389 protein-coding genes, 1 tRNA gene and 1 riboswitch (1 of these 391 only partly in view) are annotated in these 461,373 nt (G+C 41.7%); of the genes, 208 read left to right on the top strand and 182 right to left on the bottom strand.

The features are described 5' to 3' along the window. Window positions 1-988, bottom strand: the 5' portion of a protein-coding gene (locus P2G54_RS11960; RefSeq protein WP_275871414.1) for an FtsX-like permease family protein. Its footprint begins 269 nt before the window's first position; only the first 988 of its 1,257 coding nucleotides appear in the window; the start codon lies at window positions 986-988; its stop codon lies off the left edge, out of view. Continuing rightward, a complete protein-coding gene (locus P2G54_RS11955) occupies window positions 985-2,100 on the bottom strand; it encodes an efflux RND transporter periplasmic adaptor subunit (RefSeq protein WP_275871412.1) in 1,116 nt (371 codons plus the stop codon). The genes P2G54_RS11960 and P2G54_RS11955 overlap by 4 nt, the downstream gene beginning before the upstream one ends. Window positions 2,101-2,255: 155 nt before the next feature. Between P2G54_RS11955 and P2G54_RS11950 the strand changes: the two genes are divergently transcribed. Further along, window positions 2,256-3,113, top strand: a complete 858-nt coding sequence (locus P2G54_RS11950) for an alpha/beta hydrolase (RefSeq protein ID WP_275871410.1) — start codon at window positions 2,256-2,258, stop codon at window positions 3,111-3,113. Window positions 3,114-3,122: 9 nt separating this feature from the next. Here P2G54_RS11950 and priA read toward each other — a convergent pair whose 3' ends face one another. From priA to P2G54_RS11905, 9 genes are all read right to left on the bottom strand, one after another. Beyond that, complete coding sequence (gene priA / locus P2G54_RS11945) at window positions 3,123-5,642, bottom strand: primosomal protein N' (RefSeq protein WP_275871408.1); 2,520 nt, start codon at window positions 5,640-5,642, stop codon at window positions 3,123-3,125. Window positions 5,643-5,646: 4 nt separating this feature from the next. Then, window positions 5,647-7,674, bottom strand: a complete 2,028-nt coding sequence (locus tag P2G54_RS11940; RefSeq protein ID WP_275871406.1) for a thioredoxin domain-containing protein — start codon at window positions 7,672-7,674, stop codon at window positions 5,647-5,649. Window positions 7,675-7,737: 63 nt separating this feature from the next. Beyond that, window positions 7,738-8,724 carry a GSCFA domain-containing protein gene (locus P2G54_RS11935; protein ID WP_275871404.1) on the bottom strand — a complete coding sequence of 329 codons (987 nt, stop codon included), beginning with the start codon at window positions 8,722-8,724 and terminating at the stop codon, window positions 7,738-7,740. Between the two features lie 58 nt (window positions 8,725-8,782). After that, on the bottom strand, window positions 8,783-9,529 hold the full coding sequence (locus P2G54_RS11930; RefSeq protein ID WP_275871402.1) for a DUF1835 domain-containing protein: 747 nt from the start codon (window positions 9,527-9,529) through the stop codon (window positions 8,783-8,785). Window positions 9,530-9,532: 3 nt separating this feature from the next. Further along, window positions 9,533-11,605, bottom strand: a complete 2,073-nt coding sequence (locus P2G54_RS11925; protein WP_275871400.1) for a prolyl oligopeptidase family serine peptidase — start codon at window positions 11,603-11,605, stop codon at window positions 9,533-9,535. Window positions 11,606-11,608: 3 nt separating this feature from the next. Next, window positions 11,609-12,916, bottom strand: a complete 1,308-nt coding sequence (locus tag P2G54_RS11920) for a D-alanyl-D-alanine carboxypeptidase (protein WP_275871398.1) — start codon at window positions 12,914-12,916, stop codon at window positions 11,609-11,611. Between the two features lie 168 nt (window positions 12,917-13,084). Next, window positions 13,085-14,497 (bottom strand): SusD/RagB family nutrient-binding outer membrane lipoprotein, encoded by a 1,413-nt coding sequence (locus P2G54_RS11915; RefSeq protein WP_275871396.1) that lies wholly within the window; start codon window positions 14,495-14,497, stop codon window positions 13,085-13,087. Window positions 14,498-14,516: 19 nt separating this feature from the next. Beyond that, a complete protein-coding gene (locus tag P2G54_RS11910) occupies window positions 14,517-17,603 on the bottom strand; it encodes a SusC/RagA family TonB-linked outer membrane protein (protein WP_275871394.1) in 3,087 nt (1,028 codons plus the stop codon). A gap of 421 nt (window positions 17,604-18,024) precedes the next feature. Further along, on the bottom strand, window positions 18,025-20,232 hold the full coding sequence (locus P2G54_RS11905; RefSeq protein ID WP_275871392.1) for a sodium-translocating pyrophosphatase: 2,208 nt from the start codon (window positions 20,230-20,232) through the stop codon (window positions 18,025-18,027). Window positions 20,233-20,450: 218 nt separating this feature from the next. On the opposite strand from P2G54_RS11905, the gene P2G54_RS11900 reads away from it, so the two are divergent. Further along, window positions 20,451-22,820: a GAF domain-containing protein gene (locus tag P2G54_RS11900; protein ID WP_275871390.1), complete on the top strand. Its 2,370-nt coding sequence runs from the start codon at window positions 20,451-20,453 to the stop codon at window positions 22,818-22,820. On the opposite strand, the gene P2G54_RS11895 is transcribed toward P2G54_RS11900, so the two are convergent. Then, window positions 22,797-26,483: a BamA/TamA family outer membrane protein gene (locus tag P2G54_RS11895; RefSeq protein ID WP_275871388.1), complete on the bottom strand. Its 3,687-nt coding sequence runs from the start codon at window positions 26,481-26,483 to the stop codon at window positions 22,797-22,799. The two genes, P2G54_RS11900 and P2G54_RS11895, sit on opposite strands and share 24 nt — an antisense overlap. Beyond that, window positions 26,480-27,331: an SdiA-regulated domain-containing protein gene (locus tag P2G54_RS11890; RefSeq protein WP_275871386.1), complete on the bottom strand. Its 852-nt coding sequence runs from the start codon at window positions 27,329-27,331 to the stop codon at window positions 26,480-26,482. The genes P2G54_RS11895 and P2G54_RS11890 overlap by 4 nt, the downstream gene beginning before the upstream one ends. Before the next feature lie 59 nt (window positions 27,332-27,390). Here P2G54_RS11890 and P2G54_RS11885 point away from each other — a divergent pair, with 59 nt between their 5' ends. After that, window positions 27,391-28,563, top strand: a complete 1,173-nt coding sequence (locus tag P2G54_RS11885) for a Pycsar system effector family protein (RefSeq protein WP_275871384.1) — start codon at window positions 27,391-27,393, stop codon at window positions 28,561-28,563. Between the two features lie 6 nt (window positions 28,564-28,569). Here the strand turns inward: P2G54_RS11885 and P2G54_RS11880 are convergent, their stop codons facing one another. Further along, complete coding sequence (locus P2G54_RS11880) at window positions 28,570-29,496, bottom strand: serine hydrolase (RefSeq protein ID WP_275871382.1); 927 nt, start codon at window positions 29,494-29,496, stop codon at window positions 28,570-28,572. A gap of 110 nt (window positions 29,497-29,606) precedes the next feature. Here P2G54_RS11880 and P2G54_RS11875 point away from each other — a divergent pair, with 110 nt between their 5' ends. The 3 genes from P2G54_RS11875 to P2G54_RS11865 all read left to right on the top strand — a co-directional run bounded on the left by P2G54_RS11875 (window position 29,607) and on the right by P2G54_RS11865 (window position 30,548). Further along, window positions 29,607-29,909, top strand: coding sequence for a hypothetical protein (locus tag P2G54_RS11875; protein ID WP_275871379.1), 303 nt, complete (start codon window positions 29,607-29,609; stop codon window positions 29,907-29,909). Between the two features lie 181 nt (window positions 29,910-30,090). Beyond that, window positions 30,091-30,321, top strand: a complete 231-nt coding sequence (locus tag P2G54_RS11870; protein WP_275871377.1) for a hypothetical protein — start codon at window positions 30,091-30,093, stop codon at window positions 30,319-30,321. Between the two features lie 152 nt (window positions 30,322-30,473). Next, a tRNA-Pro gene (locus tag P2G54_RS11865) sits at window positions 30,474-30,548 on the top strand. A 68-nt stretch (window positions 30,549-30,616) separates the two neighbouring features. Here P2G54_RS11865 and P2G54_RS11860 read toward each other — a convergent pair. Beyond that, window positions 30,617-31,996 carry an alanine/glycine:cation symporter family protein gene (locus P2G54_RS11860; protein WP_275871375.1) on the bottom strand — a complete coding sequence of 460 codons (1,380 nt, stop codon included), beginning with the start codon at window positions 31,994-31,996 and terminating at the stop codon, window positions 30,617-30,619. 593 nt (window positions 31,997-32,589) lie between these two features. Further along, the gene (dinB, locus tag P2G54_RS11855) at window positions 32,590-33,783 is read right to left on the bottom strand and encodes a DNA polymerase IV (RefSeq protein WP_275871373.1); all 1,194 of its coding nucleotides are present in this window, start codon (window positions 33,781-33,783) and stop codon (window positions 32,590-32,592) included. A gap of 168 nt (window positions 33,784-33,951) precedes the next feature. Here dinB (P2G54_RS11855) and P2G54_RS11850 point away from each other — a divergent pair, with 168 nt between their 5' ends. The 10 genes from P2G54_RS11850 (at window position 33,952) to P2G54_RS11805 (ending at window position 48,516) form a co-directional block, all read left to right on the top strand. Continuing rightward, window positions 33,952-34,647 (top strand): LexA family transcriptional regulator, encoded by a 696-nt coding sequence (locus tag P2G54_RS11850; RefSeq protein WP_275871535.1) that lies wholly within the window; start codon window positions 33,952-33,954, stop codon window positions 34,645-34,647. Between the two features lie 469 nt (window positions 34,648-35,116). After that, entirely contained in the window at window positions 35,117-39,010 is a 3,894-nt protein-coding gene (locus P2G54_RS11845) for an invasin domain 3-containing protein (RefSeq protein ID WP_275871371.1), read from the top strand. Between the two features lie 67 nt (window positions 39,011-39,077). After that, window positions 39,078-40,013, top strand: coding sequence for a type IX secretion system membrane protein PorP/SprF (locus tag P2G54_RS11840; RefSeq protein ID WP_275871369.1), 936 nt, complete (start codon window positions 39,078-39,080; stop codon window positions 40,011-40,013). Window positions 40,014-40,190: 177 nt separating this feature from the next. Beyond that, entirely contained in the window at window positions 40,191-42,842 is a 2,652-nt protein-coding gene (locus P2G54_RS11835) for a PQQ-dependent sugar dehydrogenase (protein ID WP_275871367.1), read from the top strand. Between the two features lie 57 nt (window positions 42,843-42,899). After that, entirely contained in the window at window positions 42,900-43,511 is a 612-nt protein-coding gene (locus P2G54_RS11830; protein WP_275871365.1) for a class I SAM-dependent methyltransferase, read from the top strand. 86 nt (window positions 43,512-43,597) lie between these two features. Beyond that, on the top strand, window positions 43,598-43,966 hold the full coding sequence (locus P2G54_RS11825; RefSeq protein ID WP_275871363.1) for a DUF2116 family Zn-ribbon domain-containing protein: 369 nt from the start codon (window positions 43,598-43,600) through the stop codon (window positions 43,964-43,966). A 133-nt stretch (window positions 43,967-44,099) separates the two neighbouring features. Beyond that, entirely contained in the window at window positions 44,100-44,507 is a 408-nt protein-coding gene (locus tag P2G54_RS11820; protein ID WP_275871361.1) for a GNAT family N-acetyltransferase, read from the top strand. A 49-nt stretch (window positions 44,508-44,556) separates the two neighbouring features. After that, entirely contained in the window at window positions 44,557-45,834 is a 1,278-nt protein-coding gene (locus tag P2G54_RS11815) for an amidohydrolase family protein (protein ID WP_275871359.1), read from the top strand. A gap of 45 nt (window positions 45,835-45,879) precedes the next feature. Then, entirely contained in the window at window positions 45,880-47,382 is a 1,503-nt protein-coding gene (locus P2G54_RS11810) for a carboxypeptidase (protein WP_275871357.1), read from the top strand. Next, window positions 47,383-48,516: a serine hydrolase domain-containing protein gene (locus P2G54_RS11805; protein WP_275871354.1), complete on the top strand. Its 1,134-nt coding sequence runs from the start codon at window positions 47,383-47,385 to the stop codon at window positions 48,514-48,516. A gap of 12 nt (window positions 48,517-48,528) precedes the next feature. Here P2G54_RS11805 and P2G54_RS11800 read toward each other — a convergent pair whose 3' ends face one another. The 3 genes from P2G54_RS11800 to P2G54_RS11790 form a co-directional block, all read right to left on the bottom strand. Continuing rightward, window positions 48,529-48,918 carry a response regulator gene (locus P2G54_RS11800; RefSeq protein WP_275871352.1) on the bottom strand — a complete coding sequence of 130 codons (390 nt, stop codon included), beginning with the start codon at window positions 48,916-48,918 and terminating at the stop codon, window positions 48,529-48,531. Between the two features lie 172 nt (window positions 48,919-49,090). Beyond that, window positions 49,091-50,719 (bottom strand): chaperonin GroEL, encoded by a 1,629-nt coding sequence (gene groL / locus P2G54_RS11795; protein WP_275871350.1) that lies wholly within the window; start codon window positions 50,717-50,719, stop codon window positions 49,091-49,093. A gap of 37 nt (window positions 50,720-50,756) precedes the next feature. Further along, window positions 50,757-51,035 (bottom strand): co-chaperone GroES, encoded by a 279-nt coding sequence (locus P2G54_RS11790; protein ID WP_275871348.1) that lies wholly within the window; start codon window positions 51,033-51,035, stop codon window positions 50,757-50,759. 217 nt (window positions 51,036-51,252) lie between these two features. On the opposite strand from P2G54_RS11790, the gene P2G54_RS11785 reads away from it, so the two are divergent. Continuing rightward, complete coding sequence (locus P2G54_RS11785) at window positions 51,253-51,963, top strand: hypothetical protein (RefSeq protein WP_275871346.1); 711 nt, start codon at window positions 51,253-51,255, stop codon at window positions 51,961-51,963. A 12-nt stretch (window positions 51,964-51,975) separates the two neighbouring features. Here the strand turns inward: P2G54_RS11785 and P2G54_RS11780 are convergent, their stop codons facing one another. The 6 genes from P2G54_RS11780 to miaB form a co-directional block, all read right to left on the bottom strand. Continuing rightward, window positions 51,976-52,902 (bottom strand): sterol desaturase family protein, encoded by a 927-nt coding sequence (locus P2G54_RS11780; protein ID WP_275871344.1) that lies wholly within the window; start codon window positions 52,900-52,902, stop codon window positions 51,976-51,978. Window positions 52,903-53,052: 150 nt separating this feature from the next. Next, on the bottom strand, window positions 53,053-53,421 hold the full coding sequence (gene secG, locus P2G54_RS11775) for a preprotein translocase subunit SecG (protein WP_275871342.1): 369 nt from the start codon (window positions 53,419-53,421) through the stop codon (window positions 53,053-53,055). Window positions 53,422-53,433: 12 nt separating this feature from the next. Continuing rightward, the gene (locus P2G54_RS11770; protein ID WP_275871340.1) at window positions 53,434-54,177 is read right to left on the bottom strand and encodes a hypothetical protein; all 744 of its coding nucleotides are present in this window, start codon (window positions 54,175-54,177) and stop codon (window positions 53,434-53,436) included. A 30-nt stretch (window positions 54,178-54,207) separates the two neighbouring features. After that, complete coding sequence (locus P2G54_RS11765) at window positions 54,208-54,747, bottom strand: LptE family protein (protein WP_275871338.1); 540 nt, start codon at window positions 54,745-54,747, stop codon at window positions 54,208-54,210. Beyond that, window positions 54,731-56,023 carry a sigma-54 dependent transcriptional regulator gene (locus P2G54_RS11760; RefSeq protein WP_275871534.1) on the bottom strand — a complete coding sequence of 431 codons (1,293 nt, stop codon included), beginning with the start codon at window positions 56,021-56,023 and terminating at the stop codon, window positions 54,731-54,733. Before P2G54_RS11760 ends, P2G54_RS11765 begins: the two co-directional genes overlap by 17 nt. Continuing rightward, window positions 56,023-57,498: a tRNA (N6-isopentenyl adenosine(37)-C2)-methylthiotransferase MiaB gene (gene miaB, locus P2G54_RS11755; RefSeq protein WP_275871336.1), complete on the bottom strand. Its 1,476-nt coding sequence runs from the start codon at window positions 57,496-57,498 to the stop codon at window positions 56,023-56,025. The genes P2G54_RS11760 and miaB overlap by 1 nt, the downstream gene beginning before the upstream one ends. Window positions 57,499-57,733: 235 nt before the next feature. On the opposite strand from miaB, the gene P2G54_RS11750 reads away from it, so the two are divergent. Beyond that, on the top strand, window positions 57,734-59,245 hold the full coding sequence (locus tag P2G54_RS11750) for a catalase (RefSeq protein ID WP_275871334.1): 1,512 nt from the start codon (window positions 57,734-57,736) through the stop codon (window positions 59,243-59,245). Window positions 59,246-59,301: 56 nt separating this feature from the next. Here P2G54_RS11750 and dinB (P2G54_RS11745) read toward each other — a convergent pair whose 3' ends face one another. The 4 genes from dinB (P2G54_RS11745) to P2G54_RS11730 all read right to left on the bottom strand — a co-directional run bounded on the left by dinB (P2G54_RS11745) (window position 59,302) and on the right by P2G54_RS11730 (window position 62,430). Continuing rightward, on the bottom strand, window positions 59,302-60,408 hold the full coding sequence (gene dinB, locus P2G54_RS11745) for a DNA polymerase IV (RefSeq protein ID WP_275871332.1): 1,107 nt from the start codon (window positions 60,406-60,408) through the stop codon (window positions 59,302-59,304). Further along, the gene (locus tag P2G54_RS11740; RefSeq protein ID WP_275871532.1) at window positions 60,398-61,228 is read right to left on the bottom strand and encodes an anthranilate synthase component I family protein; all 831 of its coding nucleotides are present in this window, start codon (window positions 61,226-61,228) and stop codon (window positions 60,398-60,400) included. Before P2G54_RS11740 ends, dinB (P2G54_RS11745) begins: the two co-directional genes overlap by 11 nt. Before the next feature lie 93 nt (window positions 61,229-61,321). Further along, window positions 61,322-61,648, bottom strand: a complete 327-nt coding sequence (locus P2G54_RS11735) for a hypothetical protein (RefSeq protein WP_275871330.1) — start codon at window positions 61,646-61,648, stop codon at window positions 61,322-61,324. Between the two features lie 59 nt (window positions 61,649-61,707). Then, window positions 61,708-62,430: a YceI family protein gene (locus P2G54_RS11730; RefSeq protein WP_275871328.1), complete on the bottom strand. Its 723-nt coding sequence runs from the start codon at window positions 62,428-62,430 to the stop codon at window positions 61,708-61,710. 136 nt (window positions 62,431-62,566) lie between these two features. On the opposite strand from P2G54_RS11730, the gene P2G54_RS11725 reads away from it, so the two are divergent. Next, the gene (locus P2G54_RS11725; protein WP_275871326.1) at window positions 62,567-63,088 is read left to right on the top strand and encodes a gamma carbonic anhydrase family protein; all 522 of its coding nucleotides are present in this window, start codon (window positions 62,567-62,569) and stop codon (window positions 63,086-63,088) included. A gap of 97 nt (window positions 63,089-63,185) precedes the next feature. Then, window positions 63,186-63,707: a hypothetical protein gene (locus P2G54_RS11720; protein WP_275871324.1), complete on the top strand. Its 522-nt coding sequence runs from the start codon at window positions 63,186-63,188 to the stop codon at window positions 63,705-63,707. A 91-nt stretch (window positions 63,708-63,798) separates the two neighbouring features. Here the strand turns inward: P2G54_RS11720 and pyrE are convergent, their stop codons facing one another. Continuing rightward, on the bottom strand, window positions 63,799-64,443 hold the full coding sequence (gene pyrE / locus P2G54_RS11715) for an orotate phosphoribosyltransferase (RefSeq protein WP_275871322.1): 645 nt from the start codon (window positions 64,441-64,443) through the stop codon (window positions 63,799-63,801). A gap of 98 nt (window positions 64,444-64,541) precedes the next feature. Here pyrE and P2G54_RS11710 point away from each other — a divergent pair, with 98 nt between their 5' ends. Next, window positions 64,542-65,213, top strand: a complete 672-nt coding sequence (locus P2G54_RS11710; RefSeq protein WP_275871320.1) for an NUDIX hydrolase — start codon at window positions 64,542-64,544, stop codon at window positions 65,211-65,213. Here the strand turns inward: P2G54_RS11710 and coaD are convergent. The 4 genes from coaD to P2G54_RS11690 are packed head-to-tail and all read right to left on the bottom strand — an operon-like array spanning window position 65,210 to window position 67,641. Then, window positions 65,210-65,665: a pantetheine-phosphate adenylyltransferase gene (coaD, locus tag P2G54_RS11705; RefSeq protein ID WP_275871318.1), complete on the bottom strand. Its 456-nt coding sequence runs from the start codon at window positions 65,663-65,665 to the stop codon at window positions 65,210-65,212. The genes P2G54_RS11710 and coaD overlap by 4 nt on opposite strands. A 3-nt stretch (window positions 65,666-65,668) precedes the next feature. Continuing rightward, window positions 65,669-66,487: a DUF3822 family protein gene (locus tag P2G54_RS11700; protein WP_275871316.1), complete on the bottom strand. Its 819-nt coding sequence runs from the start codon at window positions 66,485-66,487 to the stop codon at window positions 65,669-65,671. 12 nt (window positions 66,488-66,499) lie between these two features. Continuing rightward, the gene (locus P2G54_RS11695) at window positions 66,500-67,081 is read right to left on the bottom strand and encodes a hypothetical protein (protein WP_275871314.1); all 582 of its coding nucleotides are present in this window, start codon (window positions 67,079-67,081) and stop codon (window positions 66,500-66,502) included. Window positions 67,082-67,131: 50 nt separating this feature from the next. Further along, window positions 67,132-67,641, bottom strand: a complete 510-nt coding sequence (locus P2G54_RS11690) for an NUDIX domain-containing protein (RefSeq protein WP_275871313.1) — start codon at window positions 67,639-67,641, stop codon at window positions 67,132-67,134. 14 nt (window positions 67,642-67,655) lie between these two features. On the opposite strand from P2G54_RS11690, the gene P2G54_RS11685 reads away from it, so the two are divergent. The 4 genes from P2G54_RS11685 (at window position 67,656) to P2G54_RS11670 (ending at window position 72,192) form a co-directional block, all read left to right on the top strand. Further along, window positions 67,656-69,098, top strand: a complete 1,443-nt coding sequence (locus P2G54_RS11685) for an AAA family ATPase (RefSeq protein ID WP_275871312.1) — start codon at window positions 67,656-67,658, stop codon at window positions 69,096-69,098. A gap of 144 nt (window positions 69,099-69,242) precedes the next feature. Continuing rightward, the gene (locus tag P2G54_RS11680; RefSeq protein ID WP_275871311.1) at window positions 69,243-69,641 is read left to right on the top strand and encodes a DUF1573 domain-containing protein; all 399 of its coding nucleotides are present in this window, start codon (window positions 69,243-69,245) and stop codon (window positions 69,639-69,641) included. 219 nt (window positions 69,642-69,860) lie between these two features. After that, window positions 69,861-71,576 (top strand): ABC transporter ATP-binding protein, encoded by a 1,716-nt coding sequence (locus P2G54_RS11675; protein WP_275871531.1) that lies wholly within the window; start codon window positions 69,861-69,863, stop codon window positions 71,574-71,576. Between the two features lie 100 nt (window positions 71,577-71,676). After that, the gene (locus tag P2G54_RS11670) at window positions 71,677-72,192 is read left to right on the top strand and encodes a UpxY family transcription antiterminator (RefSeq protein WP_275871310.1); all 516 of its coding nucleotides are present in this window, start codon (window positions 71,677-71,679) and stop codon (window positions 72,190-72,192) included. Window positions 72,193-72,211: 19 nt separating this feature from the next. On the opposite strand, the gene xseB is transcribed toward P2G54_RS11670, so the two are convergent. The 4 genes from xseB to ligA form a co-directional block, all read right to left on the bottom strand. After that, the gene (xseB, locus tag P2G54_RS11665; protein ID WP_275871309.1) at window positions 72,212-72,400 is read right to left on the bottom strand and encodes an exodeoxyribonuclease VII small subunit; all 189 of its coding nucleotides are present in this window, start codon (window positions 72,398-72,400) and stop codon (window positions 72,212-72,214) included. Then, on the bottom strand, window positions 72,397-73,707 hold the full coding sequence (gene xseA, locus P2G54_RS11660) for an exodeoxyribonuclease VII large subunit (RefSeq protein ID WP_275871308.1): 1,311 nt from the start codon (window positions 73,705-73,707) through the stop codon (window positions 72,397-72,399). Before xseA ends, xseB begins: the two co-directional genes overlap by 4 nt. After that, on the bottom strand, window positions 73,707-74,570 hold the full coding sequence (dapA, locus tag P2G54_RS11655) for a 4-hydroxy-tetrahydrodipicolinate synthase (RefSeq protein WP_275871307.1): 864 nt from the start codon (window positions 74,568-74,570) through the stop codon (window positions 73,707-73,709). Before dapA ends, xseA begins: the two co-directional genes overlap by 1 nt. A gap of 71 nt (window positions 74,571-74,641) precedes the next feature. Continuing rightward, on the bottom strand, window positions 74,642-77,095 hold the full coding sequence (ligA, locus tag P2G54_RS11650) for an NAD-dependent DNA ligase LigA (protein WP_275871304.1): 2,454 nt from the start codon (window positions 77,093-77,095) through the stop codon (window positions 74,642-74,644). Between the two features lie 146 nt (window positions 77,096-77,241). Between ligA and P2G54_RS11645 the strand changes: the two genes are divergently transcribed. The 3 genes from P2G54_RS11645 to P2G54_RS11635 all read left to right on the top strand — a co-directional run bounded on the left by P2G54_RS11645 (window position 77,242) and on the right by P2G54_RS11635 (window position 80,692). Next, window positions 77,242-77,874, top strand: a complete 633-nt coding sequence (locus P2G54_RS11645) for a TetR/AcrR family transcriptional regulator (protein ID WP_275871302.1) — start codon at window positions 77,242-77,244, stop codon at window positions 77,872-77,874. Between the two features lie 66 nt (window positions 77,875-77,940). Beyond that, window positions 77,941-79,998, top strand: a complete 2,058-nt coding sequence (gene metG, locus P2G54_RS11640; RefSeq protein WP_275871301.1) for a methionine--tRNA ligase — start codon at window positions 77,941-77,943, stop codon at window positions 79,996-79,998. 343 nt (window positions 79,999-80,341) lie between these two features. Next, window positions 80,342-80,692 carry a four helix bundle protein gene (locus P2G54_RS11635; RefSeq protein ID WP_275871299.1) on the top strand — a complete coding sequence of 117 codons (351 nt, stop codon included), beginning with the start codon at window positions 80,342-80,344 and terminating at the stop codon, window positions 80,690-80,692. Between the two features lie 255 nt (window positions 80,693-80,947). Here P2G54_RS11635 and P2G54_RS11630 read toward each other — a convergent pair whose 3' ends face one another. Next, window positions 80,948-81,850 carry a YitT family protein gene (locus P2G54_RS11630; RefSeq protein ID WP_275871297.1) on the bottom strand — a complete coding sequence of 301 codons (903 nt, stop codon included), beginning with the start codon at window positions 81,848-81,850 and terminating at the stop codon, window positions 80,948-80,950. Window positions 81,851-81,918: 68 nt separating this feature from the next. Next, window positions 81,919-82,686: a DUF6503 family protein gene (locus tag P2G54_RS11625; RefSeq protein ID WP_275871296.1), complete on the bottom strand. Its 768-nt coding sequence runs from the start codon at window positions 82,684-82,686 to the stop codon at window positions 81,919-81,921. A 173-nt stretch (window positions 82,687-82,859) separates the two neighbouring features. Between P2G54_RS11625 and P2G54_RS11620 the strand changes: the two genes are divergently transcribed. From P2G54_RS11620 to P2G54_RS11575, 10 genes are all read left to right on the top strand, one after another. Beyond that, the gene (locus P2G54_RS11620; protein WP_275871294.1) at window positions 82,860-84,086 is read left to right on the top strand and encodes a PepSY-associated TM helix domain-containing protein; all 1,227 of its coding nucleotides are present in this window, start codon (window positions 82,860-82,862) and stop codon (window positions 84,084-84,086) included. Window positions 84,087-84,157: 71 nt separating this feature from the next. Further along, on the top strand, window positions 84,158-85,267 hold the full coding sequence (locus P2G54_RS11615) for a glycoside hydrolase family 130 protein (RefSeq protein WP_275871292.1): 1,110 nt from the start codon (window positions 84,158-84,160) through the stop codon (window positions 85,265-85,267). A gap of 71 nt (window positions 85,268-85,338) precedes the next feature. Next, complete coding sequence (locus P2G54_RS11610) at window positions 85,339-86,079, top strand: glycosyltransferase family 2 protein (RefSeq protein ID WP_275871290.1); 741 nt, start codon at window positions 85,339-85,341, stop codon at window positions 86,077-86,079. Continuing rightward, entirely contained in the window at window positions 86,076-88,337 is a 2,262-nt protein-coding gene (locus tag P2G54_RS11605) for a lipid-A-disaccharide synthase N-terminal domain-containing protein (protein WP_275871288.1), read from the top strand. Before P2G54_RS11610 ends, P2G54_RS11605 begins: the two co-directional genes overlap by 4 nt. Before the next feature lie 11 nt (window positions 88,338-88,348). Beyond that, a complete protein-coding gene (locus P2G54_RS11600; RefSeq protein ID WP_275871286.1) occupies window positions 88,349-89,017 on the top strand; it encodes a response regulator transcription factor in 669 nt (222 codons plus the stop codon). Next, window positions 89,014-90,408 carry an ATP-binding protein gene (locus tag P2G54_RS11595; RefSeq protein ID WP_275871284.1) on the top strand — a complete coding sequence of 465 codons (1,395 nt, stop codon included), beginning with the start codon at window positions 89,014-89,016 and terminating at the stop codon, window positions 90,406-90,408. The genes P2G54_RS11600 and P2G54_RS11595 overlap by 4 nt, the downstream gene beginning before the upstream one ends. A gap of 63 nt (window positions 90,409-90,471) precedes the next feature. Continuing rightward, entirely contained in the window at window positions 90,472-94,797 is a 4,326-nt protein-coding gene (locus P2G54_RS11590) for a CusA/CzcA family heavy metal efflux RND transporter (protein WP_275871282.1), read from the top strand. After that, window positions 94,797-95,948 (top strand): efflux RND transporter periplasmic adaptor subunit, encoded by a 1,152-nt coding sequence (locus P2G54_RS11585; protein ID WP_275871280.1) that lies wholly within the window; start codon window positions 94,797-94,799, stop codon window positions 95,946-95,948. The genes P2G54_RS11590 and P2G54_RS11585 overlap by 1 nt, the downstream gene beginning before the upstream one ends. A gap of 147 nt (window positions 95,949-96,095) precedes the next feature. Further along, window positions 96,096-96,710: a hypothetical protein gene (locus P2G54_RS11580; RefSeq protein WP_275871279.1), complete on the top strand. Its 615-nt coding sequence runs from the start codon at window positions 96,096-96,098 to the stop codon at window positions 96,708-96,710. Between the two features lie 3 nt (window positions 96,711-96,713). Then, on the top strand, window positions 96,714-97,229 hold the full coding sequence (locus tag P2G54_RS11575) for a GNAT family N-acetyltransferase (RefSeq protein ID WP_275871277.1): 516 nt from the start codon (window positions 96,714-96,716) through the stop codon (window positions 97,227-97,229). A gap of 19 nt (window positions 97,230-97,248) precedes the next feature. On the opposite strand, the gene P2G54_RS11570 is transcribed toward P2G54_RS11575, so the two are convergent. Next, window positions 97,249-98,610, bottom strand: a complete 1,362-nt coding sequence (locus P2G54_RS11570; RefSeq protein ID WP_275871275.1) for a glucoamylase family protein — start codon at window positions 98,608-98,610, stop codon at window positions 97,249-97,251. A gap of 173 nt (window positions 98,611-98,783) precedes the next feature. On the opposite strand from P2G54_RS11570, the gene P2G54_RS11565 reads away from it, so the two are divergent. Both P2G54_RS11565 and P2G54_RS11560 read left to right on the top strand, forming a co-directional pair. Beyond that, window positions 98,784-100,043 (top strand): ectonucleotide pyrophosphatase/phosphodiesterase, encoded by a 1,260-nt coding sequence (locus P2G54_RS11565; RefSeq protein ID WP_275871273.1) that lies wholly within the window; start codon window positions 98,784-98,786, stop codon window positions 100,041-100,043. 1 nt (window position 100,044) lies between these two features. After that, window positions 100,045-100,440 (top strand): group III truncated hemoglobin, encoded by a 396-nt coding sequence (locus tag P2G54_RS11560; protein WP_275871272.1) that lies wholly within the window; start codon window positions 100,045-100,047, stop codon window positions 100,438-100,440. On the opposite strand, the gene P2G54_RS11555 is transcribed toward P2G54_RS11560, so the two are convergent. Next, window positions 100,437-101,621: a DUF2268 domain-containing putative Zn-dependent protease gene (locus tag P2G54_RS11555; RefSeq protein ID WP_275871270.1), complete on the bottom strand. Its 1,185-nt coding sequence runs from the start codon at window positions 101,619-101,621 to the stop codon at window positions 100,437-100,439. The genes P2G54_RS11560 and P2G54_RS11555 overlap by 4 nt on opposite strands. 196 nt (window positions 101,622-101,817) lie before the next feature. On the opposite strand from P2G54_RS11555, the gene P2G54_RS11550 reads away from it, so the two are divergent. Beyond that, the gene (locus P2G54_RS11550) at window positions 101,818-103,065 is read left to right on the top strand and encodes a S8 family serine peptidase (RefSeq protein WP_275871268.1); all 1,248 of its coding nucleotides are present in this window, start codon (window positions 101,818-101,820) and stop codon (window positions 103,063-103,065) included. Window positions 103,066-103,188: 123 nt separating this feature from the next. Continuing rightward, window positions 103,189-104,214 (top strand): hypothetical protein, encoded by a 1,026-nt coding sequence (locus tag P2G54_RS11545; RefSeq protein ID WP_275871266.1) that lies wholly within the window; start codon window positions 103,189-103,191, stop codon window positions 104,212-104,214. Between the two features lie 19 nt (window positions 104,215-104,233). On the opposite strand, the gene P2G54_RS11540 is transcribed toward P2G54_RS11545, so the two are convergent. From P2G54_RS11540 to P2G54_RS11500, 9 genes are all read right to left on the bottom strand, one after another. Then, a complete protein-coding gene (locus tag P2G54_RS11540; protein ID WP_275871264.1) occupies window positions 104,234-107,194 on the bottom strand; it encodes a PHP domain-containing protein in 2,961 nt (986 codons plus the stop codon). 174 nt (window positions 107,195-107,368) lie between these two features. Continuing rightward, window positions 107,369-107,935: a pentapeptide repeat-containing protein gene (locus P2G54_RS11535; protein ID WP_275871262.1), complete on the bottom strand. Its 567-nt coding sequence runs from the start codon at window positions 107,933-107,935 to the stop codon at window positions 107,369-107,371. 45 nt (window positions 107,936-107,980) lie between these two features. After that, entirely contained in the window at window positions 107,981-108,790 is an 810-nt protein-coding gene (locus P2G54_RS11530; RefSeq protein WP_275871261.1) for a creatininase family protein, read from the bottom strand. Between the two features lie 30 nt (window positions 108,791-108,820). Continuing rightward, entirely contained in the window at window positions 108,821-110,722 is a 1,902-nt protein-coding gene (locus P2G54_RS11525) for a tetratricopeptide repeat protein (RefSeq protein ID WP_275871259.1), read from the bottom strand. 219 nt (window positions 110,723-110,941) lie between these two features. Beyond that, a complete protein-coding gene (locus tag P2G54_RS11520) occupies window positions 110,942-111,565 on the bottom strand; it encodes a hypothetical protein (RefSeq protein ID WP_275871258.1) in 624 nt (207 codons plus the stop codon). A gap of 243 nt (window positions 111,566-111,808) precedes the next feature. Continuing rightward, a complete protein-coding gene (locus P2G54_RS11515) occupies window positions 111,809-112,336 on the bottom strand; it encodes a GNAT family N-acetyltransferase (RefSeq protein WP_275871256.1) in 528 nt (175 codons plus the stop codon). Window positions 112,337-112,356: 20 nt separating this feature from the next. Next, window positions 112,357-113,130, bottom strand: a complete 774-nt coding sequence (locus P2G54_RS11510) for a hypothetical protein (protein WP_275871255.1) — start codon at window positions 113,128-113,130, stop codon at window positions 112,357-112,359. Window positions 113,131-113,242: 112 nt separating this feature from the next. Continuing rightward, entirely contained in the window at window positions 113,243-115,360 is a 2,118-nt protein-coding gene (locus P2G54_RS11505; RefSeq protein WP_275871253.1) for a beta-L-arabinofuranosidase domain-containing protein, read from the bottom strand. Window positions 115,361-115,390: 30 nt separating this feature from the next. Further along, window positions 115,391-117,556, bottom strand: a complete 2,166-nt coding sequence (locus P2G54_RS11500) for an alpha-glucuronidase family glycosyl hydrolase (RefSeq protein ID WP_275871251.1) — start codon at window positions 117,554-117,556, stop codon at window positions 115,391-115,393. Window positions 117,557-117,736: 180 nt separating this feature from the next. Here P2G54_RS11500 and P2G54_RS11495 point away from each other — a divergent pair, with 180 nt between their 5' ends. Next, on the top strand, window positions 117,737-120,985 hold the full coding sequence (locus P2G54_RS11495) for a UvrD-helicase domain-containing protein (protein WP_275871249.1): 3,249 nt from the start codon (window positions 117,737-117,739) through the stop codon (window positions 120,983-120,985). Then, complete coding sequence (locus P2G54_RS11490) at window positions 120,978-123,815, top strand: PD-(D/E)XK nuclease family protein (protein ID WP_275871248.1); 2,838 nt, start codon at window positions 120,978-120,980, stop codon at window positions 123,813-123,815. Before P2G54_RS11495 ends, P2G54_RS11490 begins: the two co-directional genes overlap by 8 nt. Before the next feature lie 3 nt (window positions 123,816-123,818). Here P2G54_RS11490 and P2G54_RS11485 read toward each other — a convergent pair whose 3' ends face one another. Both P2G54_RS11485 and P2G54_RS11480 read right to left on the bottom strand, forming a co-directional pair. Continuing rightward, window positions 123,819-124,316, bottom strand: coding sequence for a hypothetical protein (locus tag P2G54_RS11485; RefSeq protein WP_275871246.1), 498 nt, complete (start codon window positions 124,314-124,316; stop codon window positions 123,819-123,821). A 20-nt stretch (window positions 124,317-124,336) separates the two neighbouring features. Then, on the bottom strand, window positions 124,337-124,849 hold the full coding sequence (locus P2G54_RS11480) for a RidA family protein (RefSeq protein WP_275871244.1): 513 nt from the start codon (window positions 124,847-124,849) through the stop codon (window positions 124,337-124,339). Between the two features lie 35 nt (window positions 124,850-124,884). Between P2G54_RS11480 and P2G54_RS11475 the strand changes: the two genes are divergently transcribed. Together P2G54_RS11475 and P2G54_RS11470 are read left to right on the top strand one after the other, a co-directional pair. After that, a complete protein-coding gene (locus P2G54_RS11475) occupies window positions 124,885-125,385 on the top strand; it encodes a GNAT family N-acetyltransferase (RefSeq protein WP_345795473.1) in 501 nt (166 codons plus the stop codon). A gap of 104 nt (window positions 125,386-125,489) precedes the next feature. Then, window positions 125,490-126,314, top strand: coding sequence for a universal stress protein (locus P2G54_RS11470; protein WP_275871243.1), 825 nt, complete (start codon window positions 125,490-125,492; stop codon window positions 126,312-126,314). Here the strand turns inward: P2G54_RS11470 and P2G54_RS11465 are convergent. The 3 genes from P2G54_RS11465 to P2G54_RS11455 all read right to left on the bottom strand — a co-directional run bounded on the left by P2G54_RS11465 (window position 126,311) and on the right by P2G54_RS11455 (window position 129,959). Beyond that, on the bottom strand, window positions 126,311-127,981 hold the full coding sequence (locus P2G54_RS11465) for a Na/Pi symporter (RefSeq protein ID WP_275871241.1): 1,671 nt from the start codon (window positions 127,979-127,981) through the stop codon (window positions 126,311-126,313). The two genes, P2G54_RS11470 and P2G54_RS11465, sit on opposite strands and share 4 nt — an antisense overlap. A gap of 103 nt (window positions 127,982-128,084) precedes the next feature. After that, window positions 128,085-129,011, bottom strand: a complete 927-nt coding sequence (locus tag P2G54_RS11460; RefSeq protein ID WP_275871240.1) for a hypothetical protein — start codon at window positions 129,009-129,011, stop codon at window positions 128,085-128,087. Window positions 129,012-129,056: 45 nt separating this feature from the next. After that, window positions 129,057-129,959: a mechanosensitive ion channel domain-containing protein gene (locus P2G54_RS11455; protein ID WP_275871238.1), complete on the bottom strand. Its 903-nt coding sequence runs from the start codon at window positions 129,957-129,959 to the stop codon at window positions 129,057-129,059. A gap of 166 nt (window positions 129,960-130,125) precedes the next feature. On the opposite strand from P2G54_RS11455, the gene P2G54_RS11450 reads away from it, so the two are divergent. From P2G54_RS11450 to P2G54_RS11435, 4 genes are read left to right on the top strand one after another with little or no spacing between them, the layout of a single operon-like run. Next, complete coding sequence (locus P2G54_RS11450; RefSeq protein ID WP_275871237.1) at window positions 130,126-131,667, top strand: bifunctional GNAT family N-acetyltransferase/carbon-nitrogen hydrolase family protein; 1,542 nt, start codon at window positions 130,126-130,128, stop codon at window positions 131,665-131,667. Continuing rightward, a complete protein-coding gene (locus tag P2G54_RS11445) occupies window positions 131,649-132,227 on the top strand; it encodes an HAD-IIIA family hydrolase (protein ID WP_275871235.1) in 579 nt (192 codons plus the stop codon). The genes P2G54_RS11450 and P2G54_RS11445 overlap by 19 nt, the downstream gene beginning before the upstream one ends. Next, the gene (kdsA, locus tag P2G54_RS11440; RefSeq protein ID WP_275871234.1) at window positions 132,220-133,068 is read left to right on the top strand and encodes a 3-deoxy-8-phosphooctulonate synthase; all 849 of its coding nucleotides are present in this window, start codon (window positions 132,220-132,222) and stop codon (window positions 133,066-133,068) included. Before P2G54_RS11445 ends, kdsA begins: the two co-directional genes overlap by 8 nt. 3 nt (window positions 133,069-133,071) lie before the next feature. Continuing rightward, window positions 133,072-134,706 (top strand): L,D-transpeptidase family protein, encoded by a 1,635-nt coding sequence (locus P2G54_RS11435; protein WP_275871232.1) that lies wholly within the window; start codon window positions 133,072-133,074, stop codon window positions 134,704-134,706. Here the strand turns inward: P2G54_RS11435 and P2G54_RS11430 are convergent, their stop codons facing one another. After that, window positions 134,707-135,393 carry a murein L,D-transpeptidase catalytic domain family protein gene (locus P2G54_RS11430; protein ID WP_275871230.1) on the bottom strand — a complete coding sequence of 229 codons (687 nt, stop codon included), beginning with the start codon at window positions 135,391-135,393 and terminating at the stop codon, window positions 134,707-134,709. 296 nt (window positions 135,394-135,689) lie between these two features. Between P2G54_RS11430 and P2G54_RS11425 the strand changes: the two genes are divergently transcribed. The 9 genes from P2G54_RS11425 (at window position 135,690) to P2G54_RS11385 (ending at window position 144,491) form a co-directional block, all read left to right on the top strand. Continuing rightward, complete coding sequence (locus P2G54_RS11425; RefSeq protein WP_275871229.1) at window positions 135,690-136,100, top strand: 6-carboxytetrahydropterin synthase; 411 nt, start codon at window positions 135,690-135,692, stop codon at window positions 136,098-136,100. Then, entirely contained in the window at window positions 136,060-136,764 is a 705-nt protein-coding gene (gene folE, locus P2G54_RS11420) for a GTP cyclohydrolase I FolE (RefSeq protein ID WP_275871227.1), read from the top strand. Before P2G54_RS11425 ends, folE begins: the two co-directional genes overlap by 41 nt. Before the next feature lie 102 nt (window positions 136,765-136,866). Then, window positions 136,867-137,547, top strand: coding sequence for an SDR family oxidoreductase (locus P2G54_RS11415; protein ID WP_275871225.1), 681 nt, complete (start codon window positions 136,867-136,869; stop codon window positions 137,545-137,547). A gap of 71 nt (window positions 137,548-137,618) precedes the next feature. Beyond that, on the top strand, window positions 137,619-138,248 hold the full coding sequence (locus tag P2G54_RS11410) for a flavin reductase (protein ID WP_275871223.1): 630 nt from the start codon (window positions 137,619-137,621) through the stop codon (window positions 138,246-138,248). A gap of 188 nt (window positions 138,249-138,436) precedes the next feature. Continuing rightward, the gene (locus P2G54_RS11405; protein ID WP_275871221.1) at window positions 138,437-139,354 is read left to right on the top strand and encodes a phosphotriesterase; all 918 of its coding nucleotides are present in this window, start codon (window positions 138,437-138,439) and stop codon (window positions 139,352-139,354) included. Window positions 139,355-139,463: 109 nt separating this feature from the next. Beyond that, on the top strand, window positions 139,464-140,993 hold the full coding sequence (gene guaA, locus P2G54_RS11400; RefSeq protein ID WP_275871219.1) for a glutamine-hydrolyzing GMP synthase: 1,530 nt from the start codon (window positions 139,464-139,466) through the stop codon (window positions 140,991-140,993). 171 nt (window positions 140,994-141,164) lie between these two features. Beyond that, on the top strand, window positions 141,165-142,811 hold the full coding sequence (locus tag P2G54_RS11395) for an amino acid ABC transporter substrate-binding protein (protein WP_275871218.1): 1,647 nt from the start codon (window positions 141,165-141,167) through the stop codon (window positions 142,809-142,811). 3 nt (window positions 142,812-142,814) lie between these two features. Beyond that, window positions 142,815-144,107, top strand: coding sequence for a glutamate-1-semialdehyde 2,1-aminomutase (hemL, locus tag P2G54_RS11390; RefSeq protein WP_275871216.1), 1,293 nt, complete (start codon window positions 142,815-142,817; stop codon window positions 144,105-144,107). A 33-nt stretch (window positions 144,108-144,140) separates the two neighbouring features. Beyond that, a complete protein-coding gene (locus tag P2G54_RS11385) occupies window positions 144,141-144,491 on the top strand; it encodes a Spx/MgsR family RNA polymerase-binding regulatory protein (RefSeq protein WP_275871214.1) in 351 nt (116 codons plus the stop codon). Window positions 144,492-144,525: 34 nt separating this feature from the next. On the opposite strand, the gene P2G54_RS11380 is transcribed toward P2G54_RS11385, so the two are convergent. Further along, window positions 144,526-145,485: an NAD-dependent epimerase/dehydratase family protein gene (locus P2G54_RS11380; RefSeq protein ID WP_275871212.1), complete on the bottom strand. Its 960-nt coding sequence runs from the start codon at window positions 145,483-145,485 to the stop codon at window positions 144,526-144,528. 152 nt (window positions 145,486-145,637) lie between these two features. Between P2G54_RS11380 and kbl the strand changes: the two genes are divergently transcribed. Continuing rightward, window positions 145,638-146,834 carry a glycine C-acetyltransferase gene (kbl, locus tag P2G54_RS11375; RefSeq protein WP_275871211.1) on the top strand — a complete coding sequence of 399 codons (1,197 nt, stop codon included), beginning with the start codon at window positions 145,638-145,640 and terminating at the stop codon, window positions 146,832-146,834. 62 nt (window positions 146,835-146,896) lie between these two features. Here the strand turns inward: kbl and cdaA are convergent, their stop codons facing one another. Further along, the gene (gene cdaA / locus P2G54_RS11370) at window positions 146,897-147,772 is read right to left on the bottom strand and encodes a diadenylate cyclase CdaA (protein WP_275871209.1); all 876 of its coding nucleotides are present in this window, start codon (window positions 147,770-147,772) and stop codon (window positions 146,897-146,899) included. Further along, window positions 147,769-148,653, bottom strand: a complete 885-nt coding sequence (gene folP, locus P2G54_RS11365; RefSeq protein WP_275871207.1) for a dihydropteroate synthase — start codon at window positions 148,651-148,653, stop codon at window positions 147,769-147,771. The genes cdaA and folP overlap by 4 nt, the downstream gene beginning before the upstream one ends. A 14-nt stretch (window positions 148,654-148,667) precedes the next feature. On the opposite strand from folP, the gene P2G54_RS11360 reads away from it, so the two are divergent. The 3 genes from P2G54_RS11360 to P2G54_RS11350 are packed head-to-tail and all read left to right on the top strand — an operon-like array spanning window position 148,668 to window position 150,830. After that, window positions 148,668-149,213: a DUF1599 domain-containing protein gene (locus P2G54_RS11360; protein ID WP_275871206.1), complete on the top strand. Its 546-nt coding sequence runs from the start codon at window positions 148,668-148,670 to the stop codon at window positions 149,211-149,213. Then, window positions 149,206-150,306 carry a BT_3928 family protein gene (locus tag P2G54_RS11355; RefSeq protein WP_275871204.1) on the top strand — a complete coding sequence of 367 codons (1,101 nt, stop codon included), beginning with the start codon at window positions 149,206-149,208 and terminating at the stop codon, window positions 150,304-150,306. The genes P2G54_RS11360 and P2G54_RS11355 overlap by 8 nt, the downstream gene beginning before the upstream one ends. Further along, window positions 150,303-150,830: a shikimate kinase gene (locus tag P2G54_RS11350; RefSeq protein WP_275871202.1), complete on the top strand. Its 528-nt coding sequence runs from the start codon at window positions 150,303-150,305 to the stop codon at window positions 150,828-150,830. The genes P2G54_RS11355 and P2G54_RS11350 overlap by 4 nt, the downstream gene beginning before the upstream one ends. Here P2G54_RS11350 and P2G54_RS11345 read toward each other — a convergent pair. Further along, complete coding sequence (locus P2G54_RS11345) at window positions 150,820-152,331, bottom strand: long-chain fatty acid transporter (RefSeq protein WP_275871201.1); 1,512 nt, start codon at window positions 152,329-152,331, stop codon at window positions 150,820-150,822. The two genes, P2G54_RS11350 and P2G54_RS11345, sit on opposite strands and share 11 nt — an antisense overlap. A gap of 80 nt (window positions 152,332-152,411) precedes the next feature. Then, window positions 152,412-153,758: a hypothetical protein gene (locus tag P2G54_RS11340; protein WP_275871199.1), complete on the bottom strand. Its 1,347-nt coding sequence runs from the start codon at window positions 153,756-153,758 to the stop codon at window positions 152,412-152,414. A 123-nt stretch (window positions 153,759-153,881) separates the two neighbouring features. Between P2G54_RS11340 and proS the strand changes: the two genes are divergently transcribed. The 3 genes from proS (at window position 153,882) to floA (ending at window position 156,931) form a co-directional block, all read left to right on the top strand. Then, window positions 153,882-155,363, top strand: a complete 1,482-nt coding sequence (proS, locus tag P2G54_RS11335; protein WP_275871197.1) for a proline--tRNA ligase — start codon at window positions 153,882-153,884, stop codon at window positions 155,361-155,363. A gap of 93 nt (window positions 155,364-155,456) precedes the next feature. Next, window positions 155,457-155,915: an NfeD family protein gene (locus tag P2G54_RS11330; RefSeq protein ID WP_275871195.1), complete on the top strand. Its 459-nt coding sequence runs from the start codon at window positions 155,457-155,459 to the stop codon at window positions 155,913-155,915. A 5-nt stretch (window positions 155,916-155,920) separates the two neighbouring features. Beyond that, on the top strand, window positions 155,921-156,931 hold the full coding sequence (gene floA / locus P2G54_RS11325) for a flotillin-like protein FloA (protein WP_275871193.1): 1,011 nt from the start codon (window positions 155,921-155,923) through the stop codon (window positions 156,929-156,931). Between the two features lie 9 nt (window positions 156,932-156,940). Here the strand turns inward: floA and P2G54_RS11320 are convergent, their stop codons facing one another. Further along, complete coding sequence (locus P2G54_RS11320) at window positions 156,941-158,503, bottom strand: WG repeat-containing protein (protein ID WP_275871191.1); 1,563 nt, start codon at window positions 158,501-158,503, stop codon at window positions 156,941-156,943. 84 nt (window positions 158,504-158,587) lie between these two features. Further along, complete coding sequence (hemA, locus tag P2G54_RS11315) at window positions 158,588-159,856, bottom strand: glutamyl-tRNA reductase (protein WP_275871189.1); 1,269 nt, start codon at window positions 159,854-159,856, stop codon at window positions 158,588-158,590. A gap of 420 nt (window positions 159,857-160,276) precedes the next feature. Between hemA and P2G54_RS11310 the strand changes: the two genes are divergently transcribed. From P2G54_RS11310 to P2G54_RS11230, 17 genes are all read left to right on the top strand, one after another. Beyond that, window positions 160,277-160,729 carry a helix-hairpin-helix domain-containing protein gene (locus P2G54_RS11310; RefSeq protein WP_275871187.1) on the top strand — a complete coding sequence of 151 codons (453 nt, stop codon included), beginning with the start codon at window positions 160,277-160,279 and terminating at the stop codon, window positions 160,727-160,729. 18 nt (window positions 160,730-160,747) lie between these two features. After that, window positions 160,748-161,221 (top strand): type I restriction enzyme HsdR N-terminal domain-containing protein, encoded by a 474-nt coding sequence (locus P2G54_RS11305; RefSeq protein WP_275871185.1) that lies wholly within the window; start codon window positions 160,748-160,750, stop codon window positions 161,219-161,221. A 70-nt stretch (window positions 161,222-161,291) separates the two neighbouring features. After that, window positions 161,292-162,005 (top strand): Crp/Fnr family transcriptional regulator, encoded by a 714-nt coding sequence (locus tag P2G54_RS11300; protein WP_275871183.1) that lies wholly within the window; start codon window positions 161,292-161,294, stop codon window positions 162,003-162,005. A gap of 132 nt (window positions 162,006-162,137) precedes the next feature. Continuing rightward, entirely contained in the window at window positions 162,138-162,560 is a 423-nt protein-coding gene (locus tag P2G54_RS11295; RefSeq protein WP_275871181.1) for a rhodanese-like domain-containing protein, read from the top strand. 148 nt (window positions 162,561-162,708) lie between these two features. Then, a complete protein-coding gene (locus P2G54_RS11290; protein ID WP_345795472.1) occupies window positions 162,709-163,398 on the top strand; it encodes a DUF547 domain-containing protein in 690 nt (229 codons plus the stop codon). Between the two features lie 45 nt (window positions 163,399-163,443). Next, entirely contained in the window at window positions 163,444-164,796 is a 1,353-nt protein-coding gene (locus P2G54_RS11285) for an FAD/NAD(P)-binding oxidoreductase (RefSeq protein WP_275871179.1), read from the top strand. Then, a complete protein-coding gene (locus tag P2G54_RS11280) occupies window positions 164,793-166,337 on the top strand; it encodes a 4Fe-4S binding protein (protein ID WP_275871177.1) in 1,545 nt (514 codons plus the stop codon). The genes P2G54_RS11285 and P2G54_RS11280 overlap by 4 nt, the downstream gene beginning before the upstream one ends. Then, entirely contained in the window at window positions 166,338-167,807 is a 1,470-nt protein-coding gene (locus P2G54_RS11275; protein WP_275871175.1) for a cellulose synthase family protein, read from the top strand. A 9-nt stretch (window positions 167,808-167,816) separates the two neighbouring features. Then, window positions 167,817-168,509, top strand: coding sequence for a glycosyltransferase family 2 protein (locus P2G54_RS11270; protein WP_275871174.1), 693 nt, complete (start codon window positions 167,817-167,819; stop codon window positions 168,507-168,509). A gap of 45 nt (window positions 168,510-168,554) precedes the next feature. Beyond that, entirely contained in the window at window positions 168,555-169,448 is an 894-nt protein-coding gene (locus P2G54_RS11265; RefSeq protein WP_275871172.1) for a hypothetical protein, read from the top strand. Beyond that, complete coding sequence (locus P2G54_RS11260; protein ID WP_275871170.1) at window positions 169,445-170,773, top strand: glycosyltransferase 87 family protein; 1,329 nt, start codon at window positions 169,445-169,447, stop codon at window positions 170,771-170,773. The genes P2G54_RS11265 and P2G54_RS11260 overlap by 4 nt, the downstream gene beginning before the upstream one ends. 4 nt (window positions 170,774-170,777) lie before the next feature. After that, complete coding sequence (locus tag P2G54_RS11255; RefSeq protein ID WP_275871169.1) at window positions 170,778-171,509, top strand: hypothetical protein; 732 nt, start codon at window positions 170,778-170,780, stop codon at window positions 171,507-171,509. A gap of 41 nt (window positions 171,510-171,550) precedes the next feature. Beyond that, a complete protein-coding gene (locus tag P2G54_RS11250; RefSeq protein ID WP_275871167.1) occupies window positions 171,551-172,318 on the top strand; it encodes a DUF6503 family protein in 768 nt (255 codons plus the stop codon). A 32-nt stretch (window positions 172,319-172,350) separates the two neighbouring features. Next, window positions 172,351-173,529, top strand: a complete 1,179-nt coding sequence (locus P2G54_RS11245) for a bifunctional alpha/beta hydrolase/OsmC family protein (RefSeq protein WP_275871165.1) — start codon at window positions 172,351-172,353, stop codon at window positions 173,527-173,529. After that, window positions 173,526-174,566 carry a hypothetical protein gene (locus tag P2G54_RS11240; RefSeq protein WP_275871163.1) on the top strand — a complete coding sequence of 347 codons (1,041 nt, stop codon included), beginning with the start codon at window positions 173,526-173,528 and terminating at the stop codon, window positions 174,564-174,566. Before P2G54_RS11245 ends, P2G54_RS11240 begins: the two co-directional genes overlap by 4 nt. Window positions 174,567-174,675: 109 nt before the next feature. Next, window positions 174,676-174,879, top strand: a complete 204-nt coding sequence (locus tag P2G54_RS11235; RefSeq protein WP_275871161.1) for a DUF2892 domain-containing protein — start codon at window positions 174,676-174,678, stop codon at window positions 174,877-174,879. A gap of 140 nt (window positions 174,880-175,019) precedes the next feature. Further along, window positions 175,020-176,432 (top strand): Gfo/Idh/MocA family oxidoreductase, encoded by a 1,413-nt coding sequence (locus tag P2G54_RS11230; protein WP_275871159.1) that lies wholly within the window; start codon window positions 175,020-175,022, stop codon window positions 176,430-176,432. Window positions 176,433-176,468: 36 nt separating this feature from the next. On the opposite strand, the gene P2G54_RS11225 is transcribed toward P2G54_RS11230, so the two are convergent. Then, on the bottom strand, window positions 176,469-177,323 hold the full coding sequence (locus P2G54_RS11225; protein WP_275871158.1) for a DUF1080 domain-containing protein: 855 nt from the start codon (window positions 177,321-177,323) through the stop codon (window positions 176,469-176,471). Window positions 177,324-177,328: 5 nt separating this feature from the next. Beyond that, window positions 177,329-178,117 (bottom strand): endonuclease/exonuclease/phosphatase family protein, encoded by a 789-nt coding sequence (locus P2G54_RS11220; protein WP_275871156.1) that lies wholly within the window; start codon window positions 178,115-178,117, stop codon window positions 177,329-177,331. 200 nt (window positions 178,118-178,317) lie between these two features. On the opposite strand from P2G54_RS11220, the gene P2G54_RS11215 reads away from it, so the two are divergent. Further along, window positions 178,318-180,576 (top strand): helix-turn-helix domain-containing protein, encoded by a 2,259-nt coding sequence (locus P2G54_RS11215; protein ID WP_275871155.1) that lies wholly within the window; start codon window positions 178,318-178,320, stop codon window positions 180,574-180,576. A gap of 151 nt (window positions 180,577-180,727) precedes the next feature. On the opposite strand, the gene P2G54_RS11210 is transcribed toward P2G54_RS11215, so the two are convergent. Continuing rightward, a complete protein-coding gene (locus P2G54_RS11210; RefSeq protein ID WP_275871153.1) occupies window positions 180,728-182,362 on the bottom strand; it encodes a carboxylesterase family protein in 1,635 nt (544 codons plus the stop codon). Between the two features lie 91 nt (window positions 182,363-182,453). On the opposite strand from P2G54_RS11210, the gene P2G54_RS11205 reads away from it, so the two are divergent. Further along, window positions 182,454-183,164, top strand: coding sequence for an NUDIX domain-containing protein (locus tag P2G54_RS11205; RefSeq protein WP_275871151.1), 711 nt, complete (start codon window positions 182,454-182,456; stop codon window positions 183,162-183,164). 104 nt (window positions 183,165-183,268) lie between these two features. Here the strand turns inward: P2G54_RS11205 and P2G54_RS11200 are convergent, their stop codons facing one another. Together P2G54_RS11200 and P2G54_RS11195 are read right to left on the bottom strand one after the other, a co-directional pair. Beyond that, window positions 183,269-184,813 carry a sulfatase gene (locus tag P2G54_RS11200; RefSeq protein WP_275871149.1) on the bottom strand — a complete coding sequence of 515 codons (1,545 nt, stop codon included), beginning with the start codon at window positions 184,811-184,813 and terminating at the stop codon, window positions 183,269-183,271. Window positions 184,814-184,840: 27 nt separating this feature from the next. After that, window positions 184,841-186,358 (bottom strand): M20/M25/M40 family metallo-hydrolase, encoded by a 1,518-nt coding sequence (locus P2G54_RS11195; RefSeq protein WP_275871147.1) that lies wholly within the window; start codon window positions 186,356-186,358, stop codon window positions 184,841-184,843. Between the two features lie 212 nt (window positions 186,359-186,570). Here P2G54_RS11195 and P2G54_RS11190 point away from each other — a divergent pair, with 212 nt between their 5' ends. Next, complete coding sequence (locus P2G54_RS11190; RefSeq protein ID WP_275871146.1) at window positions 186,571-187,566, top strand: aldo/keto reductase; 996 nt, start codon at window positions 186,571-186,573, stop codon at window positions 187,564-187,566. 45 nt (window positions 187,567-187,611) lie between these two features. On the opposite strand, the gene P2G54_RS11185 is transcribed toward P2G54_RS11190, so the two are convergent. Continuing rightward, complete coding sequence (locus tag P2G54_RS11185) at window positions 187,612-188,502, bottom strand: dienelactone hydrolase family protein (protein WP_275871144.1); 891 nt, start codon at window positions 188,500-188,502, stop codon at window positions 187,612-187,614. A 100-nt stretch (window positions 188,503-188,602) separates the two neighbouring features. Then, a complete protein-coding gene (locus P2G54_RS11180) occupies window positions 188,603-189,061 on the bottom strand; it encodes a DUF1456 family protein (RefSeq protein WP_275871142.1) in 459 nt (152 codons plus the stop codon). 157 nt (window positions 189,062-189,218) lie between these two features. Between P2G54_RS11180 and P2G54_RS11175 the strand changes: the two genes are divergently transcribed. From P2G54_RS11175 to P2G54_RS11165, 3 genes are all read left to right on the top strand, one after another. After that, window positions 189,219-191,393, top strand: a complete 2,175-nt coding sequence (locus P2G54_RS11175; RefSeq protein WP_275871526.1) for a radical SAM protein — start codon at window positions 189,219-189,221, stop codon at window positions 191,391-191,393. Between the two features lie 384 nt (window positions 191,394-191,777). Next, window positions 191,778-192,458, top strand: coding sequence for a twin-arginine translocation signal domain-containing protein (locus P2G54_RS11170; RefSeq protein ID WP_275871140.1), 681 nt, complete (start codon window positions 191,778-191,780; stop codon window positions 192,456-192,458). Between the two features lie 172 nt (window positions 192,459-192,630). Next, on the top strand, window positions 192,631-193,194 hold the full coding sequence (locus tag P2G54_RS11165; protein ID WP_275871138.1) for a Pycsar system effector family protein: 564 nt from the start codon (window positions 192,631-192,633) through the stop codon (window positions 193,192-193,194). 8 nt (window positions 193,195-193,202) lie between these two features. Here the strand turns inward: P2G54_RS11165 and P2G54_RS11160 are convergent, their stop codons facing one another. Next, window positions 193,203-193,517: an antibiotic biosynthesis monooxygenase gene (locus P2G54_RS11160; RefSeq protein WP_275871136.1), complete on the bottom strand. Its 315-nt coding sequence runs from the start codon at window positions 193,515-193,517 to the stop codon at window positions 193,203-193,205. A 122-nt stretch (window positions 193,518-193,639) separates the two neighbouring features. Between P2G54_RS11160 and P2G54_RS11155 the strand changes: the two genes are divergently transcribed. Beyond that, complete coding sequence (locus P2G54_RS11155; protein ID WP_275871134.1) at window positions 193,640-194,716, top strand: amidohydrolase family protein; 1,077 nt, start codon at window positions 193,640-193,642, stop codon at window positions 194,714-194,716. 71 nt (window positions 194,717-194,787) lie between these two features. On the opposite strand, the gene P2G54_RS11150 is transcribed toward P2G54_RS11155, so the two are convergent. From P2G54_RS11150 to P2G54_RS11105, 10 genes are all read right to left on the bottom strand, one after another. After that, a complete protein-coding gene (locus tag P2G54_RS11150; RefSeq protein WP_275871132.1) occupies window positions 194,788-196,104 on the bottom strand; it encodes a polysaccharide deacetylase family protein in 1,317 nt (438 codons plus the stop codon). A 122-nt stretch (window positions 196,105-196,226) separates the two neighbouring features. After that, complete coding sequence (locus P2G54_RS11145) at window positions 196,227-196,925, bottom strand: SIMPL domain-containing protein (RefSeq protein ID WP_275871130.1); 699 nt, start codon at window positions 196,923-196,925, stop codon at window positions 196,227-196,229. Window positions 196,926-197,031: 106 nt separating this feature from the next. Continuing rightward, window positions 197,032-198,000, bottom strand: coding sequence for a kelch repeat-containing protein (locus P2G54_RS11140; RefSeq protein WP_275871128.1), 969 nt, complete (start codon window positions 197,998-198,000; stop codon window positions 197,032-197,034). 143 nt (window positions 198,001-198,143) lie between these two features. Beyond that, entirely contained in the window at window positions 198,144-198,992 is an 849-nt protein-coding gene (locus P2G54_RS11135; protein ID WP_275871126.1) for a prephenate dehydrogenase, read from the bottom strand. A gap of 6 nt (window positions 198,993-198,998) precedes the next feature. Continuing rightward, complete coding sequence (locus tag P2G54_RS11130) at window positions 198,999-200,147, bottom strand: aminotransferase class I/II-fold pyridoxal phosphate-dependent enzyme (protein WP_275871124.1); 1,149 nt, start codon at window positions 200,145-200,147, stop codon at window positions 198,999-199,001. Further along, window positions 200,144-200,971 (bottom strand): prephenate dehydratase, encoded by an 828-nt coding sequence (locus tag P2G54_RS11125; protein WP_275871122.1) that lies wholly within the window; start codon window positions 200,969-200,971, stop codon window positions 200,144-200,146. The genes P2G54_RS11130 and P2G54_RS11125 overlap by 4 nt, the downstream gene beginning before the upstream one ends. Further along, entirely contained in the window at window positions 200,968-202,194 is a 1,227-nt protein-coding gene (locus P2G54_RS11120) for a 3-phosphoshikimate 1-carboxyvinyltransferase (protein WP_275871120.1), read from the bottom strand. The genes P2G54_RS11125 and P2G54_RS11120 overlap by 4 nt, the downstream gene beginning before the upstream one ends. A gap of 24 nt (window positions 202,195-202,218) precedes the next feature. Further along, complete coding sequence (gene aroB / locus P2G54_RS11115) at window positions 202,219-203,256, bottom strand: 3-dehydroquinate synthase (RefSeq protein WP_275871118.1); 1,038 nt, start codon at window positions 203,254-203,256, stop codon at window positions 202,219-202,221. A gap of 96 nt (window positions 203,257-203,352) precedes the next feature. Continuing rightward, window positions 203,353-204,450, bottom strand: a complete 1,098-nt coding sequence (locus P2G54_RS11110; RefSeq protein WP_275871116.1) for a chorismate mutase — start codon at window positions 204,448-204,450, stop codon at window positions 203,353-203,355. Window positions 204,451-204,848: 398 nt separating this feature from the next. Further along, complete coding sequence (locus P2G54_RS11105; RefSeq protein WP_275871114.1) at window positions 204,849-205,922, bottom strand: bifunctional 3-deoxy-7-phosphoheptulonate synthase/chorismate mutase type II; 1,074 nt, start codon at window positions 205,920-205,922, stop codon at window positions 204,849-204,851. A 155-nt stretch (window positions 205,923-206,077) separates the two neighbouring features. Here P2G54_RS11105 and P2G54_RS11100 point away from each other — a divergent pair, with 155 nt between their 5' ends. Together P2G54_RS11100 and lysS are read left to right on the top strand one after the other, a co-directional pair. Then, window positions 206,078-207,250, top strand: a complete 1,173-nt coding sequence (locus P2G54_RS11100; RefSeq protein WP_275871112.1) for a proline dehydrogenase family protein — start codon at window positions 206,078-206,080, stop codon at window positions 207,248-207,250. A 64-nt stretch (window positions 207,251-207,314) separates the two neighbouring features. Beyond that, window positions 207,315-209,021, top strand: a complete 1,707-nt coding sequence (lysS, locus tag P2G54_RS11095) for a lysine--tRNA ligase (RefSeq protein ID WP_275871110.1) — start codon at window positions 207,315-207,317, stop codon at window positions 209,019-209,021. 79 nt (window positions 209,022-209,100) lie between these two features. Here lysS and P2G54_RS11090 read toward each other — a convergent pair whose 3' ends face one another. Next, window positions 209,101-209,847: a DUF4197 domain-containing protein gene (locus tag P2G54_RS11090; RefSeq protein ID WP_275871108.1), complete on the bottom strand. Its 747-nt coding sequence runs from the start codon at window positions 209,845-209,847 to the stop codon at window positions 209,101-209,103. 225 nt (window positions 209,848-210,072) lie between these two features. Between P2G54_RS11090 and P2G54_RS11085 the strand changes: the two genes are divergently transcribed. Beyond that, the gene (locus P2G54_RS11085; protein WP_275871106.1) at window positions 210,073-211,287 is read left to right on the top strand and encodes an arginine deiminase family protein; all 1,215 of its coding nucleotides are present in this window, start codon (window positions 210,073-210,075) and stop codon (window positions 211,285-211,287) included. Window positions 211,288-211,292: 5 nt separating this feature from the next. Here P2G54_RS11085 and P2G54_RS11080 read toward each other — a convergent pair whose 3' ends face one another. Further along, on the bottom strand, window positions 211,293-214,019 hold the full coding sequence (locus P2G54_RS11080) for a putative LPS assembly protein LptD (RefSeq protein WP_275871104.1): 2,727 nt from the start codon (window positions 214,017-214,019) through the stop codon (window positions 211,293-211,295). Window positions 214,020-214,080: 61 nt separating this feature from the next. Here P2G54_RS11080 and P2G54_RS11075 point away from each other — a divergent pair, with 61 nt between their 5' ends. From P2G54_RS11075 to P2G54_RS11065, 3 genes are all read left to right on the top strand, one after another. After that, on the top strand, window positions 214,081-214,881 hold the full coding sequence (locus tag P2G54_RS11075) for an N-acetylmuramoyl-L-alanine amidase (protein WP_275871102.1): 801 nt from the start codon (window positions 214,081-214,083) through the stop codon (window positions 214,879-214,881). Between the two features lie 121 nt (window positions 214,882-215,002). Next, complete coding sequence (locus tag P2G54_RS11070) at window positions 215,003-216,631, top strand: carboxyl transferase domain-containing protein (protein ID WP_275871100.1); 1,629 nt, start codon at window positions 215,003-215,005, stop codon at window positions 216,629-216,631. Between the two features lie 42 nt (window positions 216,632-216,673). Beyond that, the gene (locus P2G54_RS11065; protein ID WP_275871098.1) at window positions 216,674-217,516 is read left to right on the top strand and encodes a transglutaminase-like domain-containing protein; all 843 of its coding nucleotides are present in this window, start codon (window positions 216,674-216,676) and stop codon (window positions 217,514-217,516) included. Here P2G54_RS11065 and P2G54_RS11060 read toward each other — a convergent pair. Beyond that, the gene (locus tag P2G54_RS11060; protein ID WP_275871096.1) at window positions 217,513-218,091 is read right to left on the bottom strand and encodes a redoxin domain-containing protein; all 579 of its coding nucleotides are present in this window, start codon (window positions 218,089-218,091) and stop codon (window positions 217,513-217,515) included. The two genes, P2G54_RS11065 and P2G54_RS11060, sit on opposite strands and share 4 nt — an antisense overlap. Window positions 218,092-218,106: 15 nt before the next feature. After that, on the bottom strand, window positions 218,107-218,736 hold the full coding sequence (locus P2G54_RS11055; protein ID WP_275871094.1) for a 4'-phosphopantetheinyl transferase family protein: 630 nt from the start codon (window positions 218,734-218,736) through the stop codon (window positions 218,107-218,109). Between the two features lie 36 nt (window positions 218,737-218,772). On the opposite strand from P2G54_RS11055, the gene P2G54_RS11050 reads away from it, so the two are divergent. The 5 genes from P2G54_RS11050 to P2G54_RS11030 are packed head-to-tail and all read left to right on the top strand — an operon-like array spanning window position 218,773 to window position 222,351. Beyond that, a complete protein-coding gene (locus P2G54_RS11050) occupies window positions 218,773-219,693 on the top strand; it encodes a WD40 repeat domain-containing protein (protein WP_275871091.1) in 921 nt (306 codons plus the stop codon). Then, entirely contained in the window at window positions 219,690-220,667 is a 978-nt protein-coding gene (locus tag P2G54_RS11045; RefSeq protein WP_275871089.1) for a DivIVA domain-containing protein, read from the top strand. Before P2G54_RS11050 ends, P2G54_RS11045 begins: the two co-directional genes overlap by 4 nt. Beyond that, the gene (gene folB / locus P2G54_RS11040) at window positions 220,667-221,032 is read left to right on the top strand and encodes a dihydroneopterin aldolase (protein WP_275871087.1); all 366 of its coding nucleotides are present in this window, start codon (window positions 220,667-220,669) and stop codon (window positions 221,030-221,032) included. The genes P2G54_RS11045 and folB overlap by 1 nt, the downstream gene beginning before the upstream one ends. Further along, window positions 221,025-221,888, top strand: coding sequence for a ChaN family lipoprotein (locus tag P2G54_RS11035; protein WP_275871085.1), 864 nt, complete (start codon window positions 221,025-221,027; stop codon window positions 221,886-221,888). The genes folB and P2G54_RS11035 overlap by 8 nt, the downstream gene beginning before the upstream one ends. A 4-nt stretch (window positions 221,889-221,892) precedes the next feature. After that, entirely contained in the window at window positions 221,893-222,351 is a 459-nt protein-coding gene (locus P2G54_RS11030) for a DUF4268 domain-containing protein (protein WP_275871083.1), read from the top strand. A 64-nt stretch (window positions 222,352-222,415) separates the two neighbouring features. On the opposite strand, the gene P2G54_RS11025 is transcribed toward P2G54_RS11030, so the two are convergent. The 3 genes from P2G54_RS11025 to P2G54_RS11015 all read right to left on the bottom strand — a co-directional run bounded on the left by P2G54_RS11025 (window position 222,416) and on the right by P2G54_RS11015 (window position 223,897). Further along, entirely contained in the window at window positions 222,416-222,916 is a 501-nt protein-coding gene (locus P2G54_RS11025) for a DUF4136 domain-containing protein (RefSeq protein ID WP_275871081.1), read from the bottom strand. A 136-nt stretch (window positions 222,917-223,052) separates the two neighbouring features. After that, window positions 223,053-223,547, bottom strand: coding sequence for a DUF6265 family protein (locus tag P2G54_RS11020; RefSeq protein WP_275871079.1), 495 nt, complete (start codon window positions 223,545-223,547; stop codon window positions 223,053-223,055). 35 nt (window positions 223,548-223,582) lie between these two features. Further along, the gene (locus P2G54_RS11015) at window positions 223,583-223,897 is read right to left on the bottom strand and encodes an iron-sulfur cluster assembly accessory protein (RefSeq protein ID WP_275871077.1); all 315 of its coding nucleotides are present in this window, start codon (window positions 223,895-223,897) and stop codon (window positions 223,583-223,585) included. 111 nt (window positions 223,898-224,008) lie between these two features. Between P2G54_RS11015 and P2G54_RS11010 the strand changes: the two genes are divergently transcribed. From P2G54_RS11010 to P2G54_RS10980, 7 genes are all read left to right on the top strand, one after another. Next, on the top strand, window positions 224,009-224,530 hold the full coding sequence (locus P2G54_RS11010) for a hypothetical protein (protein WP_275871075.1): 522 nt from the start codon (window positions 224,009-224,011) through the stop codon (window positions 224,528-224,530). A 9-nt stretch (window positions 224,531-224,539) separates the two neighbouring features. Beyond that, window positions 224,540-224,953, top strand: a complete 414-nt coding sequence (locus P2G54_RS11005; protein WP_275871074.1) for a DUF1232 domain-containing protein — start codon at window positions 224,540-224,542, stop codon at window positions 224,951-224,953. A gap of 31 nt (window positions 224,954-224,984) precedes the next feature. Further along, window positions 224,985-225,608, top strand: a complete 624-nt coding sequence (locus tag P2G54_RS11000) for a thioredoxin family protein (protein ID WP_275871072.1) — start codon at window positions 224,985-224,987, stop codon at window positions 225,606-225,608. Next, entirely contained in the window at window positions 225,605-226,324 is a 720-nt protein-coding gene (locus tag P2G54_RS10995) for an oxidoreductase (protein WP_275871070.1), read from the top strand. Before P2G54_RS11000 ends, P2G54_RS10995 begins: the two co-directional genes overlap by 4 nt. Next, window positions 226,321-226,773: a D-aminoacyl-tRNA deacylase gene (dtd, locus tag P2G54_RS10990; protein WP_275871068.1), complete on the top strand. Its 453-nt coding sequence runs from the start codon at window positions 226,321-226,323 to the stop codon at window positions 226,771-226,773. Before P2G54_RS10995 ends, dtd begins: the two co-directional genes overlap by 4 nt. 51 nt (window positions 226,774-226,824) lie before the next feature. Continuing rightward, complete coding sequence (locus P2G54_RS10985; protein ID WP_275871066.1) at window positions 226,825-228,294, top strand: ATP-binding cassette domain-containing protein; 1,470 nt, start codon at window positions 226,825-226,827, stop codon at window positions 228,292-228,294. Window positions 228,295-228,480: 186 nt separating this feature from the next. Next, entirely contained in the window at window positions 228,481-229,734 is a 1,254-nt protein-coding gene (locus P2G54_RS10980; protein WP_275871064.1) for an aminotransferase class V-fold PLP-dependent enzyme, read from the top strand. Here the strand turns inward: P2G54_RS10980 and P2G54_RS10975 are convergent. Genes P2G54_RS10975 through P2G54_RS10965 form a run of 3 tightly spaced genes read right to left on the bottom strand, consistent with a single transcriptional unit; the run spans window position 229,721 to window position 232,719 of the window. Beyond that, entirely contained in the window at window positions 229,721-230,107 is a 387-nt protein-coding gene (locus P2G54_RS10975; RefSeq protein WP_275871062.1) for a DUF1801 domain-containing protein, read from the bottom strand. The two genes, P2G54_RS10980 and P2G54_RS10975, sit on opposite strands and share 14 nt — an antisense overlap. 8 nt (window positions 230,108-230,115) lie before the next feature. After that, entirely contained in the window at window positions 230,116-231,153 is a 1,038-nt protein-coding gene (locus tag P2G54_RS10970) for a zinc-dependent alcohol dehydrogenase family protein (RefSeq protein ID WP_275871060.1), read from the bottom strand. A gap of 9 nt (window positions 231,154-231,162) precedes the next feature. Then, the gene (locus P2G54_RS10965) at window positions 231,163-232,719 is read right to left on the bottom strand and encodes a M81 family metallopeptidase (protein WP_275871058.1); all 1,557 of its coding nucleotides are present in this window, start codon (window positions 232,717-232,719) and stop codon (window positions 231,163-231,165) included. Window positions 232,720-232,870: 151 nt separating this feature from the next. On the opposite strand from P2G54_RS10965, the gene P2G54_RS10960 reads away from it, so the two are divergent. From P2G54_RS10960 to P2G54_RS10945, 4 genes are read left to right on the top strand one after another with little or no spacing between them, the layout of a single operon-like run. Further along, complete coding sequence (locus P2G54_RS10960; RefSeq protein ID WP_275871056.1) at window positions 232,871-233,209, top strand: nucleotide pyrophosphohydrolase; 339 nt, start codon at window positions 232,871-232,873, stop codon at window positions 233,207-233,209. A 17-nt stretch (window positions 233,210-233,226) separates the two neighbouring features. Next, entirely contained in the window at window positions 233,227-233,985 is a 759-nt protein-coding gene (locus P2G54_RS10955) for a glucose 1-dehydrogenase (RefSeq protein ID WP_275871054.1), read from the top strand. Window positions 233,986-233,992: 7 nt separating this feature from the next. Continuing rightward, complete coding sequence (locus P2G54_RS10950) at window positions 233,993-234,754, top strand: PIG-L family deacetylase (protein WP_275871052.1); 762 nt, start codon at window positions 233,993-233,995, stop codon at window positions 234,752-234,754. Between the two features lie 35 nt (window positions 234,755-234,789). After that, window positions 234,790-235,593 carry a DUF1080 domain-containing protein gene (locus P2G54_RS10945; RefSeq protein ID WP_275871050.1) on the top strand — a complete coding sequence of 268 codons (804 nt, stop codon included), beginning with the start codon at window positions 234,790-234,792 and terminating at the stop codon, window positions 235,591-235,593. Between the two features lie 59 nt (window positions 235,594-235,652). Here the strand turns inward: P2G54_RS10945 and P2G54_RS10940 are convergent, their stop codons facing one another. The 4 genes from P2G54_RS10940 to P2G54_RS10925 all read right to left on the bottom strand — a co-directional run bounded on the left by P2G54_RS10940 (window position 235,653) and on the right by P2G54_RS10925 (window position 238,361). Next, window positions 235,653-235,892: a YdcH family protein gene (locus tag P2G54_RS10940; RefSeq protein WP_275871048.1), complete on the bottom strand. Its 240-nt coding sequence runs from the start codon at window positions 235,890-235,892 to the stop codon at window positions 235,653-235,655. 145 nt (window positions 235,893-236,037) lie between these two features. After that, the gene (locus P2G54_RS10935) at window positions 236,038-236,745 is read right to left on the bottom strand and encodes a 2-phosphosulfolactate phosphatase (protein ID WP_275871046.1); all 708 of its coding nucleotides are present in this window, start codon (window positions 236,743-236,745) and stop codon (window positions 236,038-236,040) included. Further along, the gene (gene gcvT / locus P2G54_RS10930) at window positions 236,742-237,836 is read right to left on the bottom strand and encodes a glycine cleavage system aminomethyltransferase GcvT (RefSeq protein ID WP_275871044.1); all 1,095 of its coding nucleotides are present in this window, start codon (window positions 237,834-237,836) and stop codon (window positions 236,742-236,744) included. The genes P2G54_RS10935 and gcvT overlap by 4 nt, the downstream gene beginning before the upstream one ends. Window positions 237,837-238,034: 198 nt before the next feature. Continuing rightward, a complete protein-coding gene (locus P2G54_RS10925) occupies window positions 238,035-238,361 on the bottom strand; it encodes an iron-sulfur cluster assembly accessory protein (RefSeq protein ID WP_275871042.1) in 327 nt (108 codons plus the stop codon). Between the two features lie 93 nt (window positions 238,362-238,454). Here P2G54_RS10925 and mce point away from each other — a divergent pair, with 93 nt between their 5' ends. Then, window positions 238,455-238,856: a methylmalonyl-CoA epimerase gene (gene mce, locus P2G54_RS10920; RefSeq protein WP_275871040.1), complete on the top strand. Its 402-nt coding sequence runs from the start codon at window positions 238,455-238,457 to the stop codon at window positions 238,854-238,856. A gap of 62 nt (window positions 238,857-238,918) precedes the next feature. Then, the gene (gene thiL / locus P2G54_RS10915; protein WP_275871038.1) at window positions 238,919-239,947 is read left to right on the top strand and encodes a thiamine-phosphate kinase; all 1,029 of its coding nucleotides are present in this window, start codon (window positions 238,919-238,921) and stop codon (window positions 239,945-239,947) included. Window positions 239,948-240,012: 65 nt separating this feature from the next. Here the strand turns inward: thiL and P2G54_RS10910 are convergent, their stop codons facing one another. Further along, window positions 240,013-240,390: a hypothetical protein gene (locus P2G54_RS10910; protein WP_275871036.1), complete on the bottom strand. Its 378-nt coding sequence runs from the start codon at window positions 240,388-240,390 to the stop codon at window positions 240,013-240,015. Further along, on the bottom strand, window positions 240,387-241,793 hold the full coding sequence (rlmD, locus tag P2G54_RS10905) for a 23S rRNA (uracil(1939)-C(5))-methyltransferase RlmD (RefSeq protein ID WP_275871034.1): 1,407 nt from the start codon (window positions 241,791-241,793) through the stop codon (window positions 240,387-240,389). The genes P2G54_RS10910 and rlmD overlap by 4 nt, the downstream gene beginning before the upstream one ends. A 146-nt stretch (window positions 241,794-241,939) precedes the next feature. Between rlmD and P2G54_RS10900 the strand changes: the two genes are divergently transcribed. Both P2G54_RS10900 and P2G54_RS10895 read left to right on the top strand, forming a co-directional pair. Continuing rightward, window positions 241,940-242,752, top strand: a complete 813-nt coding sequence (locus P2G54_RS10900) for an SDR family oxidoreductase (RefSeq protein WP_275871032.1) — start codon at window positions 241,940-241,942, stop codon at window positions 242,750-242,752. Then, window positions 242,753-246,613: an AAA domain-containing protein gene (locus tag P2G54_RS10895; RefSeq protein ID WP_275871030.1), complete on the top strand. Its 3,861-nt coding sequence runs from the start codon at window positions 242,753-242,755 to the stop codon at window positions 246,611-246,613. Between the two features lie 53 nt (window positions 246,614-246,666). Here the strand turns inward: P2G54_RS10895 and P2G54_RS10890 are convergent, their stop codons facing one another. Both P2G54_RS10890 and P2G54_RS10885 read right to left on the bottom strand, forming a co-directional pair. Next, window positions 246,667-247,788, bottom strand: coding sequence for an ATP-binding protein (locus P2G54_RS10890; protein ID WP_275871028.1), 1,122 nt, complete (start codon window positions 247,786-247,788; stop codon window positions 246,667-246,669). Window positions 247,789-247,899: 111 nt separating this feature from the next. Next, on the bottom strand, window positions 247,900-248,670 hold the full coding sequence (locus P2G54_RS10885; protein WP_275871026.1) for a YdcF family protein: 771 nt from the start codon (window positions 248,668-248,670) through the stop codon (window positions 247,900-247,902). A gap of 191 nt (window positions 248,671-248,861) precedes the next feature. Here P2G54_RS10885 and P2G54_RS10880 point away from each other — a divergent pair, with 191 nt between their 5' ends. Then, window positions 248,862-251,807 (top strand): FAD-binding and (Fe-S)-binding domain-containing protein, encoded by a 2,946-nt coding sequence (locus tag P2G54_RS10880; protein ID WP_275871024.1) that lies wholly within the window; start codon window positions 248,862-248,864, stop codon window positions 251,805-251,807. 22 nt (window positions 251,808-251,829) lie between these two features. Here P2G54_RS10880 and hutG read toward each other — a convergent pair whose 3' ends face one another. Genes hutG through hutH form a run of 4 tightly spaced genes read right to left on the bottom strand, consistent with a single transcriptional unit; the run spans window position 251,830 to window position 257,654 of the window. Then, window positions 251,830-252,789 carry a formimidoylglutamase gene (gene hutG / locus P2G54_RS10875; RefSeq protein ID WP_275871022.1) on the bottom strand — a complete coding sequence of 320 codons (960 nt, stop codon included), beginning with the start codon at window positions 252,787-252,789 and terminating at the stop codon, window positions 251,830-251,832. 19 nt (window positions 252,790-252,808) lie between these two features. Next, window positions 252,809-254,809, bottom strand: coding sequence for a urocanate hydratase (locus tag P2G54_RS10870; protein ID WP_275871020.1), 2,001 nt, complete (start codon window positions 254,807-254,809; stop codon window positions 252,809-252,811). Continuing rightward, window positions 254,806-256,077 carry an imidazolonepropionase gene (hutI, locus tag P2G54_RS10865; RefSeq protein ID WP_275871018.1) on the bottom strand — a complete coding sequence of 424 codons (1,272 nt, stop codon included), beginning with the start codon at window positions 256,075-256,077 and terminating at the stop codon, window positions 254,806-254,808. The genes P2G54_RS10870 and hutI overlap by 4 nt, the downstream gene beginning before the upstream one ends. 11 nt (window positions 256,078-256,088) lie before the next feature. Then, window positions 256,089-257,654 (bottom strand): histidine ammonia-lyase, encoded by a 1,566-nt coding sequence (hutH, locus tag P2G54_RS10860; RefSeq protein ID WP_275871017.1) that lies wholly within the window; start codon window positions 257,652-257,654, stop codon window positions 256,089-256,091. A gap of 114 nt (window positions 257,655-257,768) precedes the next feature. On the opposite strand from hutH, the gene P2G54_RS10855 reads away from it, so the two are divergent. Next, window positions 257,769-258,635 (top strand): LysR family transcriptional regulator, encoded by an 867-nt coding sequence (locus P2G54_RS10855; protein WP_275871015.1) that lies wholly within the window; start codon window positions 257,769-257,771, stop codon window positions 258,633-258,635. Window positions 258,636-258,706: 71 nt separating this feature from the next. Here the strand turns inward: P2G54_RS10855 and menD are convergent, their stop codons facing one another. From menD to P2G54_RS10840, 3 genes are read right to left on the bottom strand one after another with little or no spacing between them, the layout of a single operon-like run. Continuing rightward, complete coding sequence (menD, locus tag P2G54_RS10850; RefSeq protein WP_275871013.1) at window positions 258,707-260,392, bottom strand: 2-succinyl-5-enolpyruvyl-6-hydroxy-3-cyclohexene-1-carboxylic-acid synthase; 1,686 nt, start codon at window positions 260,390-260,392, stop codon at window positions 258,707-258,709. Continuing rightward, the gene (locus P2G54_RS10845) at window positions 260,389-261,603 is read right to left on the bottom strand and encodes a chorismate-binding protein (RefSeq protein WP_275871011.1); all 1,215 of its coding nucleotides are present in this window, start codon (window positions 261,601-261,603) and stop codon (window positions 260,389-260,391) included. Before P2G54_RS10845 ends, menD begins: the two co-directional genes overlap by 4 nt. Further along, window positions 261,600-262,022 (bottom strand): hotdog fold thioesterase, encoded by a 423-nt coding sequence (locus tag P2G54_RS10840; RefSeq protein ID WP_275871008.1) that lies wholly within the window; start codon window positions 262,020-262,022, stop codon window positions 261,600-261,602. The genes P2G54_RS10845 and P2G54_RS10840 overlap by 4 nt, the downstream gene beginning before the upstream one ends. Before the next feature lie 52 nt (window positions 262,023-262,074). Between P2G54_RS10840 and P2G54_RS10835 the strand changes: the two genes are divergently transcribed. Continuing rightward, on the top strand, window positions 262,075-262,698 hold the full coding sequence (locus P2G54_RS10835; protein ID WP_275871006.1) for a histidine phosphatase family protein: 624 nt from the start codon (window positions 262,075-262,077) through the stop codon (window positions 262,696-262,698). Between the two features lies 1 nt (window position 262,699). Here P2G54_RS10835 and P2G54_RS10830 read toward each other — a convergent pair whose 3' ends face one another. The 3 genes from P2G54_RS10830 to P2G54_RS10820 all read right to left on the bottom strand — a co-directional run bounded on the left by P2G54_RS10830 (window position 262,700) and on the right by P2G54_RS10820 (window position 265,082). After that, entirely contained in the window at window positions 262,700-263,098 is a 399-nt protein-coding gene (locus tag P2G54_RS10830; protein WP_275871004.1) for a hypothetical protein, read from the bottom strand. A gap of 109 nt (window positions 263,099-263,207) precedes the next feature. Further along, complete coding sequence (locus P2G54_RS10825) at window positions 263,208-263,978, bottom strand: C4-type zinc ribbon domain-containing protein (protein WP_275871002.1); 771 nt, start codon at window positions 263,976-263,978, stop codon at window positions 263,208-263,210. A gap of 3 nt (window positions 263,979-263,981) precedes the next feature. Further along, window positions 263,982-265,082, bottom strand: coding sequence for a Nif3-like dinuclear metal center hexameric protein (locus P2G54_RS10820; RefSeq protein WP_275871000.1), 1,101 nt, complete (start codon window positions 265,080-265,082; stop codon window positions 263,982-263,984). A 42-nt stretch (window positions 265,083-265,124) separates the two neighbouring features. On the opposite strand from P2G54_RS10820, the gene lpxK reads away from it, so the two are divergent. The 8 genes from lpxK to P2G54_RS10780 all read left to right on the top strand — a co-directional run bounded on the left by lpxK (window position 265,125) and on the right by P2G54_RS10780 (window position 275,686). After that, the gene (gene lpxK, locus P2G54_RS10815; RefSeq protein ID WP_275870998.1) at window positions 265,125-266,183 is read left to right on the top strand and encodes a tetraacyldisaccharide 4'-kinase; all 1,059 of its coding nucleotides are present in this window, start codon (window positions 265,125-265,127) and stop codon (window positions 266,181-266,183) included. Between the two features lie 32 nt (window positions 266,184-266,215). Next, a complete protein-coding gene (locus P2G54_RS10810; RefSeq protein WP_275870996.1) occupies window positions 266,216-268,126 on the top strand; it encodes a putative porin in 1,911 nt (636 codons plus the stop codon). A 1-nt stretch (window position 268,127) separates the two neighbouring features. Then, window positions 268,128-268,739, top strand: a complete 612-nt coding sequence (locus tag P2G54_RS10805) for a tRNA-(ms[2]io[6]A)-hydroxylase (RefSeq protein ID WP_275870994.1) — start codon at window positions 268,128-268,130, stop codon at window positions 268,737-268,739. 124 nt (window positions 268,740-268,863) lie between these two features. Beyond that, window positions 268,864-270,108: an ABC transporter permease gene (locus tag P2G54_RS10800; RefSeq protein ID WP_275870992.1), complete on the top strand. Its 1,245-nt coding sequence runs from the start codon at window positions 268,864-268,866 to the stop codon at window positions 270,106-270,108. Window positions 270,109-270,259: 151 nt separating this feature from the next. Continuing rightward, window positions 270,260-271,951, top strand: coding sequence for a GMC family oxidoreductase (locus P2G54_RS10795; protein ID WP_275870990.1), 1,692 nt, complete (start codon window positions 270,260-270,262; stop codon window positions 271,949-271,951). 119 nt (window positions 271,952-272,070) lie between these two features. After that, the gene (locus P2G54_RS10790; protein WP_275870987.1) at window positions 272,071-273,366 is read left to right on the top strand and encodes a prolyl oligopeptidase family serine peptidase; all 1,296 of its coding nucleotides are present in this window, start codon (window positions 272,071-272,073) and stop codon (window positions 273,364-273,366) included. A 98-nt stretch (window positions 273,367-273,464) separates the two neighbouring features. Beyond that, window positions 273,465-274,538 (top strand): acyl-CoA dehydrogenase, encoded by a 1,074-nt coding sequence (locus P2G54_RS10785; protein ID WP_275870985.1) that lies wholly within the window; start codon window positions 273,465-273,467, stop codon window positions 274,536-274,538. Between the two features lie 65 nt (window positions 274,539-274,603). Then, window positions 274,604-275,686, top strand: a complete 1,083-nt coding sequence (locus P2G54_RS10780; RefSeq protein ID WP_345795471.1) for a PA0069 family radical SAM protein — start codon at window positions 274,604-274,606, stop codon at window positions 275,684-275,686. A gap of 43 nt (window positions 275,687-275,729) precedes the next feature. Here P2G54_RS10780 and P2G54_RS10775 read toward each other — a convergent pair whose 3' ends face one another. From P2G54_RS10775 to P2G54_RS10765, 3 genes are read right to left on the bottom strand one after another with little or no spacing between them, the layout of a single operon-like run. Then, complete coding sequence (locus tag P2G54_RS10775) at window positions 275,730-277,778, bottom strand: family 20 glycosylhydrolase (protein WP_275870983.1); 2,049 nt, start codon at window positions 277,776-277,778, stop codon at window positions 275,730-275,732. A 31-nt stretch (window positions 277,779-277,809) separates the two neighbouring features. Then, window positions 277,810-278,169, bottom strand: coding sequence for a VOC family protein (locus P2G54_RS10770; protein WP_275870981.1), 360 nt, complete (start codon window positions 278,167-278,169; stop codon window positions 277,810-277,812). 17 nt (window positions 278,170-278,186) lie between these two features. Continuing rightward, window positions 278,187-279,062 carry a hypothetical protein gene (locus P2G54_RS10765; RefSeq protein ID WP_275870979.1) on the bottom strand — a complete coding sequence of 292 codons (876 nt, stop codon included), beginning with the start codon at window positions 279,060-279,062 and terminating at the stop codon, window positions 278,187-278,189. Window positions 279,063-279,482: 420 nt separating this feature from the next. Between P2G54_RS10765 and P2G54_RS10760 the strand changes: the two genes are divergently transcribed. Then, window positions 279,483-280,835 (top strand): hypothetical protein, encoded by a 1,353-nt coding sequence (locus P2G54_RS10760; RefSeq protein ID WP_275870976.1) that lies wholly within the window; start codon window positions 279,483-279,485, stop codon window positions 280,833-280,835. Between the two features lie 112 nt (window positions 280,836-280,947). Next, a complete protein-coding gene (locus P2G54_RS10755) occupies window positions 280,948-281,631 on the top strand; it encodes a fibrobacter succinogenes major paralogous domain-containing protein (RefSeq protein WP_275870974.1) in 684 nt (227 codons plus the stop codon). 89 nt (window positions 281,632-281,720) lie between these two features. Here the strand turns inward: P2G54_RS10755 and P2G54_RS10750 are convergent, their stop codons facing one another. The 4 genes from P2G54_RS10750 to mtaB all read right to left on the bottom strand — a co-directional run bounded on the left by P2G54_RS10750 (window position 281,721) and on the right by mtaB (window position 287,866). After that, window positions 281,721-282,893: an alpha/beta hydrolase-fold protein gene (locus P2G54_RS10750; RefSeq protein ID WP_275870972.1), complete on the bottom strand. Its 1,173-nt coding sequence runs from the start codon at window positions 282,891-282,893 to the stop codon at window positions 281,721-281,723. 845 nt (window positions 282,894-283,738) lie between these two features. Continuing rightward, a complete protein-coding gene (locus P2G54_RS10745; RefSeq protein ID WP_275870970.1) occupies window positions 283,739-284,269 on the bottom strand; it encodes a VanZ family protein in 531 nt (176 codons plus the stop codon). A gap of 82 nt (window positions 284,270-284,351) precedes the next feature. After that, window positions 284,352-286,358, bottom strand: a complete 2,007-nt coding sequence (locus P2G54_RS10740; protein WP_275870968.1) for an alpha-amylase family glycosyl hydrolase — start codon at window positions 286,356-286,358, stop codon at window positions 284,352-284,354. Between the two features lie 188 nt (window positions 286,359-286,546). After that, the gene (gene mtaB / locus P2G54_RS10735) at window positions 286,547-287,866 is read right to left on the bottom strand and encodes a tRNA (N(6)-L-threonylcarbamoyladenosine(37)-C(2))-methylthiotransferase MtaB (RefSeq protein ID WP_275870965.1); all 1,320 of its coding nucleotides are present in this window, start codon (window positions 287,864-287,866) and stop codon (window positions 286,547-286,549) included. A 234-nt stretch (window positions 287,867-288,100) separates the two neighbouring features. Between mtaB and P2G54_RS10730 the strand changes: the two genes are divergently transcribed. The 8 genes from P2G54_RS10730 (at window position 288,101) to P2G54_RS10695 (ending at window position 301,664) form a co-directional block, all read left to right on the top strand. Then, complete coding sequence (locus P2G54_RS10730) at window positions 288,101-290,263, top strand: glutamine synthetase III (protein WP_275870963.1); 2,163 nt, start codon at window positions 288,101-288,103, stop codon at window positions 290,261-290,263. A 554-nt stretch (window positions 290,264-290,817) separates the two neighbouring features. Then, window positions 290,818-293,940: a SusC/RagA family TonB-linked outer membrane protein gene (locus P2G54_RS10725; RefSeq protein ID WP_275870961.1), complete on the top strand. Its 3,123-nt coding sequence runs from the start codon at window positions 290,818-290,820 to the stop codon at window positions 293,938-293,940. A gap of 31 nt (window positions 293,941-293,971) precedes the next feature. After that, window positions 293,972-295,537, top strand: a complete 1,566-nt coding sequence (locus P2G54_RS10720; protein ID WP_275870959.1) for a SusD/RagB family nutrient-binding outer membrane lipoprotein — start codon at window positions 293,972-293,974, stop codon at window positions 295,535-295,537. Window positions 295,538-295,628: 91 nt separating this feature from the next. Continuing rightward, a complete protein-coding gene (locus P2G54_RS10715; RefSeq protein ID WP_275870957.1) occupies window positions 295,629-296,765 on the top strand; it encodes a glycoside hydrolase family 18 protein in 1,137 nt (378 codons plus the stop codon). Continuing rightward, window positions 296,749-297,645: an ROK family protein gene (locus P2G54_RS10710; protein ID WP_275870955.1), complete on the top strand. Its 897-nt coding sequence runs from the start codon at window positions 296,749-296,751 to the stop codon at window positions 297,643-297,645. Before P2G54_RS10715 ends, P2G54_RS10710 begins: the two co-directional genes overlap by 17 nt. Before the next feature lie 22 nt (window positions 297,646-297,667). After that, on the top strand, window positions 297,668-299,536 hold the full coding sequence (locus P2G54_RS10705; protein WP_275870953.1) for an FAD-dependent oxidoreductase: 1,869 nt from the start codon (window positions 297,668-297,670) through the stop codon (window positions 299,534-299,536). Window positions 299,537-299,842: 306 nt separating this feature from the next. Next, window positions 299,843-300,391 carry an RNA polymerase sigma factor gene (locus P2G54_RS10700; protein WP_275870951.1) on the top strand — a complete coding sequence of 183 codons (549 nt, stop codon included), beginning with the start codon at window positions 299,843-299,845 and terminating at the stop codon, window positions 300,389-300,391. Next, window positions 300,378-301,664 carry an outer membrane beta-barrel protein gene (locus P2G54_RS10695; protein WP_275870950.1) on the top strand — a complete coding sequence of 429 codons (1,287 nt, stop codon included), beginning with the start codon at window positions 300,378-300,380 and terminating at the stop codon, window positions 301,662-301,664. The genes P2G54_RS10700 and P2G54_RS10695 overlap by 14 nt, the downstream gene beginning before the upstream one ends. A 239-nt stretch (window positions 301,665-301,903) precedes the next feature. Here the strand turns inward: P2G54_RS10695 and P2G54_RS10690 are convergent, their stop codons facing one another. Then, window positions 301,904-302,626 carry a DUF4397 domain-containing protein gene (locus tag P2G54_RS10690; protein ID WP_275870948.1) on the bottom strand — a complete coding sequence of 241 codons (723 nt, stop codon included), beginning with the start codon at window positions 302,624-302,626 and terminating at the stop codon, window positions 301,904-301,906. A 184-nt stretch (window positions 302,627-302,810) separates the two neighbouring features. Between P2G54_RS10690 and P2G54_RS10685 the strand changes: the two genes are divergently transcribed. The 11 genes from P2G54_RS10685 (at window position 302,811) to P2G54_RS10635 (ending at window position 315,109) form a co-directional block, all read left to right on the top strand. Next, complete coding sequence (locus P2G54_RS10685) at window positions 302,811-304,292, top strand: pyruvate kinase (protein ID WP_275870947.1); 1,482 nt, start codon at window positions 302,811-302,813, stop codon at window positions 304,290-304,292. A 258-nt stretch (window positions 304,293-304,550) separates the two neighbouring features. Next, window positions 304,551-305,531 carry a GTP 3',8-cyclase MoaA gene (moaA, locus tag P2G54_RS10680; protein WP_275870945.1) on the top strand — a complete coding sequence of 327 codons (981 nt, stop codon included), beginning with the start codon at window positions 304,551-304,553 and terminating at the stop codon, window positions 305,529-305,531. Between the two features lie 5 nt (window positions 305,532-305,536). Next, window positions 305,537-306,712 carry a molybdopterin molybdotransferase MoeA gene (locus P2G54_RS10675; RefSeq protein WP_275870944.1) on the top strand — a complete coding sequence of 392 codons (1,176 nt, stop codon included), beginning with the start codon at window positions 305,537-305,539 and terminating at the stop codon, window positions 306,710-306,712. Beyond that, entirely contained in the window at window positions 306,706-307,452 is a 747-nt protein-coding gene (locus P2G54_RS10670) for a sulfite exporter TauE/SafE family protein (RefSeq protein WP_275870942.1), read from the top strand. The genes P2G54_RS10675 and P2G54_RS10670 overlap by 7 nt, the downstream gene beginning before the upstream one ends. A 39-nt stretch (window positions 307,453-307,491) precedes the next feature. Beyond that, window positions 307,492-307,731: a MoaD/ThiS family protein gene (locus tag P2G54_RS10665; RefSeq protein WP_275870941.1), complete on the top strand. Its 240-nt coding sequence runs from the start codon at window positions 307,492-307,494 to the stop codon at window positions 307,729-307,731. A gap of 5 nt (window positions 307,732-307,736) precedes the next feature. Further along, on the top strand, window positions 307,737-308,816 hold the full coding sequence (locus P2G54_RS10660; protein ID WP_275870940.1) for a HesA/MoeB/ThiF family protein: 1,080 nt from the start codon (window positions 307,737-307,739) through the stop codon (window positions 308,814-308,816). A gap of 3 nt (window positions 308,817-308,819) precedes the next feature. Further along, window positions 308,820-309,269, top strand: a complete 450-nt coding sequence (locus tag P2G54_RS10655) for a molybdenum cofactor biosynthesis protein MoaE (protein ID WP_275870938.1) — start codon at window positions 308,820-308,822, stop codon at window positions 309,267-309,269. Between the two features lie 24 nt (window positions 309,270-309,293). Next, window positions 309,294-310,559, top strand: coding sequence for a pyridoxal-dependent decarboxylase (locus P2G54_RS10650; RefSeq protein ID WP_275870936.1), 1,266 nt, complete (start codon window positions 309,294-309,296; stop codon window positions 310,557-310,559). After that, window positions 310,556-311,467: a bifunctional molybdenum cofactor biosynthesis protein MoaC/MoaB gene (gene moaCB / locus P2G54_RS10645; protein ID WP_275870935.1), complete on the top strand. Its 912-nt coding sequence runs from the start codon at window positions 310,556-310,558 to the stop codon at window positions 311,465-311,467. Before P2G54_RS10650 ends, moaCB begins: the two co-directional genes overlap by 4 nt. A 190-nt stretch (window positions 311,468-311,657) precedes the next feature. Next, window positions 311,658-313,139: an MFS transporter gene (locus P2G54_RS10640; RefSeq protein ID WP_275870933.1), complete on the top strand. Its 1,482-nt coding sequence runs from the start codon at window positions 311,658-311,660 to the stop codon at window positions 313,137-313,139. 17 nt (window positions 313,140-313,156) lie between these two features. Next, window positions 313,157-315,109, top strand: a complete 1,953-nt coding sequence (locus P2G54_RS10635; RefSeq protein WP_275870931.1) for an alpha-amylase family glycosyl hydrolase — start codon at window positions 313,157-313,159, stop codon at window positions 315,107-315,109. 23 nt (window positions 315,110-315,132) lie between these two features. Here P2G54_RS10635 and P2G54_RS10630 read toward each other — a convergent pair whose 3' ends face one another. The 4 genes from P2G54_RS10630 to P2G54_RS10615 all read right to left on the bottom strand — a co-directional run bounded on the left by P2G54_RS10630 (window position 315,133) and on the right by P2G54_RS10615 (window position 320,955). Continuing rightward, window positions 315,133-316,158, bottom strand: coding sequence for a LacI family DNA-binding transcriptional regulator (locus tag P2G54_RS10630; RefSeq protein WP_275870929.1), 1,026 nt, complete (start codon window positions 316,156-316,158; stop codon window positions 315,133-315,135). An 82-nt stretch (window positions 316,159-316,240) separates the two neighbouring features. After that, window positions 316,241-317,812, bottom strand: a complete 1,572-nt coding sequence (locus tag P2G54_RS10625; RefSeq protein WP_275870927.1) for a metallophosphoesterase family protein — start codon at window positions 317,810-317,812, stop codon at window positions 316,241-316,243. 147 nt (window positions 317,813-317,959) lie between these two features. After that, a complete protein-coding gene (locus P2G54_RS10620) occupies window positions 317,960-320,293 on the bottom strand; it encodes a glycoside hydrolase family 95 protein (protein WP_275870925.1) in 2,334 nt (777 codons plus the stop codon). Window positions 320,294-320,382: 89 nt separating this feature from the next. Beyond that, complete coding sequence (locus tag P2G54_RS10615) at window positions 320,383-320,955, bottom strand: TlpA disulfide reductase family protein (protein WP_275870924.1); 573 nt, start codon at window positions 320,953-320,955, stop codon at window positions 320,383-320,385. A gap of 194 nt (window positions 320,956-321,149) precedes the next feature. Here P2G54_RS10615 and P2G54_RS10610 point away from each other — a divergent pair, with 194 nt between their 5' ends. After that, entirely contained in the window at window positions 321,150-323,393 is a 2,244-nt protein-coding gene (locus P2G54_RS10610; protein ID WP_275870922.1) for a Tex family protein, read from the top strand. Between the two features lie 58 nt (window positions 323,394-323,451). Here the strand turns inward: P2G54_RS10610 and P2G54_RS10605 are convergent, their stop codons facing one another. After that, entirely contained in the window at window positions 323,452-326,229 is a 2,778-nt protein-coding gene (locus P2G54_RS10605; protein WP_275870920.1) for an outer membrane beta-barrel protein, read from the bottom strand. A 300-nt stretch (window positions 326,230-326,529) separates the two neighbouring features. Here P2G54_RS10605 and P2G54_RS10600 point away from each other — a divergent pair, with 300 nt between their 5' ends. Together P2G54_RS10600 and P2G54_RS10595 are read left to right on the top strand one after the other, a co-directional pair. Continuing rightward, window positions 326,530-326,787 (top strand): hypothetical protein, encoded by a 258-nt coding sequence (locus tag P2G54_RS10600; RefSeq protein WP_275870919.1) that lies wholly within the window; start codon window positions 326,530-326,532, stop codon window positions 326,785-326,787. Then, window positions 326,784-327,557, top strand: coding sequence for a LexA family transcriptional regulator (locus P2G54_RS10595; RefSeq protein WP_275870917.1), 774 nt, complete (start codon window positions 326,784-326,786; stop codon window positions 327,555-327,557). The genes P2G54_RS10600 and P2G54_RS10595 overlap by 4 nt, the downstream gene beginning before the upstream one ends. A 48-nt stretch (window positions 327,558-327,605) precedes the next feature. On the opposite strand, the gene P2G54_RS10590 is transcribed toward P2G54_RS10595, so the two are convergent. Then, complete coding sequence (locus tag P2G54_RS10590) at window positions 327,606-328,364, bottom strand: hypothetical protein (protein ID WP_275870915.1); 759 nt, start codon at window positions 328,362-328,364, stop codon at window positions 327,606-327,608. Window positions 328,365-328,436: 72 nt separating this feature from the next. Between P2G54_RS10590 and P2G54_RS10585 the strand changes: the two genes are divergently transcribed. Further along, entirely contained in the window at window positions 328,437-329,048 is a 612-nt protein-coding gene (locus tag P2G54_RS10585) for a 2OG-Fe(II) oxygenase (protein ID WP_275870913.1), read from the top strand. On the opposite strand, the gene P2G54_RS10580 is transcribed toward P2G54_RS10585, so the two are convergent. After that, window positions 329,045-329,473 carry a DUF2141 domain-containing protein gene (locus P2G54_RS10580; RefSeq protein ID WP_275870911.1) on the bottom strand — a complete coding sequence of 143 codons (429 nt, stop codon included), beginning with the start codon at window positions 329,471-329,473 and terminating at the stop codon, window positions 329,045-329,047. The genes P2G54_RS10585 and P2G54_RS10580 overlap by 4 nt on opposite strands. Continuing rightward, window positions 329,470-330,543, bottom strand: coding sequence for an AMP-binding protein (locus P2G54_RS10575; RefSeq protein WP_275870909.1), 1,074 nt, complete (start codon window positions 330,541-330,543; stop codon window positions 329,470-329,472). Before P2G54_RS10575 ends, P2G54_RS10580 begins: the two co-directional genes overlap by 4 nt. Window positions 330,544-330,648: 105 nt before the next feature. Here P2G54_RS10575 and P2G54_RS10570 point away from each other — a divergent pair, with 105 nt between their 5' ends. Continuing rightward, complete coding sequence (locus P2G54_RS10570; RefSeq protein WP_275870907.1) at window positions 330,649-331,482, top strand: 1,4-dihydroxy-2-naphthoyl-CoA synthase; 834 nt, start codon at window positions 330,649-330,651, stop codon at window positions 331,480-331,482. 40 nt (window positions 331,483-331,522) lie between these two features. On the opposite strand, the gene P2G54_RS10565 is transcribed toward P2G54_RS10570, so the two are convergent. The 4 genes from P2G54_RS10565 to P2G54_RS10550 all read right to left on the bottom strand — a co-directional run bounded on the left by P2G54_RS10565 (window position 331,523) and on the right by P2G54_RS10550 (window position 338,847). Beyond that, the gene (locus tag P2G54_RS10565) at window positions 331,523-332,944 is read right to left on the bottom strand and encodes a sulfatase (protein ID WP_275870905.1); all 1,422 of its coding nucleotides are present in this window, start codon (window positions 332,942-332,944) and stop codon (window positions 331,523-331,525) included. Between the two features lie 10 nt (window positions 332,945-332,954). Then, window positions 332,955-334,301: a vanadium-dependent haloperoxidase gene (locus tag P2G54_RS10560; RefSeq protein ID WP_275870903.1), complete on the bottom strand. Its 1,347-nt coding sequence runs from the start codon at window positions 334,299-334,301 to the stop codon at window positions 332,955-332,957. After that, complete coding sequence (locus P2G54_RS10555; protein WP_275870901.1) at window positions 334,291-337,515, bottom strand: VCBS repeat-containing protein; 3,225 nt, start codon at window positions 337,513-337,515, stop codon at window positions 334,291-334,293. The genes P2G54_RS10560 and P2G54_RS10555 overlap by 11 nt, the downstream gene beginning before the upstream one ends. Before the next feature lie 84 nt (window positions 337,516-337,599). Next, window positions 337,600-338,847 (bottom strand): ROK family transcriptional regulator, encoded by a 1,248-nt coding sequence (locus P2G54_RS10550; protein WP_275870899.1) that lies wholly within the window; start codon window positions 338,845-338,847, stop codon window positions 337,600-337,602. A 308-nt stretch (window positions 338,848-339,155) separates the two neighbouring features. On the opposite strand from P2G54_RS10550, the gene P2G54_RS10545 reads away from it, so the two are divergent. Then, window positions 339,156-339,677 (top strand): phosphoheptose isomerase, encoded by a 522-nt coding sequence (locus P2G54_RS10545; RefSeq protein ID WP_275870897.1) that lies wholly within the window; start codon window positions 339,156-339,158, stop codon window positions 339,675-339,677. Between the two features lie 188 nt (window positions 339,678-339,865). Here P2G54_RS10545 and P2G54_RS10540 read toward each other — a convergent pair whose 3' ends face one another. The 6 genes from P2G54_RS10540 to P2G54_RS10515 form a co-directional block, all read right to left on the bottom strand. Then, complete coding sequence (locus tag P2G54_RS10540) at window positions 339,866-340,039, bottom strand: Lacal_2735 family protein (protein WP_275870895.1); 174 nt, start codon at window positions 340,037-340,039, stop codon at window positions 339,866-339,868. A 39-nt stretch (window positions 340,040-340,078) separates the two neighbouring features. Then, entirely contained in the window at window positions 340,079-341,644 is a 1,566-nt protein-coding gene (locus P2G54_RS10535) for a toxin-antitoxin system YwqK family antitoxin (RefSeq protein WP_275870893.1), read from the bottom strand. Window positions 341,645-341,753: 109 nt separating this feature from the next. After that, window positions 341,754-342,308, bottom strand: a complete 555-nt coding sequence (locus P2G54_RS10530; RefSeq protein WP_275870891.1) for a hypothetical protein — start codon at window positions 342,306-342,308, stop codon at window positions 341,754-341,756. A gap of 1 nt (window position 342,309) precedes the next feature. Continuing rightward, window positions 342,310-343,308, bottom strand: a complete 999-nt coding sequence (locus P2G54_RS10525; RefSeq protein WP_275870889.1) for a beta-ketoacyl-ACP synthase III — start codon at window positions 343,306-343,308, stop codon at window positions 342,310-342,312. A gap of 85 nt (window positions 343,309-343,393) precedes the next feature. Next, entirely contained in the window at window positions 343,394-344,092 is a 699-nt protein-coding gene (locus P2G54_RS10520) for an SOS response-associated peptidase (RefSeq protein WP_275870887.1), read from the bottom strand. 27 nt (window positions 344,093-344,119) lie between these two features. Continuing rightward, the gene (locus P2G54_RS10515) at window positions 344,120-345,079 is read right to left on the bottom strand and encodes an alpha/beta fold hydrolase (RefSeq protein WP_275870885.1); all 960 of its coding nucleotides are present in this window, start codon (window positions 345,077-345,079) and stop codon (window positions 344,120-344,122) included. A 119-nt stretch (window positions 345,080-345,198) separates the two neighbouring features. Here P2G54_RS10515 and P2G54_RS10510 point away from each other — a divergent pair, with 119 nt between their 5' ends. The 4 genes from P2G54_RS10510 to P2G54_RS10495 all read left to right on the top strand — a co-directional run bounded on the left by P2G54_RS10510 (window position 345,199) and on the right by P2G54_RS10495 (window position 349,559). Beyond that, a complete protein-coding gene (locus P2G54_RS10510) occupies window positions 345,199-346,827 on the top strand; it encodes a pyruvate dehydrogenase complex dihydrolipoamide acetyltransferase (protein WP_275870883.1) in 1,629 nt (542 codons plus the stop codon). 87 nt (window positions 346,828-346,914) lie between these two features. Next, window positions 346,915-347,457, top strand: a complete 543-nt coding sequence (gene hslV / locus P2G54_RS10505; RefSeq protein ID WP_275870882.1) for an ATP-dependent protease subunit HslV — start codon at window positions 346,915-346,917, stop codon at window positions 347,455-347,457. A 113-nt stretch (window positions 347,458-347,570) separates the two neighbouring features. Further along, the gene (locus P2G54_RS10500; RefSeq protein ID WP_275870880.1) at window positions 347,571-348,236 is read left to right on the top strand and encodes a TetR family transcriptional regulator C-terminal domain-containing protein; all 666 of its coding nucleotides are present in this window, start codon (window positions 347,571-347,573) and stop codon (window positions 348,234-348,236) included. A gap of 3 nt (window positions 348,237-348,239) precedes the next feature. Then, window positions 348,240-349,559 carry an AarF/UbiB family protein gene (locus P2G54_RS10495; protein ID WP_275870878.1) on the top strand — a complete coding sequence of 440 codons (1,320 nt, stop codon included), beginning with the start codon at window positions 348,240-348,242 and terminating at the stop codon, window positions 349,557-349,559. Between the two features lie 23 nt (window positions 349,560-349,582). Here P2G54_RS10495 and P2G54_RS10490 read toward each other — a convergent pair whose 3' ends face one another. Next, a complete protein-coding gene (locus tag P2G54_RS10490; RefSeq protein ID WP_275870877.1) occupies window positions 349,583-350,155 on the bottom strand; it encodes a GNAT family protein in 573 nt (190 codons plus the stop codon). Then, on the bottom strand, window positions 350,155-351,276 hold the full coding sequence (locus P2G54_RS10485; protein WP_275870875.1) for a histidinol-phosphate transaminase: 1,122 nt from the start codon (window positions 351,274-351,276) through the stop codon (window positions 350,155-350,157). The genes P2G54_RS10490 and P2G54_RS10485 overlap by 1 nt, the downstream gene beginning before the upstream one ends. A 199-nt stretch (window positions 351,277-351,475) precedes the next feature. On the opposite strand from P2G54_RS10485, the gene P2G54_RS10480 reads away from it, so the two are divergent. Beyond that, a complete protein-coding gene (locus P2G54_RS10480) occupies window positions 351,476-352,270 on the top strand; it encodes a hypothetical protein (RefSeq protein WP_275870874.1) in 795 nt (264 codons plus the stop codon). 17 nt (window positions 352,271-352,287) lie between these two features. Here P2G54_RS10480 and P2G54_RS10475 read toward each other — a convergent pair whose 3' ends face one another. From P2G54_RS10475 to topA, 7 genes are all read right to left on the bottom strand, one after another. After that, entirely contained in the window at window positions 352,288-353,487 is a 1,200-nt protein-coding gene (locus P2G54_RS10475) for an MFS transporter (protein WP_275870872.1), read from the bottom strand. Continuing rightward, entirely contained in the window at window positions 353,487-354,506 is a 1,020-nt protein-coding gene (gene mgrA, locus P2G54_RS10470) for an L-glyceraldehyde 3-phosphate reductase (RefSeq protein ID WP_275870870.1), read from the bottom strand. Before mgrA ends, P2G54_RS10475 begins: the two co-directional genes overlap by 1 nt. A 20-nt stretch (window positions 354,507-354,526) precedes the next feature. Next, window positions 354,527-355,858 carry a Na+/H+ antiporter NhaC family protein gene (locus tag P2G54_RS10465; RefSeq protein WP_275870869.1) on the bottom strand — a complete coding sequence of 444 codons (1,332 nt, stop codon included), beginning with the start codon at window positions 355,856-355,858 and terminating at the stop codon, window positions 354,527-354,529. Window positions 355,859-355,860: 2 nt separating this feature from the next. Next, window positions 355,861-357,018, bottom strand: coding sequence for a serine hydrolase domain-containing protein (locus P2G54_RS10460; RefSeq protein WP_275870867.1), 1,158 nt, complete (start codon window positions 357,016-357,018; stop codon window positions 355,861-355,863). Further along, window positions 356,976-357,902, bottom strand: a complete 927-nt coding sequence (locus tag P2G54_RS10455; protein WP_275870866.1) for a DUF5996 family protein — start codon at window positions 357,900-357,902, stop codon at window positions 356,976-356,978. The genes P2G54_RS10460 and P2G54_RS10455 overlap by 43 nt, the downstream gene beginning before the upstream one ends. A 46-nt stretch (window positions 357,903-357,948) precedes the next feature. Next, the gene (locus P2G54_RS10450; protein ID WP_275870864.1) at window positions 357,949-358,647 is read right to left on the bottom strand and encodes an NAD-dependent deacylase; all 699 of its coding nucleotides are present in this window, start codon (window positions 358,645-358,647) and stop codon (window positions 357,949-357,951) included. 90 nt (window positions 358,648-358,737) lie between these two features. After that, on the bottom strand, window positions 358,738-361,065 hold the full coding sequence (topA, locus tag P2G54_RS10445; RefSeq protein WP_275870862.1) for a type I DNA topoisomerase: 2,328 nt from the start codon (window positions 361,063-361,065) through the stop codon (window positions 358,738-358,740). Window positions 361,066-361,220: 155 nt separating this feature from the next. Between topA and P2G54_RS10440 the strand changes: the two genes are divergently transcribed. Further along, window positions 361,221-361,688, top strand: a complete 468-nt coding sequence (locus P2G54_RS10440) for a histidine phosphatase family protein (RefSeq protein WP_275870860.1) — start codon at window positions 361,221-361,223, stop codon at window positions 361,686-361,688. 40 nt (window positions 361,689-361,728) lie between these two features. Here P2G54_RS10440 and P2G54_RS10435 read toward each other — a convergent pair whose 3' ends face one another. Next, window positions 361,729-364,269: a M14 metallopeptidase family protein gene (locus P2G54_RS10435; protein WP_275870859.1), complete on the bottom strand. Its 2,541-nt coding sequence runs from the start codon at window positions 364,267-364,269 to the stop codon at window positions 361,729-361,731. A 131-nt stretch (window positions 364,270-364,400) separates the two neighbouring features. On the opposite strand from P2G54_RS10435, the gene P2G54_RS10430 reads away from it, so the two are divergent. The 3 genes from P2G54_RS10430 to P2G54_RS10420 all read left to right on the top strand — a co-directional run bounded on the left by P2G54_RS10430 (window position 364,401) and on the right by P2G54_RS10420 (window position 367,970). Continuing rightward, window positions 364,401-365,168, top strand: coding sequence for a DUF1080 domain-containing protein (locus tag P2G54_RS10430; RefSeq protein WP_275870858.1), 768 nt, complete (start codon window positions 364,401-364,403; stop codon window positions 365,166-365,168). A 106-nt stretch (window positions 365,169-365,274) separates the two neighbouring features. Then, entirely contained in the window at window positions 365,275-366,615 is a 1,341-nt protein-coding gene (locus tag P2G54_RS10425) for a Gfo/Idh/MocA family oxidoreductase (protein ID WP_275870856.1), read from the top strand. 20 nt (window positions 366,616-366,635) lie between these two features. After that, window positions 366,636-367,970: a M14 family metallopeptidase gene (locus P2G54_RS10420; protein ID WP_275870854.1), complete on the top strand. Its 1,335-nt coding sequence runs from the start codon at window positions 366,636-366,638 to the stop codon at window positions 367,968-367,970. Window positions 367,971-368,084: 114 nt separating this feature from the next. Here P2G54_RS10420 and P2G54_RS10415 read toward each other — a convergent pair whose 3' ends face one another. The 8 genes from P2G54_RS10415 to aceK all read right to left on the bottom strand — a co-directional run bounded on the left by P2G54_RS10415 (window position 368,085) and on the right by aceK (window position 382,296). After that, a complete protein-coding gene (locus P2G54_RS10415) occupies window positions 368,085-368,813 on the bottom strand; it encodes a hypothetical protein (protein ID WP_275870853.1) in 729 nt (242 codons plus the stop codon). Between the two features lie 433 nt (window positions 368,814-369,246). Next, window positions 369,247-370,662, bottom strand: coding sequence for a glycoside hydrolase family 30 beta sandwich domain-containing protein (locus P2G54_RS10410; protein ID WP_275870851.1), 1,416 nt, complete (start codon window positions 370,660-370,662; stop codon window positions 369,247-369,249). A gap of 76 nt (window positions 370,663-370,738) precedes the next feature. Beyond that, the gene (locus P2G54_RS10405) at window positions 370,739-373,009 is read right to left on the bottom strand and encodes a TonB-dependent receptor (RefSeq protein ID WP_275870850.1); all 2,271 of its coding nucleotides are present in this window, start codon (window positions 373,007-373,009) and stop codon (window positions 370,739-370,741) included. Window positions 373,010-373,088: 79 nt separating this feature from the next. After that, window positions 373,089-373,463, bottom strand: a complete 375-nt coding sequence (locus P2G54_RS10400) for a hypothetical protein (protein WP_275870848.1) — start codon at window positions 373,461-373,463, stop codon at window positions 373,089-373,091. Window positions 373,464-373,549: 86 nt separating this feature from the next. Continuing rightward, complete coding sequence (locus P2G54_RS10395) at window positions 373,550-375,358, bottom strand: hypothetical protein (protein WP_275870847.1); 1,809 nt, start codon at window positions 375,356-375,358, stop codon at window positions 373,550-373,552. Between the two features lie 239 nt (window positions 375,359-375,597). Then, window positions 375,598-378,828 (bottom strand): S41 family peptidase, encoded by a 3,231-nt coding sequence (locus P2G54_RS10390; RefSeq protein ID WP_275870845.1) that lies wholly within the window; start codon window positions 378,826-378,828, stop codon window positions 375,598-375,600. Between the two features lie 181 nt (window positions 378,829-379,009). Beyond that, a complete protein-coding gene (locus P2G54_RS10385; RefSeq protein WP_275870844.1) occupies window positions 379,010-380,440 on the bottom strand; it encodes a leucyl aminopeptidase family protein in 1,431 nt (476 codons plus the stop codon). Window positions 380,441-380,571: 131 nt separating this feature from the next. After that, on the bottom strand, window positions 380,572-382,296 hold the full coding sequence (aceK, locus tag P2G54_RS10380) for a bifunctional isocitrate dehydrogenase kinase/phosphatase (protein WP_275870842.1): 1,725 nt from the start codon (window positions 382,294-382,296) through the stop codon (window positions 380,572-380,574). Window positions 382,297-382,770: 474 nt separating this feature from the next. Between aceK and P2G54_RS10375 the strand changes: the two genes are divergently transcribed. The 4 genes from P2G54_RS10375 to P2G54_RS10360 all read left to right on the top strand — a co-directional run bounded on the left by P2G54_RS10375 (window position 382,771) and on the right by P2G54_RS10360 (window position 385,654). Next, entirely contained in the window at window positions 382,771-383,448 is a 678-nt protein-coding gene (locus P2G54_RS10375) for a bifunctional isocitrate dehydrogenase kinase/phosphatase (protein WP_275870840.1), read from the top strand. An 88-nt stretch (window positions 383,449-383,536) separates the two neighbouring features. Next, window positions 383,537-384,073, top strand: coding sequence for a CoA pyrophosphatase (locus P2G54_RS10370; protein WP_275870839.1), 537 nt, complete (start codon window positions 383,537-383,539; stop codon window positions 384,071-384,073). A 64-nt stretch (window positions 384,074-384,137) separates the two neighbouring features. Then, window positions 384,138-385,394, top strand: a complete 1,257-nt coding sequence (locus tag P2G54_RS10365) for a DUF819 family protein (protein ID WP_275870837.1) — start codon at window positions 384,138-384,140, stop codon at window positions 385,392-385,394. After that, window positions 385,391-385,654 (top strand): (2Fe-2S) ferredoxin domain-containing protein, encoded by a 264-nt coding sequence (locus tag P2G54_RS10360; RefSeq protein ID WP_275870836.1) that lies wholly within the window; start codon window positions 385,391-385,393, stop codon window positions 385,652-385,654. Before P2G54_RS10365 ends, P2G54_RS10360 begins: the two co-directional genes overlap by 4 nt. On the opposite strand, the gene P2G54_RS10355 is transcribed toward P2G54_RS10360, so the two are convergent. Then, complete coding sequence (locus P2G54_RS10355) at window positions 385,651-385,971, bottom strand: YbjQ family protein (RefSeq protein WP_275870834.1); 321 nt, start codon at window positions 385,969-385,971, stop codon at window positions 385,651-385,653. The genes P2G54_RS10360 and P2G54_RS10355 overlap by 4 nt on opposite strands. Before the next feature lie 278 nt (window positions 385,972-386,249). On the opposite strand from P2G54_RS10355, the gene P2G54_RS10350 reads away from it, so the two are divergent. The 8 genes from P2G54_RS10350 (at window position 386,250) to P2G54_RS10315 (ending at window position 399,155) form a co-directional block, all read left to right on the top strand. After that, complete coding sequence (locus P2G54_RS10350) at window positions 386,250-390,530, top strand: PAS domain S-box protein (RefSeq protein WP_275870833.1); 4,281 nt, start codon at window positions 386,250-386,252, stop codon at window positions 390,528-390,530. A gap of 72 nt (window positions 390,531-390,602) precedes the next feature. Continuing rightward, complete coding sequence (locus P2G54_RS10345) at window positions 390,603-391,919, top strand: hypothetical protein (RefSeq protein ID WP_275870832.1); 1,317 nt, start codon at window positions 390,603-390,605, stop codon at window positions 391,917-391,919. Window positions 391,920-392,006: 87 nt separating this feature from the next. Then, window positions 392,007-392,107, top strand: a riboswitch (SAM riboswitch). Window positions 392,108-392,172: 65 nt separating this feature from the next. Further along, on the top strand, window positions 392,173-393,234 hold the full coding sequence (locus P2G54_RS10340; protein ID WP_275870830.1) for a homocysteine S-methyltransferase family protein: 1,062 nt from the start codon (window positions 392,173-392,175) through the stop codon (window positions 393,232-393,234). Then, a complete protein-coding gene (metH, locus tag P2G54_RS10335; RefSeq protein WP_275870828.1) occupies window positions 393,227-395,923 on the top strand; it encodes a methionine synthase in 2,697 nt (898 codons plus the stop codon). Before P2G54_RS10340 ends, metH begins: the two co-directional genes overlap by 8 nt. Beyond that, entirely contained in the window at window positions 395,920-396,873 is a 954-nt protein-coding gene (gene metF / locus P2G54_RS10330; protein WP_275870827.1) for a methylenetetrahydrofolate reductase [NAD(P)H], read from the top strand. Before metH ends, metF begins: the two co-directional genes overlap by 4 nt. 100 nt (window positions 396,874-396,973) lie before the next feature. Next, complete coding sequence (locus P2G54_RS10325) at window positions 396,974-397,669, top strand: energy transducer TonB (protein WP_275870825.1); 696 nt, start codon at window positions 396,974-396,976, stop codon at window positions 397,667-397,669. Window positions 397,670-397,748: 79 nt separating this feature from the next. Beyond that, on the top strand, window positions 397,749-398,600 hold the full coding sequence (locus P2G54_RS10320) for a hydroxymethylglutaryl-CoA lyase (RefSeq protein WP_275870824.1): 852 nt from the start codon (window positions 397,749-397,751) through the stop codon (window positions 398,598-398,600). A gap of 3 nt (window positions 398,601-398,603) precedes the next feature. Further along, a complete protein-coding gene (locus P2G54_RS10315; RefSeq protein ID WP_275870822.1) occupies window positions 398,604-399,155 on the top strand; it encodes a PepSY-associated TM helix domain-containing protein in 552 nt (183 codons plus the stop codon). Here the strand turns inward: P2G54_RS10315 and dprA are convergent, their stop codons facing one another. The 13 genes from dprA to P2G54_RS10250 all read right to left on the bottom strand — a co-directional run bounded on the left by dprA (window position 399,156) and on the right by P2G54_RS10250 (window position 411,235). Beyond that, window positions 399,156-400,274: a DNA-processing protein DprA gene (gene dprA / locus P2G54_RS10310; protein ID WP_275870820.1), complete on the bottom strand. Its 1,119-nt coding sequence runs from the start codon at window positions 400,272-400,274 to the stop codon at window positions 399,156-399,158. Further along, a complete protein-coding gene (locus tag P2G54_RS10305; RefSeq protein WP_275870818.1) occupies window positions 400,255-400,608 on the bottom strand; it encodes a MerR family transcriptional regulator in 354 nt (117 codons plus the stop codon). The genes dprA and P2G54_RS10305 overlap by 20 nt, the downstream gene beginning before the upstream one ends. Window positions 400,609-400,726: 118 nt before the next feature. Then, window positions 400,727-401,431 (bottom strand): RsmE family RNA methyltransferase, encoded by a 705-nt coding sequence (locus tag P2G54_RS10300; RefSeq protein ID WP_275870816.1) that lies wholly within the window; start codon window positions 401,429-401,431, stop codon window positions 400,727-400,729. An 85-nt stretch (window positions 401,432-401,516) separates the two neighbouring features. Then, a complete protein-coding gene (locus tag P2G54_RS10295; RefSeq protein ID WP_275870814.1) occupies window positions 401,517-403,283 on the bottom strand; it encodes a DEAD/DEAH box helicase in 1,767 nt (588 codons plus the stop codon). Window positions 403,284-403,531: 248 nt separating this feature from the next. After that, the gene (locus P2G54_RS10290) at window positions 403,532-404,323 is read right to left on the bottom strand and encodes a queuosine precursor transporter (protein ID WP_275870812.1); all 792 of its coding nucleotides are present in this window, start codon (window positions 404,321-404,323) and stop codon (window positions 403,532-403,534) included. Beyond that, a complete protein-coding gene (locus P2G54_RS10285; RefSeq protein WP_275870809.1) occupies window positions 404,320-405,237 on the bottom strand; it encodes a ribonuclease Z in 918 nt (305 codons plus the stop codon). The genes P2G54_RS10290 and P2G54_RS10285 overlap by 4 nt, the downstream gene beginning before the upstream one ends. Further along, window positions 405,234-405,614, bottom strand: a complete 381-nt coding sequence (locus tag P2G54_RS10280) for an STAS domain-containing protein (RefSeq protein ID WP_275870807.1) — start codon at window positions 405,612-405,614, stop codon at window positions 405,234-405,236. Before P2G54_RS10280 ends, P2G54_RS10285 begins: the two co-directional genes overlap by 4 nt. Window positions 405,615-405,625: 11 nt before the next feature. Continuing rightward, window positions 405,626-406,567 carry a phosphoribosylaminoimidazolesuccinocarboxamide synthase gene (locus P2G54_RS10275; RefSeq protein ID WP_275870805.1) on the bottom strand — a complete coding sequence of 314 codons (942 nt, stop codon included), beginning with the start codon at window positions 406,565-406,567 and terminating at the stop codon, window positions 405,626-405,628. A 58-nt stretch (window positions 406,568-406,625) separates the two neighbouring features. Next, window positions 406,626-407,711 (bottom strand): toxin-antitoxin system YwqK family antitoxin, encoded by a 1,086-nt coding sequence (locus P2G54_RS10270; protein ID WP_275870803.1) that lies wholly within the window; start codon window positions 407,709-407,711, stop codon window positions 406,626-406,628. A 53-nt stretch (window positions 407,712-407,764) separates the two neighbouring features. Further along, window positions 407,765-408,943: an acetyl-CoA C-acyltransferase gene (locus P2G54_RS10265; RefSeq protein WP_275871522.1), complete on the bottom strand. Its 1,179-nt coding sequence runs from the start codon at window positions 408,941-408,943 to the stop codon at window positions 407,765-407,767. A 67-nt stretch (window positions 408,944-409,010) separates the two neighbouring features. Continuing rightward, complete coding sequence (locus P2G54_RS10260; protein ID WP_275870801.1) at window positions 409,011-409,634, bottom strand: hypothetical protein; 624 nt, start codon at window positions 409,632-409,634, stop codon at window positions 409,011-409,013. After that, window positions 409,621-410,268: a hypothetical protein gene (locus tag P2G54_RS10255; RefSeq protein WP_275870799.1), complete on the bottom strand. Its 648-nt coding sequence runs from the start codon at window positions 410,266-410,268 to the stop codon at window positions 409,621-409,623. Before P2G54_RS10255 ends, P2G54_RS10260 begins: the two co-directional genes overlap by 14 nt. Window position 410,269: 1 nt before the next feature. Then, the gene (locus tag P2G54_RS10250) at window positions 410,270-411,235 is read right to left on the bottom strand and encodes a VWA domain-containing protein (protein WP_275870797.1); all 966 of its coding nucleotides are present in this window, start codon (window positions 411,233-411,235) and stop codon (window positions 410,270-410,272) included. A gap of 178 nt (window positions 411,236-411,413) precedes the next feature. Here P2G54_RS10250 and P2G54_RS10245 point away from each other — a divergent pair, with 178 nt between their 5' ends. The 5 genes from P2G54_RS10245 to P2G54_RS10225 all read left to right on the top strand — a co-directional run bounded on the left by P2G54_RS10245 (window position 411,414) and on the right by P2G54_RS10225 (window position 414,626). Beyond that, entirely contained in the window at window positions 411,414-411,749 is a 336-nt protein-coding gene (locus tag P2G54_RS10245; protein ID WP_275870795.1) for a metalloregulator ArsR/SmtB family transcription factor, read from the top strand. A 43-nt stretch (window positions 411,750-411,792) separates the two neighbouring features. Continuing rightward, on the top strand, window positions 411,793-412,266 hold the full coding sequence (locus tag P2G54_RS10240) for a DUF6428 family protein (RefSeq protein WP_275870793.1): 474 nt from the start codon (window positions 411,793-411,795) through the stop codon (window positions 412,264-412,266). Window positions 412,267-412,270: 4 nt separating this feature from the next. Next, window positions 412,271-412,894, top strand: coding sequence for a protein-tyrosine-phosphatase (locus P2G54_RS10235; RefSeq protein ID WP_275870791.1), 624 nt, complete (start codon window positions 412,271-412,273; stop codon window positions 412,892-412,894). Between the two features lie 86 nt (window positions 412,895-412,980). Beyond that, window positions 412,981-413,355: a BlaI/MecI/CopY family transcriptional regulator gene (locus P2G54_RS10230; RefSeq protein ID WP_275870789.1), complete on the top strand. Its 375-nt coding sequence runs from the start codon at window positions 412,981-412,983 to the stop codon at window positions 413,353-413,355. Then, entirely contained in the window at window positions 413,352-414,626 is a 1,275-nt protein-coding gene (locus P2G54_RS10225; RefSeq protein ID WP_275870787.1) for a M56 family metallopeptidase, read from the top strand. The genes P2G54_RS10230 and P2G54_RS10225 overlap by 4 nt, the downstream gene beginning before the upstream one ends. A gap of 96 nt (window positions 414,627-414,722) precedes the next feature. Here the strand turns inward: P2G54_RS10225 and P2G54_RS10220 are convergent, their stop codons facing one another. The 7 genes from P2G54_RS10220 to P2G54_RS10190 form a co-directional block, all read right to left on the bottom strand. Next, window positions 414,723-415,448, bottom strand: coding sequence for a DUF1080 domain-containing protein (locus P2G54_RS10220; protein ID WP_275871521.1), 726 nt, complete (start codon window positions 415,446-415,448; stop codon window positions 414,723-414,725). A gap of 235 nt (window positions 415,449-415,683) precedes the next feature. After that, window positions 415,684-416,604, bottom strand: coding sequence for a universal stress protein (locus tag P2G54_RS10215; RefSeq protein WP_275870785.1), 921 nt, complete (start codon window positions 416,602-416,604; stop codon window positions 415,684-415,686). A 437-nt stretch (window positions 416,605-417,041) separates the two neighbouring features. Next, entirely contained in the window at window positions 417,042-418,517 is a 1,476-nt protein-coding gene (locus tag P2G54_RS10210; protein WP_275870783.1) for a polysaccharide biosynthesis C-terminal domain-containing protein, read from the bottom strand. Window positions 418,518-418,685: 168 nt separating this feature from the next. Then, window positions 418,686-420,821: a ferrous iron transport protein B gene (gene feoB, locus P2G54_RS10205; RefSeq protein ID WP_275870781.1), complete on the bottom strand. Its 2,136-nt coding sequence runs from the start codon at window positions 420,819-420,821 to the stop codon at window positions 418,686-418,688. 6 nt (window positions 420,822-420,827) lie between these two features. Continuing rightward, complete coding sequence (locus P2G54_RS10200; protein WP_275870779.1) at window positions 420,828-421,049, bottom strand: FeoA family protein; 222 nt, start codon at window positions 421,047-421,049, stop codon at window positions 420,828-420,830. Between the two features lie 103 nt (window positions 421,050-421,152). Further along, window positions 421,153-421,779, bottom strand: a complete 627-nt coding sequence (locus P2G54_RS10195; RefSeq protein WP_275870777.1) for a hypothetical protein — start codon at window positions 421,777-421,779, stop codon at window positions 421,153-421,155. 126 nt (window positions 421,780-421,905) lie between these two features. After that, on the bottom strand, window positions 421,906-423,165 hold the full coding sequence (locus P2G54_RS10190) for an FAD/NAD(P)-binding oxidoreductase (RefSeq protein ID WP_275870775.1): 1,260 nt from the start codon (window positions 423,163-423,165) through the stop codon (window positions 421,906-421,908). 282 nt (window positions 423,166-423,447) lie between these two features. Between P2G54_RS10190 and P2G54_RS10185 the strand changes: the two genes are divergently transcribed. Beyond that, the gene (locus P2G54_RS10185) at window positions 423,448-424,104 is read left to right on the top strand and encodes a Crp/Fnr family transcriptional regulator (protein ID WP_275870773.1); all 657 of its coding nucleotides are present in this window, start codon (window positions 423,448-423,450) and stop codon (window positions 424,102-424,104) included. Here the strand turns inward: P2G54_RS10185 and P2G54_RS10180 are convergent, their stop codons facing one another. Continuing rightward, window positions 424,105-424,908 (bottom strand): universal stress protein, encoded by an 804-nt coding sequence (locus P2G54_RS10180; RefSeq protein ID WP_275870771.1) that lies wholly within the window; start codon window positions 424,906-424,908, stop codon window positions 424,105-424,107. It abuts the gene before it with no gap. 220 nt (window positions 424,909-425,128) lie between these two features. On the opposite strand from P2G54_RS10180, the gene P2G54_RS10175 reads away from it, so the two are divergent. The 4 genes from P2G54_RS10175 to P2G54_RS10160 all read left to right on the top strand — a co-directional run bounded on the left by P2G54_RS10175 (window position 425,129) and on the right by P2G54_RS10160 (window position 427,475). Next, a complete protein-coding gene (locus P2G54_RS10175) occupies window positions 425,129-425,935 on the top strand; it encodes a sulfite exporter TauE/SafE family protein (RefSeq protein WP_275870769.1) in 807 nt (268 codons plus the stop codon). Window positions 425,936-425,951: 16 nt separating this feature from the next. Continuing rightward, window positions 425,952-426,827 carry a sterol desaturase family protein gene (locus tag P2G54_RS10170; RefSeq protein WP_275870767.1) on the top strand — a complete coding sequence of 292 codons (876 nt, stop codon included), beginning with the start codon at window positions 425,952-425,954 and terminating at the stop codon, window positions 426,825-426,827. Beyond that, entirely contained in the window at window positions 426,806-427,060 is a 255-nt protein-coding gene (locus P2G54_RS10165) for a hypothetical protein (protein ID WP_275870765.1), read from the top strand. Before P2G54_RS10170 ends, P2G54_RS10165 begins: the two co-directional genes overlap by 22 nt. Before the next feature lie 79 nt (window positions 427,061-427,139). Further along, window positions 427,140-427,475, top strand: coding sequence for a rhodanese-like domain-containing protein (locus tag P2G54_RS10160; protein WP_275870763.1), 336 nt, complete (start codon window positions 427,140-427,142; stop codon window positions 427,473-427,475). Between the two features lie 61 nt (window positions 427,476-427,536). On the opposite strand, the gene P2G54_RS10155 is transcribed toward P2G54_RS10160, so the two are convergent. Then, on the bottom strand, window positions 427,537-427,821 hold the full coding sequence (locus tag P2G54_RS10155) for a TIGR03643 family protein (RefSeq protein ID WP_275870760.1): 285 nt from the start codon (window positions 427,819-427,821) through the stop codon (window positions 427,537-427,539). Between the two features lie 40 nt (window positions 427,822-427,861). Between P2G54_RS10155 and P2G54_RS10150 the strand changes: the two genes are divergently transcribed. Both P2G54_RS10150 and P2G54_RS10145 read left to right on the top strand, forming a co-directional pair. After that, window positions 427,862-429,331, top strand: a complete 1,470-nt coding sequence (locus P2G54_RS10150) for a deoxyribodipyrimidine photo-lyase (protein ID WP_275870758.1) — start codon at window positions 427,862-427,864, stop codon at window positions 429,329-429,331. Beyond that, on the top strand, window positions 429,328-429,480 hold the full coding sequence (locus P2G54_RS10145; protein ID WP_275870756.1) for a DUF2256 domain-containing protein: 153 nt from the start codon (window positions 429,328-429,330) through the stop codon (window positions 429,478-429,480). Before P2G54_RS10150 ends, P2G54_RS10145 begins: the two co-directional genes overlap by 4 nt. Window positions 429,481-429,551: 71 nt before the next feature. On the opposite strand, the gene P2G54_RS10140 is transcribed toward P2G54_RS10145, so the two are convergent. Next, window positions 429,552-430,202: a sulfate ABC transporter permease gene (locus P2G54_RS10140; protein WP_275870754.1), complete on the bottom strand. Its 651-nt coding sequence runs from the start codon at window positions 430,200-430,202 to the stop codon at window positions 429,552-429,554. A 76-nt stretch (window positions 430,203-430,278) separates the two neighbouring features. Here P2G54_RS10140 and P2G54_RS10135 point away from each other — a divergent pair, with 76 nt between their 5' ends. From P2G54_RS10135 to P2G54_RS10115, 5 genes are all read left to right on the top strand, one after another. Beyond that, the gene (locus tag P2G54_RS10135) at window positions 430,279-431,478 is read left to right on the top strand and encodes a tol-pal system protein YbgF (RefSeq protein ID WP_275870752.1); all 1,200 of its coding nucleotides are present in this window, start codon (window positions 430,279-430,281) and stop codon (window positions 431,476-431,478) included. Between the two features lie 210 nt (window positions 431,479-431,688). Then, the gene (locus P2G54_RS10130; RefSeq protein ID WP_073569973.1) at window positions 431,689-432,171 is read left to right on the top strand and encodes an Lrp/AsnC family transcriptional regulator; all 483 of its coding nucleotides are present in this window, start codon (window positions 431,689-431,691) and stop codon (window positions 432,169-432,171) included. A 59-nt stretch (window positions 432,172-432,230) separates the two neighbouring features. After that, entirely contained in the window at window positions 432,231-432,773 is a 543-nt protein-coding gene (locus P2G54_RS10125; RefSeq protein WP_275870748.1) for an NUDIX hydrolase, read from the top strand. Between the two features lie 3 nt (window positions 432,774-432,776). Then, window positions 432,777-434,120 (top strand): MATE family efflux transporter, encoded by a 1,344-nt coding sequence (locus P2G54_RS10120; RefSeq protein WP_275870746.1) that lies wholly within the window; start codon window positions 432,777-432,779, stop codon window positions 434,118-434,120. Window positions 434,121-434,156: 36 nt separating this feature from the next. Then, on the top strand, window positions 434,157-435,509 hold the full coding sequence (locus P2G54_RS10115) for a M24 family metallopeptidase (RefSeq protein WP_275870744.1): 1,353 nt from the start codon (window positions 434,157-434,159) through the stop codon (window positions 435,507-435,509). Window positions 435,510-435,989: 480 nt separating this feature from the next. On the opposite strand, the gene P2G54_RS10110 is transcribed toward P2G54_RS10115, so the two are convergent. The 4 genes from P2G54_RS10110 to P2G54_RS10095 all read right to left on the bottom strand — a co-directional run bounded on the left by P2G54_RS10110 (window position 435,990) and on the right by P2G54_RS10095 (window position 440,780). Then, entirely contained in the window at window positions 435,990-436,289 is a 300-nt protein-coding gene (locus P2G54_RS10110; RefSeq protein ID WP_275870742.1) for a GIY-YIG nuclease family protein, read from the bottom strand. 1,369 nt (window positions 436,290-437,658) lie between these two features. After that, window positions 437,659-438,828, bottom strand: coding sequence for an MFS transporter (locus tag P2G54_RS10105; protein WP_275870740.1), 1,170 nt, complete (start codon window positions 438,826-438,828; stop codon window positions 437,659-437,661). An 85-nt stretch (window positions 438,829-438,913) separates the two neighbouring features. Then, window positions 438,914-440,015 (bottom strand): peptide chain release factor 2 gene (gene prfB, locus P2G54_RS10100; protein WP_275870738.1). Its coding sequence is split into 2 segments (ribosomal slippage): window positions 438,914-439,954 and window positions 439,956-440,015, totalling 1,101 coding nucleotides; the frame shifts between segments, so codons are not numbered across the junction. A 255-nt stretch (window positions 440,016-440,270) separates the two neighbouring features. Continuing rightward, complete coding sequence (locus P2G54_RS10095; protein WP_275870736.1) at window positions 440,271-440,780, bottom strand: hypothetical protein; 510 nt, start codon at window positions 440,778-440,780, stop codon at window positions 440,271-440,273. 777 nt (window positions 440,781-441,557) lie between these two features. Between P2G54_RS10095 and P2G54_RS10090 the strand changes: the two genes are divergently transcribed. The 16 genes from P2G54_RS10090 (at window position 441,558) to P2G54_RS10015 (ending at window position 460,106) form a co-directional block, all read left to right on the top strand. Next, the gene (locus tag P2G54_RS10090) at window positions 441,558-442,064 is read left to right on the top strand and encodes an ArsR family transcriptional regulator (RefSeq protein WP_275870734.1); all 507 of its coding nucleotides are present in this window, start codon (window positions 441,558-441,560) and stop codon (window positions 442,062-442,064) included. Between the two features lie 197 nt (window positions 442,065-442,261). Then, a complete protein-coding gene (locus P2G54_RS10085; protein WP_275870732.1) occupies window positions 442,262-442,645 on the top strand; it encodes a GxxExxY protein in 384 nt (127 codons plus the stop codon). Between the two features lie 225 nt (window positions 442,646-442,870). Then, entirely contained in the window at window positions 442,871-445,459 is a 2,589-nt protein-coding gene (locus tag P2G54_RS10080; protein ID WP_275870730.1) for an SLBB domain-containing protein, read from the top strand. Window positions 445,460-445,716: 257 nt separating this feature from the next. Then, window positions 445,717-446,097, top strand: coding sequence for a four helix bundle protein (locus P2G54_RS10075; protein WP_275870728.1), 381 nt, complete (start codon window positions 445,717-445,719; stop codon window positions 446,095-446,097). Between the two features lie 273 nt (window positions 446,098-446,370). Continuing rightward, window positions 446,371-447,495 (top strand): Wzz/FepE/Etk N-terminal domain-containing protein, encoded by a 1,125-nt coding sequence (locus P2G54_RS10070; protein ID WP_275870726.1) that lies wholly within the window; start codon window positions 446,371-446,373, stop codon window positions 447,493-447,495. Window positions 447,496-447,694: 199 nt separating this feature from the next. Next, window positions 447,695-449,005, top strand: a complete 1,311-nt coding sequence (locus tag P2G54_RS10065) for a nucleotide sugar dehydrogenase (protein ID WP_275870724.1) — start codon at window positions 447,695-447,697, stop codon at window positions 449,003-449,005. 10 nt (window positions 449,006-449,015) lie between these two features. Further along, window positions 449,016-450,218, top strand: coding sequence for a UDP-N-acetylglucosamine 4,6-dehydratase (locus P2G54_RS10060; protein WP_275870722.1), 1,203 nt, complete (start codon window positions 449,016-449,018; stop codon window positions 450,216-450,218). 5 nt (window positions 450,219-450,223) lie between these two features. Then, window positions 450,224-451,075: an NAD(P)-dependent oxidoreductase gene (locus P2G54_RS10055; RefSeq protein ID WP_275870720.1), complete on the top strand. Its 852-nt coding sequence runs from the start codon at window positions 450,224-450,226 to the stop codon at window positions 451,073-451,075. Next, the gene (locus tag P2G54_RS10050; protein WP_275870718.1) at window positions 451,072-452,112 is read left to right on the top strand and encodes a sugar phosphate nucleotidyltransferase; all 1,041 of its coding nucleotides are present in this window, start codon (window positions 451,072-451,074) and stop codon (window positions 452,110-452,112) included. Before P2G54_RS10055 ends, P2G54_RS10050 begins: the two co-directional genes overlap by 4 nt. A 1-nt stretch (window position 452,113) precedes the next feature. Then, entirely contained in the window at window positions 452,114-453,277 is a 1,164-nt protein-coding gene (locus P2G54_RS10045; protein WP_275870716.1) for a hypothetical protein, read from the top strand. 7 nt (window positions 453,278-453,284) lie between these two features. Further along, a complete protein-coding gene (locus P2G54_RS10040; protein ID WP_275870714.1) occupies window positions 453,285-454,577 on the top strand; it encodes an oligosaccharide flippase family protein in 1,293 nt (430 codons plus the stop codon). A gap of 43 nt (window positions 454,578-454,620) precedes the next feature. After that, the gene (locus P2G54_RS10035) at window positions 454,621-455,703 is read left to right on the top strand and encodes a glycosyltransferase (RefSeq protein WP_275870712.1); all 1,083 of its coding nucleotides are present in this window, start codon (window positions 454,621-454,623) and stop codon (window positions 455,701-455,703) included. A gap of 4 nt (window positions 455,704-455,707) precedes the next feature. Continuing rightward, entirely contained in the window at window positions 455,708-456,787 is a 1,080-nt protein-coding gene (locus P2G54_RS10030; RefSeq protein ID WP_275870710.1) for an EpsG family protein, read from the top strand. Window positions 456,788-456,808: 21 nt separating this feature from the next. Then, entirely contained in the window at window positions 456,809-457,627 is an 819-nt protein-coding gene (locus P2G54_RS10025) for a glycosyltransferase (protein WP_275870708.1), read from the top strand. 12 nt (window positions 457,628-457,639) lie between these two features. Further along, window positions 457,640-458,401, top strand: a complete 762-nt coding sequence (locus tag P2G54_RS10020) for a WecB/TagA/CpsF family glycosyltransferase (RefSeq protein ID WP_275870706.1) — start codon at window positions 457,640-457,642, stop codon at window positions 458,399-458,401. 43 nt (window positions 458,402-458,444) lie between these two features. Beyond that, window positions 458,445-460,106 carry a capsule assembly Wzi family protein gene (locus tag P2G54_RS10015; RefSeq protein WP_275870704.1) on the top strand — a complete coding sequence of 554 codons (1,662 nt, stop codon included), beginning with the start codon at window positions 458,445-458,447 and terminating at the stop codon, window positions 460,104-460,106. Window positions 460,107-461,373 lie beyond the last annotated feature (1,267 nt).

Genomic DNA, 461,373 nt, shown 5'->3' with positions numbered 1-461,373 from the left:
TTACATCCTGGCTGTTGAATCCTATGGCTTTGAGGATGGCAATGGTGTCCAGCTTTTCATAGATCATCATGTTCAGGATATTGTAAATCCCAAATCCGGAAACTACCAAAAGTGTGATTCCTACTGCATAACTAATCAGGGTTCGTACATTGGTCCCTGTTTCAAACTGGGCATTTATAGTCTGGATATCATCTGCGTCGATTCCAAAAGTCTCCCGCATTTCTCTGGCCATGGGAGGAGCCTGACTGAGTTCCTTGAGTTTAACCTGGATGTCGGTGACATAGGAGGTAGGTTCTCCTAGGATTTTTTGGACTGTAGAAATGGATGCGTAACTATTGGCATTGTCAAAATCCCCCAAACCCGACTGATAGTAGCCTACTACTTTGAGCTGAACCCGATTTCCTTGGGCTGTGGTCACTTGAATGACGTCCCCGATTCCTGCAAGCATCCGGTCAGCCAACCCTTTTCCCAATATGATAGAATTGATTTGATTGAGTTCTTCGTAATTTCCCTGGGTGACATAATCGGTAAAACTAAACAAGGCGGCTTCTTTGTCCACATCGATTCCATTGATTACTCCTGTAAGGTCGATGGTGCCGACATTGAAAAAAACTTGGGTAGAAACTTTGGAGCTCACACCCAACACTCTGGGGTCTGACTCCAGGGTACGGATGATTTCCTTGCTGTTGTAAATGGAAAGCCTGCTGGTGCTTGGTTTGACGGAACGGATGATGTTGAGAGAATTCTCAAAATCTGTCATCTGGTCAATCGGCTGATTGGGATTAGGCTTGATTTGGTTGTAAAACCGGATATGAGGAGTTCGGTTGATGACTAACCCATCCAGCATGGTGTTGAGCCCATTCATAAACCCCAACAAGGCCACAAACATGGTGATACTGAAGGTCACACCAACACCTGCGATGAAGGTTTGCTTCAGTCGGGCTAGCATCAGGGCTCGGGCCAGTTCTATGATCAGCCCCCAACTCATTTTACAGGAGGGATTAATCCTGTGGAAGTGTCAATTCCCTCCAAAATCTCAGCGTACTGGTAGGTTTTGATTCCGGTTTTTACCTGCAGCGTATCTTCGGACTCGGTGATGACCTTTTCTTCTTCAAATAGATAATTTCTGGGAATGACCAGCGTATTTTCCTTGGTTTGGGTCACCACATTGGCTTCCAAAGTCAGGTTGGGATAAAGACTTTTGGGGACGGTGATAAATTCTGCCTCTACCGTGAAACTCTTGGATTTGCTATCCATGATGGGGTAGATTTTGCTGACTTCCGCTTCGAAAATCTCATCCGGATAACTGTCCATTCGAACAATGACCTTTTGCCCTAATTTGACCTTAGCGATGTCATATTCATCCACCTGAAGTTCCAAGATAAACTCAGTGCTGCTGCCAATTACTGCAAGGGGAGTTTGGGGGCTTACCATTTCACCTTTTTCCTTGAGAATGGAATAAACCTTTCCTTCAATATCACTTTTCAACAAGTATTCATCCTCAAGGGCCTCGCTGATCGCCAGGTTTTTGGATGCGCTTTTTGAGTTGAATTCGATTTCTCTTTTGAGATCCGAATAACGAAGCAAGGCTGATTCATAAGCGCTTTTGGAATTGATATAAGCCAGTTCCCGCTGTTCCAATTCAATGGCTTTTCCTATTCCCTGGTCCCAGAGGCTTTTTTGGCGGATAAATAGGAGAGAATCGTTTTTCATCTTGCTTTTTGCAAGTTCTATGGTCAATTCAAGGTCCAAAAGTTTGCTTTGGTTGGCATTGAGGTCGGCATAGGCACGGGCAAGTTCTGCACTTTCCCGATTGAGTTTTTCCCGTTCGGAAAATATTTTCATAATGGGTGTCCCTACCTCCACTGTGTCTCCTTCCGATACAAAAATCTCTTCAATAGGGCCGCTACCAAGAGCAAAGGCCTCATATTGATTTTTGGCTTTGATAAGTCCTGAAGCATAGACGGACTCCGTAATGGTTCTCACTTCTGGATGGATTACTTGCGATTCTGATTCACCGCAAGAGGGCAGGAAGGCGAGGCTTACAAAACTGATAAGGGTAAGGAGTGAGAAAAAATCAGTAAGAAGTTGCTTTTTCATACGATTGCGGATCCTTTGCCAAAGGAAAGAGGAAAGGTTTTGAAAAATAATGAGAAAAATCATTCAAAGCCGGATTTGTCAGGATTATTCTCTATTCCTTGGTGATGTTGAAAACAAATTGAAAATTCAGGTATAAATTCCTTGAAACGAAAACTATGACCTTCAAACACCTGCTTATTGCTGCTTTTGTTGTTTTGCTTTTTCAGAATTGTGCGGTAAAAAGAGTAGAGCGAACCAAGGAAGTCCCCTATGTTTCTTCAACAAATGAATTTGGCTTTCCTGAAAAGCGACTGAATATCTTTGCTCCCCAAAAAGCAGTCAATCTTCCTGTGTTGATTTTTATCCATGGAGGTAGTTGGGAGCATGGGAAAAAGGAAGTTTATGATTACCTGGGCAATCGTCTGGCGAGGAGAGGAGTGGTGACTGTCATAGTGGATTATCCACTTGCTCCTGATTTTCAGGTCAAGGCCATGGAAGAGGCTACGCTAAGGGCGGTTGTTTGGACCAAAAAGAACATTCAAGCCTATGGAGGGGATCCAGAACAAATCTTTCTTGCCGGGCATTCAGCCGGTGGACATTTGGCGGCCTTGGCAACTGTAAAGGATGAGTTGTATCAAAAAGCCGGAGTCCCAAATCCATTACAGGGAACAATCTTGATTGATCCGGCAGGGTTGGATATGTATGGATATTTAGAGGAGACCAAGAATGGAGAGGGTAAAAAATACCTGCCAGTTTTTACTGAGGATCCACAGGTTTGGAAGGATGCTTCTCCCATTTACTTTTTGGAGAAGGAGGAAGTTCCCATGTTAATTCTGGAAGGGGAAAGGACCTACCCGGCAATTAGGGAAGGTAGAAAACGCTTTGTCCAGGAAGCCGAGCAACAACATCTGGATGTGGAATTGAAGATCTATCCCAAAAAGAAGCATATTCCCATGATTACCCAGTTTTTTTGGACGGGAAGTCAAGCATATCGGGATGTTTTGGATTTTATGGAGCGGGTAGTCAGGGAATAGAGAAGAGTCCTAGGATGGATCTACATCCACTATCCAACGAACCGATCTAAATTCTGGGATGGATTGAAGGTTTTCAAGAATTTGAGATAAGTTTTCCTTAAATATGCTTTGGGTGTTTCCGGACTTATCCAATTTAATTAAGCTCTCGAACTGATATTGGTTTTTAATTCTGCCTATGAGCGCTTTTTCAGGGCCAAGTACGATTTTTTTAACTGCTACCTGTGCCATTTCCCGGTGTAGGGCATTTGCGGCTTTTTCAGCAGTTTTAAAATCACTGTGTCGGGTCGTGATTTTTACCAATTTGACATAAGGAGGATAATAAAACTTCTTCCTGTCTTCCATTTCAATTTGGAAAAACTCATGGTAATCTCCATGGATTACCTGCTCGTAAAGTTGGTTTTCAGTGTTCCGGGTCTGGATGATCACTTGTCCTTGCTCAGAACGCCTGCCTGCCCGGCCTGCCACTTGGGTGATCTGCTGAAATGCCCGCTCTCCGGATCTGAAATCCGGGAAATTCAGAATTCTGTCTCCATCCCAAATACCAACGACAGTCACTCTCCCAAAGTCCAGTCCCTTGGTGATCATTTGTGTGCCAACCAGAATATCGATCTGACCTGCCCCAAATTCGTCCAACAGCCGCTGGTAGCCATATTTGTTTCGGGTGGTGTCCAAGTCCATTCTGCCAACTCTCGCCTCAGGGAAAAGCATTCTCAGAGATTCCTCGATTCGTTCCGTTCCCATCCCCATAGTGCTCAATTGGCTGCTTCCGCAAGCAGGGCAGGATTGGGGTACTTTTTCCTTGTAGCCGCAGTAGTGGCAGCGAAGTTCTTCAGAATATTGATGGTAAGTAAGACTGACATCGCATTGTACGCATTGTGCTGTCCATCCACAGTCCTCACATTGGATGTAGGGAGAATAGCCCCGCCGGTTTTGGAAAATCAGGATTTGTTCATTTTTACTCAGTGCATCTTGGATTTTCTCTCTGAGTATCCGGGTGGTATCCAGTTTCAGTAAGTTTTTCTTCCGGTCCCCTGCCAGATCAGCAAGATGGTAGTGGGGGAGGCTTGCTTCTCCAAAGCGATGAGGAATTTCTATGTACCCATATTTCTCCTGCCTTGCATTGAAGTAGGATTCAAAGGAAGGGGTAGCAGAGCCCAGGACTGTTTTTGCCTGGTGAAAATAGGCCAGCATAATGGCGGCATCCCTAGCCTGAAATCTCGGTGCAGGATCGAATTGCTTATAGCTCGCTTCATGTTCTTCATCCACGATGATCAGGCCGAGGCTGTCAAAGGGAAGAAAAATTGAAGAACGGACACCCACCACAAAGGAGAATCTTCCGCTCAATACGCCATTCCAGACTTCTACGCGTTCATTGTCTGAATACTTGGAATGGTAAACCTCCATTTGAGAACCAAAAACCTGCTGAAGCCTGCTCACAATCTGAGTGGTCAGTGCAATTTCGGGTAAGAGCAGCAATACCTGAGAACCACTTTCGATGACCTCACGGATCATCTGAATATAGATTTCGGTTTTTCCGCTTCCGGTGACCCCATGCAGCAAGACGGTTTGTTTGCTTTCAAACTGTTCTTTAATCTGAGTGAAAGCCTGTTTTTGTACATCCGAAAGTTGGGCAGCCTCTTTTTCCGGTTTTATTTCTTCAATCCGATTGACTACTTGCTTGAAGGATTCAAAGATGCCGTTTTTGATCAGGGTTCTGAGAGAGCTTTCTGAATCTCCTTCTTCAAGCAAAATTGCCTTTTCTACGCCCTTTGCATTGAGGTGGGGCTTTTGAAAGACCGGAACGTCTCTCAGGTATTTGAGTACTATGGACTCCTGTTTGGGTTTTCCGGAAACTCCTTCAAATACTGCCTCAAGAGCATTCTTGTTGGAAGCAATTTCTTCTTTGAGCCGGATCCGTGTCTCCACTTTCGGGGAGTACTTTTCCTGGACTTTTTCATAGATCAAGATGGCTTCCTTGCCAACCAGGCTTTTGAGAATGGGGTGGATGGTTTTGACACCCAGAATTTTTTCACAATCCTCATAGCTTAATTCATCTTGATGCTCCAGGGCCTCAAGAATCTTTTCTTCTCTCTCGTCAAGAGGATATTTGCTTTCTTCCCGTACAAAATTGGGGTTAAGCTGAACTTTACTTTCACTTGAAAGTCTCAATCCAGATGGTAGGGCAGCATGCATCACTTCCCCAATATGACAGCAGTAGTACTCTGCCATCCAAACCCAAAAACGGATCTGAAGAGGATTGACGGAGGGCTGATCATCCAAAACTTCCAGAATTGGTTTGGCTTCGTAAACCTGCGGTGGTTTAGCGTGAACCTTTCCTATAATTCCTGTTAGGATTTTTTTCTTTCCAAATTGAACGATAACCCGGGACCCTATTTGGATGCTGTCATGTAAGGATCTGGGGACCCTGTAAGTAAACATCCTAGGAATAGGAACTGGGAGGATAATGTCCGCATAGGCAAGACTACTTTCGTTTCCGGTAAATTCTTGATCTCCAAACAGACTTTCCACAGATTCAGCTTAAATAGGGGAGTTGAGAAAGGGCTTCCTCCAGACTATTGGCCGGCTTGCGGCAGGCATGGTCAAAGCAAACATAAATTAAGGCATTTTGAGCCGAATCAGGTGTTTTCCCCTGAAGAATCGGGGCATTTTCTGTCAGAGTTTCTGACCAAGCCAATACTGCATTGGGATGGTAGTTCTGTTGGAAATTCCGGGCTATATCACTGGCTCCATTTCCAAGGATGGCAATTTCTGCGGTCGGTACCAGTCTTTCCAAATAAAGAGTCGCCCAATTGCAAAGGAACCCGGGGTCTTTGAGGATCAGTTCCTTCATGCCTCCCAGCATTTTTCCTGCGATTTCGGAATACTTTTCCTCATAGGTGAAAAGGGAAAGCCTGTGAAGGTTTCGTGCCATAATGGAATTGGAGGAGGGGATGACGTTGTCGAAAAGCTCCTTTTTGTTGGCTATCAATTTTTCTGCTTTGGGGTTGTTGAAATAGAAATAGCTTTCCTTTTCGTCAAAGAAATTCTCCAGACAGAAATCCACCAATTCCTTGGCTTGGTTTAAAAAATGAACCTTCCCTGAAGCTTCATAAGCCATTAGCAATGCTTTGGTCACTGCGGCATAATCTTCCAAAAATGCCTTGGTATAAGCCTTCCCGTTTTTGTAGGAGCGGTGCAAAATTCCCTCAGGCATCATTTTTTGCTGAATAAATTCCAAATTGGAAAGGGCCAGATCCAAGAGTTGTTTTTCTCCGGTAGCATAGTAAGCTTGAATCAAGCCTGCGCTCATCCAGGCATTCCAGCCCGCAAGAACCTTGTCATCTTTACCCGGGAAAACCCGTTGGTTCCGGACCTCCAAAAGCTTGGATTTTACTTCAGCCAGCTTGTCCATTAGTTCCTTTTTGCTCATTCCAAATTCTTCGGCAATCTCTTTATAGCTTCTGGTTTGAAACAGAATATTGACGCCGTCCTCCCAATTACCATGAGGCCTTAAGTTGTATAATTTGCTGAGCCAGGGGAGTTCTTCTCCCACCAAATTCTGCAGTTCGGCATAAGTCCAAGTATAAAATTTCCCTTCCACTCCTTCACTGTCGGCATCTTGTGCAGCATGAAAACCCCCTTCTTCCTGAAGCATTTCTGCTTCCAGCCAGGCTGAAGTTTCCTGTACTTTTTCAAGAAAGAATGAATCTTGGCTTACCTGATAGGCCTTGGCATAGAGTTCCAAAAGCTGCCCGTTGTCATAGAGCATTTTTTCGAAGTGGGGAGCAAACCATTCTCCATCCACGGAATACCGGGCAAATCCCCCTCTCAGATGATCGTAAATTCCTCCTTGTCCAATCTTCCTCAGCGTAAAAAGGACCTTATCCAGCAGTTTTTGGTTTTTGCTCAAAAGGGCGTGATCCAGGGCAAAACTCCAAATGACAGGCATGGGAAATTTTGGGATTCTGTTCATCCCTCCCCATTCCGGATCAAACTGGGAGGAAAGCTTGGTGACTATTTCTGCCAATTCATCCTGATCCAGGTCCGACTCTACAGCACGGATTCCATATTTCTCTAATTCCGACCGGTTCAAACTTCTTCCAAAACCTTCAGCACTTTCGGCCAGTTGGTGTTCATGCTTGGCAAAGGCATCGGAAATATTGGCCAGAAGGTTTTTCCATTGCTCATTTTTGAAATAGGTTCCTCCATAAAATGGCTTTTGATTGGGCATCAGGAATACATTGAGGGGCCAGCCACCTTGAAGCCCCATGTTTTGCAGCGCATCCATGTAAATGTTGTCCAGGTCGGGCCGCTCTTCCCTGTCAATTTTGATGCAGATGAAATTTTCATTCATCAGTTCTGCTGTGAGTTCATCTTCAAAGCTTTCCCGCTCCATCACATGGCACCAATGACAGGCTGAATACCCAATGGAAACGAGGATGGGTTTGTTTTCCACCTCTGCCTTGAGTAAGGCTTCCGGTCCCCAAGGATACCAATCCACGGGATTGTGGGCGTGTTGTAGCAAATAGGGGCTTTGGCTATGGATAAGGCGACTGGGCATCTAGAAATTATAAATTGAGAATTGAAAATTTTTTCGATTTCGACTGGAAAATATCTCTCCCTTTTAAGGAAGGTTTGGGGGATTTAATGATTCTGACACGAATTTTATTTCTTTTGAAAAATCAAATTCTTCGTTCAATCGTTCCAGCTTTTGGAGTAAATTCTGAAGAAATTTCAGATGAGAGGGACTTTCCGGATTGAGTGGGCGGTGGACCAGTTCCCGCTGTATTTTAGATATTTTTCCAATTGTTTCTTGAGTTGCTGTGCTGAAAAAGGAGGATTTCCATTTTTTCCAGATATAGGATTCGGCCTCCTCAGTTGGATGTATTCTGTCACTTTTATAAAATCGGTAATCCCGTAGTTCATCCATCATGATTTCATAGGATGGGAAGTAGTTTACAAATGAGAACTGCTCTTCCAGTTTGGAACATAGGACTCTGAGCAGGCTTTTGCTGAGTTGGTTTTCAGGGATACCGTCTTTGATATGGCGAACCGGGCTGACTGTCAGAATGACTTTGAGCTTGGGGTTGGATCCGGTCAATTGTTTCAATAATTCAGCCATGGTGTTTTCCATTTCTTCCAAGCCGGTCAACCGTTTTCGGAAGATCTTTTGGGGCTGCTTATGGCAATTGGCTACCCGAATGTTTTCCTGCAGTTCATAAATCCAGGAAGTCCCAAAAGTCAGGATCAGATGACTTCCTTTACTTAAATATTCTCTGGTAATTTCTAATTGATGGCTGAATTTCTCGAGAAGTTCTGCTTCACTTTTTCCAAAGAGATCCGAATGGGCCAAATAATGGAAATAGGTCTCATCTCTTTCCAGAATCAGTTTTTCATCAATTGGATTTCTACGGATTGCCAAATCCAAAAGATCCCTTAGTGCCAAGGGATGAAAGATAGTGCCGAAGGGGTTGATGAAAATATCGAATTTGTGTTCTTCCATTTTCTCGCCCATGCTCTGCGCAAAACAAGATCCCATGCTCAGGACCTTGGATTGGTGCGAGATGGGGAAAGGGGATTGGGGAATCTCAAATTCGGTAAACCATTGCATGGGGTGAAGTTAATTAAACTGTGGCCGGCATTTTAAAATAGGAATACAAAAAGAAGCGTCATTGCCTTTCTTTTGGGATTTGCTCTAAGAGTCTTTTCACATGCAGATCTCCCAATCCGTAAATAGGAAGTCGCTTTTGGAATTCAGGAAAGATCACTTCAAAGTCTTCTGTTTTTAATTCATTTACAATCTCCCTTAGCGTTTCTATGGGTTTTCCTGGGAATTCTCCCAGTGGAATCATTTCCCTCCATGCCTCAATGGCCCGGAGAAGAAATGGGAATCTATCGCTGAATTTTTCTGCAAGATGTAGCGCCTCAAAAACTTCCTCTTTTTGGAAATAGGACCACATTGTTGAGAAAAGTATCAGGTCTTCTTTCTGAAGATGCTGGGCGGAATGGAACCTTTCGATAAGTTTCTGAGAGTCCAATTCCGCAAAACTGTATGGGTTTTCCGTTCCGGGAGTGACCAAATAGGCTTCATATACCCGGGAGGAAAGCATGTCTACGGCTTTCCAGAAATTGACCAGGCAAAAGAGGTCTTCTTCAAACCAAAGATAGACCTCGGAATCAACGGAGATATTTTTGATTTTCAGGATTTCATTTTTACTGTAGGATTCATAATCCGGACTAGGGCCAAAATTAGATTGGATGAATTTCTTCCGGGTTTCCCAGAATTTTTCTTCGGATTCAGCATCAACTGGTCCATCGATGAGGCATTCCCTGAAAACGATTCTTTCTCCTTGGATTTGGTCTGGGAGTAGGGATGCTAGGGAATCCCCATTGAGTATGTGAACCGAGTGCTTCATGAATTAGTCCATCAGGTGTTTTTTGAGGAAGTCCGCAGTGGCTTGGTTCACCCGGATCATATTGCTCCATTTCATCCAATGGTGTGTGTCTCCCGGAATCAAAATGGATTCGTAAGGCTTGCCTAATTCATCAAATCTCCGGATCAGATCCGTGCTGTGGCTGATGTTGACATTGCGGTCATCGTCTGCATGGATGAACAGTACCGGGGAGGTCCATTTGTCCAAGTCCGGCATAGGAGAGGATTTCCAGGCTACCTCTTTGGCTTTTTCATAATCAGGGGAAACTTCATATCCATCCGGCAATTCATATCGTTGATCCATGTCATGAACTCCGTGGATGTCCACACCCACCTTAAAAAGATCGGAATCCCGAGCCAGTGCCAGTGAGGTCAAATATCCACCATAGCTTCCTCCATAGATCCCTATTTTTTCGGAGTTCACCTGAGGCAAGTTTGCCAAATATTCTCCGGCAGCTTTGATGTCCTGATATTCCACAGCACCCTGATAATAACCATAGGCAGGCCGGTGAAACTCATATCCATAGCCAATTCCCAACCGGAAATTCACCGACAGAACCACAAAACCCTGTTCTGCCAGATATTGGTTGAGTGAGTAAGTATTTGAATAGTAATCCATGTAGCTCCAGCCCAATAGCATTTGCCTTTGTGGGCCTCCATGCACAAAGAGAACTGCAGGCTTTTTTACTGGTCCTCCGGGCTTTTCAAATAGCTGGGCATGTACCTTGGTGCCGTCCGGAGCAGTAAACACCACCTGCTTTGGGGTGACCAAACTGCTTTGAGGAAAATCCGAAGGAATGATGCTTTCCTGAAGAAGTCGGGTTTGGTGGCCTTCTTTCAGTGATACAAGATGAGAGCGCTGGGCTGTAGCGGAGAAAAATGCCATTTTCCCCTGATTCCCTATTGTCACAGGATAGGCTTCGATTCCCTCTCCTGAAGTTTCCCAGGTCAACTTTTTACTAGCAAGATCAATTGACCCAATATGTCTTCGGTCTATATCCAGTGCATGGTTTCCGGTATTGGCAGAGAAGACCAGTTTTTTACTGTCTGAACTGAGTTTTATCTGCTCTACCATGTAGTCTCCCGGGGTGAGGAGTAGGCTTTTTCTGCTTTTTACATCCAAGGAATAGAGGTGCTGCCAGCCGTCTTCATAGGATTCGAAGATGATTTCCCCGTTGCTTGGGAAAGCAAAGAAAGGATAGCGGTAGGAACCACGGAGGGTTTCTGGAGCTTTCCAAAGTTTTTCACCCTCGCCACTTTCTACATCTGCCAACCAGATTTCCCAAGGGATGTGGCGGGGTTCCAAAAGTGGAAAAGCGATACCCTCTCCTCCAAGGGTTTTGATAAAAGCAATTTTGGTCCCGTCTGGTGACCATTTAGGCTGAGAATAGCGGTGAAAAGAAGGAGCAATCCAATGAATTGGGGTCTCCTGATTTTCGTAAATCCCCACTAACTGATGTCCTCCCCGGTTGACGGTGAAGGCCAGTTTTTTTCCATCAGGAGAAAACTCCAATGAATTGACATTCCCTTTGATCTGAAAGAGTTGGGAAGACTTTTCTTTTCCGCCTAAATCGGCTTTCCAGACTTGGCCATTCTTCAGGAAAAGCAATTGGTTAGTGGGACCGATTGTAAAATTATCACCTTCCACAACTGGTTCGGCTTTTTTCGATTCCAGATTTATTTTCCAAATCTCAACTTTGGGAAGTACAGGGAGGTTTTGTGCATTGACCGTAGAGGATGCATTGCTCCCACCATGATCTCCACCTCGTACAAATACCAGCCAGTTTCCATCAGGTGTGAAGCTCAGACTGCTGATTTCCTGTCCGTCATCCTTGGAAAAATCAGTCATTTTCACTGGATTGAAATCCGGGCCTTCAGCAAAGTAGACATTTCTTTTGCCTTGCTCATTCATGGCCCAGGCGATCTTTTCCCCAGAAGGGGAGGAGGTTAGTTCAGATGGAAAGCTGAATTTTCCCACTTGCTCCATGGTGAAGGATTGGGAAAAGAGGTATTGAGAGATTAGAAGAAAGGAGACTAGAAAGAGGAGATGTTTTTTCATGGTTCAATACTTGTCGTGGATAAAATAGAGGACCTTTTGCAATTCAGTCTTCAGGTCATTGGAAGAAATGGCATAGTTGTTCATTATGCAGGAGAAGTGAAGGATTTTTCCACTTTTGGTAAAGAGGAACCCACTCAGTGCATTGCTCATACTCAGCGTGCCGGTTTTGGCATAAACGTAGGGTTCCTGCCCCGGATCAGGCGCATACCAATTTCTGATGGTTCCTGAAGATCCTCCTGCTGGAAAATAGGCTTTGATTTTTTCGAGTGGGACTTCTGCACGGATTTTTCCCAAAAGAGCCACAACAGTTCTGGGGGTAAACATATTCCTTGCTGAAAGTCCCGAACCGTCATACCAAAAAGGTTCGTCAGGAAGATCGGCTAGCAAGTTTTCCTTTGAATAAGCAATAGCATCACTTGTGCTGAGGGAGTTGGTAAGTTGGTCTGAGACCAGCAGCATCAATTGCTCCGCTAGAAAATTGTCACTGATTTTCATCATTTGGGAATAGATGCTGTCTGCAGGAGCGGTTAACAGTTTCTTAGGTTCGCTAGAAAGAAGGCGGTTGTTTTTTAGGAGCGTGACCTTTGTTTCCAAAAGCTTCGAAAGCATCGCTGCGGTCAGTTCAGCTGAAGTGACAAAGGGAATATCCGTTTCAAAAGGTTTCAGGTCGGGCTTTTCTGTGAATTGGTAGGAAAAATGGTTCTGATATCTGTCCCTTTTGAAATTAAAGCTTTTCCAGTTTTCAGTCTTGACAGCGGCTACAAAGGGTTTGAACCACTCTGGATTGATGGAGAAATATTGATCTCCTTCCGAATAGTTGAACCGGACCACATTACCATAAATCGGGAATGCCGAACGTTCGGTAGCATAATAGGCATTGTACCAATCCCAGGCCCAGCCTGGGCCAAAGGCATTGACCTGATCAAAATTGTCCAGCAGGAATAGTTGTTTGCTACTCTTTTTCAGGAAATCCAGAGCGACTTGGTTTTTCAGGTCAGGATGCAAAAAGCTCGGGTCTCCCGTTCCCCAAAAAATCAGGGAATCCCCACGTTCCAAATAATTCAGTCCGTTGACCAAACCGTCTCCCAGTACCGAATAAGAAGTGTAAAAAGTAAACAGCTTGGTATTGGATGCCGGTATGAAGTATTTATCTGAATTGATGTCGACCAACACCTTGTCGTTCTCCGGGTCCAGTAGCATAAACCCTAGGTGCCCTTTATCGAAAACATCAGATTTGGTAAGGGATTTATTGATTTTTTGGACCGTACAGGAACTGGCGAGCAGCAAAAGTCCAAGAAGAATTTTTTTCATCTGTTTAAAATTGTTTTTTATCGGTCCTCCGATGCATCTCGGGAGGGATCTCACATGCTTGATACTTCTCCATTCGTAAGAGCGTATTCTTCATGCCCGGTTTCATATGCTTAAAATAAAAAAAGTCTCCTGCTTTAAGGCAGGAGACTTAGAGGATTAATCAAATTTTCACTGGTTCCACCAAATTCGATCCAGTAGGGTAACCGATGGGACATTGTTTCCGTTCCGGCTAACTTCACTATCAGGATAGGCAAGTCTTCTAATGAATTGATTGTTAAGATTTGGATTTAAATTTTCTGGAAGGGTCATGTTCTTATAAGCATAATCAAAACGACGGGCATCGTTCCAAGTTTCCGGATGTAAGAACAGGGCAACCCATTTTTCCTTCATGATATCGTCCAAAGTCAGAGCATCTTCACCCATACTGACACTTGGATCTGCTAGGTAGCCAGCCTTCTCACCAGCTGCTACTCCCAACATATCCATATGGGCTTCAATACCTGCAAGGTATGCGGCGTATGAACGGGCTTTATCAGTGTCAAAAGCTGCTTCCGCCTCAATGAATTTAAGTTCGGAGTAAGTTGCAATCAATATTGGGGAAAGGGTGGAGGTGTAAAATTGTCCCGGAATCAGCGTGGAGCGTGCTCCTTGTTCTGGGGCATCTCCTCGTCCAGCTCCGTTGACTGTACCTACGAATTCACCCTCATCAGTTGTTCCTACCATAAGCGGAAGTCTGGGATCCACTGTTGGGTAAGAGGTACCGTCAAGAGCTTCAATAAATTGTTCGGAAATCCAACCTCCCAAAAGCAAGTTGGAATTGTTGATAGCTACCTGTGCCCAAGGATTGAATCTTTGCTCAAAGAAAGTTACGGAGGCATCGTCAGCATTTGAGGAAAAACCATTGTTCACTGCATTCAGTACCTCTGAGGCATTGTAACCATTTCCTCCTTTGGTGTGGATGAGGAAGCGGGCCTTTAAAGAATATGCAAACTTGATCCAGTTGTTCACGTTTCCCCCAAAGATGAAGTCATCACTTCCCATGGAAATAGAGGTTTGGCCCTGAAGGTTGGTAATACCTTGATCCAACAAGCTAATGATTTGAGCGTAGAGCTGCTGGTCATCATCATAGGATGGTGTTACCGTCTCAAAATTAAAACTTTGAGAGTAGGGGACATCTCCGAAAAGGTCAACGGTCATTCCTAGGTTCAAGGCCATTAGTATTTGAGAAGCGCCCAAGTAATGGCTGGCTCCTGATTCTTCGGATTTACGCATAATCTCATTCAAGTCTGTCATGACATTATAAAGACTAAACCAAGTTCCACTGAAATCGGTAGGGTCCATGACATCCGAACCGCTGTTTGGGTTTGGGGAAGCCAAATATTGTACATAATTGCTCGTGGCACTACCAATCCTGTAGACATTTAGAGCCGTCTCATAGGTACTATTGGTCATCAACCCGGAGATTGGTGCATCTTCAGGGTTGTTTGGATTTTCATTGACATCCAAAAATGAATCGCAAGCTGAAGCGATCAATATCAGGGATGCGCCTAAAATCGCAGAAAGTTTATTTGTAAAGTTCATTTTTGCGTGGTTTAGAGGTTTACAGTCCCAAATTCAATGTAAAGAAAACACTTTGTACACCAGGGAATCCCAGTCCGGTAAACCCTACAGCGTTCCCTCCTGCACCTGCAGAGAAGGACTCAGGGTCAAATCCGTCCCAAGGAGTGTAAAGGATAATATTGTTTGCTGCCAAGGAAAAGCGTGCTGTACGGAACGGGGTTCTTTCCAAAACGCTAGGCTGCAAACTGTAAGCAAGAGTTATGTTTCTGAGTTTGATAAAGCTGGCATCATTCACAAAGTTTTCGGAAATCGCTCTATAGGCATTTCTCCAATAACCAGCACCATAATTAACCCCATCAGGTCCAATCCCTTGTCCCAACCAAACCTCCTTGGTGTTTTGGGAGCCATCAGCCAATACTCCTGGGAATACTACAATGTCATTTCTTCTTTCCGAATCTTTTTGCTTTCCAAATGCGGCCAAGAAGTTTGCGAACTGATTGTACTGTTCTAATCCAGCTCTAAAATCAATCAAAAGCGAAAGTTCGAATCCTTTATACGAAAATTCATTTCTCAATCCGCCAAAGAATTTTGGAACTGCATTGCCCAAGATCAATTGGTTCCCGGTTCTTACTGGAAACCCGTTTGCACCGATCAGCATGGGGAGATCACGATCTAATTTTGTGGCACCTTCTGTTGCTCCTGGTCTTACATAGCTGGAACCATAAATATTTCCATAGGCTTCACCTTCTTTTAGGATCATGGTCACGGTACTTCCCACATATCCGAATTGGGAACCAACTACTATTTGATCTATCCCTTCCCGGATTGATTTGATTTCATTTTTATTGGTAGTCAAATTTGCTGTGACATCCCAACGAAAATCTCCGCGCTCGATTGGAGTTCCTCCCAATACGATTTCCCAACCTCTGTTTTCGATTTCACCGGCATTGGTAATATAGGAAGAGAAGCCAGTTGCATCAGAAATTGGAACAGGGATGATTTGATCCTTGGCGTTGGATTTATAGTAGGTTACATCGAGGTTGGCTTTGTTGTTGAAAAAGGCCAACTGCGTTCCGAATTCAATTGAGGTAGTTGTCTCAGGTTTCAGGTTTGGATCTCCAAAGGTTGAGTTTCTGGAAAATCCTACCTGTCCATTCAGAGGAAATACAGAAGGAGAAACGAAGGTAGCTCCCAAAATATGAGGATTGGTATCTTTACCTACCTGGGCCCAAGAACCTCTAAGTTTTCCGAAGGTGACCCAAGATGGAAGATCGAAATTTTCACTAAAGACATATCCCAGGTTTACGGAAGGGTAAAAGAAGGAATTGTTGTTTTTAGGAAGCGTGGAGGAGATGTCGTTTCTACCGGTGATGTTAAGGAATAGGAAGTTTTTATAATCCACCATTAGATCACCGTAAAAGCCCACTAGTCTTCGGATGCTTTTTCCTTGACTTGCAAAGATCTGAGTAGTATTACTTAAGTTGTAAAAACCCGGGATCACGAAGTTGGATCCAGAGGCAGATATCCGGTCATATTTTCTTTCGAAAACGTCATTTCCTATTCTCAAGCTGGTATTCCAGTCCTCATTCCATTGTTTTTTGATGGCTACATAAAAATTGGAAGTAAGATCCCTGCTATTGATTCGGGTCTCCCCAATAAATCCAGTTGAACTCAAAGGTACCTCCCCGTCAATTCCCATGGGACCAGGGGTGATTTCCGTTCTCGAATCTGAATAGTTATCCATCCCCAGTCTATAAGAGAATGTGACCCAATCGGCCGGGCTGTAATTCAGATTAATGTTTCCGATGATGCGGTTGACATTGTCTTCATAGGTGGAAAATCGGGCATCGTAAATCGGGTTAGTATTGGCATAAGTCTTCATAGTTCCGTCAGGGTTGATATAATCCCTAACGTCAGTGGTTTCTGACCAATACATCATTCTTTCAAGGAAACGGTCATGAGGGACGCGATTACCTCCCGAATTGGTGTAGTTCATTGAACCGGAGAAGTTGAATTTCTCGCTGGCCTTGATAGTGCCGGATAATTTGGCGCTGGTTCTGTCCCAGGTTGAGAAGGGAATTATTCCTTTTTGATCCAAACGGCCAAATGAACCGTAAAATGTTGCTTTGTCATTTCCTCCGGATACACTCAGGCTATTGTCAAATTGTACTCCGGTATCAAATGCTCGGTTCCAGTTGTCCTGGTATACGTAATTTGGGTCATTTTCTTCGGAAATTTTGGCTCCCCAAGATGGCCAGAAGCTGGAGTCATCACGAACTCCACTATACCCCTGCCCATATTGATTCTGAAGTTCGGGGAGTTTTTTTAATTGATCAAAGCCTAAGGAAGAATTGAAGTCTACTCTGATTTGACCTTCTTTTCCTTTTTTGGTTGTGATAATCACTGCTCCATTAGCGGCCCGTACACCGTACAAAGCAGTTGCAGCAGCTCCTTTCAACACGGACATTGATTCTATGTCATTTGGATTAATATCCGCAATTCGGTTAGACATTCCTCTTGGGGTTCCCCCCGATTCAATGGTAGAGTTGTCCACAGGAACCCCATCTACCACAAACAAAGGCTGATTGTCGGCAGATGGATCCAATGAGTTGATCCCACGGATGATAATCCTTGCAGATTGTCCAGGAGCTCCACCGGAATTGGTTACTTGTACACCAGCAACTTGTCCTTGCAGGGCATTGACGATGTTGGGTTGTCTGGATTTTGCAATTTCATCCGCGTTGATATTTTGTGCCGAGTATCCCAAGGCTTTCTTTTCCTGTGAAATACCAAATGCCGTTACAATTACTTCATCAAGTTCGGATTCCTGAGTTGCCAGACTGACAGATATTCTGGTATTGTTTCCAACCAGAACTTTTTGGGTTTCAAATCCTATAAAAGAGAAAACCAAAATTGACTCCGGACCTGGAACGGAAATTGAAAAATTCCCATCAATATCCGTCACTCCACCGGAAGAAGTTCCCTGGACGAGGACGCTAACACCAGGAATAGCCTGGCCGTCTTCTTTTGCCGTTACCTTACCTGTTACTGTCTGCTGGGCAAATGCCGTGATAGATGCCAGCATACTAAACAGGAAAAGCAGCCTAAACTTGTAGCTGTTTTTCATTTGTCGTAGTGTTTAGAATTATAAAATTAGGTTTAGTAAAATAGAATTAGCCTTTGCGTTTTTTTCGTTTTTTAAATAATATCATTGAAAACCCCTTTATAGTTAAAATCAACTATGGTTTGGTGTTGCACGCAAAATGTGCAGTTTCCCTTATTGGGTCAATTGTTTGGGGGTAGGCTAAAAAAAGCCAATTAATTAAATAGTGAGAGATTTATCGCCTCTCTGAATTGGTTGAAAGCTTAAATTAAAAATAATACTGCAGTAAATTAAAATTTTTCCATCAAAAAATCATAGGAAAATAAATTTATTAGTTATGTGTATTTGCAGGTTTATATTTAGGAAAGGAGCAATAGATCAATTTTTATCAATAAAAAAGGCTGCCTGAAAAGGCAGCCTTGCATTTAGAGTTTGGAACCCCTGTTTACTTGATCACCTTTGTAATCTCAGTGATAACTTCTTTTCCATTCTCAATTTTTATTTCTTTCTTCACTTCCACGCGCTCAGCGGTTGGCTCTCCATGCGTTTTTTCGGAAATATGAGGAGCAATTACCAAGGCTACGATAGACATCAATTTGATCAGGATGTTCATGGAAGGACCGGATGTGTCTTTGAAAGGATCACCCACAGTATCACCAGTTACTGATGCCTTATGTGGTTCTGACTTTTTGTAGAAAGTCTCCCCGTTGATATCAACTCCTTTTTCGAAGGATTTTTTCGCATTATCCCAAGCCCCACCTGCGTTGGATTGGAACATTCCCATCAAAACTCCGGAAACTGTAACGCCGGCTAGCAAACCACCCAATACTTCAGGTCCGAATGCAAAACCCACAATAATAGGAGTGATCAAAGCGATAGCTCCTGGAGTGATCATTTCACGGATAGAGGCTTTGGTTGAGATTTCAACGCATTTGTCATATTCAGGCTTGGACTTGTACTCCATAATACCTGGGATTTCTCGGAATTGTCTTCTAACCTCGTTGACCATGTCCATAGCAGCTCTACCTACAGCAGCAATTGCCAATGAGGAGAAGATGAACGGGATCATACCCCCAACAAAGAGACCTGCCAATACAGGAGCCTTGTAAATATCAATCGCATCAATGCCAGCAATTCCCACAAAGGCAGCGAACAGCGCCAAGGAAGTCAAGGCTGCAGAAGCGATGGCAAATCCTTTTCCAGTTGCTGCGGTAGTATTCCCTACAGCATCCAAAATATCTGTACGTCCACGAACCTCTTCGGGAAGTTGGCTCATTTCAGCAATACCACCTGCATTATCCGCGATAGGACCGAATGCATCAATCGCCAACTGCATAGCAGTGGTGGCCATCATACCCGCTGCTGCAATTGCCACACCATAAAGACCGGCAAACTCATAGGCTCCATATATACCTCCCGCCAAAACAAGGATAGGCAATACAGTGGATTCCATACCTACAGAAAGGCCGCCAATGATATTGGTCGCATGACCTGTACCTGATTGCTTTACTATGGACATCACTGGACGTTTGCCCATAGCTGTATAATATTCGGTAATAATGGACATCAAGGTTCCAACTACCAATCCGAGGATAATAGCATAGAATACATCCATATTGGTGAAAGCATAGCCTCTGATCTCCATGGATTCAGGAAGCATGTGCTGAACCACAAAGAAAGATGCGATACCAGTGAAAATGATGGAAGACCAGTTGCCCATGTTGAGCGCCTTTTGAACATCCCCTTTTTCGTCTTTTACAGTGACGAAAGCCATTCCAAAAATGGAGAATAGAATACCTAGACCTGCCAAAACCATTGGAAGAAGGATTGGAGCGATACCTCCAAAAGCATCTTGGGAAACAATCTCTCTTCCCAAAACCATGGTAGCAAGGATGGTGGCTACATAAGAACCGAACAAGTCAGCACCCATCCCGGCCACGTCACCCACGTTGTCACCTACGTTGTCAGCAATGGTTGCTGGGTTTCGGACATCATCCTCAGGAATTCCTGCTTCAACCTTTCCTACCAAGTCAGCACCTACGTCGGCAGCTTTGGTGTATATACCACCGCCCACACGTGCAAATAGAGCGATGGATTCCGCTCCCAGAGAGAATCCAGCCAAAACTTCCAAGGCTTTTTCCATCTCTATTCCGTTTACTCCGGCTCCTGCACTGACCACATACATTTGGTAGAAAACGATAAAAAGAGAGCCAAGACCCAAAACGGCCAAACCAGCAACACCAAGCCCCATTACAGAACCTCCGGTGAAGGATACTTTCAATGCTTGCTTCAAACTCGTTCTAGCGGCCTGTGTGGTTCTTACGTTTGCCTTAGTCGCGATATTCATTCCGATGTATCCTGCAAAAGCAGAGAAAACTGCACCTATCAAAAAGGATATGGCAATGATTGGGCTCGAAGTCTCGACCGTAGTTCCGGACCAAGCCAAAAGGATTCCGGCAATGGCCGCAAAGTAGATGAGAATTTTCCATTCTGCTTTCAAAAAAGCCATGGCTCCGTCGGCAATATAACCGGCAAGTTCAACCATGTTTTTGTCACCTGTTTCCTGCTTAGTGACCCAAGCAGACTTGATAGCCATGACTATCAATCCTAAAATCCCCAGTGCCGGGACCAAATAAATTGCAGCTTGTTCCATATAATTACTGTATACCTTTGAAGTTTGGTTGATAATTAGTTGCGCAAATATAGAATTTCTCTTTTACCAGCCAACCCGAAAGGAAAATCGGGATTTTTTCATAAAAGCCGACTTTCATTAGATAAATCGCAAATACAGGGGGCAGTTTCTGGATGTTCGGGCCGTTTTGGAACTAATTACCTCAAAAAAAGGTAAATTCAGTACCTGACTATTTTCTCATGAAAAGTGAAAATTTAAAGCTTTACCAGCCCCTTAATTCGTATCTCGATTTCCAATTACTGTATAAACAGTGGGATAGGCTTTCTGATAAGAAGGAGCCCAGTACTTGCCTTTATCATGACTTGCTGCGACGGATTAAAGATTTTCCTGACCTGAACAAGTCTCCCATGGATCCGGAGGATTTAAAGAAATCCAATAACAAACTAGGCTTGGGATTGATTTTGGGTTCTCTTTTTCCGCTGTCGGGTCAGGAGGAAAAGAGAATATTCGGGATTTCGAAGCCTTTTGAGTTTACACCAATCTATGCGACCAAAGCCTTTAAGGATCAGTTTTTGGATGAAAAGGGGGCAATTCTGATCCCTGAAAATCTTGATACGGAACGCCTGTATTTTCAAAAAATGCTATTGGTCTATGGCTTGATCCTCGATCAGTTTTTTGGGATCAAGATCAATCCTGTCAATCCTTTGGTGTTCAAAATGTCGGATGAGGAAGGAATTTCCAGACATTATCAGATCCAGTTTAATGATCAGTTTGTGAAGGTGGTAGCCAAGGGTTCACTTCCGGATATCCATGACCGATCAGAAGTGTGTAGCGGTAATTCACCCAGCGGCTATGATCTCAATCAGTGGATGGAGCTGTTGCCTCTTGAGCTTTTTGAATTTCATGGGTTTTTCATAGAGGAAGCCATAGAGATCACAACTGCTCAAGCTGTGGCCCAACTCAATGAAACCGTTCTGAAGCAAGATCAGGTCAGTGTAGAGGATTTCCTTTATATAGTGGAGGATTCTGTGAAAAGTCTCCTGGGTCGGTCCAATCTGAAAGTGGGACTTGCGATCCTGCAGCGGATCAATAAGCGGATGGTGCTTACCGAAAGCAGGTTGGCATTCAGCTACCTGATTCGAAACTTATGTAAGGGGGGCTGTGAAGATAGTCTCAAAGCAGTACTGGATTTTCTTTCTAAAATCGATACTCCGGTTTTTTTAAATGACCTTAGTGAAAACCCGGAAGATTTTCCTTTCGGTGAAAAAATCATCCAAATGGGGATTCGTGAAATTATTCTATATCCCTTGAAGCATAACGGAAATTTGGTGGGCGTACTGGAAGTTTGTGGTAAGGAAGAGCAAAACTTTGACCCATCTATGTTGATGACTTTGGACTTTTTGGCACCGTCGCTTTCCTTGGCTCTACATAGACAAGCCGAGAATCTTGATCACAGAATCAAAGGAATCATCCGGAAGAATTTTACAGCGATCCATCCAGTGGTAGAATGGAAGTTTGACGAAATCGCCCTCGATTATGTATTGGCAGAGGAGGAGGGAAAGACGCCGGAAATTAAACCGATTGTGTTTAAAGATGTTTACCCCCTTTATGCTGCTGTGGACATCAAAAATTCATCAAGAGAGAGAAACAGAGCCATTCACGATGATTTTATCATTCAGCTGACTCTAGCCAAAAACATAGTCTTGAATGCAAAGGAGCGTCATTATCTTCCTATTCTTGAGAGTGTCATTGACAAGATAGAGGAGTTTGAAAATAGGATCAATCTGATTCTTCTAAGTGAGGAGGAAGTCAGGATTTCTGAATTTTTCCAAAATGAAGTAGAGCCTTTGTTTTATCATTTGGCTACCAATTTTGAGGACATGAAGCCGGCCGTGGAAGAGTATTTTTCCAATTTGGACCCTCAGTCCGAATTGGTAAATCAAAACCGGAAGGCCTTTGAAAGTACCATGCAACTGATCAATCAGACGGTGGCTTCCTATCTGGAACAGGAAGAGCTCAAAATCCAGAGGATGTTCCCGCATTACTTTGAGAAATTCAAAACAGATGGGATTGAGTATAATATTTACATTGGTCAGTCACTTGTCAAGGGCAGTAAATTTGACGAGATCTATCTCAAAAACTTAAGACTTTGGCAATTGCAGACTTTAGTGGAGGTCGTTGGTTTAGTTGCTGAAAAGTCTCCGGAATTTTTGCATCCCCTGGAAACGACCCAATTGATTTTAGTTCACCATTTACCTATCTCCATCAGTTTCCGACTGGATGAGCGGAAGTTTGATGTGGAGGGAAGTACCAATGTGCGGTATGAAATCATCAAAAAAAGAATCGACAAGGCATTGGTTGCCGGAACCAATGAAAGACTGACCCAGCCCGGCAAAATCGCAATTGTCTATACACAGTCCAAGGAAGCTGAGGAATTTAGAGATTTCATTCATTTCCTTCAGAAAAAAGGAAAACTAAGAGAGGAAATAGAAGAATTGGAACTTGAGGAAATGCAGGGAGTCCACGGATTGAAGGCTTTGCGGGTCACAGTAAACCTAACAGAATCCGAGAGAAAAGTCCCGGTGTCAAAACTGATATCCCAGGGATAGGAAGGGTAGAGTTTCCTCTTCATTAAAGCCAATGGAAAAGGTGGCTACCCACTGATTGAGTGGGGCCAGCCATATTCCTCCGCCAAGGGATTGATGCCATTTGGAAGAATCTTCATTTTGAACCCAAACTCTTCCCAAATCATGAAATCCCAACAGGCCAACTGTGGCAGGTAGGATGTAGGCATTCAGGTTGAACAGCCTCAATCTGAACTCGGTGTTGTTATAGGCCACGGCATCCCCATTGAAGCGATACCTGCGAAATCCTCTAAGGTTGTCCATTCCACCCAAGGTCTGTCCTTGGAAAAAGGCATAGTCTCCCCAGTTTTTACCAAAACCAAAACGGGTAGCCCACACGATTCTTGAAGGGTATTTAAACGACCAATACAAAGCCAGATCTGCTTCCAAACTTGTGAAATCGCCGGAGAATTGATTAAGTCCCCAATGCTTTTTTATAGTTTGGTGATAATGAAAGCCCCTGCTTGGAAGCTTGGTATTGTCCCTTTTATCAAAATCAAATTCCATAGAAAGCCCTGTATAAAACTTTGCGCGATCCAAGAGGGCTTGATCCAAATCACTTTCTGGGGAAGTGATGAATTTGTTTTCATTGTCCAAGGGATCGAATCGAAAAGTCTGAAAGAAAGGACTCAGTTGGAAAAATCCGGTTTCCCCCAAACTTTTCTGCAGGCCGGCCTGTAGCTCATACCAGCTGAATCTGGCACGGTAATACCTGAGTCGGTCTTTTTCATCCGGACTGTCTTCGAAATTTTCGTCTTCTTTTACTCCTAGCTCGTAGGTGGTTTCATTGCCTTTTCCGAAATAGTTGAATACATAGTCCGGTGCCTTTACATCAGCATCCCAAACCAAGTCCCAGTTTCCGGCTACATCCACCGCATGTCCTTGATAGGATAGGTTAAAGGCTGAAGTTCTAAAGGCGTAGTTTCCTCTAAGGCTTTGCTTAACTTGATAAGGGACTTTTTTCCAGCCCTGTTTTTCCCAGGAAATACCTGCCCCCAGGAAGATTCCATCATCCTTGTTAAACTCTAGGGAGCCAAGAGGCATAAGTTTGTCATATTTGAACTCCTTTCGGTCATAATGCAGGGCATGAGGATGAATGGCTGGTTTTATTTTGCTGGAAGGGCCTTCTTTCCATTCGTTTTTCAGGCTTTTGGGAACAAATACCCAATGGGCTTTTCTCTTTAAATCAGCTTCATCTATAAAAGTGACCGGATCTTGGCCCGGAATGATCCTGATTTTGATTTTACCTGGACCTTCTCCCTTAATCAGGAATCGATCTTTTCCTTCCAACCCATAAATGCGGATTTCCTTTGTTTCCTGAGGTAAAAAGGTACGCTGATATAGATACTGCTCCGGATCTCCGGATTTGTTGATTTTTTGAGATGAAACACGGACTGACCCATCCGGGAGATGAGTGATTTCAAACTGCTCGTTTTTTTGGCTTCCGGGGATGTCCACTTTTTGGGAAAGGAAGGCATAATATTCCAGAGACATTTCCCTTAGCCAGGTTTTTCTATGCTTGAGTTTATCGGAGATTTCATCAGCGTCTTTTTCCCGGATTTCTTTTGGCCAGCTTTTGAAGGAATCCTCAATGACCTCATCACTGAGTCGGGGGATGAGATGGTCCAGTTCTTCCTCCCAATCTTTTTTATCCAGTTCATTAAGGAAGCTGCGGTCAAAGTAACGGCCGTTGAACATAAAACCATTGACGTTTTTCAACTCATAATCAAAGCCCTGAAATTTGGGGTTAGCCCATTTTCTGCTGGCTATCCAGGGGAAGAATCCTTCATTGAGAAAAAATGCCTGGTCTCGATCCCGGGGCATTGGGCTGAATTCCCAGCCATTCTCACCCTCAATTCGGATCCATCTCCATTGGTCATCGTGTCTATCCCAATCCCCGATCCAGAGGTCAAATAGGCGTGCCCGTAATACCGGATGTTGGAGCACGCGGTTGTCATTGTCCTTTGCGATGGAGGCCAACATGCTATCGGTACTCTTTACTTCAGCTTCTTCAGGATCATAGTTTCCGGTGGTTTCCCTTTCTTCAAAAAGGAATAGCTCTCCCCCGAAATCCTCCTGATAAATCCCCAAGGAAGGGCTTTCAGGAAGATAAACCAGTTCAGGATGGGTATGAGGTACTCCAGCAGCTTCTGCCAATCCTGCTACGGCCAAGGCTGCATAGGGGTGGGAAGCGGAGATCTGATCCTGAACCACTTCTTTGGCTATGGTCTGGCGAAGAATAGGATTGAGTGCATTTTCGGGGTATTTATTGGCAGAGCGGAGTACAAACTCTTTCCCTTGGGGATTTTCCAGACGCAGGCTGCGAGTTTGCATACCACCCCCTCTTTTAGTGATCTTCAAGCCTCCCTGTTCCTGTCCAAGATCCAAAGCCCTAAATGAAACAGGGATAGCCCAGGTTTCCCGGTAATTTTTCCCAAAGAACAACTGATGTCCTTTTCCTTTCAGGTATTGTAGGGAAATGGGGCGGGTCACAGCTTGTTGAGGACTGTCAATTTGGGAAGCGATTACTTTTTTTGCCGGATTTGGAGTTGAAATAAGGAGGCTCTCATAAAGGGGGGCTTCCTGAAGCGGGTCCAAAAATGCGAGTTTTACCTCTCCGTTTTCAAAGAAATCCAGAAAGGCATAACCTTGTCTGGAATAAGAAAACTCCGAAGGGTTGTTTTTTTTGATATAGGTATCCTTAGCGCCGGCTCCACTGACGATATAATGGGTGTTTTCTTCCTTGGTATAAAAAAGCCCGTGTTCATGTCCAGATACCTGAATAATCTTGGGGTGCTTTTTAAATAGCTTGTCCAGTGATTGGATCATGGACTGGTATCGGGGATGCGGGATGTCCTGAATGTCTCCAAACCAAGTTCGATAAAGTGGGTAAATTGAGCCGAGAACCGGAAGTGGAAGGTATAGGTTTTTGGATTTGGCTGTCAGTGGAAATAAATGATCCTTCCAGCTATAAGCTCCATTGTGTGGCCCATAAGCCCGCATGGGATGGTGCATGGCAAACACAATGGTTTTTTGTTGATTTTCATTGAGAATGTCTGAAATGGATGCAAGTATTTCCTCCTCAGTTTTATACTCGCAATCCGAATCTTCACCAGGTTTTAAGTTTCCCTGCAGCCACCATTGACTGTCCAAAAGGATCAGGAGCGTTTCTTCGTCAAGGGAAATAACTACGGGACCCGGACAGGCAGATGAAGGGAGCCATTGGACTTTATCAATAGGGTAATTAGTCTCTACAAAATTTTGTGCCCGAAGGATGGCTTCATAGCCACCCGACTTTCCTTTTTCCCAGTCATGATTGCCCGGGATCATCCAGGTTTTTCCGGAAATTGAAGTGAAGATATCCAATTGGGTTCGGAGTATTTCCTCGGCCTCCATCCGGTTCCCTGCCTCTTTTTCAGGTAATCCCAGAGGATAAATGTTGTCTCCAAGATAAATCAGGTGATTTGTAGGGACGGTATCATTGGCAAGTCTCTTTTTGAGGTCATCGACCACAGGATGTCGCATGTCCTCCATTTCTCCTGCGTCACCGATCAGATACAGCCTAAATTTTGCTTGGGAGGTCTGGGAAAAAGCTGAACCCATACCTGACCATCCTAAAATCAGAAAAAGAAGGAGGATTCGTTTCATGGATGATAGGGGAATTTCAACAAATTAGGTCTCCCGTCTTTGGCTTCATTTGAGATATAAAGGTTTCCGGCAAGATCAAAGGTGATCCCTTCCGGTTGCTTGAATAAAAAAGGGTCAAGGGGATGTATTTCTTGGATTTTTCCTTCCCGATCCATCACCATCAACCATTTTCCGGTGGAAGAAATCAGGTATAAACTTCCCTTCAAGGGATGAATTGCGGCCCCTGACGGCTGAATTTTAAGGGAATTGAAAAATTTTCCTTTTGCTGATTCCGGAAGATCTTCTCTTTTTAAAACCATGAAGGGTTCAGGTTCAAAACTTTCTTTTTTGAGGTCAAACTTGTAAACAGAGGCCTGGGAGGGTCCTTTGTCCCAATTACAAGCTTTACAAAAAATCAGCAAAGAAGGTTCTGTGCCTATTGTCACGATAGCCTCAATGTCTTTTTTGCCTTTGTGGGGAAAAGGGAAGTCCTTGGTGGTCTGGTTTTCGGAAAAGGGGTTTTTTACCTGATATAAAGTTCCGTTGCTTTGAAGGACCCAGGCAGCATTACCAACTACTGCCAAATCCTCAATATCTCTGTTTTTAAAAAATTTTTGCTTTCTCAGAATTTTACCGGTTTCCGGGTTGATTTGGTATAGGACGGATGACTCATCTTCTATAGCCCAGAGTTCATTGTTTGCTGTCCATTCCAGACCCGATACTTCTTCTAACTCATCGGGCAGAAAGACCTTTTGGACTTCATTTAAGTCATAAGGTTCAGGAAAGCTAAACTGGTCTAAGCGGCTTTCCTGAGACTGACAACCTGCTAAAAGACCCGCAAGAATCGCTACTAAATTGAAATACTTCATAGTTATTTTGTCAGATCTACTTAACTTCCAATGATTCAAATCAAAATACAGAAAAATAAGTGCTTGAGCGATCAAAAAAGTTCGAAACCTGGATTCGGGAAAATTTTTTTTCAAAACTGAAGAAAGAGATTTGTTATCACAATCTCGAACACACTTTATTTATTGTTGAAAAATCCAAAGAACTCGGAGAGGAAGAGGGGTTGGGAGAGGAAGAATTGGAGGATATGTTTTATGCAGCTTGGCTCCACGATACCGGCTATAAAGATGGGGAGGCAGATGGGCATGAGATGAGGGGAGCGGAAAATGCCCAGGTATATCTTACGGAACTGGGATTGCCACAGAGCAGAATTGATCGGGTGAAAGGAGCCATTTTAGCTACCAAAGTACCCCAAAGCCCACGGAGTAATTTCGAAGCCGTACTCTGCGATGCGGACATGTACCACCTGAGTTCAGAACAGTTTTTGGATCATACCTTAAGGCTTAAGAAAGAACGGGAAAATCTGGGAATGGAAGCCATCCCGGAGATTGAATGGCTGAAGTCTTCTCTGGATTTTACCAAAACGCACCACTACAAGACCGCATTCGGCAAAGGAGTACTTCAGGAAAAAAAGGAAGAAAACATCAGACTCTTGGCAGAGAAAATAGAACAAATGGAAAAAGAAGGGAAAAAGGCCGAAAAGAAAAATAAAAAAGGATCCGCTCGGGGGGTGGAAACTATGTTTCGGATTACTTCTACCAACCATCTGGAACTATCTGCTTTGGCAGACAATAAGGCCAATATTATGATTTCGGTGAACTCTATTATAATCTCTATTGTAGTAACGGTTTTGATCCGGAAGTTGGAGGAGTTTCCAAATTATACTGTTCCGGCAATCCTGTTGATCTCCACTTGTCTGGGAGCTATGGTTTTTGCGATTTTAGCTACTCGTCCCAAAGTCACAAAGGGGGTGGTTACCAAAGAAGATATAGCCAAAAAACAAGGTAACCTGCTGTATTTTGGGAATTTTCACCAAATGAGCCTAAAAGATTATACAGATGGGGTCAATTCGATGATGGAGGATAGCGAATACCTATATGGAACCATGACCAGAGATATTTATAATCTAGGGAAAGTCCTTGCCGTAAAATACAAGCTTCTCCGCAAGAGCTACAATGTGTTCATGTTTGGGTTCATTATCTCCGTCCTGTCTTTTTTGATTGCCACGCTGTTTTTTGATCCAGTCCAGTACTAATCGGATTCAATAGGGGAGACCTTCTTGGTATTTTTTCATCTTTTCGGAAGCATAATAAGGGTGGTTGGGATTGAAGTGGTTCCAGATCAACCGAGATAATTTTCTGGTCAATTCCCAGGCCTCATTGGTATAGGACCAACTTTGATCCTCATTGTTTTTGGTGAGTATGGCGCAAACGTAATCTCCTTCCGGGGCATTGACCAAAAAGACCTCTGATCGGGATTCATTGACCATACCCTGCTTACTGGCTACATTCACATAGGGAGGAATCTGCGATAAGGCATAATCATGATAATAGCTGTTGGAGAGCAGCCTATACATGAGTTCGGAAGCCTCAGGGCTAAAAACCTCACCCCGATAAATTTGGACTAACATTTTTGAAATCTCCCTGGGACTGGTCTGGCCCCAGCCGTATTTCTCCCAGTTTTTTTCTCTACCGGGAGTCCTGCTATTGATTCGGGTGGCTTCATATCCCAATTTTTCCATCAAAGGATTGATGGTGCTACCTCCGCCGGCCAATGCTTGGCTCCATAGGGAAGTGGTATTATCAGAGTAGCTCATCATCAGGGCCAAAAGCGTGCGCAGCTCAGTTTTTACGGAGTCCTTGTAAAACTGCATCAGGCCAGAACCACCGTATTTGATGGAATCCCGGTAGATTAAAGGCTGGTGAAACGACAGGTTTCCGGTTTCGATTTTGTCAAAAACTCCGAGAAGAATAGGGATTTTGACAATACTGGCAGTGGGAAAAATGCTGTCTGCTTGAAAGGAAGCACTTTTTCCACTGGGCAAATGCTGTACATAGATGCCGATTTCACCTTTGAAATCCTTGATCTGCTCCTGGATTTTGTTTTGCAATTCCTCGTCTAGTTGGTTTTGTGCGAGGGTCCATTGGGAGAAAATAAGCAAATGGATAATCAAAAATGTTTTCTTCATGGTGTAGGAGCTGTCATTTCTGGAATTAAGAGCGCTCCAAAATATCAATTTTGTAGGATTTCAGGGTTTCCGGTTGGATTTATTCCTCAGGATTTTGAACTTGATTTTCAATGAAAAAGAAAATGGATAATCAATTGGAGGCTTTTTTAGCTAATACAAAGTCAGTTCAAAATTACAGTCCTGAGCTCAAAGCTCTTTGGTACGATGGGAATGGAGATTGGCAGAAAGCACATGATGAGGTCGATCATCTCAGTGGCCAATCAGCGGCCCGAGTTCATGCCTATTTGCACCGAAAGGAAGGGGATACTTGGAATTCGGACTATTGGTACAGGAGAGCAGGGGAGGTCCGGCCTGCTCAAAGTCTAGAGGAAGAATGGATTGAGTTAGTTAGTCGATATTGGTTGAAAAAGTAGATTTTAAAGGAGCGATTGGCTCTTATCTGAAAATTTCAGAAGATAGGACTCACATTTTCGGGTGATATAATTCAAAAATTTGCTGGTTTTATACAAAAAAACTAAAAAAATACCCTAAATAGGGTATGTTTTTTAGTTTTTAAGAATAGTAATTTTGAAATCTATCATAACGGAATAAAATATGAAATTCTTTTACCTATCCTCTAGACCTAATAAAGATGGTCTTTTTGAAATCCATGACCGTGAATGTGAATTGATCCCTGATGCTCTGAATAGGGATTATTTGGGTCCTTTCAATAATGGGAAGGAAGCCATGCGAAAGGCGAAATCCATGAACGATTCCGCCTGCTTATGCAGGAGCTGTTGCAATGTGGCTTTTCAGGCGGTATTTGTAAAAAGCAATCAGGACTGATTTTTAGGCTTTTAGATTTTCGGCCTTCTGGTTTTAAGCGGATATTTTTTCAAAAAGCTTGAATCAGCTGGTAAAAAATCAGGAAAACCTTAAATTCGCCATCCAAATCAGGATAGATTTGGGTTTTCAAAATCCATCCTTCATCCTAGCATCGGGGTGTGGCGCAGTCCGGTTAGCGTACACGTCTGGGGGGCGTGTGGTCGCAGGTTCAAATCCTGTCACCCCGACAAAAAAAGCAGCTTTTTAGGCTGCTTTTTTTATTTCAAGGGATTCGTCCTCTTATTCGTCTGCCAACTTAAAAGACAGGGTCTTTTTTTTGTTTGAGTTGATTTTCATAATCCTTCAGGGCGTAGAGCGCAGGTTTCCGAAGAAGAAGTATGGCAATGATATTGAGCCAGGCCATCATTCCTACTCCGATATCACCGAAGGTCCAGGCAAGTTCGGCTGTGTGAATGGTTCCGTAAAAAGTGGCAATCAGGAAAACGATTCTCAATACATATGTTGGCCATTTTTGCTTCCCTTTTCTTTGGAGAAAACTCAGGTTGGTCTCCGCAATGTAGTAATAGGCCATAATGGTCGTAAAGGAGAAAAACATCAAAGCGATGGCAATAAAACCGGCTCCTATGGTAGGGAAATGTGTGCTGATGGCCATTTGGGTAAACTCCGGACCTATGCTTGCACCGGGCAAATTCTCCACAATGAATCCCCCCTCCGGGTTAATTACATTGTATTGATTGGTAAAAAGAATCATAAAGGCCGTGGCAGTACATACAAAAAGGGTGTCGATGTACACGGAAAATGCCTGAACCAAGCCTTGCTTGGCCGGATGGCTTACTTCAGCTGCAGCCGCTGCATGGGGGGCGGTACCCTGACCGGCTTCATTGGAATAAATTCCTCTTTTTACACCCCAGGAGATGGCCAGCCCAAAAATCCCGGAAAAGGTAGCCTCTAGATTAAAAGCCGATCCTATAATCAATCGAACGACGTTTGGAATTTCAGTGACATTCAGTCCGATGATGATAACTGCCAGTAATATATAGCCTACGGCCATAAAAGGAACCACTACCTCCGCCACTTTGCCGATGCGCTTGATTCCTCCAAAAATGATCATTGCCAGAAAAACGCAGACTAGTATTCCGGTATATTCTACCGGGAAGTTAAATGCATTTTCCATGCTCAGTGCGATGCTGTTGCTTTGTACCCCAGGAAGCATCAAGGACATACTGATTACCGTCACCACTGCAAAAACCATGGCGTACCACTTGATTCCCAGTCCTTTCTCGATGTAAAATGCCGGTCCCCCTCGGTATTGTCCATCCTTTACTTCCTTGTAAATCTGTCCCAATGTGGCTTCTATGTATGCGGAGGATGCTCCCAGGAAGGCAATCACCCACATCCAAAAGACTGCTCCGGGTCCGCCCATGGCAATTGCTGTGGCAACTCCGGCGATATTTCCGGTCCCGATTCTTCCGGAAAGGGCCAGGGCAAAAGCCTGAAAGGAGGATACACCTTTGTCGGAGGATTTTCCTGAAAAAAGGAGTCTGATCATCTCTTTGAAAAACCTGACCTGAACGAATCGGGTCAATATTGAGAAGAAGATTCCTGCACCCAAGCAAAGTAGAATCAGTGCATTACTCCAGATTAAGTCGTTTAATTGATGGATGAGTTGTTCCATTTTTTGTGGGTAATTTTATTGTAGTTTGGTTTAGATAACTAGAATATTCTTTGGGGAAAGTGGTTTTTGGGTTGATTTCGGACTTCTTTTGGTTAGGAAAGTCTTTTTTGTGGCGGAGCAAAGGCTTATAAGATCCGCTCCTTCAGTTGTTGGTGGACCTGAATTTCACAATGCTGCGAAGTTGGGGTAATTTTTTATTTAACCGAAAGTTCAAAGGGTAAAGGCTGCTATTTTTCCTTTGTATGGTTTAATTTTTTTCCAAAACAGGTTCCTGATCCCGTGAAATGGAATGAGTAATCGCTGATGAATTGGTTTTTGGGCTCAGTCCGTTTCCAATGAGCAGGTTGGGATCTTTAATTTTCCTATAGAAAAGGAAAAAGCTCCCGAAGGAGCTTTATTACAATGCCGGATATCAACTAAACTAGAGAAAAGCCTTACTCTCCGTGTGAGTAGAAAGACAGTTCTTTGACATTGTTTACATCCATTACTGACTTTTTGGTGTTTAGGTTTCAGGTTTTTTAGTTTTTCTGATTTTAGGATTCTTTTTGGGCTGTTCGGTAATTTTTGCCTTTTATACAATCTGTTTTGTCTTGCTACTGAGTCTCCAGTCCATTAAATGGATTGAATTTTCTTCTGCCTACATTTATGCCGACTGCCCGACAGACGGTTTTGTCTCCGTATTTGGTGTTTAAGCGATCCAAGGCTTGATAGAGATTGATCTGCTCTTGGCTGTCTTCAAATAATTTGATTTGATAGTTTCCATAGACCAAGTTGCTGAATCGAACTCCGATCAGACGGATCAGTAGGCGACGGTTGTAAAGCTTCCTGAAAAGCTCTTTTACGATCGGAAGCAAGGTGTGGTCGGCGGACGTATATGGGATTCGCTGCTGCATGGTATGTGTGTCAAAATCTGAATAGCGGATTTTCACGCTTACACAGGCAGTGAGCTGTCCTTTTTTGCGGAGTTTGGAGAGGAGTTGCTCACACATGGCTATGAGAGTGGCTTCCAGTACCTGTGTATCGATGGTGTCCTGTTCGAAGGTGTTTTCAGAAGAAAGTGATTTGGCTTCAGAATAAGGGGTTACCGGAGCATGGTCTATGCCATTGGCTTTTTCCCAGATCATTTTTCCATTCTTTCCAAAGGTCGCTTCCAGTAGTTCTGAGGGCATCTGTTGGAGTGTATGCACTTTTTTTACCCCCATATTATATAGAGTTTGGGCTGTTTTTTCTCCTATCATGGGGATCTTCCGAACAGACAGCGGAGCCAGAAATGGCTTTTCTTCTCCGTTTGGAATTTGTTTTTCATTGTTGGGCTTGGCCTCGCCGGTTGCAACCTTGGATACGGTTTTGTTTCCGGATAGTCCCAGAGAAATTGGCAGTCCTGTCTCCCGGATGATTTTTTGACGGAGCTCATGTGCCAGTTTGAAACAGCCGAAAAAGCGGTCCATTCCGCTTAGGTCTATGTAAAACTCATCGATGGAGGATTTTTCAAAAAGGGGGACATGCTCCCGGATCACCTCGGTGACTTCCATGGATTTTTGGCTGTATTTTTCAAAATCCCCCCGGATGATCAGCGCCTCAGGGCAGAGCTGACGAGCTGTCCGCATGGGCATGGCAGAGTGTACCCCATATCTGCGCGCCTCATAACTGCAGGAAGCTACGACTCCACGGTCTCCTGAGCCGCCGATTAGGATGGGTTTTCCATTGAGCCGGCTGTCATACAGTCTCTCCACCGATACAAAAAACGAATCCAAGTCCATGTGCGCGATGCTGCGTTTCCCCTCCATTTTCGATTTGTTTATATTATTGACATAATGTTGTTTATAAATTAGTCAAAAGGATTAGATTTGTGGAAACGGTTTTTCGAAAAATGACGGGGATTGTCCGAGGGATAGATGAAAAACCAAAGGGAGAAGAATCAATAAAAATGGCCTTATGGCTTATCGGGATCAATGATGAATCTACATGCAAACATCAAGCTTCTCAGAAAGAAGAAAGGACTGACCCAGGAAACTTTGGCCTCGGCTATAGGGATTTCCCGGTCCAAGTTGGCAGGATATGAACTGAACATTAACCCTACCTTGGATACGCTGGTGATGATTTCGGATCATTTGGGTGTGTCCATAGATATTTTGTTGCGGGAGGATTTGAGTTCGTATTCAGAATACAAGCTGCGTGAACTCCTCGAGACAGATCAGTTTCTCCGAGGGAGAAAGCTGCGCGTCCTGGCTACTACTGTGGACGAGCAGGGTAGGGAGTTGATAGAGGTGGTTTCCCAACGGGCAAAGGCCAGTTATCTGGCAGGTTTTTCGGACCCGGAATTTATCTCCGAGTTGCCCCGCTTTGCCTTGCCTTTTTTGCCAATGGATAAAAAGTACCGGGTATTTCAAGTAGACGGTGACTCCATGTTGCCTGTGCCGGAAGGGGCTTGGATTGTATGCGAATATGTGGATGACTGGACAGCGATCAAAGACGGAGAGCGTTATGTGTTAGTGACTGAGCAGGATGGAGTGGTTTTTAAAATTGCCTATAACCGGATCAAGGAAGAACGTAAGCTTTTATTATGCTCTTCAAACCCAATTTATAAGCCATTTGATATCAATGTGGAGGAGTTGAGGGAAGTGTGGAGATATAAATTGGTGATTAACTGATTGTTTTGAATAGTTAAGGGGCAGATTTGTATTGTAATCAATACTATGTTTAGCAGTTTGTTTCATAGGTTTTTCCATTGCAGATTTTAGTTCTTTTATGTTCTGTTGAATTTATATTATTAATAGCTTTATAATTTTCTTATAAAGTGTTTTAAATCAAGGGGTTTTATTTTGGGGTGGTCTCTTCGAAGAGCTGCTACTTCCTTGTTTCCAGACAGACAGGTATTCTGATGCCTTAATTTTTTTCTGTAAATTCTAATGTATAATCTTAGAAAAATCCTTACTCAAAAATTAAGGGTAAAAACGAAGTGATTTGAATTGTTAGTTTTCTTCAAAATTTATTGCTGTTAAAAACGCATTTTATATTAAAAAAAAGGCTTGAAAAATATATTTATAGGTTGTTTGAAAATTTTTATTTTATTTTTCACAATAATTTTAACTCTGCATATAGAACAAAAACATCTTAGGCATGTCCAAATCCAAAGGCACTTTATTGAAAGCAATCTTAACTTGCTTTCTTTTCATTCTTGTCTCGGTCGGATTTTCTCGTAACACTGTTGACGCATCACTGACCGATGATTTTGCCACCGGAACTGAGGGGATTGTCCCTCTTTTTAATGAAAGTTTCCGGGAAGGTACAACAGTGTACAGTTTGTATTTAAATCAAAACCAGGAGATACCGCCCGGTGTAGTTGACCTTCAAAAGACTACTTTGACGGCAAGCCCCAACTCAATTGTAGCGGATGGAGTTTCCCAGTCCATTATTACGGTACAGTTGAAGGATTCGGACGGCAACAACATTACTACCTCCGGGGGCACGCTTACATTAGGTACTTCTGCCGGTACATTGGGTCCGGTAACCGATAACAATGACGGTACTTATACCGCAGTTTTGACATCAACACCTGATCCTGATTTGGCGGTAATTGTTGGTAGGTTAAACGGTGACCTGATTTCAAACTCCGACATTGTTCATTTTTCACTTGACCCTAATGGAGACGAAGATGGGGATGGCGTAACAAATGGAATTGAAATTTTTCATGGTACGGACTATCAGGACCCCTGTTCATTTATTCCAGAGAATCAGACAGTAACACCTAGCGCTGCTTGGGATGAAGGAGATTGTGATAATGACGGCTTGCTTAACGGTGACGAGAAGAGTCTTGGAACCAATCCACTGGATCCAGATACAGATGGAGACGGGGTATTGGACGGGACTGAAGTTGCTGACGATACAGATCCTTTGGATGAATGTTCATTTGTATTTACAAGCCAGATATTGGAACCAAGCCAATCATGGAAGTCCGCTGATTGTGACAGTGATGGTTTGACCAACCAACAGGAAGTTGAGCTTCAGACTGATCTGCTGAATCCGGATACAGATGGAGACGGCGTGATCGATGGCACGGAAGTAGATGATGAAACCGATCCCCTGGATGCATGTTCTTTTGTACTGGCCAGTCAGACACTTGCTCCGAGCCAAACTTGGAAAGATACGGATTGTGATGAGGACGGCCTGACCAATCAACAAGAAGTAGATAGAGGAACCGACCCTCTGGACCCTGATACAGACGGAGATGGGGTTTTGGACGGAACTGAAATCACTGACAGCACAGACCCTCTAAATCAGTGTTCATTTGTACTGGCTAGCCAAACCTTGGAGCAAGATGCTGCTTGGAAAGAAGCAGACTGTGATAATGATGGTCTGAGTAACCAAGCTGAAAAGGAAATCGAAACCAATCCTTTAGATCCGGATACGGATGGCGATGGAGTGACAGACGGACAGGAAGTGGATGACGAGACCGATCCATTGGACCAGTGTTCATTTATACTTGCCAGCCAAACTTTGCCTACAGATCAGTCCTGGAAAGATGCAGACTGTGATGAGGATGGCTTGACCAATCAGGAGGAAGTGGATAGAGGAACAGATCCTTTTGATCCGGATACAGACGGTGACGGTGTATTGGACGGCACAGAAGTGACAGACTCCACTGATCCGTTGGATGTATGTTCTTATTTGGTTACAAGCCAGACATTAGAGCCTGAGCAGGCCTGGAAGGAAGCTGACTGTGATGCGGACGGGTTGACAAATCAGGAAGAAACTGGATTGGGTACCAATCCTCTATTTGCCGATTCTGATGGCGATGGAGTTACCGATGGGCAGGAACAGGAAGATGGGACCGATCCGTTGGACCTTTGTTCTTTTGTATTGGAAAGCCAGACTTTAGCTACCTCTCAGGATTGGAAGGTTGGAGACTGTGATGAAGATGGTTTGAGCAATCAAATTGAAGTAAATAGAGGAACGGATGTTTTTGATCCGGATACTGATGGAGACGGAGTGTTGGATGGTACTGAAGTGACAGACTCCACTGATCCATTGGACGCATGTTCTTATTTAGCCGAAAGCCAGACAGAAGAGCCTAAGCAGGCTTGGAATGAAGCAGACTGTGACGAGGACGGATTGAGCAATCAGGCAGAGACCGAATTGGGCACAGACCCTCAGGATGCTGATACGGACGGCGATGGAGTGACAGACGGACAGGAAGTGGATGACGAGACCGATCCATTGGATCAGTGTTCATTTATTCTGGCCAGTCAAACATTACCTACAGATCAGTCCTGGAATGATGCAGACTGTGATGAGGATGGATTGACCAATCAGGATGAAGTAAATAGAGGAACGGATGTTTTTGATCCAGATACTGACGGAGACGGAGTGTTGGATGGCACCGAAGTGACTGACTCTACCGATCCATTGGACGCATGTTCATATTTGGCAGAAAGCCAGACAGTAGAGCCTAATCAGGCTTGGAAAGAAGCAGATTGTGATGAGGATGGACTGAGCAATCAGGCCGAGACCGAGCTTGGAACTGACCCTAAGAATGCCGATACGGATGGGGATGGAGTGACTGACGGTCAGGAAGTAGATGACGAAACCGATCCATTGGACGAGTGTTCTTTTGTATTGGAAAGCCAGACTTTGGCTGCTTCTCAGTCTTGGAAAGATGCCGATTGTGATGAGGATGGATTGACCAATCAAGAGGAAGTGGATTTGGGTACAGATCCATTAAACCCAGATTCGGATGGGGATGGAGTATTGGATGGAACAGAGGTTTCAGACAATACCGATCCTTTGGAAGCTTGTTCGTTTGTCCTTGATAATCAGGAAACAGATCCGGATCAAGCTTGGAAGGATGCTGATTGTGACAATGACGGGTCTCCTAATCAGCAAGAAAAAGAAAACGGTACAGACCCATTGAATCCAGATACCGATGGTGATGGAGTTCCTGATGGAACGGAGGTTGCTGAGGGTACCGATCCTTTGGATAATACTGATTTCAAAGATACAGACGGGGATGGAGTTCCGAATTACATTGAAGAGATTCAGGAAACTGACCCTGAAAATTGCTCTGGATTTAAGGATACAGACGAGGATGGAGTGCCGGATTATGTAGAGGAGTTTGATGGAACCGATCCTCTGGACGGAACTGATTTTGCGGACTCTGACTCAGACGGAGTTTCAGATTACCTAGCTGATCGGTCTGTTGCCTCACTTTCTTATGAAACCTTGATCCTTTGGAATTGGGGAACTGCATTTACTCCACCTGCCACTGTGACTGCGGTTCTTGGTGACGGTTCAGAAGTAAGTGTGGAAGTTGAATGGGATGAGATCAATGTCAACCAATTCGAAAGTGGAACCTATATCATCACCGGTACTGCACTAATTGAGCCTTGCGTCTACAATACTTTTGATGTAAGTCTGGCTGTGGAAATTGAAGTGATGGTGTTGGAAAAGCCGGCTCCTGAAGACCTGATCTTGGACAACAACCGCTTTGAAGTGGATGTGACTAGCGACTTTATTTATGTGGGTACATTCACTGTGATTGACCCTGTGGATGATGTACATACGATCATATTGAACGGCAATGTTCTTGACAACCAGTATTTTGAGATTGTTGATGGTCAGCTGTTCTGGAGCTCTTCTGAGGTTCTCCTAGGTAAAAACTCCTTTACCATAGAGGTGAAAGTGATAGACCGGGTTGGAAATGAATTTGTGAAGAGGTTCGAAATATTCAGAGACAGAAAGTCCCTGAGCGATATCGAGATTCCAAACACCTTTACTCCAAATGGTGATGGATACAATGATGATTGGGGTGTGAGAGAACTGTTGTACTACTCCAATGTCAAGATTCAGATCTTCGAAAAGAGCGGTGACAGACTATTCATTACCACTGACCCTAGTGTGCGCTGGGATGGTACCTACAAAGGGAAAGATGTACCAGCGGGCTCTTATTACTGGGTGATTGAAATCGGAGAGACCAAGGAATCCAGAAGGGGAATTTTGAACTTATTAAGATATTAAGAATATGAAATGAAGGTCCGGAGCCTTTTGCTTCGGCCCTTCATCCTTTTTCAAAAAAATAGAAATGATGAAAAAATTACTAATACTCATATTCATTGTTCTGGCTCTGCCATTCCAGTCAGAAGCTCAATCCAGAAAATACGTTAGCCAATTCAGTCACCTTCAGGGCTATTTTAATCCTAGTTTGACGGGATATGAAGGTTCTATGGCCCGTGGGTTTGTAAGGAACCAATGGGCAGGCTGGGAAGGTACACCCAAGAACTACTTCATCTCCGCAGAGTTGGACTTTGCAGAATTGAATGATTTGGATGCCTCCGAACTTGGAAAAAATGCCGTAGGTGTTAATGTTATGACTGACAGTTACGGGGCATTTCGTGAAACAGATTTGATCTTGAGCTATGCAACCAGAGTTCAGGTAAGCTCCAATGCCTACCTGAGAGTTGGTGCAGGACTGAATTTCAATAGTGTTCGACTGGATGGAAACAACCTGACCACTGAGCAGGCAAATGATCCCATTGTCAACAAATATTTGGGGAATTTTGCAAATATGACCATGGTTGATTTCAACTTGGGAATTGCCCTTACCCACAACAATTATTATTTATCCTATGCTGTGCAGAATGTGAATGAAGGCAGAATTAATGGAGGGGATGTCTTTATGGATAAAAAGCCCAGAATTGGCATATTCCAGGGAGGTTACAGAAAGGAAATTTCCGAAACTTTGAGCGTGGCTGGAAACCTCATGTGGAGAAGTCAGAATAATCTTCCGGACAATGTAGAGATAAACGCCAAGGCAATCCTAATGGAGAAATTTTGGGCAGGGTTGGGACATAGGTTCAGCTATGCCAATAATTTCCAATTGGGCTTTATTTTGGAAAAATTACGTGTGGGATATGTCTACGAGATGCCAATATCAAAGAGTTATTTGCTCCCGAATTCTACCCATGAGTTTATGGTCGCCTTTACCATTTTTAGCAGGGATAATCCCGCTTGGATCTGGTAAGATTCTAAATGGTTCCCAGATTTTAAACCAACAACTAGTCCCGCTGGATCTTTTTCAGCGGGACTTTTTTTGTAATAGAACCCCATTTTTAACCTGAATTTTATGTTTTGATTTCCAAGACCTGTATTTTGTATCCCTTCAATTTCAGTAAATAATAATTCAAAAACCTAATAACCTATGCGAATTGCAGCGCTTGCTTTTGCTGTTCTGGGGATGAGTGTGTGGAGTTGTTCACAAAAAGATCTCGATCCCTTTGCTGACATCAAGCCCGATGAAAGCCGGTTTACCAAAGTAACTTTGGTGGAGAAGCTAAATGAGCCTATGGAGCTCGAAGTCCTGGACAACGGAGATGTGTTGTTTATCGAACGGGCCGGCAAACTGAAATTGTATGATGCTTCTTCCGGTCAGACCTTGGTAGTTGGAGAATTGAATGTGTATCTGGAGCACGAAGACGGGTTGCTGGGTTTGGCAAAAGATCCAAATTTCGAACAGAATCACTGGATTTATTTATACTATGCACCCTTAGATTATCAACCCGATGTCAACCGCCTTTCACGTTTTGAATTCAAGGAAAACCTGTTAGACCTGGCTTCAGAAAAAATTCTTTTAGAAGTTCCTGTTTTCCGGGGTTGCTGCCATTCAGGTGGTTCCATAGAATTTGATTCGAATGGGAATTTATTCCTCTCCATGGGAGACGATACTACTCCTTTTGAATCAGATAATTACAATCCAATCGATGAGCGTCAGGATCGCCCCGCAAATGTGGACGCTCAGAAAACCTCTGGGAATTCCAACGATCTCAGGGGCACCATCATACGAATTACTCCCCAACCAGATGGGACCTACACTATTCCTGAAGGGAATCTTTTTCCTCCGGGAACTCCAAATACCCGTCCTGAAATCTATGTCATGGGAAACCGAAACCCCTTTCGGATTTCCATTGATCAACATAACGGGAATCTTTTCTGGGGAGAAGTAGGACCTGATGCTTCCAGGGATAGTTTGAAAAGAGGTCCAAAAGGGCATGATGAAATTAATTTGGCCAGAGAAGCAGGTTTTTTTGGCTGGCCTTATTTTGTGGGAAATAATAAACCCTACTGGAAATATGATTTTGAAAAGCAGGAGAGTTTGTTTGAGTTTGATCCGGCAGCGCCCATAAATACCTCTCCCAACAATACTGGGATAGAGAATCTTCCTCCGGCACAGTCTGCTCTGATTTGGTATCCCTATGATGAATCAGTGGAATTTCCCATGCTGGAAACAGGTGGAAGGAATGCCATGGGAGGCCCGGTTTACTACCGGGAAGATTTCGAGGCTTCCGATGTACGGTTTCCGGGATACTATAATGGCAAATTGTTCATTTATGACTGGATGAGAAATTGGATTTTTACGGTTTCCCTGACTGAAAATTTCGAGTATGATACTATGGAGCGTTTTATGCCTTCTACTGTTTTTGATAAGCCAGTGGATATGCAGTTTGGAAAAGACGGAGCGCTTTATGTTCTCGAATACGGGACTTATTGGAGAGCTCAGAATGACGATTCGGGCCTTTACAGAATTGAATTTGCAGCTGGTAACAGAAAACCTATAGCTAAAATCTCTGCATCCGAAACCACCGGGGCAGCGCCATTGGAGGTGGTATTCTCTTCCGAAGGAACCCTCGATTTTGACCCTCAGGACCAATTAACTTTTGAGTGGGATTTTGGGGATGGAAGGGGTAAGTCTACGGAACCCAACCCTACCTACACTTACCCGAATCCGGGCACCTATTCTGCCAAATTGATGGTAAAAGACCAGGAAGGAGAGCAAGTTGAGACCACTCTAGAAATCAGGGTTGGAAATTCCCGGCCGGAAGTAAGTGTTGACTGGGGTGGGAACAAGAGTTTTTATTTTGATACTGAACCCATTGCATACCAAGTTCATGTAGAGGATGCGGAGGATTCTGAGATCAACCAAAGTGCCATTCAGTTTTCCATTGATTTTGTGGAGGGAGGCTATGATCTTATCGGAACAGGGCATCAGGAAGAACAGGTAGTACTTGGAGAGAATTATATTAACCAAGCGGGCTGTAAGGCCTGTCATGCTATAGAAAATGAATCCGTTGGACCAACCTATCGAAATGTTTCTAAAAAATACAAAGGACAGGTAGAGGCCAAAGCCTATTTAGTCAATAAGGTGATCAATGGAGGTTCCGGAGTTTGGGGAGAGCGATTGATGCCGGGGCATACCCATTTGGAAAAGGAGCAAGTGGAGGAAATGGTGAGTTTTATTCTTGGTTTGGAGGATCCGGATTTTGGTCAGGACAGATTGCCACTGAAAGGCATGTATGAAATCAAATCCTCTGAAAATCCAGATGGTTATTATTTAATTCAGGCATCCTATGAGGATCAGGGTGCCAATGGTATTGGGCCGCTTAAATCAAGTTATCAGCTTTTTTTGCGCAATCACCACTTGATGGCAGTCTCTGCATCCAGATTTGAGAATACTGCCAAGGCCAATGCGGATGGAAAGAATTTTATTCGTTTTACCGAGAAAAACTCTTGGATAAGCTTTGATCAGACGGATCTTTCTGGAATCAACAAAGTGAGGCTTTTGCTCAATCCTGGAAATGTAAAGGGAAAACTTGAAGTTCGGCTGGGCTCTCCAGACGGAGAACTTTGGGGAAGCACAGAGATCCTCGAAAAGAAGGAAGGGATTGCGTTTTTCCCTGTTCAGATAAAAGTGAACCCAATTTCCGGGTTTAAAGATGTTTATTTCGTGCTGCGTACAGATTCTGGGGTTTCGATTTGGAACACCTTCAATTTGGAAACAATTAGCTTTGAGCGGTGAAAGGAGTAGGGAACTTTGGGTTCCCTATTTTGATTTTGATGAAAATATCTGATTGACATGAAAGAATTTTGGAACGAACGATACAGTGCCGAGGCCTATGCCTATGGGACTGAACCCAATGAGTTTTACAGGGAAATTATCCGTAATCTAGAGCCCGGGAAAGTGCTTTTTCCAGCAGAAGGGGAAGGGAGAAATGCAGTGTTTGCAGCTACTTTAGGTTGGGATGTTGCGGCCTTTGACCTAAGTGAGGAAGGTAAAGCGAAAGCAGAAAAACTGGCAGAAAGCAAAGGAGTGAATATCGATTATCGGGTTGGGACCTTACCTGAGCTATCCTATGAGGACGAAAGTTTTGATGTAGTGGTATTGATTTTTGCACATTTTCCTCCTTCCATTCGCTCTTTTATGCATTCCCAATTGCTCGCTTTATTGAAACCGGGAGGATTGTTGGTTTTGGAGGCTTTTTCCAAAGATCATCTTCAATACAATTCCAAAAACCCTAAAGCAGGTGGCCCAAAGGATTTGGCGATGTTGTATTCCGAAGAGGAACTGATGCAGGATTTTGGAGGTTTGGAAGTCATAGTCAAGGAGGAGAAGATTGTAGCTTTGGAGGAAGGGGAGTTTCACGTTGGAGAATCTTCTGTAATCCGCTTTGTGGGAAAAAAATCTTAACTGATTGGAAATGAATGTAAAAAGCGGGTTTTTCCCGCTTTTATTTTTTAACCCAATTATCTAAATTACCTAAAAACTTTTTGACCATGCCTGCTGAAAAGAAACACTGTTTGAATTGCGGAAAGCCTATCCAAGGTAGAATGGATAAGAAATTTTGTGATGACCAATGCCGCAACTCCTACAATTACCACCAATATGCTGATAACAATAATCTGGTAAGGAGGATCAATTACAGCTTGAAAAGAAACCGAAACATTCTGGAATCGCTGATTCCTGCAGGGGAGGATTTGGGGAAAACCACCAAGGACAAATTGCTTCAAGAGGGATTTAAGTTTAAGTACCAGACCCACACGTATGAAACCAAGAAAGGAGCAGTCTATTATTATTGTTATGATTATGGCTATTTGCCTTTGGAAGGGGATTGGTATCTGGTGGTTAGAAATAAGGAACAATAAGACCTTGATTTAGAAAATCTCTATGTTGTTTTTTGGGTTTGTTTTGATCAAAATTCCATTCTTTGATTTAGTATATTTTCAGGTATTATTTCCCAATTGAATTAATACGTTTTTCTACCTGAGTTTTGAGTTTATGATCACATTTCAAAGAGAGGAAAATCTTCCCATAAAGGAGTTTATAGAAATTTTAAACAGTTCAGGCTTGGGAAAGCGGAGACCTATGCATGATCCCGACCATTTACAAGAGATGTTGAATGGAGCCAACCTGATTCTGACAGCGCGGGAAAACGGGAAGTTAATTGGGGTCTTGAGAGCCCTTTCGGATTTTTGTTATAGATGCTTTATCGCAGACCTTGCCGTTTCACCAGAGTATCAAAAAAAGGGAATAGGCCGGAGACTTTTACAGGAGGCGAGAAATACTGGTCCAAGGGCGAGATTATTTCTCTTTGCCGCAGAAGGAGCTTTACCATTTTATCAGCGTTTGGGCTTTCATCTGCACGATCATTGTTTTCAATTAAAGCCTGATGAACGGTTGGGTTGATTTCATGCTATTTACCTACCTTTCCGTACCAACCAATCAATTCAAAATAATGAAAAAAGCTGTACTTTCTGGACTTGCTCTATTGCTTTCTCTAGGAGCATTTGCACAGAAGACGTATATCCATGCCGGTCGCATGATTGATGTAAAATCCAAAAAGATTTTAACTGAACAGACCATAGTTGTAGAAGGAGATAAGATCCTTTCTGTAAGTTCTGGCTACCAAAAAGGCGGACAGGGTGATTCTGTCATTGACCTGAAAGATGCAACGGTAATGCCGGGCTTAATGGATATGCATGTCCATATTGAAAGTCAAACCAGTCCTACCCGATACATGGATGGCTTCCGGGATAATGAAGCAGATGTTGCTTTCAAGTCTCTTCCTTATGCCAAGGTTACTCTTATGGCAGGGTTTACCACAGTTCGGGATTTGGGTGGTTCGGGAGTCAATATTGCTTTGAGAAATGCCATAAACAATGGTTTGGTCGCAGGGCCGAGAATTTATACTGCAGGCAAGTCCATTGCCCCTACAGGAGGACATGCAGACCCAACTAATGGAGTAAGGAGAGATTTGATGGGGGATCCCGGGCCTGACCAGGGAGTCATCAATGGTCCATATGATGCGAGAAAAGCAGTTAGACAGGCGGTTAAATTCGGTTCGGATGTCATTAAAGTAACTGCCACCGGGGGTGTGCTTTCTGTTGCTAGAGATGGTTCTGCTCCTCAATTTCAGCAGGATGAATTGGACGCAGTTGTAGAAACTGCCAAGGATTTTGGAATCCATGTAGCAGCACATGCCCATGGTGATGAGGGAATGAAGAGAGCTGTAAAAGCTGGAATTCATTCCATTGAACACGGTACGATGATGTCCCAAGAAACCATGGAAATGATGAAAAAAGCAGGAACCTGGTATGTGCCCACTGTGACGGCTGGAATGTCCGCCGCTGAATATGCCAAAATCCCGGGATATTACCCTCCTGTTGTCCGTGACAAAGCAATGCAAATTGGAGCTCAAATTCAGGAGACTTTCAGAAAAGCTTACGAAAGCGGAGTGAAAATCGCTTTCGGGACTGATGCAGGGGTTTTTCCTCATGGGGAAAATTACCGGGAGTTTTTGTATCTGACAGAAGTGGGTATGCCTAATCTGGAAGCCATTCAGGCGGCTACCTTAAATGCAGCGCAGCTTTTGGGTGTGGAGGAGAAACTTGGAACAATCGAATCAGGAAAACTTGCTGATATTATCGCAGTCAGTGGAAATCCCGAGAAGGATATTAAAGTGATGAAAGATGTGATTTTCGTAATGAAGGACGGAAAGATCTTTAAACAATAAAAGAGCCCGAAGTAAATTCCTTAAGACAACCAAAACCCAATCATCATGAAATTAAAAGTTCTGATTATTGCACTCCTGTTTTTCACAGGACTTTCCCACGCTCAGGAAAAGCCAGTTGAATCACTTCCCAAAGCTCAGGTTTTTGAGTCAAAGCAATCTGTGACCATTGACGGGAAGGTTATTAATTTGAACGCCAAGGCGGGAACCATGGAACTTCGGGATGAAAACAACAAGCCCATTGCTTTATTTGGTTTTACGGCTTACTTCAAAGAAAATGGAGGAAAAGACCGACCTATAGTTTTTGCCTACAACGGTGGACCCGGATCTTCCTCGTATTGGTTGCATATGGGCGTGATGGGGCCCAAGCGTATTGTGGTGGATGATCCGAATTACAACCAAGCCGCACCTTACCAATTGGTAAATAATGAGTTTTCTATCTTGGATATGGCCGATGTGGTCATGATGGATCCTGTGGGGACTGGTTTGAGCGTCCCAATCGGGGAGGCTACCGGTAAGGATTTTTGGGGAGTGGACCAGGATATCCGAAGTGTCAGCCTGTTTATCATGCAGTTTTTGAAAGCCCATGACAGGTTAAATTCGCCGAAATACATCCTTGGAGAAAGTTATGGTACTTTCCGAAATGCAGGCGTGATGAGTTATTTGCTGAACAATGGGTATGCGCTCAATGGAGTGATCATGGTTTCGGCTGTTTTTGACCTGAGAACACTTTTCTTCGCTCCCAATGAAGATATTTCCTATGTGGTTTATCTGCCTACTATGGCGGCAACCAGTTGGTACCATGATAAGGTGCAAAACAAAGAAAATGATTTACCTGCTTTTGTTCAGAAGGTTCGGGAATTTACAGAGAATGAATATGCACCGGCTTTGTATAAAGGAAACCGGATCAGTGATTCGGAGAAGAGTAGGATCGCTTCCAGACTTCAGGAGTATACTGGAATCAGCGGCGAGATTTGGCTACGAGCAGATTTAAAGATCAAGGCGGGAGAATATTTCCAGGAGTTGCTCCGAGGGGAGGAAAATACGGTAGGAAGGCTGGATTCCCGGTATAAAGGGATGAATATTGATCCAATGTCCGTCAGTGCATTTACTGACCCTCAAAGTGATGCGATCTCACCTGCTTATACCATGGCATTCTTGGATTATTTTCATGGATCACTCGGAGTAAGTAAGGATTTGCTTTATGCCACCTCTGCTTATTCCAAGGAGGGATTTAAGTGGGATTGGAAGCATAAGGGAAATAATTTCTGGGGTGCAGACGCAGCCGTGACTACCATCCCGGATATGGAAGATGCATTGAGTAAGGATCCTAATGTGAAAATTTTGATCATGAACGGATACTATGATTTGGCCACTGTATTCCATGGTGTTGAGCATTCCATTTCTCACATAGATCTTCCAAAGTCCGCTACGGACCGAATAATCATGACCTATTATGAGGCTGGCCATATGATGTATACCCATTTGCCCTCTGCCAAACTTTTTAGGGAAGATTTGAAAAAATTCATCCAGGACACTCTAAGAAAATAAATGATGAAGCCCAGCATACTTCTGAACTTTGATTTTTCCTTCGGGAAAATTGTAGCAGTGTGTTGGGCTTTTTGCTCTTTTTCCTGTGCCGAGGCACAGACACCTAGTTCCGTTTTAACTGATGCTCTTTACTTTCCTCCCAATGGTTCTTCAGAATGGGAGAAAACGCCTTTGGCGCAACTTACTTGGAACCAATCTGAACTTGGGGAATTATTGGCCTGGCTTCCTACCCAAGGGACACGGGCTTTTATGATTATCAAAGATGGAAAGATCGTGGTGGAGGAGTATTGGGGTAATAAGCTGACCAACTCTACCCCAATGGATCAGGATTCCTATTGGTATTGGGCATCTGCCGGAAAGACCCTCACTGCGGCTATGGTTGGAGTAGGAGCTAAAGAAAATATTTTGGACCTGCAAAGCCCCACTCAAAATTATTTGGGTGAAGGGTGGACTTCAATGACGGCGGAGCAGGAGCAGAAAATTAAGCTTATTCATCATTTGACTTTTACGACCGGAATCAGCGATCAAGTCGACAACTTGGATCGAAGTACTCCGGACGCTTTTACCTACCTTTCTAACCCCGGGACTCGATGGAGTTATCACAATGGAACCTATACCATACTTGACAAGGTAATAGAACTCGCCTCCGGGATGGAATATCAACAGTTTTTTGAGGAAAAGATTGGGAAAAAGATCGGGATGAAAGGCTTTTGGCAACAAACCGGGCTAAACAATGTCTTTTACAGTGATGCCCGTTCTTTTGCAAGGTTTGGATTGTTGCTTCTGGCGGAAGGAAACTGGAATGGAATTCAAGTCTTATCAAGAGAATATGTTTCAAAGATGAGCAAGGCTTCCCAGATCTTTAATAGATCCTATGGATATTTGACTTGGCTCAATGGACAAAGTAATTTCATGTTGCCTAGTTCCCAAATGATATTTCCGGGTTCACTTGTTCCATCTGCTCCCGAGGATATGTTTCAGGCGATGGGTAAAAATGGGCAGTTGCTGATGGTTATTCCTTCTCAGAATTTGATTGTCTTAAGAATGGGGACTTCTGATGACACGAATCCTGTTCCCTTTTTAATGATCCATGATATCTGGGAAAGATTGTCCCGGATTATACCTTCAGAGTAGTTTTTTGCACAATTAATCATTGTATTTACTCAACTGGTAATGGATTTTATCCAGAGTAAGGGGCTTTTCTAAAAAACCTGACACGAGCTCATATTCTCTTGCTCTTTGGCGGTCCTGAAAATCGATGGAGCTTGAAAGAATGACTATTTTATCACTTCGGTCTGGGAAAAGTTTTAGATAGGTGTCCAAAAATTCCCAACCGTTTAATACAGGCATATTGATGTCCAGAAAGATCATTATTTTTTGTTCTTTTGGGACTTCAGCTATTTTTTCTAGAGCTAGGGCACCCTCTAAAAATTCTAAAATCAGTTCTGAAATATCGAGTTTACTTAACAGACGTTTATTTATAAGGTTATTTATGGGATCATCATCCACAAGAAAAATGGCGTCAAAATGGATCATTGATGTTTCAAAAGTGATTTTAAGCAGGTATTTAAAGCAAAATACAATTTATCCGTTTCTGAGAAAAAAGATTGAATATCTTTTTTAATACTTAAGGTTTAGTATTTACTGATGGGTCTTAGTAAAATAAAAAGGAGGCCATAAGCCTCCTTTTTATAAAGTTCAAGGTGAATTACATCATTCCACCCATTCCTCCGCCGCCCATTGGAGGCATTGCTGGAGAATCTTCTTTTACGTCAGCGACCACACACTCCGTAGTCAATAGCAAGGATGCGATTGATGCTGCGTTTTCAAGAGCCAAACGGGTCACTTTAGTTGGGTCGATAACACCTGCTTCGAACAGATCCATGTACTCATCAGTTCTTGCGTTGTATCCAAAGTTTCCTTTGTTCTCTCTGATTTTGTTGATTACAACAGAAGGCTCTCCACCTGCATTGAGAACGATAGTTCTCAAAGGAGCTTCGATTGCGGTTCTGATGATGTTGATACCAGTATCTTGGTCTTCATTGCTTCCTTTCAAGTCATTGAGAGCATCCACTGCTCTTACAAGGGCAACACCACCACCTACAACGACACCTTCCTGAACAGCCGCTCTGGTTGCATGCAAAGCATCATCCACACGGTCTTTCTTTTCTTTCATTTCAACTTCAGTAGCAGCACCGATATAAAGGATTGCTACACCGCCAGAAAGTTTTGCAAGTCTTTCCTGCAATTTCTCTCTGTCGTAATCTGAAGTGGTTTTTTCGATTTGAGCTTTGATCTCAGCAATTCTGCCTTTGATAGCAGCTGCATCGCCAGCACCGTTGACAACGGTAGTGTTGTCTTTATCGATGTTGACTTTTTCAGCTCTACCTAGCATATCTGGAGTAGCATTCTCCAATTTGAAACCTCTTTCTTCGGAGATTACAGTACCACCGGTCAGGATAGCGATGTCTTCCAACATTGCTTTTCTTCTGTCACCGAACCCTGGAGCTTTTACAGCGGCAACTTTCAAAGCACCTCTGATTTTGTTTACTACCAAGGTAGCCAATGCTTCACCATCCACATCTTCAGCGATGATCAACAAAGGTTTACCAGACTGAGCTACTGGCTCCAATACTGGAAGTAATTCCTTCATGGAAGAGATCTTCTTGTCGTAGATCAAGATGTATGGAGAATCCAATTCAGCTTCCATTTTCTCAGTGTTGGTCACGAAGTACGGAGAAAGGTAACCTCTGTCAAACTGCATTCCTTCTACAGTTTTAACTTCAGTTTCAGTACCTTTTGCTTCCTCTACAGTGATCACACCGTCTTTTCCTACCTTGTCCATAGCGTCAGAAATCATGTTGCCGATTTCTTCGTCATTATTGGCAGAAACAGTCGCTACCTGAGCGATTTCTTTGGAAGTGGAGATTTCTTTGGAGTTTTCTCTCAATTTGGCAACTACAGCAGCCACCGCTTTGTCGATACCTCTCTTAAGGTCCATTGGGTTAGCACCTGCAGCCACGTTTTTGATACCAACGTTGAAGATAGCCTGTGCCAAAACAGTAGCGGTAGTGGTACCGTCACCTGCATTGTCAGCAGTTTTGGAAGCTACTTCTTTTACCAACTGAGCGCCCATGTTTTCGATTGGTTCAGCAAGCTCGATTTCTTTAGCAACTGAAACACCGTCCTTTGTAATGGTAGGAGCTCCGAATTTTTTGTCAAGGATAACATTACGGCCTTTAGGACCCAATGTTACTTTTACTGCATCAGCAAGGGCGTCAACGCCTTTTTTCAAGCGATCTCTCGCATCTGTATCGAAAAATAGTTCTTTAGCCATTTTCTGGTTTTTTTAAGTTATTGTTCTAAGTGATTAATTAAAGGACCGCAAAGATATCAGACTCTCTCATGATCAGATAGTCAGTTCCGTCTACGTTCAGTTCGGTACCGGAATACTTTCCGTACAAAACAGTGTCTCCAACTTTCACAGTCAAGGGTTCATCTTTTTTACCATTGCCAACAGCCACAACAGTACCTTTCTGTGGTTTTTCTTTGGCAGTGTCCGGAATGTAAAGACCGGAAGCGGTTTTCTCTTCGGCTGCAGCAGGCTGTACCAATACTCTGTCTGCAAGAGGTTTGATGTTCACGTTTGACATAATATGAAATTATTTAAAGGTTAGATTAAAATGCTAATGCCCATTGAGCCATTCTTGTGCCAAGGAAGGTTTTGTCCAAAAGGCTGACAAATCGACTGCAAATAGAGGAAATCCCTGCGGGATATTGATCTTTTTTTGACAAGTGGCACTGTCAAAATTTCGTAAAGACCTGAAAATAATGTCAGATTTCATTATTTTTTTGAAAACAAATGTCACTATGAAATCATTGCCGAAAAACTGGATCACCGAAGGGCTGATCGACTTTGAATATAAAAAGTACCAGCTCCTGGCTTATTTACAGGAAAGCAACAAACAATTTAGACAGGTGAAACTTTACCCGGTATTAGGGGAATTGATCGAGCATAATCGGAACCTTGAGGAGTTGAAGTCTGGAAAAACCAGATTGTCAGAACTATTCCCAAAATCCCTGACAGCGGTTGACCTGAAAAATGTCAGGTTGCATTATGAACCAAAGGAAGAGGAGGGAGAGGTGATGAAAGAGATCAATTTGATCACGGATTTTGCCCTACCGAAGCTGAAGGGGCAGATTCAGGAGGGGAAAGCCATTTATGATTTTGTGGAAGAGCAGGTGATATTTGAGCCGGTTGGGATTCAACCAATTTATAATCGGGAGGGATTTGTCTTCATGACCATGGACCGTTCCCACGAGGTGCATGCATTCCGGTATAAATCAGGCCTATTTCAGTTGGCAGGAGAGAAATTCAGGAGCATTTCCTTCTGGTTGCTCGGCATCTTCCAAAGAAGTTTGGTAAAAACCCTAGAGTCTCTCAAGCTTCACTTGATCCGGGAGGTTAAGGAATTGCCCAATCCAGCTACTTGGAGGTTGCATAGTACTCAGACCTTTCCAATTGAGGAGACCTTGGTTCCGCTCAGTAAAAGGCTCTTATTACAAACTGTGACTGAATAAAAAATGGAGACCTTAATAGGTCTCCATCATTTTTTCATCTTCTTCTACCTCTTGGGCTTCGGTATTCTTTTTTATTCTATTGGCAATGATCTCAGCTCCTGGTTTGTCGAAGAGAATCAGCCAGCCTTCCTTGAGACTTTCTGCTTTCCGGAGATCCCGGAAAATATCCCTCCATTCGTGAAATACCAGATAGATGGGATTGTAGGACGTCACAGGCTTCGTGATTCCATAGGTTGGACGCTCGGCTTCAGGCATGAATGTGCCAAACATTCTGTCCCAAATGATAAAAGTTGAACCATAATTTTTGTCCAGATAATGCTCGTCACTAGCATGGTGTACTCTGTGATGGGATGGAGTAGTAAAAATGTACTCAATCACCGGATGAAGTTTGGTGATGTATTCGGTATGGATCCAGAACTGGTATAGAACAGCAATCTGATGACAAATAAAGAACACAAACGGATCAAACCCCATAAACATTACAGGGATGAAAAAGACGATCTTGATATGCTGAGTCCAGCCAAGTCTGAACGAGACGGAGAGGTTGTATTTGGATGAGTTGTGGTGGGTGATGTGTGTGGCCCACCAGAACCGCTGTTCATGGGCAATTCGATGTGCCCAATATCGAGCAAAGTCAATAGCAATAAAACAGACAATGAAAGACCACCAAGTAGCAGGGATCTTAAAAGGGGCGATGTTGTAGAAAAAAAGAGCTGTTCCAAATGTGGCCAGTTTGATCATTGCACTGATTCCTACATTGACAAGGCCTATACTAGCTGCCGCAAAGAAATCTTTTGCGTCATAAGCATCTCGTTTCTGATACCAGCTGATTCCCCATTCGATAAATACCAGCAAAAACATGATTGGTGCTGCCCAGAGGATCAAGTTTGGCCAGTTTTCTAAGTTTAGGTCCTCTAGGCGGAGTGTTTGGTTGTTCATTATATATAATTGGTGATTGTTGTGATTTCAGCAGATTTGAAAGGATTCGGTGATAAGATCCTGCTGTTAAAAATGCCTTTTGCCTAAAATAAATAAAAAAGTCCGCCTGCAACAGACGGACTCTATAAAATTGTTGAATTATCTCAGAAATTACTGACCGGAAGTAGAATCTTCAGCGGTAGAACCTTCGGAATCTGTAGGAAGCAAGCTCTCGCTTTCGGTATCTCCGAATGCAGGGCCTACTACCTGTTGCTTGGCACTTTCAATATTTGGCGATTCAAACTGATTGGACTGTGGACTTGTATAGAATACAGAAGAGGCCAAAGACAGAACCAAGATTGCTACAGCCAAAATCCAGGTTGCTTTTTCAAGTACATTTCCGGTACGGGTTACACCCATGATCTGGGAAGCGCTTCCGCCGAAAGCCGCGCCTACTCCACCTTTAGAGTTTTGGCCTAGGATTACCAGGATGAGCAATACAGCCAGGATCAGGATGATAGTAATTAATAAAGTAAACATATACGCGTATTATTATTTTTTCAGATTTTCAATCAAGTCCGCAAAGTAAGTCCTTTTATCCGGAAACTTCAAACTCAATTTTTCATAAATTTCAATGGCTTTATCAGACTTACCTTGTTTTTCGAGAAGCTTCGCAAAGGATTCTGAAATCAGTTTGTCATTGATTTCTGTACTTTTTGCAGCCAGATTTTCAGTGTTTTGATTGGCTTCAATTTCCTTGATGGTAGCCAGTTTGATTTCTTTTTTACTAAATGCCTTAATCAGGTCTATCTGTTCCTTTTTCTTGGAATCGACGATTATCTTTTTTTCTTTCTTTTTGATGGTTTCGATTAGCGAATCGTTGGTCGATTTCCGCACCTTTCGTTTTGGTTTAGGGGCTTCAGTTTTTACTGCAGATTCAGGTTTGCTTCCTTTTAGCTCTTCCCCAAGTTTGAGCAGGGATTGGGTTCGACTTGCTTGATCCGGTTTTTCTGGTTGGTCCTCAGGAAGCAAATCCTCTTTTTCCGCAGAAGGGAGGATTTCACTAGGGCGCTCAATGAGCTGTTTCAGCCAAATTCGGTCAGGACTTGTCAGCGCAGCCATGCCAAGAGCACCACTTTGATGAGCGTGGTTTTTCAAATACTCGTATCGGGCAATCAGCACATGAGGGATCTGGAAATACGGGAAATTTTCCTGCACTTTTTTTAACTGAAGGATTTCCCCCTTTTCTAAAGAATCGGCATTCCGGATAATTTCTTGAAACTGAGCGGCGTTCACAGGTAGGGTTTTGGGTTGAATATAATCAAATTACCAATTAGCCACCGTAGCGGTGAAGATATCTTGGATGATATTTTTGAAAATCTCTTCGATCAACTGGCTTTCCACATCCAAAAGGGTGGTGGTTTTAGGGTCATAATCCTGAAAGAAAGAAAAACTTTGCTTGAGGTTTTCTTCTTCGTTGGTCATGTTGATGTACTCCACCTCAACACTGATGGTCAATCTCATCTGGCCTGCCCGGTCTGGAAGATTGGGATTATTGCTCGAAACTGTTGCCTGGGGAGTCAGGGTGTAGCGTTTGATAGCGCCTGAGAACTGTAAATCCCCGTTGTTTCGAACTAATTCCAACTGGGTATTTCTTTGGTAATATTCTTTCAGCGCCTCAGTAAAACGCTGCTCCATATTGGCAGGCCCTCCCCCAGAATCATTGAAGAAATTGTCCACCGAAAAGGTCTTGACCAATTCGTAATTGATATTAGTTCCAGTGAAGCTGTATTTGATGGAACAGGCCTGAAGTAGGATGAAAAAAACACCTAGAAAAAGCACCGGCCACTTATTGATCGATTTCATATTGTTTGATCTTTCGGTAGAGGGTTCGTTCGGAAATCCCCAGGTCGCTGGCGGCATATTTCCGCTTATTGTTGTGTTTGCGGAGTGCTCTCAGGATCATCTCCTTTTCCTTCTTTTCCAATGACAGGGAATTGTCATCTTCTTCATGGATAATGTCCTCGATTTGCTCTTCCTCGTAATCTTTGGAATCCAAATCGGATTGCTTTTGAGATTCTAAAACTAAAGGAACTGGGTAGCTCGGCCCGGTTTCTGGTTTTTCTTTTCCAGTAAAACCATTGTCCAAGTCTTCAAAAAGCCCTTGATGTTTCTGGATGATATTTTGGTTGATTCCACCACTCTGATAGGATTCAAGAACGAGTTTTTTTAGCTCATTCATGTCTTTTTTCATATCGAATAGAACCTTATAGAGCAAGTCTCTTTCGGAGAAGTCCATGGCCTCTCCCGAGGACTTTGTTCCGCCGATCGCCACAGGAAGGCGGGAATTGTCTGTTGGTAGATACTTAGAGAGGGTTTGGGCATCTACATCCCGGTTTTCTTCCAACAAGGATATTTGCTCAGCGATATTTTTGAGTTGTCGGATATTCCCTGGGAAAGGATAACGCATTAACAGGGACTGTGCATCTGCATTTAGGGAAATTGGACGTACGTGGTATTTTTCAGAAAAATCAGAAGTGAATTTTCTGAAAAGTAACACCACATCTTCTCCACGTTCCCGAAGAGGGGGGACGAAAATTGGGACGGTATTGAGTCTATAGTATAGGTCTTCCCGGAATTTGCCTTTTTCAACTGCTTTGAGCAGGTTGACGTTGGTGGCGGTAATGACTCTTACGTTGGTCTTTTGGACCTTGGAAGAACCCACCTTGATGAATTCTCCATTTTCCAATACCCGAAGTAATCTGGCTTGGGTTCCCAAGGGCATCTCACCGATTTCATCCAGAAAAATGGAACCGCCATCAGTCACTTCAAAATATCCCTTTCGGGCTTCGTGTGCACCTGTGAAGGAGCCTTTTTCATGGCCAAACAATTCAGAATCAATGGTTCCTTCAGGAATTGCCCCACAGTTGATGGCGATAAATTTTCCGTGCTTTCTTAAGGAAAGGGAATGAATAATCTTTGAGAAACTTTCCTTTCCGCTACCACTTTCTCCAGTAATCAAGACGGTCATGTCTGTAGGAGCGGCCTGCATGGCAACTTGAATGGCGTGGTTGAGCAGGGGACTGTTTCCAATGATCCCAAATCTCATTTTGACGCTTTGAATCTCCTGAGGGGTGATCATCATAGAGCTGGGTTGATTTCCAAAACCTCACCAAACAATGTTGCTGCAGAACATCCGGTGATTTTTACTTTTACGTAATCACCCATTTTAAGGCCTGCCGAAGGTACAATTACCACTTTGTTGGCTGAGTTTCTTCCTTTGAATTCCTCACTTGATTTTTTGGATGTGCCCTCGATAAGGATAAGCTGTTCCTTACCTACATCAAGGTTGTTTCTGTCCAGTGAAAGCTGGGTTTGCTTTTCTATGATTTCAGCCAATCGGCGCTTTTTCACATCAAGAGGAATATCATCTTCGTATTTTTTTGCAGCCAATGTGCCCGGACGCTCAGAATAGAAAAACATATAGGAGAAATCATACTTTACGATATCCATAAGGCTTAATGTGTCCTGATGTTCTTCTTCAGTTTCTGTACAAAATCCCGCGATCATATCTGAGGAAATGCCGCATTCTTCACCCAAAATTTCCCGGATGGCACGTACCCGATCCAGATACCATTCTCTGTCGTAGGTTCTATTCATCAGTTCTAATACACGGCTATTTCCGCTTTGCACTGGGAGATGAATGTATTTGCAGATGTTGTCGTACTTTTTCATGGTGTACAATACATCATCTGTGATATCCTTGGGATGGGAGGTAGAGAAACGAACCCTTAAGTTGGGATCAACCAAAGCGACCATTTCCAAGAGGTTGGCGAAGTTGACGATGTCGCTGACCTCTTCTTCTTTTTTATTGAGACGTGCCTTGTTGTTTTCTTCTGGAGACCACTTGTAGGAGTCTACATTTTGACCGAGAAGCGTGACTTCGCGATACCCTTTTTCAAATAGGTCACGAGCTTCAGCGACAATGGAATGTGGGTCACGACTTCTTTCTCTGCCTCTGGTGAAAGGAACCACACAGAAAGAACACATATTGTCGCATCCCCTCATGATGGAAATGAAAGCTGTCACTCCATTGGAATTCAGACGGACAGGTGCGATGTCGGCATAGGTTTCTTCTCTGGATAAAAAGGTGTTGACTCCTTTTCTGCCATCTTCGGCAGCATTTACCAAGTTGGGAAGATCACGGTATGCATCCGGCCCGACCACTACATCTACAATTTTTTCCTCCTCCAGAAGCTTTTCTTTGAGACGCTCAGCCATGCAGCCCAAAACCCCTATGGTCATTTCAGGCTTATTTTTCTTAATAGCATTGAAGTGATTCAATCTGTGGCGTACTGTCTGCTCCGCTTTTTCTCGGATCGAACAAGTGTTCAAAAACACCACATCTGCCTGGCTAAAATCCGATGTGGTATCGAATCCATTTTCTTTCATGATGGAAGCGACGATTTCCGAATCGGAGAAATTCATCTGACAGCCGTAGCTTTCGATGTAGAGTTTTTTTGCTTTGCCGGTATTTTCCTCGGTGGTTGTTTTAAAGTCTGCAGCAACAGCCTCTTCCCCCGAAATGATATCAATATCTTTTATTAAATTACTCATCTAAAATCCATTTGAGGATGCGAAATTAAGAAAATGCGGACAAAATGGCAGTTTGTTTGTCGCATTTATTTCTTGACCCTTTCTTTTTAACTATTACGCGGTAGCTTTTGGTTAAGTATCTTCGATTCATTCAAACCACCGGGGTTTTTCGGGATTTGAAATGAGTGATACTTATTAATAACGCTTTGTAGTTTTGCTTAAATTCCCACAACTCAAAAATTAATTTTATTGAATCATGTCTGATCACGCTCATAACAAACTGACTACCGCATCAGGGAGAGTTTATGCGGAAAATGAAAATACCAAGACAGTGGGGCCAAGAGGACCGGTCTTGCTGGAGGATTACATCCTGCATGAGAAAATGGCTCATTTCAACCGAGAAAGAATTCCCGAAAGAGTGGTACATTCTAAAGGATCAGGTGCTTTCGGAACCTTTACCGTAACGGATGATATCAGCCAATATACCCGAGCCAAGATTTTCAACAAGGTCGGGAAAAAGACAAAGGTATTTGTCAGGTTTTCTACGGTAGGGGGAGAAAAAGGCTCAGCTGATACAGAAAGGGATCCCAGGGGGTTTGCGGTAAAATTTTATACTGAAGACGGTAATTGGGATTTAGTGGGTAATAACACCCCGGTTTTCTTTATCAAGGACCCCAAGAAATTTGGGGATTTTATACACACCCAGAAAAGGGACCCTTATTCCAACTTGAAATCCCCGACCATGATGTGGGATTATTGGTCTTTAAATCCGGAATCTTTGCACCAAGTCTTGATCTTGATGTCAGATCGAGGAACTCCGGTTGGTTACCGTTTTATGAATGGTTATGGATCTCATACATTCTCTATGATCAATGCAAAAAATGAACGTGTGTATGTAAAGTTCCATTTTAAGACTGCTCAGGGAATTAAAACGTTTACTGATGCAGAAGCCAATGCAATGAAGGCAAAGGATTTGGATTTTGCACAAAGGGATTTAGTGGAGGCAATAGACAATGGGCAATTTCCCAAATGGAATCTAAAAATCCAGGTGATGACGGAGGAGCAATCCAGAAATACCGAATTCAACCCTTTTGACTTGACCAAGGTTTGGCCTCATGGGGATTTCCCACTAATCGATGTGGGGGTGCTCGAACTGAACCAAAATCCAGACAACTATTTCCAGGATGTGGAACAGGCTGCATTTGCTCCTGCCCATGTAGTGGATGGCATTGGCTATTCACCGGATAAAATGCTCCAAGGAAGATTACTTTCCTACCCGGATGCTCACAGGTATAGATTAGGAAGTAATTACGAGCAAATACCAGTAAACAAATGTCCCTTCGCGGTCAATAACTATCAGCGGGATGGGCAAATGAGAGTTGATGGAAATGGGGGGAGAAAGCCGAATTACTGGCCCAATAGCTTCGATAATATTTCTGTAGATGAGTCTTACAAGGAGCCGTCCGATTCCTTGGATAGTTCAATTGCGGATTGGTATGATAGAAACTCCAAAATTGGAGATCATGATCATTATTCTCAGCCTCGGGCACTTTTCAGGGAAGTAATGACAGTTGAAGAACAGGATAATACCATCCGAAATGTGATTGGGGCTATGAGTGGTGTGACCGGTCCGAACCGGGAGCTGATTATCAATCGTCAGCTTTGCCATTGGTTTAGAATGGACGAAGATTTTGGAAGGAGGGTGGCTGATGGCTTGGGAGTAAATGTCAACGCTGTGATGGAAAGTATGAATGTGGGCCGTCGCTGATAGATGCCTCTTGAAAAAGGGAAATTTGAAATAGCCATTTTTCTAAGTGGCTATTTTTAGTTTATCTCAAAAGGAATGCGAAGTTGCTCTCCGAAATGCTCATGCTCCTCGGTGATGTTGAGGTTGGAAAGTCCAAGTCCCAGCAGGCGAACTGGGTTTTGGATTTCTTCCTGCCCGAGGAGTTCCAAGGCAAGCGACCAGATTTTTGCATCCTCGGGATACTGTTCTAGAGTTCTACTCCGGGTTTGTTGGGTGAAATCCGAAAATTTGATTTTTAGAGTCAGGGTTCTTCCTTTGATTCCGCTTTTTTTTAGTCGACGGATGAGTTCTTCATAGATGGGTCGAAGATTGTTTTTAAGAGAAGTATCTCCTATTAGATCGGTTTCAAATGTGTTTTCGGCACTGATGGATTTTCTGACCCGGTGAGGCTGAACCTCCGAAAGATGAATTCCCCTTACAATATTGAAATAGTGGATCCCGGATTTCCCGAATTTTTTGGTTAAAAACTGCAAGGAAAATTGCTTTAAATCGGCTCCATTATGAATCCCCAGGGATTTCATTTTCTCTGCGGTTACTTTTCCTATTCCAAAGAATTTGTGGATTGGAAGTTTTTCTAGAAACTCCTCAGCTTCTTCCGGTAATATGACAGCTTGCCCATTGGGTTTGTTGAGGTCTGAAGCGATTTTGGCCAAAAATTTATTGTAGGAGACTCCTGCTGAAGCATTGAGACCGGTTTTTTCCCTGATCTTTTCCCGTATTTTCCTGGCAATGAATATGGCAGATTTATGACCTGCTTTGTTTTCGGTAACATCCAAAAAAGCTTCGTCCAGGGATAGGGGCTCCACCAGATCCGTATATTCATGAAAGATTTCTCTGATTTGATTAGAGAGTTCCTTGTATCGGTCAAATCTGGGTTTTGCAAAAATCAAATGGGGACATTTTTTTGCTGCCAAGATCGAGGACATGGCGGAGTGAATCCCATATTTTCTTGCCTCATAGCTTGCAGCTGCAACTACACCACGGGCGGCACTCCCGCCAACTACTAGAGGTTTACCTCTCCACTCCGGATGGTCAAGCTGCTCCACAGAGGCATAAAAAGCATCCATGTCCACATGAATGATTTTTCGGATAGGCTTTTCGTTTAGATTGGGTTCATTTTCCACTCAGTACCTCCAAAATTGCGCTGGCCTTGAGGAGACATTCCTCATATTCGGATTCTGCATCAGCATCGATAGTGATTGCACTCCCTACTGCAAAATAGAGTTTTTTTGTGCTTAAATCTGCAATGACACTCCGGATGACGACCGAAAAATCAAAATCCCCCTTTTCGTCAATCCATCCCAAGGCCCCTGAAAACCATCCTCTTTGGAAGTTCTCCAACTCTTCTATGAGCTCCATGGTTTTGATCTTGGGGGCGCCGGTCATGCTGCCCATTGGGAAAGTTGATGAAAGGATTTCTTCCAAAGATGTATTTGGTTTAACAATGGATTTAACTGTACTGACCATCTGGAAAACCTTGGGCAGCGGATAGATGCCGAAGAGTTCGGATACCTTTACTGATCCGGTTTCGGAGACTTTCGATAAATCATTTCTCGTCAAATCCGTGATCATCAGGTTTTCTGCACGTTCCTTTTCACTTTGGAATAGTAGCTCTCTGTTTTTTTGGTCTTCTTCTGGATTGCATCCTCTTCTTATGGTTCCTTTAATGGGCTGAGCGATCAAATTAGAACCTTTTTTCTTAAGAAACCGCTCTGGGGATGCGGATATAAGCCATGTGCTTTTTGCCTTGAATAAGGCCGAAAAGGGCATAGGTGAGATGCTGTTGAGATTTATGTAGCTCTCTATAGGGTCAAATTGCTCAAATTGGGCTGAGAATGCCTGGCAAAAGTTCAATTCATAGGTATTCCCTTCGGTGATTTCATGCTTTATTTTTTTGATTGCTTCGAGGTACTCTTTTTTGCTGGAATGTGCCTGAGGTTGGATGGGATAGTTTTGGATTGGGGTGTTGTCATTTGGTTCTTTTAAAGCATCCCAAAAATCATCATTCAGTTTCTGATTAGAAATCAGATGATCTCCTCAAGCTTTGATTTCCAGGTCTGCCTTAAAAAAAAGAAGCTCCGGAAGGTCAAGGATTGCTCGGTTGTTACTTTCTAAGTCTTCCAGCCTGTTTTTGTATTCATAGCTGATGATCCCGGCTTTTTTGATTTCAGGATTTGACCAAATTTCAGAAGTCGATAGAACTTCATGTCCTGCCAAAAATTTCCTTTCAAAAGCCCCTTCATTATAAGGATAAGAATTCCCGTCCATCCAGATGAAATAAGGGTAAATGCTATCTGCCCATTTCAGGAAGTTGGGGATCCAATTCCCCTTGGGCAATGGATATTTAAAAGTGTTCTCATTCATGGAGATACAAAAAAAAGAGGAATCCCTGAGAATTCCTCTTTAAGTGAAATTGGTTTAGTTTATTCAGCTTTTACATCCAAAACCAAGGAAACGGAATTGTAGATAAACTGATCCTTTGCTTTGTCTGCTGCGGTTGCTTCATCACCATAAGCAAGTCCCCAAGCAGTTCGGTCAATGTTAAATCCAGCTTTTGCAGAAACAGCTCCATTTTCGATAGAAATTGCTGCTGGGAATTTGATGTTTTTGGTTGTTCCTCTCATAGTCAAGTTTCCGCTAACCCAATGAGTCGGAGCCTCAGGGCTAAGTGAACTGTCTGAAGCAGGAGTGTATTCAGATACAAATTCTTCTTTATCTGTGATCTGGTCATTGGATGTGAAAGGCTCTACGGAAGTAATTTCGAATGTTGCCTCAGGATGGTTTGCAGCATCAAAGAAATCAGCTGACTGAAGATGGGTGTAGAGTTTTCCGTGGAATTCTGAACCAGCTTCCATATCCTCAATGGTTAGACCTGGGATGTCGAATTTAAAAGATCCACCTGTGATTTCATTTCCTGCAACTGCAACAAAACCTTCTGTTGCCGGGATCTTGCCGAAATGTTTGCCGGCAGGTTTGTATCCAGTCCAAGCAATTGTACTTTCATTGGTTTTTAGGGAAAGGGTGGTTCCAGTTACTTCAGCTACTTCCTGAGCCTCTGTGGTTTCAACCGTGTCAGCGGGTTTGTTACATGCATAAGCAAGTAAAGCTGCAGCTAAAACGAAAGTTGATTGTTTGATAATTTTCATGATTTTTAAATTGTTGATTTAGTGTCTTGAAATTAAATGTATATACATCAAAGACAAAATTGCACAAAAAGTTCACATCCTTCAAAAAAAAAATGAACTTTGATTTAAAATATTTCATCTCAAAAAAGAGGAGGTTATGGGAAAGGCATTAATCATGGGAGTGAACGGTAAAAGTCCAGAATTCGGGGAAGATTGTTGGCTTGCTCCAAATGCAACAGTCGTGGGCGATGTGGTCATGGGAAAGAACTGTACCGTTTGGTTCAATGCCGTAGTCAGGGGAGATGTAAATGAAATTCGAATTGGTGATGACACCAATATTCAGGATGGAGCAGTGATTCACTGTACTTATAAAAAAGCAGGTACTTACATTGGTAACCAGGTTTCTATAGCACACAATGCTATTGTTCACGGTTGCACGATTCATGATCGCGTACTGATCGGCATGGGGGCAATAGTGATGGATGGAGCAGTCGTGCATTCCGGTGCTGTGATTGCTGCAGGTGCCGTGGTGCTGGCAAATACTGTGGTGGAAGCCAATTCAATTTATGCAGGGATGCCTGCCAAAAAGGTAAAGTCCACAGGCCCGGAAATGGAAGAAGTGATTCTTCGGACTGCCCGAAATTACCCCATGTATTCACAATGGTTTAAAGGAGAGTAAGAAAAACCTTTAGAGAAATTATCCGTCCGATTTTTTTCATTGCTTTTCATAAATGACTTACTTTGAATCAGATTGATTTACTTTTAAATATATTTTTATGTCAAGAATTTTAAATCTTTTGGACAGAAAGCCCATTTTATTTGGACTATTCATTGTTTCAATCATCTTTAATTTTCTACTAAGCCATTTTATTCCCAAAGATTGGGCCTTGGATCTAAGGTTTGCCTATTCCGTTGAAGAAGCCTATTCTACCCTGGGAAATATGAGTCTTGCCAATCGTGATCTCTACAGAACTGGGATCTGGTTTTTGGATTTTCCGTACATGATATTTTACAGTTTAGCCTTGGTAGGGCTTCTCTATAAAATTTGGGGAAATAAGCTTTTAATCAAATTGCCGCTTTTGATTGCTTTTTTTGATCTATTGGAAAATATGTCGATCCTGCAAATGCTTAGGCTTTTTCCATATGAAAATGACAGTTTGGCTGTTTTTGCGTCCATTTGCACTTCTGCTAAATGGATCCTGGTTGCCTTTACAGTCCTAGTGCTGCTCTGGGGATTGATTCAGCGCTTTTTGTTACAAAAAGTATCCACTTCCCCTCAGTCGGAATACAGGGTTTAACCCTTGTTGACAGGTGAAATCTTACTTCTGACTGACTTTATTTTGTAGGAGAAAGCAAAAAAAAATGCCGAACTAATCGGCATTGATATTTTTAAGGATTCCAATTGGCGGGGTCTTGCCTCCAGGAGGAAAGGGATTTTAGGGTCTCATCAGTCACGTAATTTCTATGTACTGCTCTGGGAAGTAAGGCCTCATAATGAGAAAGTACAATTAGTCTGACCTTAGATTTTTTGAAATTTTCATCGGCAACACCAAAGCCATAACTGAAAATCGCAACCATACCAAGAACTTCAAATCCGGCATTTCGCAAATCCTGAACAGCCTTCAAGGAACTGCCTCCGGTAGAAACCAAATCCTCAATCACCACAACTTTCTGTCCAGGGACTATTTTGCCTTCTATCATGTTTTCCATGCCATGTCCTTTAGGTTTGGAGCGGACATAGATAAATGGAAGATCCAAGTCATTGGCCAGAAGTGCCCCTTGAGGGATACCTGCTGTGGCAACTCCCGCAATGGCTTCAACATCAGGAAAGAAATGCTGAATACTTCTAACTAGATTTTCCTTGATTAGTGACCGGACTTTTGGGAAAGAAAGCGAAAGCCTATTATCACAATAAATCGGAGATTTCCATCCAGATGCCCAGATGAAAGGCTTTTCAGGTTGAAGTCGGATTGCTTCTATTTCCAGTAACCTATCGGCTACTTCTGCTGCAACGGTGGGATCTAAAATTTCCATACTTCAAAAATAACCGATTAAGCTGAGTCAAGGTTGTAGCAAGTAAAAAATTTATGCATTTTTGACCAAAACCACCCAGTGATTCACGATTCCCCACTATGAGAATCTTCATTAACGATAAACCGCTTGACCTGATCAGTTATAAGGAATTGGGCTCGGAAAGAAAATTCGAAGCCATTTTTAATCCTTCTGATGAATGTCCCCCTGCCAACCTGTGGAAAGATGATGTGCTTTTTCATGAGCCAAATCAGGATATGATTATCCGGATACTTTACCAACTAAGGACCCGAAAGCTAAAAGATCTGGATTCAGTGACCTTAGTGTCTGAGGATAAGCCTGCGCTAAAGGACTTTGTGAAAAGTAGATTTTTTATTATTCGGGCTGCTGGAGGTGTGGTGCTTAAATCCGATTGGGTTTTGTTGATTTACCGATTGGGAAAATGGGATTTTCCAAAGGGTAAATTTGATAAGGGAGAAACCCCGGCACAGTGCGCAGTTAGGGAAGTGGAAGAAGAATGTGCCATAGAAGTGAGATTGGGGAAGCATATTTGCAATACCTGGCACACCTACACACAAAACCGGAAAAGTATTCTTAAGAAAACCTACTGGTATGCGATGCATTGCATAGATGATTCAGGGATGAAGCCTCAGAAAGAGGAAGGGATTGATGATATTCACTGGTTCCCTGAGGCAGAGGCCAAAACCGCCCTAATCAATTCATATCCTTCGATGCGATGGCTTTTCAAGCAATTTTTAAAGAAAAAATTCTAGATTTCGTAGGGTAAAAACTCATTGACATCCCCTCCATAGCGGTGAACTTCCCGAATTACGGTGGAGCTGATAGCTGCAAATTGGGGAGATGTGATCAGAAAGACCGTTTCCAGGTTTTCATTTAGATAGCGGTTCATTTGACTGATCGTATTTTCGTATTCAAAATCAGTCGTGTTTCTTAATCCCCTAATTAAAAATCCAGCTTCGTGTTTTTTGGCAAGGGTAGAGGTAAGTTCATTATATACCACCACTTTCACCCCTGGAATATCCCTGTAGACACTTTCGATTTTTTCCACCATTAATTCAATTTCGAAATAGCGGTTTTTTTTGGTGGAATTATATCCAATGCCGATGATGACCTCATCAAAAATATTGAGGCTTCTCATGACAATGTCATGGTGCCCCATTGTATAGGGATCAAAGGAACCGGGGAAAATCGCTATTTTTTTCATGATTTAGCTGTATTGCCAAGAGACTTCAAAAAGCCCAAGATCTTTGAGATGTTTGAATCCGTGGGAATAATTCTGGTTGGCATGTGGAGTGAGTATCCGAAAGTTCTGAAAATACTCCTTTCCCCAGTCTTCCGTTATGTCTGATTTGGAGGGCACGCCATATAGATTGACTCTCACGTGGTTTCTGTCGTATTTCAACTGGCTGATCAAGATCAAGGCATACTTAAGGATGTCCTCTTTATTATTGATTTCAAACATGTTGAAAGTGCTCAATTCCTGGTCGGTAAAAGCAGCCACATACATGTGTTTGCCAAATACGTTGATCAGGATCTCCTGACCAATAAGATTGAAGCGTTCCTTGAAAAGATAGGAGAGGAAAGAGCAAGAACCATGATAGAAATTCAGTTCCGAAAATCTTGCCTCCAAAGCTTTCTTGATCTTATGGTCCACGAAGGATACCACTTGAAGGTTATTGCTGTCCAGTGGAGTGTTGTAAAACTCAAGGTCTTTTGGCAAGTCCTGAACAAAGGAAAGATAGCTAGCTTCATTTCCTGGGGAGAACAATACCCCGGGTACTAAACTAAAACCAGCATGATGCAAATAGACATTAGCAGGGACATCCAGTTTTAAAAAAGGATCGGATACGATCAGCTTTTCCAGGTCTGACCAATTGAATTTTGAATAAAGATGGATTCCCATGTTCGCCTGATTCTTGTCTTTGGCGAAAATGACCAAAGAATCAGGGTATAAAAAAAGTGATAGGCTCGCTGTGTCTTCCACATCAAACCTATCACTTTTAAATACTTTTAAAAAGTTTTCCAAGATCCTGTTGGATTACTTCCAGTTACCTTCTGTAGATGCGTCGGTTCTGGATCCTACTTTCAATGCTTTTTCGTTGTTGTTCAATCTTCTTTCCGGATTGATAGGATCAGGGTCTCTGATTTCGAATACATTGATTTCGTATGAGTTACGCTCAACTTTGTCAGCGAAGAATTCAAATAATTTTCCTCCTGAACCTGGAACTACGGCCAAAGCCTCCAAGTTGAATTCAGGGAATTTGCGCTCGTTGAATAAGGAGTCAATCACATTAACAGAACCCAAGGTGTCAAATGTTACTGTGGTTTCTTCTTTTCCGTATTCCAGAAGTTTGGTCGTTTCTGTTCTTTCTACAATCCAGATTTTACCTTCCGCGATGAAATTTTTCAGATCATTCCAGTTGTCGGCATATTTACCATTGGAAGCCTGGTAGGCAAGCTGGGCATCGCGAAGCATTTGTAGTTTGTCAATGATAGCTCCTTCGATTAGGGCGATTCTCTTTTCTTCTTCTACAACATCATCTACGCCTTTCCATAGAAGGTAGCCAAGTCCAATTGCGACCAGTAAGAAAACAAAGGATAATACTTTGGTTAGATTCATTTTGTTGAAATTTTAAAATCTGGGGTAAGGTTGAAGGTTTTTAAAACGTGCTATTTTATAGAAATATTTTCAAAATTAAAATATCCTTTCCACAAACCTATGTCCTGAAGGGATTTAATTCCCCAAAAGACATGATGAAGGGATTCTTTTGGCAAAGAACGGATAGATTCAATATTCATCCACGCAATATCGGAAAGAATTTGATTCTCTTCATGCAATTCTGGATCAAATCCTAAAACTGGATTTCCCGAGTAGCTTTTGATTTCAAAGAAAAGCTCAATGGCATGTAGGGGTGGTTGAAGAAATTCATGGACAAATTGAAAATCCCCAACCTCTACTTCCAAACCACACTCTTCTTTAAATTCCCTCTTGAGATTTTCTTTTGCATTTTGACCAAAATGCATTCCTCCTCCAGGTACGGACCAAAGAATTTTCCCGTTTCCCATAAGGTGCTTTACCATTAGGATTTTCTCCTCGCGGATCAACAGCCCATTTACCCTTGTTCGGAATTGATTTCCAAACTTTGCCTCAATTTCTTTACTGATTTTGTCAGGAGTCATTTACTTTCGCTTCTATGGGTAAAGATAAGCAGCCGTCTAGCAAGCCTTCGATTCTTCTGGAGAAAAATTTCCCTTTCGCACCAACAGAAGGGCAAGCTGAATTTTTTCAAAAGATGAACGAGTTTTTGATGGCTGATCCGGAATCCAAGCCAACTTTTGTTCTTCGGGGCTATGCAGGAACCGGAAAGACCTCGGTGATTTCTTCATTGGTAAAGAGTCTGCATGCTTTCAATCTCCGACCCTTATTGCTTGCCCCAACGGGAAGAGCTGCCAAGGTGATGAGCAATTACAGCGGAAGAGGAGCATATACCATCCATAAGATTATTTACAAACCCAAAGGGGATCCCGGAACCATGGGAGGGGGCTTTATTCTTCAAAGAAATTATTATAAAGAAACCGTATTCATTGTAGACGAGTCCTCCATGCTGGCGGATGATGGTGGGATGTCGGGCAACTTGTTGGGTGATTTAATTCAATTTGTCTTTAGCGGTAAGGATAATAGACTCTTACTGGTCGGGGATACTGCACAGCTTCCTCCGGTTGGAAGTGAATACAGTCCTGCTTTGGAGGCCAATTATTTATTAAGGCATTTCAGACTCCATGCAGAACAAATTGAACTGACCGAGGTGATGAGACAAAGGATGGAATCAGGGATCCTATATAATGCCACTAGACTTCGGGAGCAGTTGCTTTCTGATACGCCCAATGTAAAGATCATCACTTCATCCTTTCGGGATATTTTCAAGATGAAGAGTGAGAGGCTTGAAGACGGCTTGCGCTATGCTTATGATAAGTTCGGTACTGAAAACACGGTAATTGTTACGAGGTCCAACAAAGCTGCAGTGCAGTATAATCTGTACATCCGAAAAGTGATCCATTTTTATGAGGACGAGATCAACACTGGGGATCTGCTCATGATTGTCAAAAACAATTACACCTATATGGCCGAGTCGGATCAGGTGAATTTCCTCGCCAATGGGGATATGGCAGAAGTGATGAAGATCCGGTCCTTTGAAGAACTTTACGGGTTTCGATTTGCAACTTTGGAACTTCGGCTTTTGGACTACCCAGATGAGCCGCATTTTGAAGCAAAGGTGATATTGGACACGCTATATTCGCCCAGCCCTTCCTTGACTAGGGAACAATATCGGAGTCTTTATGACCAAGTGGCGGAAGACTATGCTGATGTGGAAAAGAAGCAGGAGCGTTTGGAGCTGATTCGCAAAGATCCTTACCTCAATGCTTTGCAGGTGAAGTTTGCCTATGCGCTGACCTGTCACAAAGCTCAGGGAGGTCAATGGAAGGCCGTCTTTGTGGATCAGGGTTTCTTGCCGGATGGAAAAATAGACAAGGACTTTGTCAGATGGCTGTATACGGCAGTGACTAGATCTACTGAAGAATTGTATTTGGTGAATTTTTCAACTGATTTTTTTGTTAAAAACTCCGAAGATGGATAATGAAGTGGGCGATTTAAGAAAAAATAACCCGGAGAGTTGGAAAGAATGGCCCGATATTTTCATCTTTCCCAGATATTAAGCTGTGAGGATGATTTGTTCTTCACCGGAAAAATCGAATATTTGAAACTATAACCGAATACGCTTATGAAAAAGTTAGGATTAGTATTTAGCCTTTTGGCTTTTGTTTTGGTGTTTCAGGCAAATGCGCAAACTGAAACCAAGGGAGCCATCATGACCTTCAAAGAGAAGTCTGTTGATTTTGGCGATATCACTCAGGGTGATAAGGTCTCCCATACCTTTGAATTGACAAATACCGGGGATACTCCTCTGATCATTTCCAATGTGGCGGCAACCTGTGGATGCACCGTGCCAAGCTGGCCAAAAGAACCAATCGCTCCCGGTGCTTCTGCGAAAATCCAGGTTTCCTTCAATTCAGCAGGTAAAATGGGCAAGCAGAATTCAATTGTACGAATCTATTCAAATGGATCGGAACCTATTGAGAAAGTATCACTGATCTCAAATGTGCTTCCCAAAACAAATTGATTGAAACTATTCTATTCATAGGAGGCCTGTCATATTTTTGACGGGCTTTTTTTTTTGAAATTATTATCCAAATATGAATTCCCGGAAAAGAAGCCAAACTGGTCAGTCCCAAGCCGAGAATCAAAGTAGATTAAGTTAACTTTATGCCCCGAAGTACATTCGGTTTTTTTTCATCCTAAAGCGAACCTACACGTGAGTAAAAAAGAACGCAAAGTAACAATGAGCCAGGTGTTCAAAACGATCATTTGGCCTCGCAGGAAGCATTTGCTATTCGGTCTGTTTCTGATAATTATCAGCCGTCTTTCAGGGCTGGTTTTGCCGGGAGCCAGTAAATATCTTGTGGATGATGTAATTCCTTCCAACGACATGAACTTGTTGAAATGGCTGATTTTGGCAGTTGTCGGAGCTATTGTTATTCAATCCCTCACTTCGTATTCGCTTACCCAGATCCTTTCTGTAGAGGCACAGAATCTGATTGCGAAACTCCGCTCCCAGGTTCAAAGCCATATCATTAAACTCCCGATCCGGTTTTTTGATAATACTAAAACGGGTGAACTGGTTTCCAGAATTATGTCTGATGTCGAGGGTGTCAGAAACTTGGTGGGTACTGGATTTGCCCAAATGATAGGGGGTATTTTGACCGCAGCCGTTTCCTTGGTTTTGTTGATCAGCATCAGTCCGATGATGACCTTATACGTCCTCGTTCCAGTAGCCATCTTCGGATTGGTTTCTTTGAAGGCCTTCGGGAAAATTCGTCCCATTTTTCGCGAAAGAGGGAAAATAAATGCTCAAGTCACGGGCAGATTGACAGAAACATTGGGAGGTATTCGGGTTATCAAAGGCTTCAATGCAGAAGCCCAGGAAATCAAGACATTTGAAAAGGGAGTGGATTTACTCTTCCAAAATGTAAAAGCCAGCTTGACCGCTACCAGCTTTGTGACTTCTGCCGGAACCCTGCTTCTCGGACTGGCTTCTGCCGGAATAATGGGGATTGGTGGATATATGATCATGGAAGGAGATATGACTTTTGGTGATTTTCTGGCCTTCACGCTGTATTTAGGTTTTATGATTGCTCCAATTGTTCAGATGTCGAATATCGGCTCCCAATTGACAGAAGCATTTGCAGGTTTGGATAGAACTGAGGAAATCATGAATACTCCCTTGGAATCCGATGACAAAATGCGAACAGTTTCCATGGCTGAAATAAAGGGAGAAATGATGTTTGATACGGTTTCTTTTGCCTATGAATCAGGAAAGGATGTAATTCGGGAGGTAAGCTTTCAGGCTCCAGCAGGCTCGGTTACAGCTTTGGTAGGAACTTCTGGATCAGGGAAAACAACAATTGCAGGATTAGCCGCAACATTTTTAAATCCTGATTCCGGAAAAATCACTTTGGATGGTGTGGATTTGCAGACCATAACTTTAGAGTCTTTTAGAAGTAAATTGGGAGTTGTACTCCAGGATGACTTTTTGTTTGAAGGTACCATTCGAGAGAATATTTTATTCTCCAGACCTGAGGCAAGTGAAGTAGAACTCGACAAGGCAGTCCATGCCGCCCATGTACAGGAATTTACCGATCGATTTGAGGATGGATTGGACACATTGATAGGAGAGAGAGGCGTGAAACTTTCGGGAGGACAGCGTCAAAGAATAGCTATTGCAAGGGCAATTTTGGCGGATCCGAGGATTTTGATTTTGGATGAAGCGACATCCAATCTGGATACGGAGTCTGAAACGCTCATTCAGGCCAGTTTGAAGGAGTTGATGAAGGGGAGGACAACTTTCGTCATTGCTCACAGGTTAAGCACGATTCGGCAGGCAGACCAGATTTTGGTCATTGAGCAAGGCAAGATTGTGGAGCAGGGAAAACACGATGAATTGATTGCCTTAGAGGGGCGTTATTATCAATTGTACACCTATCAGGCAAGGATTTGATTTCAATCGACTTAGCTTAGGTTGATTATTAATTCCTTCGTAATTGCGCCGAATAGTCCTTTGATTTAGTATTTTTACCTGCCAGAAGATAACTCAATAGATGAACGAGCTGAATTGGTACGTGATGTATACGGCCTCTAGGTCTGAAAAGAAAGTTTCAAAACTTCTGAAGGAGAGAGGCTGGGAAGTTTATTTGCCTTTGGTGGAGGAAATCAGGCAGTGGTCTGATCGAAGGAAAAAAGTTGAACGGCCTCTTTTTAACGGTTACGTCTTCGTAAAGACCCGAAGAAATCAGCTTTGGGAATGCCTACAGGTACCGGGAGCTGTGAAGTTTGTGCATTTTTCAGGTCAGCATGCCACGGTACGGGACGAAGAAATCGAAGTGATTCAGCGGGTAATTTCCACAGGAGTGGCCGTAGAAACGGATGGGAGTGAAATCGAGCCCGGAGAGCAGGTGAAAGTCCTAGGTGGACCACTGCAGAATATGGTAGGAGAATGTGTGGAAAAAGGAAACAAGGATTATTTTCTTATCAGAATTCCAGGGATCTACCAAAACATGCTAATCAGTATCCCAAGGAAATTCCTGGAAGTGATCCCTCAGCAAAATCAACAGTAGAAGTCAAGGAAGGTTCCTTTTAGGCATCTTCAAAAGCCTTTTGGATGGATTCTTCTGTGGACTTTAGTTTTTGTTTGCAATGCTTGACCAGTGCCGCTGCCTCGTTTACCAAATCGGAAAGTTCATCCACGCTTTTTTTACCTTCTTCTAGCTGATTCAAAATGGTTTCCAGACGCTCAAGTGCCTGATTGTAGCTTAAATCCTTCATGGTTTTTCGATTTTGGTAATGGTACTTTTAATTTTTTGATCTTGGGAAAAGGTCAACATTTCATCTCCAATCTTGGGATCGGCGAATTGTACAGGAATTCCGTTGATTTCAGATCTGGAATAGCCTCTTTTCATAATGGACTCCGGGTTCAGCTGATTCAGAAGCTTTTCCAAATTTCCAAGCTTCTGGTTTTCCTGGGTCAATAGGAGCAAGGTCTCTTTTTTAAGAGCCTTTTCCAATTGCTCCAGACTTTCAGTCTGTCCCATTATTTGTCTTTTCGAAGCGAGTTCTAGCCTAACTTGCTTTGCTTTTACTTTTTCCTTTTCCAATAAAACCTGGCTTAAGCTGCTGCTTTTTAATCCGTGACTAATTTGAAGTAGTTTACTTTCTTCCAGTTTGAGAAACTGGCTAGTACTTCGGTCTAGCCGATTCAATCCCAAAGCCAGGGTTTCTTCGAAAATCCGAAATCCTGAAAGGAGGAATTCTGCAACAGCGGTAGGGGTTTTGAGACGTGTATGCGCCACTAAGTCGGCCACTGTTTCGTCTCGTTCATGCCCAATTCCGGTAAATACCGGGAGAGAACACTGGGCAATTTTTGCTGCAAGTCTATAATCATCAAAGCAATCCAAATCAAGTTGGGCTCCACCGCCGCGAATGATAATCAGGGCCTCCAATTCCAAGCTTTCCTTTTTGGATTCTGCCAATTCGATGGCCTGGATCAAACTGGATACGGCCTCATTCCCCTGCATGAGGGAGGGGAAAAGTTTATGATAGACCTTGTAGCCTTCGGCGTTGTTTTCAAGCTGATTGATGAAGTCTCCATATCCAGCAGCTGTAGGACTACTGATAATGGCAATTTTTTGGATGACCTGCGGAAATACCCTGCCTGCATTGAGCCGAAGCAGTCCTTCTTTTGTCAGACGATCTATCGTTTCTTGTCTGATCCTTGCGCGCTCTCCCAAGGAAAAGGAGGGGTCAATATCTTTGACATTCAGACTCAGTCCATATACCGAGTGAAAAGTAACCTGGACTTGAGCCAAAACTTTCATACCGTTTTTCAGCCCGGCCCCTGTTAAAGTCTCAAATCTGGAGGCAATAGATCTAAAAGTAAATTGCCAGCAATTGCATCGGATTTTTGCTAAAACCTGATTTCCCTGCTTTTCAACTAATTCAAAATAGGCGTGTCCTTGTGGTGCCTGTCTGAAATCTGCAATTTCCCCAATTACCCAATAGGTAGGCTCCAGCTCATTTTCGAGCGTATTTTTGATTAGCTCACCAAGCTGGGAAATGGATTGGGTATTTTGCATCAGTTCAGTTTCTGATATTCGCTTTTGATTTTTTGGCTGAGTTCTAAACTTGCCCTTAACAAAGGAAGACGAACCTGATCACCACAAATCCCCATGTGGTTCAGGAGATTTTTGATCCCAACTGGGTTTCCTTCCTGATACATCAGACCATTGATGTTAAGCATGGAGAAAGTAGCCTTTTTACTTTCCTCCTCGGTTCCGTGGCAAAGCCTTTTGAATGTTGCGGGAAGGGCATTGGCTAAAACCGAAATGATACCGGTTCCTCCAATGCTACTTATTGCTCTGGTCAACAAATCATCCCCAGAAACTAAAAAGAAATCCTCTGGCATGTTGGCAGCGATTTGCATACACTGTTCCAAGTTTCCACTTGCTTCCTTCATTCCGATGATATTTGGGTGGGAGGCAAGCTCTAAGGTGGTCTCAGCGGTTACATTGGACATGGTACGTCCCGGAACGTTGTATAGGATTACAGGTACCGGGCATGCATTTGCGATTGCCTGATAGTGGGCAATTATTCCTTTTTGGGAAGGCTTGTTGTAATAGGGGCTGACAGAAAGGATGGCAGAAATTCCAGTGAAATCTGTATTGGCTATTTCATCCAACACAGCTTGGGTGTTGTTTCCACCAATCCCATAAACCACAGGAAGTCGATTGGCATTGTATTCAAGGGCGGCCTTTAAAACCTGTAATTTCTCACCCTTTGTAAGGGTTGCGGATTCTCCGGTAGTTCCAAGAACAACCAAGTAATCCACCCCGCCAGCAATGACGTGATCAATTAGTTTTCGAAGACCTTCAAAATCTATCGTGAAATCATCATGAAATGGTGTGACTAGCGCCACCCCTGTTCCCTTGAATTGGTTCATGTTTTAGTGGTTTGAGGGTGCAAAGATAATGGCTTCCCTGTGAAAGCCCCTCCTCTTATCTAAATTTTGGATTATTCCTTGATCATTGCCAAAAACTCCTCTTCAGATATCATCGGTATACCCAATTTTTTGGCTTTTTCCTTTTTGCTCGGTCCCATTCCTTCTCCCTCAATGATAAAATCAAGGTTTTTGGAAACAGAGGTGATGTATTGACCCCCATGATCTTGGACAAAGTCTACAATTTCATCTCGTTTAAAATGCTCCAGTTTTCCAGACGCTAGGATTTTTTTTCCGGCCAGGGCTGTGCTTTTTGGTTGGGTTTCATTTTCTTCCAGTTTGAATTTCAGCCCATGGGTTTTTAGCCTTGAGATGTTATCTAAGTTTTCCTTTTCGGAGAAAAAGTCCTGAATACTCTGGACTAGGGTTTCACCTACTCCGTTGATTTCCAGTAAATCCTCTTCTGTTGCTTCCTGGAGTCTATCTATGGATTTGAAATGTCGGGCTAGAAGTTGGGCCGTGTTTTCTCCAATATTGCGGATGCCCAGGGCAAAAAGCACTTTTTCAAAGGACTGTTCTTTAGAAGCCTTTATGCCCTCAAGCATGTTGGAAATAACACCTTCCTGAAAAGTATTGGCCTTGAGTTTTTTGATGCGCTCCCGGAGTTCATCGGGAAGATCAAGATTGAGGCGGAGAAGAATCCCGTGGATGGTTCCTTCTTTTTTGCTTGCCTTGAGAATTTCATCAAAGTCTACTCTTCTCCCAAGGAATATTTCCAGTACTACTGCAACAGGGACATAATCCTCCATTTTTGGAAGTTCGGGATGATCTTTCAAGGCATTGAGTAGAAACTCCACCATTCCGGTATTGGAAGGGACTTTCTTTTTCCACTTTCTGATTTTTTCCTGAAAAGCTCTCAGGGTTTCGAAAAGAGGAAGTTCTGCGGCTTCCTCTAAGAAATCCTGGATCTGTTTGAAGGAAATCTGCTCAGTAAGGGCAAAAAGAGCTTTTTCTAGCGTGATGTATAGGAGGCCGCTTTCTTCTTTTTCATACTGATCATGACTCATTTCAAGGCCAAGCAGTTCCTTTGCCTTACCCTCCAAATCATAGATATCCGCATAGCTTGAGATAAAGCCTTGATCAATCAAAGCCCGTATGCGTTCCGTTCCCAAGGAATCAATATCCATCGCTCGCTTAAAGACGAAATGCTCAATCCTTCCCAAAATCTGAGGAGGACAATGGTGTACATTGGGACAAAAGTGCTTGGCCTCCCCTTCTTTTCTGACAAGTGGTGTGCCGCATTCCGGACATTCTTTGATATAATCAATTGAATGGGCTCCAGCTTTTCTTTTCTGGAGATTGACACCGGTGATTTTTGGAATGATTTCCCCTCCTTTTTCCACATATACAAAGTCCCCCTCAAAAATTCCCAGCCGCTTGATTTCATTGGCATTGTGAAGGGACGCCCGCTTGACAGTGGTTCCGGCAAGACTTACTGGGGAAAGATTAGCCACAGGAGTGATGGCACCGGTTCTTCCAACCTGGTAAGTAATGGAAAGAAGTTCTGTTTCGGCACTTTCAGCTTTGTATTTGTAAGCAATTGCCCAACGGGGATTTTTGGCAGTAAAACCCAGTTCCTCCTGTTGCTCTAAGCTGTTGATTTTCAAAACCACTCCGTCGGTTTCCAAAGGAAGGGTATGTCTTTTCTCCCTCCAGTGATCTATGTATTTCAGAACTCCCTGGATATCCTTTACTTTTTGATAAGTTGGAGAGACGTTAAAACCCCAGCTTTCAATCAAGTGGATGCCTTTTTCGTGGGTTTCCACCTCCAAGTCATCCCCAAGCAATTGGTATAGATAGCAGTTGAGTCTTCGTTTGGCGACGATGGAACTGTCTTGCATTTTTAGGGTTCCTGAAGCCGCATTTCTCGGGTTTGCCATAAGAGCTTCTCCATTGGCTTCCCGTTCAGCATTGATTTTTTCAAATTCCCGGATGGGAAGAAAAATTTCCCCACGAACCTCAAATTTGGTAGGGACATGCTTCCCTGTCACCTTTAACGGGATATTCCGGATAGTTTGAACATTGGCGGTTACATCATCACCTTGGGTTCCATCTCCTCTGGTGACAGCTCGGACCAATTGTCCATTTTCATAAACCAAACTGATTGCCACCCCATCAAATTTCATTTCGCAGAAATACTCATAATCTTGGTGTCCTAAACCTTTTTGAACTCGCTCGTCAAATGCCAACAACTCTTCTGTTGTGTAGGTGTTGCCAAGGGACATCATGCGGTATTCATGCTTGACGGTTTTGAACTCTTTGGTAATTGTACCGCCAACACGCTGACTGGGACTCTCTGGACTCAGAAGATCCGGAAATTCTGTTTCCAGACGGATTAACTCCTCCAACAGTTGGTCAAACTCATAATCCGAGATCTCAATCCTACTTTCCTGATAGTAAAGTTGGTTGTGGTGGTTGATTTCCTTGGTGAGTTGGGCGATGCGCTTTGCCGCTTCCTGATCGTTCATGATGGGATTTTGGTTTACAAAAAAGCAGGTAAAAATACCCCTTTGATTTTTGCCCGACAAGGGAGAATGTTAATCAAAAGTACAATTCTTCGTATAAATTCCTGTTGAAAGGGATTCTCTATATTTGGCCTCAAATTGGATTTCTGATGAGTAAAAAGCCCGGTATTGAACGTAAAATTTTGGATACAGCCTACAAGTCTTTTTTGGAAAAAGGCTACCGTCACACCACGATGGATGATATCGCCCGGCAATTGGGTATGAGTAAAAAAACACTCTATAATTACTATCCCGGCAAACTTGAAATGTTGGCCGCGGCTTTTCAGAATCTCAAAACCAAGATGAGCGCCAAAGTGGAAGCGGTTTTGGAAAATAGGTATATGGGATTCCCACTGAAACTCAAATCCACACTTTCGGTAATTGCCGCTCATCTGGCTCCGATCAATCCGAGACTGTTTGAGGAAATTAAGATCCATGCTCCTGAAGTCTGGGCGGAACTCAAATCTTACATCAATGAATCCGCCTATCTGCGTTTTCAAAAGTTGATTGAACAGGGCAAAGAAGAGGGAATGATCATGTCCAATGTCAATGTGAACTTGGTCGTTCTACTTTATGCCGCCGCAATCCAATCCTTGTTGGACCCTGATTTTACCGGACAGTTTCCGAATTCCCTTCGAAAGGGATTGCCTTCAGCCACCTCAGATGCCTATGATCAGGTGGTTTCTATTTTATATAATGGAATATTGACGGAAGAAGCCCGAAATGAATTTGCCAATGCGTAAAAGCTGCTTTGGTTGATTTCCCTATCTTTGCGACCTGATATTTTCTAGAAATTCATTCACCGAGTCATGAGTAAAAATTTCAAACGATATACTGTTACCTCTGCACTTCCCTATGCAAATGGACCCCTGCATATCGGTCACCTTGCTGGCTGCTATGTACCATCTGATATTTATGTCAGATACTTGAGATCTCAAGGTAAAGATGTAGCCTACATCTGCGGATCGGATGAGCACGGGGTAGCGATCACCATCAAAGCACAAAAGGAGGGAAAAACCCCTCAGCAAATTGTAGATCATTACCATGAAATGATGAAGAAAAGCTTTGAGGAATTCGGGATTAGCTTCAATCATTATTCCCGAACGTCCGCAAAGATTCACCATGAAACTGCACAGGGATTTTTTACCGACCTATACCAAAAGGGAGAGTTTCTAGAGCAAAGTACTGAGCAATACTATGATGAAGAGGCAGGGCAGTTTTTGGCTGACCGATATATTGAGGGCACCTGCCCAAAATGTGGCTTTGAGCATGCTTATGGAGATCAGTGTGAGAAATGTGGTTCATCCCTAAGTCCTACCGAATTGATCAACCCCAAGTCAAAACTGAGTGGAAGAACTCCTGTTTTGAAGGAAACCAAGCATTGGTTTTTGGATTTAGCCCGCTATCAAAACTTCCTCAAAAAATGGATCCTTGAAGACCATGCGGATGACTGGAAAAACAATGTGCTCGGCCAATGCCGATCTTGGCTGGAAGCTGGGGACGGACTTCAGGCGCGTTCCATGACCAGAGACTTGGATTGGGGTATTCAGGTTCCTTTGGAAGGTGCAGAAGGGAAAGTGCTTTACGTTTGGTTTGATGCACCCATTGGCTATATCTCTTCAACCAAGGAATGGGCTGCAGAAAAGGGATTTGACTGGGAGCCTTATTGGAAAGACCAAGACACCAAACTGGTACACTTCATTGGCAAAGACAATATCGTTTTCCATTGCATTATTTTCCCAGCCATTTTGAAAACCCATGGAGGCTATATCCTTCCCGACAATGTGCCTGCGAATGAGTTTTTGAATTTGGAAGGAGACAAAATTTCAACCTCCCGCAATTGGGCGGTTTGGTTGCATGAATATTTGGAAGAGTTCCCGGGTAAGCAGGATGTGTTGCGCTATGTGCTGACCGCTAATGCTCCTGAGACCAAAGACAATGATTTCACCTGGAAGGATTTTCAGGCAAGGAACAATTCCGAATTGGTTGCCATCTATGGGAATTTTGTCAATAGGGCAGTGGTTTTGACCCACAAGTTTTATCATGGAGTGATTCCCCAAAGAGGGGAGCTGACCGGATATGACCGGGAGGTATTAGAGGCCTTGGCGGAGTTTCCTGAGAGAATAGCTTCTTCTTTGGAGCGTTACCGTTTCCGCGAGGCATTGGGACTGATGATGGACTTGGCACGACTGGGCAACAAGTACCTGGCTGACACTGAGCCATGGAAAACCATCAAGACCGATGAGACTAGAACAGGTACGATTCTCAATATCGCTCTGAATATCGCCGCAAACCTTGCTATAGTTTCTGAGCCATTCCTGCCATTTACAGCAGGGAAATTGTTTGAGTTGTTTGGAATGAAGGACGTGAATTGGGGTATGGCAGGGAATTCTGAGCTCGTGAATGCAGGAAGCACCTTGGGTCAGTTGGGGCTTCTGTTTGAAAAAATCGAAGATTCGGTAGTGGAAAAACAAGTACAAAAACTGTTAGATACAAAGAAAATGAACGAATCAGCAAATGCTCCAGTGGCTCCGATGAAGGAAATCATTACCTATGATGATTTTGCCAAGTTAGACATGCGGGTTGTAACCATTCTGGAAGCAGAGAAAATGCCTAAATCCAAAAAACTGTTGAAGCTGAAAGTAGATACAGGATTGGGACAGCGTACCGTATTGAGTGGAGTGGCAGAGCATTTTGATCCTGAGTTTTTGGTTGGAAAGCAAGTGACCATGTTGATCAACCTGGCTCCAAGAAAAATGATGGGAATCGACTCCGAAGGAATGATCCTGATGGCTGAGGACAAAGACGGCAAGTTGAAATTGCTTCAGCCGCATGAAGGAACAGCCAGCGGGTCTACGATTTCATAAGTAATGAGCAATGCTCAACCATCAATGAACAATGTTCAAGTGACTTGATAATTGAGTTTGCTAATTGGTTATTGAGCCTTTAAAAATATTCAATAACCAATTTTCAATTATCAATGACCAAGAGCTTAAAAGTCGTTGAGTAGAAGATATTTTGAGAAAAAGCCCGTTTGGGTTAAATACCAGTTAACTTGAAAATTGAGTCAGTTAATTGATAATTGAGCATTTAATAATGTTCAATGGACAATTTTCAATTATCAATGAACAAGAACTTTTAAATCAGAGAATAGATATTTTGAGAAAAAGTCCATTTGAGTTAAATTCAAATGGACTTTTTTAATTTTTTATGAAATATGATCTGGAGGAAAGATTGGTCCGGTTTGCTGGAGACTCGATCAAGTTTTGTAATTCTTTGACCAATACCTTTGCTGAAAACCATTTGAAAAATCAATTGATTCGCTCGTCTACTGGTGCATGCTTAAATTATGGTGAGGCCCAAGGAGCGGAAAGTAGAAGGGATTTTATCCACAAAAATGGGATTGTACTTAAAGAGCTTAAGGAATCAAGGTCCAGTCTGAAAATTTTGTGCTATACAGGGTTGGGAGCGAAAGGCCCCAGAGAGATCCTGTTGAGAGAATCAGGGGAACTATGTGCAATCTTTGTCAAAATTATTAGAAGCTCAAAAGCAGGCGGATAAAACGCGGTTAATAATTGAGCTTCTTTTTAGTCAATTGGATTGAATTAGAAATTAACTGGTTTCATAAAACCTTTAAAATGGTTCTCTTCTTATTTAGGAACAAAAAACTCCAATTTTGAAAAATTACAGGTTTGTAGAGATTTTAGCTCTGGAAAAGGTTGGCTGGATAGTATTATTAAGTATCAATATTCAAATTATAAACTCAATGTTCAATGATCAATAAAGCCCATTCTGAAAATGGACCATTGATATTTCCTAATGCAATGGCCTTTTCTTAATCATTCCTCCTTTTGTGTCCTTGATCGGGTATTGAATCACGAAGGCTTTTGGGTCGACTTTGTTGATTTCCGTAAGTACTCTTGTGACTTCCAGACGGGTAACCACAGTAAATAAAACATTCCGATCCGGGTTTTTGGCCTTTTCTCCAAAACCACCTGCAGCTCTGAAGGCGGTTACGCCACGGCCCAAATCATAGGTAACTTTGTTTTTTATTTCGTCAGAATAGTCGGAAATAATCATGACCCCTATGTATTCTTCCACCCCATTGATTAGGAAGTCGACCATTCTGGATGCGGAAAAATAAGTGAGCATGGAATACATGGCGGTTTCCAGATTTACAAAAATGGCTGCTACAATAAACAGGAAGACATTAAATACAGTAATAAAATCGCCTACCGTTAAACTTGATTTTCGGGAGACAGAAATGGCCAGAACCTCCGTGCCATCGATCACTGCACCGCCCCGGATGGCAAATCCTATTCCGCTTCCCAGAAAGAATCCCCCAAATACCGCAATCAGTAATTTATCGGCAGTAATGACGGGTAATTCAATGTAATGCACCAGCAAAGCCAGAGTTAGGATGGCAATCGTGCTTTTCACTGCAAACCAGAAGGAAAGCTGTTTGTATCCCAGATAGATAAAAGGGAGGTTGACCAAAATGATCAGGATGGAAAGGTTGAGCGGGGTCAGGATTTCCAATAGCAGCGAAACACCCATTGCTCCTCCGTCAAAGAATCCGTTTGGTAGCAGAAATCCCTTCAGGCCAATGCTGGCCATGACTACCCCTATCCCGATGAAAAGCACATCTTTGATCTGACGCCAAGCAGTTACTTTTTTCACCCAATCAGCATCTTGAATTTTTAAAAGTCTTTTTACCATAACCAAAATTAATATGTCAAGGGGGAAACTTTATAGGAATGTACCCATCAAAAAAGTAATCTAGTCCCTTAATTCGCTAGCACTGCATATTTTTCGGGCATCTCAAAGAGGGACTCCTTGAGTTCATCCTCAGCTAAAACCACATCTGCGAAACTCACCTGAGATCTGATTTTTGTGGTAGAATCTCCTTCCAGCAAGTAAGCCGTCAATAGTCTGGGAAATACCAAACCATCGGCATTTCTATAATCCTCGTACTTCATTGCACTTAGACTTGTGTCTGGGGTATTGAAAAAGGTGAGATTGTATAGCACCCATTCCAATCGATGAGTTTCTGGATCCACAAGCATGATGTACGTGTCCTTGGGGTTGAATCCTTTCACATTGTCTTCAAAACCCACATTGAAAGTGTCATAGCTTTTGCCATTGAGTGTTCGGTTTTCGGTTTTTGTGACTTTCACTCCAGCGTCGGTGAAAATGTAGGGAATGCTGAAAAAATTGAAATATAGGTTATGGTAGAACTGAACGGATGGGCCTTGGAAAGCAGCTCTGTTTGGACTGATCCATACTTTTTCCCCATCAAAACCGATTTGGAAGTTGGCAGCGTCTATCCTCCCTTTTCTCGATCCCAGGTTAAAGAAATGATTTTCCTGGGTCAGGTTCGTTTCATGAAAAAGCGTGTAGGAAAAAGCCTTTGCATTCACCCATTTAGCCCAATCTCCATGGGCATCCAGAACAGTTTTGAATTCTTGATCTACCTCAGGAAGTGGTTTTTTGGGAGTAGAGCAGAAGGAGAGCAGTCCTAAAAGAAGGAAAAATGCAAGCGATTTGAAGTTCATGTGAAGGGTGATTTGAATGCTACAAGGTAAGGACTTCCTGTTTTTTTTCACAGGAATTAAATGCTCTAGTTTGACCGAATCTGGAATTTTCAGATTCAATGATTTTTTTCCGGAATCCTTGTGTGAATTTGAAAATCCTGTATTAATTTTGAATCAGTCTAAATAAAATTAACATGACCAAGGGATCTTCTTTTTGGAAAAAAACTCGGAATATTTTTAATCAGGTTCACCTATACGCCGGTTTGGTTTCAGGCCTTGTGGTTATAGCTGTTTGTTTAAGCGGGACTATTTATGTTTACAATACTGAAATCCGGGAATGGGCTGACTCCGAGCGGTATTTTGTGGAGGAAGGAACTACGCCAATCTCCTTGGATGAATTGAAAGAAGGATTAGAGACCCAACTCAACGCCAAGGTGAATTCAGTTTTTGTGTCTAATTCCCCCGGAAGGACTGTTCAGTTTTCCGCCTTGAAAGAAGGGGAAAAAGGGAGAGGAACCACCTATTTTGTCAATCCTTATACCGCTGAAATTCTCGGTTCCAATTCTGAGCGAACAAAAGCTGAGGAGTTTATGGGATATATGTTTTCCCTTCATAGATGGCTGTTGCTGGACCGGATAGAGACTCCGATCTTAGAGAGCATGGGTAACCGGGATTTGGGAAGATTGATCAATGGAATCGCTACAAGCTTGTTTTTGCTGGGTGTTCTTACCGGGATAGTGATTTGGTTTCCCCAGAAAGTTAAAAACTGGAAGCAAGGGATGAAAGTGAAATGGTCTGCCAACTGGAAAAGGGTAAACCATGATCTGCACAATACTTTGGCCTTTTATTCATTACTAGCTTTGTTTCTGATGTCCGTTACAGGCCCGTTTTGGTCCTTCCAATGGTATAGGGAAGGCTGGCAAAAGACCTGGGATACCTATCAAGCGCCCCCCTCCAATTCCAAACAGGCAGTAGAGGAAAAGTCAGAACCAGTAGGAAAAGCTTTTGAGTTTTCCTTGGATGAGGTGGTGTCCAATGCCAATGCGGAACTGAGTTATCCCGGCAATCTGCGCATTTCCTTGCCAAAAGACGCCTATGAACCCATTTCAGTAAGTAAATATAGGACTGGGTTTTTTGCCAGGTCTGGTGCAGATCAGTTGTCTCTTTCACAAACAGATTTAGCTATCCAGGAATCAAATCTGTTTTCAGACCAATCTTTCCGTCAGCAAATCGGCAGATCTGTTAAAAGCCTTCACACAGGAGAAATATTTGGACAGTTCACCAAATTTCTGTGGTTTTTAGCCTGCTTGATTGCTACTTCCTTGCCGGTGACGGGAACGTTGATTTGGTGGAACAAACGCAAAAAGAAAGCCTCCAGAAAAAAGAAAACCAAACATAGAGCGATTGCGGAATATGCATAACCTCAGGCCCTCCCTAAAAGGAGGGCTTTTTCATGGGTAAAGGTTGATGATTTTTTAGTTAAACTTGCTGTATGAAAAAAGCATTCCTTTTCTCTTTCTTTTTATTTCAGGTTTTTCAGGTGTGTTCACAGGATAAAAGCTGGATGTTAGGACCATTTCAAAGGCCCCAAAACGCAAGTCCAATCCTTGCACCTCAGTCCCAATCAACTTTTTCTGACCCTATGACCGGAAGGACGGTGTTTTGGGAATCCATGGCGACCTTTAATCCGGCAGCTATAGTCAAAGATGGCAAGGTCCATGTATTGTATCGAGCGGAAGAGAAACTTGGAGAAAAAGAAATAGGAGGGCATACCTCTAGGTTGGGCTTAGCCATTTCAGAGGATGGTTTTAATTTTTCCAGAGAAAAAGAGCCGATATTTTATCCCGCTGAGGATGGACAAAAGGAATTTGAATGGACAGGAGGTACTGAAGACCCCAGAATAGTGGAGACTGAGGATGGTTTGTACGTGCTTACTTATACACAATGGAATAGGGATGTTCCGAGGTTGGCAGTGGCCACCTCTCGGGATTTAAGAAACTGGGAGAAGCATGGGCCGATTTTTCAAGATTGGAAAAACGGGAAGTATCATAATAGTGAATCCAAATCCGGTGCAATTGTAACCATACTGAAAGAAGGAAGGCTTGTTGCAGCAAAAATCAATGGAAAATACTGGATGTATTATGGAGTACCCCATATTTGGTTGGCTACTTCAGAAGATCTGATTAATTGGGAACCTGTAGAAAATCACGAAGGAAACCGTATCCCTGTTTTGAGTCCAAGGCCCGGATATTTTGATTCCTGGTTGGTGGAGGCTGGACCTCCTCCAATTTTGACCCAAAATGGGATCGTGGTCTTGTACAATGCGGGTAATTCACAGCAGGTAGGGGTCAAAAACCTGGGAAATAGGGTTTATACCGGTGGACAGGCCTTGTTCGATTCTGAGGAGCCTTGGAAACTTTTGGACAGGGTAGATGAGCCTTTTATTCAGCCAACTCTGCCTTTCGAAAAGTCTGGACAATATCCGGAAGGGACTACTTTTTTGGAGGGTCTGGTCTACTTTGAAGGAAAGTGGCTGTTGTATTATGGTACTGCCGACAGTATGGTAGGGGTGGTGAGTGCTTCCTTGGAGGGTAAATTTTAAGAAAACTTTAAGGGTTATTAAAAAGAATATTTTTGGGTTAATTTGAATTTTGCCTGAATTACAAACAGCCAATGGCAGCAATTTGCATCATCATTCCGGTATACAATGAAGAGGAAGCAATTCCGGGTTTATTGGATGCTTTTATCCCTTATTTTAAGGAAACCACACTTGAAGCCCAAGTTTTAGTGGTCAATGACGGCTCCAAGGATTCAAGTTTGGATAGAATCCGGGAACTGTGCAGGCAAGACTCCCGATTTCACTACATTTCATTTGAAAGTAACCGAGGGTTGAGTTCTGCAATTAAAGCTGGATTTGATGAAGCAAAGACGGATTGGGTAGGCTATATCGATGCAGATCTACAGACCAGTCCGATGGATTTTTTGAAATTTGAACCCTATCTGGATTCCTACGATCTGGTGATGGGCAATCGTGCCGCTAACAGGAAAGATACCTTGATGAAGCGGTTTTCTTCCCGTTTTGCCAACTGGTTTAGAGATTCCTTGCTACATGACGGGGTCCACGATTCAGGTTGCCCATTGAAAATCTTGCGGAGGGATTTGGCTGTGTCTTTGCCGTTTTTTGTTGGGATGCACCGCTTCATTCCTGCCTTGGTTTTGATGAAGGGAGGGAAGTTGATAGAAATCCAGGTTTCCCACTTTCCCCGAACAACAGGCAAAAGCAAGTTTAACCTTTGGAACAGATTGCTTTCTCCTTTGATGGATACCCTTGCAGTGCGCTGGATGATGAAAAGAAACATTTCCTACCGCATAGAATCTTCGGATAATCCACTTCACAACCAAGAACAATCATGAAGGGTTGGGGGCTATTGGGATTGGGATTTTTGGCTCAGGGGCTTTTTTCTGCCCGATTTCTGATCCAGCTCATCAAATCAGAGAAGGAAGGGAAAGTCTTGTCTCCGGTTATCTTCTGGCAATTGAGTTTGGTTGCCTCCTTTCTCCTGATGGCATATGGGACCTTTCGCCAGGATATAGTCATTGTAGGAGGGCAGGTGATCGGGTATTTCGTTTATATCCGTAATCTTCAGTTGCAAAATGCATGGACCAGATTTCCTCTGCCCATCAGGTGGTTTTTTCTAGTCCTTCCACCCTTGTTTTTTCTGTATCTGTTTTTGTTTCAGCACGTTGATTTACTTCGAATGCTGGACAATCCGGAAATTGACTATGTTCTCTTGACTTGGGGAAGTTTGGGTCAGCTGGTATTTACAGCCCGGTTTTTGGTCCAATGGTATCAGGCGGAAAAGCACAAGGAATCCTATTTCCCTTTGAGTTTCTGGTATATCAGTACCTTGGGTGCTGTGATGATTGCTTCCTATGCAATTTTCCGGGCCGACGCTGTGCTCTTTATTGGACAGGGATTTGGGCTCTTGGTTTATATTCGAAATATTATGATCCATTTTGGACCGCAAAATGAAATCAGGTTGACTTACTTGGAAAGGATAAAAAAGTATAGAGTAGGCCTGCTTCTGGGCTTGACAGCATTTGTTCTGTTCTTTAATCTCAATTCCTGGTCAGTGACAGAGTCTAGTGAAGCTAGGTATGCCCAAATCGGAAAAGAGATGCTTGAAAGTGGGGACTGGATGCATCCACAGCTAATGGGGATTTACCACTATCACAAGCCTCCAATGACCTATTGGATTACGGCAGTTTCCTATCAGATTTTTGGAGTGAGTCCCTTTGCTGCCCGGTTTTTTCTACAGATTGCCATTCTACTTCAGATCTTCTTGGTGTATAGGATAGGAATGCTGCTGTTCAAGGATACCAGAAAATCTTTTATGGCAGCTATGCTGTATGCATCCTTTCCAGTGGTAATTATAGGGGGAAGGGCATTGACCACTGATGCCTATTTGGCAACTTTTATTTTGGCAGCACTTACTTTTTGGTTCGCGTATTTGCAGGACAAAAAGTCCCATCAGCTTATCTTAACTTATTTGTTTTTGGGTTTGGGTTTTTTGACGAAAGGGCCAGTGGTATTGATCGTGCCTGTGGTTTTGTGGATTTATCATCTTTTCCAAAAATCCCAAAAACCAGCTTTTAATCTAACCGCTTTATTTGGTCTGCTATTAATTTTGACATTGGGGCTAGGTTGGTTTGTGGCCTTGTTTATTGAAGATTCCCAATTCCTGGACTATTTCGTATTCAAGCATACCATTCAGCGTTTTGCAACGGATACATTTAGCCGGTCCCAGCCATTTTGGTTTTATCCGGTGATATTGGTAGGAGCTGCATTTCCTTGGTTTTTGGTGCTGCTTACCAAGACTAAGCTGTTTTTCAGGGACAAGACAAATCTGATATCTTTTTTCTTGGCATGGGTTTGCCTACCGGTAGTGTTCTTTTCTATTAGTCAATCCAAGCTAATCCTGTATATATTACCGGTTTTCAGTGGGCTGGCTTTGGGGGCAATATCAGTTTGGGATCAGTTGAGCGAAACCTCTCAAAAGAGGTGGGAACGTGCGCAGTTGGGCTTCCAGATTCTAATCCTAGTTGGCCTTTTTCTGGCCCCTTACATTGATGAGCGAATAGTCCTGAGCTATAAATTCCTCTTTTTGGGCGTTATATTGATCTGTTTGTTAGTGGGTTTGATTTTGTCGGGAATCCGTCGTCCGGACAGGGTGATCATCAGTGCATGGATGTTTACCATGGGGATCACGGCCATGTCTACCTATTTTTTCAGCCAAAATCCGGGGGTAGGGAATGATACCCGAAGGGTAGTGGACTGGATTGAAGAGCATACCGAGGATACTGAAAGAATTGTGATTTATGATAAAAGATTGCCTTCTGTGCCATTTAGGACCGAAAGGCCGATTTTGTCCATATATGATGGAGATGAAGGATTGAATAGGGAAACACAGTTTCAGCGGGACGAAAACTGGAAGGATTTTTTGATTAATTTAAAGAGTGACCCTGATTGGATTTTGAAGAAGAAAAACCAGGAGGGAGTTTGGATTGCAAAATCCAGAAAGAAAATGCCAGACCTCCAAGGATATGGGAATTGGGAGGTCATGGAAGAAATCGATGGATGGAAAATCCTAAAAATAGAGGCAATTGATTAACTGAAGATACTATGCGTATTCTCGTAGTAGAGGACGAACCCGGGATTTCAAATTTTCTAAAGCAAGGGCTGGAAGAGGAGTCCTATGCGGTGGATGTTGCCGAAAATGGAAAAACCGGGCTGGAAATGGCTCTAAGTGGCAACTATGATCTATTGCTTCTGGATTGGATGCTTCCGGGCTTGAGTGGAATTGAATTGACCCGACAGTTTCGAAAGGAATTTCCCACTACTCCGATAATTTTCCTAACTGCTAAGGATACCGTTGACGAGACGGTTTTTGGTTTGCAGTCTGGTGCCAACGATTACATCAAAAAGCCTTTTCACTTTGAGGAGCTGCTGGTTCGAATCCGGGTGCAGCTTAGAGATCAGGGTGAGTCCCTTGAAAAACTTACCTTGGGTCCAATTACGCTTTATCCTGACCGACATCAGGTATTCAAAGGGGAGGAGGAGATCACTCTGACACAAAAGGAGTTTGCTCTATTGGAGTTTTTGATGCGCAACAAAAACAAGGTGTGTCGCCGAACCAGAATCATTGAAAGTGTCTGGGATATCCATTTCGAATACAATACAGGGGTAATCGATGTTTATATCAATTCACTGCGAAAAAAACTCGATCTGCAAAAAGAAGAAGATTTTATTCAGACCATTAGAGGTGTAGGATATATGGCTAAGGAACTATGACTACTTCCTATAAAGAACGGCTTGCCAGAAGGCTCACTTGGGTGACTTCCCTGATTATCTTGGTGGTATTTGGGATCATTTATTTTGTGGTGAGCTATACGGTAGTTCACTCACAAGACAGGGAACTCCTGCTTGAAGTGGAAGAGCACAGTGATGAGATTTTTTTGGTGAATGGGGAAATACGTTTTCTCAATAAAGATGAATGGCAGGAACAGGAGCATAGTCAAATTCAGCTAAATCCAATTTTTATCGAAATCGTGGATTTGGAAGGAAAGTCTATGGATAGATCTCCCAATTTGGGAGAAAATCATTTGAGCTTTTATCCCGAAAGGGCAGGCACCAAAGAAGCCTGGACCTTAAAAACCGGTAGCAGAGAGGTACGTCAAATGCAGGTTCCTTTGCGCTATGCCGGCAAAACCGAAGGGTATTTGCTGGTTGCCCAATCCTTTGACGATACCAGGGAGCTCCTGACCAACTTGAGAAATATCTTGGTTTTGTTGTATCCGGTGATTTTGGTTTCTCTTTTTCTAACCATGAAATATCTGGCAGGAAAGAGCATTGAACCTATTCAGAAAATTATCCAAAAGACTAATCAGATCAGTCAGTCCAACCTTAATGAGCGAGTTCCTCTTCCTGAGCAAAATGATGAAATTGGGCAGTTGACCCGGTCTATAAATGAATTGCTGAGCAGGTTGGAACAGGCTCTTGTTCGCGAAAAGCAGTTTACTTCGGATGCATCCCATGAACTAAGGACTCCATTAGCTGTACTGAGAGGTACTTTGGAAGTGCTGGTGCGGAAACCCCGAACTTCGGAGGAATACATCGAAAAGATCGGGACCGCATTGGGAAGTATTGACCGGATGTCAGCAATGATTGACCAGTTGTTGGCTTTGGCTCGAGTGGGAGTTGGAGGAGAGGAATTCCTTGAAGAGGTGGAGCTTCATTCCTTTACTGAGGAGACCACCCTGAAGGCATCTCGGGATAGTGGAAGGAAGGTTCTGTTCAAGTCTTACCTTCAAATTCCGGTTTTTGTACAAATCAATGAGAAAAGCCTGAGTATGATTTTGAATAATCTGATTCAAAATGCGCTAAAATACTCCAAGGAGGATACAGAGGTAGTGGTCAGCGTGGGTATTCATCAAGGGCACCCCTTCATTTCAGTAGAAGATAAAGGTAGAGGGATAGGGAAGGAGTCTTTGGAGAAGATTTTTGATTCATTCTATCGAGAGCCAGATGTATTAGAGGAGGTGATTCCCGGAACAGGCTTGGGACTTGCCATTGTCAAAAAGCTTGCTTTGGAATCCGGTATCAAGGTGGAAGTACAGAGTGAAAAGGGAAAAGGAACTTCTTTTACATTATTTTTTGAGGAGGATATTTTAAGCAAATCTTAAGAAAGCACTAAGGGCAGGATAAGCTTTCGATTGGATCTTTGTGTATAAATTTTCCAGTTTCCCATGCTAGATCGGATTATTCAGTGGAGTATCGGGCATAAGCTCATCATCTTTGTTTTTATAGCCATTTGGATTGGCTTTGGGGTTTATTCCCTGAGTCATTTGCCCATTGGGGCTGTACCTGATGTGACCAATAACCAGGTTCAGGTAATTACCACCTCAAGAAACCTCGCTACAGAGGATGTAGAAAAATACTTGACTTATCCAGTTGAACTGGAGATGGCCAACTTACCCGGAGTTAAGGAAATCAGATCAGTTTCCAAATTCGGACTTTCTGTAGTCACCATTGTTTTTGAGGAAGATTTGGGTACTTATTTGCCCAGACAGCTGATAGCCGAAAGGATCAAAATTGCCCAAGAGAGTATCCCAGCCGGATTTGGCCAGCCATTTATGGGGCCGATTTCCACAGGCTTGGGAGAGATTTACCAATACGTCATCGATGTAGAACCGGGGTATGAGGATAAGTATACGATCACGGACCTGAGAACCATTCAGGACTGGGTGGTAAGAAGACAGCTTTCAGGGATCCCGGGTGTTGTGGAGGTAAATACCTGGGGAGGATATTTGAAGCAATATGAAGTGGCTATCAATCCCGAGCGATTGAAGGCTATGGAGATTGACCTGATGGAGGTTTATTCAGCACTTGAGCAAAACAATTCCATTGCTGGCGGGGGGTATATCGAAAAGACCAATGAAAGCTTTTTCATTCGAGGGGAAGGTCAAGTAACCAGCTTGGAAGATATTGAAAACATAGTGGTGGAGACTAGGGAAGGCACTCCTCTTTACATCCGGGATATTGCAAAAGTCGGTTTTGGCCATGCCAATCGTTTTGGTGCGATCACGGCTAATGGGGAGGGAGAAAAAGTCCTTGGGCAAGTGATGATGCTCAAAGGAGCAGACTCAAAAGGTACCATAGACCGGGTAAATGAAAGATTGGAACAAATCAAACCAAGCCTTCCCGAAGGAATTGTCATCAACGGATTTCTGGACCGTTCGGAATTGATTGGACGTACCACCTTCACTATTGCCGAAAACCTGATTCTGGGTTGTTTGATTGTGATTTTTGTAGTTGTTCTGCTTCTGGGGAATATTCGTTCAGGATTGGTAGTAGCCTCTGTGATTCCACTTGCATTGTTATTTGCGCTTTCCCTCATGTACATATTTGGGGTGGATGCCAACCTGATGAGTTTGGGAGCGATTGACTTTGGAATCATTATAGATGGTGCCGTAATTATAGTGGAGTATATAGCCTTTCAGTTTACCAAGGCAGATGAGAAATTTCACACCTTGGCTCGAGGAGAAAAGCAAAAAGAAAAGGATAAAATCTCCTTTACTGGTGCATCCAAGATGATGCATTCGGCGATTTTTGGGCAAATCATCATCATCATTGTATTTATTCCGATTCTTTCACTTTCAGGCGTAGAAGGAAAAATGTTCCGGCCAATGGCTGAGGTGTTTAGCTTTGCCTTGATCGGGGCCATGATCTTGGGGATGACCTATGTTCCTGTTGTTTCTTCCATATTTCTAAAGACCACTCCTCAAGGGCCCAAAAACATTTCAGTTCGATTGATCAAGCAATTGAACAAGGTCTATGAGCCTACGATTACTTGGGCTTTGAATAACACAAAAATTGTCCTTACTGCGGCTTTTGGCTTTTTGGTAGGTGCGATTATTTTGTTTTCCAGTATGGGAGCAGAGTTCGTTCCAACCCTTGATGAAGGCGATTTTGTGATTCAACCCGTACTTAAAACCGGGACAACTTTGACCAATACCGTAGAGACCATGACGGAGATTGAGCGAATTCTTAAGCAGTTTCCCGAAGTGAATCAGGTAGTGACACGAATTGGTGCTGCAGAAATTCCCACCGACCCCATGTCCATGGAGGAGGCGGATGTGATCGTGACTTTACATCCACCGAGCGAGTGGACTACAGTAGAGACCAAAGATGAACTTGCAGAGAAATTTAAAGAAGCCTTGCACGTGATTCCGGGTCTGGATTATGAGTTTACCCAGCCAATCGAAATGAGATTTAACGAGTTGATCACCGGGGTTCGTGCTGATTTGGCGATCAAGGTCTTCGGTGAGGACTTGGATGTATTGCTGCATACCGCAGAGGAAATAGAGGCAGCGATTCAGGGGGTAGAAGGTGCGGCTGATATTATTGTTGAAAAAGTGGACGGCTTGCCTCAGATGAAGATCGAGTATAACCGAGCCAAAATTGCCAAATATGGGTTGAATATCGCAGATCTGAACCAAGTGGTGACCATGGGCTTTGCCGGTTTGGCTGCAGGGACGGTGTTTGAAGGTGAAAGACAATTTGACCTGGTGGTTAGGTTTGAGGAGGGATATCGGAAAGATATCCGAAACTTGGAGCAGGCTGCAATTCAGTTACCAAATGGAGGAAGTGTGCCACTGTCTGAACTGGCTAAGATTTCTTATACCAAGGGTCCTGCAAAAATCTCCAGAGACAATACCCAAAGAAGAATAGTGGTAGGGGTCAATGTGAGAAACAGAGATTTGCAGTCGGTGGTGGATGATATCCAAGCCATTATAGCCAATCAAATTAATATTCCAGAAGGCTACAGGGTTGATTATGGAGGGCAGTTTGAAAACCTTCAACAGGCCAGAAACCGATTGATGATAGCCGTTCCAATCGCGTTGGTTTTGATTTTTCTCCTGTTGTATTTCGCCTTCTCATCTACCCGGGATGCCTTGATGATCTATACAGCTATTCCACTTTCAGCAATTGGAGGAGTTCTTTTGTTGTGGATCAGGGACATGCCTTTCAGTATTTCTGCCGGTGTTGGATTTATTGCTCTTTTTGGTATCGCTGTACTGAACGGGATTGTATTGATCGAGCATTTCAAATCTATGGAATCTAAATACACTGACATTAGACAATTGGTGTTGATTGGGGCAAAAGAGCGTCTTCGTCCAGTATTGTTGACCGCATCTGCTGCTGCTTTGGGCTTTTTGCCGATGGCAATTTCCCAGTCTGCCGGGGCGGAAGTTCAGCGACCATTGGCCACAGTTGTGGTTGGGGGACTGATTTCAGCGACTCTACTGACCTTGGTGGTCTTACCGGTTCTGTATGTGTTGTTTAAAGGAAAAGGGAAATCTTTGGTGCCCAATAAAACTGCGCTGAGCTTGTTACTGGTTTTGGGTTTTTCCAGCCTTTCAATGGCTCAGGAAAGTCCTGCTCCACTGAAATTACAGGAAGCTTTAAGGATAGCAGAACAACAAAACCTTCAGATTCAAGCGGCTTCAAGGGGATTGGATGCAGCCAATGCTAGAACAGGAGCTGGCTACAATCTTGAGAAAACCACTGTGTATTATGGCTATGATAAAAACGATATAGCAGAAAACGGGGTATATAACCGAGTTTGGGGAGCAAGGCAGAATTTTGCATTTCCTTCTCTCTACAGTTCACAGAAAAAAGTCCTACAAGATCAAGCCCTGATGATGGAATCTGACCTGGAATTGAAATTGAGACAACTCAGGGCAGAGGTCAGCAAGGCATTTGTGACAGCAGTTTACTGGAACAATCTCGAGAGTCATTATTCTTACCTGGATTCACTTTATGGCAGCTTTTCCAAAGCTTCCCAAAGAAGGTTTGAGACCGGAGAAAGCAATTATCTTGAGAAATTGACCGCAGACAGCAAACAAAGAGAAATTGCCCTCAAAAAAGATGAGGCCAGCCAGCAGGCAAGCGTCGCGCTGGAACAGTTGAAATTATTGCTGAATACTGAAAATGATCTGGTACTATCAGAGGAAGAGCTTGAACTTGTTCCTGAGTTTTCAGAAAACTTGGATACCCACCCGGGAGTCATGTATCTCGAAAATTCCATTCAACGGGCAGAGCACCAAGTTCAGGTAGAAAGACGGAAGCTCCTCCCAGACCTTCATTTGGATTTGTTCAGAGGAACCAACCCCGGACCCAATGCTCAGGTATACCCGGGATTTCAGGCGGGGATGTCTATTCCATTGTTTTTTGGTGCACAAAAATCCCAAGCCAGAGCGGCGAATTTGGATCAACAGCAATTAGAGCTTGAAGGAGAACACTATAGAAATCAACTGGAAAACAGATACCAACAGCTTCAATATCAGCTGGCTCAAAACCAAAAGGTGATTTCCTACTACGAAGAAGAAGGAAAGGAGCTTTCCGCCAAATTAATGGAGCAGGCCAGGCGCTCTTTCCAGGAAGGTGAAATCGACTTTCTTCAATTCGTTCAACTGATAGAAAACTCACGTTCTATCACCCTTCAATATTTACAAAGCAGACACTCTTATCAACTTACTATCTTAGAAATTAACTACCTGATCAACTGATGGAAGCGAAAAATTCAAACAAAATAACTAGCCTACTTTTCCTAGGACTGATCATACTTTTGACCAATTGTGGTAAAACGGCCAATGATGAATCCGGTGCAATTGAGGTCGGAACTGGAGCGGATACTGAAATGATCCTGACCGATGCACAGTTTGCAACGATGAAAATGGAGTGGGGACATGTGATGGATGATGTATTTGCCGAGGATTTACCTGTACAGGGAATGATACAGGTTCCTGTAGAAGGCCTTCAGGAAGTCTCCGTTTATTTCGGGGGCTATGTGGTTGGACTGAAATTGATCGAAGGTAAGCCAGTAAAAAAAGGAGAGGTCCTGTTCTACTTGGAAAACCCGGATATTATCAAATTACAGCAGGATTTTTTGGAAGCAAAAAGCCAGCTTGATTACCTGAAAGCAGATTTTGAAAGGCAAAAGACGCTTTTCAATGAGCAAATTGCAGCTGAAAAAAATTACCTGAAGGCTGAAGCGGATTATCAGGCCATGCTTGCCAAAACCGAAAGTTTGAAAAAACAATTGAATTTGATCAACATTAATACCGATGAATTAAGAGCTGAGTCTATCCGTACGAGAGTCCCTGTACTTTCCCCGGTTTCGGGATTTGTGGATATGGTACATGTGGTTCCGGGTCAGTTTGTGCCGGCCTCTGGCAAGGCGGTTACCCTCATCAACAGGGAACGTATGCATTTGGAATTGAGTGTGTTTGAAAAGGATGCCATTAACCTCAGACAGGGACAAAAAATCACATTTAATCTACCTGATTCTCCCCAAGAAAAACATGTAGCAGAGGTCCACCTCATCAGCCAGTCTGTAAATGAGCAGCGGGTTGTAAAAGTACATGGTGATTTTGATGAAAAGACAGTAGAAGGCAAGGTCGTGCCGGGTATGTTTGTGGAAGCTTCCATTGCCTTGGATCCCAAAGAAGGATGGTCCCTTCCAGTCACAGCTGTAATCGAAACCGAAGAGGGCTATCAGGTAATCGTTCAAAAAAGAAAAATCGAAGGAGGTTATGAAATTGAGGCCGTTCCAGTTCAGGTCGGCAGAAAAACCTCAGAGAAAATGGAGATTCTTCCAGGTTCGGGAATCAATGAAAATTCTCTGATTCTATTAAAGGGCGGATTTAATCTCCTTTAAAAGATCATTGAGCAGTTTTTAAAAGCCTCCTTCTGGGAGGCTTTTTTGTGGCTGATCGAATGAGAGCAGGAAGGTTTTTTTAGCAGGAACTGCCCAAGTTCTTCTAACTCAATCCTCTCTTAATTACCTTGCGGAAAAGTCAAACCAATGAAGTTTCCAATACTCTTTTTTTTCCTTGTAATCAGTGTAACCGGTGCATATTCACAAACTGTTTATAAGGATGAATTAGGAAGAGTCATTGGAAGAGAGGCTTTTGAAAAGAAAATCATAGAGGGGCCTTATTTTGGAGTTCCGGGCGAAAACCCGGGAGAGAAAATCATTGTTTACAGGATGCCTTTTGGAAAGGTAGATCCCGAGATTTTTTATGAAAAGACCGGGATGCAGTCCGCATTAGTTAATGGGAAATCCTTGGTGGTTATATTTTATCCCGGAAAAGATGAATGCAATTCCACAGGACAACATATCAAACCCTCTTTCCTAAAAAAGAGTCATCAAAGTTTGTTGAAATGGACTGAAAAGAGAAATGCTGTTGAACCGGTTTATCTTTTTAAGAATCCCCATGGATTGGAAAAGTATAAAGGAATCATGGAGTGGCAGGAGGACCCGGAGGGGATATTCGAGAAGGAGTTTTTTAAATATCCTTATCCCTGCAGGAGTTTTGTAGTGATTCATCCCAGCGGGGAGTACAGGGCGATTTTGGGAGAATTTCCGGACTCCCAGATTGATGTGGCCCTGAAAATTTTGAATAAATCATCAAAGTAATACATGGAGTATACTATTTCGGTGGCTGAAAAGTCCGATTTAAAGGAGTTGGTAGAGGTGGCCAGAGCAGCTTTTGTACAGGCTTTTACTGAGGGCAATAAGCCTGAGAATGTCCGGGCGTATATGGAGGAAGCTTTTACAGAGGAAGCGTTTGAAAAGGAAATGGCCAACCCGTTTTCCTTATTTTTGATTTTGAAAATCGCGGGGAAGATTGCTGGGTATTGTAAGGTCAATTTTGTGCCTGCTCAGACGGATATTCATGATCCTGAAAGTCTTGAAATCGCCCGTTTGTATATTTTGGAAGATTATTTGGGAACAGGAGTTGGAAAGGCCTTAATGGAAAGTGCACTTGATGTAGCCAGACAACATCATAAGAAATATGTTTGGCTAGGGGTATGGGAGCACAATGCTCGGGCAATTCGATTTTATGAAAAGAATGGCCTACGAAAATTCGGAGAACATCCTTTTCCCTTCGGAGATGAGATTCAGACAGATTGGTTGATGAGGATTGACGTATAATGGACCTGAAGAAAACTTTTTAAGGAACTTGAAACTCAAAGCCCAATTTTTGAAGGCCTTCCTTGATTTCAGGAGCATTCATAAACAGTTTCCAGCCCAGCCCGCTTCTGTAATTTTCAATCATGGTCACCATTGGACCCTGATCAATAGCTAAATATTGCTTGGGAAAATAGTCATGCTGGGGACTTAAAGCGTCATAAAACCCATAGGGTCCGAATACCTTTTCTCCATAGTTTTCATAGAGATTTCGGATGACTTTCATAGACTCCTCAGGAGTGTAAACGATAGAAGAAACTGCCGCAGTAGGAGAGATAACACCTGTGTCATTTCCCGGGCGGTGTGCATTGTAGAAATTGATGGAATAGGAGGCAGTGAGACCCCAGAGGTTTTCCCCATATCCCTGGAAATTGCCTGGATTGTCAATGCACCAAGCTCTGTTGATCAATGTTTGGTTTTGGTTTTCTTCCCAATAGTCAGCATAGCGGTCTTTCAGGCCTTTTGGATTCAGGCCTAAATAGGAGTAATGCGCCCAAAATAAAGGGCCTCCCAACTCTTCGGCACCATTGTGTTTGAGTTGTAAAGGATATCCATACCCACCTGCTTTGGCTGAGACTATCCCTCCGTTTCTAGCCCAACCTTGATGATAGGCATCCGCTTCAATGCTGTGGGAGGGAGAGGAAGCTGCTAAAACGTAGGTGATCAGACATTCATTGTATCCTTCCAATGGAAAGTTCATATCCCAACCGAAATTTGGGGACCAATGCCAATAAAGTACATTTTCACCATTTTTGGTATGCCAACTCCAGTCCATCTCCTTCCAAAGGGTGTCGATTCTATTGGCGAGTGCCTGTTCCACTTCATTCCCATTTTTGAAATACTCTCTCACGGCCAAAAGACCTTGCATCAGAAATGCAGACTCAACCAAATCAGCTCCATCGTCCTTTTGACTGAAAGGTTTGACCTTTCCGGTTTGACCATCCAGCCAATGAGGCCAAATGCCATGAAAGCGATCCGCTGTTTCCAGAAAGCTCACCATTTTTTCAAAGCGTGATAAGGCTTGTTCCTTTGTGATCCATCCCCGTTCAATTGCTCCCAAGATTCCTATCAAGCCCATTCCTGTACCACCGGTAGTGATGATGTGTTGGTCATTGTCTGGGTAAATGCCATCCATGTGAATTCGTTCGGGCGCCATTCCGGAGTTGGGTTCCGCTCCTTCCCAGAAATAGAGGAAGGTGTAATACTGGACCGTGTCGAGTAATTGCTCATCGCTCAACTGAACCTGATTGGGATCAATTCCGATTTCGGTGGACAATTCGCTTTTTTCAGTATTGCAGGCAGAAATCAGAAAGAGCGGAATCAAATAAAGGAACAGGAAGCGCATTGGATGGATTTTTGGGTTTTTTGAATTAAATCAAAAATAAGTGAAATACAGCTTTTTTAGCTGTAGGAAAAGTGACTCTTCCCCAAATCTATTGGACGAAGTTAAACTTTCATTCTTAGATCAATTGCCTTGAGGAAAAAGGAAACTTACCTTTATTAAATAAAATTTTGATTATGTCCCGCTACCTTTTTAGCCTGTTCATTCTCCTTTTGCCTTTTGCCTCAATTGGGCAAAACTCTAATGACTCCGCAGAGAAAGAAACCTATGTGATTTTGATTTCATTGGATGGGTTTCGGTATGACTATGTAGAAAGATTTCATCCCGAAAACCTCAGTCGCTTTATCCAAAAGGGGACAGCAGCAGAAGGTCTGATTCCTTCCTTTCCAAGCAAAACATTCCCAAATCATTATACGATTGCCACAGGGATGCTTCCAGAACACCATGGTCTGGTCGATAATTCTTTTTACAATCCCCAAAAAGACCAAACCTATGCCATTAGCAATAGGGAAGTAGTCACGGATGGTTCTTGGTATGGAGGAACTCCAATTTGGGTATTGGCAGAGCAAAATGGAATGAAGGCAGCCAGTTATTTCTTTGTGGGTTCGGAGGCGGATATTCAGGGAATACGCCCATCTTATTATTATGATTATGATGGAACTGTTTCAAATTTGACCCGAATTTCCAAGGTGTTTGAATGGCTTCAGCTCCCAAAGCCTGATCGACCTAGAATGATTACACTCTATTTTTCAGATATGGATGATGTGGGACATGGCTATGGACCTGGGAATGAAGAGAAACTCTCCAAAACACTCACCCAACTTGACCATGAATTGGGTGCCTTATTCGAGGGCTTGAAATCTCTGGATTTGGATGTCAATGTAATTATTGTTTCCGATCATGGAATGGCGGATGTCCCCAAAAACCAACTCATTAATTTGGACCAGCTTACGGAAGGAATTGATGCTCGAGTAGTCAATTCAGGAGCCTTGGCCCATGTTTATTTGAAAGATCAAAACTCCAAAGAGGAAGCAATCCGGATTATTGGCTCTAGTGGGGAGAATTTTAAGGTAGTGGATGTGCAAGAAGGGGAATACTATCGGGATTTGAGTCAGCATGCTGACTTGATGGGAGACTTGTTGATTCTTCCAGACTTGGGATATTATCTGGCCGATCAGCGTGGATTGTTCCGCTATCAAAACCGGTCGGCCATGAATAAAACCGATGTGTTTGGGGAGCATGGATACAGCCCGGATTACGAAGAGATGCAGGGGATTTTCTATGCAAATGGTCCACAGATCAAAGCAGGTTTGACGATTCCTCCTTTTAAGAACGTGCATATCTATACCTTGATTTGTGAAATTTTGGGTTTGCCAATTCCTAAAGACATTGATGGAAAAAAAGAAGTACTTGCCCCAATATTAACCAAAGACTAAAGTGGATAGAGTTCAGATTAAAAGCCGAAAGGAAGTTGATTTTTTGGTACGGAGGTTTTATGACAGAGTGCGGGAACATGAATCCTTAGGTCCGATTTTCAATCAAATTGTTGAGGATTGGGAAGAGCACCTGATTCATCTGAGTGACTTTTGGGAAATGATCCTGTTGCAAACTGGTCCCGGTGCAGGGAAATTTAACCCGACAAAAGTACATCGGGAGGTGGATGCTGCAGTAAACCATAGTATAGAGCAGGCACATTTTGGGAACTGGCTCGAACTCTGGTTCAGTACCATTGACCGATATTTTGAAGGAGAGGTGTCAGATTATGCCAAAGAACATGCCCGAAGGATGGCTCATATGATCTTTATGAGAATTTGGGAAGCCAGACCCCGCTAGTTAAGTGTTGAATGGATTGACTTCTGGAATTTTTCAGCATATGAACTCTCTCGCAGGAATTCTTCAAAGTCTTTGATTTCCAGAATGTCTTGAATGGCTTGCTGTTTATCAGAGGCCTTTTGATAGTAACTTTCGCAAATCCTGAAACCTACATAATACCCCATGTTTCCTGGATAGCCGGTGTTGGGGTCCCGAAGGTTGAATAACCAATCATCGGTATTTTCTCCATACATGGAGGCACTGAATTCACTCCATAACTTTTCTTCATGACCGTTCCCAAATTCAAAGACTTCCGGATTTGTGTGTTTTCCCAAGATCAACCAGGTCAAAAAATCAGCAGCACCTTCCATGATACTGTATTCAAGAAGAGTTTTTTCAGGCTTGTTTTTTTGTTGAAAATGAATGTATTCGTGAAAGATTATCGGGACGGTCTGTTCAACTTTAAATACGATTTCTCTGTCAATTCCGGAAAGCAGCCTTATCTCTGATTCTGATCCCACGCTCAAATGTTCCACTCCGATGAGCATACCTGCAAATCCATCTGCAGTGCCCACATTGTTTAAGCTACCCATTAATAAGTAGATGGGAGGGAAAATAGCTTCAGGATAAATTGAGTCAAGTTTTTGGGCAGCTTCAACAAATTCAGGCTTCATGGATTCAAATGCCAAAGAAATAGGTTGGATGGACTTATAATAAGGGGCCCTTTCCCGGATCCGCTGAAGGAAAAGGGGGATATCCTCATTCATTCGTATCTGATAAAAAGTTTGTAAGCCCTTACTGCCTTTCAAAATGTAATTTTTGTAAAACAAGTCTTCCGCTTGTTCATCGTCCAAAGATGGAAAAACATCCCAAAACCTTTGGATATCTTTTGTCTCCAAGATCAAAGCTTCGGGCTTTTGAAGGCGGCTTTGGTTTTCCAAAATCCCTTTCTGGAGTCTTGGCCACTCTGGCCTTTCAGAAACAAAATGAAAGGATCTGCTATTCGTGATCGCTTCTTCATAAAAAAGTCCGGCCTCGATTGCCTTCTCCAATGATTTGATAACTTCCGAAGTGTCTGATTTTTTCAAACTTTCCCTCGCATTTCCAAGCCAAAAATAGGGGGTGTCAAAATTGGTTTGGCCGAGCAATGGGTACTGAAGGAAAAAAATCATTGCTAGGGCGAAGTGGAAGATTTTTTTCATCGGAAGGAGTTTTTGACATGGATGGGAATTATCCCGAAAGGGTTGCATAAACCTGAATTTCACCTTTTTCAATGGAGTCTGTCATAGCATAATAGAAGGTGGGATACTTTTAGTCTTTTCGATTGGGGAGTAATGAAAATAGTGTCATGTTCCTGAAATTGAGTATTTTGGCATATTGGTTTATAAAAAATGGGTTATGGCTTTTTTCACCTACTGCAAGAGATTTTCAGGATTGTTGGGGATTACTTTTATGTCCATTTTGGCTTGCGAGCCCATAGAAACTTCCCAAAATGTCCTTTCGGAAGACCAAGAACATGTTTCTACTCAAAGAGCCGTTCCGATTCCGGATCAGTACATTGTAGTGTTTCACGAGAACCGATTAAGCTTTAGAAAGACGGAGGATTATGCCTTGGATCAGGAAGCTATGAGAAAAGAGGTTTCTGCTTTTTTTAGAAAACATCAACTGGCTGAAGAGAATATTCTGCGAGTCTACAGTCTTTCCCTGTCTGCATTTGTGGCAAAAATTGACTCCGATAAAATCCAGAGCCTACGTTTGGACCCCAAGGTCAAATTTATAGAACAGGACCGAAAAGGACTGTTGGGCAGGCCGGAGGACAGGCCTCCATTTCAAGAAGAAGTCGCTGAAACTCCCTCAACACAAGTGGTCCCATGGGGGATTAAGCGGGTGGGTGGGCCAGTCCATTATTCAGGATACAATTCAGTGTTTGTGGTTGATACGGGGATTGATTTGGACCACCCGGATCTCAATGTCAATACTCAAAAAGGATTCGATGCCTATCATGAGAAGAAAAGGGATTGGAATATGGATGATGAACATGGGCATGGTACCCATGTGGCTGGGATAATCGGGGCTTTGGATAATTCCTTTGGAGTTGTGGGTGTCGCCGCTGGAGTACCAGTGGTTCCGGTAAAGGTTTTCTTTGGTCCTTGGGCGGAATATACTTACTCTGGTCTGATTGCAGGGATCGAACATATAGGAGTCAGAGGTATTCCTGGAGATGTAGCAAACCTGAGTTTTGGGGATTTTGATGATAGTAGAGCCTTGGATGAAGCCGTGCTCCGTGTATCGGAGAAAAGAAGGATTTATATGGCTATTGCCTCTGGTAATTCCAGGCTGCCCGCAGACAGTTTTAGTCCTGCAAGAGTGAATGGACCCTATACTATCACTGTTTCGGCAATAGATAGTAGGAACAGATTAGCTTGGTTTTCACATTATGGCCCTCCGATCAAATATGCGGCTCCTGGCGTTTCTGTTTTATCGACATGGAAAGACAATCGCTATCGAACTGAGACGGGTACTTCTATGGCTGCTCCACATGTAGCCGGATTAAGGGTTTTAGGGGATATTGCGGTTGGTGGATATGCTTTGAATTACCCTGCGCCTTATGCACCAGATCCAATAGCTGTAAGACAAGAAGACTAAGTTGACTTTCGGTATTGCTTTTTTATTAGGAGTTTTGAAAATATAACTTCCTGATTTTTTGTTGATTAACTACTTGTTTTGTATTTTTCTTATGGTTTGTTGACTTTTTACCCCTATACGATCATGAAAAAAATTATTGGATTTGCAGGAATTCTATTTTTGCTGGCAGGCAATCTCTTTTCACAGTCGCTTAATCCACTCTTTGATTCCCAGGAACCTCTGGAGATCAGAATGAAGTTTTCCATCAAGGAGCTTAGGAGTGAGACCAATGACTCAACCTATTTGGATTCTTTTCTCCTTTACAAAAGTGAGGAGGGAAGTTGGGATACAGTGGACATTGACTTGAGAACAAGGGGGAATTTCCGTAAAGACAATTGTTATTATCCTCCGCTTCGGGTTAAAATCAAGAAAAAACATGCCAAAGAAACCGTCTTCGAAGGGAATAAGAGCCTGAAGTTGGTGCTTCCCTGCAACAGGGTCAAAAATGCAGACAGCTTTATAGCAAAAGAGTTTCTTTGCTATAAGCTATATGAAGAGTTGAGTCCCTATACTTTTCAGACTCGCATGCTGAAAGTGACTTTGGAAAATGAGGACGACAAAAAAGGAGAGAAGGTGGAATTGCTGGGCTTTTTCATAGAAGATGACGATTTGGTAGCGGAAAGATTCGGTGGGGAAATCCTTGAAGATGTCAGGATCATTCCAACCTTCATGCAGGATACAGCTGTGGTACGTCATGATTTTTTTCAGTTCCTGATTGGAAATACAGACTGGTCCAGTATGTACCGACACAATGAAAAAGTTTTGAAACTGGACCAGAGTACTGTGGTTCCCCTAGCGTATGACTTTGACATGACAGGATTGGTCAACCCTCCCTATGCACAGGTTAGTAACTTGGTGGATATCGAGAAGGTCACGGATCGGCTATATAGGGGATATTGTAGGGACCCCGAAATGATGGAGTTTGTCCGGCAGGAGTTTTTGGCCAAGGAGGAAATAGTATGGCAGTTGGTGGAGTCAGCTCATAGCTATATGGATGAAGCGGATCGGAAGGCCTGTAGCCGATTTTTGCGTGATTTTTTTGATATCTTAAAGAATGATTTACGCTTCGAATCCATGATACTGGAGAAGTGTAGAACTCAATCGAGCTGAATGGACTGAATTTCCTGTTTCAATCCCCCGCATTCCAATATTCCATGCGTTCCAGTGCATTTACCTCGATGGAGAAGAAGCCGAATTCTTCCACTACTTTTCCCTCGATCCGGTAGATCGCCCGACCTTTGAAGGGATGTTTTTTGACTACCGGAGGGAAATGTACCGTATCGATCCAATCCCCGTCTCTGTCAAGAAATGTCCCAAAGTTCATCACATCCCCCTTCACTGTGCGGGTGTATTTGACGGTGACCAGATAGCCGAGGAGGATCACGTTTTTACCCAGATGCTTCTTCAGGTCTCTGGCCTGGATTCCCCGAAGACTCTGATCCTTGATGAGATGAAAGGGGGAGTCCAGCGGAAACTCCAGAATATCGATTTGATCTACGATTTCCTGGCGTATATCCAGAGCTTCTAATGTGGGGACTTCGGGTTGTTTTTTGGTGTAGGATACTCCTCCGTTTTGAAAGAGGTCATGGGTACAGGAGGGAACCTTACGCTTATTGAGTATGAAATGAGCTTCCCAGAGTAATTCCTGTTTGGTTTTCCCGGTAAACCGGAAGCAGTTGATCCGAATGAGAATCAGCAACTGCTCCAGGCTGATATCCACTCTCGAAACAAAGTCCCCCAAACCCAGAAATGGACCATTTGCCCGGCGCTCGCTCAGGATCTTTTCCATACTGGCTTTTTCCAGGTATTTCAAGTGAATAAAGCCCAGATAAACAGTTTTGCCTGTAATTCGGGTCAGATACTCACTTTCGTTGATATGGGGAGCTTGGATGTCAGCCCCGTTCATTCTCAGTTCATGGACGTAGAATTCGGTATGGTAAAACCCTCCGAAATTATTGATCACGCCTACCATTAACTCCAAAGGAAAATAAGCTTTCAGGTAGAGGCTTTGGTAGCTTTCCACGGCGAAGGAGGCCGAGTGTCCCTTGGCAAAGGAATATCCGGCAAAGCTTTCGATCTGATGCCAAACCTCCTGAGTGATTTTATCCTCATGGCCAAGTTTTTTGCAGTTGGTAAAAAACCGGTCTTTGACCCGCTGAAACTCATCTTTTGAGCGGGATTTGCCACTCATTCCTCTCCGCAGTACATCGGCTTCACCCAGACTCAATCCAGCAAAGTAATGGGCTACTTTGATCACATCTTCTTGATAGACCATGATTCCATAGGTCTCGGGCATGATGTCGGCCAGTACGGGATGGGCTGTTTTTCTCCGTTCTTCATTCACATGTCGGAGGATGTACTCCCGCATCATTCCGGATCTGGCTACTCCCGGTCGGATGATAGAGCTGGCAGCGACAAGTTCCAGATATTCGTCGGCTTTCATTTTTGCCAGGAGCATACGCATGGCAGGGGATTCCACATAGAATGCTCCGATGGTATGTCCGTTTCGGAGATGCGCCTTGATCTTTGGATCTTTTTTGAACTTTTCCACCTGACGGATGTCTACTTTTATGCCTTTGTTTTGGTAGATGGTCTCGATGGCGGTTTTGATATGTCCCAGTCCACGTTGACTTAGGATGTCAAATTTGTGCAGGCCTATATCCTCTGCGACGTGCATGTCGAAGTGGGAGATAGGGAAGCCTTTTGGAGGCAGTTCCGTAGCGGTGTAGTAGTGTATGGGTTTATGGGAAATCAGGATCCCGCCTGCATGAATACTGAGGTTGGCAGGCATATCCTTGAGTACCTGGCTGTATTTGATGATCAGTTTGCCATATTGGTCAGGTTCGTAGCCAGGCTTGTCTGCGTAGTGAATGAGGGATTCAATATCGGTTTTTGGAAGTCCAAATACTTTTCCCAATTCCCGGAAAACCGAATTGTACTGAAAGGTATTGTTGGTAGCGAGTAGACAGACATGTTCGCTGTTGCCTTGGTTGTATTTTCGGAAAATGTAATCAATCACCTCGTCCCGATCTTTCCAACTGAAGTCAATGTCAAAATCGGGAGGATTTTCCCTGTAAAGATTGATGAAGCGCTCGAAGTACAGATCCAGTTCGATGGGGTCCACATCCGTGATGCCCAGACAATAGGCAACGATGCTATTGGCTCCGGACCCGCGACCTACATGATAGAAGTTGCGATGCCGGGCAAAGCTTACGATGTCATAGTTGATCAGAAAGTAGGAGACAAAGCCCTTTTGCTGGACGAGTTCCAGTTCCTTTTCTATTCTCTGGGTGATGACAGGGCTGATATTTTCATAACGATTGAGTGCCCCTTTGAATGTCTCCTGCCTCAGGAAGTCAAAATCCTCCCAATCCGAGCCTAATATATTCCGTCGGTTTTTGACTGCCTGAAAGTAAAAGGAGAACTGGCATTGCTCCAGCAGTTTTTGGGCGTTGATCAGGAGATAGCTGTGGTTTTCGCTCCTGCCTACTGTGTCGGCATAGCTGTAAAACCGGTCTGTGGGGTCGGCTTGCTCTGCTATGGGAAGTTTGCTGAGCAGGGTATTGAGGTCTATACTTCGGAGAAGACGATGGGCATTGAAGTCGAGTTTGGAAGCAAAGGTTACGGGTTGTAAGAGGACTAGCTTTTCTTTATGTCTATACCAAGGGGACGTTAGTAGAAGGTTTATCTGACTGGGGTGCACCCCGATGTACTCATTTTCTCTCAGTGCAAAGTATTTTTCAACAAAAGGATAGATGACAAAACAATGGTCGAATGCCGGGGCTTTGGCATCGAATTCTTTTTTTCGGATCAGGTGTTGTGAGAGGTGAAGGTTGAGTTCGTAGAACCCTTCTTGGTTGCGGGCCAGGACTATGTATTGCTGACGGGAGCCATTCCGAAAATCAACGCCTATCACCGGATGGATTCCTGCTTTTTGTGCGGCCCGGACAAAGGGAAATATACCGGCAGTGCAATTTATATCCGTGAGCGCAAAAGCATCCAGTTTTTTGTCTTTCGCCTCAGCGATCAGAGAGTCTACGGAAAGTGTACCGTACTTGAAGCTGAAATGGGAGTGACAATTGAGAAACATTGGTCGGTTTACTAAAGGAAATAGGGGAGTAGCTATTCTTCGTTCCTTGAACGTAGGAATCCTAAATGTCAATTTTATTAACATTTATATGTTTATAATTTAAGCAAAAAATAGAGGTATGAGTCAAGAGACTTGACTCTTTTTGGGTGAAACTGTCAGAAAAAGAAAAGGGACTTATCCTATTTTGATCCCGTATTTTCGGAGGAGTCCAGGCAGGCCGTCCAGATCAAATCGTGCTCCTTTGAGCCGGTTGATTTCCGGGTCTATTTCAAAATTGCTTGTGTTTCGTAAATCTGCTTTTTCCAGAATGGTACGGTCAAAAACAGTTCCTGCCAACTCAGATCCCTGAAAATCGGCTCCGCTTAAGTCTGTTTGGGAAAAGTCTGCTTCTAACAATTGACAGTTGTTGAATTTTGATTTTTTGAGTTTGAGGTTAAAAAAGCTACAGTAGCTCAATTGGCATTTTTGGAAATTGAATTCCAATAAAAAAGGATTGGCAGTATGAAAATGGATGCCCAGCATTTTGCAGGACTCAAAGCTGACTTCCCTAAAGGAAACTCCGGACACCTGAATGTTGCTCAGGTCACAGTTTTTGAAACTGCAGTTTTCAAAGCTAAAACCTTTGAGGTCCTGGTTGGAAAAATTACAGTGACTAAAGGTGCAGCCTTCATATTCACTTTGTTCCAAGGATTTTTGGCTAAAATCTTGGTTTTGAAAGTCCAGGTCCGAATAATAGGCCATTTTTTGGGAAGGGAGTTAAGGATTAAAAAAGGGTAGAGCTCTATATCAGAGCCCTGCCAAATCCCACTTTTGTATGGTGTCCTGAATCAGTTTCAGGATTTTTGCATTGACTTTTTGGAAATATTCCTCAGCCTGAGTCTGGTCAAAATTGGGGTAGCCCTGACCTTCCTGGTAAAGTCCGATAGAAGAGGGGAAAGGCACTGCAGCCCAGGCTTTGTCCTTGGGATAGGCTGTCGCTTGGTTGGAGTTGTAGCGTTCTTTGTGAACCAAGGTAGGGTCAATGGCCTGGATGTAAGCGGTCTCGTTGAGGCCGGCATGTCCACCGTCTTCTTTGAATACCTCCATAGTCACATCCGATGCATAGGTCCACCAATTGATCACCAGAGTTCTTATGCCCAATTCATTGGCCACATCTCCGGCTACTTTGTGCAATACGGCAGTTTGTCCACCTCCATGACCGTTAAGGATGATGATGTTTTTAAACCCGTTTTTGGCAAGTCCTTTTAGAATATCCCTAATGAAAGGGGCATAGGCTTCTTCAGAAATTTGAAAAGCGCCGGGGTATGCTGCCATACTTCCCGTAATTCCATAATTCAGGGTTGGTGCAATCAGGGCATTTAGCTCGTCTGCGATTTCTTTTGCCATGGCAAAAGGTGCAGTATTGTCGGCACCGTTGTTCACCACACCATGGGGTTCCAAGGTTCCAGTAGGTAAAAGAACGGTGTTTATTTTCTCAGGTACGAATTCGCTGAACTCCATCCAATTGATCCGGTCCATTTCCCGTGTACTGGGAGTTTGGGCCAAAACAGAAAAGCTTCCAAGTAGCATCAATATGCCAGGGATAAATTTTTTCATATGGGAAAATAACATTTGTAGCTGTAATTATTAGGATTCTTCGGGCTCCATTTCCAAGACAGTGGCTTTTTCAAAACTTAATATTACCTCTGTTCCTTTTCCTTCCACACTTTTTATTTGAAATATTCCTTGGTTTTTGTCCATGAACTGACGGACTAATAAAAGCCCCAAACCGGTGCCTTTTTCCTGGTTAGTCCCTTCTGTGGAGGTTACCTGAACCAGTTTGGAATTAATTTCATTTAATTTTTCAGAAGATATTCCGGTTCCCTCATCTTGAATGTGCAATTCCAAATACTTCTCATTTTCAGAGGCCCAAATACTGATTATTCCGTTGGGTTTTGAGAATTTAATGGCATTGTGGAGGCAATTGAGGACTACAATCTGAACCTGTTGCAGGTCAGCCAAGATCGTTTTGGCTTCCGGCCCCTCCTCAAATTCGATCTTAATGTTTTTTGAAAAAGTCTGGTATTCCGTATGGTTGATTTGCTCTTTGATAAGGGCCTGAAGGTCGATAGGAGTTCGGTTGGTCAGAATTCCATTCAACTGTGCGTGTGACCAGCGAAGCAGTTTGCCTATCATCTGTTCGGTTTCATCCACTTGTTTGATCAAAATCTTTCGTATTGATTTATATTCTTCCTCAGTAAGTAATCCCCTTTCCTCGAGTTCAAGGATTTGCTTGACTGAGTTGATTGGCGCCTTGAGATCATGTGAAAGAATGGAAAAGAGTTTGTTCTTTTCTTCATTCATAGCCTCCAACTTTTCTTTCTGAGCCTGTATTTCTCTTTGCTTTTCCTGCAGTTCCCTGTTGAATTGATCTTTTTGGCGAAGATTTCTGCGGTATAGAATCAATGCAACCGCCTTCACGATCATAGACAAGGTCAAAATCACGGCAATAATGATGAAGTACCTTGTCCGGCTTTTCCCCGCCTCTACTTCCTGGTGCAGGGCCTGATTATCCTTTTCTGCCAGCTGCAACTGTAGGTAGCTGATTTCAGCGTTCTTGTTTTCACTGTATAGGCTATCTGAATAACTTTTGTTTAAGCTGGCATAGTGAAAGGCATTTTGGAAATCTCCTTGCCTTGCATATGCCTCTGCCAAAATTTTGGTTGCCCATTCCTTATCCCAGAGAGCTTTGACCATTTGGGCATATTCCATCGCTGCTTGTCCAAATTGAATAGCTTTTTCAATTTCTCCCTTTTCAACCGCTAGTTCCGCTAGCCCTGTATGGGCAAAGGCTTTTTCCCAATTGGTAACCTCCGGGTCCAGTTCCAAGACCTTTTCATAGGTCTCTGTAGCTTTTTCTAGCTCTCCCTTTTCAAAATAGATTTTTGCCAGTCTGTTTAGTGCCATGGCATAGAGGGGATTTTCCTTGTATTTATCAAGAAAGAACAAAGCTGAAATTGCCGATTCTAATGCTTGGTCAAATTCCTTCAGTTCAGATTGTGCGATGCTGATATTGAAGTGATTTTTTCCAAGACTGAGACTATCATTCAGCTCAGTATTAATTTCGATGCAGCGATTCCAAATGTCGATTGCGTTTGGATAATCATGTTGGCTCAAGTAGATCAATCCCCTTCCATTTAAGGCATAGACGAATCCTTCTTTTTCCTGAATAGACTCAAAAATTTCCAGGGCATTTGAAAAATGCTTCATGGAAGTTGCATAGTCTCCTTTTACATAATGGAGTTTTCCGAGTTCATTTTCAAGTTTTCCTTCCTGATGTTTGTCCCCTGTTTGCCTTACTACTTCCTTCGCCTGCTGAAGTAGTTGGAAGGAACTATCTAGGTTCACATAGGTAAGTTCTATACTTTTGAAAAGTAATGACTCAAAGCTTGTTGTTTGGGGGTCTGGCTCGGGTGTATCTATTCCGAAACTCGCGGTTGGAATAAGAACCAAGAAAAGCGTGATAAATCGAAGGAATTTTTGGAGCATAATCAACTATTGAAAAACCTTCGCTATCAAAAGGTAGCCAAGGTTTTATAGTTTAACTTTAGCAAGATTATTCAAATATTCGAATTCTACACTTTTTGTCCCAAAGAAAAATTAAACGGTGCTCAATTGAGGGAATTGGATTAAAACTCTGGCTGATTTAGGCCCTATTTATTTTTTGTTTTGAAAAAAAAAGTCCTCCAAAAAGGAGGACTTGATTTCTTAGTCTTCAGGCTCACATTCCACTCTCGGGTTGAACTTAGCGAATATCCCCGAAGGATTGTGTTTCCATACCCAGGCATGAAGTTGGTAATGAGGAAATTGTGGACCGCCCATTTTTAAAAAATCCCTATGGTCGTCAAATGCCTGCTCTCCAAAATAAGGAATACCCTCATGCTCTTGGTCCCATGGTGCGGCTGCTATAATGAACTCTGCTCCAACTAATCTTAATTCCCCGTTTTCCGCGAGTTCGTACAACAATGCTTCCGGTTGGCTCGGATCGAAAACTTCATCAACCAAAGCAAAATTGACAAAGTGATAGCCCATTCCTCCATCTTCAGGATGACTTACACAGTCAGAACCAGTTTCATAACCATCTGCTTCAGCTACTTCCAGACGGTGGTATTTTGCCGTGTTTTCCCGGATACTTGCCAGCATTTTTAGCATTTCCGGATTCATCCTTAGGTTTTCCAAAGGATTTTCAAATGGTTCATAGAATGCCTTTTCGATTTCTGTATCCTGAATCATACGAGGAGAAGTGTTTTCCTGAGGCATACAAGCAACTACAAAAATTAAAAGGACAGCCATTGGCATGTACCAATGGATTTTTGATAAAATAGATTTCATTTGATTGAAAATTAAAGTTGATAGATAAAACGTAATAGATAATAACCCGGAATCGGGTACCTGGGAAAGGAATTCCCTCTAAAAAACATTAAAGAGTATGTCAAATTGGATATTTAAGTTACAAAAAATATTTAAATAAAATATTGGTAATCAGTAATTTATAAATTAAAAAAATAATTCTAGGGATGGTAGTGCGTGTGATAATAAAAAAATAAGCCATTAAAAAAGGCCTATTGGGTGGGTTTAGAAATCAATTTGATAAAGTGCCATGATTTCCAAATGGGGCTTATCAGTGAGTTCAGGATGTTTAAAGTTTTTCCAGTACTTCATCCCTATTTTTTTCATCACACCGATTGAGGCCAGGTTGTCCACAGATGCCATGGATACAATTTTTTTTATCCCTAGTTGTTTCCCGTATTCCAGAGAAGCCTTAGCTCCTTCCGTTGCATAACCCTTATTCCAGTGGGGACGGGCCAGTCGCCAGCCTATATCCACGCATGGGGTAAAATCTGCTTCGAAGCTTTTCCAGCCCAAACCGATGATTCCAACAAGATCTCCTGATTCCAGGGAATCCACCGCGAAATAACAAATGCCCTTTTCATCATACATTTGGTTCATTCTGTCCATCATTTCCTGGGATTCCTTTTCGCTAAGAGGCTTTGGGAAATATTTCATTACTTCTTTGTCAGCATTTAAGGCAGCTTTAGCTGCAAGGTCTTCGCTTTTCCAGGTACGAAATCCCAATCTGGGGCTTGTAAAAATATATGACATTGGATTTTTGAATTGATGGGTTAAATGTTGGGTATTCCGAATAGATAAAGTAGGTATGTAGGGCCTGATTTTATTTTTTTTACTTCCCAATCAAATTTCTCCTGATTTGGTACTTTGGTGATCAAGCTCTCCATTTCCTTTACAGAATAGGTGCGTAGAGAAGAAACTATTCCATCCCACCATGTGAAAATCGGAACAAGGGGTAAAATATAGGTGAATAAAATCCTCTTGAAGGAGAAAGGTTTGATGAAAGGAGTGGTGAACAAAACCGTCAGTGGAGAGAAAAACATAGCCATTAGACTGGGGGTAGTTCTTTCCTGTCCTTCGACAATCAAGATGGGTTGATTGGATTTCACTGCACTTTGTAGGATTTGAATTGCGTCTTTGGGTCTAAAGTGGTGGAATGATAGAAACATGGTCCGTAATCCTTTGAGATGGTTTGGGACATTCATGGCATCCACAGGTTTTTCGGAATAGTCAAAATTGGGAGCTTGCGATTGGGTGTATTGGAATGCCTTCAAGTTGGGGTAAAGGTCAGTCATTAGAAATTTTACATCAGGTATTTTTTCAATTAACTCCTGATTGAGCGATAGTAAGCCACCACCTCCACCTGAAGCCAAGTCTATGATCTGATGGTTTTGGGTCTTTCCCAAAATCTCCTCGATTTTTGGGACTATGGGGGAAAACATTTTGGTCTTATTCGCCAGAAATTGCAAAAAATCCGTCATGTAGTTTCTGATCAACTCAGGAAACCATGTCTGGTCAGCCCATTCAATCGCATGAATTCTACCCATATGCCTTTAAATTAATTCGCCGTTTTCCGAGAATTTTTATTGGCAATGAAAATACAAAAATTGGGTGAGGAATGGATGTTAGGATTAGCGCTTTAACCTTTATCAGAATTGCCTATTTAGTTTCAATAAGGGGGAATTCTGTAATCCTAAGCGTAGTGCATCCATAGGGAATCAAGGTGATTGGCTTTTCCCGCTTGGCTAATTCAGTAGAGGAAATTGTTTGAGGCCAGGAATCGGGAAGGAGTGGGGCACTGTTGACTGTTTTCCATTCAGGGAGTTGCACTCCGGTAAGTTGAAGCTCGATCGGGGCGTTTTCCAGATTCCATGGATAGGACCCGTCCCATTCCTTTTCAATTACCCGAATAGAGTTAGAAAGGTCCGAAAGGGTGTTTTTGGTAATGCCAAAATTCCAGGCTTCCGTGGGGAAAATTTCTGTGAAGGACCGAAACCTGTCATTCCTGTCTTTGGTCTTTTCTTCGGACTGAATTTTCAGGCTATATACCAAAGGTCCTCTTTCCAATGCCACCATGGATTGATACCATTCCGAACTTCTCAATTGCATCGGCAAGGTAAGAGAGATCTGATCCCCGCTTTTCCAGGTTCTCTTGATGATCGCGACTCCTTTTTGAGTTGTCCAGTCTACTGATTCTCCATTGACGTGAATTGTGGCCTTTTCAGTCCAGGATGGAATTCTCAAGTGAAATGGAAAGTAAGCCTCTTCCGAAAGCTCCAAATCAAACCGTATGGTCTCTCTGAAAGGAAAGCCTGTCGATTCCTTGATTTTAAGAATTGCTCCCGTACCCACAGTGAGTTCTACAGAACTAGGAGCATATAGTAACGCCGCAACACCCCCATCTGGAGTTGCATAAAAGAGGTTCTGGACAAACTTGGGCCAGGATTGATGCATGTTGGTGGTGCAGCAAGGAAATCCGGAAAGAACTCCAAAGGCAAAGTCAGTTCCCTGGTGATTGTCTTTTTCGTAGGAAGTTACCAGTTGGTCTGTCAGTTCGACTTGGTTGGCTGCCTGAAAATACTGCCTGCTGGTAAAGTCATCTGAAGCTTGGGTAGGAAGCGCATTGTAGGTGATTTTTTCCAAAAGGTCCGCAAATTCCATATCCCCTGTAATTTTTAGGATGGATTCAAGAGAATACATTTCCTCCGAAATGGAACAGAACTCTATACCCTGAACAGGGCTGTTTCCATGCAAGGGTTCATCTCCACCGTACATGCCTTGGGGCTGCCCGTGGTATTTTTTGATTTTTTCCAGAGCAGTCTTTACTGAAGCGATGGCGTCTGTGTCTTTGCTTTTTTGAAAATAAATGATCGGTTGTTTTAAGCCCTGAGCAATATTGACCGTATGGAGTCCAGGAATTTGAGCTAGGTTTAGATTGTTTATTTCCGAGCTGTCAAATGGAAATCCTTTGATTTTATTGTAGTGCCAAGTGTCTGAAAATTCGACCTCATTTTCGGCGTTGGTATAAACCTGCTCCCATGGAAAAGTTTGTTGTTGGATCAGGTCACCCAATTCCAAAAGAAATGATTCTCCCGTTATATTATAAAGCCAATAGACGACCTGTAAATTGTCACCGGCCCTGCGGTTTGCCCAAAAGGACAGAAAGTCCAGCGGGTGATTGGGGAGTTCTTCCAGTTGATATCGAAAATATTTACTTAAAGCAGTTATAACTCTTTCATCTCCTGTGGCCTGGTAGTATTGCTGGAGTACTTTGAGCATAACCATTTTTGGCCACCAGTCTTTTCTTCTTCCTCTTTGAAGGCCTGGCTCAGGTTCTGGCTCTGTTTCAAATGGAATGGGGCCCAAGTATCCGTTTTCGACTTGGTTGGCCAAGGTCCATTCAATCCACGGTTTTACCTTTTGTTTTAGCTGCTCGTCATCGAGAATATAAGCCAAAGGTAAAAGTCCATCGATCCAATAAGGCCCGCGTTCCCAACCGTCTCCATCTCCACCGAGCCAGCCATTTCTTGGTCCGACCACCTCCGGGTAGATTTCATCCAAATGACCCGTCAATCCATTGGCCATTCTTTGGAGTTGATCTTCAAGCCAACCTTCTGCCTTAATACTTCCAAGTGGTAGCTCAAGGTATGGATTGGGATGTAGGGGCTGTCTGTTGGTAAGGTAATGGGCAGACAAATCTTGATTTTCCTCTTTTTCAATTGGTGCACAAGCCGCAAGGATTCCAAGAGAAGCCAGAAGTAAAACGCTTTTCTTCATAGGGGTAGATTTATCTGTTCCAATTTTATTTTACCATTGGGGTCTGATTCCCGGAGCTGTTGGAAAACTCAAGCTTTTGTAATAATCCAAGTCTCCTTCCGGTTGTTCGATTTCTTGGGGAAACGGTCTTTTGGAAAAGGTTTGGAAATAAAGTAAACAGGCATTTCTCCACCATTCTGCTTCTTGCACTTGAATAGCCAAAAGTTGATCGACATGAACGAATCGCTCCGGGTCAATTTGGCTTTCCAGTGATTCCCAATCAGACTTCATTTTTCTGGCAGTCTTTACTCCCTTGTCGTAGTGGAGAGCTATTTCATCCCACAAACTTCTTCCGGAACGGAGTTTAAAATCCCAAGGAAGGTGATGGAACCACAGTAATAATTTTTCGGGTATCTGGTTAGGATCTGACCATCTTGCAGCGATTTGAGAAGCGTACTGACTCAATGCGCTACTTCCGGTTGAGGTTCGGTCGAAACCAATCCCTTCTTCATCTGCTTTGTGATAATATAGTGAGGTCCAATCTGCCCTTCCTCCTTCTACCCATGGTCCTGGGCCATAATGATGGCTTCTGCCCATGATGTGATGAAGTCCCAAAGGAGTCATATAATTGACTGCCGCTTCGTGGGATTCCAGCATGATTTCCTCAATCGTAGAAAGGATTTCTTGATTTTGACCAAAGGTCAATTTGATCCATTCCTCTGCAATTTCTTTTGAGGACAGGTATGGATTCCAGGCCTGTCTCCCAAATGCAAACCAATTCGCCTGTCCGAAAAGATGGCCGGTCCAATTCCGGTCCGTGCCAATATTAGAAACTCCAGCCATTAGGGTGAGGTTTTGTTTGGAGTCAGATCCATCTATGATTCCCGCAACTGTGGAATTTGGAGTTGGGCGAAATGTTCTGGAACGGAGCACTTCTTCCCACATGGGGGCCAGAAAAACCAACTGAGTAGCTTGTCCCAGGTATTCTTGAGTAATCTGAAACTCCATGCCAAGATTGGTTTCCTTTACTGCTCCGAAAAGTGGGTGGAAAGGCTCTCTTGGCTGGAAATCAATGGCACCGTTTTTTACCTGAATGATGACATTTTCCCTGAACTTACCATCTAAGGGTTCAAACTCAGAATTAGCCTGCTTGTGCCTGTCCTCGTCTATTTCGTGGGAATAGACAAATGCTCTCCAAATCAAAATTCCCCTATGGGGAGCCAAAGCGTCTGCAAGCATGTTGGCGCCTTCAGCATGATTCCTTCCATATTCATGAGGACCAGGCTGTCCTTCCGAGTTTGCCTTGACTAAGTAACCTCCAAAATCAGGGATAAAGGAATACATTTCATCGGTCTTCTTTTTCCAAAAAGCGATTACTTCAGGATCCAGTGGATCCGCGGTTTCCAAGCCCCCAATTTCCATCGGAGCAGAAAACCGAGCCGTCAAATAAACTTTGATTCCGTAAGGTCTAAAAAGGTCTGCCAATACCTTGGCTTTTTTCATAAAGTCCGTGGTGAGAATGCGGGCATTGGCGTTGACATTGGTCAGGGAAACGGCATTGATTCCTATGGAGGCATTTGCTCTGGCGTATTCAATGTACCGTGGGTCAATATAGCCCGGAAGTTTATGCCAGTCCCAGATAGAAAAACCCGCATATCCTCTTTCCACAGTCCTATCAAGGTTGTCCCAATGGTTTAACATTCTTATTTTAATCTTTGGACTATCAGAATGTTGTGTGCCTTTATTAAAAGTATTGCTTTGTATGCTTTTGAGCCAATCATAAACTCCATAAAGAATACCTACTGGACGGTTCCCGATGATGGCGTAGTAGTGTTTTCCTTCAAATTCCAAGGGTCCTCTCCAGTATCCATCTTCTCCAAGTTTCAGGATTTCGGTTTGTGTATCCAGACCTAGGAGTTGGCTCATCTGTTCTCTGCTTCCAAGCAAAAGATTTGCTGCTTCCAGTCGCTCGCTGACAAAAGTCGGCTGCATGTTAAGCATGCCGTCACCTGCTTGTTTCAGTTCATTTCGGATGACTTCGTAGGTGGGATTTTCTCCAAAAAAATAAACTCCATTGAGTAAGTTATTCAGCTCGGATGCTTTGGAAGCATCTTTGATAGGACTGTAATCAAGCCATAGTTTGTACCCGTCTTTTGCTGAGGAATTGAAAATTGTCATTGCCCAGAAAAGGCAAAAAAGAAGAATTGGTTTGTTCATGGGTTTAAGGTTAGAGGGCAGAAGTTGGATAAAAATGTTTCAAATTCCAATCTTGACTTTCCTATTGGGAGGAATTTTAGATATTTGGTTAATCTGACAATTTTCGTCAAACTCTTTGTTTGCTAAGGGAAAAGTTTTCCAGCCTCTTTATCTTAGTCCTTCACTTTTTCCTTTTTGAATATGAAACCCTTCATTATCTACAAATCCTCTGCAGGTTCGGGTAAGACCTATACCTTGACTTTGGAGTATTTAAAACTTGCCCTTGTTCGTCCCAATGCATTCAGGCAGATTTTGGCGGTGACCTTTACCAACAAGGCCACTCAAGAAATGAAGGAACGAATTCTGGAGTATTTGGAGCGCTTGGGAAGGGAAATCAGACCCGATGAATTTTTGGATCAGCAACTGATGGAGCATTTGAAATTGAATGCTGAAGAACTTCAGAAGCGAAGCCGGGAAACCTTGTTGGAAATCCTTCACGCCTATGGGTATTTTTCGGTCAGCACCATTGATTCATTTTTTCAGCGGGTGATTCGATCCTTTGCCCGGGAGATGGATTTGCAGGCAAAATTCGATCTTGAATTGGACCAGGATGCTGTTTTGGAACGTCTCGTAGACCGGATGGTTGAAAAGATGGATCAAGACCCAACTCTTCGTAAATGGCTTATTGATTATGCGGAAGAACAAATCATTGAGGGAAAGTCTTGGGACATTCGGAAAGGGGTGAGATCTCTCGGTAGGGAGATTTTTCAGGAAAAGTTCAAAGTCCACAAGGAACTCTTCCAAGAAACAGTGGTTCAGGAGGGTTTTTTGGGGGATTTCAGAAAACAGATTCAGACTAGACGTAAGGAATTGATAGGGGAAGCTGAGCGGATGAAAGCATTGGCGAATGAAATCAGGCTTCGGTTTGGTTTGGAATGGACTGATTTTATTGGGGGAGCTGGAACTAGTAATTTTGCGATCAAACTTGACAAATTGGGTAATCCTGACAATCCCTTTCCTACGCTGACCGAAGGTCAAAAAGTAAAAGTGGCAGGAATTGATTCTTGGTATGCCAAGACTTCAAAGATGAAAACCCAAATAGAGGAAGCGGCAGCTGCTGGTTTGCGGGAATTGCTATTGTCCCTTCCCGATTTTGTTTCTCTCTGGAATACGTTACAGGCCTTGCAGAAAAACCTCAATGCTTTTGGCGTATTTCGAAATTTGATCTCTGAGTTACGAGACTTGAAGGACGAGGAAGGGATACTTCTGATTTCGGATGTCAATGATTTCCTCAAAGAAATCACCAAGGGAAATGAAGCTCCATTTATCTATGAAAAGATAGGAAACCAATATCAGAACTTTTTGATTGATGAATTTCAGGATACTTCTGATTTTCAATGGTCCAGTTTTAAACCTTTGATCGAAAATTCCCTTGCCTCAGGGAACACCAATTTGCTGGTTGGGGATGTCAAGCAGTCCATTTATAGGTGGCGCGGAGGGAAGTTGGAACTGCTGTTAAGTGAAGTTCAGGAACAGATCCACGAGGAGTTTCATCAAATTAAAAACCTGGATGAAAATTTCCGCAGCCTTCCCAAAATCATTGATTTCAATAATTCTCTTTTTCAGGCATTGCCTGCTTTGATGCAAAATGGAATGGAGTCAGGCTTCAAAATCGACTCTCAAAATATTTTGGAAAATGCCTTTCATGAGGTTGTTCAAAAGGTTCCTGAGAGAAAGAGGAATTTGCCATTTCATGGAAAGATCCATTTGGAGTTTACCCAAAAAGCAGGGAAGTCAAGAGAAAGTGATGATTCTGATGATGAAGAATCGGATTCATTAGGTGTTTTGGAAAAATTGCCTGCTTTGGTCATGCAGCTTCAGGATCAAGGGTATGAACTGAAGGACATCGCTTTTTTGGTTCGCAAAAACCAACAAGGGGCTGACATTGCCGATCAGTTGATGGCTTATAGTCGGGAGAATCCGGACTCAGGTTACCGCTTTGAAGTGCTATCTGAAGATTCCCTTTTTCTACATAAGTCTTCGGCAGTCAAGTGTTTGTTGGCGATGCTTCACTATTTGGGAAATCCTGCCGATCTGGTATCTCTGAAGACGATGTGGTTTTATTTTGCCCTGATTCATGATATTGACTATTCCCATGAACTTTTTGACAAAAGGAAACTTCCTGCTGAAATTGTAGAGAAAGATTTTCTGCTTCACCAAAAACTGAATTTTTGGCTTCAGTTGCCTCTCTTGGAGCTGATGGAAGAACTTTTGGATTTCCTTGATTTTATTGAAAATGGGGTGGATTTGGCCTATATCTCCGGATTTAAGGAAGCCGTGTTTGACTTTGTGAAAAAGAACCGCGCGGATTTGGGAGGATTTCTGGATTGGTGGGAATTGAATCAGGAGAAACGTACAGTCAAGATTCCAGAAGACCATGACGCCATGCGGATATTGACAATCCATAAGTCCAAGGGTCTACAGTTTAAAGTAGTAATTATGCCGTTTTTGGACTGGGGAATAATAGGATATGGACCAAAGGCTTCGATTTTGTGGAGTGAGTTTCAATTTGGGGATTTACCAAAAACCGTACTCCCACTTACACACCAGTCGCTTTTGGCTGATTCTGCATTTCGATCAGTTTATGAGGATGAAATCCGCTTAGCCTATTTGGACAGTCTCAACATGCTCTATGTGGCATTTACAAGGGCAGAAGAAGTGATTTGGGGCTATTCAGAATTCTCCCAAGACCAAAAAGGAAATATTTCTCCCAAGTCTACAGGGAATTTGCTTTACCAACTTTTTTCGGCCGGTTTTTCAGGAGGACAGTTGGATAGCCAATCTTTTTGGAATGCGGAGGCTTGCCAGTTTGATTGGGGGAATTGGCCTGAGCAGAATAAAAACAGAGAGCTTGGTAGTTCAGAACCTGAACCGCTTCGATGGGACTATTCGGATTGGAAATCCAAGTTGAAAACACGAGAATATGCCTGGGATTTTTCAGAGTCCGGATTGGTCTCCAGAGAGCAGCGCAGGATCGGGGTTTTGGTTCACGAAATTCTGGAGCAGTCCAATAATCTGGAGGAAGGCCTGCAGTTGCTCAGACAATATGGTTTTGAGGGTAGGCTGGATGAAGAAACAAGAGATTTGGTATCAGCTCAATTGGAAAGTCTTTTTGCCTTGCCTGAATTTCAGGTTTGGTATAGTGATTCCTATCAATCCTTGGCGGAACAAGGGATTTTATTGCCTGGGGGAAAGCAAAAACGACCGGATAGAATCCTGATGGGAAAGGATCAGGCAATAGTCATTGATTTTAAAACAGGTGAGAAAAAAGATTCTCATCTCAAGCAGGTACAAGAATACATGAATTTGGTAGCTCAACTGAGTCAAAGGCCTGTACAGGGTTTTCTTTGCTATTTAGAACCCACACAAATTATTGAAGTCTATGCATAGTTTTTTAAGAAATACAGCCCAAAGCATTTTGGAGTCCCGGCAAGATATGAAGGACTTGGTTATTGTTTTGCCAAATAGGCGGGCGGGATTGTTTTTTACTCGACATCTGGGAAATCTGATTGATCAGCCTTTATGGATGCCTGAGGTTCGGACTATTGAACAGGTGTTTTATGGTTTGGCCGGACAGACACCTGCGGATGAGCTCACTTTGATTTTTGAGCTGTATCAAGTGTACCGACAACTGCAGGACGAGCCAGAGGATTTTGATCGTTTTTATTTCTGGGGTGAAATTATCCTAAAGGATTTCAATGATCTGGACCAATTTCTGGCAGATGCAAAATCAGTGTATCGAAACCTGGCTGAAATCAAGGAGTTTGAGGCAGATCTTAGTTTTTTATCTGTAGAGCAGATCGAGTTAATTTCCCAGTTTTGGAAATCATTTGAAAGGCAAAATGCTTCTGAAAAGGAAAAATTTCTTCGGTTTTGGCAGATTTTGGGCAGACTTTATGAGCAGTACCAGGTTCATTTGAAAACATCAGGATTGGCCTATTCGGGGCAGTTGTACCGTGAGGCGGTAGAGAATCTGTCCAAGATCACCCAACCCGAAAAGCACTATATTTTCGTAGGGTTCAATGCCTTTACTTTGGCGGAGGAAAAACTGATCAAGCATTTCGTAAAGGAATTTGGAGCAGAGATATTTTGGGATGTTGATGCCTATTATTTGGAGGATGTGCGACAAGAGGCAGGCTTGTTTTTTAGGGATTATCAAAAAGACCCGGTGCTTGGACCTACCTTTCCCAAGGAAATTCCGGATAAGATCAGAGGCAAAGAAGGGAAGATTTTTACCCATTCCATTCCTCTGAAAGTCAATCAGGCCAATTTGGTAGGAAAACTTGCTGAGGTTATTGGGCCTGAGGAAGCTTTGGAGGAATCTGTGATCATTCTTCCGGATGAGCAATTGCTGTTTCCCACGCTACATGCTTTGCCAGAGACTGTTAGCAAGCTGAATGTGACCATGGGGTATCCTATACGCAATGCTCCGATTTTTGCTTTTTTGGACTCTGTTCTGGAATTACAGCGCTATGTCAAAATGAAGGGGGATTCTACTTTCTTTTATCATAAACCTGTGACAGACTTATTTACTTTTCCTTATCTCAAAGATCAGGATAAAGACTTCGTCAAGGATCTCCAAGAAGAAATCAAGGTCTCCAATTTGATAGAGATACCTGCAGAAAAATTGGTGAAAGGAGGAGATTTATTTGCCCTGGTTTTTAAAAGGGTAGAGGCGGATGAATTGTTTGAATACTTAGGGGGTTTGATGCAGACAATGGCTTCTTTACTTCAAGAGGACCCGATTCAGCGGAGTTATTTGTATCAGGCCTTCAAACAACTGACAAGAATTCGGGAGGTTTTTTCGAAAAATCCCCTCGGTAAACTCAAACCCGATTTTTTCCTGAAGCTTTTCAGGCAGATTTTCCGTGAGGTTAAGTTGCCCTTTGAAGGAGAGCCTCTGGAAGGTCTTCAGATCATGGGGGTGCTGGAATCCCGAAATCTGGATTTCAGGAGAGTGATCATTTGCGATATGAACGAGGGAAGTTTCCCTCCTGGAGGAGGAATCAATTCCATGATTCCATTCAATCTGAGAAGAGCCTTCAAACTTCCGGTGCAGGAACAAAACGATGCGATTTATGCCTATACTTTTTACAGGCTGTTGCATCAGGCTGAAGAGGTGCATTTGATTTATACTACCGCATCCGATGGGGGCAAAGCAGGGGAGATGAGTCGTTTTATTCAGCAGATGGTAGCGGAATTACCTATTTCCAAACCCAAGCCGGTTTTGGTCCCCGTTTCCCTAACCCCAGGTCGAGAGATCAAAATGATTAAGAACGAGTCCATTTTTGAAAGCTTGGAAAAATATTTACTGAAGCCCGATTCAACTGAAAAGGTCCAGGGGCTATCAGCCTCCGCGATCAATATGTATCTGGATTGCCGCTTGAAGTTTTATTTGCGCTATGTGGCAGGCCTAAAGGAAAAAGAGGAAGTGGTGACCGAAATTGACCCAATGACATTTGGCACCATGCTACATAAGGCAATTGAATTGCTCTATTCACCTGAGGAGGGGAAAGAATATCGGGAAATTGATGCTCATGCAATTGAGCGCCTGAAGCCGATGATTCCAACAGCAGTGGATAATGCCATTCGGGATTTTTATCAAGTGGAAGATGGAGAAGACTTGGTACTCAATGGTCAATTACATATTGCAAGGGCTATTTTCATCAAGTATCTGGAAGCTGTTCTGAAATATGATCAGCAAAATGGGACTTTCCGGGTTTTGGGCCTGGAGAAGGAATTCAAGGCAGGGATTCCAATTCAAACTCCATGGGGGGAGAAAAGGGCCGCTTTGGGAGGATACATTGACCGGGTGGATCAAAAAGACGGGGTAATCCGACTGATTGATTATAAAACAGGAAAAGACAACAAGAAGATCAAATCAATTGCTTCTCTTTTTGACAGAGAGGATAAGGACAGAAATAAAGCAGCTTTTCAGACCATGCTTTATGCCTATTTCTACCAAAGCAGACATCCTGAAAATTCACTGCCTCTTAAACCGGCGATTTTCAATATCAAGGAAATTTATGATCCTAAATTCAGTCCCTTTTTGACTATGGATAAAGCCGATATTGAAAACTATTTCGACTTTAAAGAGGAATTTGAACTGGGATTGAGCCAACTGATTTCCGAGATTTTTGACCCGGAGGTTGAATTTGGACAGACAGAGGACATCAAAAAATGTGAGTTTTGCGCCTATAAGAAAATTTGTGGGCGATAATCCTTAACAGGGACTCCAATAGTGGAATTCGATGAGATATCCCTGCTTCAGTAACAAGAAAAATCCATCATCGGCATCCTGGAAATACCCCCCTACAGAAAAAAGATTATCATCATCTCGCCCAGAAAATTTAATGGGTTCTGCTGATTTGTCCATGAAGCTTTCTATTTCTTTTTGGGTGCTTTTGCCACTGAGTTCAATTCCTTTGTAGCTCCATTTCATTCGGCCTTCAGGATCAAATCGGACCAATTCAGCCAAAAATCCTTCCTCATTATTGCCAATCCAAGTCACCTGTTTGTAGATCAGTTCATAGAAAGTTTTTCCCTGCTCTTCATTTGAAAAGAATCCGCATTCATAGTTTGTGTTTGAAAATTTGGTCGGTCCATAATTTTCAAATATTCCTTTGACTCCTTGTTGGTGGAAAGCCAAACCGTCTATAAAAATATAATCAGCCTGAAATGTCTTATCATCCTGTAAATGAAGGATAAATGATAGGTTCATTAAAATGATTAAAAAGCTAATCATTGTTCTTCCAGCTCCACAATTACCTCGATCTCCACGGCGATATTGTTGGGTAAAGCAGCGACTCCAACGGCTGAACGAGCATGTTTTCCTTTTTCACCAAAAACTTCCACCATCAGGTCCGAAAAACCATTGATCACAGCTGGATGTCCAGTAAAATCCGGGGTTGAATTGACCATTCCCAAAACTTTGACAAACTGTTTGATTTTGCTTAGATCTCCGGTAGCGGCCTTTAAAACGGCAATGATTTCAAGTCCGGTTTCCCTGGCAGCTTGATAGCCTTCTTCAGGCGTCAAATCAGCTCCTACTTTTCCAAATACATCTGGTCCATTTCCTGCCAGATACAGCATATTTCCAACTTGTTTCCATTTAACATAATTGGCCATTGGCTGACTTATTTCAGGGATTTCCAGACCCAATTCCTTTAATTTCTGCTCAGGGCTTTGAGCCATTGAGGCTTGAAAAGAACATCCTAAGATAAAAACCGAAAAGAGGAGGATTTTAATTTTCATGGCATTCGAAGTTTAATGAGTTCTAAACTAATGGATTGTTTTTAATTTTACCCATCAATCCTGAAAACTTCAAGATGCAAACCATAGAAATAATACCCTTCCGTCCCGAACTCCAACCTGCTTTCGAATCCATCAATAAAGAATGGGTGGAGGAATTGTTTTCATTGGAAGCTTTTGATAGAGCCCAGTTAGAGCACCCCAAAGAGAACATCATTGATCAGGGAGGCGCGATTATTTTTGCTAAATCAGGAGACGAAATTTTGGGTACAGTAGGCCTTGCCAAAGTAAATGAGACCACTTATGAACTGATTAAAATGGGTGTGTCCAAAAAAGCCCAAGGTCGGGGTATCGGGATGATTTTGGGAAAGGCTATTATTCAAAAAGCCAGGGAAATGGGAGCCAAAAAAGTCATTTTATATAGCCATTCTAAATTGGGGCCAGCCTTGAAAATCTATAAAAAATTAGGTTTTCAAGCTGCATGTATTGAGGAAGGAAAATATGTGCGCTGTGATACCAAAATGGAGTTGGATATTTAAGTCTGCTCTCTTTACTGATTTTTATCAGGGAATCGGTTGATTATTTTCAAAGTAATTCAGGTATGTATTTTGGAAATTAGGGTATTAATCAAAACTTACCGGCCATGAAAACCATCGTTGTTCCCTTTGATTTTTCAACTTATTCATTGGCTGCGCTTAAGACAGCCCAAAAGATAAGTGTAAAGTCTAACGCGAAGATTATTTGTATCACTGTGATTCCCTCTGAAATAGATTGGGATAAACTTTCCGATGAAGCCAAAATGAAATATCCCGATTTATTGGAGGAAAAAGAGGAGGCGGAGAGAATATTACCTGACTATATTCATGAGGTCGCCCCTGCAAAGGCTACCATAGAACAAGTAGTGCGGATCGGTGTCCCAAATGAAATTATCCTGCGTGTAATCGAGGAGTCCAATGCCGACCTGATTATAATGGGAGCCTATGGAAAAGGATATTCAGAGGGTAAATTTATCGGCTCAACACTTCAGAAAGTATTGAGGAAATCCACTTGCCCCGTCTTGGCAGTGAAAAAGGCATTGGATGGAAATGATTTTAGAAAATTGGCTTTTGCCTCCGTTTTTGACGGAAAAGATAAGGTGGCCTTTGATAAAGTAAAGCAATTGGTCAAAGCCTTCAAGGCAAGTGTACACCTCTTGTTTATCAATACTCCGGATAAGTTTACTTCTTCTGATGAAATCAAAAAAGGAATGGATGCTTTCCAAAAGGGTAATGAGGAGATTGTCTTCCATCAACATACCTTCAATGAGAAGGATCCTGAAACTGGTATCATTTCTTTTGCCTCCGAAGCTGCAATCAACTGGGTAGCTTTGGTATCTGGGCACCATGAGTCAAGCCCTGCTTACCGAATCACCACAACTGAAACAGTCTTGTTTAAAGGGGACTTGGGAGTGCTGAGTATTAAGATTTAATTTTCATACGGGTTTTTACTATTGTTCGAATAATCCAGCACTTCATTAATTGGGTGTCTCCAGTGAATCACTGAGGCACCCAAATTTTGTAAGCCTCTGAGAAATTCCTTGATGACATTGGTAAGTGTTGAAAAGGGAATGTCGGTTTTGTGGCTTTTTGCTTCCCCAAACATTTCCTCAATCATTTTATCAGATTTCAATTCCATATTTTTGATCCAAGCTGGAAAATCATCCGGGGAGTCAGGTTGATTCTTCATCCGGTCTATTTCTTTTAGGTAGGTTTTGGATATTTTCTGAATATCTGACAAGAGCCTTTGAGGGAGCCCCCTTTCAGCTTCTTTCATGGCCTGAAGATTATGGTAAATATCCTTGAAGGCTTTTGCTGCAAAGATCATCAGACGAAGGGAAAGCATCAGAGAAGTGACTTTTTTAGCTTCTATTTCACTGATTTTGGCGCCCTGAAGTCGGATATGGTATTCTGTGATCTCGTCTTCCAATATTTTGATTTCATTATAATTACGAATCATTTCGAAGGGTTGCCCGAGAAATTTGTCCCAGAGGGAATATTGATTGACTTTTTCTTTTTTGATCCCTAGGACATTTTCAATGAATACTTTTGTTTTTTCATAGACGATCGCCAGTTCGTTTTCCAAAGCTTTAATCGCTGCTTCGGGTACATTTATATCCACTTTATGGATATATACGGTACTGATTTTTTCATCCTTGCTGACAAAGCGCTTTTTGACATTTTTTTCCAAAATCCCAGTTAAGGGAAGAAACAATAGTACCCCAATTAAATTAAAGGAAGTGTTGAAAAGGGCCAATGTGGTCAGAGGGTCGTTTTTCCCCCAACCTGAAGATGCCCAATCGATCAAGGGAGTTAAAAAGGGAAGGATTAGCGAAGCAGTGATCAGGTTAAATAAAAAGTGAACCAACGCGAGTCTTTTCTTGTCCGGAGTACCACCAATAGCACCCATAATTACTGTTATGGTAGTGCCAATGTTGGCCCCAATAGTGGCTGCAGCTGCCTGCTCCAATCCAAGGATATTGGAATTCAGGGCACTGAGAAGAATGACCGTGGTAGCAGAACTTGATTGAATTAGGGCCGTTAGCAATACTCCTATCAGTAAAAAAACAAGAATGTTCAATCCAGAAAGGGAAGACAGTTCAAATTGGGTGGCAAGGTCACTGATTGAGTTTTTCATCAAGTCGAGCCCATAAAATAGGAATCCAAAGCCTAGGATTAAAACACCCGTATTCTTGATGCTTGGTCTATTTTTGAGCAGAATCGATACCAATGCCCCAAAGGCAACTAAAGGGAATGCAAAAGCAGCTATGCTTACTTTAAACCCAACGGTCAAAACCAACCAAGATGTCACCGTTGTACCCAAATTGGTTCCTAGGATTACCCCTATAGAATTTTTCAGGTTGATCAGTCCTGCGCCTAAAAATGCAAGCACCATCAAGGTTACCAGAGAACTGCTTTGCAAAACAGCCGTGATCATGATGCCTGTCAAGATACCCTTCCAGGTTTGGGAAGTAAATTTCCTTAAGAGATTCCGAAAGGATTTTCCGGCAAGTTCTTTTAGTCCGGATTCCATTTGGCTCATGCCCAAAAGAAATATCCCTAACCCTGCCAGAAATTCCCAAAAGCTGAAGTTGGTCATAAATTCAGGATTTTGCCTCAATCGGCCCAATGGTTTAAATGGATCAATGCCATTAGGAAATTAGGGGATACCTTCTCAAATAAAAAATCTGAAGGAATGGATTTTACCAGAATCTGAATCGTTTTTCGTAAATCCTGTCTCTGAATATCCAGTTGTCAAAAATGTCCTCAGACAAGTAGATTTCCAATCCCAAACTCACGGTCATGTATCCATCATACCGGTGTTGTAATCCCGATCCCCGACGGATTCTTCCATTGTTTTGAAGGATTTTAGGTACATTTGGCTCCCCACTTTCTAAGATGAAATCAGGGTTTCGAATTGCTAATCGGAGGCGGTCAGGATTGCTTCCGTCCAGATAGTCCTCTACCAAATCAAGGTAAAATTCATTGACATTGTAGGCGGATATGTCATCCATGTAATCCGTAAGAGTGAAGCGGTAATTTCCTTCAAACTTTAAATCCATGTATACATTCAGTTTGTATTTGAACCCCAATCCCATTGGGAATACCAAGATGTAGCGCTCATAGGGATTGTTTTCCAACTGGTAAGGTCTCAAATCCACCCATTCCCCACGGAGTTTTGTCTCGGGATTGTTGGTGGACATTCCCAAACCGAAAAAGATGTACGGATTCCAGAGATGGCGGGTGATGTTGTTTACTTTGACCGGATGCCAGTAGTATTCAATAATCCCTGTCCCTTCCCAATTTTTTGCCCTGAAAAACAAATTTCTTGGAGTCCGGTATGCCCTTGGATCTGAAGGTAAATCATGTCCGGACATTTTATAATAAGTTCCTTCCAGTCGGGCTTTGAGATGGGTACCGAAGACATAATTGATGGAAAAGTTGGCATGCCAATCCGGCTGAACTCCCTCATTGTATTTCCAAAAGGAGTACAATTCCCCAAAATACTGAGTAGGTCCTAATCCTGCAGAAATAGACCATGGTTCCTCAAAACGATATCTATAAAAGCTTTGTGCCTTAATCTCACCCAGCAAAAAAATTAAAAATAATATGATAAAAAGCTTTTTCATTTTGTTTCTACCCCTTCACAAATAGGCCTCTGGTTGAAAAATAATTTAAATTTTAAAATTTTCAAACCCGGACCTAAGGTGCAAATCTCGTTGAGGGAAAGGGATTTCTACATCGTTTTCCTTGAATTTTTTGAAAATTTCAAAGTAAAGCTGGCTTTTCAATACTTTGGGTTTGTTGATATATTCAGAGGTCCATACTCTTAAGTTGAAATTAATACTATTGTCCCCGTATTCTTCAAATAATACATCTGATTCGGGATGGTTCAAAACTCCAGGGTTTGAATTAGCAACTTCCAAAAGGATTTGCCTTACCTTTTCGGGATCTTCTTTATAAGCTACCCCAACCGGGAAATTAAATCTTACCATTCGGTCACTATGGGACCAGTTGATCACTTCACTATCGATAAACTGACTATTGGGCACAATAATGGTAATATTATCATTGGTGACTATCATTGTAGATCTTGCCGATATTTTCACTACGTCCCCGTTCACATTCCCTACCTCAATTCGGTCTCCAATTTTGATAGGTCTCTCAAACAGGATGATCAACCCACTGATGAAGTTGTTGGTGACGTTCTGAAGACCAAAACCAATACCTACACCGATAGCTCCAGCCAAAACACCGAATGCACTAAGATCTATTCCGTTGGTTTGGAGTATGGAAAAGACACCTGCGAATACCAATAAATATTTGACCATGGTGCCGATAGATTGCCGGGTTCCCAAAGTCATGTGGTAGCGGGTCAGGATTTTGTTGACCAAGAATCTCCTAAGCCATTCTGCTAGGATAAAAAGCAAAGTAAAAGAAATGATCAGAGTTAGGATTAAGCCTAGGGTTAATTTGTTGTCGCCAAGGTTAAAAAGACTTGAATTAAGGATTTTTTCCAACCAGGAAAAGAAATCAAATTGTTGGGGTTCTGGAGCTTGATTTATGGTGCTTTGCATAGATTTTCTAAGTACTTTGTCGAAATTCGAACTTAAAAATATTCACAATCTAAAGGCCAAATCTCTTAATTTTCAATTTCTTATTGAAATCAATATAAAATTCTGTTTTGGGCTTGTTGTTTTAAGTTTTGTGAAATTTTTGATTGATATTAATTAATTTTGATGCATGAGTAAGCAAAGGGAAGAGCTCGAACACAGACTTAGACTTCGAAACATAAAACTGTCTGATTATGAGGATATCCGCGAGATCATGGCTTCCATTTACAAAAATAAAATCGGAGCCCTGACAAAACAGGAACTTAAGAATCAACTAAAGGTTTTCCCTGAAGGGCAGATTTGTATTGAAGACAATGGAAAAGTAGTGGCTGCCGCTTTAAGTATCATCGTCGATTATGCCAAGTTTGGGGATAACCATACCTATGATCAAATAACGGGATACGGCAAGTTTGATACCCATGATGAAGACGGGGATACGCTGTACGGTACGGATGTTTTTGTACATGTTGACTATCGGGGGATGAGATTGGGACGTCGACTCTACGATGCCAGAAAGGAACTTTGTGAAAACCTGAATCTCAGATCCATCATTGCAGGCGGTCGAATCCCCGGATACTCAAAGTATGCGGATGAAATGACTCCTCGAAAATACATTGACTTGGTAAAGAATAAGGAGATTTTCGATCCTGTACTTTCTTTTCAGTTGGCCAATGAATTTCACGTTCGAAAGGTGATAACAAAGTATCTTCCTGAAGACACCGATTCCCGGGCCTATGCCACCTTGTTGGAGTGGATCAACATCTATTATGAGAAGGATGAAAAGCTAATTGGGAACAAAAAATCAATCGTTCGGTTGGGTCTGGTTCAGTGGAAAATGCGCCGCTTTTCAAATGTGGATGACTTGATGCAGCAGGTGGAGTTTTTTGTGGATACGGTTTCGGGATACAAGTCCGACTTTTGTTTGCTTCCGGAATTTTTCAATGCGCCGCTTTTGGCCGAGTTTAATGATATGGATGCTTCTGAAGCGATTCGGAATCTTGCGGACTATACTGACGAAATCGTAAGTAGAATGAGTGATCTGGCGGTTTCCTACAACGTGAATATAATTGCAGGATCTATGCCGGAATACGATGGAAAGCGCTTGCGAAACGTGAGTTATCTCTGCAGAAGGGACGGAACACAGGCCAAACAATATAAACTTCACATTACTCCGGATGAAGCGTCCTATTGGGGACTTCAAGGTGGTAATGGAATTCATGTTTTTGATACCGATGCGGGTAGAATTGGGATCTTGATTTGTTATGATGTGGAATTCCCTGAATTGGGAAGAATTCTAGCTGAACAGGATATGGACATTCTTTTTGTTCCTTTCTGGACGGATACTAAAAACGCCTTCCTTCGGGTCAGTACCTGTGCAAAATCAAGGGCAATAGAAAATGAATGCTATGTGGCGATTACAGGGTCCGTAGGAAATCTTCCAAAAGTGGAGAATATGGATATCCAGTATTCACAGGCAGCGATTTATTCACCCTCTGATTTTTCTTTCCCGCATGACTCCATAGTAGCTCAGGCTTCAGAAAATGCCGAAACCACTATTGTGGCAGATGTGGATCTTGACCTGTTGACCAAGCAGCGAAAAGCAGGAAGCGTAAGAAATCTTGAGCAAAGAAGATTAGATCTATATTCGATTCAATGGAAACAGAAAAAATAATCCGTGAATATTTTAGCGGTGTGTCACAAGAAGTCTTGGAAAAAGCTTCAAAAATCAAACTCCTGGTAACAGATGTGGACGGGGTTTTGACGGATGGGGGAATTATTTATGATGACTTGGGGACGGAGTACAAAAAGTACAATGTCAAAGACGGATTGATCGTGCAGCACCTCCGGAAAAATGGGGTAATGGTTGGAGCCATAACCGGCAGAAATTCCAAAGTGGTAGAAAACAGATGTGAGGAATTACGATTTGATTTTCATTACCATGGCATCAAGGACAAGGGAAAGAAATTAGATGAAGTCCTTGAAACATTGGAAATTCAGCTCAGTGAGGTGGCCTACATTGGAGATGATTTGATTGATTTACCGATTATGAGCCGAGTTGGATTCTCTGTGGTTCCTTCTGATGGCTTGTTTTATGTGAAACCTCATGCAGATTATGTTTCTTCTATTGCAGGAGGAAAAGGAGTGTTCAGAGAAGTTTCAGATTTGATTTTACATGCCAAAGGGAGATTGGCTCCCTTGGTTGAGACCTTTACAAAAAAAGATGATGAATAGAAATACCCAGCCCATGAAAATCACTGATGATGTGATTTTAGGCGGTGATAAGCCAGTTTTGTTTGCCGGACCGTGTGCGGTAGAAAGCTATGATATATGTCTGGAAATTGGAACAAAGGTCAAAGCTTGGGCTGAGGAGCAAGGGTTTTCCTATGTTTTCAAAGCTTCCTTTGACAAAGCCAACAGGACTTCAAGTTCCTCTTTTAGAAGCATAGGAATGGATAAATCTCTGGAGGTGCTGGAAAGAGTTGGAAAGGCCTTGAATGTACCTTTGGTTACGGATATCCATGAAAGTTATCAAGCTGAGGAAGTTGCCCAAGTTGTAGATGTGCTGCAGATTCCTGCATTTCTATGCCGGCAGACTGATTTATTGATTGCTGCGGGGAAAACTGGAAAGGCAGTCAAAATAAAAAGGGGGCAGTTTATGGCTCCTGAGGACATGAAATATGCGGTGGATAAAATTCGGTCTACAGGCAATGATAATGTTTGTCTGACTGAACGCGGATTTTCTCTGGGGTACCATAATTTGGTTGTCGATATGAGGGGCTTGCCTATTATGCGGCAATTTGCTCCGGTTGTTTTTGATATCACCCATTCTGTGCAGCAGCCCGGTGGACAGGGTGGTAGCAGTGGGGGACAGCGGGAATTTGCTCCCATTTTGGCCAGAGCTGCTGCTGCAACAGGAATTGATGGGTTTTTTATCGAAACGCACCCTGAACCGGCTAAAGCGCTTAGTGATGGCCCCAATCTAATCCCCTTACATAGAATGGGCGATTTCCTAGCCATGTTGAAGGAGTCTTGGGTACTGGGAAGAAAATATCAGGATTTTCAAGTTCAATAATCAATGAAGCTTCGCTCAATTTTTTTGTTATTCCTTTGCGTGCTGATTTATACCAGTGTCAGTGCACAGGATCTTTCTGAGCAAATCCGATTCAATCTTGAACAAGCCCCTGAAGAAGGCAAGCTGAATTTAAGTGGGGTGCCAATTCAAAAGACTGGGGAAACCTTTCGATTTTACGCGGATAGAAACTTCACACCTGTTTGGTCAGAAAACGGTTTACTGAATGAGTTGGCCTATGAAATGCGATTTGAAATCCGTCAGGCGAAATACGATGGACTGAACCCTGAAGCCTACCATTTAGGGATCATAGAGACATTTTTTGAAGCTTTTGAGTCCAATCAGAAATCAGGTGTTTCTAATAGTTTGACTGATCTTGCGGAATTGGAATTGTTTCTAAGTGATGCTTATTTCTTGCTGGCCTCACATTTGGATAGGGGAAAAGTAGACCCTTCCAGACTGAAGGTAAGTTGGGATATCCCCAGAAAGCCACAGACAGCAAATTATGCAGACTTACTGAATGAGTCGATTCAGTCGCAAAGTATTCGGGAGGGTCTCGAAAAACTATATCCTGAATACCCAGCCTACAGGAAAGGAAGGGAAGTGATCAGGGAATTGGAAGAAAAGGCTAAGGGGGATGATTTAAATTGGAAACCTCTAAAAACCGATAAATCCATCAAAGTTGGAGAATCAAACAGTCAAATTCCAACTGTCCGTGAAAGGTTGGGTTTTTGGGGGTATTTGGGGGAAAATATGGAATTGGAATCCCGAGACTATGATTCCTTACTATTTGAATCCGTCAAGAACTATCAATTGGCCAAAGGTCTTGAAGCGGATGGGATTTTAGGCAAGCTGACTTTGTCCGCGCTGAATGAATCCCCCGTGGATCTGATGCAAAAAGCGGCGATCAACCTGGAGCGCCTTCGTTGGATTCCGAATAGTTTTTTTCAAAGTGATCTGATTTTAATCAACATTCCCAACTTCCGACTGGATTATAGATCTCCAACAGATACTATTTTTTCAACCAGAGTGATTGTAGGAACCTATAAAAATCAATCGCCGGTATTTACAGCTGCAATGCGATATATCGTTTTCAGCCCCTATTGGAATATTCCTCCCTCAATTGCAAGGAATGAGGTTATTCCTGCGATTAGAAGAAATTCTGATTACCTATCCAGGAATCATATGGAAGTGGTGACAGGATCTGGAACGGTAGTTCCCAACTCCCAGATAAATTGGGCTCAAAGGCCATTTCCCTATTTGATCCGCCAAAAGCCCGGAACTTTTAATTCTCTTGGTTTGGTCAAGTTTATGTTCCCAAACAGGTACAATGTCTATCTTCATGATACCCCGGGAAAACACTTATTTGATAGAGAAGTAAGGACTTTCAGCCATGGTTGTATCCGAATGCAGGATCCTTTTCAGTTTGCGCAGATTTTACTGGATGACATGGAGGAATGGACCTCTGAAAATATAGAGGAGGCAATGAACCAGGGAAAAGAGCAAATTGTCAATCTTCAAAAAAATATCCCGGTATTGATTGTCTATTTGACTTTTTGGGCGGATACAAATGGCCAGCCACATTTTAGGCCGGACATTTATAACCGAGATGAGGAATTACGATCCCTACTTAATTTCTAATCAAGGCTGAAGAAGCATTGACTGGTTCAGGTAGTTCTCATCGTCTCCGAAAATGAACAATAAAGAACCTTCTTTTATTAAATTGATAGCTTGTGCTGATAAGTGTGGAGGAAGCGCAGGACATCCTAAGCTTCTTCCCAATCTTCCCACAGATTTGGCAAAATTCTCTTGGGCATAATCTGCTCCATGAATTACAATGGCCCTGTTTCTTGCCTGATCGTTGAAGCCTTTTTCAAGCCCGTCCAATCTTAGAGAGTAGCCGTGTTTTCCCTGATAGGTTTCAGCGGTCTTATAAAAACCCAAACTGCTTTGATAGGATTGTGGCTTGTTGGAGAACCTAACCGCCATCAAGTCTCCGGAATTTCTTCCATGGGAAACTACCGAATGAAGCAATACCTCAGCCTTAATTGGATCAATGATCCACATTCTTTTTTCGGTTGATGGCAAGCTGAAATCAATAATTGTCAAGGTTTGATTCTTAAGCTCATTACTGAGCTTTTGGTATCCTTCCATGGCCAAGCGAAATACTTCGGGCGAAGGGGCTTCGTCAGTGTTGGAAACCAGTTCATCATACATTTCGATGACTGGATCTTTTATTTCATTAATAATGGTGGTGTTTTCCTTAATTGCAGGTTCGGGTGAACCCATTAATCCCAGGATGAGTACTGCAATTTGTGGTGGTAGCATAGTGGTTGGGTGATTAGGTGAAATTTTCCTGAAGGTTCTTAATTTTAAATTTCTACTTTTCAGAAACTTAGCATCAAGTCAGTTAGATTTTACTTGTCAGGAAAGGAACTATAGAAGATGGGTAATTCGTTCCATTATTGATAAAAAAATAATCCAATTGGGCTAGGAATCATTTATGCCTAATTTTGCAGCAGGTTCATGGCACGACAGGATTAGAGAATATATTTTTGGTTTTGTTCAAATAAATAACCGGGAATATTAAACAAAAAGAAAGTGTCGCCTGTTCAAGACAAGAAATGAAAGTATCCGTATATAGAAAGGAGCACTTTAATGCTGCTCACAGGCTTTACAACCAAGCCTGGTCTGATGAAAAGAACGAGGCTGTTTTTGGAAAATGCAATAACCCCAATTTTCATGGACATAATTATGAGTTGGTTGTATCCCTACGAGGGGAAATTGACCCCGAAACAGGGTATGTATTTGATTTGAAGGTGCTTAGTGACCTGATCAAAGAATACGTGATAAAGAAATTTGACCACAAAAACCTAAACTTGGATACCGATGAATTCAAAAATCTCAGCCCCACAGCCGAAAACATTGCAGTGGTTATTTGGAATATTTTGAGGAGGGAAATTGATCGGAAATTCGAATTAAAGATTCGGCTTTATGAAACAGAAAGGAACTTTGTTGAATACGATGGGAATTAATATATCCCGCGAGACACTCGAGGAAATTGGAGAGGATCATGTGGGGACATCCTTAGAAACTCCTCTCCGGGAAGATGCCTTCGAAATGGATGATAACCTCAAGATTGAGCTTATCGAGAAGCATTTTCGGGAAATTATGCATGTTTTAGGGCTGGACCTCACAGACGATAGCTTGAAAGGTACTCCCCACAGGGTGGCGAAAATGTATGTAAAGGAAGTTTTTAGTGGGCTTAATCCAAAGAATAAGCCAGCAGCAAAACTTTTCGAAAACAAATACAAGTACAATGAAATGCTTGTGGAAAAGGACATCACTTTTCATTCTCATTGCGAGCATCATTTCGTGCCTATTTATGGTCGGGCTCACGTAGCCTATATTTCCAATGGAAATGTGATTGGACTTTCTAAAATCAATAGAATCGTTCAGTATTATTCCAAAAGACCCCAAGTTCAAGAGCGCTTGACCATGCAGATAGGCAATGAACTTAAGGAGGCTTTGGGTACCGAGGATGTGGCTGTGATCATGGATGCCTATCATATGTGTGTGAGCTCAAGAGGTGTGAATGACACCAACAGCTCCACCGTGACCTCGTTTTATTCAGGTAAGTTTGAAAGAGATGAACAGGCCAGAAATGAGTTTTTGAGGTATATCAACTTAGAAAAATAATAGGCTAGAAATATCGAGTCTTCTTAAAACCGGATTTTCTTCCGGTTTTTTTTATTTAAACAAATTCCTTTCACAAAAGCTTTCACTTAAAATTTATGAATTATGAAAGGAAAGAATATTGTCCTTATTGGGGGAAACTCAGGGATTGGATTGGCTACCTCTGAATTACTTCAAGCATCAGGAGCTAATGTTTATAAGTATTCAAAAAGTGGTGTAGGAACTCATCAATTTGATGTGACGAAAGAATTTTTGGAATTGCCAGAATTACCGGATGTGGTAGATGGGCTGGTTTATTTCCCAGGTACCATCAATCTAAAACCTTTCCATAGGATTTCAATTCAGGATTTTCAGAATGAAATGGATGTTAATTTTTTTGGTGCAATAAGAGTACTTCAAGCCTGTTTGAAAGGGCTTAAAAGGTCAGATTCAGCATCGGTAGTTCTTTTTAGCACGGTTGCTGTTCAAACAGGAATGGGCTTTCATTCGGGCATAGCATCATCCAAAGGAGCCATAGAAGGTTTGTGCAGATCTCTGGCAGCAGAATGGGCTCCGTCCAAAATCCGAGTAAATGCCATAGCTCCATCTTTGACCGATACTCCTTTAGCTTCTGCATTACTTTCCAATGAAGAAAAAAGAGAAGCCTCCGGAAAACGGCATCCTCTGGGGAGAATTGGGAATCCTTTGGATATTGCCGAGGCTACACATTTCTTGCTTTCCTCCAAATCATCATGGATGACTGGGCAAGTGCTACATGTAGATGGTGGCATCTCCAACCTCAAATAGGTTAAAACACCTTCAAACAGAAATTCATTTATTGGTTTTTTGAAGGGTTTGGAATAGTTAAATGGACGAAAGTGAATAAATATTTTAGCAAAGAGGAAATTTTGTGCTCGGATTCTTTTTTCCGGAAGAATCTGATCAATTGTCTTTCAGGTTATAAAAGCTTAAACCTTATTGGAACCAAAAATTCAAAAGGTTTGAGTAACCTCGCTCTTTTTTCTCAGGTGTTTCACATAGGGGCGAGTCCCCCATTGATTGGAGTTTTGTTTAGACCTCATACTGTAAAAAGAGATACCCTAGAAAATATTTTGGAAACTTCCAGTTTTACGATTAATCAAGTAGGGGCGGCCTTTTATAAAAAAGCCCATTGGACAAGTGCAAGATGGGAAGGCTCTGAATTTGAAAAGACAGGGCTTCAGGAAGAATATCGAAATGGATTTTTCGCGCCGTATGTACAGGGCAGTCCTGTTGGATTGGGCTGTTCTCTGGTTGAAACCCAAACTCTACAAGTCAATCAAACCGTTCTTGTGGTGGCCAGTATTGATCATATCTATGTTGAGGAAAAAGGTCTTCGGGATGATGGTTCGTTAGATTTGAATGTATTGGAAACCGTGACAGTATCCGGCTTGGATGAATATCACCTTGGAAACAGATTGGCAAGGTTGCACTATGCAAAGCCGTCTAAAGAAGTTGAAGAGATTTGAACTCTAAATCAATTATACCACCCAATTCGAAATTGAGAGAATTTTTAATTTTCTTGTAGGTCTCTTTATTTAATGATTTTGTAGTGAGATACTTATTGAAAAGTTGTCTGATCCTTTTTCCATGCTATTTTTTGATTGTAGCCTGTTCTTCCCCAAAGCCTCAATCAAAAACCTACGTTCACACAGTTTTGGGCTCTATACCTGCGGATTCCCTAGGTTTAAGCTTGATTCATGAGCACATGCTGGTGGATTTTATTGGCGCGGATTCTGTTTCTCCCGACCGTTATTCCAAAGATTCCGTGATTGCGAAAGTTTTACCTTATTTACTAGAGGTGAAAGAATATGGAGTGAAAACCATTTTCGACTGTACTCCAAGTTATTTGGCTAAGGATCCTTTAATTCTTCAAGAATTAAGTTTGCTGTCAGGTATTCAAATTGTCAGCAATACCGGTTTTTACGGAGCGGTGGGAGGCAAGTATCTTCCATCCTTTTCACTGGAAGAAAGTGCCTCACAACTTGCAGAAAGATGGATTTCAGAGTTTGAAAATGGAATAGAAAATACGGGGGTTAAGCCGGGATTTATCAAAATATCCGTCAATGAAAAAAGTCCTTTGTTGGAAGTAGATGCCAAGTTGGTGGAAGCAGCTGGACTAACCCATCAAGCCACTCACCTTCAAATCGCTTCCCATACTGGTACTTGGTCTACTGCCCAACAAGAAGTCGAAATATTGCAGAAGATGGGAATTGAACCTTCCTCCTTTGTTTGGGTGCATGCACAAGCAGAGCAGGATTTTCAAAATTACCTGGAAGCCGCTCGACTTGGTGTTTGGATTTCCCTGGATGGCATAGGATGGGAAGTGGAACCTTATGTGGAAAGATTGCTTTTTGCCAAAGAACATGGGATTTTGGACCATGTTTTAATTTCACATGATGCCGGTTGGTATGATCCGGAAAAGGGAAATAGAGGGAATTTTCATCCATTTACCGCAATTTTCAAGGAGTTGATGCCAAGATTGGAAAGGGAGGGATTTTCAAAAGAAGATTGGGATCAATTGCTCTTAACGAATCCCCAAAATGCATTTGCTTTGGATGGGATATTGGAATGAGATGTGCTTTTTGAACGGGGTTTGGAGTTTGGGTAATTTAAACCAAACAATATTCTGTAAAAATTATCAGAACACTTCGTCAATTTGCTGAGCCTGCTTACCTTTGCGCATGGCAGAACAAATCCTAATCCTAGATTTCGGTTCTCAGTATACACAACTTATCGCCCGACGAGTTAGAGAACTGAACGTTTACTGTGAAATCCACCCTTTTAACAAGGTTCCTGAGATTACTGATGACATTAAAGGTGTGATCCTATCCGGCTCACCTTGTAGCGTCAGAGATGAAGGTGCTCCTGACTTAGACTTGGATAGTCTAAGAGGTAAGTTGCCTATTCTGGGGGTTTGTTATGGTTCCCAGCTTTTGGCTCAAAAATATGGGGGAGAGGTATTGCCTTCAACTATCCGTGAGTATGGCCGGGCCAACTTGGACCATATTGACTTGCATCATGATTTGTTGAAGGAAATGACTCATGGTTCCCAGGTTTGGATGTCTCATGGAGATACCATTAAAAAATTACCCGAGGGATTTGAAGTGATTGCCAGTACTTCTTCTGTAGAAGTAGCTGCCTTTAAAGTTGAGGGAGAAAAAACCTATGGAATTCAATTTCACCCGGAGGTTACGCATAGTACAGAAGGTAAAAACCTGCTTAGAAACTTTGTGGTTGGAATTTGTGGCTGTTCCCAAGATTGGACTTCTGATGTTTTCATCGATGTGACAGTGGAGGATTTGAAAGCCAAAATTGGTTCGGATAAAGTGGTAATGGGCCTTTCAGGAGGAGTTGATTCTTCTGTAGCTGCTACATTGATCCACCGTGCCATTGGAGATCAGTTGACTTGCGTGTTTGTAGACAATGGACTGCTTCGAAAAAATGAATTTGAGGAAGTTCTGGATTCTTACAAACATATGGGATTGAATGTGATTGGGGTAGATGCCAAACAGCGTTTTTATGATGCATTGGCAGGCTTGACTGATCCTGAAGCAAAAAGAAAGGCCATTGGTCGTGTATTTATTGAAGTTTTTGACGACGAAGCCCATAAGATTGAAGGAGTAAAATGGTTGGGTCAGGGTACCATTTATCCTGATGTCATCGAATCCGTTTCTGTAAAGGGACCTTCTGCAACTATCAAATCCCACCACAATGTGGGTGGATTGCCTGATTTTATGAAGCTTTCAGTGGTTGAGCCTTTGAATACCTTGTTTAAGGATGAGGTTCGAGAGGTAGGACGAGCTTTGGGAATTCCGGAAACTATCATTGGTCGCCATCCTTTCCCAGGCCCAGGTTTGGCAATCCGAATTTTGGGAGACATAACCGAAGAAAAGGTGAAAACGCTTCAAGAGGTTGACTATATTTTCATCAAAGGTCTCAAGGATCATGGTCTTTATGACCAAGTTTGGCAGGCAGGAGCCATCTTGCTTCCAATTCAGTCTGTAGGTGTGATGGGAGATGAGCGAACCTATGAGCGGGTAGTGGCTTTAAGAGCTGTAGGTTCGGTTGATGGAATGACCGCTGATTGGATTCACCTTCCATATGAGTTTCTTGGAAAAATGTCCAATGAAATTATCAACCGTGTAAAAGGTGTCAACAGAGTGGTGTACGATATCTCATCCAAACCACCGGCAACCATCGAGTGGGAATAAACTATAAATCTCATATCCTGAGTCTGAAAAGACTAAGGACAAAATTTAACAAAACCCGATGTCTTGGCTTCGGGTTTTGTATTTTCGGGACTTTTATTTCCAAACTTTGGGTTTGAAAATAATGCCTTAAATTTGTCCGATTAGTTGAAACGTTTGATCCCCTTTCAATTCATGAGAAAGTATCTCTTTATCCTACCTTTATTTTTTGTTCTGAATTTAACCTTTTCCCAAACTGTTCCGGAGGGATTTTCTCTGGCAAAAAGTCAAATCAGTACCGGGAATTATGTGGAGGCAATGAATTCTCTCAGAGAATATTTGAATAGTGAGAAATATGGCAATTTATCCAATTATGCCAGGTTTTATTTTGCTAAAGCTTCTTTAGAAACCAATCAAACTCTGCAGGCTCTTGAAGTGTTGCAACCCATAATAGAACTGGATTGGGAAAATGCTGATGAAGTGAAAATTCTGGTGGCAGAGGCAATGTTCAAAAATTCACAAAACCTAGATGCGCTTCGAATATTGGCTCAGGTTCAATCGGCAGATTTGAAAGAAAATGTTTCAGACCTGACATTTAAATATCTGAGTAGTTCCTCCCCGGATTTTCTAGTCTCCAACTTGCAGGGATTTAAGGAAAATCCTGGGTATGTAGGGGCTTTGAGTGCAGTTTTGCAATCAAAGACGGTTTTGTCATCCGATGAACGTTCCCTATACTATGAATTACGTGGTTTGGGTGAAGCTACCGGAACAGGAAAAGACGATGTATTGGATTTGGTAGTGATTTTGCCATTTACGGATTTCAATTCCCGTAATGATTCTATTTCTCCCAATACATTCGTTTATGAGCTTTACCAAGGGTTGTCCTTGGGAGTGGATCAGTTGAAACGGGAAAAAAGGCAGGTAAATTTGTTGACTTTTGATTCCCGAAGAGATTTGGCTTACCTGAAAAATCTTCTTCAGGACCCTTCTATTTTAAAGGCAGATGCCATTATTGGGCCTATTTATCAGGATGAAGCAGACTTGGTGAGTGTTTTTGCTGAAAACGCCAAAATTCCATTTATTCATCCATTGTCCAATTTGGGTGAAAGATTCGCCAATAGGGAATACAGTTTTTTATTCAGGCCCTCGGTAAATGACCTTTCGGAAGGGATTGTAAGAAGCCTGAAACGCCAAAATTGGGGCAAGAAATTTGCCATCGGTTATAGTAACAGTTCACGGGATGAAAGACTTGCAGGAATGCTACAACAGCGATTGTTGCAGGAGGGGTTTTTCCAGATCAATATGAAGCAACTGACTCCGTCAAGTACAGGACAGTTTCTGCAGGAATTGGGGATCACCACAGGTCGTGACAGTTTGGAAAATCTAGTAGATCAAATCATCATTTTGACAGATGATCCCTCTATCGCCCAGCCTACTTTTGGACTCATTGAATCAGTCACTTCTGATGTCCCGGTTGTCGTGATGGATTCATGGTTGGCCTTTAATTTTGCCAATTATGAGATGCTTGAGTTTCCCAATTTCTACTTCATTTCTAACAATGTGCCTGAATTCGAGTCGGAGGAAATGAAGAAGTTTAAACAGAGGTTTTACAATAGGTATTTGACTTATCCTACTCTAAATGCCTCTTTAGGCTATGAATTGCTTTATTGGATTTCTTTAAATCTTGGTCCGGTTTCCGGGTATGATTTCAGAAAAAGCCTTGACTTGGGGGCTTTCCAAAAGGGTAAGCTTACTTGGGGATTCAATTTCCAAAACAGCAATTCCAATCAATATGTGCCTGTTTTCGGTTTTGAAGCAGGTGAATTGAAACCATTAAACTAAACCATGAATATTTCAGAGAGTAAAAGGCTATTTGCCTATGCCCAAAATTTTATTCCGGGAGGAGTGAATTCTCCAGTACGAGCTTTTCGTGCAGTAGGAGGAGAACCACTTTTTATCAAAAAGGCCGATGGTGCTTTTTTGTATGATGAGGATGGCAATGCCTTTATTGAACTCATCAATAGTTGGGGGCCAATGATCTTAGGTCATAATCATCCCATGATCAAGAAAGCTGTGATCGAGGCTCTTGATAATGGCTTGTCATTTGGAGCTCCTACGGCGCGGGAAGTTGAAATTGCGGAGCTGATTGTGAGCATGGTCCCCTCAGTGGAAAAAGTCCGAATGGTTAATTCAGGCACAGAAGCAACTATGTCAGCGATCCGTGTTGCCAGAGGGTATACAGGGCGTGACAAAATAATCAAAATGGAAGGTCATTACCATGGGCATGGTGATTCCTTTTTGATTTCTGCAGGTTCGGGAGCGATTACTATGGGGAATCCTGATTCCCCTGGGGTGACCAAGGGAACAGCAAAAGATACACTTTTGGCGCCTTACAATGACCTTGATGCAATTGAAAAATTGGTCGAAGCCAATAAAGGGGAAATTGCTGCTTTGATTTTGGAACCGGTTCCTGGGAATATGGGGCTAGCAATTCCTCTACAGGGATATCTGGAAGGCCTCCGTGAAATCTGTACCCGTGAGGGAATTGTATTGATCTTTGATGAAGTCATGACGGGATTTCGGTTGGCGCCTGGAGGTGCTCAGGAGCTATTCGGAATTACTCCAGATATGACCACTTTAGGAAAAATTATTGGTGGAGGGATGCCAGTAGGGGCCTACGGGGGAAAAAAGGAAATCATGGAGCATGTGTCTCCCGCGGGACCTGTTTACCAAGCGGGGACCTTGTCAGGAAATCCAATTGCCATGGCAGCTGGACTGGCAATGCTCAACTACCTCAATCAACATCATGAAGTATATGGTGAGCTGACTACAATTGGCAGAAAAATTTCTGAAGGAATAATGAAGATCAATCAGGAGTTAGGGTTTAACTATACGGTGAACCATTTGGGAAGTATGTATTCCATGTTTTTTACTCAGGAGCCAGTTGTTGATTTTGTTACAGCTAAAAAGTCCGATACTGTTTTGTTTGGAAAGTATTTCCAATCCATGTTGAATAAAGGAGTCTATCTGGCTCCTTCCCAGTTTGAAAGTTTGTTCCTTTCTACAGCTTTGAATGAGGAGTTGATTGGTAAAATTCTACAGGCACATCGAGAAAGTATGATTGAAATCCATTCCTGAAATTCCCAACTAATAATTCAAAAAAATAAGACAATGAACTTGAAAGTTTACGGAATCAAGAACTGCAACACTATGAAAAAAGCTTTTGACTTTTTGGAGTCAAAAGGAGTAGAGTATGAGTTTATAGATTACAAAAAGCAAAAACCTACCGTGGAATTATTGGAGGGTTTTCTGAATAAAACATCTCTGGAAAGTCTCGTGAATAAAAAGGGGACTACCTATAGGAAGATGGATGAGGGCCAGAAGTCAGCATTGGAGCAAAAGGAGTCTGCTTTGCCGATTTTGGTCGAAAACTCCAGTATGATCAAGCGTCCGGTCATCGTCTATCAGGATGGTTCTTTGACTTTGGGTTTTGACCCTGAAGAAATCCAAAGTAAGCTTTAAAGCAAAAAAGGCGGTGTATAATCACCGCCTTTTTTTATCCTTTTACCGGAGGAAAATAATCCGGAAGATTTTTCAATATGTCCTGCGTCATCGTGTCCAAGTTGTAATCTGGTTTCCAGCCCCAATCTTCCCGGGCTCTGCTATCATCAATGCTATCTGGCCAGCTGTCCGCGATTGCCTGTCTGAAATCAGGAATGTACTCGATTTCAAAATCCGGATGATGTTTTTTGATACTTTCGAAAATCTCCTTTGGAGTGAAACTCATCCCTGCTAGATTATAGCTTGATCTGATTTTAATGGATTCCTTTGGGGCTTCCATTAGATCAATGGTTGCTTTGATCGCATCCGGCATATACATCATTGGCAGACTTGAATCTTCCTTTAGGAAACAGTTGAACTTCTCTTCAGCCAGAGCCTTGTGGTAGATTTCAACTGCATAATCCGTGGTGCCACCACCAGGTAGGGATTTGTAGCCTATCAGACCTGGATATCGAAGACTTCGGACGTCTACTCCATATTTTTCAAAATAATATTCACACCAGCGCTCACCAGCCTGTTTGGAAATACCGTAGACGGTGTTTGGTTCCTTGACACAGAATTGAGGAGTATTGATTTTTGGTGTATTGGGTCCGAAAACAGCGATAGAGGAAGGCCAATAAATTTTATTGAGTTTGAGGTTTTTGGCGAGCTCAAGTACCGATAACAAGCTTTCCATATTTAACTGCCAGGCAAACAGTGGTTTTTTTTCACCTGTTGCGGAAAGAACGGCAGCTAAATGGTAAATCTGGGTGACACCTTCAGATCGAACCAAACTTTCAAGCGCTTCCTTGTTCATCACATCCAAAACCTCAAATCGGCAAAAATCGAATTTACTTCTGGCAGATTCGTTGAGGTCAGTAGCGATAACCTGATCGTTTCCATGAAGGTCTGCAAGCGCTTTGGTAAGTTCGGATCCAAGCTGACCAGCTGCTCCGATTACTAAAATTTTTTCCATTTGGCAGTCAATCAAAAAAGCCTCCATTTGAAGCGGGGCTTTTTGTTTATATTTGGGTTTGCTTGCGCAAAATTAACAAAAAACACAGGGTCAGAACGAATTTTTGACCAACGGAAATTTGAAATTATCTGCTAAAAATTATTCCAATTAAAATGTACGACCAGTTTAAACCCAAATTAGAAAAAGAGCTACAATCAATAGAAGAAGCGGGGCTTTTTAAAAGAGAGCGGATCATCACCTCTCCCCAAGCTGCTGAGATTACTATCGCAGGGGGAAAGAAGGTTCTTAACTTCTGCGCAAATAATTACCTGGGTCTTTCTTCTCATCCCCGTGTAATTGAAGCAGCTAAAGCTACTATAGATACGCATGGATTTGGGATGTCCTCTGTTCGTTTCATTTGCGGTACACAGGATATTCATAAAGAACTGGAAAAGAAGATATCCGAGTTTTTGGGTACTGAGGACACTATTTTGTATGCTGCTGCATTTGATGCAAATGGGGGAGTGTTTGAACCTTTGTTTGGGCCGGAAGACGCCATAATTTCAGATGCCTTGAATCATGCCTCGATTATTGATGGCGTACGTTTGTGTAAGGCCATGCGATATCGATTTGAGCACAACAATATGGCTGATCTTGAAGCCAAACTAAAAGAAGCTGTAGCTGCCGGTGCCCAACAGAAAATAATCGTGACAGATGGTGTTTTCTCCATGGATGGAACAATTGCCCAGTTGGATAAAATCGTAGATTTGGCCGAGAAATACGAAGCTTTGGTTATGTCTGACGAATGTCATTCCACAGGTTTCATGGGTAAGACCGGACGCGGTGTGCATGAATATAGAGGGGTGATGGGTAAAATTGACATCATCACCGGGACATTGGGCAAAGCATTGGGTGGAGCTTCTGGAGGGTTCACTTCAGGAAGAAAGGAAATCATTGAATTGCTGCGTCAGCGTTCAAGACCATATTTATTTTCCAATACTTTGGCTCCCTCGATTACTGGGGCTTCCATAGCCGTTTTTGACCTGCTTTCCGAGACTACTGAATTGAGGGACAAGTTAGAGGAGAATACGAAGTATTTCCGTGCGAAGATGACTGAAGCCGGATTCGATATCAAGCCCGGAGAGCATGCAATTGTTCCAATCATGCTTTATGATGCGGTTCTGTCGCAGAAGATGGCTGAGAAGCTGTTGGAAAAGGGGATCTATGTGATTGGTTTTTATTATCCGGTTGTTCCAAAGGGACAGGCAAGAATCAGGGTGCAGATTTCAGCTGGACACGAACGACACCACTTGGATGAAGCAATTGCAGCCTTTGTGGAAGTAGGTAAGGAGCTTGGAGTGATAAAATAACCATCAGACTTTATATAAAAAGAAGGGGTAGTTATCTAGACTACCCCTTCTTTTTTTATGGCTTAGGACTTACTGGTCATTGCCATTTTCCGTTTTTTCATTACCTCATAATCTTCCAGATTCTCAAACCTGGAATCTACATCCAAGTTGTTGAGGTAATCATTCAGAGTTTCTCGAACTTCCTGAAAGGACATGTTGTGAAGGATCTTTCCGTTTTTGGCCATGGAAAGTTGACCAGTTTCTTCGGAAACAATAAGAATAATGGCATCGGTTGCCTCAGACATACCAATGCCCGCTCGGTGTCTTAGACCAAATTGAGCAGGAACTTCTCGTTCAGTTACCGGTAGGATACAGCGCGCTGCTTTGATTTTTCCATTGTGTATAATTACAGCTCCATCATGCAATGGGCTGTATTTATTGAAAATGGAGATGAGCAATCTTTTGGAAAGTTCTGCATCTAGAATGTCGCCACTTTCGGCATAGAATTTCAACTCTGTACTTTTGGAGATTACCATTAAAGCTCCAGTATTGCTTCCTGCGAGTGTTTTGGAAGCATCTATGATTGGGCTGATATTAAATGAGGCGTTATCTCTTTTTCTCCAAAAGAAGAGAATATCCTTCCAAATATTGTCATCCGACAAGAAAGAAGACCTCCCGATCAATAGTAAAAACTTCCGAATCTCAGGGGCGAAAATAATAATAGCTGCCATTACACCTACTCCCATAAACTGGCCTAGAATGGAGGAAAGCAACTCCATTCGGAGAGCCCTAACCAAAAGGTAGATCAGGTAAATGGATAGAAAGCCAAGGAAAATTTTAATAGCAACACTTCCCTTCAATAGTTTGTAAACCTGATACAATAGGGCTGCCACCAGCGCAATATCAATCATATTGACGATGGAGATGTCTAAAAATCCTATTTTGAAAAGTAGTGTCAAGAGTAAACTGTGCTGAATAGTTTCAATGTTTCGTTAGCTTCTTTTACGTCGTGTACCCTAAGGATGTTGGCTCCGTGTTGCAAAGCCACCATATTCAATGCCGTGGTTCCATTCAATGCATCCTCAGGATTACAATCCAAAAGTTTGTAGATCATGGATTTGCGTGAAATACCCACTAATATGGGAAAACCTAGGGTCTTAAAATAATTCAAATTCCGAAGCAGAAAATAATTTTGCTCCAAAGATTTTGCAAATCCAAACCCTGGATCAATAATTACATCTTTGATGCCCGACTTTTTGATTAAATCTACTTTTTGAGCGAAATAGTTCAATAGTTCACCCAGAATGTCTTTGTACTGGGTCTGGCTTTGCATGGTTTCAGGCTTTCCCCTCATATGCATAGCGATGTAAGGGACCCGAAGGGATGCTACTGTATTGATCATTTGCTCATCCAAATCTCCTGAAGAAATGTCATTTACAATATGAGCTCCGGATTGAATCGCAAGTTGGGCTACCCTTGAGCGAAAGGTGTCTACGGATACTAGGGTTTCAGGAAAATGTTCGGTAATCCATTCCACAGCCGGTACGACACGATTGATTTCTTCCTCAAGGCTTACCTCTTTTGCTCCTGGTCTACTGCTATAGCCTCCAATGTCCAAAATAGAAGCTCCTTCCTCAATCAGTTTCCCGGCCTTCGCTAAAACCTGGTCCTTTTTGAGACTCACTCGGCTTTTGTCAAAAAAAGAGTCAGGCGTGGTGTTTAGAATCCCCATGATCTGCGGCTTGTCCCAAACAATAAGCCTTCCCTTAATTTGAAGTGTATATTTTAAAGGAAATAAATTATCTTCGATCGAAGATGAATAGCCTGAGGCAGGATACATTAAATTAAAATAAGTTGGAGACTAAAACCAGTAACGAATATACGGAAGTAATTTCCCGTTGTAAAGAATTATTTCGGAAGAAAACCATCGATTACGGAACAGCTTGGCGGATTTTGAGGCTTCCTTCCATTACCGATCAGATTTTTATCAAGGCTCAGCGGATTAGGTCAATCCAAGAAAAAGGAAATCAGAAAGTCAGCGATCCAATTGCAGATGAGTTTGTGGGGATTATCAACTATTGTTTGATTGCTCTTTTGCAGGTGAGTTTTGCAAAGGATGAGCGGATGGAAATTCCTTTTGAGGATTTGGAGCCGGTATATGATAAATGGGTAAATGACACTAAGGGCTTACTGGAAGATAAGAATCATGATTATGGAGAAGCCTGGAGGGATATGCGTGTGAGTTCTATGACGGATATTATCCTCATGAAATTGTTTCGGGTGAAGCAGATTGAGGACAATGAAGGACAAACCTTAGTTTCAGAAGGCATAGAGGCCAATTATCAGGACATGATTAATTATTCGGTTTTTTGTTTGATCAAACTCGGTTACCATGTATAGACAAGCATTGCTTTGGATCCTCCGCCTTTTAGTGGGAGGACTTTTTATATTTTCAGGCCTGATCAAAGTCAACGATCCTGTTGGTACAGCTATCAAGTTGGAGGAGTATTTTGATGTGTTTTCCAATGACATCGCAGGCTTCTTTTATTATTTCAAGCCCTTTGCTCTTTACCTAGCCGTATTCTTGGTTGTCGTGGAAGTTGTTTTGGGAGTGATGTTGATTTTGGGTGTCAAAAGCAAACTCACAGTGTGGTCTCTGGCCGCAATGATCTTGTTTTTTACGTTTTTGACCTTTTTCTCAGCATACTTCAATAAAGTGACTGATTGCGGATGTTTTGGAGATGCCATCAAGCTGACCCCTTGGGAATCCTTTTACAAAGATTTGGTCTTGCTGGTTATGATTGGGGGAATCATAGGCTTGCGGAAACTGCTGCCAGAATCTTCCCACAACTGGGCTAAAGGTACTGTTCTTTTGACTTTGGTGTTGTGCTTAATTTTGTCAGTTACCGCCATCCGGAATTTGCCATTTATAGATTTTAGAGCTTATAAAGTTGGAGTAAATATTCCTCAAAATATGCAGCCTTCAGCTCCTCTGGCTTATTCCTATATCATGAGAAAAGATGGAGAGTTGGTTGCCCTTGATCAATACCCAACAGAGGAAGGGTATGAGTTCGTAGAGATGAATCTTAAAAATCCAGAAGCATTGCCCAAGATCTCTGACTTTTCTGTTTGGAATGAGGAGGGAGATTATTCACAGGAGGTTTTGACGGGGAATAAATTATTGATCCTAATCAGTAACCGTGCAAAAATGAATGATGCTAATTTGGATAAAATTGATCTTCTTTTGAAAACACTGAAGGACTCTCCGATACAACCTGTTTTGGTGGCGGCTGCATCCATGGAGGAAATCAGAGATTTGACTGAAAGTAGGGGCTGGGATTTATTGACCTTGCAGGCAGATGCCACTGTTGTTAAGACTATTATTCGGGCAAATCCAGGTATTCTGTTGTTGAAGGACGGAACAGTTCTGGCCAAGTACCATCACAACAATACGCCCGAAGCAGGTGAGGTTCTGGACTTTTACATTCAATGAAGAATAATTTGAAAGTAGTTCTAGTTGGCCTTCCTGGGTCTGGGAAAAGCACATTTGGAAAGCAACTTGCGTCTTCTCTGAACTTTCCATATTACGATTTGGATCAGCTGATTGAGGAAAAATACCAAATGAAGATTCCGGAAATTTTCTCGATGTATGGTGAAGGAAAGTTTCGGACATGGGAGACAGAGACGCTTGAGCAAGTCTTGGATTGGGATAGATCTTTTATTTTGGCCTCCGGTGGAGGCTGCCCCTGTTTCAATAATAACATGGATTTGATCAATGAAAAGGGGGTTTCCGTTTATCTAGATGTTCCATTGGAGGAAATTGCTAAAAGGTTGGGGTCAAAAGTTCAAAATCGTCCTATGTTTCAGGATTTGGATTCTGGTGAAATCACCCTAAAACTCAAAAATTTGGATGCCGATCGTTCTCATTTTTACAATCAGGCAAAAATAAAACTCAGCGGAACTGATTTTTCCGCTGAGTTATTGGTTTCTGAATTAATTTCCTTGCTTAAAAATTAATTCCTAAGGTCAAAACTCCCTTGAAGATACTGTTTTCAATTTCGGTCATTGGGCCGTAGTTGTTGTTTTGGGAGTCCAGTACTTGATAGGATCGATAAATGGAATTGAAAGTCTGATTTACCAAAGTGAAGTCAAGGGAGAGGTTATTGAGTTTTAGTCCCACACCACCGCTTAGTTGCTGGGTGGTTCTGTCAAAGTTGGAATCCATGTAAGGGTCGCCAAAGTAAGCATATCCGCCACGAAGTCTAAAATCATTAATTCGTGCTTCTGCTCCTAATCGGAAATTGACAGTGCTGGTATAGAGGTTTCTGATTGCTTGATTGTCTGGTTCTTCATCGAAATCATTGGAATTGATTCGTGCGGTACTGTAATCAACCCAATCCAAGTCAGCGGAGATGAATCCTTTTTTACCCACAAAGAACGTGGCACCTCCACCGATTTTTAATGGCGAGTTGAGCCCGTAAGTACTCAGGAAAATATCAGTAACAGCTTCCTCTCTTCCTAAAGTCACATCTTCCTGTTCGAAATAATAATTATTGTAATTGGCAGAGATTTTCGCTTCATATTCGTCATTCAGGCTGTACCAAGTAGGTGTCTGAAAATTAAAACCTAGGTTGACGTAGTCAATTGGTTTGTAAATCACGCCAAGACTTAAATTTACTCCGGATCCATTAATAAATAGGTTTTCGGAAAGCGATAAACTTGCGAGAGGCTCGTTGACAAATTCTTCCTGATAGATCTTGAAGGAATTATAACTAATTGAGCGAATTCCCAATGAACCTCCTACAAAAAGCTTATGCTCGAAATTCCCGCCATAACTAAAAGTTATTTGGCTAGCTGATCCTTCCTGAGTAACATTTTCATCTTGGAAAGGAAAGCCAAGAACAAATGAATCATATGTGTTCGGATTGGAAATCACATTTCCACCTTGATCATAAATTATAGGGTTGATAAGATAGGTTAGATATCCCAAACCAGTCAATCCATAAGATTCAATCTCACTTTCGGGAATCCCATCGGAATCCTGCAAAAAGAAATCAATGATGGAACTTTCACCCATCTGATCCGAAAAGAATCCGAACTCATTGTTGAAATTGGCAATTCTTTGAATACTGATTCCAAAGGATCCTCCTTTGAAACTGCCTCTTTCGAATTCAGATTTTGGGCTGGCGAAAACCACAGATAGGTTGGGGATAGCAAAGTCAGTCGTAGCATAGTTTCTTAATTGCCCCATAAATCGGGTGTCTGATTTCCAATCAGTATATCCCAAGGTAATGCTTGCCTCAGAAGTCCTAAAGAAGCCAAGTCCCGCAGGATTTCCTGCAATGTTGGAAACATCTCCGCCAAGGGACCATTGGGTACCACCCAAGGCCATGATTCTTGCAGATCCAGCTGGTACAGTTTGGCTAAACCTCAAAGCATCTTCAAAATATCCGCTTTGCGCATTTACAGAAAAGCTAAGTATGCAGAGGGCTGCACCAAACAAATAAGATAACCTCATTTATTTAATAGTTTGTAACGGTTTATTAAACGTTTGAAAGTTGAATTTGTGACAGAGTTTTAGAAAAAAAAAGGGGGAAATTAATTCCCCCTTCCTCCTCTGGATCCTGAAGAGACGCTTCCGCCACCTCCCCGGGATCCACCGGAACTTACGCTTCCTCCTCCAGAACTAAAACCTCCACTAGAGCTTCTACCGGAAGAGAAGCTAGATGAATTGTTACTTCTACTTGGTGTATAGGTTCTGGTATTTGTTCCACTTCCTCTATTGTAAGAAGGAGAGCTTGTTCTTCCTGGAGCAGTGCTTCTGTTGTAGGAAGGACTCATAGATCGATTGTAGGAAGGACTAATGCCTCTTCTTGAATTGTTGTAATTATTCATTCCCCGGGAAGGGATAGAAGATCTGCTGTTTGAAGTACCGTAACTCGGTCTTGCACTTAACATTGCACTTCTGCTTCTAGTTGCAGATGATCTATTCATGGCGGGTGAATTCACGTTTCTCGAGGATTCAACTCGTGACCTTCCTGAGTTATAATAATCGTTTTGGCTACTACCGAAATCACGTGCGGAAACTCTATTTCTTTCTGATGAAACCAAGTTTCTTGAAGCGGTTCCCATGGCATCTCTTCTTGCCTGAGCTCTCGCGGTACTTGGCAAGGCAGCAGATCGAGCTCCGCTGTAGTTGGAACCGGCCAAAGTAGCACCTCTAGTGGGTCTGCTTGAGCGAATTACTCTTCTGTTTGCATATTCTCCACCAGGAAGAATATAGGTAGGTCTGTAGGAATAAAAGGAGTTATACATAGGATAGCCTCCCCAACCAAAATATGGATTCCCCCAAGTTGGTCCCCAGAATGGATCATAGAATCCTCTATAACCAAAGGATGGTCTGAAAAAACTACTGTAATAACCAAATCCGAAACCCAAGTTTAGGCTTAATCCTGGTCTGAAACCCCATGATGGCCCCCAGAAAGGATCATAGAACCCAAAACCCCATGGATTAAAGCCACTCATGAACCCCATATTAAAGGCCAAAGCAGAATTGAAAGTTGTTCTTGCTGGAGCTCCTCCTACATAGTAATTATTGTAAACGTTGATATCTGGGTTGCCTTGGTCAACGCCGTCTTCATCAAAATATACTACCTCGTCTTCATCTGCGGTTTCATCTGCCTGATATCTGGAGATGTAGTCCGGATTTACATTTCTGCTGCTGAAGTTTTCTTGAGAATAACTGTCAGTATCCAACGAGTTCAAATTTTGAAATGAGTCAGGATTGTTGTTTTGTACAGCATACTCATTGACCATTCTGGCATCTGAAGCCATAAAATACATGTTGTCAGAAGCACCACTTGTAGCAAGGTTACTTGTACTACAAGAAGCCAAGACTACAGAGCCCAGAATTAATGAAGTGGTTAATATGGTTGAATTCTTCATGGTTGAAGTTAGATTGTTATCTTCTTATACGAGTTGTGGCATGAAGGGTTATTCTTTTTAGGTATATTTGCCACGCTACAATTTAGCAAATTTATAGACAATTCATATCCCAATCAATATAGTATGAGTAAAGGACTACCTAAGCGCAGTGAGGATTATTCCCTTTGGTACAACGAGTTAGTAAAACGAGCAGATTTAGCTGAAAATTCAGCAGTAAGAGGTTGTATGGTCATCAAGCCCTACGGCTATTCTATTTGGGAGAAAATGCAGGCCCAGCTAGACCGGATGTTCAAGGAAACCGGTCACACCAATGCATACTTTCCTCTTTTTATCCCGAAATCTTATTTAAGCAAAGAGGCATCCCATGTGGAGGGTTTTGCAAAAGAATGTGCAGTTGTTACCCACTACCGCTTGAAGAATGCTGAGGATGGAACTGGGGTTATTGTCGATCCAGAAGCGAAACTTGAGGAGGAGTTGATAGTAAGGCCTACCTCTGAAACCGTGATTTGGAGCACTTATAAAAACTGGATTCAATCTTATCGTGACCTTCCTCTATTGGTTAATCAATGGGCCAACGTGGTCCGTTGGGAAATGAGAACGCGCTTGTTTCTAAGAACCGCCGAATTCCTTTGGCAGGAAGGCCATACCGCTCATGCAACCAAAGAGGAGGCTATGGATGAAACAGTTCAGATGATGAATGTCTATGCTCAATTTGCTGAGGAATACATGGCCGTTCCGGTTGTGAAAGGAAGAAAAACTGAAAATGAACGTTTTGCAGGAGCCGATGAAACTTTCTGTATCGAGGCAATGATGCAAGACGGAAAAGCTTTACAGGCTGGGACTTCCCACTTTTTAGGACAAAATTTCGCAAAAGCCTTTGATGTGAAATTTGCCAACAAAGAAGGTGGCTTGGACTATGTCTGGGGGACTTCTTGGGGTGTAAGTACACGTTTGATGGGAGCATTGATCATGGCCCACTCCGATGATAACGGATTGGTATTACCTCCCAAGTTGGCACCAATTCAGGTAGTGATTGTTCCGATTTATCGAGGAGATGCTGAATTGGAAGCAATTTCCGAAAAGGCCAATGAAATAATGGTGGAGCTTCGCAAAGTGGGTATTTCCGTGAAGTTTGATAATCGTGATACTCATAAGCCCGGTTGGAAATTTGCGGAATATGAATTGAAAGGGGTTCCGGTACGTATCGCTATTGGTCCAAGAGATTTGGAAAACGGCACCATTGAAATTGCAAGAAGGGACAATCTGTCCAAAGAGCAGTTTGAATTGTCCAGTCAACCTATACAAGAAAAGATTTTGTCGCTATTGGATGAAATCCAGAATAGCATTTACCAAAAGGCCTTCAATTTCAGAGAAGAGAAAACCACAGAAGTGAATAGTTGGGAGGAGTTTAAGTCTGTTTTGGAAACTAAAGGTGGCTTTGTATCAGCACATTGGGACGGTACATCCGAAACGGAGGATAAAATCAAAGAGCTCACCAAAGCTACGATCCGCTGCATACCTTTGGATCAAAAAGAGGAGGAAGGCCAATGTGTATACACGGGGAACCCGTCCAAGGGCAGAGTCCTTTTTGCAAAAGCTTATTAATCGTAAACCCGGAATTTTCCGGGTTTTTTTGTTACAGTCGGTTAGGGTATTGGAGATTCTTGTATTTTAGGAACCTAAAATCATACAGAGATCATGACAATTTTGATTTTGTCCAGCTTATTGATCATTGGGCTGATTCTGTTGCTGGCAGAAGTGCTTTTTATTCCAGGGACTACAGTGGTAGGGGTCATGGGTCTTGCCATAAGTTTGGCTGGAGTCGCCTATGCCTTTATAAGCTTTGATCCTGAGATTGCTTGGTGGATTACATTTATTGCGGTGATTGTGAATCTTGCAGTAGTGGTATATAGTTTCAAATCAGGAGTCTGGAATAAATTTTCATTGAAGTCTTCCCTGCGGGGGGGAACATTTGATGAAAGAACTCTTGGTTTGGAAGAGGGGATGTTGGGTAAAACCGTGTCAGATATCAAACCCTATGGCAAGGCTATGTTTAATGATTCGATCTATGAGGTGAAATCAGTGTCTGGTTTTATCCCGGTTGAAACAGAAGTGACCATTTTAAAAATAGAAAACAATAAAATTTTAGTTAAATAACAATTATGGAACCATCTAATTCAATGTTTATTTTGCTCGCTGCGTTTGCAGGAATCATATTACTTTTCATTTTTTTATACTTCGTTCCGGTCAATTTGTGGATTACCGCCCAATTTGCCAACGTACGTGTAGGTATTGGTGAACTGATCGGAATGAGAATCCGAAAAGTACCACCAAGTGTAATCGTCAATTCGCTCATAACAGCAACCAAAGCTGGATTGCAATTGACAACCAACGAACTGGAAACCCACTACCTTGCAGGAGGAAATGTTCCCAATGTAATCCGTGCCCTGATTTCTGCGGATAAGGCAAATATTAATTTGTCTTTCAAACAAGCCACAGCTATTGATTTGGCTGGTAGGGATGTGTTTGAGGCAGTGCAGATTTCCGTAAATCCTAAAGTAATTAATACTCCAAGTGTTGCAGCTGTTGCAGCTGACGGGATCCAGCTAATAGCAAAAGCAAGAGTGACTGTTCGTGCAAATATCGCCCAATTGGTAGGTGGAGCAGGAGAGGATACTATTTTGGCCAGAGTTGGGGAAGGTATTGTTACTTCAATTGGATCCGCCGATACCCATAAAAGTGTACTTGAAAATCCGGACAAAATTTCCAAACTTGTTCTCCAAAGAGGATTGGATGCAGGAACGGCATTTGAAATTCTTTCCATCGACATTGCGGATATTGATGTAGGAACCAACATTGGGGCAAAACTTCAGATTGACCAAGCTTCGGCGGATTTGAAAGTTGCAGAAGCCAAGGCAGAAGAGCGTCGGGCAATGGCTGTGGCCTTAGAGCAGGAGATGAAAGCCAAAAATGTAGAGATGAGAGCCAAAGTAGTGGAAGCTGAGGCGGAAGTTCCCAAAGCCTTGGCTGAGGCATTCAGGTCCGGGCAATTAGGAGTAATGGACTATTACAGAATGGAGAATATCAAGTCCGATACATCAATGCGAGAATCCATCGCCAATTCGGATACGGATTCCAAGGAATCCGGAAAAGGAAAAAATGAGAAGAAATAAGAAAGGGGCTTAATCGCCCCTTTTTCTTTTCTTTCTACTGTCTTCAGGAATCTGAACCAAAACTGGTTCGTAGGTTGCCTTTGCATAAATTGAACGGGACGAACTATCCCAGATGATTTCTTCATATACAATCGGCAGTAAGGTGTTCCCACTTTGATCCAGAATGCCGGTTTTTTGATCTTTGCCTACTACCAGCCATTTTCCATTTTCCATTCGGATATAATCAAATTCAACAGGTAAAATCAAATTCCCGTCAATGTCTATGATGCCAGTTTTTCCAGCCTTTTCAACCAAAAAGTACTTGCTTTCTGTTCTATAGATTCTTTCATAACCGTCTTCGGAAATTTTTTCACCTGATTGGTTTACTAAATAAATCAGGTTGTCTTTGGTGCCAAAAGCGATTCCCGACTGAAAGGGGCCGATCTCATCCCATTCAAAGTGGCCTACATTTATTCCCTGTTGATTGACAAGTTTCCATTTTCCTTTTTGGTAGGTTGTTCCTATCCCTTCCGAAAAGGCTCTCACATCCATGAAATCTGGTTTAATGACCCATTGGCCATACTTATTCACGAAACCCTTTGATCCATTTTGCCGAGCAGGGAAAAGCCCCTCATTTCCATTTTCGATTAATTCTGTGGCTTCCATGGGTTTTACCAACCAGCCATTTTTCCCATAAAGGCCCAGACTTCCATCTCTGAATCTGATATTGTACAAGTCTCTATCGATTTGCTTTACATCAACCATCCCGACTGTGTCGTAAAGGATACCGCTTTCTTTCATGATCCTTCGCAGTTTGCCATGGATATATTCGGTCATCAGCTGATTTTCATATCGGATCTCATGGAAGGAGTTGTAGCGAATATTTGCCTTGATTAGATCTCCTTCAATCAATAAATATTGGTTTTGATCATACCCATAGAAAAAGTTGCCCTTAGTATGGATCAGTCGGTCCAATATGGGTTCTAAAACCAAGTCTCCATTAAGATTGGCCAAACCAAACCCTTCCTCCGTACTGACAAGTAAGTAATCACCTTCGTTTTCTTCAACAAAGTCAAATGCTTTATCTGGGGTTTTTGAAAGTGGGAAAAAATATTTCCCTTCCCTTTTCAGAATAACAAGTCCTGTGTTAGTGATCCACCCTTCTTCCGCATGGCCTATGGAAGAGGTTTTGCCAGATCCTCTTTGGAAAAGGAAAAACTCTGTTCCTTTTTTTGCCAAAAGTAGGTTGTAAAATGTCTGGATTTCCTCATATTCAGGTTCCAAAGCTTTCTGACCATATTCATGGAATGCTCCAATTCCATTAGGACCTTTAACTATTATCCATGGGGAGAGGTATTGATGGATTTCACTGCCCTCCAGGTCAACAATGGGCTTCATTTCGTTGGAAAGTAGATACAAACCCAATTCATTTTTCCCAACTTTTGTATTTTCTCCTAAGAGTAATACTGACTGATAAACCAAGTGGCTTTTGAGTTGGAAATCACTGTCATATACCTCCCAACTTTGAGCCTGGGCTTTGAAAATAACGGAATTGAAGACAAGAAGGCTGAAGAGAGTAAAGATTCGGATCATTGGGTTTAATCGGAGGTAGACTCAAATATAAAAATGACCAAAGAACAGTTGCATCCTTTGGTCATTTTTTTGGGAAACCAAGTTTTATTTTTCTGATTTGATTTTGTCCAAATCAAATAAGTCGGAGATAATTTCAATCATTTCTTCGGCTTCGTCGCGTTTGCAGGCAGCCCTCAATTGTACCACAGGGACTTTTAGGATTTTCTGCATCATACTTTTGGTGATCTTGTCAATCACTTCAAATTCTTTTTCACTGGAATTTTTCATAAACCGACTTAATTCTTCCTGTCGGATCTGCTCCAGTGCCTGCTTTAGTTTATTGATGGTCGGGGAGACCAACATTTCTTTTTTCCAACCATAGAACTCCTCAATGCTTTCATTGATAATTTCCTCTACTCTTGGAATGGAAGAAAGACGCTTTTCAAGTGCCTCTGTGGCTTTGCTTCTGATATTGTCAACATTGTACAGGACCACTCCTGGAACGTCCTCAACTGTAGTTTCAATAGATCGAGGAACTGAAAGGTCGACCAAAAGCTTGTAGGATTGAATCTGAAATTTGCTTACCAGATTTTTGGTGATAAAAGGCTCAGATCTTTGAATGGAACTGACAATCACATCTGCCTCTTCCATAGCTTCGAAGCAGTCTTCGAAAGGAACCACTTCAAATCCCAATTCTGCGGCCAGCGCTTCTGCTTTTTCTTGAGTTCTATTCGTGATCTTAACTTTTGAATCCGGCAAATACACCATGTTTTTTGCAACATCCTCCCCAATTTCTCCAACACCAATCAATAGAATTCTAGGTTGGAAAGTATTTGAAGTTAGGCTTTCGATCAGCTCAATCGTTGCATACGAAAGGGAAGCCGCACCATCTCTGAAGGCTGTTTCCTGTACGATTCGTTTATTTGTGAAAAATACAGTGTGCATTAATCTATGCAAAAAAGGACCTGCCATGTCCAAGTCTGCGGCCGCTTGATAGGCTCTTTTTACCTGATTGGAAATCTGGATATCTCCAACTACCTGAGCTTCCAAGCCCATTGAAACCCGAAACAAATGCGTGATTGCTGACCTGTCATCATTGAAAATCTCAAAATAATCTAGGTAGCTGACCACGTCTGTTAGGCCCTTTTCCAAACCTATCAATTTGATAATTTCTGTACTTAGGTCCAGTTCGTGGTTATAATAAACCTCTGTCCGGTTACACGTAGAAAGGATTAGGGTATCATTCAAACTGAATAAATCCTTCAGTTTCAATAATATACTATGAATGCTTGCTTCATCCAGTGAGATTAGCTCACGGATTTGAACAGGGGCAGTTTTATGGGATAAACTTAAAGCTCTGAACTTGACGGACATTCTATACACGTATGCATTACAAATTTAACAGACAAACGTGGGGCAACGCTCCAAACTTGAATTCAAATCATTAATTTAGATGAAGTCTAAATTATTTTAATGTGCAAAGATCGATAAAATTGACATATTAATCTAATATTCTTAACTTATCAGTTATCGAGTTTTTCTATCATCATTTTTGCTATGTTTTCAAATTTTTTCTTTTGGCTAAAGGTAAACTTAGGCTTTTCCAGAAAGGAATCAAGAGGTTTTATCATTTTGACCCCCATTTTGTTGTTATTAATTCTCAGTCCTTTTCTTTTGCGGGAATTGCGGGCTGGCGCTCATCGGAATACTAATTCCAGAATCAGATTTCTTTTGGATAGTCTGGAGAGCAAGGGGGTAAACCTGTTACAATCTTCCTCTCCTGTTTTTAACCCTATGGATACAGCTAGGAGTACTCCAAAAGCTCCATCTTTAAGAAGGATTCCTTTTTCAGAAAGTGATTCAATTACTCTTCAGATAGTCCCAGGAGTAGGACCGGCATTAGCTTCGCGAATTATTAAGTTTAGGGAAAATTTGGGTGGGTTTCAGGATAAAAGCCAATTGGGAGAGATCTATGGATTAAAAGCAGATGTGATTGAGAAGATCTGGGATTACTTTGATTTCGATCCGGGGATAAGACAAAAAATTAAAGTGAATCTATGGGATGTGGGTGATTTGGCAAAGCATCCGTATATAGGTTTCGGAGAGGCAAAAGTTTTAGTGGCTTTTAGAACCCAACATGGTCCGTTTCAGCAAGCAGATGACCTTCTGAAGATCAAGATCTTCGATCGGGAATGGGTAAGGAAAATCAGCCCCTACCTTGATTTTGATGATGGAAATTCCCCCTAAATGAGTCATCTTTGGATAATGAAAGAGCAGAATTTTACCATTCAATTACCGAAACTTAATCTACCGGATTTTGAGCCTAGATTATCGGAAAAGGAAGGTAAATTCTGGGTATTTGATTCTCTGAGGAAAAAAGATCTGGTGCTGACTCCTGAAGAGTGGGTTAGGCAGCATTGGGCAAATTATTTGATTCATCATCTAAATTATCCCAAAGGTCTTTTTTCAATGGAAAAGGGATTGAAATATAACCAATTGCAAAAAAGGACTGATTTGGTCGTTTGGGACCAAGAGGGTATGCCGTATTTATTGATAGAGTGTAAAGCACCAAATATTTCAATAAATCAAAAAACACTTGAACAGGCATGTCTGTACCATCAAAAACTTAAGGCAAAGTTTCTAATCCTAAGCAATGGCTTGAAGCATGTTTGTTTAAAGTGGTCACATGAGGAAAATAGGTTTTTACAGGAAAAAAAATTCCCTTTATCTCCAATTTGATCTTAAAATTTTATGATTTGCATCAGCCTTTTTTTAACTTGATACCATCTATTAAATAGAATATTATATTATGTCTAGTACTTTACATAATACCCGATGTGAGCTATGCGCAAGTAGGAAATTTTCGCTTTTTTCGGAGTTGTCTGAGCAGCAAGTTTGCTCCATTTCGGATAACAAAAACCTGATATCGCATAGAAAAGGACAGATTTTATACTACGAAGGAACAAAGCCCCTTGGGATTTTCTGCATTAACGAAGGGGTAGTTAAAGTTTATAAAACAGCGTCCAATGGCAAGGAACAAATTGTGCATCTTTCCAAAAAAGGTGACTTTCTAGGATATGCCGCCTTATTAGGAGAGGAGAACTATACCAACTCTGCTATGATTATTGAGGATGCTAAAATTTGCTTTATTCCCAAAGAGGCATTTTTGAACACTCTTTTAACTAATACCCAATTTTTCAAAAGAATTACCAAGCAATTGAGTCATGAAATTGGAGTAATGGAAGAAAAACTTACAGATGCTACCCAAAAAAGCATCCGTGAGCGTTTGGCTTATGTTTTACTTTACTTGGCAAGTTGTTACGGGGTAGAAGGTGGAGAAAGTCAAAAGATCGATCTTATTTTGAGTAGAGAAGAAATCGCAGGGATTGTGGGTACCGCTACCGAATCTGTCATCCGCTTGCTTTCCGAATTCAAAAAAGACAACCTAATTGAACTTGAAGGAAAAAAAATCATCATTAAGGATAAAAGAGGTTTGGCCCGTTTATCAGATTTTTATGCTTAATCGAAACTGAAAAGCCCTAGAAGGAGTTTCATTCGTATGAGGCCCAAGCAGAATCTTATTTGCTCAATCTTAAAGCCTGTCATTTTGGTGACTGGCTTTTTGATTTTAAGTCAACCTTTGTTTTCCCAATCAATGGCGTATAAGGCACTCCTGATGACCTTGTATGAGAATGATTTTCCTGTGCTAAAGCCGATTGAGATTACTGATTTGGATAAGTTTAATGTTCTGGATGCACGTGAGGAAGAGGAATTCAAAGTCAGTCATTTGCCTGGGGCAACTTGGGTTGGGTTTGATACTTTTTCTATGAAAAATGTCGAGTCTCTGGATAAGGAAAAGCCTGTCTTGATTTACTGTACTGTAGGGGCTAGATCTCAGGAGATCGGGAAAAGGCTCAGGGAAGCCGGGTTTAAGCAGGTATTTAATCTCTATGGAGGAATAATTGAATGGTCCAATCAGGGAAGAACGCTTGAATCAGACGGAAAGCCTACAACCAAAGTGCATACCTATTCAAAGTCTTGGGGGATCTGGCTTACAAAGGGAGAAAAAGTCTATTAATTCCAAAAGTTTATTGTGGAAGTTTCCTGCTTCCAATAGTTTTACCATTAGTACTATCTCTTTTATGGCTCCGCCTAGTCTCATGAGAATCTTGTATTTTATTTTAATGTTCGGACTTTTCTTGGGCTGTAAAAATGTGACACCAGGAATGGCTGGCACGAAGGCTCCAAGCCATCAAATTTGGGATGGGCTCTTGCGAAAACATGTAAGTTCCGATGGGAAGGTGAATTATAAGGGTTTTATTCAGGATCGAGCAGAATTGGAAAAATATTTAGACCTGCTGAGCCAGAATGCTCCAGACCGAAAAAACTGGTCAAAAAACCAACAGTTAGCTTATTGGATTAACGCATACAATGCCTTTACTCTCAAACTGATTGTTGATAATTACCCCACAAAAAGTATCCGGGATCTCGGACCAAAATTGAAAATCCCGCTTTTAAATGATGTTTGGCATTATGAGTTTTTTCAAATTGGAGGTCAAAAATCCAGTTTGGATGAGATCGAACACTCAATTTTAAGAAAGGAGTTTGACGAACCCCGAATTCACTTTGCAATAAATTGTGCATCTGTATCCTGTCCCCCATTGTTAAATGAGGCCTTTGTCCCTGAAAAGTTGGAAAGTCAACTGGATCGAGTTGCCAGGGCTTTCATTAATGATCCAATTCGAAATAAGATCAGCCCTGAAAACCTTAATTTATCGTCTATATTTTCTTGGTTCAAAGGGGATTTTACCAAAAAAGGAAGCCTTGTAGACTTTCTAAATCAATATAGTAAGGTCAAGATCCTGGCTAGTGCGGACATTTCATATTTGGATTACAATTGGGATCTTAATGAATAGGACACAAGTTTTTCGGTATTTTCACCAATCAAACCCCTTAAGCATATGAGCCAATCCAGGCATGTTGTCATTATTGGAAATGGAATTGCGGGTGTGACCTTTGCCCGTCACCTGAGGAAAAAAGACCAAAATGCCTCAATCACCATTATTTCTGGAGAGTCCGCCTATTTCTTCTCTCGAACAGCGCTGATGTATGTTTTTATGGGGCATATGAAATTTGAGCATACTCAGCCCTATGCGAATGATTTTTGGGAGAAAAATCGAATCGAACTCAAGCAGGCCTGGGTTGAAAGTGTAGATTTTTCTGCAAAAAAATTAGTCTTAAAGGAGGGAGAAGCAATCACTTATGACCAGTTGGTTCTAGCCACAGGGTCCAAGCCCAACAAAATTGGATGGCTGGGTCAGGATTTGGAAGGAGTTCAGGGACTTTATTCCAAACAGGATTTGGAGTTGATGGAAAGAAATACCGAAGGGGTAGAGAGGGCTGTAGTTGTAGGAGGGGGATTAATTGGAATCGAAATGGCGGAAATGTTGGCTTATAAAAAAATTCCGGTGACGTTCCTTGTTCGTGAATCAGGCTTCTGGGATATCGTTTTGCCTAAAGAAGAATCCGAGTTGGTAGGCCGCCATATTTTAGAACATCATGTTGATTTACGGTTGGAGACTGAGCTTGAGGAGATACTTCCTGACTCTTCAGGAAGAGTAAGAGCAGTAAGAACCAAGTCCGGTGAGGAAATTCCCTGCCAGTTTGTTGGGCTTACAATAGGCGTGAAACCCAATGTGGAATTTCTTCGAAACAGTGGATTGGAATTGGGAAGCGGAGTCAAAGTGGACCGCTTTTTTAGAACCAATATCCCGGATGTTTTCGCTATTGGGGATTGTGCTGAGTTTCATGAGTCACCCGCTGAAGGCAGGAAACGAATTGAGCAGGTTTGGTACACAGGGCGTATGCACGGCGAAACTTTGGCTTACAATTTTATCAATAAACCAGTCCCTTACCAACCTGGGGTTTGGTTTAATTCAGCCAAGTTTTTTGATATCGAATACCAGACTTATGGCACAGTTCCACCCAAATGGGATGATCAAACGCTGAAAAGCTTTTATTGGGAGCATGCCGGAGGGAAGGTTGCATTCAGAATGTTGATGGAAAATACAGGAAAGGTTTTAGGTGTGAATAATTTGGGGTTTCGCCTCAGACATGAATTTTTCGATCAGGCGATTCGGGAAAAATGGGATGGTGTGAAAGTGATTTCATTGTTAGAACAGGGGAATTTTGACCCTGAGTTTTTCGCACCCTATTACCTTGAAATCCAAAAAGCCTTCAAGAAGCAATTTGGAGGGGATTTTCAGCCAAGTAAAAAATCATTTATTCAAAAATTATTGGGAGCAAGGGTATGACAGGGGTTCAGAAAATTGGAGTTATTTTCTTTTTAGTAGGCTTGGTTGTTTTCACCGTTTTGCCTTTTGTGGGTACTTATACTCTGACGGAAGATTTGGTTAGAAGCAATACCAAAGAAATCCATCAAGATAAAATGACCGAGATCTTGGCTCCTTTGTATGGTGAGAAATTCAGCTCAAATTTTTCATTCCTTTCAGCATTTGGAGAGCATTTCGATACATATAATGACGGTTTAAAGTCCCAACAGCTTTGGGATCAGGTGATTTGGGATGATTACAGTTTTGCTTTGGCAAAGGCAGCCTTGGAAAGTCCGGTTCGGGATTACCCGTGGTATTTCTTGGGATTGTCTATAGGTCTTGCTGTGCTAGGAGGCTTGCTTTATGCTTTCCCTTTATATTCTCAAGAGCCTGAAGGAATTAAAAACAACGGGATATTTCATTCCAAATTGATGAATAGGGGCTGGATGGGAATTGCAGCCGGAACTTACCTCATCCTGTTTTATATACTGCTTTATTGGTTTCCTGCTTATTTGGTCAATGTGGTAACCATGGTGGATCCGATCAGTACTTTGTTGAATGGAGGTCCTGCCAGTCAATGGTTTTTGTACGGTTTGATATATACGCTTGCGATTATTGTATTTGGAATCCGGATGTTCAGGAAATATCGGGGAAATAAATACCAGCAATTGAGAACTGCCTCTTTGATTTTTTTTCAGACAGGGTTCGCATTTCTTATTCCAGAAATATTGGTGTTGCTCAATAAGCCCTACTTTGACTTCAAGAATATCTGGCCCTTGGATTACGACTTTTTTTACGACTATCAGATAGAGACATTTTTAAGTTCTGGAGGAATTGGAATGTTTATGTTGGTTTGGGGAATATTACTTATTCTGATTGGTGTACCAGTTTTCACTTATTTTTTCGGAAAACGATGGTATTGCTCTTGGGTTTGTGGCTGTGGAGGCCTGGCCGAGACTTTGGGAGATCCTTTTCGCCAGCTTTCGGACAAGTCAGTAAAGGCCTGGAAATACGAAAGGGTAATCGTTCACTCTGTATTGGTTTTGGTAGTGCTGATGACGGTGGTGACTCTAGCCAACTATTTCTCAGGATTTAGCTTTTTGGGAAATGTAACGAACCAGCTACATTCGTTTTATGGATTTGCCATAGGCTCTGCATTTGCGGGAGTTGTGGGAACAGGGTTTTATCCCTTGATGGGAAATAGGGTTTGGTGCCGATTTGGCTGTCCTTTGGCGGCTTATTTGGGTTTGGTTCAACGATTCAAATCAAGATTCAGAATAACCACCAATGGGGGACAGTGCATTTCCTGTGGAAACTGCTCAACTTACTGCGAAATGGGAATTGATGTGCGTTGGTATGCCCAGAGGGGACAAAATATAGTTCGATCCTCTTGTGTGGGCTGTGGAGTATGCTCTTCAGTATGTCCCCGTGGAGTTTTGAAACTGGAGAATGGTCCTGAAAAAAACAGAATTAACGATTTGCCGATCATTATTGGCAATGATTCTATAAAGCTTAATCCGTAAATGATTTTCTTATACTTCCTGGTAGGGCTTTACGCCTTGGGAATGCTGTTTATTTTCCTGTATAGTCTGGCTCAAGGGCATTTGTTGCTGCAGTTCATTCTTGGCAGAAAAGAATGGGGAAAAACTCCTCACAAAACCCCTGAGAATTGGCCGAAAGTAACCGTTCAGTTACCGGTTTTCAATGAGCTATATGTGGCAGAACGCTTAATTGAATCAGTTTCCAAACTGAAATACCCTTCAGATCTCTTGGAAATCCAGGTGTTGGATGACAGTACGGACTCTACTTCTGACTTGATTATTAAAAAGTTAAAGGATTTTCCGGAAGTCAATTTCCGATACATACACAGGCAAAACCGAATTGGCTTTAAAGCGGGTGCCTTGAAAGAAGGTTTGGAAAAGGCAAGTGGTGAATTCATCGCCATATTTGATGCGGACTTTCTTCCTGATCCTGAGTTTTTGCTAAAGACCATTCCCTATTTTTCTTCAGAAAAAGTTGGGATGGTACAGACCCGATGGACTCATCTCAATAGAAATTATTCCCTACTGACGAGGCTTCAGGCCTTTGCTTTGGATGCCCATTTTTTCATAGAGCAAATAGGCAGAAACAGACAGGGAGCATTTATTAACTTCAATGGGACTGGGGGGATCTGGAGAAAAAGCTGCATCATAGATTCCGGCAATTGGCATGACGATACCTTGACAGAAGATTTGGATTTGAGCTATAGAGCTCAGCGCAAGGGATGGAAGTTTATATATCGACCTGAAATAGAATCTCCGGCCGAACTCCCACCAATCATGTCGGCAGTAAAATCCCAACAGTTTCGATGGACCAAAGGAGGTGCAGAATGTGCTATCAAGCATGCAGGTAAAGTCCTGAAGGAGCCTTGGCCATTTAGAATAAAATTCCATTCTATGGCCCATCTGTTCAATTCCACGATTTTCATAGCTATCCTAATAACCAGTTTGAGTAGCATTGCCGTATGGTGGTTTGGGGAGTTAGGATTGCTTTCAAGTTCATTGATGAAGTTGTCAGGTGTTTTTCTGTTGGGGTTCGTATTGATAGCTGGAGTTTATTTGATTTCCTATTTCTATGGGAAGCAGACTTTTCTTAAATCCTTTTTAGGAGTCATTTGGCAATTGCCCTTGTTTTTGTCAGTTTCAATGGCTCTGGCACTCCATAATTCCCAGGCAGTCTGGGAAGGTTTGACAGGAAAAAAATCACCTTTTATCCGTACCCCCAAATTCAACTTAGAGGGGGGAAAAGCGGACCTCAGGAGTAATCGTTACATTCATTTTCGGATGCCGGTTACCACTTGGTTTGAAGGAGTTTTGGCTTTGGTTTTTGGCACTATGGTGGTGTTGGCCATTTTGAAGCAAAATTTTCTCTTTTTGCCTTTTCATGCCATGTTGGCTTTTGGCTATAGCCTGGTGTTTATTAGTTCATTCAAATCTTATGGCTTCGGCCGATAATTTCAGCAAATGAATTCTTCTCCGATTATTGATGTAATCATCCCGGCCTTCAACGAGGAGCGATCTATTTCAAAAGTAATAGCAGAAATCCCCGATGTGGTTCGGCATATAGTAGTTGCCAATAATAATTCAACTGACCGTACAGGGGAGGTTGCAGAGGCAGCAGGAGCAAAGGTGGTTTTTGAAGGAACGAAAGGCTATGGGATAGCCTGCCTAACTGCCATGGAATGGATAAAGAACCAGGAAGTTCAACCTGACATTGTGGTGTTTTTGGATGGGGATTACAGTGACTATCCGGAAGAGATGCTTTCTCTGATCCAGCCTATACAAGAGGGCAAGGCGGATATGGTGATTGGATCCAGGGCTTTGGGGAAACGTGAATCTGGGTCTATGACCCTGCCGCAGGTTTTTGGGAATTGGTTGGCAACAACCCTGATGAAGTATATTCAGGGAGCCAATTACTCCGACCTAGGCCCCTTCCGTGCGATTGATTGGCCTAAGTTGTTGGGGCTTGGTATGGTGGATAAGAATTTTGGATGGACCATAGAAATGCAAATTAAAGCCCATAAGGCAGGATTGCGATATCTTGAAGTCCCAGTGAATTATAGAAAGCGGATTGGAGTGTCCAAAGTCAGTGGAACCGTTAAAGGGGTAATTGGTGCAGGGTATAAGATTATTTTGACGATTTTTAAGTATTGGTGATTGCATGGAAACAATCATGCAGTTTAATGAATTGAAACTTTTCTTATGAAATCACTTGTTCGAGGCTTTAGATTGTTTTGGATTGCTGTCCCCTTGTTTCTTTCTTCCTGTCATCCTTCGGTAAGAGAAGGAATGGATGAAAAACAGTTTGCTAACTATTGGTATCAGGGAAAAGCAGAAATCAATGTTTTTGATTTGAAGCAAAGCAGATATGGAGAAGAAAGGTCTGGGCAAGCGGTTATGATATTTGTGACCGAGGATTTTTCAAAACGAAAGCAGGTTAAAGTGGATCAGCCTGAGAATGCAGGAAAAGATGCAAAGAAAGCTCTCAAGTTGAATATGACGCGGGAGTTTGTGACCGGAGTTTATCCCTATCATACCATGCTTTCTATTTTTACTCCGGTAACTGAGGAGGTAAATTCCTTGAAAATCACTTCCTCAGTGACGGAATGGTGCGGGCAGGCATTTACCCAGCTGAATTGGAAGAACAATGCCTATCAGGGCCAACTCTTTTCCTATTTTGAGTCAGAAGGAGATCAGCAGATTAAAATCGATGCAAAAGCGGAGGATGAGTTATTTAATCTGATTCGGTTGAATCCGGATTTGTTGCCAACTGGAGACGTTCGATTGATCCCGGGTCTTACCTTTCAGCGTTTATCCCATATTCCTTTAAAGGCAGAGAGAGCGACAGTTTCTGTTAATGACCTTGGCTCAAACCAATCCGAAGTAGAGGTTGCCTACAAAGAAATTGGAAGAACCCTAACCATTCGATTTGAAAAGTTTTTTCCCTATGAGATTTTATTCTGGCAGGAAGGTTACACTCGTGAGGATGGTAAAGTTGAGCTAACTACAGCTACGAGATCCTCCATGCAAATGATGGATTATTGGAATAAGAATGGCAAAGAATTCGAACCTTTGAGAAAGGAATTGGGGCTTTGAATTCATCAGTCAAACAGGCTATTCATTTTTTGACTTGGCTGTCCATGCTGGCTTTGGTTTGGTACCTCGCTATGGAGGTTCCCAGAAGTGATTTCAATTCGAACCTGCTTATATATTCCTTGCTATTTCTAGGGATGTGGGTTTTATATAAGTTTGCCCCAAATTCCGAAAACTGGCTTTGGATTTTTATTGCCGGAATGGCCATCAGGCTTTCCTTGCTGCTTGCTACTCCGGAATGGTCCGATGATTATGCCAGATTTCTTTGGGATGGTCAGTTGGTGGAGGCGGGCCAGAATCCCTATGCTCAAATCCCTGAGGACTGGCTCAATTCCAATCCTGAAATGATTGATTCCTATTTAAGTCAGCTTTTTGAGAATTTAAATTCACCTTCATATTATTCAGTTTATCCTCCCTTAAACCAACTGATATTTTGGATTGCAGCCAAGGCAAGCAATGGGATGGTTTGGAATGGGGTGATTATAATTCGACTGATTCTGATTTTGGGAGAAATAGGCGTTTTCTTATTGTTTTTGAGACTTTTTGAAGAATTTAATATCCCACTGAATAGACTTTGGTTGTATTGGTCCAACCCTTTGATTTTGATGGAGATTACGGTCAATCTTCATTTTGAAGGGCTTGTTTTATTGTTTTTGCTTGCTTCAGTATTGAGCTTGAGTAGAAAAAAAATGGCTCTGACAGGTGGTTTTTGGGGACTCTCCATTGGGATGAAACTTCTTCCTCTGATTCTTGCGCCGGGATTCATTTTTTTCCAGGCTGTTCGAAATAAAAAGTTCTTTTGGGTCGGAGTGATTTTAGCTACCCTATTGAGTTTTGGCTGGTTGTTGACGGATCGATCCTACGTCAATTTTTTTCAAAGTTTAAAACTATATCAGGGGAAGTTCGAGTTCAACGCCTCAATTTATTACTTGCTGAGGGAAGTGGGATATTGGATAGAGGGATACAATACTATTTATTACTTGACCAAGATTCTGAGCTTGGCAACAGTAATTTCAATCTTCCTTTTCAGCTGGTTGAGAAGACCGGATAGTGTAATCCAGTTGATTGATTTATGGGTTTTGACCTACTTGGTTTATCTGATTCTTCAGCCTGTAGTCCATCCCTGGTACCTGATCCCAGGTTTTGGTTTGAGTTTATTGACAGCTAGGAGGGCTTTTCTGATTTGGTCTTTCTCTGTCATATTTTCTTATCAGGCATATGGCAATGATAATTTTACAGAAAGCCCAGTCTATTTGTTTGTAGAATATTTGATCCTTTCCGTTGGGGTTTACTTGGATTACTTTCTTAAAAAAGAAAAACTAACTTAATGCCATGCAATTAAAAATTCGTGTTCTTAGCTCAATCCTACTGGTAGTCCTTTTGGGTTCCTGTTCCTCTGGACCTGAAAAGCAAGCTAAAAATTTGCTCGAAAAAAGCATCTCTGCGCATGGTGGGATGGATAATTGGGAAAGTGTTGAAGTACTTAAGTTCAGGAAGTGGACCCGATTGCTAAAGGAGGATGGTTCTGTGGAAAGTGAAACTGACCAAAGTATGGAATTTCGCCTCAAGCCTTTTTTTGAAGGAAAAATCACTTGGATAAGTGACAGTGTGGAGCATGTCAGCTACTTTGATGGAGCTCAGATGAGGTATAGTGTGGGAGGAAATGAAATACAAAACCAGGATTTTTTGGCCGCTAAAAAGAAGGATATGGATGCTGCCTTTTATGTCATAGCGCAGCCTTGGAAACTTTTACAGGATGAAGGGAGTAAATTGACTTATGAGGGAGTTAGGGAAACCCCTTTGGGGCTTGCGGAGGTTATTCGGGTAGATTATGGCTCGGATGAGGATGTATGGTGGTATTATTTTGATCCCGAATCCTTCCTGATGACAGGAAATGAGGTGCAATTGAAAGACCATAGGAGTTTAATCGAGAACCTTTCGTCGAACAATTCATCTCCGTTTGTTTTCTATGGAGAGCGAAAAAGTTATAGAATAAATGAAAAAGGAGAAAAGCTGTATTTGAGGGCAGAATACCTTTATTCTGACTTTGAAGTAATCCTATAAATTTGTGCCTTCTTCCGTTTAAGAGAATTGAAATAATGAAAATGAGAATCCCTAAGTCCCTAAAAATGAAAGTAAAATATCTGACCGTATTGGTTGCAGTGGTTGTTTTAAACGCCTGCGAGACAAAAACCGAGGCGGAAAAAATCGTGGATGCTTCTATTGAGGCACATGGGGGGGAAGCTTATAAATCTGCGAAGATTGATTTTGACTTTAGACAATTCCATTTCTCCATTTATAAATCCCCCCAAGGTTTTGAATATATCAGAGAATTTCAGGATAGTACCGGGGCTGTCAGGGATGTATTGAATAATGCAGGATTTGTTCGTACTGTCAATGGGGTCAAGATTGATACTTTGACAGAAGAGCGGACCGGAGCTTTTACCCGTTCAGTGAACTCTGTGGCATATTTTGCTTTTTTACCTTATGGTTTAAATGATGAAGCAGCTGTGAAAACCTATTTGGGTGAGACAGAGATTAAGGGAGAAAGATACCATCTGGTTAAAGTGACTTTTAGACAAGATGGAGGAGGAGAGGACTTTGATGATGAGTTTCTATACTGGATAGGTGCCGATGATTATTATGTGGATTATATGGCTTACAGCTACCATACTGATGGGGGAGGAGTGAGGATGCGTGAGGTGAGTGCGGTGCAGGAAGTAGGTGGAATCCGTTTTCAAAATTATTTGAATTTAAAGCCTGAGGATAAAAATACACCTGTTGAAGAGATGGAGGAGCTATATGAAAACGGTAAATTGGAGTTGCTTTCAGAAATCAATCTTGAGAATATAAGAGTACAAATCATGAAATAGAAAATTTGATGAACCCGTCAACCTATCGGTTTTTGAATAAAAAGGGGGTGGAGCTTTCCGCCCATCTTTACCGGCCATTGGATCGGGTTCCAGCTTTTTATGCACTTTTTGCCCATTGCTTTAGCTGTAAGGATAATATTTCAGCAGTTAGCAAAATTTGTACGGCCATGTCTCAACAGGGCATTGCGGTTTTTAGTCTGGACTTCACAGGGAGTCAAAATGAAGCCTCCCAAAATCAGGTTTTTGCGTCTGGGATTTCTGATTTGGTAGATGCTGCATCTTTTTTGGAGAAAAATTTTCAAGCTCCCAAAATGTTGTTAGGACATTCTTTGGGGGGTACAGCGGTAATTTATGCAGCGTCCCAACTGGACTCAGTGGAGGCGGTGGTGAGTATAGCCGCTCCGGCTTTCCCGGATCAGATTCAAAAGCTTTTTCAGGGAAAAGCTGATAATTCAGGTAATTCTATTGTTCACATTGGTGGAGCACCCTTTCGAATCACTCAGGAGTTTTGGGAGGAAATTGTCCAAAATCCAACTAAAGGAATGCTTAAGGGGATGAAAAAATCTTTGCTTTTGATGCATTCTCCCCAAGATGAAGTAGTGGGTTTTGATAATGCCCTGGAGCTTTTTGACCAAGCGGGTCATCCAAAAAGTTTTATTTCTTTGGAAGGAGCAGACCATTTGATTTCAGACCCAAAGGACAGTGAATACATTGGAGAGGTTGTGGCAGCCTGGAGTAAGCGTTATGTTCCTTTTCAGGAGGATATTGCCCAACATGATACCAAGGGAAATCAGGTTTTTGTGAGACTTTCCGGGGAAGGTTTTGCAACTGAAATCAAAACTCCACATCACCATTTGATTTCTGATGAACCTCTGGAAGTCGGGGGGACTAACCTTGGGCCAAATCCATATGATTTATTGATGGCAGCTCTCGGAAGTTGCACTGCAATGACCTTGAAATTGTATGCAGGTCGAAAAAAATGGCCTTTGACAGAAGTTTCAGTCTTTTTAAACCATAAAAAAATCCACCTTGAAGATAGTGAGCATAGTGGCGAGCCGGGAGCCAAAGTGAGCCATTTTACCCGGATTATCGAGTTGGAGGGTGATTTAGACCAAGAGCAAAGGCATAGATTATTAGAGATTTCCAACAGATGCCCTGTACATAAAACCTTGCAGGAGGAAATTGTAATTCAAACACTCCTTGCCAAATGAACTCCAGGCAAATCAGGACCTATCTTTTTAGCTCTGTTAGCCTTATACTGGTGATTTTTTTGGGATGGTTTTTAATTCCAAATCCTGAGCTTGTTGAAGTGGCGGAGAAATGGAAAGGGGTTTGTTGGGTAGCCGGAAGATCTCCGCTTGAAGGAGGAGAACTACATGCTTTGAAAAAGGTTGGCGCGAATGCTTTGTCCCAGACTCCTTTTGGTTGGCAGAGCGAAAAAAACAGACCTGAAATCCGTTGGCAATTGGAGGGAGACCGCATATGGTGGGGAGAATCTGCAAAAGGGATACAGATAACTTTGGACTCCTCCGAAACGCATGGAATCATGAATATGCTCAAGCCTCATCTATGGGTTAGGGGAAGTTGGCCGGGCGAAATAGAAATGGAAAGTGAAGAAGATTGGGGTCAATGGTTTGATAATTATCGGGGCTTTATCTTGGAGTATGCTGCCTTAGCTGAAAAGTTGGCTATTCCAATGTTATGCATAGGGACAGAGTTGGAAAAAACTTCACATAGGGGGGAGGATTGGAGTAGGTTGATCAGGGAGATCCGAAATATTTATTCGGGAAAGCTTACCTATGCTGCCAATTTCACAGAATTTGAACAGGTTTCATTTTGGGATGAATTGGACTATGTAGGGATTCAGGCCTATTTTCCACTTTCCGATTCGCATGATCCGAGTCTGAATGATTTAATGGAATCTTGGGAATCCCATATTTCATCAATCGAAAAGGTGGTTAGGAAATACAAAAAGCCCGTAATTTTTACAGAAATCGGTTATTGTAATACCGTGGACGCGGCTATGGAGCCTTGGGTTTGGCCAAATGAAAGAGCTGAGATTGCTCTTTCCGATGAAGTCCAAGCCTTGTGTTATGAAGCTTTTTTTCAGACTGCCTGGAGAGAATCCTGGTTGGCAGGTGTGTTTTTTTGGAAATGGTATCCGAATGGAGGCAGAAGAAGTCCTGACTTTACACCTCAGGGTAAATCAGCCGAAAGCGTGATGGAGGCCTACTTTTTGGAAGACTGAAAATCACATGCCTGTGTGACATTTGTCATGGAAACAAGGAGCGCGGTGCTGTAGTTTTATCCTTGAAAATTAAACCGTACATTCTCTTTACCCTTTAACCATTTAAGACATGAAAAAAAATATGGGAAATGCGGACCGTGCAATCAGATTAGTCATTGCTGCCGTACTGGTTGGTTTATTTTTCACTGGAATTATTGAAGGTACATTAGGAGTAGTGGCCCTCGTAGTTGCCGGGATTTTCACCTTAACGACTTTGGTGGGCTTTTGCCCTCTGTATACAATATTCGGGCTGAACAGTTGTTCAAAGTCCTGAGAACATAGATAATGCGTAATAGTTTTGGGAAAGGCCGGAAGCAGTAGCTTCCGGTTTTTTTATGTTCTTCTTTTGATGGATGGAGCTGGCTTTTTGAAAAATTTTATTAAATAGCTTAAAGAAACCCGAAAAAAGTAATTATGAAAAATAATCCCAGAAGAGAATTTTTAAAGTCTACAGGTTTGGTAGGACTTGGTCTATTTGGCGCAGGAAGTGCCTTGGCTAATGATGTTCAAACACTACCATTTGAAGCTAAATATGGCGCATCAAGAGTTCAAACCTTTAATATGTCTGGATTTGCAGCCCCAAAAATCGAAACGGTTCGGGTAGGGATTGTTGGTTTGGGCCAAAGAGGCCCCGGGGCAGTAAACCGACTCAGTAAAATAGATGGGGTGGAAATCAAAGCCCTGTGTGATTTAATCCCCGAGCGTGCGGAGAAAGCCAAGAAGTCTTTGGAAGGGACCCCTCACAATCCTGACTTATATTCCGGAAGTGCCTATGCCTGGAAAAAAATGTGTGATAGACCGGATCTGGATTTGATATATATCGCAACTCCCTGGGATTGGCATACTCCAATGGCAGTTTATGCCATGGAAGCAGGAAAACATGCTGCAGTAGAAGTGCCGGCAGCAAGAACCTTGGACGAATGCTGGCAGCTTGTAGAAACTTCCGAACGTACCAAGAAGCATTGTATGCAGCTGGAAAATTGCTGTTATGATTTCTTTGAACTGATGACCCTTAAAATGGCCCGGGAAGGATTTTTTGGAGAGGTTTTGCATGTGGAGGGAGCCTACATCCATGATCTTTTGGCACATAACTTCCAAAAGGAAAATGGGTATCAGGATATGTGGAGATTAAAAGAAAATCACCGAGATGGAAACTTATATCCCACTCATGGATTGGGACCAATTTGTCAAATCCTCAACATCAACCGAGGGGACCAAATGGATTACTTAACTTCCCTTTCTTCCAATGATTTTCATATGAAGGCAAAAGCCCAGGAGTTAGCAGAGAATGACGTGTTCTTTTCCTCTTTCGCAGCTAAGAACTATCGTGGTAATATGAATACTACAATTGTCAAGACCAAGCATGGGAAATCAATCATGATTCAACATGATGTCTCCTCACCTAGGCCTTATTCCAGACTTCATGTGGTAAGTGGTACAGAGGGATTTGCTCAGAAATATCCAGAGCAAAAAGTTTCAAAAGGCCACAGTTGGATGAAGGAGGAGGAGATGAAAGAACTTGAGAAAAAGTTTACTCCTGAAATCGTTCAGAAAGTAGGGGAACTGGCTAAACAAGTAGGGGGTCATGGAGGTATGGACTTTATGATGGACTGGAGATTGATTGATTGCCTGAGAAACGGCTTGCCACTGGATCAGGATGTATATGATGCGGCTTTGTGGAGTTGTATCAGTCCTTTGAGTGAATGGTCAGTTGCAAACAGATCTAATTCCATTGATGTACCTGATTTTACTGGTGGAAGCTGGAAGACCAATCAACCAGTGCCTATCACTCTAGAAGGTGGAGGAACCACTAAAGTGCGAGTATAAAAAAAAGGGAAGGCCTAATTGACCTTCCCTTTTTGTTTAATCCTGTTTTAAAGCTGAATTCACAATCTCCTTCATTTTGCCGGCATCTTCCTTGAATGGAGATAGATCGATCAGTGCTACTTTTCTAAAATCGATTGGATGACTTTCACTTTGCAAAGCTATATAGCCTGATGGCAGTAATTGTCCGTCAATTTTCACCGCTGGGTCTACGGGATTGACATTTCCCCCACCAATTTGGGGCTTAGTAAAGCTGAATACAGTGTCGGCTCCAACCAAATGATGGACTTCCTGATCTCCCAAGACTATAAAATTGGCGGTTACCCATTGATCCCCATGGTAGGTTTTGGAGCTGGAATTGATACAGTGTGGAGTAAATAAGGTGTCAGCTAAAACCACATTTGTACCAGGGGTACATAGGTTGCAGGTGCTGCGGGGATCGGTTCCATTGCCTCCCAGAAATTGCGCTTCCACAGAAATAGGAAAATCCTGGTCAACTAGCATGGTTTTTGGATCCTGAGAGTGAAGCATAGCGCCACTGTTTCGTATTGCCCAACCTTCCCCACCATTTGCTTGCTCTCCTACAAAGCGGTACTCTACTTGAAGTAGGTAGTAGGAAAAGGGTTTATTATAAAAGATATGTCCGTATTGCTGGTCAAATTGATCATATCCATCATATCGGACTTTCATCATGCCTTCTTCTACACGGAAAGTATTCGCAAAATTATCGTTTAGTTCGTGTGTCCTAATTTTTATACTCCAATCATCTAGATCCTTGCCATTAAATAGAGAAATCCATTCAAGGTTTTTCTCCGGCTGGGCTGGTTTTTCCTTACAGGAAAATGTGAATGTCAGCCCGGCTAGGGCCAAAAGGGAAAGGTGTTTCTTTATCATGTTGTTTAAGGGTTTTTAAGTCGTAAGATCGCCCAAACCGGAAAATGGTCCGAATAATCAACCTTGAGCACTTGGTAATCAATAACTTCAAAATGCTTTGATTCTGCAAGGATATAATCAATTCTATCTCCACCCGAAGTAGACTCATAAGTGTTGGATCTGATATCAAAGGATTTTGCCGCGTCTGTCCAATTGGACGGGATGTGCTGATATTCCTCACTTTCAGGACCAAAATTCAAATCACCCATTAGGATTCTTGGTAAAGCATCGGGGTTTTCAAAATGGATGAGTTCATGTAACTGTGCGATTCTGTTTTCAGTGAATTGGTGGCATAGGTGGGTTCCGCCGATTTGCACCTTTTTAACGGAGTTCAGGGTCAATTCGCCCCAAATGGCTGCTCTCGGTTCCCCTCCGGCTGGAGTTGACAGATTTTGACTTTGGAAATTTCCGCCTTTTTTGATCAAAATTCCTTCACCATATCCTCCTTCAGAATAAATCATGGCTTTAGAGAAATGACCCTTATATCCTGTCATTTCTGCAAGTTTTTGGACTAGATCGATCTTCTCTCCGTAAATTCCCTTGCTTCTGTTAGTCATGCTGTCCACTTCCTGTAGTACTACCACATCAGGCTGGAGGTTGACGATTAGATCCGCAATTTGATGGAGGTTTGGTTTCCCCGGGGAACCTGGATTTTCTCCATGATAGATGTTATAGGTCAAGACCTTTATATCCTGTGCTTGTGACGCGCTGATTCCCATTGTAATAAAAAGTAGGGCGAGTAAGAGTTTTTTCATTCGTGATTTTACTTGATTACCCGAAAGCTTCGGAGAGTAGCCGAAATTAAAGAATTCATTGAGCGAAAGAAAAAATAAGGTCAAATATCCCTGGAAGCTTTTTGAATTAAGACCGGGATTTAGTGTATGACTTGAGTCAAATTTTCAGATGATTGGTAGAATAGCGGAAAGTATTCGGCTTATCTTTTTAAATTCGATCAATGAATAATCAAAGTACTGACAAGTTGGAGCTGGCCGCCCGGTTTGTAAATAATACTGGAGCTCCTATTTTTTTGACTGGAAAAGCGGGTACTGGGAAAACAACTTTTCTTCGTGAATTAGCAAATCGGACCCACAAAAAATTAGTGGTATTGGCTCCAACAGGGATCGCTGCACTTCATGCAAAAGGAGTGACCATCCACTCGCAGTTCTTGTTACCTCTAGGGAGTTTTCTTCCCGTTAGGGAGCCAGAGGGAAATTATACGGACCAATACGGTTTTTACACTCAGCACACTTTAGCTAGAAGACATCCTTTGAACCAACACCGTAAAAGTGTACTTCGTGCAGTTGATTTACTGGTGATTGACGAGGTGAGTATGCTTCGTGCTGATATTCTGGATGCCATTGATTACCGGATGAAAAGTGTACGTGGGAATTTCCGGGAGCCTTTTGGAGGAGTTCAACTTTTGATGATTGGGGATTTGTACCAATTGCCTCCTATCGTAAAAGAGCAGGAATGGCAGGTTCTTAACCGGTTTTACAACAGTATGCACTTTTTTGAGGCAAAAGCTTTACAAAATTCAGGGATGGTTTACCTCGAACTGGACAAAATCTTTCGACAGCAGGACGGGGAGTTTATCCGGGTACTGAACCATCTCAGGGACAATGCGGTCACTCAGGAAGATATTCAGATTCTCAATCGGCATTTCATGACCGAGGACGAAGTGAAAAATGAGAAGGATTGTATTACGATCACTACCCATAATTACAAGGCCGAACAACTCAATCAGCAAGAGCTCGAATCTTTACCGGTGCCTTCCTTTTTCTACAAAGCCGAGGTGGAGAATGATTTTCCCGAATCCCTGTTTCCCTTGGCTGAAACTCTGGAACTGAGGAAAGGAGCTCAAGTCATGTTTATAAAAAATGACAGCTCGGGCTTTGCTTCCTACTTCAATGGAAAACTTGCCAAAGTAGTGGACCTTACCAAAGATGAAATCACGGTGGTCATGAAGGATGAATCTCAGGAATTTGTACTGAGGAAGGAAGTTTGGGAAAACAAAAAATACATTGTAAACCCCGAAACCAAAGAGTTGGATGAAGAGGTGATCGGCACTTTTGCCCATTTTCCTGTGAAGTTGGCCTGGGCAGTTACGGTTCACAAAAGCCAGGGTTTGACCTTTGAAAAGGCAATCATTGATGTTGGAAGGGCATTTGCCCCCGGTCAGGTCTATGTTGCTTTGAGTAGATTGAGAAGCTTGGAAGGACTCATACTCCGAAGCAGGATTCAATCAGGATTGATTTATTCGGATCAGCAAGTGGTCAATTTTTCACATTCTGCCAATGAGCAAAGAAGTTTGACTGAGCTTTTGGCACAACACCAAATCAATTACCTCGCAGCGTTGATTGAGCGGACCTTTGACTTTAGTTCTATTGTCAAGGAACTCCAATATTTTTTGAAAGATCAGGGAGGTAGTTTTGAATTTGAGGACGCCGATATGCAGGTGTTAATCCCGGATATTTTGAAACAGCTTTCGGCTGAAATGGAAAACACGGGCAAATTCAGGAATCAATTGCTTTTCTTGCTTCAATCCAAACAAGAGGAAAAGCTTCAGGAAAGGCTGGAGAAAGGCAGTGTCTATTACAAAAAGATGCTAATGGATATGCTTAAAGAACTTTTGGCTCAGGAATGTATGGTTTCACATTTTTCAAGAACCAAAAAGTACATGGATGGCTTGGAAGAGATAGAACAGCTTTTGTTAAGAAAGTATTTAGAAATCAGTAAAATACGTCGCTTGATCCAGTCTATTTCTGCAGGGGAAATTCCAGGGAGAATGGATGATTTGGAAGCGGAAATCAAAAGCCTACGCCTGAGTTTCATAACAAGAGGGAAAGAGCTGGCGGCGGAAAAAATCCGGGATATCAAAAGCAAAACAGGGAAAAGAAAGGCAAGCAGTCCCAAACCCAAGCGTCAAAAGGGAGATTCCAAGGAATTGACGTTTACCCTGTTTGAGTCAGGAATGAACATATCTGAAATTGCTCTGGAAAGAAGTCTGGCTGAATCTACTGTCAAGAGCCACCTGGCAGAAGGGATTTCAGCAGGTAGAATTGAACTGGAGGATTGTTTGCCTCAGGATGTGATTTTGGATATCATGGGACAACTTGAAAAATTTTCTTCCCTCAGTTCCTTAAGGGTTCATTTTGAGGGGAAATATGATTACGGTACGCTCAAAATGGTATTTGCGGGAAATAAAAGTACCTAGATGAATTTAAAAGATCATGATCCTTTTCCTATTCCATAAAGGACCAGATAAAGCGCACTGATTTTGGATAGGAGCTTTCTTCTAGAAGAAAAAATAGGGAAGCCCAAAAGCTCCCCCATTTTCGTGTTAAGAAAAAAATCAGGTAATTCCTTTATTTCTTAGAATAATATTGGTTATGGAATTTGTACCGGTTTTCGACCTGAGAATTCTCACTCTTTGATACAATATCAATAACCATATAAGGAGGGTTGCTTTGATTACCTTGCATTGCTTTCCATTCTGCCAGGTTTTCACCGTTTGGATTTCCATATTTGATGAAATTGGCGAAGTATTCCTGCATTTGTCTGGAAACTTCGTAATCCTCTTTAGTCCAAGCGTATTCCTTGACGATTGGAAGATTTCCCATAGCATATTCAATCTCGCAGGCATGAGGTGCCCCGATAGGCTCCGGCATTTTTGGTCCTCCTTCAATGGTTCCTCCTGCAAGTCCAGGTGTTAAGTTTTGATCTTTCAATGGAGGTCTCAATTTACTGTAAAGGTATCTGTAAACAGGTTGCTGGGAATGTTTGGCATGCAAATCCAGCCATTTCCATGTACTGTAGGAAATAAATCGGTCAGAAGCCAAATTGGTGGCTGACCATTCTACCTCCTCGGGAGTAGTATGGGGATAAACTTTTATTACTTCTTCATGGATTTCAGGGTAGGTTTCTTTTACCTTTTGTACAAAAGCTTCAGGAGTGTAAGGCTGTCCCTGCATAAATGCCATTCCCGGAATTTCTGCAGAGTTCCAGCCCGCTAGCAATGGAACCTGTGCCTGCTCTCCGGATTCGAATATTTCAGGAAGCGTTTTTGGAAGGAAATAATTGTCAATTACAACTGGGAATCCAAAACGCTTGGACTCCACGTAAAGCTCATAAACATCCTTGGTAGACATAGCCTGGAGTTCTTTGAATGAGGACAAACCTGCATTTTGGACAAATTCTTCTCCCGTTTTTTCTGCTTCTTCCAGGCTAACAGGAGCCAAGGTTGGATTGATACCAGCACCTGATTCTCCAATTGCTCCGGCAATCAAGTTTCGGGAAAGGGGAGAAGCCATTTGGTAGCTGACTGAAATAGAACCTGCCGACTCACCGGCAATGGTAACTTTATTTGGATCGCCTCCAAAAGCAGTAATATTTTCTTTTACCCATTGAAGGGAAGCCGCTTGGTCCATCAATCCATAATTTCCAGAGCCTTTGTAGTCTGTTTCTGCACTTAGTTCCGGATGAGCGAAGAATCCGAAAATCCCCAAACGATAATTTACTGTCACCACAATCATGCCTTTTTGGGCCATGCTTTCACCATCATACCTAGGCTCTGAACCATCTCCTGCAACAAAACCACCTCCATAAAAATATACCAGGACGGGAAGATTTTGGTCGTCTCTGTCAGCTGGAGTCCAGATATTTAAGTAAAGGCAGTCCTCGCTTATGCCATCCGATCTGAAATTCATGTCTCCAAAGACAGGTGCTTGTACGGCACGGGGGCCAAATTTTTTGGTGATTTTTACTCCGGACCAATCCTCAAGAGGTTGTGGGGCTTTCCATCGTAGATCACCTACAGGTGGTTTGGCAAAAGGAACTCCAAAATATTTCTGGACACCAGTTTTGGTATCATAATTACCTTCGATGATCCCGTTTTTGATTTTTGTTTGTACGGCAAAGGAATTATTTCCCTGAGCTTTACTATCAATGGAAGTTATGGATATTAGTGCAGCCAAAAGAAGAAGGGCTAGATTAGGTTTCATTGATCAGGTTTATTTATTGTTTCGTATTGAAACAATATTAATTGCATTTCTGTAGAAATCCTAGATATTTGAATAGTATTGATTTAATAAAATGTCTTTAGAAACAAGTTTAACCTACCTAAGCCATTTGGCTTATGATTCCGTGATTTTTGGCTTTTCCGGAGAAAAACTAAAAATCCTACTGATGGAATACCATAATACCGGCTGGTTGGCTTTGCCTGGGGGATTTGTGAAAATCGATGAGCCTCTGGATGAGGCCGTCAAAAGGGGTTTGAAGGAGCGTACCGGTCTAGATCAGATATTTCTGGAGCAATTTTACACTTTTGGTTCCGTGGAAAGACATCAACCAGAGGTGATGAAAGCGATTCTTGAGCCGCATGGAGGTGTTCAGGACGATCACTGGATTTTGGAGCGTTTTGTTTCCGTAGGCTACTATGCACTGATCAACTACGAATTGGTGGAGCCCAAACCGGACGCCTTGTCCGATTCCATAAGATGGTATGAGGTAGATACCCTACCTCAATTGATTTTGGATCATAATTTCATTGTAGAGAAAGCATTGAGTCACCTTCGGACCCATTTGGATCAAAAGCTGCTTTCATTCAACCTCCTTCCGGAGAGGTTTACCATGAAAGAATTGCAGCATGTGTACGAAGCTATTTTGGGAGAAAAACTCAACCGAGCCAACTTCCAGAGAAAAATGTTGGGATTGGGCATTTTAGAACGCCATGAAAAACTCTATTCTGGGGGCTCTCATAAAGCCCCGTATTTATACAGTTTCAGGGAAAAAAGGGCCAGCTAAAAGAAGGTTTTATTTCAGTTTTAAGTTTCTAAGCTATTTGAAAAAGTTAAAAAAGAAACCCAGATCAATTTTCGATCCGGGTTTCTTTTTTGGTGCCGATAGGTTTATTGTGCGTTTTCCACAGCGTATTCTTCCTGAAGCCGCTTTAACTCATTTTTCATTCGCTCGACCTGGTTTTGGATTTCAGGGGAGGAATAGATGTTATTCATTTCATTGGGGTCAGAAAGAAGGTCATAAAATTCCCACTCGTCTGTTTCATAGAAGTGAATCAGTTTATATCGCCCGTCAAAGGCGCCGTCATGTTTTTTGACAGAATGGACACCGGGATATTCGTAATAAGCATAGTAAAGACTTTTTCTCCAGTTTTCGGGGCTTTCTCCCTTCATAACAGGAAGAAGGCTTAGACCTTGCATGGTCCCCGGATCAGGGGTTTGGGTGATGTCTAGGAAAGTTTGGGCAAAATCCAGGTTTGAAACCAATGCTTGGGAATTACTTCCTGCTGGGATGACTCCTGGCCAGGACATCAATAATGGTGTCCTAAAGCTTTCCTCATACATGAATCGCTTGTCAAACCAACCATGCTCTCCAAGATAAAAACCTTGGTCTGAAGTATATACGATCAGTGTGTTTTCACTGAGTCCATTGGCTTCCAGATAGTCCAAAATCTCGCCAACACTTTCGTCTACAGCCCTGATCACCGCTAAATAATCCCGCATATAACGCTGGTATTTCCATTTTACAAGGTCTTTCCCGCTTAGATTCAAGCTGTCAAATTCCCGTTTGATGGGATCATAAACGGCATCCCAAGCTGCACGCTGGCTTGCATTCATTCTTCCATAAGTTCGTTTCCATGACCTGTTTTCAGTACTGTCTGTCGCGTGGTCCCATAATTTCAGATCAGACTTCAACTGCATGGTTTTTTCAATCGTCATGTCCTGATCCTTGGCCGCTGAGGTTCTGGAAGTATATTCATCAAACAAATTATCCGGTTCAGGAAAGGTGACATCCTCGTAGAGACTCAATTGCTTGGGTCCTTTTTCCCATTCTCTGTGAGGAGCTTTGTGCTGCATCATCAGCATAAATGGTTTTCCACTTTCCTTTTGCTCATTGAGCCAAGAAATGGTTTTGTCTGTAATAATTTCAGTGACATATCCTGTTTCGCGGATCGTATCTCCGGGTACGATAAAGTCCGGATTGTAATAATGGCCCTGTCCGGGTAATATTTCCCAATGGTCAAATCCAGTTGGCTCGGATTTGAGGTGCCATTTTCCAATCAAAGCAGTGGAGTAACCATTAGCCTGTAGCAACTTTGGAAAGGTAGTTTGTGAACCGTCAAAGGTATCATTATTGGTGCGGTGACCATTGGAATGCGAGTGCAATCCCGTCAAAACTGATGCCCTTGAAGGAGCGCAGATTGAGTTGGTTACGTAGGCCCTGTCAAACCGCATCCCGTTTTTTGCAATCCTATCTATATTGGGTGTTGGGGCCAATTCTGCCAAGCGGCTTTGGTAAGCTGAAATTGCTTGAAAGGCATGATCATCCGAAAAGATGAAAATAATGTTTGGCTTATCCGCCTGTTTTTTTTCTTCATTGAATGAACAAGCTGCCGCTATAAGCAGGATCAACAGGATAAAAAATGAGTTTTTCATCAGGATTTTGAGTTTGGATACAATGGATTAGTTTAATGGCTCTGTGAGTACGGACATAATCGTTAAGATTCCTTCTTTGTAATTTCCAAGCCTTAGATTTTCATTGGGGCTATGTTGGTTGTTGTCGGCGTTTACAGTTGGAATGGTTACAGCTGGTATACCTAAGGCATCCACGAAAGGAGAAATTGGTATAGATCCGCCGGAAATACGGATTTGTACCGGATCTTTCCCAAAGGCTCTGTTCATTGCTTTTCTCAGCCAAACCCCAGCTTCGGAATCCATGGAAGTCCGGAAGGCTTGGTAAGAAATGGATTTATGCATTTTGACGATTTTTGGATACCTCATTCTTTCTTCGTCTGTGGGGTCTTCTGTGACAATATGAAATCCCTGCTTCCGGATGTGATCTTCAATCAGGCTAAATAGCCTGTTGGGATCAGATTCTGGTACCAGTCTGACATCCAACTCGGCCATGGCAGTAGCAGGAATGATGGTCCTTGCTTCTGGTCCAACCCAAGCAGAGGCCATTCCACGGATGTTTAGGGACGGGTATTGAATGCTTTCCTGATAGCTTTGGCCTACCTGGTCAGTGCGTCCCAGGCCAAGACGTTTCTTGATGGCATCTTCATCATCCGGAACAGCATCTAGAATAGCTTTTTCAGAATCTGTGAATTCAATTCCATCGTAATAACCAGGGATAGAAACTCTGCCGTTTTCGTCCTTCATGGAGGCGAGCAACTGAGCCAATAAGAAACCTGGGTTTGGAGCATAATTTCCATAATGTCCACTGTGCTGCGGGACTTTAGGTCCGTAGGTTGTTAAGATCATTTCTGAAATCCCTCTCGCTCCATAACTAAGTGTTGGTTCATTGGATGTATGTCTAGGTCCATCCATAATTAGCATCAAGTCTGCTGCAAGTTTTTCCTTGTATTTGACCACGGCTGCAGGTAGCTGAGGGGAACCTTGCTCTTCCTCAAAATCCAATATGATCTTCACATTGTAATTTGGGGAAATGCCCTCTTCTGTTAAGGCGTCCCAACCGGTGAGAAACATTGCGATGGGGCCTTTATCATCGGAGCTTGAACGTGCAAAAATCCTCCAATCGGGGTTGTATTCGGAATTTAGTTTCTCCATTGGGATGATTTCCCAATTACCGTTTGTGCTCTGTGATTTAAGTACAGCAGTATAGGGGTCAGGTTGATTCCATTTGCTACGATCCACGGCCTGTCCATCTACATGAAAATAAAACAAGGCTGTTTTTTCGGCTTTGGCTTGTGTTTTTCCTACAAGGAGTAAAGGTGTGCCATCTGTCTCGAGCCTTTCAGAAGTCCATCCTCTTTTTTGGAACTGCTCCTCACACCACTGAATATTGTTTTCCACTTGTTCCGGATAAAATGCATCATTGGGAATGCTTACGATTTCCTTCAATAGTTCGAGGCCCTTCTGCCATTGTTTATCGGTTAATTGTTCTAAAGCAGATTGATCCGGGGTTTGGGCAAAAGACTGGAAGCCCAGTCCAAGTGCCAAAAGAAAGCTGTACTTTTTCATGATTTGGGTGATTAGATGCAGGAATTAGTCACATAAATCTAACAATAACAAATGCTTATTTCATAATCGGAAAACAGGCTTGTTTTTGGTTTGTGATTATTATACAGGATGGCATTTAAAATTTCAATATGCCGCTCATGGTAAGAGAAGAGTATTTTAAAATTTATTGCTTTAGATTTAATCCTGGTACAAAATATTTATCCCCCTAGAATATGAATTACAGGAAGTTTGGAAATACGGATCTGACAGTCAGTGAAATTGGTTTTGGAGCTTGGGCAATTGGTGGGACAGCCAACGTTGGGGGAGTGGAGATTGGATGGGGCCCATCGGATGATGAGGTTTCTGTGCAAGCTCTGAATGCTGCCCTGGACGCAGGAATTAACTTTTATGATACGGCTGATTTTTACGGTCTAGGCCATTCTGAAAAACTAATTGGAGAAGTGTTTGGGAATAGAAAAGATGTGCTGATAGCCACCAAGGTTGGACAAAAGGTGGGTACCGACGGAAAACCAACGGTGGATTATTCCAAGGAATACCTGATTGAAGCCTGTGAAAATAGTTTAAGAAGACTGAAAAGGGACGTGATCGATTATTATCAGCTACATGTCGCACGAGTACAGCATTTGGAGGACGGGGCATGTATTGAAGCTATGGAAACCCTGAAAGAGCAAGGAAAAATCAGATATTGGGGGTCCTCCTTGATTACCTTTTCTCCATCACCTGAAGCAGAATTTCTGATGCAAAAGCATCAGGGTAACGGATTTCAATTGGTCCTCAATCTTATCAATCAGCTTGCAGTGCCCGAAATGGAAAATGCCGGAAGTCAAGGCTATGGAATCATAGCCCGTATGCCTCTGCAATTTGGACTTCTCAGTGGAAAAATCACTCCGGAATCTACCTTTAGTCAAGATGATCACCGATCCTACAGACTTACTCCGGAACTTATTCGAAATACTTTAGAAATCCTGAACAGTAAAGTTCTTCCAATGGCTAAAGCCTATGAGACTTCACTTTCCGCTCTTGCCCTCAGTTTTATTCTGGGGTTCAAAGAGATTAGTACTGTTATTCCCGGTATTCGAACTCCCCGTCATGTGGAATTGAATACACAGGGATTGGTTCAGCTTTCAAAAGCTGATCATCAGTATCTAAGGGAGCTGTACCAATCAGATTGGCAGCAAATCATGCAAGCAATGCAGGCAAAGGGATAAAAAAAGAAAGGGGAAGAAATTCCCCTTTAATCGTTTTAAGTATTCTTATTTCAGATTCTTCTTGAAGAAAGCAATGGTTCTTTCCCATGCTAAGTTGGCAGCAGCCTCATCATAGCGTGGTGTGGTATTGTTATGGAATCCATGATTCACATCTGGGTACATATACATTTCATAGCTGACTCCATTGGCTTTTAAAGCTTCTTCGTATGCTGGCCATCCGGCATTTACACGTTCATCCAAACCGGCGTATTGGATCATGAGTGGAGCCTTGATTTGTGCTGCTTCTTCTGTGGTGGGTTGCCCTCCGTAAAATGGTACAGCAGCACCTAAATCAGGAATTTTTACAGCCATCATATTGGAAATCCAACCCCCAAAGCAGAATCCTACCACACCTACATTCCCGTCACAATCAGGATGGTTCTTTAGGTATTCATAAGCTGCTATGAAATCCTCCAACATTTCCTCACGGGTTCTATTTCGCTGCATTTCACGGCCTTCATCATCATTTCCAGGATAGCCGCCTAGAGGCCACAGGGCATCAGGAGCAAGGGAAATAAAACCTGCAACAGCACATCTTCTACCTACATCTTCAATGTAAGGGTTTAGACCTCTGTTTTCATGAACCACAACAATGCCCGGGACTTTTCCATTTGTTCCAGCAGGCTTAGAGAGTAGTCCCCTGATTTCTCCTCCTCCTTTGGGAGAGTTATAAAAAATGTAATCGGAGCTTTGAAGCCGTTTGTCATCCGGAAGGATTGTTGCCGTAGTGACATAATCCGGCATCATGGTACTCATCAATGTAGTGAGAGTAATCCCACCTGCAGTGTAGGCTGAAAGCTTTTCTACAAAAGTTCTTCTATCGAGCTTGTTGTGTGCGTAATAGTCATAGAGGTCAAAGACTTCCTGTGGAATGTCTTCTTTGTTGAGTTTTTTCATGGTTAAAGGGTTTATGCGGAATAGGAGTATTAATATACCAAAATCCAACTGCCCAACTACCAGAAAATAGAATACTTGAATTTAGAAGTGATGGAAGGGGCTATGGCCTATGTTTCATTTGAAGTCCCTGTAGGAAATTCCTTAAAATCTGATCCTTGCACTCCCTGTATTGGGGTTGGGAGGGTTTTCTGAAAAATGCGCTCAGTTCATGCCTGCTTATCCGGAAGTTTCTGTTGGCAAATATGGCAAGCATATCCTCTTCTTTTAGGTTGAGGGCAATTTTAAGCTTTCTAAGGATGAGGTTGTTATTCAGGGATTTTTCGGGCTGGGGAATCTGATCATCCTTTTTACCCCTTTTCAAAATGATTAAGCCATTTAAGAATACAGCAAGCTGCTTGTCGTAAATTGGCTTGAATTCCGGATCTTCTTCTTTTTTGAGCCAGTCGCTGACTTCAGGACGGGTAACTTCCAATCCTCCCAATCCAAAGATGTCGATCATTTCAAAATCATTGAAGTCAAAAGTATAGCGTAGGGTTCGGAGGATATCGTTATTGCTCATGGTACTTAATTAGAACGCTTCAAAGATGGTCAATTTATTTCCCACTCACCAAATAGAGGCTGTTCTTTCCTGATTAGGTTTAATTGGGTTTTTAATCCAATGGTAATTTTTCCCATAATCTTTCCGAACTTTGATCACCCTAATTTTCTACGACATTTTGGAAACCAAAGTACTTTTCATCACGCCCCCATTTACCCAACTCAATACACCCTATCCGGCGACAGCCTACCTGAAAGGGTATCTAAATACACTTGGGTATTCTTCCAGGCAAATGGACTTGGGCATTGAAGTGATTCTTCGCCTTTTTTCCAAAAAGGGATTGACACAGGTATTTCAAGAAGTGGGGGAGAAGACTGGTGAACTGTCTGAAAATTCTGCCAGGATTTTCCGTCTGAGAAACAGGTATTTGCAAACTATAGACTCGGTTATCTCATTTTTGCAGGATAAAAATCCAACTTTGGCTTACAGGATTTCCGAAGAGGATTACCTTCCGGAAGCAAGCCGATTTGAGCAATTGGATGATCTGGAATGGGCCTTTGGGACGATGGGGATCCGGGATAGAGGACGCTATCTGGCTACTCTTTATTTGGAGGATTTAAGTGATCTGATAAAGGAAGCTATAGATCCCAAATTTGGATTTAGTCGATATGCTGAATCCTTGGCCTTATCAGCCAATTCTTTTGACGAACTGCATGAAGCACTGATGGAACCCTCTGGAATGATTGACCGGATGATGTGTGAAATTCTGGAAGAGAAAATCAGGCTATGGAAACCGGAATCCGTTGCTTTTTCAGATCCTTTTCCGGGAAATCTTTATGGAGCCTTGAAGTGCGGACAATATCTCAAATCAAATCATCCTCAAATCAAGCTTTGGATGGGAGGGGGCTACCCCAATACAGAACTTCGCTCTCTGAAGGAAACACGGGTTTTTGACTTCGTGGATTTCATTTTGCTGGATGATGGAGAGGCGCCTATTCGCTTGTTGTTGGAGTATTTGAGTGGGGACAGAGAGCTTCAGGAATTGAAGAGGACTTTTGTTCGAATGAAGGGCGAGGTAAAGTTTTTGAACAATTCAGCGGTTAAGGATGTGCCCCAGCGAGAAACAGGGACTCCTGATTACAGTGATTTGCCACTCCGGGAATACTTGTCAGTAATTGAGGTAGCAAACCCCATGCACCGCCTTTGGAGTGACGGTAGATGGAACAAACTGACACTTGCTCATGGCTGCTACTGGGGGAAATGCACCTTTTGTGATATTTCCTTAGATTATATTCAGCGCTATGAACCCATCAACGCCTCCATTCTTTGTGATCGGATTGAGGAGATTATAGCTCAGACAGGGAATAATGGATTTCATTTTGTAGATGAGGCGGCCCCACCTGCTCTGATGCGGGATTTGGCTATTGAGATTTTGAGAAGAGGGATTTCTGTGGTTTGGTGGACCAATATCCGTTTTGAAAGCAGTTTTACCGGTGATCTCTGTAGACTGCTGCATCGATCTGGGTGCATAGCGGTTTCAGGAGGTTTGGAGGTTGCTTCTGATCGGCTTTTGGCTTTGATTAAGAAAGGGGTGACCGTAGGGCAAGTAGCTCGGGTTTGCAATCATTTTACCCAAGCGGGGATAATGGTTCATGCCTATTTGATGTATGGTTTTCCTACTCAGACTGCACAGGAAACCATTGATTCTTTGGAGATGGTTCGTCAACTTTTTGATACGGGAGTCTTGCAGTCGGGTTTTTGGCACCGCTTTGCAATGACCGCTCACAGCCCTGTTGGTTTGGATCCCCAATCATTTGGAGTGATCAGTCAAATTTCTGAGCTGGGATCATTTGCGAACAACGAACTTCCTCATTTGGATCCATCGGGTGCAGATCACGGACTTTATGGAGAAGGTTTGAGAAAATCCCTGTTCAATTACATGCACGGGGTGGGTTTTGATATTCCCCTGAAAAACTGGTTTGACATCAAGGTTCCCCCAACATCCATCCCTAAAAATTATATATCCAAGGAAATCCAACGAGAAATGCCTGTTCAATACAAGGATCAGCAGCGTATACTCTGGATTGGGGAGCTGCCCGAAATACAGATTTTAGAACATGAGGGTATTTCGGAACTTATTTTTTCAGGGAAGAAGGAGGATTTTGCGATGGAACTTCCCTTGGAACTTGGAATATGGCTCGCTGAAATGTTGGCGGAAGTAAATTATTTAAAGCCTCTTCAGAATTTAAAGTCAATTCGTGAGGACTATGAAAAGAAATTTGAGGACTTTTCAGAATTAGTGGAATCTGAGGTTTGGGATATCTTGAGGGAACAGGGGCTTTTGGTTTTTTAAGCTGGAACTTAAGAACAGGAACAAGGTATCTAGTATTGTTTAGCAACTGGGCCAATGCACTTTTTTATTGGCGTTTCAAGTAGGATTGAATTAGGATTATTCCAATTTAATTTGGATTGTTTATTAGGACTAAATGAAGAGACTTTTTGAGGTAGGTTTTGTTGATTAATGGATTGATAGTTTTTTGAAATTAAAGAATTTAACTAAAGAAAAATTAAAAATTGAATATGGGTAATGGATTTTTTGCTGTATAAAATAATTTTAAGTTACTGAAAATCAGATAATTAATTTGAATTAATGGGTCATTTATTTAAATTAAGTATTCATGGACTTTTAAAATCAGTTTTATCCAGTCTTGAATTTGCCTAACAAAACCCATACACTATGAAAAATTCAAATAGTAATTCTCGAAGAAACTTTATTGGAACTCTTGCAGCGGGTTCTGCACTTGGGGGACTAACAGGTTTTACCCAACCAATCCTTGGAGTAGACACCAATAAGAACACAAAAGTTTTGCATGAAGCCGATGCTTGGTTCAATAAAGTAAAAGGCTCTCACAGGATCGTCTATGATGGATCCACTCCGCATGACGGTTTTCCGATTATTTGGAATTGGGCTTTTTATCTAACCAATAATCAAACGGAGAGTCCGGACTCAGATATCACAGCGGTAACTGTTTTGCGGCATAGTGCCATTCCCTTTGCCTTGGAAGACAAAATTTGGTCAAAGTACAAGCTTGGGGAGGTTTTTGGAGTGAATGATAAGCAAACAGGCTCGCCTTCTCTAAGGAATATAGTATATGAACCCAAACCAGGAGATTTCCCGGTACCCCAAATTCAGGGGATCAAAGATTTACAGGATAGAGGAGCGATGTTCTGTGTATGTGATTTGGCTCTTCAAGTTTACAGCCAGGGTGTAGCTTCACAAGTGAATGCTGATTCCGGAGAAGTTTATAAAGAATGGGTGGCCGGTGTACTGCCTGGAATCCAGATCGTTCCTTCCGGTGTGTGGGCTTTGGGAAGAGCCCAGGAACATGGATGTGCCTATGTATTCGCAGGAGGTTGATTTTACAATTTTATATTGCTGTAATCTAGAGATAAAAAGAGCCTAATTTGGGCTCTTTTTCACATTTACTTCCTTTGGTTTGATATTACTGATTGATTTTGATTGGTGAGGACTCTAGACCCTTTTCCCAAATTAAAAATTCACTAAATTGTTTTACAAACCACTAGCTTCTATGAACGAGCAGGCTTTTCAGAACAGAGAAATAGAAAAGACGTCAAGAGAAAGGCAAACTTTCTACAGGGTTACTTTTAATAATAATTCCCAGCTACTTAAAATTGCCGACAATAAGGCAAATATCATTATTAGCATCAATGCTTTGGTGATTTCTTCCATGGTGGCACTTGTAGGTTATGGTTCTGTTTCCAACCAGTTGGATATGGCTGACCTGTTGATGCTGATTCCTTTGATTTCTTTTTTATTGACCTGTTTGAGCTCGACGATTTTGGCGGTACAGGCCGCCAAACCAAAAATTGTTGGCAAATCCACCAATCCAAACAGTAAGAATTCGGTGATATTTTTTGGATCTGTATCCAATTTCACCAAGGAAGAGTATTTGGGAGAGCTTGAGAAAGTTATGACCTCCAAGGCCGAAATCATGGAGCAAATGTCAACTTCCCTGTATTATCAAAGTATGGTTCTCAACCATAAATACAAGTTGCTTCGGCATGCTTACCAAGTTTTTATGATCGGGTTGATCATTGGCGTGGTTGCATTTTTACTACAGCTCTTTGCTTGATTTCTTATTCAGGAATCGAAGACCTTGTCTTTTAGAAGATCTTCCACTACTTCCATTTCATAAACAGTAGTGATTTCCTCACAGCTTTCTCCTAGTTTTTTTCTCAAGACTTCTGCTTCTATGGGTAGTGTTTTAAGACTTTGCCAAGTTTCCCTGTCAGGCCATTTAGCATACCCTATGTAGGTGTTTTTTGAAGATAAGTGTAATCTTGAACCCCGACTTCCCTTGTGTTTATAAATTAGCTCTGTAAGTGCCTTCCATGCTTCAATAAAGGTGTCTTCTTCACCGGGTTTTACTTTAAACGAATAGACTGCAATAAACATAGGCTTTTCTTTTGTACAACTTGGGGGTAGATGAATTTACCCTGTTTAGGGTATTGTACAAAAAATGGTTTGAAGTTTTGCACCTGAATGATAAATTGAATGATCCCAAAATCACCCAAACTATGATACATCTGTTATTTCCTTTGCTGATTCAAGCAATGACCGGTCTATTTCATTCCCAACCCGCCTATTATGAAATGGGTGATTTTTTGAAAGTAAAGAAGATTGACACCCATACCCATCATAATTCCGAAAGTACTGCCTTGGCTGAGGCGGCCATTTCCTCTAATTTCTTTCTTCTTGATGTGAATGTGGATGCTCCCGGTTATCCTGATATTTCTGAGCAATTGAGATTGGCAGTCCATCAAAAGTCAAAAAATCCAGACCATTTGGACTTTCTGTCCACGATTTCCCTGGAAGGTTGGAATGACCCCAACTGGGCTGAAAAGGAAATTTCCAGGATTGAAAACTCCCTTGAACAAGGAGCACTAGGAATCAAAATCTGGAAAAACATTGGAATGACTTATAAAGATGAAAATGGAAATTTCATCATGGCAGACCATCCAAGACTGGAACCGATTTTCCAGTTTTTACTGGAAAAGGACAAAACCCTGATGGCCCATTTGGGAGAGCCCAAAAACTGCTGGCTACCCTTGGAAGAAATGACCGTAAACAACGACAGAAGTTATTTCAAGGAGCACCCGGAGTATCATATGTACCTTCACCCAGAATATCCTTCCTATGAACAACAGATTGAGGCGAGGGACAATTTGTTGTCAAAGTTTCCTGAAATCAGGTTTGTTGGAGCCCATTTGGGAAGTGTAGAGTGGGATGTGGATGAATTGGCTCGACGATTGGACCGGTTTCCAAATATGGCTGTGGACATGGCGGCCCGAATCGGTCATTTGCAGTTCCAGAGCCAAAAAGACCGGCAAAGGGTTCGGGATTTTATGATTCGGTATCAGGATAGATTGATCTATGGAACGGATTTGGCCATTGCTCAAAACTCCGATGATGCAGTTGTGAAAGAGCGAGCAAAAAAGACTTGGGAGCAAGATTGGAAGTATTTCGCAACCGAAGAATGGATGGAAGACCCTGTGGTGAATGGCTCATTTCAGGGCTTGCAGCTTCCAAAAGAGGTGATTGATAAAATCTATTTTCACAATGCCGTCAAATGGTTTAAAATCCAGTTGGATTAGGATTATTTATAAGTTAAAAAGGGGATGGGCTTTCAATAAACCCATCCCCTTTTTTATTAATTAAACCAGTCTTAATTAACTTTTAATAAGCTTCCTCTGCCACTCGGGTTCAAATTATACACCACGTATTTTCCTTTTTCATCGGATTGAACTTCCAAATCCCTCGTGCCATCATCGGTGCTGAGTTGGGCTTTCCCCCATTCATTTGGAAGGTAGGTTTTTAGAGTCAGGGGGATGAAATATACGTCTGGATCCAGATCAGTTTTCAGATTGACCTGAATTTGGTCACCGCTTACTTCAGTTTGGATTTGGGTAGCCTTTCGCTCACGGAGGTATTTGGTGACATCTCGGAAGGTGGAGATCCAGAGTTTATCCTCATTGGATTTCATGTAAGAGAAATATTCCACCAGTTCATTTCTGGATTTGGGTTCCCAACCCAGGTTTTCAACTCCGTGGAAAACCAATACCAACCAGTTGTTGTCATGGGAAAGAACTGTATCTACCCAAGCTTTCATCTGTCCTATTCCTATTTTAGTCAATGGTCCTCGTTGCCATTGAACGTACTCTTTGTCGGATTCTCCCGGAGTCATGGAAGAACCTCTATTGATCTCTTCCAGCCATTCTTCAGGCATTCGATTTCGAAGCGAAGGGTAGATTTTGTGTGCGTATTCCATGACGCGTTCATTTTCGGTTCCATACGGCCCTTCTGCAGAGAAGGTGGATTCTGGACCAATGTTTTTTAATAAGTCGGCCTTACTTTGCTCCAATTCATAGAGCATGTTGATTTCATCCAACACGGCAAGTCGGGGATGGGTTACGGTATGGGAGGCTATTTCATGACCTTGCGCTGAATAGGACCGATAGAGATCCCAAGATGTAGTGTCTTCGACATTATTGTGAAAAACCACATCGTCGGTATTTTTCATGGTCCCTTTTCGGATTTTTTCATATCCTTCGTCAATTAGGGCATAAGCTTCGGATATTTTGCCTTGTTCGAATAGAGATCCAACCCGGGCATGATAATCTTCGGCTTCTGAGGTTCCTGTGAATGCAATCAGGGAAGCTCGCTCAAAGAAATTGCTTGAATCAGTAGGGGTTTGGGCTGTTTCTGCAATAATTTCCTGTGGATCTCTTCCAATGAATTTTCCTTTTCCTGAGCCTTCGACTTTCCCCGTAATGATGTAAAAGGTAGCCGGCAATCCAAGACTGTCCATAATGGGTTTGGCAATGGTAAGCTGATTGACGATCCCATCATCATAGGTGACTGAGATGGCTCCGGTCTTGTTTCCTTGCCATTTGGTTATTTCAGTACTGACCTGAAAGGTTTCTGTTTGTGTGCAGGCAAAAGCTCCTAAAGCTAAGAGCCAAATTGAGTGGGAGAATTTCATTTTAGGTTTAAGTGTTTGGTAATACAATATGCCTAAAATGCCTTGAATTCGTAAACCATTTGTCAATTTTTGGAATGGAGATAAAGGCAAAAAAAAAGGCCGCTATTGCGGCCTTTCCTCAATCAATAGGTGTATTTGACGTATACTCGTTTGCTAATGGTCTGATTATCCGTTTGAATAAACATATCAGCCCCCATATTGCTGGCTTCCGCTCTTGCATTGATCATAAACTTGGGTGTTGGGACATTATCTCCGGCAATACTAACGTGATGTACTCTCAAACTACGAATAGAAAAAGTATTGCCGATTAATTGGGCCTTGGACTCTGCATTTTTCAAGGCTTCCACCAAAAGTTCGTTTTCTAGGGATTTACGAGTAGCTTCAGCAATCCCAAAGCTTAGATTAAAACTCATGTCTCCGGCATTTTGGATAGCATCAACGATTTTCTGCAAATCCGGATTGGTAGCATTGGTTTCTATTCTGAGCGTTTGGCGTGCCACATATCCACTGTCCCGGGAGCTTCCGCTACGATAGATTCGATTTATATCTACCGAATAATTATCTGCGATTAGTTTGTAGTCTCTGATCTTCCCTTTTTTTAGAGATTCGGCAAGTCTTTGAGTTTTTTGGTTTAAAGCTTGAACAGCATCGGTTACTTTAAGGGCTTTTTCTTCCAATGAAATAGAAAAAATTGCCTCATCAGGTGCGATTTTTCGCTCAGCATAGCCCTCTACTTCAATAAGGGGTATAGATTCGGTTTGCTGTGCAAAAACAGGTACAGCCAGTAGCAATGCAAAAAGGAAGGATAAAATCGGTTTCATAATAGTTGTGTTTAGATGTTCGATTTCAAACGGACAAAAGCTAAACCAGTTTACAAGAAATTAGGGAAAATTAAGATTCGATGAATTTGTCAAATCCATCCTGTACTTATTTCCACTCCAAAACTTCAATATTATTCAACTCAGGACCTCCACCACGGTTGGCAGAACCTGCAGCTACATAGATTTTTCCCTGATAGTAAACTACACCAGTCCCATGTCTTCCTTGATTTAGGTTGGGTAATTTGGACCAGGTTCCTGTTTGAGTGTCTAGAACTTCCACCTCGGAATGGGCAGGCACTTGGGTGTTGCTTTCACCATTCATGACTACCAACTTGGTTCCGTTGCTGATGGTGGAAGTTCCTGCCCTTGGGGTAGGTAGAGGGGCTGATACAGTACTCCAGGTTTGAGTATTGAAATCAAAGTAATCTACTTCCGGAATGGTCAAATCCAGTACTTTACCAATCGCCGCATGGGAAGTTCTTCCTCCTGCTAGGTATACCTTGTCCCCAACCAAAGTGGCACTGTGATGATCTCGGGGACGGGGAGCATCGGGAAGTATGGTCCATTCTCCAGTAGCTGGGTCATACTCATCAAACCAAGTGACATGTCCATCCCAATGTCCATCAATGATCCCACATACAAGATAGATTTTGTCGTCCCGGGAAAATACTCCCACCGATCCTCTCAACCTTTCTTCAGGGATTTTTGGTCCTTCCCTCCATTGCTTTGTTTCTGGGTTGAAAATCAGAAAATTAGGGATTGGTGTTTCATGAGGATAGCCTCCTGTAAAAGCACCGATTACATAAATTTCATTCTGGAATGCCAATGCCTGAAAATGATGGAAATTCATCGGTACATCTGCCAATGCAGTCCAGGTTTGGGTGACAGGATCGTATTCTTCTACAGGCCTATCGGCCCTTCCTCCCAATGCGTAGAACTTTCCATTCAATTCCACAAAGGAATTTTCATGTCGGGGAGAAGCTTCATTGGTGGTTTCAATTACTTCCCAATGGGATTCTTGTCCGAAGGCAGCAAATGCTATAAGGACAAGAATGGAGGTAAAATAGGATTTCATGGGTTTGTCGACTGGTTATTGATTTTGAATTTACTAAATTTTTCAGGCCTAAATCTTCAATCTAATTTGAATCAAGGATTTAGAGCTAAAAAAACCACGATTCTATTCGTGGTTTTTTATATTGGTGAATTTGAAATTGGGGCTTATTTCCCTAGATCCAGGATTTCTCCGATCTTATTGATGCTTGCCATTTCATCATAAATTCCATTGCTGTCTCCGGCGGAAATTTTGTCCCTGAAAGCCTGTAGATTGGCAATATATCCGTCCAAAGCACTCAATATATTCTCCTTGTTTTCGATGAGAATTGGAGCCCACATGGCAGGGCTGGATTTGGCTAGTCGAACCGTGGATGCAAAACCGGAACCAGCCATGTCGAAAATATTCTTGTCGTCTTCCATTTTTTGAAGGACTGTTTCTCCAAGCATAAAAGAGGAGATGTGAGAAAGATGGGAAACGAAAGCAAGATGGCGGTCATGTTCTTCGGGATCCATGAATCTTAGCTTCAAATTCAATGCTTCGAATAGTTCGTATGCCTTTTCCTTAAGGTGAAGATCTGTCTTTTCCAGTTCACAAAGGATCATCACTTTTCTGTCCAATAGGTCTGCAAATGCAGCTTTTGGTCCCGAATATTCTGTACCTGCAATAGGGTGTGCGGCAAGGTACTGTTTTCTTTTCGGATGGCTTTCCACCAGTTGGCAAAGTTTAGCCTTGGTAGAGCCCAAATCAAAAATCAGCGTTTCTTCACCGATTTGATCCAAAGTTTTCAGGAGTAATTCTCCCAATGAATCTGCGGGAGTGGCTAAAATGACCAAATCTGTATCTGCATCGGGGGCTTCTTTTGCTTCTGTGATAATGCCTAATGTCAAGGCGTCTTTCAGGTTTTTGGGGTTGGAGTCCGTTCCGGTCACAATGACTTCGGGGAATTTTCTTCTGGCTCCTAATCCAAAGGAACCTCCAAGAAGTCCAAGTCCGATAATGTGTATTTTTTGCATAATAGGTTAAGGTTTGATTCGATTAATTGCTTCCAGGATTTTAAATTCAGGCATGCAAAGGGAAATCCTCACGTGGCCTTCCCCGGCAGATCCGAAAATTTTTCCCGGAGTGATAAAGATGTTTTTTTCGTAGAGTAAGTAATCCACCAATTCCTCGGCATTTTTTCCTTCAGGAACTTTGCACCAAACAAATAGTCCTGCTTGTTCGGTGGAGTAACCCAAGCCTGCCAATTCAGCAAACTTCCATACAAGTTTTCTGCGGTTATTGTAAACATCGTCCAATTCCTGAAACCAGGGTTTTCCAAGACTCAGAGCTGCAATAGCCCCTTTTTGAATTCCCAAAAACATACCTGAATCCATGTTGGATTTGACTTTCAATACGGCATCGATCCAGTCAGCTCTACCACAAAGCATGCCTACTCTCCATCCGGGCATATTAAATGTTTTGCTGAGGGAATTGAGTTCAAGGGCTACTTCGTCCGCCCCAGGAATACTGAGAATGCTTAGCGGTTCAGAGTTTAGAATATGGCTGTAGGGGTTGTCATTGATAAGAACCAAATCATGCTTTTTGGCGAAGGAAACCAGTTCAGAAAAAAGCTCCTTACTTCCTGCCGCACCGGTTGGCATGTGCGGGTAATTGACCCACATTAATTTGACCTTACTCAGATCTGATTTTTCAAGTGTCTCAAAATCAGGTCTTCCTTTACGGTTTGGGTCAAGCCTGTAATAGATGGGTTCGGCTTCCACCAGTTTGGTTACTGAGGAATAGGTAGGGTAGCCAGGATCAGGGATCAAAACCTGGTCTCCGGGGTTTAAGAAAGTCATACTGATGTGCATGATACCTTCTTTTGATCCCATCAGGGGCAAAATTTCCTTGAAAGGATTCAGCTCTACATCATATTCTTTTTTGTAAAACTCCGCGATTTTGATTCTCAATTCAGGAATTCCCTGGTAATTCTGATAGCCGTGGGATTGGGCTTGATCAACGGTTGTTTTCATCGCATCGATGACCCTCTGGTCTGGAGCTAGGTCTGGACTTCCGATTCCAAGGTTGATCACAGGCTTGCCATCTGCAATCAATTGATTGACTTCTCTGAGTTTTGCGGAGAAATAATATTCCTGGACGCTGTCTATTCTATGCGCAAATCCTTTCATGCCTTTCTGCTCTTATATTCTCCAAAGATTTTTACGTCTCCAAAATCCTTTTGAATCAGGTCCATGGCTTCTAAAAACTGAGCATAATCCGAAAATTCCGCATCTATGAAAAAGGAATATTCCCAAGGTTTTTCGATAACGGGGATAGATTGGATTTTGCTGAGGTTTAGGCCTTTCTCAGCGATCATAGTTAGTAGTTTGGCAAGTCCACCAGCCTGATTTTGGATAGTAACTTTGAAGGAGGCTTTGTTTGGAGTTTCTGTGGCCTCTACTTTTTCTTTCTGCAAAATGATAAACCGTGTGAAGTTATCCTTCACGGTCTGAATATTTTTGGCCAATATCTCCAACCCATAGATTTCCGCTGCGATTTCACTGGCAATTGCGGCTACACCTTTGAGCTTTTCCTCAGCAATCCTTTTTGCCACCGAAGCCGTGTCCAAATCATCGATTTGCAGGATCTGGGGATGCTGGGCCAGAAATGCCTTGCACTGTAGCAATGCCATAGGGTGGGAGCGGACTTCATTAATGTCTTCTATTTGTTGCCCGGGCAAAGCCATAAACTGATGGGCAATGGGCAGGTAAAATTCCTCCCTGATGTGAAGCCCATAGCGATCTATGAGATCATAATTGGGTAAAATTGCCCCAGCTATGGAGTTTTCTATGGCCATTACCCCAAAATCCGCTGTGTCAAATGCCAGGGATTTGGCAACGGTCTCAAAAGTGTTGAATGGCAGAATCTCTACTTCGTTTCCAAAAACTCTCAGTGCCACCTGATGGTGATAGGATCCCGGAACTCCTTGTATGGCTATCTTTCGTTGGCTCATGATTTGGTTTCCATGGAAATGTGGAGTAATTCGCAATGTTTCCAGAAGCTGGGGTAAGACTTGTTTACAACTTCGGGATCTTCGATCAATACCTTTGTCTTGGTTACCAATGGCATAAATGCCATGGCCATTCGGTGGTCTTCATAAGTATGGATTTGGACCTCGTTTGGCATCGTGACAGAAGGAATGATTCTGAAGACTTCCGGTTCAATTTCCCTGAGCTCGGCATTGAATTTTGCCAATTCCTGCTGTAAGGCATATATCCGATCTGTTTCCTTAATTCGCAGACTTTCCAAACCTGTGAAAATGCTGTCCTGTCCCAAAATTGCGCAGGTTACAGCTACTGTTTGAGCAAGGTCCGGACAATGTGTAAAATCCCAACTCTTAAGTCCTTTCACAGGCTGTTTCTGTAAAAGGATCCCACCGTCCTTGAAGGTGCTTTTTACGCCTAAATGGTCCATGATCTCAACAATTTTGGAATCTCCCTGAAGACTATTTTCCTTCAAACCTTCTAAAAACAATGCTCCTGAATCGGAGCAGGCGAGTAAGCTAAACCAATAACTTGCCCCTGACCAGTCACTTTCCACAGCAAATTCAGTGGGCTTATAGGCTTGATGAGCTACTTTTATTTTGTTTCCATCCCAGCTATACTGAATCCCAAATTGAGCCATGAGCTCAAGAGTCATTTCTATATAGGTTCTGCTGCCCACTTTTCCTTCCAGTTCGATTTCCAATCCTAAAGGCAAAACAGGAGCAATCATCAGCATGGCTGAAATATATTGGCTGGATACATCACCCCGGATTTTTACTTTATCCGTTTTTTGCTCCGAAAGCCCATGGATGGCCAAAGGAGGATAGCCCTCCACATTGAGGTAATGAATTTCTCCACCTATGCTTCTTAGTGCATCCACCAGAATCCCAATAGGTCTTTCACACATTCTTGGGGTTCCTGTCATTACCTTGTTTTGGTTGGTGACAGTTGCATAAGCAGTCAAAAAGCGCATGGTAGTCCCTGCATCGAGAACATCATAAACCGGAGGGTTTTTCTTCAGGAGACTGATCATGGTTTGGGTGTCTCTTGCTTCAGCAAGATTGCTGATTTTGTTTTTGCCTTCAGTCAAGGCGTCAATTACCAATACCCGATTGGATTCGCTTTTAGAAGAGGGAAGAGGGATGGAAGTATTGGCGAACTCTGATTTTTGTGCCAGGCTTAAAATACCCATGATATACTTTGTGGTTTCTTTGGTTTAGGAGAGGCTTTGATAGTAAGCGATTGATTCCCGGATTTCTTCCCGGGTGACGGGGATGTTGTAGGTACAGTCCCCAATTGAATTCAGCAAGGAAAACATCAGCGTGCTTCCTTCGTTTTTCTTGTCCTGAAGGCAAAAGTCCAATATGGCTTCTATTTCACGGTTTTCGATTTGAATTTTTCCGAAAACGCTTAAAAAGGCCTGTTCGATTTGTTTGAGTTCTGTTTCAGGTAAGCTCAATTTTTTTGAGGAAAGCCAAGCTTCGCATATCATTCCTGCAGCTATGGCTTCGCCATGAAGTAAATGCTTCGGGCTGTCCAGGTAATAGGTTTCAAAGGCATGACCTACGGTATGTCCGAAATTGAGGATCTTTCTAAGACCGGATTCTTTCGGGTCCTCAAGGACTACGCTTTTTTTGATTTCTACTGAATGCCGGATCAATTCAGTCCAATTGGAATTTTCCCAATTTTTTAGATCCAGATTTTCGAAATAGCTTTTGTCCCGGATCAGCCCATGCTTCATGATTTCGGCAAAGCCTGAACGCAATTCCTGAAGGGGTAGGGTCTCTAGAAATTCCGGGGCAATGAGTACTGTTTCGGGTTCATTAAAGACCCCCAAATGGTTTTTTAATCCTTGAAAATCCACTCCCAGTTTTCCTCCAACACTTGCGTCTACCTGAGAAAGCAGGGTAGTGGGAATATTGACAAATCGAATTCCTCTTTTGTAAATACTGGCACAAAATCCTCCCATATCTCCCAAAACACCTCCTCCTAAATTGATAAGTAAGGCTTTGCGGTCAAGTTGGGCGGCAGTCATCTTAGACCAGATTTGGGTGCAGGTGTCCAGGTTTTTGTGGATTTCTCCTGCCGGAATAGTGAAATGAACCGAGTCTGCCGGTATGGAATGGCTGATTTTTGGAAGGCAATGTAGCTTGGTGTTTTCGTCAGTAAGTACAAAAATTCTGGAATAGGAATATTCCTTTAGCACTTGTCCGAGATCCTGGGCTATGGACTTTGAAAAGAGTATTGGATTCACCAAGAAATAAGTTTTCGAATTCTAATTTAAGACAAATTAGGGTAAGGGGAAGTCACACCTTCCCCTTGAAACCTTAATAAGCTCAGCTTTATTGTATTACTTTTTTACTGCTTCGGCTTCGCGAAGTTGTTTTTCTTGACGCTTTACGGATTCCTCATGGATGGAGTAAAGCAATTCTTTCATGAATTTCTCGCTCAAGTGTTTTTCCACGCCTTTTTTGGTTCGGCTTTCCATTACATCTTTCCAGCGGTCAGACTGAAATACGGTTAGGTGATGCTCTCTTTTGTGAGAACCGATCTGGTCAATCACGGCAAATCTTTCCTGAAGAATGTCCAAAAGCTGATCATCTAGGTGATCCACTGCACGTCTTAGGTCTTGAAGACGCTCATCTGGTTTCATGTTTTCCAATGGCTCTTTGAAGTCGATCGCATTGATCATTTCCTTCAAGGCTTTTGGAGTCACTTGTTGCTTGGCATCAGACCAGGCTTTGTCTGGATCGTGGTGTGTTTCTATCATGAGACCATCCAAACCAAAGTTCATGGCGCGCTGGGCTACTTCCAACAAACCATCCCGGCGACCTACGATGTGGGAAGGGTCATTGATTACTTCCATTCCAGTCCAAACACGCTTCAGGTGGATCGGCATAGACCAGTTTGGCTTGTTTCTGAAACGTTTGTCATAAGCATCAGAAAAACCTCTATGAATGGCTGCTAGTTTGTCAATTCCTACTGCGTACATTCTTTCCAATGCGCCTATCCAAAGATCAAGATCCGGGTTCATTGGGTTTTTGATCATTACTGGAATGTCAACACCCCGAAGAACTTCAGCGATTTCCTGAACCGCAAATGGATTCACAGTAGTACGGGCACCGATCCAAAGCACGTCTACTTTATGCTTCAAAGCAAGTTCAGCATGGGCAGCATTTCCGACCTCCACAGTAATGGGAATGTTCAGATTATGCCGAACAATTTCCATCCACTTTAATCCTTCTTCTCCGACACCTTCAAAGCTACCCGGTCTAGTTCTGGGTTTCCAGATACCGGCACGGAACATTTGAGGAATCATGTTCTCGTCCTTCATTTCCTTTACAATTTGCTCGATCTGCTCCGGAGTTTCTGCAGAGCATGGTCCGGCAATAATTAGCGGGGTGGTAAGTCCTAATCCCCAATCCTTAATTTGTTTGTGAGGTTTCATACGGCTGAGCGTGTTTAATTAAAAAAGCCCGACTCTTTCGAACCGGGCTTTTGTATTTATTTATTTCTTTTAGTTTTTGGCTAGACAATACACAGCTCCGATTCGATTTTTGCTTCGAAAGTAAAAGTAAAAGAAGGTAAAATAGATTGCTGCTGTGATTAACATGTTTCAAATGTAAGGGGTGTAATTTTAAATTCAAATTAAATTTTCAGCATTTTTTTGATTTTTCATTAAAAAAAGGAGGTTTGGGTTGTGATTCGGTAAATTCTCTAATTTTTTCGATTCAAAACAGAATAAAATTTGGAATGTTTTGTTTCGCCCCATACTTATTAGTAAATCAATGGGGTGGGTTTCTTGTTTTGAAGCTTATCTTGTCAATTATCCGAATACGATTTTGATCAGGAATCCATGATTTCAGTCTGCTTCTTTATCGATTCTTGGTGAATCAGGCTCATAATTTCCCTGACTAACTCGGGGCTTATTTCAAGAGAGTTAGCCCACCCGCTACGACTTTGGAGAATATCTTGCCATCGCTCCATTTGAAGCACAGCTACATTGTTGAGCTTTTTGTAAGCTCCTATTTTTTCAACCAAATTCATTCTTCGATGAATGGCTTCGAGGAGTTCATGGTCTGCTTGGTCGATTTGGTGCCGGATTTCTTCCAATTGATCGAGCATTTCTGGAGCTTCGAATCTGATTTTTCGGGTTTTTAGATTTTTGAGAATATTTCCCAAATCGAAGGGAGTGACTTGTTGGGTCGCATCTGACCAAGCCTGATCCGGGCTGATGTGTGATTCAATCATGAGTCCGTCAAAATTCAAGTCCAATGCCTTTTGGGCAATTAGTGGGACCAATGATCTCTTGCCTGAAATATGGCTAGGATCATTGATCATTGGGATTTCCGGGAAATGGCTCTTGAATTCAATTGGAAGTTGCCACATGGGGGAGTTTCTATGGATGCTGTCCCGAAAATTGCTGAATCCTCTGTGAATGGCTGCGATTTGCCGGATCCCGGCATTTGCGATTCTTTCAACTGCTCCCAGCCAAAGGCTGAGGTCAGGATTTACCGGGTTTTTGATCAAGACTGGAATTTTACTCCCTTTTAATGAATCCGCTATTTCTTGAACCGTAAATGGATTGACGGTGGATCTTGCGCCAATCCATACAAAATCAATTTGATGCTTCAGTGCAGCTTCCACATGTTTGGAGGATGCTACTTCTACTCCAAATTGTATGGGAAATTCTTTTTTTACCTCTTCAATCCAGGGTAAGGCTACCGTTCCCAGTCCTTCAAAACTTCCAGGTCTTGTTCTAGGTTTCCATACACCTCCTCTAATGATAGAAATTCCCTGAGCGTTTAATTCCTTTATGGTGGAAAAAAGCTGCTCCGGACTTTCCACACTACAGGGGCCTGCTATAATGAGCGGGGAATTGTTTTCATCCCGGTGAAGCGGTTCGAATAATGAATTCAAGGCTTTTATATTTTGGGTTTAAACTCTGTCAATTGGATATTGGTTTTCAAAGCTACCAATGATCTGAAAATCACACTCCCAATCTTTCCAAATATCCCAACAAAAACCAAGCAGGAGAGGTTTTTTTGATATCTTTGCAGCTTTATTTGAGCATTATGCCTGTAAAACCCAAAATTTCTTTCGAGAACTTAGAAGTTGCTTTTGCATCCAAAAGTGATGCAGAACTCAGAAAAATGTATCTGATTTTTGCAACGCTCAATAACAATCTGATTTCAGGTTTGGGCATTGGGCTTGCAAATTTGGCTTTCAAGTTGCGTTTCCCGGTAAAGGGAATCATGAAAAAGACCATGTTTGGCCATTTTTGTGGAGGGGAGACCATTCTCGAATCCATTCATGCCTGTAAAAAGCTAGCTGAGTATGGGATTGAGTCTATCCTTGACCTTTCCGTTGAGGGGAAAGGGGACGAAGATAGTTTTGATAAAACTGCCGAGGAAATCTACCAAACGATGGTAGAATCGGCAAAGACGGATTACATGCCTTTTGGGGTATTCAAAACCACCGGCTTGGGTGATTTTCATTTGATGACGAAGCTGCAAAATGGCGAGAAGTTGTCATCAGAAGAGCAAAAGGCTTTCGACCGTCTGAAGGGTAGGGTGGACCGACTTTGCAAAACCGCTCATGACCTTGGTCTCAAAATTCTGGTGGACGCCGAGGAGTCCTGGTTCCAGGATGTGATTGATGACCTTGCATATGAGGCCATGGAAAAATATAACCGTGAACGCTGTGTGGTGTACAATACCTACCAGATGTATAGGCATGATTCTCTGGACAGACTGAAAAAGGCACATGAAGTTGCCAAGCAAAAGGGATTTCTTTTTGGAGCAAAGCCAGTGCGTGGGGCCTATATGGAGAAAGAAAGGGAGAGAGCAGAGGAAATGGGATATCCTGATCCCATCCAGCCCAACAAGGCCGCAACGGATCGGGATTATGATTTAGCAATAGAATATTGTGTCCAAAATGGAGTCCATCTGGTTTGTGCTTCCCATAATGAGAAGAGTAACTTGGAACTTACAAAGTTGATGAACAAGTATGGCATAGATCCAAAATCTGACTTGGTCTACTTTTCTCAGCTCTATGGAATGAGTGATAATATTTCCTTCAATCTTGCAAAGGCAGGTTTCCGGGTAGTGAAGTATGTGCCATATGGACCCGTGGAGAAAGTTATGCCCTATTTGACAAGGAGAGCTGCCGAAAATACCTCTATTGCAGGGCAAAGTAGCCGTGAGTTTGATTTGGTCAGGCGGGAAATAAGAAGGAGAAAACAGTAAAACATTCTGAATATCTATAAAGTAGAATCAGGAAAGATTTAGAACCTATAATTCAATTTATACAATGCAACTTCTGAGCGAACAGGAACTTGAACGCAGAAAAGACCGGGAAGAACTCATCCAGTTAGGTGTAAATCCCTATCCGGCTGAGGCTTTTCCAATCAATGTGACTGCGGAAGATATTCACAGGAACTACGAAAACAGAAAAACTGACTATAAGGACATTTCAATCGCAGGTAGATTGATGAGTCGAAGAATCATGGGTTCGGCTTCTTTTGCTGAAATCCAGGATTCAACCGGTAGACTTCAAATCTATGTTCGAAGAGATGATATCTGCCCAGGGGAAGACAAAACTCTATATAACACCGTATTTAAGAAGCTTCTGGGAATTGGGGATTTCATCGGGATCAAAGGGTATATTTTTACTACCCAGACAGGTGAGATTTCCTTACATGTGACCGAATTGAAGGTTCTTTCCAAATCTGTCAAGCCTCTTCCTGTAGTTAAAAGAGACGAAGAAGGGAATGTATTTGATGGGTTTACTGATCCCGAATTGCGATACAGACAGCGCTATGTGGACTTGACTGTTAACCCAGAGGTTAAGGAGACCTTTATAACCCGTTCTAAAATCATTTCCAACATGCGTAGATACTTTGATGATCACGGTTGGTTGGAAGTGGAAACTCCGATTCTTCAGGCAGTCCATGGCGGAGCGGCAGCCAGGCCGTTCCAGACCCATCACAATACCTTGGATATGCCTTTGTTCCTTCGTATCGCCAATGAGCTTTATCTCAAAAGGCTGATTGTAGGAGGCTTTGACGGAGTTTATGAGTTTGGTAAGATGTTCCGTAATGAGGGAATGGACCGAACCCATAACCCAGAATTTACTTCCATGGAAATCTATGTGGCCTACAAAGACTACATCTGGATGATGGAGATGGTGGAGGATTTATTGGAAAAAGTAACCTTGTCCATTCATGGTGATACAGTGGTTAAAGTGGGAGATCAGGAAATTAATTTTGCTGGCCCATATAGAAGGTTGACTATGTATGATTCCATTAAGAAATATGCAGGAGTTGATGTAAGCCATATGGATGAGGCCGAACTCAGGGAAGTTTGTAAAAAACTGGCCATTGAGGTGGACGACACCATGGGACGAGGCAAGCTAATAGATGAGATTTTTGGTGCCAAAGTCGAAGCGAACTTGGTTCAGCCTACCTACATTACAGATTATCCAATCGAAATGACACCTCTGGCCAAAAAGCACAGAAGTGAGCCTGGTTTGGTGGAACGTTTTGAACTTTTTGTCAATGGAAAGGAAATCGCAAATGCCTATTCAGAATTGAACGACCCGATAGATCAGAGAGAGCGCTTTGAGGATCAATTGAAGTTGGCTGCACGTGGAGACGATGAAGCAATGGCGATGGATGAGGATTTCCTACGGGCATTGGAATATGGTATGCCTCCAACATCGGGCTTGGGTATTGGAATTGACCGGTTGACCATGATGCTGACCAATAAAACTACCATTCAGGAAGTTTTATTCTTCCCTCAAATGAGACCGGAGAAAAAAGCGGTGGAACTAACTGAAGAGGAAAAAGTGATCATGGATTTGTTGAGTCAAAACCATCCAGCTTCTCTGCCGGAACTGAAAGCCCAATCTGGCCTGAGCGGCAAAAAATGGGATGTTTCCATGAAAGGGCTTTCTCAAAAAGGCTTGGTCAAAGTGACCAAGGAAGGAGAGAGTTTAACAGTGGATTTGGTTGGGTAAATTGGAGATGAGCCATAAGAACAAAAAAACCGGAAGTGATTCCGGTTTTTTTGTTTAACAGAAAATTAGAAGCAGTTTTTTAATTCTTTTCCTTATCGGCATAGCCAAAAACTTTCTGAAGGAGAGGGCTTGTCCGAGCGCTGATGTTTTCTCGGATTTTTAGCTCTTCTTTAGCGATTTCTATAAACAATCCCTGTATTGCCTTTTCTGTCACATAGGCAGTCAAATCGGTACTAACAGGCTTCACTAAGGGGATTTTGTTGTATCGGACCATGACATCTCCCCAATACTTGGTGGCATTGACTTTTCCCAAACTGGATTCAATAATAGGGGAGAATTTTTCTGTCAAAGCATTTGTGGTGCTTTCTTGAAAATACTGGGTTGCGGCATTGTTTTCACCAAGTAGAATTTGCTGGACATCCTGAAAGCTCATTTGCTTGATCGCATCTGTAAAAATTGGTTTGGCCTCCTGAGCCGCATCCTCTGCTGCCCGGTTAAGACTGGTGATCACCTGATCACACAGGGAATTGAGACCGATGTTTCTGAGTGTTTTTTCCACTTTTTGTGCCTCCTCGGGAAAAAGGATTTTGACTTCCAGATTTTTAAGATAGCCATCTTCAACTGAAAGCCTGTCAGCGCTGATTCCTGTTCCTTTTTCCAAAGCCTCTTTTAGACCGTTACTGATTTCGTAGGTACTTGGGGTGGAAGAAATTTGCCCAGCTTTTTCAAGAATTTTTCCGATTTGTGCACTGGACTGACAGGATGTAAGGGAAAATAACAAGATAAATGCTGAACTTAGAATGGAGTGGCTAAAGAAGAATTTCATGATAGGAGTAGTTGGATTGGTAAGTCTTTTATACCCGGGAGATGTAGGTCAGGTTTTTTTATTAGCCAAAGTAAGGCCAATCTCCAATATAGTTTCCTTTAAAAGTTTTTTGTTTAATTCGTTCTTTGCTAATAAAATCTTGAAAAAATTTACGAATATTCAATTTTATATTGATTTAATGTTAAATTAAAAATATATAAGCTTATTTATTGATAATTCTATAATATGAATTTGAGAATCAATTCTGAATTTGGAACCCTGAGAGCGGTTTTGATGCATCGTCCCGGAAAGGAAATCGACCGCCTGACTCCTTACAACAAGGAGTATTTGCTTTTTGAAGACGTCCCCTATTTGGAGGCATTGCAGAAAGAGCATGATGCCTTTTCGAATTTGATCAAGGAGACTACAGGTGCTACAGTGTTCCAGCTCAGAGAACTGCTTATTAGGGTGCTGTATGATCAGGATATTTTGCTTCGTTTGATGCAGGAATCCTTAAAAAGGGCTGGCTTGTCCCATTTTGCCGAAGCGATTCTGGAGCGGTACTCCACAGCAGAGTGTGCGACTATTCTGACTTCAGGTCTCAAGATCCATGAATTGAAAAGAAAAATCCCTCAATTAAATACTGGTGAGTTGATGGATTCAGCTTTCGCTATTACCCCATGTCCCAACCTGTATTTTCAGCGGGATCCCATGGCTTTGACCCCGGGCGGGATTATTTTTTCCTCCATGAAGATGGAGGGTAGACAAAGGGAGGCGAATTTGCTTCGGACGGTTTTTGAAAACCATCCCGAATTCAAAGACCATGTGAAAACCCTCTACCCGGTGAATGGGCATGATACTCCTCCCAGTATTGAGGGAGGGGATGTGATCATTCTTTCCCATGAAGCGGTAGCAATTGGGAATTCAGAGCGGACTGACGAAAAAGCCATATATCATGCGGCGAAGGCTTTGTTGGCAGAGGGGACAGTTCAGCGGGTCTATGAGGTTCATTTACCCAAAAAACGTCAGTTCATGCATTTGGACACCGTGTTTACGGTATTGGATGAGAATTTGGTCCTGGCTTATCCCGATGCCATGAACTCCGTACTTCAGACTTCGCTTTACACTCTGAAGGATATTCAGGGAGACCGCGTCAATATCAAAAGAGAAGTTCTGAAAGAATCACTACTGACTGTATTGGCCAGAGAAATTCCTCATTTGGAGGTTTTGTCCACAGGAGACGGCAATCCGGATTATTCCATGCGGGAGCAGTGGTTTGATGGAGCCAATGTCTTTGCTGTTGGACCAAGAAGGGTGATTTCCTATAACAGGAACCTTCATACCAACCGGGCTTTGAGAAATATGGGAGTGGAGGTGTTCGAAATCCCTTCTTCTGAACTTAGTCGAGGGCTTGGAGGGCCAAGATGTATGACGATGCCATTGAGCAGGGCACGAGTTTGATGGGGTTATCGGTCGAAGAAGGAACGTCTTCTGGATACCTTCAGGTCTTGAAGAATACTGGATTTGACCCGGATATCGATGCTATAGGAAGTAAATCGTCCAAAGGGCATCCAGGATACATTCATCTGCCAGCAATGAAGATCCCTGGCAATTCCGATCATGGTTTGTGTGATTTTTTTCGTTTGTAAATCGATCCCGGAATTGAAGTTGATTTTCCATTTTTCTGAAATGGAAAGATCTCCGGACATATTCATCGCCTGAGTGATGTTGGTGGTGCCGCTGGTTTGTTTGTTGTAGGAAAGGTTGTAACCAAAAGTTAGATTCCAAGGAATATTCCAGTCAATATATTGACTGGGGTCACTGACGATTTGATTGATCTGACTTTCCACAAATTCATTCATCATCCCGCCCTGTCTTAGAAATTCATTAGTTAGTTCGTCTCTGACCTCACCCGGGTTTTGGGCATTACTTGGATTCAGGGATGCATTTAGGTTCAGGGATGCATTTCTTATGGTTCCCAGGCCTTGCCCTTTATTCCAGGCAAATTCATTGATCCTTCTAGTTATTTCCCTCCCGTTCGAACCTGCAAATGTTCCGGTAGCATAGGGGTCCAAAGTTGTACTTAGGTTCACAGAGAGTTTTCTGTCAAAGAAACTGGTCCTCGCTCTCACACTGATGGGGGACAGCTGAAAGGAGTCCGCTGCAAAATTGTAGGAGGTGTTCAAATCCAAATTTTCGATTAGAGGGATTTTTTTGGTGCTTTCCTCAGATAACGAGTCCTCTCCTGTTTTGATTTTTGCCTCAATTACGCTTCTCAGTCCTATGTTTAAAGCTCTGGATTCTCCTTGGGGGGCTCCTCCGTAAATAAATCCCTGGTGTCGACTGTATAATCTAGTATCGCCTTCTGCATTGGTCTGTACGTTTTGGTAATACCCAAATGAAGGATCGGTGAAATCCGGAGTATAGCTAAATCCAAAAGTGGGTTGAATGTGCTGTCGTATCGTTTGGATTTTCCCCTTTTTGAAATTGAAAAAGCCATAAACGTTGGTGCTTAGACCGAAAGAACTGGAATAATAGGTGACCCTGTTGAACCCATTTTCAACAATTTGATCCACCCGTTCAGATACAGGATTGTAGAAGTAATTGATGCGCTGCAGGTACCAAAGTTCATTGATGTTCATAGAAGCAGTTCCTGTGAAATACTTGAACAGGGTAAAGTTCGAGCTGATGGGGATTCTGTGCTGAGCTCCGTTATTGGCGTTTTTCAGAAGGAGATTGAAATTGTTTGGGGTAAATGGAATCAGGTTTGTGCTGGTTGTTGATCCCAATTCGGGATCGATGGGTACCAGTGGACGTGGCTTGTTGGTAATTGAATTTTGGAAATCAAAAGTCCAGGCAATATTCAGCGTTTTTAAAGGTTCGAACTTCACATTGCGGAATGGACTTTGCCGGTTCATGCTCACGTTCAGGGTAGGGAGTCTTAATCTTACTTCTCCAGAAGTCACGGATTGTGAGTGCTGCATACTGGAGGACATAGAAAATGGAGTTCCCGAAAAGGTCTTTGTAAAATTGATATTGGACTGAAGATCCGAGGTGACGTTATTCTGAAAATTGAACTGGTTGACCACATTGTTGAAATAGCTGGTACTACCGGCATTGACAGAGGCAGAGAATCTGCTTGTTCCCCTGCTTTCCGGTGTATGATTCCAAGTGATTCGGAACGTATTGTAGTCTAAAGGCGTGAGTTCTGTTTCAGGAGATTTGAATTTTTGGAAATCCAAATTGAATCCTCCTCCGAATCTGTACCGCTTTTTATATACAGATTGGGATTTGATTCCCCAACCACCTTTGGAATAAATGTCGCCAGTTACCCTCGCATGGATAAAATCATTGAAAGCAAAATAGTATCCAAAGTCCTTGAGGAATAGTCCCCGAATCTTCTCCTGTCCATAGGTTGGAAAAACAATCCCCGAGGCTTTTTCTTCAGGAGTATTTGGAATTAAACCAAAAGGAAGTCCAAGCGGGGTCGGGATGCCGTTGAAATACAGGTTGAAAGGACCGGATACAACTTGTTTTCCTTCAATTGACTTCAGTTTATTGGAGGAAATATGCCAGTGTGGTTTAGTTAGTTTACAAGTGGTATAATACCCATGATCCAAATAAATACTTCCATCATCAGTTTTCTTGATCGTTTCTCCTCTCAGGATCCCATCTTGCTGTTCGGTTACTACATCTTTGATGATTGCCTTTTGGGTCTTGAAATTGTAGCGCATTTCCTTTCGGATTTCATACACCGCAGCTCCATCTTTAAAAAATGGATTTCCGCTTATGGCTCCAAGGCTATCAGTGACTCCGGTAGCATATAATTCGGAATTCTCCCAATCAATCACGATGATATCCGCATCCAATCTCATCTCTCCATATTCAAACCATGCCTTGTTATAGAGATATACCTTGTTGGTTTCAAAATCCGTGACAATACTATCTTCAGCGAAATAGGTAATTTCGGTCTGGATTCCATTTGCAGGCACAATTTTTGTCGAATCTGTCACCGAAAGTGTATCAGCAGGAATCTGCAGGGTGTCAATCCTTGAAAATGCAGGCGGAACTTCAAGCGTGTCGGGAGCAGACAAAGGTCTTTCAACCGGTCTGACAGGCCGCTGGGCAGTTGCCACCAATGGCAAATTCAGGATCAGAAAAAAACAAATGAAAAAGAGCTTGATTCCCTGCACTACTGCTTGCGCTTTGATTGATTTGAGTGAAATTTCGCGTAAAGTTAATTTTATTGCCCTCATGGTACGGTCCAAAAACAAAAAAATTCTTCTAAGTCTAATTTTCCTAATTCCTTTTGTGTTTGGTGGATTTATTCCAAATGAAACGATGATGCCGGCATTTCGGATGAAAAAAATCGTTTTAGATGCTGGACACGGAGGAAAAGACCCCGGAAACCTGGGGTCAAACTCCAAAGAAAAAGACATCAATCTAGCAGTAACCCTTCTGGTGGGAAAGTACATCAAAGAGAATTTGCCTGATGTGGAAGTGATCTATACGCGTAAGGATGATTCATTTCCTGCATTGAAAGACCGCCCACAGATCGCCAACAATAATAAGGCTGATCTTTTCGTGTCCATCCATTCCAACTCCGCACCTTCCAAATCCGCATATGGAACAGAGACTTTTGTGATGGGGATGAAGTATTTTGATGACAACTTCGATATTGTCAAAAAAGAAAACTCAGTGATCCTATTGGAAGATAATTATCAGGAGAAATACGAAGGTTTTGATCCTACTTCTCCCGAATCCTACATTATGTTCAATTTGATGTCTAAGGCCTATTTTCAGAATTCGGTGTCTTTGGCAGATAACATTGAAAGCCAGTTCAAAAATAGGGTGGGAAGGAATAGCAGGGGAGTGAAGCAGGGCCCCTTTTATGTACTTTGGACACCCTCGATGCCGAGTGTTTTGATAGAACTGGGCTTTTTGTCCAATACCAATGAAGAGAAATTTCTGATGAGCAAGGCTGGTCAAGAATACATGGCATCAGCTATTTACCGTTCGATTCGAGATTATAAAAACGAAATTGAGGGAAATTGATTTTACTCTAAAATTCAAAGATTTAGCCCTTTTTCTTAGCGGAAAAGGGCTTTTGTTTATCTTCAAGTTTAAACCTTCAGCTTATTAAGCTAGTTTTTAATCCAATAAACCCAAATATTATATGAGCCAAGCAACTTCTTCAAAATTCCAGTCCTTTGAAGCATTACTGGAAGAACTTCGAGACAAATATGAACAGGTAAAACTGGGAGGAGGGGTAAAAAGAATTCAAAAAGAACACGAAAAGGGAAAGTTGACCGCAAGGGAAAGGATTGAATATCTGATAGATAAGGGTTCTGATTTTTTGGAAGTTGGCGCGTTTGCCGCAGACGAAATGTATCAAGAAGAAGGTGGGTGCCCTTCAGCAGGTGTAGTGACCGGTGTTGGTTATGTAAGTGGGAGGATGTGTGTCATTGTAGCAAATGATGCTACCGTAAAAGCTGGGGCATGGTTTCCGATGACTGCCAAAAAAAATCTAAGGGCACAGGAAATAGCAATGGAAAATAGGTTGCCGGTTATTTACCTAGTGGATAGTGCTGGAGTGTTTCTACCCATGCAGGATGAGATTTTTCCGGACAAAGAGCACTTTGGTCGTCAGTTTCGGAACAATGCAAAAATGTCTTCAATGGGCATCGTTCAGGTAGCTGCCATTATGGGGAGCTGTGTGGCAGGAGGAGCTTACTTGCCAATCATGTCCGATGAAGCATTAATTGTAGACAAAACAGGTTCTATTTTTTTGGCGGGTTCTTATTTGGTTAAGGCAGCGATTGGAGAGCACGTGGATAATGAAACCCTCGGAGGTGCCACGACCCATTGCGAGATATCTGGTGTCACGGATAACAAATTCGATAGTGACCAGGATTGTCTGGATGAAATCAGAAAGATTTTTGACAAAATAGGAAGCCCTGAAAAGGCGGGTTTTGATAGAGTAGAGGCTAAAGCTCCCGGGATTACTGGGGAGCAATTGTTAGAACGGTTTCCTCTGGACCGGGTAAAACCATACGATATGCATGAAATCTTGGCTGGCCTGGTGGATGGAGGTGAACTCGACGAATACAAAAAGGATTATGGTAAAACCTTAATCTGTGCTACCGCAAGAATCGATGGCTGGGCTGTAGGCATCGTTGCCAATCAGCGTAAAATTGTAAAGACGGCGAAGGGAGAAATGCAGATGGGAGGGGTGATTTATTCTGATTCTGCTGATAAGGCCGCTAGGTTTATCATGAATTGCAATCAGCGCAATATTCCTCTCGTGTTTATTCAGGACGTCAGTGGCTTTATGGTAGGGTCTAAAGCCGAGCACGGTGGAATCATTAAAGATGGAGCAAAAATGGTCAATGCCATGGCTAATTCAGTGGTTCCAAAATTCACCATTATTGTAGGCAATTCTTATGGAGCTGGGAATTACGCCATGTGTGGCAAAGCTTATGATCCGAGACTGATTTATTCCTGGCCTACGGCACAAATGGCTGTTATGTCTGGTGCTTCAGCAGCAAAGACCTTGTTGCAGATTAAGGTTTCCTCCTTGAAAAAAAGCGGAAAGGAAATTTCACCAGAAGAGGAAAATATGCTTTTGAACGAGATTACTGCAAAGTATAACAATGAACTCAGCCCTTATTATGCTGCAGCAAGATTGTGGGTGGATGGGGTGATTGATCCTAGGGAAACTCGAAGAGTGCTCAGCATGGGGATTGAGGCAGCCAATCATGCTCCAGTCAAGGAGAGATTTAATGTTGGAGTTATCCAGACTTAAACTAGAAATAATTAAATTCAGTATTCTTTCTCTATTTTTCCTATGAGTGAATTATCAGCCTCTGAATTGAATGCCTTGGTGTCTTTACTGGATGATACAGACCAGGAGGTGAAATCGCACGTTCGGGAACGCATTATTTCTCTGGGGACAGAAATCATCCCATTTCTTGAGGAAAAATGGGAGAATAGTTTCAATCCTGAAATTCAAAAAGAAATTGAAACCCTTGTTCATGAGCTGCAATATTCACTTTTGAAGAAAAGGCTCTTGGATTGGAAAATCAGCGAAGATAGGGATTTGCTGGCAGGTCTTTGGATCATCAATACCTACCAATATCCTGATTTGGAATTTGAAAAATTGAATGCAGAAATGCACCAGATTTACTTCGAAGTCTGGACGGCTTTTAAGAATGATTTAGCTCCCTATGACCAAGTAAAAATCATCAACAGCGTTCTATTTAATACACTTCGGTTTTCTGCCAATACCAAGAATTTTCACTCCCCGGCCAACAGCATGCTCTCGGCGGTTTTGGATTCGAAAAAAGGAAACCCTATCAGTCTGTGTGTAATCTACATGTTGGTAGCAAGAAAATTAGGGCTTCCGGTTTATGGAGTTAATCTCCCCAATCTATTTGTACTCACCTATAAATCGGATGATATTACCTTTTACATCAATGCATTCAATAAGGGCTTGATTTTTAGCAGGCAGGATATTTTTAACTACCTCAATCATCTCAAAATTGATCCCAAGGAGGAGTATTTTGAACCAACAGACAGTTTGCACATTATGTTGCGTTCACTCAGAAATTTGGCTCATTCCTTCGAGAAGCTTGGGGAGGTGGAAAAGGTAAAAGAAGTAAAAGAATTGATACGGATCTTGGAGGATTAGAATCTTTTGATGTTACACCCTGGAGCCCGTACCTGTGCAGGAATTGGGTCTTCCCCTTTCAATAATTGATTGATGGCCCGTTCCAAAAATTTCTCGGAAACACTTCCTGCTGCCTGTGGATTGTTATCGATAGCTCCCCGATAGCTGACTTTTAGACTTTCGGAATCAGAAGTCAGGATGACTGCTTCTGGGATTTTGGTGATTTGAAAAAACTGCGTGAACTTTTGGCCTTCATCGATTAGATAAGCCATATTCAATTTAGAATCGTCGATAAAGGTTCGCAAAGTAAGCTGACTTTCAGGCTCCGTTCCTACTTCAGGATTGATCAAAGCAAAATTAAATCCTTTGTTTTGGTAATTGGCCCTGAGTTCACTGATTCGGTTCTCATACATTTTGGCAAAAGGACAGTTCAGGTTGTGGAAAATCAAAACCAAGCCTTTTTGACCTATCATTTCCTTCAAGGTTACATTTTTTCCAGTGACCGCATCAACAAGTTCGGATTCTGGAATGCTCTGTGAAAAGGTTAAGACACTTCCCCAAAGAAAGAAAATAAGTGATAGTAGGTAGCTTTTCATGGTTTCAATTTTGAGTTACCAGATGGTATAGGTTAACACTACATTGCCGATGACTTTTACCCTGACTTGGTAGTAATGATCTGCAAATTCTGTACCGCGTATTTTGCCCTTGATGAGGTCAGTATTTTTATCAAATGGTTCCAATAGGATATTGTCCCGAAAAGAAACTCCTTTTTTTCCCTGGCATTTGAAGATGGACTCTTTTGCTGACCAGGCCATGGTATAGTGGATGGGGTCTCTTTCAAGAAAGTCCAACTCCTGGGGGTCCAAAAAGCGTTTTCCTATTCTCAGGATTTTTTCCCTGACAAAATCCATATCTATGCCTACAGGGAATTCCCGATGGAATATTGCCCCGGCCATTCCAGAAGTGTGGGATAGGGAAACATATCCTTCTCCTTTCATGGATTGGCTTTTTCCGTGTTCATCTTTGAAAAAACCGGGGTAGGGGATTTGAAGCTTGCCAAGTGCATCTTTGATTGCCAAGCGGGCAGTTGCCCATTCTTTTCTTTTCTCAGGATGTGAGATATTAGCGTAGGAAAGCTTTTCGCGGAAACTCAAAAATTCAAGATTGGCTTTTTTTTGGTCCTCAATAATCTTTATGGCGAGGGCTGAGGAAGAATCAATTTTTTCTATTTTTGTTTGCATAGGCCAAAGGGCACACCTTTTACTATCGTCCAATATATGCTAAAAATTCAAGTAAATAAATCCCAAACCTTAACAGGTCATAATGATTGCATCTATGCACTGGCTGAGGGAGGTGATCCAAGATTTTTTTATACTGGAGCCGGTGACGGAATGGTGGTGGAATGGGATTTGGACAATCCTAAGGATGGAAAATTGGTTGCCAAGCTTCCCCATTCCGTCTATGCGTTGGCTGTGGACAAGCAGAGAAATCTCCTGATTATAGGACATAATTTTGAAGGGATTCATGTTATTGATCTTGAAGCTAACAAAGAGGTATGGTCCTTAAAACTCACAGATCAGGCTATTTTTGATATCAAGGTGGTAGGGGATGAAATCCTTGTGGGAACAGGCGATGGAGTTTTGGTGGTGATTGATATTTTATCCAGAGCTGTCAGAAAACACATCAAGCTAAGTTCAAAGAGTATACGCGTGATGGATGTCGCCTTAGGCAAGAAGCATCTGGCTTTGGGATTGAGTGATCATTCCATTAAAATTCTGGATTTGGCGAAAGATTTTGAGCCTCTGGCCAATCTTACCGGTCACAGCAATTCCGTATTTGCCTTGGGCTATTCTCCCGATGAAAGCATTTTAGTCAGTGGAGCTAGGGATGCCTGTTTGAAATTTTGGGACAGCAGCAATTATTCCCTATCCGAAAATATCGTGGCGCATATGTTTGCCATTAATTATTTATCTTTCAAAGAGGACGGAAACTACCTTGTGACCTGCTCAATGGATAAATCCATTAAGGTTTGGGATTCAAAGGACCGGAAGCTGCTCAAAGTGATCGATAAAGCTAGAAATGCCGGACACGGAACCTCTATCAACAAAGTGATTTGGAGTACCTATTCACAAGATGTGATATCGGTGTCTGATGATCGTACCATTGCAATTTGGAACATTAAAGAGAACAATTTATGAAGATGAGTCCCGCAGAGATTCGCCAAAAGACTTTTGAAACTTCCTTCAGAGGATATGAAAAAAAGGATGTTACTGAATTTTTGGAGAGTGTAAGCCAGGTTGTAGATCAACTCAATCAAGAGATATTGGAGCTTAAATCCAGACTTCAGCAGGTAGAATCTGATGCAAAACGCTTGAAAGATGTGGAGGACTCTCTATTCAAGACCCTAAAAACTGCCGAAGATACTGGAGCGAGCATCATTGAGGAGGCAAATGAAGCTGCAGATCAGATAATAGCTGAAGCAAATCAAGCCGCAGAACATGCGACTGCACATGCCAATCAATTGATGGCTGAGGCTCAGGCTAAAGCTGAAGAAAAGGCCTCCATAATCATCAAGGCTGCTGAAGCGAAAGCGAAAGAGACCATCATGGAGTTGAGGGAAAGTATGGAGGGTTTGGTTAGATCTTATGAAGCACTTGCTGATCAAAGAGAGGCTTTGGTAAAAAGTCTGAAGCGTACGCAACAGGAAATGATTCATCAAGTGGAACTTTCTGAATCCCAGTTTTCAAGAATTGACGCCAAAGCTCATAAGCAGGCTATAGAGGAACTGAGTAGATCCAAAGCATTTACTTTGGAAAATATTTCCAGTTTAGCTCCAGAGCCAGAATATACACCTGAAGTTCCAACGGAGGACCCACTGGCTGAGATGGAGGCGATTGAGGAAGATCTGGATTTAGAAGTGCATGACTCTACGCCTGACGTGGCGATTGAGGAGGAAACAGCTGAACTTGAAATGGAAGCATCCTCCGTGGAAACTGAACCTGAAATGGAAGCGGAAACAGAAGTTGAAGAGGCAGAAGCTGAAACAAACGAAATTCAGAAGGAAGCAGAGGAGCCCTTCAAAGAGCAAGCTCCAAAGGCATCATATCGGGAAAATGAGCCTGTAGAAGATCCCAAAAAACAATCCGGGTCCTTTTTTGATCAGTTTGACTAATGGGAAAGGTAGCACTGGAAGGAATTGAATTTCATGCCTATCATGGCGCCTATCCTGAAGAAACTGTTCTAGGTAACCGGTTTACCCTTGACCTCGAACTCGATACTGATTTCAGGGAGGCAATGCTCCACGATGATCTGAAGGCTACCGTTGACTATGCCAAACTGTATAAGATCATCAAAGCCAGGATGGATGTGAAAGTCAAACTTTTGGAACACCTTGGGCATATGATTGTCACAGATATTTTAGAAGTTTACCCCCAAACCAAACAAATAAGGCTGACTCTTAAAAAACACGGTCCTGCACTAGGAGGTCTCGTAAAATATTCAGCAGTTCAGATTCAATACCCTGAAGATTATGCTTAGAAATTTGACACTGACTATCTGTCTACTTTTTGTCCTTTCATCTCTTCAAGCTCAATTCAAAACTCACCAGTTTTTCAATCAAAATGGGGATAAACTCAGTTTTGAGGAGGTCCTTGTCCTAAGTGAGGAAGCTTCTGTGGTTTTCTTTGGAGAATTGCATAATAACAGTTTGGCTCATTGGTTTCAATTGCAACTGTTGAAAGGACTCCAAGCAAAGCATCCCGATTTGGTGCTTGCGGCAGAGTTTTTTGAAAGAGACGATCAGTTGAATATTGAGGAATGGTTTGCAGGTAAAATCACGGAGAAAAACTTTGAGGCTGAAGCTAAACTTTGGAACAACTACCAGACCGACTACCGCCCTTTAATGCGTTTTGCTCAAGAAAAGGGTTTAGATTTTGTTGCTTCTAATGTTCCCAGAAAATATGCCTCTTTGGTCAGTAGAGATGGTTTGGATGGGTTGGATAGTTTAAGTGAGGAAGCGAAAAAATACTTAGCTCAGCTACCCATTCATTTTGATTCCAATTTGCCCGGTTATGTAGCCATGAAAGGAATGATGCATGGAGCCCCTGGAAATGCAGATTTTATGTTGCAGGCCCAAGCCTTAAAAGACGCTACTATGGCGGAATCCTTATTTCCTTACATTGATAAAGGACATAAAATTCTTCATGTGAACGGTTCATACCACAGTAAAGATGGGGAGGGGATACTTTGGTTTCTTTTGAAAAAATATCCCGAACTGAAAATATTGAACATCCATACCGTAGAGCAGGATCAGCTTGAAAGTTTGGAGGAATCTCATGCCAAGTCCGGGCAAGTGATTTTGGTTTTGCCTTCTGATAGTCACAAGTCTTATTGATTCCATGTATTCACGCGCAGAGAATTCCCGAATCCGAAAGGAATTTTGGATTGCTTTTGGGCAGTATATGAAGCCAGTGCCCAATGCTCAGGGAAGAAGGATCAATTGGCCCAATTATCGGACGGGAATTAAGGATATTTATTTCCGAATGAAAGCGGAGCGTGGCTTTGCTTCCATTGGAATAGAGATTTGTCATCCTGACGAAGAGCTTCAGGAACTGTTTTTTGATCAGTTTACCCAGCTTCGCAAGATTCTGGAAAATAGCACCGGCGAAAAATGGGATTGGAAACTTCACGCTGAAAATGAATTGGGGCAGACCATTTCCAAAATAGAAAAAGTTCAAAAAGGCTTAAACGTCATGGAGGAAGATGACTGGGCTAAAATCATTTCCTTTTTGAAACCGCGGATCATCGCTTTGGATGAGTTTTGGGATTTGGTAAAGCCGGGTTTTGAAGATTTTTAGCATTCCAGCTTCATTACTAAATGGGGCTTGACTGTGTTTGTGTTTTTTTCAATTAATACTCTAATCACTGCCTCACTTCTGCCAATAATTGATCCAAGGCAGTTTGGATATCTTTCTTTTTGAGTTGGTTGTTTTCTGACAAGATGCCTGTTCCAGTTCCCATCCAGAGGACTTCGTTTGTTTTGGCATTTTGGATTAGAAAAATGGCTTTTCCATATTCTCCAGTAGTGGTGAATGAGTGATCGATCGATACTGTATTAAGGCCCGTACCCAGGGGACCAGCTCCTTTAACCTCCTTTTCAAAATCCACTGAAGCGATAATTGCCTGAACAAATAGTTCGGGGTTTTCCTCAACCGGAGAAAATCCGTTTTCAATTAATTTTTGCTCATAAATTCGATTTAACTGAGTGATGCCCCTCGAAGCATTTTTTTGTGTGATGACTTGATAGGTTTTCATTTCAGCTAAATCGGAGGATTTGCGGACCTGATCCACCGTGATGTTTTCAGAGACTTTGCAGGAGGCGAGGGCAAAAAGAATCCCGGCGATTAGAAAAAAGTTTTTCATGGTTAAAGGATTTAGTTAAAAATAGGAGAGTTTACGATTATTCGAAATAATAGTTCTGAAAATCTATTCATTTTCAGTGAATTACGGGTTGAAATGGAAAGAACTATTCTAAGTCGAAAAACTTAGGATTTTATCCCTAAAGAGTATTTTTACTATAGTTGAATTTTTCAATCCTTTGCTGACCATTTTCAGAAATGTTTACTTGTATAATCAGCTTTTCTCCATCCCGCTCTATAGTCATTCCGTTAAACCAGGCTTTTTTATTTCCCAGTTCGATTAGCTGAAAAGTAGTCCATTCTTCTTTTTCTTCCCATCCTGTCAAATCTGAGCTAAAATGCTTCAACTTCATGGAAATGCTTTCCCCTTCCTGTATGAGATTCATGAATTCGGAGAAGACCAATTTTCCATTTTCCCAAAAGCGAAAAGTTCCGATCATATGACCATCAACAGCGGGCATCCAAACTTCCTCGCATTCACCTTCCAATCCAGGACCTGACCAATACCCGACCATCCAAGAAAAATCTTCTATATTGGCTTTCCCAGGGGGTTGTTCGGGTTCCAATTGCCTAACCTGACTAAATAGGGATTGATTAAATATCAAAAATAGAGAGATAGCGAAAAGTGTCTTCATAGATCTTTTTATTAAAGATCAGAAGATACAAAAAATTACAAGTCATGTCGCTTGGGGACATCCGGATTGATAAAGGTAAATCCCCTTGCTTCGTCCCCTTCAAAGAAGTCTATCTGCATTCCAAGCAAAAACATGAAGTGCTTCTTTTCGATCAGAACCTGAATCCCTGCTATTTCAAATTGCTGATCATCGGTTTTTGGTTTGTCAAAACCCAAAGCATAGGACATGCCGCCACAGCCACCCCCTTTTACCCCAACCCTCAGGAAATAGTCTTGGGGTATGTTTTTGTTGGCGATTATGTTTTTGATTTCAAACTCAGCCTTTTCTGTGATGGTAATCGGTGCAATCATGTGAAGCAAATGAATTTGGTAGGGATTTGGTTCAAGCAGGTGTCAAATTTACACAGGAATCGGTTTTCCTTGCGGGAATAAATGTGGATATTCGAGTCAAATTGAGCACAAATGGATTATATCGTTGACTTATTGAAGATTCTTCTTCCCGCAGGCGCGGTACTTTATGGAATGTATCTAGTGGTTGTTTCTTTTCTTTCCAAAGAAAGGGAAAAAATGCTGCTTGATCTGAAAACCCAAAACACACAAACCATTCTTCCCATTCGTTTACAGGCAGCTGAACGGCTGTGCCTATTGTTGGAAAGAATATCTCCGAATAATTTGGTCAGAAGAGCCAGTCCAGGGTCCTTTACAGCTTCTGAGTTGCATGGACAGTTGCTTTCTGAGGTTAGAGAAGAGTTTAGCCATAATTTTTCCCAGCAGGTTTATTTTACCGATGAAACTTGGGAGGCCGTAAAAAGGGCCGTTGAGGAAGTTTCTACTATTATCAATTTGAGTAGACAAAGTTTGGATCAAGATGCTTCCGGGATGGATTTGGCCAAGGCAATTTTTACCCAGTCACTGGAGCGGAAAAATGATGCCGTTGCCTATGCGATCAAAAAGGTGAAATCTGATGTCAATATTTATTTTTGATCGAATCCCATGACTACTCTCAAGACAAAAGCAACGATCCTATTGGAAAAAGCCAAGGCTGTTTTTGGTAGGCAGGTGGATGCAATTTTACGTCAGGAGCATAAAGTAATGGAAGTGGTTTCGGGTGTTGGTAGAAAACTTGCGAAACTCGGAGATCATCCCACGGTCCGAAAAGTCGTTGAACCCCTGTCACTGTTTTCCAGAATGCTCAAAGCACACTTTTCAGGTGCGCATAAACTATCGGGAAGCACCTTGGGTTTGATTATTTTAGCTTTGGTTTACTTTTTATCCCCCTTTGATTTGGCTCCGGATTTTCTGGGTGCTTTGGGATTTGCCGATGATCTATCCGTGATATTGGCCGTTTACGCCAAAATCAAGGACGAAATCAGCGAATTTTTGGATTGGGAGCGAACTCAGAAATAAGCTGGTCTGTTACCTCCCAAAGTTTGAGAGTATGTTAGATCACCAATTGGAATTAATTTCACCCGAATTAATTCAGTCTGCACAGACCTATCCAGAATATAGAGATATGGTCATTCGCCTTGCGTCTGAAAACAAAACCACAGGTCCCAATCAGTCCGAAAGCTATGTAGGCTATACTCAAATGGGAGCCCAAAGAATGAAACGCTGGGACAAAACCTCCAAAGTGGGTCCTGAAATGACTGAGTTGGTAAAATCCCTTCCACCTCACTATTGGCTGGTACTAACGGAGGCCTGGTGTGGGGATGCAGCTCAGACTATTCCCTATATGAATAAATTGACTGAACTCAATCCCGGAATAGAAATGCGGCTGATACTGAGAGATGAGAATCCTGAAGTGATGGATGCTTATCTTACTAACGGAGCCCGTTCAATTCCAAAGTTGATCGCATTTTCCAAGGATTTGAGAAGAGAGTTTTTTACTTGGGGGCCAAAACCTCAATTTCTTTTGGATAGGCAGAAGGCCTATAAACTTGACCCTAAAGGAATTTCGCCTCAGGAATTTACGGAAGGAACTCATCTTTGGTATGCACGGGATAAAAACCAATCTTTGGAAAAAGAATTGTATCAACTTATCCAAGAAGCATCTAATTCATGAAAATTGCTCTTCAGTCAGGCACATCTGGTTTAGTTGGTATGCAACTGTTGCATCAACTCATCCAAACTCAGGAATTCGATTATGTAATTAGTGTGGGTAGAAGGAAACTTGCGCTTAAGCATTCCAAATTGATCCAGTTAGATGGAGATCTTGGGAAGATTGATTCTTGGGACTGGAGAGAAAAAATAACATCCCAGACGCTTGGGGGAGAATATAATGACTTGGTGGATGCCCTGGGGAATGGAAAGGCTGAGGTATATGCTTTCTGTTCAATTGGAACCACGATCAAGCAGGCTGGAAGTCAGGACAAGTTTTATCAAGTGGACCACGATTTGGTAATAGGATTTGCCAAATGGGCCAAATCTCTTGGAGCAACTAGGTTTGTTTATATTTCTTCAATGGGAGCTGATGCCAATTCCAGTGTTTTTTATAGTCGATTGAAAGGGGAGGTAGAAAGTGATTTAAGAACACTTGGGTTTGATTATTTAGCTTTATTGAGGCCTTCCCTGCTTCTAGGACACAGACATGAATTTAGGCTGGGGGAAGAGTTGATGAAAATTGTCTCCAAGCCATTGGTTTGGCTTAAATTATTTAAAAATATCCGCCCTATTTTTGATCACCAAGTAGCCAGATCCATGGTGAAGGTTGCGATGGAGTCAAATCGAAAAGGAACAGAAATCATCCCTTCAGGGGTAATTCAGGATTTGAGCAAATGATAGTAGTAATCCAAAGAGTATCTGAAGCCTCCGTCAAAATCGAAGGTGAAATTAAATCCCAAATCGGAAGGGGAATGATGATCCTGTTGGGGATAGAGGAAGCCGACGGGCAGGAAGATATCGAGTGGCTTTCCAGAAAAATCGTGAATCTTAGGATCTTTCCGGACGAAAATGAGGTAATGAACAAGAGCCTTTTAGATGTAGGAGGGGATATTTTGCTGATTTCCCAGTTTACCCTTCATGCAAGTACAAAAAAAGGAAACCGTCCATCCTATATTAAGGCGGCCAAACCCGACCTTTCGATTCCGCTTTATGAGCAAATGATTACCGCTTTGGAACAAGAGTTGGGAAAAAGCATTGGTACAGGAGAGTTTGGAGCGGATATGAAAGTGGCTTTGGTAAATGACGGCCCTGTAACTATCGTGATTGATTCAAAAAATCGGGTTTAAATCAAGTAATTTTTATTTTAGGACTGATGTAGTCCAATACCCTCAGCCAACATGCAAAACCCTTTAATTCAAGTTCAACAGGCCAAGGTTCTCTTTAAAGGACAACAGGCTTTTGAGTCTTTGGACTTCAATTGGAGCGAAGGTCAGCATTGGGCTATCATTGGGGATTCTGGATGGAAGTTGACCGCATTTTTGGAGACTTTGAGAGGGAATACCGTTGTCTCTTCTGGGGAAATCCTCAGACCTTTCGCTACAGATTACAACTCTTTGAAAACTGCCCAAAAGGAAGTTCATAGTTTCCGCGACTTGATGGCTTATGTTTCCCAGAAATACGAATTTAGAAACCGGTTCAACCAGCAGGATTTTTACTTCCAGCAGCGATTCAACTCCTCGGAATCCGAGGAGACGGCAACTGTGTCAGAGTTTCTGAAAGATGTTCAGGCAAAAGTTCAAGGGCCCTGGACCTTGGAAAAGGTGATCAAGCTAATGAGATTGGAGCAATTGAGGGATGAATCATTGCTCAAACTTTCGAATGGGGAAACCCGCCGCCTTGCATTGGCAGCAGGGCTTTTGAGACAGCCTTCCATTTACCTGATGGATCAACCTATGACAGGTCTGGACGTGGGAAGCCGAACAGCCTTTGGGGAGATTTTGAAAGAAATGATTCAGGAAGGGATTCATGTGCTGTTGACGGCTTCGGCAGATGAAATCCCAGATGGAATCTCTCATATTGCACAGATCAATTCCGAGGGGATAGGCCAATCCTGGGAGAGGAATGTTTTTCATGGTTCAGGACAGGATGTTCAAATCAAATCCTGGGATTGGGATTTGTTAAGGTCTTTATTGCCCAGTAATTCTGTCCAGAAATTTTCTCCGGTAAAGCTTGAAAAAGTTCGAATCAGTTATGACGGCAAATCAATTTTGGATGCAATCGACTGGGAAATTAAAGCAGGAGAAAGATGGCTTTTGAAAGGTCCGAACGGTTCTGGAAAATCCACTTTGATCAGTTTGTTGATTGGTGAGAACCCCCAGTCTTATTCCCAGAATATTTGGCTTTTTGGTAGAAAAAGAGGAACTGGGGAAAGTATTTGGGATGTCAAAAGGCCTACAGGTTTTGTGGCGCCTGAGCTATCTAGGTATTTCCCATCCAATCAAACATGCCGAAAAGTTATTCTATCTGGATTGTTTGATACCATGGGGCTATTTAAAAAGGTAACCCCAGATCAAGAGAATCTTGCCCAACAATGGATTCAGCTTTTTGAACTTGAAAACCTGGCAGAATTGCCATTAAGCAGGCTTTCTTTGGAGCACCAGCGCTGGACATTGTTGGCTAGAGCTTTGATCAAGAAACCAGACCTGCTGATTTTAGATGAAGCTTCACAGGGAATGGACGAATTGCAAAGGAGGTTATTTAAGTCCACGGTCCAAAAAATATGTGAATTGAGCTCGGTTTCCCTCATTTATGTAAGCCATTATGCAGAGGATATACCCGAAGCAGTGGATTTGACTTATCAGCTTTAAGCTGAGAACAAAGTTTTTTCTTTTGTCCTTATTGATTTTCTGAGCCTGATTTTGAAGTCAAACCCTTTTTTAAAGGAAAATTGGCTTACTAATTTTTGAAAAATCTCAAAATTCTTTTTCTACGGTAAGGTTGGGTCAAGAAATTGACTATATATTATCCTAATAATTTTCACTGGATATATTTTTATGGATAAGAGAAGAGATTTTCTCCAAAAATTAAGTTTTGGATTGATTACCCCGGCTTTGTTTGGTACTAGCATTTGGAAAGAGCCAAAGTTTGAAAAGGACTTGGGAGAAATGAGCTGGGAAGAAATCCGGAAGTTGTTCCCCTTGGAAAAAAATAGGATTTATTTAAATAACGGTACTTTCGGTCCCTCTCCAAAATCAGTTTTAGATACGATTCAGGATTCTTTTCAGCATACCAATTCTACTGGAGAGTATGGGAATCCGAGTTCAGGAAGAGAAAGGATTGCAGCTTTTTTGGGTATAAAAAAGTCGGAATTGTGCCTTACTCATAATACTACCGAGGGTATTAATATCATGGCTTGGGGCCTTCCTTTGAAAAAAGGAGATGAGGTGATTATTACTTCCCATGAACATGCGGGAAGTGCGATTCCATGGTTAAACCGTGCTAAATTGGACGGGATCGTGTTGAAGGTTTTCAAGCCTTCTGACACAAGGAATAAGAATTTTGAACTGATCAAAAGTTTGGTGACATCTCGCACCAAGGCTATAGCTATCCCTCACATTACATGTACCACGGGTACAGTTTTTCCGATCCGTGAAATCGCTGATTTTGCTAGGGAAAGAGGGATATTCACTGCAATTGACGGTGCCCATGGGGCAGGTACTTTAAAACTCAATATTAGCGAACTGGGCTGTGATTTTTATGCAGGCTGCTTCCACAAGTGGATGTTGGGTCCCAATGGATCAGGGTTTTTATATGTCAAAGAGGATTTACTCGATACACTACAGGTATATCAAGTTGGGGCATATTCAGAAAAAGGATGGGAATTGAGCGAGAGCAAGGCAAACCTGAAGGGATATGTGGAGACTGCACATCGTTATGATTTTGGTACCCAAAGTACTCCATTGCATTTGGGAATAGTGGCCGCAGTGGATTTCCATGAAAAAATAGGGAGAGAAAAGATCGAACTTAGAGTCAGGGAACTTAATGATTATCTCTTCAATGGATTAAAGGAATTGAAAGGAATTGAAATTCTGACTCCTGAAGAAAGGGAGTCCAGAATCAGTGTGGTAGCCTTCCGCATTCCGGGATTAGATTATCAGGAAATAGCGAAAAAGCTGAGTAAAAAGAAAATCCGAATTCGTGGTGTCCATGAAGCGGGATTGAATGCTATTCGTGTTTCCACTCATATCTACAACAGCAAATCGGAAATCGATACGCTGTTGGGGGAAATTAAAACTATGCTTTCCTAGGTTTTTTGGGTTTGTAATAGGCTTTGATGGCTGCCTCATTTTCTCTGAATTGGGCGATTTGTCCGATCAGATCTAAAGGCAACTCTTGGTCATAGGGAATCTGTATAGCGCCTTTACTACAATTGAAACCTTTCAGTTCTTCCTTGAACTCAGTCACTCCCGAACTGGTAGGGTAGAAGCCAATGTGGTTTTTCATTGCTGCATAATACACCAAAACCTCCGTGGTTTTAAAAGCTGGCATATGGTAACTGATTACCTCTTTGGCTTCTGGAAGTAGCTCCTGGATTGTTTTTCTAATGAGTTGGAGCTTTTCCTGAATTTCTGCAGGAAACCAACTGATATACTCATCTACAGAGGAAGCTTTGGGATTCATCAGTGAAATTAAGGCTTGATAAGGGTGATTCCCTCTCCTTCAAATTGATTCATAGAGGGTAATGCCAGTATAGCTTCCTCAAGACTGATTTGTCTTCCAAGCAGTTTTTCAGGTTGAAGTTTTCCCGAAAGAATCATTCTTAGCATTTCCTCATATCTCCAGGCCTGCATACCATGGCTCCCGTATAGTTCCAGTTCCTTGGATAGTACCATGTTCATTGGGACCGGCGCATTTTTCTCTTTGTCCAACATCAGGCCGACCTGAATATGTTTTCCTCGTTTTCTTAAGCAGGCAACTGAATTGAAGCAAGTTTCCAAACTTCCAAGGGCATCCAGAGAAACATGGGCTCCACCTTTGGTGAGTTCTCGGATCGTTGCAGCCACATCTCCTGTAGTGCGTGCATTGATTTTGTAGGAGGCTCCCATGCTTTTTGCCATTTGGAGTTTTTCTTCTGAAATATCAACGGCTATCACTTGGGCTCCCAATGCATTAGCAATCATAATAGCAGACAGTCCCACACCTCCACAACCGTGGACAGCTACCCATTGTCCTCCAGAAACCTTCCCTTGATCTACCACTGCCCGAAATGAGGTAGCAAATCGACAGCCCAAACTCGCAGCGGTTTCAAAGCTAATGGACTCGGGGAGTTGGATGAGGTTGGTTTCGGCTCTATCTATGGCTACAAACTCCGCAAAGGAGCCCCAGTGGGTGAATCCAGGTTGAAATTGGGCGTCACAGACCTGTTGATTTCCAGAGGCACAGGTAGGGCAGGTGCCACATGCACAGACAAAAGGTACGGTGACCCGATCTCCTATTTTCCAATTTTTGACTTCCTTTCCCACAGCGCTTATCACTCCCGCAAACTCATGCCCCGGAACGTGTGGCAAAACAATGTCATCATCGTGTCCCATCCAGCCATGCCAATCGCTTCGGCAAAGTCCAGTGGCTTTGACTTCGATTACTACGCCATCTGATGATGGGGTAGGATCTTGTACTTTTTGTATGGAGGGGGGAGCTTGGAATTGCTCATAAACTAATGCGCGCATGGGGAAGAATTAAAGTTGATCTGCTGCTTTGATCCATCTGACACTGAGATCCGGATCGGCCATATCCCGGTCCAAGGGGAACATAGGACGGTTGATGCGTTTGTATCCCAACCTTTCCAGATCCTGGTCAACTCCACCCGGAGTCAGTGCCATGATCCAGCCCCCTCTCATGTCATAGAGTTCAGGGACCAAATATCCGATTTTGACCACAACAATGTCCGATTCACGGGGATTTAATTGAAGCTCGGTGAAGTCCTTTTCATAGTGGTAAGGCTTTCTCTTTTTGGTCACAATAACCCTCACGGAGCCGGTTTGTACGACTACTTCTACCTCCGCATCCCGATCCCCTTCTTTGATGGACAGAATTTTGCCTTTGAGCAAAATAGGTCCGGCAAATCGGTTATCAACAGCAGCGCCAACATAGCCCTCAACTTCTGCTCCAATTCCTGCTTCAAGAGCGTTTTCAACCAAGTCAGGACCTGGGATGGAAGCATAAATCAAGGAGGGACCCGATTCGGATTTAAATTCAGGTCTTTTTAGGATTTCATTCAGGGTCCAGGTCACATCACCGGCTCCTCCTGCGGTGGGATTATCTCCCATATCAGAAATCATAAATGGTTTTTTATCACTGGAAAGTGCCATCTCCAAGCTCTCCTCCAAAGTGGCAACCGGAGCCACAAATTCAAATTCATTTCTTACATCCCAAAAGCTTTGGGCCAAGTACTCAGCACCATTTTTAACCTCATTTTCATCATCCCCTGTAACCATGACAACTGCATGATTCCGTGGTTCATCTGCCCATGCATAACCAATCCAGATTGCCGCGTCGATTACCCCCTCCTTTTTGGTGATGGGGTCAACTTTGGCATAAAGGCTTTTCCCAGGCTCAATGCGGGTACTTGTTTTTTCACCTGGAAGTAAAATTGGTACAGGAATCCATGCCTTGTATTTGGGCTTTCCTTTTCCGTTTTCCAGTCTCTCCAATAAGTTTTCTACTGCGCGCTGTTTGGATTCCAGGGCATCTTCATGGGGAGCCATTCTGTAGCAGGTAATCAGATCAGTGTGTTCCGCCAATCGTTGGGAAACATTTCCATGCAAGTCCATGGATGTGGAAATCAGGGTTTCAGACCCTACCACTTCCCGAACTTTGAGGATGAAGTCCCCTTCTGGATCCTCCAATCCTACCACGCTCATGGCTCCGTGAATGTCAAAAAACAGTCCGTCGTAAGGGAGGTTTTCTTTAAGCATTTCCAAGGTAATATGGACCAGAGAATCATAAGCTTCTCTAGTTACAATTCCCCCAGGGATAGCATGGCCTCTTAATGTAGGAAACCATTCGGCACGCTTTCGGTCGGCTGAATCAACTGCCAAAAAAGGATAATAGCTGAAAATCTCCTCACCAATTCTGGATTTAAATGCTGCCGCCTCTGTTTGGGCGGGTGAAAAAGTACTGGACTCAATGGCCAGGCCAGCGATCGCAACTCTGGGCAAGACTTTTGACTCTTCTTTTTTGGAACAAGAAAAAAGGGATAGGCAGAGGATCAATAATGGAAATAGATGTTTCATCAATGAAGGAAGGGGTTAGTGATTCCGGTTTTTGTACAATACCAATCTAAATTAGAAACAAAGCCTGAATTCTAATTAAACATTCTTTTAAATGTTGTAAGCTGGGTTTCTACTGGCTATTTTCCTGTTCGGTTTAGCTACATTTTCTGACATGAAAAAAGAAATCACCCTTTCTGAGGCACAGGCTCAGGTAGATCAATGGATCAAAACTGTAGGGGTCCGTTACTTCAACGAACTCACCAATATGACCATTTTGATGGAGGAAGTCGGGGAACTTGCCCGGCTGATGGCCAGGACGTATGGGGAACAATCCTTTAAGGAATCAGATAAGGATAGGGAATTGGGTGATGAAATGGCTGATGTTCTTTGGGTGCTCATTTGTCTGGCCAATCAAACTGGGGTGGACTTGACAGAAGCATTGGCCAAGAATTTTGAAAAAAAGAACATCCGGGACATTAACCGACACAGGGACAACGAAAAGTTGAGATAAGCAGAAATTAAAAAATAATGAGATTAGAAGGAAAAACTGCCATCATCACCGGAGCAACCAGTGGGATGGGAAAGGCCACAGCGGAGCGATTTAGCAGAGAGGGAGCTTCCTTAATTCTGAGCGGTAGAAATAAAGAAAGGGGAGAGGAACTGGAGAAGAGTATCCGGGCAGAGGGAGGAAAAGCAGTGTTTATCCCTGGTGATGTTGGTTTAGTGGAAGTAAACGAAGCTTTGGTAAAAGGGGCCATTCAGCATTTTGGGAGCTTGGATATAATCGTGACTAATGCGGGAAACTTGGGATTAGGGTCAGTCACAGATATTTCATTGGAAGAATGGAGTCATACGATCAATACGAACCTCAATTCGGTTTTTTACCTCAGCCGGTTCGCAATTCCTGAAATGCAAAAACAGGGGTCAGGAACTATTCTGGTGAACAGCTCCATAGCGGCATTCAAAAGTTTTCCGAATCATGCGGCTTATTGTGCAAGTAAGGCAGCCTTGGTTGCTTTGGTCAAGGAGATGGCTTTGGATTATGGACCTGTAATCCGTGTAAATACCATTTGTCCCGGTCCCGTGGATACTCCTTTGATCTGGGATTCCACCAAAGCTTTTGAAAATCCAGAATCCATAGTGCAGGAAACCGCCAATAATACCCTGATGAAACGACTTGGGAAGCCCGAAGATATAGCTTCCCTGGCTTTGTTTCTGGTTTCTGATGAGGCATCTTGGATCACCGGGGCTGCCTATACCATTGATGGAGGAATTCTTACCAAATAACTGAATCATGACCAACAAATCGTCCCGTAGAAGTTTTATACAAAAGGCATCTGCCTTGGGTCTTTCTGCTTTACCTCTTTCGGCTCTTGCTGGCACTGAACCCGTACAGAAAAAAGAAAGGTTAAAAGTGGTCTGCGTAGGAGGCCATCCCGATGATCCTGAAAGTGGATGCGGTGGAACCTTGGCTAAATTCAGTGCTGCAGGCCATGATGTTAAAGTGCTCTACCTGACCAAAGGTGAAGGTGGAATCCCTGGGAAAACCGCAAATCAAGCCGCAAAAATCCGAACCAAAGAAGCCGAAGAAGCTTGTAAAGTTTTGAAGGTCAGACATGAGTTCTTGGGGCAGATTGATGGAGAAACCATGGTCAATAATGAATGGATCCAGAAAATGACTGAATTTATGGAACAGGAAAAACCCGACCTGGTTTTTACCCAATGGCCCATTGATACACATCGGGACCATCAAGCAGCAAGTATCTTGACTATCCAGGCTTCTTTGAGAGTCAAAAAGAAATTCCAAATATATTTCTATGAGGTCTGTGCCGGTTCCCAGACTATGACTTTTCACCCCGGGGAATATGTGGATATTTCCAATGAGCAGGAGACAAAAAGGAAGGCACTTTTTTGCCATGTCAGCCAGGATCCCGAAGGAATCTATGCCTGTGGACATGAGGCCATGGAAAAATTCAGAGGAATGGAGGCTGGTGTTCAAGCTGCAGAAGCTTTTGTCAAACTGAACGGCAGGAACAATCCTTCCGGAATTCTCTGAAAAAAACTTGAATAACCCACTAACCATTACTTACCATGAAAATTAAACTGAGTCTCACCCTCGCTATCCTAGTTTTATTGGGCTGTGCAGTACAGGCGCAGACCAAGAGCCAAAAAAAGACTAGCCCGATCTCCCTCTTCAATGGAAAAGACCTAGATGGTTGGTATAAATTTGTCCAGCACCGGGGAAGGGATAATGATCCCAAAAATGTGTTTACAGTCCAGGATGGAGTCATCCGGATTTCAGGAGAAGAGTGGGGCTGTATTACCACCGAGGAAGAATACGAAAACTATAAACTAAGCCTTGAATTTAAGTGGGGTGGCAAGACTTTCGAACCCCGTTTGGAAAATGCCCGTGATTCAGGAATTCTCCTACATTCTGTAGGTGATGATGGGGGCTCGGAAGGGATTTGGATGTATTCAATAGAGTGCCAAGTGATCGAAGGCGGAACCGGGGATTTTATAGTAGTAGGTGATGGAAGTGATGCATTTAGCATTACCAGTCCAGTAGCTAAGGAAAAGCAGGGGAGTTCTTATGTATATCTGGAAGGTGGAGAAAATGGAACCATTAACCGGGGAAGAGTAAATTGGTATGGTCGTGATCCCAACTGGAAGGATGTGATTGACTTCAGGGGAAATCAGGATGTGGAAAAGCCGGTCGGCAAATGGAATAAATTGGAATGCATAGCTAGAGGGGACGAAATCGAAATCTACCTCAATGGTAAATTGGTTAACAGGGCTTTTGCTGTCCGGCCCAACAAAGGTAAAATACAAATTCAGTCGGAGGGAGCAGAAATCTTATTCCGAAAAATTGAACTAACTCCCTTGTCGACTGAATAATCCGATGTTGAGATATCTCATTTATCCCTAAATCATCCATCTAAGACTGGATGATTTTTTTATTGGGTTTGCTTCAGGAGTTCAAAGATTGCGTCCTTCAACTGGACCCGCTCCAACCTAAGCTGATTGAGTGTTTCGTCTGAAGCTGGAGATGCATCGGTTTCGATAAGGTAGATTTCGTGATCCAGCTTATCGTATTCATCGTAGAGCTTGTTGAAGTCAGGATCTGTGACTTTGAGTTTATGGATTCTATCGGCAAACTCCGGAAATGCGTCGGTTAATTGGTGTCTTCGAATCATGATTCCTAACTGGTTTGGTTGGTACAATTCTAAACCAAAACCAGTTGGAAATGAATGACTAATGTCATTGAAAAAACAATAATTTATCAATGGAATAAAGGTGAAAAGAGACTTTTGGTGAAGTTCAAAAACACCTTTTAAACGATCAGACTTTTACCAAAGCCCCATTTTCATTGACTTTTGCAACCATGGAATAGAGATCCAGACTCAGGCAGAAGTCAATATCTTTTTCAATCCCATGATTTTGTAAACGCTTGGCATGGGAAGCTTGGGAAAGGAATCCTTTGAGGTCATGTCCTTCTTTTTCGAACAAGGCTTTCATGGCCAAAGCCCCGTCTTCGGCTGTTTGATGACTAGCCTCCAAAAATTTGACCAAGGCACCTGCATAAATGGAATCTTCCAGGTTAAACATGCCTTTCCATCCGGCACAATGGATCAGTACATCCTGGGCTTTATCCTGAATATAGTCAATGGTGCTCTTCAGGTTGGGGAAGGCACCGATCAGGATTTCATCAGCTTCCTCGGACTTGGAAATTGCCAAGGTTCCGTTGGTGGTGGTCATGGCTAGTTTCTTTCCACTGTATTTTCCATTAAGAAATGCTACGGGGGAGTTGCCAAGTTCAAATCCAGGGGCGGTCAGCCCATTTCTTTCACCAGCGATCAGATAGCCTTGGGTAGCCATTTGCCTACAGGCTTCCAGGTCGGCAAAAGTTTGGATTTCTGTGATCCCATTGGCCAAAGCAGCGATCATAGTCGAACTTGCCCGGAAAATATCCACCACCACCACGATTTTACCGCTCAATTGATGAAGGTGGATAAGCTCCGGGCTAAAGCAGATTTCTACTTTTCTCATCCTTTGTAAAGGGGAAGTTTTTCAACCTGAGCCTTCAGATTTTTATTTCTTATTTGGATATAAATCTCGGTTCCAGGTTTGCTGAATTCGGTTTTGACATAGCCCAAACCAATTCCTACTCCCATGCTTGGGGACTGGGTACCTGAAGTTACTTCTCCAATTAGCTCTCCGTTGGAATCTACAATTGGATAATGTCCTCTTGGGATTCCTCTTTCCTGCATTACGAAACCTACCAGTTTGCGGGTTACCCCAGCTTCTTTTTGGGCTTTCAATGCTTGGGAATTGGTGAACTCTTTGGTGAATTTGGTGATCCATCCCAGACCAGCCTCAATAGGAGAAGTGGTGTCGTTGATGTCGTTACCGTATAGACAGTAGCCCATTTCCAATCTCAAGGTGTCTCTGGCTCCCAGGCCGATTGGTTTGATGTCAAAATCTTTTCCTGCCTCAAAAATTGCCTTCCAAACTTGCTCTGCATCCTCATTTTTGACATAGATTTCAAAGCCTCCTGCGCCTGTATATCCTGTACCGGAAATGATCACATTCTGAATTCCTGCGAATTCACCTACGGTGAAATGATAGAATTTGATATCAGAAAGATTAACTGGAGTCAGCGCCTGCATAGCTTGAGCCGCCTTGGGCCCCTGTACTGCGAAAAGGGAAACCTCATCAGAAATATTGGTGAGTTCTGCTCCCATGGTGTTGTGCTGATTGACCCAATTCCAGTCCTTTTCAATATTGGAAGCATTTACTACGAGCATGTATTTCTCATCCTCAAACTTGTAAACGATCAAATCGTCCACGATCCCTCCATGCTCATTGGGAAAGCAGGAATACTGTGCCTGTCCGTTTACTAGAGTAGACGCGTCATTTGAAGTAACCTTTTGAATCAAGTTGAGTGCTTCTGGTCCTTCAACCATAAACTCACCCATATGGGATACGTCAAAAACTCCTACTCCATTTCTTACGCAGTGGTGCTCTTCATTGTCTGAACTATATCTAACAGGCATGTTGTACCCGGCAAAAGGCACCATTTTTCCGCCAAGGGCAATGTGGATATCGTTAAGTTGGATTTTTTTGATTTGATCTTCCATTATTTGGGCTGTTTTTAGTCGCAGGCAAAGGTAAGAATTGAGGGGGAATTTGGGGAGGTGTTTTGGGAGAAAAGTCCCCAATATGTAGCCAGTGAAAAAGCAAAGGTGGTTGAGCTTCTAATTGAAAAGAATTACCTCCTCTCGAAAAAGAAAAAAGCAACCCGAAGGTTGCTTTTAGGAGTTCGTCAATTTTAACTCTTAAATGGAGAAACTTTCTCCGCATCCGCAGGTGCGGCTTGCATTGGGATTGATGAATTGGAAGCCTTTTCCGTTCAAGCCATCCGAAAATTCCAAAGTGGTTCCAGCCAAATAAAGTAGGCTCTTTCGATCCACGATGATTTTGATACCTTTATCTTCAAAAACATGGTCTGTTTCTATCGTGTTGGCGTCGAAGCCCAGGTCATACATCAGACCGGAACATCCTCCGCCTTTGACAGAAACCCGGATGTGCTCATTTTCGGCACGGCCTTCTTCTTTCTTAAGCGCCAAAATTTGCTCTTTAGCCTTGTCTGAAACAATAATCATATTTTTAATCCTTTAATTTCGTCTTAGATTCTGTAAGGAGTGTAACAGCAACTTTCCATAAAAGATTCAATTACAAATATAACAAATTAAAAAATGCGGAAAATTGAGCATATAGGAATTGCCGTAACAGACCTGGAAAAATCCAATGAGGTATTTTCCAGACTGTTAGGTAAAAAACATTTCAAGACCGAAAGAGTGGAGGGGGAAGGAGTAGAAACTTCTTTTTTTCAAGTCGGTGAGACAAAGGTGGAACTGTTGCAAGCCACTCGATCAGATAGTCCTATTGCCAAATATTTGGGTAAAAAAGGGGAAGGAGTCCACCATATCGCTTTTGATGTAGAAGATATTCATGCTGAAGTGGAGCGCTTGAAGCAGGAAGGCTTTGAAATTTTGAATGAAATCCCCAAAGAAGGTGCGGACAATAAATTAGTGGTATTTTTGCATCCGCGAAGCACCAATGGTGTCTTGGTGGAGTTATGTCAGGAAAAGAAATAAATGACTTTAGAGGTATTTGAACAGCCTGAAAAAACTCGAAAGTGAAATCCGAACAAATTACTATGTCAGAGAAAAGAACAGAAATCAGCGAGTTGGGTGAATTTGGTCTGATTGACCATTTGAATGAAAAAGTGAAAATCAAAAATTCCTCTTCCATCAAGGGAATAGGAGATGATGCGGCGGTAATCGATGCCGGAGATCATGTAAAGGTGGTGACCACTGACCTGTTGCTGGAAGGAGTTCATTTTGATCTTTCCTATTCCCCTTTGCCTCATTTGGGTTTCAAGGCAGTGGCTGTAAATGTTTCCGATGTTGCAGCTATGAATGCCATCCCCAAGCAGATTACGGTTAGTATTGCTCTTTCCAATCGGTTTTCGGTGGAAGCAGTAGATGCAATTTATGCAGGGATCAATGCTGCCTGTGAGCATTATGGGGTGGATTTGGTAGGAGGTGATACTACCGCTTCGAGAAGTGGGCTGGTGATCTCTGTGACTGCAATTGGTGAGGTGAAGAAAGAAGAGGTAACCTATCGCTCCGGGGCCAAAGTGAATGATATCCTATGTGTGACAGGAGACTTGGGGGCAGCCTTGGTTGGTTTGCAGATTTTGGAAAGAGAAAAGCAAGTCTTTCTTGCCAATCCGGATATGAAGCCTGACTTGGAGAAATACACCATTGTGACAGGAAGACAACTGAAACCGGATGCGAGGATGGACATTGTTCACGAATTGAAAGAGTTGGGCGTGGTGCCTACTTCCATGATGGATATTTCGGACGGACTAGCCTCAGAGATTTTCCATATTTGTAAGGCCTCTGGAGTTGGGGCGACAATCTATGAGGACAAACTACCCATCGACAAACAGACCTTCGATACAGCGGTTGAGTTGAATTTGGATCCCATCACTTGCGTGTTGAACGGTGGAGAAGACTACGAATTGCTTTTCACCATTGATCAAAAAGATTTTCAGAAGTTGGAGAAACACCCGGATGTCCATTTTATCGGTCATATGACTAAGGCCGAAGAAGGGAAATACTTGGTAACCAAAAGTGGAACAGCAGTTCAACTGAAGGCCCAAGGTTGGCAGCATTTCTAAGAAAATATAAATAGCAATCTCAATAAAAAAGGCTTTACCTAGATCTGGTAAAGCCTTTTTCTATTTTACTCCTCTGGATAAGGAATGTAGACAAAACTGGTGAATGCTCCATCCATCACGAAAAGGCAACAGAATTCATCCGGATCTTTGTAGTTCTTTTTGAACTCTTCGAGAGCTTCCTCAGCAATTAGCTTTCTTTGGACAAATTCATCCACATAGGTGATGAAATAGTTCCAGTCCAGATTTTTTTCGTCTTTCCCGAGGAAAAGGGACCCTATGGGTTGCATTTCCTTGGAAATCGGAAATATGGGATAGTCCGAAAAACCACGGGACCGGATCTGATAGGATGCCTCTTTTAGCACATCTGATATACGGACAAAATCACTGGTGATGGTTCCCAGATACTTGCCGCTTAATTCTGGATCATTGAAATCTGAAATCATTTGTTGAGCGTTAAGAGTACTACATTTTCCACATGGTAGGTTTGTGGAAACATGTCCACTGGTTGGACTTTTTCCACCTTGTATTTTTCAGCGAGCAAAGCCACATCCCGGGCTTGGGTTGCTGGGTTGCAGGATACATATACGATTTTTGGTGCTTCCAGCCTCAGGAGCATTTGGACTACCTTTTCATCCATTCCCGCCCGAGGAGGATCAGTGATGATGACATCAGGAGCAGCATGGTTTGAAATGAATTCCTCGTTTAGGATTTCTTTCATGTCTCCGGCATAGAATAGGGTATTGTCAATCCCATTGATCTGGGAGTTGAGCTTGGCATCTTCGATAGCAGCTTCCACGTATTCCACACCGATCACTTCTTTCGCCTTTTTGGCAACGAAATTTGCGATGGTTCCGGTTCCAGTATAAAGATCGTAAACGACTTCGTCTCCCTGTAAATCGGCAAAATCCCGGGCCACCTTGTAGAGTTCGTAGGCCTGATCGGAATTGGTCTGGTAGAAGGATTTGGGACCAACACGGAATTTTAAGCCTTCCATTTCCTCCTCTATATAAGGTAGACCGGCATAAGTGACCAATTCCAGATCATGGAAAGTTTCATTACCCTTGGTGTTGATCACATAAAGTAGGGAGGTGATGGTAAGGAATTTTTCTTTCAGAAAATCCATAACCAGTTTGATGCCTTCTGGGTCATTTTCTCCAAACTGAACGATCACCATAGTCTGGTCAGTAGAGGTAGTTCGGATGATCAAGTTCCTCAAAAGCCCCACTTGCTCACGGATATCATAAAAGCTGAGTTTGTTTTCCAGGGCAAAATCCCTCAGGGAATTTCGGACATCATTGGAAATTCCTCCCTGCAAATAGCAATGGTCGATGTCGATAATTTTGTCAAACATTTTGGGGATGTGAAAGCCCAAAGCATTACGGTCAAATTCTTCCCCGGAACGGATTTGGTCCAGAGTGAGCCATTTTTTATTGGAAAAAGTGAAGTCCAGTTTGTTTCGATAATATTGGGTCTTTGCGGACCCTAAGATTGGCAGAACCTCAGGGATAGGTACTTTGGCGATTCGCTGAAACTGGTCTAAAACCTGCTGTCTTTTGTAAGTCTTTTGAAGCTCGTAATTGATGTGTTGCCATTTGCATCCTCCGCAGGTGCCGAAATGGGAACAGAAAGGTTCAATTCTATCTTTGGAATATTCATGGAAATGTATGGCTTCTCCTTCCATAAAGGAGCTTTTTCCTTTGGTAATCCGAACATCCACCACATCTCCGGGAGCCACATTGGAGACAAAAACGACTTTTCCATCATGGTGGCCCACACATTTCCCTTCCGAGGCGATTCGCTCGATCAACAGGTTGGTGATGACCTTATTCTTCATTTTTCTCGACATGGGCGCAAAATTAGGGAAAAAGAGGGATTGCCATCAGGAGGAGTTATAGGTTTTTGGATACTTTCCTATTAAAATCCTATCTACAGTATTTTCATTTACTACCCAAAACCAACCTATTCCCTATCTTTACCCTTCAAATTTTCCCTATGAAATTTCAAGACAAAGTAGTCCTTATCACCGGGGCGACCTCAGGAATCGGAGAAGCATGTGCACAGGTTTTTGGTAAAGAAGGCGCTAAAATTGCCATTACCGGACGTAATCCCGAAAAACTTCAGGCTTCCCTTGTAAAACTCAAATCAGAGGGCATTGAGGTGATTTCTATCTTGGCTGATGCAGCCTCCGAAGAGGATAACAAAAGAATGGCGGAAGAAACTCTTTCCCATTTCGGTAAAATCGACATCCTCATCAACAATGCCGGGATTTCCATGCGCGCCCTTTTTGAGGATTTGGATTTGGAAGTGTTTAGAAAAGTAATGGATACCAATTTCTACGGAACAGTGTATGCTACCAAATACTGCCTGCCGGAAATATTAAAGGCCAAAGGCTCCATAATCGGAATTTCATCCATCAATGGATATAGAGGGACCCCTGCCCGTACTGCCTATACTGCCAGTAAATATGCCATGAATGGTTTTTTTGAGGCACTTCGGACCGAAGTCATGAAAAAGGGAGTTCATATCCTGGTGGCTGCTCCGGGTTTTACTGCCTCCAATATCCGAAATACTGCACTGACTGCTGATGGGAGTTCACAGGGAGAATCCCCAAGGGATGAGGGTAAAATGATGACCTCCGAAGAAGTAGCTGAGCATATCCTAAAGGCCACTCTCAAAAGAAAGCGGGACATTGTATTGACAAGTGAAGGAAAAATGGCTGTCTTTCTGAATAAGTGGATACCCGGAATTCTCGATGGAATTGTCTATAATAAGATGGCTAAAGAAAAAGACTCGCCTTTTAAATAAATGCCCGAATCCATATTCCAAACTTACCTCAATCGGCTGACAGACCTGTCTTCCAAAAACAGGTCCTTGTATTTGCCACGTCTGGAGGGTTTTGGGATGCTGGATCTGAGGGAAATGGATTTCCTAAATGGGGAACCTGCCTTTGAGATCCTCAGAAAACTGATTCAGGGTAAAAAACAAATTCAGTTGATTCCCGAACTGGATCCCCGATCTGCGGATTCAAATCAGCTTTCCAATCAATTATCGAGATTGGCTTTTCGAGATCAGTTGTTGCAGGAGGAAAGCGGTGATCAAAGTTTTTTTCTCGCCTGGTTATTTGCAGAAGGAAAGCTGATTAATGGTCACATAGTAAGGGCTCCCTTATTACTGTTGCCAGTCTCCCTATATCGAAAAAACAAGCATTGGTTTTTGCAGAAAAACGGGAATTGGCAATGGAATCCAGCCTTTCTTTTGGCCTGGCGACATGCTGTCAAATCCAATCTTTCCGATGATTTTTCGGATGAATTGCTTGAAAATCTTTCTGCCGACCCCACGGAGTTCCGAACCCAGCTGAGCAAAATACTTCAGGAAAATTTTTCGATTCAACTGCAATCCAATCTCTTCGAGGATCAGATCGCCCCTTTCCCAAACTCCCAGATTTCTCTGGACCAATCCCGCTTTGTGGATGGAAAAATCAGTCTCAAGCCCTATGCAGTTTTGGGTCTGTTTGCCCAAAAGGGGAGCTTTCTTTTTTCTGAATATGAGAATATGCTCGAGAAGTATTCTGACACGTCCTTGGAAGAATTGCTTCAGCGTTTTTTTGAAAAAGATGAGCATCCGCCACAAGCCAGAGAGGAGAATTTATTCCCGGTGTTTTCCCTGGATGCTTCCCAGGAAAAGGTGCTCCAAAAGGTCCGACAGGGAAAAAGCCTGGTGGTGGAAGGACCTCCGGGGACGGGAAAGTCCCAGCTGATAGCCAATTTGGTTTCCGATTATATAGCCCGTGGCAAAAGAGTTCTTGTGGTATCCCAAAAAAGAGCTGCCCTAGATGTGGTTTATGAGCGATTGGAAAAAGCAGGTTTTGGGGATTTTTTGGCTTTGGTTCATGATTATAAAGGGGATCACAAGGCACTCTTTGAAAAAATCCGTAAGCAGATCGAGTCCATAGAGACCTATCAGGAACAGAATCGGGGAATAGATTCCATACAGCTGGAACGTGAGATTTCTTTACTTTCTCGGTCGATTTCCAGGTTATCCCAAAAGTTCGAGGAATTTAGGACGGCCCTGTTTGAATCGGATAGTGCTGGAATTCCGATCAAAGCAATGTATTTAAAGTCCAATATGGACCTTCCGGCCTTTAGATCTGCTGATTTAATCCGTTTGGATTATGCTCAAATGCTTCGATTTGAGCAGGATTATCGAGTATTTGCTGGATACCAGTCCAAGTTTGAAGGTGGATTCTGGAAGAATAGAAATTCTTTTTCCAAGGTGGATTCTTCCGATTTCCCCAGGATTGCCGAGTCTCTGAATGCTGTTGATTCTTTTCGGTTAAAAGCCATTGAAGCTTTTGATAATGTTGATTTTTTACCTCATTTGATCCAAGGTTTAGAATCAAATGCTGAAGTCGAAGGCCTTTCAACTGCGATAGAGAGGTTGGATAATCTGCCTGATCCGGAAAAGGATTTCTCTCTGGTTTTTCAGGAAAAAGAAGTCAAGCTTCTGGAAAAAATGGAAGCTTTTCTACTTCATGCAGCTCGTGTAAGCCAGGAGTTCAATTTTGAATTCCCCGCTAACCTTCAGCAGTTGGAATCGGATATTGAACAGTTGATACCCAAATCCAGGACTTGGTTGGGGAGGATTCAGGTCAAATTGTCAAAGTCGAAATTTCCCGAGGTTTTCCAGTTGATCGCAACAAATGGGCTGAGGATTGAAGAATCCTCATTGCTCTCGCTTCAATCTGAGCTTCTGGCTAAAATTGATCTTGAAAAGACTGTCGAGTCCTTTTCCAAGAGCTCTTATTTTTCCTTTTCGGGCATATATCCAGAGGATTTGGTACGCGTACAAAGCCTCTTGGCCTGGGTGAGATCATGGAAAAGCATTCAAAGCCTGAATGGAGTTTTACCTAAGGCTTCCAATGGTTTTTCCGAATTCAAGGGCAGACTAGAAGATTTGAAAGCCCTATTGGATGAGTTCCATCGAGAGGCTTTGGGCTGGAAAATCAGAATGAGCCTACAGCAAATCGGAGCGATTTTGGAGAAGGGGCTAAAGGAGGTTTTTCCTGAAAATGAACTGAATTGGAACAGGTTGTTTTCGGAATTGTCTGCCTTTGACCGCTTCTTGGATAATTGGAAGGAGAGAGAGTTAGGACTTAGTCTCTGGAAAGAAAATGCTGGAATTCCATTGCAAGATCAAGTTGAGGTTTTCAGAAACGGTTGGTATTTGGCTTGGATAGCCGAACTGGAAAGAAGGACTCCCGAATTAGGAGAAGCGGGAACTTTGAAATTGGCTCATGAGATGGAGGAACTGAAAAACTCCATTTTGGAAAAGCGGAGACTGTCCCGTCATATTGCTTTGTTAAGGCTTAGGGAACAGGTGGGAAACAATCTTGAATTCAACCGGCTAGGAAATCGGATTACTTACAGAGAATTATTCCATCAGGTATCCAAAAAGCGGCAGCGCTGGCCCATTCGAAAATTGATTCAGGAACTGGAAGAGGAAGTGTTTCGGGTTGTTCCTTGTTGGTTGGCAAGTCCGGAGACGGTATCTGCCTTGTTTTTTGGGAATCAGGGATTTGATTTGGTGATTTTTGATGAGGCTTCCCAATGTCCTGTGGAACGGGGACTTCCTGCTATGCTTAGGGGCAAGCAGGTCTTGATTGCCGGGGACTCTAAGCAACTTCGTCCCTCGGACTATTATCAAGTCAAATTGGAAAGCGATGTGGAAGGAATGGAATATGAGGCAGAATCGCTCCTGGAACTTGCATCTCATTATTTCGAAAAAGTGCAGCTAAAGGGGCATTACAGATCTTTGGATCCTGCATTGATTCATTTTTCCAATGCACATTTTTATGAAAATCAACTGGAAACCTTGCCGGAATATGACACGATTCGGTTGGGAAATACTCCATTCTCTTGGGATAAAATTGAAGGAACTTGGGAGAATCAAGTGAATACACCGGAAGCTGATTCAGTGGTGGAAAAGGTAAAATCCATTCGCTTGGAAGCACCGAAGGATTCACTGGGAATTGTAACGGGGAATTATTTTCAGATGGAACTGATCTGCGAAAAACTCTGGAAGGAGGGGGTTACCGACCCAAATATCAAGGTTCGGAATATTGAAAATGTGCAGGGAGATGAGTTTGACCAAGTGATCCTGTCTTTGGGCTATGCCCCCAACCGGGAAGGGAAACTGGTGACTAATTTTGGCTTATTGGGTAAATCAGGTGGAGAAAACCGCCTGAATGTGGCCATATCAAGGGCAAGAAAGAAATTGCATGTGATCAGTAGTTTGGACCCGGAGGATTTTAGACCTGGTCAGTTGGGCAACCCCGGTTTGGCCTTGCTTCATGAGTTTTTCTCATGGGTGAAAGTACAAAGCAGACAGAGAGACTTTTCTGCTACTGAAGTAAAAACAGAAGGTTTTGAAATTGACTGGAGTCTGAAAAACAAGTTGTTGAAGGAAGATCAGAACTATTCACAACAGATTCCATCAGCTGTGATGGATCTGATTTGGACTGATCAAGAGGGAAATCAATCAGCTGTTTTGACGGATGATCAGCGATTTTTTAATGCTCCAACCGCTAAGGCAGCGATGGCTTATCACCCGATTTTACTGGAAGAAAAAGGCTGGCGTTGGGAATGGAGATGGAGTAGGGGATTTTAATAAAGGATTGTTTTCTGGGGATTAGGGCTTCAGTTGAATAGATTTGTGAGGGTTTAAAGTCTTGCCATCCAACGGGCTAGCTGTACTTCGTGAACCAGATAATTTCCATTCTCTTTGATTACTAATTCCAGTTTTTCCAGTGCTTTCAGAGCAGTGCTCACAGTACTCGCTGCCCCAAGTGAATATTTGGACAGAAAGTCCTTGCTGAGTGGGTTTTGGAGGGGTTCCTCTTTCGCGATTGCCTTGAAAACATTCCATTGAGTACGGGTGAGCATTTTTTGAAAATTGGCGTAAACCGATTGCTGCTGGACCAGGATTTGGTTAAAAACGGTTTCCACATTTGTATAATTGACAGTTTGGTAATTGGCAAAGAGGTGGTTGCAGACCAGTTGAATTGTATAAGTTTGGCCTCGGCTCCACGTATAAATTTTTGAAATGGATTCTGGTTTGATGTTTTTTTTTGCCTTTTGGAAATGTTCCACTATAAACTTAGAATAGGCTTCAAGGGGGATTGGCTGAAGGGATTCCAGTTGAGAACTTTGGTAAAAAGGACGCTTTTTTTCTGTAAACATTGCTTCCATCAAAGTACGGTGGCTTCCACTGAAGATAAAACGTACCTCGGGGATTTGCTGGACCCAGGCCCTAAAAAGAGCTTCTGCTTTTGTCCCCTCATAATCGGAAATCTGCTGAAACTCATCAATGGCAAGTATGATGCGTTTTTTTCGGGATTGGAGAAATTCCCCTAAAGCTTTCAATGATAGCTCTGGTTGTTTAGTTTGGGCGATGCCTAGTGTGAGTTCTGGACTACCGGATAAGGGGTTAAAACTGATAACCGCTCCAATGGAAGCAAGCAACTTTTGGATACGTGCGTTTATTCCTGTTTCGGTTTTCCCGTATTTCTCATAGATAGCCGTGGAGATAGTTTGTATGGCCTCCTGCATATTTTGAGTCGCAAGGAGGTCAATGTAGAGTGTCTCGAAGTTTTTGGATTCTTCCAATTCCTCAAAAAGACGGTGGATTAAAGCTGATTTTCCCATTCTCCTCCAAGCATACAGGACTACATTTCTGTCGTTCTCTATATGGGAAATAAGCATTTTAAGATCATTCTCACGGTCACAGAAATAGGCTTTTCCTTGATAGGTGTTGATTACAAATGGGTTGAATGGTTTTTTCATCTTAACCTTGAGTTTTATTACGCAAGATACGTTACGTAATATACGTTACGCTAATTACGTAATAAAGTGTTTAAGTAAGCAAGTTTTAAAGTAAATTAATTACTCACGCCGTTAGCTATAACCAGCCACTTTATACATGAAAATCCCCATCCATTCTTTGAAAAGTTTATGCCAATAGGTCAGGGAGTTGGCATCGGGATAGAGCAGGGAAGGCGGGTCAAATTTCATGTCGTGGGAATAGTAATCCACCGGAAAGGTCACTGTTTTCAGACTAACTTTATCAAAGCATCCTTTTGCCCGCTTCATGTGAAAGGCAGAGGTGATGAGGATAAATTTCTGATCGGTAGGAATTCCATTTTTCTCTAAAAAAGCCTTGGTAAACTGCGCGTTTTCGGCAGTGTTTTTACTCTGGTCTTCGATAAGAATATCCGATTCGGGCATTCCTGTCATCATCAGAAATCGCTTCAGTAATTCTGCTTCCGATTGAGGATTGACCGGGTTGAGTCCCTGACCGCCGGTGATCAGGATTTTTTTGATTTTGCCCATGCGGTAGAGTTGAAGGGCTTGGGTGATGCGGTCGGCACCTTTGATGAAAAAGGTGCGGTCGTAAGCGGTTTTGCTCAGGTTGGTGACACCGGTGAGGACGATGCCAATCTCATGGTTTTCGATTGCATCAAAAGACTTAAATTCTGGCTCCCAAGCCAATAAAGCCCAATTGGAAAGAAAAGGATTGGTGAAGAATAGCAAAAGTCCAATTCCAGACCAAAGGAGTTTTTTACCCCATTTTTTCTGGATATAAACTGCTCCTACTACTATAAAGATCAACACTATGGTCAATGGCATGGCCAAAAAACTCAAAAATTGGGAGAGATAGAAGAACATGAAGTGTCAAAGTTTGAAGTAAAGAAAAGAGGGAAGAATGGATTTTTCAAATTCAATGAGAAATGGACAATTTTCAAGTTGGCCGTAATCCTTGGTTATTGAGCTTGGTCATTGGTAATTGAAGGTTGAGTTTGGTCATTGATACTTGATTATTTAATTTCTTTAATCTATTCAGAAAGCTATTTTTGTCCATGCCTTCAAACCAATCTAACCTATTGCCTTTATTGCAGAACCTTTCCGCTCAATTAGAGGGAAGCCTGCAATTTGATTCACTCACCAAGACCCTTTATGCTACAGATGCCTCGGTTTATCGCGAGATGCCTTTGGCTGTGGCTTTTCCCAAGTCTGAGGAGGATATTCAGAAACTCATCCATTTCGCATCTGAAAACGCTACTTCCTTAATTCCCCGAACCGCAGGTACTTCACTTGCCGGGCAATGTGTGGGAAATGGCATCGTGGTGGATGTTTCCAAGCATTTCACCCAGATCCTGGAATTGAACCAAGAAGAACGCTGGGTACGGGTCCAGCCGGGTGTAGTTAGGGACGAACTCAATCGCTTTTTAAAACCTCATGGACTCTTCTTTAGTCCGATCACTTCGACTGCCAACCGAGCGATGATCGGGGGAATGGTAGGGAATAACTCCTCCGGGACTACATCCATTGTTTATGGAGTGACCAGAGACAAGGTCATTTCTTTGAATACCATCCTCAGTGATGGGGAAAAGGTGGTTTTCGGAGAAATATCCCAGGATGACTTTGACCGAAAATGTGGGCAAAAGGATCTGGAAGGCACGATTTACCGACAAATCTTCGACGAACTCAATAATCCCGAAATTCGGGAAGAAATTCATGCCCAATTTCCCAAAAAGTCCATCCATCGCCGAAATACCGGATATGCTGTAGATGAACTCCTGAAATCGGAGCTTTTTGAAGGGGAGGAGAAATTTAACTTTTGTAAGTTATTGGCAGGATCGGAGGGGACCTTGGCTTTTACAACCGAGATCAAAATCAGTCTCGATCCACTACCAGATCCTGTAGAAATAGTAGTTGCTGCCCATTTTAATACCATACATGAAAGCATGAAATCCTCCCAAGTGGCCATGAAGCATCCGGCCACGGCGGTGGAACTGATGGATAAGATCATCTTGGACTGTACCAAGGAAAGCATTGAATATTCCAAAAATCGCTATTTCGTAGAAGGTGATCCTGAAGCGCTATTGATGGTGGAGTTTAGGGGAAAAACCCTTGAGGAGGCCACTGCCAAGGGGGAAGCTCTGATTGCTGATCTGAAAGCCGGAGGATATGGCTATGCTTATCCTATCATAGGTCCGGATAAGACAGCTTCGGCTTGGGCACTTCGTGCGGCAGGTTTGGGGCTTCTTGGAAATATCCCAGGTGATCCAAAAGCTGTTGCCTGTATCGAAGACACGGCGGTGGATATAGAGGACTTGGCAGATTACATTGACGAGGTTGATGAATTGATGGAGGGCTTCAATCAAAAGCCAGTACACTATGCACATGCCGGAGCAGGGGAGATCCATCTGAGACCGATTCTGAATCTGAAAACCGAGGAAGGGGTTGAGGATTTTTATAAAATCTCCGAGGCTTCTGCCAAACTGGTAAAAAAATATCAGGGCTCACTTTCTGGCGAACATGGAGATGGACGGGTTCGGGCTGCTTTTATCCCGCTGATGGTAGGAGAGAAGAACTATGAGCTTTTTCGACGAATCAAATACACCTGGGATCCCAAAAACATTTTCAACCCGGGTAAGATCGTGGATGCGGCTCCAATGAATCAATTCCTTCGCTATGAGCCAGGAATGAAAACCCCGGAGCATCAAACTGTTTTTGATTTTTCAAATGTTGGAGGGATCCTTCGTCTCGCAGAGAAATGCAACGGTTCGGGAGACTGTCGTAAACTTCCGGGTTCTGGAGGAACCATGTGCCCATCCTACATGGCTACACGAAATGAAAGAGATACGGTTCGTGGTCGTGCCAATACGCTACGGGAGTTTTTGACCTTGGACAAAAAAGAAAATGCCTTTGATCATCCCGAAATCAAGGAGGCACTTGACCTTTGTTTGAGTTGTAAAGGCTGTACGGCTGAGTGCCCGTCCAATGTGGATATGGCCAGCATGAAGGCTGAGTTTCTTTACCAATACCAGAAAACTCATGGCACACCGCTCCGATCCACAGCTTTCGCCTACATCAATGAACTAAATGAATTGGGTTCGAAGGTACCCGGAATTGCTAATTTCTTCCTAAGTAATTCTCTGACCGGAGGACTGATGAAATCCATTCTCAATGTAGCTCCTAGTCGAAATTTGCCTGAAATCAGCAAGTTGAGTCTGAGGAAATGGTATAAAAAACACTATGCTGGCTTGCCTGGCCCAGTCAATACAATCAAGACCCTTTATTTCTTTGTGGATGAATTTACCAATCACAACGATACTGAAATTGGGATCAAGGCAATTTCCCTCTTGAAACGGCTGGGCTATGATGTCAAAATAGTAGCTCATGAAGAAAGCGGAAGATCTGCCCTTTCAAAGGGTTTGCTTCCTAAAGCCAAAAAACACGCAGAAGCCAATGTGCGGATTTTCGCAGATTTGATTGATGGAAATACGCCTTTGATCGGCTTGGAACCATCCGCTATTTTAAGTTTCCGTGATGAATATCCCCGGATCGTAAGTCCTGATTTGGTTGCTGCTGCCAAGAAACTGAAGTTCCATGTGCATTTGATTGATGAGTTTTTGGGGAAAGAAATAGCTGCTGGAAATATCAAACCAGAGGCCTTTACGAGGGAGCCTAAAAAAATCAAATTGCACGGTCATTGCCACCAAAAGGCATTGTCCTCAGTGAGCTGGACCCAAAAAATTCTCTCCCTTCCGGAAAATTATTCGGTCGAAACTATTCCGAGTGGCTGTTGTGGGATGGCTGGTAGTTTTGGCTATGAAAAGGAACACTATGAGGTCTCCCAGCAGGTTGGTGAACTCGTTTTGTTTCCTTCAGTAAGAAATGCGGAAGCGGATACTTTGATTGCTGCACCGGGAACATCCTGTCGTCATCAGATCGCTGATGGAACAGGAAGAAAGGCTATGCATCCAGTAGAGATATTGTGGGAAGCTTTGAAGAATTAAGAGTGGGGAATTCTTGATTTATTTAAGCTAAGTAATTCCTTAGTACAAACTCTACACATCTTGCTGCCAGTCTTGCTGTTGCACGATCCTGATCAAATTGCGGATTCAACTCAACCACATCCATACTGATCAGTTTCTTGCTCTTTGCTATCAATTCAAATACCCGAAAAGCCAATTCCGGACTGAAACCCATTGGGGATGGAGCTGAAACACCGGGAGCAAAGGCAGAGGAAAAACCATCCAAGTCAATACTGAGATAGATCTTATTGACGGAGTCCATGAAGTTTAAGAGACTTTCTTTGACAGAATCCCAATTGGTCAGAGAAAATTCATCTTGGTCTATCCAGGATTCTCCCAAGGTTTCTGCTCTATCAAAAAGGGATTTGGGATTGGCGGCCTTTTGGATTCCCAGGCATAAATAATGGAAATTAGAAGGGTATTCCAGGGAAAGCTGATAAAATGGAGAACCCGAGTGCCCTTTTCCATCTACCAGTGTTCTCAAATCAAAATGTGCGTCCAGGTTGATGATTCCCAGCTTTTCCTTTTTTGAAGAAAGATAGTGCTGGATTCCCCTCCCATGGGCTAAGGCAAGATCATGACCTCCTCCCAGCAATACCGGTAAATGTGAATTTTGAAGTAATTGAAAGACTGTTTCTGAAATCAATGCATGGGAGGATTCCATGTCATCCTCAAGGGTAAGAATATCCCCGTAGTCTAGGATTAGGGTTTTATCAGACAAATGAAAAGCCATGGGCCCCATCACTTTTCGAATGGCTTCAGGTCCTGAGGAAGTACCTGTTCTACCTTGGTTTCTCCGAACCCCTTCCTCACCTGCATAACCAAGGATTCCGATTTTCTTTTCTTTTCCTTCCTCAATGGCCAAATCGTCCACCAGCTGTATTGCCTGATGCCAGTATTCTTTCTCTTGGGAAGACCTTCCTTTCCAGAGGTTTGGGTTCGGATTCAGGTGAAGGTGATTCATGGGGTTTAGAATTGGATGGTTAAAACAAGCCTTCTAAAATTACTTCATTGACCTGGTTGGGCAAAGTAATCTTCAGTTCAGGACTTCTGTCCATTTCGCGCTGAATGGCTTCGATAGAACCGGAATTTCTGGCCCAGGCTCTTCTTGCAATCCCGTTGTTTACATCATAGAACAACATGGATTTCAGTTTTCTTTCAGCGTCTTCACTACCATCCAGTACCATTCCAAATCCTCCATTGATTACCTCTCCCCAGCCTACACCGCCTCCATTGTGGATGGAAACCCAGGTGGCTCCGCGAAAGCTGTCTCCTATGACATTGTGGATGGCCATATCTGCCGTAAACTTACTTCCATCGTAGATATTGCTGGTTTCTCGGAAGGGAGAATCGGTGCCACTGACATCATGGTGGTCTCTTCCCAAAACTACTGGTGCACTAAGCACTCCTGTTTTTATGGCATCATTGAAAGCCTTTGCGATTTTGGCGCGGCCTTCTGCATCAGCATATAGGATTCTGGCTTGGGATCCCACCACCAATTTGTTTTTTTCGGCTTCTTCTATCCAGGTAATATTGTCCTGCATTTGTTGCTGAATGGATGCTGGAGAAGCTTTCATGATTTCCTTCAAAACGGTCGCTGCGATTTGATCGGTCTTTCTCAGGTCTTCGGATTTTCCTGAAGTACAAACCCATCGGAATGGTCCAAATCCATAGTCAAAACACATAGGACCAAGGATGTCCTGAACATAGGAAGGATAGCGGAAATCGATTCCGTTTTCAGCCATCACATCCGCACCTGCCCGGGAGGCTTCCAGTAGAAATGCATTCCCATAATCAAAAAAGTAAGTTCCTTTTGCCACATGGCTGTTGATAGCAGCTGCATGTCTGCGAAGCGATTCCTGAACTTTGGTTTTGAAAGTCTCCGGATCCTCTGCCATCATTTTATTGGATTCCTCGAAAGACAGACCAACCGGATAATATCCTCCTGCCCAAGGATTATGCAAGGAAGTTTGATCCGAGCCGATTTCGACGAGAATATTTTCACGGTCCAGTCTTTCCCATACCTCCACTACATTTCCCAAATAGGCAAGTGAGACCACTTCTTCATTTGCTTTAGCTTGATGGATACGATCAACCAATTGATCCATATCCTCAATCAACTCGTCTACCCAACCTTGTTCATGCCTCTTTTTGGCGGCGGCAGGGTTTACCTCTGCGCAAACTGTGACACAACCAGCGATATTTCCGGCTTTGGGTTGAGCTCCGCTCATACCTCCCAGTCCGGCTGTTAAAAAAATCTTTCCTTTTGGGCTGTTTCGGGCTCCCAGTTTTTGACGGAAGGCATTCATCACCGTGATGGTTGTCCCGTGGACGATTCCCTGTGGTCCGATATACATATAGGACCCTGCAGTCATTTGTCCATATTGGGTGACTCCCAAGGCATTGAATTTTTCCCAGTCATCGGGTTTGGAATAGTTTGGGATCATCATTCCATTGGTAACGATCACACGGGGGGCTTCTGTAGAGGAAGGAAAAAGTCCCATGGGATGACCGGAATACATGTGGAGGGTTTGCTGATCACTCATCTCCGACAGGTATTTCATGGTTAGGAGATATTGTGCCCAATTTTGAAAAACCGCTCCATTTCCTCCATAAGTAATCAACTCTTCTGGATGCTGTGCCACGGCAGGATCCAAATTGTTTTGGATCATCAGCATGATGGCTGCAGCCTGTTTGGATTGGGAAGGGTATTCTTCAATTGGCCTTGCATAAATGGAGTAATCCGGCATGAAACGGTACATATAAATCCTTCCATACGTTTCCAATTCATTCAGGAATTCCTCCGCTAATTCCTGATGCCATTCCTTTGGAAAATACCGGAGTGCATTTTTCAGGGCTAATTTTTTTTCTTCCACAGAAAGGATATCCTTTCTCTTCGGAGCATGGGAAAGATTGGGGTTTCTATTCTTTTTCTGAGGGAGTGTGTTAGGAATGCCTTGTCTGATTTGATCTTGAAAAGTCATGGATTAGGGTATAATTTCGTTTTGTTTCTACTGGCCATAAGTCCATTTTTCCATACCTGGACCGGTTTTAATTTTCCTTGGTTATAGAGGATTTCCCGATAATCAGCTGTGGGAAAAAGACTAAAGTCCGCCAATAATCCAGTTTTGATCTTTCCACGGTCATGGAGTCCCAAAGCCTCAGCCGCTCGAAAAGTAATTCCTGCAAATACTTCAGCAGTGCTCAGGTTTTGCATGGTAGCCAAAATGGAAGCCTGTGCCAGAAGGTCTCCCATTGGAGCCGACCCAGGATTCCAGTCAGAAGCAATGGCCAAAGCTCCACCTTGATCCAGGATTTTGCGGGCAGGAGTAAAGGAAACACCCAAACCTAATGATGCTCCCGGTAGGGCCACTGCTACCACGTCCGAGGCAGCCAATAATTTAATTTCGTTTCTTCCGGAGACTTCCAGATGGTCTGCCGACTTTGCTCCAAATTTCACAGCAACTGCCAAACCGCCTCGGGAAAATTGGTCAGCATGAACTGTAATGTCAAAACCCATGGACTTGGCTTTTTGGAAGTAAGGTTCGATCTCTTTAGCAGTGAATGCCCCCTTTTCAATAAAAGCGTCAATTCTGTTGGTCAGCCTTTCTTTTTTTAAAATCGGAAGGAGTTTGGTGGAAAGCTCTTCCAAATAAGCTTCTCGGTCACCCTCAAAATCTCTGGGAAGTGTATGTGCAGCCAGACAAGTTGGGATCAAATCCGCTTTGGTTTTTTGTTGGGCGCTGATGATGCTTCCAAGCATTTTGACTTCTTCAGGGATGGATAGACCATATCCACTTTTTACTTCAATGGTTGTAATTCCCTCACTCAAATGCCTGTTGGCCCGATCAGCAGTCAGTTTTGCTAATTTGGACTGAGGAGTTTCCCTGGTTTGGGTTACGGTATCCCATATTCCTCCTCCAGCCTTGGCAATCTGAAGGTAGCTGACACCGGAATTTCTCAATGCAAAATCTCTTGCCCTACTTCCAGAAAAACAGATGTGGGTATGGCAATCAATGAATCCGGGTAGGGCTACAAAATCACCTTCCAGTTCAATAAGTTGTGTGGTGTCCGGATTGATCTTTTGATTTAGGGTTTCAAATTTTCCCACTTCGAGGATTTTTCCTCCCTTGATCAGAATTCCGGCATTTTCTAGGATTTCCAGTTGGCTGTCCCGTAAGGCTCCTTTTAGAGGAAGTCCATCTAGGGTCAACAACTGCTTAATAGGACCGACTAATTTCAGGTTTTTCATGGTACAGGTTTTCAGAACTCAAACATCTCACTCCATTCCGTTTCAAAGGCCAAACCTTCGGATAGGGCCGTTGCTTTCGCCAATTTAACCAATTCACCGCTTTTGATCAGTTCGATTGATTTTTCAAGATCTTCATACATTACCCGATCTTGGATCACCGGAGGAACAAGGCTCCTAAAATTCTCATAAATGGCAGTCATGATTTTTCCGGATTTGAGCGGAGCATGATAATCCATTGCCTGTGCTGCATAAAACAGCTCAATTCCTAAGATTTTTTCCACATTTCCGATCACCTGGAGAGCTTTTCTTGCTCCTATACTGCCCATACTGACATGGTCCTCCTGACCAAGTGATGTAGGGATGGAATCAGCGGAAGAAGGGAAACAAAGTCCCTTATTCTCAGATGCCAGGGCAGCGGTTGTGTATTGTGGGATCATCAGCCCGGAGTTCAAACCGGTTTCCTTTAGCAAAAGTTTTGGAACGCCGGGGGTATCGCCCTCCAAGGAAAGGTAGATTCTACGATCTGAGATGTTTCCGATTTCGGAAGCCGCCAAGGTGGCGTAATCCAGGGGCAAGGCAATAGGTTGCCCGTGGAAGTGTCCTCCAGAAATGGTGTTGTCGGTATCGAAAACAACCGGATTATCTGTGACAGAATTGATCTCAATTTCAATGGTGTCCTTTAGGTGGATCCAGGCGTTTCGGGAGGCTCCATGAACTTGAGGCATGCAGCGAAGGGAATAAGGGTCCTGTACTCTGTTGCAATACAAATGGGAATTGACTATTTCTGATTCATGCAACAGATTGAGAATGGTCTGTGCTACATGCTTATTGCCAACATAGGGTCTCAACTGATGGAGTTCGGCTGTAAAGGGTTTGATAGAACCCATTAAACCTTCCAGCATCATTGCTCCTGTAATATCTGCATGGCAGAGAACATTATGCAATCTTTCCACCACTTTTACCGCATGGGCTGCCATGAATTGGGTGCCATTGATGAGTGCAAGACCTTCTTTTGCACCTAGATGCAATGATTTTTTTCCAAATGACGATAGGACTTTTTCAGTTGGCTGTATGCTTCCTTGGAAATGGACTTTTCCTAAGCCGATCAATGGGAGAAAAAGATGGGAAAGTGGGGCTAGGTCTCCTGATGCTCCTACCGAACCCTGAATGGGAACTACTGGAATGATGTCCGTTTCCAACATCCAAAGCATTCTTTCCAGAGTTTCCATTCGTATTCCGGAATAGCCTTGGGCCAAGGCGTGGATTTTCAGGACCATCATCAAGCGGGAGATCTCTTCGGATACCGGTTCACCAAGCCCTACAGCATGACTTTTCAATAAATTCTCCTGAAGAGTTTTGGTGTCTTCTGCTGATATCTTGGTGGTGCATAGTGGACCAAACCCCGTGTTGATTCCATAGACGATTTTATCGCTTTGGGCAATTTGCTCGACCGCATCTGCCGAAGCTTTGATTTTTTCAACGGTTTTGTGACTGAATTTGCCTTCTAGCTCTTTTCTTGAAAGTTTTAGTGCTATGGAGGAGGTGAGATGATCTTGTCCGTAAAAGAAAGTGTTCATGGTGGGAGCTATTCCTGAAAAAGGATTTGGGTTTATATTCTTTTCAAAGCTATCGATTCTTGTTGATACCTTTTGATACTATTTTTATCAATATTTGATAACTTTGAGTTATCGATGGAATTACGACATTTACACTATTTCAAGGCTGTTGCTGAGGAACTTAACTATAGAAAGGCAGCCGATCGGCTATTCATATCCCAGCCGGGGTTGAGCAGGCAAATCAAGCAACTTGAGGAATTGTTAGGGGTCCAGCTTTTTGAACGGGATCAAAAGCATGTGGAATTAACAGTCGCAGGTGCTTTTCTAAAAGAGGAAGTTGATTTTGTGCTAAATCACCTAGAAATGACCCGGTCTCAATTAAAAGAGATTTCTGAGGGTCGAGTTGGGGAACTGCGCATTGGTTTTTTGGGCTCTGCCGCCAACAGAGTATTACCGGAATTACTGGCAAAGCTGAATAAAAATCAGCCTTTGATAACAACTAATCTGGAAGAGTTGAGCAATTCGGTTCAGGTAGAAATGATCCAAAAAGACAAATTGGATTTGGGTTTTGTCAGATTGGCCACCGTACCGGATGATTTGGAGAGGAAATCGGTCCTAAAGGATACCTTTTCTTTGGTTGTGCCCCTTAATCACCCGATTCAGTCACAGGATTTTCATTCCCTCAATCAATTTTCAGAGGAGCCTTTTATCCTTTTCTCCAGTGATTACTCCAATTACTATTTCGAACAAATTATGGGGATCTATAAGGATGCTGGCTTTTCCCCAAAGATCAGACATAAGTCTGTTCACGCTCTGACTATCTTTAGATTGGTTGAGAATGGGATGGGAGTTGCCATTGTTCCGAGTTCTCTGAAGGAAGGATATGATCTGAAAGTACGATTTATGGAAATTCCCGGGATTTCACAGTTCACAGAGCTATCGGCCATTTGGAAACCCAATAACAGAAATCCGGCATTGCAAAGAGTTTTAGGGATGGTTTGAGTTAAGGCAGGTCTTCTTTGTGTTGGAAAAAATCACTTCTATGGTACATTCTGAATGCCATTTATAAGATCTTATTCCATCAAATGAGTCTTTATTTTGTCCTTAACTAGCTTCAAAAGCGCTGCATTTTTTGGACTTGAGGTTTCGATTTCAAGAATTTTTGGATGCAAACAAGGTTCATAGAATTTTTGCAAGGAGGATTCCAGTTCCTCGAAGTTTCTGACCCTTGAATATTGGAATCCGAATTCCTCTGCCAGATTTTTTGCTGTCAGTTTTTGCCTCGTTTCAAAAAATTCTTCCAATTCGGCCTGCTTGGAAGGTCCTTCTATGATCCTGAAAATGCCCCCAGCATGATTGTTTAGCACGATGATCCTCAAATTAGGGGTAGGGTAATTGTGCCAGAATGCATTTCGGTCATAAAAGAATGCCATGTCTCCGGTAATGAGGGTGACCGGGTCCTTGGTTGTAAAGGTGCATCCTACAGCGGTGCTGTTGGAACCGTCAATACCACTGGTTCCTCTATTGCAGAAGATTTCCTGATTTCTTTTTCCAAGAAAATTCACATAGCGAACTGCCATTGAATTAGCTAAGTGGATTTTTGAAAAAGGAGGGATTTTCTTCAAAAGGAAATGCAAGGCCTTGTATTCCCCAAATTCAAGCCCCTCAAATATTTTAGGAAGGGCTTGCTGTACTTTGCTTTCCAGGGAAAACCAATTCAGGAAGTACTCAGGGTCTTGGTGATCCAGGTTGTTGTTGAGCCAGGTTAGGAATGAAACCGGTGTTGTTGCCAAGACTCTGGTTGTTCGCTGGAAGGTGTCCCTTGCTTCACCTTCTTGCTGAATTTGCCAGTGTGAGGCGGAGCTTTTTCTCAGGAATTGTTTCAGGGGCTTAGAAATAACTGATTTTCCAAAGGAGACAATTAAGTCGGGTTCCAGGTCTTGGTGAAATTCAGCATTCCCCAGCCAATGATCATGAAAGGAGAGAGTATGTTCAGACTGCAGGTTGCTGATGGTGTCTGTAACTATAACCGCTTTTTTGGACTTGGAAAGTTGGTCCAATAATGACTGGATTTTACTGTTAGGCTTCTGCTGTCCTGGGACGATAAGAATCTTTTTGACTGATTCCAGTCTGTTTTTTAGCTTTTTGAGGGTTTCTTCAGAAAGTTCAGGGTTCCCCTGATATAGGTTGAAAACCCTTGGTTTTTCGAGAAATTGGAGCTGTTCGTTTGCTTCCGGATAAAAAGGCTCCCTCAGGGGAATGTTGATATGGACAGGGCCTGCGGGATATAGTTTAGCCAAATTAATGGCCTCATTGATTATTCTTGATGCATGCCAAGATTGCTCTTCGGTAGCAAAGGAGTCGGGAAATTGAAAACTTTTTTTGACATGTTTTCCATAGACTTCCTGTTGGAAGATAGTCTGCCCGTCGTATTGGTCAATCCATTCCGGAGGGCGGTCTGCTGTTAAGATCAAAAGTGGAACCTGTTGGAAAAATGCCTCAGCTATTGCCGGGTAATAATTGAGTGCCGCAGAGCCGGAGGTACATACCAAAACCACTGGCTTTTCCAGTTGCTGGGCCATACCCAATGCTATAAAAGCAGCAGATCTTTCATCGGAAATTGTCCGTGCATGGATGTCCGGATGCTGTGCAAATGCCAAAGTGAGGGGAGCACAGCGAGAACCCGGGGAAAGAATTGCATTATCAATTCCTTTTTTGGCACAAATGGCCACTAGATCGATGATTGGCTGGAGAATCAAGTGCTGGGATTTTGAATGAATTTTCCGATGATTTGGCACTTCAGCTCTGTTTCTTCCCATTCTTTTTCTGGGTCCGAATCTTCGGTAACTCCAGCACCAGCATAGAGAATAACCTCTTTTTCATGAAATGAAGCCGTACGGAGATTGACGTATATGGAGGTCTCTCCCGAAATATTGACTGGTCCTATGAATCCGGCGAAGAAGGATCTGTCGAACCCTTCATTTTTTTTCAGAAAATCATGGGCTTCCTTTCTTGGCATTCCGGATACGGCGGAAGTTGGATGAAGCAATTCCAGCATCACAGTTCCAAGTTGAGGGAAACCGGTTTTTTTCATGTCTACTTTAAAGTCAGATCGAAGATGCAACAAGCTTCCAGCCATGACTGTTTTTGGACCATGCTCCTCATATTCCCTCAGACGTATTTTTTTGAAACAATCCACAATGTACCTGCTTACCAGAGCTTGTTCCTCAATTTCTTTTTGGGTCCAAGCAGCCGTTTTGAGGGGATTTTCCCCTTTACTCGGCTGGGTACCCGCCAAAGACATAGTATAGAAATAATCCCCTTTGGTTTCGATTAATATTTCCGGGGAGGCTCCCATCCATGTACAGACTTGAGGAATGTGGAAAAAATTGACAAAGGAATTAGGATAAGCCTGAAGCATGCTGTGCAAACTAAGGCCCAAATTAAACTCTTCCTTGAGTTCAAGCTTTTTGGTTCTGGCAGGAACCACTTTTTCCAGTTTTCCGGATTTGATTTGTTCGATTCCTTTTTTGACCAAATTCAGGAAATTTTCCTTGGAGTCGCCTTCAGATTCAGTAATAGTCCTTTTTGAACTTTGTGAAATCAGTCCTTCAAAGACACTGTTCTCGGATACTTCTTGTGGGCTGATGATAGAAGTAACCCATTCCGGTAGATTCTCTTCGGTTAGATCTTGGTGAAGGTCTAGTTTAAGGTATTGGGATGCTTGGATGAAAAAAGCCTTTTTATCTTCCTGATCTTCGAAGGGATGGACGATAAAACCCGGAGAAGCTTCCTCCAAGTTGAGATCGGTTTTTTCGGATTGGTTTTGGGTATCCAAAATAAACTCAAGGACATTTGATTTGGGCTTTCTCCAAAGAGCAAAAGAACCTCCAGAGCTAAGCCCTGCGAAAAGCAGTAGGTTGATTACCTCCGTTTTTGAATAGGTCTTTGAGGAAACTGAGTCTATCATTTTTTATCCAAAATAGCCATAGTGATCCGGCTGATGCAACACAGCTGTCCGGCTAGGTTTTCGATTTTTATTTCCCATACTTGGGTGGATTTCCCCAAATGAATTGGTTTGGCCGTCCCAATTACGATGCCTTCTCGTACTGATTTGAGGTGATTGGCATTGATCTCCAATCCTACACAGGCCTGTTTTTGCTGATCTATGGTCAGGGAGGCTGCAACCGATCCAAGAGTTTCTGCCAAAGCTACATTTGCTCCTCCATGTAATGAGCCCATGGGCTGTTTGGTCCTGTAATCCACGGGCATTGTGCCCTGTAAAAAATCATCTCCAATCTGAGTGAATTCTATTCCCAAATGGTCCACCATGGTGTGCATCCGGGTGTCGTTGAGTTCGTCCAGGGAAGGCTTTTTAATAAATACCATGAATATTGATCGAAATGAAGTTTATTTGGGCTTGGGACAAAATTAAAGAATCTTGGAGCGAAAAAAAATTTATTTAGTCAGACACGGACAGACGGATTTTAACTTAAAAGGAGTAGTACAGGGGAGCGGGATTGACGCTCCGATCAATGATACAGGGCGTGCTCAGGCCAAAGCTTTTTATGAAGCTTACAAGGATGTGGAGTTCGATCAGATTTACCATACGGCGCTAATTCGCACCAGACAGTCTATAGAGGATTTTATCCAGTTGGGGATACCTACCCAGGCACTCCCAGAGTTGAATGAGATTTCTTGGGGGAATTATGAAGGAACTCCAATGACCCCGGAGGAAGGGGAATATTACAAGCATATGCTTGCACAATGGAAAGTAGGGAATCTGGATTATGCCATAGCCGGAGGAGAAAGTCCCAATCAAGTGGCTATTCGAATGAAAAAAGGAATTGAAACCATCCTGACGGGTCCGGGGCAAACAATTTTGGTTTGCATGCATGGACGTGCGATGAGAATATTTTTGTCCCTGATATTTAAATACGACCTACGGCATATGGACGTTTTTGAACACAGCAATTTGTGCTTGTACTTATTGGAACAATTGGAGGATGGGAGTTTTGTGCTCAGAAAGGCAAATGACCGGGCGCATTTAGAAGGCTTGGGTTGACTTATTCAGCCTTTGTGTTTTTTCGCTTTTCAATGCTTTCCTCATATGAGGATAAGAATGCCTGAAGGGTTTTCTGGTTTTCTGTCAAATCAAATAGCCGCAAGGCGATTTCCTGAAGCTGGAAATTTTTTCCTTTATCATTTTCAATCAGAAAATTCCCCAAAAAGCATTCGTCAAAATCACAGGAAGGGACTTCGATAAGTAGGGCAGGGTCAGAATTTCCTGAATAAGTCTTGGTAGCAAAAGAAGAGAATTGATCCTGAATAGATTTTAGTGAGGTATTTACCTTGCTGAGTTCTTTTGTTTTAAAAAGAACTAAAAAAGTTTTGTTTTCGACTTCCTGGCCAGAAACCGATATGGAAAAAAGAAAGCACACTATGAATGAAACCAGCAATCTCATACCCTTAAGTTAAGGCATAATGTCCTGAAAAAAAACCAAATGGCTAAAAATAAACAAACCCCGAAAACTGAATGTTTTCGGGGTTTTATGTTTTGAAACCAATGTAGGATTAAGCTCTTGCTGTTCTCTTTTTCTTTGGTGTTGCATCCTCTTCAACTTCGTCTTCAACCCCTGCTAGGATTCTTCCGCAATGCTCACAAACGATTAGTTTTTTCTTTTCTCTGATATCTGCCTGTCTTTGAGGAGGAACTGTATTGAAACAACCTCCACATGCCCCTCTTTTAACCATTACCACTGCCAATCCGTTTTTGGCATTGGCTCTGATTTTTGTATAGGATTTAAGTAGTCTTTCTTCTACTTTTTTTACAGCTTTATCTCTTTCTGCCTTCAGCTTTGACTCTTCAGCTTCACTTTCTGAAACTATGGTGGTCAACTCTTCATTTTTCTGATCCAGATCCTTTTGACGATCTTTCATTACTGCAGTTAGCTCATCAAGATCCTGCTTTTTCTGATCGATTTTTACACCAGCTTCTGCGATTTTCTTTTTGGAAACCTGGATTTCAAGATCCTGAAGTTCGAGCTCTTTAGTGATGGCATCGTACTCACGGTTGTTTCGTACGTTCATCTGCTGCTCCTGATACTTTTTGATCAGCTTCTCAGATTCTTTGATGTTGTCCTTGAATTTCTTGATTTCTTCCTCGAATGTTTCAATCTCATTCTGGAATTTTTCAAGTCTGGTTTCGTAGCCGGCGATCTCATCCTCCAGATCCTGGACTTCCTCAGGAAGCGCCCCTCTTACTTTAATTATTGCGTCAAGTCTTGAATCTATGAGCTGAAGGTTGTGAATAGCCTCTAGTTTTTGTGCTACTGTACTTTCCATGTACTATCGATAAGATGTTGGATTGGTAACTACTTTTGTCAAATAGAGTGCAATATTAGGAAAATTTTGGGACAATAGTTCTCCAAGCAATTCTTTTGTAAAAATTTCACTCTCATAATGTCCGATGTCGCAAAGGATTATCTGCCTTTCCGCATCAAAGAATTCATGGTATTTGACATCCGAAGTGATAAATACGTCTGCCCCGGCCCGCTTGGCATCTCCCAATAAAAATATTCCTGCTCCGCCGCATACAGCGACTTTCTTTATCGGTTTCCCCAAAAGAGAAGTATGCTTTACAACTTGCAGGTTCATTTTTTCCTTCAGATAATCCAAAAACTTCTCTTCCTCCATGGGCTCGGAAAGTGTCCCCACCATTCCAGCTCCTACCTCTTGGTTTTCATTTTCCAGGGTTTGCAGGTAATAGGCAACTTCCTCATAAGGGTGGGCTTTTTTCATGGCTGAAATTATTTTTCCGCTAAGGAAAGATGGCAGAATCACTTCAGCTCTTATCTCGGCTTCATATTGGGGAATCCCCCTTTGTCCAATATGTGGATGAGCTTGCTCTGATGGGGTAAAGGTTCCCATTCCCTCCAATTGAAAAGAGCAATCCTTGTATTCTCCGATTTGCCCCGCCCCGGCATCGAACACAGCCTTGAGAACTGCGTCTTTATTTTCTTTTGGAACAAAGAACACCAGTTTGTTGAGCAGTTGTTTTTTGGGCTGAAGAATCTTGGTATTGGCTAGCCCTAAACGATCACAGATCCGTTTATTGACTCCATTGGGTACATGGTCCAGATTGGTATGAATGGCGTAGATGGCTATGTCATTTTTCAAAGCCTTGATAACGGTTCGTTCTACATAATTTTTACCAGTCAGACTTTTTAGTCCCTTAAAGACAATAGGGTGGTGAGCGACAATGAGGTTTGCGCCTAAAGCAATTGCTTCATCCACTATTTCCTCTGTGCAGTCCAGGCTACAAAGTATTCCTTTTATTTCCCAGTTGCGGTCACCGGTGATCAGGGTGGCATTATCATAGGACTCTTGATAGGCTGAAGGGGCGATTTGCTCAAGGAAGGAAATAACCGTTCCGATCTTGTATCCCATATTTTTTGTGTTTATTTGATTCAAAATTAGCAATTCCCGGCAATGAGCCTCCTTGTATTTTTGCTTTATCCCTTTTCTGTGATTTATGATTTGGTGACCAGGGTCCGCAACCTTCTGTTTGACCTTGGGATTTTTAAAACTACGCCTACTGGGATGCCCTCCATTTTGGTAGGGAACCTGAGTGTTGGAGGGACGGGTAAAACCCCCATGGTTGAATACTTGATTGATACGCTCAAGGATAATAGGAAAATTGGAACCTTGTCCCGAGGTTACGGTAGAAAAACATCCGGATTTTTGGAGGCCGATTTGGGATCAAGTCCCTTGCAAATTGGAGACGAACCCTTTCAAATTTTCGAAAAATATAAAGGGGAAGTTTCAGTGTTCGTTGGGGAAGACAGAGTCAAGGCCGTGGAGGAGATTTTGGAGAAAGACACCCTTCCGGAGCTACTGATACTTGATGATGCCTATCAGCATCGTTACATCAAGGCAGATTTATCGATTTTACTGACTACCTACAATAGACCGTTTTTCAAGGATTTTCTCCTCCCGGCGGGAAGATTGAGAGAAAGCAGAAATGGGGCAAAACGTGCAGATATCCTTGTGGTTACCAAATGCCCCATTGGACTCGATGAGGTTCAAAAAGATCTTTTCCGAAAACAGATTAAGAACTATACTGGACCAGAAACCCCAGTTCTTTTTTCAGAAATTGGCTATGGAGTTCCTATTTCAGAAAAGGAAGATTGCGTCTTTTCCGATTCAGTGATCTTGCTGAGTGGAATTGCAGACGATAGCCTATTGGTTTCCTTCGCAAGAGAAAACTACGATTTGCTGGAGGTGATCCGGTACAGGGACCATCATGAGTATTCCGAAAAGGATATGTTGGATATTCAGGAGGTCTACAGGAAGCATCAAGGGAAAAATCCGGTCCTCTTGACTACAGAAAAAGACATAGCAAAAGTTAAATCCCTTAGCTCAAAAGGATTTTTGGCAGAAATTCCGATTTTTGTCCTGCCGATCCGGATGAAATTTTCTTCAGGGGATCAGGGTGTTTTGAATCAACTAATCCAACAAAAAGTCTTGCAAAGAGACCAAAGCAGGTGAAAAAAAATTGGTTTGGCATATTGTTAGTAACGATGCTTTTGCTTGCAAATGCAGTACAGGCGCAGCGGCCCATCCCCCAGATTCGACCAGGCCAAGTGAATCCAAATCAGCGTCAAGTACGAGAAGCCCAGCCTCCTCAGGAAGGTGAGGAATTGGATGGGAGAAGAACATTGTTGGATGACAGTACCCGTATGGTATATGGTCCGAATACCGCACTTTATTTTTACGAGAAGGACCTCAAAAGAAACTCACTTGTTCTCTATCCTCAGGATACCTTGCTGGATAATTTCCACAACTATGATCCGGTAGCAAAAAGTGGCTGGAAATATCAGGATCTGGGAAATATAGGAAGTGCGGCCACCCCTGTATTCTATCAGATCCCTGAATTGATAGGAACACGGTCCGGTTTTGATGCTTATGACCTGTATCACAGGAATCCTGAAAACAACAGGTATTTTGATACAAAGTCACCGTTCACCAATATGTCTGCCTTTTTTGGAGGAGGCAACCGGAACATGTTGGATATTGAATTTGCCAGGAATGTCAATCCTCGCTGGAATGTAGGTTTTGAGTTTCATACCATCCGTGCCCGAAAGACCCTCAATCCTGTAGCCAGGGATGATAATATGGCAACCAATACAGCCTATTCTTTGCATACCAATTACCGCTCGGAAAACGGGAAATATTGGTTTTTGGGAAGTTTCTCCCGAACCCGGCATCTAGTCAACGAAATCGGTGGGATTATCCCTCCAGAACAAGACTCGACCTCGGTTTATTTTACCTATGAGGATGCAAAAGTCTGGCTTCGCTATTCACAGGCTAGAGATTTGAGACAGGATTATCATTTTTACCATGAATACAAAGTCCGGGATGGATTTCAGGTTTACCATGTGTTTGACAGGAAAAATCAGACCCTGATTTTTGAGACAGATCTGACCAAGTCGGATTCTCTCTTTTTTCCTCAGGAAAGATTGGCAAAAGACTCTACTCTCAACTTCAATGACTTTGCCGAGTGGAGAAACGAGTTTGGTTTCAAAGGCTCATTTGGAGGGTTTTATTACAATGCCTTTACCCGATTGAGGAACGGAAGAATGAGAAGCCGTTCCCTGGAGGAAAAAGACATTTTCAATGAAGTATATCTGGGAGGAGAGTTGATCGGGAAAATATCCGAAAAATGGTCTCTGAGAGCTGATGGGGAATATTTGCTCCCAGGGGCATTTAGACTCCATGGTTTGTTTGTCTCGCCTTGGCTTGAATTGGAATACACCAAGGCTTTGTACAAGCCTACTTCCATGCAGCAGCAGTATGGCGGCAACTTTTACCAATGGTCCAATGATTTTTCCAATATAGGAGTGGATCAGGTAAAAGGGACAATTAAGGTTGATTTCGAAAAATTCAAGTTGAGGCCAAGCCTGACTATCAACCGGGTCAATAATTACGTCTATTTTGGTGCGGACCGAAAAGTGGCTCAAAACTCCGGAGAAGCCTTTATGCTCATGCCTGGGCTACAAACCAAGTTCAATATTGGAAAGAAATTCAAATGGGAAGCGGAGGTGATCTATACCCATATCAGTGGGGATGGAAAAAATGCTTTTCGAATTCCTGAACTGTTCGGAAATACCATGTTCTATTTTGACAGTCCGGCCTTTGATGAAAATGTTTTTGTACAACTTGGCGTGGATGTGCGCTATAAATCAAGCTATTTCGCCAATGCCTATTTCCCTGCCTACCAGCAGTTTTACCTTCAAGATAGGTTCGATGTGTATGCTTATCCCGTAGTGGATCTGTTTTTGGATTTCAGAATCAACCGAACCCGGGTATTGTTGAAGTACAACCATTTGAATGCTGGCTTTATGAACCAAGAGGGATATTTCGTGACTCCCGATTACACAGGGTACAAATCATTCATTGACCTGGGGATTACCTGGTATTTATTCGATTAAGATGAGTTGGGAAGAGAGTACAAGACAAAAAATGCTGCATTTAAAGCTGCCCACCGATCCCCGGTGGGTAGGGATAGCGGAAATGCAAATCGAGGATATTTTGGTGGACCATGCCTATTGTGAGCAAAAAGCCGCTTCCTCTTGTATCAGTTTGATTTTGAGATTCAATGAACTGGATGAATTGGTCGATACCCTTACGCCCATTGTTGCAGAGGAATGGGGACATTTTGAACGGGTAATGGATCAGATTCGGAAACGAGGAATGAACTTTGGTAAACCCAGAAAGGATGAATATGTCATCAAGTTGAATGAGTTTGTCAAAAAAGGAGGGAGCCGAAGGGAACATCTGACCGAGCATTTGCTGATGAATGCATTGATAGAGGCCAGAAGCTGTGAGCGTTTCAAACTGCTTTCCAAAAATATCGCTGATGAGGAGCTTCAGAAATTCTACTATGAACTCATGATTTCTGAGGCAGGCCATTACGTGACCTTTATCGAACTGGCCCGCAAATATTATGACGCTGACAAAGTGAATAAGCGTTGGCAGGAATGGTTGGACTATGAAGCCCAAGTTTTGAAAAACATGGATTTAAGGGGTGATCGCATGCATTGATGCTGAGTTTTGTCTTTCCTAAGAGTTAATTTTTGCAATCCCATGGTGTATTCTTTTGTATTTGCGTATACTTAAATCCTAGATTTCTCAATTTTAGAATTAGCTGTTCCAATACGGACATTTTATGAATCTGATCGAAAATATTCGCGAAGCGCTCAAGTCAGTACAGGTAAATATCCTAAGGACTATTTTGACTGGTGCTATTATAGCTGTAGGAATCTCATCTTTGGTTGGGATGTTGACTGCAATAGATGGGATAAAAGCCCAGATTGCAGAGAGTTTTTCCGGTTTGGGAGCCAATTCCTTCGATATCCGCAACAAGGGTTTCAGTGGAGGAAGGGCAATTCAGGAGGGTAAGACCGAGAAGGTTTACCCCAAATTGACCTTTCGTGAGGTTCAGGATTTCAAACAGGAATATAGCGCCATTGGTGTTTCCACCGTGTTTACTTCGGTAACAGGTTCTGCGGAAGTGAAGAGAGGTTCAGTGATTTCTGATCCAAATGTTAGAGTTAGGGGAGGGGATGAAAATTACCTTTCTATAAAGGCTATCAAACTCAAGAATGGCCGGAATTTTTCCAATTTGGAAGTAAGATATGGCAACAATGTCTGCATTATTGGGATTGAAGTGGAAGAATTGCTTTTTGAAAGTTTTGAAGACCCCATTAATCAAAAAATCAGCTTTTTAGGTAAACCCTATACCATAGTCGGGGTTTTGGAAAAGCAAGGAGGTGTTGGAGAAGATCAAGGAGCTGACCGGCAGATTATCATTCCGGTTGAGAATGCCAGCAGACTGGATACCCGTGGGGTTTTCAATTACAATGTGACAGCCATCGCTTCCAGTCCTGAAAACATTGATCATGAGATGGGGCAGGCCATTGGGATGATGCGAAAGATCAGACAGGATCGTGTCACCAAGGAGGATTCCTTTGAATTGACGAAAAATAAATCCGTGGCAGAAAGTTTGGAGGAAGTTGCCGGATATTTGAGAATCGGAGGGTTTGGAATAGGTTTTATTACCCTTTTGGGTGCTTCTATCGGATTAATGAACATCATGTTGGTATCCGTCACTGAACGAACCCGTGAGATAGGAATCCGAAAAGCACTTGGAGCCACACCGCTTCGCATCCGACAGCAGTTTCTGATCGAGGCAATCATGATCTGTATTTTGGGCGGAATATTTGGAGTGGTTTTGGGGATGGCCATTGGGAACGTAATAGCCAATTTCATAGGTCCAGGAGGATTTTTGGTGCCTTGGCTCTGGATGTTTGTAGCCTTTATGATTTGTGTGGTGGTAGGGCTGTTGTCTGGTGTATTCCCTGCATACAAAGCTAGTAAGATGGATCCGATCGAGTCTCTGAGATATGAATAGAGTTTTGGGACTTTTTTTACCGAAGCCCTCGAAATAGAATGTAAGCCCTGATTTATTCAGGGCTTTTTTATGGAAAATATAGTCTCTGGTAAGAATAGGACTAAATTAATTTTTTTATAAAAGTCCGAATGGAAACCCTTATTTTTCCAGTATGGATTCTCATCAATATGACGCAATTGTAGTAGGTTCCGGGATTTCCGGAGGCTGGGCTGCCAAAGAACTTTGTGAAAAAGGTCTCAAGACTTTGGTCTTGGAAAGAGGAAGGGATGTTCAGCATTTAAAGGATTACCCCACCATGACTTCCCATGCATGGGATATGCCCCACCGAAACCATATTCCCAGGGAAGACAGATTAGAAAATCCTGTGGTGAACCGATGTTATGCTTACAAAGAGGATACAGCTCATTTTTTTGTCAAGGATAAAGAGCATCCCTACATACAGGAGAAACCATTTGACTGGATCCGGGGCTATCAGGTTGGAGGAAAATCCCTGATTTGGGCCAGACAGACCCAGCGCTGGAGCAAATATGATTTTGAAGGTCCCGGAAGGGATGGTTTTGCAGTGGATTGGCCTATACGGTATGAGGATATTGCTCCCTGGTATTCTCATGTGGAGCGATTTGTAGGGATTAGTGGCAGCTATGAGGGCTTGGATACCTTACCGGATGGGGAATTTCTACCAGCCTGGGAGATGAATTGTGTGGAAAAAGAAATCCAAAAGCGAATCTTAGAAGCCTATAAGGACAGAAGATTTATCATTGGGCGCTGCGCACATCTGACCGAGCCAAAAGAAGAACATCTGGCACAGGGAAGAGGAAAATGCATGGCCAGGAATCAATGCTACAGAGGCTGTCCTTTCGGTGGGTATTTCAGTTCCAATTCGGCTACTTTGCCCACAGCCGCCAAAACAGGAAACCTGACGATCCGACCTGATTCTGTGGTTCACTCTCTCATTTGGGATGAGCAAAAAGGAAAGGTCACTGGAGTCCGCATTGTAGACAGGCTGACCAAGGAAACCTCTGAATATTTTGCCAAGGTGATCTTCCTGAATGCCGCTGCATTGAATACCAATTTGATTTTATTGAACAGTACATCCAACCGCTTTCCAAATGGTCTAGGGAATGATTCGGGTGTTTTGGGCAAATACATTGCTTTTCACAATTACAGAGGGACTTTGGGAGGAAGTTTTGAGGGCTTCGAGGATAAATATTATTATGGAAGACGTCCTACTGCTGTGATGTTGCCGAATTTCCGAAATGTCAAAAAGCAGGAAATGGATTTCCTCCGTGGCTACATGAGTTTTTATTCTGCGGGAAGGGCAGGTTTTGGACATGCAAACCCAGGTGGATTTGGGGCAGACTTCAAAGAGGCCAATACCAAACCAGGACCTTGGAGTGTGTATATGATGATGCAGGGAGAAACCATTCCAAAGGAAAGCAATTTAGTCAGTTTGGATCCTGACCAAAAAGATGCCTGGGATATTCCTCTTCTTCGGATCAATGTGGACTACGATGAAAATGATGACAAAAGCACCCAAGACTTTTTGGAACAGGGTGAGGATATGCTCATCAAGGCCGGAGTTACCAATATCTACAAAAGCGACAGCAAGCAGGCACCTGGTCTGGATATTCATGAAATGGGAGGAGTACGAATGGGAAGAGATCCAAAAACTTCTATGCTCAATGGGTTTAACCAAATGCATTTGGCACCAAATGTCTTCGTAACGGATGGGGCTTGTATGACTTCTACCGGTACCCAAAACCCCTCGATAACCTACATGGCTTTGACAGCCAGAGCGGTGGATTATGCTGTAAAAGAACTTAAAAAGGGGAACATCAAGTAAGTTTTTGAGATAGATTGTTGGGCGGTGAAAAAATTTTACCGCCTAAATAATTTCCTTGATATTCAAGAGGATAATTGTGTAGAATCCATTTTTAAAACAATTCAAACCCAATAAACCTCATGAAAAAAATCTTACAACTCAGCGTATGGATATTTTTCTTGCCAATGATTCTTTTGGCAAAGGAAACTGATTCTCCAGCGGAAGGAACCTATAAACTCGTAATTGAAGGCTTTGACTGGGGACCTGCTGTCAATAAAATCATTCTTAGCTTGGATCAACCTGTCGAGGAAGTTAAAGCTTCTGATTTCGAAGTTTTTGTAACCAGAACTTCCAAGGAAGGGGAAATTCCCGCAGCCCAAACTTCCGGAAAAAGAACGGTGGTCTATGCTTATCCTTCAGATGAAAATGGAAACCGCGTTTCGGAGGGAAATCACGCAACCTTGGTTTTAGCAGTTAGCCCCGTAAATCCTTTGGGTTCACCGATTCAATACATGCGCGTGAATAATCGTGGATCAAACATTTGGATCGATTATGGGGTGACAGTTGTGGACTCCAAATCCGGAAAAACCTGGAATCAGGAGCTTGGAAGAATTCGTCCTATAGTGGATGATTTTGAACTCAAAGGACAATTTACACATGGGAATGTGACCTTGCCTTTTGCCTATTTTACACCGGAGAAAGCTACTTCCAAGGCTCCATTGATTATTTGGTTGCACGGTGGAGGAGAAGGTGGAAATGACCCAACTATTGCACTGATGGGCAATAAGGCTTTTAATTACGCTTCTCCCGAAATCCAGACCTTATTTGGACAAGGTGCCTATGTTTTGGTGCCCCAGTCCCCCACGTTTTGGATGCAGGCTGGGGACGGAATGACAAGAGGACAGACCAATGATATTTACAATGAAGCATTGTTTGCCCTGTTTCAGGATTTTGTAGCCAAAAACCCAAATGTCGATCCAACTCGAATCTATGTAGGTGGTTGTTCTAATGGGGGCTATATGTCCCTCAAGCTCATCTTGGAGCATCCGGACTATTTTGCAGCGGGCTATATCAGCGCTTTGGCTTACAGCAATAACTACATCAGCGATGCCCAAATTCAGAAAATCAAAAATGTTCCCATCTGGTTTGTGCATTCTAAAGATGATAACACCACCAAACCTGACGAAACAGTGGTTCCGCTGTTTGACCGACTGAAAAAGGCCGGGGCGAAGAATGTCCACTTTTCCTATTATGACCATGTTACGGATATCACCGGGTTTTATGGTGGTCAAGATTTTCGATACAATGGACACTGGTCCTGGATTTACTCACATGCCAATGTAGCCCGAACCGACCTCGATGGATCTCCGGTTATGCTCGATGGCAGGCCGGTCACCATTATGGAGTGGATGGCTGCCCAGAAAAAGAAAAAGTAAACACAAAAGCCCGAAGTGATTCGGGCTTTTTCTTGCTTCAATTTTCAAAAGAATGAATTTTCCCTGTTGCTTTGGGGAAACCTTTCTAAACTTGTGGCATGGAAAAATTTGGGGTATTAAACCAAGAATTGGCTGCTAAAGCTGAAAAATTGGGATGCTTGCCTGAAGAATGGCTGGATGTCATTTATCAAGAGAAATGGTTTAAACTTTTTGTTCCCGAAAGCTTGAATGGACTGGGGCTGAGCCTTCCGGAAGCCTTGAAAGTCGAGGAGGAACTCGCAGAGTTCGACGGAAGTTTGGGTTGGACTCTGACGCTATGTGCCGGAGCGGCTTGGTTTGTGGGGTTTTTGGAGGAGTCATTGGGGGAGGAAATCTTTTCCGATCCCAAAGTTTGCCTGGCAGGAAGTGGATTTGTTGGAGGAAAAGCCGATCAAATAGGAGAGGAATATCTGGTCAATGGATCTTGGACCTATGCTTCCGGAGCTTTGCATGCCACACATTTGACAGCAAACTGTGAACTTCTTGAAAATGGGAAGCCTCTTTTGGATGAAGCAGGAAATCCTGTAGTCAAGGCTTTTATCCTGAAAAGAGAGGAAGTGGAAATTCTAGATGGATGGAGTTATATGGGAATGATAGCAACGGGAAGCCATGCCTTTAAAACGGAGAATCTCCACGTTCCATTGAACCGGAGTTTTCAGATTTTGCCGGAAAAAGCCATGATCTCCAAGCCTATCTATCAGTATCCGTTCTTGCAGTTTGCCGAGGCTACTTTGGCGATCAATATTTTAGGAATCACTCATCATCTGCAACGATTGATTGGAGAATCTTTTTGGAAAAGAAATGAGCATAGAAAGTATGATGAGCAGTATGTGGACTATTTCAAAAAGCAGGAGAAAAAGACTTTGAAAAAGCTTGAAAAGGTGAGGAGGAAGTTTTACGAGCAAGTGGAGCATTCCTGGGAAGAATTGGAAGCAAATGGCAAAATCTCCAAGAAAACCCTGAGATCAGTCAGTCATATCAGCCGGAAAATGACGGGGGCATGCCGGAAACTCAATGCCCAGATGTTTCCTTTTGCAGGCTTGGAAGCAGCAAAGTCCCATACCGAACTCAATCGGGTGTGGAGGGATTTTAATACGGTCAGCCAACATGCCTTGCTGACTTTTCCTTTTTAAGAAATCCCTAACCGGACATTTTCTGTCACCGGTCTTTGTTTGTCTGCCATTTTCCTTAAAATAAGGTGCTTGGTTTTGACAAAATGATTGACAGGGAAGAGGAATATTTCAAAGGAAGGGGGGCACAGGTCCAGTCCGGTAACCGCTTTTTGGAACAGAGGCTGGTAGCCGAACATGTGGAAGGCATTGACGAGCCGCTTTTGCTTTCCCCCAAAACAGAGGTGAGGATAGAGCATCCCAAAACCATCGTCAATCCCATTACCAGCCCGGATCTGGGTTTGAGTTTTTCTCTCAATCCCTACCAAGGTTGTGAGCATGGTTGTATCTATTGCTATGCCCGAAATTCCCACGAATACTATGGCTATACGGCGGGTTTGGATTTTGAAACCCAACTCATGGCCAAACCGAATGCGCCCAGGCTTTTGGAAGCAAAGCTCCTGAGCAAGGCTTGGAAGGTCAGCCCGATTTCTCTTTCTGGAAATACAGACTGTTACCAACCCTTGGAAAAGGAAATGAAAATCACCCGGGGTATTCTGAAGGTGCTTGCACGCTACCGCCATCCCGTGGGGATCATTAGCAAAAACAGTTTGATTTTACGGGATTTGGATCTGCTTCAGGACTTGGGGAGCGATAATTTAGTGCAGGTTTATATTTCCATTACCACGCTGGATGAAAGTCTCCGCCGGGCCATGGAACCAAGAACTGCCAGTGCTGTCAAACGACTCAAAACCATAGAAGCCCTTTCCAAAGCGGGAGTTCCGGTGGCAGTAATGAATGCTCCTATCATACCCGGACTCAACCATCACGAAATCCCACAAATTCTCAAGGCTGCAGCCGATCATGGTGCCCGAGGTGCGGGAATGACAGTAGTTCGTCTAAATGGGAAACTGGAAGAGATCTTTTCGGATTGGCTGCAGAAAAATTACCCGGACCGCTTCCAAAAAGTGATGCATCAAATCGCCGAACTCCATGGAGGAAAAGTGCAGGACAACCAGTTTGGCAGGAGAATGAAAGGGGAGGGAGTTTTGGCGGAAAGCATACACCAGCTTTTCAGACATGCTAGGAAAAAGTATTTCCAGGGGCGAAACATGCCTGAGTTCAATCTCAAAGCCTTTCGAAAAGGAGGGAACCTAAGCTTTGACTTTTAATAAAACAGCCTCAGGAAAATCCTGAGGCTGTTTTACTTGATTTCTATTCCTGGATGGATTTGACTTTTTCCACAAACAAATCCTCTACATAAAACTGCCAATCGGAGAATTTTTTGGCCTGATTGGCCAGATGGACATGATGATCCTGATCCAGGATATAATCCTCCGGTTTGTTGAGCTGTCGGGTTTTGCCATAGACGGATTCAAGGTTCTTTTCGATGGCATTCCATTCCTCGGCCAAACCTGCCAGTTTTTGGAGGGCTTGATTTCGGTTTTCGCCCGTTGGTTCATCCAGTTCGGCTAAAGTCATCAAAGCCCGGTTGGAAAATTGAACCGACTGGGCCACTTGCTCATAGACATCCAGGGTAAAGCTGTTCCTCTTGGCCAGTTTTTTACTTTCAGCAATCTGTCCCAACACTGCTTCCACTCTTTCCTGATTGACTTGGGCGAGCTTGATTTTCTCTTCGTATTTGCCGGTCCAAGCTCCGGCGGAATCCAAATTGGGAAGGGCAATGAGGGATTCTTCCATTGGATTTGACTTGGATCGGAGTCTGTTTCGGTCCTGCTTGGGATCGAGCAGTGCATTTTTCCAGAATGCCACTGCCAGTTCCAGGGAATCGATGAACTCATATTCATCCGAAGAAAGTGCCGGTCCAAATGCCCGCTGACGATAGGCCTTCTTGACCTCATCAATGGATTTCTTATCTCCGGCCCAGGTGTATTCTGCGAAATTTGCGATTCCTCTCCCATATAATTCAAAGTGAGGGGAATCATCATCCCAAAGCGTCAAAAGAAGCCCGTCGGCTTGGTTCCGGATGGAGATCAGAGCAAAGTCCCGAATGTTTTTGGCATTACTTTCACTCTGTGGCATCAGATTCCAACGGGTTTGTCCAGCTGTGGCACCCATGACTTTGAAGCCGTTTTGGGTAAACCAGTTCATGGCTTTTTCATTTCCCGGAGATTCCGGTGTGTCATAGTTCCAGCGCATGTAGACGCAGTTTTTGGGGAACATGCCCACGAATTCATCCAAATTCGAACTATTGGCAGCCCAGATGCTGTCCACCTGTGCTTCGCTCAGTTGGGTGTTGTAAATGCTTCTATACAGTCCTGCGTTTTTCAGCGGCATATCATCCCAAAAGATGGGAGTGAGTCCTTTTTGCTCCGCATAGGCACTGACCCGGTTAAGCCAGGTCAATTGAAGCTCAAGAGGGGATTTTCCGGAGTTTCTTCCGGTTGTATGCACTTCGTCTCCTCCTACATGCAGGTAAGTCGCATAGGGAAAGGCTTTCAGCGCATCCTCGTACAGATCAAACTGAACTTGGTAGGTTCGCTCATCCAATGGATTAAAAGCCCAGTCACTTTCCGGATCATCCCTCAATTCCAAATATTCCGGATGCTTGAGGATAAAGGAAGCATGGCCCAAGCCTTGTACCAAGGGGCTGATCCGGATATTTCTGGCTAGGGCATAGGCACTGATCTCCTGCCATTCCTCTATGGAAAAGGCATCCGAGGAACCTACTTTGGGCTGAAGCTGGTACTGGAGTTTGTCTTCAATCTCCACGATGACGGCATTGATTTTCTGGAAGGCCAGTCTGTCCAACAGCTGGAAATAGTAATCCTTTTGCTCCAAATGGTGTTTGACATCCCAGTGAACAGCCCGATAGGAAAGGGCAGGAGCATCTTCAATTTGGATGGAGGGCAAATTTACCTCCTGATCTTCTGCGTCTTCTATTATTTGTCCCAAAGTCATCAAACCGTACCAAAGCCCGGCTGGAGTTCCTGCCTGGATTTTTACCTGATCATTTTGGATTTCGAGTTGGTAGGCTTCAGGATTGGAAAAGGTGTCGGCTTGGAGTTCCAAACTGAGCTTGGGATCGGTCCAAGATGCTAAATCTTGGCCTTCTACCATTCCTTTGTAGGCATTTTGAAAGCTTTGTTTCAGCTCGGATGGACTCAAATCCGAATTTCCCTGAATCTCAAAGGAAGTAGGAGTGGGTAATAGCTTGAATTCAGCAGGAGTCTGATTGCTGGGTGAACAGGCAGCCAGAATCTGGACCGAACATGCGAGTGCAAGTATTTTTTTAAGGGTCATTTCGGGTAGGGTTAGTGGAAATTGTAGGTTTTTAGGTGATTCTTTCCCCAAAAGTTAAAAGGTTCAGATCCGGATCCAAAATGGAAAACTCCATTTGTCCCCAAGGTTTGAGTTGAAGCGGTCCGTTCGGGTGAATGGGGATGTGTTTGTTCAGAAAGTTCTGATAGAGAGATTGGATGTCTTGGGTACGGATGTAAACCTGTCCATAATTCTCTTGGGGGTCCAGATCCCTGAAAAGGAAAAAATGAAGTTCGATCTGGTCTTTTTCAAGCATCAGGTATTCCGGAAAATTGCCGCTTCCCAAGGTTTTAAAACCCAATAAGCCAACGTAAAAGTCCTGGGTAATGGATTTGTCCCGCATGGGGAGTTTGGGGTTTACCGCGATATACATGGAAACTTGATTTTGGATTAGGTTTGCTTTGCTTTCCAAAAAGCATGCAATAAGTTCGCGAATTTTTCCGGGGAATTTTCATCAAAACGGAAATACAGGCAAGGTTCAATCAGCTCCAGTTCCATCAGCGCAAAAGTGTTTTGGGGAGTCCTCACCAGATCCACCCGTGCATAAAAGGGTTTTTGGGGCAAGGCATGTAGGGCTTTTTCCGCGGCTGCAAACAGGCTTTTTTCCGGTTTTGCCAGTGGGATCACTCCGCCCCCGTGTTCCTCCTGAACCCGGAAATCCCCTTTTCCAACAGTCTTGATAATGCTATGGCTGAGCTTTCCCAGGAAATACATCAGGGAGAATTCCCCCTCGTCCACGATATTTTGCATAAAGGGCTGGATCATTCCATCCTTGTTCTGGAAGACAGAAAGGGCTTTTGTCCAATGCTCAGGCTGGGATTTTTTGAGCCAAAACGTATCATCCGCATTGGCTCCGATGATGGGCTTGACGACCAACTGCTCTGTCTGAAGTATCTCAAATGCCTTTTCCAAACTGGGCAAATCAAGACCCTTGATTCGGATGGTGGGTACCAGTTCCACTCCTTTTTGCTCCAATTCAAAAAGATAGCCCTTGTGGATGTTCCAAAGGACGAGTTCCAAGGGATTCAGAAGAATGGCTTGGGATTGGTCAATTTTCCGCAATACCTTCTGGAATGCCTCCAAATGCTGTTGATAATCCCAGGGACTTCGGATCACGACCAGGTCGAACTGATTCCAATCGGTAGGCTGATTCCAGGGGATATTTTTTACAGTCCATCCCAGTTTTTCCAAAAAGGGGTGAACCAAGTCATCGTCGATAAACCATCCCTCGGTATTGGAGATGGAAAGAAAGGCACAGGCAGGCATGGGTGATTTTTAGAAATGCTGACCTAATATCGGAAGGGATAGGGGAATTGGAAATAGGGGAAGGGTTTTATGGGCTTAAAAGGTTTGAGTTTTTTTTGGTGGTAGCGGTTGGCGGTATGAAACGTAACGGATCGCGTGGCTGGTTGCAAACTACGCCTAGTCAACGGCTTTTTTTTCATCCAAACAGAAACTATGCTCAGAGGGGGGATTAGAGGTCAAATTGACCAAATAAGAAGCGAGAGCAAAGCGATTTGGAGAAAAATTGGATAGGTACGAAACCAAATCAGAAATCACTTTATTTCTGAAAAGACAATTGAAGCAAATATAGACCTACTTATAGCGGTCTGGGGATGGCAGAAATATTTCGTAAATTACAGTTGAAATACGAACACAGATATTAAATCAGAAACCTATTTGAAAATGGAAGAAGACTTTGAATGTTGCTATGAAAATTTTTTGAATTTTGATCTTAAAAGATTACACATTAAACAATCCGTGTTTTCTGAGTACCATACTATTAATGGAAAGCCGTTAACAATTGAAGATTTGGAAACGCTTGATGTTTGCTTTATTGATGGTCAAAGTTCAAATTTTAAGTTAGTCAACTTCAATGGACTCAATTATTTAAAAGGTGAAAATTCGATTTATCCATGTTCAATAGTATTAAAAAGCACTTCAGGTCAGAAATGGGTTGAATTATTAATAATTCCAAATGGGAACAAAATTTTATTTAGTCAGAAAAGTAATGTTATTAGATTTAATTCAAACAATATTTTTGATGCATATTCAAAAATTTCAAATCCAGATATACTAAATAAATTTTTAAATAATTATACAGAAAGTTTCGGTGAGAATGATTGGTTCTCAAAGACTGAATTAATCCAAATAATTAAAAGATCGTCATTAACCATAAATGAAAAATTTAATTTTCTGTATAAAAAAGGCTTTTTAAACCCATTTCAATTGGCTGTTTCAAGTATTCATTTTGGAATTAGAATTTCAAAACACGATTTATACAACTCTCTATTAGTTAACAATGATGTCCCCTTAGGGATAGATTACATTACTGCACCATCATTCAAAATAAAATTAGCAAAAAGTTCTATTCAATTAATTTCTAATGAGTCATTTAAAGAATATGTTTTTTCCATGGATGAGGATGAAATTAATTCTTTTTTTGAACTTGATCTAATAAGAGAATTTCTCTCTAAAAAAGAAGTTTATGAAGATTTGATATTCGATATTTTAAGTATTGATGATCTTAAGAGGAATGATGTTAATAAGTTTGGAATACCAGGGTGGCGTTATAAAATTGAGAAAATGAAAAATATTGGACTAAATATTGATTTTATTAAGTGTTATTATTCTAAATTACTTTTAAATTTAAGATCAATTGAGAATACGATTAGAAAAAATGATGGATATAATCTAGTTGGATCACTATATAATGAAACACTTCTTTTTAAAATGATTAGCGATACATTCCCAGAAGTTACCTTAATTAGTCAATATAGTCCTCCTTGGTTAGGCCGACAAAGGTTTGATATTTTTATAAAGGAAAAAAATCTAGCTATTGAATATAATGGAAAACAACATTATGAGCCTATTGACTACTATGGAGGTACTGAAGGGTTTAACAATACAAAAAAAAGAGATGAAGAAAAACGAAGAAAATGCAAACTCAATGATTGTAATTTGATTGAAGTCAAATATGATGAGGACTTCCAAATTTGTATTGAAAAAATAAAACACTTGATGAATAGCAAATATTGAAATAAGTAATTATATGCCAAAGTCCGAAAAAGGAAGTCATCCAGCCTTTGATTAGAGTTTAGAGTTAGTTAGTTTTAAATCTAATAAGTTCAAATCCTAAAATTATTTTTAAATGTTCAGTCGTTTTTGTAATACCAGTCTAGTATTGTTGGTTTTATTCTTTTTTGGATGTTCCGATCCAGAAGATACAGATTCAATTCAGGAATTAGATCAAAATGCAATACAAATCGGAAGTCAAATTTGGATGAAGCAAAATTTGGATTTAAAAGTATTTAGAAATGGAGACCCTATTCAAGAATCTAAGTCCGTTGAGGATTGGGTTAGGTTTTACGATGAAAAAATCCCTGCATGGACATCTTATTTTTGGGAATCTGAAAATGAGGAAATTTATGGCATAATGTATAATTATTATGCAATGATTGATCCAAGAGGACTTGCACCTGAAGGATGGCGAATTCCAACTTCAACCGATTTTTTCGAATTAGTTGAATTCAATGGAGGAGCTAATGTAGCTGGCCCAAAAATAATGAGTAGTAATTATTGGTCTAATGGAAATAATGGTTCGAATGAAAGTGGCTTTGATGCAAGACCGGGAGGCGAAATTTGGGCAGGCGGAATTTTTACCGATATCAATGAGAGCTTTTCTTTTTGGACCAATAGCAGGTCTCAATCAGGAGATATAATATCTTTTGGAATAACTACTATAGATGGGACTAGGATCTATTTTGCGGAGAATCCTTTAAACATAGTTCTAGCTTCTAGAGGTGGGAGTTATATCCGTTGCATAAAAGAATAATTGATTTGACTTAACATGTGTAAAGCCTCCTTAATTTGAAGAGTTTTTTTTTGCCTTGGACCTGCCAAATGCCTTTGCTCTTTCTGTTTTTATTGCTCCCCTTGTAGTGCTTCCAATCGGTTTTTGGCATTTTGGTTTTGGGGATTGAGCTCCAGGGATTTTTTATAATTCTCCCGGGCTTTTTCCGGATCTCCCAGGGCCTCGTAAGCCTCGCCCAAACTGTCAAAGGCATTGAAAGAATCCGGAAAGTTTACGGTGTTCAATAGGAAAAAATCCAATGCGGAAGATCGTTCCTGTTCATCTCTACTTCTCAGGAAATTGTAGCCCAGTTGATTTACCAAAGTTTCTGGGGGATGGATTTCCCAGGAAAGCCGTTGGGAGATGGACTGGAAATGCTCGAGGAGCTGGGCTTGGGTTTTCACATCACGATAAGAAATCCCATAGCCTTCAAAAATTGCAGAAATCCCTTCGTGGAAAGCGATGGGTGGAACGGAGGCGTGATTTTCATTTTCGAAATAGGTCAGTTGGGCTGGAAAATCCCCTTCGTATTTTCTGTTCAAGCCCTCATACAATCTCACATGACGGTCCCGATTGGTAAAGTTCCTCTTTCCCCAATTCGCCGTAGCCAGGTAGAAAAATCGCTTGAATGTAGCGTCTGTCACGGCATCGAGTTTTTGGTCCATGGTGGCTGCATCCCAGGTGCCCAAACTCGGGTCCACTGCCAAAAATGCATTGAAAAGGCTGTGTTCCTTCATGTAGGCATGGGTAGCCAGCAAGCCACCCAAAGAATGGCCGTACAGAATTCGATAGGGTTCTGTTCTGTACTGCTGGTCGAGTTCAGGAATCAGTTCTTCCTCCAGAAAGCGGAGAAAACGCTCCCCGCCGCCTGTATTGTTTTCCCTGACGGTAATGACTTTGTCCGGTGTGTAATCGCGCCTTCTATCCACATTTTGAATCCCCACGACAATCATTTCCGGAATTTTCCGGCTACCGTATCGATCGGAACTCAGGTAGTGGACCATTCCGGCAATGGGCTTGAAGTGCAGATTCCCATCCAATAGGATCAATACCGGGTAGCTTTTATGGGATGCTTCTTGACTAGAATAGGATTCCGGCAGGCTCAACCAATACACCCGGTCTTCCTCCAGGACTTGGGAGTGGAGTTGATGCTTGCTTCCAAGCAGGATTTGATCCTGCTCCTGAGCCTGTACCAATTGGGAAACTGCAAGAAGAAAAAATAGAATTCGAATGGATTTGAACATGGTTTTTGGATTTATGGATCTTTAAATATAAAAATCCTTTTAAGGTCTGCCCGGTTAAATAAAGTGAAATGCCGGGGTCTTTTGCTTCAAGCGAGGGCCTTTTTGGTGAAAACTTTCGCCTTTTTGCTGATCCTTTGTCAGGTTTTGCTCAGTGTTTGAGCCTCAGAGGTCCTCCTTTGGACCTTTTTGGCGCAACGTTGGACCTTTTTGCTTCAAACGAGGACCTTTTTGGCGAAAACTTTCGCCTTTTTGCTGATCCTTTGTCAGGTTTTGCTCAGAGTTTGAGCCTCTGAGGTCCTTCTTTGGACCTTTTTGGCGCAACGTTGGACCTTTTTGCTTCAAGCGAGGACCTTTTTGGCGAAAACTTTCGCCTTTTTGCTGATCCTTTGTCAGGTTTTGCTCAGTCTTTGAGCCTTTGAGGTCCTCCTTTGGACCTTTTTGGTGAAGCGTTGGACCTTTTTGCTTCAAGCGAGAGCCTATTTGGTGAAAACTTTCGCCTTTTTGATGATCCTTTGTCAGGTTTTGCTCAGTCTTTGAGCCTCCGAGGTCCTTCTTTGGACCTTTTTGGCGGAACCTTGGACCTTTTTGCTTCAAGCGAGGACCTTTTTGGTCCTTCCTTGCACCTCCGAAGTGGGGTACCCCACCTCAGAAGTACCCCTCCCCACTTTAGAAGTACCCCAGTTGGCCTCGGAGGCGAACTAGTTAGCCTTTTTGCTCAGTCAGTTCGCCTCGGAGCTCAGTGAGTTCGCCTTTTTGCTGAACCAGTTTACCAAAATGCTCACTTAATTCACCTTTTAGGGAAGTGAGTTTACCTTTTTGGTGAACTAATTCAGGTTTTTGGTCCCTTACATCCTAAAAAACCAGAGGCAGTTGATTTTTAGAAAAAGCAGGATAAGGACAAAGGAAAGGGTGCCGATTAGGGTGAGAAGATTGATGATTTGATGGGTTTTCTGCCTGTTTTTGGATGCAAGTTCAATTCCCATATAGCCCATCAAGCCAAGAATTCCTCCGAGGGTATTGTTGATGATATCCGTCGTATCAAAAGTCCCGATTCCCAAGCCGTATTGGGAAAGTTCCAGTGCCAAACTGCTGAAGAAAAATAGCCCAATCGTTTTACCCAATTTCCACTTTTCAAATAATACCCCGGCATAGAGCCCAAAAGGGATAAAAATCAGGCAGTTCAGGATGATTTCGCCGAAATCCACTTCGCCGTTGAGCATCAAAGGTTGGCTGTAGGGGATCAGGTTGATCTTCCGGCCTTGTTCCATATAGGTAAACTGGATATTCAGCTTGAACACAATGATCCATACCAATGCAACCCAATAGATTAAAAAAAGCGAGCGAGTTAATCGGGTGGATTTGAGCAGGTTTTTCATGGCTAGGGTTCAACTTGTTCACAGATTCACCTTTTGGTGTTCCGTTCGCCCAATTGTCTTCAAAAGTTCTGATTTTCCGGTTTTATTTCTTCCTCTCCAAGACCATCACCACCCGGTTGGGAAGATACAGACTCAACTCTTGTTTCTTGTCGGTAGGATAGGGGATGGTGGGATCCAGACGGTAGAAGCCACCAAAACTGGCCTCATCGGAATCGAGGATGATTTGGTAGGTTCCTGCCTTGGGTACCTTGATTTTGAATCCAAAAATGGACTCAGTAGGATGGAAAGAATAGATAAAAATCAGCCCTGCCCGCTCGTAGGCAAGAATTTTCTTGTCCGGATCGAGATAGAGTTGTGTGGCTGGGGGAGCAGCCAGCAGTTGGTAATCACGGGCAAGTTGGATCATGGCCTTGTCCCATTGGCCCAAATGCCGGTAACGAAGGTGGGAAGCGTCTACCAAGGACCATTGTCTTCTGGCATAGGCATAGCTCCAGTCATTGCCTTCTCTGGGGAAGTCCACCCATTCGGGATGACCGAATTCATTTCCCATAAAATTCAGATAGCCCTCCCCACCAAGGGAAAGTGTGATCATCCGGATCATTTTGTGCAGGGCAATGCCCCGGTCTATGACCAGATTTTCCTGAAGGACGGACATACTGAAGTACATTTCCTTGTCCATGAGCCAAAAAGCGATGGATTTATCGCCAACCAACGCTTGGTCATGGCTCTCTGCATAGGCAATGGATTTTTCCTTTTTGGGACGGTTGGTCAGTTCGTGCCAAAGCTCAAACATGTCCCATTGCTCATCTGCTTTGTGCTTGAGGGTTTTGATCCAAAAGTCCGGGACTCCCATTGCCAGACGAAAATCAAAACCAATTCCTCCCTCTTCCACCTTCCGACAAAGTCCAGGCATCCCGCTGACTTCCTCCGCTATGGAAAGCGCTTTGGGATCGAAGGAATGGATCAGGGTATTGGCCAGTTGCAGATACAAAATCGCATCTTCATCCACCCCTTCGTCAAAATATTTGTCTGCAGTGTCAAAACTTACATGTCCGTGGTGGTGGTAAATGATGGATGTGGCCCCATCAAAGCGGAATCCATCGAAATGGAATTCCTCCATCCAATAGCGGATATTGGAAAGCAGAAACTGTTGAACTTCCCATTTTCCATAATTGAAGAGTTTGGAGTCCCAGCCTTCGTGATAGCCCCGCTCACCGGGATGGAAATACTGGTCATCACTTCCGTCAAATTCATTGATGCCTTCGTTGATGTTTTTGACCGCATGGGAGTGAACGATATCCATGACCACGGAAATCCCCATTTCATGTGCCGTATTGATCAGGGATTTGAGTTCTTCAGGCGTGCCAAATCGGGAGGTGGGGCAGAAAAAATTGGAGACATGATAGCCAAAAGATCCATAATAGGGATGTTCCATGACAGCCATCATTTGAATGGTGTTGTATCCGGATTCCTTGATTCGTGGAAGGATGTTTTCCTCAAATTCTTTGTAGGTTCCTACGCCTTCCTTTTCCTGAGCCATGCCGACATGGCATTCGTAGATCAGGGGTTGTTTTATGTTTTCTGCAGGATCGAATTTCCCGTCTTTCCAGTGGAATTCTTCTTCGGGAAACCAAAGTTGACCCGAAAAATCATGGGTGGCTTCATCCTGAATTACCCTTCTGATATAGACAGGTATTCGGTCCAGAGCCTGATCCTTGGCGCCGATCACATGGACTTTGACTTTGCTCCGATGGGTGAAGCGGTCTTTGTAATCTTCATAGGGGAGGAAAATTTCCCAGTCCCCCCGATGGTTTTGACGCATGGGATGGGATTCGCGGTTCCAGTCATTGAAATCCCCCATGAGAAAAAGTTTTTTTGCTGCCGGAGCCCATTCTCTATAAATCCACCCGTTTCGATTCTTCAAAAAATGAATGCCGTAATACTCATGGATTCTGGCAAACTCCAAGATGTTGCCAAACTCCTGGTTGATTTTATGGATATGGGTATGAAAAGTGTCGAACCGTTTTTGGATTTTGGATTCATAATTTTCCAACCAAGGTTCGTCTACCAGAATAGCCAGTTTGTTCATGTATCTAGACTTTAGCCTGTGATGAATTTAGGAAAAATAAGGAGGAAAGATAGAATGTGAACTAGATAGATAAAAAATTAGAACCGACATCTATAAAGAAGGGGGGGATTTCAGCTTTTGGAAAAGTATCCTCCTGCTCTTGTAATGTAGGGAAGAAAGAAAAGCTGCCTTTTACAGCAGCTTTTGGATCAGTGTTTTTCGTAAGTCATTTCCGGTTCGAGCACTTCCACATTTCCGGATTCATTGATATGGTCCAGAGTGACCAGTTTGAGTTCGTTGACCAGCATGGGATCGTATTTGGCTGCTACTCGGATGTAGTTTTCGGTGAATCCATGCATTTTCCCATTTTCTATGTCTTCCTCGAAAAGTACGGTAAATGTTTTGCCTATATTTTCCTCGTAGAATTTACGGCGTTTCTTTTCGGAAAGGATGCGGAGCATTTTGGAGCGTTCATTTCTTTTTTTCATCGGCACAACTCCATCCATATCAGTGGCCCTTGTATTGGCTCTTTCTGAATAGGTAAAGACATGGAGATAAGAAATGTCCAGATCATTGAGGAAGTTGTAGGTTTCCAGGAACAATTCATCTGTTTCTCCAGGGAATCCCACAATCACATCAACCCCGATACAGGCATGAGGCATGAGCGTTTTGATTTTGGATACACGATCCTCATACAGTTCCCGCAGGTAGCGTCTTCCCATTCTCCTTAATATAGTGTTGGAGCCGGATTGCAGTGGAATATGGAAATGAGGGACAAATCGTTTGGACTGAGCTACGAAGCTGATGATTTCGTTGGTCAGCAAGTTTGGCTCAATGGATGAAATTCTGAAACGGTCAATTCCTTCCACTTCATCCAAGGCAAAGACCAAATCTGCAAAGCGTTCGATGCGCTTTCCGTCCACGATTCCGAAGTCACCGATATTTACTCCGGTCAATACGATTTCCTTGACGTCGGTAGCAGCTATTTCCCGTGCAGACTCCAATACCGATTCAATGGTATTGCTTCGGCTTTTTCCCCGAGCGAGTGGAATGGTGCAAAATGCGCATCCGTAGTTGCATCCGTCCTGAACCTTTAAAAATGTACGCGTTCGGTCGTTGATCGAGTATGCATTATTAAAGGAGCGGGCTTCCTGGATTTCAGAGGCGAGGACTTTGGTTTCCTGTTCTTTCGCAAAATCATCCAGCAGTTCGATCAGTCTGAATTTTTCTGCCGCGCCCAATACCGCGTCAACACCTTCTATTTCAGAAATCTCCCTGGGTTTTAGCTGAGCATAGCACCCGATAATAGCGACATAGGAGTCCGGGGATATTTTTTTAGCCTCCTTGACGATCTTTTTACACTTCTTGTCAGCATTTTCGGTTACAGAACAAGTGTTGATGATGAAAATGTCCGGATTTTCCTGAAAGTCCACCTTTTGAAAGCCTTTTTCTTCAAATTGTCGGCTGATGGTGGAAGTTTCGGAGAAATTGAGCTTACAACCCAGTGTATAAAACGCTACCTTTTTCACAAATACGCTCCTGATTTTGAGAAGGCAAAGGTAATCAAAGTCCGCTTGTTTTCAATTTTCCATTTTTCGAGTGAAAAAATGATTGATTTTTGAGTTTTGGGGTCAAAATGATCGTGTTTTTTTGAAAAAAGTGTAAATTTTTCGAAAATCTACTTTAAAAATGAGCTAAAAGCTTTTATGAAGAAGTATTTTTCTATTTTTGCTGGGGTATTATCAAACCACATATTGTAGAAAATGGCAACACTAAGACAACAAGCCTTATCCATGGTACAGGCTAGACAGCGGGTCACAGTAACTCCGCCGTCCACCAAGATCTCTGACTACTTTGGAACCAATGTTTATGGAATCGACCAGATGAAGCAGACTTTGGCTCCTTCTATTTTCAAAAAAGTAGTAGAAGCGATTGACAAGGGATCTAAAATCGATCCAGCAACTGCAGAGGAAATTGCTTCGGCAGTGAAGACTTGGGCTCTTGCCAAAGGTGTTACGCACTTTACCCACTGGTTCCAGCCTTTGACCGGTTCTACGGCTGAAAAGCATGACTCCTTCTTCGATGCACATGCCGGCATGGAAAAATTCAAGGGATCTGCTTTGGTACAGCAGGAGCCAGATGCATCTTCTTTCCCTCACGGCGGTATCCGTTCTACGTTTGAGGCAAGAGGATATACTGCCTGGGATCCGTCTTCCCCAATCTTTGTTTTTGAAAAAACGCTTTGTATCCCAACTATCTTCGTGTCTTACACAGGAGAAGCTTTGGATTATAAAACTCCTCTTTTGAAATCAATGGAGGCTATCAATGAAGCGGCACTTCCTATCTGTCAGCTTTTTGACAGAAATATTCGTAAGATCAATGCTTCTTTGGGTGTCGAGCAGGAATATTTCGTGATCGATAAGGCATTGTTTGCCGCAAGACCTGATTTGGTAATGGGAGGTAGATCCGTTTTCGGTCACAACCCTGCACGCGGTCAGCAGTTGGAAGACCATTATTTTGGTTCTATCCCAACCCGCGTGAAAGATTTCATGATGGATTTTGAAATCGAAGCCTTGAAATTGGGAATTCCGGTTTCTACCCGTCACAATGAGGTTGCTCCAGGACAGTTTGAGGTTGCTCCGATTTTTGAAGAAATCAACAAGGCTACCGACCACAATCAGCTTTTGATGGATGTGATGGACAAAGTCGCTGAGAAACATGACTTGAAGGTGCTTTTCCATGAGAAGCCTTTTGCAGGTGTAAATGGTAGCGGTAAGCACAACAACTGGTCATTGATCACAGATACAGGGGTTAATTTGTTCCAGCCAAGCAACTCTGCCCGTGAAAATCTTCAGTTCCTTACTTTTTTGGTTGCAACCGTAAAGGCTGTTTACGACTATGCTGATTTGCTGAGAGCAAGTATTGCTTCAGCAGGAAACGATTTCCGTCTGGGTGCAAACGAAGCTCCTCCGGCAATTATTTCTGTATTCTTGGGTGCTACTTTGACCGAAGTATTGGACGAGTTGGAGAAAAACGGAAATATCAAGATCGAGAAGGGTGACAACATGTACATGAAGTTGGGTATCTCCAAGATTCCTGAAATTATCCTGGACAATACCGATCGAAACAGAACTTCTCCATTTGCCTTTACCGGAAACAAATTTGAATTCCGTGCTGTAGGTTCCCAGGCAAACGTAGCTGGTCCAATGACTACGCTTAATGTGATCGTTGCCGAGACTTTGAAGCAGATGAATAAGGATATAGAAAAAGAAATGAACGCTGGCAAGGAAAAGAAAATTGCTATCGTGAATGTTCTGAGAAAATATATCAAGGATTCCAAGAAGATTAGATTCGAGGGAGATGGTTATTCAGAAGAGTGGGAGAAGGAAGCAGCCAAGCGTGGTCTTTCCAACCTGAAGTCTACTCCAGAAGCTCTTGATGTTTACGAAAGAAAAGAGACCAAAGAACTATTCGAGCGTCACAATGTCCTGAATCCTATTGAGGTTCATGCGAGACATGAAATCATGTTGGAGGACTTTGTTAAGAAAGTTCAGATCGAAAGCCGTGTGATGGGTGACTTGGCTTTGAATCACATCATCCCAACTGCCATCCTATATCAGAACAAGTTGATAGAGAATGCAAATGGTCTGAAAGGTCTTGGTTTGGATCATTCTGCGGCTGTTGAAACGATCAAGGAGGTATCCAAGCATCTTGAGTCACTCAAGGCCAACGTAACTGCAATGACTGAGGCAAGAAAGAAACTCAATAAAGAAGAGGACGTAGTGAAGCGTGCCAAAGGGTATCAGAAGGAAGTAAAAGAAGCTTTTTATGATAAAATCAGATATGCTGTGGACAAATTGGAGCTTTTGGTGGACGATGAGTCTTGGCCATTGGTGAAATACAGAGAGATGTTGTTTATCAGATAATCTGTTTCAATTCGAAAACACAAGCCGGTTTTAAAAAAGCCGGCTTTTTTTGTTTCTCGTGCCCGAATATTATCACTTTCAATGCGCCTAGGTTGAGGTGTGGATTTTTCATTCTCTTTTCTCATTTATTTAGGGAATCACTATTCTTTCTTTTCTGGATTTTTACAAAGTCCATGTTTTTTGGGGTGATTTTTGAATAAAAAAGTCAATTTGTACTTTAAATGTTAATAAAGAATGGCTTATTAATCGAAATCAAAAAGATTAAATCTTTACTTAGTTAAAAAAATTAGAAAAGAATCTTGATTTTTTTAAAAAAAAATAATCGAATAGTTTTTGAAAAGAAATTGGAATTTTTAGCTTTACTAAGCACTTGTAGGGTATTGGATTTCTTTTGAGTTGATCTTTTGAGAATCAAGTCCAAGTGCTGCTTTAGTTTTTAGTATGATTCTTTTTGAAAATTTTATGAATAGAGTTTATAAAAAATTCCTTTTCACAAACAAACCGGGTGTACCGGATCGCTTAAATAATTTATTTCTAACCCTTTAATTTAAACTATGAGAAAAATTTTATCACTCTCGTATGGGTTGTTAATGCTGTTTTTTTTCAGCATCCAGGCCCATGCCCAGAATCGTATTCTGACAGGCACTGTCGCGGGCGATGATGGTTTGCCCATTCCTGGCGTAACAGTTCTAGACAAGACCAATCAGACCGGTACGACCACTGATGTGGACGGGAAATATTCCATTAGTGTAGGACCGAACTCTGTTTTGGTTTTTTCATTTATAGGCTATACTACCCAGGAATTTACTGTTGGAAACCAAACAATTTTGGATGTAACCCTTTCTGAGGACATCTCTGAATTGGGGGAAGTTGTAGTAACCTCCTTTGGTATGCAGCGAGACAAGAAGGCTTTGGGTTATTCTGTGACTCAGCTTTCCGGCGACAAATTCACCGAGTCTCGTGCCATTAACCTAGGAAATGCCCTTACCGGTAAAGTGGCAGGTGTCAACGTAACACCTCCTGCAACCGGTGCTGCAGGCTCCACCCGGGTTGTGATTCGGGGTGGTTCCTCATTGACTGGAAATGACCAGCCACTTTATGTCGTGAACGGGGTTCCGATTGAATCCGGAAACTTAGGTTCTGCCGGACTTTGGGGTGGAAATGATGCGGGTGATGGTCTTGCTTCCATCAACCCAGATGATATTGAGAGCCTTTCAGTTTTGAAGGGGAATACAGCTGCTGCACTTTATGGAGCCAGAGCTGCCAACGGAGTTATTATCATTACGACCAAAGCTGGAAGGGCAAGAAAGGGAGTAGGAGTTTCCTTCAATTCAAACTTCACTGCAGAAACTGTCGTGGACCGAACCAATTTTCAGCGCGTTTATGGCCCAGGTCAGGATGGTAGAAAGCCATTGACCCAAGATGAGGCTATCAATACAGCCAACAATGGATGGGGAGCTGCTTATGATGGAGCTCAGGCCATTCAGTTTGACGGGCAACAAAGACCCTATTCCTTTACAGGGGAGGGATTGAGTGATTTTTATAACATGGGTCAGACCTGGAACAACTCCATTGCTTTGTTTGGAGGTGATGAAAAGACTACCTATCGTTTTTCTTTCTCCAATTTGGACAATAAGGATGTCATGCCAAATGCCAATTTTACCAGAAATGTGGCTAACATCAATGTCAATAGCAAACAGGGGAAATTCACTCTTGCTGTTACAGGACAATATTCAAAGCAGGAAGCTCAAAACAGACCTAGACTTTCTGATTCTCCGGGAAATGCCAACTTCTCCATGATTGTGAAGCCGGGAAATATTCCTTTGGACGTAATGAAAGGTGATCCAAATAAGCCTGGTGCATTGGAGAATGGGTATGAATTGAGATATCAAAGCAACGTTTTCCAAACGAACCCTTATTGGGCAGCCTATCAGTGGGGCAGAGAGGACGTGACTGACCGAATCATGGGCAACATGTCTTTGAGGTATGATTTTACAGACTGGTTGTATGCTCAAGGAAGATTTGGTACTGATTTCCAGATCAGAGATGATTACTCATTTGAGGCCTATGGTACTGCTTTCAAACCAAGAGGAAGTTACAATACAAGTGCCACTACGATTCGAGAAAACAATGCGGATTTGTTGATTGGATTTGAAAAGACCTTTGGGGACTTTGATGTGGACGGTTTCATAGGATCCAATATCATGAGAAGAACCATAGAAAGTAAGTCAGGTGGAGGGAATGACCTTGTGGTACCTTTCTTCCACTCCGTGACCAACGTGGCCGCTCCGACTTTTGGATATGGGTTTTCTGAATTGGGAATCAATTCCTATTTCGCCGCTGCCAACCTGGGCTATAAGAACATGATCTTCTTAAATGTGACTGGACGTCAGGATCAGTTTTCAACTCTTTCTCCTGAAAATTCCAAGTTGTTTTATCCTTCCGTTGGTTTGTCTGCGGTGATTTCGGATATGGTTGAAATGCCAGAGTTTGTAACCTTTACCAAACTGCGAGGTAACTGGGGACAAGTTGGTGGTGGAGCACCTAATCCTTATGCATTGAATTTGACTTATGGTTTGGTTGGTGCTGGACATCTAGGCGCCAGCTTAGGACAGATTAATAACGGTTCTATCCCGAATGCAGGTTTGGCTCCTTATACTTCCTCAGAATTCGAGATAGGTGCAGATTTGAGATTTTTTGACAATCGATTCGGAGTCGACGTAGCTTACTATAAGAGAAAAACATCCGATGATATATTGGCGACTGGTATCTCAGCAACCTCAGGCTTTGGTTCCACTACAGTCAATATTGGTGAATTGGAAAACAAAGGGATTGAATTGTTGATCAATGGTACCCCTATTGCCGGGGATTTCCGTTGGGACATTAGCTTTAACTTCGCCAATAACCAATCAAAAGTTCTAAGCTTGGGGACCAATGCTGCTGGAGATCCTATCCAATTTATAAACTTGGATGAAGCTCGAACCAGAAGAGAGAGAATCCGACATATTGTAGGACAACCACTGGGTATGATTGCTGGTTTCAAGCATTTGGAAATCAACGGACAGAAAGTTTATGATGCCAATGGTTTCCCAGTTACTACCTCAGGATATGAAACCATCGCTGAGGGTCGTCATCCGATTTCGGGTGGTTTGACCAATACTTTCTCCTACAAAGGGTTCAGCCTCATGGCTTTGATAGACTTTAGATCTGGCGGTCATATTATGTCAGGTACGGATTATTTCGCGTATCAGTATGGCTTGCATGAAAACACGCTCATTGGTAGAGATGGGAATTTGACCGTAACAGGGGTGACTCCGGAAGGAACTCCGGGAACATGGACTATCCCAGCCAATCCTAATGATCCTACCCAATATCTTATCGATAATTACTGGCAGCGCTATTCTCAGGTGACTGAATACATTGTTTACGATGCTTCATTTGCAAAACTTAGAGAATTCTCCTTTGGCTATACCTTCCCAAGAAGTATGATAGAAAAGACTCCGTTCCAGTCTCTTTCCCTTTCCGTAGTGGGAAGAAATCTGGCTTTGCTTTGGTCAAAGACACCAAACATCGATCCTGAAGCTTCATATACTACCTCAGGAAACGCTCAAGGTCTTGAGTTCTTCTCTGTTCCAGCTAACAGAAGCTTTGGATTTAACCTATCTGCTAACTTCTAAGACTGAAGGTTTAACCTAAACTATTGAAACAATGAGAATTTTAAATAAAATGACTGGTCTGATGTTGGCTTCCTTGATGTTTGCTACTTCTTGTAGCGAGCAGGACCTTCTTGACCTGAATATCAATAAGAATGCGGTTGAAAACATAGATATGCAGTATCTGTTTTCACTGGGAACTTTGAGAATCGGTGGTGAGTATGAAAATACAAGAGCCAATATGCTCTATGCCGCTACCATGATTCAGCATACAGCTTCTACAGCAGGATATTTCAGTGGGGATAAATATTTCTATTCCGCGCAGTATTCCGGAGCTTACATGGAAACGCACTACACGGGTGTGGTCAGGTTATTTTCTGAAGTAATCCGTAAAACTGCAGATGATCCAAATGAGGTAAACGTCAATGCAGCAGCTACCATTCTGCGTGTATTCGATTTGCTGAGAATGACCGACATGTACGGAGACATTCCTTACACTCAAGCAGGATATGGTCTTGAAGGTGAGGAAAATTGGTTCCCTACTTATGAGCCTCAAAAAGAGGTTTACTACAAGATGATTGATGATCTGAAGGCTGCAAGGGATAAATTTTCTCCTTCTGCAAGAGCGCTTGGTACACAGGACTTTATCTATGGTGGGGATCTTGACAAATGGAAAAAGTTTGCCAACTCCCTCCTGATGAGGATGGCTATGAGGATGAGTAATGTGGATCCTGAAAAAGCAAAGGCAGTCTTTACTGAGGCCAATTCGAGCGGAGCATTTTCAAGTAACGATGATATTGCTTTCATTCATTATGCACCAGGTCCACAGGGTGTCAACCGAAATGGTTTGAATGACGGATACTGGAATACATACAAGTATTCTAGGGATTGCAAAATCTCGGAGACGTTCATGAATTGGATGGATGCCAACGATGATCCGCGAAAAATGATTATCACCGGTGGAATTGGAAATCCTGAAGATGCTTCTACTTGGATTACTGATCCTAACGAGCAGATTGGCATGCCTAATGGATATAATTCTACCAATATCCGAGATGTAGTTCCGGCCGGTACTTTGGATAGATTTTCAACTGTTCAGCAAAACTTCTCCATGTTGAATATCAAGTATTTGGATTGGGAAGATCCATACTACCTGATTTCTTATGCGGAGGTTGAATTGATGAGAGCAGAAGCAGTTCTTAAAGGTTGGATTTCGGGAAGTGCAGAAACTCATTTTGACAATGGTATCACTGCGGCCATGAATGCCTGGTCTTACTTTGACCCTTCTTTTGTGATCACTGGACCTCAAATCCAGTCCTATGTGGCTGCAAGAGGATTCGGATCGGCTTCCAATGAAGACAAACTTCGCTTGATTGCTGAAGAGTATTGGGCTGCTACCTTCCTGAATGATATCGAATCTTGGTCTAACTGGAGAAGAACAGGTTATCCAGTTTTGACACCAACTCAAGATCCAAATGCTTTCGAGGGTAATTTTATTCCAAGAAGACTGAGATATTGGGAGTCTGAGATTGGTTCCAATCCAGAAAACTATCAGGCTGCTGTTTCCCGAATGGGAGGAGATTTGTTTGCCACCAAAGTGTGGTGGGACGGAGGAAATTAATTCTCTATTTACTTAATTCATGGACAGGAGTTTTGAGATGGTTCAAAACTCCTGTCTTTTTTTAATTTTATTTCATTCAACCCGAAACTCTATGAAATACCTTGTTTTCTTTGGATTGATCTTTTTGGCGGCTTGTTCCAAACCAAATCCCGAAACCACAAAACCTGAAAAGAAGTATCATGTGGTCGGTTACGTGGCCGGATGGAAAAACCCTCAAGCTGATCAGATTCCTGCCGAAAAACTGACCCATGTCAATTATGCTTTTGCCGATGTAAAGGATGGGCTAGTGATGCATATAGATGACAATAAGGAAAGAGATAGCCTTAATTTTTTGATGCTGAATCAATTGAAAGAAAGAAACCCGGACCTCAAAATCCTGGTATCCATTGGTGGATGGACACGATCCAAGGGCTTTTCTGATGCTGTTTTGACTTCAGAAAGTATAAAAAAGCTTACTGATTCGGGTGTGGACTTTTTGATAAAATATCAGTTGGATGGACTGGATTTTGATTGGGAATACCCCGGACTTCCCGGTGACAACAATCCCTTTAGACCTGAAGACAAGGAGAATTTTGTATCCATGCTCAAGAGTTTCCGCGCCGCCTTGGACTCTCTTGGACAGCTTCACGGCAAACATTATCTGACCACCATAGCTTCAGGTGGATTCAGGAATTATCTGGAGGTAAACGATATGGCAGAAGCCCAGAAATACCTGGATTTCGTCAATATTATGGCCTATGATTTTTATACAGCTGGTGATCTGGTGACGGGGCATCATGCTAATTTATTTCCCAATGGAGCTAAGGGACGCTCGGCACAAACAACAGTGGAAGAACATATGGAATTCGGAGTACCTGCAGAAAAGCTGGTTTTAGGAGTTCCTTTTTATGGAAGAATGTGGGAAAAGGTGACACCAGTCGAAAATGGGCTTTTTCAGACGGGAAATTTCAAAAGGGGAATCCCATTTACTGAAATTGATGAACTATTGGGGAATCCCTCATTTACCCGGTTTTGGGATGAAAAAGCAGCAGCTCCCTATTTGTATTCGGCCCAGGATTCCGTTTGGATTACCTTTGAAGATCAGGAATCCATGAAAGCTAAAATGGATTTTATCAAAGCTAATGGTCTTGCAGGTGCTATGTTTTGGGAACTTTCGGAGGATCAAACCGGAAGCCTTCTTCAGGTAATCTTCGAGGAGTTAAATGAGAATAATGACCAAGGAAAGTAGGAATAGAGGAATTATTGGAGTCGATATTGGGGGATCCCATATCTCGGCAGCTAAAGCGGAGTGGAATGGGGATAGGGCAGAGGTGTTGTCTTTTGCCGAATCGGATGTGGATACTTTTGGAAATGTGGGTCAGATCATTGAGGCTTGGTCATCGGTGATAAGAAAAGTTGCTGAGGGAGAAATTGCCCCGCAAATTGGAATTGCAATGCCGGGTCCATTTGATTATTCTAATGGTATTTCTTTGATCCAAGATCAAGGGAAAATGAAATCCTTGTTTGGCTTGTCTGTCAAAAATCTTCTTGCGGAAAGTCTGGGAATTCCTCCTGAAAACATTGCTTTTACCAATGATGCAGAGGCATTTTTGAAGGGGGAGAGCTTTGGAGGTGCTGGAAGGAATTTTTCTAACTCCCTAGGCCTGACTTTGGGTACCGGTTTGGGCTCTGCGATCAAGATGGAGGAAGTAGTCAAAGATGCCAAACTATGGACTGCTCCTTTTCGGGACGGCATTGCTGAGGATTATCTAGGTACAGGTTGGTTCAAAAAATACGCAAAAGACAAATTTGGAATGGAAATCTCCGGGGTTAGGGATTTGGTTACGGAAGGCTTTGATCCGCTTTTATCTCAGGAGATTTTCAAAGAGTTTGGTCGCTCTCTCGGAGAGTTTTTGTTTCCCTACCTGATTCGCCTACATTCCGAGGGTGTTGTTCTAGGAGGGAAAATCAGCAAGGCGGCTTCTTTTTTTCTTCCTTTTACTGAAGAATACCTAAAGTCCATGCAGGTAGATATACCCTTTCAGGTATCGGAACTTGGAGAGAACGCAGCCTTGATTGGAGCAACTCTTCATTTTGTGAATGAATCTATTTTCAGTAGCCGATTTTGAGTTTTATAAACCCTTTCAATTGATGAAAAAAAGCCTTTTCTCCCTCTTCATATTTTTCTTTGGAACTCATTTACTCTTTGCCCAACAGCATTACGACCTGATCGTGATCGGAGGAGGGGCAAGTGGAACTTCCGCTGCTATATCCGCAGGGAGGTTAGGGACCAAAACCCTATTAATCGAAGAAACTACCTGGCTTGGGGGAATGCTGACTTCCGCGGGTGTTTCTGCGATTGATGGAAACCACCGATTGCCATCTGGAATCTGGGGTGAGTTTCGGGACTCATTGATCGCGCATTACGGCTCCCAGAGGGCTTTGTCTACTGGATGGGTGAGCAATACTCTTTTTGAACCCAAAGTAGGGAATGAGATTTTTCAAAAAATCACTGCCGCCATCCCTACTTTGGAAGTTTCTATAAAGAGTAACTGGAAATCAGCGGTGTATGAGCAAGGGCAATGGAAGGTGGAATATATCAAAGCAGGAAAGGCTTATGTTGCCACCTCCCCAATTTTGATTGACGCCACGGAATTGGGGGATGTGGCGGCTTCCCAAGGCTTGCCTTATAGATTGGGGATGGATGCCAGGGATGAAATCGGGGAGGATTTTGCTCCAGAACAGGCAAATGATATCGTTCAGGATTTGACCTATGTGGTGACTTTGCAGGATTTCGGTGCAGATTCTGATCAAACCATTCCCAGACCTGAAAATTATGACCCATCCGAATTTGCCTGTGCCTGTGCCCATGCGGATCCCACCACAGATAATGCACCGACTTTGGACTGTGGTAAAATGCTTGACTATGGAAAACTCCCCAATGGCAAGTATATGATCAACTGGCCCAACTGCGGGAATGATTACTATGTCAATTTGGTGGAGTTGAGCCCTAAAGAAAGGGAGTTGGAGCTTGAAAAGGCCAAGCAGACGAGTCTTCGTTTTGTGTATTACCTGCAGCATGAATTGGGGTATAAGCATCTGGGAATTGCAACAGATGAATATCCCACGAAGGATGGATTGCCCATGATCCCTTACCATCGTGAATCAAGAAGGTATTTAGGCTTGGTGGATTTTACTCTTCCTTATGTGATGTCTCCCTATGAGGCTCCCAGTCCTCTTTATAGAACCGGGGTAGCGGTGGGAGATTATACCATTGACCATCATCATAAGAAAAACCCCGATGCTCCTGCCATTGATTTCATCAAAATCAGGGTTCCTTCCTACAATGTGCCCTTGGGGGCAATGATTCCAAAGAATCACAAGGCTTTGATTTTAGCTGAGAAAAGCATTTCCGTTTCCAATATTGTGAATGGAGCCACCCGTCTTCAGCCGGTGGTATTGGGAATTGGTCAAGCGGCCGGGGTCTTGGCCACTGTGGCTTCCAAAAGTGGAAAAAATCTTGATGAGGTTTCAATCCGGGATGTGCAGCAACTTTTACTTCGTCAAGGAGCCTATATCATGCCTTTTTTGGATATGAAACCCTCAGATCCTCATTTCCAGGCTATGCAAAGAATTGGAGCATGCGGAATTATCAAAGGAGATGGTGTGCCTTATTTATGGGCCAATCAAACCTGGTTTTATCCGGATCGTCTGATGACAGAGTTTGAATTGATTGAGGGTTTAAAACCCCTCTACCCCCAACTGAAGGATTATTGGGCTGCTTCCGGTGATTATTTGACCGGAGAGCGATTTCAGATTTTGATTTCCCTGGTTCGAGAGAATACTCCTTTGTTGGAAATAGCTCAAGCCTGGAAGCGTAGAGGGCTTAAAAGTGAATTTACCACTGATAAAAAACTCAATAGAGAAGAGGTTTCGGTGCTTTTGGATGAAATTTTGGATCCCTTTAGACTTGAAATTGAATGGGATGGAGAGTTAAAAAGAACCGAGTCTAACTATTAAGCGAATAAGAATTTTTAATCCTTCTGTAGCACTTTTTAAACTCATGTCGTCTTGTGAAAAAAGAAAACATGGGTTTATTTTTCAGGGTAGCATTGTTTCTGTTTTTCTTCAGTTTTACCGGTCAGGCAGGCTCAGGAATAAGGCCAGTTAGGCCATTTTCTGAAGAAAAAAATGAGAAACTTTTGCCTTGGAATGAAATAAAGCTAGGTTGGAAAAAAACGGAAATCGAGCGGAAACAAAACCTAGAGCAGGAGAATAGTCGTTTGAATACAGACTTTCCCAGGGATTAATTAGAATTCTTTTGTATTGAACTGGTCTGATGAGGAGCTGATTGACGGTTGCAAACGTCGGTCGGCCAAACATGAGGAATTTTTTTTCAAGAAATACTATGGCTATGTCATGGGGATCAGTCTTTCCTATGCCAAAGATCGGGACTTGGCCCAGGAGATTGTCAATGACTCTTTCCTGAAATTTTTCAGCTCAATACAAAACTTCAACGAGTTTCAGTCTCTTAGATCATGGCTCAGAAGGATTACAGTAAATACGGCGATAGATTTCTACAGGAAAAACAAAAGGGTGAGAGAGCAGCTGGAAATCAACGAACAGACCGAGGTTTTTCATGAGTTCAATGCCATTTCGGATTTGGCATATGAGGATCTGATCGCCTTGATCCGGAAGTTGCCGGATGACCAAATGTTGGTGTTCAACCTTTATGAAATAGAAGGTTATAGCCATAAAGAAATTGCCGGACAACTTGAAATCACCGAAAGTTCGTCACGGGTGTATCTGACGCGTGCCAAAGCAAAATTGCGTCAGCTTGTTCACTTTCATTTTAAAGAATATGCGGGAAGATAAGCTTGGTAAAACAATAGCAGATTCCCTGAGAAAACATCAGGAGACTCAGTATCACCCCTATGAATTGGGGGCTTGGGAGGCATTTGAAAAAATGCGGTCTGCAAAACGCCGCAAGAAAATAGCGTATTGGGTATCGGGTGTCGCGGCTTCTATTTTGCTCTTGGGAATGGTAGGGATCTTGTCTCAAAAGTCAGAACCGGTTCTGGCTCCTCAGAATTTTACTGTTGAAAAAAGAGCAGATATTAATCAAGAGAATAGGACTAGAGTAGAGGATTCAAATCCAATCCATGAATCAGAATTCCCTAGTGAAAACCCATCGGTGGAAGAGTCAGAATCCTTAATTGCTTTGGCAAATTCTCAGGAGGGTTTTCTTAACAGGAAAGGAGCTAAGGATAACTCTAGAACCGGAAAGGAAGAAATCTCCGAAAAATCAGACGCTGTAGAAAATCCATTAGTTGAGACTCCGCAACGGGAAGAAGCTATTCTTAAAGAGGAATTGGAGACAAATACCTTTCTAAACCAGACTACTTTGGTGGCAGAGCAAAGTGATACCGAAAAAGAGGATACTTCCCTGGGACTTTTCAGAAGTGAATCGGAATTTGATGAGATTCCAGAAACAAAAGCAAAATTGGGTTTTGGGCTAGGCTTAGCTCCGGGCTTTGGAAGCAGTCAGCAAAATGGGGCTTCTATTGAGAGTTCTTCTCTGGCACTTGGGGTTTTGGTCGACTTGGATTTGCCCGGAAGATTGAGTCTGGGTTCAGGGATTGGAGTAAATTTTCTGAATCAACAGAACAATCTTAATACTTCCTCAATGCCAGGAGTGGCAGCATCCATTGCACCGAGTAAGGACAAAGTTCAAGTCAGACAGGCCCAAATCGAACTGCCAGTATATTTTAACTATCCTTTGACTCGATCCAACTCAATTTCTGTTCAAGCCGGATTTTCCAATTTTTACGCATTCAGCCAGACTGCAGAATTAGAAACTTCCTTCAACCGACAGGTTACAGTGGTTGAGGCGGATGCGGCTGGGATGAATAGCTTCAAAGTAGTCAATGAATCGGTAGTGCAAAGTACTAGCCTGGAGTCTGTGGATAGTAAGTTTTATCCTTTTGCCACTCTGAATTTCGGCTTGAATATCCAGCTCATGCAGTCTGAAAATACGCGCTATGTGGTGATGCCTTTCTATAATCATCCTATCCAGCAGTTTACTGGATTCGGAGATAACCCGGGCTTTTTCGGAGCTTCCTTGAAGGTTAAGTTCGGAAATCAATAATCCTTTAAAAGATCGAATGAATTGAGATTTTGAATGATCACTCTTGGTTTACACTTTTTCTGCAAAATCATTAAAGGAAATAGGTAAAGCCAAAGCTACCGAAGATGTGTCTATTTTAAACTGGGACAGTCAAGACCAAATCCATTCGAAGCATTGGAGATATCAACCCCGCATTACTTTGAAAACAGGATAAAAAAAAACCGGACCAAAAGTTCCGGTTTTTCTGTAATCAGTAGTTATTAATAGTGGATATAGTTGGTTATCAATTGTAAATCTATACTGAGATCCTGATCATCTGTTTCCAAAAGTCCTCTGAGTACTAAGGTATAGACTCTCTTCTCTTCCAATTCGATGTTTTCTGCAAACACCAGAGTGTCTCCTGTGGCTGCACTTTTTACAGCGATGTCAAAAGTTCCACCTTCAAAAGAATCAAAATCTGTGTTATCCCCGAAAGCAATATCATCGGCCAGAAGAGTTTCACTTTCAGTGATTTCCACAATTACCTCCCCTGCATCTGGAGAAAGGTGTACAAATCGAATTTGCGCTTCGCCCGCGATTGGGTCTTCCCAATCATCTTCAAGCAGAATAGCATCCATGTCAGCTACCTCATCCATCAAGAACATGGAATAAACCAGGTCCTCCTCCAGGGTGAATTCCTTTTCCAATAAGGTAGTTGCCGCATTGTAAGAGGAGATTTTGAAGCTACGCTGCCCTATATAAAATGGACTATAAGCCAAGGCTTCGGAGAAGTTTACCGGGTCGTTATTGACCTTGTTGGAATTTGCATAAATATCCAAGGCAGGTGCATCGGGTGAACCTTGGTAGATGGAAATGTAAGCTGCTGGAGGAAGGGGAGGCATTTCATCCAGACAGCTGGTTAAGGAGACGGAGGCTCCGATAAGGGCGGCACTTAAAATTCCCTTTGCCGCAACGTTTGTAAAAGGCTTGAATCGTTCAAACATACTTGTTGGATTTAGTTTTTGTTGTAGTGTCTTGACGAAGGATACCATCGATCCGCTTCAATTGGATCAAAAAAAGTATATAGTCCTCCCTATATTTTGTAATCAGATTTCTTTGGTCGAGCTCTACTTTTTCTTCAGGTATTCCTGTTTTATTCCGTAATAATTGGGAAATTAGAAATCTTACTTGTCCTCGCTAATGGCCACTCCTCTTCAGGAAATAAAAACTCAACTAGCCTCACTTGAACTTGAGATGCAGCAAGTTCCCTTGCGCTATGCGGATGTATTGAAGAAAATCCACCCGGATAATCTTCCTTCGGCAATCAATCTTCTGAAATATCTGGTTTTGAGGAAAACTGATATTCAGCACCTTCAGTACGAGTTGCACAGAAATGGTTTGTCCTCTCTTGCCAGTTGTGAAAGTCATACCCATAGGCAAATCCAGGTTACTTTGGAGCGATTGGGTGTGGAGTTTCCTGAAGAAGATGCCTGTACTTTGGCTTTTGGCTGTAAAAAGATTGAAAACAGCAGTAGAAGACTATTTGGGGACAAACTAGCGGAATGGCCCTCTTCAGTAATGGTCACCATGGATCCTTCCTTTTTGGATGAGCCCGGTTTTGTTGAGCAACTCCTGAAAAACGGAATGGGAGTAGCCCGAATCAATTGTGCGCATGATGATATCCCTTCTTGGGATAAAATGGTGGAGGAAATCCGGATTGCCAGTGAAAGAACAGGAATTCCCTGCAAAATCCATGTGGACTTAGCTGGACCCAAAATCCGTACGGTTTTGCTAAAACAGGGAAGAAAGGAGGGCAGAGTCCCCATTTTTCAGGGATGCAAGATTTGGCTTAGTGAAGAGGCTGAAGGCTTTGGGAAATCTGAAATCGTCATCAGCCCCAATGAACCGGGAGTGATCCAATACCTTAATGTCGGGGACAGGGTGTTTTTTGACGATGGCTTAATTTTGGCCAAGGTGGAAAAAAAGCAAAGGGATGCAGTTCAGTTGATTATTGAACGGATTTCCTCCAAAAAACCAGTTTTAAAAGCTGGAAAGGGGATCAATTTCCCGGATTCAATATTAGAAATTTCCTCCTTGACCAGTTTTGATAGGGAGTGCCTGCCTTGGGTGGTTTTTAATGCGGACACCGTTGGATTCTCTTTTGTTAGGGAAGCAGCTGATCTTGCTGAACTGAGGACAGCTATGAAAAACCTGTCCGATACTATTCCTCACATTATCCTAAAAATTGAAACCAACGAGGCAGTCGTTAATCTGCCAGACTTACTATTGGAAGGAATGGTAGAGCCGGTTTTTGGAGTGATGATAGCCAGAGGCGACTTAGCAGTGGAAATTGGGTTTGAGCGGTTGGTAGAGATTCAGGAAGAAATTTCCTGGCTTTGCGAAGCGGCACATGCTCCGGTAATCTGGGCTACCCAGGTATTGGAAAGCCTGCGGAAATATGGTATAGCCAGTAGGGCTGAAATTACAGACGCTGGTCGGGCAGCCATGGCAGAATGTATCATGATCAATAAAGGAGGGCATATTTTGGAAGTGTTGACTGCCCTTCGTGATATAGCAAAAAGAAGCAGAGCCCTTCGAGTGAAAAACAGATTGACTTTTCGCCCTCTTAAAATTGCTGAGAATTTCCTTTCACAATTTGAGAAGGAATAAAGGCGATTTGATATTCCTAGGTTTCGATTTGATCCTCGTAAGAATTTTTTAAAAAAAGAGTGGAGGTTTGTACTTGAGGGAAAGGATCGAATGAAGGATAAGATTTAATGTCAACTATTTCGAAGTGAAGCTTTATGTCCTCGAGCCCTTTATAAGGAAATGGATCGCTCGCCTTTTAGATAAAATTCCAACTGGATAGAGCCTTTTCATTGCTTATCCTCTTTGATCTTTCTAGTTTGGAATTTGAAATAGCCAATTATGCTCAAAGATCGTTTTGGACGTACTCACGATTACCTGCGAATTTCACTGACAGACCATTGCAATTTCCGTTGCACGTATTGTATGCCTCAGGAGGATATGCAGTGGATGCCGCATTCCCGTTTGATGAATGCTGAAGAATTGGTGCGTTTGGCAGAAATTTTTGTTGGGCAAGGGATAAAAAAAATCCGCTTAACAGGTGGGGAACCCTTGGTTCGAAAGGATTTTTCGAAAATACTTGAAAGCCTTTCCAAGCTACCCGTGGAGCTTACTTTAACTACCAATGGGGTTTTAATTCATCATTATATTCAGGATTTGAAACAAGCTGGAGTCCGTTCGGTAAATGTCAGCCTGGATACATTAAATCCTGAAAAATTCCGCAAACTAACCCGTAGAGATCAATTTGAGCAAGTTTGGGAAAACATACAGTTGTTGATTGATGAGGGTTTCAGGGTCAAGATCAATGCTGTTGCTCTCCATGGTTTGATTGAAGATGAATTGACAGGATTTATCAAATTGACAGAAAACCTGCCCATTCATGTGCGGTTTATAGAGTTTATGCCGTTTCAGGGCAATCACTGGGAAAGCAAAAAGGTGATTACAGCAGCAGAAATGTTGTCTCTGGCTTCTAAGGAATTTGAATTTGAAAAGCTCTATGACGAGCCTCACGCCACGGCAAAAAAATATAAAGTTTCTGGATATGAGGGGACTTTTGCCTTTATCACTACGATGAGTGAGCATTTTTGTGGAGACTGCAATAGGTTGAGACTTACAGCGGATGGTAAAATCAAGAATTGTTTGTTTGGAAGTCAAGAGCTTGATTTGTTAGGTCTTTTAAGAAAAGGGGAAGATGTGATTCCGACGATCCAACAATCAGTTGCTTCCAAACATGCCGCATTGGGGGGGCAGTTTTCTGCCGATTACCAAAAGGCAGACCCCGAAAAAATTCAAAACAGGAGTATGATCAAAATCGGAGGGTAGGAGAAATGATTACTGTCGATAAGGCCAAAGAAATACTACAATCCCAGAAATTTCCAACCGTTGAGGAAAGGCTTTCTTTGATTCAGGCAAGGGGAAGATTTCTGTCTGAACCTATTTTTTCTCCCATGGATGTTCCTTCCTTTGACAATTCGGCCATGGATGGATATGCCTTTTCCTGGTCTGAGGGAATTAACTCTCTAGAATTAGTTGGGGAAGTGCCAGCAGGTAAATCCTCAGATTTGATTTTAAAATCTGGACAAGCTGTAAGAATATTCACAGGAGCACCAATTCCAAAAGGTTCTGATACAGTTGTCCAGCAGGAAAAAGTCAGAAAAGAAGGAGACAAAGTCTTCTTCGACCCTGCTGATTCTAACCTTGGAATGCATGTTAGGAAGAAAGGGGCACAATGTCAGAACGGTGATTTGATAGCACAAAAAGGTTCGTTGCTTACTCCGGGAATGATCTCATTATTGGCTTCAGTAGGGGTGACCGAAGTTCAGGTTTATGCCACTCCTAAAGTTGCTTTATTGATTACCGGAGACGAAATTCAGGAAATAGGAACAAATCTTTCCCACGGGCATATTTACAATGCCAATGGTCCAGCGCTAACTGCCTGGCTTTCCGATATGGGGGTAAAGGATATCCGAACCATCAAGGTGAATGATGAAAAATCCGAGGTAATTGATTCAGTGAAAAAGGCCCTTGAATGGGCCGACTTAATCTTGATTACGGGTGGTATTTCTGTTGGGGATTATGACTTTGTCAAGCAAGCCCTATCTGAAAACCGGGTAAAGGAGCTTTTTTATAAAGTTAGCCAGAGACCTGGAAAACCCCTTTTTGCGGGAAGAACTTCCAGCCAGATGGTTTTTGCATTGCCCGGAAATCCAGCTTCAGTCTTGTCCTGCTTCATGAATTATGTCAAGCCTTGGATCAGAGGCCAAATGGGTTATTCAAATACCTGGGAGAATTGGGAGTTACTTCCAATGGCACAGTCTCATGTTTCAAAAGTGCGATTGACAGTATTTCTCAAGTCCAAGATTCGGAATGGAAAGGTGGAGGTGTTGACAGGACAGGAATCCTTCAACTTGTTTGCTTTTGGAGAGGCAGATGGATTCGCAGAAATCCCTATGGGTAGTGAGGAAATTGGCTCTGGTGATTTGGTGAAATTCTATAAATGGTAACTATGGAAGAACTGGGCTATTACGGTTTGTTTTTGTTGATGCCAATTGCGGCTTTTTTTTATGCCTCAGTAGGGCATGGTGGTGCAAGCAGCTATTTAATGATTTTGGCTCTTTTGGGTTTTGCTCCCGAGCAGATCAGACCGACTGCATTGATCTTAAACATGATGGTTTCCATGGCTGCCTTCCTGAATTATCGAAAGGCAGGAAATTTCCCCACCCAGCTTTTTTTGTCATTGATCATTTTCTCCATTCCTGCGGCCTTCTTGGGAGGGAAGATTTTGCTGGATGCCACCATTTACAAAAAGGTATTGGGAGTCCTTTTGCTATTTCCTGTTTTGAGGTTTGGTGGGGTTTTTCCTATTTCCGAAAATGAAAAAATAGAAAGGGCTTGGTGGATGGGGCCGGTATTGGGACTCCTTATTGGCTTTGTCTCCGGTTTGATCGGAATAGGAGGCGGTATTATTCTTTCACCCATTATTCTGATGTTGGGTTGGGCTGGGGTAAAGGAAACCGCCGCATTAAGTGCCTTATTTATCTTTTTAAATTCTGTTTCAGGGTTTATAGGCGCAAGTTCCTATGAAATTACAATTTCCCAGGAACTCTGGATTTTGTTGCCTATTACAGTTGGGGGAGGCTTGTTGGGAGCTTATTTAGGCGCCAAAAAATTCAGTGTGACCGCGCTGAAATACCTGTTAGCCTTTGTGCTTCTTTTTGCATCTATCAAGTTGATTTTATCCTGATTCTAGGACTTTCGTAAATTAGAGAAATCGCAGACTTCTATGTATAATAAGATTAATATCAAGGCATTTGGGATGATTGCTGAAAAGCTCGGGAATACAGCTTTGGAGTGGGATGCCTGTGAAGATACTGATGGTCTTCGCAAGGAATTGGAGGCGAGATTTCCGGATCTGAAAGAAATGAAATATAGTATCGCGATCAATAAAACCCTGATTGTAGGGAATGTGCGGCTTCCCGAGCAAGCAGAGGTAGCACTTTTACCACCTTTTTCAGGAGGCTAATCAGCATGGATCGATTTGAAAGACAAATCCTATTGCCGGGTTTTGGTAAGGAAGGACAGGAAAAACTAAGCCGGTCCTCTGTGCTGTTGATAGGTGCCGGTGGCCTGGGTTGTCCTATACTTTTGTACTTGGCGGCAGCTGGTATTGGAAAGATAGGACTTGTCGATGGGGATGTCGTTTCCGTTTCCAATTTAAACCGACAGGTTATTTATGGAGAGAAAGACCTGGGAAGGAAAAAAGTAGAGGTAGCAGCAGGTCATATTCAGGGAAAATACCGGGATCTGTCGATTGATCAGTTTGCTGAATTTATCACTCCCCAAAATGCCTTGAAGATCATCGGGGATTATGATTTGGTTATAGATGGTTCAGATAATTTTGCAACTCGGTATTTAGTCAATGATGCCTGCGTATTGTTGGGGAAGCCTTTGGTATTTGGAGCTATATATCAGTATGAGGGACAGGTTTCCGTATTTAATCATAGAGAAAATTCTGTCAATTATAGGGATTTGTTTCCCGAACCACCTGCTCTAGGAGAGGTTCCCAATTGTGCTGAAACCGGAGTTTTAGGAGTATTGCCGGGAACGATTGGGACCTTGATGGCTGCAGAAGCAATCAAAGTGATTTCGGGATTGGGCAAAGTGCTTTCTGGAAGGGTTTTGTTTTTCAACAGTCTTTCTGCTCAGAGTTTTGAGGTTTCAATCAGTCCAAACCCGGATGCCCGCAAGCAGATGCCTGCTTCAAAAGAGGAATTCGAAAATTTGGACTACGAGTTTATGTGCGAGGGAGTGAGGGAGAAAGACTGGGAGCAAGCATTGTCCCAACTTTCCGAGGAAGCGGTTTTGGTGGATGTGAGGGAAGAGGGAGAATTCCCATTACTAGAAGATTTTTCACATGTGAAATTGCCTCTTTCAGAAATTCAGAAAGGTCTAGGATTATCCGGGAGAAAGAAAGAGGCTTGGTTGTTTTGTCAAAGTGGAGTGAGAAGTAAAAAGGCTGCCCTGTTACTTCAGGGTCTGGAGCCAACATTAAAAATATATTCGGTCCGGGGAGGAATTTTAGCATTCCCAAGCTCAAAAAAGGAATAAATTATGTCTGAAAAGAAAAGAACACCCAAGAATATTTTTGTTTCCGGAGCGATTTCTCCGGAGAAAATCGCACAGTCAATCGCCAACCACAGTAGCAAAACCGACATTGGCGGTCATTCCATTTTTTTAGGTCAGGTCAGAGCAGACCAAAAAGAAGGTGGAAGCGTGGTAGCCATTGACTATACCGCCTATGAGGAAATGGCTTTGGAGAAGGCTTTTGAAATTAGAGAGGCTATCTTTGCTAAATATCCGCTTACTTGTATGCATATCTACCACAGTCTTGGTGAAGTGAAAGTCGGGGAGATTTGCCTTTTTGTGTTCACATCATCAAAGCACAGGAGGGCAGCAATGGATGCCTGTGACGAATTGGTAGAAAGAATTAAGGCCGAACTTCCGGTTTGGGGAAAGGAAATTCTCGATTCGGACGGGCATGTATGGAAAGTAAACACCTAAATGAACCCAATTAATACGTAGAGTATGGAAATCAATATGAAATTCTGGAGAAAGCTGACAGCCGAAGAAAGGCTTAATAGAGTCCAGAAGGCTTTGAAAGAAAATGTGGACTTTTCTAAAGATGCCAACCTAGGCTACCCTGCTTCCCGCTTAGATGAAAAGGTGTTTACCAATGAATCTCTTTTCCTTCGGGAAATGCCAGTATTGAATACCTATATTGCCAATCCTAACCATATCGGTTGCCATACCTTTGGTACTTCCGAATTTGCCTTCAAAGGCACCCAGGATCTGGAGCGCGAGGTTCTGAATATGATTGCCGTGGATCTTTTCAAGATTGAAGAGGGGAGTTATGACGGCTACATATCCCCTGGGGGAACAGAGGCCAATATCCAGGCACTCTGGATCTATAGAAATGAGTTTATTAAAAAATATGGAGCCCAATTGGATGAAATAGTGATTCTCGCCTCTGAGGATACCCATTATTCCATACCTAAAGGAGCTAATTTGTTGATGTTGGAATGGGAAAAAATCCCGGTTCAATCTGATACGAGAGAAGTCAGCGAGGAGGCTATAGACAATGCTGTAAAATCCTGTTTGGCTAGAGGGAAAAAGTACTTTATTGCTATTGCTAATATGGGGACCACCATGTTTGGTTCGGTAGATGATCCAATTCCTTTTGCGAAGGTTTTGAAATCACATCAGACCAAGTTCAGGATCCATATTGACGGAGCTTATGGTGGTTTTGTATATCCTTTTTCAGATTCTGAAAATCAGATAAACTTTGAGAACCCGGATATTTCCTCCTTGACAATTGATGCACATAAAATGCTTCAGGCCCCCTATGGAACTGGGATTTTTGTTTGTAGGAAGGGTTTAATTGAAAACGTTTTGACCAAGGAAGCCCAATACGTAGAGGGTATGGATTTGACCCTTTGTGGAAGCCGATCCGGGGCCAATGCCGTTGCTGTCTGGACTATTTTGACCACCTATGGACCCCATAAATGGTTTGAGAAAATCTCAGTTTTGAAAATGCGCACCAACTGGCTGTGTAAGCAATTGGACCTTCTGAATATTCCTTATTTCCGAGAGCCGGAAATGAACATTGTCACAATCCGGGCAGCTGCCGTACCTGAAGCCATTGCACATAAATATAACTTGGTGCCTCAATCCCATGATGAGCACAATGAATGGTATAAAATTGTCCTGATGGACCATGTTGAAATCGAGCATTTGAAAGATTTCATCCAAGACATGATCTCGGCTCAAAAAATCTCCCAGAATCAGTTATGATCAATATCACCCATAAGAACACCACTTTACGAAAAGCAGTCGCTCAGGCCATCGTTAGGGTTGGTTCACCTGAAACAATTTTGGCAGTCAAAAACCGGACTGTCCCAAAAGGTGATGTTTTGGAAATGGCCAAAACAGCTGGGCTTTTTGCAGCAAAAAGAACGGCGGATATGATTCCGGATTGTCATCCATTGCCCGTGGAATTTACAGCCGTAAGGTATGAGGTGGGCGAAATGGAGATCAAAATCTTGGTGGAGATTCATACTGTTTACAAAACTGGGGTAGAAGTGGAGGCAATGCATGCAGCATCTGTAGTAGCACTGACCATGTATGATATGCTGAAGCCAATTGACAAGGGGATTAGTATTGAGCAAATTAAGTTGCTGGATAAAAAAGGAGGGAAGTCTGACCACTCGAAAACGGATTTTTCTGGACTCAACGCTGCTGTGATGGTTTGTTCGGACTCTATTTCCTCAGGCAAAGGGGAGGATAAAGCAGGGAAAGCTATACTTGAGAAACTAGAAAGTCTCAAGTTGAAAGTGTCTGATTATTTGGTGGTTCCTGATGAGGTAGAATTGATTAGAAGCCAGGTCCGGGAGAAAGAAGAACAAGGGATAGATTTATTGATTTTGACCGGGGGAACTGGACTTTCCCCACGGGATGTAACACCTGAGGCTCTGGAGTCTTTGATTGAAAGAAGAATACCGGGGATTGAGGAGGCTATCCGAGATTATGGACAGCAACGCGTACCTACGGCAATGCTTTCCCGCTCCGTGTCAGGAATGATCAAGAATATGTTGGTTTTGGCTCTTCCGGGTTCTACAGCCGGAGCAAAGGAATCTATGGACGCGATTTTTCCTGCAGTATTACATTTGTTCAAGGTTTTGGAAGGTAAACGGCACGATTGAGAATTTGGAAAATTACGTTGATTAATGAATTTTTAGACTTGTCAAAATAATCAATCGTTTGCATAAATATTTCGTTAATTTTCTATTGTTTTCCGGTTTTCTTCAGAGATAAAGTTTGTATGTTAGTTTGGCGAATTTGAAATTTTCTTGAATTTCAAACTCCATACCCAAAATAACTACGCATTTATCTATGTCAAAACCTCGTCTTTCCTTCTCCCAAATTATCAACATGAATGTCGGGTTCTTTGGCATTCAGTATAGTTTCGGGCTTCAACAGAGTGCAGTCAATCCAATTTATGACATGTTGGGAGCCATGCCGGATGAAATCCCGATTTTGAATTTGGCTGGTCCTATGACAGGTTTACTGATTCAGCCCATAATCGGTGCCCTTAGTGATAATACATGGAGTCCAAAATACGGAAGAAGAAAACCTTACTTTTTTATCGGTGCCTTGATGTGCAGCATCTGTTTGTTTTTCTATCCTTTCAGTAGCTCACTTTGGATGGCTGCAGGACTGCTTTGGGTGTTGGACGCGGCTAATAATACAGCAATGGAGCCATACCGGGCCCTCATTGCGGACAAGCTTCCGGATGAACAGTATAGCACCGGGTTTTTGACCCAGAGTTTTTTTACAGGTCTTGGGATTACCTTAGCCAATGTCTCTCTCTTCGTCTTCCAGAAATACATTACCGGTACAGCAGGTTCACTTCCCTATTGGGTATACGCTTCCTTTTTCTTGGGTACAGTTTGTTCCATCACCTCGGTAATGTGGAGTATTTCCAAAACTCCTGAAATACCACCTACACCAGAGGAATTGGTGGCTTTGAAGGAAAGAACTGCCGGGATGCCACATCCTGCCGTTCAGTTTTTTCTTTCCATTCTCACCACTCTTTTTGCCTATTTGGTATTTATACTTTTGTTGATTCCGTCCATTTTCTCCAAAGGTTTATTGAGAAGAGTGATGAAGAAGACGGAGGGAAATCCAACTACTCGGATTCTATTTGCCCAAAACCTGGAAATCATAGAGTCTATCATGGATATGCCTAACGTGATGTGGAAACTTGCCCTAGTTTACTTGTTTCAATGGTATGCGCTCTTTTGTTATTGGCAGAATGCCGCAAAGAGTATTGCACAATCTGTCTGGAATACAACCCCTTCTGGGGATAAACTTTTGTTTGAAGAAGCAGTGGGCTGGACCGGTTTGGTCAATGGCTGGTATAATATCGTAACCTTCCTCTCTGCTTTTTTCCTGGCAGGAATGGCTCAAAAATATGGCCCAAAAAAAGTGCATTTTCTATGCCTTATCCTTGCGGGTATTGGTTTGTTGATTTTTCCTCAACTAGAAAATAAATATGCCTTGTTTATACCAATGACCGGGTTTGGAATAGCGTGGGCAAGTATGATGGGCGTACCGTATTTGCTGGTGGTAAACCAAATTCCGAAAGAGCGCTATGGGGTGTATATGGGGATCATCAATATGATGATCGTAATCCCCATGATTTTGCAGACTCTGACCTTTGGTTTTGTTTCTAAAAACTTTCTCAACAATGATCCGGGTGCAGCGATTCTTTTTGGGGGTGTTTTACTGTTGATTGCAGCCTTGGCTACTCTTCTGATCAAGGAAAATAAAAAAGTAAAAGTCGAAAATGTTGGCTTGTCAGGCGGCCATTGATTGAATTTGAAAAATAAATGGATTCGATAAGAAGTATAGCTCCTCTGTTGGAGGAAGTTTTTTCAGCAAAAGGAATTGACCTCAAGAAAAGGGACAAAGAATTCTCCATCCGCTTTATCGAGGGATATGAATCCCTCTTCTATCTTTTTGAAGAGATTTATGGAGGCCACCATGATTTTGAAGTTTTTTTTAAAAAACTTATAGAGAGCATAGTAGATGCTTATTTGGAGAGAGAAAATTCCCTGCGTAAAAGAGATTCTGAAAAATTGGGAAAGGGGAATTGGTTTTTGAGCAATGAGCTGGCAGGGATGAGTTTATATGTAGACAGATTCTGCGGTAATCTCAAAACCTTAAAGACCAAACTTTCTTATTTTGAGGAGTTAGGAGTGAATTTTCTTCATTTGATGCCGATTTTCGAAAGCCCAGAGGGAGAAAGTGATGGAGGGTATGCCGTGTCTGATTTCAGGAAAGTGGACAAGAGATTCGGTACATTGGCCGAACTCAAGCAGGTTCGGAAGAAAATGCACAAGCAGGGCATGTACCTGATGTTGGATATAGTTCTCAACCATACTTCACATCGCCATGAATGGGCAGAAAAAGCGAAGGCCGGGGATCCATTTTATCAGGACTTTTTCTACATATATGAGAATCGATGGATTCCCAATCAGTTTGAAACAGAAATGCCGGAGATTTTCCCCGAAAGTGCCCCGGGCAATTTCACATGGAGTCCTGAATGTAATCAGTGGGTAATGACAGTGTTCCATTCCTATCAATGGGACTTGAATTACAGAAACCCCTGGGTTTTAAAGGAAATGCTAGAGAACATCTTCTTCTATGCCAATTTGGGGGTGGATTTATTGAGGATTGATGCACCGGCATTTATTTGGAAAGAGTCTGGAACAAGCTGTCAGAACCTGCCCAAAGCGCATACCTTACTTCGATTGATCAAGCAGGCAGTACAAATAGCGACTCCTGGAATGGCTTTGTTAGGAGAAGCCATTGTAGCACCTAAAGAAATCATGAAGTATTTCGGAACAGAGCAATATACGGCTCGGGAATGTGATTTTGCCTACAACGCTACGCAAATGGCCCTTCAATGGGATATGTTGGCTTCAGGAGAAACCAAGGTGATGCTAGCTGCCCAAAATGATATTTTGCAAAAGCCTTTTGGGACCAGCTGGATCACTTACACCCGATGCCACGATGACATTGGGCTGGGCTATGATGACTGGATGATCAAGGCTACGGGAAAAGATCCCTATTTGCATAGAAGTTTCTTAAAGGATTATTATTCAGGGAAATTTCCGCATAGCCCTGCAAAAGGAGCTTTGTTTTCTTCCAATCCCAAAACGGGCGATGCCAGGATTTCAGGTTCTATGGCTTCACTTTGCGGTTTGGAAAAGGCACTGGAGGAAGGGAATTCTTTTATGATAAGCCAATCAGTTCAGAAAATCCTGATGATGCAGGCTCATGCGATTTTTCTGGGAGGTTTACCCATGCTTTTTTATGGGGATGAACTTGGATTGACCAATGATTACAGCTATCTGCATGATCCAGGGAAGAGTTATGATAACCGATGGATGCACAGACCCATCATTAATTGGGAAGGTGTAGAAAAGAGAAAAGAACCGGGGACCGTAGAAAACAAGGTGTTTGAGGGAACTCAAAGGCTACTTCAAATACGAAAAAAACTCCCTGCCATAGGGGATTATAAAAATATTGTTTGGATGAGTCCGCATAACATCCATGTTGCCGGTTATTTGAGAAGTTTGGGGGAACAGCGGATTTATTGTGTCTTTAACTTCGGAAGCGAAACGGCTTTACTTACTTGGTATGCTTTTAAGGAGCAGGGAGTGGCCCCAAGTGTTCTCTACGATCATTGGACTGATTCCCGGCAATATGTGGGATTGGATAATGAATACCTGGTTTTAGAGCCCTATGGCTTCAGGATTTTGGAAGTTGTTTATTAAGGTGAAAAAGGGGGGAGATAGGGTCATGATTTTTGGGTAGATTCCCGGATGACCAAATCCGTATCGATTTTATAGGTTTTGTTTTCCCCTGTTAAACCTTCCTTCAATAATTCCAAAAGGAGAGAAGTGGCTTTTTCACCCATTTCAAAACCATGTTGGTCTACAGAGCTTAAGCCTGGACCCACTACCTCGGCTATTTTCCAGTTGCTAAATCCCATGACTCCCACTTCCTGAGGAACTTTGTAGCCATTTTTCTTTAGAAAGTTCAGTGCCCCCAAAGCTACCAAGTCTGTGATGCAGAAAATTGCGTCTGGGGGAGTTGGAAGGTTCATGAGTTGTTGGGCATAATCAAATCCTTCTTTTTCACTGATATCGGTACAATGGGGAACCCAATCTTCACGGAATTCTAATCTATGGTCCAAAAGGGCTTGTTTGTAGCCTTGAAGTCGATCTATTGAGTTTTTGACCTCTTTGCGGCCATTAATGTGGGCTATTTTTTTGTACCCTTGATCAATCAGGTGTTTTACGGCTATATAGGCACTTTCGAAGTCATCGGTGATGACCTTTGGGGTTTTTAGGTTTTCTATGATTTTATCAAATTGGATTACCGGTTTTCCTTCATCCAGAAATTCACGGATATGGCTTCCCTCTTGTGTTTCATTGGAAATGGAAATGATCAATCCATCCACACTTCCCGCCAACATGCTTCTACAGGCTCTGATTTCATTATTCAATGATTCATCGGACTGACTGACCAATAGTCTATATCCTTGTTTGTTTGCCTCTGAGATGGCGCCACTGATTACGGAAGAAAAAAAATGATGGACCAATTCCGGCACGATCATTCCAATGGTCAGTGTCTTGTTTTTTCTGAAATTAACTGCAATGCTATTTGGGACATAATTGTGTTTTTCAGCATAATCTTTCACCATTTTGATGGTTTCATCTGAAATTCCAGAATAGGAATTCAAGGCTCTGGAAGCAGTGGAAATGGAGATTCCAAGATCTCTCGCGATATCCTTTAGAGTGATTCTACGTTTGTCCTGCATGGTGATTTTGGGTGTACTTTTTAAAAGATAGGTTAAAACCACTATAATTCAACCAAAGTACTTTGGATAGTTTCCCAAAACCTTATTTTTCTTCAATTACATTTCCCTGTCGATCCAATAGAAGGCTTTTATTCTGTCCTTCTTTATTCTTTAACTGAACGGAAAATTCAATCTCTCCATCTTTATCAACGTAATTGACCCTTTGGATTTGAAAATCCGGATGGGACTTAATGAGCTGTGATTCCAGTTCTTTAGGGAGTTGATCTTCATAGGGAATGCTGTTTTCAAAGCGATATTCCGGACCTAATTCTCCTTTATGTTCTACAAATTTATTCAGTCCATTTTTCTCTTTGATCAGTTCGAAAGCATCATAAAGTTCACCTACTGCTGTATAGGACTCGAATTTAAGATGATTGCCCTCAATGGTGATAACCTGGAAAAGTTGCGTGTTTTCAGCCGCCCGGTCTCGTTCGGCTCCCAAACCTGCCCAACCATTCGGATCAAGCCCATACATTTTCCCTCCACTGACCGAGACTACATAGACGGTTCCAGTTTTGTCCCGCATGTTGGTTCCGTCCATAATATTTTCAACAGGAGAAACCCTTCCCCGGGCGTAAGAGTGGTCATGGCCCTGCAATGCTAAATCGACTTTGTATTTGTCGAAAATCGGTTTCCAAATCTTCCTAAGAGCCTCATTATCCCTGCCGGCGGATGCTGAAAACAAGGGGTGGTGATAGGATACAATAGTCCATTTTTTATCATTCTTCTGGAGGATTTCTTCTAGCCATTGTGCTTGCTTTTCCCAGTCCTTATTGCTGTCCAAAAAGATGAATTTGGTGTCCTGATAATCCATGAAATAGGCTGTCTCTTCCAATCCGGAAGGCCCATTTTCCGGAAGTGTAAACTGGGGTTTCCACTGGACAGAGAGGCTTCTTGTTCCGGTAGCTCTGTCGGACTCATTTTTGAAACCGTACTCATGGTTGCCTGGAATTGACATGGTAGGAACCATGCTGTGGATGAAGCCTCCTGCTGTAAACCACTCGTGCCATTGGCGATCATGGTGGGCGTTGTTGATCAAGTCACCGGCATGGATGAAAAAACGGGCATCCGGAGCTTTTCTGAATCCTTCCCGAATGAGTCTGGACCACAATTCCAAGATGTAGTTTTGGGCATCTCCGACATATAGAAATGAGAACTTCTCATCTGGATTTGTAGAAGCAGTTTTGAATTGAAACCACTCACTCCAATGCTCTCCATCACCCACCCTGTATGCATAAGTCGTGTTGGCTTCCAGATTTTGAAATTTGACTGAATGGTAGCTGGCTGTATTATTTGCATCAGGGATGTCGGAAAAATCAAGTGTTTCAGATAAAGCAGCAATGGTTTTTGCATTTCTCCAAAATTTCGGAGCTCCAGCGGCAGGAGCGATTTCGGCAAAAGCTTTTTTGACAGAGCTGTCGGTTCTCCAAGTGACTGATGCTTCAGAAGAAGGGTTTTCTCCAAAACTTAAAATCACCCTGTCCGGATGCAAAGATGGCCGGGTCCAATCGAAGGAGAATTTGGGTTCCTTGTAAACCCGGATGTCTTGGGCAATGCTGTTGCTGATTACCAAAACTGAAAAAAATATCAGAAAGAGGATTTTTGGGAAGTGCATAGATGTTCTTATTTATTCTTGAAAATAAGCTTTTTAGGGAGGATTTATTTCTAAGTTGAAGAGAAATCACGGAAAAAGAACTTTGCAAAGTTTAATTTAACCAGATGATAAACTTTGCTTAATTCCCAATAGATATTGACCCAATGCTTAGAATTCTAACTCCAAACTTTCTCCTTTTTGAAGTTCCAGCTCAATTTCTGACCCGTCGACCATTAGTGTGGTTTTTCCCCCCAGGAGGGAAAGGATTTTGAGATGAAGCAGTTCTCCGTTTTTCCAATCGAAATCTAATACATAGCCACCTCTGGCTTTGATTCCCTTCACCTTTCCTTGGTCCCAAGATTCAGGTAAGGCCGGTAAAATGCGGATAATTCCATCCTCATGGGATTGAATCAGAATTTCAGCAATTCCGGCTGTATAGCCAAAATTTCCATCGATTTGGAAAGGAGGATGTGCATCAAAAAGATTGGAATACAAAGACTGGCTGATCAATTTTTGAATGTGGCCATGTGCCATGTTCCCGTCCAGAAGCCTTGCGGAAAAATTAATGAGCCAAGCTCTGGACCAGCCTGTTCCTGCACCTCCATGGGCAAGCCTGTAGTCCAGAGTCTTTTTGACAGCTTCAAAGTATTCTGGAGTCTGAAGGGAAGATATGGATGCCCCGGGATGAAAGGCATACAAATGGGACATATGTCTATGGCCTTTTTCGGGCTCTTCATATTCTTGGTCCCATTCCAAAATTCTTCCATCAGAACCCAGTTGGATTCCAGGTCTTAGGTCTTGGATTTGCCTCTGGATCTTATTTTTCAATACTGAGGTATGGCCCGTTAATTGACAGATTTGGAGATAAATGGAAAAGATATCCTCTATGAGTTGCTGATCCATGGCTGCTCCCAAGGTGCTTGCAACTTTTTGTCCCTTGGCATTGATAAATTGGTTTTCTGGTGAAGTGGAGGGGACAGAGACCAGTTTTCCATCCCTTGGGTCAACAATCAACCAATCTGAATAAAACTGAGCCAGCTGCTCTATGGCGGGCAGGGCTCTTTTTTCCAGGAAACTTCTGTCTCCGGTAAATAGATAATGCTCCCAGTAATGCCTTCCAAGCCAGGAACCGGCCCCGATCCAGCTCCCCCAATAAGCTGTGGCTGCCTGAAGAAAAGGGATTTTCCAAAGGTCTGTGGTGTGGGGAACCATGGCTCCCTTCATTTGGAAGTTTACAGTTGCGGCTTTTTTCCCGTTCTCTATTAATGCATCCGTGAAATCAAAAAGTGGAAGGTGTAGTTCCTGAAGATTCGTAACTTCTGCAGGCCAATAGTTCATCTGAAGGTTGATGTTCAAATGATAATCTGCATTCCAAGGTGCCGAAATGTGTTGGTTCCAAAGTCCCTGCAAGTTGGCGGGGTTGGAACCTGGTCGGGAGGATGAAATGAGCAAATATCGCCCGTAATCGAAGAGAAGTTTTTCTAGATGAAGATCGGTTTGTCCCTCTTTTACTTTTTTGATTCGCAGATCTGTGGGGATGTCCTCAGTCGGTTCATTCCCAAGTTGAAGACTCATTCGATCAAACCAGCTAGCATAATCTCTTTGGTGGGCAGATACTAATCTTCCCCAGCTTTTGTAAGCGATCCGGTCCAGTTCTAGCTCTGCTGATTTTGTGAAATCCTCATGGTAAAAGGAGGTGGCAGTTACCAACTTGAGGGTGATTTCACTTACTCCTTTAACCACCAATGAGTCGGATGAGGCTTGAATATGTCCATCTTGATGCTGTGCCAAAAGTAAAGTCCGAAATTGAACCCCATGCAGAATCGGAAAGGGCTTGGAATCAATTTGTCCTCCCCGTTGAGTGACCATTCCGGTCATCTCCAGAAGATTGTCGTTCAGGGTTTGGGTTTGGACAGTGGGAACACCTTCATCATCCGGTCTAGTCAGACGGATTGTTCCGTTAAACCCTGATGGATGAGAGGTTTTGAGACGTATCAGGAGGGCATCATCCGGAGCAGAGGCAAATACTTCCTGTTGTACAGAATATCCTTCACTGAGGAATTCAACTTTGGAAATTGCCGATCCCAGATCTAAGCTTCTTTTGTATTCACTGACCTTATTCCATGAAAAATCCAACCATAAATCTCCAAGGGTTTGATGGGAACGTGTAATTCCTTTCCTGGAAAATTTTAGTACCAGAAGCGAATCTGCTTTTTGGTTGTCCCCCTCTAAAAGATAATTCCTGATTTGCTGCAGGTCTTCTGGTCTTCCTTCCGCTAGATCCCAATCATCCGGTCCACCCGGCCAAAGGGAATCCTCATTTAGTTGGATGCGTTCTTTTTGGGGATTCCCGAAAACCATAGCCCCCAATCGTCCATTCCCTACTGGGAGTGCATCTTCCCATTTTTCGGCAGGATTTTTATACCAGAGCACAGAGTTTTGCGCCTGTACAGACAGGGACTCTATAGCAATTAGACAAATTGCCAATAGGAACTTTTTCATAGGTTATCAGGTCAGAAAATAAGAATACAACAATTCCTTTTTCCTGCCAATGAAAATCCTATAATTCACTAAGAAACGAAGGAAATGGTTTATTGGGCCAGAAGGAAGTCCCTGAATTCAGGTGTGTTGAAGTTGCTCATTCCTTCCTGATAAAAGACGATTTTTCCTTCTGGGTTAACCACCAAAGTGGTTGGGATGGATTCACTTTGAAGGCTTTTGTTCAAACCGAAACTGGCATGGGCAGTAGGAAAGGACCAGCTTTTCCCTTCTATGAATTTTTTGCTTTTTTCGTAGTCATTGTCCAGTCCTACCAGTAGAAATTCCACGTTTTCCTGATCTTTTACAGATTTATAAAGCTCGGAAATGTGGGGCATTTCAGCCCGGCAAGGTCCGCACCAAGAGGCCCATAGATTGATAAAAAGAGTTTTTCCTTTATAATCCTGAAGGTCAATGATATTTCCCTCGAAATCGACAAACTGACCTCTGTAATCAAATTTTTCATTGGTTAAATCAACCCGTTCCAATTGAGGTTTTATCAAACCAGTAGACAAGAGAACAGATTGAATTCCTCCCTGAATGACAGGAAGAAGTCCTGTGAAATACAGGAACGCAAAGAATGATAAAATGAGACCCCAGGATTTAAGTTCTTTTTTCCAGTCCATATTTTTTTAGTTTAGGGATAGAAGCTGGATGCCAATTTGCTAAGTTTCTAACCCTCGTTTTACTTTATTTCAATTCGAATACAAATTTACATCCACAATCACAGTTGGTTAGTGACAAGTTGTACATTTCAGCCTTTTTGTCTCCAAAAGGACTTTTATCTTGCAAACCAAATACGATCGAATTTCTCCTTGATATGAATTACGAGATTAAAATAGCGGAGGAGCTTCAAGTCAAGCCCTCACAGGTAAAAGCAACCATGGATTTGTTGGATGAAGGGGCTACAGTTCCTTTTATTTCAAGATATCGAAAAGAAGCTACAGGAAGTTTGGATGAGGTGCAGGTGGCTTCCGTTCGGGATAGGCTGCTTCAGTTGCGTGAACTTGACAAGAGGAAGGAAGCTGTACTCAAGTCCATAGAGGATCAGGGGAAACTCACAGCTGAACTGAAAAAAGCAGTAGAAGAGGCTGAGACCATGTCCAAGTTGGAGGATATTTATCTTCCCTATAAACCCAAGCGTCGAACCAAAGCAACTATTGCGAGGGAGAAGGGCTTGGAACCTTTGGCGGAAAAGATTTTTGAACAGAAGTCCATGGATCTGGACGCGGTAGCCGAGCAATTTATCAGTGAGGAGAGAGAAGTGAAAACCCTAGAGGAAGCGCTTCAGGGAGCCAGAGATATCATAGCCGAGTGGGTGAATGAAAATGCTGTCTTGAGGGAAAAAATGCGAAAGCTCTTTTTGGAGGATGGAGTTTTTACTTCTCGAGTCATTCCTGGAAAGGAAAATGAAGCAATCAAATACAAGGATTATTTTGACTGGTCTGAGCCCATCAAAACCGCTCCCTCTCATCGGGTATTGGCTATGAGAAGAGGAGAAAAGGAGTTGTTTTTGATGCTGGATTCCTGTCCTGAAGAAGGAAGCGCATTGGCTTTGATGGAAAGGGAAATCCTCGAAAATGAATCTAATTCAGCTGTGGATCAGGTCAGAATTGCTTTAAAAGATTCTTACAGAAGACTTTTGAAACCCAGTATGGAAACAGAAATCCGCCTATTGACAAAGAAGCGGGCAGATGAGGAAGCCATTCGGGTTTTTTCTGAAAATCTACGACAGTTGCTTCTAGGGGCCCCATTGGGTGAAAAGTCAGTGATGGCAATTGACCCGGGATTCCGAACCGGTTGTAAATTGGTTTGCTTGGGACCTCAAGGTCAATTTCTACACTATGAGGCTATTTATCCCCATGAACCCCAAAGAAGAACAGCAGAAGCTGGGCTGGCAGTGAAAGGCCTGGTGGAGAAATATGATATTCAGGCTATAGCAATTGGTAACGGAACTGCAGGAAGGGAAACCGAGGCTTTTGTGAAAAGCTTGGGGCTTCAAAAGTCCGTAATAGTTACTATGGTCAATGAATCCGGAGCATCCATTTATTCCGCTTCGGAAGTGGCAAGGGAAGAATTCCCGGACTTGGATTTGACGGTGAGAGGAGCAGTTTCCATAGGCAGAAGGTTGATGGATCCATTGGCTGAACTGGTGAAGATCGATCCTAAGTCCATTGGTGTAGGACAATATCAGCATGATGTGGACCAAAGTGCTTTGAAAAATGCCTTGGATGATACTGTGATTTCTGCGGTAAACGGAGTGGGAGTGGAGGTCAATACGGCATCTAAGCAACTCCTTACCTATGTTTCAGGCTTGGGGCCTGTTTTGGCACAGAATATCGTGGATTACAGAAATCAGCATGGGCCTTTTTCCAGTAGAGCCCAATTGCTCAAAGTTCCGAGATTGGGAGAAAAAGCTTTTGAACAGGCTGCTGGGTTCCTTAGAATCAGAAAAGCAAAACACCCTTTGGATAGTTCTGCCGTGCATCCCGAGCGATATGAACTGGTGGAAAAAATGGCCAAGGACCTTGGGGCCTCTGTTCATGATTTGATGAATTCTGATGAACTCCGAAATAGAATCAATTTGAAGAATTATGTGTCAGAAACAGTTGGAATACCGACCCTGCAGGACATTTTGGAAGAATTGGCAAAACCAGGGAGAGACCCAAGGGAAAGTTTTGAGATCTTTCAGTTTGAAGAAGGGGTGAATAGTATTTCAGACCTAAAAACTGGAATGAAGCTTCCGGGAATTGTCACTAACATTACCGCTTTTGGTGCTTTTGTGGATGTAGGGGTACACCAAGATGGACTGGTTCACCTGAGTCATTTGGCTGATCGATTTGTGAAAGACCCAAATGAAGTAGTCAGCGTCAACCAAAAGGTACAGGTTACTGTCATGGAAGTGGATATTCCCAGAAAGCGAATTGGATTGAGTATGAAATCCGACCCATTTGCAGAGCGTGGAAAACGTAGCGAAAAACCTGTTCAGCGTAAGGTAGACAAAGAGGAGGGAGGAACAATGGCGGAGAAACTTGCCATGTTGAAAAAGCAATTCGGCAAATAAAAAAACGCCCCGAAAATTCAATTTTCGGGGCGTTCTTTTTGTTTTCAGTGGCGCTAGATCAATCACCTCTTCTGCCATTGTTTACAGGGTCTCCTGTGTTGATCATTTCATTGTAATCATCCATATCCATTCCCTTGCTAAATCTTCGGATGTTATAGGAAAAAGTCAACATGAAGTAGCGTTGCAAGACATTGGACTGCACATCCTCAATGAAGGTTTCAGTGATATTTCTACGGATGTTGTTGTTTTGACGGAATAAGTCGTACACATTCAGGCTGATTTCCCCTCTTTGATTATTGAAGACTTTTTTGCCCAAACTCATGTTCACCAAAGTGAAATTGGTGTCAAATCCTTCAGAAAGCCCTGAGTTGATTTGATGGCTGAGATCAAGTCTATAAACAAATCCTTCCCAGATAATCCAATTGAAGTTGATTCTGCCCCGCTGGTTAAAGAAATTATTGTTTAGGTTCGGGTTGAGCGTGTTTTCCACCTGATTGAAGGAAAATCTTGTCCAGATATTGAAATCAATTTGATCACTGATATTGCTACTAAGAGAAAGCCCTGTACTGAGTCTTCTGGAATTGTTGAATCCATTGGTATTATTCACTAAAGTTGGGCGTCGTGTGATTCCTGCTCCGGCATTGATGTTCAGATTCGACTTGATAAAGTCCAACGGCATCCCATAGCTCATCCAGGACCTGAAATCCCAATAGCCTTGAAGATTTACAGGTTTGAATAGCTGAGAGCCGGGCGCTAGAATGATCCCGTCTTGAACCTCAGTTGGTTCTTCAGCAATAAAAGAACTGGTGGCAATGGTGTTTTTCACAAAGGAAGACTGAGCAAAAAGGAACCAATTTTGATCGGTTTCGGGATTGTTACTTCTGAACCTTACCCGAAGTCTATTGCTATAAGATTGGTTCAGCTCAGGATTACCGGTTCTCAGTTGAAGTGGATTAGAATTGTCCACTACAGGCTGCAACTGGTTGAGTGATGGTTCATTGGTTCGGGTATCGTAATCGAATTCAAAGTTGGTGTTTTCAGAAAACTTGTAGTCTATTCTTACAGTAGGCAAGAAGCTTTGGAAAGTTCTTTTAAGCTGAAAGGCCTGAGGGAATCCCTGCTCATTGTCCAATTGGGCATGTTGGAACTGACCTTCTGTCTGAAGTCTGAACTTGTCCTTGCTATACTGGTATCCAAGTTCCACTTCCTGAGTCAGGAATTTACTTTCAAATGTATTGCTGAGTGCAGTATCAATGATCAACTCTGGACTTCCAATTCCTTCTCCCAATACATCATAGATCAACTGGTCCGAGTCATTGATTCGGTTGCCGATTTCATACTCGAGTTCAAACTGACTCCTCTCACTCACAGCTTCGGTAAAAGAAACTCCTGTTTCCCAGGAAAGCCCGGTTCTATCCCTGTTGATTCGCTGGTTGATGATTTCCGTTCTGGGGTCGGGTTCGAAATACTGGTTTTCAGCGGTTCTTCTTGCACGGTCTTCATTGGCATTATTCGCCAATCGAGCCCTTACAGTCATGGTACGTCCAGGCTTGTCAAATTTATGACTGTAAAAGAACCGGTTAAACAGATCGTAATCCTTGTTTTTTGCAGTTCGGTTGTTGGTTACCGTGTTGATCAGGTCAGTTCCATTGTTGGTTTCACCAAAAAAATCAGAATTTTCATCCTCAAATCGTGCGGAAAATCTCGGTATATAAAGGAACCGGTTCTTTTCATCAATGTTGTATTCAAACCTTAGGTTGAAGAGGTGCTGATTGTTGATCCTTTGGTCATTGCTGATTTCATCATAAAACTGGCTCGACTCATTCCCGGTGAGGAATTCCCGAAATCGGTTTGTTTGACCTATGTTTTCCCTTCTGCTGAAAACATAACTTCCAGAAACTTTGATTTTTTCACCCCAAAGATCGGAATAGTTTAGACCTGCAATATTTGTCTTGATGATTCCATTTTGTGGTCTGGCATTGTCTTGGGCATTTGGATCTGCTGAGAAATCAGTCAGGTTGATATTATTGGAAAGTCCGGTGAATGTTATTCTCTGATCTTCGTCAAAGGCATTGATACTGGCACCGACCACATAGCGGTCATCCGTGCCATAGCCTGCGGATGTTCTTCCGAATTGCCCCTTTCGACGGTTGGGTTTGGTGATGATGTTGATGGTCTTGATACGCTCACCATCATCGAAACCACTAAGTCTGGCTTTCTCACTGAGCTGATCAAAGATTTCAATTCCCTGAATCACCTCAGCAGGAAGGTTTTGTAGGGCTGTTTTTACATCCCCTCCAAAAAAAGGCTTTCCATCAACCAAAATTTGGGCAATGCTTTCCCCTTGGGCCTGAAGAGAACCGTCCTCGGAGGTTACTCCCGGGAGTTTTTCGATTAGGGTTTGGGCACTGGCATCACGCATGGTTTTAAATGCGTCGGCATTAAACATGGTGGTGTCAGATTTTTGCTGACTCAAAGATCTTCGAGCAGAAATGGTCACCTCCTCCAAAGCGGTAGCTTCTTCTTTGAGGAATAAATTTCCCAGATCCAAATCCCGATTTACAGTAATACTTTTTAATAAATTTTGGTAGCCCAGGTATTGCACTTTGAGAAGGTATTCGCCTTCTCTGATGTTGTTTATTTCGAAAAAACCATCTAAATCCGATATCATACCATCTGCCTGTGTGGAATCAGGCAAATTGAGCAAAAGGACAGTCGCATTGGGGATAGTCTCATTAGTTCCTGCCTGCTGGATTTTGCCTTTTAAAGTAAAGGACTGGGCATTTATGGAGCCGATGCTGGCAGCAAAAAAAAGGATAATTAGATAGTACTTCATCTAGTTGGTTTAATGGGGTTTCACCGCATTCTTCCAAGGTTTTGGAAGGGTTCAATAATTCTAACTACAAAGAAAAGCGGTCAGTTTCGCAAATTGGCGCCTTTTAGGCTAAGCGGTCAAAATCACCAATGAATAGAATCCTTTCATGTAAATTTTGATTTAGTGTACTGGTTTTTAGCTGGTTGGGGGCTAAAAAAGAATCTTTGACAATTATCGTCAGTAAAAAATGTTATTTTATTCATCATTTCGATGTTAATAAAAGTAACATTTATAATTTAGCAGGAGTTAAAATTGTCAATTATGGAAAAATCAGAGAAAATCAGCATCACGACCAAGACCCTTGCTTCAGGCAATTTTCAGGTTAAGTTTTTTGTAGAAGATGAGGTCAAGCCCCAGTATGGATACCTTTTGGTCACCGAACCCAAATCGGTCGGAGATATTATTGAAGAAATCAAGAATAGGTTGGAAGAAAGAAGGCTAGCATCCAGAAAAGTTAACCCCTTTTTTCCTGTGGCTCCCGCGTCAGAAGACCATGATTTTTACCTTTTCTCAGCATGAATTTTCTTGCTTCAAACCTTCGGTTTTTGCGTAAGCAAAAGGGAATCACCCAAAATGAACTTGCGGATCAATTGGATGTGCAGAGAACCATGATATCTGCCTATGAAGATGGAAGGTCCGAGCCTAAGTTGTTTACTCTGAAGAGATTGTGTGATGTTCTTGAGGTGGGATTGGAAGAGCTGCTTGAGCATGATATTGAAAGCCATGGTAGAAGGGCCCTTCAAAAAAAAGGGGTCAGAATTTTAACTATTGCAGCAGATACTGATGACAATGAAAACATTACTCTTGTAGGGCAGAAAGCGTCTGCTGGATATCTGAACGGGTATGCAGACCCTGAATATATGGAGTCTTTGCCCCAGTTTCATTTACCTAATTTGTCAAGACAGGCTACCTACAGAGCCTTTGAACTTGCAGGGGATTCCATGCTCCCCTTAGTTCCCGGAACCATCGTGATTGGTTCCTTTGTAGAGCATTTAAAAGATATAAAGAGTGGTCGAACCTACGTTTTGGTCACTCAGACCGAAGGCGTAGTTTATAAAAGAGTCTTCAATTATTTGGAGGAAAACGGGAAGTTGTTTTTGGTTTCCGATAATGACCATTACAAGCCATTTGATGTTAGGGGGGAAGATGTATTGGAAGTTTGGGAAGCGAAAGCTTTTGTAAGTACTGATTTTCCAAATCCGGGGGATAAAAAGAAAGCCCTGACCCTCGATGATTTGGGGGAAATGATCCGGGATATCCAAGATGATTTGAAAAGAATAAAAAAGTGAAAAGAAACAAGAAAAGCCCCGAGTCAAAATTTGAGTCAGGGCTTTTTGTTAATCTATCAGTTCATCGAAGGTCGACCTAATCCTGCTTACAGCATCAAAGGAGGGGTCTATATTGACAACTCCCTTTCCCAATTCATGCCAATAACCATCTCCACAGTCAATGTAGGCTCCCCGTTTTTTTCCGGGTTCTTCTTTAGCCAATTCGTAATGATAATCAGGAGTAAAAACCAACTTCATCAATTGAATTGCAAATTCCCAGTTGATTTTTCGCGTCTTGTCCCCTTGGACAAAGGAGACTTCCCTGTTTGAAAAATGGACCGTTAAGGAGCAGTCCACTGAATCTTCATGAGTGATTCGTCTGTATTTTACCTGGAGAGGGGCCTCTTTTTTGGTGGTTTCATATATGGCCTGGATTAGGTCTTGAGCCATTAATTGCCATTCTTCCTGATTTGATGGAGCCTTTAGCTCTGAGGAGGACTTTCCAGTTTTGGTACCGACCATGATCCCTCCTTCTTCCAGCATATTATTGCTCCATTTCGTTTTTTGAAAAAGTTCTAGAATTGGGTCAATCCAAATATTGTTCAGGGAGCCTTGATAGGAATAATCATCGTTGACAGTAAATCCCTCATCCAAAATTTCTTCTTCAGAAAGTTCCTCTCGGTCTGTGTAATGCAAGTCCAGTTTGGCTTTGAGGGAACCGGCGCCCCAATCCAGAGAAAGACGGAAGACATGGCTGTAGGGAGGAGGTATGATTCCTGAATCGTATTCGAGTACGATCCCATCAATTTTTTCTTTTGTGGGTTTCATCTACTTTACTTTGCACAAAAGTATATTTTTTCAGCCAATTAAGCTTTTATTTTGCATTCATAACGTCTCGATATGGAAGAGATTCTGGAACGCATTGCAAGCGAAATTTATGAAAAGTCCTATGTCGTCGTAGATGATTTGGTGGATGAGATTTTCCGAAAGGCCCTTTTGGATGAGCAAACAGATTTACTGGAAAGTGGTAAGTTTAGAAAAGCTGCCATTGGAACAGGGGAAAATAAACAGGTCAGGCCTGAAATCCGGAGTGATGAGGTGCTGTGGTTGGAGCAGGACAATCTGAGCCCTTTGCAGTCAGCCTATTTCGACTTGGTAGATCAAATTCGTCTTACGCTCAACAGGCGCTGTTTTTTAGGGCTCAAATCATTTGAAGCGCATTTTGCCCGCTATCCAATTGGCTCCTTTTACAAGAGGCATTTGGATCAGTTTCAGCAAGTTCCTTATAGAATAGTCACTGTGATTATTTATCTGAATGATTCCTGGACAGAGGAGGATGAGGGGGCTTTGAGAATGTACATTCCCAATGAGGACGGTACTGAATCCATTCAGGATTTCTTGCCTTTGCCGGGTCGCATGGTCGTATTTTTAAGTGCTGAAGTTCCTCATGAAGTTTTACCGACTAGAAAGGAAAGGAACAGTATTACCGGTTGGTTGAGAAATATCGATTAGCGAAGTTCAATTTTAAGGAGTTTTGTTTCTCCTTTTCCAACTTGAACAGCACATTTTTCAAATGAAGGGATGCTGAAGAGAACTTTGGGGTTGTTGGAAAATCCATATTTTTCCAGTGGATAGCCCAGAGAATTTTTTCGCATCTCTCCGTTTTCATCCTCATCGTGGAAAATTGAAAGCGCATATTTTCCGGGAGGAAGTTCGTTGATGCTATGTTTTTTTTTCAGGTCCAGAACAGGGAGTGACAAAGCCTGAAATGCCTTTGATCTTTCCTCAGGAAATCCATCAGAATCCCTAAAAATCAAAACTCGAATAATTCCCCGATTGGATCTAGTATTACTTATTTGGAGTTCGATTTGCCCGGTTTCTTGGACAGGGATCAACAGCTGAAGGATAAATGTCAACAGTATGAAAATCAGGTTCATGCTTTACTCAGGGTTTTGATCCGGTCGATTTTTCCGTTTGGAGTTAGATCAAACTTATCAATCAACCGTATTTCACGAGGGAATTCGAAACGGGTTACTTTATTTTTCAAATCAACCAACAACAAATCAATTTTTTCGGGATCTTTTTCTTGGCTTTCAATTAACAGTATAAGTTTTTGCCCAAGCCTTTCATCAGGCTTTCCAGAAAGAAAAAAAAGAGATCCTGGAAAATAATAATGGATACTGGGTTCCATTTTGGATTCTAAGAGTTCAGGGTGAATTTTTATTCCCCCGGAATTGATGACAAAATCCGCCCTTCCTAACCAGGAAAAGCTATACTTGGAGTCAAGCCGAACCAAATCGTTTGTTTGAATTTTTTCTTCATTACTCATGGGGCTTTTGATCCACAATGCTCCTCTGGAATCGGTGCCAATTTCTACGCCCGGAAGAATTTGGTAATGTAACTCCCCGCTTTTGATGGGGGCTAGGGCGATATGGGAGACGGTTTCGGTCATTCCATAAGTTTGCCAGGCATGGATTTGCAAGTCCTCCAGTTTTTGTTTCAGCCCAGAATGAATAGGAGCTCCTCCGATAATGATATTTTTTATCCTTTGAAGGATTTTAGTAGATTCTTCATTTTCCAATAGGGTTTGTACTTGAAGTGGTACTAGGGCTATGAAATTTGGTTCAAACCCACTGGGGATAGTTGATAAGGGATTCGAGCTTGACTCAACCAAAAGAAGATTACAATTCCAGACCATTGCCCTGACCAACATCATTTTTCCAGCGATATATCTGGGGTTGAGACAGCAAAGCAAGTTCATAGTGGGATTGATTTTGAAAAATTCACCAGTGGCCTTGGCGCTTTCAATCATTTGGCTTTTATGAATTTGGATTTGCTTGGGTTTCCCAGTGGAACCTGAAGTTTGTAGGGTAAAAGTTTCTTTTCCCGAAAGCCATTCTTTACAAAAATGAAGCGCTTCAATGGCAAATTCTGGGAAATCCCCAGGAATCTTCTGAAAATCAGAAGGCTGGGAAAAGCTATGGTTTTGGAAAATAAGCCGGAACATTCAGAAGATCAGGGCAAGTAAGTTTAAGGTCTATTAAGAATCAACAAATTCCGTGGAAGCCTGTTATCTTGCAAAAAAATCAGATTTTTAACCAAAACGAAAATCATGGAGTGGATTACTGCCAAAGAATACGAAGATATCACCTACAAAAAATGTAATGGTGTAGCCCGAATTGCTTTCAACCGTCCTGAAGTAAGGAATGCATTTCGCCCTAAGACAACTGCAGAACTTTATGATGCTTTTTATGATGCTCAAGAGGATACCTCTATTGGAGTGGTATTGCTGAGTGGGGAAGGGCCTTCTCCTAAAGACGGTGGTTGGGCTTTTTGCTCCGGAGGAGATCAGCGTGCTCGTGGGCACCAAGGGTATGTAGGGGAAGATGGATATCATAGATTGAATATTTTGGAAGTTCAGCGATTGATTCGATTCATGCCTAAGGTTGTTATTGCCGTTGTGCCCGGTTGGGCAGTTGGGGGAGGACATAGCTTACACGTGGTTTGCGATTTGACTTTGGCTAGTAAGGAGCATGCAATCTTCAAACAGACGGATGCCGATGTGACCAGTTTTGATGGAGGATATGGCTCTGCTTATTTGGCAAAAATGGTTGGCCAGAAAAAAGCACGTGAAATTTTCTTCTTGGGAAGAAATTATTCAGCTCAGGAGGCTTTTGAAATGGGGATGGTCAATGCCGTGATCCCTCACGATGAATTGGAAGATACAGCCTATCAGTGGGCTCAGGAAATTCTGGAAAAATCCCCGACTTCTATAAAAATGCTGAAATTTGCCATGAACCTAACTGATGACGGGATGGTGGGGCAACAAGTATTTGCAGGTGAAGCTACTCGTCTTGCTTATATGACTGAAGAAGCGAAGGAGGGCAGGAACGCATTTCTTGAGAAAAGAAAGCCTAATTTCAAGAACATCAAATGGATTCCTTAAGGGAAAAACGAAGAAGCCTGGATGATCCAGGCTTCTTCGTTTATTGATTGATTCTTCCGGCTTTCCTTGAACCTGTGCCAATGGTTTTGGTCAGTTCATCTCCCATGTCCTGTCTGGCCTCATCTGCAAAAGCTTCCAGTTTCTCAAGAATTTCAGGGTTACCTTCTGCCACATCAATTTTTTCGAAAGGGTCTTCTTCCAAATTGTATAGCATGGCTTTTTCGAGTTTGATATTTGTATACTTTACGGGTAGCCCGTCATTTCTTAGTACAGTTCCCTCAGGAATAGTCCTATATGTATGTGGAAAAACCAGTTTCCATTTTCCATAAATTACCGCTTGCAGCTCGTTTCTGTTGTAATACGCAAAATAGGGTTTGGAGTCCTGTTTCTTTCCCTCAATTAGTGGTCTGATATTCCTTCCATCGATTTTCAAGGAAGGCAAATCTGAGTTTGTCCACGAAGCTATAGTCGGCAAAATATCTATGGTCATGGCTGCTTCATTTTGGATAGTTCCTGCTGGAATCTTACCAGGCCAGGTAAATATGGCCGGAACTCGGATACCACCTTCCCAGGAAGTTCCTTTGCCCTCTTTCAATCCAGCCGTGAGGCCAGCATGTCCCCCATATGAAAGCCAGGGACCATTGTCAGAAGTGAAAATGATCAACGTATTTTCATCAAGTCCCAATTCCTTGATTTTTTTTCTGATTTCACCCACAGACCAGTCAATTTCCATAATCACATCCCCGTAAAGTCCCTGCTTTGATTTTCCTTTGAATTTATCCGAAACAAATAAGGGCACATGAGGCATGTTATGGGCCAGGTATAGGAAAAAAGGCTTCTCCTTGTTCTCATCTATAAACTCCAATGCTTTTTCCGTATACCAAGTTGTAAGCTGGCTTTGATCGTCAAGAGTTTGAATGGTCTTTTCCCCTTCAATCAGTGGAAGCGGGGGATAATAGTTTTTGGCTTCCGGATGATGAGGCCACATATCATTAGAATAGGGAAGGCCGAAGTAAGAATCAAACCCCTGTTTGGTTGGAAGAAACTCCAGCAAATGCCCCAAATGCCATTTTCCGACCATTCCGGTTGCATAGCCTTTTTCTTTAAGCATTTCTGCAATTGTGGTCTCCTCTGGATTCAATCCGTGTTTGGCAGTGTGATCCAATGCTCCGAAGATTTCTAAGCGATTGGCGTAAGCTCCGGTCAAAAGGGCTGCTCTGGAAGCTGAACAAACAGCATGAGGTACATAAAATTGGGTAAATCTAGTGCCGTCTTTTGCCAGTCGATCCAGGTTTGGGGTTTCCCATTCTGTTGCCCCATAAGTGCCAAGATCACCGTAACCCAGATCATCTGCAAATATCAAAATGATGTTTGGGGAAGAATCTTCTGATTTGAATGGCTCACTTTCTACCTGAAACAAGTTGAAAAGTGTAAAAAGAAAAGGAATGAATAAAGAAATCATGTTGGTAGGTTTAAGGGGTTTGCTTTGTCAGCAACTCAGATTGGTTGATGCTTTTCCAAATCGATTTTCCAATTTTTTCTCCTTGTTTGACACCTTCCTCTATGGCATCCCGAAAGTGGATCCCTCCATAAAGTCGGGAAATAGCGGCTTCTTCAGAAGCGAGAAGAAAAGAGTCAAAAGACCTGGAAGGAAGTCCGAAATAAGTTTCACTCGTGTCCAAAAAAGAAAAATTATCCCCAAAATATCCTGTGAGAACTATGGCTGATGCACGGGAAATAACAGAATGCCCAGAGGTGTATTCTGGAAAGGGAGGAGTTTGGAGGAGTGGTCTCCATCGTTGATCCAGTTCTCGGTTGATTACTGTTTCGGGCCTGATTCGATCCGTCTCGTATTTTGCTTTCCAGCATGAAATAAAGGCATCATGCAGCGTCATTCCGACTAGGGTATGTACATATGCAGTTTCGGCAAAACTCAGCCTGGCTTTTTCGGCGGCAATTCCAGTAATTCCCATCCAATGGCCTCCGGGGGATATTTTTTTAACGCCAATAGCCATGTGACCTGAAAAATCTACCATAAATGGATTACAGTCCCAGAAGTTGGCTATGAGCTTTTGTTCCTCTGAAAGGTTTTTTGCCACATTAAAAACCTCCATCAATTGGATTTGAAATGGACTGCCCTCGTTCAGGTCAAAAGCTGCCATAGGTTCGGGATCAAATTCATCAAGGTCCTGAAGGAAAAAAGGCTGAATGGTTCTCCATTCAGGTTCTATAGCAGCAATGTAAGCGGGAGGGGTGGGGTACCAGTTCCCTTCTCCTTGCTTTGGACTGTACCTAGTGAGTGCGGTAAGCTGGATATACCCGTCATTTTTGGCAATTGATAAGATTTGATCAGCGATTTCTTGAGAGAAATCCAAGTGGGATTGAAGGTTCTTTTTTGATATAATTTTGCTTTTTAGTGCTTCACTGATCCAGTTTTCCTGTTTTTCTCTAAGCAAATATCCTGAAGGCATAATTCCCTCGCCGACTTTCAGCATGGCATATATGGCAGCGAATTCCGGAGAAGCCAATTGAGTAGAGTTTTTTATTTGGACTCCGGTAATTCTCGAAGGAGCCAATAGATCTCCCTTGGCAAAACTTTGGTTTTGGCTTTTTAAGCTTAGGTATGTGGCAAGTGTGGAATAGGCATAAATACGAGCTGCTACCGGAGGGCTTGCAACATCTGTTACCATCACTTCTGTCAAATGAAAAAGCTGCTCTTTGTAGATCTTTGGCAAATCAATCCTAGCATTTCCAGCATTGGAATAAATTATAACCGAAATGGTGAGCAGGAAAGAAAGAAGAGAATTCCTAATTATCATGGATAGTATAAAGTTCTAGTGCTTGTCCATGAATTCCAAAAAGGAGATGATTCTTTTGGCCTATTGAGATTGGGAGGACCGACTTGATATCCCCTTTGATCGAAAGACCCGACTCATTACTATATAGGGTTTTGAAATTCCCGTTTCCATCCCCAAGAAGAACCAAACCCAATCCAGCATCAATATTTCCAATTCGAATTCTGGTGTTTCTTTGATTTCCTCCCAAAACCAAATCCATATTGCCATCTTGGTTAAGGTCCAATGGAAGAATAGAAAAGAGCGGGAAAGATTGGGCCAAAACAGGCAGTTTGTGCGGAATAAAACCATTTGGGGTATTTTCCAAATAGTAAGACTCCAGGGTGTTTGCTTCCAAAAGTTGGGCATTTTGCAATTCCTCCTCGGAAAACAAATCTCCCATTTTGGCGCTGGCATAAGATGCATAATCCGTAAACTTACTGCGCATGCTTACCATTTGATCCAGTAACTCATCTCTGCTTGGAAATGGATAGGCTTGTCCACCTATAAAGCATTCCAAAATAGGATCTATGGATCCATTTTGGTCAAAATCAGCCGCATAAAGTTTTAGCAATTTTTCATCACTGGCTTTGAATTGGGAATTTTCTCCAAAATTTCCAGCAATTAAATCCAAATCTCCGTCTTGGTCCATGTCGGCTTGTGCTAAAGAGGACCACCAACCAGAGAGCTGATTTGATATGTAATATTCCGTTTGGTCTGTTAGTTTTTGCCCTTCCTGGTTGATTAAAAAAGTAATAGGAAGGAATTCGCCCACTATAACCAAATCATCTAATCCATCTCCATTTAAATCCTGAGCTACTGAGGCGGTGATCATCCCTATTTTCCCATTTTCAGGAAGGTAAGATTCACTTTGGTCTGTGAAATTCCCTGTACCGTCATTGATTAATAACTTGCTGTCAGGGATTTGGGGGTATCTACCGGGAACTACTTTCCCACCTACGAATAGATCTGGGTGTCCGTCTCCGTTTGCATCCAATATCACAGCAGCACCGGTGCTGATGGTATATGCGGGGAAATTTCTGGACCGGGTCAATTTTCCATTCCCATCATTCCAATACAAACGATCTGAAAGTGATTCGTCCGAACTGATATAATCGTGGAAACCCCCACTACCGATAAAAAGATCTACAGCCCCATCTCCGTTGAAATCCTCGAAAATCGCCACTGCATCTGTAAATTCATCAGAGGAATTAAACCCGGAATAATTGGTCCAGTTGGTTCCGTCAAAACTAAAAATCCCACCTTTTTTTCCCTTGGTCCCACCAATAAAAATTTCCGGATTTCCATCTTGGTTTAAGTCTGCTTGAGCCAGGACAGGGCTGATAGCGCTGGGCATGGAAATCATTAGGGGTTGTCTTTTAAAGTCGTTAAAACCAGTCGCATGGGGAAGGTAAGGAACAGTTAGTTCGGACTTTTTCAGGATTGGGTTTTGACTAATTGTCCGGACTGAGAATTTTGAGTCAGAAGAATATTCAATGTTGTTTATACTATTGATATTCAGTTTTTTAATAATTTGATTAGATCCGTCAGGCCAAGTGATTGTTAAAGAATCAATAGATGAATTTCTTCCTATTCCCAAATGAACTCTGTAGGTGCTCGAAGATTGGAATCCTCTTACAGGGTAATGTTCGACAAACTGGGTGATTCCTCCGGAGCGTAACTGAATTTTTGCTCCAATCCCGAATGGGTTAGAGCTAGGGCCTTTGAGATTCACTTGTATCCAATTACCCTTGGTCCCTTTGTTCTCAAAGATTCCGGCGGCTTCATTCAGGTTGTTGATGATCAGGTCCAAATCCCCATCATTATCGAGGTCGGAATAGGCAGCTCCATTTGAGAAAACCGGGGAATCAAATCCCCATGCTTCTGATCTATCTTCAAATTTAAGATTGCCTTTGTTTTCAAAAAGGTAATTCCGAATAGGAGTAGAGGTCATGCTTGTCACAAGATGGAGTGTATCGGCTTTTTCATTCGCCACAGCCTGCTTGAAATAATAATCTCCTTTGTATTTCAAAAAGTCACGGTTGGTGTAATCCCTGTAGTAGCCATTGGTGACCATTAGATCTTTGTTTCCGTCATTGGTCATGTCAAAAAACAAGGCGGACCAACTCCAATCTGTATTGGAAATGCCTGATAATTGTCCGATTTCCGAAAAATTGTCACCACCAACATTAAGTTGAAGCATATTTCTCATGTTTTGATGGTAAAAACCCTTTTGGATCATCAGAGCATATTGCTCGTAATTTTCCGGCCCATACAATAGTTTTTGACGCTCATTATTTTCAGGAAGCATGTCCAAGGTATAGATATCCAAAAGGCCGTCATTGTTGATATCAGCGATATCGGCTCCCATTGAAAAGTGGGAAATGTGGTTGAAATGGTTTTGCATTTCATCTAAAAATGTCCCGTTTTTTTGGTTGATATAGAGGTAATCAGGCTCGATATAGTCATTAGTGACGAGTAAATCCGGCCATCCGTCCCCATTTACATCAGATGCAATCACAGAGAGGCCAAAACCCAAGGCCGAACCCTTGATTCCAGCTTGTTGGCTTACATCCGTGAATTTTTCTCCGTCATTTCTATACAGTTTGTCTCCAGAAGTTGGATGCCTAATACCCTTCACCTCGTCAAACTCGAGTTCATTGATCACCTGAATGTGATGATTGAGCAGGTACATGTCTAAGTCCCCATCCCTGTCATAATCAAAAAATAAAGCTTGAGTACTGTTTGACGGATCAGCCAAACCATATTCTTCTGCTTTTTCTTCGAAAGAGAAGTTTCCCAAGTTGATCCAAAGTTCGTTTTTGCGGCTTTCGGAATTTTCCTTTCCGGAATAGCAAACATAAATGTCTAAAAGACCATCGGAATTGACATCTGCCAAACTGACTCCTGTAGTCCAGCTTTTTTTGCCTTCGATTTTAGCATCCTTGGTTTTGTCTTCAAATTTGAGTGCTCCGAGATTCTTATAAAGGCGGTTTGAAACCATATTGCCCGTTAGAAAAACATCGTCTAATCCGTCATTGTCAAGGTCTCCAATTGCAACCCCTCCGCCATTGTAAAAATATTCATAACGGAGAATGTTGTTTTCTTCATTTTCCAGAAGTTGATTCTTAAAATTAATCCCAGATTTTCTATTGGAAACTCTTTCGAATTCACCGGAGAAAGATTTCTGGGCTATCACACTGGGGACTAAAAAAAGGAAAAATGTCCCTAAGAAAAGAAACTTGGAAAATTTAAAAGCCTCAGACTTCATAGATTGATGAGATTACCCCAGCCTGTTGATCAAATCTTCGAAGAGTTGTTCGTTGACCACTGCTACACCACCCATCAAACCTACATCTTTCCCTAATTTGTATAGAGCCAGCTCTGTTTTTTCTCTGGATTTCGCCATGCTGTAGATATTGAGAGCCTGCTGAATAGGTGTAATGAGATATTGGTGGGCTTCGGCCACGGAACCTCCGATAATAATCAACTCTGGGTTTAACAATTGAATAAGTATGGAAATACCTCTTCCTAAATCAAGTCCTGCTTCCGATAGAATGGTAATTGCTCGTTGGTCACCTGCCAATGCGGCTTCTACAACTATTCCAGGTTCAAGTTCTTCTTGATGATCCCTGACCATTCTAGCCAAAATACTGTCCTTGTCCAACTTGATGGCTTCTTCGGCCATTTTGACAATGGCTGTTCCGGATGCTACAGCCTCCAAACAACCCTTTTTGCCACAGGAGCAAGTTACGTCCCGGGATTCAAAAATCGGGGAGTGACTGAATTCGCCCGCAAAACCTGATGCACCTTGGTAGATTTTTCCATCAATTATAATCCCAAGGCCAATGCCCCAACCTACAAATAATCCCAGTACGTTTTTGTGATTGTGCTCTGTACCAAACTTGAATTCCGCCAAGGTCATTGCCCTTGCATCGTTTTCCAGAAAGACCTTTTTCTGGAATCTTTCCTCGAAGTTTTCCAATAAAGTTTTCTTACCAAACCTTAGGTAGGTATAATTCACCCCTCCTTTGGAATCCACCAAGCCTGGCATCGATATGCCTATGGCAATTATTTTATCAGAAGGGATTCCTGTTGATACAAGGTATTTTTCGATTAATTCACAGATTTGATCAAAAGTATCCTTCTCATTGTTTAGGATAATTTTGTGGCTTTCTTTAGTGTGGACCTGTTCATTGGTACAGGAATATAAAGCCAGATTCATATTGAACTTGGAGAGGTCCACCGAGAGAACATAGAATGCGTTTTCCGCCAATCGGTAAAGATCAGGCTTTCTCCCTCCTTGGGATTCAGCTCTTCCGTGTTTGATCACCTCTCCGGAACTCATAAGGTCATTGAGCAGGGAGTTGACAGTTGGAAGGGAAATGCCCACTTCTGAGCATATTTCACTAGCGGTATTGGCACCTTTTAGATAAAGGTTTTTAATGATTTTGATTTTGTTGAGGTAGCTTTTGATTTCAACCACCCCCTCCATTTTATCGATTACCGATTGCGGGTTTATTAGGTTCATGATTCTAAGTTATGCCTGAATTAAGGGAATTTTTAGGTTTCAAAAAATACTTTCAGAAAAAAATCAGGAAAGAACAGGTAGATAAATAGAGGAAATTGAATTTATTTTTATTCTGGGGATTAAATGGGGAAAGATTTTAGGTTTGATATAAAATTTGTTCTCGATTTTAAGCTTGAGAGAGAGGAGGTTGAGTCAGTTAGATGGAATCAAAATGTTGGACCTGATAATTGCATATACTCGTTGCTTTTAATTTTAGTTAGCTCTTGAGAGGCAAAATTTTTATGTTTGGGCAAAAATAAGTTTGCTATATGATTTTGAATGAAATTAGTCCTGCTTCTTCGAAAGAAGAGGTTTTTGAGCAGGTGGAAAAGTATTTGAGGCAGGAGGGGTTACGAATTTCAGAAAAGGATTCAGCTCGGCCTTGGGGAGGTTTTTTTGTGATAGATGAAAAACAAATCAGGGAATTTAAAAACAAGTTTTTCCAAGATGTAGAAATGTCGGAGCAGCAACTTAGTCAAAAACTAAGTCCGAAATTTTTGTTGGTTGCCCCACATCAAAAACTATCTTGGCAATATCATTTTAGACGCTCGGAGCTTTGGAAACTGATTAGTGGAGATGCGGGAATTGTAAGAAGCCAAGATGATAATCTGGGACCTTTGGAGTTCATGAAAACCGGGGAGACTGTTTCATTGTCCAAAGGGGAGAGGCATAGGCTGGTCGGCATGGAAAATTGGGGAGTCGTGGCCGAAATTTGGGTGCATTCTGATCCTCAAAACCCCTCAGACGAAAATGATATAGTTCGCTTGGAGGACGATTATTCAAGAAAATAATTTAAAGGAAAAGCCCGGTATCCCGGGCTTTCAAAAAGGTTAAAATAGATGTCCGAAACTTAATCACCCTTAAAATTTACTAATCAACTTAGAAAAAAAATCTTTCCGGACATTACCATAAAAGGAATTTAATTTAATATAATTAATTGAATATCAAAAATATATGAATTATTCCTTTACTGTTTTTTTTATGATTTCTGATTGATTTGATCGATTTTTATTCCAATTTTCTCTGCCTCTGCCAAAAGCTTATCTGATGCCGTCCGATTGATATGAGATAATTTGTGAGCTTCAGAAAGCAGGTTTGCATATTGTTCCTTCAGCTTTTCGAGTTCACTTTTCTTTTTAAATATTTTAAACATGGCTTTTTCTTTCTAAAACCATTGAAAAGAGTAAAAGTTTTAAAACTGAATTAGAGGCTCTAATTGATTTTGTACTACCTCGTCATTTTTATAGTTGATGAGGTCCTCCAGTCTTCCTGCTGTATTGTAATATTTCCAAGCCCCTTCTTTTTTACCGTCTATCATTTGTCCTTCGGAAGCTTTTCTGCCGTTTTCATGGAAAAAGGTCCAGGTTCCTTCCGCTTTTCCAGATTTGAAATTGCCTTCAGATTCTTTTTTACCATTAATATAATAGGTGATTCGGGTTCCATCCCCGTCTTTTAAAGTTCCTTTGTCGTATTTTTTGCTACCATCGTAAGAATTGTAGTCAGAAACATTCATCAATCGGCCGTTGTCCCAAAATTCTTCCTGAGTCAGTTGTTTGTTGTCATAAAAAAGCCCCCAGATTCCGTTTTCAAAACCCAATTCATAGCTTCCCACGGATTTGAGCTGTCCACCGTCATAATAATAAAACCACTGCCCGTTTTCTAGACCTAGACTATATTCTCCTTCTGCAATCAAAATCCCAATTTTGTTGAAATATTTCCATAATCCACTTTTGAGATCATTCCGGTATTCCCCAATAGAGTAGAGAACTCCGTCTGGAAAATAGCTTTTCCAGAGCCCTGTCTTCATACCATTCTCATACTGTCCAGTTACAGATAGTTCACCTGAACTATGGTATTCAACATAATCTCCAACAGGCACACCTAACTCATAGGTTTTTCTTTTTGCGATTGATCTGTTGGGGAAATATTCCTCCCAAGTTCCTACGGCAATGCCGTTTTCATATTTTTCGATTCTGGCGAGCCGCTTGTTCTCATAATAATATTTCCAAACTCCGACCCGATTTCCAATTTCGTCAAAATATTCCTCGGCGGAAATAACCTTTGTCGCAGGAAAATACCTCAGCCATTGGCCTATTTTATGTCCGTTTTTATACTCACCTTCTTCTTCAACATAGTTTAGGAAACTATAGGATTTATACCCACCTTCCAGTTTCCCCTTTTTATAGGTAGCTTCTGTAAGAAGTTCTCCGTTTGGATCATATTCCAGATATGGGCCTTCTTTTAGGTCATTTACATAAAATTCTCGCTTGGCAACTTCACCAAAGGGGTGGAATTCTATCCATTGGCCTGTTTTCTTTCCATTCTCATATTGACCTTCTATAAACACCTGGTCTGGCTCTACGTAAGACGGCTGATTTTCTTTCCCATAAAACTCAATAAACTTCCCTACTATAACAGAATCTTGAAAGATCATTTGCCTTTTTAGGTAGCCTTCGTTATCGAAAATTTGTGCTTGGCCAAAGAGCTTCCCACTTTTATACTCTACTTTCAATATTTGTTTTCCGGCTGAATTGAAAGTATTCCAAACTCCTTCACGTACTCCACCTTTGTAAGTCCCTTCCGAAATCAAGGTGTTGGTAGTAAGATTATAGTATTTCCACAATCCTTCCATTTTCGAATTGGCCATCACTCCTGTAGCCAAAATAGTGGAGTCTTGGTTATAGAGTTTAACCACGGTTGATTCCTGTCCAAAAAGCCGAAGACTTATAAATAAAAAGAGGATGAAGGAATATCTCATAAATAACTGTTTTCTTCTGATAAAAAGATAACTCTTAATTTTCAGAATTATTTGAAACGGACAATCGGTTGTATTGTACGGATGAATTTAAATCCTGTTTAAAAATAACTTAATTCTGGTTTTTTGCCAGATGCTCCTGAAGTATTGTAAAGACTTTTTTTACTTCTTCAATCAGTATGTCTTTGGTCTTATCTGGCTCAGGAACAATATCGATTTTTTTTGCCCATTGGATAAATTCGGGTTGACCGCTAATTGGATTGGAAGAGGATTCTGAAATTAGTTCGGGATAATCAAATGGGTTTTCCCATCTGCAAATTTCAAACTGAGAATTGGATAAGTCTATTTTTCCAAAATCCCTTTTCCCAACTAATGCCAAAAGATAAAATCCCTTTCCAAACCAATTAAGAAGCCGCAAATTGAGGCCGATTTCCCAGTCAAAATCCCTGACAAAATCCAAAACCTGATAGGGTAGCCCCATCAAGTCATTCCCACGGGAGAGTTTTTTTCCTTTTGAATTTGGGTGGATTTCCTGTAGTGATTTTTGGGTAAATGAATCTGCAACCTCACCGAGGATAATCTCGAAATTCAGCTTTAGGCGGTTTTGGCGTCGAACAATTTCCTCATTCAGCCAAAGGTCAAGATCCAATTGCTGGGTATCGGTCATTTTACCAATTTAATAGCGCAGAGGCCCAGGTAAACCCAGAACCAAATGCAGCCAAACAAATCAAATCACCTTCCTTAATTTTTCCTTGCTCCCAAGCTTCACTTAAGGCAATAGGGATGGTTCCAGCTGTTGTGTTTCCTAAGTGCATGATATTATTGAACACTTTTTCGTCAGGAAGTTCTAGTTTTTGTTGAATGTACTGACTGATCCGAAGGTTGGCTTGATGCGGAACCAGTAGGTCAATTGCCGATTTGTCCAGACCATTGTGATCCAAAGCTTCCTGAATGACTTCCATAAACCGAACCACCGCATGTTTGAAAACCGCATTCCCGTTCATTTTTACAAAAAAACTTCCTGAATCAATCATTTCTTGAGAAATCCTTACCTCCCGGCTACTCCCCGGGTCTTTGCAGTACAACTCCTCAGCGTATTGACCTTGGGAATGTAAGTGAGTGGATAGAATCCCCGGTTGATCCGATTCTACGGCTCCTAAAACTGCTGCTCCCGCTCCATCCGCAAAAATCACTGCACTGGATCTACCTTCGTCTGATTTGTCCAAAGCAGAGGATTGGATTTCAGCTCCCACTACCAGGACCTTTTTGTACATCCCGGTTTTGATGAATTGGTCTGCGATAGAAAGGGCGTAAATGAATCCTGAACAGGCGTTTCGAATATCAAGTGCTCCTATATTTCTAAAGTTTAATTCTCTCTGAAGTAATACCCCGTTTCCAGGGATAAAGTAATCAGGGGTAATGGTTGCAAAAATGATAAAGTCAATGTCCTCAGCTCCTACACCTGCTCTTTCCAAAGCCATTTCGGTTGCTTTTTTGGACATATTGGTGACTGTGTCCACGCCTGGTGTAAACCAATGTCTAGTCCGGATTCCAGTTCGTTCTACGATCCAATCATTGTTGGTATCCATCATTTTGGATAAGTCATCATTGGTCACAGTGCGCTCAGGAACATAGTGGCCAACTCCTAAAATTCTGGATTTATACATGGTATTTGGGTTTTCTGATTAATACTGAGAACGAATATCGGAACTTCCGTTCTGAACCCACAATAGTTTTCTATAAACGTTTGATTTAACCGAACAGGGTGTAATTCCCATGTTGGTCTATGGGTAATGTTTTTTTGATCAGTGCAGGGGAGTCATTTTGGACAGAATTGACCAGATTAGAAACTGTATAGCTCACCATTTTTTCAGCATCGTATGGCTTGAGCATGGCTAGAAGATCATTTTCTGAAGTATAGCTGTCTAACCATTTCTTTTCATCCTCTTTATTTAGGATGACAGGCATTCGGTCGTGGATCTCACCCACGGTTTCATTTGGTGTGGTGGTCAGGATTAAAAAAGTGTGCTGTGATTCTCCATTTACATTTTCAAACTCTTCCCAAATCCCTGCAAAAGCAAAGAGTTCTTCATCTCGAACAGTGAATCGATAGGGGATTTTGGTTTTTTTCCCGAGTCGTTTCCATTCATAAAAACCATCTGCAGGAATCAGACATCTACGCTTTTGAAAAGAGTTTTTAAAGGAGACTTTTTCGCCGACCGTTTCGGCTTTTGCGTTGATGAGTTTTTGGGCTACTGGACGATTTTGTCCAAATTCAGGCGTAATTCCCCAATAAAAAAAGGAAAATCCCTTTGGGCTTTGGGAAGTGATCACCGGTACCAGTTGTGTGGGAGCGATATTGTACCTGGGTTTGAAATCAGCGAGCATCTCTGCCTGAAAGCGCTCTTCCAGTTCAATTTTACTTTTACTTAATGAATATCGACCGCACATGGTATATTGATTTAATAGGACTGGAAGTTAGATATCGGGACTTATAAATTCAAATGCCCTTTGCTCAGAATAATAAGGATTTTTGGTTTGGATTGGGCTGAAGCCCACATGGCCGCCATGCTCCGGAAATTCAAAGTATACTTTTTGAAGTTCACTGGCTAGCTGGTGAGGGAAGCAAAGTTTGCTTAAAAAAGGGTCATTGAGGGCATTTAGAATCAAGGTTGGGACTTTGATTTGGGGCAAAAAGTAAAGAGAGGAGTTGGTCTCATAATATTCTTCTGCGTCTCCAAAACCATGCAAAGGCCCAGTGTAATACTCGTCAAAATCTGACAGTGTTTTAATCTTATCAAGGAACTCAAGCTTAATTTCTTTTGGGTGAAATGCCGCTTTTTGAATGACTTTTTTTCGAAGTGTTTTCAAAAACCGTTTTGAATATAGCATATTTGAGGTGCTTGAAATTTTTTTACTGGAACTGGATAAATGAAGGGGGACGGAGATAGCTACCCCTTTTTTAACTTTCTTGCATTGCTCTCCTTTTTCACCAAGGTATTTCAAGGTAAGGTTTCCACCAAGGCTGAAACCAACTAAGTAAATTTCTTCGTAATCCTTTTCTGCGTGTTTGATTACTTCATCTAGGTCGTAGGTGGCTCCGGAATGATAAAATATTGCATTTTTATTTAATTCTGAGCCGCAGCCTCTGAAGTTCCATGTCAATACATCATACTGATTTTTGAAAAAAATATCACACATTCCCAACATATACGGTCTGTTGCTGTTTCCTTCCAAACCATGAGATATAATGATCAGTTTCTTGGAGTTTTGCCGGTACCAATCCAATTCCAGAAAGTCTTCATCAAGAGTTTGGATTCTTTCCTGAATAGGCTTTTGAATCCTGACAGATCTGAACAAGGAGGGGTAAATTGTTTCTAAATGACCATTAAACAGCCACTTAGGTCTCTTGTAGGAGCTGGAGGAAATCAATGGCATTGTCGCTGTAGTAAATAAGGCTGTATTTAGCGATGGGAAAATACTAGTTTTAAATTTGAATAAAGACTTTATAAAAACTATTTTTGGACACTTTAAAACGAATTAGTGCGCAATAACCTATGGCCGAAATAATCAGAATGCCTAAAATGAGCGACACCATGGAAGAAGGTGTGATCGCTGCATGGTTGAAAAAAGTGGGAGATACTGTCAAGCCTGGAGATATCCTCGCAGAAGTTGAAACCGATAAAGCAACTATGGAGCTTGAATCCTACGATGAAGGTGTCCTTTTATATATAGGAGTAAATGAAAAAGATGCAGTTCCAGTAAATGGCATTATTGCCATTATTGGTGAAAAGGGTGAGAAGTTTGATCACTTACTTAGTGATAACGGTTCAGCAGCTCCTGCAAAAGAAGAAGCACCTGTAGTAGAAGAAAAGAAAGAGGTTGCCCCTCAAAAAGCGGTAGTTGAAAAAATAGATACCTCTCATATCAATGCGACGGTAATCACAATGCCGAAAATGTCGGATACCATGCAAGAAGGAACAATCTCTGCCTGGTTGAAGAAAGTCGGAGATGAAATCAAATCTGGAGAAATCATCGCTGAGGTGGAAACCGATAAAGCAACCATGGAACTGGAATCCTATGAAGACGGTACATTGTTGTATATCGGCGTGGAAGCCGGTGATAGTGTGCCTGTTGATGGAGTGATTGCAGTGATCGGTGAAAAAGGTGCAGATTTTCAGACTTTGTTGAAGGCACAACAAGCTGTTGGAGATACTCAAGAACAGGCGCCTGTTGTGGAAACGAAGAAAGAGGAAATAAAAGCTGCCTCAGCTTCAGCTCCTGCACCAGTTGCGGTTTCTGCACCTGTAAGTACTGGCGCAGGAGAAAGGCTAAAGGCTTCTCCACTAGCAAAAAAGATAGCAGAAGAAAAAGGAATAGATATCCGTCAAGTAGCTGGTTCCGGTGAAGCAGGAAGAGTTATAAAGCGCGATATAGAGAATTTTGTTCCTGCAGCTCCAGCGGCAGCAGCAAGCCCTTCGGTAGGTGTTTCTGCAATTGGACAAGAAAGCTATACGGAGGAGAAGGTCTCTCAGATGCGAAAAGTCATTGCCAAGAGATTGGCAGAGAGCAAGTATTCTGCACCTCACTTTTACCTTACCATGGAAATCAACATGGACAAGGCAATTGAGGCGAGAAAGAGCATGAATGAAATTTCCTCGGTTAAGATTTCTTTCAATGACATGGTGATTAAGGCTGCAGCGGCAGCGCTTCGTCAGCATCCGAAAGTAAACTCCAGCTGGTTGGGAGATAAAATTCGATACAATGAGCACATTCATATCGGAATGGCAGTAGCCGTGGAAGAGGGACTTCTTGTACCTGTGATCCGATTCACTGATAGTAAATCCCTTTCCCAAATTTCGAATGAAGCAAAGACTTTGGGTGCAAAGGCCAAAAACAAAGAGCTTCAGCCAAAGGATTGGGAAGGCAACACCTTCACCATCTCAAACCTGGGAATGTTTGGAATTGACGAGTTCACTGCTATCATCAACCCGCCAGATGCTTGTATTCTTGCAGTAGGCGGAATCAAGGAAACGGTGATTGTAAAAGATGGTCAGATGAAGATCGGAAACATCATGAAAGTAACCCTTTCTTGTGACCATAGAGTAGTTGACGGAGCTGTAGGTTCTGCCTTTTTACTCACTCTGAAAGGATTGCTTGAAGATCCGGTTAGGATTCTCATATAATAAATAAAATACTGTCAAAAAGTCCTGATTTCAGGACTTTTTGCTTTTAGTATGGGTTTTGAAGAAGGAAAGAAAAAACTTTTGGAAATGGATAAAATCAAATCTACCACGGTCGTAGCCATTCGACACAATGGTGAAACAGTCATCGGAGCAGATGGACAAGCGACACTAGGAAATACTGTTGCGAAAAGCACTGTTAAGAAAATCCGCGTTCTGCAAGGAGGAAAAATCGTGACAGGCTTTGCCGGTTCTACGGCAGATGCTTTTACGCTTTTGGAAAAATTTGAAGAAAAGTTGGGTGCTTTTGGCAATAACATGAAGCGAGCAGCGGTTGAGCTTGCAAAGGAATGGAGGACAGATAGAATGCTCAGCAAGTTGGAAGCTATGATGATTGTTGCCGACAAGGACGATATTTTGATTATTTCTGGGACTGGTGATGTGATAGAACCGGACATGGAAATTGCGACCATTGGCTCTGGAAGTATGTTTGCACAGTCTGCTGCCCGGGCTATGAAAAAGTTTGCCCCACAGCTTTCAGCAGAGGAAATGGTTAGCGAAAGCCTTCACATAGCTGCAGATGTCTGCATTTATACCAACCACAATTTGGTTATAGAGAAAGTAAAAAACTGACTTGCTTTTAAAATGATTGATAACCGAACCAAGTGGTTCGGTTTTTTTATGTTAAAAATTCAAACCATTGACTTCTGTAAAAGGTTGTTGATATGTAAATGAATACATCACTTATGGAAACTAAAACAGCCAAGAAAACCACCAAAAAAGACTACGGTAAGCTGATTGTGGATGCATTTGTCGAGCAAGTTTTGGAAACCGGGAATCAACCGACATCGATTTTCAAATTTGCCCAGAGTCTCAAAATGAAAGAAGGGGATTTTTATGCCTATTTCACTTCTTTTGAGGCAATTAAGTCCGCTATTTTGCTTCAGATTTTTGAAGAAGCTAGGCTTCAACTGGAGTCTCAAGAGGTTTTTAAGGAGTATTCGGCAAGAGAGAAGTTTTTGGGCTTTTTGTTTACCTGGGTAGAGGTTTTGAAGACAAAAAGATCCTATCTGCTGAGCGTATATGGTCAAAGTTCAAAAATAATCACTTCTTTTCCCTCGGAGTTTAGGGAGTTCAGGAAGAAGTTTAAAGAGTTTGCTGCAGATATTATTTTAGAAGGCAAGGAAACACAGGAAATAGCAAACCGCCCCTTTATTTCAGATCGATATGATGAAGCACTTTGGCTTCAAGTACTTTTTGTTTTTAAATATTGGTTGGAAGATCATTCTCCTCGTTTCGAAAAGACAGATGCTGCCATCGAAAAATCGGTCAATTTAGCTTTTGATCTGATGGGCCAAAGTGCACTGGATAGCTTTTTGGACTTTGCTAAGTTCATGTACCAAAACAAATAACTCATGAGGAAAGAGTTGCATGAGCAGGAAAGTATTCCTGTTTCTAAAGTTCAAAGGGCTGCGAAATTTATCCGAGCTGGAGCCAAAGTAGGAGGGAATTATGTGAAGCATTACGCCAAGAAAATGGTGACTCCGGGTCTGGATAAGGAAGGACTTCATCAGAGTAATGCGGAGGATATTTACAATTCCTTGAGTCAGTTAAAGGGTTCAGCCTTGAAAGTGGCCCAGATGATGTCCATGGACAAGAATTTATTGCCGAGAGCCTATCAGGATAAATTTACAATGGCTCAATATAGTGCTCCTCCATTGTCCTATCCTTTGGTGGTTAAAACCTTTCAGAAAAGTTTTGGAAAAAGCCCGGAACAGCTTTTTGAAACTTTCACTAGATCTGCGGTCAATGCGGCCTCCATTGGTCAGGTGCATCAAGCTACTTTAGGGGATAAGGTACTGGCTGTGAAAATCCAATATCCTGGGGTGGCTGATTCAGTAAGTTCTGATTTAAAGCTTGTTCGGCCTTTTGCATTAAGGCTTTTGAATATGAACGAGAAAGAGCTGGATCACTATATGGAGGAAGTAGAGGAAAGGTTGTTAGAAGAAACCGATTACCTTTTGGAGGTGCAAAGATCCAGGGAAATTTCAAGCGCCTGTTCCCATATTCCCAATCTCAGATTTCCAGTTTATTATGATGAGTTGAGTTCCGATAGAATCATTACTATGGACTGGATGAATGGAGTCCACATCAAAGAGTGGTTAGAAACAAATCCATCTCAAAAATCCAGAAATCAAATTGGGCAGGCACTTTGGGATTTTTATCATCATCAGGTTCATAATCTGATGCAGGTACATGCAGATCCCCATCCTGGTAATTTTATTATTCAGGATGATGATACGTTGGGAATCATAGATTTTGGTTGTGTAAAAGTCATTCCGGAGGAATTTTATAAGGGATATTTTGCCTTGATCAAAAAAGATATGCTCCTGAAAGAAGAAGAACTAAATCAGGTCTTCTTCGATTTAGAGTTTATTTCTGAAAAGGATAGTCCTGAGGAACAAGCCTATTTTAAAGGGGTTTTTAGAGAGATGATTTCTCTTTTGGGCAAACCCTTTCATGCAGATCGCTTTGATTTTGCCGATAATTCTTTCTTCGAGCAAATATTTAAGCTGGGAGACCGGATTTCCAATGACAGGATGTTTCGGCAGTCCCGTCAGGCAAGAGGGTCAAAGCATGGACTTTATATCAATAGAACCTACTTCGGCTTATACAATCTTTTAAATCAATTACAGGCCGAAATCGAAACCACCAAGCCAGATTGGTTAAAATAAAAGAAAAGGGTAGCCACTATAGGTTACCCTTTTAACTTTTGGATGAAATTCACTTTCAGGTTGGGCCATTCATTTTCAAGCACACTATAATAAATGGTATCCCTTCTTCTTCCCGTACACAGTAAGGTATGACTTCTAAGCACTCCTTCCTCCGTGATTCCCATTTTTAAAAGTGCTTGTCTAGCAGGTTGATTGAGGACGTCAGTTTTTATCTCGACTCGCTTGAGATTCATTTTTTCAAAGGCATGCTTGAGCATCAAGAACTTCATGTTTTGGTTGATGCCGCTTCCATGGAACTCTCTTCCAAGCCAAGTCCATCCGATTTCGATCCTTTGATCTCTTGGGGAATAATTTCCATAAGCAGTGGAACCTACAATTTTACCTGAGTTTTTATCAATTACCACAAACTGGAGCCTATCCCCCTTGAATGCAGGCTCAGCCCACTTTTCAATTTCTTCCGACTTGCTAAGATCATGGGTAAAATATTCCCAGAGTGAACTTTCTGATGTGAGAGTTTGAATAAAAGGAAAATCCTGCCGCAAAATGGGACGCAGCAGGATTCTTTCATTTTCTAAAATAATGTCAGTTTTCAACATCAGCCGAGGACTTCTTTGAGTGTGTTGTTGAATATAGTCACTTCCTCCATGGTGCCTGTAGATATTCTGCACCAATCATTCAATGGAGGGAATGGCCTTCCTATGATAATGCCTTTTTCGGCAAATATTTTGTTCAATTCCTGAATGTCTCTACCTGTATGGAAAAAGACAAAATTGGCATGAGACTCAAGGTGGGGAAGTTTCAATTCATCCAAAGTTTTGATGATTGCAGCTTTGGCATCTTTTGTCTGTTTCAGAGAAAAGTCATAGAATTCTTTGTCCTGAAGTGCAGCTTTCCCAGCTTCAATTGCCATGATATTGGTGTTGGCCACTACACGATCTCTCAGTTTGGAAGCGAGTTCTGGTTTGGCTACGAGGTAGCCCAAACGAATACCGGCTAATCCATAGGCTTTGGAGAAGGTTCTTGAAACCACTACATCCATTCCTTTTTTCACCAATTCCACCATAGAAGGGTAGTTTGGTTCAGTGATGTAATCATAATAAGCCTCGTCACTGAATACCACGGTTTTTTTGCTGACTGATTCACAGAAGCTCTTTACCTTGTCTGCAGGTAAAAGTTTGCCGGTTGGGTTGTTTGGGTTGCAAAGGAAAACCAATCTGGTTTCGAATGAGACGCGCTTTTCTATTTCATCCAAATCAAAGTCCAGGTCTTTGGTCAGTGGTACCCAATTGATTTCGGTTCCCCAAAGTTCGGCATAAGACATCATTGACAGGAAAGTCGGGGCACAGGAAATGATTTCTCCACCTTGACCAAAAGTGATGCCTGCCACTTTCAGACCCTCAGTGGATCCTGCTACAGGGACAATATAATCCTCTGGGACACCTTCTTTTTCTGCTAGCATTTTCACCAAGTCGGCATTGTATCCCCAAGGATATCTGCATCCTAAGTCAAAATTTCGCATCATAGCCTCTCTCATTTTTTCAGAGGGGCCAAATGGATTTTCGTTTGAACCAAGCCGGATTGGACCATCCAAAGGTCTAGGATTAAACTTCTTGATTTCTTCAGCAGAGAGAGAATTGGTGATACCTGTTCCTAACATAGCAAGGCCAGTACCCATGCCTGCTTTTTTAAGCCATGATCGTCTTGTTATTCCTGTCATTGTATATCAGATTTGTTAGTAAAATACCAAGTTTTTTTGAGTTGTTTTATGAAAATTACATTTATGGACTCACTTTGTTGAATATTGGTTTTTATTGATAAATTTTCAAATAATAAAATAACATTTTAAAATTTGGAGATATACAGAATTAATTTTTAAATTATAACAAAAGCACAATAAACCCTAACCCAACTTATGTATGAAAAAGCTATTGTTTTTCTTGGTTTGCGGGTTGCTTTGGACCTCTGCAATCAGAGCCCAGCAAACAAATCGCTATATGGTATTCGATTTTATCAAAGTTGAGAATGATCAGATCTTTGATTACATCGAGTTCAAGGATTTAATGGAGAACGTTTATCGTCAAGCGCTCAATGATGATCAGATTGTAGGTTGGGATTTTTGGTCACTCCAGTCTGGTGCGGATCACTCCACTTTCCAATACATCATGATTACTTATTATGAGGATCCGGTCAAGATGATGAATGGACTGGATGAGGAGTCTATGGTCGAATACACACGAATTGCCTATCCGCATCTTAATGAGATTCAGGTTACCAAACTCTTTCAGGAATCATTGGCAATGAGAGATATGCCAATGCGCCTGTATATGAAGGAAATCGTTTCAACCAATGATAATTTCCAAATGAAACCCGGAGTATTGGCTTCTTTCGACTTGATGAAAGCTAACGAGGGTAAATTTGATGATTATGAAAAAGCGGAAATGGAAACTTTCCGACCGATTCATCAAAAGCGAATAGAGCAGGGGCTGATGGGGCATTGGAGTTTTCTGAGAACTGCACTTCCACTGGGTTCGCAGGCAAAATCCACTCACCTAACCATGAATATGTACAAGGATTATATGCAGTTTTTCAATGCCCAAGCTTATGAGGATCTGGATCAAACAGAATCCCAAAGAAAGGCAGTGACTGAAGGCTTAAAATCCAGAGATCAGAAATGGGTCTACTTGGCAACCCTAGAAAACGTAGTACGCTAAAAATGTCCGGTTTGTGACTACGCAGGGAGGCTTGGAGACGAAGCCTCCCTTTTTTTGTCAAAAAAACGAAAAATGAGAAGTCCCAAAAAAGGGCCTATAACCAAGAAACTCATCATTTGAGTAACTTTTAAATAACTGAGTAAAAACTGTCCAAACTGTATGGAAAATATGGTAAGGGTAAATCCCATACAATTTACTAGAGTTAGGGCAGTACCCCTGTATTCTGGAGGGGTTCCTTGTGCTACTAAAGTTGAAAACTGTGGTGAATCTGCCGTTACCAACATTCCCCAAATCAGTAGAAAAAAAATCCAAATCATTGAAGGAGCAGAGGGAATGAGTAAAAGAGATAAACAACAGATTCCAGATCCAATCAAGGAGAATAAGGCTACTTTTTTGCTTCCAATTCTATTGGCTATAATTCCACCTATTGCACAGGAAATGGCCCCAATGGCTATTGTCGAAAAAGACAAAATGGCATTTTCTTTTGTGCCAGAATCAGTATTGCTGAAATAAGCTATTAAAGTTGGTACAAAAGCCCAAAATGTATACAATTCCCACATGTGGCCAAAATAGCCCGAGGCAGCACTTTTAAGGCTTTTAATCTTGGAAAGTTTGGGTAATAGACTGATTTCAAATTTGGTGTTTCTTTTTCTGAATGGTCCATCAGGGACAAAAATACCTACAAGAAGACCTCCAAAGATGGCCAAAATAGAAGTTGACCAAAAGATGATTTTCCAAGAAAGATCCCAATCCAAAGCACGGATAAAATGAGGGAAGGCGGTTCCCAATACCAGGGCTCCCACCAAAAATCCCAATGCATTTCCCAATCCTTTTTCAAAATAATCGGCTGCTATTTTCATTCCTACCGGATAGATTCCCGCAAGGAAGAATCCTACCAAAAACCGGCAAAGCAAAAGGCTAATCATTTCCATCGGGAGGATTGGAATCAAGAGATTGAACAGTGCGGCTAAACAAGCGCTTGCTAGAAAAACAATTCGGGGTGAAAAACGATCCGGGATAGAAAAAAATGCGTAGATCAAGGTTCCTGAAATAAAGCCCAATTGAACAGCTGAAGTAATGGAAGCTGTGATTTCGGGAAGATTGAGGACCTTTGAGATTTCAGGAATGGCTGCATTTCCTGCAAACCAAAGAGAAGCGCCCAGAAATTGAGCAATGACGATCAAAATCAGGGCACTTCTGGATGATTGGGGCTTCATCAAGCGCTGATAATTTTTCTGATCTGGGTCAATTCTTCTTCAGAAAACGTGGTGTTTTTCACAGCAGCTACATTGTCGTCTAATTGTTCAGGCTTGGAAACACCGATTAAGACTGAAGTGATTCTAGGGTCTTTGAGCAACCAAGCAATTGCCATCTGAGCTAGGCTTTGCCCTCTTGAAACAGCGATCTCATTCAATGCCCGGATCATTTCAAGTTTTTCGCCGCCTATTTGTTCTGGCTTTAGGTAACGTCCGTCTTTAGCAGCTCTGGAATCTTCCGGGATACCTTTGAGATATTTGTCGGTAAGCATTCCTTGTTCTAAAGGGGAGAAGGCGATGCTTCCAATGCCTTTTTCACCCAAGACGTCCATTAATCCGCCCTCAACCCATCGGTCCAGCATGCTGTATCGCGGTTGGTGAATCAGAAGTGGAGTACCCATTTCTTTCAAAATCTGGTATGCTTTGGCAGTATCTTCTGCACTGTATTGAGAAATGCCGACATAGAGGGCTTTTCCCTGACGAACCAGCTGATCCAAAGCTCCCATAGTTTCTTCTAGTGGAGTGTTGGGATCTGGCCTATGATGGTAGAAAATATCCACATACTCCAGACCCATTCGTTTTAAGCTTTGATCGCAGCTTGCAATCAGATACTTTCTTGAACCGTAATTTCCATAAGGACCGGGCCACATATCCCAGCCTGCCTTAGAGGAAATAATCAACTCATCCCGAAAAGGGAGGAAATCTTTTTTGAAAATTCTACCGAAGTTTTCTTCTGCTGACCCATAGGGAGGACCATAGTTGTTTGCCAAATCAAAGTGACAAATACCAAGGTCAAAGGCTCTTCTCAAGATCTTTCTTCCAAGGGTGAAATCTGCATTGTGGCCGAAGTTATGCCAAAGTCCCAAACTGATTTCAGGTAACTGCAATCCGCTTTTTCCACAATAGCGATATTTCATCTGATTGTACCGATCAGAAGCTGGGTGATAAATGGGTAGAGGGTTGTGATCGTTGATTTGCATTGGAATAGGTTAATGGTTTATCAGAACCAAATTAAGGCGATAAATATAGATATCAAACCTAATAAAAGGAGGAGGAGCCAACTCTTCCATATATAGCGAATCCAGTCGTTATATTTTACACCAGCGGCAGCTATAATTGCCATCATTCCTCCGTTGGTGGGTACGGTCACATCCATGATACTTGCAGCGTATTGGTAGGTCAAAACGGTGATTTGCCTGGACATTCCTAATAAATCCGTAAGAGGAGCAGCCAATGGCATGGTCAAAACAGCCTGGCCGGAAGTACTTGGGACAGGAAGGTGTAGGATGGCTTGAGTTAAATACAGTCCGATTACAGCCAGTTGGGCTGGAAGTGCTTCTAATGGTGTAAATAGCCCATGAATAATGCTGTCTATTATCATTCCTTTTTCTAGGATCAAATAGATACTTCTGGCCAATCCTACAATCACTCCGGCAAAAATCATTTCTCCAAATCCCTCCGTGTAGGTTTTGGCAGTTCCATTTATTCCAAGTCCCCCCAAAAGTCCACAACTGATCCCAACCACAAAGAAAAATGCAGACATTTCATTGAAACCCCATTCATGTTGGGTAATACCATAACCCATAAATACAATTCCTCCGAGACATAAGAACAGGATCGTTCCACTTCTCCAGTCGATTCTATTAGGCTTGAAATCCTTAGGCAAAGTATCTTCCGTTTGGCTTTTTCCTTTTTTTATAAAAATGGCTGTCCAAATGATAAGTGCGATTACAAAGAAAATCATCCTGAAAGCCAATCCTTCATTGATGTCTAGTTCCACTAGCTTTTGAGCTAGAAGGGCATTGAAGGGATTTATGGGAGAAAATCCCTGTCCGATCAAAGATGAACCAAGGGTTAAGGCAATTATGGATCGTTTGTCATAGTTTAGTTTTGAGGAGAGCAACATTAGGATAGGAACCATGGCAATGATTTCTTCCTGCATGGCTATAGTGGCACCTGCAATCGAAAAAGCAACAGACAAAAGGCCCAAAAGCAAGGTGCTGTTTCCTTTAAATCTGTAGATCAACGCTTCAATCCCAAGTTGGAGCGCTCCGGTTTTTTCAATTACATAAAATGCTCCTCCGATTAAAAGAATGAGCACCATAATATCTGCACCCATAATTATCCCTTCCGGAATTGCCAATGCTATGTCTGATATTCCCAGGGGTTCGTTTTCTACAGTTTCAAAAGTTCCCTGAAGGACTACCTCTTTTCCCGTAATTGGATCAAAAGATCGCTCATATTGTCCGGGAGATATCAAATAGGTCCCAATTCCAGATAAAATGATGAAAATCAAAAGAATGATAAGAGGGTGAGGAAATGAAAGTTTCATGTTTACTTCATTAATTGCGTAATGAGTTTTTTTGCTAGGTTGGTCCGGAAGTCTGAGTTGTCCCTACTATTGCTGAGTATTACAATTCCAAGTTTTTCTTGTTGATTGAAAATAAGTAAAGAGCTATATCCTGCCTGTTCACCATAGTGCCCAAGCCAACTGCTGTTATTTATTCTGATATGTTGAAAACCAGAAGGAACATCGGTTCCCTTTGCTTTTAACCAATCTAAAGATTGTTGGAAAATACCAAGATCTGCCCGAATGAAATGGATCACTGCTTTGCTCAGGTCATTGACAGAGCTGATCATTCCTGAAGAGGGGGATGGAAGGTATTCCTTTCGCATGGGGCTCGGTTCCAGTCTTTTCCATAGGAAAGTTTGCCGGTAGCCCATGGCTATTTGGGGTTTTTCAGTTGGCCAACTTCTCGGGAAGAAAGTGGAGTCCATTCCTGCAGGTTCCAGAACCCAGGTTTTTACGAGAGAGTCAAATGGGATTCCAGTAGATTTTTGAAGCAAAAATCCAATCAAATCTGAATTCAGATCGGCATAGTGAAATGTTTTTTCTTCAAGAGAGGGAAAATTTTGGATCAGGCTGTTTCCAAAACCTTCCAGGTCAGGATTACTTTTAATCTTGAACAATCGATCGATTTTGCTAAAGTCTCTAAGGCCAGATTGATGATTTAATAATTCCTTAAAACTTAATTTCCCACCTTTCGATGAAAGAGAGATTTTGTCGATGTTTAGAAAGGAAATTGGGTCATCCTGAGAAATCCTCTTCTCAATCATGATTTGAGAGAGGGTGAGTGCGGTGAATAGTTTAGAAACCGATGCAACGGGGAGAAGACTTTGACTGGTCATGGGCTCTTTGGATTCCAGATTACTGTAGCCTATTCCGTTTTCGTAATATACTTTGCCATTTTTTACGATTCCAATGGCCAAGCCTGCAAGAATATCATGACTGACTGTGGCTTGTAGGATGGAATCAATTTTGTCAAATTCATTTAAACTTGTTAGGGGAGAAGAAGGGCTGATTTTAGGGTGACTGTTCCACCACTCCCAAATCAGGAAAGCTAGAAAGGTTCCTAGCAGACCAACAATAATGAATTTATACATTGGCTTCATGTGGAAGAGAAGCCGGGTTCCAGTTCTTTCCTTTCCCATTTACCTGCATTCGCGGCAGCTTCATAGGTTGATTGAAGAAAGTGAAGCAAAGATTCACTGGGATTAGATGCCGATTGAATGATGCGATAAGGAAGTTGGAATCGTTTTAAGTTTTCATCCCATAAGACCTCGGAGGGTTGGACGGTGGATTTTCCAAATTGTATATGGTTGGGATAGCAATAGGTATAGAATAAGGGCTCTGGATTGAGTTCATTCCCGGGCGAAAAACCGAATTCGAAAAATTCATGTGAAAAAGCTTCTTTTAGTACCTTTTTCGACACATGGGGAATTTGTCCTTCATATTCCGGGGCCGTTTTACCTGAAAATCTGCCATGGGAAAGTTCAAAGGTAGTCCAAAATAGCTGAACAGGACTTTGTTTACCAATAAATCCAGACCTGAAAACATTCAATACATTCTGAATCTGGATCATTGCTTTCCATAGCATCTTGGTTTCGTTGGGTAGGTATGGAATTCGGCTTGTGTTTTTCTCAAATGGAATCGCCTGTTGCATTCCCACTGGTGTGGAATTGATCCTGACGTTAATACCAAGATATTTTAGCTTTTCTGTCAGCTGTTCGTAGAAACTCGCTACCGATTGACCTCCCAAGGGAAAGTGGTCTCGGGTGCCGTTGCTGGTTCTTAATTTCAATTCGTGGAGGGTGAAATCGAATTTGATTTCAAAAACCCCGTTTTCATAGGGAATTGGGCCAGTGGTCAATCCTTGTGTGTCCACATAGAGCGCTACATTCCAAGAGTGATTTTCCCAAGGAGATAATTTTTCACGGACTTTTCCAGCAACCTGAATCCATTGATGCAGGAGAAAAACTGTGTCTTTATAATCCGCAAAATTTAATTCCGGCCATGAGTTTTTCTTTGTTGCCATAAAAAAGTGTTTGATTGAATTTATGGTTTTTAGCTAAAAATTAAAATTAAATTTCATCAATTAGTGATCTTTCAATAATTCTCATTCCTACAGTCGCTTTTTCCTGAATGAAATTGACTTTTTTCGGAAGGTGCCCGGTTGGTGATTGGGGGTCAATTAAAATCAATCTTGCATTTTTCGGGGCATAATGCATCAATCCTGCAGCTGGATAAACCTGAAGAGAGGTGCCAATAACAAGAAATATGTCCGCTTCCCGTGTGATTTCTATAGCCTCCTCCATTTTAGGAACCTCCTCCCCAAACCAAACGATATGGGGTCTGAGCTGGCTTCCTTTTTCGCATAGATCGCCTTCCTTGATTTCCCAGTGATCAAGCTCATAAACAAGTTTAGGATCAAGTGTGCTTTGGGCTTTATTTAGTTCTCCATGAAGATGAATGACTTTGCTTGATCCTGCTTTTTCATGAAGATCATCCACATTTTGAGTGATGACCGTAATATCGAAGGAAGATTCCAACCTTGCCAAAATCAAATGGGCTTGGTTGGGCTGACATTCCCGAGCCTGTTTTCTTCTTTGATTGTAAAATTCCAATACTAGGGAACGGTTGGCCTCCCATCCTTGGGGAGATGCCACTTGCATTACATTATGTCCCTCCCATAAACCACCGCTATCCCTAAAAGTCTTGATTCCGCTTTCAGCAGAAATTCCAGCCCCAGTAAGTACTACAAGTTTTTTAGGTTTGTTCATAAAAAGAATGAGCAGATATGTAAAAGTGGAAGTTATCAATATCGGAATTTGGACATAAAAAAACCGGCAGCTACCGGTTTTTTTATGTCCTTATTTCTTTTTAGCGAACCTTCCTTTTTTCTTTGGTTCGGGTTGGTTCTCTATAATTTCTATGGTTTCGGAATAGGTTAGCTTTTCAGCTTCTTTGTCCTTCGGGATTTTGAAATTGTTCTTTCCAAACTTGATGTAAGGTCCCCACCGACCATTGAGTATTTGGATTTCAGGATTTTCATCGAAGGTTTTGATGTGTTTTTTCGCATCTGCTTCCCTTTTCTCCTTAATGACTTCAACTGCTTCCTCTTCAGTAATGCTCAGAGGATCCTGTTCTTTTTTCAAGGAATAAAACGAGCCGTCATGTCGAATGTAAGGGCCGAACCTGCCTATGGCTGCTACCATTTTTTTGTCCTCAAACATTCCAACATCCCTTGGCAGTTTGAAAAGCTCTAATGCATCTTCCAGACTGATATTCTCTATAAACTGCCCTTTTTTGAGACTGGCAAATTGCTTGTCCTCATCCTCGTTGTCCCCGATTTGAACCAATGGGCCAAACCTACCCAATCGGGCAGTGATTGGTTTTCCGTTTTCAGGGTGATTGCCAAGAAAACGACTGGAATTCACATCCTGTCGGGATACTTGCTCGGTTTCTTCTACGCTGTGGTGGAATTTTCCATAGAAGCCCTCAATCATATCATGCCAGTCCTGTCCGCCAGAAGCGATGTCGTCAAATTCTTTTTCCACTCTGGCGGTGAAACTGAAATCAATGACATTTGGAAAGTGCTCAACCAAAAAATCGTTCACGACCATTGCCATATTGGTGGGAAACAGTTTCTGTTTCTCCGCCCCCGTGATTTCAGTTTTTGTGTTTTCACTGAAGTTTCCTCCAGAGATGACCATTTCTGTGTAATTTCTTGGTGTTCCATCTCTCGATTCCTTTATCACATAATCCCTTTTTTGGATGGTGGAAATAGTAGGAGCATAGGTGGAAGGACGGCCAATTCCCAATTCTTCCAATTTTTTCACCAGAGAGGCTTCTGTATAGCGAGGAGCAGGTCTGCTGAAAGTTTCCTTACCCTTCATTTCAAGTAAGTGAAGGCCCTGTCCGATTTTCAATGGTGGAAGCAGTGACTTTCCTCCGTTTCCGTTTTCATCCTCCTCATGTTCCTCATCGGTACTTTCGAGATAGACTTTTAAAAACCCATCAAATTTGATGATTTCACCATGAGCATTCAGGTGTAAGTCTGAATTGGAGATGTGGACAGTGACATTTGTTTTTTCGAGTTGAGCATCTGCCATTTGGGAGGCAATAGCTCTTTTCCAGATCAATTCATACAGCCTTTGCTCGTTTCGGTCTCCTGAAACATGTGCTTTAGAAAAATCCGTAGGTCGGATAGCTTCGTGTGCCTCCTGCGCTCCTTCGGATTTGGTGGTGTATTTTCTGGATTGGTGGTATTCATTCCCATACGCTTCATGAATGGCGTTTTTAGCAGAATTCATTGCTTCCTCTGATAGATTCACCGAGTCAGTTCTCATATAGGTGATTTTACCCGCCTCATAGAGTTTTTGTGCTACCGACATAGTTTGGGCAACAGAGAAGTAAAGTTTCCGGCTAGCTTCTTGCTGAAGGGTTGAGGTGGTAAAAGGAGGGGCAGGCGATTTTTTTGCAGGTTTGGTTTCGAGATTTCCAACTGAAAAATCTGCACCAATGCATGCCTTAAGAAAGTTCTCTGCCTCTTCTTTCGTTTCGAATTTTTTAGGGAGCTCTGCTTGGAAGGTTTTTCCATCCACTTCAAACTGAGCAGTGATCCGGAAGGAGGATTTTGCCTTGTGCGCTTCAATTTCACGTTCCCGCTCTACGATCAAGCGAACAGCTACCGACTGTACCCGTCCTGCAGAAAGTCCAGTTTTGATTTTTTTCCATAGGACCGGAGAAAGTTCAAAGCCTACCAATCTGTCCAAAATTCTCCTGGCTTGCTGGGCATTGACTAAATCATAATCAATTCCTCTTGGGTTTTGGATAGCCTTTTGAATTGCATTTTTGGTGATTTCCCTAAAAACAATCCGTTTGGTATTCTCATCTTTCAATTTTAAAACCTCTTTTAGATGCCAGGAAATGGCTTCCCCTTCCCGGTCATCGTCACTTGCCAGATAGATGGTGTCTGCATCCTTGGCTAAGCTTTTGAGATTTTTAATGACTTCTTTTTTATCCGGAGTTACTTCGTAGGTGGGATTAAACCTGTTATTGATATCGATGGCTTTATCGCCTTTTGGCAGGTCACGTACATGTCCGTAACTGGAGGCCACTTTGAAATCCTTGCCCAAATACCCTTCTATGGTTTTGGCTTTGGCAGGTGACTCGACGATAACAAGATTTTTAGACATAAAAAGCGTTGGTTGAATTGCAGGAGGCTTGGTTTGAGATTCTAAAAATAGAGGGCATTGTTGTACCCTCCAAATATTTAAAAGTTGCAGAGGGATTTATTGGAAAGGTTTTTGATCATTTGAAGGCAATTTTTACAGGAATTAAATAAAAGAAAATGAAGAAATTATTTCTTCTCAGGCATGGAGAGGCAGGATTTACCAAAGGAAAAGATATCCAGCGGCAACTTACAGAAAATGGGATTCACAGACTGGAAAACCTTGGTTCAACCTTGAAAAGCAGGGGTTTTGAAGTTGATTTTATGTATTGTTCCCCTGCCCAGAGAACTAGGGAGACTGCCCAAGTACTCAAAAAATACATTCCTGTACAAGAAGAAGTGATTATCGAATCCATTTATGATGGGGACTTGGGAGATCTTTTTGAATTATTGGAAAATACTTCGGACTCAATTCAAAACTGTTTGATTGTAGGCCACAACCCCATCATCAGTCTTTTGTTATCCCGCCTTACCGAGGAAGAGTATTTTACCCTTTCCCCCGGAAGTTTTTGTGTGATTGAATTTCCTTTTGAATCCTGGAAAATGATAGGCGTAAATACCGGAATACTTCAGGAGATCTTTACATAAAAAAGCCGCAGAAAAATTCCTGCGGCTCGTCTATACTTTATTAATTCATCCTGCTGCCATGGAAAATGGCGTTAAGGAAAAGTTTGTTGGTTCCAAACCAAGTCCCTCTGAAATTAGGGCTTTCAAAGAAATGAATGACTCTTCCACTTCCAGCGGAAGAAATTATAACTCCGGCACTTTGCTTGAGCTTTTCCAGATTGGCTTTTGAAATATATCCCCCCAAATGCGGGTTATCGGCATACTTTATAGGAGTAAGGTACTTGTCTTTACTTGGCTGAATGAAAATATTCGTGTTTCTGTATACAGGAAGGGTCTTTCTATGATATCCATAGGCGATAGGGTGGGTTAGATCCAACTCAGCCATATATATAGATCCTCCAACTTCTTTTGCTCCTTCGAAACTGCTTCTATCCTCGAACGGAAGACTTGAAGGTTCAGGACTATCAGCGTTTTCTACAGGACTTTCCTTCGTGATTCCTTTTTGGTTTAACCAGAGACTGGCATTTTTCATGGAAATGATGGTTCCTCCCCGATTTACCCAATCTTTCAAATGATTAACAGAAGACTCAGAAAGCGAATTGTAATTTCCGGAAGGCAAAATCAGTGTGTTGTAATCGTATAGATTCACTCTGGAGAACATATCGGAGTTTACTTTGGTGATAGGCATTCCCAGTTTGGTGTCCAGCAAATGCCAGATTTCACCAGCTTCATAGGAATTGATACCGGGTCCGACCATTAGCAAAACCTTGGGTTTTTCCACGGCTCCCACCAAATTGGAACCTAAGTCGATTCCTGAGAGATTTAGCCCAGTCTTGACTGCATATACTTTTTGGTGATTGTTGTTAGCTAGCTTTTTCAAAGTTGAGCTAACTTCATCCGCAGTAAGTTTTTGAAAACCCATTGGTATCATCAAGGTTCCTCTTGGGAAATCCACTTTTCCATCCTGGGTTTCTGATGAGAATGGACGATTTACCACTTCGACGTGGATTCCAGCTTCCTGCATTTCAAACAGCATTTTCGGAGCGAAATAATCTGACCAGTCGATCAGGTAAGCATAGGCTGAACCAGATGGGAATTCATAAGTTGGAACAAGAGACTCTTTTACCTCTGTTCCAGCCTTTGCGTTTGGTGCTGCAGAAAACGGCATCCCATAGGCTGCAGCCATTGTCCATGCTGATGCATCATAAAATACGGAATCCGCAAATTCTTTGACGTATTCAAACATGGTTCTGACCATTCGGTATTGTGTCTGATTGGTAGGTACGATCCAGGATTTTCCTTTCTTAAAGGATTGCCCTCCCACATTCAGATCATTGTTGTTTTCATAAACTTTGATCTTATGGTCTCTTAAATACTGAACAAAAAGATGGTTTCTATTGGGGTCGAATTCATCCCCAAAGACATAATTTTTTGCAGGGTCTTTGGCTCCTTCTGCTACTGCACTTTCGAAAAACTCCCTTAGATAATCATGCATGTACACGCGATTGTCCAAGGCAGCCTCCATGGTAGCAAGTGAACTTCTTACATGGTTTCTGACTGTAAATGCAAAACTGATATCACCTCTTTGGCTTGCCTGCAAATGTCCCCGGCTACTGGCTTGTTCGAAGACTAAACCCAAGCCGCCATGAATATCCGGATAGGTGCTTCCATAGCCTGGATAACTGTTGTCAAAAACTTCCTTGGACCAATAAAGGCTTCCGATTTCGTCCAGGTATTTGGAGAAATACTTTGCAAAACGGGAGTTGATGTCATCATAGTTTTTTCTTGGAACCACCGGATTTTCACTTCCATAAGGTTTGGTAGGTTCAAAAAAGTAGGTGCTGTTTGTGCCCATTTCATGAAAATCTGTAGTGACATTTGGGTACCATTGATGATACCAAGCCACTTTTGCCTGAGATTCTGGTTGTGCCATTGGAAGCCAGTCTCGGTTCAGGTCAAACCAATAATGGTTGGTTCTACCCCCTGGCCAAGCCTCATTATGTTCTCTGTCCAAAGGGTCGGCAACAGGAGGGAAGCCTTTGTTGGAATTTGCCCAGAGGCTATGTCTGTCCCTTCCATCTGGGTTTAAAGTTGGATCAAAATGTACAACAGCATTTGCTCTTAGGTTTTTTGCCAAGTCAGACTGAGAAGCTAGCAGCCAATATGCAGTTAACATAGCAGCCTCTGCGGAGGATGGTTCGTTCCCGTGAACACCATATCCCTGGTGAATAATGGCAGGCATTTGACTCACATCAGGTTTTGGCTGTGTTGGATCCGCGAGTTGAACTTGTTTATTTCTGATTTCCTCAAGGTTCTCCATATTTTCAGCGGAGGCAATGGTCAAGATAACCTTGGGTCTATGCTCATGGGTATAGCCTATCACCTGAAGCTTTGCTAAATCGCTTATGGCATCCAGTTTTTCATAATATTTTATGATTAGATCATAGCGGGTATGCCAATCCCCAACAGGGTATCCCAGAAATTCTTCAGGGGAGGGGATGGTGGAGTCGAAGCTTTCTCCAGGAAAGTAGTAGTTACTCTGTGCCTGAGCTTCTATGACTACAAACAAGAGTGAAAATAGGGCGATAAATAGTCTTTTCATGAGGTTCAATTTCCTGAAATTTAGGAAAGGAAATTCGGCTCACAATCAAAAATCCATCAATGGTTTTTTGATTGAGGACAATTGGTCTTAATTTATTGCTTTAAAGTTCTTATCCCTAAATAATCTATGGTATGAAAAACAAATCGATTTTCTTTTTATCTCTCTTTATGGGCTTGGCCATAAGTCCTTTAGCAAAGGCCCAAGAACAGACGCCTCCTCCGATTCCTCCTCAGGCAACGGAATTTTATACCCCTATCCCGCCAAAAATCACCCCAGGCGCACAAAATAATTTGCCTCCCTCAGATGCGATTGTCCTATTCGACGGAACTAGCCTAAATAATTTTGTTTCTGCAAAGGATGGTTCAAGTCCAGCAGAATGGAAAATAGAAAATGGGGAATTGGTAGTAGTTAGAGGCAAAGGAGATATCCAGTCCAAACTTCCTTTTGGAGATGCTCAGTATCATTTGGAATGGTCAGCACCTACCGAAATCGTAGGAGAAGGACAAGGGCGTGGTAACTCCGGTTTCTTCCTAATGGGTTTGTATGAGGTTCAGGTTTTGGACAGCTACGAAAGTAAAACATACACCAATGGGCAGGCAGGAAGTATCTACAAGCAATTTCCTCCCTTGGTAAATCCGCTGAGAGCTCCTGGAGAATGGAATTATTACGATATCATTTTCAAGGCTCCAAGATTTGACAAAAACGGAGTTTTGACTTCTCCTGCGACTGTAACCGTTTTGATCAATGGTGTCCTAGTTCAAAATCATGTGATTTTGAGAGGTCCAACGGAATATATTGGAATTCCTAATTATAAAGCTCATCCTGAAGAATTGCCTATTAAACTTCAGGATCACGGAAACCCGGTTCGATTTAGAAATATCTGGGTAAGACCACTTTGATCAGAAGGCAGTGATCAGTTTGCAGTTGGCCAAAATCTCCCAATTGCAAACTGCCCACTGGATTTTTTTCTTTTAACCCTTAACAATCAACCCAATAACAAACATCATGTCCTCTAGAAGAAGATTTATTCAAAATACCATGCTGATTGGGGCTGGACTTAGTATGCCCCAAATATTGACAGCTGCAGACTTTGGCGCTTTTACCCGAAAAATCAAACCCTCTGACCAGATCAATTATGGCCTGATTGGCTGTAAAGGAATGGGCTGGTCCAATATGAATGCCCATCTGAAAATCCCGAATGTAAACTGTGTGGCTTTGGCAGATATAGATCAGTCTGTCTTAGATCAGCGGACAGAAGACGTATTCAAATTGCGTGGGACCCGACCTAGGCAATACAAGGATTACAGAAAGCTTCTTGAAGATCCTAATATTGATGTGGTGATTATTGGGACACCGGATCATTGGCATTGCCTGAATATGGTGGACGCAGTGTCGGCCGGCAAGCATGTCTATGTAGAAAAACCTATAGCCAATACCATTGAGGAATGCCAAATCATGGTCAAGGCTCAGGAGCGTTATGGCAAAGTAGTACAGGTCGGCCAGTGGCAGCGTTCCGGTTCTCAGTATGCAGAGGCAATCGACTACGTAAAGTCTGGAAAGTTGGGACAGATCAGGCTGGTGAAATGCTGGGCTTATCAGGGTTGGATGAAACCAGTTCCTGTGTTACCAGATGGCCCTGCTCCTGCTGGAGTAGATTATGACATGTGGTTGGGACCAGCACCCAAGCGCCCCTTCAATGCAAACCGTTTCCATTTTAATTTCCGTTGGTTCTGGGATTATGCAGGAGGCTTGATGACGGACTGGGGAGTTCATGAAATTGATATTGCCTTGTATGCAATGGGGGTGAGTGCTCCGAAATCTGTAATGGCTTCAGGAGGCAAATTTGCCTATCCTGATGATGCATCTGAGACGCCTGATACCCTACAGACCGTATACGAATACGATGGGTTCAATATGCTTTGGGAACATGCCACGGGCATTGACGGAGGAAATTATGGAACGACTGAAGGAATTGCCTTTATCGGAAACAACGCAACTCTGGTAGTAAATAGAGGAGGATGGAAGGTGATTCCGGAAACTGAAAACCAAGATGGTAAGCGAGTTCCTAAAGTGGAGGAAGTTCCTCATATCTCTGGAAAAGGAAATGCTTTGGATCATCACGCCAACAATTTTGTGGAAGCTGTCATGGCAAATGACCATTCCAAATTGAATTGTGCTATCCAAACGGGATCCATTGCTGCAATCAATGCCCAAATGGGAAATATTGCCTATAAAACCGGAAAGAAAGTGTACTGGGATGCAGAGAAAAACATGTTTACTGACTCCGAAGCTAATCAGCTGATGAAAGCACATTACCATAATGGATGGCAGGTGCCTAAGGTCTAAGACTAAAAAAAAATTCTTTTATGAAAATCTGCCCTCTGGAAATTTCTAGAGGGCTTTTTCTAACCATTAAACGAACTGTTCAAATGTTCAATAACTCCAAATTTCTGTTATTTCTATTGCTTGGAATTTCATTAATCGGCTGTAAGTCTTCCCAACAGTGGGAAGGACAAGGCCCTATTCAAATTGTTCCGACCGAGAGTAAACCTATATATATTCAAGCAAAGAAAACATTTGATGTTGGCTCAGGAATCTATTTGTCCAATGAATTTGAGGGGGCGCGATTGAATGATGCAATTTTGGTGAATGATACTTTGATTCAGGTTTTTATCAGTCCTGAAAATGAACCCATCAACCCTAGTCCATGGTATGCTTTTAAGATCTGGTCAGGCGAGGAAAAAGCAATCCGCTTAAAATTCACCTATTCCGAAAATGGATTCCATCGCTATTATCCTAAAATCAGTAAGGATGGGCAGACTTTTTCAAACTTCGATTCATCTTCCTATTTCCCCGATACCATTGAATTGCAAAATGGGGCGACTAGGGCCCAAAGTGCTGAAGTCAGGTTAAACATTAGTCCAGATACTTTATGGATTGCAGGTCAGGATTTGGTAGGGACCAAGCATGTGGATGTATGGAAGCAGGAATTACTTCGTCATTCTTTTGTTTCAAAAACCAAAATAGGGAAGAGCACCCAAGGCAGGGATTTGGAAGTTTTGAAAATTGGTGAATCTGATGACAGCCGAATGGTCATGGCAATTTCAATGCAACATCCACCGGAAATACCTGGTTTTCTTGCCTTAAAGGGATTCGTGGAAACCATTTGTGGAGATACGCGCCTCGCAAGGAAGTTTCGTGAAAAATACAATACCTATGTAATGCCCATGATGAACCCGGATGGGGTGGCCAATGGGCATTGGAGACATAATGCGGGAGGAATAGATACGAACCGGGATTGGGTCAATCTGAATCAGCCGGAAACAAAGGCCCTTACAGATTTTATGAAGAGAAAGGAAGCTGAATCCGGTGGTGAGTTTTTCTTTGCTGCGGATTTTCATGCCACTTGGGAGGATATATTTTATACCATGAATGAAGAACTGGAGGGGAATTCTCCGGGCTTGGTTCCAAAAATCATTAAGGCCTCATCCAGAAAAATCAAAGGTTATCATCCCAATATTCGGCCCGGAGAAGGGAATCAAAGAGGAGTGACTTCCAGTTCTTATTTCTTTTTTGAACATGGAGCTGAATCTATGACCTTCGAAGTAGGGGATAATACGCCAAGAGAACTGATTCGAAAAAAAGGTGAATTGACAGCTAAATTTCTAATGAAGTTTTTGCTTAAGAATAAATCTGCTTGATTTTCAGTAAAGAAAAAGTCCAGGAATTTCTACTAATTCCTGGACTTTTTAAAAAGAGTAGATTAAAAAGTGCCTTTACTTTTAATGTTTAAATCATGGACATCAGGACGGGAATTAATCCTTGTCCATTGATGCCATAATTTCTTCCGCCATTTTCCGAAGTTCTTCTTTAGAATAACGCTTCTTCACTGTTTTGCCTTGTTCTGTCTTTTCGGTTTCATCGGAATGCAACGACCCCGTAGAATTATTCTTTTGAGAAGTAGAAAATGAATACCCTGAGTTGGAATCCTGATCTTTAATTTCAAAATGCACTGTGGAGTCACAGCCTGATTCATCATAGACCTTGACGGTGTAGGTGCCGGGCTCAAGATTTTCAGCCTCTAATACATTTTTTAATCCGTTACTCCATTCAACTCTTACTGAATAATCATCAACATGCTTCAAATTGATCTTGGCGCTTCCATTGTCACCAGGATTTTGATTTGCATGCTTGATTTCCTCCATTTCTACAATTAGCGGCATAGGCGGCTGGACAACGAATCTTTCCTCAAGTTTATTTCCATCCATGTCTTCAATCAAAACCGTGTAAGTCCCGGAACTAAGGTTTTCGAGGATCTGGCCTGTAGGCTTGTTCTTTGAAGTAATTGTATAGGGGGGAATTCCTCCTCTTACATCCACAAAAGCGTATCCTTTGTCTTCCGAACTGCATAATTTCAGTTTCCCTGAAATACTCACAGTCATCATTGCTTTTGGTTCCTTTTCATCGTTCGGAGTGTTGGCAAAACTGATGTTTGACACACTCAAATACACGAATAAGACTCTAAAAATCCATTTTGCTTTCATAACGTTGCTGTTTTGCCTTATTTGAAAATCAATTTTTTGCCTTTTATATATTGTTTTATGAATAATAAATTTTGAAACATTATTTTATGTATTTCATATACAACAAAATGATATTTTTAAAATTTGTATTATTCGATTAATAATATTGATTAAAATTCTAAATCCAAATAATATTTCAATTTCTTTTTTACTTGTAAAAAGAGATAGTTCTTCAAACGCAAATACCTTGCTAAACTTTTTTCAGAATTATATAAGCTTCAAACAATTTGGTGGACAAAAAAAACAGCCCTATTAAAAGGGCTGCTTTATGAGTATAATATTTAGGGGCCGATATGGTTTGTTATTAAGTCATACTAGTTGTTCTAATAGATAGACTGTCTTAAAATAAATATTGAAGGATAGGCCAATAGGGCTGTTATTTTTATTAATTGTTTTACCAGACCCAGGTTCCTACTGCACCTGGATTCAGGCTAAAGGAATGATCTGAAATAAGAAAATCTTTTTTGTTCTCAGATTCATTCAGGGCAATCAGCACTTTTTTTCCATCAGGCCTAATAAAGGCTACATTCGGTAAACCTTCTATTTGACTAGTTTCTATTCTGAATGAACCCGGATCCACAAATTTGCTTGCATGTGCGATGATGTAGTAAGCAGGGTTTCTTACAACTTCATTTCCATCTATGCTAATTGCACCTAAGCATCGGTCACATCCTCCTTGGTCGGTGTGTGGGGTCAATGTAGGATTGGAGCTGAGATTCCATTCCAATACAGTTTTAGCCCAATTAAGAGAGGCTTTTATAATCAGGTTTTTGATATGCCAAGGAAGATCTCCGGACAAGTTTCCGGGAGCTCCGATCCATTGCTCTGTGAAATAAAGGTTTTTTTCAGGAAAAGCCTTATGTACTTCAGACAGGGCCTCGATTTGCCCGCCATATAGATGAAAAGCAGAGCCATCTATAAAAGGGTAGGCCAGAGAATCACTCAAAACAGAAATGGGATAGTCCGGGCGATCTGCATTGTGATCGTATACAATGATTTTGGTTTTGATCCCCTCCTCTAAAAATGCTGGCCCAAGATGTTTGCCGATAAATCGAGCCTGTTGATCTGGAAGCATGAGAAGGGAGGGATTGTTGCCTGGATGAAGTGGTTCATTTTGGATGGTCAAGGCTTCAATTTCAATTCCAAGTTTTCTCATTTCCTGGATATACTTAACTAGATATTGAGCATAGACCGGTTCAAACTCCTCAAGTAAAGAACCTCCTCTAGTGTCTTTATTGTCTTTCATCCAAGCGGGTGGGGACCAGGGGGAACCCATCAACTTGATTTTTGGATTAATGGCCAGAATCTCTTTTAATACCGGGATGACATCCAAAGTGTCTGGTCCTAAGGTAAACTGATTCAATTCCGGATCAATTGCCAAGGAATCTTCTAGATCATCATAGGAAAAAGGATATTCATTTAAGTCTGAAGATGCTACAGACAATCTGAGGTAGGAAATCCGGATGTCATTTTCTCCATTACCAAAAAGCTCCTGAAGGATGGTTGATCTGGCAGAGTCACTCATTCCAAGTAAATGTTGGGCACTTCCTTGGCTCAGGGTAAAGCCAAAACCATCCATACTCTGGAATTGTGTTGTTGCGTCCACTTCAATTTTAAGGTCTGGCACAGAACCTGTCATTGGTTCGATTGATTGTTTTTCAAAAAGAACCTGAGTAGAAGGGTCTGTTAAATAAAACAGAATTTCTGGTTCAGTATGGCTTTTACAGGAAAAAAGAAATAGGCCTATGATGATGGAAAGTGTCCAATCACTAACTGTGGAGATTGTCCGGAGGTGATATTTTTGCTTCATTCTTTAAAGCTAAAATCCTTTTGGGCAAAAAAAAACAGCTCCAAAAAGGAACTGTTTTTTTTAATTGAATAAAATCCTAGGGGAATTTAATGCTGACCATCAAAAAGACATTTCTCCCAGGTGAATAGAGCGGAATTTTATTGATGCCAATTGGGCGACTTAGGTGTTCATAAAAAGCCTGATCCAAAAGATTTTGTACGCCCCCTTTTACCTGTATTTGATTGGAGATGGCATAGCTTGCATCCCAGTCTAGAAGGGTAAACTCTGGAGTTTTTAGCTCAGAGAATGTCTCGGAAATTCGGTTTTGTGCCAAGACATGTCTTAGACTTAGGCGTGTTTGGAGTTTGTTTTGAATGAAATTTCCCTGAAGAGAGTACCTCAAATCCATTGGGGCGATTTCTGGTAAGGGAGCATTCAACTCAAGGTCCTTTGCATAGGTATAAGCCACATTTAGGTTTTGTGAAATATGCTCTGCCATTTGATGGCTGAAACTGAATTCAAAGCCTGTTTTAAATGCCTCTTCCAGATTGGTGAACTGTCTTACTCCGGGACTAGTGTTGATTCTTGGAGCCAAATCGGTTTTTTCTGCAGTGATATAATTGGTCAGGTAAGAACCGAATAAGGTAAGCCCCAAGGAAAACTTTTCCTTCTGCAGGCCAAATACCAAGTCCAATTCGTTATTGGTTTCCGGTTTTAGGTTGGGGTTTCCCAACATTTCATAAGGATCCAGCCCGATGGGAAGGAAATTGATATAGCGTTCGGCAAGACTTCCGCTTCTTTTGACGCTAGCAGCCCAAATTCCCAGAGATAAGGATTTTCCCAAATCTCTTTGAGCACCAATGCTAATGCCTGGATTGAGTTGTGTGGATTCAGTGTCCTCGGTAGTTGGAAGAAATTCATCTGCTGGATTTTTGGCGATTGCTTGGTTGATATCCAGTCTACCTGAAAAGCTTAATACATAGTTATTCGCGGGAAAAATGTAATTGGCAAATGCACCGGTTTTTCTGATTTGGGAGTTTTGCCAGATATTGTCCTTGAATATTTTCCCTGCCATCGGACCCATAAGGATTTCTCTTGTTCTAAATCCATCTGCTGTTTCGGTTTTTAAGTCCGCGCCGGCAAAGAGCCTAGCTTTGTCGAACTTCCATTCACCCTCGGTTCTGGCTCCCCAGTTTTCGGTGATTACCGGAACACTCGCGTTCATCATCCTCGGGTTGAGGTCCCTTGATAAATTGTCCATCAAGTGATCTACTCTGGTGAAATAGGCAGAAGTTTTCCAGCTACTAAGAGAGCCGGAAGAGAAAGTTCTGCTATGCCTTAAACTGCTCATCCAGGTATCATCACTTTGTAAATCCATTGCCAGACTGGCAAAATCTACGTCTCTGGCAAAATTTCTGTTTACAGATACTTGGAATAAATCTTTATCACTGGTTTTGAAATCCGCATATAGCCCAGCTGTTCCTCGCAAGAATTCTGAAGGAACAAAATTGCCGTTTCCATCTTTGTAGTCATTTCCTTTTGCAAAACTTCCCAGCATTCCCACATCATACTTACTGCCTTGAAATCCGATGCGAGCTTCATTTCTTGTGACCTTTCCGTTCTGTTCAAACATGGAGGAAATTCTTCCATAAATTCCGGATTCAGAACTGAATGCTGGATTTTCCTGGAGATAGTTTAATGTGCCGCCCAACCCAATTCCATAGCGCAATGCATGGGGTCCTTTTAGGATTTCCACTTTCTGAATTCGATTGAGAGCAACTTGGGAGGTAGGGGGGTCCATTCTGTTTGGGCAGGCGGCATTCGCACTTTGCAAACCATCAATGACCACATTTAGCTGATCATATTTATATCCCCGAAATACAGGGTCAAAAGCAAAACTTCCCCCTTTCCGGATGCCAGAAACCGAAGGGTCTAGTGAAAGTACTTCTCCTGCATCATGGTGAAGTCTTTCTTGTTCGCTGATTCCAATTGTTTGGTCTTTTTCCTGAGCAAGCTTTAAGGAGATGACTGAAACAGGTTGTAGTCCATAAATTGACTCCTTTCTATACACTTTTCCAATTTTGGAAGCCTGAAGGATTTCATCAGGGTTAAGACTCCAACTACCATAACTGATATGGGATAGGTAAAGTGATGTTTCAGCAACATATTCCAAGCTGATTTTTCCGTCCTGATCAGTAATTCCGTCCTTCGGCCCGTAATGATAGGTCAGTCCTATGATCGGATTTGCTGAATTGGAATCCAGAAACTGTAGAATGATTGTTTTTTGTGCTGATGCCTTCAAAGAGGCAAAAAGCATCAAGGCGAAAACCAAAACGGTTTTCGAAATGTACTTTTGTAATAAATTCATAATTGTGATTTCTGATTTTTCAAATGGACATACTTGTCCCTGGCTTTTGAGGTAAGCCTATAAAATTCACGTTGATCAATCAGATTCGAGGAGGATGAAAAAAATCAAAATCCCGAATGGGTAATTTAGGAAGGAAATGTGCTTCTGAATGTTTGCTATTGGAAGCGATGCCAGAGTTTTCGTTAAAATTTACGGACTCAGGGAGTGTGAAAATTAGATTCAACTCCTTTAGCACAATGGCTTTGGGGGATTCTTCTTTTTCTTTAGCCTCATTTAACCGCTTGCTCAATTCGCATTTCCCATCACATTGAAGTTCTGGTTTGTCCTGGTTAATACAGAAAAGTTCAGCAATTCTATCCCTTTGAAGGTAGAACTGCCCCTGAATGATAGAATAACTCATTCCATTCAATAGAACCAAAAGTGAGAAGGCTATATGTAACAGGCCTTTGTACATGGAACTGCGAATTTCCGGTATTTTAATTAAAGCAGGGGTGATTTTGGTCACCCAAAGCTAGGTCATTTTATGGGTGCCCGGTTATTTTATTGTTCGCTCAAAGTATACTCCTGAGTGTGAGGTGCTTGTAATCGTTCGGTTTCATTCAATAGATCGCTCAACTGTTTTTTCATTTTCTCCAATATTTCCTCGGAATCAAGTTGAACAGTTGCCACCAGGTCCTGGTAATACTTGAGCCCTTGATCCAGGTTTTTTCTGAATTTTTCAAGGTAGGAGCTTTGTTTGGGAGAGCTCTCTGGAAGGAGTTTTTGGAATTCCTTTTTCAGATAGTTAAGATAAAGTTCCGCTTCCTTAATGAATACATGTGGACGATCCAGTTCCAATTTGAGGTTTACTTTTCCATAAATATGATCCACCATTTCTTTCAGGCTAAACACTCCCTTGAAATAGGCCAAATTGGGCCCTGGGCAGATTGTGACAGCGGAAAGGTTTCTTCTTGGAATTTCTCCGTTTGCGAGAATTGCAGGAGCTCCAAGTCCCTCACAGAGACAATCTTTTTCTAAAGTTTCGTTAAGCTCTGTTGGACTGATCTCTCCCTTTTCAAAACTTTTCATCTTTAGGTTTTGGTACTGTCTGGAGGCCGTACAGATGGGCTTCTCTGTAAACTCGGTGCTGAAAGTCAGGAATTTTTTGTAACAAGGACTTCCTGGCCTGTTTTTCTGAATTCTTTGAATGCGTTGTTCCTCTCCGCTGCTATTTCTTAGGTTGTTGAAGGGAACTCCCAAGGGTGAAGCATGACTGAGGTAGAAGTCAGAGTTCTTGGCTTTTATGATCCGATCAATAGTGTCCCGATCTACCGACGTAGCTTCTGGAACCAACAAGAATGGGCTGCCCCAACCAGTACCGTCAAGTTCATAGTATTTTCTTAAAAAAGCATCTTCCCTTGCCGTACCTATTCCACCCTGATAGCTGATTTTAGTAGTTGGGGTTTCTGGAGAACTTATTCCTTTTTCAAGGAGTGCCTGCTGCCAGGTTTCTTTCAAAGTCTGAAAAAGGGATTGTCTGTTTATTTTGAATTCCTCCAGGATAGGTCCTGCCAGAAATCCATCTGTGGCGAAGGCATGACCCCCACAGTTGAGTCCGGATTCAATCCGGAATTCCGAAATCCAGAGTCCTTTTTTTGCCATGAATTTCCCCTGAATCAAAGCTGAGCGGTAATCACTTACCTTGAGGATGATTCCTTTGCGGATGATTCCTGATTCATCTGGGAAAAAGTCCTTGAATTGCTCGGCATAACTAAACAAGGCAGGATTCATGCCTGCGGAAAACACCACAGAGCCATTTAGTCGGCTATTGGCAAAACCTCGCAGGGCAGATAGGGCATCAGAAAATTCTCTGGGTAGTTCCTCACCCTTTTGATTTCGGTTGATCTTGTCCACCTTGGTCATGATATTGACATCCACAGAGCCAGCCACGATGCCATTTCGAATTTTTTCCATCAAGATGAGCTTGTCCTTGGCTTCAGCAGTTTCCCATTCGCTAAACAAGGTGGACAGCGAGTTTTCCTGTGGTAGAAGTTCAAGATATTGTTTGATATTTTCAGGCTTTTCTTCTTCTCTTAAAGCTTGGATTTGTTGATCGATGATTTCTTGAAGGAAATTCAGATAGGCCGTGATTCTACGGGCCCGATAATCTTCTTCATTTTCTTCAATGGGATTAAAAGGAATTCCGAAGTTTTTGGAGTGGATCTTTCGCATGTCCTCCAAAAGTTGATCATCCATGATGGAAACAACACTGGAAATTCCAAAGCGGGCTACTTTAATTGGTGTGTCAACAGTGTATCCAAGTCCCATTACTGGAATATGGAAAGAGTGGGGTACTAAGGTGTTTTGCATAAATCGAAAGGAATTCCCCGAATGAGTACAGGGCTGAGATTCAAATTTCAGGGCACTGCAAAAATTTCCCTTTTCCTTTGGACTGCCCATGACAAAAGTCAGGGAATTCCAGAAATTTTTGATTTTTCATAGAAAATGGGCTTTATCAACCATAAAATTTTCGGGAAGTAGAAAAATGGAATAAATAAAAAAGCCCCTTAGGATTATTTCCTAAGGGGCATGGCAAACCGAGACGATTTTTAATTTCCTTTGGGTCGGAAGTATCTGATCGGCGCTTTTGGTTCAGGTTTCAACTCTACTCCCTCGGTCGATAATCTATCCAAAGCTTCTTTTACAGCTCGCTCCAGTTGAGGGTCTCTACCGTTGATTACATCTTTCGGTGTCTGTTCGACTGGGATATCCGGAGAAATACCGACTCCTTCCACAGCCCATTCTCCGTTGATATCATAGAAGCCACCTCTAGGAGCTACCATTCTGCCCCCATCCACGAATGGAGGAGTATCCCAGGTTCCCACAAGGCCTCCCCAGGTTTTAGTACCTATCAAAGGACCTATTTTCATTTTGTTGAAGAGGTAGGGAAGAAGATCTCCTCCGGATCCGGCCCGTTCGTTAATCAGCATGACTTTAGGACCCCAAATCCCGGCCATAGGTGTGGTGAACGGACGGTGGTCATTGGCTCGGGAATTAAAATATCCATGAAGATCCCGTGCCATGATATCTACCATATAGTCTGCAGCTGAGCCACCTCCATTGTTTCTTTCGTCGATAACGGCTCCTTTTTTATCCTGCTGGGCAAAATAATAGCGATTGAAGAAGGTGTATCCTGGTTGACCAGTATTTGGGAGATAAACATATGCCAATTTTCCTCCTGAGAGTTCATCCACCTTTCTGCGATTCCCTTCTACCCATCCCATTGTTCGTAGCTGATTTTCATTCGCAACAGGAATAACTTCGATCATTCGGGCTCCGCTTGTTCCTGGTTTGCTGTTGACTAAGATGCGGGTGACTTGGTTGGCAGTGCCTTCAAAGTATTGATACAAGTTGGTGTTCGGTGAAATCTGTTTTCCGTTTACGGCAACCAAATATTCTCCTGGTTTTACATCCGCTCCAGGGTTGGCAAGGGGTGCTTTTAAAGTAGGATTCCAGCTTTCACTTGTGTAGATTTTGGCAAATCGATAATGACCTTTGTCCATTTCATAATCTGCACCTAATAATCCAATTGGAACTCTATCTACATCCGGAAAATCCCCGCCTCGGGTATAGGAATGTCCAACAGCTACTTCTCCTCCCAGAATATCAATGATGTAGTTCATATCCGTGCGATGACGAACATGAGCCACCCATGGCTTATACCATTCGTAGATTTTGTCCCAAGGAGCACCGTGAACATTGTCCACATATAGGAAGTCACGCTGATAGCGCCATCCTTCTCTATAGATTTGTTGCCATTCCTCCATAGGGTTTACTTTGACTTTCATGGAAGAAATGGCCTTCAATGCTCCGTCTCCAACCTTCTTTCCTGCTCCTGAGGTTTCTACAATGCCCCAGGTGCTGTTGCTCTGGTATAAAAGTGACTTTCGGTCTTTGGAAACAACCACTTGATTCACTCGAGGAAGAAAATCCTCAGACTTTCGTTTTTTCAGGTCGTATTTTTTCAAAACAGTCCCTTCATTTGGAACAGCTTCCATGTAAAAAACCTGGTTTTCAGGAGCAGAAGCCAAAGCTGTATAATTTCGAGCAGGAATATCTACAGCCACAATTCGGTCCATGATTCCAGCTTCGTCGATCTGAACGCTTACTTCAACCTCTCCATTTTTTTTCTCCTCTTTGCTCTCTTCGCCTTCTTCGTCGCTTTGAGGCAATAGCGGTGATTTTTCACCTGCTTTTAGGATTGTCAGATAAAGGCTTCTGGTAATCGGCCTGTCATAACTACTCATGTCCAACCAACCTGTGTTTAAGCCGAAATCTGTGCTGGCCAAATAGTAAAGGTATTTTCCATTGGCATCCCAAACAGGGGAAATAGCATCAGCCATTTGGTCTGTTACTTGGATTTTCTTTCCGGTTTCCACATTGTAGACAAAAATTGACTTAAACTGATTGTCCATGAGTCTGGAATAGGCGATCCATTTGCCGTCAGGAGACCAAACCGGATTCATACTCCGGTTAGGGTGTGCAAACCTATCTGTTTCAACGATTTTTGCTGTACCGGTTGAATGGTTTACTACCCAGATATTGTAATCTGTGTCCGTAAACGCGATGTGTAATCCATCGGGTGACCATTCTGGTTTGAAGAAGAAGCTTGGGTCAGGAATCGCGATGGTTTTGGTGATGCTACTTCCGGTCTGATCACTAATGATCAATTGATATTCTCCTGATGCATCTGAAAAATATGCCACTAATTTGCCGTCGGGAGACCATACTGGAGATCGCTCTGCAGATGCAGAACTGTTGGTGATATTTCTGCCATCTCCATTTTCTTTGGGTATTGTGATTACTTCTCCTCTAAATTCAAAAATGGCGCGTTTGCCTGTAGGAGAGAGCTGAGGGTTGAGCAACTGATTGGCTGAAACGGATACCCAGCGCTCTCTGGCCCAGTGAAAATCTCCCTTTACCTCAATTTCAACTTGCTTTAAAGACCCATCTTGAGGATTGAAAAGGTGAAGGTAACCTCCTTGCTCTATGATAATGGCATCAGGACCTGCATCTATGCTTTTAATATCGAAATCTTTCAGGAATGTCTCCTGCTTGTCCTGACCTGTAGTAGGGTCAAAGGACCAAAGATTGGCAAGATAGTCTTGTTCAGAGATGTAATAAACTCTGTTTCCTAACCAAACAGGGTCTGTGTGCCGCTCATTATCCGGCTGAGGAGTCATTTTAAGCGAATAATCCTTGAGATCGACCACCCAAATCGGTTTAGCTTGGCCTCCTCGGTGATTTCTCCATTCGGGATCCCAAAAGGAAATTTGCTGGTAGGCAATATGCTTGCCATCCGGAGAAATTTCCCCATTTACAGCTCTGGGAATGGGCAGTGCCTCAGGCATCCCACCCTCAATGGAGATTTTGAAAAACTTTGATTCTTGGGTGGCATGCCCCTCTCTTCCCGAGGAAAATAGGATGTTTTTTCCATCTGGAGTCCAGCCTGTTACCAGATCAGCTCCCGGATGCCAAGTCATTCTTTGAGGTTCACCGCCCTCTGAGGGAATCAAGTATACATCGGTATTCCCATCGTATTCTCCGGTAAAGGCGATTAATTTACCATCTGGGGAAAAGTGAGGAAGACTTTCTTCACCTTCATTGCTGGTCAGTCGAGTCGCCTGACCTCCATTTCTGGAGACTTTCCAAAGATCATTTGCATAAACAAAGGCGATCTCGCTTTGACTAAGTGTGGGTTGGCGAAGTAGCTGAGTCCCTTGTCCAAAGCCAGAAAAAGCCAAGCCCGATGTCAAAATCAGGGTTAATATTCTTTTCATAGAGTCGTATAAAATTGAATAGAATAAAAATAAAACAATGGAAGGTTGGAAGCCAACCGATGGTAAAAAAGTATGGATTTGAATGAGTAGTTGTAGTGGGTTTATTCCTTTTTTAGCTCCAAGTTGAAATCATATTATTTTGATGCTCTAATTTTTCAGGTTTTTCCATTGAATTTCATTCTCATTGGTGTTCGATTTGGTTTTCAATAAACTTCATCAATAACCCAACTCCATAAGCAGTCCCAGATTTTGTTTTTGCAAACTCGCTGTCCCGGAAGGAAACACCGGCAATGTCCAAATGAGCCCATGAAGGGTGGTCGTGCGTGAAAGCCTGCAAAAACTTGGCGGCAGTAATTGCACCGGCCATTGGCTTTCCATGGTAATTTTTGATATCTGCTATTTCGCTGTCCATTTCCCGCGCATAGCTTTCCCAAATCGGCAGAGGCCAGGATTTTTCACCAACCTCCATTCCAGCTTCTTGTAGCTGTTTGCTTAGGGTTTCATTGTTAGAGAAAAGAGCTGCACATTCATAGCCAAAAGTACCGATTGCACTTCCGGTTAGGGTTGCAAAGTCTATCAAATGGTCTGTCTTGTAATTTTTTACCAAATAGGAAAGAGCGTCAGCCAAAATCAGCCTTCCTTCTGCATCCGTATCGATTACTTCAATACTCAAGCCTGCATGGGAACCAATAACCTCAGAAGGCAAATAAGCATCCTTGTCAATTGCGTTTTCTACAGCAGGAACAATTGTAGTAAGGTGAATAGGCAGTTGGAGATCCGCAATCAATTGGGCCGCTGCCAGCACTGCTGCTGCACCTCCCATATCAGATTTCATTTCATGCATGGATTGGGTTTTTACATTCAGACCACCTGTGTCGAAGGTGACACCTTTGCCAACTAGTCCTATGTGTTTTTTAGCCTCGGGATGGCGATACTCCAAAATGATAAATCTAGGTTCTTTTGAGGAACCTCTGCCTACCGCCAAAAATGCTTCCAGATTTTCTGTTTTTGCTCTTTCCCTGTCAAAAACCTGAACTTTGATATTTAACTTGTTTCCGAGGTTTTCCGCCCAGTCGGACAGGCTATCAGGTGTAATTTTATTGGGGGGGAGATCCACTAATTTGAAGGCTTCAATTTTGGCAGTAGCTATTTTTCTTGCTCGGTCTATCAACTTAGTTTCAATGGGATTCGGAAGTATCAGATCTATCTCCAAGGAACTGAATTCTTTTTTTCGTTCTTTTTTAAAAAAGTCCAAATGGTAATTTCCCAAAAGAAGACCGGTCAGTGCAGCTTCTAAGTATTCATCTGGAAAATTCTTTGGGAAATCAAGCACAAGATGTTCTTTGATCAGATGTTGATTCTTGGACAAAATCCTACGAAAGGCATTTTCAATATCTAGGTAATCCGGTTTTTTTTCCAAACCAATCAAAAGTCTCAATTCACCTGCTGCCGAATAAGCGTATGAACTGTCTTTTTTTGCGGAAAAAAGTGATTCGTCAATAGGGAATTCTCCGAGCTTTTCCTTTTGGATCTCCTTCAAATCATTTTCTAAAAATGGGATTACCCTGAGTCCTTCAGTAGAATGGTTTCCGGGATTGATGTTGAATTTCATGTGCCTTTATTTTAATGTTTTGCCAGTTGAATAATAGTGCAATGCTGCTTATTTCTTGTTAGATGAAATAACTTTCTTTTCGCCAAGAAAGAGGTGTAGGTAGCATAAACAGTGTCTTATGGATTTCTTTATCACACTTTTTCTGAGGGACGGAATCTGATTTCGTCAGGATAGGGGAATGCGTGGATCAATTCTCCAGTTCGGATTCTTTCCTGTATTTTTTGCCAATAGTGTGGGTTGAATAAATTTTGATGATAATCCAGAAAATGGGGTTTTAAATCAGTTCTTCCAATCATCCATCTTTTAAAATCTTCAGGGAACACATCATTTTTAGCGATTTCATACCATGGTTCGGAGGCATAGATCTGTTCGTAGGTTTCAGCTTTGGGTTTTATCCTGAAATTCATGTCCGTCAAGAATTCAATTTCGTCATAATCATAAAAAATCACTCGCTTTTGACGGGTAAGGCCAAAGTTTTTGGTCATCATATCTCCTGGGAAAATATTGGCCTGAGCTAATTGAAGAATTGCCCGTCCATAGTCCTCAATGACGGATTGGCCTTCCTCCGCGGAGCAATGCTCCAGAAAAAGGTTTAATGGCTCCATCTTACGCTCAGTATAGAGATGCTTGATGATTAATGTGTTGTCTTCAATTTTTAAAAGTGAATTGGTGGTGTTTCTCAGTTCCTTCATCAATTCCTCACTAACCCTGTTGAGTGGGATCCTAAAATATTCGAACTCATGGGTGTCCGCCATCCTTCCCACACGGTCGTGAAGGGAGACCAATTTGTATTTTTCTCTAACCTCCTGTCTAGTCAAGTTTTTCGGTGGTTCAAAATGATCTTTGATGAGCTTGAACACAATGTTTAATGAAGGGAGGGTGAATACAGTCATTACCATTCCTTTGATCCCCGGTGCCACAATGAACTGATCCGTACTTTGGGCTAAATGCAAGAGATAATCGCGGTAGAAGAGGGTCTTGCCGTGTTTGTTGAATCCTATGGCGTTGTAGAGTTCGTGGATTTTTTTGTGAGGAATCACGGAGTTGAGAAATCCCACAATCTGGGAGGGAACTTCAGCTTCTACCATAAAATAGGACCTTGTAAAGCTGAACATACTGCTCATGATGTTCGGATCGAAAATGAGTGTGTCCACGAATACCCCTTTAGGTCCATGCAAAAATGGGATGATAAAAGGCATCCACTTGTGCCCTACATGGATTCTACCAATGAGATAGGCAGCTTTGTTTCTATAAAAAACTGATTTCAATATTTGGGTTTCAGTCTCGTGGGCTTTCAAATAACGGGTAAGGATGACTTTTTTGATACTCTCTATCAAGAAAGCTACATCCTGTTCTTTGTCCATTAAGGGAGCTCCGAAATCATAATCATCTAGAATCTGTCGAATGACATTTTCAAGGCCAGTTGAATTGGGGTAAATATTGAGGAGGTGACTGTTTTCTTGAATGACGCATGAATCATAGCCTTCCATCAAAAACATGAGCTCCTCGTCCACGGTCATTCCGGGAAAAGTTTTCCGGATGACGGAATTGAAGAAAGTTTCCGCCAATTCCACTTCAGGAATAGAGTGTGTCATTTCCTGATATTCTTTTCGGATTAGGTTCCAGATTTTTCGGTTTGAACTGTCCTTTCCCAGCATTTTTTTGATTTCATCAGCAAGTTTGAAAAGAAGGTTTTTGTAAAGTCTAAGTCTTTGCCGATGGTTCAATTGCATTGCAGGCCAGTTTCGCTCTCCAAAATAAAGAGGAGCGAGTCTGGTATAGGCATTGAAGGACTGCATGTAGGTCCTGAATCCTAAGAATATTTTAAGGGCAATGGGCTGGGCTCGGTTGGGCATACTTCAAATTAAGAAAGAATCTTCTTGTTCCTGAAAATTGTCCTTCTGATTCTGAAGAATAATTGGTGCTCTGTATCCTGGCATAAATCTAAAGATGAAAACCCTGAAGGAGTTTTTGGCTTTTACAATATTTTGAAGTCTGTAAAAAAAAAATCAGGGTAAATACCGGCTTTCATTCAAAAGAATCGGCCTCTTAATTTTTGACAATTTTTTTTAAAAATTTTTCCATTTGAATAGTCTTGATTTTGAAGTATTTAGCTGGTTTTTTTGGTGTGAAAGAAAATTTTGAAAATCTTTCGCAATCGATTGTTTGGAGGATATAAAAACATTTTCTACTTTTCGACCGTATTCATGAATTGAATATCTACAATAGGTTTAATAGGTTTGAGAGCAGGAAAAGGCCAGGATAGTATCCAGGCCTTTTTTGTTTTTTTGAAGTTGAGAATTAGCTTGGATTAACTTTTGAAGACACCTATGAATTTCCGGATAAGAAAAATTGGCACTCTGGTTACTATGGCTTTGCTTTTTGGCTGTGGATCCGAATCAGTAAAAGAGACAGAAGAAGTTCCTTTGGGGGGGATGGATTTTGAGAAAGAAGCCTTGGAGAAAATAAATCTTGCACTGGTTCAGAAGCCTGATTGGAGCGGAAATTGGGTTGAAATTTTAGGGCAGTTTTCCGGAGAGGATTTTCAGTTGGTTTTGACGGATTCTATCAATCCTAGGGAGATGCCTGAAAAAAATCCCATACACGCTGGTGATCCCCTTTATCCTTATCAATTTCCCCACCCAGAAGGAAACGGAACTATAGATATCTATAGCTATAAAATCGAGGCTCAGGAATCGCTGGATGCTCCGTATTTGAATCCTGATTCTGAGGTGATTTGGTATAGAAACGACGGGATGAAAGAGCGCTTGCTTTTTATTGGGCCCTCTGGCATGTTTGAGGAGGGGATGTGGCTTAATGCAAACGAATTTTTGGTTTTGGGTTATTTTCAGGAGGAAGAGGGATTTCGTCCCATGGTCTGGTTGATTCAGGTGGACAAGCATTTGCTACATTTATTTAAACTGGGGAAAATTTCAAAAACCTATCGACCTGAATCTTACCTTGACAAGAAAATCAAAAAAGTGGACCTGAGCGTCAATGGAGTTTGAAAAGACGTTAAAATTACTTGAAAAAGGACTCAACCGACCTCTTCCTGGGAAGGAAGCACATTTAAGTATGTCTCCTAAACCGATAGATTTGAAGAGGTTTGACCCTAAACTTCCAGACAATTTTCGTCGAGGTGCGGTTTTGATTATGCTCTACCCTGTAAGGAACCAAGCCTACTTCCCCCTGATCAAGCGTCCGGAATATCCCGGTGTTCACAGTGGTCAGATTGCCTTTCCGGGAGGTAAAATGGACGAAACTGATATAGATGTAGTGGATACTGCATTGAGGGAAGCTGCTGAAGAGGTTGCTATTGACCGGAGAAAGGTCGAGGTGATTGGCAAATTAAGTGATTTGTTCATCCCTGCTAGCAATTTTTTGGTGAGTCCTATTTTGGGCTATTCTCGTGAACTTCCTGAGTTTATCCCAGAAGAACGGGAGGTGGAACGAGTAATCCCGACTTCAGTACAAACGCTTATACTCCCTCAAACCAAAAGACGGTCCCAATTTGATTTTGGAAAAGGTTTAAGACTGGATACTCCTTACTTTTCCATTGAGGATGAAATCGTGTGGGGAGCAACAGCTATGATCTTGGGTGAATTCATTCAGCTTCTTGAAAACGGAAAGTAATAAAATCCAACTTGGGCTTTTTCCTCTTTTGTTGGTATTGTTGCAAGCAAATAATCTATAGTCTATGGAAGAAAGTACTCCCTTAATTACAAATGATGCTGTTGTTTTTGGATTTTTGATGGCCATTTTGGCTTTGATCTTTGCCACTTCTTCCAGTGATCGTCCTTTTTTCCGGAAGTTTTACCGGGTAGTTCCCACGGTACTTTTATGTTACTTTATTCCAGCAGTTTTCAATTCTTTAGGGTGGATATCAGGAGAATATTCCAGTTTGTATAAAGTTGCGAGCCGCTATTTATTGCCGGCTTCCTTGGTGCTTTTCACAATCAGCATAGACTTGAAAGCAATTTTGAAATTGGGGCCTAAAGCCTTGACCATGTTCTTGGCAGGTACTCTAGGAATTATGCTGGGTGGGCCTTTGGCTTTGATGACTGTGGGCTTTTTTTACCCCGATTTATTGGGAGGTAGTGGTCCGGAGGAAATTTGGAGAGGGTTGTCCACCATTGCAGGATCTTGGATTGGAGGAGGGGCAAATCAAACGGCTATGTTGGAAGTCTTTGGTGCTAGTTCCACTCTTTTTGCCCAAATGATTGCAGTAGATGTATTGGTGGCAAATCTTTGGATGGCATTTTTGCTGTTTTGGGCATCCAATCCAGAAAAAATAGACCGCTTTTTCAGGGCTGATACTTCTGCGATTTTCGAATTGAGAGATAAGATTGCCAATTTCAGAGAGGGAATCATGAAGATTCCATCTTTATCAGATACCATGGTGATTTTGGGAGTTGGATTTGGAGTTACAGGTGCGTCTCATTTCATCGCGGATATAGTAGCGCCTTTTATAGGTGAAAATTATCCTGAGCTGGGCCAGTACTCCCTAGATTCAGCTTTTTTCTGGATTGTGGTGATTGCCACTACAGCCGGGCTTTTACTTTCTTTTACCAAGGTCAGGAACCTGGAAGGTGCAGGAGCCTCCAGACTTGGTAGTGTGTTGTTGTACATTTTGGTTGCTACAATTGGGATGCAGATGGACCTAGGAGCTGTTTTGGATAATCCCGTATTGTTCCTGATTGGAATTTTCTGGATGATATTCCATATTCTGATCATGTTGGGAGTAGCTTGGATGATCAAGGCTCCCTTCTTTTATGTAGCGGTGGGTTCACAAGCTAATGTCGGTGGTGCTGCTTCTGCTCCGATTGTCGCCTCAGCCTTTGATTCTTCTTTGGCCCCAGTAGGTGTTTTATTGGCTGTATTGGGCTATGCAGTAGGGACTTATGGTGCGTATCTTTGTGGTTTGATGATGCAGGAAGTTTCCGTTGGATTATGAAGCATAAAAGACAATTGGTATTTGTGTGTTCGGGTTCAGATTGCAAAAAATCCGGAGGGAAAGAAATTCGAAAAGACCTCAAAGAAGCGCTGAAGACAGCTCCTTTAAAAGGTAATTTCAAACTGATTCAGACCAAATGTTTGGACATGTGCAAATCCGCTCCTCTGGTTATTTTTGAAGATCATTTTTTCAAAAAGGCAAGTTCTGAGGAGGTTATTCAAAAAGTAAAAAAGGCCCTGAAAATTCAGGGCCCAAATTAGATTTTTGAAGTTCTGACTGCAGTTCCACTCGCAGTCACCATTAACATTCCATCCCGAATAGTTTCGTAATCCAGATCAATGCCCACGATTGCGTTTGCTCCAAAACTTCGGGCCTGCATTTCCATTTCTGTCATTGCTGTAGCTTTGGCTTCTCTGAGAACCCGCTCGTATGCAGAAGATCTACCTCCGACAATATCTGTGATACTTGCAAAAAAGTCCTTGAATACATTGGCCCCGATAATTGTTTCCCCTGAAACAATCCCCAAATACTCTTCGATTTTGTGTCCTTCTAGATTGTTGGTGGTTGTAATAATCATGTTTTTAAATTTTTAAATAGTTTAGATTTTTTCACGGAATAGGATAATAAAAGGTTCTTAGTTTTTTTTCCTATAATTGAATGATTGAGTTCAAGATGAATGAGCTTTTTGTTTAGTTTATTGGAATGAGTGGAAATTTTTTTACAGGAATTCATTGATTCTTTCTAGCCTAAATCACCGAAAGCTGTTTTTTTATTTTGGCTAAAATTGGCAATATTAGAGGACTAGTTGTACCTAAACATTTCCTTTTAAAAACCTCTGTACTGGAAAAAAATTCAATGAATTACTTTCATCAGTTTGATATTTCTGATTTCTTCAATGAGATCAAGGAACCCATCTTTTTGATAGACTCAGAAGAGGTTATTTTTTGGAACATCTATGCAAAGGAGAACTACCTGGGTTTACCGGATAACTGGAGGACTTGGTTTTCAAAACAGGATTTACTGGAGGAGATCCAAGAATTTTTTAGTGGGGGTGCGGTACCCAAAAAGCCATTTTATAAATCGCTCCAAGATAAAAACGGAGATAGCCAGCGCTTTGAATGGACCTTTGTCAATCTTCCTTCAAGCTACAATTCCCGCTTTTTGATCATTAAAGGGAACAAAATTGATTTATATGGTCGACTTCAGCAAGAAGGAGAGGAACAATTCAGGGAAAAGAAAACAAAAGAAGAACTTCAATACATTCAAAGTATTCTCAACAACAGCCATGATCTGATCGCAATTTTAGATCGATTAGGTAATTACAAATTCATCAGTGAATCAGTTGCTGAGAAATTGGGCTTCCCTGTTGAGGAAATCGTCGGGAAAAGCTATCAAGAGTTTGAAGAAAAAGGTGCTATTGAGATGGTTAGGGGGACATTTCAGGATGTTCTTAATACAAATGAGGTAGTCAATATTGATTTTTGGGTACACCTTAGCAATGGAAAGAAGATATATCTGGAAAGTTTTGCAAGAAACCTTCTCCACCATCCGGAGATCCAGGGAATTTTGTTTAGTTCTAGGGATATTACCGATTATATCGAGAAGGATAGGTCTTTGCAGAAACGATATGAGATCGAGAATCTGATCAATCAGATTTCCTCCCAATTGCTGAATGGAGGATTTAAGGATTTGGAAAAGGATTTTCAGGAATTCCTTATTCGGTTCGGAGCATTTTTTAAAGCTAAAACTGCGGTAATTTATATTTTAAACAGGGATACCGAGGAATTTGAAATTCTGAACATATGGAACCCTGATCGCAATGAAATTGGGGGACATTCTGATCGGATAAGCTTAATTTTTTCTAGGAAAAACCGTCTGGAGGCAGGGATTGTCAAATTAGTTGAATCAGATGATCCGGAGGATAGGTTTTTATACCTTTTGGTGCCGATGCTTTCCACCTCCAAACTTAGAGGGGTAATCTATTTTGAAATTGAACGTGAGGATATTGAATTTGAAGAGAAGGAATTGCAGGTATTTCGTCAATTAGGAGATATTCTCGCAGGTGCCTACATAGGCAGTTTGATGACGAGGAAAATTGAGCGAAATGAAAACCTGTTGGCTACCACAGAAAGCCTGTCAAAATCCGGGTCTTGGAGATACAGCACCTCTCAAAATCGATTTTACGTTTCTGGGGGATTTGCCAGACTGTTTGGAATAGGTGATCAGCCCCTTTCTACAGATTTTTCATCTTTGATCTACCAAATTGAAAAACCGTATAGGGAAGACTTTGTAAGAAATCTCAAAAAAAGTATTGACTCAGTTTGTGTCACTTCCGGTGAGTTTACCATTAAGAATGAGCAGGGAAAAACCCTCTTTATTAGTTACGAAATAGATGCAAAGCATGATTTTTTAACGCAGGGACTGGAGGTGACGGGTTTTTGTAAGGATATCAGTCTCAAGAGAGAGGCTGAGGAAAATTTGAGACTACAATCTCAGATTCTTGCACAGGTCAGTGACCCCATTTTGGTGACTGGTCTTGATTTGAGGGTGATCTATCTCAATGAAGCCGCACTAGAGCTTTGTTGTCCCGGAGCTTCCCAACCTTTTAAAGGAAATTTGGAGAAATTGGTGAACTGGGATTGGAGGGAGTCTTTGAGCCTTGAGGAATTGGCGGGAAGTTTAGAATTAGGTCAAATATGGCAGAAAGAAATATTTCTTCAGACTCAGAAGTCACCCTTTCTTCCATTTTTAGTGTCTATTAAGGCTATTCAATCGGAAAAGGAAGAGAAAATCGGTTATTCATTCATTTTGAGGAGTTTGGCTGAAAAATATGAGTCCGAACAAATGGCACTTCGGGCAAGAATGATTATTGAAAACAGCCCCGTGGTTCTTTTTCAGGTAGATCCCAATGATAGTTACCGAATTCTATACATTTCGGAAAATATAGATCGGTATGGCTATCATTCCAAAGAATTGATTGAGAAAAAAGCCTCAATCTTGGATTTGATCCATCCTGATGATTGGGTGAGAATTCTTGAAAATCAGCCCTCTCTCAATAATCCAAATGACCGGTTGTCCTTTTCGGGGGAATACAGAATCAGAAAAACAGATGGAACCTATTCCTGGGTGGAAGACCGGACCAGTGATGTCACCAATGAAATTGGGGAAATTGTTCTTCATGAGGGGCTGTTTCAGGATATTTCAGAGCGGAAGGTTTTTGAGGAATACAAGGAAGAAAAGGAGAAACAATACCGGGTATTGGCTTCCAATATTCCAGGCACCAATATTTTTCTGTTGGATGAACACAGGAGGTATATTTTGGCTGAGGGAACCCACTTTGATTTTTGGGAAAAAAGTCCGGATGATTTTGAAGGGAAGTTTTTGCATGAATCTTTTCTGACCAACTTGGATGTACTCAATGAGCAATTTGACCAAGTTTATTTCGAACAAAAAATCGTAGAATCTGAGTTTTTCTATAAGGATAGATACTATCAAAGAGTCATAAGGCCTGTGGTAGAGCATGGCCGCGTGACCTATGCCTTAACCATCATTAGGGACATTACTTCGGAGTATGTGGCCAAGGAAAAACTGAAAAGCTCCGAGGAGAAATACAGAGCACTGGTAGAAGAGTCCACAGAGGTTATTTTTTCCTTGTCGGATAATCTCCGATTTAATTATTTGTCACCGAATATTAATCAGTACTTGGGCTATGAGGTGGAGGAAGTGGTTGGGAAAAGTGTGTTTGAATTTTTGAATCCCGAAGATTTGGAGGTTTTCAATACTAATTTGAAGGAATTTCCAGATTTCTTGGAAGAAAACCAGCAGTTGGAATATAGACTCCGTCATAAAAATGGGGAATATAGGGTCTTCAATTCCAATGGTCGTATTGTACGGGACAAGGAAGAAGGACGCTGGCACTATACGGGAATTGCCCGCGATATCTCCCGACTAAAAGAGGCTCAAAAAGAATTGGTCCAAGCCAAGGAAAAGGCTGAGCAGGCCTCTTTGGTAAAGTCACAGTTCTTGTCTGTGATGAGTCATGAAATCCGGACCCCGATGAATGCGGTTATTGGACTAGCCCATTTCCTAATGGAAGAAAATCCAAGGCCTGATCAGTTGGAAAACCTGAGAACTTTGCAATTTTCTGCTGAGAATCTCATGACCCTGATCAATGATATTCTTGATTTTAATAAAATCGAATCAGGCAAATTGGAGTTGGAAGCTGTTCCTTTCGATATTCGAAATCTGCTGCATAGAATTGTTCACTCTCATAGTTTCCAGGCGCATGAAAAATCCCTTGACGTAAGCTTTGAAATTGATGAATCTATCCCTGAGCTTCTTATTGGTGACTCGGTAAGGATAGGACAGATCATCCATAACTTGGTGTCCAATGCGATAAAGTTTACTGAAAAAGGGTATGTAAAGATACAGTTGAAAGAGGAGGGGAAAAGTGATGTGGAGTCGCTGATCCGGTTCCGTTTCATAGATACGGGTATTGGTATACCTGAGGACAAAGTGATCAATATTTTTGATGCTTTTACGCAAGCCACTTCTGCTACCACTCGGAAATATGGAGGAACAGGTTTGGGTTTGGCAATCGTCAAGCGACTTGTTGAGTTGTATAAAGGTGAAATTTTCTACAAAACCAATCCTGAAGGGGGCAGTATTTTTGAGTTTGTTATTCCTTTCAATTACAAATTGGAAAAAGGAGAGGAGGGGCATGAGGATCAACAGAACCAGCCAAAGTCTCTTCGAACGGCCTCTATTTTGGTTGCAGAGGACAATATGGTAAATCAGATCCTAGTCAAGAAATTTCTGAAGAAATGGGAGTCTGGAAATTTGGTGATGGCTTCAAATGGTCAGGAGGCCTTGGAATTATTTGAAGAGGGAGACTTCAATATTGTGTTGCTTGATTTACAGATGCCGATTATGGATGGCTTTAGTGTTGCCAAAGCCATTCGTTTGCATGAGAATTTGGAGAAGAGAAAGGTTCCGATTTTAGCATTGACTGCAACTTCCATCCATGAAATCAAGGAGCAATTGGATGAAATTGGGTTTGATGATTACATCCCAAAACCTTTCACTCCAGAGGGACTTTACGAGCGTTTGAACAAATATCTTCATCCGAAAAATTAACCAGTTTCAGGGTTTAGCATTAATTTTGCCACATCGGCAGGTGAATTTCAGCCTAACCAATCCAACAGACCCATGCCCTTTTTTTCACGACTCGTTTTTGGGACTTTTCTTGCCCTTGTCAGCTTTCAGGCATCTGCCCAACAGCTGCTGAGCAAGAGGACTACTTTTTATTCCGTCGTGGGTACATCAGGAGCAAAACTCAATCAGTTTGATAAAATGCTGGAGGATAGAGGGCTCAGTTCACTTCGACACCGGTACAACACCCTAGGTATGGGATACCAAACCCGAATCAATGATTTTGTATTGGGAGTGGAATTATATCATAACCGGAGCTCTTCCAGTAATTTTGACGACTACAAAATAAGCTATAGGACCTCCCGTGCCTTTCTGAATGTGGGGTATTCTTTTACAGAGGAGTCCCGCTTTCAGCTGATCCATTACATGTCAATGGGGGTAGGTTTTTTGAATTTCCAGATGCTTCCATTGGACCGACCGGATAATCTCCAGCTTTTTTTGGAAGACCCTGCAAAAGGAATTGTACTTCGTAAAATGGATATTCAGAAAGGAAGTACCAATTATGGTGGATTTCTGACTGAAATTGGCTTTCAATTAAGTTATGATTTTGATCTTCCTGGGAGGAGGGAAGCTTTATCCATAATCACGAAAATGGGGTATTCCTTCAGTCCATTTGAGGGAAAGTGGGAGATGAACGGGATCTCTTTTGACAATACTCAGAGTGGGGCATTTATCCGGGTAGGAGCTGGGATTTCACTTCCCGACCGAAATTTCTTTTACAAAGATGCCTCTATGAGCTTTCAATTAGTCTCCGGTTTTCATTTCACCTCTCCCAAGGAATTCAATGAACAACTTCACAATGCCGGCTATGAGGAATTGCAAGGGAGTCCTTCGAATTTAGGTTTAAGGATTTTAGGTGAAAATGAAGGACTGCTTTATGGAGTGGACGTTTACAATCTTTCCATGAGCGGAAGAGCATCTAATTCAAGAACTCAAAGTCTGAATAGTATAAGGGTCTACCTCAACGGTGGATTGAAATTCCTTCAATACAAGAATATTGGGCTCGGAGCCCTGGCTGGTGTCGGCTATGGGAATATCCGATATACTCTTACTCAGAATAACAAACCGGATTTTCCTGAGCTTTTTGAACAGAGAAAATTTGACGGGTATCTGCGCAATTCCGGGCTGATGGCCAAACCAGAGGTGTTTTTGGAATATGGAATCCCTATGACTAAAAGAAAGATTTTTGATCTGGTGTTAACGGCTTCTGCAGGATATGAACTTCCCTTGGCAAATTATAGACTTGGGGAATTTGATATGGCAAAATACATGTCAGCACCCTACTTGAGCTTCGGGGTGGGGATACGGCCCTGATTTGGAATTTGCATAAAATCAATCCATTTGCTTTAAGAAATTAAAATATCTACCTGATTTATTGGCAAAATGCTAGTACATTTGGGCTGCTTATCGAGAAAGACCGAGGGAAGGGCCCGATGACGTCTTAGCAACCTGCAACCAAGGTGCTAACTCCCATTCCGGTTCAAATCGGAAAAAGATGAGTGGACAAGTTAGCAATAACTTTTCTCCGTGTTTTGCTCGATTAGCTTTTTGAATGAATTACCACAGTATGCAAAACAGAACGGAAACCCTGCTTCAAGCTATTTCTCAGCGGATATTGATCCTAGATGGAGCAATGGGTACCATGATTCAGCGATATAAACTATCAGAAGAAGATTTTCGAACTCCTGAATTGGAAGATCACCCTAAAGCACTAAAAGGGAACAATGATTTACTTTCTTTAAGTCGCCCCGATGTGATTCGTGCCATTCATGCGGAATACCTGGAGGCGGGTTCGGATATCATTGAAACCAACACCTTTTCCGGTACCAGCATTGCTCAGGAGGATTACGGCCTTGCCCATTTAGCCTATCAAATCAATTTTGAATCTGCCAAAATTGCAAGGGCAATTGCGGATGAGTTTACCTCAAAAAATCCATCCAAACCCCGCTTTGTGGCTGGGGCTATGGGTCCCACCAATAGAACTGCCTCTATTTCCCCGGATGTAAATGACCCAGGATATAGAGCCATTACCTTTGACCAATTGGCGGATGCTTATTCTGAACAGGTGAGAGGTCTGTTGGATGGAGGTTCGGATATACTTTTGGTGGAAACCATTTTTGACACTTTGAACGCCAAGGCAGCTTTGTATGCTATTCAGGAGGTTTTTGAGGAAAGAAATATTCCCTTGGACCCAAGAGAGGGTGGTATTCCCATTATGATTTCGGGAACCATTACCGATGCTTCAGGTCGGACTTTGTCTGGCCAGACTACAGAAGCCTTTTTGATCTCGGTATCTCATGTACCACTGCTTTCCGTTGGTCTGAACTGTGCTTTGGGAGCAAAAGAGTTACGGCCTTATCTGAAAGTCTTGGCAAATAAAGCTCCATTTTATGTTTCTGCCTATCCCAATGCAGGGCTTCCGAATGAATTTGGGGCCTATGATCAGGGAGCCAATGAGATGGCGGGCCAAGTTCGGGATTTTCTCAAAGAAGGGATGTTGAATATTCTGGGAGGCTGCTGTGGAACTACCCCTGAACATATCCAGGCTTTAGCAGCTTTGGCTTCAGAATTTGCCCCGAGGAAAATAGAGTCAGAAGAATTAACGGAGGAGGAGGGAAGCAATGTCTAAAAATCAATACCTGAAGCTTTCGGGTTTGGAACCTTTGGTTTTTACCCCGACTATCAATTTTGTAAACATTGGAGAAAGAACCAATGTGACAGGCTCCAAGAAGTTTGCCCGGCTTATCTTAAACGGACAGTATGATGAGGCACTTGATGTAGCTTTGGATCAAGTGAGGGGTGGTGCACAGGTTCTGGACGTGTGTATGGACGAAGGTATGTTGGATGGTGAAGCTGCAATGACTAGGTTTTTGAACCTGATTGCCTCCGAACCCGAAATTAGTCGGATTCCCATCATGATTGATAGCTCCAAGTGGAGCATCATCCTAGCGGGCTTGAAATGTGTACAGGGTAAAGGGATTGTCAACTCGATTTCCTTAAAAAACGGGGAAGAAGAATTTATTCAACAGGCTAAAACTATCAAAAAGTTTGGCGCCGCGGTCGTGGTGATGGCCTTTGATGAAAAAGGGCAGGCTGATACCTATGACAAACGAATTCAGATTTGCGAGCGCAGCTATAGGATTTTAGTGGATGTGGTCAAATTCAATCCACAGGATATCATTTTTGATCCCAATATTTTCCCTGTTGCGACAGGGATGGAAGAGCATAGACGCAATGCACTGGATTTTTTCCTCGCTACCAAGTGGATTAAGGAAAACCTTCCGGGAGCAAAAGTAAGTGGAGGCGTGAGTAACGTTTCTTTTTCCTTCCGGGGAAATGACCGGGTACGAGAAGCGATGCATGCGGCGTTTCTTTATCATGCTATTCATCATGGAATGGACATGGGAATCGTCAATCCTACCATGTTGGAGGTGTATGATGATATTCCCAAGGATTTGTTGGAGCGGGTTGAGGATGTGCTATTTGATAGACGGGAGGATGCTACGGAGCGTCTTTTGGATTTTGCCGAAACAGTCAAAGCTGCAGGTAAAAAAGAAGCGGTCAATGAAGCCTGGCGCTCTGACCCCGTAGCAAAAAGAATAGAACATGCCTTGGTGAAAGGGATTTTGGACTTTATCATCGAAGATACCGAGGAGGCGAGACAAGAGTTGGAAAATCCGCTTAAGGTCATTGAAGGTCCTCTTATGGACGGGATGAACGTTGTGGGAGATTTGTTTGGAGAGGGGAAAATGTTTCTTCCTCAGGTGGTGAAATCTGCCCGGGTGATGAAAAAAGCAGTGGCTTATTTGGAGCCCTTCATGCCATTGCCGGAAGAAGGACAGGAGAGTTCCTCCCTTAAAAAGATCTTGTTAGCGACGGTAAAAGGAGATGTTCATGATATAGGGAAAAACATCGTAGGAGTTGTTTTGGCTTGTAATAGCTACCAGATCATTGATTTGGGTGTGATGGTAGATTCCCAAAAAATCATCGATGAAGCTATTAAAAACAAGGTGGATATCATTGGTTTAAGTGGATTGATTACTCCATCCTTGGATGAAATGGTCAATGTGGCTTCCGAAATGGAAAGACAAGGTTTGAAAATTCCTTTGTTAATAGGAGGAGCTACTACTTCCAGAATCCATACGGCTGTAAAAATTGACCCGGTTTATTCCGGAACTGTAGTTCATGTCATGGACGCCAGTAAATCTGTTCCTATCGCCGGAGAAGCGATTTCCGTAGAAACCAAAGAATCATTTCATCATCAGATCAAGGAAACCTACAAGCAGCTGAGGATTGAACATGAAGCCAAACAGTCCATCAAGCAGTTGGTGACCTATGAGGAGGCAAAGGAAAATCCAGTACAGATTGATTGGGCGACTTTTGAGCCGGTAAAACCAAGAGTTTTGGGAAAGACTGTTTTGGAGGAATTGGATCTGTCAGTGCTTAGAAATTATATAGACTGGACACCGTTTTTCAGCACCTGGATGTTGAGTGGGAGATTTCCTAAAATTCTGGAAGATCCTGTTGTAGGGAAAGAGGCCAAAAAATTATATGAGGATGCTCAGTCCATGTTGGATACCCTGATTGCTGAAAAATGGCTTTCGGCAAAAGCGGTTTTCGGATTGTACGCAGTTAACCGAAAGGGAGATGATGCATTCGTATTTGGGGATGAAGGAGAACCAATTGGATCCTTCCATTTTCTTCGACAGCAGGGAAAGAAAGGGAAGGGAGTGCCCAATCGATCATTAGCCGATTACCTGCATCCAGATAAGACAGATTACTTGGGCTGCTTTGCGGTAACTTCCGGGCTCGGAATGGAAACCAAATTGGAGGAATTCAAAAAAGCAGGGGATGATTATAATGATATCCTGTTTAAAGCACTCGCGGACCGGCTTGCAGAAGCTGCAGCAGAATATGTGCATGAGCTTGTTCGAAAAGATTATTGGGGCTACTCAGAAAACGAATCTTTCGATAATGAATCTTTGATCAAGGAACAATACACAGGTATACGTCCGGCTCCTGGTTATCCAGCATGTCCTGAACATTCCGAAAAGGAAACCATTGCCAAACTGTTGGATATGAAAAACGAAATCGGGATTGAACTTACATCCAGTTACGCAATGTATCCTACCAGTTCGGTATCAGGGTTCTATTTTGCAAATCCTGAATCCAGATATTTTGGTTTGGGAAAAATAGGAGAGGACCAAGTTGCCAGCTATGCCGCCCGAAAGGGAATTTCCTTGAAAGAAGCAGAAAGATTGCTTTCTCCAAACCTCGCCTATACCCCTGATTCAAACCTAGCCAATTCAATTACATGAAAATAACTGAATACCTTAATAACGCAGATTCCACGCTTTTTTCATTCGAAATTTTACCTCCTTTAAAAGGTCAAAGTCTAAAAGAACTTCTGGAGGGGATTGAGCCTTTGATGGAGTTCAAGCCACCTTTTGTGGATGTGACCTATCATCGGGAGGAATATGTCTATAAAAAGCATCCCAACGGTCTTCTTGAGAAAATCAGCACCAAAAAGCGCCCTGGAACTGTAGGGATTTGTGCTGCTATCATGAACCGGTTCCATGTGGATGCGGTGCCTCATTTGCTATGTGGAGGATTCACCAAAGAGGAAACAGAAAACGCACTGATTGATTTGAGTTTCATTGGAGTGGACAATGTATTGGCGCTCCGTGGAGATGCTCCTAAATCAGAAGGGAAATTCATCCCCGAGCCTGATGGTCATCACTATGCCAGTGAATTGGTAGAGCAAATCGTCCGAATGAACAATGGCCGCTATCTTCATGAAGAAACCGAAAGTGGCTTTCATACGGATTTCTGTATAGGTGTGGCAGGCTATCCCGAAAAACACTTTGAGGCTCCCAGCATGAAATTTGACTTGAAACACTTGAAGGAAAAAGTGGATAAAGGAGCGGAATACATCGTTACCCAGATGTTTTTTGACAATCAGAAATACTTCGATTTTGTGGACAAAGTGAGAGCTTTGGGAATTGATGTGCCTATTATACCCGGGATCAAGCCAATTACCACTGTAGGCCAAATCACCATGCTGCCAAGAACTTTTTATCTGGATTTGCCGGATGCCTTGATGGACGAACTTGAAAAGTGCAAGACCAATGGAGAGGTGAAGGAAGTTGGGATAGAGTGGGCAATTCAGCAATGCAAGGAGTTGGTTGCAGCAAATGTTCCTAGCCTTCATTTCTATACCATGAGTAAGGCAGATGCAACCTATAAGATTGCTAAAGAGGTGTTTTAAACCTTAACCGATAATAAATTAATAGGCTCAATTCTTTAAAAAGTATTGAGCCTTCTTTTTTTAAAATTATATCTTAGTTGAAATATTTACCCATTTTGAAATGAGAACTGTTTTATTGCTTTTTGCTTTTTTATTCATTTATAATTTTTGTAATGCCCAATATGTCCGTTTTATTGATCGCTATGATTTAGAGGTTGAAGATACTACCCAGTCTGACTTCACCTATTTTGAGTTAATCTGGGAGTTCGGTCAGGCTGTAAAAATTGAGCGGTTTCGAAAGGATTCGGTTAAAGTTTCGGAGTCAACCACACTTTTTGATAGTTTGGGAAATGTGAAAGGCCTGCGGATTAGAGAATTGTTTGAATCCGGTAAAACCGAATTTGTCTATTCAGGGGATAAACCCAAAAGAGAAATCGAAAAGATCAGGTATTATGAAAATGGAGAGGTCAAAAGCCAAAAATTTTACCTTGAAGAGAAGTTAGTCAATGAAGCTTATTTTGATCAGGAGGGACAAAGTGTTTCTTATCTAGAAAGTAGAGAAGCAACTCCTAATGGCGGCCATGAAGGCTGGACTAATTACATGATTAAGAATCTATCCTATCCACAGGCCGCTAGATCCGCAGGAGCAGTAGGAACTGTCATTGTCATTTGTTTGGTGGATAAAGAGGGGAATGTGAAAGATCCCCAAATAATAAATAAAGGAGAATGCCATCCATCTCTTGAGAGGGAAGCACAAAGGTTAATCGAAAAGTATCCTGATAAATTTATTCCGCAATGGAAGATGGAGAAGTGGTAGAATCGTTTTTTAGATTTCCTGTTCGATTCAAATTATCCTAGCGGTTCCTCTTTTTTCTAAGTTCTCTTTACCTTCGGGCATGGTCAAATTAATCGAATGTCCCCGGGATGCCATGCAGGGGATTCCAACTTTTATAGATACTGCTATCAAGGCTGCCTATATCAACCAACTGATAGAAGTGGGATTTGATACCATTGATTTCGGGAGTTTTGTAAGCCCCAAAGCTGTCCCTCAAATGAGGGACACGGCAGAGGTTCTGGAGATGCTGGATTTGCACCAATCCAAATCCAAGCTTTTGGCCATCGTGGCGAATGTGCGCGGTGCTGAAGATGCCCTTTATTTTCAGGAAATAGATTATTTGGGCTTTCCTCTTTCTGTTTCAGAGACTTTTCAGCAGAGAAATACCAATGCATCCATAGCGGAAGCTTTGAAAACCGTTGAAAGCATTCAAAATCTCTGCATCTCAAAAGGAAAAAAACTGGTGGTTTATCTCAGTATGGGGTTTGGGAATCCTTATGGGGACCCCTATTCCCCTGAATTGGTTGCGGAATTTGTGGAGAAACTGGCTCAACTTCAAATTGAAATAGTTTCCCTTTCCGACACTGTTGGTGTAGCAAGCCCTGAGTTAATCACCGAGCTTTTTCAGGTTCAGACCCAAGCTTTTCCTCAAATAGAATTTGGAGCCCATTTGCATAGCAGACCTGAATCCGTGTCTGAAAAAGTGCTTGCGGGACTCAAGGGTGGATGTAGAAGATTTGATGGCGCGATCATGGGTTTTGGGGGATGTCCCATGGCAAAGGATGAATTGCTTGGGAATATGGCCACTGAACTCATGATTCAGACCCTTGAACAGGAAGGATACGAGTTGAATCTCAAAAAATCCGAACTTGCTGAAGCAATCAAATTGGCAAGATTCGTATTCAATTCCTGATATATGGCAGATAGTCCTGTTCAAACAAAAGTAAAATCCCTTCGCTGGTATAGGCAATACCATAAGTGGTTTGGGTTGGCTTTGATTCTTTTCTTCTTCCTAATTGGAATTACCTCTATCCTTTTGGCCTGGAAAAAGAAAGTAGAATTATTACCTCCAACGCAAAAAACCAAAGTGGAATCCGGTACTTGGATTTTGCCTTCGCAAATGGTAAGGATAGGAGAGGAGGAAATGGAAAAGTTAGGTAGAGACCCTGAAGTCGATCGCATTGATATTCGGCCGGATAAAGGGATTGCCAAGGTGACTTTCAAAACGCACTTTACAGAAGTGCAGGTGGATGGATTCTCAGGGGAAGTACTTTCTGTGGGAACCAGACATTCAGACTGGATTGAAAAAGTCCATGACGGAAGTATTGTGGATTTTTACCTAAATGGGGACGAAGGAGCAAAACTGACCTACTCAACGCTCACTTCCTTGGGATTGATATTTTTGTCTTTTAGCGGGTTCTTCCTTTGGTATTATCCCAAGTTGATTAGAAGGTTGAAGGGGAAATAATCAAACCAAAAGCTTATACTTTTTTCCCGGAAGAGACTTGATGATCCCTTCGAATTCAAGACTTAAAAGTTTGGAAGAAAGCAGTCCCAGTGGAATTTCGGTTGAATAGGAGATGAGATCAATTTCTGATTCGCCTTTTTCTTTTAGGTAAAGCAAAATAGCTTTTTCCATTTCCTCTCGTCCACTTAGGTCTACCTCAGTTTTCTTTGCTTTAGTTTCCCCTGGTTTAGTCCAGAATAAAGCCTCAGAAATATCATTTGGGCCGGTGTAGATCGAGGCTTTCATCTTTTTGATAAGTTGGTTGCAGCCTTCGGAATAGGTGGATTGAAGGTTTCCAGGGACGGCAAATACTTCTTTATTGTAACTATAGGCAATTTCTGCGGTGATCAAAGCTCCTCCTTTTTCTGCAGCTTCCACCACGATCAAGGCATCGGATAGCCCTGCAATAATTCGGTTTCTGGCTGGGAAATTCCCAGGCATCATTTTACTTCCAGGAGCATATTCACTAATCAAAGCTCCGTTTTCCTGCAATAGTTCCGCTGTTTTTCTATGTACAGCTGGGTAGATTTGGTCGATAGGAGAGCCCATCACGGCAATCGTTGGTAGGCCGGCTTGTATGGCAGATCTATGTGCTTCTATGTCGATTCCATAGGCTAAACCGGATATAATTGCTGGTTGATATTGGGCCAGATCGACCACAATTTTTTGGGTGCTGGCTTTTCCATAAGTAGTGGCATTTCGGGTTCCTACGATTCCCACGGTTCGTTCTAGGTTTAGTTCGGCATTACCTTTTTTGAAAATCAATACCGGTCCATCTTCTAAGGATTTTAGTCTTTGTGGGAAACTAGGATCCAGAGAGGTTAGGATTTCAAAATTAGATTTTTGAGAGGAATTGAGGAGTTCGTCTGCTTGCCGTAGTAAGCTTTGTTCAGCTGATCGGATTTCCAAAAGCTTGGGGCCCACTTTGGGGATTTTAGCTGCTTTTCCTTTGGGTATTTGAAAAAATGCGGTAGGTGATCCTGAATAAGCCAATATTGCTTTAAATACACCGGGTCCGACTTTAGGCGCAAGTGCTAGGGCAATGAAATACCTGAGTTCTTCATGAGTCTGATTTTGCATTGATTTCGTCCCTGATGTTGATTAAAAAATCTTTGATCTCCTGAAGTTTTTGAACCGCAGCGACCTTATCAAATCCCTTTTCTTTTCCCTGGGCAATGACTTCCCGGGCACCATCAAGCGTATATCCTTTTTCTTTGACAAGATGGTAGATATATCGAATTTTTTGAATGTCATCTTTGGTGTAGCGACGGTTTCCTTTCTTGTCTTTCTTGGGTCGAATGATGTCAAATTCTCCTTCCCAATACCGGATCAGGGATGCGGCAACCTTGAACATTTGGGCAACTTCTCCTATGGAATGATATTTCTTCTCTATTTCTCGCTCTTTGTAAGGCACGGCAATGATGGATTTGGTCCGGAATTGAATTTAAAAAATCGCTTCTTTAACTCTAAATTAAAAATTTGCTTGGTGACTTCAAGAGTTACTTGAAGCATCCCTGAAAAAAACGTTGAATTTAACGGTTAAGTATCTGTAGCATCTCGACTACAGCCAAGCCGGCGGTTTCAGTTCTTAATCGGCTTTTGCCTAGAGAAACAGGACTAAACCCGCCAGCAATCGCTGCTTGGATTTCCTTTGGGTCAAAATCTCCCTCTGGCCCAATTAGGACCAAATATTTCCCTTTGGGCTTGGCTAAGTCAAATAAGTGTTGGTCATGATCCTCATCCACATAGGCAATGAATTTTTGATAATCTTCATATTCCTCGGATTTCAGAACGGTATCCAATGAGACTGTTGGGTTGAGTTGGGGAGTATGGAGTTTTAGGCTCTGTTTACAAGCAGAAATTATTTTTTTATGAAGTCGATCAGTTTTCAAAAAGCTTCGCTCCGAATTCGTGGTTTCGAGCAGGGTGAGCTCATGGAAGCCGATTTCAGTGATTTTCTCCACCATCCACTCCATTCGGTCAGGACTTTTGGTAGGAGCAATAGCTAAGTGGATATAAAAATCGTCCAAGGGTACAAACTTCCTGTTTAGAACCTTTAGCGTTGATTTTTTGGGGTTAGCTTCCAATAATACGCAGGTAAAAAGTTCCCCTTTTCCGTTGGTTAAAAATATTTCATCCCCTTGTTTTTTTCGTAACACCCTAGTCAGGTGTTTGGATTCATCCGGTTCAAGGGTGATTAGGGGTGGCGTTATATTTTCTTGAAAGAAAAGCTGCATGGAAATCTATTTGCTAAAACTGCTCACAAAAAAAGCACATTTCCCGAAAGAAATGTGCTTTAAACCTAATTAACCTATATAATCATTAACCTTTCGAAATCTCCATATTTACGGTTTTACCCTTGATGGTGTTGTGTTTCATGGTGCGGATTACATGATCGGCATCTTTTTGTGGTACATCCACAAAAGAGAAGTTATCATAGATGTCAATTCCTCCAATGCTTCTTCCTGGAATTCCTGCTTCACCTGCGATGGCGCCCACGATGTCATTCGGTCGGATTCTGTCTTTTTTACCCAAATTGATGAACAAACGGGTCATGTTGGCATCACGAGATCTTTCTGGACCGCTTCCGAATCTTCCGCCTTCGCGTCTTCCTCCTTCTTTTCTATCGCTGAATCTTCCGCCTTCACGTCTTTCACTGAATCTTCCTCCTCTTTCAGAGCCTCTTTCGCCACGTCCAAAGCGATCACCTCTTTCTCCTCTGCTACTACTGTCTCTTCTTCTGTCTCCAAAAGACTCAAGCCCAAAGTCTTGATCTTTCATTTCTTTGACGGCATCTCCCATGTTCAACTTGATCAGTCCCATGGCTACTTGCTCTGCAGTTAAACCTTCGGCAAGCATTTGCCCCAAAGCTGATTCAAAAATCTGAGTATCTTCTTCCTGGCTTAGCACTCTGTATACATCCTTTACCAATTGGGTCTTCTTCAACTCGATCAGTTCAGAAACAGATGGTGGGGCCATCTTGGTAATGGTTGCCTTGGTGAATCTTTCCAGATCACGAACTTTCATGAAGTCTCTACGACCTGTCACAAAGTTGATTGCAGTTCCGGATTTACCGGCACGTCCTGTTCTTCCGATTCTGTGAACGTAATATTCTTCGTCCAATGGTAGATCGTAATTGAATACAGCCTCAACATTGTCCACGTCAATTCCTCTTGCTGCTACATCAGTGGCTACTAGTACAGAGCAAAGACCTTTTCTGAATTTGCCCATTACCTTGTCTCGCTGTGCCTGTGAAAGGTCTCCGTGAAGTGCTTCTGCCAAAATTCCTCTTGCTCCCAAAGCTTCGGTAACCTCATCGGTCATCCTTTTGGTATTACAGAATACCACGCTTAGGGCATAATTATTTACAGTCATCAAGCGGGTCATCAGTTCCATCTTGAGAGATGGCTTTACTTCATAAAAAACCTGCTCAATTCGGTCAACGGTCAATTCCTTTTTGGCAACCTTGATTACTTCCGGATTGTTTTGGTATTTTTTGGTCAAGTCCATGATAGGCTTGGCCATAGTTGCTGAGAAGAAGACTGTTTGTCTTTCTTCAGGCATTTCCTGCAAAATGGCTTCAATATCGTCTCTGAAGCCCATATCTAGCATTTCATCAGCTTCATCCAATACAATGATTCCAGCATCTTCCAACTTCAGCGTCCCACGGTTAATGTGGTCCTGAACGCGGCCTGGAGTACCTACTACAATCTGAACTCCTTTTTTGAGAACGCGGATCTGTTTGTCAATGGATTCCCCCCCATAAATGGCGACGGAACTGATTTTTCGGTGGAACTTTGCAAGCTTTTGAATTTCTCCCTCTACCTGTACCGCCAATTCACGGGTTGGGCAAAGGATGATTGCTTGGGGTTTGTTGAAATCTGGATCGACTAAGTCGATGATAGGAATAGAAAAGGCTGCAGTTTTTCCTGTTCCGGTTTGGGCTTGTCCGATGACATCCCTCCCTTCAAGAACAAATGGAATAGCCTGTGATTGAATTGGGGAAGGTTGGGTATAGCCCATCTCTTCCACGGCCCGTAAGATTTCCTCTGAAATCCCCAGGTCTGAGAATTTTAAATTGTTGTCCATGATGTGTCCTTACTTTTCCTGCCATGTTTCCTAAATCCCAGACAAGCGACAGTAAGGATTCACGGCTCAGAAAAATGTTCTTTTTAATTCGAGTTGCAAAAGTATGGATATTTGTTTGGAAAACCTAATGGTTGAAAAAAGTATTTAGAAGATTCTATAGATATACCCTTGTTTTGGCAAAAAATATTTGGTGTGGACTGAAGGGTTGTGTAATGCCGAGCTATTTTTTTGGTCTTATCAGCCTAATTTTAAAGAAAAGACTGATCCTGGCTGGCTTCCTCCATCAGTTGTTCAGAAAGTTCTTTTCCTAAATATTTGTCAATAAGATTATGTGCTACATAAAGTAGAGGTGTGAGTAGAATTGCCACACTGAATTTGTAGACGTAGTTGATCAAGCCAACAGCGATAATCTGACTCAGACTCCAATTGCCGAAAAGGTAAAAGGCAATTCCCAATACCACGAAGGAATCGATTAACTGGGAAACCAGTGTAGAACCAGTAGCCCTCAGCCAAATCATTTTTGAGCCTGTTACGGCACGCAGTTTTTGGAAAACAAACACATCAATCAACTGCCCCAAAAGAAAGGCTGTCAATGAACCTATAATAATTCCCAGTCCCTGTCTGAAAATGGTATTGAATGCAAAGTCAATGTCAAAGAAACTTCCATTAGGTCCACTTGAATTTACATCCAACCAGAACTCTGCCGGTGTAAGTTTCGTGACAGCAGCTATTACCAAAAATCCATAGGCGATCAGCCCGGCAGTCAGAAAGCTGATTTTTCGGACGCCCTTTTTTCCAAAATATTCATTGATAATGTCCGTGGTAATAAATACTATAGGCCAGATGATGGCCCCGGCAGTCAAATTGAAATCCAATATGTATTCCCCGAAAAATACCCAGTTGACAGGTTCAAACCCCAGAGATTTTTCAGCAGAGAATATTTTTACCCCTATGATCTCTGCCAAGATCGCGTTGGTGAGGAAAATCCCTCCAAGTATCATGAAGAGATTGGTTTTTCTGGAATTTTTAAAATTGGTCATAGGGTGTAAGTTTCTCCTTCTACACTTAAGATAGATTTAGGAAATATCGATTGGGCTTCCAGTAACAAGGGCTGGAGATTTACATATCGGGATGAAAAATGTCCTAAAAGTAGCTGCTTGACCCCCGCGATTTTGGCGATTTCGGCGGCTTCCATTGCTGTACTGTGTTGGGTTAATTCAGCTCTTTCCTTAAGATTTTCCATAAATGTGGACTCATGATATAGTGTGTCCACACCCTTTATGTATTGACTGAGTTCTGGATCAAATTTGGTGTCTGAACAAAAGGCATAGGATCTCAGTGGGGGATGGGGGTGACAATATTCATTGACCAAATAAAAATCACCGTCACTGGAGATATAATCTATTCCGTTTCTTAAGGATTGTATGGCTTCCAGAGGCAATTTTTTTTCATTCAGTTTTTCTTTGATCAGGCTATACAAGCCCCTTTTTTCCTTGATCAAAAAACCTGTAGTAGGAAGACGGTGCTTCAGAGGAAAACTGTAGACCTGGTAACCCGGCATATCTACCAGCAACTTGAAGCCATCCGGATCGGTTTGGTGAAAATGCAATGGATAAGATAAGCGGGTATTGCTCCACCTAAATTGCGTAGTAATGATTTCATCCAAGCCTTGTGGGCCAAAAATCGTGATGGGCGTTTTTCTGTTGGAAAGATGGAAACTGGAAAGTAACCCAACCAACCCTAAATAATGGTCCCCATGTAAATGGGAAATAAAAATATGACTGATTTTGGAGGTTTTGATGTGGAGAGCGCGAAGCTGAATTTGCGTGCTCTCTCCACAATCCAGAAGTAAAAGATCCTGGGCAAACCTTACCACCTGTGCAGTATGATGTCTTCCGTGCACAGGAATCGAAGAGGTGTTTCCTATGATTGTTACCTCAAAGTCGGGTCTCAAATCTCTTCGTCTTCTTCTTCGTCTTTTTCTATTTCAAGCATGAAAATAGCCTCACCGGCTTCTTCAAGCGTGTTTACCAAATTTAATTGCTTATCTAACATTGAGATTTTCAGAAGTTTCATGACGTGGTCCTGAACTCCTGAAATCAAGAAGATTCCTCCATTTTTTCCAAATTCGCGGTCTCCAACCAGCAAAGCACTCAAGCCTGAGGAATCTACATATTTTACCAAGCTCATATCCAATACCAGGTTGGTATAGCCTTCTGCATGAACAGTCAATAATTCAGACTTCAATTTTGGAGCGAGCAGAGAATCCAGTTTTTCTTCCATTGGGGTGAAAACCACATACTGCTCTTTTTTATCTATAGTGTATCTCATATTCTTAAGGTTTATTTGGACAGATGGGCTAAAATCGCCGCCTCTATTCTTTTTTCAATTTGTTCTGTTTCTGCTTTTTTAAAGCTTTCTCCGGTGATTTTTTCAAACAATTCAATATAGCGATCGGAAATGCTTTCTACAATTTCATCCGTCATTTCAGGGACTACCTGTCCTTCTTTTCCCTGGAATCCATTAGAAATCAACCACTGTCTTACAAACTCCTTGGAAAGTTGTTTCTGGGGCAATCCTTTTTCCTGGTTTTCTTCATAGCCTTCCGCATAGAAGTATCTGGAGGAGTCAGGTGTATGGATCTCGTCGATCAGGAGGATTTTATCCCCATATTTTCCAAATTCATATTTTGTATCAACCAAAATCAGGCCCTTATCGGCAGCCATTTCTTGGCCTCTTTGGAATAATGCTCTTGTATATTTTTCCAGAATGGCATAATCTTCAGGGCTTACAATTCCTTTGGCCAGGATATCTTCTTTTGAAATGTCCTCGTCATGGCCCTCATCTGCTTTGGTTGTAGGAGTGATGATAGGCTCTGGAAATGGGTCGTTTTCTCTCATCCCTTCTGGCATAGGCACACCGCAGATCATTCTTTTTCCGGCTTTGTATTCACGGGCAGCATGTCCGGACATATATCCACGGATTACCATTTCAACTTTAAACGGTTCGCATCGTTTTCCAATTGTCACATTGGGGTCCGGGGTCGAGGTAACCCAATTTGGAACCAGATCTGAAGTTGCTTCCAAAAACTTGGCGGCAATTTGATTCAAAACCTGTCCTTTGTAGGGAATAGGGCGGGGCAATACCACATCAAAAGCTGAAATCCGATCGGAAGCTACTACAACCAGCTCCTGTTCGAACATATAAACGTCTCGGACTTTTCCTTTGTAAAAACCTACCTGACCTGGAAATTGAAAGTGGGTTTCTTTGATTGCGTTACTCATGCTTTTGATTTTTGGCAAAAATAGAAAAAGCTTTTCCTTTCTGCTTTGGACTAGGTGATTATTTGTCAGTTTTCTTTCCTTTTTCGTATACCTCTACTTTTTCCAGCTGGCCGGATTCATCAAAGTATTCTCTCTTTCCATGCAGGTTTCCGCCTTGGAATCTCTTTATTTCCGCCAATGTGCCATCCTCCCGGTAGACTTTAACCTCTCCTTCAGCTTTTCCATTAAGGAAATTTACCTGCTGGTAAGTTTGCCCATTTTCATAATAGCTTGCTTCCCTTTGAAGGATTCCTTTTTCAGAGAAAATACTTCTTTTGGCAATTTTTCCTTCTGGGAAATAAACAACTACTGGCTGTTGGGGCACTCCCTTTTTGTAAACCCCTTTTTCTTTGATTTTTCCATTTTCATAATAGGAAATCAATTCTCCTTCAGGCAATCCTTTTTTATAAGTTCCCTTGCGTTGAGGATTGCCATCTGGAAAATTCAATAAATAGTTACCGTCCAAAACCCCGTTTGAATAGGTTCGGGAAGACTGTAATTTTCCATCTTCAAAATATCTGGTTTCTGTTCCTTCCAATTCTCCATCCAGGTAAGTGGCATTAACTGAAAGCTGTCCGTTCTCATAAAACTCCTGATAACTTCCATTTAGCCTGCCTTGGAGGTAAGTGGTACGGATTCTGATTTTACCATTTTCATAAAAAGATTGAGATATTCCTGAAGGCTTGTTGTCTCTGAATTCGGTGCTATCCTGAACGGTTCCGTCGGGAAAATAGGAGATGACTTTCCCTTGAATTTCATTATTGACAAAGGTTAGTTTCTGTTGGATGTTTCCATTGGGATAAAAGCTTTTACTTTCTCCGTCTCTCTGATTGTTAAGAAATGGAATGATCCTCAAAGTGTCTCCGGTATTTGGATCTAGATCCAAGAATATTCCGTGTCTTTGATCATTTTTTAATTCGCCTATCTGAATCAGCTTTCCTTCTTCGTCAAAGCGTTTGATCTGACCTTCCGCTTTTCCATTAATCCGAATATATATTTCCTTGATTAGTGTTTCTTCTTCATTATAGTACGTGCGGACTGTATCTTGAGCTTGTGCCTCAAGTCCTAAAAGTAGGATGAGAAGCGTGAAAAAGATTACTTTCATAGAAGAAGATAATCCGCAGAAACCAAGGATTCTGCGGATGTTTGGATTCATTTTTACATTTTTTCTATGACCATGGCCGAAGCTCCGCCTCCGCCATTGCAAATACCTGCAACCCCTATGGTACCCCCTTCTTGATGCAAGACTGAATTCAGGGTAGAAATGATTCTGGCTCCAGAGGCTCCTAGAGGGTGTCCAAGGGAAACAGCACCCCCGTAAACATTCAGTTTATTGTTGTCCAAGTGAAGTTCTTTTTGATTAGCCAAAGCTACAGCGGAAAAAGCCTCGTTGATTTCATAGAAATCAATATCCTCAGTGCTCAATCCGGCATGTTTGATTGCTTTTGGAATGGCTAGGGCTGGAGCTGTGGTAAACCATAATGGATCGGTGGCAGCATCGGCAAATCCTCGGATTTTTGCCAAAGGCTTAAGGCCCAATTCCTCTGCTTTTTCCTTGCTTACCAGAACAAGGGCAGAAGCTCCGTCATTCATCGTGGATGCATTTGCTGCGGTTACAGTGCCGTCTTTTTCAAAAACTGGGCGGAGAGATGGGATCTTTTCAAAAACCACATTTTTGAATTCCTCATCTTCATCAATCAGAATGCTTTCTCCTTTTCGGCCCATTAGTTCTACAGGGATGACCTCGTCCTTGAATTTTCCATTGGACCAAGCAGCTGCAGATCGCTGATAGGACTGAATGGCATAGGCGTCTTGTTCCTCCCGGCTGATATTCATTTCCTTGGCGGTATTATCTGCACAATTTCCCATTGGGAATTTGTAGTAGACCTCAAAGAGACCATCTTTGACTAATCCATCTACCAATTCCGCATTTCCATATTTATAACCAAAACGCGCTTTTGGTACATAATAGGGGACATTGGACATGCTTTCCATTCCGCCTGCTATTACTACGTCATTGATCCCGAGCATGATAGACTGTGCTCCAAACATCACGGCTTTCATTCCGGATGAGCAAACCTTGTTAACTGTAGTACAGGGTACATTGTATCCAATTCCGGCTCCAATCGCTGCCTGTCTGGCTGGGGCTTGTCCCAAATTGGCGGAAATGACATTTCCCATAAAAACTTCCTGAACTGCTTCAGCTTGCACACCGGATTTCTGAAGTGCTCCTTTGATTGCAATACTTCCGAGCTCCACGGCGGTAAGACCAGATAACTTCCCTCCAAAACTTCCTAGGGGGGTTCTTACTGCTGCTACTATATAAACTTCTTTAATCATCTTTATTTGGGTTTAAGGTAATATCAATCTAAAAAGAGACCCTCTGAACTATCCAAACTTGATTTTACCAGTCAGGAAGTCCTCTTTTGGGTCTTTGAGTAGGTTTCTTCTTGTTTTGTTGTATAAACCGGAGTTCGGCAGCATTCATGCTCTCCAGAATTTGGGCTGCTTGCTCCGGAGTTAGATTCATTGCTTTCAGTTTTTCCTTGAATTCCTCCAAAGATTTCTGACGATCCGCAAGATTGGCATCCATTTGATCGTTTGCGTTTTCATTAGCAGGTTCCTCGCTTTGGTCCTGGGGATTTCCGGACTGGGATTCTTTAGCTTTGTCTTCGTCTGTTTTCTCTCCCTGGTCTTTGGATTCCTGTTGTTCTCCTTCTTCACCCTGACCTTGCTGCTGCTCTTGTTGCTGTTCCTGTTGTTGGTTCTGCTGGTTTTGCTGTTGCTGATTTTGGTTTTGCTCCTCTTCCTGTTCTTTTTGAAGCTTTTCCTTCAGCGCTTCCAGTTTCGAGTCTCCTGGGAATTTGTTCAATCCCTCGTTAACTGTATTTAATGCGGCTTCTTTTTCAGTTTTGACATAAGACCTTGCTGCCCGGTTGAAATAATCCCCTGCATTCTGTGCCTTCAAGAAGCCCGTAGACAGAAAGAAAAGAAAAACGGCAAGGTATTTCATCTTAGTTCTTTTCATTGATCTCATTGATTTCTTTCAGACTATTAATAAACTCCTCATAGGCTGCTACAGTTTCATCTTGCTGCAAGGCTTCATTCATTACTTGTAATGCATCCCTAAACCTGAATTGTTCAACCAACCTGTCTGCTTCTGCCTTTTTTCGCTTGGCAAATTCAGAAGGTTCAGGCTTGTTTTGATCCTGATTTTGGCGTTCTTTATCCCGCTCCATCCACCTAGCAAGCATTTCATAATTATGACGTGCAACCTCGTTTAGGGGATCTTTGATCAGCGCTGATTTAAATTTACTCAAAGCTGCCTCATATTCCTTCTTGTTTCCAAAAATCACTCCGCCTTGGTTGAATGAAAAGGAGGACAAAATTTTATCAGGGGCAATACTTGCTTTGTCGTAATAGGTCATTGCCTCATCCGGAGATTCTGAATGATGATAGCTCAGTCCGATATTGAAGTCAATGGCAGCGGACTCAAAATTGAACTGCTCAATGATCGCCAGATGATCTTTGGCAGACTGTTCATATTCACCTTTGGCATAGCTTTCAGCTGCCACATCAATCGCGGCATTTAGTTTCGAATCCCGAGTCCAGGAAGCTGGAATCAGTAGGAAAACCGAAAGAATAACCTTTGCCCAATTCATGTTACAATTTGATGGTTTTGATTGGTAAAGTCATGTCCAATAAGGCCAAAATCAATCCGGCAAGTAAAAAGAAGAAGTATTTATTGGAACTTGCCTCAACCACTCGAGTGTTGGCCAAGCCTCCTTCCAATTGTTCCAGTGCAGTTATCAACCTCCCCATTTCCTGAGTTTGTGAAGAAAGTTCAAAGTATTGTCCGTTGGTGTCGGATGAGATTTCCTGTAGATATTTTCTTTCCAAATGTGTCAAAGCCGGTTTACCGGTATTTGGATCCATAACAAGTCCATTTCCCCTTGGCATTGTTCCTCCTTCTTCAGTGCCTATTCCCAAAGTAAATACTTTGATCCCATTGTCATTCAATTCCTGGTTTATATCACTCAGCTCATCCCCAAAGTGCTCTCCATCTGAGATTAGGACAATGGATTTTGACTTGAGCTGTTGGGTTTCATCTTTGCTGAACTTCTCCAATGCCATTTTCAATGGCGTATTGAGATCTGTGCCCGCATTGGGGACCAAACTTGTGTTAAGACCTTCCAAATAAAGAGAAAGAACACTCTGATCAAAAGTCAGAGGACATTGCATAAATGACTCCGTACTGAAAATGATCAGGCCAATCCTGTCTGAAGGGAAATTTTTGATAAGGTTTTTTAGTTCAAATTTGATTCTTTCGAGTCTGTTGGGCCCAATGTCCGTTGCAGTCATGGATTGGGATAAGTCCAAAGCCAAAAAGATATCTTTTCCCTCTTCCTTTACCTCCTTGGTGGAAACACCGATTGATGGGCCTGCGAAGGCAATTAAGAACAAGGCAAAATAAAGGGTACGAAGGACCATTTTAGTAAATAGCCTTCTTTTTTCAACCTTCATTCGCTTATTGATAAACCAATAGCGGAAGAGGTAAATGCTGTATATAATTGCGAAAATACCCGCCAAAAAGACGGTTAGTGTAAAGTCCGGGTAAGCCCAAATCATGACCTGAAATTATAAAATAAAGCGTATTTAAAAATGATTTTTGATTTGAGCGGTTCATTAAAATAGGCTTCTTAAGGAAGAATTAACAAAGATTAAATGTTGGCCGTATCAATGGTTGATGAAAAATATGATTGATGTATGAAGTTTTAATCTTAATATCGTAATATTGCGATTAATTATGGGGCTTTCAAAAACAGAACTCTTTTCTCCTGATCAAAATGAACTGGCTAGAGTTGCCAAAGCTTTTGCTCATCCTGCTCGGATCGCCATTTTACAGTATTTGCTAAAAAGCAATTCCTGTATCAACGGTACCCTGGTTCAGGAATTGGGCTTGGCTCAGGCGACCATTTCCCAACATTTACGTGAGTTGAAGGAGATAGGACTGATCAAAGGAACCATTGAAGGAGCATCGGTGAGTTATTGCATCGATTCTCACAATTGGGACAATGTGAAAAGTCTATTTAATGAGCTTTTTGATCAATTTGACTCCTGTGAAGGGGGAAATTGTTGCTAGAAAAAAAATTATTCAAATACATCGTAATATTACAATTAAATCTATGAAATTATCAGAAATTAAATCCAGCTTAAACGGACTTTCCGAAATCACTTTCCGTCTTCCGAATGGGGAAGCTGTTCCGGCTCACTTCCACATTACTGAAATCGGTCAGATCAACAAGCGCTTTATTGATTGCGGAGGCACAGTGAGAAATGACAAGGCCATAAGTTTCCAACTTTGGGAGGATGGGGATTTTGATCATAGATTGGGAGCCCAGAAACTAATTGATATCATTGAACTATCTGAGCGGGTATTGGAACTTGAGGATTTGGAAGTGGAAGTGGAATACCAAGGTGATACCATAGGAAAATACAGTCTGGAATTTCACGATTCTGAATTTCAATTGGTAGCCAAAATGACGGATTGCCTGGCAAAGGATAAGTGCGGGATTCCAGCTGAGAAGCCAAAAGTCAGACTTTCTATGCCTTCAATTCAATCTTCTGGTGCCTGCGTTCCCGGAGGAGGCTGCTGCTAATTCTATGAATAGGAATTTTTATCCCAAACTAGAGGAAACCATCTCGAATTTACCGATTGCCGATATACCGGAAAATCGAATGCCAGCTATCGAAGAGATGGTCAAGTTCATCTCTTTGAAAATCAAGAAAGGGGAGGAAGTTCGGTTGAATTTTATTTGCACTCATAATAGCCGTCGTTCACAGTTTTCCCAGATTTGGGCACAAACTGCAGCGGATTATTACGGGATTCCTGCCAACTGCTACTCTGGTGGAGTTGAGGTGACTGCATTTAATGAACGTGCCGTCCAGGCAATTGAAAGGGATGGTTTTCAGGTTTCCAAAAGTGGAAATGGTAATCCTGTTTACAGTGTCAGATGGGGAGAAAATTCTTTTCCAATTTTGGCATTTTCAAAAGTTTATGATGATAAAAGCAATCCCCAATCAGGATTTACTGCTGTGATGACTTGTGATCATGCAGATGAAAATTGCCCTTTTATTCCCGGCGCTGATGCTAGGATAGCATTCCGCTTTGAGGATCCCAAAGCCTTTGATGATACAGAATTGGAGGGTGAAAAATATACGGAGCGTTCCCACCAGATAGGGGCAGAACTTTTTCTGATTTTTAAAAAGGTCAAGGAATTGATTTAATACCAATTATTTCCCGGTTTAAATTTTTCACGTAGATTAACGAAAAAATCGTAGATATTTTAAAAATTTATTTTTAGATTGGTTGCATGAATGAATTATCTCAACACGAAGAGCGAATAATGCGTATTTTCTGGAAGCTGGAAAATGCGCTTGTCCGCGATATTTTGGACGAATTGCCTGAGCCAAAACCCCCTTATACTACTTTGGCATCTACCATCAAATTGTTGGAGAAAAAAGGCTATTTATCTCATAAGGTATACGGTACTACCCATCTGTATTTTCCTCTATTGACACAGGAGGAGTACAGCAAAAAGAGCATCAATCACATGGTTAAGCACTTTTTTGAAGGTTCGGTAGGGAATTTCCTTTCTTTCATGGTTAAGGAAAAAAAGATTTCCAAAAATGAAATCGATGATCTTCAGAAGTTGATTGATGAATATGAAAAATCAGGAAAAAAATGAATTCTATTTTGAATTACCTGCTGGAAGGCAGCATCATTCTGGCTTGTAGCTGGTGCTTTTATAAATTGGTTTTGGATCAACTGACATTTTTTGACTGGAACCGGGCGGTTTTACTAGGGTCTTTGGGCTTGGCTTTATTGTTGCCACTGATGTCCTTTGAGCTTGCTCCCCAAAGCGCAACTCTTGCTGAATTTTCCTTGCCTACCATCAACGTAGGGGAGCAAGTGGCCATGCAGGAATCGGTGTATTCATGGCAAAACATTTTTATTTCAGTTTACGGTTTGGGTTTTTTGTTGACCATTGGGAGAATAGTCTTGGGGCTCGCGAAACCGATTTTCCAATTACAGTTGGTTGAAAAGTATCAATACAAGGGAATGAATCTTGCCGTTCATCCTTCATTTGAACCAGCTTCATTTTTCAATTACATTTTGCTTCCAAAATTTGATCCAGAGGACCCTGATCAAAGACAAATCTTGCTTCATGAGTCCGTGCATGTTTCCAAAAGACATACCTGGGATTTGATATTGCTGCAATTAGTAAAAGCTATTTTCTGGTTTAATCCATGGATCTATAGCCTTGAAAAATCCCTTAGGGAAGTACATGAATATCAGGCAGATCAGGGTGTAACTCAATCTTTTTCCCAAATCGATTATTCCAGGCTTTTGTTGAGATTGATTACTCAGGATCAAGGCTGGCAATTCACGAATAGTTTTAATCAATTTCAAACCAAAAAAAGAATTGTTATGATGAATAAAACGCAATCTGACTCCATGCAAAAGAGTAGATTTTTACTTTTGTTGCCCTTAGTTGGCATAATGTTCCTGGTATTTGCCTGTGATCAAAGTATTGGCGAAGAACCGATTAAGCCTGAAAATGTGGTCGAGGTTCTAAAAAAGGATGGATCCTCTGAATTGGTAGGAATGGTCAATGGAAAAGTAGTGGAAATCGATGCAGATGAGGTGTTTGATGTTGTGGAAGAGCAACCTCAGCCACCGGGTGGAATGAGCGGTTGGAATCAGTTTTTGGCCACCAACTTGCAATATCCTGCAAAGGCTAGAGAAATGGGGGTAGAAGGGACAGTGATTGTAGTATTTGAAATAGGTACCGATGGTTTGATTTCAAATCCGGAGATTCTTAGGGGAATTGGAGCAGGATGCGATGAGGAAGCGCTGCGCGTGATTTCTATGTCACCAAAATGGGAGCCAGGAAAGCAGCGGGGTAGGGAAGTAAGAACCAGAATGCGTCTCCCAATACGATTCAAGTTAAGCTAAATATTTGCTTTTGTTTTTGGTTTCAATTAAAAAAGCTTCCTGAGTTTTCAGGAAGCTTTTTCATGTTCTCTCTTTTTAAAGTGATAGTAATACGGTTTAAAAGTCAGTGGATTTTCCGTCCAGATTTAATTCCTTGATCCAGATATTTCTATATCTTACATCATGGCCTTCAGCCTGAAGTTTGAGTCCACCTGGACGGTCTGTGATTCCTTTTCCCCCGTCATTTCCACCATCCATTCCGGAATTTGGACCTCCCCATACTTGTTGGATTTCTACGTTTTCATGGATTTTTTTACCATTGAAATAAACAGTTACCCTTGCCTTTTCACTCAACTTTCCATCTTTGAACCGGGCAGCCTTGAACACGATATCGTAAGCATTCCATTTTCCGATTCCGTTGTAGGCCTGTTCTTTTGGAAGGTGTTCATTAATTACCGCGGCCATTCCGTGCAGTCCATAATCCCCGTCCAAGACCTGGATTTCGTATCTATTTTGAAGGTAGACCCCACTATTTCCGCCTTCGTTCATGATGAGAAATTCTACATGGGCTCTGAAGTCCCTGTATTCTTTTTTGGTGACGATATCAGCAGCTCCATATTTTCCTCCAGCACCCGCAGGGTCATTGCTGCTGATGGCTTTTCCACCATCAACGGGGTCGGAGACTTCTGTCCATTTGATAGGAAGTTCTGATGAAAATCTTGGTCCTTCCCAATAGGTCCATTTTTGATGAAGCATTTCCTTGCTTCCGTCCAGCATTAACTCTGCTCCTTCGATAGGTTTAATACCGACACCTGTTTGACCAAATGCGTTTGAAGAAAACATAAGCCCAGCGGCCAAGGTGAGGACTTTTACAGATTGAAGTAAATTGGGTTTGAGTTGCATGGGTTTGCTAATTGATTTTGAATTAAGGTGAATCTCCAATTTGAGCATTTTTGGGATAGAAGGAAACAGTTTTTTGAAAGTTGGATTAAAATAATTGGCAAAAAAAAATCCTTGGTTTGTAGGGGATTTTAAAATCCTCCCCAAACCAAGGAATGTAAACTCGGGGTTTTACCTTTTAAATTTCCATAATGTAATCCAGAATACCAGCATTTTTTCCTTTTGGGCGAGTCACTAAAAGCGGAAGACTGTCGTTGTATTGGATTAGCCGCTCAGCCATACTTCCGATAAACAGTGCAGTGGCCGCTGTTCGACCTTTGGCACCGATGATGATTCCATCAGCTTTGATTTCCAGAGCTTTACTGACAATCTCCTGAACGGGATCATCGTCTTCGTCTTTGGTATAAATCGGAGTGATTTTTATTCCTTTGGTGTCAATCTTCCTGATGAACTTTTTGTAATTGATCTCAGCATGCATTTGCATGATCTGGGTAAACTCTTCATATGTTTTTCCGGTAAAGTGATACCCGGAAGGAATCGAAAAGACGTTTTGACAAACTATCTCTACATTTCCGTGTTTTTCAGCAATCATTATTGCCTCTTCCAAAGCATCTTTGGAATAATCAGAAAAATCTGAAGGAACCAAGAGTTTGTTGACTTTTGGAGTGGAGTCTTCTGGGACAATGAGTAAGGAACAGGAGGCTCTTCGAGCAAGCCTCAAGGAAGCAACTCCAGTGCCCGGAAGGTTTACTTTTCTGCCGATGATGATCATATCAGCTGATTTTTCGTCGGCTAGTTTGAGCACCTTTTTTGAAAGAGAACCTTCCTTCACTATATAGTTGAGCGATACTCCTTTGACGTGAGTGAAATTCTCCTTGACAGAAACTTCCATTGCAGTCTGTCTTTCACTTACCATGTTCTCCACGAGGTTGGGAAATTCCTCCAAGACCTCTTTGGGTACCGATAGGTTCTTTATAACGTTGACAAAATAAATTTTCTTGGTCTGGTTTACCGATGCAATGAAGGAGGCATATTGAATTAGTGTTTTATCCAGGGGAGTTTGGTCTAGACAAACAATAAGCTTTTTGATCAGGTACATAGTAGACTGGAGTTTGAAAGGTCAAATTTAAGGTTTATGTGTGGTTTGAGCTAGTTTGTGTTTAAAATAATATTTTGTTTTTATTGGATTTAAACTGAATTGAATGCTCTCTGGTTTATATATTTCTATATTTCGGAATTTTATTCCAAGATTCCTGGGTTGAACTTCAGGTCATTAGCGAATTTCTCTGAAAGTCAAATCCTAAATTATCAAAATGCCAACTCTCCCGGGATTATCTCGTATATTTGCATAAGTCCGGGTCGCCGACATGTTCAAACTTCACAATTAACAAAAATTACCGAGTAAAGCCCTCTCCAAAAACAGGCCTCATCCTATTTTGATACTTTCAAAGTGGGACCTCGCTTCGGCAGGATAACAGTGGAAGTTTGCGGTTTTAAGGCAGCTCAAATCTTGTCTATACGGAGGTTTGTAACACTCTAAGATCCGGACTTTTTTATTTTTTCCAGTACCCAGCTTAGCTCCTCTTTTCCATAGATTCCAATTACCGCTCCCGTCCAGTAAATTACCAGGATCAAAATTGATCGAATTCCTAAATCCAGCAAATGATTTTCCATTGTTGGTAATAATTCAGGCAGTAGGAGGGCAATAGCTCCTAGGAAAAGAATTCGGGTCGTTGTCCAATCAAAAGGACTGAAGCTTAATCTGATTTTTAAGTATAGAAACTTGACAAGGTTAAAAAGAAACATGACTAAGGCAGAGGCTAAAGCTGCACCTTCTATCCCATAAATAGGGATCAACCAATAATTGAGTAATATGATCATCAGGCTCATGCCTACAGTCGCCAGGAGGTTAAACCGATAGTATTTCGAAAAAACCAGAATTTCGCTGTTGATGGAAAATGCTACATCGAAAAGCTTTCCTATTCCTATTAAAAACACCACCCATTTACCGCTTTCGTAGATTTCACGATTGGGAATAAAATGGTAAATCGAATCAATATTGACCCAAATTCCAATGAAAAGTAAAAGGCAGACATAAAGCTGTCTTCTCGATACCTGTTTGTACAAAGCATTAATTTCCTCCAGCTTTCCCTGTGTAAAATGATCTGCAACTACCGGCATCACTACTTGAGAAATGGCTCTTCTTGGCATTTCAATCACTAAAGCCATGCTGAATGCAATGGTGTAAATGGCATTTGCTTCCAAGCTGACCATGGAACTCACCATGATGCTGTCAATTTTCATGATCAAAGTCGAGGCAGCAGTTGCCAAAAATGTAATGAGGCTAAATCTAATGAAGGAGCTTCGGAAACCTTCTGGAAAAGAATTCCATCTGAAATCAAATTTCAAAACTCTTAACCAGATGAGGTAGGCCAGCATTCCAACTAGCGGGATCCCATACAAAGCGATTAAGCCACTCATTAACTGTTCAAAACTTATCCATTTGAATAAGTAAATACCCATCAAAATAGAAGTAAGTAACCGCAGGAAGACTTCCCTAATGAAAGTGGGAATAGCTACTTTCAGGAATGATCTGCTGTATGCATCAAGGATACTGTTGGCGAGAGCCAAAAATGTAATGAAAAGGACTATCCAGAGGTAATGGATTACTTCTGGGGAATTTGCAGCGAAAAGATCAACAAGTTGGGATTTAAATATCCAAAACAGGGAACTGATCAACAGGAAACCTATTGTTGCAAGAAGTAAGCTAAAACTTAAAAAAGCAGATTGCCCTTGTTTGAGCTTTGGGAAAAAGCGTGTTATTCCATGTCCCAAGCCTAATTGGGCAAATGGGACAAATAAAAGTGCTAAATCCTGAATAGTACGGAAAGTTCCTAATTCGGATGCCTCCAAGGCATAAGGATAGAGCCAAAGCACATTGAAATACCCAATGACTACTCCCAGGTAAGAAAAAATGGTGGTTTGAATGCTTTGGCTGGCTACTTTGCCCATGCGTTGAAATTATCAAAAAATCAGAAATGCAGCTTCAAATCCTGAGAAAATCAGGGTTTGATGCATTTATCGCATCCCGGTGAGGTTTTAGGTTTGAGGAAAAAGCGCTTCAAAAGGTACGTTAGTGCCCCGATCAAAATCAATCCAACTGTTACTTCTTGCCACATTTTAGGATAAAATCTGAAATACTATCAAAGCAGATAAATAAGCCAATGCCGTCATGTAAATGGTCTGAATGAGAGGCCATTTCCATCCTTTGGTTTCTCTGTAAACTACTGCCAAGGTACTCATACACTGCATAGCAAATACGTAAAATACCATAAGGGAAAACGCCGTAGCCTTATTGAATACTTTTTCACCCGTTATTGGATTGATTTGGGAATCCAGTTTTTGACGGATGGTGAGGTCATCCTCAGGATCACCTCCGATACTGTAAATGGTTGCAATGGTAGATACAAAAACCTCTCTTGCTGCAAATGATGTGATCAGCGCGATTCCGATTTTCCAGTCATATCCCAATGGGCGGATGGCCGGCTCTATCGCTCTTCCCATGATACCGATAAATGAATTTTCTAGCAATTGGGACGATGCTTCTATTTCGATCTCTTCGATTTCTTCTTCACTTTGGGCTAGGGCAATTTTTTGGTCTCTCTCAGCTTCTATAGGTTCAATAGCAGAAGGAGGTCCATAGGAGGCCAATACCCATAAGACTACAGAAATAGCCAAAATTACTTTTCCTGCTTCTGATACAAAGGTTTTGGACTTGTTGTACATGGTAAGTCCCACATCTTTCCATCTAGGAGTTCTGTAGGTTGGAAGTTCGACCATGAGAAAGCTTTTTTCCTCTGTTTTGAGAATGTTTTTCAAAATAAAGGCTGTAGCCAAGACTCCGAAAACTCCCAAGAGATAAAGTCCCAGTAATGCCAAAGCTTGAAGATTGACAAAGCCAAGGATGGATTCATTGGGTACAACCAATCCGATCAAAATGATATAGACTGGAAGCCTGGCGGAACAACTCATCAATGGAGTTACCATGATGGTGATAATTTTTTCCTTCCAGTTTCCAATGTTTCTAGCTGCCATTACTCCTGGAATGGCACAGGCTATTCCGGAAACCAGGGGCACAATACTTTTACCATGTAGCCCAAAAGGCCTCATCCATCTGTCCATGAGAAAGACAACTCTCGACATATAGCCTGTATCCTCAAGGATGGCAAGAAAGCCAAAAAGAAGGGCAATTTGAGGAATGAAAATGACAACGCCTCCAATTCCAGGGATTAGTCCTTCTGAAATCAAGCTGGTAAGGGGACCTTCGGGTAGGCTATCGTTGACCAAGGAGGCTAACTCTGCAAATAGTCCGTCAATTAGGTCCATTGGTACTGATGCCCAAGCAAATATTGCCTGAAACATCACTAGGAGAATTCCAGCAAATACGAAATAGCCTAAAATTGGATGAAGGAATATTTTGTCAATTTTATTGCTTCCAATGGGTTTCTGTTCTTTTTTGACAACAGCTTTTTCGACGATTCCTGTAATTTTTTTATAGCGAAGCTTGGTCTCCTCGAGTTGGGCAGCAGCAAAATTGACCTTGATGCTTTTCAGCTTTTCCTTGATCCAATCCAGTTTTTCTGTGGAAAGTCCTTTGTCTCTCGGTGCAAATCGGAGTAATTGATAGGCTTGATAATTGTTTCTTAGGCCAAATTTCTCTTTTACTTCAGTTAATACGGAGGGATCAATGAAATCAGATACATTCAAAAACTCCTCGGCTTGGATGAAGTTTTTGGTATGGATGAGTTCTCGGATTTGATCCAATCCCTTTGCTCCTCGGGCATCGGTGTTGAGTACAGGAACCCCCAGCGCTTTGAACAGTTCAAAACCTTTGATTTCCACGCTTTTCTTTTCTGCCAAATCTGCCATATTAAGCACGATGGCTAGATTTAAACCTAAATCAATCAGTTGGGAAGCAAGAAAAAGCCCTCTGGAGAGTTGCAAAGAATCGATCACCATCAGCACAAAATCAGGCTTTTCGGTTTCACTCATCTGATTTAGGACTCTATGGGCAATAATCTCATCCTCTGAATTGGGATAAAGGCTGTAGGTTCCCGGAAGGTCAATAATGTCGTAATTCACCCCCTTGTAATTCATTACTCCGGTTTTTTTGTCTACAGTGACTCCGGGATAATTTCCGATTTTCTGATTTAGTCCGGTCAATTGGTTGAAAATCGTGGATTTGCCAACATTCGGGTTACCGATGATAGCAATCTTTAATGTCTTTACTGTGGGGGTGTGTATTGGCTCGGACATGAAATATCAAAGAAGTTGTACATCCAACAAAGCCGCTTCTGACTTTCGCAAAGCCAGCATAGTGTCATCGAGACAAAATGCCATTGGACCATTTGAAGGAGCTACGTGCTGCAGTTTAATAGTCTTTCCAGGAAGAAAGCCCAATTCCATCAAGTTGATTCTTAAAGGGGAGTCCTTAATTTCTTTGATTAGGGCACTTCTTGATACGGGTAATTGGTCTGCAGTCATGAATAATTGGAATGGAATCTTTTCCTGTTTGCAAAAATACGTTATCTGGAATGAATCTAAAGAAAAATAAAAAAGATTTTTATCATGTTTCAAAAGATTTGTCCTAGTGGATGCTAAGAAGCTCTTCGTTTAAAATGAATTCTTTTCCATTTTCCAAGATTATCCTTAGGCTAAACTGTAATTGCACCTCTTTTCCGGGATCCAAGTTCCAGGTCAATTTGAAGAGGTCCTCCATATAGATGTCTCTGGGTTGACTCAAAAAATCCTCAATAGTTTGACTTTGCGCGGAGAAAAAATTTCCAATCAAAAAGAATTCGCTTAGTTCTTGTCCTACTTTGAGGACTGTTCCATTTTCAAAGGAAACTTCCTTGGAATTGTAGATCATGACATCTACCAATCGGTCAGCTGATTTGGGACTAGGAGGGCTGCATGCAAATGCAAATCCCGGTAAATTTTGACTTGCTGATTTTTCCAGGGCGATAGTTTCAATTTCTTTGATTCTAAATGATTTCGTAATGCTTGAATAGGGGAGAGTAGTTGTAGGACTAACTTGCTGTCCTTCCGTAGTAAGAGAAAGTGTTTCAAAGGATCTGATCCAAAAATCCTTTACCTCAAAGCTTGGAGAACATCCGCATGGATGATTGCAGGGTTCCCCGCATCCTATAGGCAACAAGCCTAACAAAACCAGTAAGCCAAAAGTTGTAAATAGTTTTTTCCGAAATGCATCCATAGGTTGGATTATTCACTTTCCAATTCGGTATACTTCAAATGGTTATAGATTGTTTAGGCTTTTCTTGGATTTAGATAAAAGTGAAAAAAAAAGCCCGGCTTGAAAACCGGGCTGATTTGCTGAATTTTAAGCTTTTCCTCGGAGCATTAGGTTCCAATACATAAATGGAAGCCCGTATTTTTTCAAGAGCCACATACTGTATTGCTCTTTGGAGGTATCTACAAATTTTGAGATGAGCGGATCACTATCTCGTATGTTGTCATATTTGAACTCCGCCAAAACCATCTTGCTGTAGCCTGTAACCAATGGACAGGAGGAATAACCGGAGTATGCGGCAGTTCCCACCTTTTGGGTTTTGATTAGTTTAAGGAGATTTTCCACTACCACAGGAGCTTGTTTTCTAACTGCAGCACCTGTTTTGGCTGTTGGAAGGTTGGCGACATCGCCTAAAGCAAACACATTGGGGAATCTCTGGTGCTGAAGTGAGTGTATGTCTACATCAACCCAGCCTTTTCCAGCGCCTTCCTGAATGGAAATATCCGATTCCTGGATAAATTTTGGTGCAGCTTGGGGTGGTGCTAAGTGCAACATGTCAAAATGAACCTTGACTAAATTGTCTTCTGTAACTTCCTCTCCAAGTTTGCTTCCTTTTTCAGGTTCATAGCTTGAATCCGGTTTGATGTATTTGAAATAAATTTCTTGTTTTTCTGCATCTATCTTTACAGGAGCCAAGAAAGGTTTGAAAATAATATTTCTCTCCTCGATGATTTTATTTAGGGTTTTGGCAAAGTCAGGAACACCAAAAATGATGGTTCCCGGAGTAATGAACGAAACATTTGTTTTTTCTCTTACCCCTGATTTTCTAAAATATTCTTCCGCCAAATACATGATTTTCTGAGGGGCTCCTCCACACTTGATCGGCGTAGTAGGCTGGGTGAAAACAGCATTCCCCCCTTTGAAATTTTGAAGTACATCCCAAGTATGTTTTGGGTTGGTGTAATTACTGCATACTACACCTTTATCCATGGCTTCTGGCAATCCGGGAATTAATTCAGGAGCCATGACCAAACCAGGCGCTACTACCAAGTATTCATACGTGAAATTTCCGGACTTTTCGGTGGACACGGTACTGTTCTTTCCCGAAATCTTTGTGGCCTTGTCCTTGATCCAATCGACACCTTTTGGAATATAATCTTTTTCATTTCTTGCGGTGTCTTCAAATTTATAGGTACCAGCACCCACTAAGGTCCATGCCGGTTGATAGTAGTGTTTTTCGGATGGCTCAATGATACCGATATTCAGGCTTGAATCTTTACGTTTCAATTGAGCTGCAGTGGTGATTCCGGCTGTTCCTCCGCCGATTATCAGAATCTGATAATGTTTCATTGTTTTATCGTTTAGGTCTATTCAGGTTTAGAAAGATAGAAATTGATTCCATTGGTTTTAGTGACTTTCCTCACCTTTTTCTAAGTGAAATATCAATAATTTAAAAACTCGTTATTTGTTATTGAACTATTTTGCTGAATGATTAATTGATTTTTTCATAGATGAATTTGAGTGTTTAAACTCAAAATTTTGAAATATAAGTCTTGGCCGAAGGCTGACGTTTGTGATATTTATCACTAATTTCGGCCTGTCATAATTTTAGCTTGGCAACTTTTCAAAAACATGACAATCGAAGAACTTAAAACCGCATTACCAAATTTTACTGACCCGAAGTTACTGAAGGCAATTCTTGAGAAAGGTCAAATCATGGAGCTTGAACCTGGACAGATTGTAATGGAACCAGGTAAATTCATCAAATCAGTCCCCATCGTTCTGGAAGGTTCCATTAAGATAATGCGAATGGATGAAGAAGGAAAGGAATTGTTCTTGTATTATTTAGATCCCGGAGAGACCTGTGCCCTTTCATTGACCTGCTGCACTACCTCAAAACCTAGCGAAATCAAAGCTGTGGTGGAGGAAAAAGCTCTTTTGATTATGATTCCAGTCGCGGTGCATGAACAGTTTATGGATGAGTTCAAGCAGTGGAAGGATTTTGTTTCTTCCACCTTCCAAAACCGTTTTCAGGAGATGTTAGTAGCTCTAGATGCGGTAGCCTTTAAGCGAATGGATGAGCGTTTGATGCGGTATATCGTCACCAAAATGAAGCAACACAAGACCAACGAGCTTCAAACTACCCATCAGGAAATTGCCAATGAACTAGGAACCTCAAGAGAGGTGATTTCCAGACTTCTCAAACAATTGGAAAAAAAGAAGTGGATTGAACTGGGACGTAATGTTATTTACATCCGAGACGACTTTGAAGAATTGATTAGCAAATAATCAGCTCATAACCAGAAGTGGTACATGAGTATGGTAGGCCATTTCAACCGATTGGCTTTTGGTCAAGATTTGATTCCAAAGATTTCGGTGTTCATGACACATGACCAATATCAAATTCTCGTGTTCATCCAAGTATTGCTCTAGTCCTGCTGAGGCACTTTCAGCATAGAAAGTGTGGATTCTGGTATTCAATTCGGGGTATTTTATTTCCAGGTATTTTTCCAGCCCCATGGAAGATAGACTGTTTTTGAAGTCTGTGTCTGTTTGCACATGTAGGAACTCAAGTCCAAGGCCCCATTTTCCACTCATATTTACTACCCAGTCGATGAATTTTTCTTCATGGTTGGCAAATTCCAAGGCTAGGGTTACTTTTTGAATCTGGGAAACAATGGCGGATGCAGGTACTACCAAAACAGGGATGTTTGCTTCTTTAATCAAATTCACCGTTGTGCTCCCAATTAAAGCTTTTTTGAGCCCACTGGCACCCTGAGTACCCATTACTATTAAGGAGGCTTGCTGCTCATCTGCAATTTTAACGACAGTAACGGATGTTGTCCCTTCTTTGATCAAGTAATCCATCTTGATTTCAGTAGCCGAATAGGTCTGGATGAGTTTGTTCATCATGGCCTCTGCGTCTTTATGCATGCTTTCAAGAGCGATGGCGGCTTGTGAAGCAAAATCATAAACCAAGTCTATCACATGAACCAAAGTGATGGATCCGTGTTTTTTATCTGCCAGTGCAATGGCAAATTCAAGGGCTTTGATAGAGTTTTCTGAAAAATCTACCGGGACGACGATTTTCATGGCTTTCAATTTATTGTCCTAATTTATCTGTTTTAACTTCAAAAAAACATGATAAATATCACAGCTGTGTGAAATATAAGTGAGCATAAATATGGGGATTAGATAGTAACTAGTGTCAATATATTCTGACTTGATTATTAGTGAGCATGTAACATTTGTCACCGCATGTGGGGGTATGAGTTAGCTACTTTTGTGTTGTTAAACTTTAAAACAAGAAATTATGGATATCATAGTTATAATAGGTTTTGCAGCAGCAATTCTTATTGGAGTTAGTTTAGGCCTGATCGGTGGTGGCGGTTCAATCCTGACCGTTCCGGTTCTGGTTTATATCTTAGGAGTGGATCCGGTATTGGCTACTGCCTATTCTTTGTTTGTTGTGGGCTCCACATCTTTGGTTGGAGCTGGAAACTACATGAAGCAGGGCTTGGTAGATTATAAGACAGCCCTTGTTTTTGCAATTCCTTCATTTATTGCTGTATTCCTGACACGAAAATTCTTGGTTCCTGCACTTCCTGATCCTTTATTTTCCTTAGGTGAAACGGCTATAACCAAGAACGTGGGTATCATGGTGTTTTTTGCCATTATCATGCTAGCAGCATCTTACTCCATGATTAAAGGAGGAGCCAAAAAAGAGGAAAAAGAAGAAGGAGAAGTCAAGTTCAATATCCCTATGATTGCTTTGGAAGGTTCTATCGTTGGCGTTATCACGGGTATTGTTGGTGCAGGAGGAGGATTCCTGATAATTCCTGCTTTGGTACTTTTGGCTAAACTTCCAATGAAACTGGCAGTTGGTACCTCCTTGTTGATCATTGCAGCTAAGTCACTGATTGGTTTCCTTGGCGATGTGTCCAACCAGCCTATAGACTGGCAGATGCTGTTGATCTTTACCGGACTATCTATTGTAGGTATTTTCATTGGTAGCTCCTTGTCCAAGAAGATCAATGAAAAAGCCCTTAAGAAAGGCTTTGGATGGTTTGTGTTGTTGATGGGTATTTATATTATTGGAAAAGAATTAATCGCATTGTAAATAACTTCCATTAATCTTGGAAAAATATTTTAAAACATTCATTGATGGCTACTATGGGTACTGGAATTATCTGACTTCAGAAATTCTGTACCCATCGTGGCATAATTACTTCTGGTGGTTAGTAGGACTTTCTGTCTTGGTTTGGTCATTGGAAATCATTTTTCCCTGGAGAAAAAATCAGTCTATTTTCCGAAAGGATTTCTGGCTGGATGCTTTCTACATGTTTTTCAACTTTTTTCTATTCTCCTTGGTCCTGTATAATGCAGTCTCCAATGTGTTTGTCGAACTCTTCAATGATTTCCTGGGGTTATTCGGGATCACCAACTTAGTGGCAATTGAGGTAGGGTCCTGGCCTGTTTGGGGTCAATTTTTACTTATGTTCCTAGTAGCGGACTTTATCCAGTGGAATGTCCATAGATGGCTTCATTATTCCCCTACACTTTGGGAGTTTCATAAGGTTCACCATTCCGTAGAGGAAATGGGCTTTGCGGCGCATCTTCGCTATCACTGGATGGAAACTGTCGTTTACAAGTCAGTGCAATATATTCCCCTTGCCATGATTGGTTTTGGACTGGATGATTTCTTTATCCTTCATATCATCACTGTAGCCATTGGTCATCTCAATCATGCGAATGTAAAGATCACCTATGGGCCCTTGAAGTATATTTTAAACAATCCGGTCATGCATACCTGGCATCATGCCAAGCATCTTCCCGAAGGTAGTCACGGAGTGAATTTTGGGATCAGTCTCAGTTTGTGGGACTACCTTTTTGGAACAGCTTATATCCCAAATCCTGGGAAAGATGAGCCTTTAGGCTTTGATCATATGGAAGAATTCCCGAAAACCTTTTGGACGCAAATCACTTACCCATGGCTGAAAAAGAAAAAGTAACCTCCCTGAATCCATTTAATCAATGGAGAACTGTAATTCTCCTTTCCTTAACGCTTGGATTGGCTCCATTTGTGCCCGAACCCCACATTTGGGGTAAAATCAAATGGGTTGCTGGTGGAGCTGTAGGAATGAAGTTGATCGATTGGGGAGATCTGATCTTTCATGGGTTTCCTTGGCTTATGTTCCTGAGACTCGCATTTCTTGAAGTAAAAAAGAAATTATCAGCAGCCTAAAATACTGTTGTGACTTTTATTACTGATTTGAGATGCTATTGGGATTTACCTTTGTATCATAAAATATAAACTGACAACTATGTTTAATTTCTTTCAATCGAAACCAAAAAATTACGAAGATATCCCAGTAGGTGAGTTTCATGAGTTGATGCTTCAACCTGATACAGTAATTCTAGATGTGAGAACTCCAGGTGAGTTTGCTTCAGGAAAAATCAGAGGAGCCAGAAACATCGATATCATGTCCAGAGATTTTGTCAATCAGGTGAAAAACCTTCCTAAAGACAAAACCTACCTGATCTATTGCCGCAGTGGAAACAGAAGTGGACAGGCTTGTGAGATTATGGCGGATTTAGGCTTCGAAAAACTTAAAAATATGGCAGGAGGCATCATGAGATGGCCTTTTGAAACAGTGTAATACGGGTTTATTGTTGGAAAAAAGTGGGTCATATGGCCCACTTTTTTTGCTTTACACCCATTCAACGTTTTGATATTTTGTTCTGACTGATACCCCTTTGCATTTTTGACTTGAAACGGACAGGATTTTTCGCTGAAGTGTTAGAATGTTTGGTCGGCCGTCCCTGAACTCTCGCTCGCCACATTTTGAAAGAACTTCTTTTCATGTTTCTCCGCATAATATCAATGGTTTCGGATTCATTGATTCCAAATTGAGCTTTGATGGCATCGAAAGGAGTTCTGTCTTCCCAAGCCATTTCAATGATACGGTCAAGGTCTTCCTCTGTCAGAAATTTTAAGTTTTTCATGTTTTTCAAACTTTCTGGCCTTTGTAAAGTTTGAAGCCATGTGGAGAAAATTTCTGTAGTTTGGTTAAAAAGGGATTTAAGATTCAGCGATCATGAACCCCTCTATGAAGCAATTCAAGATGCTCTTCCAATAGTTCTTGTTTATTGTTTTGAACCATCCTTGGTTTCTGCTCCTCAAAGTGATGCAAGGCATTGGAGATTTGTTTGGGAAAGCTTGCAGGACATGCAGATCAGATTAGCGCCTTTCAATGCATCAGTTCAGGTTTTTTATGAAGAAGTCGAGGTTGTTTTTGGCCTTTTAGCCAAGGAATATGCTATTAAATCAGTCTATTCACATCAAGAAACAGGAATCGGGATTACTTTCCAAAGAGACCTGCTCATGAAAAAAATTTTTGCTGAAAAGGGGATTATATGGAAAGAGTACCTTCAGCAAGCTGTGCAAAGGGGAAGGAAAAACCGGAAAAGCTGGAAAAGTGACTGGACTGATTTTATTAAAAAACCTTTAAAAAATCCTCCTCTCGATAAAGCTGTATTTCTAAATTTATCAAGATCTCCGATTGAAGAATTTTCTCGATTCTCCGTTCCGTCGGAATGGAGAACTCCAAATTCCAAGATGCAGCCTGGCGGGGAGTCTTATGCCAGGAAATATTTGAATAGTTTTTTCGCAGAGAGAGTTGAAAATTACAGCCGCCATATCAGCAAGCCTGAGCAGAGTAGAAAAGGTTGCAGTAGGCTTTCCCCTTATTTAGCCTGGGGATGTCTGTCCATTCGGGAATTATATCAAATCTCTGAAATTCATATTGGGAATGGGGCTCCAATTAAGGATGTGATAAATTTTCAATCCAGATTGAGATGGCATTGTCATTTCATCCAAAAATTTGAAATGGAGCCTAGAATGGAACATGAACACATTAATAGGGGCTTTTTTAAATTGATTTTTCCAGAAAAGGAAGAATGGATTAGAGCATGGGAAGAAGGGAAAACGGGTTACCCTTTGGTAGATGCCTGCATGAGGTGTTTGCGGGAAACAGGATATTTGAATTTTCGAATGCGAGCAATGCTGGTGAGTTTCTTAACCCATTATTTGGGGCAAAGTTGGCAAAAAGGAGCAGACTTCTTGGCTCGGATGTTTTTGGATTTTGAACCGGGAATCCATTATCCACAGCTACAAATGCAGGCTGGGGTAACCGGTATCAACACGGTTCGAATTTATAATCCCGTCAAACAATCTCAGGATCATGATCCTGAGGGTGTTTTTATTCGAAAATGGGTTCCTGAACTTCAAAAGGTTCCCAATTCATTCATTCATAGACCTTGGGAATTAACTGCCATTGAGCAAAAGGATTTAGGTTTAGAAATAGGTCAAGATTATCCGTATCCGATTGTTTCTCCGCAAATAGCTGCCAATCAGGCAAGAAAAAAGATTTGGGATGCACAAAAGGATACAGATGTGAAAAGGGAGGCTTTGAGAATCCTTGAAAAGCACACAATACCGAAACGTAGAAAATGAAAAAGGAAAACTTGCCCGTCAAGATTTGTGCTGTCTGCCAGCGACCTTTCACTTGGAGGAAAAAATGGGAGAAAAACTGGGCGGAGGTTAAATTTTGCTCCAAAAAATGCAGGGGAATGAAATCTAGTCAGAGGATTCCCTCACATTAGAATGATTATTTGTCAAACGAGTTTTCCCATGGGAATTAAAAAGAATGATTACATGAAAAATTCATTGTGCTTTAGCTCCGGTACACAATGATGTACCAAGAAAGCCAGATTGCCAAAGGAAGGAAATAACTCAAAAGAACGGCAAAAATAGATTCCCGTAAGGGTCTATTGCTGATTGCATGGAAGCCCAATACCCAAATATAACCATAGGCAAGTTCAAATAGGTTGAGTGTTCCAAATGCATAGTGATAGCGGTCTTCTAAATTTTCCGGACCGAACAAAGCCAATAGTGAAAATGGTCTATACTCCATGATTTCGGTAAAAGTGACATTACTATTGGTTCCGATGAAAACCAAAAAGCGGATCAATTCAGGAAATAAAAAGACAAATTCAGCTACAAGTGCAAACTGCCAAAGCTCTTTGAATGAGAGTTTGTAGCCCAAAAAGAATCCCCCTACCCAAAAGAGAAAGGCAATGACTGTAAATTTCAAAAGAAGGGCAAAGGGAGTCCAAATGTAATCCAGGGTATTGAATACATGGAAAATCATCAGTTCGCCTTTTGCATCTAAATTTTCTGAATCTGGAATGGATTCAATGATCAGCGCGTTGGTGAGATATCGGATCAAAATAAAAAGAAGTACCAATACCAAAAAATAAAGCCTCTTATCGAAATCAATCAAGGCTTTTAAACGTTCAGCTTTAGGAGAAATAGATTTAGGCATTTTTAAGATCAATCTAATCCAAATCTACAGGTTTGTGCGAGATATGGTATAATTTTGCCTTTTATTCAGAGGTTTTATGTTGAAGAAGAGTGTTCAGATAGTTTTGTTTTTAATTGGCTTGATAGCAGGGCAATTGACTTTTGCCCAGTCAGCTCCGGCAGATAGTTTGGTTTATGTGCCTTCCCCGTATCTGCTGCTGGACCGTGGTCTCCAATATCGGGTTACCAAGTCCATCAATAGCATGTATAATTTTGATTTTGAGACAGCTGAACGGGACTTTCAAGTGTTGGCTTATCAGTTTCCAAACCATCCTCTTCCGGATTTTTTGATGGCCTTGAGTTATTGGTGGAGAATTGAGGTGGATGTGACTAATACCGCCTATGATGAATTGTTTCTCAATTATATTGAGCGGGCCAATGAAAAGGCCGAACAATTGTTTGATGAAGATGAGACCAATAAAGAAGCAGCCTTTTTTCTTGCAGCGGGATATGGTTTTCAAGGAAGATTGTTGTCCGAAAGAAAAAGCTGGACTCGAGCTGCTTGGGCTGGTAAAAATGCTTTGAAATACATGGAATTGAGTAGGGGAGAAGAGGAATTTAATCCGGAATTGCTCTTAGGTGATGCCCTGTTCAATTACTTTTCCGTTTGGATTCCGGAAAATTATCCCCTATTAAAACCGGTAATGGCTCTTTTCCCCAAAGGCAGTAAGGAATTAGGGATACAGCAATTGGAATACGTTGCTGAAAATGCATTTTATACCCGTATTGAGGCTATGTATTTTTTGTTTCGTCTCTATGCCTCCGAAGAAAAGAAACCGTATGAGGCCCTAAGAATATCAGAATACCTGCACGGGAAATTCCCGAACAATCCATATTTCCACAGGTCCTATGCACGACATCTTTATGCCGTTGGAAAATGGACTGAATCCGTTAAGGAGTCTTTTGAAATTTTGGATAGAATCAAAGCCGGTCAAGTGGGCTATGAGTCCAATAGCGGTAGATATGCCTCATTTTATTTGGCGCAGTATTACGAACGTATTGGAAATGAAGCGGAAGCCAAGAGCTATTATCTTAAAACGCTTTCTTTTGGGGAAGAATCCGAATCTCAAGAAAGTGGCTATTACCTATTTTCATTGGTGCAGTTGGGTAAAATAGCTGCGGAAGAAGGGAATAATAAACTTTCCAAAGATTATTTCAAAAAAGTGAAGAAGTACGCAAAGCGAAAACATCCCGCTCATCAGGCCGCAAGGGATTTTATCAAAAAGAATAAACTTTAATTAAAATCTTTACGTTTCTAGAAAATAATTCAGGAGATAATTTGAATTTTTCTAGGCTCAAAAGGGTTTTCCTTAGTATTCTTTGCTAAATCCCTTTATTGGCTAAAGAAAATTTTGATTTTAACTGATTAAAAAGCGAATAATCGTTTTAAAATTTTCCTTAAATATTATAACTTTGCACCACATAAAATTTTGTAAATGCAAGAGATCATGGATAATAGCGTAAGAATCAAATTCGATAAAATCGACCGCAGAATTTTAGAAATTCTTCAGGGAAACGCTAAAATCACAAACGCCCAACTATCTAAAGACATTGGACTTTCACCTGCTCCCACCTTGGAGCGTGTGAAAAAATTGGAACAGTCCGGAATTATCAAAAGTTACCATGCCAAATTGGATCCTGAGAAGATCGGATTGGGTGTAAGCACGTTTGTATTAGTGAGCTTGATCGGACACAACAAGGCCAATATCGATGCTTTCATGAAAGAGATCAATGGTATTCCTGAGGTGATCGAATGTCATCATATCACTGGTACGGGCGACTTTATCCTTAAGATAATTGCAAAAGATATCACAGCCTATCAGAAGCTGATGTTGGAAAAAGTGTCTGAAATCAAAGAAGTGGATTCCATGCAGTCCATGGTGATTCTTTCCACCTTCAAAGATTCAAAAGTATTGCCTATTCCAGCTTAATAATTGGCTTTTGTAAACCATATTGGGTGGCGAAAGTCACCCTTTTTTTTTGAGAAAACATGACCGATAACCCCTGGAAAACCAAAGCCGTTCAAACTGTTTACGAAAACCCGTGGATTAGATTAGAACAGCATGATATCATCAACCCTGCCGGTAAGGACGGGGTGTATGGAAAGGTTCATTTCAAAAACAAGGCCATGGCCATCATTCCGATTGATGAGGAAGGATATACTTGGTTGGTAGGCCAGTTTCGGTATACACTCGATGCGTATTCTTGGGAAATTCCAATGGGTGGAGGACCAATTGAATTGGACTTGCTGGAAAGTGCAAAAAGGGAACTGAAAGAAGAAACCGGGCTGATTGCAGAAAAGTGGACAGAAGTATTGAAAATTCATACTTCAAATTCTGTAACAGATGAGGAAGGGATAGTCTATTTGGCGGAAGGACTCACGGAGGGGGAGACTGAATTCGAAGAAACCGAGGTCCTGCAGGTCAAAAGAATTCCTTTTAAGGAAGTAGTGGAGATGGTTATGACAGGGGAAATTACTGACTCAATAAGCATTGCAGGAATTTTAAAAGTTGCCCGAATATTGGGCTATTAAAAGATGACAATTCGAGACCATTTTAACAGCACTTTTAAGCTGGCTTATCCGGTTGTTCTAAGCCAATTGGGCCAAGTCTCCGTTGGGGTTGCGGATAGCATGATGGTAGGAAGATTAGGGGCAGTTCCACTTGCGGCCGCGTCCTTGGCCAACAGTATCTTTTTCGTCATTTTGATGTTTGGGATGGGGATTTCCATGGGGATCACTCCATTGGTGTCTATGGCTGAAGGCAAAGGAAAGGCTGGAAGAATTGGAAGGCTGTTTCAACATGGCCTATGGATTAATATAATCACAGCTTTTGTTTTGATAAGTATTATTCTGGGTCTTTCACAAGGTTTACAGTTTTTGGATCAACCGGAAGAGGTGGTGGATATTGCCATTCCCTATTTATTTGTCATTACTGCCTCTCTTTTTCCCTTTATGGTTTTTCAAAATTTCAAGCAGTTTGCGGAAGGACTTTCTCAGACTCGCCAGGCAATGTTTGTGACCATCTTCTGCAACTTGGTCAATGTATTTCTGAACTGGGTTTTGATTTTCGGGAAATTGGGTGCCCCTGAAATGGGTTTAATGGGAGCCGGCTGGGCCACTTTGATCTCAAGAGTCTTGATGCCTCTGATGATGGGGTGGTATGTCATGAACTCCAAGCGGTATTTGAATTTCAATTTACAAATTGGGATTAGCAAACTCAGCTTTCCCATGATCAACCGGATATTAAAAATTGGCCTGCCAACAGGTTTTCAGTTTATTTTCGAAGTAAGTGCTTTCGGTTCTGCAGCCATTATGATGGGATGGATAGGGGTAAATGCCCTGGCAGGACATCAAATCGCATTGAACCTGGCATCCATCAGCTATATGATGGCCGCTGGACTCAGCACAGCAGGAATGATTAGGGTAAGTAATCAGATTGGTAGAAATAATTATAAGGCCATGAGGGAAGCAGGACTGGTAATCTTTGGGATGGTCTTGATATTTATGGCGTTTACTGCCATTCTTTTTGTGACTTTGAGAAATTACCTTCCCATGTTATATATCGATGATCCAGAGGTAATCGCTACTTCAGCCTCCTTGTTGATCATTGCGGGTCTGTTTCAGCTTTCCGATGGCGCACAGGTTGCAGGCTTGGGAGTTTTGCGAGGAATGGAGGATGTGAAATTCCCTACTTGGATCACACTTTTTGCCTATTGGGGGCTGGGTCTTCCTTTGGGGTATTTTTTGGCCTTCGAACTGGGACTTGCAGAAAGAGGAATTTGGTATGGACTTTTGACTGGCTTGAGTATTACCGCAGTCATTCTTTTTTATCGCTTTCACCAATTAAGTAAAAGAGCCATTGTAATGAATAAGGATTGAATTAATCTCTTAAATTCAATCCTAAATTCAAATACAATGCAAAAAATACTGATAATACTGATTTTTATTTCTTCATATTCATTTTCCCTTTATTCCCAGGATTTAGCTGTCCTTACTACCCGAGCCCAAGCAGAGGTCATTGATTCTTGGCTGGAAGACCGGGTGGAAAATCTCTTGCCTGAATTGATGACGGAAACCGGGATTGATATGTGGGTGGTGATTTCCAGAGAGTACAATGAGGATCCAGTAATCAGAACTTTGCTTCCTGCTACTTGGATGGCTGCTAGGAGGAGAACTATTTTGGTCATGTTCCAGCCGGGACCAAACCAAAAAGTGGAAACGTATGCCATTGCCAGGTATGATGTTGGTAAATCTTTCAAAAGGGCCTGGGATCCGGAATCCCAACCAGACCAATGGCAGGCATTGATGGAGTTGATCAGTTCAAAGAATCCAAAAAAGATAGGATTGAATTTTGGGAAGGATTATGGACATGCAGATGGCTTGACTTTTTCCGAACATCAATCCTTCATGGCAAAGCTTCCTTCAAATTTTAGAGATCGAGTAGTTTCTGCCCAGACCTTGGCTGTTCGCTGGCTGGAGACTCGGACAGCTTCCGAAATGGCTACCTACCGCCATATTCAGGAGTTGGCTCATGCTATTGTACAAGAAGGACTATCCGAAAAAGTAATTACCCCCGGAGTAACCACCACCGAGGATGTTGTTTGGTGGTATAGGGAAAAAATCAAATCCCTGAAGTTGGATACATGGTTTCACCCATCAGTTGATATTCAAAGGCCCGATTCTTCAATCGATGCCGCCAGTCGTTCTTTTGCCTCCAGACCTAACGATGGAGTGATTTTGCCTGGGGATTTGCTTCATATTGATTTTGGAATCACTTATTTAAGGTTGAATACCGATACTCAGGAAATGGCCTATGTTCTGAAACCCGGAGAGAATGAAGTCCCAGATTATCTACAAAAGGCATTTGAAACAGGAAATAGGCTCCAAGATATCCTGACATCAAATTTTGTAAAGGGGAAATCCGGAAATGAAATTCTAAAAGCAAGTAGAAAACAAATGGAGGAGGAGAGGATTCGAGGAAGCATCTATACCCATCCATTAGGCTTTTATGGACATTCGGCTGGACCAACCATTGGAATGTGGGATAACCAAGGGGATACTCCGGGAGCGGGGGATTTTTCTTTAAACGCAAATACTGCTTATGCCATTGAATTAAATGCTGTGGTATTTGTGAAAGAATGGAATAAGGATGTAAGAATCATGTTGGAAGAAGGGGCTTTTTTTGACGGGGAAAAAGTGACCTATTTCAATGGAAGACAGAAGAAAATCTTGGCTATTCCAAGAAGATCTAAACATTTAGGAAATTAAGAATTGGATCCAACCACTTAACGCTTAACAGCTTTAACGATTAACCTGTTAACCAATTAACCTTCAAAAGGGAAAAGGACAAAGGTTTGCCGTCTTTGCGATTCACGTAATCGAAGGAAGCTTTTTTGCCTGGCCGTCATTGCGAACGGAGTGAAGCAATCTGTATTACAATTTTTGGTGCATTAAGATTGCTTCGGGACGAATTGAATACTTGATTCAATCGGTGTTTTTGAAACGTCCCTCGCAAAGCCGTAAAAGACAATGCTTTGCCGTCATTGCGAACGGAGTGAAGCAATCTGAATTACAATTTTTGGAACCTTAAGATTGCTTCGGGACAGATTGAATACTTAACTCAATGGTGCCATAGAAATATCCCTCGCAATAACGTAAAAGACAATTCCTGGACGTCATTGCGTAGGGAGTGAAGCAATCTGTTTTAGGAAATATAGGATGTTTAAAATCATGGCTGAAACCCATTATTTACCACTTTTGAATGTCTTCCCAAAGGTCTCTCCAATTTGGGTTCAAACTGTTAATTAAGGCTTCCTTCTTATTTCTACTTCCAGCTTTAATTTGTTTTTCTCTGGCTAAAGCTTCTTCAATGGTATGAAAAGGCTCGAAATATACAAGTTTAGATAAATTATATCTGGCTGTAAATGAATTAGGGTTAGACTTGGATCTATGCTCATAAACTCTTCTGATGAGATCATTTGTTACTCCGGTATATAAGACTGACTTTTTCCAATTTGTCATGATGTAAATAGCTCCACCTTTTTTCATGTTATTCTCTTCTCAAAACCAATCCAGTTGAATTTAGTCAATTGTGAATTTTTACCGAAGAATTTTTGACATTTGCGATTCAGGGGATCTAAAGAAGCAAATTTTTTGAGAATTCGAAGAAGCTAAAGATTGCTTCGGGACGAATTGAATACTTGATTCAATCGGTGTTTTTGAAACGTCCCTCGCAATGCCGTAAAAGACAATGCTTGGCCGTCATTGCGAACGGAGTGAAGCAATCTGAAATACATTTTTTGGAACCTTAAGATTGCTTCGGGACCAATTGAATTCTTGAATGAATTGGTGTCATAGAAATATCCCTAGCAATGACGTAAAAGACAATGCTTGGCCGTCATTGCGAACGGAGTGAAGCAATCTGCATTACAATTTTTGAAACCTCAGGATTGCTTCGGGACAGATTGAATACTTGACTCAATGGTGTCATAGAAATGCCCCTCGCAATGACGTAAAATACAATGCCTGGCCGTCATTGCGAACGGAGTGAAGCAATCTGTATTACAATTTTTGGTGCCTTAAGATTGCTTCGGGACGAATTGAATACTTGATTCAATCGGTGTTTTTGAAACGTCCCTCGCAAAGCCGTAAAAGACAATGCTTTGCCGTCATTGCGAACGGAGTGAAGCAATCTGAATTACAATTTTTGGAACCTTAAGATTGCTTCGGGACAGATTGAATACTTAACTCAATGGTGCCATAGAAATATCCCTCGCAATAACGTAAAAGACAATTCCTGGACGTCATTGCGAACGGAGTGAAGTAACCTAAATTAAAATTTTTGAAACCTTTAGATTGCTTTGGGACCGATTGAATACTTGATTCAATCGGTGTTTTTAAAACGTCCCTCGCAATGACGTTAAAGACAATGTCTGGCCGTCATTGCGAACGGAGTGAAGCAATCTGAATTACAATTTTTGGAACCTCAAGATTGCTTCGGGACAGATTGAAAATTTGACCCAATCGGTGTTTTTGAAACGTCCCTCGCAATGCCGTTAAAGACAATGTCTGGCCGTCATTGCGAACGGAGTGAAGCAATCTGAATTACAATTTTTGGAACCTCAAGATTGCTTCGGGACAGATTGAAAATTTGACCCAATTGGTGTTATAGAAATGTCCCTAACAATGACGTAAAAGTCAAGGCCTGGACGTCATTGCGAACGAAGTGAAGTAATCTGCATTACAATTTTTGGAACCTCAAGATTGCTTCGGGACAGATTGAATACTTGACTCAATGGTGTTATAGAAATGCCCCTCGCAATGACGTAAAAGACAATGCCTGGACGGCGCCCTTGCGAACGTAGTGAAATAGAAGTATCCTGTTTGGGACAAAATTTCCCCTTATACCAAATTGAATTTAGACTTGGTACTTTTTCTTTCTCAAGAAAATCAGGATCAAAAATCCGGAAAATGCAATTGCCCCGCTAGTCAAAAACGCCAGCCTAAAATTTTCAGCTTTGTTTGCATAAAGAAAGCCGGAAACAATGGCCCCAATTCCAATTCCGGCCTCTAAGAATATATACATAGTGGCTAAGGCTCTTCCGCGGAATTTATCGAGGGATAAATCCACGACCCAGGCCGTTGTGGTTGGGCTGTACATTCCCACAGCACAGCCGAATAATACACCCGCTCCCATTAAGCCTGCCTTACTTTCGGAAAACGCGATGGTTATCAAGGCTAAGACCATGGTTAGACTTGCAACCCGCATGACCGGAACACGGCCGTATTTATCAGATGTTTTTCCTGCAACCAACCTGATTCCAAGTGAGGAAAGGGTAAATACTGCAAAGAATAATCCCTTGTTTTCAATGCCTAAATGAGTGGAAAAATCTGGGATAATGGTCAAAATCACCCCAAAGGAAAATACCAGTAGGAACAATACCATGGACGGTACCAACACCCTTTTTTCAATAATTTCATCTTTTTTTAATTTGAATAGGCTCCATGAAATGGGCTCTTTTTCTACCAAGGTTTCTTTCAACCTAACCAAGATCAGAATCGAAAAGATGGCTGTAAATGCAGAGAAATAGAACAGGGTGTTGATTGACCATTGGGTAGCAATCCACCCTCCAATTGCCGGTCCGGCGGCCATTCCCATGGAGCCAAAGAAGGACTGGATTCCCATGGCTTCTCCACGCTGCTGAATAGGAACAATATCCGCAACATAAGCGGAAGTGCCGGTTGGTTTGAATCCGGCAGAAAAGCCATGGACAAATCGCAAAAACAAAAATCCTCCAACAAAACTCATCAAGGGGTATAATAAGCCTACTATAAAGCATACCGTGGTGCCTACAATCATCACGGGGATTCTTCCGATTTTATCAGCCAATTTTCCGCTGAAGGGTCTTGAAAGTCCGGCTGAAAGCGTGAATAAGGAAATAATCAATCCTTTGTAATCTTCACCTCCGAGGGAAGTCAAATAGGAGGGGAGTTCGGGAATGATCATGTTGAATGAGGAGAAAAATAAAAAGGAACTCAAACTGAGTAGGAAGAAATTGAGCGTAAAAAAGGAAGGAAGTATTCTCATAAATGACAATTCGGATTTAGAAAATAAAGGCGCACTTCATACCAAATACAATTAGAAAAGGCCGAATGAATATCCGGCCTTTTCTTTATTCTTTATTAGCTTCTTCCTCGCTTTGGGCGAGTAGGTAAGCTTTCATAAATTCATTTAATCCTCCATCCAAAACGTGTTGGGTATCAGATGTTTCATAACCTGTTCTGTTGTCCTTTACAAGTTTGTATGGATGCAGTACATAGTTTCTTATCTGGGAACCAAAATCTACTCGCAGTTTGGAAGATTCAATTTTGGCAATTTCCGCATTCCTTTTTTCCAACTCCATTTGGTACAAACGGGACTTCAGCATTTGCATGGCTTTTTCCCGGTTGGCAAGCTGAGAACGCTCCACTTGGCAAACCACCACAATACCGGTTGGTTTGTGGGTTAGCTGAACTTTGGTTTCAACCTTGTTGACATTCTGACCACCTGCACCTCCTGATCGGGAAGTATGCATTTCTACATCCGCAGGGTTGATTTCAATTTCAATGGAATCGTCCACTTCCGGATAGGCATAAACAGAGGCAAAGGAAGTATGTCTTCTTCCTCCTGAATCAAAAGGAGAAATCCTTACCAAACGGTGAACACCGGTTTCAGATTTCAAAAAACCATAAGCCAACGGGCCTTCAAATTCCAATGTGGCAGATTTGATTCCGGCGACTTCTCCTGGCTGAACATCTACTTCCCGGACTTTGTATCCGTTTTTCTCGCCCCACATGATGTACATTCTCATGAGAATTGAGGCCCAGTCGTTACTTTCTGTTCCTCCTGCCCCGGGATTGATTTCAAGGACGGCGTTCAATTGATCCTCTTCTGATGAGAGCATCTTTTTGAGTTCCAGTTCCTCAACTGCGGCTTTGGCTTTTAGGTATTCAGCCTTGATTTCATCCTCGCTGACTTCATCAGCGGAATAAAACTCATAAAGTACCTCTAAGTCCTGGATAATTTTATCCAGATTTTCGAAGGAACTGGTCCATCCCTTTCTTACCTGGATTTGTTTCATTGTTTTTTCAGCCTCTTCAGGATTGTTCCAAAAGTCAGGCTGGGCCGAAACGGCCTCTAGATCTTCTATTTCTGCTTTCTTCCGATCGTAGTCAAAGATACCTCCTTAAAGCCGAGGTGCGGGCTTTCAAGTCTTTCTGTTGTTCCGAAGTCATGATGTTTAAATTGAAAATGAAGCTGCAAAAGTCTGAAAAATAAATGGCTTTTGCTAAAGCGAATTTACTATTCCTAAGAACGATTGAATAAAGATGAAAGGCAAAAGGAGAATGGGTAAGAGAACTCCCCCTAATCGATCAACCAATTAAGTAGTTAGTCAATTGGTAAACGCTATATTTAGGAAGAACGATACTCAACCCACACCTTATAACCTACGATCTTTTGATTCAAACAAATGGTTTGAACTCAAAAAATCACTCATCCATCCGCATCAGGATAATCTGAAGTCTGTTTCTTCCTTGGTTTCGAAACGTCTTGTATCGAAGCGGTAGCATTCCAATTCCCAAACCAGTTAAGATGGCAGAAGTCAAACCAACCCCTTTGTTGATTGAAAATTCATCCCGTTGATAGATTGAATTAACAGATTCTACAGTAAAAAGCAGGATTCCCGCTCCCAGAAACAAGGAATTAAAATTTTTCAGTGTACTGTTTCTGGGATCCTTGTTTCGAATATCAATCTCCAAAATGTCATTTGGGGAAAGGATATTTTCACTCAGATAGATGTAATTTTGATCAAATTCCTTGATCACATCCGTAACGAAATAGCCCAATTTGGCACTTTTGTAGGTGATTTGCTCGCCTGCATAATATCTAATTTGGGATTTGGAGTTGACACCTTTTTTTAAAAGCAAAAAATCACTTGACTGGGCAAATGCTCCGGATAGCGTGATAAAAATTAAAAATGCGGTTAGCATATTTTTCATAGGTCTAATTAAAGAAGTAATTGGATAAAGAAAAAGAGAACCACGAATTCCTCAAATTAAACGAAAGAAAAAAGGAAAGGTGTACCATGTAACGCTTTACCATTTCAAAATTTAAAGGATTATCTGGATCGGGATGCAATCCCAAGCTTTAATCGTATGCTTTCCAATCCCGTATGCCATCCAAACGCTCAATTTTAAACTCATAACCTACGATCATAATCAGTAAATCCAGCTGTTCGACATTTGCAATGTCGAACTATATATCGTAGGATTTTCAATCCGAAAGGTGGTCTTTGTCTAGCTGGCAATTCAACCCATTTCCAAACCCAAACCCTGCGCCAGCGTTGGAAATAACTTCAATTTTGTGACCCAAGGTTTCACCTTGGGTTATTCACAGTTCGACTCCTTTGGAGTCCTTTTATCCAATCACCGTTTCCCCTGAACAATTAACCAGTTAAACAGTTAACCAATTAACCGATAATACCATTGAGTAGTAAGCTCGGATGATCAACCTATAACCAATAACCTACAACTCACAACCTACCTAAAAGACTGCCGCGTCGGCTTACCGCCTCCTCGCAGAGTGACGAAAGCCATGAGCTTTTGACTCTCCTTAGATCCTTTATCAGTTAACCAGATAAACAAGGAACTCCGAATATTTTCAAAAAAACAACTCAAAATCAACACCTTATAATTTCCCTTAAAAAATTGTCTCAAAATACTTTTGTAAAAAAACTATGACGAGTACTTTTGTGACTCGCTTGATTTGCGATTTTTATGCTGAATTCTTTAATCACCTCTAAGACAAGACTCCGGCTACTGGTAAAGTTTTTTAGTAACCCTAAAAATCAGGGTCATCTTCGTGGGTTGGCTGAAGAATTCGGGGAATCAACCAATGCTATCCGAAAAGAACTGAATAATCTTTCGGATGCAGGTCTTTTGGTCAAAATCAACGATAAAAACAAAATCGATTACCAAGCAAATATTAATCATCCGCTTTTTTCCAATCTTCAGGATTTGATCAGGAAATATTTGGGTTTTGACAAGCTACTCAGCACAGTTCTTGAAAGAATGGGGAACGTGACTCAGGTGGCCTTGGTAGGAGATTATGCTAGAGGATTGGACTCTGGAGAGATTTGTGTTGAAATCTGTGGTGAGGACTTGGATGGGGAATATTTGCTTCACTTGAGTGAACGCATAAAGGAGTCCATTCAAAGAAAAGTAAGCTTTGAGATTCGGGAAGAAATTACCGATCAGGAGGCTTTGATATTGTTTGAGAAATAAAGATTTTTCCTGTAAAGGAGAACTTGATTTCATTGGTAAATTTAAGCCGCTAAGCACAGAAATGTGACTGAAAGGGCGAAGCTGTAACCACGAATTGGTAAAAACCACGAATTGCGCGAATTATCACTAATAAAATTTAGTTAGCGTTGAACATGAATAGAAAAAATCATTCTAGGATTAATTTGAGAGAATCTTAAATGATTTTTAAGAAGGAGACTTACGAAATTGTTGGGGCAGCGATGAATGTGCATAAAGAACTTGGAGGAGGTTTCTTGGAAAGTGTATACCAGGAGGCTTTTGGTATTGAATTAGCAGATCAAAATATACCGTTTGAGAAAGAAGTTAAATTACCGATAATTTTCAAAGGCAATACCTTGACAAAATTCTTTATCGCCGACTTTGTATGTCATGGTGATATTATAGTAGAGCTAAAAAGTTGTTCCATGATTCTCGATGAACATTATGCTCAAGTAATCAACTACCTTAAGGCTACAAACAAACCCCTAGGTCTACTTTTAAACTTCAGTCCAAAGTCACTTGAATTTAAGCGAATAATTCTAGATCCTAAAAGTGATAGTTGACACTTTGTGTAATTGCGAGCTATGCGAGCCAAAATTCATTAAAAAATTTGTGTAATTCGTGGTTAAAATTATTCTCTTAGAACTTACAGATTCACCGAATAAAAATTTTAAAGTCTTAGTGTAATTGCGAGGTCTGCGAGCTCAAATTGAATAAAATTAGCGTAATCAGCGCAATTCGCGGTTAAAAATACTAATCCAATTTTGCGATTAAACTTCATTCTCTTCATGAAAAAACTTTTGTTCCTCTTAATTCTTTTTACTGCTCAAATAGTGGTACAGGCACAGTCTCTGTCGGATATTCAGAATTTGAAAGTTGATAACTTGTCTGATGCACAGATCGAACAACTTCTGAAAAGAGCTGAGTCCTCTGGTTTGAATGAGCAGCAATTAGAAGCCTTGGCACTGGAAAGAGGCTTGCCTGCTGGAGAAGCAGCAAAACTAAGACAGCGAATTATGGCGCTTAGAAGTGGAGCCAGTTCTATGAAGAGTTCAGGTGAATCCAAGGAATCTACTGGAATGAGACAGGTTGTAGGTTTGCCAAACCAAGATGGAGATCCATTTGAAGAAATCAGAAAGTCAGATCCCTATTTTGATTTGACACCTACTCAGAAGAAGATTTTTGGTTTTAAACTTTTTCATAACAGGGAACTGACATTCAACCCAAGTTTGAACATCCCAACTCCTCAGAGCTATACTTTGGGAGGAGGTGATCAGTTGCTGATCGATGTATATGGAGCTTCCCAACAATCTTACGATCTGACAGTAAGTCCAGAAGGAACTATTTTGGTTCCTAATGTGGGACCAATCAAAGTTGGGGGTGCCACAGTAGGGGCAGCGACTGGAAGAGTTCGGTCCGCCTTGAGTAGAATTTATTCAGGCCTTCAGGGAAGTAATCCCAACACCTTTATGGAATTGAGATTGGGGAATATCAGAACCGTTTCCATTTCCATGGTTGGAGAGTTGACTAAGCCAGGTACATATACCCTTCCTTCATTCGCTTCACCTTTCAACGCCTTGTTTGCAGCAGGTGGACCCAGTGAGAATGGTTCCTTCCGGCATATACAGATTTACAGGGATAATAAATTGCTTACCGAGTTGGACGTATATGAGTTTCTGACGAAAGGGGAATCTGGAAATTTGATTACCCTGAGAGACAACGATGTTATGATCGTTCCTCCAGTTAGAACCAGAGTTGAGCTCCTTGGAGCGGTAAGAAGGGAAGGACTTTTTGAAATTAAGTCGGGGGAGACCTTGGAGGATTTACTTCTTTTTGCAGGAGGATTTTCCAGTATAGCCTACAAGGATAGACTTTCGGTTAGTAGGAAAACCGGAAAGGAAATGAAGATTGAAGATGTGGAAGCAGGCAATTTTCCTTCTTTTAATCCACAGGATGGGGATGTTATCAGAGTCGGTAAAATCCAAAGCCGTTTTGCAAACCGGGTGCAGGTTACCGGAGCTTTGGAAAGACCAGGGACCTTTGAGTTAGAGGAGGGAATGGGTGTTAAAGAATTAATTGCCAAGGCAGAAGGCTTGAGGGAAGATGCATTTTTGAACAGAGCAACTCTCTACAGAACCAAAGCTGATTTTTCATTGGAGATTCTTCCTGTGGATATTCGGGCAGTAGTCAATGGAGAGGCTGAGGATATTTTATTGCAAAAAGAGGATGTGTTGAATATTCCAAGTATTTATGAGTTGCGTGAAGAATACTTTATAAAGATCTCCGGAGAAGTCAATAAGCCAGGTTCCTTTTCCTTTGGGGACAACATGACGGTGGCTGATTTGGTAATGAGAGCAGGTGGATTTAAGGAGTCTGCAACTTCATCCAGAATTGAAATTGCCAGAAGAATAAAAGATGATGTTTCCGGAAAGCTCGCTGAAATCATCGTTTTGGATATAGATAGGGATTTGAAGGTTTCTGGAATAAAGGCGAATGATCCTCTGCAGCCATTTGACCATGTGATGGTGAGAAGAAGTCCCGGATTTCAGGATGAAAAATTGGTAAGTGTAGAGGGTGAAGCGTTTTATCCAGGACAATTTGCTATAGCTCATGCTGATGAACGCATTTCAGATCTATTGAAAAGGGCAGGAGGCTTGACTTCCTATGCCTATGTCAAAGGAGCTACCCTAATTCGAAGAAATGAGTTTTACAAAAGCCCTTCAGAATATGAAGTGAAGGCTGAAAACCTCAGGGGTGTAAAATCCAATATCAGCAGAGACAGTTTAAATCAGACTGAATCGGAGAAAGTATTACTCAATAGAATTGATCAAAAAATTTCCCAAAGAGGGGAGGAAAGTTCCCGGGAAAATTTGCAATCCAGTGAACTGAGAAAGGCTTCCATTGAAAATTTGGGTGAGGGTGAAGTTGAGGAATTTGAAATGAGAGACACAGAACTGATCGGGATTGATCTGCAGGCAATTTTGGCTAATCCGCATGGACCTCAGGATTTGATTTTAAGAGAAGGGGATGTACTCAGCATTCCAAAACAATTGCAAACCGTCAGGATGAGAGGAGAGGTTTTGTATCCTACCTCAACCCGATATAAAAATGGTACTGGTTTCAAATCCTACATTTCCCAAGCTGGTGGCTTTACGGATAAATCCAGAAAGGGAGGAAGCTATGTGGTTTATGCCAATGGGGATGTAAGCAGAACCAAGAAGTTTTTGTTCTTCAATTTTTATCCCGGAATCGAACCTGGGGCAGAAATCATTGTGCCTACCAAACCTGAAAGGGAAGGGATGAGTGCCCAAAGTTGGATAGGCATCGCATCGAGTTTGGCTACCTTAGGTATTTTGGTGGATAGGATAATTCAATAAGGCATGATCGTTAAAAGTTAAACGTTAATTGTTAAGCCGTAGATTTAGGTAAAGGATTTAATTGGTTAAAGTTTAACCGTTAAGCAAGGATAAGGAAGGGGCAGTGCTTGATTCGGAAATTGTTAAATCGTTAAACGTAGGTGCTTTTTTAGTTTTGGGTTAATTTTTATAAACTTGGTTTGAAAATTTGAATCAAATCTTTAAAACCTTCCACATTAAACGACTTTAACATTTTTAACGCTTAACATTTAACCCCTATGACCATCAAAAACTTTGAAGAACTTGAAGTTTGGCAAATAGCGAGGGACTTGTGCGTTTTAGTTAGAAGATTGACAAGGAATCCTGAATTTTCAAAAGATTTTCGGTTTTGTAGTCAAATAAATTCCTCTTCGGGTTCTGTAATGGATAATATAGCTGAAGGGTTTGAAAGAGATGGAAATAAGGAATTCATACAGTTTTTATATGTTGCTAAGGCTTCATCAGCAGAGACAAGATCACAATCTTATCGTGCTCATGATGCTGGATTTATATCTCTAGAAGAACATTTAGAGGTATTAAAAAAAACGGAAAGTCTCAAATATAAAATCCAAGGTTTGATTCAAACCCTAAAAAACAGTGGAGGAAAAGGTTATAAGTAACGTTTACCGAGTAGAGTATTTGACAACTATTGAAGAATCGATTAAATGTAGGCCCTTTAATGTTAATAGTTAATTGTTAAATCGTTAAAACTTGGGTCTTTGGCTTTCTACATCAAAATTTTTAAGCCCAGTAATATTAATCTACTTTATCCCAATAACATTTTATGATTTTAACACTTAACATTTTTAACGTTTAACATATTTAACGCTTAACATTTTTAACGTTGAGCACAATAATGCTTTTAATAGCCTTAAAAAAATAGTATCGAATTCATGACAGAAACGAATCAATATAAACAAGAACCGGACGAAGACGAAATCGACCTTCTTGCCCTGGCAAAAACTGTTTGGAATAATCGAAAAAAGGTAATCTCCATAACCTTGATTTTTATGGTTTTGGGTTTGTTCGTGGCTATCCTTTCTCCAAAAGAGTTTACCGCCTCCTCCGCCTTTATTCCACAAACTGCTGAATCCGGAAAAGCGGGAGGTAGCTTAAGTGGTTTGGCATCATTGGCTGGGATCAATTTGGGAGGGATTTCTGGTGGCTCTGAAATACCTCCGGCCTTGTATCCCAAATTTGTGGGCTCAGTTCCTTTTAAAAAGGCCTTATTAGAGGCAGAAATTTCTTTGCCTGGATCCGGGGAAAAAGTAAGTTATCGACAATACTTCACCGAAATTTATTCACCTGGGGTTTTAGCTTTGTTTAAGGAGTATACGGTTGGTTTACCCGGAAAAATCATAAAAGCGATCAAAGGAGGAGATGAAGGTTCATTCCTGCCTAGTGAAGGAGGAGAATTACTCAGTGTGAGTCAGGAGGAATTTGAATTGTTTAAAATTTTGGACAATCAGCTGGCAGTTACTCCCAATGATAAAGAAGGCTTTGTATCTATTTCCTTTGTAATGCCTGACCCTATTATGGCAGCCCAAATGGCTAAATATGCGGAGACTTTGCTCCAAAAGGAGGTCATAGCTTATAAAATCCAAAATGCCCGGGAACAATTGAAGTATACCGAGATTCAGTTTGAGGAGAAAAAAACAGAGTTTGAAAAGATTCAGTCCCGCTTAGCTAATTTTAGGGATAGAAACCAAAATATCGTTTCAGCATCTGTAAACAATGAATTACAAAGACTGGAGGCTGAGTACAATTTTGCTTTTAGCATTTACACCGAATTGGCGAAGCAATTGGAACAGGCGAAGCTGCAGGTCTCCAAAGACACTCCCATCTTTTCAGTGATTCAGCCTGTTACTATTCCCACAGAAAAATCAGCTCCCAAACGCCCTCTGATTCTGGTTATTTTCACCATTTTGGGATTTATCCTAGGCTTAGGTTCGGTTTTTGGTGCTGAGTTTTTAAAGGGAGTAAAAGAGCAATGGAAGGAAACAGAAGGTAAAGTGTAAGAGTTAATCGTTAAATGTTAAGCGTTAATAGTTAAAAATTATATTAATGTTTATAGTTATAATCTTTGCGCTCTTAACACTTAACATCTTTAACGTTTAACGTTTTTAACATCTTTAACATTAAACTTTAAATAACTTTTTCTTTTTTAATTTAAATAATATTCTAAAACCTGATTTAAGTAATCGATTTCATTTCAATATGTTAACACCTTTATCTGAAGCAAAAATAGCCATCATGGGATTGGGCTATGTTGGACTTCCTCTTGCTGTTGCCTTTGCTGAAAAATACAAAACGGTAGGATACGATATTGACCCAAAAAGGGTGGATGAACTTCAAAAGGGGCATGACCGGACTTTGGAGGTAGAAGATCAGGATTTACAATCAGTATTAGTACAATCTTCCCTTGTATTAGATCAAAAGGGAAAAGGTCTACAAATTACCGATGCTGTCCTTCCTATTTCTTCATGCAATATATATATAGTAACTGTTCCTACTCCAACCGATAAGCATAATAGGCCAATTTTAACACCCATGCTCAAAGCCTCGGAGGCGATAGGGAAAATATTGAAAAAAGGCGATGTGGTGATTTATGAATCAACGGTTTATCCTGGTGTAACCGAGGAAGAATGTGTTCCAGTTTTAGAAAGGGTTTCAGGCTTAAAATTTAATATAGACTTTTTTGCTGGTTATAGTCCGGAGCGTATTAATCCTGGGGACAAGGAACATACAGTGACCAAGATTCTTAAGGTAACATCAGGCTCTACACCAGAGGTGGCAGAATATGTAAATCAATTATACAAGTCTGTGATTACGGCAGGAACCCACAAAGCCTCTTCCATCAAAGTAGCCGAGGCTGCCAAAGTCATCGAAAACTCACAACGGGATATCAACATTGCCTTTGTCAATGAGCTATCAAAAATTTTCAATTTATTAGGAATAGATACTCAGGAAGTCTTGGAAGCAGCAGGAACTAAATGGAACTTTTTGCCATTTAAGCCTGGCTTGGTGGGAGGACACTGTATTGGGGTAGATCCATTTTATTTAGCCCAGAAGGCTCAAGAAGTAGGCTATCATCCGGAAATTATTTTATCAGGTCGAAGATTGAATGACTCAATGGGCAAGCATGTTGCTACAGAAACTATTAAGCATATGATGCGAAAGGGTCTAAAGGTAATTGATTCTAGGGTATTGATCTTGGGCTTTACCTTCAAAGAAGATTGTCCAGATGTTAGAAATACAAGAGTAATCGATATTTATAATGAGTTGAGGTCATTTGATATGGACGTAGATGTTTTTGATCCATGGGCAGACCCTAAAGAGGTTATGAATGAATATGGAATTAAAATCATCAACGGAAATACCCACGATAATTTAGATCAATATTCTGCAATTATTTTGGCTGTTGCGCATAAGGAATTTAAATCATGGGATTTAAAAAAATCAGATGATCAAGTGATTTTTGATGTGAAATCGGTTTTGAAGAAAGAGTTTGTCGACGCAAGGCTTTAATTTCAGTTCAATGGATATTTTAAAACTTATTGGAAGAAAAAAAATACTTATTGCTCAAGATATTGAGCAAAATAAAATAATTCTTAATAAGAAAGCTGAAGATTCGAAATTTTTGGTAATTGGAGGTGCTGGGTCTATCGGCCAAGCAGTTACTAAGGAAATTTTTAAGCGTAACCCAAAGAAACTCCATGTTGTCGATATTAGCGAAAACAATTTAGTTGAAATGGTCAGGGATATCAGGAGTTCTTTTGGCTATATAGCTGGTGATTTCAGGACCTTTGCATTAGATATTGGTTCACCAATATATGATGCTTTTTGGGAATCGGATGGCGATTATGATTATGTTCTCAATTTATCTGCTTTGAAGCATGTTCGAAGTGAGAAGGATCCTTTTACATTAATGCGAATGGTTGAGGTGAATATTCTAAATACCTTGAAAACAATCCAGCAATCTAAAGAAAAGGGAGTAAAAAAATACTTTTGCGTTTCTACGGACAAGGCAGCAAATCCTGTTAACATGATGGGAGCATCAAAACGCATCATGGAGTTATTTTTAATGAGAGAGAGTAGAGATATCTCTATTTCAACTGCAAGGTTTGCTAATGTGGCATTTTCTGATGGTTCTTTGTTACATGGTTTCAACCAAAGATTACATAAAAAGCAACCAATTGTTGCACCCAATGATATCAAAAGATACTTTGTAACCCCTCAGGAATCTGGCGAACTCTGTTTGATGTCTTGTTTGTTAGGTGAAAACAACGATATATTTTTCCCCAAATTAAGCGAGGATTTACATTTAATAACATTTGCAGAAATAGCAGTCAATTACCTAAAGCAATTAGGCTATGAGCCTTATATTTGCTCTTCAGAAGAAGAAGCCCGTCAATTTTTTAATTTAGAATATCAATCTCTTTTCACAGATAAAAAATATTGGCCTTGCTATTTTACCAAAAGTGATACTACGGGAGAGAAAGACTTTGAGGAGTTCTTTATGGAAGGTGAGATTTTGGATTTGGAAAGATTTGAGAATCTCGGAATAGTAAAGAGTAGCCTTCCGTACAAAGAAGAAAAACTCGATTGGTTCCTTGCTGCGATCAACGGTTTATTAAAGCGAAAGCAGTGGGTAAAAAAAGATATAGTCAATATTTTCTATGAACTGTTGCCTGCATTCGATCATAAGGAAACTGGAAAAAATTTAGATTCAAAAATGTAAACAAAATGAAAGTTGCAATTACAGGTAGCAGTGGATATTTAGGCTCATTTTTAGTTCCCTTTTTAATGAGTAATAATATTGATGTTTTTGAAATTAGTAGAAATAAAGGTTATAATTTATTAGATTTAAATAGTACTAAGAGCATTGATAAATTCGATGTTTTAATTCATTTAGCTTCTAGAACTTATGTTCCAGATTCTTTTAAAAATCCAAATGAATTTTATGAGTTTAACTTGTTGGGTACAATTAATGCTCTTGAATTAGCTAGAAAGTATAGTGCTAAAGTAATTAATGTTAGTTCATATCTATATGGTGAACCACAATATTTACCGGTTGATGAAAACCATAATCTAAATCCACATAATCCTTATGCAAATTCAAAATATATTTCAGAGAAATTATGTAAAGCTTATTCAAGTGATTTTGGTATTAAAGTAGTGAATTTAAGGCTTTTCAACTTATTTGGTCCTAATCAACCGACTAATTTTTTAATACCTACAATAATATCTCAATTAAAATCTAAATCTATTACTTTAAAAGATCCTAGGCCTAAACGTGATTTTTTGTATATTTCAGATTTCTTAAATTTGATATATAAAGTTTTATTATCCTCTTTTAAAAATAATCAATTTGAAATTTTAAATGTTGGTTCTGGAATTTCCTATTCCGTTTCTCAAATTGTTGATACAATTTTGAAATGTTACAATGTAGATTGTGAAATAAAATATCTTAATGAATATAGAGATAATGAAGTATTAGATTGTTATGCTGATATAAGAAAAGCATATGCTTTATATGAGTGGGAACCAAATATTTCTTTAGCAGAAGGGATAAATAAAATTCGATACTATTTATGAAAGATTTAATAATAGATTTAGATGCCTCAATAAAATCAGCATTAAAAAAAATGGATGATGTAGGTAGAAAATTATTGATAATTCTTGATAAGGAAGGTAAATTTTTTGGCTTGATATCCATTGGTGATATTCAAAGAGCAATTTTAAAAAATTTAAATTTAGATTTACCCGTTTTCAAGATTAATAGAGCTACTAATATTGTCGGTTCTCCTCTTCAATCAATGAGTGAACTTAAAAACATTATGATTAATATTAGAGCTGAATTTATGCCTATTATTAATGAGAAACGTGATTTAGTTAAAGTTATTTATTGGAACGAATTGTTTCCTCAAAATCAAGAAATTCCTATTAATAAATTTAATTTACCTGTAATTATAATGGCTGGTGGTCAAGGTAATAGACTTAAACCTTTAACAAATATTATTCCAAAGCCTCTAATTCCTTTTGGAGAAAAAACTATGTTAGAGGAAATTTTTAATCGATTTAATAAGTATGGATCAAATAATTTTTATTTAAGTGTTAATTATAAATTTGAATTAATTCAATTTTATTTAGAAAAATTAAATCTTCCATTTATTATTGAATATTTTAAGGAGGATCAACCTTTGGGAACTGCAGGAAGTTTGTATTTATTAAAAAATAAATTAAATACTACTTTTTTTGTTACTAATTGTGATATTTTAATAGATCAGGATTATAATGATATTCTAAAATATCATTATGAAGAAAAAAATGAAATTACTCTTGTTTCAGTTTTAAAATCAATAGAAATCCCATATGGGACATTAGAGATTAATTCATATGGAAGGTTGAAGGAACTTAAAGAAAAACCTTCATATGATTTTATGATAAATTCTGGTATGTATATTTTAGAACCACATTTATTACATGAAATTCCCGAGAATCAATTTTTTCATATTACTCATTTAATTGATAAATTAATTAATGAAGACCGAAAAGTAGGGGTTTTTCCTGTTTCAGATAATTCATGGAAAGATGTAGGCCAATGGGATCAGTATATCAAGTTTTTATTATAACATGAATATTTTAATTGTTGGTCAAGTTGATAGTATTTTTTTTAGAGATTATGTTTCTAGTGCTATTACAAAAAATGATAATATGTATATTGAATGTTATTCTGTTACAAACGATTTGGGAAAGTTTTCTCATGAATTTAATTTTAATTATCGTGTAACTTCATATTATTCGACATTTATTCCAAAAATTAAATTTTTTCGATCTTTTATTAAACCATTTTATATTGGGATTGAGTTATTGTTATATTTGTTATTAAATAAGAATAAATATAACGTTTTACATTTTAAATGGTTGTTACCAGAAATTGTGCTTTTTTCTCCTATTTATAAATTTTTTCCCTTTAAAATCATTAGCACCTTATGGGGAGGGGAGCTTGAATCTTTAAAATTATTTGGTTCACGTAAATTATATTTTCTTTTTTTCAAAAAAATGGTGATTAATTCTTCTTATATTACTGTTTTTACACATGAAAAAGAACAGCAACTTATTTCATATAATATTAATAAATTAAAAATTAAAAAATTTTTGTATGGATCTAATATTATTTCCAATATTGAAATTCTAGTTTCTAATGGTAATAGACTTCATTCCAAAAGTATATTTAATATTCCTGATAATCTTATTTCTATTTGTGTTGGTTATAGTGGGAAATCACTACATCAGCAGTTGGAATTTTTGAATTTTATTATACGAAATAATTTGACAGAAGAATTTTCTTCAAAATTCTTTCTTATTTTCCCTATGACCTATGGTTTTGATTCAAATTTGCATGATTCTTTATTATTGGTTTTAAGGAAATTTAATTTTAAATTCATTATTTTAACTCAAAAAATGTCTGATCTTGAAGTTGCCTATTTAAGGCATTCTACTGATATTTTTCTTCAAATTTCTACTTTTGATGGTTTATCTTCAAGTTTAATTGAGGGATTCCTTTCCGGTTCTATTATTATTTGTGGCGATTGGCTGCCATATGAATCTTTTAAAAAATCTGGTTTATATTTTCATGAAATTGATGGTCTTAATTTGTCTTTATTTAAACTATTGGATTTTTTATATATGAATTTTGATAATGAATATAATAAATGTAAGGTTAATAAAAATATTTTAGGATTTAATCAGACTTGGAATAATCAAATTGGAAATTGGTTAAATTTATATTATTAATTTTTATATGGACTTTATTAAAAAGTTTTTAATTTATGGTTTTAGTCCTTTTCTTGGTAAAATTTTATCAATTTTTTTAATGCCTATTTATACTTCTATTTTAAGTAAAGAAGACTTTGGAGCAATGGCTATTATTTTTTCTATTAAAAGTGTTATTGATATGTTTTCTAATTTAAATATTCATTCAGGAGTGGCTCGGTATTATTATAATAATACTTATAATATTAAATATTTATTATCAACTTCATTTTTGTCTATTGTTGTTTTATCTGTGTTTATTTCATTTTTAATGTATATGCTTTTGGGTAAATTTGTTTTGTTAGACTTTACTAAGCATGAATATTATATTTCTTACATTTTAATGTTTTTCACTATCCCATCTGGAAGTTTAAATTCATTTTTTTCTATCATTTCTCGTTTTAAAAATATTCCATACCTATATTTTTTGGGATCAATTATTAATGTTTTAATTCATGTTGGTATTTCATTAATTCTTATTATTTACTTTAAATTGGGAATTGTAGGTTTTTTTGGAGGTTTGTTTATTTCTGATCTTTTTCTTATCCTATATTTTTACGTTATTAATAAAAATAGCTTTTCTTTTATTATAGATTTTAATATTTTAAAAACTATATTGAAATTTTCTATTCCTACTATTCCTGCTATATTTGGTGAATGGATTGATTCATCTTTAGGTCAAATTTTTATTGGTAAATATTTTAATTTAGGTGATGCAGGATTATATTCTGTTGCTTTAAGAATCGCTTCTTTTTTTATGTTCTTTAATTTGGCTTTTAATAATGTTTGGTTACCATATGTATATAAGTATACTAATTCTCACTTATTAATTCCTATTTTATTAAAATTCTACAAACGGACTATTTTATTACTTTCAATAGTTTCTTTTTTATTAATTTTATTTTCGGATTATATTGTTCTTTTACTTTCTAATTCGTCTTATCTAGGGGCTTCTAATTTTTTTACTATTCTTTGCTATCCTATGTCATTAAATATCTTGTCTAATTTCGTTAGGGTTGGGCCTCAAATAACTCAAAATACTAAAGTAATTTCATATTCTTCATTAATTGGAAGTTTTGTGAATTTAATTTTTATTTTTGCTTTTAAAGAATTTGGGATTTATGTTGTACCTATTGGTTTAGCTTTTTCTAAAACAATTAATTTTATTTTAAGTAATTATTTTAATTTTAAAGAACTCAATTTTTATTTTTCTTATTTATATTTATTGTTTCTCCCAATAAGTATGATTTTTTCTTATTTTCTTAAATTATTAATTTTTTAAATCTAATTTATTTATAATATACTCCGTTAATATTAATTAATTTATGGGTTTTAATTTGTTGTATTTTAGTAATGTTAAGTTTGAATTTTATCACGGTGTAAAAAATAAGATTTTTAGTCAAATTGATGGATTTGTTTATAATGGTGTTAATGTCGATTTATTGTACTACGAAAATTTTAAAATTTTTTTTAAAAATAAATTTTTAACTTATGTAAATTTACCTTTATTAAGAAATTTTTATTTGCTTTATTATTTAATAAAATTTAATCTTAAATCATATTCTTATTTGTATGTTAGGTTTATTTTTCCAAGTTTTTTTATATTTTGTATAGTCTTAATTTCCAAAATTAGAAATAATAACATTAAAATATTAGTAGAAATTCCAACATATCCTTACTATAGAGAGTATCCAAAGAATTTTGTTTTTTTTATTTTAAATTTAATTGATAAGGTCTTCTGGAGGATATTAAAATATTTTGTTTATAAAATAATTACTTTTAGTGAAGATAAATTTATCTATGATATTCCTACTATTAATCTTTTTAATTGTATTTCTTCATTTAATTTTCCTGTTGTAAATAAAAAGTGGGCTGAATATAAAAATTTAAATTTTATCTCTGTAGCAAATTTTAATTTTTGGCACGGTACTGATAGATTTATAAATTCTTTATCTAAATATAAGCCTAATAATTTTTATCTCCATCTTGTTGGAGAAGGTGAATTTTTAGAAAATTTAAAAAACAGTATTATTTCGGATTCTTATTTAAATGATCATGTTGTTTTTCATGGTTTTAAAATTGGTGAAGATCTTGAAAATGTTTATAAGATGTGTAATATTTCCTTAGGATGTTTGGGTAATCATCGAAAAGGTATTCATACTATACAAGCACTCAAAAATAGGGAATATTGTTCATATGGTCTTCCAATTGTTTTTTCAGAGGATGATCCTGGATTTAGAAATTCAAATTTTGTATATAGGGTTTCTGAAGACGAAAATTTAATTGACTTAAATCATTTATATAACTGGTTTATTAATATTTCAGTTTCTAGTTTACAAATTCATAATTATTCTAAGCAATTTTCTTGGAATTTAGAAATTAAAAAATTATTAAATAATATTTCTTAACATCATGTTTTTAGCTTTTTTTATCTATAATTTTCTTTTATATATTTCTATTGCTGTTTCCTATATTGCAAAAAAGTATTTTTATTTTGTCTTTATTTTTATCATTTTCATTACCTCTTTAATTCTAGGTCTTAGATATAATGTGGGTGTAGATTATCTTTCTTATTTAAATGAATATAAATTTTTTTCAATTTTTAATTATAGTTTTGAAGATTTTGAATGGGGTTTTAATTTGATCACTTCATTTTTTTCAAATAATGGATTTCATTTTTCTTTATATTTTATTTTTTTAAATTTAATAATTTGGTTTTTTTTGCTTCTCAGTATTAAAGATTTTAAATATATTCTTGTTTTTTTTATTTTTTTTATATATACTGATGGATTTTTGTTTTTTTCTTTAAATGGAATTCGTCAAGCTATTAGTATTTCCTTAATCTTTTATAGTTTTAGATTTATTTATGTCAATAATTTTTACAAATTCATCTTTTTTGTTTTATTGTCTTTTTTATTCCATAAAGCCTCAATTGTTTTTGTTCTATTTTATTTTTTTGTTAATAAAGATATCTTCCCTAATAGACTATATACAATTTTTATTGTTTTATGTTTTTATTTTATTGATACTTTAGATTATGTTAAAAATATTAGTGTATTTGTTTCTGAAATTTTAGGATATCAATTCTATGCTAAAAATATTGAATTAGCTTTTGATAATAGAATTTCTATTAATTCCGGTTTTGGTGTTTTATTTAGAAATTTTATTTATTTGCTGTGTATTATTTACAGTGATAAATTAAAAAATATATTTCCTTTTTTTATACCATATTACAATGTTTTTGTTTTTGGCGTAATTCTATCACATGTATTTTCTGACATCCATTTATTGCACAGGTTTAATAATTATCTAATTTTTTTTAGAATTTTTGTACTTTCTTTTCTTTCCTATTATTTGTTTTATTTGTCAAAATCTATTTCTAATTATTTAATCGGCTTATTTTTATTGATTTGTTATTTTATGTTTTTTTTATATTCTATTTCAACCTCTTTTAGTTTATCTTCTCCTTTTAATTTTTATTTTGATTATTGATTTAATTAATTAATTTATATTATGTTGAAAATTGATGTTCTAATTTGTTGTTATAATGAAAGTATTTATAATGTTTCTAATATAATTTTACCTCGTCAATATTCTTTTATAAATTATATTGTTTCCCATCAAATTTCTAATTCTTTAATTAAATATAATTATAGTGCCTTTAATTTCCGGAATGATTTAAATATTTTTCCTATCTATGGTAATGGTTTGTCTATTAATCGTAATAATGCTTTACTTCACTCTAAAGCTGATATTTGTTTACTAGCTGATGATGATGTTTCTTATTCCCTTGATTATTTTATTAATATTATTTCTGCTTTTAAATTAAATGATTTTGATGTTATAGTTGGAAAAATAAATACCGGGATAAATAATTTTGAGTATAAAAAATATGAATCTGAAATGTTTATGTTAAATAAAAGAAGTTTATTTAATGTCAGTAGTATTGAAATTGCCTTTAAGCGAAATTCTATTATTTGTTCCAATATTAAATTTGATTCAAGGTTTGGTTTAGGATCTAAATTCGGGTGGAATTTTGGTGAAGAGACTATTTTTCTTTTTGATTGTTATTTTAATAAAAAATCTATTGTTTATTTTCCTCTATTTTTTGTCAATCATGATTTTGAAAGTTCAGGTAAAAATAAAATTTATTCTAAAAACTATTTTTATGCAAGATCAGCTTTTTTAACAAGAATTTCTACCTTAAAAGGAATAGTTTATTTTTCATTAAGCCCCTTTTTTCTTTTTTTTAAATATTATAAACATTTATCCTTCTTTAATTGTTTGTATTTTTCCTTCTTGGGGTTTTTTAAAGAAATTAAGACAAGATAAGATTTATTAATTATGCTAAATATAAATACCCTTAAAATATTAAACGTTAAATTTAATGTTTTAACATTGTCTGAATTAATTTCTATTGTTCATGATAAACTTGTTTCAAATCAAAAGTTTTTAATAGCATTATCTAATCCAGAATTTCTCCTTGAATCTAAGAAAAATCCTTTATTATTTAATTATTTAAATGCAGTTGAAATTAATTTGGCTGATGGAATTGGAATTGTGTGGGCTTCTAAATTGCTTTATAAAAACCCATTGAATGTTAGGTTAACAGGAACTGATTTTTTTCCGGAACTTGTTAAATTATGTAGTTCAAGTAATTTCTCGTTTTTTATATTAGGGGGTAAGCCTAACATTTGTAATAAAGTTATTTCTAAATTTGAAAAGGAATTTAATTATTTTGGTTTTAAAGGTTGTCATCATGGTTTTTTTGACTTAGAAGACGAAAAAAAAATCATTGCTAATATAAATTCCTTAAATCCTGATGTTTTAATGGTTTGTTTAGGAAATCCTAAACAAGAAGAATGGATATTTAGAAATTTTGATAAAATAAACGCAAAATTGATTTTTGGAAATGGTGGAGTCTTAGATTTTTGGTCAAATAATGTCAAGAGAGCTCCTTTATGGATTCAAAATTTAGGATTTGAATGGCTTTATAGATTGTTTCAAGATTTTACTTTTTATCGTATTAAAAGACAATCCAAACTTTTGATATTTCCTTTTTTAGTTTTTATTCAATTTTATAAACAAGGTTTTAAGCGTATTTAAATTATTATATATGTTTGTGTGTATTCATAAATTCAGGTTTAGCTTGTTAATATTTTTTTTTGTTTTTAGTAATTCAATATTTTCTCAAAATTTTCCTGTTGGTTATCCTATTTTTGAAGAAAATTTTCGTAGAAATCAATTAATTGATTCTTCATTTCATGATTTATCTTTTAATTTTAAAACTTTTCCCTTCATTATTGATTCTTTAATTAATATTAAAAATAAAAATCCGAATTATATTAAGATTAATTTAGTTCCAATTTTATTAACTTCAGATTATAATTCCAAGCGTCCTTATATTGGGCGTGATTACAGTATGATTCCTAATCGAGGAAGTCAATTTTTTTTAAGTGGAGGTATAAATGTTAAATACTTATTTTTTAATTTGGTTTTTCAACCTGAATTTGTTTACGCTTCAAATTTATCTTATTTTGGGTTTCAAGAAGGATTTACGAATAATGTAATTCGAGATAGATTTCATTTTTGGAATTTTAATGATTTTCCAGAAAAGTTTGGCGAAGGAATTTATTCTAATTATAATTTGGGGCAATCTTCTTTTACTTTTCAATATGGTTCTTTTGAATTAGGTTTTGCAAATCGTAATATATGGTGGGGTCCTGGTCAATGGAACAGTCTTATTTTTTCAAATAATGCTCCTGGTTTTCCTCATTTTACTTTTAATACTATTAAACCAGCTAAAACTTTTTTGGGCTATTTCGAGAGTCAAATCCTTTTAGGTAGGTTAGAGTCTTCGGGATTTAATGCCAGTCAATCAAAATACTTAAATTTCAATTATTTTAATTCTGTTCCTAAAGATTGGCGGTTTTTGAATGGAATGACCATGTCCTTTCAACCCAAATGGATTTCTGGACTTTTTATAGGATTTAGTCGTACGTTTCAACAATACAATGATAATAGGGGTAATTCATTTCTAGATTTGTTTCCCATTTTTGAATCTTTTACTAAGACTAAATTATTTCAAAATGGTAATTCGGTTGATTATGATGCTAAAGCTCAGGATCAACAAGTTTCTGTTTTTGGAAGGTATTTATTTAAGAGAGCCAGGGCTGAAATTTATTTTGAATTTGCTAGGAGGGATCATTCTTTTAATTGGAGAGAATTTTTTCTTAATCCTGAGCATGCGCGTGCTTATTTGTTAGGTTTTAATAAACTTGTTCGTTTACAATCTGATAATAAGTTTATACAATTTAGAGGTGAAATCACTCATCAACAAGAATCCGTTAATAGATACATTAGGTATATTGGTTTAGGAGGTTTTACATCCTGGCATACCCATTATCAGGTTCGTGGTTTTACCAATTATGGTCAAGCCCTTGGTGTAGGAATTGGCACAGGATCAAATGTTCAAACATTAGAAATCTCATTGGTAGATAAATTTAATAAAGCTGGTATTCTTTTAGAACGTTTAGCAAATCATCAAGACTTTTTTTATCGCGCCTTCGGTCAGCAAAATGAACATAAGCCATGGGTAGACCTTAGTCTCGGATTTTTGTTTGACCACCAATGGAACAACCTTCTTTTAAGTTCTAAGCTTCAGTTGATCAATGGATTGAACTACCAATGGCAGTTAGATCCCTCCAGTACACCGGATTTCCCTAGAGGGCAAAATCTTTTCTCTATACATAGCCAAGTCAGTTTGATTTATCTCTTTAAGAATAAGGATAAAGAGAAAAATAAAGATTAATCTTCCACCTTGGTCTGTGTCCGCACAGACCTTTTCATTTTCAATAACTCAATTCTGGTCTGTGTACGCACAGACCATTTTATTTTAGTGCCGTTGATAACCTACTGATTCCGAAAGGATTAACCTAATTGCCAGTATCTACTTAAGCGAGTATATATTTCACTAGAGTTCTAGAGCCAGTAAGTTTGTCTCAAAAACAAACTTATGAAAAGAAGCACTTAATCAGATGGAATTGATATCGGAACAGTTCCCGAAAACAAGTTTTTACCTACAGCTGACTGAGTACATAAACGGAAATCCAGAGGATCATAGGAAGGAGTGAACGATACAGTCATTTGGTACTTCAGAAAATCCGTTCCCTATTGGATAAAAATAAGGGACAGTTTATCACTGTCTCTGAATTTTCGGCATTTACAGGTATCCCCGAGGCGGATCTTGAGGACTATCTACCTTGATTCTGGACATCTGAAAAAGCAGTATTCTCAGGTTTTGAGAGCTGTCAACTCAATGGCAAAGCCAGGGAAACCCCTTACCAAGGGTTCATTTTGGCCCAGTTTCATTCGGGTATTGTCCCGCTAACTTCCCTTTTGGTTCCCTAGATAGTATGGGAGAAGACTGGGGTGTTATTGGAAGGAAAGCTGGACTAACCCCAAGACTGTATGGGCTTTAGCAAGGAATTGAATCCCCAGCTGTCCCTAGCTGTTCGACATTTGCAATGTCGAACTATATATCGTAGGATTTTCAATCCGATAGGTCGTCTTTGTCTTACTGGCAATTCAACCCATTTCCCATCCCAAATCTTGCACCAGCGCTGGTTCTGTATTCCATTCAGTATCTTAGGGTTTCACCCTAGGCTATTCACAGTTCGACTCCTTCGGAGTCCTTTTCCTCAACCAGCTCGTTTCTCCTGATCAATAAAACAGTTAACCAATTAAACAATTAACCTATAATACCATTGAGCAGTAGGTAGTTAGGATCAACCTATAAACTACAACTTACAAGCTACCTAAAAGACTGCCACGTCGGCTTACCGCCTCCTCGCAATGTCGATAGCCATGAGCTTATACACTAGCGTAAAACAAACCACCCCTTATTTCCTAAACAAAACCGTGACTAATAGGCCTGTGAAGCAGCCGGTGCTTGTACGCAGTCAAGAAGCGTTAAGAAAATCAGCTAGCTCAAAGCTTGCCTTTGAGATCCGCTGATTTTTAGCGATTTGACAAGAACAAGCAGGAATGCGCCAGAGGCCATTCCAGGCTGATTCAGG

This window comes from Algoriphagus sp. CAU 1675 (genome assembly GCF_029222925.1).
Classification (GTDB): Bacteria; Bacteroidota; Bacteroidia; order Cytophagales; family Cyclobacteriaceae; genus Algoriphagus.
Note: the sequence above shows the minus strand (reverse complement) of the source record. Positions and strands in the feature narration are given on the sequence as shown.

Coding starts and splice junctions, on each gene's coding strand:
- P2G54_RS10210 (WP_275870783.1), bottom strand. CDS start 418,517: ATGGGCAAAGTAGCCAGCCAAAGCATTCAAACCACCATTTTTTCTTAC.
- P2G54_RS10410 (WP_275870851.1), bottom strand. CDS start 370,662: ATGAAGCAAAAATATCACCTCCGGACAATCTCCACAGTTAGTGATTGG.
- P2G54_RS11225 (WP_275871158.1), bottom strand. CDS start 177,323: ATGATAAAGAAACACCTTTCCCTTTTGGCCCTAGCCGGGCTGACATTC.
- P2G54_RS10360 (WP_275870836.1), top strand. CDS start 385,391: ATGAAGCATAAAAGACAATTGGTATTTGTGTGTTCGGGTTCAGATTGC.
- P2G54_RS11210 (WP_275871153.1), bottom strand. CDS start 182,362: ATGAAACCTAATCTAGCCCTTCTTCTTTTGGCTGCACTAATATCCATA.
- P2G54_RS10225 (WP_275870787.1), top strand. CDS start 413,352: ATGAATTCTATTTTGAATTACCTGCTGGAAGGCAGCATCATTCTGGCT.
- P2G54_RS11735 (WP_275871330.1), bottom strand. CDS start 61,648: ATGAATGAGAACACTTTTAAATATCCATTGCCCAAGGGGAATTGGATC.
- P2G54_RS10805 (WP_275870994.1), top strand. CDS start 268,128: ATGAGTTGGGAAGAGAGTACAAGACAAAAAATGCTGCATTTAAAGCTG.
- P2G54_RS10960 (WP_275871056.1), top strand. CDS start 232,871: ATGAAAAAAGAAATCACCCTTTCTGAGGCACAGGCTCAGGTAGATCAA.
- hutI (WP_275871018.1), bottom strand. CDS start 256,077: ATGAAAAACCTGAAATTAGTCGGTCCTATTAAGCAGTTGTTGACCCTA.
- P2G54_RS10895 (WP_275871030.1), top strand. CDS start 242,753: ATGCCCGAATCCATATTCCAAACTTACCTCAATCGGCTGACAGACCTG.
- P2G54_RS11680 (WP_275871311.1), top strand. CDS start 69,243: ATGAAAAAGTTAGGATTAGTATTTAGCCTTTTGGCTTTTGTTTTGGTG.
- P2G54_RS10480 (WP_275870874.1), top strand. CDS start 351,476: ATGAAAAAGCTATTGTTTTTCTTGGTTTGCGGGTTGCTTTGGACCTCT.
- P2G54_RS11240 (WP_275871163.1), top strand. CDS start 173,526: ATGAACTCCAGGCAAATCAGGACCTATCTTTTTAGCTCTGTTAGCCTT.
- P2G54_RS11815 (WP_275871359.1), top strand. CDS start 44,557: ATGAAAAAAGCTGTACTTTCTGGACTTGCTCTATTGCTTTCTCTAGGA.
- P2G54_RS11590 (WP_275871282.1), top strand. CDS start 90,472: ATGCTAGATCGGATTATTCAGTGGAGTATCGGGCATAAGCTCATCATC.
- P2G54_RS10785 (WP_275870985.1), top strand. CDS start 273,465: ATGGAAAAATTTGGGGTATTAAACCAAGAATTGGCTGCTAAAGCTGAA.
- P2G54_RS10135 (WP_275870752.1), top strand. CDS start 430,279: ATGTTGAAGAAGAGTGTTCAGATAGTTTTGTTTTTAATTGGCTTGATA.
- P2G54_RS11900 (WP_275871390.1), top strand. CDS start 20,451: ATGAAAAGTGAAAATTTAAAGCTTTACCAGCCCCTTAATTCGTATCTC.
- P2G54_RS11685 (WP_275871312.1), top strand. CDS start 67,656: ATGGGTAAAGATAAGCAGCCGTCTAGCAAGCCTTCGATTCTTCTGGAG.
- P2G54_RS10110 (WP_275870742.1), bottom strand. CDS start 436,289: ATGAAAAAAGGTGGAGCTATTTACATCATGACAAATTGGAAAAAGTCA.
- P2G54_RS10855 (WP_275871015.1), top strand. CDS start 257,769: ATGGAATTACGACATTTACACTATTTCAAGGCTGTTGCTGAGGAACTT.
- metG (WP_275871301.1), top strand. CDS start 77,941: ATGAGTAAAAATTTCAAACGATATACTGTTACCTCTGCACTTCCCTAT.
- P2G54_RS11635 (WP_275871299.1), top strand. CDS start 80,342: ATGAAATATGATCTGGAGGAAAGATTGGTCCGGTTTGCTGGAGACTCG.
- hemL (WP_275871216.1), top strand. CDS start 142,815: ATGAATATTTCAGAGAGTAAAAGGCTATTTGCCTATGCCCAAAATTTT.
- P2G54_RS11430 (WP_275871230.1), bottom strand. CDS start 135,393: ATGCTACCACCACAAATTGCAGTACTCATCCTGGGATTAATGGGTTCA.
- P2G54_RS10900 (WP_275871032.1), top strand. CDS start 241,940: ATGAAATTTCAAGACAAAGTAGTCCTTATCACCGGGGCGACCTCAGGA.
- P2G54_RS10340 (WP_275870830.1), top strand. CDS start 392,173: ATGCAAAACAGAACGGAAACCCTGCTTCAAGCTATTTCTCAGCGGATA.
- P2G54_RS11125 (WP_275871122.1), bottom strand. CDS start 200,971: ATGAGCCAACGAAAGATAGCCATACAAGGAGTTCCGGGATCCTATCAC.
- P2G54_RS11515 (WP_275871256.1), bottom strand. CDS start 112,336: ATGTCATATATTTTTACAAGCCCCAGATTGGGATTTCGTACCTGGAAA.
- P2G54_RS11620 (WP_275871294.1), top strand. CDS start 82,860: ATGACCAAGGGATCTTCTTTTTGGAAAAAAACTCGGAATATTTTTAAT.
- P2G54_RS10520 (WP_275870887.1), bottom strand. CDS start 344,092: ATGTGCGGTCGATATTCATTAAGTAAAAGTAAAATTGAACTGGAAGAG.
- P2G54_RS10690 (WP_275870948.1), bottom strand. CDS start 302,626: ATGTTTGAACGATTCAAGCCTTTTACAAACGTTGCGGCAAAGGGAATT.
- P2G54_RS11780 (WP_275871344.1), bottom strand. CDS start 52,902: ATGAACAACCAAACACTCCGCCTAGAGGACCTAAACTTAGAAAACTGG.
- P2G54_RS10275 (WP_275870805.1), bottom strand. CDS start 406,567: ATGAGTAACGCAATCAAAGAAACCCACTTTCAATTTCCAGGTCAGGTA.
- P2G54_RS11090 (WP_275871108.1), bottom strand. CDS start 209,847: ATGAAATTCTTCTTTAGCCACTCCATTCTAAGTTCAGCATTTATCTTG.
- P2G54_RS10640 (WP_275870933.1), top strand. CDS start 311,658: ATGTCAAAACCTCGTCTTTCCTTCTCCCAAATTATCAACATGAATGTC.
- P2G54_RS11255 (WP_275871169.1), top strand. CDS start 170,778: ATGCAATTAAAAATTCGTGTTCTTAGCTCAATCCTACTGGTAGTCCTT.
- P2G54_RS10295 (WP_275870814.1), bottom strand. CDS start 403,283: ATGGACAACAATTTAAAATTCTCAGACCTGGGGATTTCAGAGGAAATC.
- P2G54_RS10240 (WP_275870793.1), top strand. CDS start 411,793: ATGAAATTATCAGAAATTAAATCCAGCTTAAACGGACTTTCCGAAATC.
- P2G54_RS11880 (WP_275871382.1), bottom strand. CDS start 29,496: ATGAAGAAAACATTTTTGATTATCCATTTGCTTATTTTCTCCCAATGG.
- P2G54_RS10590 (WP_275870915.1), bottom strand. CDS start 328,364: ATGAAACCCACAAAAGAAAAAATTGATGGGATCGTACTCGAATACGAT.
- P2G54_RS11395 (WP_275871218.1), top strand. CDS start 141,165: ATGAGAAAGTATCTCTTTATCCTACCTTTATTTTTTGTTCTGAATTTA.
- P2G54_RS11905 (WP_275871392.1), bottom strand. CDS start 20,232: ATGGAACAAGCTGCAATTTATTTGGTCCCGGCACTGGGGATTTTAGGA.
- P2G54_RS10500 (WP_275870880.1), top strand. CDS start 347,571: ATGGAAACTAAAACAGCCAAGAAAACCACCAAAAAAGACTACGGTAAG.
- P2G54_RS11625 (WP_275871296.1), bottom strand. CDS start 82,686: ATGAACTTCAAATCGCTTGCATTTTTCCTTCTTTTAGGACTGCTCTCC.
- P2G54_RS10255 (WP_275870799.1), bottom strand. CDS start 410,268: ATGAATTGGGCAAAGGTTATTCTTTCGGTTTTCCTACTGATTCCAGCT.
- P2G54_RS10820 (WP_275871000.1), bottom strand. CDS start 265,082: ATGGGATACAAGATCGGAACGGTTATTTCCTTCCTTGAGCAAATCGCC.
- P2G54_RS10515 (WP_275870885.1), bottom strand. CDS start 345,079: ATGCCATTGATTTCCTCCAGCTCCTACAAGAGACCTAAGTGGCTGTTT.
- P2G54_RS11195 (WP_275871147.1), bottom strand. CDS start 186,358: ATGAAAAAGTACAGCTTTCTTTTGGCACTTGGACTGGGCTTCCAGTCT.
- P2G54_RS10245 (WP_275870795.1), top strand. CDS start 411,414: ATGGGGCTTTCAAAAACAGAACTCTTTTCTCCTGATCAAAATGAACTG.
- P2G54_RS11535 (WP_275871262.1), bottom strand. CDS start 107,935: ATGGCCTATTATTCGGACCTGGACTTTCAAAACCAAGATTTTAGCCAA.
- dtd (WP_275871068.1), top strand. CDS start 226,321: ATGATAGTAGTAATCCAAAGAGTATCTGAAGCCTCCGTCAAAATCGAA.
- lpxK (WP_275870998.1), top strand. CDS start 265,125: ATGAGCCTCCTTGTATTTTTGCTTTATCCCTTTTCTGTGATTTATGAT.
- P2G54_RS11135 (WP_275871126.1), bottom strand. CDS start 198,992: ATGCAAAAAATACACATTATCGGACTTGGACTTCTTGGAGGTTCCTTT.
- P2G54_RS10425 (WP_275870856.1), top strand. CDS start 365,275: ATGTCCTCTAGAAGAAGATTTATTCAAAATACCATGCTGATTGGGGCT.
- P2G54_RS11060 (WP_275871096.1), bottom strand. CDS start 218,091: ATGAAAAGCTACCTACTATCACTTATTTTCTTTCTTTGGGGAAGTGTC.
- P2G54_RS11235 (WP_275871161.1), top strand. CDS start 174,676: ATGAAAAAAAATATGGGAAATGCGGACCGTGCAATCAGATTAGTCATT.
- P2G54_RS11030 (WP_275871083.1), top strand. CDS start 221,893: ATGTATTCACGCGCAGAGAATTCCCGAATCCGAAAGGAATTTTGGATT.
- P2G54_RS10280 (WP_275870807.1), bottom strand. CDS start 405,614: ATGAGATACACTATAGATAAAAAAGAGCAGTATGTGGTTTTCACCCCA.
- P2G54_RS10430 (WP_275870858.1), top strand. CDS start 364,401: ATGAAAAACAAATCGATTTTCTTTTTATCTCTCTTTATGGGCTTGGCC.
- metH (WP_275870828.1), top strand. CDS start 393,227: ATGTCTAAAAATCAATACCTGAAGCTTTCGGGTTTGGAACCTTTGGTT.
- P2G54_RS10475 (WP_275870872.1), bottom strand. CDS start 353,487: ATGAAGCCCCAATCATCCAGAAGTGCCCTGATTTTGATCGTCATTGCT.
- P2G54_RS11170 (WP_275871140.1), top strand. CDS start 191,778: ATGAAAAATTCAAATAGTAATTCTCGAAGAAACTTTATTGGAACTCTT.
- P2G54_RS11935 (WP_275871404.1), bottom strand. CDS start 8,724: ATGCAATGGTTTACCGAATTTGAGATTCCCCAATCCCCTTTCCCCATC.
- P2G54_RS11165 (WP_275871138.1), top strand. CDS start 192,631: ATGAACGAGCAGGCTTTTCAGAACAGAGAAATAGAAAAGACGTCAAGA.
- P2G54_RS10565 (WP_275870905.1), bottom strand. CDS start 332,944: ATGATTTCTTTATTCATTCCTTTTCTTTTTACACTTTTCAACTTGTTT.
- P2G54_RS11910 (WP_275871394.1), bottom strand. CDS start 17,603: ATGAAAAACAGCTACAAGTTTAGGCTGCTTTTCCTGTTTAGTATGCTG.
- P2G54_RS11065 (WP_275871098.1), top strand. CDS start 216,674: ATGAGTGAATTATCAGCCTCTGAATTGAATGCCTTGGTGTCTTTACTG.
- P2G54_RS10400 (WP_275870848.1), bottom strand. CDS start 373,463: ATGTACAAAGGCCTGTTACATATAGCCTTCTCACTTTTGGTTCTATTG.
- P2G54_RS10585 (WP_275870913.1), top strand. CDS start 328,437: ATGGAAGAGATTCTGGAACGCATTGCAAGCGAAATTTATGAAAAGTCC.
- P2G54_RS11765 (WP_275871338.1), bottom strand. CDS start 54,747: ATGAAATCGATCAATAAGTGGCCGGTGCTTTTTCTAGGTGTTTTTTTC.
- P2G54_RS10060 (WP_275870722.1), top strand. CDS start 449,016: ATGGATATTTTAAAACTTATTGGAAGAAAAAAAATACTTATTGCTCAA.
- P2G54_RS10435 (WP_275870859.1), bottom strand. CDS start 364,269: ATGAAAAGACTATTTATCGCCCTATTTTCACTCTTGTTTGTAGTCATA.
- P2G54_RS11570 (WP_275871275.1), bottom strand. CDS start 98,610: ATGCGCTTCCTGTTCCTTTATTTGATTCCGCTCTTTCTGATTTCTGCC.
- P2G54_RS11530 (WP_275871261.1), bottom strand. CDS start 108,790: ATGAAAAAATTTATCCCTGGCATATTGATGCTACTTGGAAGCTTTTCT.
- P2G54_RS10970 (WP_275871060.1), bottom strand. CDS start 231,153: ATGCGCGCATTAGTTTATGAGCAATTCCAAGCTCCCCCCTCCATACAA.
- P2G54_RS11575 (WP_275871277.1), top strand. CDS start 96,714: ATGGAGTATACTATTTCGGTGGCTGAAAAGTCCGATTTAAAGGAGTTG.
- P2G54_RS11555 (WP_275871270.1), bottom strand. CDS start 101,621: ATGAAAAAAATCTTCCACTTCGCCCTAGCAATGATTTTTTTCCTTCAG.
- P2G54_RS11600 (WP_275871286.1), top strand. CDS start 88,349: ATGCGTATTCTCGTAGTAGAGGACGAACCCGGGATTTCAAATTTTCTA.
- P2G54_RS10115 (WP_275870744.1), top strand. CDS start 434,157: ATGCAAAAAATACTGATAATACTGATTTTTATTTCTTCATATTCATTT.
- P2G54_RS10965 (WP_275871058.1), bottom strand. CDS start 232,719: ATGAAACATCTATTTCCATTATTGATCCTCTGCCTATCCCTTTTTTCT.
- P2G54_RS11270 (WP_275871174.1), top strand. CDS start 167,817: ATGAATTCTTCTCCGATTATTGATGTAATCATCCCGGCCTTCAACGAG.
- kbl (WP_275871211.1), top strand. CDS start 145,638: ATGTACGACCAGTTTAAACCCAAATTAGAAAAAGAGCTACAATCAATA.
- P2G54_RS10705 (WP_275870953.1), top strand. CDS start 297,668: ATGAAAAAAAGCCTTTTCTCCCTCTTCATATTTTTCTTTGGAACTCAT.
- P2G54_RS10940 (WP_275871048.1), bottom strand. CDS start 235,892: ATGATTCGAAGACACCAATTAACCGACGCATTTCCGGAGTTTGCCGAT.
- P2G54_RS10800 (WP_275870992.1), top strand. CDS start 268,864: ATGAATCTGATCGAAAATATTCGCGAAGCGCTCAAGTCAGTACAGGTA.
- P2G54_RS10845 (WP_275871011.1), bottom strand. CDS start 261,603: ATGATAGACTCAGTTTCCTCAAAGACCTATTCAAAAACGGAGGTAATC.
- P2G54_RS10045 (WP_275870716.1), top strand. CDS start 452,114: ATGAATATTTTAATTGTTGGTCAAGTTGATAGTATTTTTTTTAGAGAT.
- ligA (WP_275871304.1), bottom strand. CDS start 77,095: ATGAACGATCAGGAAGCGGCAAAGCGCATCGCCCAACTCACCAAGGAA.
- P2G54_RS10720 (WP_275870959.1), top strand. CDS start 293,972: ATGAGAATTTTAAATAAAATGACTGGTCTGATGTTGGCTTCCTTGATG.
- P2G54_RS10620 (WP_275870925.1), bottom strand. CDS start 320,293: ATGAAAAAGTTCCTATTGGCAATTTGTCTAATTGCTATAGAGTCCCTG.
- P2G54_RS11320 (WP_275871191.1), bottom strand. CDS start 158,503: ATGATCCGAATCTTTACTCTCTTCAGCCTTCTTGTCTTCAATTCCGTT.
- P2G54_RS11505 (WP_275871253.1), bottom strand. CDS start 115,360: ATGAAGAAAAGCGTTTTACTTCTGGCTTCTCTTGGAATCCTTGCGGCT.
- P2G54_RS11615 (WP_275871292.1), top strand. CDS start 84,158: ATGAAAAAAGCATTCCTTTTCTCTTTCTTTTTATTTCAGGTTTTTCAG.
- feoB (WP_275870781.1), bottom strand. CDS start 420,821: ATGTCCGAGCCAATACACACCCCCACAGTAAAGACATTAAAGATTGCT.
- P2G54_RS10200 (WP_275870779.1), bottom strand. CDS start 421,049: ATGACTGCAGACCAATTACCCGTATCAAGAAGTGCCCTAATCAAAGAA.
- P2G54_RS10715 (WP_275870957.1), top strand. CDS start 295,629: ATGAAATACCTTGTTTTCTTTGGATTGATCTTTTTGGCGGCTTGTTCC.
- P2G54_RS10560 (WP_275870903.1), bottom strand. CDS start 334,301: ATGATAATTAGGAATTCTCTTCTTTCTTTCCTGCTCACCATTTCGGTT.
- P2G54_RS11695 (WP_275871314.1), bottom strand. CDS start 67,081: ATGAATCTAACCAAAGTATTATCCTTTGTTTTCTTACTGGTCGCAATT.
- mce (WP_275871040.1), top strand. CDS start 238,455: ATGCGGAAAATTGAGCATATAGGAATTGCCGTAACAGACCTGGAAAAA.
- P2G54_RS10925 (WP_275871042.1), bottom strand. CDS start 238,361: ATGATTATTGTTTCAGACAAGGCTAAAGAGCAAATTTTGGCGCTTAAG.
- P2G54_RS11075 (WP_275871102.1), top strand. CDS start 214,081: ATGGTACGGTCCAAAAACAAAAAAATTCTTCTAAGTCTAATTTTCCTA.
- P2G54_RS11010 (WP_275871075.1), top strand. CDS start 224,009: ATGGATTATATCGTTGACTTATTGAAGATTCTTCTTCCCGCAGGCGCG.
- P2G54_RS11760 (WP_275871534.1), bottom strand. CDS start 56,023: ATGATCACCCCTCAGGAGATTCAAAGCGTCAAAATGAGATTTGGGATC.
- P2G54_RS10125 (WP_275870748.1), top strand. CDS start 432,231: ATGACCGATAACCCCTGGAAAACCAAAGCCGTTCAAACTGTTTACGAA.
- P2G54_RS11035 (WP_275871085.1), top strand. CDS start 221,025: ATGCTTAGAAATTTGACACTGACTATCTGTCTACTTTTTGTCCTTTCA.
- P2G54_RS10655 (WP_275870938.1), top strand. CDS start 308,820: ATGTCTGAAAAGAAAAGAACACCCAAGAATATTTTTGTTTCCGGAGCG.
- P2G54_RS10440 (WP_275870860.1), top strand. CDS start 361,221: ATGAAGAAATTATTTCTTCTCAGGCATGGAGAGGCAGGATTTACCAAA.
- P2G54_RS10995 (WP_275871070.1), top strand. CDS start 225,605: ATGAAAATTGCTCTTCAGTCAGGCACATCTGGTTTAGTTGGTATGCAA.
- P2G54_RS10190 (WP_275870775.1), bottom strand. CDS start 423,165: ATGAAACATTATCAGATTCTGATAATCGGCGGAGGAACAGCCGGAATC.
- P2G54_RS10650 (WP_275870936.1), top strand. CDS start 309,294: ATGGAAATCAATATGAAATTCTGGAGAAAGCTGACAGCCGAAGAAAGG.
- coaD (WP_275871318.1), bottom strand. CDS start 65,665: ATGAAAAAAATAGCGATTTTCCCCGGTTCCTTTGATCCCTATACAATG.
- P2G54_RS10145 (WP_275870756.1), top strand. CDS start 429,328: ATGAAAAAGGAAAACTTGCCCGTCAAGATTTGTGCTGTCTGCCAGCGA.
- P2G54_RS10235 (WP_275870791.1), top strand. CDS start 412,271: ATGAATAGGAATTTTTATCCCAAACTAGAGGAAACCATCTCGAATTTA.
- P2G54_RS10710 (WP_275870955.1), top strand. CDS start 296,749: ATGACCAAGGAAAGTAGGAATAGAGGAATTATTGGAGTCGATATTGGG.
- P2G54_RS10105 (WP_275870740.1), bottom strand. CDS start 438,828: ATGAGAATACTTCCTTCCTTTTTTACGCTCAATTTCTTCCTACTCAGT.
- P2G54_RS10230 (WP_275870789.1), top strand. CDS start 412,981: ATGAATGAATTATCTCAACACGAAGAGCGAATAATGCGTATTTTCTGG.
- P2G54_RS11145 (WP_275871130.1), bottom strand. CDS start 196,925: ATGAAACCGATTTTATCCTTCCTTTTTGCATTGCTACTGGCTGTACCT.
- P2G54_RS10755 (WP_275870974.1), top strand. CDS start 280,948: ATGTTCAGTCGTTTTTGTAATACCAGTCTAGTATTGTTGGTTTTATTC.
- P2G54_RS10745 (WP_275870970.1), bottom strand. CDS start 284,269: ATGAAAAACCTGCTCAAATCCACCCGATTAACTCGCTCGCTTTTTTTA.
- P2G54_RS11495 (WP_275871249.1), top strand. CDS start 117,737: ATGAAACCCTTCATTATCTACAAATCCTCTGCAGGTTCGGGTAAGACC.
- P2G54_RS10290 (WP_275870812.1), bottom strand. CDS start 404,323: ATGACCAATTTTAAAAATTCCAGAAAAACCAATCTCTTCATGATACTT.
- P2G54_RS11550 (WP_275871268.1), top strand. CDS start 101,818: ATGGCTTTTTTCACCTACTGCAAGAGATTTTCAGGATTGTTGGGGATT.
- P2G54_RS11455 (WP_275871238.1), bottom strand. CDS start 129,959: ATGCAAAGCACCATAAATCAAGCTCCAGAACCCCAACAATTTGATTTC.
- mgrA (WP_275870870.1), bottom strand. CDS start 354,506: ATGCAAATCAACGATCACAACCCTCTACCCATTTATCACCCAGCTTCT.
- P2G54_RS10075 (WP_275870728.1), top strand. CDS start 445,717: ATGACCATCAAAAACTTTGAAGAACTTGAAGTTTGGCAAATAGCGAGG.
- P2G54_RS11790 (WP_275871348.1), bottom strand. CDS start 51,035: ATGTCAAACGTGAACATCAAACCTCTTGCAGACAGAGTATTGGTACAG.
- P2G54_RS10095 (WP_275870736.1), bottom strand. CDS start 440,780: ATGAAAAATATGCTAACCGCATTTTTAATTTTTATCACGCTATCCGGA.
- P2G54_RS10810 (WP_275870996.1), top strand. CDS start 266,216: ATGCTTTTGCTTGCAAATGCAGTACAGGCGCAGCGGCCCATCCCCCAG.
- P2G54_RS11295 (WP_275871181.1), top strand. CDS start 162,138: ATGGCGTATAAGGCACTCCTGATGACCTTGTATGAGAATGATTTTCCT.
- P2G54_RS10635 (WP_275870931.1), top strand. CDS start 313,157: ATGGATTCGATAAGAAGTATAGCTCCTCTGTTGGAGGAAGTTTTTTCA.
- P2G54_RS11205 (WP_275871151.1), top strand. CDS start 182,454: ATGTCTTTAGAAACAAGTTTAACCTACCTAAGCCATTTGGCTTATGAT.
- P2G54_RS11330 (WP_275871195.1), top strand. CDS start 155,457: ATGACAATTTTGATTTTGTCCAGCTTATTGATCATTGGGCTGATTCTG.
- P2G54_RS11610 (WP_275871290.1), top strand. CDS start 85,339: ATGGCAGCAATTTGCATCATCATTCCGGTATACAATGAAGAGGAAGCA.
- P2G54_RS10460 (WP_275870867.1), bottom strand. CDS start 357,018: ATGGGAAAGGAAAGAACTGGAACCCGGCTTCTCTTCCACATGAAGCCA.
- P2G54_RS10465 (WP_275870869.1), bottom strand. CDS start 355,858: ATGAAACTTTCATTTCCTCACCCTCTTATCATTCTTTTGATTTTCATC.
- P2G54_RS11870 (WP_275871377.1), top strand. CDS start 30,091: ATGAAATTCTTTTACCTATCCTCTAGACCTAATAAAGATGGTCTTTTT.
- P2G54_RS11180 (WP_275871142.1), bottom strand. CDS start 189,061: ATGAGCAATAACGATATCCTCCGAACCCTACGCTATACTTTTGACTTC.
- P2G54_RS10455 (WP_275870866.1), bottom strand. CDS start 357,902: ATGGCAACAAAGAAAAACTCATGGCCGGAATTAAATTTTGCGGATTAT.
- dprA (WP_275870820.1), bottom strand. CDS start 400,274: ATGCAAAATCAGACTCATGAAGAACTCAGGTATTTCATTGCCCTAGCA.
- hemA (WP_275871189.1), bottom strand. CDS start 159,856: ATGTCCGTCAAGTTCAGAGCTTTAAGTTTATCCCATAAAACTGCCCCT.
- P2G54_RS10910 (WP_275871036.1), bottom strand. CDS start 240,390: ATGATTTCAGATTTCAATGATCCAGAATTAAGCGGCAAGTATCTGGGA.
- P2G54_RS11190 (WP_275871146.1), top strand. CDS start 186,571: ATGAATTACAGGAAGTTTGGAAATACGGATCTGACAGTCAGTGAAATT.
- P2G54_RS11510 (WP_275871255.1), bottom strand. CDS start 113,130: ATGGGTAGAATTCATGCGATTGAATGGGCTGACCAGACATGGTTTCCT.
- P2G54_RS10395 (WP_275870847.1), bottom strand. CDS start 375,358: ATGCAAAACACCTTAGTACCCCACTCTTTCCATATTCCAGTAATGGGA.
- P2G54_RS10050 (WP_275870718.1), top strand. CDS start 451,072: ATGAAAGATTTAATAATAGATTTAGATGCCTCAATAAAATCAGCATTA.
- proS (WP_275871197.1), top strand. CDS start 153,882: ATGAGTAAAGGACTACCTAAGCGCAGTGAGGATTATTCCCTTTGGTAC.
- P2G54_RS11025 (WP_275871081.1), bottom strand. CDS start 222,916: ATGAAAAACTTTTTTCTAATCGCCGGGATTCTTTTTGCCCTCGCCTCC.
- P2G54_RS11595 (WP_275871284.1), top strand. CDS start 89,014: ATGACTACTTCCTATAAAGAACGGCTTGCCAGAAGGCTCACTTGGGTG.
- P2G54_RS10530 (WP_275870891.1), bottom strand. CDS start 342,308: ATGACCGATACCCAGCAATTGGATCTTGACCTTTGGCTGAATGAGGAA.
- xseA (WP_275871308.1), bottom strand. CDS start 73,707: ATGCAAAATACCCAATCCATTTCCCAGCTTGGTGAGCTAATCAAAAAT.
- P2G54_RS11290 (WP_345795472.1), top strand. CDS start 162,709: ATGGCTGGCACGAAGGCTCCAAGCCATCAAATTTGGGATGGGCTCTTG.
- P2G54_RS10120 (WP_275870746.1), top strand. CDS start 432,777: ATGACAATTCGAGACCATTTTAACAGCACTTTTAAGCTGGCTTATCCG.
- P2G54_RS11500 (WP_275871251.1), bottom strand. CDS start 117,556: ATGAACAAACCAATTCTTCTTTTTTGCCTTTTCTGGGCAATGACAATT.
- P2G54_RS11890 (WP_275871386.1), bottom strand. CDS start 27,331: ATGAAGTATTTCAATTTAGTAGCGATTCTTGCGGGTCTTTTAGCAGGT.
- P2G54_RS10495 (WP_275870878.1), top strand. CDS start 348,240: ATGAGGAAAGAGTTGCATGAGCAGGAAAGTATTCCTGTTTCTAAAGTT.
- P2G54_RS10140 (WP_275870754.1), bottom strand. CDS start 430,202: ATGCCTAAATCTATTTCTCCTAAAGCTGAACGTTTAAAAGCCTTGATT.
- P2G54_RS11450 (WP_275871237.1), top strand. CDS start 130,126: ATGAGTAAGCAAAGGGAAGAGCTCGAACACAGACTTAGACTTCGAAAC.
- P2G54_RS10750 (WP_275870972.1), bottom strand. CDS start 282,893: ATGTTCAAATCCATTCGAATTCTATTTTTTCTTCTTGCAGTTTCCCAA.
- P2G54_RS10675 (WP_275870944.1), top strand. CDS start 305,537: ATGATTACTGTCGATAAGGCCAAAGAAATACTACAATCCCAGAAATTT.
- P2G54_RS10775 (WP_275870983.1), bottom strand. CDS start 277,778: ATGACCCTTAAAAAAATACTTGCACTCGCATGTTCGGTCCAGATTCTG.
- P2G54_RS10080 (WP_275870730.1), top strand. CDS start 442,871: ATGAAAAAACTTTTGTTCCTCTTAATTCTTTTTACTGCTCAAATAGTG.
- P2G54_RS10070 (WP_275870726.1), top strand. CDS start 446,371: ATGACAGAAACGAATCAATATAAACAAGAACCGGACGAAGACGAAATC.
- P2G54_RS10180 (WP_275870771.1), bottom strand. CDS start 424,908: ATGAAAATCGTCGTCCCGGTAGATTTTTCAGAAAACTCTATCAAAGCC.
- P2G54_RS10055 (WP_275870720.1), top strand. CDS start 450,224: ATGAAAGTTGCAATTACAGGTAGCAGTGGATATTTAGGCTCATTTTTA.
- P2G54_RS10130 (WP_073569973.1), top strand. CDS start 431,689: ATGGATAATAGCGTAAGAATCAAATTCGATAAAATCGACCGCAGAATT.
- P2G54_RS10415 (WP_275870853.1), bottom strand. CDS start 368,813: ATGAAAGCAAAATGGATTTTTAGAGTCTTATTCGTGTATTTGAGTGTG.
- moaCB (WP_275870935.1), top strand. CDS start 310,556: ATGATCAATATCACCCATAAGAACACCACTTTACGAAAAGCAGTCGCT.
- P2G54_RS10300 (WP_275870816.1), bottom strand. CDS start 401,431: ATGCAGCTTTTCTTTCAAGAAAATATAACGCCACCCCTAATCACCCTT.
- groL (WP_275871350.1), bottom strand. CDS start 50,719: ATGGCTAAAGAACTATTTTTCGATACAGATGCGAGAGATCGCTTGAAA.
- P2G54_RS11250 (WP_275871167.1), top strand. CDS start 171,551: ATGAGAATCCCTAAGTCCCTAAAAATGAAAGTAAAATATCTGACCGTA.
- P2G54_RS10175 (WP_275870769.1), top strand. CDS start 425,129: ATGGATATCATAGTTATAATAGGTTTTGCAGCAGCAATTCTTATTGGA.
- P2G54_RS10065 (WP_275870724.1), top strand. CDS start 447,695: ATGTTAACACCTTTATCTGAAGCAAAAATAGCCATCATGGGATTGGGC.
- P2G54_RS11670 (WP_275871310.1), top strand. CDS start 71,677: ATGAACGAGCTGAATTGGTACGTGATGTATACGGCCTCTAGGTCTGAA.
- pyrE (WP_275871322.1), bottom strand. CDS start 64,443: ATGGAAATTTTAGATCCCACCGTTGCAGCAGAAGTAGCCGATAGGTTA.
- P2G54_RS11085 (WP_275871106.1), top strand. CDS start 210,073: ATGAATTTGAGAATCAATTCTGAATTTGGAACCCTGAGAGCGGTTTTG.
- P2G54_RS10550 (WP_275870899.1), bottom strand. CDS start 338,847: ATGAACCTAATAAACCCGCAATCGGTAATCGATAAAATGGAGGGGGTG.
- P2G54_RS10215 (WP_275870785.1), bottom strand. CDS start 416,604: ATGTACCTGATCAAAAAGCTTATTGTTTGTCTAGACCAAACTCCCCTG.
- P2G54_RS11070 (WP_275871100.1), top strand. CDS start 215,003: ATGAGCCAAGCAACTTCTTCAAAATTCCAGTCCTTTGAAGCATTACTG.
- P2G54_RS10510 (WP_275870883.1), top strand. CDS start 345,199: ATGGCCGAAATAATCAGAATGCCTAAAATGAGCGACACCATGGAAGAA.
- P2G54_RS10790 (WP_275870987.1), top strand. CDS start 272,071: ATGAAAAAAATCTTACAACTCAGCGTATGGATATTTTTCTTGCCAATG.
- folP (WP_275871207.1), bottom strand. CDS start 148,653: ATGTATCCTGCCTCAGGCTATTCATCTTCGATCGAAGATAATTTATTT.
- P2G54_RS11460 (WP_275871240.1), bottom strand. CDS start 129,011: ATGAAAAAGCTTTTTATCATATTATTTTTAATTTTTTTGCTGGGTGAG.
- P2G54_RS11930 (WP_275871402.1), bottom strand. CDS start 9,529: ATGAAGCACTCGGTTCACATACTCAATGGGGATTCCCTAGCATCCCTA.
- P2G54_RS10725 (WP_275870961.1), top strand. CDS start 290,818: ATGAGAAAAATTTTATCACTCTCGTATGGGTTGTTAATGCTGTTTTTT.
- P2G54_RS10485 (WP_275870875.1), bottom strand. CDS start 351,276: ATGACAGGAATAACAAGACGATCATGGCTTAAAAAAGCAGGCATGGGT.
- P2G54_RS10090 (WP_275870734.1), top strand. CDS start 441,558: ATGCTGAATTCTTTAATCACCTCTAAGACAAGACTCCGGCTACTGGTA.
- P2G54_RS10625 (WP_275870927.1), bottom strand. CDS start 317,812: ATGCACTTCCCAAAAATCCTCTTTCTGATATTTTTTTCAGTTTTGGTA.
- thiL (WP_275871038.1), top strand. CDS start 238,919: ATGTCAGAGAAAAGAACAGAAATCAGCGAGTTGGGTGAATTTGGTCTG.
- P2G54_RS11800 (WP_275871352.1), bottom strand. CDS start 48,918: ATGATCCATTTTGACGCCATTTTTCTTGTGGATGATGATCCCATAAAT.
- P2G54_RS11200 (WP_275871149.1), bottom strand. CDS start 184,813: ATGAAAAACTCATTTTTTATCCTGTTGATCCTGCTTATAGCGGCAGCT.
- P2G54_RS11230 (WP_275871159.1), top strand. CDS start 175,020: ATGAAAAATAATCCCAGAAGAGAATTTTTAAAGTCTACAGGTTTGGTA.
- P2G54_RS10250 (WP_275870797.1), bottom strand. CDS start 411,235: ATGATTTGGGCTTACCCGGACTTTACACTAACCGTCTTTTTGGCGGGT.
- P2G54_RS10880 (WP_275871024.1), top strand. CDS start 248,862: ATGCCTTCAAACCAATCTAACCTATTGCCTTTATTGCAGAACCTTTCC.
- P2G54_RS11840 (WP_275871369.1), top strand. CDS start 39,078: ATGAAAAAATTACTAATACTCATATTCATTGTTCTGGCTCTGCCATTC.
- P2G54_RS11750 (WP_275871334.1), top strand. CDS start 57,734: ATGTCTGATCACGCTCATAACAAACTGACTACCGCATCAGGGAGAGTT.
- P2G54_RS11520 (WP_275871258.1), bottom strand. CDS start 111,565: ATGAAATCTATTTTATCAAAAATCCATTGGTACATGCCAATGGCTGTC.
- P2G54_RS11140 (WP_275871128.1), bottom strand. CDS start 198,000: ATGAAATCCTATTTTACCTCCATTCTTGTCCTTATAGCATTTGCTGCC.
- P2G54_RS11220 (WP_275871156.1), bottom strand. CDS start 178,117: ATGAAAAAACTCTTACTCGCCCTACTTTTTATTACAATGGGAATCAGC.
- topA (WP_275870862.1), bottom strand. CDS start 361,065: ATGTCTAAAAATCTTGTTATCGTCGAGTCACCTGCCAAAGCCAAAACC.
- P2G54_RS11110 (WP_275871116.1), bottom strand. CDS start 204,450: ATGAAACCTCACAAACAAATTAAGGATTGGGGATTAGGACTTACCACC.
- P2G54_RS10870 (WP_275871020.1), bottom strand. CDS start 254,809: ATGACTTTTCAAGATCAAATCAGACAAGGCATTCCTAACACACTCCCT.
- P2G54_RS10660 (WP_275870940.1), top strand. CDS start 307,737: ATGGATCGATTTGAAAGACAAATCCTATTGCCGGGTTTTGGTAAGGAA.
- guaA (WP_275871219.1), top strand. CDS start 139,464: ATGGCAGAACAAATCCTAATCCTAGATTTCGGTTCTCAGTATACACAA.
- P2G54_RS11730 (WP_275871328.1), bottom strand. CDS start 62,430: ATGAAAATTATCAAACAATCAACTTTCGTTTTAGCTGCAGCTTTACTT.
- P2G54_RS10955 (WP_275871054.1), top strand. CDS start 233,227: ATGAGATTAGAAGGAAAAACTGCCATCATCACCGGAGCAACCAGTGGG.
- hutH (WP_275871017.1), bottom strand. CDS start 257,654: ATGAACACTTTCTTTTACGGACAAGATCATCTCACCTCCTCCATAGCA.
- P2G54_RS11940 (WP_275871406.1), bottom strand. CDS start 7,674: ATGCCCAGTCGCCTTATCCATAGCCAAAGCCCCTATTTGCTACAACAC.
- P2G54_RS10695 (WP_275870950.1), top strand. CDS start 300,378: ATGCGGGAAGATAAGCTTGGTAAAACAATAGCAGATTCCCTGAGAAAA.
- P2G54_RS11310 (WP_275871187.1), top strand. CDS start 160,277: ATGGATACAGCTAGGAGTACTCCAAAAGCTCCATCTTTAAGAAGGATT.
- P2G54_RS10610 (WP_275870922.1), top strand. CDS start 321,150: ATGAATTACGAGATTAAAATAGCGGAGGAGCTTCAAGTCAAGCCCTCA.
- P2G54_RS10935 (WP_275871046.1), bottom strand. CDS start 236,745: ATGAGAAAAGTAGAAATCTGCTTTAGCCCGGAGCTTATCCACCTTCAT.
- P2G54_RS11805 (WP_275871354.1), top strand. CDS start 47,383: ATGATGAAGCCCAGCATACTTCTGAACTTTGATTTTTCCTTCGGGAAA.
- P2G54_RS11280 (WP_275871177.1), top strand. CDS start 164,793: ATGACAGGGGTTCAGAAAATTGGAGTTATTTTCTTTTTAGTAGGCTTG.
- P2G54_RS11215 (WP_275871155.1), top strand. CDS start 178,318: ATGAATAATCAAAGTACTGACAAGTTGGAGCTGGCCGCCCGGTTTGTA.
- P2G54_RS10185 (WP_275870773.1), top strand. CDS start 423,448: ATGACAATCGAAGAACTTAAAACCGCATTACCAAATTTTACTGACCCG.
- P2G54_RS10975 (WP_275871062.1), bottom strand. CDS start 230,107: ATGAATCCCAAAGCTTCCTCTGTAGATGAGTATATCAGTTGGTTTCCT.
- P2G54_RS10355 (WP_275870834.1), bottom strand. CDS start 385,971: ATGATTATTACAACCACCAACAATCTAGAAGGACACAAAATCGAAGAG.
- P2G54_RS11340 (WP_275871199.1), bottom strand. CDS start 153,758: ATGAAGAATTCAACCATATTAACCACTTCATTAATTCTGGGCTCTGTA.
- P2G54_RS11415 (WP_275871225.1), top strand. CDS start 136,867: ATGAAAGGAAAGAATATTGTCCTTATTGGGGGAAACTCAGGGATTGGA.
- P2G54_RS11525 (WP_275871259.1), bottom strand. CDS start 110,722: ATGCTCCAAAAATTCCTTCGATTTATCACGCTTTTCTTGGTTCTTATT.
- dapA (WP_275871307.1), bottom strand. CDS start 74,570: ATGAACCAATTCAAGGGAACAGGGGTGGCGCTAGTCACACCATTTCAT.
- P2G54_RS10165 (WP_275870765.1), top strand. CDS start 426,806: ATGGCTGAAAAAGAAAAAGTAACCTCCCTGAATCCATTTAATCAATGG.
- P2G54_RS11835 (WP_275871367.1), top strand. CDS start 40,191: ATGCGAATTGCAGCGCTTGCTTTTGCTGTTCTGGGGATGAGTGTGTGG.
- P2G54_RS11470 (WP_275871243.1), top strand. CDS start 125,490: ATGAAAACCATCGTTGTTCCCTTTGATTTTTCAACTTATTCATTGGCT.
- P2G54_RS10665 (WP_275870941.1), top strand. CDS start 307,492: ATGTATAATAAGATTAATATCAAGGCATTTGGGATGATTGCTGAAAAG.
- P2G54_RS10385 (WP_275870844.1), bottom strand. CDS start 380,440: ATGAAATTCAACATCAATCCCGGAAACCATTCTACTGAAGGACTCAGG.
- P2G54_RS10980 (WP_275871064.1), top strand. CDS start 228,481: ATGGATAAGAGAAGAGATTTTCTCCAAAAATTAAGTTTTGGATTGATT.
- P2G54_RS11380 (WP_275871212.1), bottom strand. CDS start 145,485: ATGGAAAAAATTTTAGTAATCGGAGCAGCTGGTCAGCTTGGATCCGAA.
- lysS (WP_275871110.1), top strand. CDS start 207,315: ATGCAACTTCTGAGCGAACAGGAACTTGAACGCAGAAAAGACCGGGAA.
- P2G54_RS11955 (WP_275871412.1), bottom strand. CDS start 2,100: ATGAAAAAGCAACTTCTTACTGATTTTTTCTCACTCCTTACCCTTATC.
- metF (WP_275870827.1), top strand. CDS start 395,920: ATGAAAATAACTGAATACCTTAATAACGCAGATTCCACGCTTTTTTCA.
- aceK (WP_275870842.1), bottom strand. CDS start 382,296: ATGCCCAACCGAGCCCAGCCCATTGCCCTTAAAATATTCTTAGGATTC.
- kdsA (WP_275871234.1), top strand. CDS start 132,220: ATGAATAGAAATACCCAGCCCATGAAAATCACTGATGATGTGATTTTA.
- P2G54_RS10570 (WP_275870907.1), top strand. CDS start 330,649: ATGGAGTGGATTACTGCCAAAGAATACGAAGATATCACCTACAAAAAA.
- P2G54_RS10830 (WP_275871004.1), bottom strand. CDS start 263,098: ATGAGATTGCTGGTTTCATTCATAGTGTGCTTTCTTTTTTCCATATCG.
- P2G54_RS10615 (WP_275870924.1), bottom strand. CDS start 320,955: ATGGACTGGAAAAAAGAACTTAAATCCTGGGGTCTCATTTTATCATTC.
- gcvT (WP_275871044.1), bottom strand. CDS start 237,836: ATGGAAGATCAAATCAAAAAAATCCAACTTAACGATATCCACATTGCC.
- P2G54_RS11690 (WP_275871313.1), bottom strand. CDS start 67,641: ATGACTCCTGACAAAATCAGTAAAGAAATTGAGGCAAAGTTTGGAAAT.
- P2G54_RS10605 (WP_275870920.1), bottom strand. CDS start 326,229: ATGAAGTACTATCTAATTATCCTTTTTTTTGCTGCCAGCATCGGCTCC.
- P2G54_RS11580 (WP_275871279.1), top strand. CDS start 96,096: ATGAAGTTTCCAATACTCTTTTTTTTCCTTGTAATCAGTGTAACCGGT.
- secG (WP_275871342.1), bottom strand. CDS start 53,421: ATGTTTACTTTATTAATTACTATCATCCTGATCCTGGCTGTATTGCTC.
- P2G54_RS10155 (WP_275870760.1), bottom strand. CDS start 427,821: ATGAAAAACTTAAAATTTCTGACAGAGGAAGACCTTGACCGTATCATT.
- P2G54_RS11425 (WP_275871229.1), top strand. CDS start 135,690: ATGAAAGTATCCGTATATAGAAAGGAGCACTTTAATGCTGCTCACAGG.
- P2G54_RS11480 (WP_275871244.1), bottom strand. CDS start 124,849: ATGAAAATTAAAATCCTCCTCTTTTCGGTTTTTATCTTAGGATGTTCT.
- P2G54_RS11050 (WP_275871091.1), top strand. CDS start 218,773: ATGCTAAAAATTCAAGTAAATAAATCCCAAACCTTAACAGGTCATAAT.
- P2G54_RS11285 (WP_275871179.1), top strand. CDS start 163,444: ATGAGCCAATCCAGGCATGTTGTCATTATTGGAAATGGAATTGCGGGT.
- P2G54_RS11055 (WP_275871094.1), bottom strand. CDS start 218,736: ATGCAAACAAAAATAGAAAAAATTGATTCTTCCTCAGCCCTCGCCATA.
- P2G54_RS11485 (WP_275871246.1), bottom strand. CDS start 124,316: ATGAACCTATCATTTATCCTTCATTTACAGGATGATAAGACATTTCAG.
- P2G54_RS10740 (WP_275870968.1), bottom strand. CDS start 286,358: ATGAACAAACTGGCTATTCTGGTAGACGAACCTTGGTTGGAAAATTAT.
- P2G54_RS10840 (WP_275871008.1), bottom strand. CDS start 262,022: ATGGTATTTATTAAAAAGCCTTCCCTGGACGAACTCAACGACACCCGG.
- P2G54_RS11785 (WP_275871346.1), top strand. CDS start 51,253: ATGAAATCATTGCCGAAAAACTGGATCACCGAAGGGCTGATCGACTTT.
- P2G54_RS11645 (WP_275871302.1), top strand. CDS start 77,242: ATGAGTAAAAAGCCCGGTATTGAACGTAAAATTTTGGATACAGCCTAC.
- P2G54_RS10630 (WP_275870929.1), bottom strand. CDS start 316,158: ATGCAGGACAAACGTAGAATCACTCTAAAGGATATCGCGAGAGATCTT.
- P2G54_RS10420 (WP_275870854.1), top strand. CDS start 366,636: ATGAAAATCTGCCCTCTGGAAATTTCTAGAGGGCTTTTTCTAACCATT.
- P2G54_RS11725 (WP_275871326.1), top strand. CDS start 62,567: ATGGGAAAGGCATTAATCATGGGAGTGAACGGTAAAAGTCCAGAATTC.
- P2G54_RS10795 (WP_275870990.1), top strand. CDS start 270,260: ATGGATTCTCATCAATATGACGCAATTGTAGTAGGTTCCGGGATTTCC.
- P2G54_RS11810 (WP_275871357.1), top strand. CDS start 45,880: ATGAAATTAAAAGTTCTGATTATTGCACTCCTGTTTTTCACAGGACTT.
- P2G54_RS11130 (WP_275871124.1), bottom strand. CDS start 200,147: ATGAAAGGATTTGCGCATAGAATAGACAGCGTCCAGGAATATTATTTC.
- P2G54_RS10730 (WP_275870963.1), top strand. CDS start 288,101: ATGGCAACACTAAGACAACAAGCCTTATCCATGGTACAGGCTAGACAG.
- miaB (WP_275871336.1), bottom strand. CDS start 57,498: ATGAGTAATTTAATAAAAGATATTGATATCATTTCGGGGGAAGAGGCT.
- moaA (WP_275870945.1), top strand. CDS start 304,551: ATGCTCAAAGATCGTTTTGGACGTACTCACGATTACCTGCGAATTTCA.
- P2G54_RS11565 (WP_275871273.1), top strand. CDS start 98,784: ATGTCCCGCTACCTTTTTAGCCTGTTCATTCTCCTTTTGCCTTTTGCC.
- P2G54_RS11830 (WP_275871365.1), top strand. CDS start 42,900: ATGAAAGAATTTTGGAACGAACGATACAGTGCCGAGGCCTATGCCTAT.
- P2G54_RS11160 (WP_275871136.1), bottom strand. CDS start 193,517: ATGTTTATTGCAGTCTATTCGTTTAAAGTAAAACCCGGTGAAGAAGAC.
- hslV (WP_275870882.1), top strand. CDS start 346,915: ATGGATAAAATCAAATCTACCACGGTCGTAGCCATTCGACACAATGGT.
- P2G54_RS10020 (WP_275870706.1), top strand. CDS start 457,640: ATGCTAAATATAAATACCCTTAAAATATTAAACGTTAAATTTAATGTT.
- P2G54_RS11850 (WP_275871535.1), top strand. CDS start 33,952: ATGAATCTACATGCAAACATCAAGCTTCTCAGAAAGAAGAAAGGACTG.
- P2G54_RS11355 (WP_275871204.1), top strand. CDS start 149,206: ATGTATAGACAAGCATTGCTTTGGATCCTCCGCCTTTTAGTGGGAGGA.
- P2G54_RS10575 (WP_275870909.1), bottom strand. CDS start 330,543: ATGTTCCGGCTTATTTTCCAAAACCATAGCTTTTCCCAGCCTTCTGAT.
- P2G54_RS10985 (WP_275871066.1), top strand. CDS start 226,825: ATGCAAAACCCTTTAATTCAAGTTCAACAGGCCAAGGTTCTCTTTAAA.
- floA (WP_275871193.1), top strand. CDS start 155,921: ATGGAACCATCTAATTCAATGTTTATTTTGCTCGCTGCGTTTGCAGGA.
- P2G54_RS10195 (WP_275870777.1), bottom strand. CDS start 421,779: ATGGATGCATTTCGGAAAAAACTATTTACAACTTTTGGCTTACTGGTT.
- P2G54_RS11000 (WP_275871072.1), top strand. CDS start 224,985: ATGTTAGATCACCAATTGGAATTAATTTCACCCGAATTAATTCAGTCT.
- P2G54_RS10770 (WP_275870981.1), bottom strand. CDS start 278,169: ATGTATATCGCGGTAAACCCCAAACTCCCCATGCGGGACAAATCCATT.
- P2G54_RS11445 (WP_275871235.1), top strand. CDS start 131,649: ATGGAAACAGAAAAAATAATCCGTGAATATTTTAGCGGTGTGTCACAA.
- P2G54_RS11300 (WP_275871183.1), top strand. CDS start 161,292: ATGTCTAGTACTTTACATAATACCCGATGTGAGCTATGCGCAAGTAGG.
- P2G54_RS11465 (WP_275871241.1), bottom strand. CDS start 127,981: ATGACCAACTTCAGCTTTTGGGAATTTCTGGCAGGGTTAGGGATATTT.
- P2G54_RS10345 (WP_275870832.1), top strand. CDS start 390,603: ATGCCCTTTTTTTCACGACTCGTTTTTGGGACTTTTCTTGCCCTTGTC.
- P2G54_RS10825 (WP_275871002.1), bottom strand. CDS start 263,978: ATGGAAAGTACAGTAGCACAAAAACTAGAGGCTATTCACAACCTTCAG.
- P2G54_RS10365 (WP_275870837.1), top strand. CDS start 384,138: ATGGAAGAAAGTACTCCCTTAATTACAAATGATGCTGTTGTTTTTGGA.
- P2G54_RS11845 (WP_275871371.1), top strand. CDS start 35,117: ATGTCCAAATCCAAAGGCACTTTATTGAAAGCAATCTTAACTTGCTTT.
- P2G54_RS10035 (WP_275870712.1), top strand. CDS start 454,621: ATGGGTTTTAATTTGTTGTATTTTAGTAATGTTAAGTTTGAATTTTAT.
- P2G54_RS10545 (WP_275870897.1), top strand. CDS start 339,156: ATGATTTTGAATGAAATTAGTCCTGCTTCTTCGAAAGAAGAGGTTTTT.
- P2G54_RS10540 (WP_275870895.1), bottom strand. CDS start 340,039: ATGTTTAAAATATTTAAAAAGAAAAGTGAACTCGAAAAGCTGAAGGAA.
- P2G54_RS11435 (WP_275871232.1), top strand. CDS start 133,072: ATGAAGCTTCGCTCAATTTTTTTGTTATTCCTTTGCGTGCTGATTTAT.
- P2G54_RS11895 (WP_275871388.1), bottom strand. CDS start 26,483: ATGAAACGAATCCTCCTTCTTTTTCTGATTTTAGGATGGTCAGGTATG.
- P2G54_RS10405 (WP_275870850.1), bottom strand. CDS start 373,009: ATGAATTTATTACAAAAGTACATTTCGAAAACCGTTTTGGTTTTCGCC.
- P2G54_RS11155 (WP_275871134.1), top strand. CDS start 193,640: ATGATACATCTGTTATTTCCTTTGCTGATTCAAGCAATGACCGGTCTA.
- P2G54_RS11185 (WP_275871144.1), bottom strand. CDS start 188,502: ATGAAAAAACTCAACAAAGAAGACATTCCACAGGAAGTCTTTGACCTC.
- P2G54_RS10890 (WP_275871028.1), bottom strand. CDS start 247,788: ATGAAAAAACCATTCAACCCATTTGTAATCAACACCTATCAAGGAAAA.
- P2G54_RS11020 (WP_275871079.1), bottom strand. CDS start 223,547: ATGAAGACACTTTTCGCTATCTCTCTATTTTTGATATTTAATCAATCC.
- dinB (WP_275871373.1), bottom strand. CDS start 33,783: ATGGAGGGGAAACGCAGCATCGCGCACATGGACTTGGATTCGTTTTTT.
- P2G54_RS11825 (WP_275871363.1), top strand. CDS start 43,598: ATGCCTGCTGAAAAGAAACACTGTTTGAATTGCGGAAAGCCTATCCAA.
- P2G54_RS11275 (WP_275871175.1), top strand. CDS start 166,338: ATGATTTTCTTATACTTCCTGGTAGGGCTTTACGCCTTGGGAATGCTG.
- P2G54_RS11875 (WP_275871379.1), top strand. CDS start 29,607: ATGAAAAAGAAAATGGATAATCAATTGGAGGCTTTTTTAGCTAATACA.
- P2G54_RS11605 (WP_275871288.1), top strand. CDS start 86,076: ATGAAGGGTTGGGGGCTATTGGGATTGGGATTTTTGGCTCAGGGGCTT.
- folB (WP_275871087.1), top strand. CDS start 220,667: ATGGGAAAGGTAGCACTGGAAGGAATTGAATTTCATGCCTATCATGGC.
- P2G54_RS10085 (WP_275870732.1), top strand. CDS start 442,262: ATGATTTTTAAGAAGGAGACTTACGAAATTGTTGGGGCAGCGATGAAT.
- P2G54_RS11150 (WP_275871132.1), bottom strand. CDS start 196,104: ATGAAATTCTCCCACTCAATTTGGCTCTTAGCTTTAGGAGCTTTTGCC.
- P2G54_RS11490 (WP_275871248.1), top strand. CDS start 120,978: ATGCATAGTTTTTTAAGAAATACAGCCCAAAGCATTTTGGAGTCCCGG.
- P2G54_RS10765 (WP_275870979.1), bottom strand. CDS start 279,062: ATGCCTGCCTGTGCCTTTCTTTCCATCTCCAATACCGAGGGATGGTTT.
- P2G54_RS11305 (WP_275871185.1), top strand. CDS start 160,748: ATGAAAGAGCAGAATTTTACCATTCAATTACCGAAACTTAATCTACCG.
- P2G54_RS10760 (WP_275870976.1), top strand. CDS start 279,483: ATGGAAGAAGACTTTGAATGTTGCTATGAAAATTTTTTGAATTTTGAT.
- P2G54_RS10490 (WP_275870877.1), bottom strand. CDS start 350,155: ATGTTGAAAACTGACATTATTTTAGAAAATGAAAGAATCCTGCTGCGT.
- P2G54_RS10160 (WP_275870763.1), top strand. CDS start 427,140: ATGTTTAATTTCTTTCAATCGAAACCAAAAAATTACGAAGATATCCCA.
- P2G54_RS11585 (WP_275871280.1), top strand. CDS start 94,797: ATGGAAGCGAAAAATTCAAACAAAATAACTAGCCTACTTTTCCTAGGA.
- P2G54_RS11120 (WP_275871120.1), bottom strand. CDS start 202,194: ATGGGTATTTTAAGCCTGGCACAAAAATCAGAGTTCGCCAATACTTCC.
- P2G54_RS10580 (WP_275870911.1), bottom strand. CDS start 329,473: ATGAACCTGATTTTCATACTGTTGACATTTATCCTTCAGCTGTTGATC.
- P2G54_RS11540 (WP_275871264.1), bottom strand. CDS start 107,194: ATGTTTCTCAATTGTCACTCCCATTTCAGCTTCAAGTACGGTACACTT.
- P2G54_RS11545 (WP_275871266.1), top strand. CDS start 103,189: ATGAAAAAAATTATTGGATTTGCAGGAATTCTATTTTTGCTGGCAGGC.
- P2G54_RS11710 (WP_275871320.1), top strand. CDS start 64,542: ATGAGAATCTTCATTAACGATAAACCGCTTGACCTGATCAGTTATAAG.
- P2G54_RS10670 (WP_275870942.1), top strand. CDS start 306,706: ATGGTAACTATGGAAGAACTGGGCTATTACGGTTTGTTTTTGTTGATG.
- P2G54_RS10350 (WP_275870833.1), top strand. CDS start 386,250: ATGAATTACTTTCATCAGTTTGATATTTCTGATTTCTTCAATGAGATC.
- P2G54_RS11675 (WP_275871531.1), top strand. CDS start 69,861: ATGAGCCAGGTGTTCAAAACGATCATTTGGCCTCGCAGGAAGCATTTG.
- P2G54_RS10595 (WP_275870917.1), top strand. CDS start 326,784: ATGAATTTTCTTGCTTCAAACCTTCGGTTTTTGCGTAAGCAAAAGGGA.
- rlmD (WP_275871034.1), bottom strand. CDS start 241,793: ATGTCGAGAAAAATGAAGAATAAGGTCATCACCAACCTGTTGATCGAG.
- P2G54_RS11950 (WP_275871410.1), top strand. CDS start 2,256: ATGACCTTCAAACACCTGCTTATTGCTGCTTTTGTTGTTTTGCTTTTT.
- P2G54_RS11015 (WP_275871077.1), bottom strand. CDS start 223,897: ATGATTGCACCGATTACCATCACAGAAAAGGCTGAGTTTGAAATCAAA.
- P2G54_RS11860 (WP_275871375.1), bottom strand. CDS start 31,996: ATGGAACAACTCATCCATCAATTAAACGACTTAATCTGGAGTAATGCA.
- P2G54_RS10040 (WP_275870714.1), top strand. CDS start 453,285: ATGGACTTTATTAAAAAGTTTTTAATTTATGGTTTTAGTCCTTTTCTT.
- P2G54_RS11045 (WP_275871089.1), top strand. CDS start 219,690: ATGAAGATGAGTCCCGCAGAGATTCGCCAAAAGACTTTTGAAACTTCC.
- folE (WP_275871227.1), top strand. CDS start 136,060: ATGAAACAGAAAGGAACTTTGTTGAATACGATGGGAATTAATATATCC.
- P2G54_RS10945 (WP_275871050.1), top strand. CDS start 234,790: ATGAAAATTAAACTGAGTCTCACCCTCGCTATCCTAGTTTTATTGGGC.
- P2G54_RS11385 (WP_275871214.1), top strand. CDS start 144,141: ATGAACTTGAAAGTTTACGGAATCAAGAACTGCAACACTATGAAAAAA.
- P2G54_RS10535 (WP_275870893.1), bottom strand. CDS start 341,644: ATGAGATATTCCTTCATCCTCTTTTTATTTATAAGTCTTCGGCTTTTT.
- P2G54_RS10600 (WP_275870919.1), top strand. CDS start 326,530: ATGGAAAAATCAGAGAAAATCAGCATCACGACCAAGACCCTTGCTTCA.
- P2G54_RS10025 (WP_275870708.1), top strand. CDS start 456,809: ATGTTGAAAATTGATGTTCTAATTTGTTGTTATAATGAAAGTATTTAT.
- xseB (WP_275871309.1), bottom strand. CDS start 72,400: ATGAAGGATTTAAGCTACAATCAGGCACTTGAGCGTCTGGAAACCATT.
- P2G54_RS11925 (WP_275871400.1), bottom strand. CDS start 11,605: ATGAAAAAACATCTCCTCTTTCTAGTCTCCTTTCTTCTAATCTCTCAA.
- P2G54_RS11265 (WP_275871172.1), top strand. CDS start 168,555: ATGAAATCACTTGTTCGAGGCTTTAGATTGTTTTGGATTGCTGTCCCC.
- P2G54_RS10375 (WP_275870840.1), top strand. CDS start 382,771: ATGAATTTCCGGATAAGAAAAATTGGCACTCTGGTTACTATGGCTTTG.
- P2G54_RS10325 (WP_275870825.1), top strand. CDS start 396,974: ATGAGAACTGTTTTATTGCTTTTTGCTTTTTTATTCATTTATAATTTT.
- P2G54_RS10260 (WP_275870801.1), bottom strand. CDS start 409,634: ATGAAAAGAACTAAGATGAAATACCTTGCCGTTTTTCTTTTCTTTCTG.
- P2G54_RS11820 (WP_275871361.1), top strand. CDS start 44,100: ATGATCACATTTCAAAGAGAGGAAAATCTTCCCATAAAGGAGTTTATA.
- P2G54_RS10525 (WP_275870889.1), bottom strand. CDS start 343,308: ATGTATAAATCCAGAATTTTAGGAGTTGGCCACTATGTTCCTGAGCGC.
- P2G54_RS10030 (WP_275870710.1), top strand. CDS start 455,708: ATGTTTTTAGCTTTTTTTATCTATAATTTTCTTTTATATATTTCTATT.
- P2G54_RS11350 (WP_275871202.1), top strand. CDS start 150,303: ATGAAGAATAATTTGAAAGTAGTTCTAGTTGGCCTTCCTGGGTCTGGG.
- P2G54_RS10270 (WP_275870803.1), bottom strand. CDS start 407,711: ATGAAAGTAATCTTTTTCACGCTTCTCATCCTACTTTTAGGACTTGAG.
- P2G54_RS10450 (WP_275870864.1), bottom strand. CDS start 358,647: ATGAACAAACCTAAAAAACTTGTAGTACTTACTGGGGCTGGAATTTCT.
- P2G54_RS10390 (WP_275870845.1), bottom strand. CDS start 378,828: ATGAAAAGAATATTAACCCTGATTTTGACATCGGGCTTGGCTTTTTCT.
- P2G54_RS11100 (WP_275871112.1), top strand. CDS start 206,078: ATGCCTGTAAAACCCAAAATTTCTTTCGAGAACTTAGAAGTTGCTTTT.
- P2G54_RS10315 (WP_275870822.1), top strand. CDS start 398,604: ATGGCAGATAGTCCTGTTCAAACAAAAGTAAAATCCCTTCGCTGGTAT.
- P2G54_RS11915 (WP_275871396.1), bottom strand. CDS start 14,497: ATGAACTTTACAAATAAACTTTCTGCGATTTTAGGCGCATCCCTGATA.
- P2G54_RS11005 (WP_275871074.1), top strand. CDS start 224,540: ATGACTACTCTCAAGACAAAAGCAACGATCCTATTGGAAAAAGCCAAG.
- P2G54_RS11720 (WP_275871324.1), top strand. CDS start 63,186: ATGTCAAGAATTTTAAATCTTTTGGACAGAAAGCCCATTTTATTTGGA.
- hutG (WP_275871022.1), bottom strand. CDS start 252,789: ATGAATCACCTTCACCTGAATCCGAACCCAAACCTCTGGAAAGGAAGG.
- P2G54_RS11345 (WP_275871201.1), bottom strand. CDS start 152,331: ATGAGGTTATCTTATTTGTTTGGTGCAGCCCTCTGCATACTTAGCTTT.
- P2G54_RS10950 (WP_275871052.1), top strand. CDS start 233,993: ATGACCAACAAATCGTCCCGTAGAAGTTTTATACAAAAGGCATCTGCC.
- P2G54_RS11920 (WP_275871398.1), bottom strand. CDS start 12,916: ATGAAAAAAATTCTTCTTGGACTTTTGCTGCTCGCCAGTTCCTGTACG.
- P2G54_RS10220 (WP_275871521.1), bottom strand. CDS start 415,448: ATGTTTTCTTCAAACGCATTTGGTCAAACAGGTGTCGGTATTAAACCT.
- P2G54_RS11630 (WP_275871297.1), bottom strand. CDS start 81,850: ATGGTAAAAAGACTTTTAAAAATTCAAGATGCTGATTGGGTGAAAAAA.
- P2G54_RS10320 (WP_275870824.1), top strand. CDS start 397,749: ATGGTCAAATTAATCGAATGTCCCCGGGATGCCATGCAGGGGATTCCA.
- P2G54_RS10885 (WP_275871026.1), bottom strand. CDS start 248,670: ATGTTCTTCTATCTCTCCCAATTTTTGAGTTTTTTGGCCATGCCATTG.